The sequence below is a fragment of the Oricola thermophila genome (assembly GCF_013358405.1).
GTDB classification, from domain to species: domain Bacteria; phylum Pseudomonadota; class Alphaproteobacteria; order Rhizobiales; family Rhizobiaceae; genus Oricola; species Oricola thermophila.
Window position 1 is genome coordinate 1,810,050 of sequence record NZ_CP054836.1, and the last position, 454,680, is coordinate 2,264,729.

At 64.3% G+C, this 454,680-nt stretch carries 447 protein-coding genes, 5 tRNA genes and 4 pseudogenes (2 of these 456 running past the window's edge); 183 read left to right on the forward strand and 273 right to left on the reverse strand.

The features are described from left to right. From HTY61_RS08760 to HTY61_RS08785, 6 genes are all read right to left on the reverse strand, one after another. On the reverse strand, positions 1–937 hold the 5' portion of the coding sequence (locus HTY61_RS08760; protein WP_175276427.1) for a Gfo/Idh/MocA family protein. 89 nt of this gene lie to the left of the window's left edge; 937 of the gene's 1,026 nt are visible here — the first part of the coding sequence; the start codon lies at positions 935–937; its stop codon lies beyond the left edge, outside the window. A 7-nt stretch (positions 938–944) separates the two neighbouring features. Next, a complete protein-coding gene (locus tag HTY61_RS08765; RefSeq protein WP_175276428.1) occupies positions 945–2,012 on the reverse strand; it encodes an ABC transporter permease in 1,068 nt (355 codons plus the stop codon). Beyond that, complete coding sequence (locus HTY61_RS08770) at positions 2,009–3,559, reverse strand: sugar ABC transporter ATP-binding protein (protein WP_175276429.1); 1,551 nt, start codon at positions 3,557–3,559, stop codon at positions 2,009–2,011. The genes HTY61_RS08765 and HTY61_RS08770 overlap by 4 nt, the downstream gene beginning before the upstream one ends. Beyond that, complete coding sequence (locus HTY61_RS08775) at positions 3,556–4,221, reverse strand: DUF2291 family protein (RefSeq protein WP_175276430.1); 666 nt, start codon at positions 4,219–4,221, stop codon at positions 3,556–3,558. The genes HTY61_RS08770 and HTY61_RS08775 overlap by 4 nt, the downstream gene beginning before the upstream one ends. 121 nt (positions 4,222–4,342) lie before the next feature. After that, entirely contained in the window at positions 4,343–5,287 is a 945-nt protein-coding gene (locus HTY61_RS08780; protein ID WP_175276431.1) for a D-ribose ABC transporter substrate-binding protein, read from the reverse strand. Positions 5,288–5,358: 71 nt separating this feature from the next. Beyond that, complete coding sequence (locus HTY61_RS08785; protein WP_175276432.1) at positions 5,359–6,183, reverse strand: phosphogluconate dehydrogenase C-terminal domain-containing protein; 825 nt, start codon at positions 6,181–6,183, stop codon at positions 5,359–5,361. Between the two features lie 98 nt (positions 6,184–6,281). Between HTY61_RS08785 and HTY61_RS08790 the strand changes: the two genes are divergently transcribed. Both HTY61_RS08790 and HTY61_RS08795 read left to right on the forward strand, forming a co-directional pair. Beyond that, positions 6,282–7,544 carry a ribulose-bisphosphate carboxylase large subunit family protein gene (locus tag HTY61_RS08790; protein WP_175276433.1) on the forward strand — a complete coding sequence of 421 codons (1,263 nt, stop codon included), beginning with the start codon at positions 6,282–6,284 and terminating at the stop codon, positions 7,542–7,544. Continuing rightward, the gene (locus HTY61_RS08795) at positions 7,541–8,848 is read left to right on the forward strand and encodes a four-carbon acid sugar kinase family protein (protein ID WP_175276434.1); all 1,308 of its coding nucleotides are present in this window, start codon (positions 7,541–7,543) and stop codon (positions 8,846–8,848) included. Before HTY61_RS08790 ends, HTY61_RS08795 begins: the two co-directional genes overlap by 4 nt. Before the next feature lie 21 nt (positions 8,849–8,869). Here HTY61_RS08795 and HTY61_RS08800 read toward each other — a convergent pair whose 3' ends face one another. After that, positions 8,870–9,565 (reverse strand): GntR family transcriptional regulator, encoded by a 696-nt coding sequence (locus tag HTY61_RS08800; protein ID WP_175276435.1) that lies wholly within the window; start codon positions 9,563–9,565, stop codon positions 8,870–8,872. Between the two features lie 108 nt (positions 9,566–9,673). Between HTY61_RS08800 and uxaC the strand changes: the two genes are divergently transcribed. From uxaC to HTY61_RS08840, 8 genes and pseudogenes are all read left to right on the forward strand, one after another. Continuing rightward, positions 9,674–11,080 carry a glucuronate isomerase gene (uxaC, locus tag HTY61_RS08805; protein ID WP_175276436.1) on the forward strand — a complete coding sequence of 469 codons (1,407 nt, stop codon included), beginning with the start codon at positions 9,674–9,676 and terminating at the stop codon, positions 11,078–11,080. A 246-nt stretch (positions 11,081–11,326) separates the two neighbouring features. Then, positions 11,327–11,524: a TRAP transporter large permease subunit gene (locus HTY61_RS08810; protein ID WP_175276437.1), complete on the forward strand. Its 198-nt coding sequence runs from the start codon at positions 11,327–11,329 to the stop codon at positions 11,522–11,524. Positions 11,525–11,533: 9 nt separating this feature from the next. Continuing rightward, positions 11,534–11,848, forward strand: coding sequence for a cupin domain-containing protein (locus HTY61_RS08815; RefSeq protein ID WP_175276438.1), 315 nt, complete (start codon positions 11,534–11,536; stop codon positions 11,846–11,848). A gap of 26 nt (positions 11,849–11,874) precedes the next feature. After that, complete coding sequence (gene kduI / locus HTY61_RS08820; protein WP_175276439.1) at positions 11,875–12,699, forward strand: 5-dehydro-4-deoxy-D-glucuronate isomerase; 825 nt, start codon at positions 11,875–11,877, stop codon at positions 12,697–12,699. Further along, entirely contained in the window at positions 12,696–13,442 is a 747-nt protein-coding gene (gene kduD, locus HTY61_RS08825; RefSeq protein ID WP_175276440.1) for a 2-dehydro-3-deoxy-D-gluconate 5-dehydrogenase KduD, read from the forward strand. Before kduI ends, kduD begins: the two co-directional genes overlap by 4 nt. After that, entirely contained in the window at positions 13,414–14,868 is a 1,455-nt protein-coding gene (locus tag HTY61_RS08830) for a mannitol dehydrogenase family protein (protein ID WP_175276441.1), read from the forward strand. The genes kduD and HTY61_RS08830 overlap by 29 nt, the downstream gene beginning before the upstream one ends. Further along, positions 14,865–16,048, forward strand: a pseudogene (gene uxuA, locus HTY61_RS08835) (mannonate dehydratase). Before HTY61_RS08830 ends, uxuA begins: the two are co-directional and overlap by 4 nt. Beyond that, positions 16,045–17,565, forward strand: a complete 1,521-nt coding sequence (locus tag HTY61_RS08840) for a UxaA family hydrolase (protein WP_175276442.1) — start codon at positions 16,045–16,047, stop codon at positions 17,563–17,565. The pseudogene uxuA and the gene HTY61_RS08840 overlap by 4 nt, the downstream one beginning before the upstream one ends. A 325-nt stretch (positions 17,566–17,890) precedes the next feature. On the opposite strand, the gene HTY61_RS08845 is transcribed toward HTY61_RS08840, so the two are convergent. The 10 genes and pseudogenes from HTY61_RS08845 to rnk form a co-directional block, all read right to left on the reverse strand. Further along, positions 17,891–18,763 (reverse strand): isocitrate lyase/PEP mutase family protein, encoded by an 873-nt coding sequence (locus HTY61_RS08845; protein WP_175276443.1) that lies wholly within the window; start codon positions 18,761–18,763, stop codon positions 17,891–17,893. Positions 18,764–18,773: 10 nt separating this feature from the next. Then, positions 18,774–19,505, reverse strand: coding sequence for an enoyl-CoA hydratase/isomerase family protein (locus tag HTY61_RS08850; protein WP_175276444.1), 732 nt, complete (start codon positions 19,503–19,505; stop codon positions 18,774–18,776). Position 19,506: 1 nt separating this feature from the next. Beyond that, positions 19,507–20,766: a TRAP transporter large permease gene (locus HTY61_RS08855; RefSeq protein WP_175276445.1), complete on the reverse strand. Its 1,260-nt coding sequence runs from the start codon at positions 20,764–20,766 to the stop codon at positions 19,507–19,509. After that, positions 20,763–21,212: a TRAP transporter small permease gene (locus HTY61_RS08860; RefSeq protein WP_175276446.1), complete on the reverse strand. Its 450-nt coding sequence runs from the start codon at positions 21,210–21,212 to the stop codon at positions 20,763–20,765. Before HTY61_RS08860 ends, HTY61_RS08855 begins: the two co-directional genes overlap by 4 nt. 58 nt (positions 21,213–21,270) lie before the next feature. Then, the gene (locus HTY61_RS08865; protein ID WP_175276447.1) at positions 21,271–22,242 is read right to left on the reverse strand and encodes a TRAP transporter substrate-binding protein; all 972 of its coding nucleotides are present in this window, start codon (positions 22,240–22,242) and stop codon (positions 21,271–21,273) included. A 30-nt stretch (positions 22,243–22,272) separates the two neighbouring features. Next, complete coding sequence (locus HTY61_RS08870) at positions 22,273–22,911, reverse strand: IclR family transcriptional regulator (protein WP_246272977.1); 639 nt, start codon at positions 22,909–22,911, stop codon at positions 22,273–22,275. Between the two features lie 27 nt (positions 22,912–22,938). Then, positions 22,939–23,040: pseudogene (locus tag HTY61_RS19690) on the reverse strand (hypothetical protein); the annotation flags it as partial. 274 nt (positions 23,041–23,314) lie between these two features. Continuing rightward, a complete protein-coding gene (locus HTY61_RS08875) occupies positions 23,315–24,061 on the reverse strand; it encodes a sulfite exporter TauE/SafE family protein (RefSeq protein ID WP_175278489.1) in 747 nt (248 codons plus the stop codon). Positions 24,062–24,077: 16 nt separating this feature from the next. Further along, positions 24,078–24,626, reverse strand: coding sequence for a GreA/GreB family elongation factor (locus tag HTY61_RS08880; protein WP_175276449.1), 549 nt, complete (start codon positions 24,624–24,626; stop codon positions 24,078–24,080). A 140-nt stretch (positions 24,627–24,766) separates the two neighbouring features. Next, entirely contained in the window at positions 24,767–25,189 is a 423-nt protein-coding gene (gene rnk / locus HTY61_RS08885) for a nucleoside diphosphate kinase regulator (RefSeq protein ID WP_246272978.1), read from the reverse strand. 574 nt (positions 25,190–25,763) lie between these two features. On the opposite strand from rnk, the gene HTY61_RS08890 reads away from it, so the two are divergent. Further along, on the forward strand, positions 25,764–26,933 hold the full coding sequence (locus tag HTY61_RS08890; protein WP_175276450.1) for a cation:proton antiporter: 1,170 nt from the start codon (positions 25,764–25,766) through the stop codon (positions 26,931–26,933). Between the two features lie 18 nt (positions 26,934–26,951). Here HTY61_RS08890 and HTY61_RS08895 read toward each other — a convergent pair whose 3' ends face one another. The 8 genes from HTY61_RS08895 to HTY61_RS08930 form a co-directional block, all read right to left on the reverse strand. Then, positions 26,952–27,356, reverse strand: coding sequence for a CBS domain-containing protein (locus HTY61_RS08895; protein WP_175276451.1), 405 nt, complete (start codon positions 27,354–27,356; stop codon positions 26,952–26,954). A gap of 182 nt (positions 27,357–27,538) precedes the next feature. Further along, entirely contained in the window at positions 27,539–28,414 is an 876-nt protein-coding gene (locus HTY61_RS08900; RefSeq protein ID WP_246272979.1) for an FAD:protein FMN transferase, read from the reverse strand. A 117-nt stretch (positions 28,415–28,531) separates the two neighbouring features. Then, complete coding sequence (gene nqrF / locus HTY61_RS08905; RefSeq protein ID WP_175276453.1) at positions 28,532–29,752, reverse strand: NADH:ubiquinone reductase (Na(+)-transporting) subunit F; 1,221 nt, start codon at positions 29,750–29,752, stop codon at positions 28,532–28,534. Continuing rightward, positions 29,749–30,360, reverse strand: coding sequence for an NADH:ubiquinone reductase (Na(+)-transporting) subunit E (gene nqrE / locus HTY61_RS08910; protein WP_175276454.1), 612 nt, complete (start codon positions 30,358–30,360; stop codon positions 29,749–29,751). Before nqrE ends, nqrF begins: the two co-directional genes overlap by 4 nt. After that, positions 30,357–31,022, reverse strand: coding sequence for an NADH:ubiquinone reductase (Na(+)-transporting) subunit D (locus HTY61_RS08915; protein WP_175276455.1), 666 nt, complete (start codon positions 31,020–31,022; stop codon positions 30,357–30,359). Before HTY61_RS08915 ends, nqrE begins: the two co-directional genes overlap by 4 nt. Positions 31,023–31,025: 3 nt before the next feature. Beyond that, positions 31,026–31,826, reverse strand: a complete 801-nt coding sequence (gene nqrC, locus HTY61_RS08920; protein WP_175276456.1) for an NADH:ubiquinone reductase (Na(+)-transporting) subunit C — start codon at positions 31,824–31,826, stop codon at positions 31,026–31,028. Further along, positions 31,819–32,595 carry an RnfABCDGE type electron transport complex subunit D gene (locus HTY61_RS08925; protein ID WP_175276457.1) on the reverse strand — a complete coding sequence of 259 codons (777 nt, stop codon included), beginning with the start codon at positions 32,593–32,595 and terminating at the stop codon, positions 31,819–31,821. Before HTY61_RS08925 ends, nqrC begins: the two co-directional genes overlap by 8 nt. Continuing rightward, positions 32,592–33,710, reverse strand: a complete 1,119-nt coding sequence (locus HTY61_RS08930) for a Na(+)-translocating NADH-quinone reductase subunit A (RefSeq protein ID WP_197945383.1) — start codon at positions 33,708–33,710, stop codon at positions 32,592–32,594. The genes HTY61_RS08925 and HTY61_RS08930 overlap by 4 nt, the downstream gene beginning before the upstream one ends. A gap of 288 nt (positions 33,711–33,998) precedes the next feature. On the opposite strand from HTY61_RS08930, the gene HTY61_RS08935 reads away from it, so the two are divergent. Then, positions 33,999–35,168: a cytochrome c3 family protein gene (locus HTY61_RS08935; RefSeq protein WP_175276459.1), complete on the forward strand. Its 1,170-nt coding sequence runs from the start codon at positions 33,999–34,001 to the stop codon at positions 35,166–35,168. 45 nt (positions 35,169–35,213) lie between these two features. Here the strand turns inward: HTY61_RS08935 and HTY61_RS08940 are convergent, their stop codons facing one another. Next, entirely contained in the window at positions 35,214–35,579 is a 366-nt protein-coding gene (locus tag HTY61_RS08940) for a MerR family transcriptional regulator (protein ID WP_175276460.1), read from the reverse strand. A 75-nt stretch (positions 35,580–35,654) separates the two neighbouring features. Here HTY61_RS08940 and HTY61_RS08945 point away from each other — a divergent pair, with 75 nt between their 5' ends. Both HTY61_RS08945 and HTY61_RS08950 read left to right on the forward strand, forming a co-directional pair. Further along, a complete protein-coding gene (locus HTY61_RS08945) occupies positions 35,655–36,443 on the forward strand; it encodes an alpha/beta fold hydrolase (RefSeq protein WP_175276461.1) in 789 nt (262 codons plus the stop codon). A gap of 405 nt (positions 36,444–36,848) precedes the next feature. Next, positions 36,849–37,904, forward strand: coding sequence for a LacI family DNA-binding transcriptional regulator (locus HTY61_RS08950; protein WP_175276462.1), 1,056 nt, complete (start codon positions 36,849–36,851; stop codon positions 37,902–37,904). Positions 37,905–37,965: 61 nt separating this feature from the next. On the opposite strand, the pseudogene HTY61_RS19695 reads toward HTY61_RS08950, so the two are convergent. From HTY61_RS19695 to HTY61_RS08970, 5 genes and pseudogenes are all read right to left on the reverse strand, one after another. Beyond that, positions 37,966–38,064: pseudogene (locus HTY61_RS19695) on the reverse strand (hypothetical protein); the annotation flags it as partial. Between the two features lie 37 nt (positions 38,065–38,101). Beyond that, on the reverse strand, positions 38,102–39,379 hold the full coding sequence (locus HTY61_RS08955; protein WP_175276463.1) for a TRAP transporter large permease: 1,278 nt from the start codon (positions 39,377–39,379) through the stop codon (positions 38,102–38,104). Positions 39,380–39,383: 4 nt separating this feature from the next. Next, positions 39,384–39,866, reverse strand: coding sequence for a TRAP transporter small permease (locus HTY61_RS08960; RefSeq protein WP_175276464.1), 483 nt, complete (start codon positions 39,864–39,866; stop codon positions 39,384–39,386). Between the two features lie 5 nt (positions 39,867–39,871). Next, entirely contained in the window at positions 39,872–40,867 is a 996-nt protein-coding gene (locus HTY61_RS08965; RefSeq protein ID WP_175276465.1) for a TRAP transporter substrate-binding protein, read from the reverse strand. Positions 40,868–41,018: 151 nt separating this feature from the next. Beyond that, a complete protein-coding gene (locus HTY61_RS08970; RefSeq protein ID WP_175276466.1) occupies positions 41,019–42,401 on the reverse strand; it encodes an MmgE/PrpD family protein in 1,383 nt (460 codons plus the stop codon). Positions 42,402–43,784: 1,383 nt separating this feature from the next. Here HTY61_RS08970 and HTY61_RS08975 point away from each other — a divergent pair. After that, a pseudogene (locus HTY61_RS08975) lies at positions 43,785–44,202 on the forward strand (integrase core domain-containing protein); the annotation flags it as partial. 254 nt (positions 44,203–44,456) lie between these two features. On the opposite strand, the gene HTY61_RS08980 reads toward HTY61_RS08975, so the two are convergent. The 7 genes from HTY61_RS08980 to glpD form a co-directional block, all read right to left on the reverse strand. Then, positions 44,457–46,178, reverse strand: coding sequence for an ABC transporter substrate-binding protein (locus HTY61_RS08980; RefSeq protein ID WP_175276467.1), 1,722 nt, complete (start codon positions 46,176–46,178; stop codon positions 44,457–44,459). An 86-nt stretch (positions 46,179–46,264) separates the two neighbouring features. Continuing rightward, positions 46,265–46,537, reverse strand: a complete 273-nt coding sequence (locus HTY61_RS08985) for a DUF2160 domain-containing protein (protein WP_175276468.1) — start codon at positions 46,535–46,537, stop codon at positions 46,265–46,267. Positions 46,538–46,558: 21 nt separating this feature from the next. After that, positions 46,559–47,335 (reverse strand): carbohydrate ABC transporter permease, encoded by a 777-nt coding sequence (locus tag HTY61_RS08990; RefSeq protein ID WP_197945413.1) that lies wholly within the window; start codon positions 47,333–47,335, stop codon positions 46,559–46,561. 74 nt (positions 47,336–47,409) lie between these two features. Beyond that, positions 47,410–48,282 carry a carbohydrate ABC transporter permease gene (locus HTY61_RS08995; protein ID WP_175276470.1) on the reverse strand — a complete coding sequence of 291 codons (873 nt, stop codon included), beginning with the start codon at positions 48,280–48,282 and terminating at the stop codon, positions 47,410–47,412. Next, a complete protein-coding gene (locus HTY61_RS09000) occupies positions 48,282–49,358 on the reverse strand; it encodes an ABC transporter ATP-binding protein (RefSeq protein ID WP_175276471.1) in 1,077 nt (358 codons plus the stop codon). The genes HTY61_RS08995 and HTY61_RS09000 overlap by 1 nt, the downstream gene beginning before the upstream one ends. Positions 49,359–49,368: 10 nt before the next feature. Then, the gene (locus HTY61_RS09005) at positions 49,369–50,457 is read right to left on the reverse strand and encodes an ABC transporter ATP-binding protein (protein WP_175276472.1); all 1,089 of its coding nucleotides are present in this window, start codon (positions 50,455–50,457) and stop codon (positions 49,369–49,371) included. A 19-nt stretch (positions 50,458–50,476) separates the two neighbouring features. After that, a complete protein-coding gene (gene glpD / locus HTY61_RS09010) occupies positions 50,477–52,093 on the reverse strand; it encodes a glycerol-3-phosphate dehydrogenase (RefSeq protein WP_175278491.1) in 1,617 nt (538 codons plus the stop codon). 289 nt (positions 52,094–52,382) lie between these two features. On the opposite strand from glpD, the gene HTY61_RS09015 reads away from it, so the two are divergent. Further along, entirely contained in the window at positions 52,383–53,153 is a 771-nt protein-coding gene (locus HTY61_RS09015; RefSeq protein WP_175276473.1) for a DeoR/GlpR family DNA-binding transcription regulator, read from the forward strand. Here HTY61_RS09015 and HTY61_RS09020 read toward each other — a convergent pair. After that, entirely contained in the window at positions 53,096–54,058 is a 963-nt protein-coding gene (locus HTY61_RS09020; protein ID WP_175276474.1) for a DUF6538 domain-containing protein, read from the reverse strand. The genes HTY61_RS09015 and HTY61_RS09020 overlap by 58 nt on opposite strands. Positions 54,059–54,143: 85 nt before the next feature. Next, positions 54,144–54,233, reverse strand: a tRNA-Ser gene (locus HTY61_RS09025). 146 nt (positions 54,234–54,379) lie between these two features. Here HTY61_RS09025 and HTY61_RS09030 point away from each other — a divergent pair. Both HTY61_RS09030 and HTY61_RS09035 read left to right on the forward strand, forming a co-directional pair. After that, a complete protein-coding gene (locus HTY61_RS09030) occupies positions 54,380–55,480 on the forward strand; it encodes a pyridoxal phosphate-dependent aminotransferase (protein WP_175276475.1) in 1,101 nt (366 codons plus the stop codon). A 49-nt stretch (positions 55,481–55,529) separates the two neighbouring features. Continuing rightward, positions 55,530–56,195 (forward strand): YitT family protein, encoded by a 666-nt coding sequence (locus HTY61_RS09035; protein ID WP_175276476.1) that lies wholly within the window; start codon positions 55,530–55,532, stop codon positions 56,193–56,195. A 128-nt stretch (positions 56,196–56,323) separates the two neighbouring features. Here the strand turns inward: HTY61_RS09035 and HTY61_RS09040 are convergent, their stop codons facing one another. After that, on the reverse strand, positions 56,324–56,590 hold the full coding sequence (locus tag HTY61_RS09040; RefSeq protein ID WP_175276477.1) for a sel1 repeat family protein: 267 nt from the start codon (positions 56,588–56,590) through the stop codon (positions 56,324–56,326). Between the two features lie 403 nt (positions 56,591–56,993). Between HTY61_RS09040 and HTY61_RS09045 the strand changes: the two genes are divergently transcribed. Both HTY61_RS09045 and HTY61_RS09050 read left to right on the forward strand, forming a co-directional pair. Beyond that, on the forward strand, positions 56,994–57,335 hold the full coding sequence (locus HTY61_RS09045; RefSeq protein ID WP_175276478.1) for a DUF2147 domain-containing protein: 342 nt from the start codon (positions 56,994–56,996) through the stop codon (positions 57,333–57,335). A gap of 737 nt (positions 57,336–58,072) precedes the next feature. Beyond that, the gene (locus HTY61_RS09050) at positions 58,073–58,990 is read left to right on the forward strand and encodes a LysR family transcriptional regulator (protein ID WP_175276479.1); all 918 of its coding nucleotides are present in this window, start codon (positions 58,073–58,075) and stop codon (positions 58,988–58,990) included. Between the two features lie 9 nt (positions 58,991–58,999). On the opposite strand, the gene HTY61_RS09055 is transcribed toward HTY61_RS09050, so the two are convergent. The 3 genes from HTY61_RS09055 to HTY61_RS09065 all read right to left on the reverse strand — a co-directional run bounded on the left by HTY61_RS09055 (position 59,000) and on the right by HTY61_RS09065 (position 60,686). Beyond that, positions 59,000–59,629: a peroxiredoxin-like family protein gene (locus HTY61_RS09055; protein ID WP_175276480.1), complete on the reverse strand. Its 630-nt coding sequence runs from the start codon at positions 59,627–59,629 to the stop codon at positions 59,000–59,002. A gap of 216 nt (positions 59,630–59,845) precedes the next feature. Next, positions 59,846–60,181 (reverse strand): hypothetical protein, encoded by a 336-nt coding sequence (locus tag HTY61_RS09060; RefSeq protein WP_175276481.1) that lies wholly within the window; start codon positions 60,179–60,181, stop codon positions 59,846–59,848. A 169-nt stretch (positions 60,182–60,350) separates the two neighbouring features. Continuing rightward, entirely contained in the window at positions 60,351–60,686 is a 336-nt protein-coding gene (locus HTY61_RS09065; RefSeq protein ID WP_175276482.1) for a hypothetical protein, read from the reverse strand. A gap of 294 nt (positions 60,687–60,980) precedes the next feature. Here HTY61_RS09065 and HTY61_RS09070 point away from each other — a divergent pair, with 294 nt between their 5' ends. From HTY61_RS09070 to HTY61_RS09085, 4 genes are all read left to right on the forward strand, one after another. Beyond that, entirely contained in the window at positions 60,981–61,148 is a 168-nt protein-coding gene (locus HTY61_RS09070; protein ID WP_175276483.1) for a hypothetical protein, read from the forward strand. 98 nt (positions 61,149–61,246) lie between these two features. Then, on the forward strand, positions 61,247–61,420 hold the full coding sequence (locus HTY61_RS09075; RefSeq protein ID WP_175274853.1) for a hypothetical protein: 174 nt from the start codon (positions 61,247–61,249) through the stop codon (positions 61,418–61,420). A 71-nt stretch (positions 61,421–61,491) separates the two neighbouring features. Then, positions 61,492–62,124: a DUF805 domain-containing protein gene (locus HTY61_RS09080; RefSeq protein ID WP_175276484.1), complete on the forward strand. Its 633-nt coding sequence runs from the start codon at positions 61,492–61,494 to the stop codon at positions 62,122–62,124. A gap of 127 nt (positions 62,125–62,251) precedes the next feature. Beyond that, on the forward strand, positions 62,252–63,709 hold the full coding sequence (locus HTY61_RS09085) for an AMP nucleosidase (protein ID WP_175278492.1): 1,458 nt from the start codon (positions 62,252–62,254) through the stop codon (positions 63,707–63,709). A 204-nt stretch (positions 63,710–63,913) separates the two neighbouring features. Here HTY61_RS09085 and HTY61_RS09090 read toward each other — a convergent pair whose 3' ends face one another. Then, complete coding sequence (locus HTY61_RS09090; protein ID WP_175276485.1) at positions 63,914–65,668, reverse strand: flagellin N-terminal helical domain-containing protein; 1,755 nt, start codon at positions 65,666–65,668, stop codon at positions 63,914–63,916. Positions 65,669–66,061: 393 nt separating this feature from the next. Here HTY61_RS09090 and HTY61_RS09095 point away from each other — a divergent pair, with 393 nt between their 5' ends. From HTY61_RS09095 to HTY61_RS09115, 5 genes are all read left to right on the forward strand, one after another. Beyond that, positions 66,062–67,159 (forward strand): carboxynorspermidine decarboxylase, encoded by a 1,098-nt coding sequence (locus tag HTY61_RS09095; RefSeq protein WP_175278493.1) that lies wholly within the window; start codon positions 66,062–66,064, stop codon positions 67,157–67,159. Between the two features lie 62 nt (positions 67,160–67,221). After that, on the forward strand, positions 67,222–68,466 hold the full coding sequence (locus tag HTY61_RS09100; protein ID WP_175276486.1) for a saccharopine dehydrogenase family protein: 1,245 nt from the start codon (positions 67,222–67,224) through the stop codon (positions 68,464–68,466). A gap of 386 nt (positions 68,467–68,852) precedes the next feature. Then, a complete protein-coding gene (locus HTY61_RS09105; protein WP_175276487.1) occupies positions 68,853–69,836 on the forward strand; it encodes an efflux RND transporter periplasmic adaptor subunit in 984 nt (327 codons plus the stop codon). Continuing rightward, on the forward strand, positions 69,829–73,038 hold the full coding sequence (locus tag HTY61_RS09110; RefSeq protein WP_175276488.1) for an efflux RND transporter permease subunit: 3,210 nt from the start codon (positions 69,829–69,831) through the stop codon (positions 73,036–73,038). Before HTY61_RS09105 ends, HTY61_RS09110 begins: the two co-directional genes overlap by 8 nt. 331 nt (positions 73,039–73,369) lie before the next feature. After that, positions 73,370–75,310, forward strand: a complete 1,941-nt coding sequence (locus HTY61_RS09115) for a methyl-accepting chemotaxis protein (protein WP_175276489.1) — start codon at positions 73,370–73,372, stop codon at positions 75,308–75,310. A 61-nt stretch (positions 75,311–75,371) separates the two neighbouring features. Here the strand turns inward: HTY61_RS09115 and HTY61_RS09120 are convergent, their stop codons facing one another. Continuing rightward, positions 75,372–75,854, reverse strand: coding sequence for a CreA family protein (locus tag HTY61_RS09120; RefSeq protein ID WP_175276490.1), 483 nt, complete (start codon positions 75,852–75,854; stop codon positions 75,372–75,374). 142 nt (positions 75,855–75,996) lie between these two features. On the opposite strand from HTY61_RS09120, the gene HTY61_RS09125 reads away from it, so the two are divergent. From HTY61_RS09125 to HTY61_RS09135, 3 genes are all read left to right on the forward strand, one after another. Beyond that, positions 75,997–76,830 (forward strand): polyphosphate kinase 2 family protein, encoded by an 834-nt coding sequence (locus HTY61_RS09125; protein WP_175276491.1) that lies wholly within the window; start codon positions 75,997–75,999, stop codon positions 76,828–76,830. 91 nt (positions 76,831–76,921) lie between these two features. Next, positions 76,922–77,824, forward strand: coding sequence for an NAD-dependent epimerase/dehydratase family protein (locus HTY61_RS09130; protein ID WP_175276492.1), 903 nt, complete (start codon positions 76,922–76,924; stop codon positions 77,822–77,824). Positions 77,825–77,889: 65 nt separating this feature from the next. After that, positions 77,890–78,834: an endonuclease/exonuclease/phosphatase family protein gene (locus tag HTY61_RS09135; RefSeq protein WP_175276493.1), complete on the forward strand. Its 945-nt coding sequence runs from the start codon at positions 77,890–77,892 to the stop codon at positions 78,832–78,834. Positions 78,835–78,842: 8 nt separating this feature from the next. Here the strand turns inward: HTY61_RS09135 and HTY61_RS09140 are convergent, their stop codons facing one another. Continuing rightward, complete coding sequence (locus HTY61_RS09140; RefSeq protein WP_175278494.1) at positions 78,843–80,537, reverse strand: electron transfer flavoprotein-ubiquinone oxidoreductase; 1,695 nt, start codon at positions 80,535–80,537, stop codon at positions 78,843–78,845. Between the two features lie 609 nt (positions 80,538–81,146). Between HTY61_RS09140 and HTY61_RS09145 the strand changes: the two genes are divergently transcribed. Both HTY61_RS09145 and HTY61_RS09150 read left to right on the forward strand, forming a co-directional pair. Continuing rightward, positions 81,147–81,965, forward strand: coding sequence for a uracil-DNA glycosylase (locus HTY61_RS09145; RefSeq protein WP_246272980.1), 819 nt, complete (start codon positions 81,147–81,149; stop codon positions 81,963–81,965). A 90-nt stretch (positions 81,966–82,055) separates the two neighbouring features. Then, positions 82,056–83,303 carry an MFS transporter gene (locus tag HTY61_RS09150; RefSeq protein WP_175276494.1) on the forward strand — a complete coding sequence of 416 codons (1,248 nt, stop codon included), beginning with the start codon at positions 82,056–82,058 and terminating at the stop codon, positions 83,301–83,303. Between the two features lie 5 nt (positions 83,304–83,308). Here HTY61_RS09150 and HTY61_RS09155 read toward each other — a convergent pair whose 3' ends face one another. Beyond that, positions 83,309–84,250, reverse strand: coding sequence for a DMT family transporter (locus tag HTY61_RS09155; RefSeq protein ID WP_175278496.1), 942 nt, complete (start codon positions 84,248–84,250; stop codon positions 83,309–83,311). A 451-nt stretch (positions 84,251–84,701) separates the two neighbouring features. Between HTY61_RS09155 and HTY61_RS19600 the strand changes: the two genes are divergently transcribed. Both HTY61_RS19600 and HTY61_RS09165 read left to right on the forward strand, forming a co-directional pair. Further along, positions 84,702–86,381 (forward strand): methyl-accepting chemotaxis protein, encoded by a 1,680-nt coding sequence (locus HTY61_RS19600; protein ID WP_175276495.1) that lies wholly within the window; start codon positions 84,702–84,704, stop codon positions 86,379–86,381. A 418-nt stretch (positions 86,382–86,799) separates the two neighbouring features. Continuing rightward, positions 86,800–88,482 carry a globin-coupled sensor protein gene (locus tag HTY61_RS09165; protein WP_175276496.1) on the forward strand — a complete coding sequence of 561 codons (1,683 nt, stop codon included), beginning with the start codon at positions 86,800–86,802 and terminating at the stop codon, positions 88,480–88,482. A 160-nt stretch (positions 88,483–88,642) separates the two neighbouring features. Here the strand turns inward: HTY61_RS09165 and HTY61_RS09170 are convergent, their stop codons facing one another. The 3 genes from HTY61_RS09170 to HTY61_RS09180 form a co-directional block, all read right to left on the reverse strand. Then, the gene (locus HTY61_RS09170) at positions 88,643–89,443 is read right to left on the reverse strand and encodes a hypothetical protein (protein WP_175276497.1); all 801 of its coding nucleotides are present in this window, start codon (positions 89,441–89,443) and stop codon (positions 88,643–88,645) included. Between the two features lie 171 nt (positions 89,444–89,614). Further along, the gene (gene dtd, locus HTY61_RS09175; RefSeq protein WP_175276498.1) at positions 89,615–90,058 is read right to left on the reverse strand and encodes a D-aminoacyl-tRNA deacylase; all 444 of its coding nucleotides are present in this window, start codon (positions 90,056–90,058) and stop codon (positions 89,615–89,617) included. Between the two features lie 10 nt (positions 90,059–90,068). After that, positions 90,069–92,375 carry a xanthine dehydrogenase family protein molybdopterin-binding subunit gene (locus HTY61_RS09180; protein ID WP_175276499.1) on the reverse strand — a complete coding sequence of 769 codons (2,307 nt, stop codon included), beginning with the start codon at positions 92,373–92,375 and terminating at the stop codon, positions 90,069–90,071. A gap of 175 nt (positions 92,376–92,550) precedes the next feature. Here HTY61_RS09180 and pepN point away from each other — a divergent pair, with 175 nt between their 5' ends. Both pepN and HTY61_RS09190 read left to right on the forward strand, forming a co-directional pair. Continuing rightward, positions 92,551–95,196, forward strand: a complete 2,646-nt coding sequence (gene pepN / locus HTY61_RS09185) for an aminopeptidase N (protein ID WP_175276500.1) — start codon at positions 92,551–92,553, stop codon at positions 95,194–95,196. A gap of 242 nt (positions 95,197–95,438) precedes the next feature. Further along, the gene (locus HTY61_RS09190) at positions 95,439–97,781 is read left to right on the forward strand and encodes a PAS domain-containing sensor histidine kinase (protein WP_175276501.1); all 2,343 of its coding nucleotides are present in this window, start codon (positions 95,439–95,441) and stop codon (positions 97,779–97,781) included. Here HTY61_RS09190 and HTY61_RS09195 read toward each other — a convergent pair. The 20 genes from HTY61_RS09195 to HTY61_RS09290 form a co-directional block, all read right to left on the reverse strand. Next, positions 97,778–98,305 carry an EF-hand domain-containing protein gene (locus HTY61_RS09195; RefSeq protein WP_175276502.1) on the reverse strand — a complete coding sequence of 176 codons (528 nt, stop codon included), beginning with the start codon at positions 98,303–98,305 and terminating at the stop codon, positions 97,778–97,780. The genes HTY61_RS09190 and HTY61_RS09195 overlap by 4 nt on opposite strands. Before the next feature lie 67 nt (positions 98,306–98,372). After that, positions 98,373–101,330, reverse strand: a complete 2,958-nt coding sequence (locus HTY61_RS09200; protein ID WP_175276503.1) for a bifunctional [glutamine synthetase] adenylyltransferase/[glutamine synthetase]-adenylyl-L-tyrosine phosphorylase — start codon at positions 101,328–101,330, stop codon at positions 98,373–98,375. A gap of 80 nt (positions 101,331–101,410) precedes the next feature. After that, complete coding sequence (locus HTY61_RS09205; protein WP_175276504.1) at positions 101,411–102,820, reverse strand: HAMP domain-containing sensor histidine kinase; 1,410 nt, start codon at positions 102,818–102,820, stop codon at positions 101,411–101,413. Between the two features lie 9 nt (positions 102,821–102,829). Then, the gene (locus HTY61_RS09210; protein WP_175276505.1) at positions 102,830–103,501 is read right to left on the reverse strand and encodes a response regulator transcription factor; all 672 of its coding nucleotides are present in this window, start codon (positions 103,499–103,501) and stop codon (positions 102,830–102,832) included. Positions 103,502–103,647: 146 nt separating this feature from the next. Next, a complete protein-coding gene (locus HTY61_RS09215; RefSeq protein WP_175276506.1) occupies positions 103,648–105,180 on the reverse strand; it encodes a Do family serine endopeptidase in 1,533 nt (510 codons plus the stop codon). Positions 105,181–105,303: 123 nt separating this feature from the next. Next, a complete protein-coding gene (locus HTY61_RS09220) occupies positions 105,304–106,542 on the reverse strand; it encodes a bifunctional alpha/beta hydrolase/OsmC family protein (protein ID WP_175276507.1) in 1,239 nt (412 codons plus the stop codon). Positions 106,543–106,580: 38 nt separating this feature from the next. After that, the gene (locus HTY61_RS09225; protein WP_246273020.1) at positions 106,581–107,000 is read right to left on the reverse strand and encodes a cytochrome c-type biogenesis protein; all 420 of its coding nucleotides are present in this window, start codon (positions 106,998–107,000) and stop codon (positions 106,581–106,583) included. Between the two features lie 65 nt (positions 107,001–107,065). Next, positions 107,066–109,054: a heme lyase CcmF/NrfE family subunit gene (locus HTY61_RS09230; RefSeq protein ID WP_175276509.1), complete on the reverse strand. Its 1,989-nt coding sequence runs from the start codon at positions 109,052–109,054 to the stop codon at positions 107,066–107,068. Then, on the reverse strand, positions 109,051–109,506 hold the full coding sequence (ccmE, locus tag HTY61_RS09235; RefSeq protein ID WP_175276510.1) for a cytochrome c maturation protein CcmE: 456 nt from the start codon (positions 109,504–109,506) through the stop codon (positions 109,051–109,053). Before ccmE ends, HTY61_RS09230 begins: the two co-directional genes overlap by 4 nt. Further along, a complete protein-coding gene (gene ccmI, locus HTY61_RS09240) occupies positions 109,503–110,672 on the reverse strand; it encodes a c-type cytochrome biogenesis protein CcmI (RefSeq protein ID WP_175276511.1) in 1,170 nt (389 codons plus the stop codon). Before ccmI ends, ccmE begins: the two co-directional genes overlap by 4 nt. 92 nt (positions 110,673–110,764) lie before the next feature. Next, the gene (locus HTY61_RS09245) at positions 110,765–111,217 is read right to left on the reverse strand and encodes an RT0821/Lpp0805 family surface protein (protein ID WP_175278497.1); all 453 of its coding nucleotides are present in this window, start codon (positions 111,215–111,217) and stop codon (positions 110,765–110,767) included. 104 nt (positions 111,218–111,321) lie between these two features. Continuing rightward, the gene (locus tag HTY61_RS09250) at positions 111,322–112,698 is read right to left on the reverse strand and encodes an ATP-binding protein (RefSeq protein ID WP_175276512.1); all 1,377 of its coding nucleotides are present in this window, start codon (positions 112,696–112,698) and stop codon (positions 111,322–111,324) included. Between the two features lie 4 nt (positions 112,699–112,702). Further along, complete coding sequence (locus HTY61_RS09255; RefSeq protein ID WP_175276513.1) at positions 112,703–113,389, reverse strand: response regulator transcription factor; 687 nt, start codon at positions 113,387–113,389, stop codon at positions 112,703–112,705. 81 nt (positions 113,390–113,470) lie between these two features. After that, positions 113,471–113,698, reverse strand: coding sequence for a hypothetical protein (locus HTY61_RS09260; RefSeq protein WP_175276514.1), 228 nt, complete (start codon positions 113,696–113,698; stop codon positions 113,471–113,473). Positions 113,699–113,797: 99 nt separating this feature from the next. Beyond that, positions 113,798–114,004, reverse strand: coding sequence for a hypothetical protein (locus HTY61_RS09265; RefSeq protein ID WP_175276515.1), 207 nt, complete (start codon positions 114,002–114,004; stop codon positions 113,798–113,800). 17 nt (positions 114,005–114,021) lie between these two features. Next, a complete protein-coding gene (locus tag HTY61_RS09270; RefSeq protein WP_175276516.1) occupies positions 114,022–117,849 on the reverse strand; it encodes a baseplate multidomain protein megatron in 3,828 nt (1,275 codons plus the stop codon). 11 nt (positions 117,850–117,860) lie between these two features. Then, a complete protein-coding gene (locus HTY61_RS09275; RefSeq protein ID WP_175276517.1) occupies positions 117,861–118,310 on the reverse strand; it encodes an NlpC/P60 family protein in 450 nt (149 codons plus the stop codon). After that, positions 118,288–119,178, reverse strand: a complete 891-nt coding sequence (locus HTY61_RS09280; protein ID WP_175276518.1) for a DUF2163 domain-containing protein — start codon at positions 119,176–119,178, stop codon at positions 118,288–118,290. The genes HTY61_RS09275 and HTY61_RS09280 overlap by 23 nt, the downstream gene beginning before the upstream one ends. After that, positions 119,175–119,783 carry a DUF2460 domain-containing protein gene (locus tag HTY61_RS09285; protein WP_175276519.1) on the reverse strand — a complete coding sequence of 203 codons (609 nt, stop codon included), beginning with the start codon at positions 119,781–119,783 and terminating at the stop codon, positions 119,175–119,177. The genes HTY61_RS09280 and HTY61_RS09285 overlap by 4 nt, the downstream gene beginning before the upstream one ends. Before the next feature lie 12 nt (positions 119,784–119,795). Continuing rightward, positions 119,796–120,374 carry a phage tail tape measure protein gene (locus HTY61_RS09290; RefSeq protein WP_175276520.1) on the reverse strand — a complete coding sequence of 193 codons (579 nt, stop codon included), beginning with the start codon at positions 120,372–120,374 and terminating at the stop codon, positions 119,796–119,798. Positions 120,375–120,502: 128 nt separating this feature from the next. Here HTY61_RS09290 and HTY61_RS09295 point away from each other — a divergent pair, with 128 nt between their 5' ends. After that, a complete protein-coding gene (locus tag HTY61_RS09295) occupies positions 120,503–120,916 on the forward strand; it encodes a PACE efflux transporter (RefSeq protein WP_175276521.1) in 414 nt (137 codons plus the stop codon). Here HTY61_RS09295 and HTY61_RS09300 read toward each other — a convergent pair. The 13 genes from HTY61_RS09300 to HTY61_RS09355 form a co-directional block, all read right to left on the reverse strand. After that, on the reverse strand, positions 120,876–121,112 hold the full coding sequence (locus tag HTY61_RS09300; RefSeq protein WP_175276522.1) for a rcc01693 family protein: 237 nt from the start codon (positions 121,110–121,112) through the stop codon (positions 120,876–120,878). The two genes, HTY61_RS09295 and HTY61_RS09300, sit on opposite strands and share 41 nt — an antisense overlap. Beyond that, a complete protein-coding gene (locus HTY61_RS09305; protein ID WP_175276523.1) occupies positions 121,105–121,425 on the reverse strand; it encodes a gene transfer agent family protein in 321 nt (106 codons plus the stop codon). Before HTY61_RS09305 ends, HTY61_RS09300 begins: the two co-directional genes overlap by 8 nt. Further along, the gene (locus HTY61_RS09310; RefSeq protein ID WP_175276524.1) at positions 121,422–121,829 is read right to left on the reverse strand and encodes a phage major tail protein, TP901-1 family; all 408 of its coding nucleotides are present in this window, start codon (positions 121,827–121,829) and stop codon (positions 121,422–121,424) included. Before HTY61_RS09310 ends, HTY61_RS09305 begins: the two co-directional genes overlap by 4 nt. A 34-nt stretch (positions 121,830–121,863) precedes the next feature. Beyond that, positions 121,864–122,271, reverse strand: coding sequence for a DUF3168 domain-containing protein (locus HTY61_RS09315; protein ID WP_175276525.1), 408 nt, complete (start codon positions 122,269–122,271; stop codon positions 121,864–121,866). Beyond that, positions 122,255–122,389: a hypothetical protein gene (locus tag HTY61_RS19605; RefSeq protein ID WP_281367589.1), complete on the reverse strand. Its 135-nt coding sequence runs from the start codon at positions 122,387–122,389 to the stop codon at positions 122,255–122,257. Before HTY61_RS19605 ends, HTY61_RS09315 begins: the two co-directional genes overlap by 17 nt. Further along, positions 122,386–122,718, reverse strand: coding sequence for a phage head closure protein (locus HTY61_RS09320; protein ID WP_175276526.1), 333 nt, complete (start codon positions 122,716–122,718; stop codon positions 122,386–122,388). Before HTY61_RS09320 ends, HTY61_RS19605 begins: the two co-directional genes overlap by 4 nt. A gap of 2 nt (positions 122,719–122,720) precedes the next feature. After that, positions 122,721–123,290, reverse strand: coding sequence for a head-tail connector protein (locus HTY61_RS09325; RefSeq protein WP_175276527.1), 570 nt, complete (start codon positions 123,288–123,290; stop codon positions 122,721–122,723). Between the two features lie 74 nt (positions 123,291–123,364). Then, positions 123,365–124,609, reverse strand: a complete 1,245-nt coding sequence (locus HTY61_RS09330; protein ID WP_175276528.1) for a phage major capsid protein — start codon at positions 124,607–124,609, stop codon at positions 123,365–123,367. Positions 124,610–124,617: 8 nt separating this feature from the next. Beyond that, positions 124,618–125,277: an HK97 family phage prohead protease gene (locus HTY61_RS09335; protein WP_175276529.1), complete on the reverse strand. Its 660-nt coding sequence runs from the start codon at positions 125,275–125,277 to the stop codon at positions 124,618–124,620. Continuing rightward, complete coding sequence (locus HTY61_RS09340; RefSeq protein ID WP_246272981.1) at positions 125,267–125,605, reverse strand: DUF6107 family protein; 339 nt, start codon at positions 125,603–125,605, stop codon at positions 125,267–125,269. Before HTY61_RS09340 ends, HTY61_RS09335 begins: the two co-directional genes overlap by 11 nt. Positions 125,606–125,614: 9 nt before the next feature. After that, the gene (locus HTY61_RS09345) at positions 125,615–126,799 is read right to left on the reverse strand and encodes a phage portal protein (RefSeq protein ID WP_175276530.1); all 1,185 of its coding nucleotides are present in this window, start codon (positions 126,797–126,799) and stop codon (positions 125,615–125,617) included. 221 nt (positions 126,800–127,020) lie between these two features. Next, entirely contained in the window at positions 127,021–127,560 is a 540-nt protein-coding gene (locus tag HTY61_RS09350; protein ID WP_175276531.1) for a dihydrofolate reductase family protein, read from the reverse strand. 67 nt (positions 127,561–127,627) lie between these two features. Then, a complete protein-coding gene (locus HTY61_RS09355) occupies positions 127,628–128,065 on the reverse strand; it encodes a winged helix-turn-helix transcriptional regulator (protein ID WP_175276532.1) in 438 nt (145 codons plus the stop codon). A 97-nt stretch (positions 128,066–128,162) separates the two neighbouring features. Here HTY61_RS09355 and HTY61_RS09360 point away from each other — a divergent pair, with 97 nt between their 5' ends. Further along, positions 128,163–129,044, forward strand: coding sequence for an SDR family oxidoreductase (locus HTY61_RS09360; protein ID WP_175276533.1), 882 nt, complete (start codon positions 128,163–128,165; stop codon positions 129,042–129,044). Between the two features lie 22 nt (positions 129,045–129,066). Here HTY61_RS09360 and HTY61_RS09365 read toward each other — a convergent pair whose 3' ends face one another. The 6 genes from HTY61_RS09365 to HTY61_RS19480 all read right to left on the reverse strand — a co-directional run bounded on the left by HTY61_RS09365 (position 129,067) and on the right by HTY61_RS19480 (position 132,988). Next, positions 129,067–130,377: a DNA-packaging protein gene (locus tag HTY61_RS09365; protein ID WP_175278499.1), complete on the reverse strand. Its 1,311-nt coding sequence runs from the start codon at positions 130,375–130,377 to the stop codon at positions 129,067–129,069. Continuing rightward, positions 130,319–130,786: a hypothetical protein gene (locus HTY61_RS09370; RefSeq protein ID WP_175276534.1), complete on the reverse strand. Its 468-nt coding sequence runs from the start codon at positions 130,784–130,786 to the stop codon at positions 130,319–130,321. The genes HTY61_RS09365 and HTY61_RS09370 overlap by 59 nt, the downstream gene beginning before the upstream one ends. Before the next feature lie 206 nt (positions 130,787–130,992). Continuing rightward, positions 130,993–131,571: a Fic/DOC family protein gene (locus HTY61_RS09375; protein WP_175276535.1), complete on the reverse strand. Its 579-nt coding sequence runs from the start codon at positions 131,569–131,571 to the stop codon at positions 130,993–130,995. 3 nt (positions 131,572–131,574) lie between these two features. After that, positions 131,575–131,784, reverse strand: coding sequence for a hypothetical protein (locus HTY61_RS09380; RefSeq protein ID WP_175276536.1), 210 nt, complete (start codon positions 131,782–131,784; stop codon positions 131,575–131,577). A 98-nt stretch (positions 131,785–131,882) separates the two neighbouring features. Continuing rightward, positions 131,883–132,584 (reverse strand): RES family NAD+ phosphorylase, encoded by a 702-nt coding sequence (locus tag HTY61_RS09385; RefSeq protein WP_175276537.1) that lies wholly within the window; start codon positions 132,582–132,584, stop codon positions 131,883–131,885. Further along, positions 132,581–132,988, reverse strand: a complete 408-nt coding sequence (locus tag HTY61_RS19480) for an antitoxin Xre-like helix-turn-helix domain-containing protein (RefSeq protein ID WP_246272983.1) — start codon at positions 132,986–132,988, stop codon at positions 132,581–132,583. The genes HTY61_RS09385 and HTY61_RS19480 overlap by 4 nt, the downstream gene beginning before the upstream one ends. Before the next feature lie 140 nt (positions 132,989–133,128). Between HTY61_RS19480 and HTY61_RS09395 the strand changes: the two genes are divergently transcribed. Continuing rightward, complete coding sequence (locus HTY61_RS09395) at positions 133,129–133,338, forward strand: DUF1858 domain-containing protein (protein WP_175276538.1); 210 nt, start codon at positions 133,129–133,131, stop codon at positions 133,336–133,338. A 5-nt stretch (positions 133,339–133,343) separates the two neighbouring features. Here HTY61_RS09395 and HTY61_RS09400 read toward each other — a convergent pair whose 3' ends face one another. After that, on the reverse strand, positions 133,344–134,045 hold the full coding sequence (locus HTY61_RS09400; RefSeq protein WP_175276539.1) for a Crp/Fnr family transcriptional regulator: 702 nt from the start codon (positions 134,043–134,045) through the stop codon (positions 133,344–133,346). Positions 134,046–134,188: 143 nt separating this feature from the next. Here HTY61_RS09400 and HTY61_RS09405 point away from each other — a divergent pair, with 143 nt between their 5' ends. Further along, positions 134,189–134,632: a pseudoazurin gene (locus tag HTY61_RS09405; protein ID WP_175276540.1), complete on the forward strand. Its 444-nt coding sequence runs from the start codon at positions 134,189–134,191 to the stop codon at positions 134,630–134,632. Between the two features lie 72 nt (positions 134,633–134,704). Here the strand turns inward: HTY61_RS09405 and HTY61_RS09410 are convergent, their stop codons facing one another. From HTY61_RS09410 to nirK, 4 genes are all read right to left on the reverse strand, one after another. Further along, a complete protein-coding gene (locus tag HTY61_RS09410; RefSeq protein ID WP_197945385.1) occupies positions 134,705–135,925 on the reverse strand; it encodes an NnrS family protein in 1,221 nt (406 codons plus the stop codon). Next, positions 135,922–136,266: a hypothetical protein gene (locus HTY61_RS09415; RefSeq protein WP_175276541.1), complete on the reverse strand. Its 345-nt coding sequence runs from the start codon at positions 136,264–136,266 to the stop codon at positions 135,922–135,924. The genes HTY61_RS09410 and HTY61_RS09415 overlap by 4 nt, the downstream gene beginning before the upstream one ends. Positions 136,267–136,275: 9 nt before the next feature. Beyond that, the gene (locus HTY61_RS09420; protein WP_175276542.1) at positions 136,276–137,154 is read right to left on the reverse strand and encodes a formylglycine-generating enzyme family protein; all 879 of its coding nucleotides are present in this window, start codon (positions 137,152–137,154) and stop codon (positions 136,276–136,278) included. A 63-nt stretch (positions 137,155–137,217) separates the two neighbouring features. After that, complete coding sequence (gene nirK, locus HTY61_RS09425) at positions 137,218–138,333, reverse strand: copper-containing nitrite reductase (protein WP_175276543.1); 1,116 nt, start codon at positions 138,331–138,333, stop codon at positions 137,218–137,220. A 308-nt stretch (positions 138,334–138,641) separates the two neighbouring features. On the opposite strand from nirK, the gene HTY61_RS09430 reads away from it, so the two are divergent. Then, the gene (locus HTY61_RS09430) at positions 138,642–139,211 is read left to right on the forward strand and encodes a cell wall hydrolase (protein ID WP_246272984.1); all 570 of its coding nucleotides are present in this window, start codon (positions 138,642–138,644) and stop codon (positions 139,209–139,211) included. Here HTY61_RS09430 and HTY61_RS09435 read toward each other — a convergent pair. The 5 genes from HTY61_RS09435 to HTY61_RS09455 are packed head-to-tail and all read right to left on the reverse strand — an operon-like array spanning position 139,208 to position 143,371. Further along, positions 139,208–139,831 (reverse strand): hypothetical protein, encoded by a 624-nt coding sequence (locus HTY61_RS09435; RefSeq protein WP_175276545.1) that lies wholly within the window; start codon positions 139,829–139,831, stop codon positions 139,208–139,210. The genes HTY61_RS09430 and HTY61_RS09435 overlap by 4 nt on opposite strands. Beyond that, the gene (locus HTY61_RS09440) at positions 139,828–140,454 is read right to left on the reverse strand and encodes a hypothetical protein (protein WP_175276546.1); all 627 of its coding nucleotides are present in this window, start codon (positions 140,452–140,454) and stop codon (positions 139,828–139,830) included. The genes HTY61_RS09435 and HTY61_RS09440 overlap by 4 nt, the downstream gene beginning before the upstream one ends. Then, positions 140,451–141,215, reverse strand: a complete 765-nt coding sequence (locus HTY61_RS09445) for an ABC transporter ATP-binding protein (RefSeq protein ID WP_175276547.1) — start codon at positions 141,213–141,215, stop codon at positions 140,451–140,453. The genes HTY61_RS09440 and HTY61_RS09445 overlap by 4 nt, the downstream gene beginning before the upstream one ends. Then, positions 141,212–142,270 carry a FecCD family ABC transporter permease gene (locus HTY61_RS09450; RefSeq protein ID WP_175276548.1) on the reverse strand — a complete coding sequence of 353 codons (1,059 nt, stop codon included), beginning with the start codon at positions 142,268–142,270 and terminating at the stop codon, positions 141,212–141,214. Before HTY61_RS09450 ends, HTY61_RS09445 begins: the two co-directional genes overlap by 4 nt. A gap of 6 nt (positions 142,271–142,276) precedes the next feature. After that, positions 142,277–143,371 (reverse strand): ABC transporter substrate-binding protein, encoded by a 1,095-nt coding sequence (locus tag HTY61_RS09455; RefSeq protein WP_175276549.1) that lies wholly within the window; start codon positions 143,369–143,371, stop codon positions 142,277–142,279. 240 nt (positions 143,372–143,611) lie between these two features. Between HTY61_RS09455 and HTY61_RS09460 the strand changes: the two genes are divergently transcribed. Continuing rightward, complete coding sequence (locus HTY61_RS09460) at positions 143,612–144,574, forward strand: DMT family transporter (RefSeq protein ID WP_175276550.1); 963 nt, start codon at positions 143,612–143,614, stop codon at positions 144,572–144,574. A gap of 19 nt (positions 144,575–144,593) precedes the next feature. On the opposite strand, the gene HTY61_RS09465 is transcribed toward HTY61_RS09460, so the two are convergent. Beyond that, positions 144,594–144,881 (reverse strand): DUF2218 domain-containing protein, encoded by a 288-nt coding sequence (locus HTY61_RS09465; RefSeq protein ID WP_175276551.1) that lies wholly within the window; start codon positions 144,879–144,881, stop codon positions 144,594–144,596. Positions 144,882–145,026: 145 nt separating this feature from the next. Here HTY61_RS09465 and HTY61_RS09470 point away from each other — a divergent pair, with 145 nt between their 5' ends. From HTY61_RS09470 to HTY61_RS09490, 5 genes are all read left to right on the forward strand, one after another. Next, positions 145,027–145,407 carry a DUF983 domain-containing protein gene (locus tag HTY61_RS09470; protein WP_175276552.1) on the forward strand — a complete coding sequence of 127 codons (381 nt, stop codon included), beginning with the start codon at positions 145,027–145,029 and terminating at the stop codon, positions 145,405–145,407. A 128-nt stretch (positions 145,408–145,535) separates the two neighbouring features. Further along, positions 145,536–147,707: a transglycosylase domain-containing protein gene (locus HTY61_RS09475; protein WP_175276553.1), complete on the forward strand. Its 2,172-nt coding sequence runs from the start codon at positions 145,536–145,538 to the stop codon at positions 147,705–147,707. Positions 147,708–147,763: 56 nt separating this feature from the next. After that, positions 147,764–148,351 carry a DUF1214 domain-containing protein gene (locus HTY61_RS09480; RefSeq protein WP_175276554.1) on the forward strand — a complete coding sequence of 196 codons (588 nt, stop codon included), beginning with the start codon at positions 147,764–147,766 and terminating at the stop codon, positions 148,349–148,351. After that, complete coding sequence (locus tag HTY61_RS09485; protein WP_175276555.1) at positions 148,344–148,898, forward strand: DUF1254 domain-containing protein; 555 nt, start codon at positions 148,344–148,346, stop codon at positions 148,896–148,898. Before HTY61_RS09480 ends, HTY61_RS09485 begins: the two co-directional genes overlap by 8 nt. 314 nt (positions 148,899–149,212) lie before the next feature. Further along, positions 149,213–150,148 carry a DUF2336 domain-containing protein gene (locus HTY61_RS09490; protein WP_175276556.1) on the forward strand — a complete coding sequence of 312 codons (936 nt, stop codon included), beginning with the start codon at positions 149,213–149,215 and terminating at the stop codon, positions 150,146–150,148. Here the strand turns inward: HTY61_RS09490 and HTY61_RS09495 are convergent. Genes HTY61_RS09495 through HTY61_RS09505 form a run of 3 tightly spaced genes read right to left on the reverse strand, consistent with a single transcriptional unit; the run spans position 150,145 to position 153,079 of the window. Then, positions 150,145–150,513 (reverse strand): DUF1491 family protein, encoded by a 369-nt coding sequence (locus HTY61_RS09495; protein WP_175276557.1) that lies wholly within the window; start codon positions 150,511–150,513, stop codon positions 150,145–150,147. The two genes, HTY61_RS09490 and HTY61_RS09495, sit on opposite strands and share 4 nt — an antisense overlap. 30 nt (positions 150,514–150,543) lie before the next feature. Further along, positions 150,544–151,440 (reverse strand): peptidoglycan-binding domain-containing protein, encoded by an 897-nt coding sequence (locus HTY61_RS09500; RefSeq protein WP_175276558.1) that lies wholly within the window; start codon positions 151,438–151,440, stop codon positions 150,544–150,546. A gap of 4 nt (positions 151,441–151,444) precedes the next feature. Continuing rightward, entirely contained in the window at positions 151,445–153,079 is a 1,635-nt protein-coding gene (locus tag HTY61_RS09505; protein WP_175276559.1) for a sensor histidine kinase, read from the reverse strand. Between the two features lie 299 nt (positions 153,080–153,378). Between HTY61_RS09505 and HTY61_RS09510 the strand changes: the two genes are divergently transcribed. Then, positions 153,379–153,717, forward strand: a complete 339-nt coding sequence (locus tag HTY61_RS09510) for a DUF5330 domain-containing protein (protein WP_175276560.1) — start codon at positions 153,379–153,381, stop codon at positions 153,715–153,717. A gap of 75 nt (positions 153,718–153,792) precedes the next feature. Continuing rightward, positions 153,793–154,218, forward strand: coding sequence for a SufE family protein (locus tag HTY61_RS09515; protein ID WP_175276561.1), 426 nt, complete (start codon positions 153,793–153,795; stop codon positions 154,216–154,218). Here HTY61_RS09515 and HTY61_RS09520 read toward each other — a convergent pair. Continuing rightward, on the reverse strand, positions 154,215–154,964 hold the full coding sequence (locus HTY61_RS09520; protein ID WP_175276562.1) for a DUF6456 domain-containing protein: 750 nt from the start codon (positions 154,962–154,964) through the stop codon (positions 154,215–154,217). The genes HTY61_RS09515 and HTY61_RS09520 overlap by 4 nt on opposite strands. Positions 154,965–155,022: 58 nt before the next feature. Beyond that, complete coding sequence (locus HTY61_RS09525; protein ID WP_246272985.1) at positions 155,023–155,481, reverse strand: helix-turn-helix domain-containing protein; 459 nt, start codon at positions 155,479–155,481, stop codon at positions 155,023–155,025. Positions 155,482–155,678: 197 nt separating this feature from the next. On the opposite strand from HTY61_RS09525, the gene HTY61_RS09530 reads away from it, so the two are divergent. After that, the gene (locus HTY61_RS09530) at positions 155,679–156,023 is read left to right on the forward strand and encodes a hypothetical protein (RefSeq protein WP_175276563.1); all 345 of its coding nucleotides are present in this window, start codon (positions 155,679–155,681) and stop codon (positions 156,021–156,023) included. On the opposite strand, the gene HTY61_RS09535 is transcribed toward HTY61_RS09530, so the two are convergent. The 8 genes from HTY61_RS09535 to HTY61_RS09570 all read right to left on the reverse strand — a co-directional run bounded on the left by HTY61_RS09535 (position 156,020) and on the right by HTY61_RS09570 (position 162,671). Then, a complete protein-coding gene (locus HTY61_RS09535) occupies positions 156,020–156,439 on the reverse strand; it encodes a Ros/MucR family transcriptional regulator (RefSeq protein ID WP_175276564.1) in 420 nt (139 codons plus the stop codon). The genes HTY61_RS09530 and HTY61_RS09535 overlap by 4 nt on opposite strands. 203 nt (positions 156,440–156,642) lie before the next feature. After that, on the reverse strand, positions 156,643–156,984 hold the full coding sequence (mnhG, locus tag HTY61_RS09540; RefSeq protein ID WP_175276565.1) for a monovalent cation/H(+) antiporter subunit G: 342 nt from the start codon (positions 156,982–156,984) through the stop codon (positions 156,643–156,645). Between the two features lies 1 nt (position 156,985). Continuing rightward, the gene (locus HTY61_RS09545) at positions 156,986–157,411 is read right to left on the reverse strand and encodes a cation:proton antiporter (protein WP_175276566.1); all 426 of its coding nucleotides are present in this window, start codon (positions 157,409–157,411) and stop codon (positions 156,986–156,988) included. Continuing rightward, positions 157,411–157,884 carry a Na+/H+ antiporter subunit E gene (locus tag HTY61_RS09550; protein ID WP_175276567.1) on the reverse strand — a complete coding sequence of 158 codons (474 nt, stop codon included), beginning with the start codon at positions 157,882–157,884 and terminating at the stop codon, positions 157,411–157,413. The genes HTY61_RS09545 and HTY61_RS09550 overlap by 1 nt, the downstream gene beginning before the upstream one ends. Then, positions 157,881–159,464 carry a Na+/H+ antiporter subunit D gene (locus tag HTY61_RS09555; protein WP_175276568.1) on the reverse strand — a complete coding sequence of 528 codons (1,584 nt, stop codon included), beginning with the start codon at positions 159,462–159,464 and terminating at the stop codon, positions 157,881–157,883. Before HTY61_RS09555 ends, HTY61_RS09550 begins: the two co-directional genes overlap by 4 nt. A gap of 18 nt (positions 159,465–159,482) precedes the next feature. Next, positions 159,483–159,860: a Na+/H+ antiporter subunit C gene (locus tag HTY61_RS09560; protein ID WP_175276569.1), complete on the reverse strand. Its 378-nt coding sequence runs from the start codon at positions 159,858–159,860 to the stop codon at positions 159,483–159,485. Then, positions 159,860–160,279 carry a Na+/H+ antiporter subunit B gene (locus HTY61_RS09565; protein ID WP_175276570.1) on the reverse strand — a complete coding sequence of 140 codons (420 nt, stop codon included), beginning with the start codon at positions 160,277–160,279 and terminating at the stop codon, positions 159,860–159,862. The genes HTY61_RS09560 and HTY61_RS09565 overlap by 1 nt, the downstream gene beginning before the upstream one ends. Before the next feature lie 4 nt (positions 160,280–160,283). Continuing rightward, positions 160,284–162,671 carry a putative monovalent cation/H+ antiporter subunit A gene (locus HTY61_RS09570; RefSeq protein WP_175276571.1) on the reverse strand — a complete coding sequence of 796 codons (2,388 nt, stop codon included), beginning with the start codon at positions 162,669–162,671 and terminating at the stop codon, positions 160,284–160,286. A gap of 236 nt (positions 162,672–162,907) precedes the next feature. Between HTY61_RS09570 and msrB the strand changes: the two genes are divergently transcribed. Continuing rightward, complete coding sequence (gene msrB, locus HTY61_RS09575) at positions 162,908–163,321, forward strand: peptide-methionine (R)-S-oxide reductase MsrB (protein ID WP_175276572.1); 414 nt, start codon at positions 162,908–162,910, stop codon at positions 163,319–163,321. Between the two features lie 9 nt (positions 163,322–163,330). On the opposite strand, the gene HTY61_RS09580 is transcribed toward msrB, so the two are convergent. Beyond that, positions 163,331–163,966: a glutathione S-transferase family protein gene (locus HTY61_RS09580; RefSeq protein WP_175276573.1), complete on the reverse strand. Its 636-nt coding sequence runs from the start codon at positions 163,964–163,966 to the stop codon at positions 163,331–163,333. A gap of 230 nt (positions 163,967–164,196) precedes the next feature. Between HTY61_RS09580 and HTY61_RS09585 the strand changes: the two genes are divergently transcribed. Beyond that, entirely contained in the window at positions 164,197–166,302 is a 2,106-nt protein-coding gene (locus HTY61_RS09585; protein WP_175276574.1) for a S9 family peptidase, read from the forward strand. Here the strand turns inward: HTY61_RS09585 and HTY61_RS09590 are convergent. The 3 genes from HTY61_RS09590 to HTY61_RS09600 all read right to left on the reverse strand — a co-directional run bounded on the left by HTY61_RS09590 (position 166,266) and on the right by HTY61_RS09600 (position 168,277). Continuing rightward, complete coding sequence (locus HTY61_RS09590) at positions 166,266–166,766, reverse strand: hypothetical protein (protein ID WP_175276575.1); 501 nt, start codon at positions 166,764–166,766, stop codon at positions 166,266–166,268. The two genes, HTY61_RS09585 and HTY61_RS09590, sit on opposite strands and share 37 nt — an antisense overlap. A 231-nt stretch (positions 166,767–166,997) precedes the next feature. Continuing rightward, a complete protein-coding gene (locus tag HTY61_RS09595; RefSeq protein WP_175276576.1) occupies positions 166,998–167,774 on the reverse strand; it encodes a DUF3800 domain-containing protein in 777 nt (258 codons plus the stop codon). Between the two features lie 182 nt (positions 167,775–167,956). Beyond that, entirely contained in the window at positions 167,957–168,277 is a 321-nt protein-coding gene (locus HTY61_RS09600; protein WP_175276577.1) for a hypothetical protein, read from the reverse strand. Positions 168,278–168,766: 489 nt separating this feature from the next. Here HTY61_RS09600 and HTY61_RS09605 point away from each other — a divergent pair, with 489 nt between their 5' ends. After that, positions 168,767–169,036: a hypothetical protein gene (locus HTY61_RS09605; protein ID WP_175276578.1), complete on the forward strand. Its 270-nt coding sequence runs from the start codon at positions 168,767–168,769 to the stop codon at positions 169,034–169,036. After that, positions 169,029–169,592 (forward strand): hypothetical protein, encoded by a 564-nt coding sequence (locus HTY61_RS09610; RefSeq protein WP_175276579.1) that lies wholly within the window; start codon positions 169,029–169,031, stop codon positions 169,590–169,592. The genes HTY61_RS09605 and HTY61_RS09610 overlap by 8 nt, the downstream gene beginning before the upstream one ends. A 6-nt stretch (positions 169,593–169,598) precedes the next feature. Here the strand turns inward: HTY61_RS09610 and trxC are convergent, their stop codons facing one another. The 5 genes from trxC to HTY61_RS09635 form a co-directional block, all read right to left on the reverse strand. After that, entirely contained in the window at positions 169,599–170,036 is a 438-nt protein-coding gene (gene trxC, locus HTY61_RS09615; protein ID WP_175276580.1) for a thioredoxin TrxC, read from the reverse strand. A 93-nt stretch (positions 170,037–170,129) separates the two neighbouring features. Continuing rightward, positions 170,130–171,044: a cytochrome c gene (locus HTY61_RS09620; RefSeq protein ID WP_175276581.1), complete on the reverse strand. Its 915-nt coding sequence runs from the start codon at positions 171,042–171,044 to the stop codon at positions 170,130–170,132. An 8-nt stretch (positions 171,045–171,052) separates the two neighbouring features. Then, positions 171,053–171,499: a c-type cytochrome gene (locus HTY61_RS09625; protein WP_175276582.1), complete on the reverse strand. Its 447-nt coding sequence runs from the start codon at positions 171,497–171,499 to the stop codon at positions 171,053–171,055. Between the two features lie 184 nt (positions 171,500–171,683). Then, positions 171,684–172,286: a superoxide dismutase gene (locus HTY61_RS09630; RefSeq protein WP_175276583.1), complete on the reverse strand. Its 603-nt coding sequence runs from the start codon at positions 172,284–172,286 to the stop codon at positions 171,684–171,686. A gap of 125 nt (positions 172,287–172,411) precedes the next feature. Then, the gene (locus HTY61_RS09635; protein WP_175276584.1) at positions 172,412–173,278 is read right to left on the reverse strand and encodes a branched-chain amino acid aminotransferase; all 867 of its coding nucleotides are present in this window, start codon (positions 173,276–173,278) and stop codon (positions 172,412–172,414) included. A gap of 143 nt (positions 173,279–173,421) precedes the next feature. Here HTY61_RS09635 and HTY61_RS09640 point away from each other — a divergent pair, with 143 nt between their 5' ends. Together HTY61_RS09640 and HTY61_RS09645 are read left to right on the forward strand one after the other, a co-directional pair. Then, entirely contained in the window at positions 173,422–174,072 is a 651-nt protein-coding gene (locus tag HTY61_RS09640) for a haloacid dehalogenase type II (protein ID WP_175276585.1), read from the forward strand. Between the two features lie 178 nt (positions 174,073–174,250). Then, positions 174,251–174,949 carry a L,D-transpeptidase gene (locus HTY61_RS09645; protein WP_175278503.1) on the forward strand — a complete coding sequence of 233 codons (699 nt, stop codon included), beginning with the start codon at positions 174,251–174,253 and terminating at the stop codon, positions 174,947–174,949. Positions 174,950–174,976: 27 nt separating this feature from the next. Here the strand turns inward: HTY61_RS09645 and HTY61_RS09650 are convergent, their stop codons facing one another. Next, positions 174,977–176,548, reverse strand: a complete 1,572-nt coding sequence (locus tag HTY61_RS09650) for a helicase HerA-like C-terminal domain-containing protein (RefSeq protein ID WP_175276586.1) — start codon at positions 176,546–176,548, stop codon at positions 174,977–174,979. 158 nt (positions 176,549–176,706) lie between these two features. Between HTY61_RS09650 and HTY61_RS09655 the strand changes: the two genes are divergently transcribed. After that, entirely contained in the window at positions 176,707–177,066 is a 360-nt protein-coding gene (locus tag HTY61_RS09655) for a DUF2267 domain-containing protein (protein ID WP_175276587.1), read from the forward strand. A gap of 97 nt (positions 177,067–177,163) precedes the next feature. Continuing rightward, positions 177,164–178,525 carry a TIGR03808 family TAT-translocated repetitive protein gene (locus HTY61_RS09660; RefSeq protein WP_175276588.1) on the forward strand — a complete coding sequence of 454 codons (1,362 nt, stop codon included), beginning with the start codon at positions 177,164–177,166 and terminating at the stop codon, positions 178,523–178,525. Here the strand turns inward: HTY61_RS09660 and HTY61_RS09665 are convergent. Beyond that, positions 178,517–179,518: an asparaginase gene (locus tag HTY61_RS09665; RefSeq protein ID WP_175276589.1), complete on the reverse strand. Its 1,002-nt coding sequence runs from the start codon at positions 179,516–179,518 to the stop codon at positions 178,517–178,519. The two genes, HTY61_RS09660 and HTY61_RS09665, sit on opposite strands and share 9 nt — an antisense overlap. A gap of 124 nt (positions 179,519–179,642) precedes the next feature. Between HTY61_RS09665 and HTY61_RS09670 the strand changes: the two genes are divergently transcribed. After that, the gene (locus HTY61_RS09670) at positions 179,643–180,398 is read left to right on the forward strand and encodes a DUF3750 domain-containing protein (protein WP_175276590.1); all 756 of its coding nucleotides are present in this window, start codon (positions 179,643–179,645) and stop codon (positions 180,396–180,398) included. On the opposite strand, the gene HTY61_RS09675 is transcribed toward HTY61_RS09670, so the two are convergent. Then, positions 180,391–181,905: a phosphomannomutase/phosphoglucomutase gene (locus HTY61_RS09675; protein ID WP_175276591.1), complete on the reverse strand. Its 1,515-nt coding sequence runs from the start codon at positions 181,903–181,905 to the stop codon at positions 180,391–180,393. The two genes, HTY61_RS09670 and HTY61_RS09675, sit on opposite strands and share 8 nt — an antisense overlap. A 187-nt stretch (positions 181,906–182,092) precedes the next feature. On the opposite strand from HTY61_RS09675, the gene HTY61_RS09680 reads away from it, so the two are divergent. After that, positions 182,093–182,169, forward strand: a tRNA-Pro gene (locus HTY61_RS09680). 23 nt (positions 182,170–182,192) lie between these two features. Further along, positions 182,193–182,462, forward strand: coding sequence for a hypothetical protein (locus HTY61_RS09685; RefSeq protein ID WP_175276592.1), 270 nt, complete (start codon positions 182,193–182,195; stop codon positions 182,460–182,462). Here the strand turns inward: HTY61_RS09685 and HTY61_RS09690 are convergent. From HTY61_RS09690 to HTY61_RS09840, 31 genes are all read right to left on the reverse strand, one after another. After that, positions 182,437–183,036 carry a deoxynucleotide monophosphate kinase family protein gene (locus HTY61_RS09690; RefSeq protein WP_175276593.1) on the reverse strand — a complete coding sequence of 200 codons (600 nt, stop codon included), beginning with the start codon at positions 183,034–183,036 and terminating at the stop codon, positions 182,437–182,439. The two genes, HTY61_RS09685 and HTY61_RS09690, sit on opposite strands and share 26 nt — an antisense overlap. Continuing rightward, positions 183,015–184,385: a hypothetical protein gene (locus HTY61_RS09695; RefSeq protein WP_175276594.1), complete on the reverse strand. Its 1,371-nt coding sequence runs from the start codon at positions 184,383–184,385 to the stop codon at positions 183,015–183,017. Before HTY61_RS09695 ends, HTY61_RS09690 begins: the two co-directional genes overlap by 22 nt. Before the next feature lie 14 nt (positions 184,386–184,399). Continuing rightward, positions 184,400–184,870, reverse strand: a complete 471-nt coding sequence (locus tag HTY61_RS09700; RefSeq protein WP_175276595.1) for a hypothetical protein — start codon at positions 184,868–184,870, stop codon at positions 184,400–184,402. A gap of 97 nt (positions 184,871–184,967) precedes the next feature. Further along, a complete protein-coding gene (locus HTY61_RS09705) occupies positions 184,968–185,267 on the reverse strand; it encodes a hypothetical protein (protein WP_175276596.1) in 300 nt (99 codons plus the stop codon). Then, entirely contained in the window at positions 185,227–185,667 is a 441-nt protein-coding gene (locus HTY61_RS09710) for a hypothetical protein (protein ID WP_175276597.1), read from the reverse strand. Before HTY61_RS09710 ends, HTY61_RS09705 begins: the two co-directional genes overlap by 41 nt. Then, positions 185,664–186,179, reverse strand: a complete 516-nt coding sequence (locus HTY61_RS09715; protein ID WP_175276598.1) for a lysozyme — start codon at positions 186,177–186,179, stop codon at positions 185,664–185,666. The genes HTY61_RS09710 and HTY61_RS09715 overlap by 4 nt, the downstream gene beginning before the upstream one ends. A gap of 2 nt (positions 186,180–186,181) precedes the next feature. Then, positions 186,182–186,391 carry a DUF7940 domain-containing protein gene (locus tag HTY61_RS09720; RefSeq protein WP_175276599.1) on the reverse strand — a complete coding sequence of 70 codons (210 nt, stop codon included), beginning with the start codon at positions 186,389–186,391 and terminating at the stop codon, positions 186,182–186,184. 65 nt (positions 186,392–186,456) lie between these two features. Then, a complete protein-coding gene (locus HTY61_RS09725; RefSeq protein WP_175276600.1) occupies positions 186,457–186,978 on the reverse strand; it encodes a DUF4376 domain-containing protein in 522 nt (173 codons plus the stop codon). A 2-nt stretch (positions 186,979–186,980) separates the two neighbouring features. Next, positions 186,981–189,320 carry a hypothetical protein gene (locus HTY61_RS09730; protein ID WP_175276601.1) on the reverse strand — a complete coding sequence of 780 codons (2,340 nt, stop codon included), beginning with the start codon at positions 189,318–189,320 and terminating at the stop codon, positions 186,981–186,983. Between the two features lie 9 nt (positions 189,321–189,329). After that, a complete protein-coding gene (locus HTY61_RS09735; protein ID WP_175276602.1) occupies positions 189,330–190,895 on the reverse strand; it encodes a hypothetical protein in 1,566 nt (521 codons plus the stop codon). Beyond that, on the reverse strand, positions 190,895–193,423 hold the full coding sequence (locus HTY61_RS09740) for a phage tail protein (protein WP_175276603.1): 2,529 nt from the start codon (positions 193,421–193,423) through the stop codon (positions 190,895–190,897). Before HTY61_RS09740 ends, HTY61_RS09735 begins: the two co-directional genes overlap by 1 nt. After that, a complete protein-coding gene (locus HTY61_RS09745; protein WP_175276604.1) occupies positions 193,417–193,839 on the reverse strand; it encodes a DUF6950 family protein in 423 nt (140 codons plus the stop codon). The genes HTY61_RS09740 and HTY61_RS09745 overlap by 7 nt, the downstream gene beginning before the upstream one ends. Further along, positions 193,836–194,414 (reverse strand): DUF2163 domain-containing protein, encoded by a 579-nt coding sequence (locus tag HTY61_RS09750; RefSeq protein ID WP_175276605.1) that lies wholly within the window; start codon positions 194,412–194,414, stop codon positions 193,836–193,838. Before HTY61_RS09750 ends, HTY61_RS09745 begins: the two co-directional genes overlap by 4 nt. Further along, the gene (locus tag HTY61_RS09755) at positions 194,414–195,052 is read right to left on the reverse strand and encodes a hypothetical protein (RefSeq protein ID WP_175276606.1); all 639 of its coding nucleotides are present in this window, start codon (positions 195,050–195,052) and stop codon (positions 194,414–194,416) included. Before HTY61_RS09755 ends, HTY61_RS09750 begins: the two co-directional genes overlap by 1 nt. Positions 195,053–195,059: 7 nt before the next feature. After that, complete coding sequence (locus tag HTY61_RS09760) at positions 195,060–196,973, reverse strand: hypothetical protein (RefSeq protein ID WP_175276607.1); 1,914 nt, start codon at positions 196,971–196,973, stop codon at positions 195,060–195,062. Next, on the reverse strand, positions 196,970–197,149 hold the full coding sequence (locus HTY61_RS09765) for a phage tail assembly chaperone (RefSeq protein ID WP_210268604.1): 180 nt from the start codon (positions 197,147–197,149) through the stop codon (positions 196,970–196,972). Before HTY61_RS09765 ends, HTY61_RS09760 begins: the two co-directional genes overlap by 4 nt. Positions 197,150–197,166: 17 nt before the next feature. After that, positions 197,167–197,586: a hypothetical protein gene (locus HTY61_RS09770; RefSeq protein ID WP_175276609.1), complete on the reverse strand. Its 420-nt coding sequence runs from the start codon at positions 197,584–197,586 to the stop codon at positions 197,167–197,169. A gap of 2 nt (positions 197,587–197,588) precedes the next feature. Continuing rightward, positions 197,589–198,068 (reverse strand): phage tail protein, encoded by a 480-nt coding sequence (locus tag HTY61_RS09775; protein ID WP_175276610.1) that lies wholly within the window; start codon positions 198,066–198,068, stop codon positions 197,589–197,591. Between the two features lie 12 nt (positions 198,069–198,080). Beyond that, positions 198,081–198,503 carry a hypothetical protein gene (locus HTY61_RS09780; RefSeq protein WP_175276611.1) on the reverse strand — a complete coding sequence of 141 codons (423 nt, stop codon included), beginning with the start codon at positions 198,501–198,503 and terminating at the stop codon, positions 198,081–198,083. Then, positions 198,503–198,832 (reverse strand): head-tail joining protein, encoded by a 330-nt coding sequence (locus HTY61_RS09785; protein WP_175276612.1) that lies wholly within the window; start codon positions 198,830–198,832, stop codon positions 198,503–198,505. Before HTY61_RS09785 ends, HTY61_RS09780 begins: the two co-directional genes overlap by 1 nt. 9 nt (positions 198,833–198,841) lie before the next feature. Further along, a complete protein-coding gene (locus HTY61_RS09790) occupies positions 198,842–199,201 on the reverse strand; it encodes a kinetochore Spc7 family protein (RefSeq protein ID WP_175276613.1) in 360 nt (119 codons plus the stop codon). Between the two features lie 94 nt (positions 199,202–199,295). Continuing rightward, positions 199,296–200,324 carry a major capsid protein gene (locus HTY61_RS09795; protein WP_175276614.1) on the reverse strand — a complete coding sequence of 343 codons (1,029 nt, stop codon included), beginning with the start codon at positions 200,322–200,324 and terminating at the stop codon, positions 199,296–199,298. A gap of 10 nt (positions 200,325–200,334) precedes the next feature. Beyond that, positions 200,335–200,694 carry a head decoration protein gene (locus HTY61_RS09800; protein WP_175276615.1) on the reverse strand — a complete coding sequence of 120 codons (360 nt, stop codon included), beginning with the start codon at positions 200,692–200,694 and terminating at the stop codon, positions 200,335–200,337. An 18-nt stretch (positions 200,695–200,712) separates the two neighbouring features. Beyond that, on the reverse strand, positions 200,713–201,255 hold the full coding sequence (locus HTY61_RS09805; RefSeq protein WP_175276616.1) for a hypothetical protein: 543 nt from the start codon (positions 201,253–201,255) through the stop codon (positions 200,713–200,715). 19 nt (positions 201,256–201,274) lie between these two features. Beyond that, the gene (locus HTY61_RS09810; protein WP_175276617.1) at positions 201,275–202,159 is read right to left on the reverse strand and encodes a S49 family peptidase; all 885 of its coding nucleotides are present in this window, start codon (positions 202,157–202,159) and stop codon (positions 201,275–201,277) included. After that, positions 202,156–203,862 (reverse strand): phage portal protein, encoded by a 1,707-nt coding sequence (locus tag HTY61_RS09815; RefSeq protein ID WP_175276618.1) that lies wholly within the window; start codon positions 203,860–203,862, stop codon positions 202,156–202,158. Before HTY61_RS09815 ends, HTY61_RS09810 begins: the two co-directional genes overlap by 4 nt. Further along, positions 203,859–204,110 (reverse strand): gpW family head-tail joining protein, encoded by a 252-nt coding sequence (gpW, locus tag HTY61_RS09820; RefSeq protein ID WP_197945298.1) that lies wholly within the window; start codon positions 204,108–204,110, stop codon positions 203,859–203,861. The genes HTY61_RS09815 and gpW overlap by 4 nt, the downstream gene beginning before the upstream one ends. 3 nt (positions 204,111–204,113) lie before the next feature. Continuing rightward, entirely contained in the window at positions 204,114–206,138 is a 2,025-nt protein-coding gene (locus HTY61_RS09825; protein WP_175276619.1) for a phage terminase large subunit family protein, read from the reverse strand. Beyond that, positions 206,135–206,800 carry a hypothetical protein gene (locus HTY61_RS09830; protein WP_210268605.1) on the reverse strand — a complete coding sequence of 222 codons (666 nt, stop codon included), beginning with the start codon at positions 206,798–206,800 and terminating at the stop codon, positions 206,135–206,137. Before HTY61_RS09830 ends, HTY61_RS09825 begins: the two co-directional genes overlap by 4 nt. Before the next feature lie 259 nt (positions 206,801–207,059). After that, positions 207,060–207,815 carry a hypothetical protein gene (locus HTY61_RS09835; RefSeq protein ID WP_175276621.1) on the reverse strand — a complete coding sequence of 252 codons (756 nt, stop codon included), beginning with the start codon at positions 207,813–207,815 and terminating at the stop codon, positions 207,060–207,062. An 84-nt stretch (positions 207,816–207,899) separates the two neighbouring features. Beyond that, positions 207,900–208,655, reverse strand: coding sequence for a hypothetical protein (locus HTY61_RS09840; RefSeq protein WP_175276622.1), 756 nt, complete (start codon positions 208,653–208,655; stop codon positions 207,900–207,902). A 457-nt stretch (positions 208,656–209,112) separates the two neighbouring features. Between HTY61_RS09840 and HTY61_RS09845 the strand changes: the two genes are divergently transcribed. Next, the gene (locus HTY61_RS09845) at positions 209,113–209,610 is read left to right on the forward strand and encodes a hypothetical protein (protein ID WP_175276623.1); all 498 of its coding nucleotides are present in this window, start codon (positions 209,113–209,115) and stop codon (positions 209,608–209,610) included. Between the two features lie 5 nt (positions 209,611–209,615). On the opposite strand, the gene HTY61_RS09850 is transcribed toward HTY61_RS09845, so the two are convergent. From HTY61_RS09850 to HTY61_RS09915, 13 genes are all read right to left on the reverse strand, one after another. After that, positions 209,616–211,403 carry a DNA primase family protein gene (locus HTY61_RS09850; protein WP_175276624.1) on the reverse strand — a complete coding sequence of 596 codons (1,788 nt, stop codon included), beginning with the start codon at positions 211,401–211,403 and terminating at the stop codon, positions 209,616–209,618. Further along, positions 211,400–212,641, reverse strand: a complete 1,242-nt coding sequence (locus HTY61_RS09855; protein ID WP_246272772.1) for a DUF7146 domain-containing protein — start codon at positions 212,639–212,641, stop codon at positions 211,400–211,402. The genes HTY61_RS09850 and HTY61_RS09855 overlap by 4 nt, the downstream gene beginning before the upstream one ends. Beyond that, positions 212,638–213,000, reverse strand: a complete 363-nt coding sequence (locus tag HTY61_RS09860) for a hypothetical protein (protein WP_175276625.1) — start codon at positions 212,998–213,000, stop codon at positions 212,638–212,640. The genes HTY61_RS09855 and HTY61_RS09860 overlap by 4 nt, the downstream gene beginning before the upstream one ends. Next, positions 212,997–213,818, reverse strand: coding sequence for an HNH endonuclease signature motif containing protein (locus HTY61_RS09865; RefSeq protein ID WP_197945299.1), 822 nt, complete (start codon positions 213,816–213,818; stop codon positions 212,997–212,999). Before HTY61_RS09865 ends, HTY61_RS09860 begins: the two co-directional genes overlap by 4 nt. Continuing rightward, complete coding sequence (locus HTY61_RS09870; protein WP_175276626.1) at positions 213,815–214,054, reverse strand: hypothetical protein; 240 nt, start codon at positions 214,052–214,054, stop codon at positions 213,815–213,817. Before HTY61_RS09870 ends, HTY61_RS09865 begins: the two co-directional genes overlap by 4 nt. Then, on the reverse strand, positions 214,051–214,251 hold the full coding sequence (locus HTY61_RS09875) for a hypothetical protein (RefSeq protein WP_175276627.1): 201 nt from the start codon (positions 214,249–214,251) through the stop codon (positions 214,051–214,053). The genes HTY61_RS09870 and HTY61_RS09875 overlap by 4 nt, the downstream gene beginning before the upstream one ends. Next, a complete protein-coding gene (locus tag HTY61_RS09880; protein WP_175276628.1) occupies positions 214,229–214,567 on the reverse strand; it encodes a hypothetical protein in 339 nt (112 codons plus the stop codon). The genes HTY61_RS09875 and HTY61_RS09880 overlap by 23 nt, the downstream gene beginning before the upstream one ends. Further along, positions 214,564–215,388 (reverse strand): hypothetical protein, encoded by an 825-nt coding sequence (locus HTY61_RS09885; RefSeq protein WP_175276629.1) that lies wholly within the window; start codon positions 215,386–215,388, stop codon positions 214,564–214,566. The genes HTY61_RS09880 and HTY61_RS09885 overlap by 4 nt, the downstream gene beginning before the upstream one ends. Beyond that, entirely contained in the window at positions 215,385–215,786 is a 402-nt protein-coding gene (locus HTY61_RS09890; protein ID WP_175276630.1) for a hypothetical protein, read from the reverse strand. Before HTY61_RS09890 ends, HTY61_RS09885 begins: the two co-directional genes overlap by 4 nt. Beyond that, entirely contained in the window at positions 215,783–218,476 is a 2,694-nt protein-coding gene (locus HTY61_RS09895) for a DNA methyltransferase (RefSeq protein ID WP_175276631.1), read from the reverse strand. The genes HTY61_RS09890 and HTY61_RS09895 overlap by 4 nt, the downstream gene beginning before the upstream one ends. Continuing rightward, the gene (locus HTY61_RS09900; RefSeq protein ID WP_175276632.1) at positions 218,473–219,345 is read right to left on the reverse strand and encodes a ParB N-terminal domain-containing protein; all 873 of its coding nucleotides are present in this window, start codon (positions 219,343–219,345) and stop codon (positions 218,473–218,475) included. The genes HTY61_RS09895 and HTY61_RS09900 overlap by 4 nt, the downstream gene beginning before the upstream one ends. Then, on the reverse strand, positions 219,345–219,839 hold the full coding sequence (locus HTY61_RS09905; RefSeq protein WP_175276633.1) for a hypothetical protein: 495 nt from the start codon (positions 219,837–219,839) through the stop codon (positions 219,345–219,347). Before HTY61_RS09905 ends, HTY61_RS09900 begins: the two co-directional genes overlap by 1 nt. A 238-nt stretch (positions 219,840–220,077) precedes the next feature. After that, positions 220,078–220,389 carry a hypothetical protein gene (locus HTY61_RS09915; protein ID WP_175276635.1) on the reverse strand — a complete coding sequence of 104 codons (312 nt, stop codon included), beginning with the start codon at positions 220,387–220,389 and terminating at the stop codon, positions 220,078–220,080. Between the two features lie 94 nt (positions 220,390–220,483). On the opposite strand from HTY61_RS09915, the gene HTY61_RS09920 reads away from it, so the two are divergent. Further along, complete coding sequence (locus tag HTY61_RS09920) at positions 220,484–221,185, forward strand: XRE family transcriptional regulator (RefSeq protein ID WP_175276636.1); 702 nt, start codon at positions 220,484–220,486, stop codon at positions 221,183–221,185. 3 nt (positions 221,186–221,188) lie between these two features. Here HTY61_RS09920 and HTY61_RS09925 read toward each other — a convergent pair whose 3' ends face one another. Then, entirely contained in the window at positions 221,189–221,812 is a 624-nt protein-coding gene (locus tag HTY61_RS09925; protein ID WP_175276637.1) for a type VI secretion system-associated protein TagO, read from the reverse strand. 146 nt (positions 221,813–221,958) lie between these two features. Between HTY61_RS09925 and HTY61_RS09930 the strand changes: the two genes are divergently transcribed. The 13 genes from HTY61_RS09930 to HTY61_RS09990 all read left to right on the forward strand — a co-directional run bounded on the left by HTY61_RS09930 (position 221,959) and on the right by HTY61_RS09990 (position 228,574). Further along, a complete protein-coding gene (locus HTY61_RS09930; protein WP_175276638.1) occupies positions 221,959–222,264 on the forward strand; it encodes a hypothetical protein in 306 nt (101 codons plus the stop codon). Further along, entirely contained in the window at positions 222,261–222,464 is a 204-nt protein-coding gene (locus HTY61_RS09935; RefSeq protein WP_175276639.1) for a hypothetical protein, read from the forward strand. The genes HTY61_RS09930 and HTY61_RS09935 overlap by 4 nt, the downstream gene beginning before the upstream one ends. Before the next feature lie 2 nt (positions 222,465–222,466). Beyond that, entirely contained in the window at positions 222,467–223,114 is a 648-nt protein-coding gene (locus tag HTY61_RS09940; protein ID WP_175276640.1) for a hypothetical protein, read from the forward strand. After that, positions 223,111–223,428, forward strand: a complete 318-nt coding sequence (locus HTY61_RS09945) for a hypothetical protein (protein ID WP_175276641.1) — start codon at positions 223,111–223,113, stop codon at positions 223,426–223,428. The genes HTY61_RS09940 and HTY61_RS09945 overlap by 4 nt, the downstream gene beginning before the upstream one ends. Next, positions 223,428–223,937 (forward strand): single-stranded DNA-binding protein, encoded by a 510-nt coding sequence (ssb, locus tag HTY61_RS09950; protein ID WP_175276642.1) that lies wholly within the window; start codon positions 223,428–223,430, stop codon positions 223,935–223,937. Before HTY61_RS09945 ends, ssb begins: the two co-directional genes overlap by 1 nt. Positions 223,938–223,946: 9 nt before the next feature. Next, positions 223,947–224,195 (forward strand): hypothetical protein, encoded by a 249-nt coding sequence (locus HTY61_RS09955; protein WP_175276643.1) that lies wholly within the window; start codon positions 223,947–223,949, stop codon positions 224,193–224,195. Next, a complete protein-coding gene (locus tag HTY61_RS09960) occupies positions 224,192–224,614 on the forward strand; it encodes a hypothetical protein (protein WP_175276644.1) in 423 nt (140 codons plus the stop codon). The genes HTY61_RS09955 and HTY61_RS09960 overlap by 4 nt, the downstream gene beginning before the upstream one ends. Further along, positions 224,611–224,877: a DUF2312 domain-containing protein gene (locus HTY61_RS09965; RefSeq protein WP_175276645.1), complete on the forward strand. Its 267-nt coding sequence runs from the start codon at positions 224,611–224,613 to the stop codon at positions 224,875–224,877. Before HTY61_RS09960 ends, HTY61_RS09965 begins: the two co-directional genes overlap by 4 nt. Continuing rightward, positions 224,874–225,080: a hypothetical protein gene (locus tag HTY61_RS09970; RefSeq protein WP_175276646.1), complete on the forward strand. Its 207-nt coding sequence runs from the start codon at positions 224,874–224,876 to the stop codon at positions 225,078–225,080. Before HTY61_RS09965 ends, HTY61_RS09970 begins: the two co-directional genes overlap by 4 nt. Next, the gene (gene dnaN / locus HTY61_RS09975) at positions 225,073–226,221 is read left to right on the forward strand and encodes a DNA polymerase III subunit beta (RefSeq protein WP_175276647.1); all 1,149 of its coding nucleotides are present in this window, start codon (positions 225,073–225,075) and stop codon (positions 226,219–226,221) included. Before HTY61_RS09970 ends, dnaN begins: the two co-directional genes overlap by 8 nt. A 187-nt stretch (positions 226,222–226,408) precedes the next feature. Further along, positions 226,409–227,536 carry a tyrosine-type recombinase/integrase gene (locus HTY61_RS09980; RefSeq protein WP_175276648.1) on the forward strand — a complete coding sequence of 376 codons (1,128 nt, stop codon included), beginning with the start codon at positions 226,409–226,411 and terminating at the stop codon, positions 227,534–227,536. Positions 227,537–227,933: 397 nt separating this feature from the next. Next, the gene (locus HTY61_RS09985; protein WP_175276649.1) at positions 227,934–228,122 is read left to right on the forward strand and encodes a type II toxin-antitoxin system HicA family toxin; all 189 of its coding nucleotides are present in this window, start codon (positions 227,934–227,936) and stop codon (positions 228,120–228,122) included. Continuing rightward, a complete protein-coding gene (locus HTY61_RS09990) occupies positions 228,122–228,574 on the forward strand; it encodes a type II toxin-antitoxin system HicB family antitoxin (RefSeq protein ID WP_175276650.1) in 453 nt (150 codons plus the stop codon). Before HTY61_RS09985 ends, HTY61_RS09990 begins: the two co-directional genes overlap by 1 nt. A 52-nt stretch (positions 228,575–228,626) precedes the next feature. On the opposite strand, the gene HTY61_RS09995 is transcribed toward HTY61_RS09990, so the two are convergent. Next, entirely contained in the window at positions 228,627–228,866 is a 240-nt protein-coding gene (locus HTY61_RS09995; RefSeq protein ID WP_175276651.1) for a hypothetical protein, read from the reverse strand. A 269-nt stretch (positions 228,867–229,135) separates the two neighbouring features. Here HTY61_RS09995 and HTY61_RS10000 point away from each other — a divergent pair, with 269 nt between their 5' ends. From HTY61_RS10000 to HTY61_RS10010, 3 genes are all read left to right on the forward strand, one after another. Continuing rightward, a complete protein-coding gene (locus HTY61_RS10000; RefSeq protein ID WP_175276652.1) occupies positions 229,136–230,227 on the forward strand; it encodes a helix-turn-helix transcriptional regulator in 1,092 nt (363 codons plus the stop codon). Between the two features lie 326 nt (positions 230,228–230,553). Beyond that, on the forward strand, positions 230,554–232,407 hold the full coding sequence (locus HTY61_RS10005) for an autotransporter assembly complex protein TamA (RefSeq protein WP_246272773.1): 1,854 nt from the start codon (positions 230,554–230,556) through the stop codon (positions 232,405–232,407). Continuing rightward, positions 232,407–236,159 (forward strand): translocation/assembly module TamB domain-containing protein, encoded by a 3,753-nt coding sequence (locus tag HTY61_RS10010; protein WP_175276654.1) that lies wholly within the window; start codon positions 232,407–232,409, stop codon positions 236,157–236,159. Before HTY61_RS10005 ends, HTY61_RS10010 begins: the two co-directional genes overlap by 1 nt. 14 nt (positions 236,160–236,173) lie before the next feature. Here HTY61_RS10010 and dxs read toward each other — a convergent pair whose 3' ends face one another. The 3 genes from dxs to galU all read right to left on the reverse strand — a co-directional run bounded on the left by dxs (position 236,174) and on the right by galU (position 240,601). Further along, positions 236,174–238,099, reverse strand: coding sequence for a 1-deoxy-D-xylulose-5-phosphate synthase (gene dxs / locus HTY61_RS10015; RefSeq protein ID WP_246272774.1), 1,926 nt, complete (start codon positions 238,097–238,099; stop codon positions 236,174–236,176). Positions 238,100–238,218: 119 nt separating this feature from the next. Then, complete coding sequence (locus HTY61_RS10020; protein ID WP_175276655.1) at positions 238,219–239,541, reverse strand: NAD(P)H-dependent oxidoreductase; 1,323 nt, start codon at positions 239,539–239,541, stop codon at positions 238,219–238,221. A gap of 187 nt (positions 239,542–239,728) precedes the next feature. Beyond that, entirely contained in the window at positions 239,729–240,601 is an 873-nt protein-coding gene (gene galU, locus HTY61_RS10025) for a UTP--glucose-1-phosphate uridylyltransferase GalU (protein ID WP_175276656.1), read from the reverse strand. Positions 240,602–240,834: 233 nt separating this feature from the next. Between galU and cysQ the strand changes: the two genes are divergently transcribed. The 3 genes from cysQ to cysN are packed head-to-tail and all read left to right on the forward strand — an operon-like array spanning position 240,835 to position 244,492. Continuing rightward, the gene (cysQ, locus tag HTY61_RS10030; protein ID WP_175276657.1) at positions 240,835–241,626 is read left to right on the forward strand and encodes a 3'(2'),5'-bisphosphate nucleotidase CysQ; all 792 of its coding nucleotides are present in this window, start codon (positions 240,835–240,837) and stop codon (positions 241,624–241,626) included. A 53-nt stretch (positions 241,627–241,679) separates the two neighbouring features. After that, positions 241,680–242,582, forward strand: a complete 903-nt coding sequence (gene cysD, locus HTY61_RS10035; protein ID WP_175276658.1) for a sulfate adenylyltransferase subunit CysD — start codon at positions 241,680–241,682, stop codon at positions 242,580–242,582. Continuing rightward, positions 242,582–244,492: a sulfate adenylyltransferase subunit CysN gene (cysN, locus tag HTY61_RS10040; protein ID WP_175276659.1), complete on the forward strand. Its 1,911-nt coding sequence runs from the start codon at positions 242,582–242,584 to the stop codon at positions 244,490–244,492. The genes cysD and cysN overlap by 1 nt, the downstream gene beginning before the upstream one ends. A 31-nt stretch (positions 244,493–244,523) precedes the next feature. Here cysN and HTY61_RS10045 read toward each other — a convergent pair whose 3' ends face one another. The 5 genes from HTY61_RS10045 to HTY61_RS10065 all read right to left on the reverse strand — a co-directional run bounded on the left by HTY61_RS10045 (position 244,524) and on the right by HTY61_RS10065 (position 250,636). Next, a complete protein-coding gene (locus HTY61_RS10045) occupies positions 244,524–245,783 on the reverse strand; it encodes an O-antigen ligase family protein (RefSeq protein ID WP_175276660.1) in 1,260 nt (419 codons plus the stop codon). A 111-nt stretch (positions 245,784–245,894) separates the two neighbouring features. After that, entirely contained in the window at positions 245,895–247,853 is a 1,959-nt protein-coding gene (locus tag HTY61_RS10050; RefSeq protein WP_175276661.1) for a polysaccharide biosynthesis protein, read from the reverse strand. Between the two features lie 255 nt (positions 247,854–248,108). Then, positions 248,109–248,183, reverse strand: a tRNA-Gln gene (locus HTY61_RS10055). Positions 248,184–248,274: 91 nt separating this feature from the next. Further along, the gene (locus HTY61_RS10060) at positions 248,275–249,426 is read right to left on the reverse strand and encodes an NAD-dependent epimerase/dehydratase family protein (RefSeq protein WP_175276662.1); all 1,152 of its coding nucleotides are present in this window, start codon (positions 249,424–249,426) and stop codon (positions 248,275–248,277) included. 88 nt (positions 249,427–249,514) lie between these two features. Beyond that, the gene (locus HTY61_RS10065) at positions 249,515–250,636 is read right to left on the reverse strand and encodes a polysaccharide biosynthesis protein (protein WP_175276663.1); all 1,122 of its coding nucleotides are present in this window, start codon (positions 250,634–250,636) and stop codon (positions 249,515–249,517) included. Between the two features lie 439 nt (positions 250,637–251,075). On the opposite strand from HTY61_RS10065, the gene HTY61_RS10070 reads away from it, so the two are divergent. The 5 genes from HTY61_RS10070 (at position 251,076) to HTY61_RS10090 (ending at position 257,671) form a co-directional block, all read left to right on the forward strand. Further along, positions 251,076–252,821: an ABC transporter ATP-binding protein gene (locus tag HTY61_RS10070; protein WP_175276664.1), complete on the forward strand. Its 1,746-nt coding sequence runs from the start codon at positions 251,076–251,078 to the stop codon at positions 252,819–252,821. A gap of 209 nt (positions 252,822–253,030) precedes the next feature. Then, positions 253,031–254,161, forward strand: a complete 1,131-nt coding sequence (locus HTY61_RS10075) for a DegT/DnrJ/EryC1/StrS family aminotransferase (protein ID WP_175278507.1) — start codon at positions 253,031–253,033, stop codon at positions 254,159–254,161. Positions 254,162–254,226: 65 nt separating this feature from the next. Further along, a complete protein-coding gene (locus HTY61_RS10080; RefSeq protein ID WP_175276665.1) occupies positions 254,227–255,435 on the forward strand; it encodes a glycosyltransferase in 1,209 nt (402 codons plus the stop codon). 33 nt (positions 255,436–255,468) lie between these two features. Further along, positions 255,469–256,479, forward strand: a complete 1,011-nt coding sequence (locus HTY61_RS10085; RefSeq protein ID WP_175276666.1) for a Gfo/Idh/MocA family protein — start codon at positions 255,469–255,471, stop codon at positions 256,477–256,479. Between the two features lie 61 nt (positions 256,480–256,540). Further along, positions 256,541–257,671: a sulfotransferase family protein gene (locus tag HTY61_RS10090; protein WP_175276667.1), complete on the forward strand. Its 1,131-nt coding sequence runs from the start codon at positions 256,541–256,543 to the stop codon at positions 257,669–257,671. A gap of 12 nt (positions 257,672–257,683) precedes the next feature. On the opposite strand, the gene wecB is transcribed toward HTY61_RS10090, so the two are convergent. Further along, a complete protein-coding gene (gene wecB / locus HTY61_RS10095; RefSeq protein ID WP_175276668.1) occupies positions 257,684–258,829 on the reverse strand; it encodes a non-hydrolyzing UDP-N-acetylglucosamine 2-epimerase in 1,146 nt (381 codons plus the stop codon). A gap of 27 nt (positions 258,830–258,856) precedes the next feature. Then, positions 258,857–260,206, reverse strand: coding sequence for a glycosyltransferase (locus HTY61_RS10100; RefSeq protein ID WP_175276669.1), 1,350 nt, complete (start codon positions 260,204–260,206; stop codon positions 258,857–258,859). A 193-nt stretch (positions 260,207–260,399) separates the two neighbouring features. Between HTY61_RS10100 and HTY61_RS10105 the strand changes: the two genes are divergently transcribed. Continuing rightward, positions 260,400–261,761 (forward strand): glycosyltransferase family protein, encoded by a 1,362-nt coding sequence (locus HTY61_RS10105; RefSeq protein ID WP_175276670.1) that lies wholly within the window; start codon positions 260,400–260,402, stop codon positions 261,759–261,761. Here HTY61_RS10105 and HTY61_RS10110 read toward each other — a convergent pair. Continuing rightward, positions 261,748–263,019, reverse strand: coding sequence for a DUF2793 domain-containing protein (locus HTY61_RS10110; protein ID WP_175276671.1), 1,272 nt, complete (start codon positions 263,017–263,019; stop codon positions 261,748–261,750). The two genes, HTY61_RS10105 and HTY61_RS10110, sit on opposite strands and share 14 nt — an antisense overlap. Before the next feature lie 132 nt (positions 263,020–263,151). Between HTY61_RS10110 and HTY61_RS10115 the strand changes: the two genes are divergently transcribed. Together HTY61_RS10115 and HTY61_RS10120 are read left to right on the forward strand one after the other, a co-directional pair. After that, positions 263,152–263,787 (forward strand): acyltransferase, encoded by a 636-nt coding sequence (locus HTY61_RS10115; protein WP_197945300.1) that lies wholly within the window; start codon positions 263,152–263,154, stop codon positions 263,785–263,787. A gap of 49 nt (positions 263,788–263,836) precedes the next feature. Continuing rightward, positions 263,837–264,703: a glycosyltransferase family 2 protein gene (locus HTY61_RS10120; protein WP_175276672.1), complete on the forward strand. Its 867-nt coding sequence runs from the start codon at positions 263,837–263,839 to the stop codon at positions 264,701–264,703. A 12-nt stretch (positions 264,704–264,715) separates the two neighbouring features. Here HTY61_RS10120 and HTY61_RS10125 read toward each other — a convergent pair whose 3' ends face one another. From HTY61_RS10125 to HTY61_RS10175, 11 genes are all read right to left on the reverse strand, one after another. Next, a complete protein-coding gene (locus HTY61_RS10125) occupies positions 264,716–265,867 on the reverse strand; it encodes a glycosyltransferase (protein WP_175276673.1) in 1,152 nt (383 codons plus the stop codon). Next, positions 265,864–266,331 (reverse strand): NUDIX domain-containing protein, encoded by a 468-nt coding sequence (locus HTY61_RS10130; RefSeq protein ID WP_175276674.1) that lies wholly within the window; start codon positions 266,329–266,331, stop codon positions 265,864–265,866. Before HTY61_RS10130 ends, HTY61_RS10125 begins: the two co-directional genes overlap by 4 nt. Before the next feature lie 28 nt (positions 266,332–266,359). Then, positions 266,360–267,553: a hybrid nucleoside-diphosphate sugar epimerase/sugar transferase gene (locus tag HTY61_RS19640; protein ID WP_175276675.1), complete on the reverse strand. Its 1,194-nt coding sequence runs from the start codon at positions 267,551–267,553 to the stop codon at positions 266,360–266,362. Between the two features lie 193 nt (positions 267,554–267,746). Continuing rightward, positions 267,747–269,723, reverse strand: coding sequence for an acyltransferase family protein (locus HTY61_RS10140; RefSeq protein WP_175276676.1), 1,977 nt, complete (start codon positions 269,721–269,723; stop codon positions 267,747–267,749). 118 nt (positions 269,724–269,841) lie between these two features. Further along, positions 269,842–270,207, reverse strand: coding sequence for a hydroxyisourate hydrolase (uraH, locus tag HTY61_RS10145; protein ID WP_175276677.1), 366 nt, complete (start codon positions 270,205–270,207; stop codon positions 269,842–269,844). 2 nt (positions 270,208–270,209) lie between these two features. After that, the gene (uraD, locus tag HTY61_RS10150; RefSeq protein ID WP_175276678.1) at positions 270,210–270,722 is read right to left on the reverse strand and encodes a 2-oxo-4-hydroxy-4-carboxy-5-ureidoimidazoline decarboxylase; all 513 of its coding nucleotides are present in this window, start codon (positions 270,720–270,722) and stop codon (positions 270,210–270,212) included. Then, entirely contained in the window at positions 270,719–273,049 is a 2,331-nt protein-coding gene (gene xdhB, locus HTY61_RS10155; protein ID WP_175276679.1) for a xanthine dehydrogenase molybdopterin binding subunit, read from the reverse strand. Before xdhB ends, uraD begins: the two co-directional genes overlap by 4 nt. Beyond that, positions 273,046–274,458 carry a xanthine dehydrogenase small subunit gene (xdhA, locus tag HTY61_RS10160; protein ID WP_175276680.1) on the reverse strand — a complete coding sequence of 471 codons (1,413 nt, stop codon included), beginning with the start codon at positions 274,456–274,458 and terminating at the stop codon, positions 273,046–273,048. Before xdhA ends, xdhB begins: the two co-directional genes overlap by 4 nt. An 18-nt stretch (positions 274,459–274,476) precedes the next feature. Next, complete coding sequence (locus HTY61_RS10165) at positions 274,477–274,983, reverse strand: ureidoglycolate lyase (RefSeq protein ID WP_175276681.1); 507 nt, start codon at positions 274,981–274,983, stop codon at positions 274,477–274,479. Between the two features lie 3 nt (positions 274,984–274,986). Next, on the reverse strand, positions 274,987–275,910 hold the full coding sequence (gene puuE, locus HTY61_RS10170) for an allantoinase PuuE (protein ID WP_175276682.1): 924 nt from the start codon (positions 275,908–275,910) through the stop codon (positions 274,987–274,989). A gap of 91 nt (positions 275,911–276,001) precedes the next feature. Continuing rightward, positions 276,002–276,658 (reverse strand): biotin transporter BioY, encoded by a 657-nt coding sequence (locus tag HTY61_RS10175; protein ID WP_246272775.1) that lies wholly within the window; start codon positions 276,656–276,658, stop codon positions 276,002–276,004. 43 nt (positions 276,659–276,701) lie between these two features. Here HTY61_RS10175 and HTY61_RS10180 point away from each other — a divergent pair, with 43 nt between their 5' ends. Continuing rightward, positions 276,702–277,610 (forward strand): MBL fold metallo-hydrolase, encoded by a 909-nt coding sequence (locus tag HTY61_RS10180; protein WP_175276683.1) that lies wholly within the window; start codon positions 276,702–276,704, stop codon positions 277,608–277,610. A 3-nt stretch (positions 277,611–277,613) separates the two neighbouring features. Here the strand turns inward: HTY61_RS10180 and HTY61_RS10185 are convergent, their stop codons facing one another. After that, on the reverse strand, positions 277,614–278,417 hold the full coding sequence (locus HTY61_RS10185) for a DUF1499 domain-containing protein (RefSeq protein WP_175276684.1): 804 nt from the start codon (positions 278,415–278,417) through the stop codon (positions 277,614–277,616). 152 nt (positions 278,418–278,569) lie between these two features. Here HTY61_RS10185 and HTY61_RS10190 point away from each other — a divergent pair, with 152 nt between their 5' ends. Further along, the gene (locus HTY61_RS10190; RefSeq protein ID WP_175276685.1) at positions 278,570–278,974 is read left to right on the forward strand and encodes a hypothetical protein; all 405 of its coding nucleotides are present in this window, start codon (positions 278,570–278,572) and stop codon (positions 278,972–278,974) included. 6 nt (positions 278,975–278,980) lie between these two features. On the opposite strand, the gene ppdK is transcribed toward HTY61_RS10190, so the two are convergent. The 13 genes from ppdK to HTY61_RS10255 all read right to left on the reverse strand — a co-directional run bounded on the left by ppdK (position 278,981) and on the right by HTY61_RS10255 (position 295,453). Next, positions 278,981–281,644, reverse strand: a complete 2,664-nt coding sequence (gene ppdK / locus HTY61_RS10195) for a pyruvate, phosphate dikinase (RefSeq protein ID WP_175276686.1) — start codon at positions 281,642–281,644, stop codon at positions 278,981–278,983. A gap of 426 nt (positions 281,645–282,070) precedes the next feature. Beyond that, entirely contained in the window at positions 282,071–285,532 is a 3,462-nt protein-coding gene (gene smc, locus HTY61_RS10200; RefSeq protein WP_175276687.1) for a chromosome segregation protein SMC, read from the reverse strand. 56 nt (positions 285,533–285,588) lie between these two features. Further along, entirely contained in the window at positions 285,589–286,251 is a 663-nt protein-coding gene (locus tag HTY61_RS10205; protein ID WP_175276688.1) for a DsbA family protein, read from the reverse strand. A 127-nt stretch (positions 286,252–286,378) separates the two neighbouring features. Then, the gene (locus tag HTY61_RS10210; protein ID WP_175276689.1) at positions 286,379–286,801 is read right to left on the reverse strand and encodes a secondary thiamine-phosphate synthase enzyme YjbQ; all 423 of its coding nucleotides are present in this window, start codon (positions 286,799–286,801) and stop codon (positions 286,379–286,381) included. A gap of 369 nt (positions 286,802–287,170) precedes the next feature. Then, on the reverse strand, positions 287,171–288,175 hold the full coding sequence (locus HTY61_RS10215) for a hypothetical protein (protein ID WP_175276690.1): 1,005 nt from the start codon (positions 288,173–288,175) through the stop codon (positions 287,171–287,173). 161 nt (positions 288,176–288,336) lie between these two features. Continuing rightward, complete coding sequence (locus HTY61_RS10220) at positions 288,337–288,570, reverse strand: RND transporter (protein WP_175276691.1); 234 nt, start codon at positions 288,568–288,570, stop codon at positions 288,337–288,339. Positions 288,571–288,666: 96 nt separating this feature from the next. Next, a complete protein-coding gene (locus tag HTY61_RS10225) occupies positions 288,667–289,464 on the reverse strand; it encodes a DUF930 domain-containing protein (RefSeq protein ID WP_175276692.1) in 798 nt (265 codons plus the stop codon). Positions 289,465–289,568: 104 nt separating this feature from the next. After that, the gene (locus tag HTY61_RS10230; RefSeq protein ID WP_197945301.1) at positions 289,569–289,841 is read right to left on the reverse strand and encodes a DUF2442 domain-containing protein; all 273 of its coding nucleotides are present in this window, start codon (positions 289,839–289,841) and stop codon (positions 289,569–289,571) included. Beyond that, the gene (locus tag HTY61_RS10235; RefSeq protein ID WP_175276693.1) at positions 289,842–290,105 is read right to left on the reverse strand and encodes a DUF4160 domain-containing protein; all 264 of its coding nucleotides are present in this window, start codon (positions 290,103–290,105) and stop codon (positions 289,842–289,844) included. A 10-nt stretch (positions 290,106–290,115) separates the two neighbouring features. Further along, the gene (gene rpoD / locus HTY61_RS10240) at positions 290,116–292,149 is read right to left on the reverse strand and encodes an RNA polymerase sigma factor RpoD (protein WP_175276694.1); all 2,034 of its coding nucleotides are present in this window, start codon (positions 292,147–292,149) and stop codon (positions 290,116–290,118) included. A gap of 288 nt (positions 292,150–292,437) precedes the next feature. After that, positions 292,438–294,381: a DNA primase gene (gene dnaG, locus HTY61_RS10245; protein WP_175276695.1), complete on the reverse strand. Its 1,944-nt coding sequence runs from the start codon at positions 294,379–294,381 to the stop codon at positions 292,438–292,440. Positions 294,382–294,505: 124 nt separating this feature from the next. Further along, positions 294,506–294,835: a PilZ domain-containing protein gene (locus HTY61_RS10250; RefSeq protein WP_210268606.1), complete on the reverse strand. Its 330-nt coding sequence runs from the start codon at positions 294,833–294,835 to the stop codon at positions 294,506–294,508. A gap of 165 nt (positions 294,836–295,000) precedes the next feature. Beyond that, positions 295,001–295,453 (reverse strand): GatB/YqeY domain-containing protein, encoded by a 453-nt coding sequence (locus tag HTY61_RS10255; RefSeq protein ID WP_175276697.1) that lies wholly within the window; start codon positions 295,451–295,453, stop codon positions 295,001–295,003. Between the two features lie 280 nt (positions 295,454–295,733). On the opposite strand from HTY61_RS10255, the gene carA reads away from it, so the two are divergent. Both carA and HTY61_RS10265 read left to right on the forward strand, forming a co-directional pair. After that, the gene (gene carA, locus HTY61_RS10260; protein WP_175276698.1) at positions 295,734–296,966 is read left to right on the forward strand and encodes a glutamine-hydrolyzing carbamoyl-phosphate synthase small subunit; all 1,233 of its coding nucleotides are present in this window, start codon (positions 295,734–295,736) and stop codon (positions 296,964–296,966) included. 47 nt (positions 296,967–297,013) lie between these two features. Beyond that, positions 297,014–298,336, forward strand: coding sequence for a mechanosensitive ion channel family protein (locus HTY61_RS10265; protein ID WP_175276699.1), 1,323 nt, complete (start codon positions 297,014–297,016; stop codon positions 298,334–298,336). On the opposite strand, the gene HTY61_RS10270 is transcribed toward HTY61_RS10265, so the two are convergent. The 3 genes from HTY61_RS10270 to ypfJ all read right to left on the reverse strand — a co-directional run bounded on the left by HTY61_RS10270 (position 298,337) and on the right by ypfJ (position 300,650). After that, positions 298,337–298,963: a DUF2937 family protein gene (locus tag HTY61_RS10270; protein ID WP_175276700.1), complete on the reverse strand. Its 627-nt coding sequence runs from the start codon at positions 298,961–298,963 to the stop codon at positions 298,337–298,339. A gap of 82 nt (positions 298,964–299,045) precedes the next feature. Next, the gene (locus HTY61_RS10275; protein ID WP_175276701.1) at positions 299,046–299,708 is read right to left on the reverse strand and encodes a DUF2161 domain-containing phosphodiesterase; all 663 of its coding nucleotides are present in this window, start codon (positions 299,706–299,708) and stop codon (positions 299,046–299,048) included. Between the two features lie 12 nt (positions 299,709–299,720). Next, positions 299,721–300,650 carry a KPN_02809 family neutral zinc metallopeptidase gene (gene ypfJ, locus HTY61_RS10280; RefSeq protein WP_175276702.1) on the reverse strand — a complete coding sequence of 310 codons (930 nt, stop codon included), beginning with the start codon at positions 300,648–300,650 and terminating at the stop codon, positions 299,721–299,723. 258 nt (positions 300,651–300,908) lie between these two features. On the opposite strand from ypfJ, the gene carB reads away from it, so the two are divergent. The 12 genes from carB (at position 300,909) to fcl (ending at position 315,238) form a co-directional block, all read left to right on the forward strand. Then, positions 300,909–304,412: a carbamoyl-phosphate synthase large subunit gene (gene carB, locus HTY61_RS10285; protein ID WP_175276703.1), complete on the forward strand. Its 3,504-nt coding sequence runs from the start codon at positions 300,909–300,911 to the stop codon at positions 304,410–304,412. 96 nt (positions 304,413–304,508) lie between these two features. Beyond that, a complete protein-coding gene (locus HTY61_RS10290) occupies positions 304,509–305,720 on the forward strand; it encodes a T6SS phospholipase effector Tle1-like catalytic domain-containing protein (RefSeq protein WP_175276704.1) in 1,212 nt (403 codons plus the stop codon). Positions 305,721–305,908: 188 nt separating this feature from the next. Then, a complete protein-coding gene (gene greA / locus HTY61_RS10295; RefSeq protein ID WP_175276705.1) occupies positions 305,909–306,382 on the forward strand; it encodes a transcription elongation factor GreA in 474 nt (157 codons plus the stop codon). A gap of 25 nt (positions 306,383–306,407) precedes the next feature. Continuing rightward, positions 306,408–307,505 carry a glycosyltransferase family 4 protein gene (locus HTY61_RS10300; RefSeq protein ID WP_175276706.1) on the forward strand — a complete coding sequence of 366 codons (1,098 nt, stop codon included), beginning with the start codon at positions 306,408–306,410 and terminating at the stop codon, positions 307,503–307,505. Beyond that, complete coding sequence (locus HTY61_RS10305; protein WP_175276707.1) at positions 307,502–308,659, forward strand: capsular polysaccharide export protein, LipB/KpsS family; 1,158 nt, start codon at positions 307,502–307,504, stop codon at positions 308,657–308,659. Before HTY61_RS10300 ends, HTY61_RS10305 begins: the two co-directional genes overlap by 4 nt. After that, on the forward strand, positions 308,656–309,453 hold the full coding sequence (locus tag HTY61_RS10310; RefSeq protein ID WP_175276708.1) for a glycosyltransferase family 25 protein: 798 nt from the start codon (positions 308,656–308,658) through the stop codon (positions 309,451–309,453). The genes HTY61_RS10305 and HTY61_RS10310 overlap by 4 nt, the downstream gene beginning before the upstream one ends. A 106-nt stretch (positions 309,454–309,559) precedes the next feature. Next, positions 309,560–310,165, forward strand: coding sequence for a class I SAM-dependent methyltransferase (locus HTY61_RS10315; protein WP_175276709.1), 606 nt, complete (start codon positions 309,560–309,562; stop codon positions 310,163–310,165). A gap of 27 nt (positions 310,166–310,192) precedes the next feature. After that, entirely contained in the window at positions 310,193–311,008 is an 816-nt protein-coding gene (locus HTY61_RS10320; RefSeq protein ID WP_175276710.1) for a hypothetical protein, read from the forward strand. A 27-nt stretch (positions 311,009–311,035) separates the two neighbouring features. Continuing rightward, complete coding sequence (locus HTY61_RS10325) at positions 311,036–312,193, forward strand: glycosyltransferase family 10 fucosyltransferase (RefSeq protein WP_175276711.1); 1,158 nt, start codon at positions 311,036–311,038, stop codon at positions 312,191–312,193. Between the two features lie 197 nt (positions 312,194–312,390). Then, the gene (locus HTY61_RS10330) at positions 312,391–313,164 is read left to right on the forward strand and encodes a glycosyltransferase (protein ID WP_246273027.1); all 774 of its coding nucleotides are present in this window, start codon (positions 312,391–312,393) and stop codon (positions 313,162–313,164) included. A 78-nt stretch (positions 313,165–313,242) separates the two neighbouring features. Then, complete coding sequence (gene gmd, locus HTY61_RS10335; protein WP_175276712.1) at positions 313,243–314,295, forward strand: GDP-mannose 4,6-dehydratase; 1,053 nt, start codon at positions 313,243–313,245, stop codon at positions 314,293–314,295. Continuing rightward, positions 314,288–315,238, forward strand: a complete 951-nt coding sequence (gene fcl / locus HTY61_RS10340) for a GDP-L-fucose synthase (protein WP_175276713.1) — start codon at positions 314,288–314,290, stop codon at positions 315,236–315,238. The genes gmd and fcl overlap by 8 nt, the downstream gene beginning before the upstream one ends. A gap of 46 nt (positions 315,239–315,284) precedes the next feature. On the opposite strand, the gene HTY61_RS10345 is transcribed toward fcl, so the two are convergent. Both HTY61_RS10345 and HTY61_RS10350 read right to left on the reverse strand, forming a co-directional pair. Beyond that, positions 315,285–316,811 carry an ArnT family glycosyltransferase gene (locus HTY61_RS10345; RefSeq protein WP_210268607.1) on the reverse strand — a complete coding sequence of 509 codons (1,527 nt, stop codon included), beginning with the start codon at positions 316,809–316,811 and terminating at the stop codon, positions 315,285–315,287. A gap of 22 nt (positions 316,812–316,833) precedes the next feature. Next, complete coding sequence (locus HTY61_RS10350) at positions 316,834–317,304, reverse strand: Lrp/AsnC family transcriptional regulator (RefSeq protein WP_175276715.1); 471 nt, start codon at positions 317,302–317,304, stop codon at positions 316,834–316,836. Positions 317,305–317,485: 181 nt separating this feature from the next. Between HTY61_RS10350 and trxB the strand changes: the two genes are divergently transcribed. Both trxB and HTY61_RS10360 read left to right on the forward strand, forming a co-directional pair. Next, complete coding sequence (trxB, locus tag HTY61_RS10355) at positions 317,486–318,463, forward strand: thioredoxin-disulfide reductase (protein ID WP_175276716.1); 978 nt, start codon at positions 317,486–317,488, stop codon at positions 318,461–318,463. Between the two features lie 56 nt (positions 318,464–318,519). Continuing rightward, positions 318,520–319,416: a LysR family transcriptional regulator gene (locus HTY61_RS10360; RefSeq protein WP_175276717.1), complete on the forward strand. Its 897-nt coding sequence runs from the start codon at positions 318,520–318,522 to the stop codon at positions 319,414–319,416. Positions 319,417–320,387: 971 nt separating this feature from the next. On the opposite strand, the gene HTY61_RS10365 is transcribed toward HTY61_RS10360, so the two are convergent. Continuing rightward, the gene (locus tag HTY61_RS10365) at positions 320,388–322,055 is read right to left on the reverse strand and encodes a GMC family oxidoreductase (RefSeq protein WP_175276718.1); all 1,668 of its coding nucleotides are present in this window, start codon (positions 322,053–322,055) and stop codon (positions 320,388–320,390) included. A 141-nt stretch (positions 322,056–322,196) separates the two neighbouring features. Between HTY61_RS10365 and HTY61_RS19500 the strand changes: the two genes are divergently transcribed. Both HTY61_RS19500 and HTY61_RS19610 read left to right on the forward strand, forming a co-directional pair. After that, the gene (locus tag HTY61_RS19500; protein WP_246272776.1) at positions 322,197–322,400 is read left to right on the forward strand and encodes a hypothetical protein; all 204 of its coding nucleotides are present in this window, start codon (positions 322,197–322,199) and stop codon (positions 322,398–322,400) included. Positions 322,401–322,463: 63 nt separating this feature from the next. Then, complete coding sequence (locus HTY61_RS19610) at positions 322,464–322,598, forward strand: hypothetical protein (protein WP_281367531.1); 135 nt, start codon at positions 322,464–322,466, stop codon at positions 322,596–322,598. A 3-nt stretch (positions 322,599–322,601) separates the two neighbouring features. Here the strand turns inward: HTY61_RS19610 and ettA are convergent, their stop codons facing one another. Both ettA and HTY61_RS10380 read right to left on the reverse strand, forming a co-directional pair. Further along, positions 322,602–324,251: an energy-dependent translational throttle protein EttA gene (gene ettA / locus HTY61_RS10375; RefSeq protein WP_175276719.1), complete on the reverse strand. Its 1,650-nt coding sequence runs from the start codon at positions 324,249–324,251 to the stop codon at positions 322,602–322,604. A 96-nt stretch (positions 324,252–324,347) separates the two neighbouring features. Next, the gene (locus HTY61_RS10380; RefSeq protein ID WP_175276720.1) at positions 324,348–326,135 is read right to left on the reverse strand and encodes a hypothetical protein; all 1,788 of its coding nucleotides are present in this window, start codon (positions 326,133–326,135) and stop codon (positions 324,348–324,350) included. A gap of 128 nt (positions 326,136–326,263) precedes the next feature. Here HTY61_RS10380 and HTY61_RS10385 point away from each other — a divergent pair, with 128 nt between their 5' ends. Then, positions 326,264–327,208, forward strand: a complete 945-nt coding sequence (locus HTY61_RS10385) for an alpha/beta hydrolase (RefSeq protein WP_175276721.1) — start codon at positions 326,264–326,266, stop codon at positions 327,206–327,208. Here the strand turns inward: HTY61_RS10385 and HTY61_RS10390 are convergent. The 3 genes from HTY61_RS10390 to hemA all read right to left on the reverse strand — a co-directional run bounded on the left by HTY61_RS10390 (position 327,205) and on the right by hemA (position 330,038). Continuing rightward, on the reverse strand, positions 327,205–328,182 hold the full coding sequence (locus HTY61_RS10390) for a DUF808 domain-containing protein (RefSeq protein ID WP_175276722.1): 978 nt from the start codon (positions 328,180–328,182) through the stop codon (positions 327,205–327,207). The two genes, HTY61_RS10385 and HTY61_RS10390, sit on opposite strands and share 4 nt — an antisense overlap. Before the next feature lie 183 nt (positions 328,183–328,365). After that, complete coding sequence (locus HTY61_RS10395; protein ID WP_246272777.1) at positions 328,366–328,755, reverse strand: c-type cytochrome; 390 nt, start codon at positions 328,753–328,755, stop codon at positions 328,366–328,368. Positions 328,756–328,820: 65 nt separating this feature from the next. Next, entirely contained in the window at positions 328,821–330,038 is a 1,218-nt protein-coding gene (gene hemA, locus HTY61_RS10400) for a 5-aminolevulinate synthase (RefSeq protein ID WP_197945302.1), read from the reverse strand. 269 nt (positions 330,039–330,307) lie between these two features. Here hemA and cysG point away from each other — a divergent pair, with 269 nt between their 5' ends. Genes cysG through HTY61_RS10430 form a run of 6 tightly spaced genes read left to right on the forward strand, consistent with a single transcriptional unit; the run spans position 330,308 to position 335,765 of the window. Further along, positions 330,308–331,720, forward strand: coding sequence for a siroheme synthase CysG (gene cysG, locus HTY61_RS10405; protein ID WP_175276724.1), 1,413 nt, complete (start codon positions 330,308–330,310; stop codon positions 331,718–331,720). 1 nt (position 331,721) lies between these two features. After that, complete coding sequence (locus tag HTY61_RS10410) at positions 331,722–332,024, forward strand: DUF2849 domain-containing protein (protein ID WP_175276725.1); 303 nt, start codon at positions 331,722–331,724, stop codon at positions 332,022–332,024. Between the two features lie 18 nt (positions 332,025–332,042). Continuing rightward, positions 332,043–333,716, forward strand: coding sequence for a nitrite/sulfite reductase (locus tag HTY61_RS10415; RefSeq protein ID WP_175276726.1), 1,674 nt, complete (start codon positions 332,043–332,045; stop codon positions 333,714–333,716). Beyond that, the gene (locus tag HTY61_RS10420; protein WP_246272778.1) at positions 333,706–334,461 is read left to right on the forward strand and encodes a phosphoadenylyl-sulfate reductase; all 756 of its coding nucleotides are present in this window, start codon (positions 333,706–333,708) and stop codon (positions 334,459–334,461) included. The genes HTY61_RS10415 and HTY61_RS10420 overlap by 11 nt, the downstream gene beginning before the upstream one ends. Continuing rightward, entirely contained in the window at positions 334,458–334,910 is a 453-nt protein-coding gene (locus HTY61_RS10425; RefSeq protein ID WP_175276728.1) for a DUF934 domain-containing protein, read from the forward strand. The genes HTY61_RS10420 and HTY61_RS10425 overlap by 4 nt, the downstream gene beginning before the upstream one ends. Before the next feature lie 15 nt (positions 334,911–334,925). After that, positions 334,926–335,765, forward strand: coding sequence for a ferredoxin--NADP reductase (locus tag HTY61_RS10430; RefSeq protein WP_175276729.1), 840 nt, complete (start codon positions 334,926–334,928; stop codon positions 335,763–335,765). Positions 335,766–335,871: 106 nt separating this feature from the next. On the opposite strand, the gene HTY61_RS19700 is transcribed toward HTY61_RS10430, so the two are convergent. Continuing rightward, positions 335,872–336,135: a DUF1127 domain-containing protein gene (locus HTY61_RS19700; protein WP_428978260.1), complete on the reverse strand. Its 264-nt coding sequence runs from the start codon at positions 336,133–336,135 to the stop codon at positions 335,872–335,874. A gap of 380 nt (positions 336,136–336,515) precedes the next feature. Between HTY61_RS19700 and HTY61_RS10440 the strand changes: the two genes are divergently transcribed. Continuing rightward, entirely contained in the window at positions 336,516–338,198 is a 1,683-nt protein-coding gene (locus HTY61_RS10440; protein WP_175276731.1) for a winged helix-turn-helix domain-containing protein, read from the forward strand. Positions 338,199–338,304: 106 nt separating this feature from the next. Then, on the forward strand, positions 338,305–339,531 hold the full coding sequence (locus HTY61_RS10445; RefSeq protein ID WP_175276732.1) for an NAD(P)/FAD-dependent oxidoreductase: 1,227 nt from the start codon (positions 338,305–338,307) through the stop codon (positions 339,529–339,531). Here HTY61_RS10445 and HTY61_RS10450 read toward each other — a convergent pair whose 3' ends face one another. From HTY61_RS10450 to HTY61_RS10460, 3 genes are read right to left on the reverse strand one after another with little or no spacing between them, the layout of a single operon-like run. Then, positions 339,532–340,749, reverse strand: coding sequence for an efflux RND transporter periplasmic adaptor subunit (locus HTY61_RS10450; protein ID WP_175276733.1), 1,218 nt, complete (start codon positions 340,747–340,749; stop codon positions 339,532–339,534). A gap of 3 nt (positions 340,750–340,752) precedes the next feature. After that, entirely contained in the window at positions 340,753–343,095 is a 2,343-nt protein-coding gene (locus HTY61_RS10455; RefSeq protein WP_197945304.1) for an ABC transporter permease, read from the reverse strand. A gap of 25 nt (positions 343,096–343,120) precedes the next feature. Continuing rightward, positions 343,121–343,843, reverse strand: coding sequence for an ABC transporter ATP-binding protein (locus HTY61_RS10460; protein WP_175276735.1), 723 nt, complete (start codon positions 343,841–343,843; stop codon positions 343,121–343,123). Between the two features lie 506 nt (positions 343,844–344,349). On the opposite strand from HTY61_RS10460, the gene HTY61_RS10465 reads away from it, so the two are divergent. Both HTY61_RS10465 and HTY61_RS10470 read left to right on the forward strand, forming a co-directional pair. Continuing rightward, positions 344,350–344,592: a hypothetical protein gene (locus HTY61_RS10465; RefSeq protein WP_175276736.1), complete on the forward strand. Its 243-nt coding sequence runs from the start codon at positions 344,350–344,352 to the stop codon at positions 344,590–344,592. Further along, on the forward strand, positions 344,589–346,187 hold the full coding sequence (locus tag HTY61_RS10470) for a methyl-accepting chemotaxis protein (RefSeq protein WP_175276737.1): 1,599 nt from the start codon (positions 344,589–344,591) through the stop codon (positions 346,185–346,187). The genes HTY61_RS10465 and HTY61_RS10470 overlap by 4 nt, the downstream gene beginning before the upstream one ends. A gap of 130 nt (positions 346,188–346,317) precedes the next feature. Here HTY61_RS10470 and HTY61_RS10475 read toward each other — a convergent pair whose 3' ends face one another. The 6 genes from HTY61_RS10475 to HTY61_RS10500 all read right to left on the reverse strand — a co-directional run bounded on the left by HTY61_RS10475 (position 346,318) and on the right by HTY61_RS10500 (position 355,814). Then, positions 346,318–348,162: a putative bifunctional diguanylate cyclase/phosphodiesterase gene (locus tag HTY61_RS10475; protein ID WP_175276738.1), complete on the reverse strand. Its 1,845-nt coding sequence runs from the start codon at positions 348,160–348,162 to the stop codon at positions 346,318–346,320. Positions 348,163–348,327: 165 nt separating this feature from the next. After that, the gene (locus HTY61_RS10480) at positions 348,328–351,501 is read right to left on the reverse strand and encodes an efflux RND transporter permease subunit (protein ID WP_175276739.1); all 3,174 of its coding nucleotides are present in this window, start codon (positions 351,499–351,501) and stop codon (positions 348,328–348,330) included. Then, entirely contained in the window at positions 351,498–352,706 is a 1,209-nt protein-coding gene (locus tag HTY61_RS10485) for an efflux RND transporter periplasmic adaptor subunit (RefSeq protein WP_175276740.1), read from the reverse strand. Before HTY61_RS10485 ends, HTY61_RS10480 begins: the two co-directional genes overlap by 4 nt. A gap of 233 nt (positions 352,707–352,939) precedes the next feature. Further along, positions 352,940–354,202, reverse strand: a complete 1,263-nt coding sequence (locus tag HTY61_RS10490; RefSeq protein WP_246272779.1) for a TRAP transporter large permease — start codon at positions 354,200–354,202, stop codon at positions 352,940–352,942. A gap of 27 nt (positions 354,203–354,229) precedes the next feature. Next, positions 354,230–354,817, reverse strand: coding sequence for a TRAP transporter small permease (locus HTY61_RS10495; protein ID WP_175276742.1), 588 nt, complete (start codon positions 354,815–354,817; stop codon positions 354,230–354,232). Positions 354,818–354,842: 25 nt separating this feature from the next. Next, positions 354,843–355,814, reverse strand: a complete 972-nt coding sequence (locus tag HTY61_RS10500; protein WP_175276743.1) for a sialic acid TRAP transporter substrate-binding protein SiaP — start codon at positions 355,812–355,814, stop codon at positions 354,843–354,845. Between the two features lie 206 nt (positions 355,815–356,020). Here HTY61_RS10500 and HTY61_RS10505 point away from each other — a divergent pair, with 206 nt between their 5' ends. Then, positions 356,021–356,809, forward strand: a complete 789-nt coding sequence (locus tag HTY61_RS10505) for a GntR family transcriptional regulator (RefSeq protein WP_175276744.1) — start codon at positions 356,021–356,023, stop codon at positions 356,807–356,809. A 9-nt stretch (positions 356,810–356,818) separates the two neighbouring features. Here HTY61_RS10505 and HTY61_RS10510 read toward each other — a convergent pair whose 3' ends face one another. Then, positions 356,819–357,187, reverse strand: coding sequence for a DUF423 domain-containing protein (locus HTY61_RS10510; RefSeq protein ID WP_175276745.1), 369 nt, complete (start codon positions 357,185–357,187; stop codon positions 356,819–356,821). 169 nt (positions 357,188–357,356) lie between these two features. Between HTY61_RS10510 and HTY61_RS10515 the strand changes: the two genes are divergently transcribed. From HTY61_RS10515 to recQ, 3 genes are all read left to right on the forward strand, one after another. After that, positions 357,357–358,340: an ABC transporter substrate-binding protein gene (locus HTY61_RS10515; protein ID WP_197945305.1), complete on the forward strand. Its 984-nt coding sequence runs from the start codon at positions 357,357–357,359 to the stop codon at positions 358,338–358,340. Positions 358,341–358,425: 85 nt separating this feature from the next. Beyond that, positions 358,426–360,330 carry an ABC transporter permease gene (locus HTY61_RS10520; protein ID WP_175276747.1) on the forward strand — a complete coding sequence of 635 codons (1,905 nt, stop codon included), beginning with the start codon at positions 358,426–358,428 and terminating at the stop codon, positions 360,328–360,330. Next, positions 360,287–362,095 carry a DNA helicase RecQ gene (gene recQ / locus HTY61_RS10525; protein WP_175276748.1) on the forward strand — a complete coding sequence of 603 codons (1,809 nt, stop codon included), beginning with the start codon at positions 360,287–360,289 and terminating at the stop codon, positions 362,093–362,095. The genes HTY61_RS10520 and recQ overlap by 44 nt, the downstream gene beginning before the upstream one ends. 4 nt (positions 362,096–362,099) lie before the next feature. Here the strand turns inward: recQ and HTY61_RS10530 are convergent. Beyond that, positions 362,100–362,176 (reverse strand) — tRNA-Ile (locus HTY61_RS10530). Between the two features lie 132 nt (positions 362,177–362,308). On the opposite strand from HTY61_RS10530, the gene HTY61_RS10535 reads away from it, so the two are divergent. After that, positions 362,309–363,049 (forward strand): SIMPL domain-containing protein, encoded by a 741-nt coding sequence (locus HTY61_RS10535; protein WP_175276749.1) that lies wholly within the window; start codon positions 362,309–362,311, stop codon positions 363,047–363,049. Here the strand turns inward: HTY61_RS10535 and HTY61_RS10540 are convergent. The 5 genes from HTY61_RS10540 to HTY61_RS10560 all read right to left on the reverse strand — a co-directional run bounded on the left by HTY61_RS10540 (position 363,007) and on the right by HTY61_RS10560 (position 365,449). After that, the gene (locus tag HTY61_RS10540) at positions 363,007–363,210 is read right to left on the reverse strand and encodes a hypothetical protein (protein WP_175276750.1); all 204 of its coding nucleotides are present in this window, start codon (positions 363,208–363,210) and stop codon (positions 363,007–363,009) included. The two genes, HTY61_RS10535 and HTY61_RS10540, sit on opposite strands and share 43 nt — an antisense overlap. Before the next feature lie 144 nt (positions 363,211–363,354). Beyond that, positions 363,355–363,945, reverse strand: coding sequence for a GNAT family N-acetyltransferase (locus tag HTY61_RS10545; protein WP_175276751.1), 591 nt, complete (start codon positions 363,943–363,945; stop codon positions 363,355–363,357). Beyond that, the gene (locus HTY61_RS10550) at positions 363,945–364,361 is read right to left on the reverse strand and encodes a ketosteroid isomerase-related protein (protein WP_175276752.1); all 417 of its coding nucleotides are present in this window, start codon (positions 364,359–364,361) and stop codon (positions 363,945–363,947) included. The genes HTY61_RS10545 and HTY61_RS10550 overlap by 1 nt, the downstream gene beginning before the upstream one ends. Positions 364,362–364,420: 59 nt before the next feature. Continuing rightward, complete coding sequence (locus tag HTY61_RS10555; RefSeq protein ID WP_175278513.1) at positions 364,421–364,867, reverse strand: YcgN family cysteine cluster protein; 447 nt, start codon at positions 364,865–364,867, stop codon at positions 364,421–364,423. Positions 364,868–364,936: 69 nt separating this feature from the next. Further along, positions 364,937–365,449: a DUF721 domain-containing protein gene (locus HTY61_RS10560; protein WP_428978261.1), complete on the reverse strand. Its 513-nt coding sequence runs from the start codon at positions 365,447–365,449 to the stop codon at positions 364,937–364,939. Between the two features lie 101 nt (positions 365,450–365,550). On the opposite strand from HTY61_RS10560, the gene mutY reads away from it, so the two are divergent. Continuing rightward, positions 365,551–366,636, forward strand: coding sequence for an A/G-specific adenine glycosylase (mutY, locus tag HTY61_RS10565; RefSeq protein ID WP_175276753.1), 1,086 nt, complete (start codon positions 365,551–365,553; stop codon positions 366,634–366,636). A 4-nt stretch (positions 366,637–366,640) separates the two neighbouring features. Further along, on the forward strand, positions 366,641–367,252 hold the full coding sequence (locus HTY61_RS10570) for an HAD family hydrolase (protein WP_175276754.1): 612 nt from the start codon (positions 366,641–366,643) through the stop codon (positions 367,250–367,252). A 4-nt stretch (positions 367,253–367,256) separates the two neighbouring features. On the opposite strand, the gene HTY61_RS10575 is transcribed toward HTY61_RS10570, so the two are convergent. Then, positions 367,257–368,408, reverse strand: coding sequence for a site-specific DNA-methyltransferase (locus tag HTY61_RS10575; protein WP_175276755.1), 1,152 nt, complete (start codon positions 368,406–368,408; stop codon positions 367,257–367,259). Positions 368,409–368,498: 90 nt separating this feature from the next. Further along, the gene (locus HTY61_RS10580) at positions 368,499–369,152 is read right to left on the reverse strand and encodes a hypothetical protein (protein ID WP_175276756.1); all 654 of its coding nucleotides are present in this window, start codon (positions 369,150–369,152) and stop codon (positions 368,499–368,501) included. A 127-nt stretch (positions 369,153–369,279) separates the two neighbouring features. Here HTY61_RS10580 and thrC point away from each other — a divergent pair, with 127 nt between their 5' ends. Genes thrC through HTY61_RS10600 form a run of 4 tightly spaced genes read left to right on the forward strand, consistent with a single transcriptional unit; the run spans position 369,280 to position 375,641 of the window. Next, a complete protein-coding gene (gene thrC, locus HTY61_RS10585; protein ID WP_175276757.1) occupies positions 369,280–370,677 on the forward strand; it encodes a threonine synthase in 1,398 nt (465 codons plus the stop codon). A gap of 59 nt (positions 370,678–370,736) precedes the next feature. Next, positions 370,737–372,059 (forward strand): M16 family metallopeptidase, encoded by a 1,323-nt coding sequence (locus HTY61_RS10590; protein WP_175276758.1) that lies wholly within the window; start codon positions 370,737–370,739, stop codon positions 372,057–372,059. A 31-nt stretch (positions 372,060–372,090) separates the two neighbouring features. After that, a complete protein-coding gene (locus HTY61_RS10595; protein WP_175276759.1) occupies positions 372,091–372,705 on the forward strand; it encodes a GNAT family N-acetyltransferase in 615 nt (204 codons plus the stop codon). A gap of 44 nt (positions 372,706–372,749) precedes the next feature. Further along, positions 372,750–375,641 carry a putative bifunctional diguanylate cyclase/phosphodiesterase gene (locus HTY61_RS10600; RefSeq protein WP_175278515.1) on the forward strand — a complete coding sequence of 964 codons (2,892 nt, stop codon included), beginning with the start codon at positions 372,750–372,752 and terminating at the stop codon, positions 375,639–375,641. Between the two features lie 16 nt (positions 375,642–375,657). Here the strand turns inward: HTY61_RS10600 and HTY61_RS10605 are convergent, their stop codons facing one another. Then, entirely contained in the window at positions 375,658–376,254 is a 597-nt protein-coding gene (locus HTY61_RS10605; protein WP_175276760.1) for a YqgE/AlgH family protein, read from the reverse strand. Positions 376,255–376,415: 161 nt separating this feature from the next. Here HTY61_RS10605 and HTY61_RS10610 point away from each other — a divergent pair, with 161 nt between their 5' ends. Both HTY61_RS10610 and HTY61_RS10615 read left to right on the forward strand, forming a co-directional pair. Further along, positions 376,416–377,240, forward strand: a complete 825-nt coding sequence (locus tag HTY61_RS10610) for a protein-disulfide reductase DsbD domain-containing protein (RefSeq protein WP_175276761.1) — start codon at positions 376,416–376,418, stop codon at positions 377,238–377,240. A gap of 67 nt (positions 377,241–377,307) precedes the next feature. After that, positions 377,308–377,799, forward strand: coding sequence for a peroxiredoxin (locus tag HTY61_RS10615; RefSeq protein ID WP_175276762.1), 492 nt, complete (start codon positions 377,308–377,310; stop codon positions 377,797–377,799). A gap of 5 nt (positions 377,800–377,804) precedes the next feature. Here HTY61_RS10615 and rnhA read toward each other — a convergent pair whose 3' ends face one another. The 10 genes from rnhA to coxB form a co-directional block, all read right to left on the reverse strand. Beyond that, positions 377,805–378,254, reverse strand: coding sequence for a ribonuclease HI (gene rnhA / locus HTY61_RS10620; RefSeq protein WP_175276763.1), 450 nt, complete (start codon positions 378,252–378,254; stop codon positions 377,805–377,807). Continuing rightward, positions 378,251–379,216 carry a homoserine kinase gene (locus tag HTY61_RS10625; RefSeq protein ID WP_175276764.1) on the reverse strand — a complete coding sequence of 322 codons (966 nt, stop codon included), beginning with the start codon at positions 379,214–379,216 and terminating at the stop codon, positions 378,251–378,253. Before HTY61_RS10625 ends, rnhA begins: the two co-directional genes overlap by 4 nt. A gap of 3 nt (positions 379,217–379,219) precedes the next feature. Beyond that, positions 379,220–380,230, reverse strand: a complete 1,011-nt coding sequence (gene ispH / locus HTY61_RS10630; protein ID WP_197945306.1) for a 4-hydroxy-3-methylbut-2-enyl diphosphate reductase — start codon at positions 380,228–380,230, stop codon at positions 379,220–379,222. A gap of 73 nt (positions 380,231–380,303) precedes the next feature. Further along, complete coding sequence (locus tag HTY61_RS10635) at positions 380,304–381,050, reverse strand: SURF1 family protein (protein WP_175276766.1); 747 nt, start codon at positions 381,048–381,050, stop codon at positions 380,304–380,306. A 69-nt stretch (positions 381,051–381,119) separates the two neighbouring features. Then, the gene (locus tag HTY61_RS10640) at positions 381,120–381,995 is read right to left on the reverse strand and encodes a cytochrome c oxidase subunit 3 (RefSeq protein WP_175276767.1); all 876 of its coding nucleotides are present in this window, start codon (positions 381,993–381,995) and stop codon (positions 381,120–381,122) included. A 14-nt stretch (positions 381,996–382,009) separates the two neighbouring features. Further along, positions 382,010–382,618, reverse strand: a complete 609-nt coding sequence (locus HTY61_RS10645; protein WP_197945417.1) for a cytochrome c oxidase assembly protein — start codon at positions 382,616–382,618, stop codon at positions 382,010–382,012. 13 nt (positions 382,619–382,631) lie between these two features. Further along, positions 382,632–382,796 (reverse strand): hypothetical protein, encoded by a 165-nt coding sequence (locus HTY61_RS19400; protein ID WP_197945307.1) that lies wholly within the window; start codon positions 382,794–382,796, stop codon positions 382,632–382,634. Positions 382,797–382,801: 5 nt separating this feature from the next. After that, complete coding sequence (locus tag HTY61_RS10650) at positions 382,802–383,731, reverse strand: heme o synthase (protein WP_175276769.1); 930 nt, start codon at positions 383,729–383,731, stop codon at positions 382,802–382,804. A gap of 117 nt (positions 383,732–383,848) precedes the next feature. Beyond that, positions 383,849–385,504, reverse strand: a complete 1,656-nt coding sequence (ctaD, locus tag HTY61_RS10655; RefSeq protein WP_175276770.1) for a cytochrome c oxidase subunit I — start codon at positions 385,502–385,504, stop codon at positions 383,849–383,851. A gap of 38 nt (positions 385,505–385,542) precedes the next feature. Beyond that, entirely contained in the window at positions 385,543–386,427 is an 885-nt protein-coding gene (gene coxB, locus HTY61_RS10660; RefSeq protein ID WP_175276771.1) for a cytochrome c oxidase subunit II, read from the reverse strand. A gap of 321 nt (positions 386,428–386,748) precedes the next feature. Between coxB and HTY61_RS10665 the strand changes: the two genes are divergently transcribed. The 9 genes from HTY61_RS10665 to HTY61_RS10705 all read left to right on the forward strand — a co-directional run bounded on the left by HTY61_RS10665 (position 386,749) and on the right by HTY61_RS10705 (position 396,483). Further along, positions 386,749–387,270 (forward strand): invasion associated locus B family protein, encoded by a 522-nt coding sequence (locus HTY61_RS10665; RefSeq protein ID WP_175276772.1) that lies wholly within the window; start codon positions 386,749–386,751, stop codon positions 387,268–387,270. A gap of 67 nt (positions 387,271–387,337) precedes the next feature. Then, a complete protein-coding gene (locus HTY61_RS10670; RefSeq protein WP_175276773.1) occupies positions 387,338–388,360 on the forward strand; it encodes an endonuclease/exonuclease/phosphatase family protein in 1,023 nt (340 codons plus the stop codon). Between the two features lie 93 nt (positions 388,361–388,453). Continuing rightward, positions 388,454–389,881 (forward strand): metalloprotease TldD, encoded by a 1,428-nt coding sequence (tldD, locus tag HTY61_RS10675; RefSeq protein ID WP_175276774.1) that lies wholly within the window; start codon positions 388,454–388,456, stop codon positions 389,879–389,881. A gap of 115 nt (positions 389,882–389,996) precedes the next feature. Then, positions 389,997–390,386, forward strand: coding sequence for a DUF302 domain-containing protein (locus HTY61_RS10680; protein WP_175276775.1), 390 nt, complete (start codon positions 389,997–389,999; stop codon positions 390,384–390,386). A 68-nt stretch (positions 390,387–390,454) separates the two neighbouring features. Further along, a tRNA-Glu gene (locus HTY61_RS10685) sits at positions 390,455–390,530 on the forward strand. Positions 390,531–390,720: 190 nt separating this feature from the next. Continuing rightward, positions 390,721–391,137, forward strand: a complete 417-nt coding sequence (locus HTY61_RS10690) for a universal stress protein (RefSeq protein WP_175276776.1) — start codon at positions 390,721–390,723, stop codon at positions 391,135–391,137. A 150-nt stretch (positions 391,138–391,287) separates the two neighbouring features. Beyond that, complete coding sequence (locus tag HTY61_RS10695) at positions 391,288–392,916, forward strand: BCCT family transporter (RefSeq protein WP_175276777.1); 1,629 nt, start codon at positions 391,288–391,290, stop codon at positions 392,914–392,916. Positions 392,917–393,231: 315 nt separating this feature from the next. Beyond that, on the forward strand, positions 393,232–394,491 hold the full coding sequence (locus tag HTY61_RS10700; RefSeq protein ID WP_210268608.1) for an HlyD family secretion protein: 1,260 nt from the start codon (positions 393,232–393,234) through the stop codon (positions 394,489–394,491). 33 nt (positions 394,492–394,524) lie between these two features. Further along, a complete protein-coding gene (locus tag HTY61_RS10705) occupies positions 394,525–396,483 on the forward strand; it encodes a glycosyltransferase family 2 protein (protein ID WP_246272780.1) in 1,959 nt (652 codons plus the stop codon). A 15-nt stretch (positions 396,484–396,498) separates the two neighbouring features. Here HTY61_RS10705 and HTY61_RS10710 read toward each other — a convergent pair whose 3' ends face one another. The 3 genes from HTY61_RS10710 to HTY61_RS10720 form a co-directional block, all read right to left on the reverse strand. After that, entirely contained in the window at positions 396,499–396,717 is a 219-nt protein-coding gene (locus tag HTY61_RS10710) for a hypothetical protein (RefSeq protein WP_175276779.1), read from the reverse strand. A gap of 105 nt (positions 396,718–396,822) precedes the next feature. Continuing rightward, on the reverse strand, positions 396,823–398,067 hold the full coding sequence (locus tag HTY61_RS10715; protein WP_175276780.1) for a coiled-coil domain-containing protein: 1,245 nt from the start codon (positions 398,065–398,067) through the stop codon (positions 396,823–396,825). 173 nt (positions 398,068–398,240) lie between these two features. Next, on the reverse strand, positions 398,241–399,062 hold the full coding sequence (locus HTY61_RS10720) for an arylamine N-acetyltransferase family protein (RefSeq protein ID WP_175276781.1): 822 nt from the start codon (positions 399,060–399,062) through the stop codon (positions 398,241–398,243). 97 nt (positions 399,063–399,159) lie between these two features. Between HTY61_RS10720 and HTY61_RS10725 the strand changes: the two genes are divergently transcribed. After that, positions 399,160–399,867, forward strand: coding sequence for an NAD-dependent deacylase (locus HTY61_RS10725; protein WP_175276782.1), 708 nt, complete (start codon positions 399,160–399,162; stop codon positions 399,865–399,867). Here HTY61_RS10725 and pdxH read toward each other — a convergent pair. Beyond that, entirely contained in the window at positions 399,858–400,478 is a 621-nt protein-coding gene (pdxH, locus tag HTY61_RS10730; protein ID WP_175276783.1) for a pyridoxamine 5'-phosphate oxidase, read from the reverse strand. The two genes, HTY61_RS10725 and pdxH, sit on opposite strands and share 10 nt — an antisense overlap. A gap of 169 nt (positions 400,479–400,647) precedes the next feature. On the opposite strand from pdxH, the gene HTY61_RS10735 reads away from it, so the two are divergent. The 13 genes from HTY61_RS10735 to HTY61_RS10795 all read left to right on the forward strand — a co-directional run bounded on the left by HTY61_RS10735 (position 400,648) and on the right by HTY61_RS10795 (position 412,278). Then, the gene (locus HTY61_RS10735; RefSeq protein WP_175276784.1) at positions 400,648–401,049 is read left to right on the forward strand and encodes an RT0821/Lpp0805 family surface protein; all 402 of its coding nucleotides are present in this window, start codon (positions 400,648–400,650) and stop codon (positions 401,047–401,049) included. A gap of 88 nt (positions 401,050–401,137) precedes the next feature. Further along, positions 401,138–402,082 (forward strand): DnaJ C-terminal domain-containing protein, encoded by a 945-nt coding sequence (locus tag HTY61_RS10740; RefSeq protein ID WP_175278517.1) that lies wholly within the window; start codon positions 401,138–401,140, stop codon positions 402,080–402,082. A gap of 132 nt (positions 402,083–402,214) precedes the next feature. Continuing rightward, positions 402,215–403,027 carry an enoyl-ACP reductase FabI gene (fabI, locus tag HTY61_RS10745; RefSeq protein WP_175276785.1) on the forward strand — a complete coding sequence of 271 codons (813 nt, stop codon included), beginning with the start codon at positions 402,215–402,217 and terminating at the stop codon, positions 403,025–403,027. 36 nt (positions 403,028–403,063) lie between these two features. Beyond that, positions 403,064–403,672, forward strand: coding sequence for a histidine phosphatase family protein (locus HTY61_RS10750; RefSeq protein WP_175276786.1), 609 nt, complete (start codon positions 403,064–403,066; stop codon positions 403,670–403,672). A gap of 77 nt (positions 403,673–403,749) precedes the next feature. Continuing rightward, on the forward strand, positions 403,750–404,844 hold the full coding sequence (gene aroC, locus HTY61_RS10755) for a chorismate synthase (protein WP_175276787.1): 1,095 nt from the start codon (positions 403,750–403,752) through the stop codon (positions 404,842–404,844). An 8-nt stretch (positions 404,845–404,852) separates the two neighbouring features. Beyond that, a complete protein-coding gene (gene ribB / locus HTY61_RS10760; RefSeq protein WP_175276788.1) occupies positions 404,853–405,941 on the forward strand; it encodes a 3,4-dihydroxy-2-butanone-4-phosphate synthase in 1,089 nt (362 codons plus the stop codon). Beyond that, positions 405,889–406,908, forward strand: a complete 1,020-nt coding sequence (locus HTY61_RS10765; RefSeq protein ID WP_175276789.1) for a hypothetical protein — start codon at positions 405,889–405,891, stop codon at positions 406,906–406,908. Before ribB ends, HTY61_RS10765 begins: the two co-directional genes overlap by 53 nt. Before the next feature lie 80 nt (positions 406,909–406,988). Continuing rightward, positions 406,989–407,942 (forward strand): hypothetical protein, encoded by a 954-nt coding sequence (locus tag HTY61_RS10770; protein ID WP_175276790.1) that lies wholly within the window; start codon positions 406,989–406,991, stop codon positions 407,940–407,942. 53 nt (positions 407,943–407,995) lie between these two features. Next, positions 407,996–408,925, forward strand: a complete 930-nt coding sequence (locus tag HTY61_RS10775) for a histone deacetylase family protein (RefSeq protein WP_175276791.1) — start codon at positions 407,996–407,998, stop codon at positions 408,923–408,925. Positions 408,926–408,930: 5 nt separating this feature from the next. Next, complete coding sequence (locus HTY61_RS10780; RefSeq protein WP_175276792.1) at positions 408,931–409,182, forward strand: exodeoxyribonuclease VII small subunit; 252 nt, start codon at positions 408,931–408,933, stop codon at positions 409,180–409,182. A gap of 96 nt (positions 409,183–409,278) precedes the next feature. Beyond that, complete coding sequence (locus HTY61_RS10785) at positions 409,279–410,196, forward strand: pirin family protein (RefSeq protein WP_175276793.1); 918 nt, start codon at positions 409,279–409,281, stop codon at positions 410,194–410,196. Positions 410,197–410,251: 55 nt separating this feature from the next. Next, complete coding sequence (locus HTY61_RS10790; protein ID WP_175276794.1) at positions 410,252–411,007, forward strand: TlyA family RNA methyltransferase; 756 nt, start codon at positions 410,252–410,254, stop codon at positions 411,005–411,007. Continuing rightward, the gene (locus HTY61_RS10795) at positions 411,004–412,278 is read left to right on the forward strand and encodes a class I SAM-dependent RNA methyltransferase (protein WP_175276795.1); all 1,275 of its coding nucleotides are present in this window, start codon (positions 411,004–411,006) and stop codon (positions 412,276–412,278) included. The genes HTY61_RS10790 and HTY61_RS10795 overlap by 4 nt, the downstream gene beginning before the upstream one ends. Before the next feature lie 4 nt (positions 412,279–412,282). On the opposite strand, the gene HTY61_RS10800 is transcribed toward HTY61_RS10795, so the two are convergent. The 4 genes from HTY61_RS10800 to HTY61_RS10815 form a co-directional block, all read right to left on the reverse strand. Then, the gene (locus HTY61_RS10800) at positions 412,283–412,666 is read right to left on the reverse strand and encodes a helix-turn-helix transcriptional regulator (RefSeq protein WP_175276796.1); all 384 of its coding nucleotides are present in this window, start codon (positions 412,664–412,666) and stop codon (positions 412,283–412,285) included. Then, complete coding sequence (locus tag HTY61_RS10805; RefSeq protein WP_175276797.1) at positions 412,663–413,016, reverse strand: type II toxin-antitoxin system RelE/ParE family toxin; 354 nt, start codon at positions 413,014–413,016, stop codon at positions 412,663–412,665. Before HTY61_RS10805 ends, HTY61_RS10800 begins: the two co-directional genes overlap by 4 nt. 118 nt (positions 413,017–413,134) lie before the next feature. After that, on the reverse strand, positions 413,135–413,884 hold the full coding sequence (locus HTY61_RS10810) for a crotonase/enoyl-CoA hydratase family protein (RefSeq protein WP_175276798.1): 750 nt from the start codon (positions 413,882–413,884) through the stop codon (positions 413,135–413,137). Positions 413,885–413,894: 10 nt separating this feature from the next. Then, entirely contained in the window at positions 413,895–415,670 is a 1,776-nt protein-coding gene (locus HTY61_RS10815; RefSeq protein WP_175276799.1) for an acyl-CoA dehydrogenase family protein, read from the reverse strand. 175 nt (positions 415,671–415,845) lie between these two features. On the opposite strand from HTY61_RS10815, the gene HTY61_RS10820 reads away from it, so the two are divergent. The 5 genes from HTY61_RS10820 to HTY61_RS10840 all read left to right on the forward strand — a co-directional run bounded on the left by HTY61_RS10820 (position 415,846) and on the right by HTY61_RS10840 (position 420,339). Further along, a complete protein-coding gene (locus HTY61_RS10820) occupies positions 415,846–416,940 on the forward strand; it encodes a glycoside hydrolase family 25 protein (protein WP_210268609.1) in 1,095 nt (364 codons plus the stop codon). Positions 416,941–417,045: 105 nt separating this feature from the next. Beyond that, on the forward strand, positions 417,046–417,906 hold the full coding sequence (locus HTY61_RS10825; RefSeq protein ID WP_246272781.1) for a S49 family peptidase: 861 nt from the start codon (positions 417,046–417,048) through the stop codon (positions 417,904–417,906). 25 nt (positions 417,907–417,931) lie between these two features. Then, complete coding sequence (locus HTY61_RS10830; protein ID WP_175276801.1) at positions 417,932–418,123, forward strand: NfeD family protein; 192 nt, start codon at positions 417,932–417,934, stop codon at positions 418,121–418,123. A 73-nt stretch (positions 418,124–418,196) separates the two neighbouring features. Beyond that, positions 418,197–419,144: a glycine--tRNA ligase subunit alpha gene (locus HTY61_RS10835; protein WP_175276802.1), complete on the forward strand. Its 948-nt coding sequence runs from the start codon at positions 418,197–418,199 to the stop codon at positions 419,142–419,144. 379 nt (positions 419,145–419,523) lie between these two features. After that, positions 419,524–420,339 carry a hypothetical protein gene (locus tag HTY61_RS10840; RefSeq protein WP_175276803.1) on the forward strand — a complete coding sequence of 272 codons (816 nt, stop codon included), beginning with the start codon at positions 419,524–419,526 and terminating at the stop codon, positions 420,337–420,339. A 268-nt stretch (positions 420,340–420,607) separates the two neighbouring features. On the opposite strand, the gene HTY61_RS10845 is transcribed toward HTY61_RS10840, so the two are convergent. Beyond that, positions 420,608–421,318, reverse strand: coding sequence for a DUF1868 domain-containing protein (locus HTY61_RS10845; protein WP_175276804.1), 711 nt, complete (start codon positions 421,316–421,318; stop codon positions 420,608–420,610). 207 nt (positions 421,319–421,525) lie between these two features. Between HTY61_RS10845 and HTY61_RS10850 the strand changes: the two genes are divergently transcribed. The 4 genes from HTY61_RS10850 to glyS all read left to right on the forward strand — a co-directional run bounded on the left by HTY61_RS10850 (position 421,526) and on the right by glyS (position 426,831). Next, positions 421,526–422,014, forward strand: coding sequence for a fasciclin domain-containing protein (locus HTY61_RS10850; RefSeq protein ID WP_175276805.1), 489 nt, complete (start codon positions 421,526–421,528; stop codon positions 422,012–422,014). A 91-nt stretch (positions 422,015–422,105) separates the two neighbouring features. After that, positions 422,106–422,672, forward strand: a complete 567-nt coding sequence (locus tag HTY61_RS10855; protein ID WP_175276806.1) for a LemA family protein — start codon at positions 422,106–422,108, stop codon at positions 422,670–422,672. An 18-nt stretch (positions 422,673–422,690) separates the two neighbouring features. Continuing rightward, positions 422,691–424,616 carry a DUF2207 domain-containing protein gene (locus HTY61_RS10860; RefSeq protein WP_175276807.1) on the forward strand — a complete coding sequence of 642 codons (1,926 nt, stop codon included), beginning with the start codon at positions 422,691–422,693 and terminating at the stop codon, positions 424,614–424,616. 94 nt (positions 424,617–424,710) lie between these two features. Continuing rightward, complete coding sequence (glyS, locus tag HTY61_RS10865; RefSeq protein WP_175276808.1) at positions 424,711–426,831, forward strand: glycine--tRNA ligase subunit beta; 2,121 nt, start codon at positions 424,711–424,713, stop codon at positions 426,829–426,831. Positions 426,832–426,936: 105 nt separating this feature from the next. Here glyS and HTY61_RS10870 read toward each other — a convergent pair whose 3' ends face one another. Next, positions 426,937–427,344 carry a hypothetical protein gene (locus HTY61_RS10870; RefSeq protein WP_175276809.1) on the reverse strand — a complete coding sequence of 136 codons (408 nt, stop codon included), beginning with the start codon at positions 427,342–427,344 and terminating at the stop codon, positions 426,937–426,939. Positions 427,345–427,482: 138 nt separating this feature from the next. Between HTY61_RS10870 and HTY61_RS10875 the strand changes: the two genes are divergently transcribed. The 3 genes from HTY61_RS10875 (at position 427,483) to HTY61_RS10885 (ending at position 430,686) form a co-directional block, all read left to right on the forward strand. Then, positions 427,483–428,472, forward strand: a complete 990-nt coding sequence (locus tag HTY61_RS10875; protein WP_175276810.1) for an L-threonylcarbamoyladenylate synthase — start codon at positions 427,483–427,485, stop codon at positions 428,470–428,472. Beyond that, positions 428,472–429,881: an FAD-binding oxidoreductase gene (locus HTY61_RS10880; protein WP_343045191.1), complete on the forward strand. Its 1,410-nt coding sequence runs from the start codon at positions 428,472–428,474 to the stop codon at positions 429,879–429,881. Before HTY61_RS10875 ends, HTY61_RS10880 begins: the two co-directional genes overlap by 1 nt. Positions 429,882–430,122: 241 nt before the next feature. Beyond that, positions 430,123–430,686 carry a DUF6101 family protein gene (locus tag HTY61_RS10885; RefSeq protein WP_175276812.1) on the forward strand — a complete coding sequence of 188 codons (564 nt, stop codon included), beginning with the start codon at positions 430,123–430,125 and terminating at the stop codon, positions 430,684–430,686. Here HTY61_RS10885 and ubiA read toward each other — a convergent pair whose 3' ends face one another. Then, positions 430,687–431,655, reverse strand: coding sequence for a 4-hydroxybenzoate octaprenyltransferase (ubiA, locus tag HTY61_RS10890; protein ID WP_175276813.1), 969 nt, complete (start codon positions 431,653–431,655; stop codon positions 430,687–430,689). A gap of 106 nt (positions 431,656–431,761) precedes the next feature. Between ubiA and purD the strand changes: the two genes are divergently transcribed. The 4 genes from purD (at position 431,762) to HTY61_RS10910 (ending at position 436,587) form a co-directional block, all read left to right on the forward strand. After that, positions 431,762–433,036: a phosphoribosylamine--glycine ligase gene (gene purD / locus HTY61_RS10895; protein WP_175276814.1), complete on the forward strand. Its 1,275-nt coding sequence runs from the start codon at positions 431,762–431,764 to the stop codon at positions 433,034–433,036. Positions 433,037–433,147: 111 nt separating this feature from the next. Further along, on the forward strand, positions 433,148–433,399 hold the full coding sequence (locus tag HTY61_RS10900; RefSeq protein ID WP_175276815.1) for a DUF6455 family protein: 252 nt from the start codon (positions 433,148–433,150) through the stop codon (positions 433,397–433,399). A 274-nt stretch (positions 433,400–433,673) separates the two neighbouring features. Beyond that, a complete protein-coding gene (locus tag HTY61_RS10905) occupies positions 433,674–435,593 on the forward strand; it encodes a TRAP transporter permease (protein ID WP_175276816.1) in 1,920 nt (639 codons plus the stop codon). A gap of 22 nt (positions 435,594–435,615) precedes the next feature. After that, positions 435,616–436,587 carry a TAXI family TRAP transporter solute-binding subunit gene (locus HTY61_RS10910; RefSeq protein ID WP_175276817.1) on the forward strand — a complete coding sequence of 324 codons (972 nt, stop codon included), beginning with the start codon at positions 435,616–435,618 and terminating at the stop codon, positions 436,585–436,587. 33 nt (positions 436,588–436,620) lie between these two features. On the opposite strand, the gene HTY61_RS10915 is transcribed toward HTY61_RS10910, so the two are convergent. Both HTY61_RS10915 and HTY61_RS10920 read right to left on the reverse strand, forming a co-directional pair. Then, positions 436,621–437,409 (reverse strand): tRNA1(Val) (adenine(37)-N6)-methyltransferase, encoded by a 789-nt coding sequence (locus tag HTY61_RS10915; RefSeq protein WP_175276818.1) that lies wholly within the window; start codon positions 437,407–437,409, stop codon positions 436,621–436,623. A gap of 7 nt (positions 437,410–437,416) precedes the next feature. Next, entirely contained in the window at positions 437,417–437,638 is a 222-nt protein-coding gene (locus HTY61_RS10920; protein WP_175276819.1) for a putative signal transducing protein, read from the reverse strand. 150 nt (positions 437,639–437,788) lie between these two features. On the opposite strand from HTY61_RS10920, the gene HTY61_RS10925 reads away from it, so the two are divergent. The 4 genes from HTY61_RS10925 to moaB all read left to right on the forward strand — a co-directional run bounded on the left by HTY61_RS10925 (position 437,789) and on the right by moaB (position 442,259). Beyond that, the gene (locus HTY61_RS10925; protein ID WP_175276820.1) at positions 437,789–438,805 is read left to right on the forward strand and encodes a polyprenyl synthetase family protein; all 1,017 of its coding nucleotides are present in this window, start codon (positions 437,789–437,791) and stop codon (positions 438,803–438,805) included. A 114-nt stretch (positions 438,806–438,919) separates the two neighbouring features. Then, positions 438,920–440,707 (forward strand): tetratricopeptide repeat protein, encoded by a 1,788-nt coding sequence (locus HTY61_RS10930; protein ID WP_175276821.1) that lies wholly within the window; start codon positions 438,920–438,922, stop codon positions 440,705–440,707. A 30-nt stretch (positions 440,708–440,737) separates the two neighbouring features. Then, on the forward strand, positions 440,738–441,631 hold the full coding sequence (locus HTY61_RS10935; RefSeq protein ID WP_175276822.1) for a 4-(cytidine 5'-diphospho)-2-C-methyl-D-erythritol kinase: 894 nt from the start codon (positions 440,738–440,740) through the stop codon (positions 441,629–441,631). 70 nt (positions 441,632–441,701) lie between these two features. Continuing rightward, the gene (gene moaB / locus HTY61_RS10940) at positions 441,702–442,259 is read left to right on the forward strand and encodes a molybdenum cofactor biosynthesis protein B (RefSeq protein WP_175276823.1); all 558 of its coding nucleotides are present in this window, start codon (positions 441,702–441,704) and stop codon (positions 442,257–442,259) included. Here moaB and HTY61_RS10945 read toward each other — a convergent pair. Continuing rightward, positions 442,256–442,780: a glycosyltransferase family protein gene (locus HTY61_RS10945; RefSeq protein WP_175276824.1), complete on the reverse strand. Its 525-nt coding sequence runs from the start codon at positions 442,778–442,780 to the stop codon at positions 442,256–442,258. The two genes, moaB and HTY61_RS10945, sit on opposite strands and share 4 nt — an antisense overlap. Before the next feature lie 141 nt (positions 442,781–442,921). Between HTY61_RS10945 and HTY61_RS10950 the strand changes: the two genes are divergently transcribed. Together HTY61_RS10950 and rnhB are read left to right on the forward strand one after the other, a co-directional pair. After that, positions 442,922–444,085, forward strand: coding sequence for a PA0069 family radical SAM protein (locus tag HTY61_RS10950; protein ID WP_175276825.1), 1,164 nt, complete (start codon positions 442,922–442,924; stop codon positions 444,083–444,085). A gap of 174 nt (positions 444,086–444,259) precedes the next feature. Further along, complete coding sequence (gene rnhB, locus HTY61_RS10955; RefSeq protein ID WP_175276826.1) at positions 444,260–444,928, forward strand: ribonuclease HII; 669 nt, start codon at positions 444,260–444,262, stop codon at positions 444,926–444,928. Positions 444,929–444,996: 68 nt separating this feature from the next. Here rnhB and HTY61_RS10960 read toward each other — a convergent pair whose 3' ends face one another. From HTY61_RS10960 to HTY61_RS11000, 9 genes are all read right to left on the reverse strand, one after another. Continuing rightward, positions 444,997–445,479: a F0F1 ATP synthase subunit B gene (locus tag HTY61_RS10960; protein WP_175276827.1), complete on the reverse strand. Its 483-nt coding sequence runs from the start codon at positions 445,477–445,479 to the stop codon at positions 444,997–444,999. A 1-nt stretch (position 445,480) separates the two neighbouring features. Further along, complete coding sequence (locus HTY61_RS10965) at positions 445,481–446,065, reverse strand: F0F1 ATP synthase subunit B (RefSeq protein ID WP_175276828.1); 585 nt, start codon at positions 446,063–446,065, stop codon at positions 445,481–445,483. A 95-nt stretch (positions 446,066–446,160) separates the two neighbouring features. Further along, positions 446,161–446,388 (reverse strand): F0F1 ATP synthase subunit C, encoded by a 228-nt coding sequence (locus tag HTY61_RS10970; protein ID WP_133283461.1) that lies wholly within the window; start codon positions 446,386–446,388, stop codon positions 446,161–446,163. Between the two features lie 61 nt (positions 446,389–446,449). Continuing rightward, positions 446,450–447,202 (reverse strand): F0F1 ATP synthase subunit A, encoded by a 753-nt coding sequence (locus HTY61_RS10975; RefSeq protein WP_175276829.1) that lies wholly within the window; start codon positions 447,200–447,202, stop codon positions 446,450–446,452. A gap of 32 nt (positions 447,203–447,234) precedes the next feature. After that, positions 447,235–447,642, reverse strand: coding sequence for an AtpZ/AtpI family protein (locus HTY61_RS10980; protein WP_175276830.1), 408 nt, complete (start codon positions 447,640–447,642; stop codon positions 447,235–447,237). A gap of 207 nt (positions 447,643–447,849) precedes the next feature. After that, positions 447,850–449,025: a cell wall hydrolase gene (locus HTY61_RS10985; RefSeq protein ID WP_246272782.1), complete on the reverse strand. Its 1,176-nt coding sequence runs from the start codon at positions 449,023–449,025 to the stop codon at positions 447,850–447,852. 123 nt (positions 449,026–449,148) lie between these two features. Then, on the reverse strand, positions 449,149–450,582 hold the full coding sequence (gene der / locus HTY61_RS10990) for a ribosome biogenesis GTPase Der (protein WP_175276831.1): 1,434 nt from the start codon (positions 450,580–450,582) through the stop codon (positions 449,149–449,151). Next, positions 450,579–451,250: a tetratricopeptide repeat protein gene (locus tag HTY61_RS10995; protein ID WP_175276832.1), complete on the reverse strand. Its 672-nt coding sequence runs from the start codon at positions 451,248–451,250 to the stop codon at positions 450,579–450,581. Before HTY61_RS10995 ends, der begins: the two co-directional genes overlap by 4 nt. A gap of 83 nt (positions 451,251–451,333) precedes the next feature. Next, positions 451,334–451,900: an NnrU family protein gene (locus HTY61_RS11000; RefSeq protein ID WP_175276833.1), complete on the reverse strand. Its 567-nt coding sequence runs from the start codon at positions 451,898–451,900 to the stop codon at positions 451,334–451,336. A gap of 49 nt (positions 451,901–451,949) precedes the next feature. On the opposite strand from HTY61_RS11000, the gene HTY61_RS11005 reads away from it, so the two are divergent. Continuing rightward, positions 451,950–452,282: a TraR/DksA family transcriptional regulator gene (locus HTY61_RS11005; RefSeq protein ID WP_175276834.1), complete on the forward strand. Its 333-nt coding sequence runs from the start codon at positions 451,950–451,952 to the stop codon at positions 452,280–452,282. Between the two features lie 4 nt (positions 452,283–452,286). On the opposite strand, the gene sbmA is transcribed toward HTY61_RS11005, so the two are convergent. Continuing rightward, the gene (gene sbmA / locus HTY61_RS11010) at positions 452,287–453,582 is read right to left on the reverse strand and encodes a peptide antibiotic transporter SbmA (RefSeq protein WP_175276835.1); all 1,296 of its coding nucleotides are present in this window, start codon (positions 453,580–453,582) and stop codon (positions 452,287–452,289) included. Between the two features lie 310 nt (positions 453,583–453,892). Between sbmA and arsB the strand changes: the two genes are divergently transcribed. Beyond that, positions 453,893–454,680 carry the 5' portion of an ACR3 family arsenite efflux transporter gene (gene arsB / locus HTY61_RS11015; RefSeq protein ID WP_175276836.1) on the forward strand. It continues 298 nt past the right edge of the window, so 788 of the gene's 1,086 nt are visible here — the first part of the coding sequence; its start codon is at positions 453,893–453,895; the stop codon falls past the right edge of the window.

Sequence of the window (454,680 nt, forward strand, 5' to 3'; positions counted from 1 at the left end):
ACGTCTCCGGCTCGATATCCCGGGACAGGCAATCGGCAAAGTGGCGTTCTATGTTGAAGACACTTTCCTGGATGTTGTGCCAGGGCTTCTCGGCCCATGGCAGAAGCGGCGGCGAAACATCCGTCTCGCGCGTGCCGGATCCGTTGTGTACTTGGAGCCTGTAATCGGCGCCGAGCCGCACTGTTCCATGCGAACCGTCGACCTCGATCAGCGTTTCCGGGAAGTTCTCGCGCGGCAGTTTCGTCGCGTAGCTGCAATCCACGATGCTGGTGACGTTGCCCTCGTGGCCAAGCATTATGGTCGCGACATCCTCGCCCCGGATCCGCGGGTTTACTCGCGTCGTGCGCGCAGACAGCGTTTCCACCTCGCCGAACAGGAACCGGCTGATGTCGAGTATATGTATGCCGAGATCCTGGATGATGAACCGCTCGTCCGTGGCGAGATAGGGCTGGGCGGCATAGACATCATAGGCCGAGCGAAAACTGACCCGGCCCCAGAAGGGCGACCCAATCGCGCCCGAGTCGATCGCGGCCCTGACCGCGCGGATAGGCGATTGCCAGCGGAAATTCTCGTGAACCATCAACGTCACTTCGTGCGCGCGGGCTGCCGCAACCATGGCTTTGCCATCCTCCATGCTGTCGGCGAACGGTTTCTGGCAGATGATGGCAAGGCCGCGTGCCGCCGCCATTTCCACCAGTGACCTGTGCGTCGCTACGGTCGTCGCAATGTCGACGAAATCCAGTTTCTCGGCATCCATCATGGCTGCTGCATCTTCGTAGCACCGCTCGATCCCGAAGCTTTCAGATGTAGCCTTGAGTCTCGCCCTGTCGCGATCGCACAGGGCGACAATTTCCGCGCCCTCGACATCTCTCCACGCGTGAAGATGGTTCTGCGCGAAAAATCCGCACCCGATCAGGCCACCTTTCAACATATCCAACTGCTCCTCAGCGTCCCAATGCGGCCTGCTGCTGCAACGCGACACGCGCCTGCAGGCGTTGTTGCGCCTGGTCGACCACGACCGCGGCGATGATCACGATTCCCTTGATAACAGTCTGCCAGAAGGAACTGACCCCCATCATCACCAAACCGTCAGACAAAATTCCAATGACGAAGGCCCCCACGATCGTCCCCGCAATACGGCCGCGCCCGCCCGACATCGAAGTCCCGCCCAGAACCGCCGCAGCGATGGCGTTCAACTCGAAGGTCTCTCCCGTTGCCGGATGGGATGCTACGAGCTGCGAGGAAATTATCAGCCCGACGATGGCCGCGCAGAAGCCGGAGAACATGTAGACGAACATCTTTACCCGGTTAACGTTCACCCCCGACAGCGCGGCGGCCCGTTCATTGCCGCCGACGGCATAAATGTAGCGGCCGAGCGGTGTGCGCTGAGCGAGATAGGCTGCGCCGCCGCCCACGACAATCAGCAACCAGATCGTGAAGGGAATACCGAGGAATGAGCCCGAGCCCAACATATAAAAACCGGTAGAACCGTATTCGGCCTTGCCGACGAGGTTGGGAAAGGTCGCGCCATCCGAGGACAGCAGGGCGGCGCCGCGCGCGATGTAGAGCGTGCCCAGCGTCGCGATGAATGGCGCAACGTTTAGCCTGGTTATGAGAAAACCGTTGAGCGCACCGACCAGCACGCCGACCAGCAGCGTGACCAGCATGATCTCGAATATATTTAGATAGAGCGTGTAGCCGATACCAAGATCCACGCCGTTCAAGATCAGGAAGCCGGCAACCATCCCGCACAGGCCGACAATCGAACCGACCGACAGATCGATGCCGCCGGTTATGATCACGAAGGTCATGCCGATCGCCAGGAATGCATTCAGCGCAACGTGCTTGGACATGATCACGAAATTGGCGGCGCTCAGAAAGTTCGGCGCCGCGAACGCAAAGAACAGGAACACCGCAATCAGCGCGATGAATGTGCGCATCTTCAGGATCAGAAGCAGAAGCGACTGATTGTTGGTCTGCAAAGGTGCCGCTGCCGTGGCTCCGGTGGTCATGCTACATTCTCCTCAAGATGAACATCCGGCTCGTGGCCGACAGCCGAACACGCAACGATCGCCTCCTCACTCGCATCGGGACGATCGAATTCGCCAGTTATCCGCCCGTTGGACATGACGACAATACGATCAGAAAGCGCCATCACCTCTTCCAGATCCGACGTCACAAAAAGAATTCCGAGACCGTCGGCAGCCAGCTGCCGCATGGTCCGAAATATTTCGGCCTTCGCGCCGACATCGACGCCGCGGCTCGGTTCGTCCATCAGCAGAACTTTCGGCTCCGTCATCAGGGCCTTGCCGATGACAACCTTCTGCTGGTTGCCGCCCGAAAGCGAACTGACCGGATTTTCCGGACTCGCAATCTTGATGGTGAGCCGTCGCACGAAATCGAGTACCCTCCTGCTCTCCCCCTTCAGGTCGAGATCGAAGAGCCGCGTGAAGGCGTTCAGGCTCGAAAGCGACATGTTCTCCCGGATCGAGAGGATCTGGATCAGGCCCTCGGCCTTCCTGTCCTCGGGTATCAACGCGATGCCCCGCCGAATGCGGCCCGCCACGTCGCGGTCCGAAATGTCGGCCCCGTCAAGGTAGACCTTGCCGGTCGAGTGGGGATGGCGGCCGATAATGCATTCGAAAAGCTCGGAACGTCCCGCACCCATCAGGCCGTAGATGCCCACAATCTCTCCCGCACGCAGCGAAACGGAGACATTGTCAACGGCAAGCCCGCCCGACTTGCTCGGCAGGCTGACGGACTCGGTGCGCAGGATCTCGTCCCCGAAAGCATGCTCCTCGGCCTTGGCGAAGTCCTTCGAAGCCGATCCTATCATGTTGCGGACGATCCAGGCCACGTCGACGCCCTCCATCGGCCGCGTGCCGGTGATGCGGCCGTCGCGAAGCACGGTGATGTAATCGCCAATGCGGATCAGTTCTTCGAGACGGTGAGAGATGTAAACGATACCGACCCCCTGGCGCTTCAGGTCCGCAATTACCCGGAAAAGTATCTCGACCTCGGAGGCGCTGAGCGCCGAAGTCGGTTCGTCCATGATGAGTATCTCTGCGTCCTGCGAAAGCGCCTTGGCGATCTCCACGATCTGCTGCTGGCCGATCCTGAGGTCCCCGACCTGCGTGTCGGGATCAATGTCGTGCTCCAGCCGCTCCATCATGCGGCGAACCTCGGCGCGCTGCATATCGGAGACGATATCGACGCCAAAGCGGGTCTTCTCGCGCGTGATGAAGATATTTTCTGCGACGGTCATGTTCGGGAACAGGTTGAGCTCCTGGAACACGATGCCGATACCGTGACGCTCCGCATCGCGTGTCGTTGCGAAATCAACCGGCACGCCATTTCGGATAATTTGCCCCTGGGTGAGTTGTTCGACACCGGCGATGGTCTTCATCAGTGTCGACTTGCCCGCGCCGTTCTCGCCAACAAGGACATTGACGGCGCCCATCCGGACGTCGAAATCGACCTTGTCGAGAGCCAGCGTACCGGGATAAACCTTGGTCGCGCCTCGGACAGACAGTCCGATCGGATGATCGCTCCGCGTCATTGATTCCCGCCTTTCGAGACGACTACCGGAGTAATCAGCACATCTTCATCCGCGGCAGTGAGCGACATCGCGCCGGATACCGCGATGCGCTGACCGACAAGCCCTTCGCGATCAAGGTCCTTCAACGCAGTTTCGTAGGCGCGTCCGTTGAGCGAACGCGACAGCTGGGCAAAGGCGATCTGATCCCGGTAGTCGGAAAAGTCGATGAACGGCAACGTGTCGCGAACCGACGTCCCACGGATCACGGGACCGAGCTGAAGCGTGGCATCGGCGATATCATCGTCATCGATATCCACGCCTGCTGTCGCGGCACGGGTTTCGGTGTTCGCCGCGACGATCACGCCGGTCAGGCGGGTTGCAAAGTTCCAAGCCCCGAAACCGCCTTCCTGGCGATGGCCATATTCCTTACCCGCGGCATCGAGATCGGACCGGATCGCCGGCAGCAGCACCGCCAGGTCCGTGGCCTCGTCCCTGAAATGTGGCACCACCTTTTCGTCCCACATCTCCACCAGCCCGGATTCGGCATCCTGGCCTTGCAACGAGGCTGTACCGCTCGCCGATCCCGTACGAGCGGGATCATCAGAATACTTGACGAGCTTGCAGCCGCCAATCGCGAGCAGCAATACGAGTACGATAGCCGAAAATCCAAAACGGAATGTCAATTCTGTCACTCCCCATCGGCCACACAGGCCGGTGAACAGACACCCGACAGTCCGCATGGCGTCGCCATGCGAACTGTTCGCGGATATGCGAACCGCGAATACGTGGCCCGCAATACGAGGGTCAGTTGCTCAGGGCAAAAGTTTCCAGCTTGGCGGCATTCTCAGCCGTTATCAGGACGCAATCCATGAGCTGCTTCTCGTCAAGTCCCGTCGATCCCGTCTTCAGGTACTTGTCAGCCTGCTCAACGGCAACCTCGGCCTGGCGGTAGGCGGGCTGCAATACCGTCGCCTTGATACCGCCGGCAAGGATGGAATCGCGTACGTCGTTCGAGCCGTCGAAACCAACAACAATCACATCGGTGCGACCGGCAGCCTCAAGTGCGGCCCATGCGCCCATGGCCATGGTGTCATTGCCTGAGATGACGCCCTTGATGTCGGGATTGGCCTGAAGAATGGTCTCCATCTTCTCGTAGGCTTCCGTCTGGCTCCAGTTGGCCGACTGCTGCGCGACCATCTCCATGTCAGGATACTGGTCAATCACATCGTGGTAGCCGGCCGAGCGGATGCCGGCATTCGTGTCCGACTCCTTGCCGAGAAGCTCGGCATACTTGCCCGACTCGCCCATCAGCCTGACGAATTCCTCGGCACCCAGCTGCGCGCCCTGATAGTTATTGGAAACGATCTGAGAGACCGCGACGCCGGTTTCAGTGATTTCGCGGTCAATGAGGAAGGACGGGATGCCCGCCTCCTTGGCGCGACGCACGGGAGCAACCGAAGCATCGGCACCGGCATTGTCCAGGATGATGGCCTTCGCACCACGGGCGATCGCGGTATCGAAGAGTTCGCTCTGCTTGTTGGGGTCATCGTCATGCACGAGCACAAGCGTCTCGTATCCCAGTTCCTCGGCCCGCTTCTGGGCTCCCTCGGCCTCGGCCTTGAAGAACGGGTTGTCGTGCGACGGCGTGATGATGGCAATCAGGTCAGCAGCCGATGCGGCGCCAGGCGCCGCAAGGGCGACAGCTGCGGCAACCCCCGCTAGAAGCATTCTGCGCGTCAATGTAAACATATGGTCTCCTCCCAGTTGCGTTTAAGCACTTGCTTTCCTTCCGGCGCTTGAATGCGCCATTCCCCGGCCTTCTAGGTTATCCGGCGAATACTCTCCGCGATCTCTTCTGGTTCGAATACCCCGATCCAGTCATCTCGCATCAGTCGTTCCTTGCCGTTCTCGATGGCCTTGTTGCATGCGTCCGAAAACACGCCATCAACCTCCCCCATCGTCACGGCACCCAGAATGTTCATGTGCCCGAGGAGGAAGTCTCTGGCCGCCACCGGATCCACGCCGCGACGCACGACCTCATCCATGGCCTCCTTCATTATGACCAGAAGTGTAGCGCAAACCGTTTCGGAGAGCCCCGGCTCCAACAGCGCCATCTGCTCGACCGTGACGCGATGCGAGCGAAGAATCGGTGCAAAAATGGTCCTCGCGATGTCTTCGCCAATGGCATAGTGCTCTTCGGGCCCCTGCATCAGCGCGCTCACGATCGCCTGTTTCGCGGCGATACCGCCGAAATGATCGCGCCTGGCGTTCTCGTCGGTCTCTTCATTGAATATCGGCGGATGACACGGATGCGTGACGAAATAGGTCACGTCGTCCCGATCGGGCAGATGCCCGGCAAAGGGAGCCGCGGCATCAAGCGCCATGATGATCGTGCCAGGCTGCACCCTGTCGATGATCGATGACGATACGCCGCGGATGGCCGTGTCGGGTACGGCGAGGATGATCGCACCGGCACCTTCGAGCGCATCGTCCATTTCGACGCAATCGAGACCGGTCTCGCTCTTCAGCCGCTCCCGACCGACTTCGCTTTTCTCGACATGCGCGACTTCATAGCGCGAGCCTTTCAGGTTGCGCGACAAACGCACACCCATTTTTCCCCCAGCGCCGACCAGAGCGATTTTCATCCTCTTCCTCCAATTTTTTCGGAACCATACCGCAAGCCATCATGTTGTCAACTGGTATGATGAGATGATAGAGGGCAAATCGAGATTGGGAGATCACGATGAAGAATCGGTTGGTAGCACGCTATGATGTCGAGAGCCCGCTTCCGCTGGCGAAGGTCGCCGAGGTCATTGCTGGCGAACAGTCATCCGGTACCTTCATGCGGCTGCCCGGAGAAACAGACGCGCTGCGTGAACGTTCTGGCGCACGCGTTGAAGCATTGATCGAACGCTCAACTTCCGACAGCCCATCCCTGCCCTGCCGGATAGCGGGCAGCTGCTATACCCGCGGGGAAATCACCCTGTCGTGGCCGATAGAGAACATGGGTGCATCGCTGACCAATGCGTTGGCCACGGTCGCCGGGAACCTGTTTGAACTGGCGCAGGTCTCGGCGCTTCGGCTGCTCGACGTCACTTTTCCGCAGGATTTCGCGTCTGCCTGCCCGGGCCCGGCATTCGGTGTTGCTGGCACGCGCGAACTGTCCGGCGTGGAGGGACGACCAATGATCGGCACGATCATCAAACCCAGCGTCGGCTTGACCGCGGACGAGACGGCCACGCTTGCAGGTCGTCTTGCCGAAGGCGGAATCGACTTCATCAAGGATGACGAACTGCAGGCCAACGGCCCTCATAACCCGCTCGAGGAACGGGTGCAGAAGGTCATGAGGGTACTGAACGACCATGCGGATCGCACCGGCAGAAAGGTGATGTACGCCTTCAACATCACCGGCGAAGTCGACGAAATGAAACGCCACGCCGATTTGGTCGAGGCGGCTGGAGGCAGCTGTATCATGGTCAGCATCCATTCGGTCGGCCTTGCCGGTCTCGGCGCGATCCGGCGTCATGCCCGCCTCCCTCTCCACTGCCACCGAAACGGATGGGGGCTGTTTCAGCGCTCGCCCGATATCGGAATCAGCTATCGCGCCTGGCAGAAGTTTTGGCGCCTCGCGGGTGCGGATCATCTGCACGTGAACGGTATCGCGAACAAGTTTTCCGAAACCGACAATTCCGTGATCGACTCGGCACGTGCCGTTGGCGAGCCGTTGTTCGACGGCAACACGCCGACCATGGCGGCGATGCCGGTCTTTTCGTCGGGCCAGACCGCACTGCAAATGCCGGCCACTTTTGCTGCAATACGATCACCGGATTTCATCTTCTGTGCCGGCGGGGGTGTCATGGGGCACCCTCGGGGAATTGCCGGCGGCGTCGCGAGCCTTCGGGAAGCAGCGGAAGCCGCGAGCAAAGGCATCCCGCTGGAGGTTCATGCAGAGACGCATCCGGAGCTTGCAGCCGCCCTTGAAGCCTTCGCGAGCCGGATGTCATGAGCGAAAGAATGCTGATTTCCTACTACGGAGACGACTTCACCGGCTCCACGGATGTCATGGAGGCGCTGTCGGCGAATGGCGTGCCAACAGTGCTCTTCACGCGAATACCCGAATCGCAAGAGCGGTTGCGGTTCAGCGGGTACCGCGCGGTCGGCCTTGCCGGTCAGAGCAGGAGCCGTCCTCCCGATTGGATGGACAGAATGCTGCCGCAGGCATTCGACTGGCTGCGCTCGCTCGGGGCGGGATTTTGCCACTACAAGATTTGCTCGACCTTCGACAGCGCTCCGGGACGAGGATCGATCGGCCGGGCGATAGAAATCGGTCTGCGGACCTTCGGCCAGCACAGAACCGCCCTCATTGTCGGCGCGCCGCAACTGGGGCGATACACATTTGCCGGTCACCTGTTCGCAACCTACCGCGACAGCGTCTTCCGCATCGACCGCCATCCGGTCATGTCCCGCCATCCCGCAACTCCGATGAACGAATCCGACCTACTCGTTCACCTCGGCGCGCAAACAGACCTTCCATCAACATTGCTCGACCAGCTCGGACCGACAGGCCCAATCGCGGACGATAACCGTATCGTGCTCATCGATGTGCATGACAACGCGACACAGGCGCGGGCTGGTGCCCTGGTTGCCGATCCCGCCAATGCACTCGGTCCTTTCATTGTCGGCTCTTCCGGCGTGGAATATGCACTATTGAGTGCATGGCGGGATGCCGGCTTGATCGGGAAACCAGGCACCCACGAGCCAGCGACGCCGAAAGACCGGATCGCTGTCGTTTCCGGCAGTTGTTCCGAAACTACCGAGCGCCAGATCCGCGCGGCCGAACAGAACGGGTTTGCCGCGATATCCGTGGACTATGGGCGCATAGCCTCCGGCGAAGGCCTGGAACACGAACGCGCACGTGCGCTTGACGGCGCGGCGAAAGCCCTACGGTCCGGGCTCAGTCCGATAGTCCACACCGCACTCGGGCCGCAAAGCGTGGCCACATCTGACGGCACGGTCGGCGACGACACAAGCGAACGCGTCGGCCGGTTCCTCGGCGCCTTGCTGGACACATTGCGCCGGGAGTTCTCGCTGGACCGATTGGTCATCGCGGGCGGCGACACGTCGAGCACGGCGCTCGGAGAACTCGACGTTGTCGCATTGACGCTGCGCCATCCGATCGCCGCGTCGCCAGGTTCTCCACTTTGCAACGCATGGACAAGGTCCCCCGGAGACACGTTCGAGATCGCCCTCAAGGGAGGCCAGATCGGAAACGACGACTACTTCATGCGGCTACGCGACGGGATGGTATGAGACCGCACACAGCGGACCGCCTCAGTCATGCACCTCAAAGTAGTCGGGGTATTGAATACGTGCAGCCGCGAGGACTGTGCGAATATCGCCGATATGATCGCGCAATCGCCGCTCCGCCTCCGAAGGATCCCGCTGCTCGACAGCCGTTATAATGGCTTTGTGTTCCGCCAGAACACGGTGCCTGCGCCCCTCGGACAGGGTCATGAAACGCACTCGGTCCATGTGAGCCTTTTGCTCCAGTATCAGCGTCCAGGCATGGCGGTGCCCAGCAATGTCGCAAATGGTCTCGTGCAGCGCCTCATCCAATGCGTGGAACTCCGCCCGAAGACCACAGCGCAGCGCGTCCGCCTGCTCAGCAAGGTTGTCCCGCAACCGGGCCAAGCCGGTGTCGTCGAGCCGCTTGATGGCGAGCCGAAGGCACTCGACCTCAATCGCCGTCCGCGTGAACAATGCGTCCAGAACCGCCCTCTCCGAGATCGGCCTGATCAGCGTTGCGCGCTGGGGCCTGATCGACAGAAAGCCGAGCTTGGACAAACGAAAGAAAGCATCGCGCACAGGCTGACGTGAAACACCAAGCTGCCCCGCGACCTCGGTTTCCGAAACCTTCGTTCCCGGGGGAAGTCTTAGAGAAACAACGGCATCATAGAGCGACCGGAACACCTTTTCGGTCGCCGAAATCGCCGAAGTATCGATGGGGGTGAGTGCGAGTTCGTTCACTTTTTCTCCGGAGTTCGGTTGCCCAGACCATATAGAGCCGTTCAAGTTTTGACTCAACTGATCGCCTAGCATATTAGTTTGACGGAATAGTCCTCGGAGTGCCGGCGAATGCCCCTTACCGATCCGAACCGCCTGTTCCCGACCGAGCCGAAATTGCGGGATCTAGCCCGGGCGCTCCATGAGAGCATCCAGAATCTGCCCATCATTAGCCCACATGGCCACTGCGATCCCCGATGGTTCGCCGAGAACGAGCGCTTCCCGAACCCGGCGGAACTTTTCGTCATACCGGATCACTACGTATTCCGAATGCTTGTCAGCCAAGGCGTCGACATGACCGAGCTCGGCGTGCCGCGCATCGACGGCGGCGCGACCGAGACAGACCCCCGCAAGATCTGGCGGTTGTTCGCAGCGAATTACCACCTGTTCCGCGGCACGCCTTCGGCAATGTGGCTCGATCATTCCTTCGAACATGTATTCGGCCTCGAGGTACCGTTGTCCGCCGAAACGGCAGATCACTACCATGACAGAATCGAAGCTTGCCTAGCCCATGACGATTTCCGCCCCCGCGCGCTGTTCGACCGGTTCAACATCGAGGTTCTGGCCACGACCGAGAGTCCGCTGGACGATCTGAAATGGCATCGCCGCATTCACGAGAGCGGATGGAATGGCAGGGTCATCACGACCTATCGCCCCGATGATGTTGTCGACCCCGAGTTCGAGGGATTTGCCCGGAATGTTGCCCTGCTGGGGGAACTCACCGGCGAAGACACTAGCACCTGGAAGGGATACCTGAACGCGCACCGCGCACGGCGAGCCTATTTCCGTGAATTCGGCGCAACCGCTACCGACCACGGTCACGCAACGGCGCGCACCGAGAACCTTTCGGCAATTGATGCCGAAGCACTGTTCCAGAAGGCACTCGCAGGGCGATGCACCGCCGAAGAGGCCGATGCCTTCCGGGGACAAATGCTGACCGAAATGGCGCGCATGAGCATCGAGGACGGCATGACACTGCAGATCCATCCCGGAGCGCGTCGCAACCACAACCGCGAGGTCTTTCACCGGCACGGGCGCGACAAAGGCTTCGACATTCCGGGCCGCACGGACTTCGTTGGCGCACTCAAACCACTTCTGGACGCGGTGGGGCTGGAGCGCGGTCTCACCGTGATTCTGTTCACGTTGGACGAGACCACCTATGGCCGAGAACTCGCGCCTCTGGCCGGAGCCTACCCCTGTCTGAAGCTTGGCCCGCCATGGTGGTTCTTCGACAGCTATGAGGGCATCCGCCGATTTCGCGAGGCCACCACCGAAACCTGCGGCTTCTACAATACGGTCGGATTCAACGACGACACCCGGGCGTTTTGTTCGATCCCCGCGCGGCACGACGTCGCCCGTCGATCCGACTGTGCCTATCTGGCGACGCTCGTGGGTACGGGACGCATGCGGGAGAGCGAAGCATTCGAGGTCGCACGCGACCTCGCATACGGACTGGTCAAGGACGCCTATTGCCTTTGACGGGCGTCGCCAACGGGAGGGGAGCATGAGACATCGCTTGAGGAAGCCGGCAGCGCTCGCCGCAACAGCGGCAATGGGCACCTGGGCGCCGGCCCGCGAAAAAAAGTTGCGCTCTTCGGACGCCGGCCCTGACGGATACCCCTCGGCGGTGAATTACACGAGCGGGCTTCCCCAAGAAGACCCGGATGGCCGCGTCCGTCCAGCGATCGATCACTCTGCACAGGCTGGCGAATGGGTGGACACGACATGACCTCCAGTTCCGGCATCGGGCTTTGTACTCCGTCGGCAGGCGCTGTCCTGTTCGTCGGGCGTGCGGCCGGCCAGACCACGGCAACACGGACCATCCGCACGACATGGCCGTTCCATCCGGCAAGCGTCGGGACGCTGCTGCTTGTCACATTTGTGCCGGCGCTTTCGCTGTGGCTGCCATCGATCATGCGATAGGAGAGAACGATGCAAACAAGGACCTTTCCCCAGGTCGAAGCCGATACCGGCGTGACGCGCCAGGTGCTCGCCGACAGTCCCGAACTGATGGTCGTAGCCTTCACGTTCGAGAAAGGCGCTCGCGGCAGACGCCACAGCCATCCGCATGTCCAGTCGACTTACGTGGAACGTGGCCTGTTTCGCTTTTTCCTCGGTGAGGAAGCCTTCGACGTGGGACCGGGCGACAGCTTTGTCATCCCCTCCGGCGCGGAACACGGATGCGAATGCCTGCAAGCCGGTCGCCTGATTGACACCTTCACCCCGCGCCGCGACGACTTTCTCTGAAGCTGCGCGCCAACCGGAGAGACCCAATGCTCAAGACCGAGACCCGCTACGCCATTGATCCCGAATCCGCAAAGAACTTCGACACCACCCGGCTTCGCGACCATTTCCACGTCGGAGACCTTTTCCGCCCCGGCGAAATCCGGCTCGTCTATACCCACTACGACCGGCTGATCCTCGGCTCGGCAGTGCCGTCCGGCGGCCAACTGACACTCGAACAAATGCCGGAAACAGGCACACCCGGCTTTCTCGACCGGCGCGAGGCCGCTATCCTGAATATCGGCGAGCCGGGTACCGTGACGGTCGATGGCGAATCCCATACGATCGATACCGGCGAAGTGCTCTATATCGGCATGGGATCGGGACCGATCACGTTCGCCGGCGCGGGCCGCTACTACGTGCTCTCGGCGCCGGCACATCGCAAATGCCCAACCCGCCTCATCCGGAAGGAGGATGCGCGACGTGTCGAGATGGGTGCATCGGAAACCGTCAACGAAAGGGTCATCATCCAGTTTCTGCACCCGGAGGTCTGCGAAAGCTGTCAGTTGCTGATGGGCTACACGCAGTTCGCGCCCGGCTCCATCTGGAACACCATGCCGGCCCACCTTCATGACCGCCGCATGGAAGCCTATCTCTACTTCGATCTGCCGGAGGATGCGCGGGTGTTTCACTTCATGGGGCGCCCGGACGAGACCCGGCACATCGTGATGGCAAACGAGGAGGCGGTGATTTCGCCGCCATGGTCGATCCACTGCGGCGCCGGCACGGCTTCGTACACCTTCTGCTGGGCGATGGCCGGAGACAATATCGATTTCACCGACATGGACATGGTCGCAATGGAGGCGCTTCGATGAATTCCGCATTCCAGCTCAACGGCAAGCGCGCCCTGGTCTCGGGCGCCAATACCGGCATCGGGCAGGCCATCGCGATCGGCCTTGCGGAGGCCGGCGCACATGTAGTCGCCGCCGGTCGCTCGCCATGCGACGAAACGGTCGATCGTATCAGGGGCGCGGGCGGAAGCGCCGAGGCATTCATGCTCGACCTCTCCGATCCGGCTGGCGCAGCGTCACGGCTGACCGAGGCGGGGGAACTGGACCTGCTGGTGAACAATGCCGGCATCATCCGACGGGCGGAATCCGTGGACTACACGGAGGCGGACTGGGACGCAGTGATGGACGTGAACCTCAAGGCCGTGTTCATGCTCTCCCAAAGTTTCGCCCGGGAGGTCTTTGCACGCGGGTCCGAGGGGCGGATTGTCAACATCGCCTCGCTGCTCAGTTTCCAGGGAGGGATACGGGTTCCTGCCTACACCGCGTCCAAGCACGGGGTGGCGGGGCTGACCAGGATACTCGCCAATGAATGGACCGCACGCGGCATCAACGTCAACGCGGTGGCTCCGGGATACATCGCAACCAACAACACCGCGGCATTGCGCGCCGACGAGAAGCGAAACGCCGAAATCCTCTCGCGCATCCCGGCCGGGCGCTGGGGCGAGCCGTCGGACATAGCCGGCGCGGTCACGTTCCTTTGCGCGCCGGCGGCGAAATACGTCTCGGGTGCAGTGCTGAATGTCGACGGAGGCTGGCTTGCCCGATAAGCCAAGGCTGAAACGCTCGGGACGGGCTCCGCGTACGGGCATCCTCCACCTCGGTCCCGGCGCCTTCTTTCGCGCGTTCAACGCGGTCTACACCGACGAGGCAATGGCGACCGCGGGCGGCGATTGGGGAATTACCGCCGTTAGTCTCAGGAGCCCCACGGTGCGTGACCAGCTCGCGCCACAGGACTGCGTCTATACCTCCGTCGCACGTAGCCCCGACGGGGACCGACCGAAAATCGTTGGCGCGATCAACCGGGTTCTTGTCGCGCCGGAAGCCCAAGAGGCGGTAATAGCAGCGATGGCCGATCCCGCGGTGCGTATCGTCTCAATGACAATCACCGAGAAAGGCTATTGCCACGAACCGGCCACCGGACGGCTCAATGCGGATCATCCGGACATCACCCACGATCTCGCGCATCCCGCCACTCCGCGATCGGCTGCAGGCTTCATCGTCGCCGCCCTTAAACGCCGCAGAGCCAACGGATCACCCCCTTTCACCGTTCTGTCCTGCGACAACCTGCCCTCGAACGGACGGCTCGCGCAAAGCGTTGTGCTCGAATTCGCCGAAAGGGTCGATCCCAAGCTCGCCGATTGGATATCCGCACAGGTCCCCTTCCCCGCCACGATGGTGGACCGAATCACGCCTGCAACGACCGAGGGGGACATCACTCGCCTGGCCGAAGAAGCCGGTTACTGCGACCGGGCCTGCGTGGTGCACGAGCCTTTCCGCCAATGGGTCATAGAAGATCGCTTCGCGGCCGGACGCCCCGCTTGGGAAGAAGCAGGCGCGCAATTTGTCGACGATGTCGAAGCACATGAACTGATGAAGCTCAGATGCCTGAACGGCACTCATTCAGCTTTGGCATACCTGGGGTACCTAGCCGGGTTCGAAACCATTGCGGATACCGTGGCTGACGGCGATTTTTCCCGCTACTGCGAAAATCTCTGGACCGCGGAGATCGTGCCCACCATTCCGACTCCACAGGGCGAGAATCTCCATGTCTATTGCGCCACGCTGATGCAACGCTATCGCAATCCGGCCATCCAGCACAGGACCTGGCAAATTGCCATGGACGGCAGCCAGAAGCTGCCACAGCGCATCCTTGGCACGATCCGCGACAATCTTGAAGCCGACCGGGTCCCGACAGGCCTCTGCCTCGCAGTGGCGGGCTGGATGCGCTATGTCGGCGGCGTTGACGAGAACGGCAGCTCGATCGACGTGCAGGATCCGCTAGCGGATCGTTTGCGAGCCGCGTCTGACAGCGCGACAGACCCGGAAGGCAAGGTCGCGGCCCTCCTCGCCATCGAAGAAGTGTTCGATCCCGCCCTCGCCGCAGATCCCCATTTCCGCGAAGCGGTCGTACGCGCCTACTCCGCTTTGGCCGAACGCGGCAGCGCCGCGTCAGTAAGGGAAGCAGCGAAATGATCGAATGCTGGCGCTGGTTCGGGCCGCTCGATGATATTCGGCTAGAAGAAATCGCACAAACGGGCGCAGCAGGGATAGTCACAGCCCTGCACGAAATTCCCTACGGCGCAATATGGCCGCGCGAAGCCATAGCAAAGCGAAGCGCCGAGATTGCCACCGCCCCGGGCAATTTGCACTGGGCAGTGGTGGAAAGCTTGCCCGTCCACGAGGAAATCAAGCGAGGCGGACCGGATCGCGCACGGCTGTTCGCCAATTACCGCCAGTCGCTCGCAAATCTTGCTGCCGAAGGCGTAAAGGTGGTCTGCTACAACTTCATGCCGCTTCTGGACTGGACACGGACCCGGCTCGATGCGCAACTGCCTACCGGCGGCCGTGCGCTCCGCTTCTCGGCTGTCGAAATGGCTTTTTTCGATTTGCACGTGCTGGAACGCAAAGGCGCAGAGGGCGACTGGGCGCAAGACGTGTGCGAAGCCGCCAATGAGCTGGCCGCGACCGCCAGTAGCGGGGAGCGCGCACGATTGCTGAAAGTGATCATGTCCGGGCTTCCCGGTGCCTATGCGCGCTACGATATCGCCGGTCTTCGCGAAGCCTTGAAACCCTGGGAGGGATTTTCGGCCGACGACCTGCGCGCCAGCCTGGCGCGGTTCCTTCAGGAAGTCATTCCAGCAGCAGAGGAGCTTGGCATTCGCATGTGCATCCACCCGGATGACCCTCCGCGCCCGCTTCTTGGCCTGCCCCGGATTGTATCGACCGAGAATGACATTGCCTTGATCCTCGCGATGGCGGACAATACTGCAAACGGACTCACATTGTGCTCAGGTTCGCTTGGCGCACATCCGGACAACAACTTACCGGCCATCGCGCGCCGGTTTGGCGATCGCATCCACTTCGCACACTTGCGCAATGTCGCGAAAGAACCTGACGGCTCATTTCAGGAGACCGCACATCTGGAGGGCGATGTCGATATGGCCGATCTGGTGGCTATCCTGCTGAAGCAGGAAACGGCCCGCCGCGCAGCCGGGAACGACGATGCGCTCATTCCGTTCCGTCCAGACCACGGACACGCGCTTCTTGCCGACATTGGGCGCGAGACCCATCCGGGCTACCCCCTGATCGGGCGTCTCAGGGTCTCGCAGAATTGCGCGGCCTGATCGCCGGGCTGGAACGGAGGTCGGCATGAAAATCATTGTATTGGCTCCCGCAGACGACGTGGCGATCCTTACGGAAAGAGCCGCCGCCGGCGATCGTCCGCTGGGCTCGGGCCTACCGCTCAGCGCGGCCGTTCCCGCAGGGCACAAGATCGCCCGACATGCCATTGAGTGCGGATCCCCGGTCCACAAGTTCGGTCAGGTCATCGGATACGCGACCGAAGACATTCCCGTCGGCGCCCACGTACACAGCCACAACCTGGCCTTCGGAGCCCATGCAGGAGACGCAGAAGCCGGGGCTGATCTGGATCAGGCACGCAAGGCGGTTCCCGAACTGCAACCGCGCACGTTCGAGGGGTATCGCCGTGCAGACGGGCGGGTCGGCACTCGCAACATGATCGCCCTCCTGGCGACGGTGAACTGCTCGGCGACAGTAATTCGCCGCGCCGCCGACGAGATAGAACGACGAGGTCTGCTCGATGCCTATCCCAACGTGGATGGCATAGTCGCACTGACCCACGGCACGGGCTGCGGCATGGCCGCAGACGGGCCCGGATGGAGCAACCTGCAGCGGGTGCTCTGGGGACACGCGACCCACCCCAATGTGGGCGCAGCCATCTTTGTGGGGCTTGGCTGCGAAGTCATGCAGATCGCGCGCATGAAATCGATGTTCGGCGCCGCGGGCGAGGAGCGGTTCCACGGCCTGACCATTCAGGAAAGCGGCGGCACACGCGCCACGGTCGAGCGCATTGTCGCCCGCGTAACGGAAATGCTGCCCGAGATCGACACCGCAAGGCGTAGTCCGAGCCCTCTGTCCGATCTAGTCGTCGCACTGCAGTGCGGTGGCTCGGACGGCTATTCGGGAATTACGGCCAATCCGGCACTGGGCGTGGCCAGCGACTACCTCGTCGGCCACGGCGCCACCGTCATTTTGTCCGAAACGCCGGAAATCTATGGCGCGGAACAACTCCTGCTGCGACGCGCGGCGGATGCCAAGGTCGCAGCGGCACTGACCGAACGCATTCGCTGGTGGGAGGACTATACCAGTTCACATGGGGGGTCCATGGACAACAATCCCTCTCCCGGAAACAAGGCCGGAGGGCTGACCACGATCCTTGAGAAGTCGCTCGGAGCCGTGGCAAAGGGAGGAGCGACGCCGCTGAACGAGGTTGTCGGGTATGGCGAACGCCCCACTGCGCGCGGGCTCGTCTTCATGGACACACCAGGCTACGACCCCGTCTCGGTCACCGGCCAGGTGGCAGGCGGCGCCCAGATCGTCGTCTTCACCACGGGACGGGGATCGGCATTCGGTTCGAAACCGGCACCCACGTTGAAGCTGGCCACCAATGACCGTCTGTACAATACAATGATCGAGGACATGGACCTCAATTGCGGCGACGTTATCAGCGCCGGAGTATCGCTTGCCGACAAGGGCGCGGAGATTCTCGATCTGATCGTGGCAACGGCCTCGGGCAAGCACAGCAAGAGTGAACGTCTCGGCCTGGGCGATAACGAGTTTGTTCCCTGGCAGATAGGTGCGGTGATGTAGAAGACGACTGCGCCCGCCCCGCACGGATCGATTTCCACCGCCGTCACAAGTCGACCGGCCGATACCGGGATAGCGCCTGAACACTCGCCTGCAAAAGCGGTTCCGGCCGCGTGTCAGGTGTCGCTCTCTTCAGGCGATCGCCGGCGAATTATGGATGGCGGACATCGACGCCTTAGCGAATTGCGCCGCATCCGACGAAAGCAATCGCCGGCAAATCTCGGGGAAATACGCAACGGACGCAATCTCGCGGAACGCGGTTTCGTCTCCGAGATTTTTTCGGAATCTCCTGAACTGCTCATGGCCTCTTCTTCCGGCCGGTCGCCAGTCATGACGTCGGAAAGCGCTCGTCGAGCGCCTCCATTTTCGCGACGCCGAGAAGATCCTGCATATCGGCAAAGCTCGCCATTCTGTCGCGAATGCCTTCCAGGCTGCCCTCGACCTTCAAGGTGTCCATAACCAGCCGCGCACCGGCGAGAGCGGCAAGCATCGCCTCGATCGGATATAGGATGACGTTAAATCCGAGCGCCTCGATTTCCTTCACGGCAAGAGTTGGCGTCTTGCCCGTGCTCGCGGCATTGAAAACAAGTGGCACGCCAAGCGGACCAAGGTCACGACCGATCTGTTCGACATGCGCCATGGATTCCGGCGCGTCCAGAAACAGCGCGTCGGCGCCCGCTTCGGCATAGCGTGCCGCGCGCTCGATGGCAGCGTCGGTTCCATCGATGGCTATCGCATCGGTCCGCGCGATCAGGGCGAATTCCTCGCCTCCGGCTTCGCGCGCCGCGCGTATCTTGGAGATCATGTCCCGGACCGGAACCAACCGCTTGCCGCCCATGTGACCGCATTTCTTCGGCAGGACCTGGTCTTCCATGTGGACACCAGATGCGCCCGCAGCCAAGAATTCCGCAATCGTGCGCGCGGTGTTCAGTGCGCTGCCATGACCATTGTCGGCGTCAACGAGTATCGGCACGGTCGTCACGGCGCGCACCCTGCGGATGTGGTCCGCGACCTCGGTCGCGGTCATCATGCCAAGATCGGGCAAGCCGAGCATGGCGGCGGCCGCAGCATAGCCGCCGAGATAGACCAGGTCATATCCCGCCCGCTCCACCAGCCGCGCCGAGAGCGGATCGTAAGCCCCCATCGCTATGGTAGTGCGGCCGGAGCGAAACAAGGATTTCAGCTTTGCGTTATTGCTCATGGCTTTCCGATCATCCTTCCATTTCCCTCTCGCCCGCCGTAGCTCTCAAGAGCATGGGAAGAACGTGGCGGGCATGTTCGACCGCATCTGCTTCGGTCATTGCAGACATGGCATGATAAGCCTGCCGACCAATGCGGATCGCCGTCGGGCTGAGCGCAGAGAGTTCCCTGCCCATTTCCATCGCACGATCATGAACCCGATTCGCAGGCCGGATTTCGGTGACGAGGCCGTAATGCAGCGCCTCCTCTGCCGTCAGCGCGCGCCCGCGATAGACCAGGTCGAAAAACAACGGCCTTGGCAGGAGACGGCGAACCATCGCCATGGCGAGTATGGGGAACAGGCCGCTCAGGAGTTCCGGCAGCGCAAGTGTCGCATCCTCGGACATCACGACAAGGTCGCAGCAGGCAACGAGTCCCATGCCCCCGGCATGGGCGTCGCCGTTCACCGCTGCAATGACCGGAAGCCGCGCCGCGCGAACCGCCTGGCACATCGCGGCGAAATTCCGGCCGAACTGGAGATGCGCTTCCGCCCTGTTGCCTTCGGCCGCAAAGTCTCCCCCGAGACAGAAAGCACTGCCCGCGCCCTCGATCACAACGACACGAGACCGGATCGGAGATTCGTCGCGCAGCACGGCGGCGATCGCCGAGGCCATGGAAGCTGTGATCCGGTTTCCCCGCTGCGGCCGGTTCAAGGTCAGGTGCAGCGTCTGATCGTCAGGGGAGAAAAGTATCTCTTCGGTCATTTCAGTGTCCCAGATACGATGGCAGGGCCGTCGTCACGAATGGCAGGTAGGTGATACCAAGCAATACAAGCAGGTTGACCGCGAGGAACGGCAATGCCTCCCGCACCTGCTCCAGATAGGTCGTCCCGGCGATGCGTGCGGTGATAAAGAGCCCCAGCCCCACCGGCGGAGTGAGCAGGCCCAGATTTAGATTGAAGACAGTGATAAGCCCGAGTTGCAGCGACCCTATCCCCAATTCGTGCCCGATCGGCAGCAGGATGGGTGTTACCAGCACAAGCGCGGCAGCCGGGGCAAGAAACATGCCCAAGAACAAAAGCAGCAGGTTGACGAGGAGTAGGATCAGAACCGGGCTCGCAACTTCCTGTGTCACGTACGCAGCGAGTTCGGCAGGCACCTGGCTTCGGGTCAACGGCCAGGCAAGCGCAGCGGAGGCGGCAATCACGGCGGTGACGCTGGCCGTTTCCTTCGCTGTCTCGATCAGAATCGACCAAAGTCGGTGGGCGCCGATCCTGCGCGACACCAGCACAAGCACAACAGCATAGGCCACGGCCACGGCCGCGCTTTCGGTGATGGTGAAGATGCCGGCGATGATCCCGACAATGACGATCGCGGGCAGCATGAGGACGGGAAGCGCGCGGAACGTTGTCCGCAAGCCTTCGCGCATGGAAACGCCCCGATGCAGCGGGTAACCGCGGCGGTGCGCGATGTAGATCGCGAGGAAGATCATGCCCGCCGCCACGACAAGCCCGGGCAGGATACCGGCAACGAACAGCCCCTCGATCGACGTCCCTGTCTGCACGCCGTAAATCACCAGCAGTATCGAGGGCGGTATGATCGAGCCAAGCGTGCCCGCAGCGGCGACCAGCGCGCCCGAGTATCCGCCCGAATATCCTTCCTCCTTCATCGCCGGGACGAGGACGGAGGCCAGGGCCGAGGTGTCGGCCGCAGCCGAGCCCGATATGGAGGCGAAGAAAACCCCCGACCCGATGGCGCCAATCGAAAGGCCGCCGCGGAAACGGCCGACCAGCATGTTGGCAAAGGCGACCAGCGTCCGCGTGATGCCAGCGGCACCCATCAGGTTCCCCATCAGGAGGAACAGCGGCAAGGCGACCAGGGGAAAGGAATTCAGTGCAGAGACCATCTGGTCGATCAGCACAGTCAACGGGAAGCTGCCCATCGAGACCCAGGACGTCAGGCCGATGGCCACATAGATCGGGACGCCGACAAACAGCGTGACCAGAAATACGACCAGGCCGGTCATTTGCCGTCTCCGGCGCAGGGCGTCACCGCGCGGAGTGCAGTCTCCAGATGGAAGATCAACATGAAGATCGCCGCGACCGGGGCGCTGGCATAGAGCCATGCCGCAGAAAGATCGAGGCCGATAATCCGCGCCCTGCTGACAATCGCCATCTGGTCATATCCGGCAGAGATCAGCACCCAAGCGAACAGGCCTCCGCAGAACGCGATGAAGATTGTCACGGCGATCCGGGCGCATCCCCGCAGGCGGTCTGGCAGCAAGGTGACAGCCAGGTTTTCATCGCCCCGAACGGCCAGCGCCGCACCAAGAAAGGTGAGCCAGGTCAGGGTCAGGGCAGCAGTGACCTCCGACCACGGCGGCGTGTAGGCGAAGACATACCTTCCGATCACCTGGACGATGACCGACGCGAACAGGATAACCATGCCCACGCCAAGAGCGAGACGCAGCAATGCCGCGCCTCCTCCAGCGACCAGGGAAACTCCCCGGCTCAAGGGGTCCGGAGCCAACCTACTGGACGCCGCCGGCCGCACGCAGGCGGTCCACCCATTCCACGAGATCCGGAAACTGCTCTCTCAGCGCAGTTTCCGAAGCCTCCCGCATGGCGGCGCGATCCACCTCGACAAGGCGGGACCCGGCCTCCTCGAAGACAGTCAAGGAAGCCTGTTCGGCCTCCTCGATGCCGGAACCGAACCCGTCGGATGCCACCTGCGCAGCCTGTTCGATTACCGCGCGTTGATCGTCAGGAAGGGAATCGAGCCAGGCACCCCAGAAAATGAACGCATAGTTGGGCATCATGTGCCGGGTAAGAAGCACGGTCTCGGTTATGTCCGCCACGCCGAGAGACACGGCGGTCTGCGCCTCGATCTCGACGCCATCGACGACGCCCTGCTGCATCGCCGTGTAGAGTTCCGCCACGCTCATCGGGGTCGGGCTGCCGTTCCAGGCTTCAAAGCTCGCGAGCACGACCGGCAGACCGGGCGCCCGGATCCGCTGGCCTTCGAGGCTGTCGGCCTCCTTGTTCAGGTAGACATAGCGCGCGCCCTTGTAGACGGGCGCCAAGACCCTGTAGCCTGAATCAGCCTCGATCGCGTTGAAGAAAGCCTTGCCGTCCTCGCTGGCGTAAGCTGCGTCGAATTGCGACCGCTCATCAAAAAGGAAGGGCCAGGCATCCACTGTCGCCAGTTCCGAAAACCCGCCAAGTGCACTTGTCGAAATAAATGTCACATTGACCGCGCCGGACTGCTGCTGGTTGGCGATTTGCGCCCAGCCGCCAAGCTGGCTTGCGGGGAAGACGGAGACCTCCATTTCCCCGCCGCTGAGTTCGGCGACCTGTTCCGCAAAGGCCTCAGCGGTACGCTGTTCCTGACTGTTGGCCGGGAAGACGTGAGCCAGCACGATCTCGGTCTGGGCCGAAGCCGCGCCGACCAATCCGAGTAGCACCCCGCCGGCGAGCGCGATTTTTCCGTAGTAACAAGACATGACGTCCTCCCTTGCAAACATTTCGGCCGATCACGATCCCAATGTTCGCGATAACGGTCCGTCGGCACCCAGTGTGCGCCCGAGCCTGTCGGCGTGATGCCGCAAGCTCGTCTCGATGCGTTCCACGAGCGCATCATCATATCGCGAGGCCGGCGCCGAAACGCTGAGCGACCCGACGAGCCGCCCTTCCCGACCGATTACGGGCAGCGCCATTGCGACGATGCCCGGAATGAGTTCCTCGAACGTGTAGGCCATGCCGCCCCGGGCGACATCGGCGATCATTTCGAGTATGCGGCTTGCGTTCTCGGGTCCTTTTCCGCATTCGGCAAGCTGGCGCGTAACGATTTCGAAGCGCGCGCTTTCCGGCATGTAGGCAAGGAAGACACGACCGGCGGCAGAAAGCGTCATCGGGGCGCGCTCACCCACCTGCATCGTGCGGCGAATGGGGTGACTACCCATCGCCTTGGCGATGATCAGAATGTCCTCCCCCGCAGATATCACCATGGCCGTTGCCTCCCCGGTTTCCCGGGTTACCGCATCGACAGCCTCGCGCGAGATCGTGGCCAGATCCATTCCGGCCAAGTACTTTTGCGCGATCAACACCATTGCCGATCCGAGGCGGTAGGTGCGGCTGATCGGATCGAACGCGAGGAAGTTTCCTTCCGTCAATGTGTGTAGAAGACCGGTAAGGCTGCTCTTGGGGATGGCCAGGGCAGCGGCAAGCTGCGCGTGACTCCGAGGCTCATCGGCAATCAGCTCCACTATTTTTATGACGCGTTCCGCAGATTTTACGTTCATATATGTGAACTCTGTTCATAACTGTGATCTCATAGTGTTCGCTTGATTACGTGAAGTCAAGTGAACGCAGCGCGAAGGCACGGGCGGACGATCCGAACCGCCCTTTTGGAGATATCGTCACCCCGCCGTAAAACGCGCCCGCGCAAGGCATTGCCTTCGATGTCCACTGACCGGATGCCCTCGCCGACGGGAAGCCGACCGGGGCCCGCAGAAGGGAAAACGCGGTTGCGCAGCAGACAATCCGAATTGATGCCGAGGAACGGGTCCGCCGGCTTCAGGAAAGCGAAGCCCGGAAGAATACGACCGTCATGAACGCGCCAACCGCGATGACGATAGCCCGCACTGCGGCAGATGGCAGGGCACGCGCGATTGGCGCGCCGAGATACCCGCCGGTGACCGCAGCGGCTGCCATGATCGCCGCATGCCGCCAGGAGACGATCCCCGCAGTGGCGAAGATCGCCACCGAAATCGCGGCTAGCACGAAGGACACGGCGTTCTTCAAGCCGTTCATCAGATTGATGTCGCGCATCCCCTGCAGAGAGAACAACGCCAGCAAAATGATTCCGAGGCCGCCGTTGAAGTAGCCGCCATAGACGGACGCGGCAAAGGTCGCGAACACGCCGCGACGGCGCGCGCCCCCTCGCGATACCGCCCATGCACGCAACCTGTCGCCGAACGCGAACGTCAACGTACCGAGGGCCAGCAGGTATGGCACGACGAATGAGAACGCCTCGTTGGATGAAACCAGCAGCAGGAACGACCCAACGGAACCGCCCAGGACCGAAGCAACCAGTATCCAGGCCAACCGGGTGCGATCCAAGCTCCGGATCTCGCTTGCGAATCCGATGGCTCCCGCGAGATAGCCGGGAAAAACCGCCACTGCACTCGTCGCATTTGCTGCCACCGGCGGCACGCCGACAAAAATCAGCGCCGGCAGGGTCAGGAACGTCCCGCCTCCCGCAACAGTGTTGAGCGCACCGGCCACGAAGCCGGCAAGAACGAGAACCGCCAGGTCGAGCATCAATCAATCACACCGGTCATGCAGCCGAAGGCCCCGGATCGTCGGAACCGCCCGGGCAAAGGCGGTTTCCCGAGCGCGGCGACCTCTCGGGTGAAAGGCCTCCCGATATGACCTTGAACCCGGATCGGCGAGACTGGGGCGAAAGGCGCTCCACGGCCTCCAACTGCTCGCGGTGCGCAGCTTCCGGCTGGTAGAGAACCTTCTCGACAAAAATCCGCACCGGCCGGCCCTCGTCATCCTCGATGATCGTCACCTGATTCTCACGCGATCCCAACAGGGCAAGCCCCGTGGGACTCGTCAGCGGCAAAGACAGCCCCACCGGGAGGCTCGTGCAGCCGTGGGACAGAACCCGCACTTCCGGCCGCCCATCATCGACACGGAAACGGACACGACTGTTGAGCGTGACGACGTCCGGCGGCACGTCGTCACGAAAAACGATTTCGGCAGAATTCACCTTGCGGCGCAGCAGCGCCCGCCAGGAATCGGAAATGTGCGGACCACGGTCCAGCATGGATTCGAGCATTGCAAAATCCTTGGTCGTCAGAAGGCATTTATCGTGTCGCATCGTGAATCTCCACCGCGCCCGCTCGCAACGGGGTTGTGAGCTGCAATCGTGCATTGATCCCCTGGCCACCGGCCGGTGGCGCAGGGGTCACGATCCTGCGATGAGACACCCTCCAAAGAGTGCGAGGCGGGGCGGCGGCTTCATCGGACCTGACTGTCCACCCCGGAAAAATGAACGGATTTCACCGTCAGGCGATGGTTCCGGCCGTCTCTCGCCTGCCAGTCGATCGACTGCCCGCTGGAAAGACCAATCAGGGCCGCTCCGATAGGCGTCAGAATGGAAATCTTTCCCGCCGAGATATCCGCTTCGCCTGGATAGACGAGGACAACGTCCCGGACCGCGCCCGTTTCCGTGACATAACGCACCCCGGCTCCCATGCGTATGGTGTCATCTCCGAGCTGCGTGTCCGGCACGACCTCTGCTCGCTCCAATTCGGAAAGCAGGAAGTCGGACAGCTCTGGTTCCCTGTCGGATACTGCATTCGCGAGACCGACCAGCCGTTCATACTCCGACTGTGCAATCCTGATTTCCGGCTTGCTAATATTCGCGTCGACGGTGATCACTTCGGACCCCTTGCAACTAACAGTCACTTTCGATGTGCTGAGAAATTCTGTTTTGTTGGAAAGTCGTCGCTCGGCGAAATGCAGACTGTCATCGATGGTCCAGCCTTATCCGCATACCCTCGACCGGTACGCGACGCAGCCGGCCAAGGGTCAGATGCCCGCGATTGGGCACACCCTGTTCATGAACTCGGCAAGGCAATTCGAACGAAACATGGCGAAAGATTGGGAAATACCGGCAGCGATGTCAAGCAAGATGGAGGATCCCGGGACAGTTCAAGAAAAGAGACCGAACAGCGCCGCGGCCCAGCCGAACTGTCCGGCAACTTTCGTCGGCCGGCCCTGTCAGAAAGTTGTTTCAGCCGCCGGTTCGGGCCAATTCAAATCGACAATCCAGGCAACTCGGTTCACTTCACGAACCCGGTCGTCGGCGGCTCCCAAGTGGTACTTTTCAACCCGAACACATTTTGCAGCCGCGTTCGATGGTGTCCCATCGTATGATTGCTAAAGTGGAGATACAGATTCGGTGTCCACGGCCACGTGAAGGTCGGCGCTAGCAACCGGTTTTGGAGTGATCATGGAAAACTCGGAAAGCAGCCTGCTTGTCGCGCTCGCGATTCTGTTTCTCCTCGGTCTCGCCCTCGACAAGTTGGGCCGTATCGTCCACGTACCAAGGGTCACCCTGCTGATCTTGCTGGGCGCGGTTCTTGGACCGCCTGTCCTCGACATCCTGCCAGGCCCGCTGGCGAGCGCCGATCACGTATATGCAGATGCCGCTCTTACAATGGTGGCATTTCTTCTCGGCGGCACGCTGAACCGGAAGACGCTATCAGTATACGGCGCTGAAATACTCGTGATCTCGGTTACTCTTGCCGCAGTTTCAGTCGCGGTCGTATGGGGAGGCTTGGTCCTGCTGGGCGTTCCCATTGCCTTGGCCGCAGTACTCGGCGGCATTTCCGCGGCCACAGATCCGGCAGCGACACATGACGTGGTCCGAGCATCCGGGGCAAAAGGACGGTTTGTTTCCAACATTCTCGGCATTGTCGCGGTTGATGATGCGTGGGGCCTGATCGCGTTCAGCATCGTGATAACGATTGCAGGCACATTGACGGGCAACGGCGCCGTGGAAAGCCTAATGCACGGATTCTGGGAAGTCGGAGGCGCAATAATACTCGGTGCTGTAATCGGAGTACCATCAGCATATCTCACCGGTCGACTGAAACCGGGCGAGCCCACCCTTGTCGAGGCAGTCGGAATAGTTCTGCTGTGTGCGGGCACCGCACTTTATCTGGAAGTCTCGTTTCTCCTCACGGGCATGGTTTGCGGCGCGGCAATCGTCAATCTTGCCAGGCATCACGACCAGCCCTTCCATGAAATCGAGCGTATCGAATGGCCGTTCATCCTGGTGTTCTTCGTCATGGCGGGGGCTTCACTCGAGGTCGGGCTGCTCGATCAGATCGGATGGATCGGGCTGGCATATGTCGCAATGCGGATATTGGCCAGACTGGCCGGCGGCTCGATTGGCGGCAGACTCGCCGGTTTGCCGGCTCGCGAGAGCTTGCTCATGGGTACGGCACTAATGCCACAGGCGGGCGTCGCGATCGGCATGGCGCTCGTGGCCGAAGAACGGTTTCCCGAATTCGGCTCCACCATCCTGGCGATCGCAATTGCCAGCACCATCGTGTTCGAAGTGATCGGTCCGATCTGCACTCAAATCGCGATATCCATGACAAGGGACCGTCAATAGACGTTGCATGGCTCGGATCTATTGACGGTCGTTCGAAAGCTGCAGAAAAACAGCCAGCAGCTGAGTTCTCTCAAGCATGCCCACCAAACGGCCACCGCGAAGCACGGGAAACACCCGATACGGCTTTTCGAGGAATGCCTCGGCGGCCGAGACTATGTCGGTTTCTGCCTCAAGCGTCACAACATTCGAATTCATGTATTCGCCGGCAGTTCCCTGCCACTGCTGGTAGTAGCTGGCATGGACGGCCGGCCGGAAACAATCCTTCTGGGACAGGATGCCGATCAAGGCACCGGTGTCGTCGACAACCGGTGCGGCGTGGGCTTGTGCCTCCACCATCTTGGCGACCGCTTCCCGTATGGGCGTTTCCCGGCGAAGGCGGAGAAATTCCGTCTGCATTACTGCATCGATACGGCGATCAGCCATCCACCGCCTCCTTGTCGTCCTGCATTCGCTTTGGGCAACCGTCACAACGTGCGCCGGTTATGCAGGCAAGACCGCCGCAGGATGTATCCGGAGGCCTTCCCGTCAGCACAAGGCCAACGGCCAGGCCACCCGCAGCAAGCACGACAACAGCAATGGCGAACAGCGTCTCCACCAACCTCACCTCATACCAGGTAATCGCGGAAGGAGCCGGTCAGGATCCGGTCCAGCTCGTTTCCGTTGCGCGTGAGAAACAGCGCCGAAATGCCGTTTTCTCGAGCGACCGCCGGCCCCCGGCGCCCACCGGCCGCCATCAACGCGGTCGCCCATCCGTCGGCGGTCATTGCATCCTCGTCGATCACCGAGACGGATGCGAGGCCGCCTTCCACCGGTTCACGGGTATGCGGATCTATAATGTGACTGTAGCGCCTGCCCCCGAGGGCGTAGCCGTTTGCGCGACTGCCGGAAGTGGCGACCGCCCTGTCCGTCAGGTTGAGAACCGCATGGATGCCAGCCTGACCGGCCCGCGGATCCTCCACGCCGGCTCTCCACGGTCGACCGGAGGGATGCCTGCCCCTGGCGGCCAGTTCGCCGCCCAGATCTACCAGGAAATTCCTCTCTCCGGCATCAAGCAGCAATGAAACGATCCGGTCCAGCGCGTAGCCCTTGGCTATCCCGCAAAGATCGAGTGTCAGATCATCACGCTGCTTGGATATCGTGTCTCCCTGGACTGCAACGCCGCCCCATTCCGGCACCTCGTTGCCGCTGATCGGCCCGAAGCCCCACCGCGCAACGAGTGGCCCGACCGTCGGATCGAATGCGCCGCGGGTCGCGGCCGACAAGGCCACTGCCGCCGATGCAACGAAGGCCGTCTCGGCTGCCACCGGGTGCGGGCCGGATGCCGACCGGTTGAACCGCGATATTTCGCTTTCCTCCCGCCACGGAGACATCCGTCGATCGATCCGGTCGAGGAGGTTGCCAATCGGCTCGCGCAATCGCTCGAGGTCCGAGGAGCGCGGCAGCGTTATGCTCCACCTGGTACCAAACGCCCGTCCAGCCATCGCATGAACCGCCGGCGCCGCTCCGACAACTGCGGGCAGCATGCAGGTCGTGACGGTACCCGCGCCAAGGGCAAGGAAACCGCGTCGATTGATCCGAATTCCGGCTGCGCACATGGTTCAGGCTCCAAAATCGTCGTTGAATATAGAGTTCCGCTCTACGCCCAGCTTCTCCAGTGTCGCCAGTACCGCGGAAATCATGACCGGCGGACCGCAGAGATAGTATTCGCATTCCTCGGGGGCCGGATGGTTGCGCAATGCATCGCGGACCGTCTCATGGATGAAGCCGGTCGCCCCCGTCCAGCGGTCGCCCGGCGCTGGATCCGAGAGTGCCGGCGTCCAGGTGAAATTGTCATGCTCCCGAGCGATCGCATCGAACTCTTCCCTGTAAAACAGGTCAGCAGCCGACCTGGCCCCGTAGAAATACGACATTTTTCGTTTCGTGCCGGAGCCTATCTGTTCGTGCACCATGGCACGCAGGGGGGCCATTCCAACCCCCCCTCCGATAAAGATCATCTCACGATTGGTCGGCTGGACATGAAATTCCCCGAACGGACCAGAAACATCGATACTGTCGCCCTGTTTCAGCGAAAACAGGTAGGAAGATACGACGCCGGGTGGAATATCCGTCTCGCGACCCGCCGGCGGTGCCGCGAGACGAATATTGAATACCAGCCGCCCGGCATCCTCCGGACGGTTTGCGATCGAATAGGCTCGTGTAACCGACTTCAGCGATTTCGATCGGAGCATGTGCCAGCCGGCGATATTCCAAGCTTCCTCGAATTCCGCCGGAACCTCAATCTCGGAGAAATCGAGTTCATAAGGTGGAGCAGTGAGCTGCATGAAGCTTCCGGCCCGAAAGTCGATCATTCGACCCTCAGGTACTTCGAGCACCAATTCCCTGATCAGTGGCGCGAGCATGCGGTTCGAGAGCACAGTGCAGGCGAAGCTCTCCGCCGCAAGGATCTCTTCCGGAACATAAACAGAGACCGGCCCGCGTACACTTACCTGACAGGCCAGCCGGATATTGGACTTTCGTTCTGCCGCAGACAGTATGCCACGTTCGGTCGCCTGCGGCTCACCGGCTCCCTCGCCTGTGACAGTAACACGGCACAGGCCACATGTGCCATTTCCGCCGCACGCAGCCGGTATTCCGACACCTGCACCATGCAGAATGCCAAGAAGCCGGCTCCCGCGACTGGCCTCGATGGTCTTGCTGTCATTGACCTTAACAATAACAGCGCCCTGCGGTCCCAGCTTTCGGTGGGTGGTGAGGAGGCCGGCGGTCAGCACCACAACAAGCACAACAATGACAAGGCTGCCGAGAACGATCTCGATCATGAGGCCACCATCTGCGCGAATGCCGAAAATCCGAGCGACATCATCCCCGCCAGGACGAAGGTCATGCCGAGACCGCGCAGCCCGTCGGGCAGGTCGGCATAGGCCAGGCGCGCCCTGATCCCGCTCAGCATGATCACCGCCACCGCAAAGCCGGCGCCGCTGCCGAGACCGAAGGCAACGGACTCGGCGAGGCCGTAGTCCCGCTCGACCATGAACAGGCTGCCGCCGAGAATGGCGCACTGCACGGTCAGAAGCGGCAGGAACACCCCGAAGGCGGCGTAGATGGCGGGAAAGAAGCGGTCCAGCACCATCTCGGTAAGCTGCACCGTGGCCGCGATCACGCCGATGAAGGCGATCAGCGAAAGATAGGACAGGTCGAGATCCGGCATCCCGGCCCATGCCCAAGCGCCCGGCGCAAGGACCGCCACGTATATGATCCGGTTGAGCGGAACCGTGATGGCAAGCACCGCCGTGACGGCAATGCCGAGCCCGACAGCCGTGCCCGGCCGCCGCGACAGGGCAAGGAAGGTGCACAGGCCGAGGAACAGGGTCAGCGGCATGTTCTCGGCAAAGGCCGCCCGCAGGAACAGGGCGAACAGATCGTTCATGCCCGTTCCTCCGACACCGCAGGCGCCTCGAATTCCGGCGCCTCCACCTGTTCCGGCCGCAGCGAGCGGATGGCCCAGACCAAACCGCCGAGAAGGAAGAACGCGCTGGGCGCAAGCAGCATCAGGTTGAGCGGCGTGAACCACCCGCCCTGATCGACGGTCGGCAACACCGGATAGCCGAACAGGCTTCCCATGCCGAACAGTTCCCGCACCGCGCCGATCACGACCAGCACGAGCGAGTAACCGAGCCCGTTGCCCAACGCGTCGATCATCGAGGGCAAGGGCGGATTGGAACGGGCGAAGGACTCCGTCCGGCCGAGTACCAGGCAGTTCGTCGTAATCAGGCTGACGAAGACCGACAGGCGCTTGCTGATGTCGTAGAAATAGGCCTGCAGAAACTGGTCGATGACGATGACCAGCGACGCGACAATGATGATCTGCACGATCAGCCGAATCGTCGAGGGTATATGCCGCCGGATGACGCTGACCACGCCCGCCGACATGACCAACACGACAGTCAGCGACGCCGCCATTGTCAGGGCGGTGTCGAGCGAGGTCGTCACCGCCAGCGCGGAGCAGATGCCGAGAATCTGCAGCGTCACCGGATTCTGCCGCACCAGGGGCGACGAAAGCGTACTCCAGAATCCGCCCGGGATCGCCATCGGTCAGAACTCCCCTTTCCGGACAGCCTGGATGAAGGGACCGTAGCCGTCAGGTCCCAGCCAGAACCGCACGATCCCGGTCATGGCGTTGCTGGTGCGCGTCGCACCGGTAATGCCGTCGACCTCGTACTCGCTGCTTGCCGGCCCGCGCGCCACCGAGAAACGCACCGTGCCGCTATCGTCCATGACACGCTTGCCCGCGAAGCCGAGTTGCCATGCCGGCTCCTCGATCCGCGCGCCCAGACCGGGTGTCTCCGATTGCTCGATGACCGAAAGCCCGGCGATCGTGTTCATGTCGCCATGCAGCGCCAGCATCGCCCGGATCGTGCCGTTGTAGCCTGCGCCGGCGATCGGCAGGATGGCGAGCGACACCTCTTCGCCATCGCGCAATATGTAGACCTGCGCATAGTCGGGACGGGCTCCCAGTCCCGCGATATCCTGCGCGGGAGACAGCGTCGTCCAGTTCCCCGGATCCTGCAACGCCGCTTCCAGCGTTTCCGGTGTCACGTCCCTGGCAGCCTGCCCCGCGTCGAGATCGATCACCACGGTGGTCAAGGCATCGCCGCCGGCCTCGTCGATCAGTTCCCGCATGCCCGGGATCGCCGAAATCAGCGCTTCCAGACGCATCTGCTGCTCCGCGGCCCGGTTCTGCTGCTGTATCGGCCGAAGGATCACGGTCGCACCGTTGACCAGGACGGCGCAGACCACCGCGACGATGAATGCCATGCCGATCGTCTTGGTGCGGCTCTCGTTGGGCAGCGCCAGGAAACGTTTCCATGCCGAAATCGGATTCAGGTCAGCCAAAACGTCTTCTCCTTCGGGCAAGCCATACGGCAATCGCGATTTCATCCAGAAGCGGAGCCGCCAGCGATGCGAGAAGCGCGGCCGCGACGGACAGCTGGACCGCGGCAGCGCCCTCCCAGTACTGCGCGAACAACACGACGAGACCGCCATACAGGGCGCCGTAGAGCCAGCGCCCCGACCGGGTTGCAGCACTGGTCACGGGATCACAGACCAGCAGGACCAGGACGACCAGAAAGGCCGTCGCGACCTCCGTCAGATCGACGCCGGAGACATGCGCCACCCCGGCGACAGCAAGCGCACCGGCAAGAACCCGTCCGGAATAGACACCCGCCAGCCAGCCTATCGCGCCGGAAGCGACCGCCGCCCAGCCGATCTGCACCGCGAGATCCGGCCATGGCGCCGCCGGAAAGCCGAAGCCCAGAAAGGAAAGGGTCAATGTCGCCGCATTGAGGACATTTCGTCCCCAGCCGCCAAATACCAGCTCTGCCATAACGACACCGAAACTGATGCCGAGCAGCAACTGGCCGATGCCAAGTTCCGACGGCGCAAGCATGGCGACCGCAAGGGCGGTAAGGGCACCGGCGAAAGACGGGGGCTGCGCACGGGACAACATGAAGATCACGTGCCAAAACCCCGCGAAAACGAGGAAAAACAACAGCCACGCAACCGCAGGAAGACCGTCGGCCAAGAGCCACGTCACCGCCATCGGCAGCACCGCGGCCAGGATCATGAGCGCGACCGTCTCCCGGTCCCAAAGGCCACGAATCATGTCCCCTCCTCCGCTATCCTGTCGAGCATGCGCGCCAACAACTCCGAGAAGCGCGGTTCCGCACAGGTGACATAGTCCGCAAGGGCGAGATCCTCGCCCAGAAGGGACAACGCACCGAGCCGGATCGCGGTTTCGGTGTCGCCTACCGCGACGGCTTTCAGGAAGGCGACAGCGGGAATCTCGCCGCCCATGGCGTGATCGACTGCCGCCGTCGGAATGAGGGGCAGAGGCCGCGAAGCCCGACGGAGGGCCGACAGAAACCAGTGATGGTCCCGCGACGGCATCTCACCGCTGATCACGGTCGCCTGGCGATCACGCGCGCCAAGCCACCGGGCCTCCTGTCCGTCCAGCACGGAGCCGGCAAGTACCGAGTGCCGGCCCGGACGAACCTGCCGATAGCTCAGTGCGCGCAGATCGGCACCCGCCTGGCATCGCACCAGCCGAGGCTCTCTCAGCGCGGTCCCGGTAACGGAAACCAGGCGCGTTTCAGGCACGAGGCCGGTCAGCAGGAAGGCGCCGATGCCGGCCACGTCCTCCGCGTGGATATCCCAAACCGGCCGGCCCGCCTCCGCCGGGTGATGCCGGTGGACCTGGAAACCGGCCAGACCCCAGGGATGCTCGTCATGCGACTTCACTAGGCGTATCCGGCCGCCGACGCCGCGGTCGTAGAACAGTTCCGGCCCGTGATCCTGACACAGCAGAACGGGACCATCCGTGAGAAGCGTGAGGGCGCGCAGCCCGTGCTCGAATTCCGCCTGGCGGCCGGCAAGCGCAAGCCGGGGATCGGGCGCACCCGGCCGCGTGTCGAGCGCCATGACGACAATCGCCGACGGCGCTTCGCGGGGTGCCGGAACGCGCCCGAAGGGACGCGACCGGAAATCGCGCCAAAGCCCCGATCCGAGGAGCGCATCGCGCAGGGCTGCGCGATCCTCGAGCGACCGCGCGGAATCGACATCATGTTCGTGACGTCCCGCATCGGGTTCATGGAAGAACACGACCTCGGACAGACGATGGCCCGCCCCGAGACCAATTGTCGCGACCCTCGCCGGCATGGGCGCCACGACGACGATTTCCGGCTCACGACGAGACCTGAGGACCGGCTCGCCCTGAGCCACGCGATCCCCCTCCCGAACCAGGGGTTCGACGCGAAAATCATCCTTCCAGGCGGCGAAAATTCCCGCTTCTTCAGTGACTTGAATCGGAATCGCATCGGCCGGAACGGCAGCCTCCGCGACAGGGATCGTCAAACCGGTGGGTAACGGTCGCAGCACCCTAGGAACCTCCGTTGCGCACTTCGAACACTCGTCAACTCCCGGACGTAGCCTTGTGCATTGCGACCCTCTGCTATAGCTTCGACGCTAGCAATCTACAGGGTAATCATCAAGCTTGCGAGGAACGTGAGAATGCGGCCAATTCGCGCGCTACTCGGCATTGCGGCCTTGACCGCCATTGCCGCCGGATGGTCCCCTTCGGGAACGCTGGCCCAATCGGCCGAAGAACCTGCGCCCGTTGCCGAAACGCCGGCTTTCGTCTTTCCGGACACTGGTCCGTTCGCACCCGAACAGATCAAGATACCGAATGCGGAAATGATCGCGGAATGGTCACGGTCCGGCCACTCGGACGCGTCGGCAGAGGCATTCTCGCACTGGGACGGCGAAGGCGAAATTCCCGCGATCTGCGCGACCTGCCACTCCGGCGCCGGCTTCCGCAGCTTCCACGGACTCGACGGCAGCGAAAAGGGTATTGCGGATCACCCGTTCCCGACCGGCGGCGTTGTCGATTGCGACACGTGTCACAATCCCCGGCTCGGGGAAATCACCGAGATCGCCCTTCCCTCAGGCATTTCCCACCCGGTCAGCAGCAGCGAAGCGGCCTGCATGACCTGCCACCAGGGACGGGCCGCGGGCGCAACGGTCGAAAAGGCCGTCGCCGACATGGCCGAGGACAAGCCAAATCCCGAGCTGCAGTTCGTCAATCCGCACTACAAGATCGCCGCGGTTACGGCCCTCGGCGGCTATGGCGGCGTCGGCTATCACTATCCCGGAAAGACCTATTCGGGACGTTTCCTGCACGCCAAGCCGGTCGCGACCTGCGTTTCCTGCCACGACCCGCACAGCCTGGAAGTCGCGGAGGCCACATGCCTGACCTGCCACCAGTCCGGCGATCCGGAAGACATACGGATTGCACGCACAAGTTATGACGGCAGCGGCGACATCACGAAGGGCATCAAGGCGGATATCCAGGCCAATGCGGACCTCCTCGAGGCGGAACTCCTGCGCTATGCGGCCGAAGTCGCCGGCACGCCGATGATCCACGACGGAGCGCGCTACCCCTATTTCTTCGCCGACGCCAATGGCGACGGAGTCATCGACCAGAAGGACGGGCAGCCGGTCGCGTACAACAGCTGGACCCCGCGCCTGCTGAAGGCGGTCTACAACTGGAAGGTGGTGCAGTCCGACCCCGGCATCCACGTTCACAATCCGTACTACGCGCTGGAACTCACCTACGATTCCATTGAGGATCTCGCCAGCGCAACCGGCACGGACTTCGCGCAACTGGGACTTTCGAGGTAGGCCGGGCACGGAACCGCCGCGCCCGCTGCCGGTGCTGCCGAGGGCCTATCCGCCGTCGCCATTCACCGTCATGGACGCCAGATAGCCGTCGAGGACTCTCCGGCTTTCCCGGAGAGATTCAATGCGCTCGTCGAGGGCGTCGATCTCCCGCCGCATCGCGGCAAGAAGATCGCTGCACGGCTCGAATTCCGGCGCATCGCCACGGACGCAGGGCAGGAAGCGACGGATGAAATCCAGCTTCAACCCCGCCTCGCTCAGCAAGCGGATGCGTCGGACCACATCCTCGTCCTCCTTGTCGTAATCCCGATAGCCCGAGGGGCGCCTCCGCGGCGCAAGCAGCCCCTCCTGCTCGTAGTAGCGCAGCATGCGCACGCTGACGCCGGTGCGTTTCGACAAGGTTCCTATCTGCATGCCGCCTCCTTGACCCTAACAGCGCTGTCAAACTGTAACCTGCCGGGCATCCGAGGAAAAGACTGGAGATGCGACATGTATTTCACCGGATACCAGGACGCGCGGATCGCTTATCGAAAGGACGGAACAGGACCGGCGCTCGTGCTGGTGCACGGCACCGGCGGCGACGGCGAGGCAAACTGGGCGGCGCTGGCCGAGCTGCTGCGCACCGACTACACGATCATCCGGCCCGACTATTCGGGCTCGGGAAGCACCACGGATGAGGGAGGACCGCTGACGGCGGAATTTCTCGCCGGACAGGTTCTCGCGGCGGCCGATGCGGCGGGTGCCGAGCGGTTCCACCTGATGGGCTTCTCGCTGGGCGCCGCCGTCGCGGCCAGGATCGCAGCCGACCATGCCGACCGCGTCCGCTCCCTCATCCTGCTGGCCGGCTTCGCCGCGCCCGACGCCTATCTGAGGCTTGAATTCGAACTGTGGCGCGAGCTGATCGCCCGCGATCGCGAGGCCATGGCGCGGCTGGTGCTGCTGACCGGTTTCAGTCCCGACACTGTCGCGGCATGGGGAACCGAAGGCGTGGCACATGCCGTGCGGGAGACCCATGACAATGCGAAGTGGGACGGCATGGCGCGCCAGGTCGAACTGGACCTTACGGTCGACGTCAGCGACGCGCTGCCGCGCATTAGCGCGCGCAGCCTCGTGATCGGCTGCTTGCACGACCGAATGGTCCCGGTCTCCCACCCCAGGGCGATGGCCGCGAGGATCCCCGGCGCCGAATACCGGGAGCTTCCGACCGGGCATCTCGCGCCGATGGAACGGCCCGATCTCCTCGCCGGGCTGGTGCGGGACTTCCTCGCGGACAAGTGAGAGTGAACCCGGTGGATCGGCCGGGACATTCACCGCTACCGGTTGTCGCCGTACAATTCCGAATTGCACTTGCGCGTCCGGGGGATTTTCGTATTGCGAGAACAGAATGACTCAAACCGGGATTTCTTTGCCGTCAGGCGGAACGACCGCGACGACAATGTTCAGATGTGGAACCGTTAAATCGCCGTTCTGTTGTTCGGCGCGGCGGTAAGTCGCCTATACTGCCGTGCTTGAACGAAGTTAAATCTCGCCAGTTCGCAGGGGCCAGCACCAAGCAGATGCTCTACCGGGAACTGCAACCTGCAGCGCCGGGCAGGCGAGACAGAGTCCGCCCGACAAAACCGCGGGCAGACGGGAATACCGGACGTTGAAGCAAACGTCATGATGGTGCGAGGAGAGGAGTGCATGCCGAAGAAGTACAAGTTGCCTGCAGGAACCATCCGGACGACGTCCCTCGACGTGGCAGCGCTTGCCGGGGTATCGCAGTCGGCCGTTTCGCGTGCGTTCACGCCCGGCGCCAGCATCTCGCCGACTACACGCGACAAGGTTCTGGATGCCGCCCGCAAGCTGAACTACGTCCCCAACTCCATCGCCAGCAGCCTGATCACGCACAGGTCGAACATCGTGGCACTGATCCTGGGCGACCTGCACAATCCGTTCTACACCCACGTGCTCGAGGCCTTCGGCCGTGAGGTCCAGGCACGCGATCGTCAGCTCCTCGTCTTCACCCTGAACGACGAACAGGAGACGGACGACGCCATCATGCGGCTGCTGCGCTACCAGGTCGACGGCGTCATCCTGACCTCGGCCCAGATGTCTACGCAGATGGTCGGCATGTGCCAGAACCGGGGGATCCCGCTGGTGCTGTTCAACCGCTACATCCCCCAGTCGGGCACATTCGGCGTGCGCTGCGACAACGCCTGGGGCGGTCGCCAGATCGCCGAGGCGTTTCTCCGGGCCGGAGCGAAGAGCTTCGCCATGATCACAGGCGACCCGAAGGGGACCACCAGCAAGGATCGGGTCGCGGGCTTCGTCGAACGTCTGATCGAAAGCGGGGTGTCCCGCGCATCGATCCGGAGCTACGAGGGCGACTCCACCTACGAGGGCGCATCCGATGCGGTTCAACGGATGATGGCGGATCCGGAAGGCTTGCCGGACGCACTGTTCGGCATCAACGACACGATGGCCATGGGGGCCATGGACACGCTGAGGCACCAGTTCGGCCTGAGCATCCCCGAGGACATCATGGTCGCCGGCTTCGACGACATCCCCGAGGGGGCCCGCCTGCCCTACCAGCTGACCACGGTGCGACAGCCGATAAACCGGATGGTCCGCGCAACGATCGACCACCTGAGCCTCGACGGCCCCGCCCAGTCGACGGACCTGCCGCACGACCTGCCAATCCGCGGGCGCGTCGTCTGGCGCAGCACCGTTCCCGGAGATCCGCCGGCCGAGGTCTGAAACACCTCGCCCGCCTGCTCCCGCCGCAGGCGAAGAGGTTGGGCAGCGGCCGGCCGGAGTCGCGCAGGACGCGCGCGTCGCCGTCGACCCTCAGGCCACCCTGCGTAATGATCGGGAATTCGGCTTCAAACTCAAGGGAATTGCGGTCGATAGCGGTCATGGGACGCCTCGTTTCATGACGGACTTGATCGGCTGCGTCAGTTCGCGAACTGCGGCAGCCAGAGGAAGACTTGCGGGAAGAAGATAACGAGGATCGCCACTGTCAGCTGGATCAACGTAAAGGGCATGACCTCGCCGACTATGTCGCCGACACGCAGACCCGATATTCCGCAGGCGACAAAGAGAAGCGTTCCAACCGGCGGTGTCAGCATTCCGACGATCAACGTCAGGATGAAAACCAGCGCAAAGTGCAACTGGTCGACGCCGTATACGGCGGCGATCGGCGCGAAGATCGGCACCAGCATGACGTAGGCGGCCGTCGACTCCATGAACATGCCGACGACAACGAGCATGCCGAAGACCAGAAGAAGGAATGTCTGCGGGTCTTCGGTCAGCGACTGGATCAGCTCGCTCAGCTTGTTGGGCATCTGATCGATGGAGAAAATGAAGGTTACCGTAGATGCCGCTGCGATGATGATCGTCACCACCCCCGTCGTCATGCCTGCATTCAGCATAGCCGAGGGAAAGTCCGAGATTTTCAGTTCGCGCGTATAGAAGAGCCCGATGGCCGCGGCCATGACGACCGCAATGGCACCACCCTCGGTTGCCGTGAAGACTCCGCCGATGATGCCTCCGATCACCACGATCGGAACCAGCAGAACCGGCAGCGCCCGGGTGCATTCGCGCCGGATCGCCGACCAGCGGACAGGATCTCCGGAAAGCGGATAGCCGCGACGCCAGGATGTCAGCGCCACGTACAGCGCCATGGACAGGGCGATGATGACGGCAGGCAGGACACCTCCGAGAAAAAGCTCGGGGATCGAGATGCCGGGACCGGCGATGGATGCATAGACAATCATTGCCGTGCTCGGCGGCAGGATAGGTCCGAGATTCCCGCATGCCGCAATCAGCGCCGCGCCGAATGGCCGGCTGTAGGTCTGCGACAAGGGCTTCATGAGCGCGGACCCCAGAGCGGCCGCATCCGCAACCGCTGTGCCGGAAACGGAGGCAAGGCCCAGTCCCGAGGCGATGGTGACATGCCCCACGCCGCCGTGAACCCGTCCGACCAGCGTGTTCGCGGCACGGATGGCCAGGTTGACGACTCCGCCCTTCACCATCAACTCGCCGGCCAGCATAAAAAAGGGAATGGCGAGGAGCGGGAAGGAATTGATGGCGAACATCATTTTCGAGGCCAGCACCTCTATCGGGAGCTGCGCCAGGTAGAAGCCCGTCAGGCCTGCGGTCCCGAAGGCGAAGGCCAGCGGGATCCCCAGGATGCATGCAAGGAAGAAGATGACGGCGACGATGAGACTCATTTGATCACTCGAATTCGACGGTGCGTTCCTTACGCTCGCCATGGATGAAACCCACCACGAGATGCAGCAGGGAATGAGCGGCGCCCATGGCCACCGGCACGAAAAACCACGAGACCGCCAAGGGAAGGCTCAGCATCGACTCGTTCGCGCGCTCCCGGATGCAGATCACGGCACTGACCAAAAGCGTGCCCATGAGGACGCCGACCACGATCAGGCCGCCGCGATAGACCATGCGCCTGGCCGTGGGGCCGAGCTTTGCCTCGAGGCTCGTGATCGCGACATGCATTCCACGGCCGATGGCAAGGGACATGACGAGGAAGGTGACCCAGACAAAGCCCAAGCGGCTGAGTTCATTCACGAACATCAGGGAGTGCCGCAGCCCGTACCGGGCTACGACATCCGCGGTGACTGACACCACGATCAGGCAGACGCAGATCGTAATGAGGGCCTGAAATACCCTGTCGATGAATGCCAGCGTCGCGACCATGCCGGCTACTTCACCGCCTGCACGGCCTCGACGAAGGCGCTGACCGTGTCATGGCCAAGCGTTTCGCCGATCTGCTCATAGACGGGCTGCGTCGCGACGCGGAACGCTTCGCGCTGTTCGTCCGTCAGTTCGGTCACTTCCATGCCGCTGGCCTTGAGGGCATCAAGGTTCTTCTGGTCCTCTTCGGCCGCCAGCTTGCGTTGTTCCAGCGTCGCAAGGCGCCCGGCTTCCCGGATCGCCTGCTGATCGTCGGGCGAAAATCCGTCCATCATCTTTTTCGACACGGCGAAGACAAGGATGTCGTAGAAATGCCCGCTGTCGGTCAGGTACTTCTGGTTCGCCTCGTAGAGCTGGAAAGTATTGATGACCGAATAGGGGTTCTCCTGGCCGTCCATGACGCCCTGACGCAAGGCGGCGAATGTCTCGCTCCAATCGATGTTGACGGTGCTGGCGCCGAGCTGCTCGAAGGTCGCCACGTGCACGGGGTTTTTCTGCAGACGGATTTTCAGCCCGGCAAGATCCTCGGGCTTCTTGATGGGCCGGACCGAATTGGTCAGGTTGCGGAACCCAAGTTCCATGAAGCCGAGCACCTCGAGCCCATTCTCTTCGAACTCGGCTTTGAGCCCGTCGCCGAAGGGGCCGTCGAGAACCGCGAAGGCCTGATCCCTGCTGTTAAACACGAAGGGCAGGTTGGTGACGCCCAGTTCCGGCACCTGGGCATTGAAATAGGCGGACGACACGAAGACACCGAAGTTGATCCCGCTCTGCGCCTGGTTGATCATCTCGGTCGCCTGCCCGAGTTCGCTGTTGGGAAATACGCTGACTGAGTGGTCGGTATGGGATTCGACATAGTCGGCAAAGACTGAACTGAGGGCGCGCGAACTGGAATGCGGGTCGCCAAAGCCCGAGGCAAGCCTGAGGTCGGCGGCCTGAACGGCGCTGCCGGTCGAGGCCGACAGGACGGCCGCCAGCGCGATTGCGGAAAATTTCAGCTTGGTCATGATCTTGATCTCCTGTTTGGGTACGAATTGATCGGGGTCGGCGCTTGGTGCCTTTGAAAGCCGGAGTCGTCGGAGGTTGACGGCACCAACGGGGTTATCCGTCTGCTCGGCAAGCCGGTTGCGCTTGCCAGAATTGTCAGGGTCGTTTCGTTCAACCGCCCGCCCCCCCGCGTGAAGCGACGAGCAGGGGAACGAGCGCCGCAATGTCGTCGAGGGTCTCGATCCGGTCGACGGCAGCGATGACGGATTCACCGACCTCCGCGGAGAGACCGGCCGCCCTGCCCCAGCACCGGCGGAACTTGTCGAGGTTCTCCTCGCGGGTCAGCGGATTGTTGTAGTGGCCGTAGACGGAGTCTACCGTGACCGCATGTTCCGCACCGGATTTCAGACGCACCCGTATCGTCTGCGGCGCCATTGCGCTGTTGCTGGGGTTGCCGTCCTGCCGCAAGGTAATACGGGCCGCCAGCGCGTGTGTCCGCGGATCGGTCAGCCGGTCGCCCAGGAACTCTTCGACATCTACCTTGCCGTGGACGAGATAGGTTGCCGCCACGAAGGGCAGGCACAGCTTGGCATAATTCGGCGTCGGCTCCGGGACGTCAGGCCGCCCGACCAGACGGTTGACCAAGCCGGGAGCGTCGCAGGTGACATCCTCGACGTCATCGGCCGAGAAACCGGCCTCCCGCTGCAGCCGCATGAGACCGTCGATAACGCCATGGGTCAGTCGGCCCGAGGGGAACGGCTTGTGCGACATGCGTTCGATCTGGAACGCCTCTTCGAGTTCACGAAGGCCATGAGCGATATCGACCCCCACGCCTTCGTAAAGCTTGAAGAAACCGTAGCGACCGGTCAGCACGTCGGCAGGGCCGAGGATTCCCTCCGCCGCGAAATCACATGACGCGATCGCAGCGCGGGCATTGAAGCCAACCTGCATGCCCAGCAGCGGCGATCCCTCGACATGGGGCTGCAGCGTTCCCGAACTCTGCCCGTACTGGTTGCCCAGCGTCCGGATCGCTGTATCGGAGTCGAAACCCGCGATCCTCGCAAGGGCTGCCGCCGCGCCCATCCCGCCCGCCGTCGCCGGACGGAAGAACTGCGTCGGCCCCGTCGCCGACTTGCCCAGGAACACGGAGACGTCGATGCCCATTATGAGCGCGGCCAGGAAATCCCTGCCGTGGACCGGAGCGCCCCGCCTAGCGCTGCGCTCGCAATAGGCCATGAGCGAGGAAAGTATGGTGGCGAAAGGATGAAGAACGGCCTCTTCGCTCAAGCAGTCGAATTCCAGGCTGTGGATCTGGTAGGCATTCACGAAGGCCGCGGCGGTTGCCGGCAACCGTTCACCGCTGACCCAGACCGTGGCATCGTCACCGCTGCCCCAGCTCGAAGCCACCTTTATGATCCGCTCGATTCGGTATCCGTTGCAGCCGGCAACGCCGACGCCGAGCGTATCGAGAAGGAAGGTCTTGCCCTTTTCTATCGTCCGTTCCGAGAAATCGTCGAACCGGGTTGAGAGCACCCGGTCAACGAGCCATGGCAATGGGTTTTCCTGGGTGCTCAACTGGCGTCCATCCTATTCCAAAGGGCACGCCCGAACAGGCCGGCGCCCAAGGTGGTCCGACCGAAACTCGCTGGCGGAACGACCGCCGGAAGCTCGGGTACGATTTATTGTTTGCATTCGTATGCAAGCCGTATATGCCCGACATGTCAATGAATATTTCGCAACAAAATTTCCAATCTTTCCGGAAGAAGCGGCTCTCGTGGAAATTTGTCCGCCGCCATGGCATCGGAACAACAGCGCGTCGATTGCCATGGAAGGCGCGGCCCATCAGGGTTCCCGGGTCAGCAGGCGGCTCCGCACTTATGCGGGAGAATCCGCCTTGCCATCGTTCATGCGGCCCGTCCCCTTGCCGGCAAGATCTACCGGTCGCGGCCGACGCAAATGCCGACCGCCATGCCGTCTCCGGAGGCCATAGCGCGGCCGGTCCGGGCTGCCGTCGCCGGCGCTGGCACCTTGCCCGCATGGACGCAGGCAACCGAAGCGACGCATACGGTTGCAACGAGGCAAGAGCGCTTCCGCGAGGTGGTATCCAATGCGTCGCCGCCGCAGGCGGGCCCGATTTCGCGGACGCTCGTGCGACGCGATTCGCCTGTCGGCCCCGCTGTCCGCGTTCGCGGTGTGCAGGTCTTCCGAGAAGTGGTTTCGAATGCGCCCGAACCGCAAACCACATCTCGCAATCCAATCGAGGAGGGCAGCCAAGGCACGGCGCTTGGAGGTATGATCAGGGCGGTCAGTTCTCGAGCCAATCCGGCGGTTCCCCGCGCTCAGACATTCGTCGCTGCCGCTTTGCGAGCGTCGGCGGCAGCTGACCGAGAGTTCGCGCTTTCGGGCGAAGCGGCCGCGATGCTGCTCGCGGATGCAGATCCTGATACCGGGCGACAGGTTGCGGCGCTGCAAAGCTGTGCGATGTAGGGTAGGTGATACGAGCCACCCGCAACGCGGTTCAGTCGTATGGGCAAACGATTACCCAAACGAAGGTCGTTTGCTGGCCCTAACGGCATTTTCCGGAACGTGGACGGTGTGCTCAATGTCCGACCTTGGAACGCGGCGAAAACTTTTCGCGCTGCCTTCAACTGTACTTTCCCAAGCAATTTCAGATAGATCCTCGAGATCCGTGTATCGGTTGGTGTACACGACCGTGTATTGTTCATCCGGCGGTGTCGGCCCAGTTATCGCCGGGAATGCGGGAATTGGCCAGGTATGGGGGAGAGTCCCTTGCTGTCCGCCATTTGCTTTTGCACTCTCCGTCATCACGGAGTCCCGCGTTTCTGTCTCATATTTGATCCCTACAAAGGGGCTGCAATGAGACGAAATTAATCCGCCGTCTGTCCGGCCGGACTTGCCTTTGGACCGGAGGCGGTACGCCGCGGAAAGCCCGGCATGATTGTCAGCGACAACGGCACGGAACTGACCTCCAACGCCATCCTGCGATAGTCATCCGAGCATAAGGTCGGATGGCATCAGATCGCGCCAGGCAAGCTCATGCAGAACGGCTTCGTCGAGAGTTTCAACGGCCTGATGCGCGACGAGCTGCTCAATGAGACCATGTTTCGCAATCTGGCTCACGCGCGCGTCATGATCACGGCTTGGGCTGCCGCCTACAACACCGAACGCCCGCATTCGGCTTTGGACTTTCAGACGCCGGTCGACTACGCGCGCACCCTGACACCGCAATCGCCCGCCCCGCTGCGCATGATGCGAGAGCTTCGCGCGTCGGGCGATTGCTCAACTTGCGCCGATCGGCGTAAACATCAACCAGACTCAAATCGCGGCTGGATGAAGTTTCACTGCAGGTCAATGGTCGCACGATGATCGGCGAGACTATGCTCGCCCCTACCTGAATATCAACGACAATGAGGAATTCCTCCTGCCGCCGGCGACAGGCTTCAAGCTTGCGTCGAAAAGAGTGGGGCAGACGAACGCGGTTCCGGGATTGATGGTCTGCACGTAATTCATTGCCGGAGGCACCCGGAAAACCGGGATGCTCCAAAAGGCCGTCCGGAGCGCAAACGGCCCCGGGCGGCAAATTTGATACTACTGCCAGGACTTGATCAGCTCATCATAGGAGACGGTCTGGCCCTGCGGCTTTTCGTTGTCGAGCTTCGCCTTGGGAGCTCCCGGAGCGGCAAGCCACTCGGCGGGATCCTTCGGCTCGTTGAGCTTGGGACCGAGATCGCCCTGCACACCGGCGCGCTCGAGCCTTTCGAGCACCTTTTCCTGCGCCTCGCAAAGCGCGTCGAGGGCTTCCTGCGGTGTCTTGGCACCCGACATGGCGTCGCCGATGTTCTGCCACCAGAGCTGCGCCAACTTCGGATAGTCCGGCACGTTGGTGCCCGTCGGCGACCACTGGACGCGGGCCGGTGAACGGTAGAACTCGACCAGACCGCCGAGCTTGGGGGCCCGCTCGGTGAAGCTCTTGTCCTGGATGGTGGATTCGCGGATGAAGGTCAGGCCGACATGGCTCTTCTTCACATCCACGGTCTTTGAGGTGACGAACTGGGCATAGAGCCAGGCCGCCTTGGCGCGATCGACAGGGGTCGATTTCATCAACGTCCAGGAACCGGCATCCTGATATCCGATCTTGGTGCCCTCGGACCAGTATGCGCCATGCGGCGACGGCGCCATGCGCCATTTCGGCGTGCCGTCGTCATTCATCACAGGCAGGCCTTCCTTTACCATGTCGGCAGTGAAGGCCGTGTACCAGAACATTTGCTGGGCGATCTCGCCCTGCGCCGGGACGGGGCCCGCCTCGGAGAAGGTCATGCCGGCTGCTGCCGGCGGCGAGTATTTCTGCAGCCATTCGATCGCCTTGGTCACCGCATAGACGGCGGCCGGCGAGTTGGTGGCGCCACCGCGGGCGACGCAGGAGCCGACCGGTTGCGACTTCTCGTTGACGCGAATGCCCCACTCGTCGACCGGCAGGCCGTTCGGCTCGCCCTTGTCGCCCATTCCGGCCATCGACATCCATGCGTCGGTGTAGCGCCAGCCGAGCGAGGGGTCCTTCTTACCGTAGTCCATGTTGCCATAAACCTTGGTCGGACCGCCGATATAGGACATGTCACGCCCGGTGAAGAACTCGGCAATGTCCTCATAGGCAGACCAGTTGACCGGCACGCCAAGCTCGTAGCCGTATTTCTCCTTGAAGTCGGCCTTTGTCTTCTCATCGTTGAACCAGTCGTATCGGAACCAGTAGAGGTTCGCGAACTGCTGGTCGGGCAGCTGGTAGATCTTTCCGTCGGGTCCGGTAGTGAACTTGATGCCGATGAAATCATCGATATCCAGGCCCGGGTTGGTGACGTCCTTGCCCTCGCCTTCCATCCAGTCGGTCAGGTTGCGGGCCTGCTGGTACCGCCAGTGGGTGCCGATCAAGTCAGAGTCGTTGATATAGGCGTCATAGATGTTCTCGCCCGACTGCATCTGCGTCTGCAGCTTTTCCACCACGTCGCCTTCGCCGATCAGGTCATGCGTGACCTTGATGCCGGTGATGGCGCTAAATGCCGGGGCCAGCACCTTGGATTCGTACTCATGGGTTGTGATGGTTTCAGACACCACCTTGATTTCCATGCCCTGGAACGGCTTGGCGGCATCAATGAACCACTGCATTTCCGCTTCCTGGTCCGCCCGCGACAGCGTGGACAGTTCGCCGATTTCGCTGTCGAGAAATGCCCTGGCTTCATCCATGCCGGCCCAAGCGGGACCGGCCATCACGCCTGCCATCAGCGCAAGCGCGGTTGTCGTTTTCAAGTAGAGCTTCATATGGTCCTCCCAATATTAGAAGCGGTTTCGAAATTCGCGACCCGGCGCACGATCGAGGTGCGTCGGGCAGCAAGCTTCACATCTGCTCATACCCAGCGGAAAACCGCGGCGGCATAAAGCAGGCAGACGATCAACGCTCCCCACTGGGGAAGGCTGACCAGGGCAAGCCAGGCAAGGTTTATGAAGGCCGAGCCCAGCAATGTGATGAAAAGGCGGTCGCCGCGCGTCGTCTCGATGCGCAGGATCCCGACGCGCGGCGATTCCGGATAACGGATCGCCAGTATCGAAAAGACCGCCAGCAGTGACGCGATCACGGCGAAGAAGATCGCAGTCGGTACGGTCCAGGCCATCCAGTCCATGATGTTACTCCCTGTTTCCGCTCATACCCGCCCGAGCGCGAAGCCCTTGGCGATGTAGTTGCGGACGAAATAGATCACGAGCGCGCCGGGAACGATGGTCAGTACGCCAGCGGCGGCGAGCACGCCCCAGTCGAGCCCCGACGCGGAAACGGTGCGTGTCATCGTGGCCGCGATCGGCTTGGCGTTGACGCTGGTCAGCGTGCGACTGAGTAGCAGTTCCACCCATGAGAACATGAAGCAGAAGAAGGCGGTGACGCCGATTCCCGAGGCGATCAGCGGCATGAAGATCCGGGTGAAGAAGCGGCCGAAGGAATAGCCGTCGATATAGGCTGTTTCGTCGATTTCCTTGGGCACGCCGCGCATGAAGCCTTCGAGGATCCAGACGGCCAGCGGTACGTTGAACAGGCAATGGGCAAGCGCCACGGCGATATGCGTGTCGAACAGGCCGACCGACGAATAGAGCTGGAAAAATGGCAGGGCGAAGACCGCCGGCGGCGCCATCCGGTTGGTCAGCAGCCAGAAGAACAGGTGCTTGTCGCCCATGAAGGAATAGCGCGAGAAGGCATAGGCGGCGGGCAGGGCCACGGTTATCGAGATCAGCGTGTTGATCACGACATAGATCAGCGAATTCACGTAGCCCATGTACCAGGACGAATCCGTCAGGATCGTTAGGTAATTGGCGAAGGTCAGGTCGCGCGGCCACAGCGAGAAGGTCGACAGGATTTCCTGGTTGTCCTTCAGGCTCATGTTGAGCAGCCAGTAGATCGGCAGCAGCAGGAACACGAGATAGACTGTCATCACGACAGCGGCCCTGTTGATCCGTGGAAGAGTCCGGGCCCGGGCGGGTCTCTTGGTCAACACGGCATCGGTCATCACACGCCATCCCTTTTTTCGAGGTTGGTCATCACTGTGTAGAACACCCAGCAGATCAGCAGGATCACCAGGAAGTACATGATCGAGAAGGCCGCGGCGGGGCCCAGGTCGAACTGGCCGAGCGCCATCTTGACGAGGTCGATCGACAGGAATGTCGTCGAGTTGCCGGGCCCGCCGCCGGTGACGACGAAGGGCTCGGTATAGATCATGAAACTGTCCATGAAGCGCAGCAGGATCGCGATCATCAGCACGCCCTGCATCTTCGGCAGTTCGATATAGCGGAACACCGCCCAGCGGCTGGCCTGGTCGATCTTGGCGGCCTGGTAGTAGGCGCCGGGGATCGATTGCAGCCCGGCATAGGCGAGCAGCGCGACCAGCGAGGTCCAGTGCCAGACATCCATGACGATCACGGTGGCCCAGGCGGCAAGCACGTTCTGGGTGTAGTTGTAGGAAATCCCCAGCCGGTCCAACGTGTAGCCCAGCAGGCCGATGTCGACGCGGCCGAAAATCTGCCAGATCGTACCCACCACGTTCCACGGGATCAGCAGCGGCAGCGCCATCAGCACCAGGCAGACCGAGGCCCAGAAGCCGCGCTTGGGCATGCTCAGCGCGACCAGGATGCCTAGCGGCACCTCGATGGCCAGGATGACGGCGGAGAAGAACAGCTGGCGCCCCAGCGCATTCCACATGCGCTCGGAATGCAGCATCTCGTCGAACCACTCGAGGCCGGCCCAGAAGAACTGGTTGTTGCCGAACGTGTCCTGCACCGAGTAGTTCACCACGGTCATCAGCGGAATGACGGCGGAGAAGGCGACCAGCACCAGCACCGGCAGGACGAGGAACCAGGCTTTCTGGTTGACGGTCTTTTCCATCAGGCAGCCTCCCCCGTCACGCGCCAGTCATTGGCGTAGACATTGACCCGCGCCGGATCGAAGACGACGCGCGTCATGTCCGCGTCGATCGCTTCGCCTTCCTTCGCAATGATGTTGATGTCCCTTCCGAAGAATTCAGCCCGCACGATCTTGTGCCGGCCAACATCCTCGACCCGGCGGATGCGCACGGGCAGACCGACCTTGCTGGACAGTTTTGCGTATTCCGGCCGGACGCCGATAACGACGTCGCCGTCGATCTTACCGTAAGTCTGGGCAAGCTCGATCAGCGATCCCTCGACGTGTGCCTTGTTGCCTTCTATGCGGGCCGGAATGATGTTCATGCCCGGCGAACCGATGAAATAGCCGACGAATGTGTGTTCGGGCCGCTCGAACAGCTCCTCCGGCGTGCCGATCTGCACGACGCGGCCGTCATACATCACCACCACCTTGTCGGCGAAGGTCAGCGCCTCGGTCTGGTCGTGCGTGACATAGATCATGGTGTGGCCGAACTCGCGATGCAGCGACTTGAGCTGCGTGCGCAGCTCCCACTTCATGTGCGGATCGATCACGGTCAGCGGCTCGTCGAACAGGAGCGCGTTGACGTCCTCGCGCACCATGCCACGCCCGAGCGAAATCTTCTGCTTGGCATCGGCGGTCAGCCCGCGCGCCTTGTGGTCGAGCTCAGCTTCCATGCCGATCATGTGGGCGATCTTGCCGACGCGCTCGGCAATATAGGCGGCGTCCGCTTTTCGGTTCTTGAGCGGAAAGGCCAAGTTCTGCCAAACGGTCATGGTGTCGTAGACTACCGGGAACTGGAACACCTGGGCGATGTTGCGTTCGGCCGTGGGCGAGTTCGTGACGTCGCGGTCGTTGAACAGGACGCGGCCCTGACTGGGTCTCAGCAGGCCGGAAATGATGTTGAGCAGCGTTGTCTTGCCGCAGCCCGACGAGCCGAGCAGCGCATACGCCTCGCCGTCATTCCACTCGTGGTTCAGTTCCTTGAGCGCGAAATCCTCCTCGCCTTTCGGGTTCGGAAGGTAAGAATGCGCAAGGTTGTCCAGCGTTATCTTTGCCATGGTTCCTCCCTCAGGCCGCAATCGCGTAGGCGGCGGGCACGACCAGCCGGCCATCTTCGGCGAAAATGTAGACGTGGGACGGATCGAGATAGACCTCAATCTGCTGGCCGAGTGGCAGGTCGTGGACACCGTGGATCAACCCGACCCATTTCTCGCCATGGTGGGACAGGTGAATGAAGGTTTCCGAACCGGTAATCTCCGTGACGTTGAGCAGCGCCGTGAACTTCATCGCATCGGCGGTGTGTTGGACGATCTCCACATGGTTCGGGCGGAAGCCCGCCACGTAGCGGCCGTCGGCCAGTTCCTGCAATTTTCCGGCAGCGACCACCGACTGTCCGTCACCGAACAACAGCTTGTTACCGGTCTTGGAGATGCTCAGGAAATTCATTGGCGGGTCGGAAAAGACCCGTGCCGTCGTTGCATCTACCGGTTTGCGATAGACGTCCGGCGTCGGTCCGAATTGCGTGATGCGGCCTTGCCAAAGCGCCGCCGTGTTGCCGCCGAGCAGCAGGGCCTCTTCGGGCTCGGTGGTGGCGTAGACGAAGATTGCGCCGGACTCCTCGAAGATCTTCGGGATCTCGACACGCAGTTCCTCGCGCAGCTTGTAGTCGAGGTTGGCGAGCGGTTCGTCCAGCAGGACCAGCCCGGCATTCTTCACCAGCGCCCGCGCGAGCGCACAGCGCTGCTGTTGGCCGCCTGACAGTTCCAGCGGTTTGCGCGAAAGCATCGGAGTGAGTTTCATCATGTCCGCGGTCGCCTTGACAGCGGCGTCGATCTCCGATGCACTCTTGCCCATGAGCCTCAGCGGGCTGGCAATGTTGTCGTAGACCGTCATGGACGGGTAGTTGATGAACTGCTGGTAGACCATGGCGACATTGCGGTCCTGTACGCGCATGCCGGTCACATCCTCGCCATGCCACAGGACGCGGCCGGTCGACGGCTTGTCGAGGCCGGCCATCAGGCGCATGAGCGAGGTCTTGCCCGCCAATGTCGGTCCCAGCAGCACATTCATGGTGCCATTCCGCAGTTCCAGGCTCGTGGGATGGATATGCGTTTGCGCGCCGACCACTTTCGAAACACCATCCAGGACCAGTGTCATTCTTCCTCTCCTCCCCAACCTATTCGGCCGCCGCCGGCTTGCCGCTTGTCAGGCGATGGCGCATCCAATTGTCGAGGTTGTCGATTTCGCCGGCGCTCATGCGCAGGCCAAGCTTGCTGCGGCGCCACACGATGTCTTCGGCGGTTCGGGCGTATTCCCGATCCATCAGCCATTCGACCTCGCGTTCAGTCAGCGTGGCGCCGAAAGACTGCCCCAGATCTTCAATGCCCTTGGCATCGCCCAGGACCGTGAAGGCTTCCGTACCATAGGCCCGCACCAGCCTTCCCGAATGGTACTCGCCAAGGAAGGGATATGAGGCAGTCAGTCTTTTCTTCAAGGCATCGACACCCTCGACCGGGAAATCGCCGCCCGGAAGGGGTACGCGCGCCGTCCATGCGGATGAAAGGCCCGGAAACCATGGCGCAATCTTCTCCATGGCGCTTTCGGCAAGCCGCCGATAGGTCGTGATCTTGCCGCCAAAGACATTGAGAACGGGTGCGCCGCCATCGTCATTTACTGTCAGCGTGTAGTCGCGTGTCGCCGCCGTGGCCGAACTTGCGCCGTCATCATAGAGCGGCCGGACGCCGGAATAGGTCCACACGATGTCGTCCCGGGTAACCGGGCGCTTGAAATAGCGTGAGGCGAAAGCGCACAGATAGTCCTGCTCCTCCGGCGTACATTCCGGTTTCACAGAAGGATCCGGATGGTCCTGGTCGGTGGTGCCAATCAGGGTGAAATCGGTTTCATAGGGGATCGTGAAAATGATCCGGCCGTCCTCGCCCTGGAGGAAGTAGCACTTGTCGTGGTTGTACAGCCTGCGCGTGACGATATGGCTGCCGCGAACCAGGCGGATCCCCTCGTTCGAATCGAGATGCGCCTTGGTGCGGATGATGTCACCGACCCATGGGCCGCCCGCATTGACGAGGACGCGCGCCCTAATTTCCCTTTGTACCCCGGTTGCTTCGTCTTCGACCGTCACCGTCCAGTGGTCTTGCGTCCGCTCCGCTGAAACGACCTTCGTTCGCACCAGAATTCGGGCGCCGCGGGCTTGTGCGTCGCGAGCGTTAAGGACGACGAGGCGCGAATCTTCCACCCAGCAGTCAGAATATTCATATGCCTTACGGAACTCGCATTTCAGCGGCTTTCCTTCCGGCGCGGTCGACAGGTCCAGGGTCGACGTACCGGGCAGGATTTGGCGTCCGCCGAGATTGTCATAGAGGAACAGGCCGAGCCGGATCATCCACGCCGGACGCCGCCCTTTCATCCATGGCATGATCGCGTTGAGCACCTTCGACGCAGGTGTTTCCGTGTCGAAGCGCATGGCGTCGTTATAGGGCAGGATGAAGCGCATCGGCCAGCTAATATGGGGCATCGCGCGCAGCAGGATCTCGCGCTCGACGAGCGCCTCGCGCACCAGCCGCACCTCGAAATATTCGAGATAACGCAGACCGCCATGAAACAGTTTGGTCGAGGCTGAGGAGGTCGCCGATGCAAGATCGTTCATTTCAGCCAAGACAACGGACAGTCCGCGACCGGCGGCATCGCGCGCGATGCCGCACCCATTGATGCCGCCACCGATCACCATGAGATCGTAGAGGGTGCTGGTTTCCTGCGATCGCGGCACACGGGCCTCCATGAACGCAAAATACGCCTGCGCGAAAACAAGACTAGGTGAAACGCTCAGAAATGAAAAGAAATGATTTTCGTTATTGTTCGAAGATGGATAGGCTATTGATGTTATTTGATTTTCAGATTTCTTCTTGTGGAAATCTAAGAATCGAATGCGACATGACACCGGATCCAAACGTTTCAATCCGGTGACATGTTTGAAATCGAACATAGATTGACATCGTTCGTACATAAACGGAAATTGCGTTCCGGTCGGTGCCGGGTTATGGCCGGCCGCGAGGGAAAGACGCGCCCGCATGTCCCAGAGTTTTCGCCAGAACGAAATTCTCGAAATCGCCAGGCGCGACGGCCGGGTGACTGTCGACGGACTGGCGGAACATTTCGCTGTCACGCAGCAGACGATCAGGCGCGATCTGAGCGAGCTTTCCGATGCGGGCCGGCTTGAACGGGTTCATGGCGGTGCCATGTTGCCCTCGGGCACAATCAATATCGGCTACGAACACCGGCGCGGCCTGTACGAGGCGGAGAAGTCGCGCATCGCCGAAGCGTGTGCCGCACGCATACCCGAGGATGTGTCAATCTTTCTAAATATCGGAACCAGTACCGAGGCGGTGGCGCGGCAGCTGGTGCATCACCGCAATCTGCTGGTGGTGACCAACAACATCAACGTGGCCAATATCCTGGCGGTCAACCGAGACTGCCAAGTCATCGTGACCGGCGGAACTCTAAGGCGTTCCGATGGGGGCCTAATCGGCAACCTGGCAACGCAGACGATCGTGCAGTTCAAGTTCGACCTCGCTGTGGTCGGCTGCTCGGCGATCGACCAAGACGGCGATTTGCTGGATTTCGACATTCAAGAAGTCAATGTCAGCAAATCAATTCTCAAGCAGGCGCGACGGACCCTATTGGTGGCCGACCATTCCAAGTTTCAGAGGACCGCGCCTGGCCGTATCGCGTCGCTTGCGGAGATTGACGCATTTTTCACCGACAGGCCGATCACGGAAACGCTTCACGACAAATGCGACGAATGGGGAACCGAGGTCATTGTCGCTCCTGAAAGCACCTGAGCGATCTGGTGGGAAAAGATATGTCCAACCGATTGCTTGCTATAATCTAGGGCAGAATGCAGGCTCGGCACGAAACGGCGGTCTTCGTCGAGCGGGTCCGTTTCCGACTTCGCGGGCGCATTGTCAGTGGCTGGCACAACCGTCGAGGCGTGATCGGAAACACTCGTGGTTTCCATGTCACCACCGCCCAGCGAGTACAGCTTTCCGGCATCCGGAACCGATGGCGCACTGACGGGCTCCGGCTGCCGTTCAAACTGCCTCGGAAAACTTTTCCGCGGCCCGGCGGCATCGGTTTCCTGTTTCCGTGACACTGTCGTCATCAGCCTGTCGACACGGCGTTGCGCGATCAGGTCGGCATTCTCCCTGACGATCGGGTTGCCGTCCCCGCCTCTGGCGATCTCGCGCCCGAGCTCCACCAGGCCTTTCCAAGCCTTTGAGCGAACCTCTTCCTCCGGCGTCATCGGGGCAACGGGCTGCGAGACAACCGCACGCGCCATTTCGAACGCGCCCTTCATCTCGATGGCCGCGTCCCGGCCCTCCGGCGTGAGATAAAAAGGCAGTTCCGATCCGCCTTCGTCAGCCTTGTCCTTATCGATATCCCTTTCGTCCATCCGTCTTGCCCGCAAACGTTCGAAGCACGCCCGGGCTTCGGCCGCCAGCAGGTCGGCCATGTAGCGCACTCGGCGTGCCGGGCAGGCGCCGAGGCTTATTCTCAGTGACGGCGTGCCGCGCCCGCCTCCGAGATCCTTCGGTATCCTGATCTGGAAAATGTAAACGGAACCTGAGCGCACGAGGTAAGGACCAGGGGCCTTCCTGCCCGCACGGCGGCGCGATTTCCCGCCATCGGCCTCCTTGCGCGATACACGGGACGATACACCGCGCGATACACCGACATCTCCTGCCATGGCAAAATGCTCCCGAAACGAGCGGCAGGGCCTGAAATCGACCGAAAATGCGGGATTCCGTGATGACGGAGAGTGCAAAAACAGATGGCGGAGAGGAAGGGATTCGAACCCTCGAGACGGGTTACCGCCTACTCCCTTAGCAGGGGAGCGCCTTCGACCACTCGGCCACCTCTCCGCGGACTTCGCCCGTAACATGATTCAGAGGCCTGTCCAAGAGTTTTTGAGGCTCGTGCGCGAGCCGGCACAGGATCTGCGGTGCAGGCGATCTTGACAGCGGCGCGCGCAAGCGCTTGCTGGCAATGCGAAAATCCGGAGACGCCCATGCCGAAAGCCAATCCCCTAGTCGCCTCCCTGCCTGCCACCACTCCCTTTGTCGGTCCGGAACGGCTCGAACGCGAGAACGGTCGCCCGTTCCGTGCGCGTCTCGGCGCCAACGAGTGCAATTTCGGCTGCTCGCCCGGGGCAATCGCCGCCATGGACAAGGCGGCTCGCGACGAGGTGTGGAAATATTGCGACCCCGAGATCCACGAGCTGCGCGCCGCGCTGGCACGCCATCTCGGGGTGTCGGCGGACGAGATCGTGGTCGGCGCGGGCATCGACAACCTGCTCGGCCTCACCGTGCGCATCTTTTCCGATTCCGGCGGCGCGATCGTCACCTCGGCGGGCGCCTATCCGACGTTCAACTACCACGTCGCGGGTTACGGACGCCGTCTCGTGACCGTGCCCTACTGCGACGACAAGGAGGACCTCGACGCGCTCGCTAGCGCCGCGAACCGCGAGAACGCGAAGATCGTCTATCTCTCCAATCCGGACAATCCGATGGGGACGTGGTGGAGCGGGGCGGCAATCGAGGCCTTTATGGACGCATTACCGGCAGAAACGCTGCTGATCCTCGACGAGGCCTATGGCGAACTGGCGCCGGAAAGCGCCCTGCCCGCCATCGACACGGGCCGGGGCAACGTCCTGCGCATGCGCACATTCTCCAAGGCCTACGGGCTCGCGGGCCTGCGCGTCGGATACCTGTTCGGGCCGGCGGAGCTGTGCGCCGAGTACCACAAGGTGCGCGACCATTTCGGCGTCAACACGATGGCCCAGCATGCCGCGATCGCCGCGCTCGCCGACCGCCAATGGCTGGCCCAGGTGACGATGCAGGTCGAGGCGGCGCGCAAGCACATCGCGGCCATCGGCACCGCGAACGGCCTGCATCCCCTGCCCTCGGCCACCAATTTCGTGACGCTCGACTGCGGCCGCGACGGCGAGCATGCGACCCGCATCCTGAACGAGCTGAACGCCCGCGGCGTCTTCATCCGAAAGCCGGGCGGGCCGGGCATAGACCGTTGCATACGCGTCAGCTGCGGCCTGCCGCACGAGCTCGATCATTTCGAGGCAATGCTGCCGGAGGCACTGAAGGCCGCCGGATAATTGCCGCGACGCATTGCGCAACCGGTCGGAAAGGGCCTATTTTGCTGCAATGCAAAAAGAACCCGAAGCGACACCGGAACCAACCGCGGAGCGCGATCTCAAGGGCATCGACCCGACGCGATCGCGCCACAGCCTGGCCGAGGACATTTTCGCGCTTGTCGTCGGCACCTCCCTGGTCGCCTTCGGCGTGTTCCTCTACCAGCAGGCATCGCTGGTGCTCGGCGGACTGGCAGGCGTCGCGCTGATCCTCGACTACCTGACGCCGTTCGATTTCGGCGCCATCTTCTTCGCCATCAACCTGCCGTTCTACCTGTTCGGCATCGGCTCTCTCGGCTGGCGCTACATCCTGCGCACATTCGCCGCCGTCACGCTCATGTCCGCAATGATCCGGCTCCTGCCGTCGGGCATCTCGATCGTCGAGATACATCCGCTGGTCGCATCGATCGCGGGCGGCGCCATGATCGGCCTCGGCCTGCTCGCCCTGTTCCGCCACGGCGCCGGGCTGGGCGGCGTCAACATTCTTGTCGCCTTCCTGCAGGAACGCCTCGGCCTGCGAGCAGGCTACGTGCAGCTGGGCATCGACCTGATGATCCTGGCGGCGGGCGCACTGGTCGTATCGCCGACGGAACTGGCCTGGTCGGTCGCCGGCGCGGTCGTCTTCAACATGATCCTCGGGGTCAACCACAAGCCGGGCCGATACATGGCTTTCAGCTGAGGCCCGCCTTGCACGGGACGTGACGCCCCAAACGGCGGAATCCGGGACGGAACCGGCCGCCACCCATCCCCAATGGGCAACCTGTCCCGTCCCGGGGCCCCTTCCCCCGAATCAACCTGCCACGGGTTCTAGTGGCAGGTCATCCATTCGCGCGCCTCGCGCAGTGCGCGGGCGAGATCCGCCTTGGTCATGGCCTCGGCGATCTCCGAGCGCAGCATGGCAGCGCGCGCGCAACCCTTTATGGCCGCGATGTTGAACCACTTGTGCGCGGCGACCATGTCGACCTCGCATTCACGGCCCGTCGCGTACATCATGCCCATCTCGAACAGGATATCCGCATTGTTCGCCGCACCGAGCGCGGCCATTTCGGCATTCTCTATCTCGATCCGTGCCATTGTCTCTTCCGTTCGTCCCTGTTTGTCTCCCGAGGCCGCTTCCGCTTGACCGGGCGGTCCCGTTCCGATGGTTCGAAGAGTGCCGCATGTATTTGAATCGCTTGCTAAAAAGCGTGCTTAATTTCAGGCAAACAAAGTTCAAATTCTTCGTAAACTTGACGCTCCCTTAACCTTGGGAATCCCGGATTCCCGGGCATCCCCGGGAATTGCCGCAAGGGGACAAGGCCAGGCGCCGAAACCCTTTGTTCACCGTGACCGGCAATTCGGAGCGCTTGCGACAGAGAAAATTGCCGTGGAACCCGACGGCAACCGGCCTTTCCGGCAGCTTGACTTGCTGTTACCTTTACGTATTGGTCAAAATATCGGCGTGGCATCGAGCCATGCCGGCATTCGGGAGGAATACATGATCCGCAGAATCGTACTTGCCGGCATCTGCGCCGGCGCGCTCACCGTTCCGGCATTCGCCGACCCGATCGAGGGCAACTGGCGCACCCAGAGCGGCGAAACGGCCGCGATCGCGAAATGCGGCGGGGCATATTGCATCACACTGAAAACCGGCGCCCATGCCGGCAAGCAGATCGGCCGGATGAACGCCAGCGGAAGCAACAAGTATACCGGCTCGATCACCGATCCCGCCGACGACAAGACCTATTCCGGCTCGGCAACGCTCAACGGCTCGTCGATGAAGATGAAGGGTTGCGCGCTCAAGATCTTCTGCAAGTCGCAAACCTGGAAGAAGATGTAGTCCGACGCAGTCCATGCCGGACGGAAGGCGGCGTTCGCGTCGCACGCCGCCTTTGCCGCCTCAGGAGGTCGGATCGGTCGCCCTCGAAAGGGTCTGGCATTCCGGGTGCCGATCGCCGAAACGTGCGATGACGGATCGAGAGTTTCGGGGGCGAAATCCGCCATCGCGCCGCTTCGGCAAGCCGAAAAATATTGAATTTTGTCCGCCGGATAATACCGGTGCCGGTCATAACTATTATTCCTCGGCGGAATGCCCGCCGCACCGCTGCGGGTGGCCCCGCATGAATCGCGCAAGGCCAACGGTTCGTCGACCGCGCCCTGCCTCGCTGGCAACGCGCAAGGGGCGATGCGATCATGCCGATTTTCGCACCTTACGAAAAATTCATCTTGCGGAAAGTGGCATGTAAGCTTCGCGCACATATATCCCGTCCGGACGGTCAATCCGCCCGGCCGACGGAACATCCACGCGAGGATACCACACAGTGACGACGTTCCCCGAACTTTCCGCCACTCCCCCGCTTCGCCAGCACGCCACCCCCGACCGCTGGCGCAGAAAAACCGTACCGCCCAGTTGAACCGACCGGCAGCGCGACGGGCCGCCCTCCACATCCGCCGGCGCAGCGCCGTTCAACGCCTCCCCGCACAGACGGCCTGCAGGTCGGCCGGTAGCTGCCCGGAATGCCAGACGAGACAAGTTCCGCCTTGGCGCCCCCGAATTATTCCCCTATGGAATGAATCATGGATCTCATTGCCGCATTCAAGACGTTTGTGAGGGTAGCCGAAACCGAGAGCTTCTCGGCCGCCGCGCGGGAGTTCAATATCGGCCAGCCGGCCGTTTCCAAGCAGATCGCGGCGCTCGAGGACCATCTCGGCACACGGCTTCTGCAGCGCTCCACCCGGAAACTGACACTGACCGACGAGGGCATGGAGTTTCTTGCGCATGCGCGCGACGCGATCGCCGCCACCGATGAAGCGATCGAGCAGGCGCGCGGCCGCAGGGGGCGCGTCGCCGGCGTGCTGCGCATGACGGCGAGCGCAAGCTTCGGCCGCATGCATATCGTTCCCCGACTGCATCTGCTTGGCGCGCGCTTTCCGGAACTGCGCGTGGACCTCGTCCTGCAGGACAGGCTCGTGGACATGGTCAGCCAGGGCATCGACCTCGCGATACGCTTCGGCGAGCCACGCGAGCCCAACCTAATCGCGAAACGGCTGGGCACCATGCGGATGATCGTCGTTGCCTCGAAATCCTATCTCGACCGCCGCGGGCGCCCGGAACATCCCGAGGATCTCAAGAACCACGACTGCCTTGTCTTCGGCGGGATGCAGGACACCGACCAGTGGTCGTTCACGAAGAACGGCAAGATCATCCAGGTCGGCGTGAACTGGCGGGTGCGAGCGGACAATTCCGATGCATTGCGCCAGGCCGTGCTGGATGGCCTCGGGATCGGCATGATGCCAAGCTGGTTGTTTCCCGACCTTTGGGAGAACGACGAGCTCGAAACGATGCTGGACGATTACGAGAAAGCGACCATGCCGATGTATGCGGTCTACCCGTCACGGCGCTACACGCCGGCGAAAGTGCGCGCCATGATCGACTTCCTGGAGCACGAGATCAGCCTCGACCCGACAATGACGGGCGGCATCGGGCTGGTGTGACGCCGCATGTCAGGCGTCGTGGCATTGCCCCAGCATCTCCAGCATTCTTTCGCGGACCTCCGCCGGCTCCATGCGGCGGCTGGGATGCGGGAACGCATTCGCGCAGCAAATCCTGCCGTCAGGCCCGACGAGGAACGTTGCCTCCAGCGGCAGCGACCACTCCCCGGACTCGTTCAGCTCGGCAAGGTCGATACCCTGCTTTTCGTAAAGGTGAACCATCTCGTCGATGACACGGACGCGCACACCCATTGCCTCGGTCAGCTCGAGTTCGGGATCGGTCAGCAGGGGATAGCCCAGCAGGTTCCGCTCCACGGCCCCCGCAAGCGCCGAATGGTGGCGCGGGGTGATGCCGATCATGGCAATGCCCTGGCTGGCCAGATCGGCGCGGATATCTTCCAGTGCCCGCATCGAGGTCGTGCTGAATGGACACCAGTCACCGCGGAAGAACAGAAGCACCGCCGGCCTGCCAGCGATCAGCTCGCGCAAGCCACGCCTGCTGCCGTCGGCCGCGACAAGCGTGACGTCCGGAACCGTCTCAGGATGGTGGAGAACGGTGCCTTCGCTGGTGGCCAGCCGCTCCTGGTTCTGCTCTGCCTGCGCGCAGGTGGCCGCGATTTCCGGCCCCGCATTGCGGGCCATCGATTCACGGAGAAATTCCAAGCGTTTGTTCAGTGACATCGATACAACCGGTCATATACCGTCCTCAGAATAGCAACTTCCGCACGTGATTGTCATCCCTTGTCGCGCGCCGCAATGCGGGGCGCGGAAAGCAAGCGGGACGGCGAGCCCGACAGGCCACCGTCCCGCCCCAGCATACCGAAGCCGGGAGAACAGCTTCAGCCAACGATCCGCCACCTAGCGCAGGTAGAAGATCACCTTGCCGTTGGCCGTTTCATCGGCTTCGACGATGTTGTCGACCTGCACGTTCTGGCCGGCCAGGCCGTTTACCAGCGTCGGGTTGGCACGCACCGCCTGCTGCACGGCATCGGCATTGGCGGCGGCGCTGCGCCTGATGGCGTCGGCCTTGTACTCGTCGACGGCCTCGACCGTGTCGATGCGGCGGACGACATAGTCGCCTTCACCGACGGACTGGATCGCGGAGGCGGCGGAGAATGCGCCCGCCTCGGCTGCGCCGGAGAGAGCGAGGACAGCAACGGCACCGGCCGCGAAGGAGGAGATAAGAGCGTTCATTGTAATGTCTTTCCTGTTCAATTCCACTTGGTCGGGGGACACGAGCGGGACAGCGACCACCCCCAGGCGGGAGGATGAGGTCGGGGGAGTGTCTTGGGGCAGTTCCGATCGGCCGCCGCCCCGCTCGCACATGCCGGAGCCGGGGGAGGCTCCGGAACGCGTTCAGCCATTAGCGCAGGTAGAAGATCACCTTGCCGTTGGCCGTTTCATCGGCGTCGACGATGTTGTCGACCTGCACGTTCTGGCCGGCCAGGCCGTTTACCAGCGTCGGGTTGGCGCGGACCGCCTGCTGCACGGCACCGGCATTGGCGGCGGCGCTGCGCCGGATGGCGTCGGCCTTGTCCTTATCAACGGCCTCGACCGTGTCGATGCGGCGGACGACATAGTCGCCATCACCGATGGACTGGATCGCGGAGCCGGCCGAGAATGCGCCGGCCTGGGCAGCACCCGAGATCGCGAGAACGGTTACGGCAGCAGCCGCGGCGGAGGAGATGAGCTTTTTCATTTTCGTACCTTTCCTGGTCAATCGTGTTCGTTCATTCGGCCCTTGGGCCATTGGGGGTCTCGAGCGACGCGGGCAGCCGACCATTTCGAGGGAGGAGGTCGGTGGGAGCGGCCGGCTGCCGCGTCGTTTCGATGAGTGGGATATGATTGATGCCAGCCAAAACCAGAAGTGCGTGCGACTTCATATGTTTCATTCCTCTTGGGAATTAATCACCCTGAATGCCGGGTGAACGGCCAAGTCAGCGGCGGTTCAGGCGCGTGGCGTGAAGATCGGCCGAAAACCCGGAGCCCGCCCATGCCGATCCGCCGCTTCCTCGTCTTCTGCCTCGCCGTCGCGCTTTCCGGCGGAGGTTTCGTCGCACTCCTGCAGACCTCGGGCCGAACGCATCATTCCTGGCAGGCACAGACAGCACCCGCGTGCCCGCTCGGCGTCACGCGCGATTGTCTGCGCCTGGTCCGATGAGCGTTCCCGCAAGATGAACGCCGGCTGAACGCCGGTCTCAGCATCGGTTCAGCGCGATTGCGGCAATGTCGGTGTCAACAAGGGAAAGGGACATCGCCATGACCGCCATCCGCAAGCACCGTCAATCGCTCCGCACCGCATTGCGCGCCGCCATACTCGCCATTTTCATGCTCGGCCCGCTTGCCGGCTTCGCCGCCGCCCAGGACGACAATGCGCGCAAGCTTTCCGGCGCCGGCTTCGTCATCTACATGTCGCTGCTGCGCGGCGCCTGACAGACGCACGGCTTTACCGCGGTCGCTTGTCAGCCTAGTTTCCGGAATCCATCAGGTCACGGACAAGGGTCATGGACGACAAGATCTGGTTCTGGGCACGCGACAACGAGCAGAACGGCCCGGTCGACATAGCGGAAATCGACACGCTGATCTCAGCAAGGAAGATCGGCCCCGACACGCTGGTCTGGCGCGAGGGCATGAGCGACTGGCAGCCTGCCGCGACCGCCCTGCCCGGATCTTCCATACCAAGCTCCTGGCCGAGCCCGTCGGCAAAGCGCCCGCACAATGCCACCCAGCCCCCCGACCGGGGCTCATCCGGCACCGATGCCAAGGCGACGCACCATCCGTCCGGTTTCAGAGAATGCGTGATGCACTGCTTCAGCAACTACGCGAGGTTCCGTGGCCGCGCGCGGCGTCCCGAGTTCTGGTATTTCGCGATCTTCAATTATGCGGTCCTGGCGGGCTTGATCGCGATCGCCCCCTACCTGTCGAACCTGCCGCGCAAACACGAACTTCTCGGTGTCGCCTATCTGCTGGCCGTGTTCGTGCCTTCGCTCGCCGTCGGCGTCCGCCGCCTGCATGATACCGGCCGGTCCGGCTGGTGGCTCCTGATCTGGCTCGTGCCGGTCATCGGGCCCATCGCGCTCGTCATCCTGTTCGCGAGCCGCGGCGAGGATGTCGAGAACCGGTTCGGACCCGCCTGAAGCACAGAGCCGGGGACACGCGAACAGTTGCCATTTTCCTGTTGCCTTTTCACGCCTATATTGCGCCATGACCATACAGACGCTTGAAACACTCCCGAACAATCCCGTCTCCAGCGCAGGCTGCGACATGCCGCCGGCCTACGAGACGCGCACCTTCACCGATGCCCAGGCCGCCGTCGAGGCACTCAGGTCGCTCTACGAGCGCAATACCGCCTTCCTGCGCGAGCGGTTCGAGGCCGTCAATCGCGGCGAGGAGCAGACAAACCGCGTGCGCGCCTTCTACCCCCAGGTCGAGTTCGAAACCGACAGCTACAGCCACGTCGATTCCCGCCTCGCCTACGGCCACTTCGTCGCGCCGGGGCGCTACATCGCCACGATCACGCGGCCGGATCTCTTCGGCACCTACCTGGAGACGCAGATCGCGCTCATCATGCGCAACCACGACGTGCCGGTGAAGGTGGGCGAATCCGACACGCCGATCCCGCTGCATTTCGCCTTCCGGGAAGGAACCTATGTCGAGCAGGGCGCCACCGCCGTGGCCCGGCCGCTGCGCGACACCTTCGACGTGCCCGACCTGACGACGACGAATGACGACATCGTCAACGGCGACTACGAACCGGTGCCAGGCCAGCCGCTGCCGCTGGCCCCCTTCACCGCGCAGCGCATAGACTACTCGCTGCACCGGCTCGCCCACTACACGGCGACCAGCCCGGGCCATTTCCAGAACTTCGTCCTGTTCACCAACTACCAGTTCTACATGGACGAGTTCTGCCAGTACGCGCGCGACGTCGTGGCCAAGGGCGAAGGCGGCTATTCCGGCTTCATCGAGCCGGGCAACCTGTTCACGCCGGCGGGAAGCAAGGAACCGGTCTCCGGCGTTCAGCCGGCGCGGCTGCCGCAGATGCCCGCCTATCACCTGATGCGGGAAGACCGGACCGGCATCACCATGGTCAATATCGGGGTCGGCCCCTCCAACGCGAAGACGATCACGGATCACATCGCCGTGCTGCGCCCGCATGCCTGGCTGATGCTCGGCCACTGCGCGGGCCTGCGCAACTCCCAGGCGCTGGGGGACTACGTCCTCGCCCATGCCTATGTGCGCGAGGACAACGTGCTCAACGACGACCTTCCCCTTTCCGTGCCCGTGCCGCCGCTCGCGGAAGTGCAGGTGGCGCTGGAGCAGGCGGTCGCCGAAGTCACCGGTTTCACCGGCTACGAGCTGAAGAAGATCATGCGCACGGGCACCGTCGCCACGATCGACAACCGCAACTGGGAACTGCGCGACCAGCGCGGCCCGGTGCGGCGGCTGTCGCAGTCGCGCGCCATCGCGCTCGACATGGAATCGGCAACCATAGCCGCCAACGGCTTCCGCTTCCGCGTGCCCTACGGCACGCTGCTGTGCGTCTCCGACAAGCCGCTGCACGGCGAGCTTAAGCTGCCGGGCATGGCAACCGACTTCTACAAGCGGCAGGTCGCGCAGCACCTCATCATCGGCATCAAGGCGATGGAGAAGCTGGCGCAGATGCCGCCGGAACGGCTGCATTCGCGCAAGCTCAGAAGCTTCAACGAGACGGCGTTCCAGTAGGCGGCGGGCCGGTCTCCCGGTCCCTGTCCGTCACTCCCGGATCGACCCGATTTAGTAGACCTGTTCGAGCACGCGCGCCCGGACGGCGGTCTCGCCGCCACGGGGGCCATAGATCTCGCCCACGCCCTCCTCGTAGCGCCATGCCCCAGACCGGCATGTCGCGCTCTCCGTGGCCGCCGATCAGCGAACCGCGCAGTACCGCGCCTATCCCGGCATTTCAAATAGGCTGAGCAACACCCTCGCACGGCCATTCGCAACGGACAGGGCCTGCAAAGCGAGTTGCTTTTGCGCCTCGACAGCGCGAAGTCTCGCAGCCGTCTTCTCCATGTCCGCATCAACGAGCTTCGAGACGCCTCGCTCCATTGAATCCTCAAGCCTGGACAGAAAGTTATTTTGCAAGGAAATGCGCTTTCTCATCGCTCCTACTACGGAAGCGGCGTCGGCGACACGGTCTATCATGTAGGTAACCGACTCCACATATTCCTCCGCGCGATCCGGCATGGCAGCGACATCCATATCAGCCAGTGCGAGATCATCCAGCGGCTCGACGTTGACAGAAGCATGGGTGATGCGAATGTGGCTATTGGCGCCCGCTGTTCGGTCCACTGTACCGGGCAATTCCATGCGGATCGTGGCATCTTCCACGGACATTTGGAAACCCGGGATGTCGGTAACTAGTGACTGTAGCAGGGCAAGCATCTCGTCTGCCGTTTCAATCCGTCCGTCGTCGCGTCCGGTGACGGCGTCCACGACGGCGCGATCGATCATGTAGGGGCCACCGGTCAGGTCATTGACGGAAATGCCGAAGGATATCTCAACGCCCTGATAGACCTTGAACGGCTCGAAATGGAGACTGAGATCGGCCGCGCGACCGCGGTAATCGACAAAGGAATCAAGACCGCCAAAACCTCCGACATTGCCCGAAAGTGACGAGAGCGACATCGACGATCCGGGCAGAGCCGAAATGCCAGAATTGACGAGGGCAAATGCGTTTTCGACGATTTCCCATTTGTGGGTAGTCGCGTTGAATGTCGTTACGTAACGTGCGGACACCGGGATGCCGGACAGCGCTCGGGACAGCACTGTGATCATGTCCTTGTAGTCCGCTATTTCGCCATCGGAATCGGGTAGCGCCGCCAGTACCATTGCCCGGTTGATCATCACCGCAAAGGTCTGCCCCGAATCATAGGGTCCGGGAAGTCCGGGGTCAGAGGGATCCTCAGCATCGACCGTCAGGACGAAGCTGATCTGGTCCGATGGATCATCGAAGTGCAGCGGCCCGGAGAAATCGAAATATTCGACTGATTGGCTACCATAATGCCTTGGCGTGGCATAACCGCCGTCGATCCTGTAACGCAATCCACCGATAGTACCGGGGCTGCGGATATCGCCCTGCAAAATGCCACCGCCGGTGGAATTGATCAGTGAAGTCTGCAAAAGGTCGAGGGTATCGATACCGATACTTGGCTTGCCTTGACCATCGCGGATATATCCCGATGGAAAGCTGACGATACGCTTGTCATCGTTCGAATCAAAGAAGTCGGGAATGTCTGTCGCCAGCCAGTTCTGGCCTGAAAAGCTGGCGTTCCGCGCTATCGAGAAGACGTGCTCGACCAGCTGATCCACTTCGGCCTGTAGCTTTGCTTTGTCCACCCCATCCTCTGCGGCCGCCACGAAACGTGACCTGATCTCGGCGAGAGTACTTCCCACGGTTTCCAAGGCCGTATAGGTGACGTCGGCGATGCCCGCTGTAACTGCCATCGCATCCACTACGCTTGAGATCGCGTGACAGTCGGAGCGCATCGTCGTCGCAATGGACCAATAAGCTGCTCCCTGTGAAGCCTCTGCAACCCGCAAACCGGTCGAGGCCTGCTGCCTGATTTCCTCCGACCGTGCTGAAATGGCGCGCAGTGACTGCAGCGCTGTCTGCGCCGAAATATTGGTAAGAATACTCAGCATGCGTTCCCCATGCTCAGATACTTAGTCTTCAAATATGCGTTCAACCAGCTGTGCGGCGACGTGCAAGCAGGCTCCGGAATTGCACCCGCAGGTTGAATAGATGGTTAATGAATCGCCTACCGATCTCGTAAGAAGCGAGAAATTTCCCAAGCGGTGATAGTCCGGATCGGATCTGCCTTGAACGTGGACAGGATCGCTGGACTGCCCCCGTCTACGCAGAATGGAATTGAGTCATACAGAACAAGGGCAGCACCCGCGACGGCACGTGCGACGTTAGCTCGCCCTTCCCGGTTGACGCAGCGGGCCATGCCTGACATCAGGAGCCGCGAACAGGCGGCGGCGAAACCGGCCGCCATGACGACACTTCCGGACACAGAAACGGAAAAGGCGGCGATGCTGCGGACCCCCTACTATCTCATCGACAAGGCGCGGCTGCGCGCGAACATGGAGAAGATCGCATGGCTGCGGGAGCGGTCCGGCGCGAAGTCCCTGCTCGCGCTGAAATGCTTCGCCACCTGGTCGGTATTCGACCTCATGTCGCAGTACATGGACGGCACGACATCCTCCTCTCTGTTCGAGGTCAAGCTCGGACACGACAAGTTCGGCGGCGAGACACATGCCTATTCGGTCGCCTATGCCGATCACGAGATCGGCGAAGTCCTGCAGAACTGCGACAAGATCATTTTCAACACGATCGGCCAGCTGGAACGCTTCGCGGAGGCCAGCAGCGGCAAGCCCCGCGGACTGCGTGTCAATCCGGGCGTGTCGACCTCGGAATTCGACCTAGCCGACCCGGCGCGTCCCTTCTCCCGGCTCGGCGAGCACGACCCGGCAGACATCGAGAAGGTGGCCGACATGATTTCCGGTTTCATGTTCCACTGCAATTGCGAGAACGACGATTTCGACCGGTTCGACGCCATGCTCGGTGAAATCGAGCAGCGCTTCGGCCATCTGATCGGGCGCATGGACTGGATCAGCCTCGGCGGCGGAATCCACTTCACCGGCGAGGGCTACCCGCTGGAGCGCTTCGCCGAACGGCTGAAGCGGTTCTCCGGCGACCACGACGTGCAGGTCTACCTGGAACCCGGCGAAGCGGCCATCACCGATACCGCGACGCTGGAGGTGACCGTGCTCGACACCATGTTCAACGGCAAGAACCTTGCCATCGTCGATTCCTCCATAGAGGCCCACATGCTCGACCTGCTGGTCTATCGCGAACCGGCGAAGATCGCGCCGAACGAAGGACCGCACGAATGGATGGTCTGCGGCAAGTCGTGCCTGGCCGGCGACATCTTCGGCGAATTCCGCTTTCCCGAGCCGCTGAAGCCCGGCGACCGGTTGAGCATCCGGGACGCGGCGGGCTACACCATGGTCAAGAAAAACTGGTTCAACGGCGTCAAGATGCCGGCCATTGCCGTGAGGGAACCGGACGGTTCCGTGCGGCTCGTGCGCGACTTCGGCTACGAGGATTTCGTCGCCGCGCTGTCGTGAAACCGAAACGCAAACAAACCACAAAGCGCAATGCGGAGTTAAAAGGGAGACCTGAAAGGCTCATGAAACGCAACGTACTCATCATCGGCGCCGGGGGCGTCGCGCAGGTCGTGGCGCACAAGTGCGCACAGAACAACGATGTTCTCGGCGACATACATATCGCCAGCCGGACACTGGAAAAATGCGACGCGATCATCCAGAGCATCCGCGAAAAGGGATCGATGAAGACGGAAGGCGTGCTTGAATCGCACCAGGTCAATGCCCGGGACAGCGCCGCCGTAGCAGAACTGATACGCAACACCGGATCGCAGATCGTCATCAATGTCGGTTCGCCCTTCGTCAACATGAGCGTGCTGGAAGCCTGCATCGAGACGGGTGCGGCCTACATGGATACGGCGATCCACGAGGAAGAGGACAAGATCTGCGAGACGCCGCCGTGGTACTCCAACTACGAGTGGAAGCGCCGCGACCGCTGCGCCGAAAAGGGTGTTACCGCGATCCTCGGCATCGGCTTCGATCCGGGTGTCGTCAACGCCTATGCCCGGCTTGCCATCGACAACTGGATGGACCAGGTCAAGTCCATCGACATCGTCGACATCAATGCCGGCAGCCACGGCCACTACTTCGCGACCAATTTCGATCCGGAGATCAATTTCCGCGAGTTCACCGGCCGGGTCTATTCCTGGCAAAACGGCCAGTGGCAGGAAAACAAGATGTTCGAGATCGGCAAGGAGTGGGACCTGCCGGTGGTCGGCAAGCAGAAGGCCTACATGACCGGCCATGACGAGGTGCACTCGCTGGCGGTGAACTATCCGACGGCGGACGTGCGCTTCTGGATGGGCTTCGGCGACCACTACATCAATGTCTTTACCGTGCTGAAGAATCTCGGCCTGCTGTCCGAGCAGCCGGTGAAAACCGCCGAGGGTCTGGAAGTCGTGCCACTGAAGGTGGTCAAGGCAGTGCTGCCCGATCCGGCATCGCTCGCACCCAGATATACCGGCAAGACCTGTATCGGCGACCTGGTCAAGGGCGAGAAGGACGGCAAGGAAGTCGAGGTCTTCATCTACAATGTCGCCGATCACAAGGAAGCCTACGAGGAAGTGGGCAGCCAGGGAATTTCCTACACCGCCGGCGTGCCGCCGGTCGCCGCGGCGATGCTGATCGCCAACGGCACCTGGGACACCGGCCGCATGGCAAACGTCGAGGAACTCGACCCGAAACCGTTCCTGGACCTCCTGGACCGCATCGGCCTTCCGACCCGCGTCCGCGACGAAAAGGGCGACCGCCCCTGGAACGAGGCGGTCTAGCTCCGCCCCGCATCAATCGGACGGGCGCGGACAGCACCCTCGCCCGTCCGGACTTTCTCACCGCCACGCGCGGGCTTCCGGAACTCCGTTCCCGGCGCATCCTTCGGGACGACATGTCCCCTCCCCCTTTCCAACGGAAAACTTGTCCACCCCGCGCCAGGGCGCGCTACAATCGCGATCGGTCCGGAGGCTCGCCCCGGCACGCCGTCGATAACCGGCACGTCCGTCATTTGACCGATGTCATGGACCGGGTGGCGATCTTTCGGTTTCCTTTTCTCTTGAAATCGCAGGCGCCCATGTATATTGAAGATCGCAAATATACCAATTCGTGAATGTCTCTGCCGGCAGTCGGCCCAGGGGGAGACCGGAACCACAGGAAGACAACAATGCGCACAACACTCGCCGCTTTAACAACAGCCCTGGGGCTGGCCGCGTTACTGCCACCGGCCGTCCAGGCCGAATCCTTCACACTCGAACCGTCCGCGGTGACCGACTGGAAAGCGGTCTACGCCCGCATCGAGGCGCGCGACCGCATTCCCGCCCGAGCCCGCCTCGGGGGCACGCTGGTCGAACTGAACGTTACCGAGGGCGATCTCGTCGAGGCCGGCCAGCCGCTGGCACGTATCGTCGACGAGAAGCTCGAATTTCAGATGAACGCGCTCGATGCCCAGTTGCAGGCTTTGGAATCGCAGCTTGCAAACGCCAAGTCGGAACTATCGCGCGGCGAGGAATTGCTGGAACGCGGCGTCACCACGGCGCAGCGCCTCGACGGCCTGCGCACGCAGGTCGAGGTCTTCACCAACCAGATTGAGGCCACCAAGGCCGAGCGCCGCGTCATAGAGCAACAGGTTGCCGAGGGCACCGTGCTGGCTCCGCTGAGCGGTCGCGCGCTCGACGTGCCTGTTGCCGCCGGCTCGGTTGTCGCCCCGGGCGAAGCCATCGCCGTCATTGGCGGAGGCGGCTTCTTCCTCCGACTTGCTGTTCCGGAACGGCATGCCGGCACCTTCCAGGAAGGCGACACGATCCAGATCGAGACAAGCGGGTCCGCCGAAGGTCGGCTGGCGCGTGTCTATCCGCAGATCGAGAATGGCCGGGTGATCGCCGACGTCGAGGTCGAGGGCCTCGACGATGCATTCGTCGATGCGCGCGTGCTGGTGCGACTGCCGATCGGGGAGCGCAGCGCCCTGCTCGTTCCTCACGAAGCCGTCGAGACCGTCTCCGGCATCGATTTCGTCACGGTTGAGCATGGCGGTGAACCCGTCAGGCGGGCCGTCGTGCTCGGCGGGCATCACGTGATCGACGGCGAGGACATGGTCGAGGTCGTCACCGGCCTCGAGGCTGGCGAAAAAGTGGTGACCGACCATGAGTGAGGGACAATTCGACGGCCGGCTCGGAATCGCCGGGAACCTGACGCGGGCATTTATCGTCTCGCCGCTGACGCCGCTTATCATCGTGGCCGCCCTGGCAGTCGGGCTGGTATCCCTGATCTCGCTCCCGCGAGAGGAGGAGCCGCAAATATCCGTCCCGATGGTGGACATCCACATTCAGGCTCCCGGCCTGAAAGCCGAGGACGCGGTCAAGCTCGTAACCGAGCCGATGGAAACCATCGTCAAGGGCATCAACGGCGTGGAGCACGTCTACAGCCAGACCAGCGATGATTACTCGATGGTCACGGCCCGGTTCCTGGTCGGCACCTCCGCCGACGCGGCGATCCTGCGCGTGCACGAGAAGCTGCAGGCCAACATGGACCGCATCCCGGTCGGCATCGATCAGCCGCTGGTCGTCGGCCGCGGGATCGACGACGTGGCCATCGTCTCGCTGACCCTCGCGCCCGAACCTGGCACGAACTTCACCGCCAACGACCTGACAAGGGTGGCACGCGAACTGCGCACGGAAGTCGCCAAGATCGAGGACGTCGGCCTCACCTATATCGTCGGCGAGGTTCCCGAAACGATCCGCATAGCGCCGGATCCGGAGCGACTGGCCCTCTATGGCGTCACGCTGCAGCAGCTCGCGGGCAAGGTGCAGTCCGCCAACCGGACCTTCTCGACCGGCTATCTGCGCGACGGCGGCGAACAGATCAGCCTCGTCGCCGGCGAGACGCTCACCGCACCGGCCGAGATCGCCAACCTGCTTCTCACGACGCGCGACGGCCGACCGGTCTATGTTCGCGACGTCGCGGACGTGGAGTATGCGTTCGATGCGGCAGACCTCCTGGTTGCCAATGTCACGCGCGACGAAAACGGAGAGATCGAGCGTACGCCGGCCGTCACCCTCGCGGTGGCAAAGCGTTCGGGCGCCAATGCCGTGATCGTGGCAGAAGAGATCCTGCATCGCGTCGAGGAACTGGAAGGCCACCTGATACCGGAAGGTATCGAAGTGCAGGTCACGCGCGACTATGGCGAGACCGCCAATGAAAAGGCCAATGAACTGCTATTCCACCTTGGCCTCGCCACCGTCTCGATCATTGCCCTGGTGCTGTTCGCCATCGGATGGCGCGAAAGCATCGTCGTGGCGATCGTCATCCCGGTGACGATCCTTCTGACGCTGTTTTCCGCCTGGATCATGGGCTACACGCTCAACCGGGTCTCGCTCTTCGCTCTCATATTCTCCATCGGCATTCTCGTCGACGACGCCATCGTCGTGATCGAGAACATCGCCCGTCACTGGGGCATGAGCGGCGGCAAGCATCGGGTCGCGCGCGCCATCGAGGCTGTGGCCGAGGTCGGCAACCCGACCATCGTCGCGACCCTCACGGTCGTGGCCGCCCTGCTCCCGATGCTCTTCGTGTCCGGCATGATGGGCCCTTACATGAGCCCGATCCCGGCCAACGCGTCCGCCGCGATGATCTTCTCCTTCTTCGTCGCGGTGATCGTCACTCCCTGGCTCATGGCCAAGATCGCCGGCGGCGCGCCGGTGCATGACCACGATAGCGGCGAACACGCCCACGGCGGCAGGCTGGGAGCGCTCTATCTCCGTTTCGCCCGGCCGATTCTCGCCAGCAAGGGCCGCAGCCTCGCCTTCCTCCTGATTACAGCCGCACTGTCTTTCGGTTCGCTGGGACTTCTCTACACCCGGGACGTGACGGTGAAGCTGCTGCCCTTCGACAACAAGTCGGAACTGGCAGTCGTCATCGACATGCCGGAAGGTTCGTCTGTGGAGGCGACCGACGCGGTGGCCCAGGCCGTGGCGCGAACAGTGCTGGAAATGCCCGAGGTCGTTTCGGTGCAGACACATGCGGGCACGGCCGCGCCGTTCAACTTCAACGGTCTCGTGCGCCACTACTACCTGCGCGCGCAGCCCAATCTCGGCGATGTCCAGGTCAACCTGACGCCGAAAACCGAGCGCGACCGGGAAAGCCACGAAATCGCCCTGGAGATACGCGAGCGCATCATGCAACTCGACGTGCCCGAGGGCACCAACCTCAAGACGGTCGAGCCGCCACCCGGCCCGCCGGTGATTGCCACGCTGCTGGCCGAGGTCTACGGCCCCGATGCAGAGACGCGCCGGATTGCCGCCTCGAAGATTCGCGAAGCCTTCGAGCAGGTGCCCTTCGTGGTCGATGTCGACGACAGTTTCGGCGTCCAGCCCCGCCGCCTTCGTGCGACCATCAACACGGATGACCTCGAGTTCTTCCAGGTCACCGAGAGTGACGTGTTCGACACGCTGGCAATCCTGAACGGCGGCTCCACGGTTGGCTACTCCCATCGCGGCGATGGCCGCCATCCGATACCGATCCGCGTCGAACGCGCCAAGGGCGACCGGGTGCTCGACGAGCGGTTCCTGTCGACCCCGATACCGGCAAACGTCCTGCCGGGCGCGCGCGGGGTGGTCGAACTCGGCGATGTCATCGAGGTCGAGGAGGAACGCGCCTCCTATCCGATCTTTCGTCACAACGGACGCTTCGCCGAGATGGTCACGGCGGAACTTGCCGGGGACTACGAGGCGCCGCTCTACGGCATGATCGCGGTTGCCGACCAGCTGGAGCAGATGGATTGGCCGGAAGGTACAAAACCGTCGATAAAACTGCATGGCCAGCCGGAGGACGAGAGCGTCGTGACGCTTCTCTGGGACGGCGAATGGGAAGTGACCTGGGTCACCTTCCGCGACATGGGCGCCGCGTTCATGGTGGCCCTGCTCGGCATCTACATCCTGGTCGTCGCGCAGTTCGGCTCGTTCAAGCTGCCGCTGGTCATCCTGACGCCGATACCGCTGACTTTCCTCGGTATCATGGGCGGCCACTGGCTGTGGGGAGCTCCCTTCTCGGCTCCGTCGATGATCGGCTTCATCGCACTCGCCGGCATCATCGTCCGCAACTCGATCCTGCTGGTCGACTTCATCCGCAATGCGGACACGGAGGGCAAGACCAAGGTGGACATCCTGCTGGAAGCCGGCGCCATCCGCTTCAAGCCGATCCTTCTGACGGCCGTGGCGGCCATGATCGGCGCGGCCGTGATCCTGGCCGATCCGATCTTCCAGGGCCTGGCGCTCTCTCTGCTGTTTGGCCTGCTGACATCGACCTTGCTGACGGTACTGGTGATCCCGGCGATCTACCGGGTGCTCAGAACCTGACCGGCCTTAACGATCAGCAACCGCCCGGCACTGTCCGGGCGGCCTTTGTACAATCCAGAATTGAGGTACCCAAACCCCGTAATCGCGAGGGCTGCAAAGACCTAACGTAGCTCCGTCATTTATCCCTTTGAGATCAATGATTTGAGATTTTTGAATTGAGCGAAAGTCTTTTCGTACTCTTTGCCGCGAACCACATCATGATTAACGAAATAGAATTTGCACGCAGCTACATTTTGTCCGCATTTCGTTTCCGTTGAAACGATGTCCCCCTCCCCCCGGCGGGCAAATGCCGGATGTCCCATTTCCATAACAAGACAACAAGGTTCTCTCCATGCGCACCGAAGCTTTTCGCCTCGGCAGGCTCGTACCGGCCGCCATCATTGCGGTAACCTTCACAAGCATCGCCACCCTCGTGGTTTCTGACATACTGGCAGAACGCGCCCTAAGTGAATCGTTCACGATTTCACATGAAAGCCGCAGCAGGACTGCCCTCGCCCACGATCTGGCCATCCTGCAGAAGGACATCGAGCTCGATATCGTCAGTACCCAGGAATCGCTCACCGACATTTCCGCTACGCGCGGTCTCGACGGACTGGACGACGGCTTTGCACTTGCAGAAGAATCGGCAATCTCGCTGCGGGGGAAGGTCGAAGAGGCACGAAAACTCGCAATGGAGCTGGAAGCCGCCGAGGTGGCAAACCAGCTGGACAAACTCCGCGAACAATACGAGGCATTCTACGCGGCCGGCGTGAACATGGCGGAAACCTATGTTGCCTCGGGGCCTGAGGGCGGCAACAAGCTGATGGAGCCCTTCGACGCCGTCGCCGACAAGATGCAGGAGGAAATCGAAGCCGCGGGGCTGCTCGTTTCCGATGTCAGCGCCCGAATTGAAGACGCAAGCGAACAACGCATCGCCGATCTCGAGGCTCGCGCCCATTTCGAGGCCACGGTCAAGATCACGCTCGGAATCCTGACCTTGCTGACAAGCATCGCACTGGTCGTTTTCATCCAGAAGCGACTGATGAGGCCGCTAGTCGATGTAACGAAGGCCATGAACGCGCTTGCCAAGGGCGACATGGAAGCCTCGGTTTCAGGTATGCAGCGCGGCGACGAGATGGGCGATCTCGCACGGGCGTTCACCGACTTCCGGAACAGCATCCTCCAGAAGGACGAACTGGCCCGTCAAAATGACGAAAACCGTGACCGCACCGAGCGGGAACGGGCCGAGCGTGCGGCTGCCCGTGAAGCCGAGAGCGCAAAGGTCAAGGCCGCCGTCGACCAGCTCGCCGTGGCCCTAAATCGCCTCGCCGAAGGTGACCTGACCACGCGCCTTGAAACGCCCTTTACCGAGGAACTCGAAGCGGTACGAATCGACTTCAACAAATCGATCGAGAAGCTCGGAGAGACCCTTAGCGAGGTCAAGGACAGCATTTCGGCAATCAACGACAACGCCAACGAGATGCGCTCGAGCGCCGAGAACCTATCGCGCAGAACGGAACAGCAGGCGGCATCGCTTGAAGAAACCTCGGCAGCCCTCGAGCAAATTGCCGCCACAGTGAGCAACGCTACCGAACGCAGCACCGAGGCGACCCGCATGGCCGGATCCGCCCAGGAAGCGACAGAGAAGTCCAGCAAGGTCGTCGCCGAGGCCATCGAGGCCATGGGGCGGATCGAAGCCGCTTCCAACGAGATCACGAGCATCATCAACGTGATCGACGAGATCGCCTTCCAGACCAACCTGCTCGCGCTGAACGCGGGCGTGGAGGCCGCGCGGGCGGGTGAAGCGGGCCAGGGCTTCGCTGTCGTCGCCCAGGAAGTCCGCGAGCTCGCCCAGCGTTCGGCAGCCGCCGCGCAGGAGATCAAGGCACTTATCCAGAACTCCGGCAACGAGGTTGCCAACGGCGTTTCGCTGGTGCGGGCAACCGGAGAAGCGCTCACCGAGATCACCGAGAAGGTCACCGCGATCAACGAGAACATCAGCGCGATCGCGACCGGCGCGATGGAGCAGTCGACAGGTCTGCAGGAGATCAATGTCGCCGTCAGCCAGATGGACCGGATGACCCAGCAGAACGCCGCGATGGTCGAGGAAACAACCGCGGTAACGCATCGCCTTTCCGGCGAGGCGAACTCGCTGTCCGTCGTGATCAGCCAATTCCGGACGGGCCAGGCGACCTCAGAACCGGCGATCACCGAGGTTACCGAGGATACCGCTCCAGCGGCATCCCCGGCACGAAACATGGTCGGGAAAGTGGTTCAGGCATTCGGTGGTTAGCTGCCCTCACGCGACACGAGCGAAGGCCGGGCATTGAGCGTTCGGCCTTTCCATTTGCCGATCATTGCGCCGGCGGCTCGGCCTGCCCGTAAAGCGGAACGGTCGAGATCGCCATCTTGGCGGAGCCGTCCTGCACCTGGCGTGAATGCGAGAGATAGATGAGCGTGTTGTTCTCGCGGTCGTAGATGCGCTTGACGACGAGCTTCTTCCAGATCAGCGAGCGGGAGCTCTTGAATATCTCCTCCCCGTCCTCGTCGAGATCGATGTCGCCGATGACGATCGGTCCGGTCTGACGGCAGGCAATGGAAGAGTTGGACGGGTCCTCGAACCAGTCGCCCTTCTGCAACCGGTCTATCAGGCCGCGTTCGAAATAGGCCACGTGGCACGTCACGCCCTCGACTTCGGGGTCGGCGATGGCCTCGATGATGATGTCGTTGCCGAGCCAGTCGACGCCGATCTGCCCGACCTCCTTGGCGGACGCGGCGGTCGGTACCGCAATCGAAGCAAGAAGAAGGGCCAGCGCTGGACGGAAATGTTTCGGCATTGTCGCTCTCCGGATCGTTTCGTTCCCACCAATGTCTGTACGGGGAACCCACGCCGCAAGTGCGGCAGTCGACGGACCGCCGGCTTGCCGCGCGTCCTGCCATCGACTTTACTCTACGGAATGCCCAGTGTCGGAGAGCAAGATGAGCAAGAACCGGGGCTCGACGCCCAGACTGGACGATGCGGACCTGTCCCTCGCACTCGACCGCTCGACATACCAGCGCCAGCTGGAAGCACAGCAGCGCCTCCTCACCCGGATCCAGCAGGCCTACCTCTTCTCGGGGCGCTCGGCGGTAATCGTTCTCGAGGGATGGGATGCCGCCGGCAAGGGCGGCACGGTCCGCCGCATTTCCGCAGCGCTGGACCCGCGCAGCTTCAAGGTCTGGCCGATCGGCGCGCCGCGGCGATATTACCTCGAACGGCATTTCCTGCTTCGCTTCATGGAACGCCTGCCCCCGACCGGCGCCATCACTGCCTTCGACCGCTCGTGGTATGGACGCGTCCTCGTGGAACGGGTCGAGAAGCTGACCCCGCAAGAGCGGTGGAAGAGCGCCTACCGGGAGATCAACGATTTCGAACGCATGGTCACCGACGACGGCACGCGCCTGGTCAAGCTGTTCTTCCACATCTCGCCGGAGGAGCAGCTGGCGCGCTTCGAGGAGAGGCTGCGCAACCCCCTGAAGCGGTGGAAGCTCTCATACGAGGATTTCCGCAACCGCAGCCGCTGGGACGACTACGCGGTGGCCATCGACGAGATGTTCGAGCGCACCTCTACCGACTACGCGCCGTGGCACCTGATCCCGGCCAACGACAAGAAACATGCGCGGATAGCGGCTATGAAGACCATTACCGACTGTCTCGGCAAGGGCGTCGACCTTTCCCCGCCCGTCCTCGACGAGACGGTCCTCGAGGCGGCAAGGGAGCATATCGGCCTGTCTCCCTCCCTGATCGAGAGCCTGGCGGGACGGACCGAATAAGACCGGCTTGCGCATCACATATGAGCATTGCCCTTGTGGAAATCGGCGGGTACGCGCGTCCTGGAAGGTATGCTGACTGGAGGACCGAAAGATGAACTCGAAAAAACGCATCCTGTTCACAGGCGGTTCCGGCAAGGCCGGACGACATGTCGTGCCCTACCTGCTGGACAAGGGCCACCGGGTGGTCAATATCGACCTGAAGCCGCTCGACCATCCGGGCGTCGACAACCTGATCGCCGACGTCACCGACTCCGGCCAGATGTTCAACGTGATGAGTTCCTACGCCAATTTCGACGAGCTGGAGCCAGGCACCGGGGTTCCCTCCTTCGATGCAGTCGTTCATTTTGCGGCAGTTCCCCGCATCCTGATTCACCCGGACAACGAGACCTTCCGCGTCAACACGATGGGCACCTACAATGTCATCGAGGCGGCGGTGAAGCTCGGCATCCGCAAGATCGTCATCGCCTCGTCGGAAACGACTTACGGCATCTGCTTTGCGGACGGCCGCGCCGATCCTCACTCTCTGCCTCTGGAAGAGGACTACGACGTCGACCCGATGGATTCCTACGGCTTGTCCAAGGTGGTCAACGAGAAGACCGCTCGCGCCTTCGCCCGCCGCTCGGGCTTCGACATCTATGCGCTGCGCATAGGCAATGTCGTCGAACCGCACGAATATGCAGAGTTGTTCCCGACCTATTTCGCCAATCCCGAGATGCGGAGACGCAACGCCTTTTGCTACATAGACGCCCGCGACCTCGGCCAAATCGTCGATCTGTGCCTGCAGAAGGACGGGCTCGGCTTCCAGGTGTTCAATGCCGGAAACGACACCAACGGCATCAACATCCCGACCGCCGAGCTGATCGAACGATTCTATTCGGGCGTCCCCGTCACCCGCCAGCTGGGCGAGAACGAGGCACTGTTTTCCAACCGCAAGATCCGCGAGGTCCTCGGCTTCCGCGAAGAGCACGACTGGCGGAAATACGTGAAGGGCTGAGAGCCGCCGTACTTCCGCCCGGGTTCAAGGTTCTACAACTCGCGGTTCGCTGGAGAAATTACGCCGTGCTCCAAAATCTCTACCGCGGTATCGTTGCCGCCACGACACTGTTCGTCACGGTTCTTCTGGCCGCCAGCCTGCTCAACCGCGCCCATCCGGCGTTCGATTCCCTGTCGCATTTCCGGATGCACCTCCTGGCCGCTACGACCGTCGCGCTCGCAATTGCTGCGCTGTCGAGTCTTAAGAGAATTACGTTCGTTGCGACCGCCGGAGTCGTCGCCGCGCTTGCCGCGAGCTGGCCCTATCTGCCGGGCCTCGGGCCGCCGGGAAACCAGCCGGCCTCGTCCATCGGACATACGCTGAGAATCGTCGATTTCAACACTCGCTTCGACAATCGGAAGACGGGCCTCGCGCGCGATGTCATTCTCGCCGCCGATCCGGACGTGATCATTCTGCAGGAGGTGACGGACACCCCGGCGGCGCTGATGAATTTGCTGCGCGACGGCTATCCTTTCCAGATACGCTGCGAGGGATCGGCCATTGGCGGCGCGGCGGTGATCTCGCGGCTGCCGCTTGCCGGTGACGACGCCATCCGGTGCTTCGACACACCATTCCTCTCGGCGATCAGTATCGATGTCGCAGGCAACCCCCTGACCGTCGCGAGCTATCACGCGCACTGGCCGTGGCCGCACAGCCAGCACCGGTGGATAGATGAACTGTCGGGCATTTTTTCCGTACTTCCGCATCCGCTGATTATCGGCGGCGATTTCAACGCCACACCGTGGAGCGAAGGGGTGCAACGCATCGCGCGGCTGAGCGACACGCTGCCGGTTACAGGTCTGCGGCCGAGCTGGCTTACGCCGGCACTGCCCGGCTCGCTGCGCGCCAGCATCGGCCTGCCGATAGACCACCTGCTCGTCTCGAAGGAGATCGTGACGCTCGAAGCCCGTACCCTGCCGTTTGCAGGCAGCGATCACCTGCCGGTCTTCTACCGGGTGCTGCTGCGCTGAAAGGCAGGCTACATGTTCGGATAGACCGGTCCCTCTCCGCCCTGCGGGACCGTCCAGTTTATGTTCTGGTTCGGGTCCTTGATGTCGCAGGTCTTGCAGTGGACACAGTTCTGCGCATTGATCTGGAAGCGTACGCTGTCACCCGGCTTGCGCTCGGCATCGGCAGGTACGGTATTACCGTCAGCATCGATCCACTCGTAAACTCCCGCCGGGCAATAGCGGGACGACAAGCCTGCATATTCAACGTATTCCGACGATTTCTGAAGGTCCATGTCCCTGACCTTGAGGTGAACCGGCTGGTCTTCCTCGTGGTTGGTATTGGACAGGAACACCGACGAAAGCCGGTCGAAAGTCAGCACGCCATCCGGCTTCGGATAGGCTATCGGCTTGAAATTCGAGGCCTTCCTCGTCGCCGCATGATCCGGCTTGCCGTGTTTCAGCGTTCCGAGCGGCGACCAACCGCCAGTCAGCTGGTTGATCCACATGTCGATGCCGCCAATGGCAACGCCGAGCGCCGTACCGAAGCGCGACCACAACGGCTTGACGTTGCGCACCCGCTTCAGGTCCCTGCCTATCTCGCTGCCGCGCCATTCCTGCTCGTAGGCATCGAGCGAGTCGTCGTTCGCCCTGCCCGCCGCGATCGCCTCCGCGACCTTGTCGGCGGCGAGAATGCCGGACAGAACCGCGTTGTGTGATCCCTTGATGCGAGGCACGTTGACGAATCCGGCAGAACAACCGATCAGCGCGCCGCCCGGGAAGGAAACCTTCGGCACAGACTGCCAGCCGCCCTCGGTGATTGCACGCGCGCCATATGCGATGCGCTTGCCGCCCTCGAAGGTATCGCGGATCGCCGGGTGGGTCTTGAAGCGCTGGAACTCCTCGAAGGGATACAGATAGGGGTTTTCGTAGTTCAGGTGGACCACGAAGCCCACCGCGACGAGGTTGTCCTCGAGATGATAGAGGAACGATCCGCCGCCCGTCTTCATGTCAAGCGGCCAGCCGAAGGTGTGCTGCACCAGTCCCTGGCGGTGGTTTTCCGGCCGGACCTCCCACAGCTCCTTGATGCCGATGCCGAATTTCGGATAGTCGCTCTCGGCGTCGAGCTTGAAGTGGGCGATAAGTTCCTTGGCGAGCGATCCGCGCACGCCCTCGCCGATCAGCGTGTACTTGCCGTGCAGTTCCATGCCGCGGGCGAACATCGGGCCCGGCGTGCCGTCCTTCTGAATGCCCATGTCGCCGGTGGCCACGCCCTTGACCGAACCATCCTCGTTGTAGAGCACTTCCGCCGCCGCAAAGCCGGGATATATCTCGACGCCCAATGCCTCCGCCCTCGCCGCAAGCCAGCGACACACATTGCCCAACGAGACAATGTAGTTGCCGTGGTTGTTCATCAGCGGCGGCATCAGGAAATTCGGCAGGCGGATCGCCCCGGCCGGCCCCAGAAACAGGAACCGGTCTTCCTTCACCTCTGTCTTGAACGGATGATCGGGATCGTCGCGCCAGTCGGGAATAAGCCTGTCGATGCCAACCGGATCGACCACAGCTCCGGAGAGAATATGCGCGCCGACCTCGGCCCCCTTCTCGAGAACCACAACGGACAGATCCGCATTCAACTGCTTCAGACGGATCGCTGCGGCGAGACCGGCCGGCCCCGCGCCGACGATCACCACATCAAATTCCATGCTTTCGCGGGGTTCATTCATCGGATTTCCGGCTCCGTTGTCGTCGCTCATACTGTTTCTCCGTCTCGGCACAGTCGAAAGGTCGCTATCCTGCCCGGCACAAAACTGCAATCGGCGCCGACTGTATCCTGCAAAATCCCGTTCGCAAGCATGCAAAGCGCCGCTCCAAAGGACACTTTATTGACTTGGACGTAAACGTAAATCAATCGCGCAGCATCTACACCGGCGAAATAGCGGCATGCGTCACCGGGCTTGGGGGATTGTCGGTTCCGCGACCATCATTTCCTTTCACCCAACGTCCTGTCACGGTCCGGAATCGATCAGAGGCAAGCCCTCCAGCCCTGACGCAGTGCCCGGTCCGGTCCCTTGGGAACTCGGGAGTTCCAAGACTGCACAGCTGTTCCGGCGATCGAGGCAACATGGCGGAACAGCGGTGACTGCCGCAATGTTCGCCGTAACCGGGTTCGAACCTGCCCGGTGATGAGCGTCACGTCATGAACCCGCATCCGAGCGAATTCCGGGGCGTGATCACCGGTCCGATGCGGCAGGGGTCTTTTTCGTCCCGCCGATCCGCACTTTGCAGCTTTATGAATGCTTGAAGCCTGTCGGCGCGTCTGCGAAAGGTGGAGAATGGCAATTGCAACCGAGATGTCACGGGGCGAACTGGAAAGCCTGCTGCGCTTCTACGCGGAGAGCGGGCTGGACTTCCCGTTGGAAGACGAAGCGCCAAACCGATTTGCGGCAGAAACCGCCACCGCTCCCACGAATTCGCAGGAGTCCCCTGCCCGACCTCCCGCCGCCAAGCCGGAGCGGCTGCCTGCAATGCCGGACGCAGAAGCCGTGGCGCTCGCAAAACAGTTGGCCCGGGCAGCCGAAAGCCTGGACGACCTGCGCAAGGCAGTGGAATCCTTCGATGGCTGCAACCTCAAGCTGACGGCTCGGTCAACCATATTCGAGGGCGGTCGGCGCGGCGCACCCATGATGATTATCCAGGACGCGCCGGGCCGCGACGACGATGCCTCGGGAGAAGCCCTCACCGGTCCGGAAGGACAACTGTTCGACCGCATGCTGGCAGCCATTGGCCGCTCCCGGGACGACTGCTACATGGGGTTCGTCGTTCCGTGGCGCGTCCCCGGCAACGCCGTGCCGTCACCGCTGCAGGCCTCCATCTGCCGCCCGTTCATCGAGCGCCAGATCGAGCTGGCTCGCCCGGACTTTGCTGTCCTGCTGGGCAATGGTGCCACCAAGATACTGCTGGACACGCGGGAGAACATCCTCCAACTTCGCGGGCGTTGGCAGGAACTCCGCACCGAAAGCGGCCATGCATTGCCGGTCATTGCCACGCTGCAACCGCGCTTCCTGCTCGATCAGCCAGCACAAAAGCGCTACGCTTGGACCGACTTGCTGCAAATCCGCGACCGTCTCGGCACGACAAAAAAAGACGCCTGACGGCGTTTTCAAGTCAGCTTTCGTCGCCAATATTTCATGCGCTTGCCATCCATTCGCGCTAGGCGGAGCCTGCCCGAACGGAACCCTGCCATGATTCATCTATTGCTGCCCATTTCGGGACTGCTCGCCTCGACTTTCCTGCTGCTTGCAGGCAACGGTCTAGCAGGCGTCCTGCTGCCGGTTCGCGCCGCGCTGGAGGGCTGGAGCCCGATCGTCATCGGCTGGATCGGTTTCGGTTACGCCCTCTCCTTCACGGTGGGCTGCATCGTCGTGCCGCGCATGGTGCTGCGCGTCGGTCATGTCCGTGTCTACGCGGTGCTCGCCGCAATCCTCGCCATATCGGCACTTCTGCACGCACTGGCCGTTCATCCCGTTGCCTGGGTCATCTCGCGCGGCATCGGCGGCTTCGCCCTGTCCGGCACATACATGATCGTCGAAAGCTGGCTCAACGAAAGGACCAGCAACGAAGACCGGGGCACGGTCTTTTCCGTCTACATGATGATCACGATGGTGGGCTTCATGTCCGGGCAGTTCCTGCTCATAGCGGCCGATCCGTCATCGACGACACTCTTCATGGTATCGGCACTGCTGTTCGCGGCCGCGGTCATTCCGACGGGACTCTCCAACGCCTCCTCGCCGCAGCCGCTGAACCAGGTTTCGCTCGACCTGCGCAAGCTGTTCGCGAACTCGCCGCTCGCCTTCGTCGGTGTCGCCATTGCCGGCCTCACCTTCGGCGCCTACAACTTCCAGGCTCCGGTCTATCTGCAACTGTCCGGAATGAGTGAAGCTCAGATCGCGTCGACGATGGCTCTGGTCATGATCGGCGGAATGGTGTTCCAGTTCCCGCTTGGCCGGGTTTCCGACCGCACGGACCGCCGCATAGTGATCGCTGCAGCCTCGTTTGCCGGCGTGGTGCTCTCCGCCATTCTCGCGGCCATCGGCGACAATTCCTTCGCAATCCTGTTAGCGATGATGTTCCTGTTCGGGGGCATATTGATGCCACTGTATTCGCTGGTCGCGGCCCACGCCAACGACCACGCGGCCCCGGACGAGTTCGTCGAGATATCGTCGGGCCTGCTCGTGGTCTATGGCGTCGGATCGATGGCCGGACCGGTAATCGGCGGCGCGTTCATGAACATCCTCGGGCCGGACGGCTTCTTCGTGATGACGGGTGTCTGTTATCTCTTGTTCGGCATCTACGCCGCCTGGCGCATCACGCGGCGGGATGCGGTTCCGCAGGAAGAGATGACCGACTTCTCCTACGCCCCGCCGGTTTCGCCAACCCAGACGCCCGAAGTCCTGCAACTCGATCCGCGTTCCGACGAGCAGTCCGGCTGAGCCGCTCAACCCTGCGGCGTGACGCTTCGTCTTGCCACGCCGCGCCGTTCGAGACCGAGACGGTGCTCGCGATAGATGATGAAGATGCCGGACGCGGTGACAATTGCCGAGCCGATTATCGTCGCCCAGCCGGGAACCTCGGCAAAGACATAGTAACCGATCCCGATACCCAGCAGCACGGAAGTGTATTCGAACGGTGCGATCGTCGACACATCGGCATGGCGGTAGCTCTGAGTGAGCAGTATTTGCCCGAGACCACCGCAGAACCCGGACAGGATCAGCGATACGGTCTGCTCCAGATCGAGCGACTGCCAGCCGAACGGTATGGTCGCAATCGCAAAGACCGATGCCGTCACGGAAAAGTACAGCACGATCGTCGCGGTCTTTTCCGTCACCAGAAGGCGGCGCACAAGGACCATTGCAAGGCCCGCTATGCAAGCGGAGATGAAGGTGGCCGCGACCCCCAATGCCTCGGCGCTGCCAAAAGCGCCCTCGCCGCGAAACAGCTGCAGCTTCGGCCAGGAAATGACCAGAACGCCGAGAAGGCCGACGATGACAGCACCCCAGCGATAGCGGCGTACGACCTCACCAAGGAGAACCGCCCCGAAGATTACGGTTACGAGCGGGCGGGCGTAACCTATGGCAATGGCATCCGGCAACGGAAGCCGGGTCAGACCATAGAAGCCGAGCGCCATCGACGAAACACCGACTAGACCGCGCGCAACATGGCCAAGCGGGCGCTCCGTGCGCCAGGCACCTGAAAGCTCGCCGACCACGAACAAATAGGCGCAGATCGGCAATATGGCGAAGAAGGACCGGAAGAACACGATCTGGCCGGCCGGCACCTGGCCGGCATACTTGATCGCGGTCGCCATGCCCATGAAGGCAACGACCGATCCGACCTTCAGGCCGATGCCCAGCAGGGGACGCGATTCGGTTTCGGTCAGGGTTTCGGAAGACATGATGCCCGTGCCTAGCGCCAAATCGCCTCGGATGGAAGAAGCAAGCCTGCCCCCGCGCAGCGGCGCGACCTCCATTGGCGCGCCGCGCACCGCGATTGCAAAATCGAAAGCCACGACCACGTCGCTAGCCGGAGGATGTTGCTCAGGAAGGACCCGGCATCGCGAAACACGTGAAAAAGGCGCCATTCCGGGACATTTTTAAACTTGGATTAAGATTGACGGCATTATTCCTCAATTGTTGCGTAACGCACGGTTCCCAGACCTCTTTACGGGCGATCTTGGGAGGGGTGCCCAGCCCCATGACAGGTGTCACCGCCCGCCCATCCCGCGGGGGCGTCACCGGGCGCGAGATGTGCTCGCGCTCTACCGGGAATGTCCATAGTCTCGAATCCCGCGAAGGCGGGATCGAAAATTGCGCATCGGTACGGAGCAAACGATGACCAACGCAAACAGGGAGGCCTGCTCGGAGCAGGACGTGGACGGGCGCCTCGAATTCCTCGGCATTGACGAAACGAGCCGCGAATACATCCGCAAGGCAAAACCCATCGTCGAACGGGAACTGCCGATAGCCCTCGACCGTTTCTACAACAAGGTGCGCAACACGCCGGAAGTCCGGAAGTTCTTCTCCTCGGACGATCACATGAACGGCGCCAAGAACGCGCAGGTCGGACACTGGAGCGCGATCACCACCGGCCGGTTCGACCAGGAATACACCCGCCGCGTCCGCACCATCGGCGACACGCATGCGCGGATCGGCCTCGAACCGCGGTGGTACATCGGCGGATACAGCCTGATCCTGGAACAGCTCGTCGATGCCGTTCTCAAGGAGTTCTGGCCGGAAGGCCGACTGTTTTCCGGCAGGAAATCCGGTCAGGAGGAAGCGGCGCGTGTCATTTCCGCCCTCATCAAGGCGGTCATGCTGGACATGGATTTCTCGATCTCGGTCTACATGGACCGCGGCAGGGAAATGCAGCAGAAGATCAGGGAGGAAGCCGTCCGGACGATGGAAACGACGGTCTCCACCCTCACCAAGGCGGTGGAACGGCTGGCTGAAAAGGATCTCTCCTACCGTATCGAAGAGGACCTTCCGGAGGGATATGCGGGGCTCAAGGACGATTTCAATCGCGCCCTCGATTCCCTGTCCGAAACGATCGGCAACATCCTGAGATCCGCCGAAACGATCCAGCTTGGCTCCGACGAGATCAGGTCGGCGGCCGACGACCTGTCGCGGCGCGCCGAGCAGCAGGCGGCGGCAGTCGAGGAAACCGCGGCGGCAGTCGAGGAAATCACCGCCACCGTCAAGTCCTCCACCGAACGCGCCGAAACAGCGGGCCAGCTGGTTTCGCGCACCCGCAGGAACGCCGAACAGTCCGGCGACGTGGTGCGCAAGGCCGTCGAGGCAATGGACCGCATCTCCAAGTCCTCGGAGGACATCTCGCGCATCATCGGCGTGATCGACGAGATCGCCTTCCAGACCAACCTGCTGGCACTCAATGCCGGCGTGGAAGCAGCGCGCGCCGGCGATGCCGGCAAGGGCTTTGCCGTCGTCGCCCAGGAAGTCCGCGAGCTGGCCCAGCGCTCCGCCGCCGCGGCCAAGGAGATCAAGCAGCTGATCACCACCTCCGGCGAGGAGGTCAAGAACGGCGTGTCGCTGGTCGACGAGACCGGAAGGGCGCTGGAGACCATCGTCACGGAAGTCCAAGAGATCGCCTCCAATGTCGAGGCAATCATCGACTCGGCGCGCGAGCAGACGAGCGGCCTGCAGGAGATCAATACCTCGGTGTATTCCGTCGACTCCAGCACGCAGCAGAACGCGGCGATGTCCGAGGAGATGACGGCAAGCAGCCACTCGCTGGGACAGGAGGTGGCCGCGATCAACTCCATGCTGCGCGAATTCCGCATCGGCATGTCGCAGACACTCAACGCCCCGGCAGCAAGGGAACCGAAGGCGCCGGCGGCGCCGAAGCCCCAGGCGCCCCGCGCCGCCGCACCGAAACCGGTCACGGAAGACACGCCCGCCCGGCCGCGGCCCTCGCCCGCCCGCGCACTCGGCGGCCAGGTCGCCAAGGCCTTCGGCGCAAGCACGAACGCCGCCGAGGACTGGGAAGAGTTCTAGACACCGAAACGCCGCGGCGCATGGTTCACGCCTGCGCCGCGGCAAATGCCCGACCGGCGCAAGGCAAACAACGACAGCCCGCGCGCGGCATCGACCGCCCCCGCGTCCCTCACCGAAGCGGTCCGTTTTCCCCTCACGATCCACCTGCGGCAAATCCGGCGTAGGTAAGTTGCATCTTACATAATTCGTTAACGAAGCACACATACCATTCCGGGTGTGCGATGAACGACGCATGCCCTCGGCTCCATGGGGCGCTCGGGAGGAGCATCAGGCTCCGACAACCAAAAAGACGACCGGCGATGCACATGCATCGCCGCATACCGGCGGCCGCCACGCCTGCCGGAACGGGAGCGCGTGCCAAGACGGTTCGCGATGAATGGACATCGCGACGGTGCGAGTACAGAAAGGGCTTTTCACGATGACAGCACCCGCTGCAAGGGACGCCATTGCCGATCAGGATATCCCGGTCCGTCTTTCGTTCCTGGGCATCACCGATACCGACCGCGAAAACCTCCGAAAGACAAGATCCATAGTCGAACGGGAACTGCCGATTGCACTCGATCGTTTCTACGAAGTAGTCAGGAACACTCCCGAAACGGCCCGGTTCTTCCGATCCGACGACCACATGAACGGCGCGAAGCAAGCGCAGATCGGGCATTGGGGCGCGATCTCGACGGGCAGTTTCGACGAGGACTACGTCCAGCGCGTCCGCAGGATCGGCGCCGTCCATGCCCGGATCGGCCTCGAACCGCGCTGGTACATCGGCGGCTACGGGCGGATCGTCGAGCAACTGGTTCGCGGCGTGCTGAAGGATCACTGGCCGGCGGGCGGCGGCATGTTCGGCAGGAATAGCGGCCGGAGTTCGGCCGATGAAACCGCGGATGTGCTCGTCAGCCTTCTCAAGGCGGTGTTGCTGGACATGGATCTGTCGATCTCCGTCTATCTCGACCACGCGGAGGAAGCCAAGAAGCAGGCGCAGGAAGCAGCCATCGACTCCGAACGCAAGCGTGTCGTGGACACCTTCGGCGAGGCGATGGAGCACATCGCGGCAAAGGATCTCACCCACCGGATCACGGAAAACCTTCCCGACGCCTACACGGCACTCAAGGAAGACTTCAATTCCGCTCTTTCGCAGTTCGGCGAAACGATCGGGAGCATACTGGAATCGGCGGAGACGATCCGGTCGGGATCGAACGAGATCAAGGCGGCAGCCGACGACCTGTCGCGACGCGCCGAACAGCAGGCGGCGGCAGTCGAGGAAACCGCGGCGGCAGTCGAGGAGATCACCGCCACCGTCAAGTCCTCCACCGACCGCGCCGAAATCGTCGGCCAACTGGTCTCGCGCACCCGCAAGAACGCAGAACAGTCCGGCAACGTGGTGCGCAAGGCCGTCGAGGCAATGGACCGCATCTCCAAGTCCTCTGAGGACATCTCCCGCATCATCGGCGTGATCGACGAGATCGCCTTCCAGACCAACCTGCTGGCGCTCAATGCCGGCGTGGAAGCGGCGCGCGCCGGCGATGCCGGCAAGGGCTTTGCCGTCGTCGCCCAGGAGGTCCGCGAGCTGGCCCAGCGCTCCGCCGCCGCGGCAAAGGAGATCAAGCAGCTGATCACCACCTCCGGCGAGGAGGTCAGGAACGGCGTATCGCTGGTCGACGAGACCGGAAAGGCGCTGGACGGCATCGTCTCGGAAGTCAAGGAGATCGCCGACAACGTGGATGCGATCACCGCGTCCGCCCGCGAACAATCCACCGGTCTCCAGGAGATCAACACGGCGGTCACCTCGGTCGATGCGAGCACGCAGCAGAACGCGGCGATGTCCGAGGAACTGACGGCGAGCAGCCACTCGCTCGAACACGAAGTGGCCGCCATCAATTCCATGCTGCGCGAGTTCCGAACCGGAGCAGCCAGAATAGCGGACGTTCCGGCAGCGACGGAGCGGGAAATGCGGGAAACACCCGAGGCACGGAACGCGCCGCAGCCGGTCACGGAAGACACGTCCGCCCGGCCGACGCCCTCGCCCGCCCGTGCACTCGGCGGCAAGATTGCCGAGGCATTCGGCGTCGGAACGAATGCCGCCGAGGGCTGGGAGGAATTCTGAGCCGCAGGAAGAACGACAGCCGAAGAGAGGAAGCGCCCCCGCCAGAGCGGGGGCTTTCCCTTTTCGGGTGCCGACCTTGCAGCCCGCCTGCCGCGCGCGGGATCGCCACCGCGTCTCATGGAAACGCGGGCGCTCGAGCACAGACATGCGCCGGACACCCTCACGACGTGTTCCAGGCGTCGAGTGCCAGTGCGTGGCATTCCTTGAGCACCTCCCCGATTTCGGTCCTTGGTCGCCTTCGCCAGCCCGGAGGCAGACCGGGGCGGAAGGGGCGGAAGCGCCACGGCGTCGGTCTCCGCACGGTATCCGGCGTCACGCCGTCGATTTTGCCCGCGTCCGCCGCCTGGATGCACCCGATGGCCCGCTCGAAACGGGCCTTCCAGCGAGCGAGGCGGGCGGCCTGTCCGTCGAGATCGTCCAGCGCAAGGGCCAGTGCCCGGATGCGGCGCGACAGTCCGCGAGCATCCACCAGCTCGTCGGGATCGCGGTCCGGGCCGGGCCAGTCGCCGCCGTCCTCGTCGTATTCCACGAATACGTGGCCAAACGGGCCTTCCAGCCCGGTCACGTCGAACAGGAAGGGCGTGTAGCGCTTCCACGGGTCGAAGAGTTGGAAGCACGGGCGGTCGCGGTAGAGGTCGAGCAATTCCGCGTCGGACGGTGCTGCGTCCGGCTCCCTGTCCGGAGCGGTGCCCGTACGCCCCCCATCGCTGCCGTTCGGCAGCCCGCGGCGTTCCGGGCCGAGCGTCACGTCCCGTTCCAGCTTGCAGGCGGCCATGACGATCAGTCGCCGGGCGGCGAACTCGGCGGGGCGCAGGACCGACAGGATGCAGGCGCGAAGCCCGCGCGGCAGGAAGACGAGCGAGCGTCCGGTCCTGATCCCCGCCAAGAGGAACAGCCGCGCGACGATCCGCAAGAGATCGTCCAGGTTGCGCTCCACCGCCCGTTTCCAGTCGAAATCCATGACCCTCTCCGTCGTCACGGAAAGAAGGGTACGGGAGGGCCGGATGCGGTGGACAAGTTTTCGCGGAAATGCCGGAATTCCGGGCAAGAGGGGCGCGATTCATCCAACGGGGGCAAGACAGGCCGCAGGTATCGCGCGGGCGTCACCGAAGCGGGCGCACGGCCCCGGCGATCAGCGCGCCTCGCTGTCGAGCCAGATCGTCACCGGCCCGTCATTGACCAGCTCGACCTTCATGTCCGCGCCGAAGATGCCGTTGGCAACGGCGACGCCATGTGCCCTCACCTGCTCCGAGAAATGCTCGTAGAGCCGCTTTCCCTCTTCCGGTGCGGCGGCGGTCGAGAAGCCGGGTCGGTTGCCCTTCGTCTCGGCGGCCAGCGTGAACTGGCTGACGACCAGCGCCGCGCCGCCCGTATCGAGAAGCGACCGGTTCATGCGGCCCTCCGTGTCGGGGAAGATGCGCAGATTGACGACCTTGCGCGCCAGCCATTCCGACTGGGCCTCTGCATCGCCCCGCATGGCGCAGACGAGGACCAGCAGGCCCTCGCCGATCTCCCCGGCCACCTCGCCATCGACCGTGACGCTGGCCCGCGAAACGCGTTGAACGAGCGCGCGCATGAACTTTCCCCTAGCCGTTCAGCGCTTCCCAGACCTTCTGCGGCGTCGCCGGCATGTCGATGTGGCCGACGCCCCTTGCGCGCCACAGCGCGTCGGTGACGGCATTCATGACCGCCGGCGTCGCGCCGATGGTTGCCGCCTCGCCGGCGCCCTTTATGCCCAGCGCGTTGGTTGTCGAGGGCACGTTCCGCGTCTCGAACTCGAAGAACGGGAAATAATCGGCGCGCGGCATGTTGTAGTCCATGAAGGTGGCGGTGAGAAGCTGGCCGGACTCGTCATAGACGGCGTTCTCGTAGAGCGCCTGGCCGATACCCTGCACCACGCCGCCATGCACCTGGCCGCCCAGCAGCAGCGGATTCACCGTCATGCCGTAGTCGTCCACGATGGAATAGCGCACCACCTCGGTGACGCCGGTCAGGGGATCGATCTCGACCTCGCAGATATGGCAGCCATTGGGATAGGTCGCCTCGTTCTGGGTGAACTCGCCCATCGCCTTCAGCTCGGCCGCGTCGGGCGCGTTCCTGGCAATGTCGGCAAAGGAGATCTTGCGGTCCGTTCCGGCGACCACCGCCTCGCCGTCGACAAGCTCGATGTCGTCGGCGGAAGCCTCCAGCTCGTCGGCGGCCAGTTTCCTGATCTTCTTCGCCAGTTCCTCGCCGGCATAGAAGGCCGAGACGCCGCCCAGCGGGATGGAGCGCGAACCGCCGGTGCCGCCGCCCGTCGGAATGCGGTCGGAATCGCCCTGGATGACGGTGACCTTGTCGATGTCGAGACCGAGCGTCTCGGCCACGAACTGGGCATAGGCCGTGGCATGGCCCTGCCCGTTGGACTGGGTGCCGATATCCATGGTGACGGTGCCGTCTTCGAGAAGCTGCACGTAAGCCGGCTCGGAACCGGCAAAGGCGCAGGCCTCGATATAGTAGGACATGCCGATGCCGCGGATCTTTCCCCTTGCCTTCGATTCCTCGAGCCGCTTCTCGAAACCGGCCCAGTCGGCCTTCTCCATGGCGCGCTCCATGCAGGCCTCGAACTCGCCGACATCGTAGGTGCGGCCGCCCTGGGTGGTGTAGGGCATCTGCTCCGGGCGGATGAAGTTGCGGCGGCGTATCTCCTCGCGCGGAAGGCCGAGATCGCGCGCGCAGGCATCCACCAGCTTCTCGATCAGGAAAGCCGCCTCGGGCCGGCCCGCGCCGCGATAGGCATCGACCGGCGCCGTGTTGGTAAAGACGCCGGTGAGATGGAAGTCGAGCACCGGAATGTCGTAGACGCCCGTCGCCATGGCCGCGCCGAACCACGGAATGGCGACGCCGAACTGGTGGGTATAGGCGCCCATGTCGGCAACCAGCCGGATGCGCAGGGCGAGGAACCGCCCCTCCCCGTCCATCGCCATCTCGGCATGAACGGTGTTGTCGCGTCCATGGGCATCGACAAGGAAGTGCTCGGTGCGGTCGCCGACCCAGCGAACCGGGCGGCCGAGGCGCTTCGCCGCCTCGAGCACGAGCGGATATTCGCGATAGACGAAGCTCTTCGGCCCGAAGCCGCCGCCGACATCCGGCGTGATGACATGCAGGTCGATCCCGCCGCCGAAGACGCCGTCGCGGATGATGTCGCGCTGGCCGTGCACGCCCTGCGAGCCGCAGGTGAGCGTGAAGCGGTTGGCCTCGGCATCATATTCGCCGATTGCCGCACGCGTCTCCATGTAGTTGGCGACGAGCCGGTTCTGGATGAAGTCGATCTTCGTCACGTGGGCCGCCGAGGCGAAAACCTCCTCCGCCTTTTCGGCGTCGCCGTGGGTGTTGACGAAGGCGACGTTGGAGCCGGCCTCGGGCCAGACCAGCGGCGCGCCCTCTTCAAGCGCGGCGGTCATGGAGGTGACGGCATCCTCGGAATCGTAGTCGATCCCGATCAGCTCGGCCGCGTCACGCGCCTGGTCCAGCGTCTCGGCCACCACGAACGCGACGGCATCGCCGACATGGCGCACACGGTCCTTCGCCAGGACGGGAATCGGCCGGTAGGGTGCCTTCTTCCCGTCGGGGCCCGGCCGCATGCCCATGGCGGTCAGGGTTCCGAGATGGGAAATGTCCTCGGCCGTCAGGACCAGATGGACGCCGGGGGCGGCCCTCGCCTCGTCGAGCGAGCCGATCCGGAACGTTCCGTTGGCCACGGGCGAGCGGACGACAAAGCCTTCCAGCATGCCCGGCTTGCGGATGTCGGAGGTGTAGCAGCCCTTGCCGCGCAGGAAGGCATCATCCTCCTTGCGGCGGAGCGAGGCCCCGACAAGCGACTTTGCACCGAATTTGGGGGGAGCGACATTCATCTTGATTTCAATCCCTTGATCCGCCATGTCGGTTGTTGTGCGGTTGCGAAACCGGTCGGCTTCGTCTCCGCGAACATATTGCATGCGGCCCCAATGTCGAGCGTCAAGGTCGCCATGCGTGCAATTTACGTCCCCCGGCGCCCGGGGATGCCCAGCCGAAAAGCAGGAAAGAGCCATGCGTACCGAAACCGGAACCGTCATTCGCCTCGAAGACTACCGGCCGAGCGATTACCTGATCGACACGACCGATCTCGCCTTCACGCTCGAGCCCGAAGCGACGACGGTACGCGCGAAGCTCTCGGTGCGCCGCCGCGCGGGCGTCGCCCCGGACACGCCGCTGGTGCTCGACGGCGACGAGCTGACGCTTGCCGGCCTCAAGGTAAACGGTGAAACGCCGGCGGAGAACGGCTACACCGCCTCTCCCGACCGGCTCGTCATCGGCGACGTGCCGGCCGACGAGACCTTCACCGTGGAGATCGAGACGCGGCTGAACCCGTCCGCCAACAAGCAGTTGATGGGGCTCTACCGCTCGAACGGCACCTATTGCACCCAGTGCGAGGCGGAAGGGTTCCGCCGCATCACCTACTTCCTCGACCGTCCGGACGTGCTGTCGGTCTACACGGTGCGCATCGAGGCACGCACCGAGGACGCGCCGCTGCTGCTCTCCAACGGCAACCGGACCGAATCCGGCAGGCTGGAAAACGGCTGGCACTATGCCGTGTGGCACGACCCCTTCCCCAAGCCGTCCTACCTGTTCGCGCTGGTTGCCGGCAATCTCGGCGTGGTGCGCGACACGTTCACCACGATGAGCGGCCGCGAGGTGGCGCTGGAGATCTATGTCGAGCACGGCAAGGAGCCGCGCGCGGCCTACGCGATGGACGCGCTGAAGCGCTCGATGAAATGGGACGAGGAGACGTTCGGCCGCGAATACGACCTCGACATCTTCATGATCGTCGCCGTGTCGGACTTCAACATGGGGGCCATGGAGAACAAGGGCCTCAACATCTTCAACGACAAGTACGTGCTGGCCGACGAGCGGACAGCGACCGATGCCGACTACGCCAATATCGAGGCGATCATCGCGCACGAGTATTTCCACAACTGGACAGGCAACAGAATCACTTGCCGCGACTGGTTCCAGCTGTGCCTGAAGGAAGGGCTGACGGTTTTCCGCGACCACGAGTTCTCCGCCGACATGCGTTCGCGCACCGTCAAGCGCATCGCCGAGGTGAAGCTGCTGAAGGCCCACCAGTTCCCCGAGGACGCAGGACCGCTGGCCCACCCGGTGCGGCCGCGGCGCTATTCCGAGATCAACAACTTCTACACAGCCACCGTCTACGAAAAGGGATCGGAGGTCGTGCGCATGATCCGCACGATCCTCGGCGAGGACGGGTTCCGCAAGGGCCTCGATCTCTATTTCGAGCGGCACGACGGCGAGGCCGCGACGATCGAGCAGTTCATCAAGGCCTTCGAGGACGCGACCGGCGCGGATCTCGCGCAATTCGCGCTGTGGTACGACCAGCCCGGCACGCCGAACCTGACCGTCTCCTCGCACCACGACGCCGGCCCGAAGCGCTTCACGATGACCATCGAGCAGCGGCTGACGCCGCCGATCGAGGGCGCGCCGCACGCGCCGATGCACATCCCCGTGAAATTCGGACTGGTCTCGGCCGGTTCCGGCGACATGGAATGGACGGCGGTCTCCGGCGCCGAGGTGACGGGCGACGTCATCCACCTGCGCGAGCCGAAGCACACCGTCGTCTTCGAGGGGATCAACGAACGCCCCGTCGCCTCGCTGCTGCGCGGCTTCTCCGCGCCGGTGACGCTGTTCCCCGAGGCGGAGGACGCCGACCTTGCCTTCCTCGCCCGCAACGATCCGGACGAATACGGCCGCTGGCAGGCCCTGTCGACGCTGGTGACGCGGCAGATGAAGCAGGCCGCCGCCCGGTCCGCGGACGAGCGCGGCGAGGTCTTCGACGAGGAAACCTGCGCGATCTTCATGGACATCGCCGCCGACGATTCCTACGAGCACGCATACCGGGCACTGTGCCTGACGATGCCGGGTGAGAACGACATCGCGCGCGAGATCGGCAACGATATCGACCCCGACACCATCCACGCGGTACACCGCGCCGCCTCGCGACAGCTCGGACGGTTCGGCGAGCGCATCTTCGCACGGCTGTTCCACGGGCTGGAGCCCGCCGGTTCCTACTCGCCCGACGCGGCAAGCGCCGGCCGCCGCGCCCTTCGCAACATCGCTCTGTCCTATCTCTGCCACGGCAGCCAGGACACCGCCCTCGCCGCGAAGGCCTTCGCGCAGGCCGACAACATGACCGACCGGGCGCACGCGCTCACCCTGCTGGTCCATCTCTCGCCGCGCACCGACGAGACAATCGACGCGCTGAAGGCGTTCCAGGACGAGTTCCGCAACGAGCCGATCGTCATGGACAAGTGGTTCACGATCCAGGCGACCGCGCCGGGCGCCGAAACCCTCGAGACCGTCAAGGCGCTGACCGGCCAGACCGGGTTCTCCTGGGACAACCCGAACCGGGTGCGGGCGCTGATCGGCGCCTTCTCGGCCGGCAACCCGACCGGCTTCAACCGGCCGGACGGCGAAGGCTACCAGTTCCTGTGCCAGGCGATCGGGCGGCTGGACGGCGCCAACCCGCAGGTGGCCGCGCGACTGATGACGGCGATGCGGTCGTGGAAGAATCTGGAACCGGGCCGCCGCGAAATGGCGCGCAAGGCGATGGAAGGGCTTTCCGCGCGGCCGCGGCTCTCGCGCGACGTGCGCGACATCCTCGACCGGACGCTGGCATGACCCCTCCCCGGCCCGCAAAACCGGGCCGTGGATGCCGTAATGGAAAATTTACCGGCGCGCGGGGTGGACAGCCCGAATCAGTTTTGATTCATTATGGGTGATTCGGGAGTGCGGTAGCCGGATCATGTTTCTTAATATTCGGTTTCAAGAAGGCCCTTCCAGGAGGGCCGGAGCGGACGCCGCGTGCGCCGGGGGAATGGATTTTGTCTGTTGCGGGGTTGGATAACGCCACATCTGTTGCCATGACGGGCCACGCCCGTTTCCTGGCCAGCCCCGCCTATTCCCGCCTCACCGCCATCGAGCCGTTCCTGAAGCGGTCCATCCCGGTCCTGATCACCGTGTTTCTCGCCGTGGTGTTCACGGCGCGCGCCATGGCGCTGATGACCGACCGGGTCGAGATCGAGCACAACGGCCGGCTGTTCCTCTCCCTGATCTCGGAAACCGCGAAGACCGCACTGGAGACGTCGCGGCGAACGGGCCTGGAACCGAAGAGCGGCGCGCAGTTCGAGCAGCTCCTGTTCCGCGCCCTGCCCGAGGAAGCCACCTATGGCGGGCGGTTCCTCGTCGTCACCGACGACAGCGGGCGGGTCATCGGACAGCGCGGCGCCCGGGGCGAACTGGTCGGCTCCAACCTCCAGGCGAAGCTGACGGGCGCGCAGGCGCTGTTCCTGTTCGGCTCCGGCGCGGGCGTGCAGCAGGTGACGCTGGACGGCGAACCGCACATGGCCGCCGCGGTGAAGACCGGCGACGGCAACGCCGTGATCGCGGTGCTGCAATCGCAGAGCGACATGTTCGCGCCCTGGCGCAAGCGGCTCTCGCTCAACGTGACCCTGTTCGTCGCCTCCTCCTCGCTGCTCATCATCCTGCTCTACGCCTATTTCGGCCAGGCGGCACGGGCGCAGGAAGCCGACGAGACCTATTGCGAGACGCAGAAGCGCGTCGATCTCGCCTTGACCCGCGGCCATTGCGGCCTGTGGGACTGGGACCTCGCCCGCGGACGCATCTACTGGTCGTGCTCGATGTTCGAGATGCTCGGCTACCAGGCCAGCGACGACATCCTTTCCTTCGGCGAGGTGCGCCAGCTCATCCATCCGGACGACATCGACCTCTTCGACCTCGCCAAGCGCGCCGCCGCACAGGAAATCCGCCGCGTCGACCAGCTGTTCCGCATGCGTCACGCCGACGGTCACTACCGCTGGATGCGCATCCGTACCGAGCTGGTGGAAAAGGGCGGCACCGGCGTGCACCTGATCGGCATCGCCGTCGACGTGACCGACCACGCACGGCTGGCCGAGGAAAACGCGCTGGCAAACGAGAACCTGCGCGCGGCCATCGAGAGCACGTCGGAATCCTTCGCCCTGTGGGACGCCGACGACCGGCTGGTGATGTGCAACACCAAGTTCCAGGAATACAACGGCCTGCCGCCGGAAGCGGTCAAGCCGGGCACCCCGCGCGAGACCATCAACGCGATGATGCGCGCACCGATCAGCGAGAAACGCATCCCGAGCCCGAAGAACCATGACGGCGCACAGACCTTCGAGCGCCAGATCGCGGACGGGCGCTGGCTCCAGGTCAACGAACGCCGCACGTCTAGCGGCGGCATGATCTCCGTCGGCTCCGACATCACGCAGCTGAAGCTGCACCAGGAGCGGCTGATGGAAAGCGAGCGCCGGCTCATGGCGACGATCCACGACCTGTCGCTGGCGCGCAAGGCATCGCTGCAGAAGGCCGGCGAGCTGGAAGAGCTGAATGCGAAATATCTCGAGGCGCGCGACAAGGCAGAGGCCGCAAACCGGGCGAAATCGGGCTTCCTCGCCAACATGTCGCATGAGTTGCGTACCCCGCTCAACGCCATCATCGGCTTCTCGGAAATCCTGCAATCCGGCATGTTCGGCCCGCTCGGCTCGGACCGCTACAAGGAGTATGTCAGCGACATTCACGCCTCCGGCACGTTCCTGCTCGGTGTCATCAACGACATTCTCGACATGTCCAAGATCGAGGCCGGCCGGGTGGAACTGGAGCGCGAGGAACTCGACCTGGCGCCGCTGATCGACGAGACACTGCAGATGGTGTCGATCCAGGCGGAGGAGAAGAACGTCGCCATCGAACAGTCGATCGACGACACAATACGCATCTTCGCCGACCGGCGGGCAATGAAGCAGGTAACGCTCAACCTGCTGTCGAACGCGGTGAAGTTCACCGGCGAAGGCGGCCGTATCCGCATACGCGCCAAGACCGTGCGCGGCGCGGTCCAGGTCTCCATCGAGGATACGGGTTGCGGCATACCGCCATCGGCGCTGAAGCGGCTCGGACGGCCATTCGAGCAGGTGCAGAACCAGCTGACGCGCAGCCATTCCGGCTCCGGCCTCGGACTCGCCATCGCCAGGTCGCTGACCGAACTCCACGGCGGGACGCTCAAGATCCGCTCCAAGCCGAATGTCGGCACGATCGTCGCGATCCGCATTCCCTGCAACGGCGGTCCCGCCGACGGGGACTGCCAGGAGACGGCAGGCGCGAAAAGAAAAGACGGGCCGGAAGAACCGGCCCGCCAGGAAGAGAAACTCCAGATAGGCGACGCGGCCTAGTTCCGTCCGGAGCGGTGGTGACGGAAGTCCCGGTCGCCGCCGCGGCGCGGACCGTCCCCGCGCAGAGAACGCATCTCGTCTTCCTCGATCTCGCCGGACTCATCGACATCGAGCCGCGCGAACATCTCGTTGCGATGGTTTTCAATCTCGGCGACGGAAACCTTGCCGTCATTGTCGGTGTCGAAACGCTCGATCATGCGCTCGGCGCGACGGCGCAGCATCTCGCGCTCCATCCGGGCCGCCAGCTCCTCGGCATCGATGTTGCCGTCGCCATCCGCATCGGCGTCGGCGAAGGGAAGCGGCGAAACGGCGGCGAATTCCTCGAGCGTCACGGTTCCGGAATTGTCCTTGTCCGCGCGCTGAAACATCAGCCCGGGGCCATCGCCGCGCATGTTCTGCCCGTAATGCTGGCGCTCGCCGCGCATCTTGCCGCGCGGGCCGCCATCGGCATAGGCGCTAGCCACCGCCGTGGCCGAAACTGCAATACCGGTAATGATAATCGCGATCTTCGAAGTCGTTTTCATGTCTGTCGTCCTTTGCATCGTTCGTCACCCCGATGCGGAGGCATTCCAAACCGCGCTTCCCTCACGGTCAGGAACGGGGATCCCCAAGAACGGCGCGGAATATCTCCGACACCCTCTCCTCGGTCTCCACAATATGTGCCTGCATGGTTTCCAGATCCGGAAACCCGCCGGCGGCACAAAGGCGATCGACAAGTCCTTTCGGCGCGGTCTTCGGATCGAAATCCCTTTCCGTGCACAGGCGGACCATCTGCATGATCGCCGAGTAGTCCGCGAATGCCCCGGCGAGTATCTCTCTCTCGTTCTCGCCAATCGGAGCGTCGTTGGACAGCCTCAAGATATGCGCGGCGTCGCGCCCATTCAAATTACCATTTGGTAAGCCGGACAGAACGAGAAATTGCGCAATGAAATCAACGTCCATGAGCCCGCCGGAGACCAGCTTGACATCCCAGGGACCGCGGGCCGGCTTTTCCTTCAGCAGGCGCCTGCGCATGGAAACGATGTCCTCCTTCAGCTTCGCGGGATCGCGCGGCAGCGCCAGAACCGCGCGCAGCTCCGCCTCGGTCCGCTCGCGCAGTTCCGGATCCCCGGCGACGGTTCGGGCGCGGCAGAGCGCCTGGTGTTCCCAGGTCCACGCGTCATTGCGCTGATACCTGGAAAAGCCGCGGAAGGTGGTGGCGAGCGGCCCCTTGTTGCCTGAGGGCCGCAGACGGAAATCGACCTCGTAGAGCACGCCCTCGGCGGTCGGCGCCGTCAGCGCGGAGATCAGGCGCTGGGTCAGGCGCATGAAATAGGTCGGCGCAGGCAGGGGCTTGGGGCCGTCGCTCTCGTCCGTCTCCTCGGCCACGTCGTAGAGAAGGATCAGGTCGAGATCGCTGCCGGCGGTCATCTCGCGCGATCCGAGACGGCCCAGCCCGATCACGCAGACCTGCGCACCCTCTATCGTGCCGTGCTTCTCTGCCAGTTCCGCGCGAGCCGCGTCGAGCGCGTATTCGACGATCAGCTCGGCAAGGTCGGCGAAGGCGCGGCCGGCCTCCATGGCCTCGATGTTGCCGGTGAGCAGGCGCACGCCGATGAGAAAGCGCTGCTCCGCCGCAAAGATGCGAAGGCGGTCGAGAACTTCCTCGTAAGCCCTTGCCTCGCCGATGAAATCGTCGAGCCGCGTCCTCTGCTCGTCCTTGCCCGGCGCGCCGGAGAAGAAGGCAGGATCGAGAATGCCGTCGAATACGAGGGGCTTGGCCGTGATGATGCCGCCGAGACGCGGCGCAGCCGACAGGATCAGCGCCATCAGGTTGATGAGGCGCGGGTTGGACTGGAGCATGGAAAAGAGCTGGATGCCGGCAGGAAGGCCAGAAAGGAAGCGGTCGAAGCCCATGACGGCCTCGTCGGCCTGGCCGCTCTCGGCGAATAAACGCAGCAGAAGCGGCGTGATCTCCGTCAGGCGCGCGCGGGCGCGCTCCGACTGCAGGGCGCGATAGCGGCCCATGTGCCACTGGCTGACCACGCGCCAGATGTCGTTCGGCCGCTTGTAGCCCATGCGCGACAGGGTCTCGACCGTGCCGGGATCGGGATCGTCGCCGGTGAAGGCCAGGTTGCCCTCGACGCCGAGATCCGGCTCGTGCTCGAACAGGTCGGCATAGTGGGTCTCGACCTCGCGAAGCGTATCGAGGAACTCCGCGCGAAACGCGTCGCCATCGGCGAAACCGAGCAGGCGCCCGACGCGCTCGATGCCCTCGGCATCCGCCGGCAGCTTGTGGGTCTGCTCGTCGCCGATCATCTGGATGGCGTGCTCGACGCGGCGCAGGAAGCGATAGCAGCGCGATAGCGTCCCGGCGGCCTCCTGCTCGATCGAGCCGTGATCGGCGAGCGCATGGAGCATGGCGACGGTGCCGCGGCCCCGCAATTCCGGCACCCTGCCCCCGAAAATGAGCTGCTGGGTCTGCACGAAGAACTCGATCTCGCGGATGCCGCCGCGCCCGAGCTTCACGTTGTGGCCCTCGATGGCAATGGCCCCGTGGCCCTTGTGAGCATGGATCTGGCGCTTGATGGAGTGGATGTCGGCGATGGAGGCGTAGTCGAGATGCTTGCGCCAGATGAAGGGCCGCAACTCGTACAGGAAGCGCTCGCCGGCCCCGATGTCGCCGGCCGCGGCCCTGGCCTTGATCATGGCGGCGCGCTCCCAGTTCTGGCCGCGCGCCTCGTAATAGAGAAGCGCCGCCTCGACGGGAATGGCGAGCGGCGTGGAACCGGGGTCCGGGCGCAGGCGCAGGTCGGTGCGGAAGACGTAACCGTCGCCCGTACGCTCCTGCATGATGCGGACGAGACGGCGCGTCATGCGTATCACGGTCTCGCCGATCGCGTCGCGATCCGGCCAGCGCAGCCCGGCGGGCTCCGGGTCGAACAGCGCGATCAGGTCTATGTCGGAGGAATAGTTGAGCTCGCGGGCGCCAAGCTTGCCCATGGCAAGGAAAAACCAGCCGCAGCCCCTCTCCGGCTCGGCCGGATCGGACAGTTCCAGCTTTCCGGCATTGTGGGCGTCGCGCAGGATCCATGCCGCGGCGGCGCCCAGCGAGGTCTCGGCAAAACGCGACAGCCAGCCGGTCGTTTCCTCGACGTCGATGGCACCCGCGAGATCGGCAAGCGCGATCAGCAGGTGCAGCGCCGCCTTCTCGCGGCGCAGCGCGGTCATCAGCTCGGCCTCGGAGCCGGCGAAGCCCTCGCCGTGGCGCATGGCCTCGGTGCGCGAAAGGATCGCGTCCAGCTTCGCCGAAACAGGTTCGTCGAACAGGCCTTCCAGAAGACCCGCCTGGCGCTCGATCTGGTGGGAAAGGAAATGAGAATGCGCCATGACGGCGACGAGAAAGCCGGCAAGCGGGCCGCCTTCCCCGACCAGCCGCGCCAACCGCGCGGCGCCGGCGTTCTCGGCAGCGGCAAGAAGCGTGGTGCGTGCCTTTTCGGCGGCCCCGGCATCGCCCGCGTGAAGCGTCCGTGCCGGCCTGCCGAACCAGAGCGTTCCGTCTTCAGCCATGTCCCCTCCGCGAAACTGCGAGTCCGATCAGCGGGTTGGACGGAACAGCCGCCAAACCGATTCAACCTGCCAACTACGGTCTAAGGCTTCGCGGCGGGGAATGACAAGACGACTTTCAGGCCGGGATGCGCGTCCTCCAGCGACAACTCGCCGCCATGCAGGCCCATGATCGCGGCGACGAGGCTCAGTCCGAGACCGGATCCGGGCTTGCTGCGGCTCTCGTCGAGGCGCACGAAACGGCCCTTGACGCGCTCCCTGTCGCCCTCGGGAATGCCCGGCCCCTGGTCCGCGACCGAAAGCCGGATCTTGCCCGCCGCCTCGTCGCGGGATGCGGACAGGACGATGCGCCCGTCGGGCACGGAACCGTACTTGATGGCATTGTCGATCAGGTTGGTGACGGCCTGGCCGATCAGTTCGCGCTTACCGGCGATCGGCAGCGGCCCCTCGACCTCGTTGACCAGCGTCATGCCCGCATCCTCGACCAGCGGCTCGTAGAGCTCGGCCACCTCGGCGGCGATGGCCGCAAGGTCGATATCGTCAAGCTTCTGCTTCGAGAAACCGGCCTCGACCCGGCTGATCAGCAACAGGGCGTTGAACACCTTGATGAGCTGGTCGGCCTCGACGATCATGTCCTCCAGCACGGCGCGGTAGTCGGTGTCGTCCGGATTGCCGGCGAGCGCGGCCTCGGCGCGGTTGCGCAGCCGCGTGAGCGGCGTCTTCAGGTCGTGGGCGATCGAATCCGACACGTCGCGAAGCCCGTCATTCAGCTTCGATATCTTCTCGATCATCGAGTTGAGGCTCTCGGACAGGCGGTCGAACTCGTCATTGGCGCCCGATACGGGAAGCCGGCCGGAAAGATCGCCGGCAACGATGCGCGCGCTCGCCGCCGACACCCTGTCGATGCGATGAAGCGCCCGGCGGCCGACGAAGAACCAGATCAGGAAACCGCCGGCGGCCATGAAGGCCAGCGCGGTGATCAGCGCTCGGCGGACAAGCTCGCGGAAACGCTGCGGCTCGCCGAGATCGCGGCCGACGAGAATGCGCATGCCGGAATCGACAACGATGACGCGGGCAAGCGCGCGGGGCGCATTCTCCGGGTCCTCGATGACGCCGACATCGTCGCCGAAACGGGCATAGGCGAAGGGACGCTCAGTCCATCCCTCGGTGTCGATCACGCCCGGTTCCAGCGCGATGACGTTTCCGGTGAGAATGCGGCCGGTGTTGTCCGCGATCATGTAGAGATTGGCGCCCGGGCGGCGCGAGCGCCGGTCGATGGCGAGGACCAGCGCGCGCAGGCCGTTGCGCTGGTAGATGCCGTCGAGATCGCGCAGCTCGGCGCTGACGGATTTCTGCGTCTCGGCCATCATCAGGCGGGCCGCCGACCCGGTCATGTAGAAAACGAGAAAGACGGCGCAGGCGGTGAACAGCACCAGGTAGAGCGCCGACAGCCGCGCCGCCGTGGTGTTGAATGCGGAAAGGAGCTTCTTCATGATGCGCCGTCAGTCACGCATCATGTAGCCGGCACCGCGGACCGTGTGCAGAAGCGGCTTGTCGAAGCCCTTCTCGATCTTGGACCGCAGGCGCGAGATGTGCACGTCGATGACATTGGTCTGCGGGTCGAAGTGGTAGTCCCACACGTTCTCCAGCAGCATGGTGCGGGTGACGACCTGGCCGGCATGGCGCATCAGGTATTCGAGCAGGCGGTACTCGCGCGGCTGAAGCGGGATCACCTGGCCGGCGCGCTTGACCTCGTGGGACAGGCGGTTGAGCACGAGGTCGCCGACCTGGTAGCGGGTCTCCTGCTCGGCGCCGCTCTGGCGCCGCAGCAGCACCTCCAGGCGGGCCAGCAGCTCGGAAAAGGCATAGGGCTTGGTCAGGTAGTCGTCGCCGCCGGCGCGAAGCCCGGTCACGCGGTCGTCCACCTCGCCCAGCGCCGACAGCACCAGGGCCGGTGTCATGTCGCCCGCGGCACGCAGCGCCGAGATCACGGACAGGCCGTCACGCTTGGGCAACATGCGATCGACGACGAGCGCATCGTAGGTGCCGGACTCGGCCATGCTGTAGCCGTCGTCGCCGTTGTGGGCGACGTCCGCGCTATGGCCGGCCTCCTCCATCGCCTTCTTCAGGTAGGCGGCGGCCTCCATATCGTCTTCAATGACAAGGACTTTCATGGCTTCGCTTATCGCGCGGCACGCCCGGAATTAAAAGACGTCCGCCAAGGGAAATATGGCGGCGACAGGTTGAGGGGGAAGACCTGTCGCCGCCTTCTTTGTCCGCCCGGGGGGTGACATGGTTATCCGGGCAGGCAAACTCGGGATCAGCCCTGGTCTATCGGCAGTGCGACGAACCGGCTGGCATCACCGCGCTCGACCAGTATCAGGGCGGCCTTGCGACCGGCCTCTGCCACGTCGTCGAGCGCCTTCTCGATATCCTCGGCCGAGGCAACTGCCTCGTTGTTGACCTCGATCACCTTGTCGCCGACGCGGATGCCGGCGTCGGCGGCGGCACTGTCCGGGTCCACGCCCGTGACCACAACACCGTCGCCATCATCGGCGGGCATGACGTTCAGGCCGAAATCCGCCAGCGCCGTTTCCGCGGTGCGGCCGGGCGCCGAGCGCGCCGATGCGACCTGGTCGTTGCCCGGTAATTCGCCGAGTTCCACGGTCACCGAGCGTTCGCGCCCGCGGCGCAGGTAGGTGATCTCGACCTTGGAGCCGGGATCGTAGCTGGCGATGACCCGGGCCAGCTCGCGCGCGTCGCTCACTTCCCTGCCATCGACGGCCGTTATTATGTCGCCGGCGCGGATCCCGGCCTTGTCGGCCGGCGCACCCTCCGCGGGGTCGGCGACCAGCGCGCCGCGCGCCTCGTCGAGGCCGAGGGACTCGGCAATCTCGGCCGTTACCGGCTGGATCGACACGCCGAGCCAGCCGCGCTCGACAGTGCCGTCCTCCATCAGTTCGGCGACGACATCCTTGGCAACGGATGCGGGAACCGCGAAGGCGATGCCAACATTGCCGCCCGAGGGCGTGAAGATCGCGGTGTTCACGCCGACGACCTCTCCGTTGAGGTTGAAGGTCGGACCGCCGGAATTGCCGCGGTTCACTGCGGCATCGATCTGGATGAAGTCGTCATAGGGACCGGCGCCAATGTCGCGACCGCGGGCCGAGACGATGCCGGCGGTGACGGTGCCGCCGAGCCCGAAGGGATTGCCGACGGCAACCACCCAGTCGCCGACCCGCACCCTGGAGTCGTCGGCGAAGGCGACATAGGTGAACTTGCGATCGTCATCGACCTTGAGGACGGCCAGGTCGGTACGCGGATCGGTGCCGACCAGTTCCGCCTCGAGCTCGGTACCGTCATCCGTAACGATGGTGAATTCGGTGCCGCCCTCCACCACGTGATTGTTCGTCACGAGGTAGCCATCCTCCGAGATGAAGAAGCCGGAACCCTGCGCGACAGGGCGTGCCCGGTTGCGGCGCTGCGAACGCCGATTGTTGAAACCGTCGGGATTGCGGAACTGCGGGCCGAACTCCTCGAAGAACCGGCGCAAGGGATGATTGCGCGGCAGGTCCTCGAAACCGCGGCCATCAAAGGGGCCGAGATCGGAAACGGCGGGCTGGATGTCGGATTTCACGCGAACCGAAACGACGGCCGGCGACACCTTTTCGATAATGTCCGCGAAACCGGGAGCGTTGGCCTGCGTCTCGACGCGAACGGCTTCGGCATTGGCGGGCGCCGTGACGGCGCCGGAGAACCCGGCAATGCCCACGCCGAGCACGGTCGACGCGACAAGCGCGGCGGCCAGCTTCCTGGCGACAGAGCTACGGAAAGTGGGCTTGGAAGTGGTCATGAGTCCATGTCCTCGATTATCAAGCTGCTGGCCGGTCGTCGCCGGCCTCGGACACAGATATAGGCAACCGAAACTTACGTGCCGCTTTCCGCTACATGAAATTTTCGTAAGGTTCGGAACGCGCTACGCCTGCCCGCCCGCGGCCTCGACGACCGTCACGACCTTCGAATTGCCCTCGAGCGTACGGTGCACCGGGCACTTGCCGGCGATCTCCGCCAGCTTGTCGGCCAGTTCGGGCGCGACCTCCCCATCCACGGAGATCCGGCGTTCGAAACGGTCGATCTTGCCGCCATTCGTGCGCTCCTCCTCGCTGCACTCCGCGCAATCGGAGGCATGCACCTTGGCATGGCTGACCTCCACGGTGACGGCACCCAGCGAAACCTTTTTGAAGTCGGCATACATGCGCAGCGTCATCGAGGTGCAGGCACCCAGTGCGGCGGACAGCAAATCGTAGGGAGACGGGCCGGAATCCGTGCCGCCGACGGAAGCCGGCTCGTCCGCGAAGAACCTGTGAACGCCGGCCTGCACGGTGTTCTGGAACTTCGACTGGCGAGTCTCGGAAACGCGGACATTCTCGACCTTCTTCTCGCCCTGCGGCTGGTCCTTCGGCAGAAAGCGGGTTGCCCAGCCCGCGATCACGGACGCGGCGAAATCGGCATCCTCCGGTCGGGTCAGAAGGTGGTCGGCCTGATCGAGGGAAATGTAGCTCTTGGGATGGCGCGCCGCCGTGAAGATGCGTTCGGCATTGTCGATGCCGACAACCGCGTCGAGCGGCGAATGCATGATGAGGAGCGAGGCCCTGAGCTTCGGCAGGCGATCGAGAAGGTTGACGGAGCGCGCAGCCTCGACGAATTCCTTTCCGATCCGGAACTTGCGTCCGGAGAGCGTGACCTCGGCCTCGCCATCGCGCTCGATGGTCTCGATATCCGCGTGAAAACTGCGCAGGACGTGCTCGGCGTCCGCGGGGGCGCCGATGGTGACGACGCCCTTGACCTCGGGGATTTCATGCGCGGCGACAAGCACGGCGGCACCGCCGAGCGAATGACCTACCAGCAGAGACGGTGCTTCCAGGCGTTCCCGCATGTAATTGGCGGCGGCGACAAGATCCGCGACATTGGACCGGAAGGAGGTGTTGGCAAACTCGCCCTCGGAGGAACCGAGTCCGGTGAAGTCGAACCGCAGGACCGCGATGCCGAGACGCGCCAGGTTGCCCGCGATCCGGCGGGCCGCAAGGATGTCCTTGGTGCAGGTGAAGCAATGGGCAAACAGCGCACAGCCGCGCAGCACGCCATCCGGCAGGTCCAGCCTGGCCGCAAGCATCTCACCCGTCGCAGAGGGAAATTCCAGTCTCTCGGTCGCCATCGCAGCCTCTCCGCACAAAACAAAAATCGTGCTGCAGGCTAACCGGCGGCATCGTCACCGTCAGCCAACAATTTGTTGATCCGTTCCTGTTCCTCAGGCGTCAGGTGCGCGACCGGCGCGGCGCGGCTGCGACCGCGATAGAGAAAGGCGACAGCCGCCCCGCCAAGCAGAAGACCGAGCAATGGCGTCCCCCAGAGCAGCAAGTTGCGCGCCGACATGCGCGGCCGAAGCAGCACGAACTCGCCGTAACGCGCGACGACAAAATCCATCACTTCCTCGTCGGTGTCGCCCTCCACCAGCCGCTCGCGCACGATAACGCGCAGGTCGCGCGCCAGCTCGGCGTCGGAATCATCGATGGACTGGTTCTGGCAGACGAGGCAGCGCAGCTTGGCAGAGATGTCGCGGGCACGCTGTTCGAGAACGGGATCGTCCAGCATCTCGTCGGGATTGACCGCCATGGCGCCCGTCGCGGTCAGCAGGACCAGCACGCAGGCTGCGAAAAAGCGTTTCACGGACACCTCCCCTACTCGGCGGCGGCAAGCGCCGCACGGCGCCTGGCGGAGGGCTTCGGTACGCCGACACGCAGGCGGCGATCGGACAGCGAGAAAAGCCCGCCGATCATCATCAGGACCGGACCGAGCCAGATCAGCGTAACCTGCGGCTTCCACCACAGCCGGACGACGATCTGGTTCGCGCCTTCCACCGGATCGCCGAGGGCGACATAGAGCTGGCTGAAGCCCGTCGTGTAGATGCCCGCCTCCGTCGTCGGCATGCCGCGCGCCGTGTAGAGACGCTTGGCCGGCTCGATCGTCGTGACGCGGGCGCCGGCGCGGCTCACGGTGAAGCTGGCGACATCCTCCGTGTAGTTCGGGCCCCTGCGGGCAGTGGCGCCGTCGAAGGTGATCGTGTAGCCGGCGAGCTCGGTCGTGTCGCCGGGCGCCATTCGCAGAACCTGTTCCTGCTGGAAGGCCGATACCGTCACGATGCCCAGCACGGCGACGCCGAGACCGGCATGGGCGAACGCAGTGCCCCAGACCGAACGCGGAAGGCCGCGCAGGCGCGCGAACGCCTTGGCCAGACCAGCCCTGGGCAGGCCGGACTTCTGCCACAGATCGGCAAAGGAACCGAAGACAAGCCAGAAGCCGATGGCGACTCCGAAGGCGGCGAGCAGCGGCAGGCCGTCCGCGAACCACAGCGTCGCGAGACCGGCGACGAGCGCGACCGCGGCGAACAGGTAGAGCCGCTGCATCGCGGCGAAGATGTCGCCGCGCTTCCAGGCGAGCAGCGGCCCGAAGGGCACCGCGATCAGCAGGGGCACCATCAGCGGCACGAAAGTCGCATCGAAATAGGGCGCGCCGACGGAGATCTTCTCTCCGGTCAGCGCCTCGACCGCCAGCGGATAGAGCGTGCCGACGAAGACCGTGGCCGTCGCCGTGGTCAGGATCAGGTTGTTGAGCACCAGCCCGCCCTCGCGCGAGATCGGGTGGAACATGCCGCCGTTGGACAGGGCGGAGGAGCGCAGCGCGAACAGGAACAGCGCGCCACCGATGAAGAAGACCAAAATGGCGAGAATGACGATGCCGCGGGTCGGATCGGTGGCGAAGGCATGCACGGAGGTCAGCACGCCGGAACGCACAAGGAAGGTGCCGAGCAGGGACAACGAGAAGGCGAGGATCGCCAGAAGGATGGTCCAGACCTTCAGCGCCTCGCGCCTTTCCATCACCAGCGCGGAATGAAGCAGCGCCGTGCCGGCCAGCCAGGGCATGAAGGAGGCGTTCTCCACCGGATCCCAGAACCACCAGCCGCCCCAGCCGAGCTCGTAATAGGCCCAGTAGGACCCCATGGCGATGCCGGCGGTCAGGAAGACCCATGCCGTCAGCGTCCACGGCCTCACCCAGCGCGCCCAGGCAGCGTCGATGCGTCCCTCGATCAGCGCGGCGATGGCGAAGGAGAAGGAAATCGAGAAGCCGACATAACCGAGATAGAGAAGCGGCGGATGGATCGCGAGGCCCACATCCTGCAGGATCGGGTTCAGGTCGTTGCCCTCCAGCGGGGCCGGAGACAGGCGCAGGAACGGGTTCGAGGTGAACAGGATGAAGCCGGTGAACGCCACCGTGATCAGGCCCTGCACCGAAATCACCATGGCGCGCAGGCTGGGCGGCAGGTTGTCGCCGAACAGCGCCACCAGCGCGCCGAACAGCGCGAGGATGAGAACCCAAAGCAGCATGGAGCCCTCGTGGTTGCCCCACACACCGGAGATCTTGAAGATCAGCGGCTTCTGCGAATGCGAGTTCTCGACGACGTTGACCACCGAGAAATCCGAGGTCACGTAGGCCCAGGTGAGCACGGCAAATGCGACCGCGATGGCGACGAATACGGCATAGGCAAGGTTCGGCGCCATGGCCATCTGCCTTGCGTCACCCGTCCTGGCACCGACGAAGGGCACGACGGTCTGCACGACCGCCAGCGCAAGCGCCAGCACGAGGGCGTAATGTCCGAGTTCGATGATCATTGCGCCGCCGCGGCTCCCTCCTCGCCCTGCCAGTAGCCCTGCTCCTTCAGGCGGTCGGCGACCTCCTTGGGCATGTAGTTCTCGTCATGCTTGGCGAGCACCGTGTCGGCCAGGAAGGTTCCGTCCGGCTGGAGCTGTCCCTCGGCCACCACGCCCTGCCCTTCCCTGAACAGGTCCGGCAGAATGCCCGCGTAGCGGACCACGATGATGTCGTTCGCATCCTCGATGGCAAACTCGACGCCGGCATCCTCGGCATTCTTCACCGACCCCATCGCGACCAGGCCGCCAAGGCGGACGCGGCCGGAATTCTCGGCCGGCGCGGCCAGCAGCTCGGATGGCGTGCGGAAGAACGTCACCTGCTCCGACAGCGCTGTCAGGACCAGCGCGACGGAGACGCCGAGCATCGCGAGCGCGCCGAAAATCACCGTGAAGCGTTTCTGCTTGCGTGTCATTGGGCTGCCTCCCCCGATGAAAGGCCGAGCGCATCGGCGAATGCCGCGATCTCGGCATGCTTGTCGGCATCCTCCGCGAATGCGTCCAGTGCGCGGCCAAGCGCATCCGTCGCCTCGTCGGCACGGCCGAGCACCGCGTAGGAGCGGATCAGGCGCTGCCAGCCGGCAACGTCGTCGGGATTGTCGCGCAGGCGCTCGTCAAGCCGGGCTATCATGCCGAGTATCATCTCCTCGCGATCCCCGGCGCTCATCTGCTCGGCATCGCGCATGGTCTCCTCGTCCAGCCGGGGCGCCGATGCCTCCGCCGCGGCGGCGGCGAAGCGGCGCAAGCCTTCGGCCGCGGCGGCCTTCCACTCGGGCGCGGCGCCGGGATCGTCCACGATTGCCTGCCAAGCCGCGACCGCGCCGCCCTCATCGCCGGCCTGGGCGGCCGAAAGCGCCAGGAAGAAGCGCGAGCGGCTGTCGCCGCCGTCCAGTTCGAGCGCGCGCTCGAACTCGGCGCGGGCATTTGCGTCCACGAGTCCCTGGGCCAGCATGTAGTAGGCCTGCCCGAGGCCGGAACGGCGCTGCGCCGACTCGCCCTGAAGCGCGATCGCACGCTCGAAGGCGTTGCGCGCATCGGCCGCACGGCCAAGGCGCAGATACATGGGTGCCAGCACATCCCAGCCGCGCCCGTCCTCCGGATTGGCATTGAGATGCGCCTCGGCGCGGGCGACGAGCTCGTTGATGTCCATGCCCTGAATCGTCTGCGATGACGCCATGGGCTGGCGTTCCTCGAGCCTCGCGGCAAGCGGCTGCGCTTCCATGCCTGGCGAGCCCGTGAGTGAATAGACGATGACTGCGGCAAAGGGGACGAACACGGCCGCGGCAACCAGCATCGCGATACCGGAGCGCCGGCGCTTTACCGCGGCGCGGCTTTCCGCCTCCGCGGCCTCGCCGGCGGTGATCAGCCGGCGACCGATCTCGGCGCGGGCATAGTCGGCCTCGGCGGGGTCGATGGCGCCGCGGGCGATGTCGGCCTCCAGCTCGCGCAACTGATCCTTGTAGATGGCGACATCGAAATCGTGCCCGTCAGCGGCGGCGGTTTCCGGCGCGCGCGCGACCGGCCAGAACACGAGGGCCAGCAGCAGAAGGGTCAGCAATGCGGCGAAAAGAGTAAACAGCATGCCGTTCAAATAGATGTGCAGGCCGGGATTGCCAATCGAATTCCCGTGGACGCGACATTTTCACGCTCGCCGCGCACCGGCATTGACTTGTGTCAGGTCAACGGCGTCCAGCTGCCGTCAGGGTTGCGGCACGCCGTGCCGCGGTTCGTCACCGGCGTCCCGCCCGCCACAACGGTATGGCTGTACTGGCGGCAGTCCTGCGACCCGACGCGGTAGGGCTGCGATGCGACCACCTGGCCGGAGAACCGGCCACCGGGGTTCCCCCAGGCCACGGCCTCACCGGCCGGGGTGTATTCGAGCGCCTGGTATTCCGCCTGCAGGGCCTTGTTGCGGGTTGCGGGGTCCATCCGGTCATGGATGCCGCGGTCGATGATGCCACCGTTGAGCGCGCTGACCAGCGTCGTACTTTCCAGCTTCTCCGAGGACTCGCCGATACGCGGAAAGGCGCTGAATGCAAGATCGGGCACATTCGTTCCGGCGCCGGTGCTGCACCCCGCGACCGCGAAGGCGAGAATGGCTGCCAAGGCAAGTTTTCCGGTGCGCATGATCTTCAAGTCCGTTTCCGATTCGACAGAAGCCCGGCGGCCAAACATGACCATAACTGTGTCGGGATTTTGTTGTGCAAGTGTTATACTTACTTCGGGGAAATTCAATGCCCCGCCGCGGGCAGCACGATATCGACCCGCAGCCCGCCCGCCTCGCTTTCGCCGAGTTCGACCGAGCCGCCATAGGCGCCCGCGGTCTCGGCAACGATCGAAAGGCCGAGACCCGTGCCGGGCACGGATTCGTCGATCCGCTTGCCGCGTTTCAGGGCCGTTTCGCGCTTGTCGGCATCTATACCGGGACCGTCGTCCTCCACCACAAGGCTCAGCCAGCGGCGCCCGTCCCGCGTTCCCGCGTCGCCGACGGCGAGCGTGATGCGCTCGCGCGCCCATTTGCCGGCATTCTCCAGCAGGTTGCCGAGGATCTCCTCAAGATCTTCCTTTTCCCCCATGAAGACAGGCGCCCGCGCCTGCATCTGCAAGTCTATTCTCTTGTCCGGATTGAGCTTTCGCATGACGGATACCAGCTTCTCCGCGACCGGCCCGACCTCGGTACGGAAGACGATGCTCTCGCGCTGCGCGGCAATGCGGGCGCGTTTCAGGTAGTGCTGGATCTGGTAGTCCATCGCCCTCGCCTGCTCTGCGACGACGGCTGCCGAGGGACCGGCCTTGGCGGCGGCCTCGTTCGTCAGCACGGAAAGCGGGGTTTTCAGGGAATGGGCGAGATTGCCGACCTGGGTGCGCGAGCGCTCGACGATGCGCCGGTTGTTGTCGATCAGCGCGTTCATCTCCTCGACCAGCGGCTCGATCTCGCTGGGAAACCGCCCTTCCAGGCTGGTCGCGGCGCCGTTGCGGATCGCGGCCAGCGCCCGTCGCACGTGATCGAGCGGACGCAGGCCGTACAGCAGGATCGCGGCGTTGATGACCACGACACCGAGGCCGAAGAGCGCGAGCATCAGCCCGACGCGGCGGGCGAAATCGCCCACCGTGTACTCGAACTCGGTCTGGTTCCCGGCTACCTGGAAGCGGGCAATACGACCTTCCCCGAGATCGATCTCCGATTCCAGAACCCGGATCGTCTCGCCGTCCGGCCCCTCGGACAGGAACCGGCGCCGGAACTGGTTGTCGAACGGCACGCGCGCGAGGGGCGGCGCGGCGAAGTCCCCGCCCGCCAGCGAAGGCGAGACGAGCGGCCGACCTTCCACGTTCTCGACCGGAACGACGCGCCAGTACCAGCCGGAACCCGGCTGGAGAAACTGCGCGTTGCCGAGGTTGGGCGTGCCGGCAAGCGTGCCGTCGCCGGCCACCGAGACCGCGCCGACGAGATTGAACAGCTGCGCTTCCTGCAACTGGTCGAAGCCGCGCTCGGAATCGGCGCGGTAGAGCCCGATCAGCAGCCAGCCGAGCAAGGCAATGGCGGCAGCCGCCCAAAGGCTGGAAAACAGGATGACACGGAAGCCGAGGGAATCGAGACGAAGCTTCAATGCCCTATCCGGCCTTCTTGTCCTGCTCGTCCGGCGCGGTCATGCGATAGCCGAGGCCGCGCACGGTCTCGATCAGGTCATGGCCGGCGAGCTTCTTGCGAAGCCGCCCGACGAATACCTCGATGGTGTTCGAGTCGCGGTCGAAATCCTGGTCGTAGAGATGCTCGACCAGCTCTGTCCGCGAAACCACCTCGCCGACATGGTGAGCGAGATAGGACAGCAGCCGGAACTCGTGGGATGTGAGCTTCAGCGTCACGCCGTCCACGATCGCCTTGGAGGCCCTGGTGTCCACGACCAGCGGGCCGCAGCGGATTTCGGAGGAGGCATGGCCCGCGGCGCGACGGATCAGGGCGCGCACCCGTGCAAGCACCTCCTCGACATGGAACGGCTTGGTCACGTAATCGTCGGCGCCGGCGTCGATGCCGGACACCTTGTCGCTCCAGCGGTCGCGCGCGGTCAGGATCAGCACGGGCATGGTGCGCCCGTCCTCGCGCCAACGCTGCAGCACCGAGATCCCGTCCATAACCGGCAGGCCGATATCGAGCACCACGCAGTCATAGGGCTCGGTGTCGCCCAGGAAATGGCCTTCCTCGCCGTCCGCCGCCGTGTCGACGACATAACCGGCATCCTCCAGCGCGGATTTCAGCTGTGCATTGAGCGATGCGTCATCTTCGACGACGAGAATTCGCATGGATTCGTCCCTCTTGCGGAAACGGCAGGACGCTAACGCAACGGCAGCAAAAGGCCAACCGCGCGGTGCGCCCGGCGTCGGCTAGCCATTGACTATGATTTCCTCGCGGCGCGGCCGCTGGCCGTTGGACCCGGGAATCAGCAGCACCACCTTGCACTTGCCCCCGGCCACGGCTTCCGCGCTCGCCAGTTGCGCGCCACGCTGCGCAGCCAGTTGCTGGCCGACGGCATAGCAATTGTCGGCGGCAAGCGACGGCGCGGCCCCGAGAACGGGCAGTGCAACCAGCGCGGCCATGATGATGCGAAACATGATTCTGTTCTCCAACTTGGCCGCCAACCTACTGGAGCGGGCCTGAACGGAACATGAATGACAATTGTAGCCATTCATGCCCCGAAAAGGCCGCGGATTTCAACCGATCCGGCTCGTCGCACCGACGCGCCCCAGGATGGCGACGATGCCCGCGACGGCGGAGACCGCCTGCAGGATCGCCTCGGTGAGCGCGGCCTGGCTGCCGGCGTCGACCGGTACGCCGAACATGGCGCCGCACGTCGCGCCGACGCTGACCAGCGCGCTCCATATCGTTTTCGACAGGTACCAGGGCTTCACCTCGTCCATTTTTCCTTCCTTTCGTTTCAGGGGAGAGAAAGCGTGCGACGGGCGGGAATCCCCTCGCCGACCGCGAAACCGATCTGCGCGACCTCCAGCCCGATCTGCGCGCCGGGTTGATCGAGACCCAGCGCGGCGGCCGTCGCGGCGTCGAGCAGGAGCGACGGCTCCGCGGTTTCCGCCGCATGAACCACCGTTTCGCCGTCCAGCAGGCGCACGGCATAGCGCTCCTCTTCCTCGCCCAGCGGCACGTCCGGGCCGAGCCATGAATCGCCGTTCACGCGGGTTCGCCTGGTCCACGAGAAGGACACGCCGCCGCCCGCCGTCCGCGCGGCCTTGAGATGCACCGGCGAGAGCGGCGCCAGGGCGCGCAATCCGCCGGTCGCCTCCACGGTCTCGAAATAGCGGTCGGTGAAGGGCCTTCCGGCGACGCCGATGCGCAACTGCACCGGCTGGCCGATCTCGCCGGCCCGCAGCCCGGCCGGCACCACGGCTTCGTTCAGCAGCACCGCCCGCGCGCCGGCGGACGCACCGGCCAGCATCGCGTCCTCGGTGCCGCCCTGCCCGCGCAGCAGGCCCGTCAGCCGCCAGATACCCGGCGAGACCTCCTCGGCATCCATGAATTGCAGCACTTCCCAGGCCCCGTTCGCCGCCTGCACGGCCAGCAGGTTGCGGCCCGCCAGCAACGCGGTTTCGGAAACGCTCTCGAAAGCGCCCGACGGAACGGCAAGTTCCACGGCTGCGGCGCGGTCGAGCCGCCCCGAGAAGCGCCCCGTCAGTGGCGCGGTCAGCGTGCCGATCACGCCGTTCGAGAGCGCCTGCGTGCGGAACTCGAAACCCGAGGCTTCCGGCGAGACGTAAACCGCCTGTGGGCGTGGCGGTGCCGACCAGCATGCAAGCATGAAGCGATCCTGCGGATCGGCGCCGGCGGAAAGCGGCAGGTCGAGCAGAAGGAAATCCGGCACGCCCGCCGTGTCTCCCGTCGCCTGCGAGCGCTGCAACGGCAGGCGCGGCCGCCGCGAATTGGGCGGCCTGCGCATGACCGGCACCGCCTCGACGCGAAGCGCCCCGGCAAGATCCGTGCGTGTCACAAGCCAGCGCTCCGCCGGTTCCGAGGCAAAGGCGAAGACATCGCCCGGCGCAAGGCCGGCATGGCGCCACGGCAGGGAAAAGCGCAGGATCCGGCCATGCGCGCGGACGCGAGCCAGCATGCGGTCGGCGATCCCGTCGATCACGCTGGCGTCTGAAACCACCGGCAGGTCGGTCGTCTCCTGCCGGCGCGTACCGGTTTCCAGCCGCCGCGAATGGCTCGTTGCGACGCGGTAGCCGGCCAGCCCGTCACGCCACGTGGCGACGATTTCCGACGGCAGTTCGCTTTCCTGGGCGTCGGTCAGGTCGCGCAGGGCCTCGCCCTCGAGATCGGCGACCTCCCCGTCGTCGATGATCCGCGTCGCCGCCACGCCCTCTGGCCGAAGCAGAAAGCCGCCGTCGGCGGCCATGCCCGAAGCCGCCCACCCGAAGGCGGCGGCCAGCGGTTCCACCACCTCGCGCGGCGAGGCCGGGCCGGAAACGATCACGCCCTGAACCGTGTCGGCGACCGTTATCGCCACGTCCGTGCCCAGCACCTCGCCCGCCGTCTCGGCCAGCGGCGCTGCGCCCAGCCTTCCGTTCAGCCAATGGCCGGAAAGCCAGTTCGCACCGTCGCCCCAGACATCCGTCGCCACGGGAAAGGCCGGGAAAGGCCGCGCGTCCCACGCCCACAGGAAGATGCGCGCGACATCGACCATCGGCTCGCCGGTGACGGGCGAGAGCGGATTGGCGCCCGGCCCGCTCGACCAGTGCTCGAGATGCGCCTGCAGGAAGGCGCGCTGCTCGCCATCGTCGCGCCCGCCGTTGGAAAACCACGGCACGGCGCTTTCCGACGATTTCGGGTCGGGAAAGACATTGGGCTGCGTCGCCCCCTTGTCGACGGCCGGGCAGCCGAGTTCGAGGAACCAGATCGGCTTCGATCCCGGCACCCATGCAGTCGGCTGTGCCGCCTCCGCCCCGCCCACGCGCTCGAAATGCGGGTTCGACCACCAGGAAACGAGATCCTTGTAGCGGAACACCCATGGCTTGCCGGCAACGCCGTCGGTGATCGGCGTCCGGATGCGGTTCCGCCGGTCATCCTCCGAGGCATAATACCAGTCGAAGCCCTCGCCGCCGGCGATCGCACGCCGGAAGGCGGCGCGGTCGGCGGCCTGCAACTGGCCGTCGGGATTGCCGTCCGGATTTGCCTCGTCCGCGTCGCGCCAGTCCGACAGCGGCATGTAGTTGTCGATGCCGACAGCGTCGATATCGGCGTCCGCCCAGAGCGGATCGAGATTGAAGAACACGTCGCCCGAACCGTCTTGCGGGTGGTAGCCGAAATATTCCGACCAGTCGGCAGCATAGGTGATGGCGCAACCCGGGCCGACAACCGTGCGCACCTCGGCCGCCAGCGCCCTCAGCGCCGCGACGAAGGGAAACGCGCCGTCCCCGTCGCGCACCCGCGTCAGGCCGCGCATCTCCGTGCCGATGACAATGGCATCGACCCCGCCCGCCGCGACGGCGAGGTTCGCATGGTGATTCACGAAGCGGCGATAACCCTCTGGATTATCGACAAAATCCGAGACCTGAACGGAGGCCTGCGCGCCCCGGTCCGGCGTACCCGGCCGGCCGATTGCCGGATGGCAGGTGATGCGCCCACGCCAGGGATAGGCGGGCTGCGCACCGTCCGACCACGGGTCCGGCAGCGCGTTGCCCTCCGGTACGTCCATCAGGATGAAGGGGCACAGCGTCACCTTGAGCCCGCGCGATTTCAGGTCGCGGATCGCCGCGATCACGCTGGCATCCGACGGCGTGCCGCCATAGGCAGGCCTGCCGTCGGCGCGCGAGACGACATGCACCCCGGCATCGCCGCGCCCCATCCCGGCAACGCTCCATGCCTCGCTCTCGCCGCCGCCTTCGGTCTCGACCACGCCCGGGCGAATCCTGCATTCGGCCGCGCGCAGATCCGTGCCGAACCAGGCGACCACAAGCGAAACATGCTCGAGGTTCGGGCAGACCGCCTGCAACTCGTCGATGGAAGCTTCCCAGTCGGATCCCGCGTAAAGGACGTGGCGGTTGATGTCCCGCGTCTCGCCCTTGCGGGGGCTGGCGGTAACGATATGCGGCGCATAGCCGTGCTCGGTCGATCCGGGGATGACGCAGACGGCACGCATCTGCCGCTCCAGCTCGCCCACCGGGCGGATCACCTCGACCTGGAACTGCGGGATGCGGTTGCCGAAGCGCTCCAGGGGCAGCCGTTCGAAGACGACATAGGCCGTGCCGCGATAGGCCGGCGCGAGGCCTGCGCCCTGCTTCGCCTCGATCAGCGGATCGGGCATCTGGATCTCGTCGCCGGGATAGAACCGCATCTCGATGCCCGCGAGATCCAGCTCCTTGCCGTCTGCCCAGACGCGCTTGATCGCTGCCACCGGCCCCTCGCACAGGCCGATGGCGACATTGGCGAAGTAGGAATAGGTCGTGACCTTCGGCCCGCCCTTGCCGCCCTGGCGCTCCGTGCGGGCGGTCTCCTCGAAGCGGGTTGCCCAGATCACGGCGCCGGACACGCGCGCATGGCCGAAGACGCGCGCCATGGGCGTGCCCTCCTCCGCCGTCAGCGGCCGGGCGCCGGACAGGCGCGCGCCCTCGATGTGCCGGGTCGAGTTGATCAGCGCGGTGTCGATCGCGTAGCCGGCGGCGGCGCCGGCCGCCGTGCCGATGGCGGCACCGACCGGACCGAACAGGCCGCCGATCGCGCCGCCGACGGCCTGCAGCAACAGGGTCGACATGAAAAGCTCCGTCAGTTTTCCGGAAAGGCGAAAACGCCCGCCACGCGCCGTCGCCAGGACGGCACGAAGGCCGAGGCCGTCACGGAATGGCCCTCGTAGGCATGGATGATGCGGTTTGCCGGTGCCAGCAGCGCCAGGTGCTTGGCTGCCGCGCCCGCCTGCCAGCGGAAGGCGAGAATGTCGCCGGGCCGCATCCGCGCCGACTCCACCCGGTCGCAATGCGCCCCGAGCGCATCCAGCAGCGGCTCGCCGCGCGCGGTTTCCGCCCAATCGGGCGAATAGGCGAGCCGCACCGGAACGTCCTCGTTGTAAAGCTCGCGCCAGATGCCGAGCATCAGGCCGAGACAGTCGCACCCGACGCCCCTGCGGCTCTGCTGGTGGCGGTAGGGCGTACCGATCCAGGTCTCCGCGATCTCTATCGCCCTCTTCCGCCGGGCGTCACGGGACCAGCGGACCGCCATTGAAATCGCCCTCGCCATCGGCATAGGTCAGCGCCGCGTCGTTGCCCGGAATGTGCGGGAAGCCGCGGAAATTCAGACCGTTGGAAAATTTCTCCCGGCAGGTCGCGAAACGCTTGTCGCAACCGGCATGGACCGTAAACGTGTCGCCGGACGCGATGCCCGCCAGGTCGTGGCCGAACAGCGATACCGCGCTCTCGCCGCCGGGACGGTCCCTGACCGCGGCCACGGTGGCGAATGTCCCGGACCGCGCACCGGAAGTCCATGCCAGCCGACCGTGGACGAACCAGCCCTCCCCGAACCCGGCAAGCCCCGTCGCCCTCACCTGCCCGTCCTCAACGGCGACGACGACACCGGCCGCCGAAAATCCCGGCGCGGACGTGTCGAACCCGCAGCGGGCATCGCCCAGGTCGGCGTCGCAGCGGCGCAGGAAGTGGCGTCCCCGGCGCTCGTCGAACGCCGCCGACAGGCTGCGAAGTTCCACCCGGAAAGCGCCGTCGAGGCGGCGGATCTCGCCGATGACGTGCCGCTTGAGCATGCCCGCCTGGCCGGGTTCCGCCCAGTTGACCAGCCATTGCTCGACCGTGGCGCCGTCATATTTCCCGGCCTCGATGTCGGCCTCGGAGATCGCCTCGGAGGACAGCGCGCCGGCCACCTCCGCCGTGTCGACGGCAAGGCCCAACCCGCTCTCCACCGCGCCGGCGGCAAAGCCGGTCGCCGGCTCGCAGGCGACGCCCGCCGCCACCAGGGGCCGGTCGTGGTCGGTGAAGCCCAGCACGGCGCCGTCCCTGCGGCGGACGATCCAGCAGAAGCAGACACTCGTCACCGCGCCGGCGAGATGATCGCGCAGCGCCTGTGGCAGTTCGCTCATTCGAACACCTCCACGAGATGGATGTCCGGGATCTCGCCGGCATCGAAGGCCGTCTGCGTCACGGCGAGCTGCGTGTTGTCGAAACGCACGGGCACGTGGAACCCGAACCCCGCCGTCACGGACGCGCCCTCGCCCGGCGCTTCCGCCAGCGTGACGATGCCGGTCAGATGATCGACGGAGAAATCCGGCGCGGACAGCTCGATGCCGTCGACAGCTACGCGCACCGTGCCGGGAACCGGCTTCGTCACCGGCCGGTTTTCGCCCAGCGCCAGCCGGAACTGCACCGTTGTCCCGTCGCCGGTCCCGATCTCGCGGTCGAGCGGCGTCACCGCCTGGCCCGGCGGCGCGGTAGCGTGATCGACGGGATCAAAAAAGCGGAAGGCGTGCAGCGGCCCGCCGCGATCCTCGAAGAATTGCAGGAGGTTGCGCAGATCGGCGAAGGATTTGATTCCGGTCGAGATGGTGTAGCGGCGCCGCGCCCGCGACCAGCGCGCATTGCGCTGTTCGAGGCCGTTGGCCAGCCGCACGATCTCGACATGCCGCTCCGGCCCGCCGCTCGCGCCGAAGGCGAGGCGCGACGGGAAGACCACGTCGTGAAAGCTCATCGGAAACCCCGTTCAGTTGCCCCTGCGCCCGCGCGCCACGGCACGGGCCAGCGCCGCCGTCACCTGTGCTTCCGACCTGCGGAAGGAATGCACGTCCGGCGTGCTGATCGTCACGTTGACCGTCACCGGCCCGCCGCCGCCCTGTGCCGCGACGCCGAGGCGCCCGTCCGGGCCGCGCTCCAGCGGCAGGATCGCCTCGGGCCCGGCCTCGCCGGCCAGCCCCGTGCGCCCGCCCGCAAGCGGGAAATAGGCCGGCGCGGCCAGCACCCCGCCACCGGCGAACATCGCGTCGGCGCCGGCGATCCCGCCCTGCGCGAAGGGCAGCGCGTTGGAAAAGCCGGAAAAGGCACGCGCGGCAAAGCCGTTCAGCAGGTTCCGCAGCGGCGACAACCCGGCATCGAGCGCGTCGAGGGCAAGACCGCGCCCGATGGCGCGCAGCGTATCCTCCAGCGAGCGGCCCGACACCACCGCGCCCCTGAGCGCGCCGGTCAGCGTCGTGCCGAAGGACTGCGCCTGCCTCTCCAGGCTTTTCAGCGCCGTCTCGAAGCCGGTCGTGTCGGCATTGATCGCAATTGTGAGTTCCTCGTCCATGCCCCTGCCCCCTCCTTCGTGGGAAAACGCCTTGAAATGCCACCGGGCGTGACTATCTTGGCCGCCGGGGACGACCCCACGCATGATGCGCACCAATTCCGGACGGCCGGCCACGATCGAGGTATTCGATGCGAACCGCGTCCGACAGAATTCGTCACACCGTCCTTTTCGAGATCATCGCCCTTCTCCTGGTCATCCCGCTGGGGACAGTCCTGTTCGGCCTGTCAGCCGCCGATGTCGGCGCCGTGGGCGCCGGCAGCGCCGTGATCGCGATGGTCTGGAACTATCTCTACAATCTGGGGTTCGACCATGCCTTGCGCCGCCTGACGGGAAGCACGGACAAGAGCTGGCCCGTGAGGGTGCTGCACGCGGTTCTCTTCGAGGGCGGCCTGCTCATCATCCTCGTCCCGCCGATCGCCTGGTATCTCGGCATCGGCCTGCTGGAAGCGCTCAAGCTCGATCTCGCGCTGGCGTTTTTCTACGTGGTCTACGCCTTCCTGTTCAATCTCGCCTATGACCTGGTGTTTCCCGCGCCGGCATAGTTCGGGGCGGATCGGGAAACGCCCGCATCAGCGCCTCCATCTCCGCCCTGCCCGGCGGCGCATGGAGGCCGTGGCCGCAGGCGCGCATGGCGGAGGCCAGTTCGCGCGGCGTCATCGCCCAGAATTCCCGCGGGGCCAGCCGCAGCACGCCCAGCCCGAACGCCATCGCCGCCTCCCAGGGGAACCGCTCAGCCATCGCCGCCGAAGGTCGCCTGCAGCAGTTCCGAGACGATGCGTGCATAACCCGCCGCCCCGCCTTCTGCCTGCATCTCGGCCACCTCCTCGCGCGTGAAGGTATGGCCGGCGCCCTTCAGGCCGGCATGGATGATGGTCAGCAGGTCGTCTGCCGACAGTTTCCCGGACGCAAAGCGCTGCGTCAGCGCCGTCAGGTCCTCCGCGCCGAAATGGGCCTCCAGCTCGGCCAGCGCGCCCAGCGTAAGACAGAGCGCGCGTTCCTTGCCGCCCAGCTCGGCGGCGATCTCTCCGCGTTTCCTGTTGACCAGCATCACAGCGCCCCGAAAGTCAGCTCCGAACCGGATTCCAGCGCGATGTCGAAGGTCACCTCGCCGTCATGGTTGCCGGCATAGTCGAGCGACGTGACCTGGAAGCCGCCCTCGATGGTGCCGAAATCCGGGATGACGAGCTGCATCTGCGTCACCGCCCCGGCGAAGAAGGCCGCGCGCACCAGCTCGTCCGACGCCGCGTCCCTGAAGATGCCCGAGGCCGAGACCGAGGCGCGCCGCACGCCCGCGCCGTCCAGCAGTTCGCGCCAGCGTCCGGCCGACTGCGAGTCCGTGATGTCCACGGTCTGCGCGTTGAGGGAAATGCGCTTGGTCCTCAGCCCGGCGACGGTGACGAAGCCGGTGCCGTCCCAGAATTTCAGCAATATGTCCTTGCCGCGTTGCGATGCCATCGCCACGGTCTCCCCAGTTCGTTGTCGATTGAGATCAGGCCGGCTCGGTGAGCGCCCGGAACCGCAGCACCGCGCGCCAGGCGCGGTCGGCAGCTTCAAAGCCGTGCTCGGCGGAAACGGGCAGCAACGAGACGATCCGCGTGCCGCCATGGATGCCGGAAAGCCCGGAAAGCGCCGCCGTCACGCGCTCCGCCACCGCCAGCAGTTCGGCCCGGCCCGTCGCCCGCGACCAGCAGCGCAGCGTGACGAGATGCTCCTCGCCGGCGGAATCGTCGGTGCTCCAGTCGGAAACCGCGGTCCGCCCGATGGCGACGAAGGGGAAGGCCCTGTCCGGCGGCACGCGGTCGGTGATGCGCCCGGCATCGCCGAGCAGCGCGACCAGTTCCGCGTCTCCCCTGAGCGCCGCGACGATGGCCGCCTGCAAATCATGCGCCGCGCCCATCGCCGTACTCCCTTCGCCGGTCCCGCGCCGCCTCGGCCTTGTCGTCGGCCAGCGTCGCGGCCCGCGTCCGCAACGCCCTGATCAGCCCGTCCAGGGTCAGTCGCATGGTCAGCTTCATGGCGTTTCCTCCCTCGTCAGGCAGAGGAGATAGCGGCCGGTCTCGTCGAGATCGCGCACGGCGCGGATGGCGAGAATCCTGCCGTCCTCCACCAGCCGCATGCCCCGCTTCACGCGGGCATCGGCGCGCAGCACGACGCGGTGGGTGATCTCGGCCTCCTCGCCATCGGCGCGGCTGACGACGCCCGCCGCCGGTTCCAGCCGCGCCCACAGCGTCGCGACGGTTTCCCACGTCTCCGCGTGGCCGCCGAGCGCGTCCGGCACGCGTGTCGCCCGCTGCAACCGCATCTCGTGGCGCAGCCTGCCGGGGTCGAAATGCTTCCCGCGCATGGCTACACCGAAAGGAAGCGGAAATGCCGCGTCAGCCGCCCGTAGAGCGCCGGCACCGAGACCGGCTGGTCGGCCGCGTCGTAGACGCCGCGAAACTCGTACCAGTGGGCGACCAGCACCAGCACCGCGCGCTTCAGCATGTCCGGCACGTCGACGCCCGTCGCACCGTAGCCGGCCTCGAAGTCCACCTCGATGCCGTTGGCGCGCATGGAAGCGGTGATGCCGTCCGCCAGCCGCAGGCGGGCGGGCCGCGTCACCAGGTTGACGAAATAGTCCGAGCCGTCGAGCACGGCCGGGTTGCCGGCGCCATCATAGACAGTGACGGCAACGATGCGGCGCACCGGCGCGCGCAGCAGTTGAAGCACGCAATCGTCCGGCGGACAGTCGAAATATGCCCGCCAGGTCTGGTCGATCAGCGCCTGTCCGGTATCGCGCTCGAGATATTGCGTGGCGGCGATCACGAGCGCGGAGATCGCGTCGTCCTCCGTGTCCGAGGTGACGCGCAGATGCGCCTTCGCTTGCGCCAGCGTCACCGGCATCGCCGCCGGCGGGGCAATGAGGGCATAGGTCATGGAAATCTCGCAGCCTTCAGGAAAATGGAAGGCCCCGGCGGGAGGAGAATTCCGGGGCCGCCGTTCGGGGTTTCTCAGGAAACCCCGAACTTCAGCAGCTTTATCGCGTCGAAGTCCTGCACCCCGCCGCCGACGCGCTTGGTGGTGTAGAACAGCACGTAGGGCTTGGCGGAATAGGGATCGCGCAGCACCGAGACGCCGGCGCGGTCGACGACGAGATAGCCGCGGCGGAAGTCGCCTAAGGCGATCGCCGGCGCGTCAGGGCCGATATCCGGCATGTCCTCGGCCTCGACCAGCGGGAAGCCCATCAGCATGGCGCGCTGGCCGGCGGCGGCCGGCGGCTGCCAGATGTAGTTGCCGTCGGCATCCTTTATCTTGCGGATCGCGGCCTGCGTCTTGCGGTTCATCACCCAGGTGGCGTTCTGGCGATAGCCGGCCTTGAGCGCATAGACCGTGTCGATCAGCACGTCGGACGGGTCCTCGGCCGGCAGCGCGCCGTCGGCGCCGGTCGCGACATAGCCGAGACTGCCCCAGCTCCAGCCGGATTCCGCGACAGCCGGGAAGTCAAGGAAGCCCCTGGGCTTGTTGTTGCCGTCGCCGGCGACGAAGGCCGCGCCCTCCTGCTCGGCGAAGGCCGCCTCCACTTCCGTGGCGATCCACTGGTCGATATCGACGATCGAGTCCTCCAGCAGCTGCGCCGTCGCCGCCGGCATGGCGTATAGCTCCATGGTCGGGAACTGCAGCTCGTCCAGGCTCGGCGAGGCGGTTTGCGGCCGCGCATCGGTCTCGCCGACCCAGCCGACCGCCGGACCGCCCACGGCGAAGGGCTTCTTCAGCACCGAGCCGGAGACCTGCCGCACGTCGGCGATGGCGCGGATCGGCGAGATGTCGCGCAGCCGCGCGCCGATGGCCGCCTCCGTCTCCGGCGGCACGAGATAGCCGCCGTCCGGGCCGGAGCCGATGCTCATGGCCTTGGCGTCGAGGGCCTGCAGCCGGCGCTCGTCGCCGCGCCGCACGTAGCTCTCGAAGGCGGCCTTGTGCTCGCTCGGCATCGCCGGCTCGCCGCCCAGCGGCGGGCGGGCCTGCTTGCGGGCGAGCGCGTCGAGCAGGCGCTTCTGGTCGTCCAGCGCACGGGAGATACGCTCCACCTTGTCGGCGGTCACGGCATCCTCGCCGAAGCGGCTTTCGATCTGCGCCAGCCGCTCGTCATTGGCCTGCTTGAACTCGTCGAAGGCGTGCATGAAGTCATCGAAGGCCTCGGCGACATCGCCCTCGCCCGCCGACTTTACCTCGGGAGCCGTTCTCGTCATCTGTTTCATTCTCGTCCTCACGTCTGTTGGAGTGTGTGGGCCGCGGCGCGGATCGTCTCCGCGAGGCCCCGTTCGGCGGACGCGCCGTCCCGGCGGCGCCTCAGCTCCGCGAAGCCCTTGGCGATCACCGCCCTGGCCTCGCTCCTCGTCAGCCCGGCATCCCGCACGAGCCGGCGTTCGAATTCGCGCTCGGTCGGCAGGCGGCCGCCCTTGACGGCGGTGACGCGCGCCTCCGGGTGCATCGGGAAGGTGACGACCGAGATCTCCCAGAGATCGGCCTCGATGATGCGGCGCACGCCCGTGCGCGTGTCCTTGCGCGCCCTCACCGTCCTGAACCCGATGGACAGCCCGTCGAGGCCGCCGCTCCTCAGCAGCGCCAGCACCTCCCGGCCCTTCGCCACCTCGGTGGAGATCCGCCCCTCGACATGGAGGCCGCGCGCGTCCTCGCGGATCGCGGTCCAGCGGCCGATGGGCTGGGCCGGGTCGTGCTGGAACAGCATGCGGATGCCGCCCGGCCCGCGCCTTTCGAGCGATTTCGCGAAGGCCCCGCGCTCGACCAGGTCACGGCCGAGATCGACCGTGCCGAAGACGCTCGCATAGCCCGCGATCCGCCCGTCGCGCGCCTCCAGCGCCACGCGATTGAACTTGCGCTCCAGCCGTCCCGCGTCAGCCTTCATCGCGCCCTCCCCGCGTGCCGGACAGTTTCTCGCCGAAGCGCACCGCAAAGCCGATCGCCCACCAGATCGACAGGCTGGCGAGCGAGGCGCCCATCAGCACGGTCTCCTGCGGCGAGAGAAGGTACGCGATGCCGAGCCGCGCCGCCACGGCCAGCCCGGCGGTGGAGCCGAAGACCAGCCCCGCCGTCACGGAGGCGAGGAAGCGCAACGCCGCCTCGCGCGGGCCCCTGGGCAGGAGCCAGGCGAATGAAATCGCCGCGCCGGCAAGCGCGCCGGCAAGTTTCGCCAGCCACACGGATGCGGCCGGCGACAGGTCGGTCATGGTCATGGATGTCTCCTAGGTTCTGGGCCCGTATCCCACCGCCTCGCGCTTCTCGTCCTCGGTGAGGAAGGAGGCGCGCTCCAGCCGCGCCCAGAGCGCGTCGCGCTCGGCGGAAAGGCCGGCGATGGCGTCGGCGTCGGGCGAAAGCCGAAGAGCGCCGCCGCCCAGCCAGCGGGCGAAGGCGTCCGCCGTGCGCGCCACCAGCGGCAGCACGGTCAGGCGGTAGAAGGCGCGGTTGGCCTCGGCATAGTTGGCATAGGTGTTGTCGCCGGGAATGCCGAGCAGCATGGGCGGCACGCCGAAGGCCAGCGCGATGTCGCGGCTGGCGGCGTTCTTCGCCTCGATGAAGTCCATGTCCTTCGGCGAAAGCCCCATGGCCTTCCAGTCCAGCCCGCCTTCCAGCAGCAGCGGGCGGCCGGCATTGGCCGCGCCGGCATATTCCTCGCGCAATTGCCGCCGCAGCTGCTCGAACTGTTCCGGCGCCATGCCGCCGCCCTCGGCCGGCTCGTAGACCAGCGCGCCGGAGGGCCGCGCGGCGTTGTCGAGCAGCGCCTTGTTCCAGGCGCCGGCGGAATTGTGGATGTCGAGCGCCATCAGCGCCGCCTCCAGCGGCGCGAAGCCGCGCAAATCGTCGAGCGGGTGGAACAGCGCCAGGTGCAGCAGCCGCGGCTCGCCGTCATCGCCCTCGAAGGGAATGCGCCGCCGCGCGGCCCCGGCGCGGTAGTCCACCGCCACCGGCCAGCCGTCGGGGCCTGCGACCACCGACACGCGGTCGGGGCGCAGAGGATAGAGCGCCTGCGCGTCGCCCTCGCCCGCCCGCTCCACGAAGGCGTCGCCGGCCAGCAGAAGGTGGCCGTAGAGCGTCTCGAGGAAGACGGCGCGGCTGTCGCGCGCGTTCGGCCGGTCGAGCAGCGCCAGCACCGGGTGGTCCGGCACCTCGCGCCCGTCCTCGTGGGCCAGCCAGGGCACCGCGGCGGCGGCCTCGGCGACCATGCGCACGCAGCGGTGCACCACCGGATTGCGCATGAAGCCCTCGCGCGAAAGCGCGCCGTAGGAGGCCGATGTCCAGGCCGCCGCGGCCGCCCCGTGCATGGCGATGAAGGCCGGGGGCGCGGCCTTGCTCTCCGCCGGCCTCGCGGCGGCGCGTGTCGTCCGGCCGCGCGCGAAGGCCCGCGCCAGCCAGTTGGCAGACTGATTCATGGAATTTTCCCAGGTTCCTGTTTCGCAACGAAAAAGGGGCCGCGAGGCCCCTTGCGCATGTCGTGTTCACGTCCGGCGTCGCCCGCCGGAAGTGGCCATTGAAGGCGGCCGCGCAAGACATGAAAAAGGCCGGCGTGGCACCCCACCCGGCCTCGAAACCCATTTCCGCGATTGTGCCGATACCCTACCGGACCGGCGTGACGCTGTCAAGGATTATTTTCCTATCCTTTCCGCACCACGTATCTCGACTGCACCAGGCCGGAGGGAAACGACCGCGTCTCCACGTGGTCGAGCGAAATGTCGCGTTCCAGCGGGCCGAACAGCGGCCGTCCCTCGCCGATCAGCACCGGGACCTGCGTGATGACCATGTCCTCAATCAGCCCCTCGCGCAGGAAGGACTGGACGAGACGTCCGCCATCGACATAGGCGCGCTTCCAGCCGCGCCGGGCGGCGGCGTCCATCAGTTCGCGCGGCGTTCCGCCGACGATCTCGACCTTGCCGGCCAGTTCGCCGGGAAGGTCCGATGCCGACAACGACCGGCTCGCCACGATGACCGGCCGCGTGTAGGGCCAATCATCGTAGGCAAGCATCTTCTCGTAGGAGTTGCGGCCCATGATGATGCCATCGATATCGGCAATGAAATCGTCATAGCCGTGATCCTCGTCCTCCCTGTCGCGCTCCAGCAGCCAGCCGATATCCCCGTCGGGACGGGCGATATGGCCGTCCAGGCTGGTAGCGATGAAGACATGTCCCGTGGTCATTGCGTTTTCTCCCGGAAAGGCGCGCGACAGCGCGATTGCCGCCGCGCCCGCGTTGCATGAAAGCTTCTCAGGCCGCGACATCCTCGCCGCCGTCGAAGGCGGCGCGGGCGGCACGTATGTCGTCATGGCGCGCCTCGGCCCAGGCGATCAGCGCCGACAGCGGCTCCAGCACCGAATGGCCGAGAGCTGTCAGCCGGTAGTCGACCGTCGGCGGCGTCGTCGGATAGACCGTGCGCTCCACCAGCCCGTCGCGCTGCAGCGTGCGCAGCGTCTGGGTCAGCATGCGCTTGGAAATGTCTCCGACCTCGCGGTTGAGCGCGCTGAAGCGCGTCGGCCCGGCAGCCAGCGCGGTGAGAATCAGCACCGACCACTTGTCCCCGACCCGGTCGAGAACGTCGCGCACCGGGCAGTTGGCCGGGTCAAGGCCCTCTTCCTGCCATGCATCGAAGCGCTCGCCGACCTGCCTCGTCGCATCGGGGCGGTTACCGCCGTGTTCCCTGGGCATGAAAAACTGCCTCCTTCCAAGGCCTTTCCGATAGTGGTACCGAAAAGAGACCATACCTCTTTTCGAGACCATGTTCAAACCGTGAAAGGACAATATCATGGCAAACCAGACCGCGAAATATCTCGTCACCGGCGCTTCCGGGCAACTCGGCGCGCTCGCCGTCGAGGCGCTTCTCGCAAGAGTGCCGGCAGGAAACGTCGTCGCCCTCGTGCGCCGGCCGGAGGCCGCCGCGCCGCTGGAGGCGAAGGGCATCGAGGTGCGCATCGGCGACTACACCGACCGTGCGGCGCTCGAAAGGGCGTTCAACGGCATCGACCGGCTGCTGCTGATCTCTTCGTCGGAGATCGGCCAGCGCGCGCCGCAGCACATCAACGCGATCGAGGCGGCGAAGGCGGCCGGCGTCGGCTTCATCGCCTATACCTCGATCCTGCACGCCGATACCTCGCCGCTGATGCTCGCCGAGGAACACCGGGTCACCGAGGACGCCATCAGGGCTTCCGGCATCCCCTATGCCTTGCTGCGCAACGGCTGGTACACCGAGAACAAGACCGGCTCCGTCGCCGCGGCCATCGAGCACGGCGCCTATATCGGCGCGGCCGGCGAAGGGCGCATTTCCAGCGCCACGCGGCGCGACTACGCGGAAGCCGCCGTCGCGGTGCTGACCGCCGATGAAACAGCCGGGAACGCCGTCCACGAACTGGCGGGCGACGAGAGCTACTCGATGGCCGAGTTCGCCGCCGAAATCGCGCGCGCGGCGGGCAAGCCGGTCGCCTACAGGGACATGAGCCAGGCCGAGCATGCCGCGGCCCTCGAAGCCGCCGGCCTGCCCGGCCCGTTCGCCGCCATTCTCGCCGACAGCGACGCCGGCACCGCGAAGGGCGCGCTGGAAGACGACAGCCGCACCCTGTCGGCGCTGATCGGCCGGCCGACCACCCCCTGGCGGGAGACCGTCGCCGAGGCCGTCAGGGCCGCGGTCTGACGCCCGCCGCACCGAGGGGGCCTCACAGCCCCCTCACCCGCGGAATCCGCTGCGGCGCCAGCAGCAATTCGCCGAGCGCCCAGACCAGCGCGTCGAGCCGGTCGGGCGAGCGGCCGGAGTCCAGCCCCTTCGGCGTGAAGGTGCACATCTCGTCCTCCAGCGCCGACAGGCCCGGCGCATGCGTCACGCGGCCCTGCTCGTAGAGCGCGGAGACCGGCTCGGCGCGCAGCCACTTGCCGCGCGTTGCGTGCACCTTCTTCAGCGCCACCGTCGGGTCCACCTGGCGGATCACCGCCTCCACCATGTCGCCGCCCTGGTTGACCTCGGCCAGCATCAGGTCGGCGCCGAGCGCGTGGTAGAGCGCCACCGCGCGCTCGGCCCAGCGCACCGGGCTTGCCGCGCGCATCGTCGCGTCGGCGATCACATGCGCATTGCCGTCGGCGCGGAGCCCGGCGGCGACGATACCGCAGGCATCCGAGCCGGACCGCGAGCCGGCCGGCGGATCGACCGCGACGACGATGCGCCGCAGTTCCGGCGGCGTACGCAGCCGCAGCCGGTCCAGCGTCGCGCGCTTCCACATCGCGTCCTCCGCCTCGTCGAGGATCTCGGCCAGCAGCTCCTGCCGGCCGAGGCCCGACCCCTCGTAGCGGGCGCGCACCGCGGCAAGGAAGCCGGGCGCCAGGTTGGCGGCGTTGTCGTAGGTGGTGCCGCGCGTCACGGCGGTCGCCCCGTCCTCCACCAGTTCCCTCAGCAGCGCCACCGGCTTGGGCGTGGTGGTGATGCAGGTGCGCGGGTCGTCGCCCAGCCTGAGGCCGAACATCGCCATGTCCCAGGTCTCGCGCAGATAGCGCCAGGCAGCCAGCTCGTCGGCCCAGATGCGCTCGTGCTGCGGGCCGCGCAGGCTTTCCGGGTCCTCTGCGGAGAAGAACATCGCCTCGGCCCCGTTGGCCCAGACGACGCGGCGGTTGGAAACCTCCAGCACCGGGCGGCCGAGGCGGGTGCCGTCCCGGGTCACGTCGCCCTCCCAGCACACCGAGAGCAGCCCGCTCTCGCCGCGCACCATGATGTCGCGTGCATCGGCCAGGGTCGGCGCGATCAGCGCGATGCGGCCGGCGCCGCGCCTGACCTGCTCGCGCACCCATTCGGCGCCGGCGCGCGTCTTGCCGAAGCCGCGCCCGGCGAGGATCAACCAGTTGCGCCAGTCGCCCGGCGGCGGGAGCTGCTCCGGCCGGGCGAATAGCGGCCAGTGGTAAAGAAGCTCGACGACTTCGAGGTCATCGGCCGCCTTCAGCGCCGCCAGTTGCGGCCTCGTCAGCTCCGCCAGCCTCGGCATCACGCTTTGCCGCAATGTATTTGTCGATGATGTTTTCAAAACGCCTCCGTGCGTCGGCCATGAAGGCCGGCGTCAACACGATTGCCTGGTCGTCGAGGCCCACCCTGCTGCCGCAGGTCGGGCAGGTCTGGCCGGGTTTCGGCCGTTCCGGCCCCGGCAGGTCGCGGCGCGCCGCCGGTCCCGCCAGCAGCAGGCGGCGGCGCTCGGCCCTGCCCCGGTCACGCGCCCGGCGCGCCTTCGGCTCGCGCAGCATGAACCGCTTGAGCGTGTCGGGATGGACGTCGAGGCGGCGCGCAGCCTCGGCGCCGCTGTAGCCGTTCAGGGCGAATTCGTAGATCAGCTTCAGGATCGGCGGGTCCGGCTTGAGAATGGGTTTCCTGCCCGTCCTGTTCGCAGGCCGGTCGGTCATGGCGATGCCTCCTTTGCGCAACGAAAAAGGGCCGCGGCGCAAGCGCCCGGCCCTTCGGTCTCTTTCGACCAAATTTCCCGATTGTGCCCGAAGGCTACACGATCACCGTGACGGCGTCAAGGAATTTTTTCCTAGACGGTTTGCCCCACGCATTACACGGCACAGGACCGGAAACACGGGCCAAAGCTTCGGTTTCGTTGCAGTCTTCAGAGCATCACTTCGATCTGGTCCGCCAGAGGCGCAAGATCGCCATTGAAGCTCCGCACCATCGCCGCGAGAAACGGCTCCGGTTGCAGCTTTCTGTCATCCACGCTGAAGCCGGCATTACGCGCGAGCATGGTCAGGAAAACCAGTTGAACGCGCCCGTTTCCCTCCCGAAAAGGATGAATCGCGTTGATCTCCGACAGGAACCATGCCGCTTCCAACGCGAACTCGCTCTTGTCGGTGCAGCTTCGCAAGTGATCCTTTTCCGCGAGTTGCTCAAAAAGCCGGTTTGCCTGTGCCTCGATATGTTCCGGATAGCAGAACCAGTTCGATCCTTTTCCGGTTCTGATCGTCCGGACCTCGCCCGCCCAGTCGTAGACGTCCTGGAAGAAGTGACGGTGGATCGCCCGGTAGTGCGCGAAATCGAATGCGCCTGCCGGAAGATCTTCTTCCGCGCGGGAGTTGAACATAAGCTGTTCGAACTGATCGAGATCGTCCTGGTTTCGGATGTTCGCCTTGTTCCTGAGCACCTGCGTGCCCGGATAGAACAACGGATCCTCGATCGTGCGATACCGATCCACCCGTCAGCTTTTCTTGAATGCCTTTACGATTTCGGCCCGGTAGGCATCGCCCCGCAATCCGCGGGACTTGGTATTCTGCGCAATCTCACGTGACGCCGCGCTGAGCTCAAGCCCCTCGACGGACGCGAATTTTGTCGCCTTTCGCGGGCCGATAGCCCGTGTCACGAACCTGCCGCTGATCGTCGAGCGGCCAATCTTGACTGTCTTTGCCATGGCAACAACCTAGCATTTTCCGAAGCCGTCTGCATATCTTTTCGGGTATATTCGCCTTGGATCAGGCTTTGCCGGCGTTTCCGGCCAATCGTACCACTTCAACGCCCGGTCTGTGCGTGTTTCCGCACCTCCGGCCCCTTCCCGCCCTTCCATTCCAGAAGATAGGCGTCGCCGCGGGTGATCTTGCGGAACGCGGTGGTGGCGAAGACGGCGACGCAGTTGCCGCCTTCCCGGCGCACGGAGGGATAGAGGATGCCGTGGCCGCCCCTGGCGCGTACTGCACGCGCCAGCTTCTGGCCCTCCGGGTAGCCGATGGCCGGGTCGGGATCGAGCGCGGCATGGCCGGGATGCGGATGCAGGTCGGCCATCCAGCCCTCGACATGGGCGACGAGCTCGACATAGGCCGACAGGTTGTCCGCGCCGCCGGCATTGCGGATCTCGCGGTCGAGATGGAAGGCGATCTCGGCAAGGCTCGTCTCGATCTCCATGGCCGCGTACCATGCGCCGCGCCCCTCGCCGTTGAAGCGGTTTCCGCCCGCGCGGGTATAGACCAGCGCGGCATTGACGAAGGAATGGCCGTAGCCGAAATCCGGTGTCAACAGTTCGGCCGGCGAGACGTGCTCGAGCTGGCCGCGCCCGGCCATCAGGCGGCCGCTGGTCATGCCCTCCAGCCGCGTCAGCACCGCCAGTTCCGCTTCGGTGTCGCAGAGCGGCGCAACCGCCGGCTCACGCGCATGGGCCTGCGCGATCAGGCGGTGCGTGCTTCTCTCCTCGAATCCCCTGAATGCCGGCTCGCTCACGCGCCGCCCCTGAGCGCGTCGATGTGGTTGCGCATCCGCACCATGGCGGGAATGCCGCCCTCGATCATCACCTGCACCGGCGTGCGGCCGCCGAAACCGGCATTGGCGGCCTTCGGCCAGCCATGGGTGAGCGGGCCGTTGAAGAGCAGGCCCAGCCCCTTGAACAGGCCGACCAGCAGGCTCGCCCGCATCATCTGGTCCTGGTTGAGCGTGCCGCGGAAACTGCCGTCCTTCATGCGCGACCATGTGCGCACGTTGACGCCGGCCAGCGCGGCGGCCTCCTCGTTGGTCAGATTCCAGTATCCGGCAATGCGCACGAGCGCCTTGGCGATCGCCGCGCGCTCGTCGGCACCCGGCGGTGCAATCGCCGGAGCATCGTCCCGGGCAAGGGCTGCATCGGCCATGGCGGCCTCCTTTCGTCAAGTGTCAATATAATTCTTGCCATATGGCAAATCAAGGACGCGCCTTCCGCCTCCTCTTTGTTCCCGCGCAAAGTCGGCGCCGCGCGGATGCGGCAGGTTTGTCCGATGGAGGAACGCGAAGCATGAAGGGCAGACCGTTGATCGATCCCGACACGAGCATGGACGACATCATGCGCCAGTGGCCGCAGACCATCGCGGTGCTGATCCGGCACGGGATGCTTTGCATCGGCTGCCCGATCGCCACCTTCCACACCGTCGCTGAAGCCTGCGACGAGCATGGCGTCGACGAGGAAACATTCGTGCGTGAACTGGCCGCGGCAATCGGCGCCTGAGGCGCCTACTTGCGGTGGCGGTTTTCCGCGATCAGCATCAACCGGTGCGGATCGCGCACCGTCACCTTCTGGCGGCCGCCTCGCACGACGCCGTCATCCTCCCATGCGCTGAGCAGGCGGCTGACCGTGTGCAGCGTCGTCCCCGTCATCTCGGCAATCTCCTGGCGGGTGATCGGGAAGTCGATCTCGATCCCGTCCTCGGTCTTGCGTCCGGCCTGCTTGACCAGCCGGAGAAGCGCGCTGGCGATGCGCTGCTCCACCTGTGCCGTCGACATCTCCATGACCGTGGCCTGGGTCTCCTCCAGGCGGTTGCCGATGGTCCCGTAGGTGGCCGCGCCGAAGGACGGGAAACGGGATTGGAATTCCGGCCACTCGCCGTTCGGCCAGGCGAGGATCACGCAATCCACCGCGGCGACGGCACTGGCGGGAAAGGTGGTCCGCCCCATCGCGACCGCGATGCCGAACAGCTCGCCCTCGTTGATATAGCGCGCGACGACCTGGTGGCCGTCGGGCGAGGTGCGCACCACCCTGATGTGGCCGGACAGCAGCAGGTAGAACGATTCCGCCTTCTCCTCCTGCTCGAAGACCGCCGAGTTCTTGGGTACGTGCCGGGAACGCGCCCTTTCGAGGATGAAGTCTATGTCCTCCGCCGCCAGGCCGCGAAACGGCGGCAGTCCGGCAACCAGTGACCTGTCTAGCGTCGGCATGGATCTGTCGTTCCCCTCGCGTGACCACCGGGTCCGCGTTTCCCGTTTCCTGTTTGCGCCAGCACAAAAAGCGCCGACGCCTTCCGGAGTATCCCCATCTCAACGGCAAGAGCCGTGACCTACATAACCGAAAGGATGAAAGCATGAAACGGGTGATCGCAATGCTGACGCTGGGCGCCGCTGTGATCCTGGCCGGAAACGCCAACGCGGCGGAACACGAAATCAGGATGCTGAACAAGGGCGAAAAGGGCGTGATGGTGTTCGAGCCGGACTTCGTCCGGGCCGAGATCGGAGACACCGTCCGCTTCGTTCCGACCGACAAGGGCCACAATGCCGAAAGCATCAAGGGCATGCTTCCCGACGGCGCAACGCCCTTCAAGGGCAAGTTCAACGAGGAAGTCGTCATCACGATCGAGAAGCCCGGCGTCTATGGCGTCAAGTGCACGCCGCACTACGCGATGGGCATGGTTGCCCTGATCGCGGCCGGCGAAGCACCCAATGCCGAGGCGGCCGCCGCGGTGAAGCATCCCGGCAAGGCAAGGAAGGTGTTCGCCGGGCTGTTCGAGCAGGCTGCCACCGCGAACTAGGCACAGCGCGAAGAAGCGAAAAAGGCCGGGAGCCCAATGGCCCCGGCCCTTTTTGCTGCCGGCGGTCGCCCGTCACGCCGTCTTGCGGCGGGTCAGCAGGATCGGGCCGTAGCGGCCGGCAAAGACCAGGAATGCACCACCCCACAGCGCGCCGCCGGTCATCAGCAGCGCCATGTATTGCGCCGCGAGTACCGGCGCCAGGACGCGGAACAGCGTGCCGAGCGTCACGAGGCCGTAGATCGCCACGGTCCAGCCGTCCGCCTCGATCGCCCGTCCGGTATGGCCGAGGCTCGCCCGCGTCATCACCGCCAGCGTCATCGTGCCGATGGCACCCGCCGTCAGCGCATGGATCGCGGCGCTCTCGGGAACGGCGCCCGGCGCGAGATACGCCGCGCCCAGCAGCGCCAGCGACAGGGCGAGCCAGAAATAGCCGGCATGAAGCACGACGACTATGGGCTCGCCGAAGGTCCGGTGGCCCTGCCACCGCGCGAGGCGAAGGGCGAGCAGCAACCCGGCGACGGCAAGCAGCACCCCGGTGACGAAACGCTCGGGCAAGGCGACCCAGCACAGCAGCGCTGCCCCGGTCGTCGCGAGCGCGGCCTTGTCCAGGCGGCCGAAGCTCGCCGGAAGGGCCGTCCCGCCCCGTTTCACCAACCAGTTGCGGGTGAAGCTCGGCACGATGCGCCCGCCGATCAGCGCGATGAGCATCGCGACCGTGGCAAGGCCGAGCCGCGTGCCCGCCCCGCCGAGGTCGAACCGGACACTCTCCAGCAGATGCAAGGCGTCCGCGAGCGCGAATAGCGTCAGCATGGCGGCGACGGGCGCGTTGCGCCAGTTCCGCCCCGCCACCACCTCGCGCCACACCGATCCGGCGAGAACGACGGGAAAGGCAAGCTCTATGACCATCACCGTCCACGACGGTCCGGCAGTGTCATAGGCGATGCGCCCGGCCAGCCACAGGCCGACAAGGCCGGCCAGTGGCCAGCCGCTGAGCGGCAACCGGCCGGTCCAGTTCGGCACCGCCGTCAGGACGAAGCCGGCAATGACGGCGCCGAGATAGCCGAAGATCATCTCGTGGGAATGCCACGCGATGGGGACCGCGTGGAACAGCGCCAGCCATGCGGGGATCACAAGACCCGCCTGCAACGCCGCGAGCAGGAAGAACGGGCGGAAGCCGTATTGCAGGATCGCCGGGCCGCCCCGCACGCGCCCCCGCCCGTCGCGGTCGCGATTTCCCGCGGCCCGCTGGCGCCTGAGCGCGGACCGGTCGCCTGTCCGTGTCATGCCGCTCATTGCGCCCTCCCCGTCCCGTCCGCCGCGCCGGGTTCGGCCAGCATCCGGGCGAAGCCGGCCCCGCGCGCAGCGAATTCCGCAACATCTCCGAACAGGCCGGCAATCTCGGCAAACGCCGAGAGATCGGGCTCCCCCGTCTCGATGTCGTCGATTTCCTTCAGAAGAACCATCACCATCGCGATGGCGTTGCGCATCCGGCGCGCCTCGGCCAGTGCGTTGGCGCGGCGGATTTGCTCGAGTTCCGAGGCATCCCGGCCGGCGGCAAGTGCCACGCCGTGGGAGAAGCCCGGTCCTGCATCGTGTCCGGCATGCATGTCTGCATCTCGCATCTGGTTGAACATGGTGGTCCCTCAGCGGTCGAAGGCGGCCGCGATCCGGCTTCGGAGGGCGGCGAGGAACGGAAAGGCGTCGTCCTCCCGGACCAGGCGGAAACCGAGATGGTCCGGCGGGGTGCCGACGGCGCAGCCGCCGCTCCTGCCGTCGCGAATGAAGGCCGTCATGTAGGCCCGGTGCGCGCCCTCCGCGACGCGGATGCCGCAATTCTCGTAGCGGCTCGCGCCGCCGGCGCTGTCGTCCGCCGTCCGGGTATAGCAGGCCGAGGTCCACTCCCAGACATTGCCGCCGATATCGTGGACGCCGTTGGAATTCGGCCCGAAATGACCACGCGGATGCACGATCGGGTCCGCCTCGCGGTCGAACAGTACCTGCTCCTCGTAGCGGCGCAGCCAAGCGACCGCCGGGTTGTCCGGGTCGTCGCCGCGGCTGAACACCTCGCCGGCGAAACGCTCGGCGGCGACATGGGCCCATTCCTCTGCCGTCGGCAGCCGCCAGGTCTCGCCGCGGCGTTCCGACAGCCAGTCCGCATAGGCTCCGGCGTCGAGGAAGCTGACGCCGGTCACCGGCGCATCGGGATCCTGCGTTCGCGCCTCCGGCGGCTCGCAGCGGCCATCATCGACACAGGCGCGGTACTCGCCGAGGCCGACCTGGTGCTTCATGATCTCGACCGGCCGGCGCAGCGTGACACGGCGCTCGCCCGGGTCGTACCCGGCACCGCCACGGACGAACTCGCCGGTCGGCTCGAACCCGAACGTGCCGGCAGCCACGACCACCGTCTCCGGCGCCGGCGGCAAGGGCGCCGCGCGGTCGAACCAGGCGGCACCCGTCGCACCCAGGGACGCCGCCACGGCGACGGCGGCCGTTCCCTCGATCCATGCATGGCAGAATGACATCTCGGCTTCCTCGCGGGGGCGCGGCCCGGCGCGATGCCGGGCCGCGACAGGTGGACGGGAGGATCAGAGCGCGGGGATCGGACCGGGCGCCTTGACCTGCTTCATCAGGTCGTCGTCCCAGTCGCCCTCGACCAGGAAATGCGCGGTCGCACCAAGCTCGACGGCCTCGATCAGGTTATGGTTCACATAGGCGTAGATGCCCGGCTGCAGGAAGGTGTAGATCGCCGCCCCGGCCGAGCCGCCGCGGATGAACCAGGTCTCGAGATCCCTGGCGGGCGGGTTGGCGAACTTGCCCTCCTCCCACACATAGTCCCCGTGACCGCCGATCAGGTGCGGGCGCGTGTCGCGGTTGGCCTGCGAATGGACGATCAGCACCGTCTCGCCCACCTTCGCCTTCATGGCGTTGTCGCCGGTCAGCGCGCCCCTGGCACCGTTGAACACGACGTGGGTCGGCACGAGACCGCGCATCACCTCCACCGTGTCGGCATAGGATTCGCCGGGCGAGTCGTAGCTGATGAAATTCCCGTCCGCGTCGCGCGGGATGTAGAAGTCGTTCTCGCCGATGTAGAAGATCCGGTCATAGCGCAGCGGCTCGCCCTTCTCGTTCCTCAGGCCGTCGCGCGGCAGCACCATGATCGCGCCGCTCATGCCCGAGACGACGTGCCAGGGGATCATCGCGCCTTCCGGTGCGCAGTGATAGACGAAGGTGCCGCTCCGCGTCGCCCTGAAGCGCAGCGTGGTCTGTTCGCCGGGGTTGATGAGCGTCAGCGCTCCGCCGCCCAGCGCGCCGGTCGCGGCGTGGAAGTCGATGTTGTGCGGCATCGAGTTGGTTTCCGGGTTGACCAGCGTCAGCTCGACATAGTCTCCCTCGTGGACGACCATCAGCGGGCCGGGAACGGAACCGTTGAAGGTCATGGCCTGAAGCGTGGTTCCCTCGTCGTCGATGACGAGCGGCTTTTCCTCGATCGTCATGGTGAATTCCATGACCTTCGGACCACCCTTCGCGACCTGGTCATGCGCATGCACGTAGGGCGGCGCGACCAGCGTCACCTTCTGGCGCGGAAGGGAATCGATGTCCGTCCCGACGGCGGCGGCCCGGGCGGCGTCCGCCGCGACGGGCATTGCGGCGACGACCGCGGCTGCACCGGCTGTCATCATGGCTTGTCTTCTCGTGAACATCTTCGTTCTCCTTGTCACCCTCGTTGGGGATGACGTCATTCTGGAAGAACGCCGGCGAGCCTTCTTTGTGCTTGCGCAAACAGGAGACAGGTCCGGAAAACGCAGGATGGATGCCCCCTCCGCAGGTAACGCGCCGTGACCCGCGGTTTCCAATCGTGACCGCGAAAGGCGGAACCGGCAGCCGGATCGGGCCGAAATCACGATTTCGCCGCCAAACGGCCATGCTGCGGCCAAGTCGAACGGTTCTTCCGCGCGTTCGGTTCCGCCCCTCCGGCGGCAGCCCCCGGAAACGACAACAGGAATATCGAATGCACCGCTTCGCCACGGCCATCCGCGCCCTCGCGCGCCCCGCCCTGCCTGCCCTTTCCGCCTTCGCCGTCGCCACCTCGGCCGTCGCCGCACCCCATGACGGCCTGCAGGTCCGCTTCACGCTGCATGACGAGGTCTATCTCGCGGCGGCGCCGGACGCTCTCGCCGCCGAGGTGCCGAAGGCCGAGATCGAATGCCTGGCCACGGCCATCTATTTCGAGGCGCGCAGCGAGCCGGTCCCGGGACAGGAAGCCGTCGCCCAGGTGATCCTCAACCGCAAGGCCAGCGACACCTGGCCGGACACGATCTGCGGCGTGGTCTTCCAGAACGCGCACCGCCGCAACGCCTGCCAGTTCTCGTTTGCCTGCGACGGGCAGCCCGACGTGCCGCGCGAGAGGAAGGCGTGGCAGCGGGCGAAGGAGATCGCCGGGAAGATCCTGTTCGATCGCGACGTGCCCGCCCCGGTGCTGACCGCGACGCACTACCATGCCGACTACGTGCGGCCCTACTGGGCGAGCAGCATGAAGCGGCTCTCCAAGATCGGCCGCCACATCTTCTACCGCGGCTAGGCGGCGCGCGCGGGTCCGCGCGCCAGGTCCTCGACCAGCCAGGGCAGGAAGCCGTCGAGGAAGCGCGTCGTCGCCGGCATGAAATGGTGGCCGTGGTGGAAGAACGGGTCGAGGCTGGTCACCACCATGCGCCCGCCCGTCGTCACCTCGTCGACATAGAGGATGGCGCGTCCCTCCCGGTTGGTGGCGAGAACCTCCGCCCCTTCGGGCGCCTCGAACGATCCGTGCAGGTGCCAGCGGATGTCGTTCTCGCCGATGCGGGAAAACAGCGGGTGCTCCGGCTTCGCAACCCTGGTGCCGAGATCGCCACCGGGCTTCAGCCACCACCAGAAATTCGTCTCGCACGGCTCGAAGGAAATGCCCGGCAGCCAGCGCTCGCTGTGGCACTCGCCCATGGCGACAACCGTGCCGCCGCCGTCGAGGTAGTCCCGCAGGCGCGCGGCATGCGGCTCCATCCGCCAGGCCGGCGTGCGGCAGAGCACGATGACCGTGTCGAATGCCTCCAGCCTGACCGACGGGATTTCCTCGGGGCGGATCGCCGCGTCGAAGAAATGCCGGTAGCGTCCTTCCACCGCCTGTATCTGGTAGGCGGCCCCGCCATTGATCGCCAGCATGCTCATGCTTCCACCTCCGCGCGCGTTTCCGCCAGGCACCAGTCGACAAGCCTCTCCGCGATCCTGCGCTTGATCGCCGGATCGTCGCCGACGCCCCAAAGATCGTTGCCCGAATGGACGAAGAGCGCACCACCGGCCGGACGCCGCCACGTCCAGTCGACCGGCAGCCGGTCGGGGCCGATGCCGGTGAGCGCGACGGCGCCCTCGGGCGGCGGATTGTGGCCGCGGCCGTAGAACCCGGCAACGCCGCGATTGGTCTCCAGCGCCCGCGCCGGAATTCCCTCGAACACGGGATGGTCGGCGAGGCGCGTCAGCGCGAAATCCGGCCGGTGCGGAGCCTCCAGCGGCACGAAGGGCCGAAGGTCGCGCACATAGGGACGCAGCACGTGCCCGTTGATGACCATCCGCCCGCCCCGGTCGAGAAAGCCCTCGATGGCATCGCCCTTTCGCAGCAGGTCGATCTGGTCGACGCTGGTGGTGACGATCAGCCCCGATGCCGCCAGGATCACGTCCGGCGCAAGCCGGTCCTGGCGTATCGGCCGGACACGTCCCGCGCCTTCCGCTCCGTCAAACACCGCCGGCATGGGCGCATCCGTGGACAGGACGAAAACGACATGGGCTTGGTTCATGGCTGGCTCCCGGCTTGTCCGAACAGGGGAATGACGCCGCGCGCCGGCCGCATTGCGCCGGGCAGGTCGCAATCGACGATGCGGACCGGAATGCCGTATAGCCGCGCGATGGCGTCCTCGGTGACGGTTTCCTCCACCGGGCCCAGCATCCGGTCGTCGGGCCCGAACATAAGCAGCGCGTCGTCGGCCGCCATGGCGGCATGCTGCGGCAGGTGGGTGGTGAACAGGATCGCGTGCTCGCCGTCCGCGCGCAGCGACTCGATCACGGAAAGGAAGCGGTCCTGGTTGCGCAGGTCGAGCGCCGAGGCCGGCTCGTCGAGCACCAGGGTCGATGCGCCGGTCGCGATCGCGCGGGCAAGCAGCACGAGCTGCCTTTCGCCGCCCGACAGCCGGTCGAAGCGGTTGTCGCCGAAACCCCGCATGCCCACGCGGTCCAGCGCCTCGTCGGCGGCCTCCATGTCGCGGGCGGTCGGCTGGGCGAACAGCCCGCGCCGTGCCACGCGCCCGGTCGCCACCACCTGGCGGACGCTGTAGCCCACCTCGTGACCGGCATATTGCGGCACGTAGCCGATCACGGCCGGGGCTTCCCGGCGCCCTTCGGTCAATTGCTGGAAGCCGAGCAGCGAGCGCAGCAACGTCGTCTTGCCCCGCCCGTTCGGACCGAGGATCGCGAGGCTGCGGCCGACCGGTACAGAGAGATCGAGATTGCGGAATATCCAGCGGGCGCCGAAACGCACGCCCGCGTCCCTGAGGCTGGTCATGCACCGCGCTCCCTTTTCCATGACCGGCGCAGCAGGACGGCAAATACCGGTGCACCGACGATCGCCGTCAGCACGCTGAGCGGGATTTCCGCCGCCGTGGCAGTGCGCGCGATTGTGTCTATGACGACAAGGTATGCGCCGCCCAGCAGCGCAGAGGCCGGGACGAGAACGCGATTGTCCTCGCCGACGAGCAGCCGCGCCGCGTGGGGAACGACAAGACCGACCCAGCCGATCACGCCGGCAACCGAGACGGTCGCGCCGGTGGCCAGAGCGGCGAGCGCAAAGAATATCCAGCGGTCCCGTTCCACCGAAACGCCGAAGGACCGGGCCTCGTCGTCGCCGAGCGACAGGATGTTGACCCGGAATCGCAGCAGGTAAAAGCCGACGATGCCGATCAGGATCGGCGGCGCGGCAAGCGCCAGCCGGCCCCAGGTCGCCGAGGCAAATGACCCCATAAGCCAGCCGACAATGGCCGGCAGCGAGGAATCGGGATCGGCGACGAATTGCAGCAGCGACACGAGGGCCGAGAACAGCGCGCCGACGATGATGCCCGCCAGCACGATTGTCGCGGTCTCGGTGCGCCCGTCGATCCGGGCGATCAGCCCGACGACGACGAGCGCGGCGATGCCGAAGACGAAGGCCGAGCCGATCAGGACGGCACCCGTGAATCCGAGCAGGATGGCCAGCGCGCCGCCGAAGGCAGCGCCGGAGGAGATGCCGAGGATTTGCGGCGAGACCAGCGGATTGCGGAAAATCCCCTGCAGCGCCGCGCCGCACATGGCAAGGCCGGCGCCCGACAGCGCGGCGATCAGCACGCGCGGCGCACGCACCAGCAGCACGACCCGCTCCTCGAGCACCGACCACGTCTCCGGCACCGGCAGGACCGTATGGCCGAGAATGCCGGCGACCACGGGCAGCGGGATCGACAGGCGCCCGAGGCCCAGACTCGCCAGCATCGCGGTGACGAGGAGAATGGAGAAGGCGGCGAGCCACAAGCCGCCCCTGCCCTGTGCGAGCGCCCCCTGCGCGCCCATTGCCACGGCCGTGTCGCTCATGTCGCGTCAGTCCGCGATGAAGCGGTCGTAATTGGCGCCGCCGCCATTCATCGACACGCGCAGGATCGCGTCGGTCTGCTCGGCGGTCGGCGTCCGCCCGTAGAGCCGGTCGTACCACGTCGCGATCTCGCCCCGAATGTCGAAATCGAAGCGGTCGGGATGCAGCAACGTCGCCAGCCATTGCCATGTCAGCGGCGATTCCTGGCTCGGCGGATCCCAGCGGTAGCCGCCGATCGGCATCTTGTAGACGCGCTTGTTGATCGCGGCATTCGTGGCGCCGAGCACCGGATCGTCATAGATGCGCGACACGTCGAGCTCGGACTCGAAGCCGTTGAGCAGGATCACGTCCGGATTCCACGCGGCGATCTGCTCCGCGTTGACCGGCTTGAGACCGTCGATCTCCGCGGCGGCGTTCCGCCCGCCGGCGAGATTGATGTAGTAGTCGTTGTAGCTGCCGGTTCCCGATACGCGCAGTTCCGATTGCGCGCGCAGCAGGTAGAGAACGCTCGGCCTGTCCTCGTCGGCCAGACCTTCCAGCCCTGCCTCGATCCTCGCCGCCGTTCCGTCGCGCCAGGCGATGATCTCGTCCACCTTGTCCGGCTTGCCGATCAGCGTGCCGAGAAGCCGGATGATGTCCCGCGCCTTCTCCTCGGTGCCGTACTGTATCAGCGCCGTGTTCAGGCCGGCATTGGTCAGCGGGGCGACAATGTCCTCGCCCTGGTGCCCCCACTGGACCACGAGGTCCGGATCGAGGGCGGCGATCGCCTCCACGTTCGGCGCGAAACCGGAACTGCCGCCGGAAGCGAGAATGTCGGAGGAAATGTCCTTCGCCGCCGGGAAGAATTCGCCGAGGATGGCTTCCTCGATCGCCGACTTGGCCAGCGGATGCATGCCGACGAGCCGGTCGGTGCCGCCGTCCAGCGCGATCACCGTCGAGGACGAGGGGATCGGGATCATCACGATGCGTTCGGCGGGCTTGTCCAGCGAGACGGCACGCCCGTTCAGGTCGGTTGCCGTCACCGGCTCGGCGCCGGAGGGAATGCCAGAGACAAGGAAGATGCCGGCGGCGCAAAGGGCCGCACGTACCGGAAATTGGACCATCGGTCGGTCTCCTGCTGTTTCGATGGCCGCAAGAAAATTTAATATGACAACAATTGTCAAGTTCAAACATGACATTATTTGTCCTATTAATTTTCGGCGCGATTTCAATCGGTTGAAAGACTCTCCTCACCCACGCGGCGCCCCGTGCCGGAATCGCGCTTGCGTGATGACCGGCGGCGCGCTTTCGCCTATAGGTGGAACGGAAAACGGCAGGATTCGCGTTCGACAGGGAGCAGTTTCATGCAGTCCGGCAGCAATTCGCCCCTGAGCGGCCTCGGTTTCGCGTTCATCGCCTTCGGCCTGTTCGCCACCCATGACGCCATCATCAAGGCGCTGGGCCAGACCTATTCCGTCTTCCAGATCATCTTTTTCGCGATGCTGTTCGCCTTCATCCCGATGGCGGTGATGATGCTGACCGACCAGACACCGGCCAATTTCCGGCCGCGCCACCCGTGGCTGGTCCTGGCCCGCGCGCTGCTGTCGATCACGGCGATGAGCGCGGCCTTCTACGCCTTCGTGCAACTGCCATTGGCAGAGGTCTACGCGCTGCTGTTCGCCACCCCGCTGCTGATCACCGCGCTGTCCGTGCCGCTGCTCGGAGAGACTGTCCGCGCGCGGCGCTGGGCCGCCGTGGTGGTTGGCCTCGTTGGCGTGATAATCGTGCTGCGGCCGGGAATCACGGTCTTCTCGCCCGGGCACCTCGCGGCGCTGGTCTCGGCGATGGCCTCGTCGCTCGCCACCATCATCGTGCGCAAGATCGGCAAGGAGGAGCGCTCGGCCGTCCTCATCGTCTACCCGATGCTGTTCTCGATCATCCTGATGAGCGGGACCCTGCCCTTCGTCTACAAGCCGGTGGAGCTGCCCGCGCTCGGCCTGATGGCCACGGTTGGCCTGCTGTCCGTCATCGCGCAACTCTGCAACATCACGGCCTACCGCTTCGCGCCGGCCGCTGTTGTGGCACCGACCCAGTACAGCCAGATCCTCTGGGCGACGGTCTACGGCGCGATCTTCTTCGCCGAACGGCCCGACACAATGGTCGCCATCGGCGCCGCGATCATCATCGGCTCGGGCATCTTCATCGTCTGGCGCGAGAGCCGGCCGGACGTGTCGGAGCAAAGCCCTGTGCTGAAGTCCTCCAACCCGCGCTTCGATGCCGGCCCCTCGCCTCGGCCACGGGGCTGGTGGCGGCGCGGCAGGGCGTGACCCGCCGCGCCCGGACCGGTCAGGCCGCGGTCCAGTCGAGCTTCTCGAGTTTCTCGCGGAAGGCGAAGCGGGCGAGATGGCTGGTGATGACGTCCTTGACCTTGTCGAGCCTCTCCTCGTCCTCGGCGCTCACGACGAAGGTGATGCCCTCGTCGTCGGCGAACATCTCCGCCGGTCCGGGCGGCAGCTCGCACCGCCCCTTCTCCTCGGTGTAGTCCACCTCGATCTTGTGCGCGAAGTGCTTGCACAGCTGGACAAGATACTTGCGGCCGTTCTCGGTCCGGTAGCGGGCGGTGGCTTTCGGCATTGGTCATCCTTTCTTGAGTGAATTTGTCCAATTTAATCGCGGGCGCGGGCATTTCAATCCTTCGGCAGTGCGCGGGCGCGACTTTCCGCCCCTCGCCTCGCGGGTGCGTTTGCGCTAAAGGACGCGCGAGACACCGGAGACCCGCATGAAAGACGACCAGTATCCTCCCCTTCCGCCGATGACTGTCGGCCCCGCCGGCAAGTGCCCGCGTTGCGGCCAGGGATCGATCTTCAAGAGCTTCCTCAAGCTGAAGGATCGGTGCGACGTCTGCGGCCTCGACCTGACATTCGCCGACGCCGCCGACGGCCCCGCATTCTTCGTCATGCTGGCCGCCTCGGTTCCCGTGCTCGGAATCGTGCTGTGGCTGGTGCTCGGCGTCGGGCTTTCCTACTGGCTGACCGCGCTGATCGCGGTGCCGCTCGTCATCGTCTTCGCCATCCTGCCGTTGCGCCCGGTCAAGGGCTGGCTGGTGGCCAGCCAGTACTTCCACAAGGCCCAAGAGGGCAAGCTCGATAACCAGGAATAGGTTCCGCGCTTGAGAAAGCGCCCCTTTTGCTGCAAGAGTCTCGGCAGGGGCGTTGAACAGAGTGCGAATCCGGTCCGGCATGTCCGGGCCGTCGGACTCGGATTCTGGCAGGACATTCGACGGCCATCATGGAAGACCCGTTCAAGATCGACGAGGACGACGGCGGCAAGCCGCGCATGAAGAAGTCGTCCTTCCTGCTCGAGATCGACGCGTGGATCGACTCCTATCTCTACGAGTCGCGCTACGCGGCCGGCGAGATGTGGGAGGAGATCGTCATCTTCTTCCGGCGGTTCCGCGTGCGCGGGCTGAAACGGCTGTTCTTCGAGGCGGCCGGCGAAGGCATGACGCTCGGCGCGGCCGGCATGGTTCTCATGCTCGCCCTGGCGCTGCCGGCGTCCGAGGAAATCGCCGGCAACTGGCGCGAGCAGGACGAGTTCGCCGTCACCTTCCTCGACCGCTACGGCAACGAGATCGGCAAGCGCGGCATCCTGCACACCGACGCCGTGCCGGTCGAGGAACTGCCCGACCACCTGGTCAAGGCCGTGCTGGCGACCGAGGACCGCCGCTTCTTCGAGCATTACGGCCTCGATTTCGTGGGCCTCGCCCGCGCAATGACCGAGAATGCGCGCGCTGGCTCAGTCGTACAGGGCGGATCCACGATTACGCAGCAATTGGCGAAAAACCTGTTCCTCTCAAACGAACGAACCCTGGACCGGAAAATCAAGGAAGCCTTCCTGTCGCTTTGGCTGGAGGCCAATCTGACGAAGGAGGAGATCCTCAAGCTCTATCTCGACCGCGCGTACATGGGCGGCGGGACGTTCGGCGTGGCGGCCGCGGCCGAATTCTATTTCGACAAGGACGTGCGCAACGTCACCTTGGCGGAAAGCGCGATGCTGGCCGGCCTTTTCAAGGCACCGGCGAAATATGCCCCGCATATCAACCTGCCCGCCGCGCGCGCCCGCGCGAACGAGGTCCTGACCAACATGGTCCAGGGCAATTTCATGACCGAGGGACAGGTCACCGGAGCACGCCGCAATCCGGCCGATGTCGTACTACGCGACTACGCCGACAGCCCGGACTATTTTCTCGACTGGGCCTTCGAGGAAGTAAAGAAGTTCGTGCTCGAACATCGGCTACCCAATCGCTCGCTGACCGTACGCACGACAATCGATCTCGACCTGCAGCGCGCAGCGGAGGAAGCGGTGCTGTTCTTCCTTCGCCAGTATGGCGAACAGTACAACGTCACCGAATCCGCGGTGGTGCTGATCGAGAACAATGGCGCCGTGCGCGCGATGGTCGGTGGGCGCGACTATGGCGAGAGCCAGTTCAACCGCGCCACCGTGGCGGAGCGCCAAGCCGGTTCCTCGTTCAAGCCCTATGTCTATGCGGCAGCCCTCGAGCAGACGGATCTCACTCCCGAGTCCGTCGTGCGCGATGGTCCTATAACCTGGCGAGGCTGGTCGCCGAAAAACTATTCGCGCGGCTATTCCGGCTCGGTGACGCTGGCCACGGCACTCGCGAAGTCCATCAATACCGTTCCGGTCCTTCTTGCCCGCGACTACCTCAAGGGGACCGAGCCCATCGTCGAACTGACGAAACGGATGGGCATCACATCGCCCATCATCAAGCACCACACCATGGTACTCGGGACATCCGGCATCACCGTTCTCGACCAGGCGACCGGTTACCTCACCTTCGCGAGCGGCGGCTATGCGCAGCGCCGCCACGCGTTCACGCAGATAATCGGTGCGGGTGGAGAGATCCTGTTCTCCCGCGGCGATTCGGAATACGAGGGTGAGCGCGTCCTCTCGGAAGAAACCGCAATCGAGATGAACCGGATGCTCGCCAACGTCCCCAAATGGGGAACAGGCCGGCGCGCCGACCTGACCATGACGACGGCAGCAGGCAAGACCGGCACGACGCAATCCTACCGCGATGCCTGGTTTGTGGGGTATACCGGCAATTTCACCGCCGCGGTCTGGTACGGGAACGACAACTACGAGCCCACGAACCGGCTGACCGGGGGCAACCTGCCCGCGATGACGTGGCAACGCATCATGACCTACGCCCACAACGGAATCGAACTCCGGCCGATACCCGGCGTTCCGCAACCGGAAATCACGCCGGAAGACGGGGCGGGGGGCGACGCAGTTGCCGAAGGCGGCGACGATCGACAGGAGCGCCCGCGCGTCCTGTCCCGTGCGACCGCGCAGTTCCTGCGTGAACTCGGCGAAATGCTGGAAAGCGCCAAGCCGCTGAATGTCGACAGGCTTACGGTTGCCGGAACCGGCAGCCGATGACCACCGTTGCGGCAGCGGCCTGTTGATTTCCTGGCGACATCCTGCACAACAGTCCAATGATTCGTGACCTGTTCGTGCTGCTCTACGCATCCGCGCTGGCCCTCGGCCTCGGCGTCGCATCCGCCGTGTGGGCAACCAACCAGCTTCCCGCGCTGAGCACGCTGGAGATCGACGGCTGGATTGCCAATCCTGCTGTCGGCCGCTCCGATCCGGACCCCTACTCGCAGGCATATTTCTCGCGCACCGGCGGCCTTCCGCTGGCCGCGGCGGAAGGACTTTCCTTCATTCGCAATGCCGACGACGACGGCAATCGCCTCGACGCGACATGCATCTACGCGGTGGCGGGCGAGACACCGGCCGCGAAGCGCTGGACGTTGCATGTCATGCAGGACGGCTTGCCCCTTGTGCCAGACGCTGCGGGCATCCCGACCGGCACCCATTCCGGCGGCATCGTCCGCGGCAGGGACGGCACGTTCCTGATCCGCATCGCCCGCCTTCCGCAACCCGAAAACTGGATATTCCCCGGCTCCTCCGGGCCGTTCGCGTTGCGCCTGACGCTTTATGACACCGCGGTGGCAAGCGATACCGGCCTGAGCAAACCGCACATGCCTGCCGTTCGCAAGGTGGAGTGCGCCCGTGGCTAGAATGCTGTACGCAACGCTGATCGCCCTGGTCGGTGCCGCACTCGTTCACCTGGCAATCGTGCTGATGCTCCCGCACTTCTCGACGAATGATGCATGGCGCCAGCTGGAAAACGGAGTGGAACCCTATGTCCCGGTGCGCCTTGACCGAGCCGCCAACGGCAGCAAACTGGCCGCCGCACAGTCGCTGGATCCGATGTTTGTCGTCGTCGCTTGCCGCTACGATCTCGATGACGGCGTTTTTGTCGTCAACGCTCCGAACATTGGAGATTTCTGGTCGGTGGCCGTGTTCGACGATTTCGGTCGCGTCATCTTTTCGGCCAACAACCGCATCGTGGTATCAGACACGCTCCAACTCGCGGTTGCCCTGCCCTTGCAGCTGCGGGCGCTCCAGCAAACACCTCGAGAGGCGTATGCGGATGCCGTATTCGCGCAAACAAGGAGCAGCCGCGGTTTCGTTGTCTTGAGGATGTTCCGTCCCGACAGCAGCTGGGAGCCGGTGGCACGCGAATTCGCGGACAACATAGAATGCAGCGCCAATCCGTTGTGACGCTCGCTACGACTTCGGTTTCACGGCTTTCTTCTTCGTTTTGTCGCGCAATTCGCGCGTCTCCGCGCGCTCATGCCACACGCCGGCAAAAACGATCACCTTTCCGAAACCGCCATCTCCATCTGCCCGGCAAACATTCTTGCTGCGCCGGGAAGTACGCGAAGCGAATGTCGGGAACGCAACAACCTGCGCCATGTCCTTTACCTCGCTCGCAAAACGCGACACGAAAGACCTGACACTTCATGGTTAACAACTTGTAAACGGTTGGCCGCTAGCGTCCGTCCCTACAGGGAAATCCTATCGTGGGGGTGGTCATGTCTGCAGCGATCGAGACTGCGAATTCCATTGACGGGGACGAGATCGCGGTGGCGGCGGTCCGGGATTTCTGTCGGCGCCAGAGGCCGATGCGGGAAGACATGGTGCGTTTGGTCGATCTCGTGCTCCCGCTCTTGAACCAGATTCGCGATGAAAGCCGGCGCCGGATCGCGGCGTCCCTGGCGACTTGCGACCACGCACCGAAGGCGCTGCTGCTTGCACTGTGCGATTTTCCGGCGACCGTCTGTTCCCCGATCCTTACACGCAGCCGGCACCTCACTGACGCGGAAATGCTCGCCATTCTTTCCCAGCACGGCGAGGGACATGCCCGCGCGATAGCGCGGCGCCCGAAACTGGCCGATCCGGTCCTGAATGCCCTCCGTTCTTTTGAAAGCGAGGCAGTCGATCGGGCACTCAAGCTGCGTCGGCGCCTTGACGAGGCGCTTCCGCCCGAGCGGCAACACTCCTTCGACATGTTCGCAGCCACCTTGCACGGGGATCTCGTCGACCACGCGAATCCGGTCGTCGCCGTCGACATCGACAAGCTGGTATCGCTGGCACAAGATCCCAATCCCGTCCTGTTTCGCACAGCGATTGCAGATGCACTCGGCGTCACCCTGACTAGCGCAACGGAACTGTGCGCCAACCCGACATCGCGCAACATCATCTACATGCTGCGCTTCCTGAAAGTTCCGCTCGAGAAGGCTTTCGCCATTTTCAGTGCGCTGGCCCCGGAACTGTCAGGAGATCCCGATGTGGCCACGCGCTTCGGGGAAGCATTCCGCGAAACGACCGTCGAGACGGCGGTGCGAAAGGTCTGGTCCTGGCGCAGCGACGACCTCCTGGCGCTTGCCCGCGAAGCGTTCGCCGCGAATGAGAGCGATGCCGTGACCAGGGCCGAGAAAGTGGACGACAGCTTCCTGAAGGTCGCCTAGTACGGTTTTGCGACATCGACGATTTCGTCGAGCTCAAGGCCGGACATTTCCAGCTCAACCGCCCAGAAGTCCGGGTCCAGACGCGCCTCCTTGTCCAGCCGCGCTTCAAGATCCTGCTGAGACAGGTCTTTTCCGAGGACCTCGAACAATCGCCCTCCGGCATAGGACCTGTCATCATCGGCCAGCAGGCTTTGCGGTGCCTGGCCATAAAGCGTCACATTGCCGGTAACCGGTTCGCGTACGCATAGAAATATCGCGCCAGCCTCGTCCGAGCCTCGGCGCAAGACCGCCGCGAAACCGCCAGCACCATTGATGCGGCGAATAATCGAGGAAATGAAGAATGCCGATGTGAGCCTGGCGGCCAAGACGATCTCTCTGACGGTGCGTGAGGGCTGCTACTGAATAAGCCCGACCGCACGCATCTTGTCGAGCAGAACCCCGTCGATCCTGCCTGTCACCGGCAACCGGAAAAGCGACTGGAATTCGCGAATTGCGGCCTCGGTCTGCTCGCCCGCAACGCCGTCGACCACGATGTCGGTATTCCCGAAGGCGCGCAGGCCCGCCTGCACCTTGACCACTTCCTCGGACGGAATCTGCCGCTCGGGCGGCAACTCGGTCGCCGCTCCCTCGAGCGCGGATTCCGACTCTCCACCACCATTCCGGATCTGCACTGGGGCCACCGGCTTCGGCCGCGGCGCCGGAATGGCCGCCGTCACGTCCAGGTTGTTGCGGATAGAGGTCATCAGTTCGGCATCGGTCAGCTCAATTCCCCGCAAGCCGACATTGTTCTTGTAGGCCTCAATGGCGGCATTCGTTTTGGGACCGCGCAAGCCGTCCACATCGCCTTCATAGTAGCCGAGCTTCGTGAGCAGCTCCTGGATGCCGGCCAGCGTGGCATCGCCTTCGGGCGAGAGATCGACGGGCTTTGCCGCGTCCTCGACCAAGACGACTGCAGGACGTCTGGCCGGAAGCGGCGCGGCAAGAGGTATTTCCGGACGCCGCGCGGTTCCTGCATCGGGTTCGCGGAGGAGAAATCTCGTAACGTTCACTTCGTTCCGCTCCGCCGCGGAAACCGGCGCTACCGGTTCTGTCTTCCGTATGGAGCCGACATGCTCGGGACGCGTCGCGAAAAACGCGGAGGGATGCCGCCCGTCCTGGAAGTAAACAGCGTTGGCCGAGAAGAATGCCATGGCGACGGCGAATGCCGTCACCGCACCCGCCGAACCCGGGTTCTCGGCGATTCTTTCGCCGATCCACGAAACGCCACCGCGCAAAACCGAATACACTGTCACTTCATCATCCAGCGAGTCGTACCGCATTTACCTGCACCTCGGAATTGTCGCTCTCGCGCCCGACGCCGGATCGCGCCTTTGCTATCTCCTCCAACTTCAAAGCCATGTCGTTCCTGTCCGAGTGCCCTGCTCCCGTTTCCGGGATGAACACCGTCACACGGGTTCCGGTGCCCGGAGCGCTTTCCACGTCAAGCGTGCCGTCATGCAACTGGACCAGCCCTTTGACAACCGCAAGGCCGAGCCCGGTACCCTCGCATTTGCGGGTGTAGCTATTGTCGGCCTGCATGAAGGGGGTGCCGATCTGCTCCAATTCGTCACAGGTCATCCCGATCCCGGTGTCGGATACGCGGATCGCAAAGCCGTTCTCGCGACGTTCCGTTGCCAGCCGGACTTCGCCGCCCTGCTCCGTGAATTTCACCGCATTGGACAGCAGGTTTATGACCACCTGTTTGAGCGCGCGGCAATCGCCTTCGGCAAACTCGATTCCGGGGCCCGTCTCGACAACAAGCGATAGTCCCTTCGCATCCGCCTGGGGGCGAAGCATCGAAACGCACTCCTCCACCATGCTGTTCAGATCGAACCGTTCGCGATGTATGGCATAGGTGCCGGCCTCGATCTTGGAAACGTCAAGGATCGTGTTGACCACAGAGAGGAGATGTTTTCCGGAACTGTGGATGAGATCGACATATTCACGCTGCCGTTCATTGGCAAGTGCCCCGAATATGTCCCGTTTCAGGATGTCGGAGAAACCGATGATAGAATTGAGAGGGGTGCGCAATTCATGGCTGACCGTTGCCAAGAAACGCTTCTGGGCCGCAGTTTCCGGCGACGCATCCGGCGCATCAGCCTCCACGACGGTCTCGCGCGCGGTCACGGCCACACCGCCACCCGAGCGCGTGATGGTAATGTGCGCCGGAGCGAAGGACTGCGTCTGGCCGTGGGCCGCCACGTTGAGCCGGACATTCACTTCGGCAGTTTCGCTGCGCAGCTTCGCGACGTCGGCAAAGGCACCAAGAAACGCGACACGATCGGCAAGATGCACATGATCTATGAACAGGCGATGAGGGCGAAACACCGCTTCCCGGAAACCGTCGGCGCGAATGATCGTGCCGTTGGCAGAAAGTTCGAACGTGCTGACCTCGCCGTGAGCACCTTCATGTCCGACGCCGTCCTCCGCGCCCTTGCCGGCAGCCGAAACCAGTTCCCGGATCTTGTTCGCTGCGCCGGCATCGCTCGCCACCTTCAGAAGAACGAGGCCGCTGGCCAGCGCCACGAGCGGTGAACCCGACGCAAGCGTCCCGGCAAGAACGCTCCAGAACGAGATCGCGACCATCGCAACCATCCAGGGTGCACTCGAGACCGAAAGCCAGCCCAGCGCGAGGATGGGGATTGCCACGAAGGCGAAAGCGATTGCGGCCGCCGCGCCATAGGCGCCGGGTGCGCCGGTTCCGCCAAGGGCTATACTGGACGGCGCAACAAGAAACACGGCACCTGCGCCAAGCGATATCAACCGCTCCGCCAGAATCGGCTTCAGTCGGTCCAATTCAGATGCATTCTTCTGGCCTTGCGCCATCGTGCGGCGCGCCATTTCGCAAAGCACCTTCTCGTAGTAACCGGATATGGAACGCAGATACGCCAAGGATCGCAACTCACAACACATGCATGATGGCCAGATTCGCCGTGTCTCAGAATTGCAGTTCACCTTTTAATGAATGGATAAATGCGACGACACGAAGGACCCGATATGGCCATCTTTTGCGCCTGCAGGCGATCATTTATCGCCATGGTTAATGCATGGTTCACAAGTCAACCGATTGAAACGGCATATTTTTTTCAGCGTATGTAAACTTTTAGAACATTTGGCTGAAAATACCGAACTTCGGCTCCCGGTGCGCCCGGGCCGGATTGTCGATGTACATGCGAATTCGACGGGCAGTCATGCGTCTTGTTTTCAAACTGATGGTACTTGGTTGCGTCGCGCTCATGGTTCTGCCGAGCCTTGTGCCCGGGCAATACCGGGATTCCGACGCGGATCATCAGTCGGATTCCGGACTGCCGCGGATATCGGAAATCGCGACCGCAGCCGGACAGACCCTGTCGGACATCCGCGAGATTTGCATACGTCGACCCGACATATGCGAAACCGGTTCGACGCTTTTCTCACTCGCCGGCGCCAGGATGCGCGAGGGACTTGTCACCGCATATGCCCTGTTCCGGCACGGCCATCCCTCCATGAAGGACGAGCCGGAGGGCGAGCGCGAGACCGCATCCGAATAATCCGGCCACAACCGGCTTGCCCGACCAGGCGGCTATGTCTAAGTACCGATCGGAACAGGATGCCGGGCCAGCGAAATGACAGCGCCAATCGAGACAATCATCGACGACTTCGCCTTCCTTGACGACTGGGAGGACAAGTACCGCTATGTCATCGAGCTCGGCCGCGACCTGCCTCCGCTCCCCGACAGCGAGAAAACAACCGCGAACAAGGTCAATGGGTGCGTCAGCCAGGTCTGGCTGGTGACCGAGGCCAGCGACGACGCGGATCCCGTCGTCACCTTCAGGGGCGATTCGGACGCCCATATCGTGCGCGGCCTCGTGGCCATCATGATCGCCGCCCTGTCGGGCCGCAGGGCATCCGAAATCGAGACATTCGACGCCGAAGAACTGTTGAAGTCGCTGGGGCTCGAGGAGAACCTGACCCCGCAGCGGTCGAACGGGCTGCGCGCCATGATCGCGCGGATGAAAACCGACGCGCGCGCGGCGGCAGAAGCCGCCTAGCTGGCACGCAGTGGGGGCCGATACCCCTCCGCCCCCCAATGACGGATACCCGCTGAACGCCGCACCGGCGCCGGATGGTAGTGGCGGTCGAGCAACGCCAGCGCGGTCCTGAGCATCAGCTTGGCAGACCGGCGCGGCCAACCCCGTTCGCGCTCCACCTGCTCAAGGCCCTTCAGGAAGCAGCAGACGTCGAGCAGGACACCGGCCAGTTCCGGCCCCACCGCATCGATGGCCGCATTGACCCGCCTGCGCGCGGCAAGCGCCGTGTCCGGCAGAGGCTGCCGGTCGTGGCCCGCGCCCTTCCGGGCGGACGCGACGTGCGACGGATCCCATGCGGCGGTGACACGGGGTTGCAGCATGGCCCGCTCGAAATCCGTCCGCAGCCGTTCGCCGGCCGAGATTTCCGCGCGCCCGAGCCATGGGGACCCGTCCGGCCGCCGCAGCCGCGCAAGGCTCGCCAGCGGAGATTCCGCATCGTTGACAGTGACGGCTCCGCTCTCGCCGCCGGGTTCCGGCTTCACCTGCCTAAGCAGACGGTGCTGACCGGCCATGTCCCCACCGGAATCGCGTTGCAGTACGGCGCGGCCCTCCGCACTCAGGGCGATCGTCAGGACGCCGTCGCGTTCGCGGATCGCGACAAGGCCGTCAGCGCGCATCTGCTCGAGGTCACCGCGCGCAAGGCGCAGCCTCCGCCCGTCCGGAAACTCCGTCAGCAGCGTCCCGGGGTCCCGTGTCTCATGCAGCATCGCGGCACCGCGCGACAACCGGCGCAGGCAGCGCAGCGCACGCGGCCTGCAACCCGCCCTATTCATCCCGCCGCCCTGGCGCGACGTCCAGCGAGAAGGCGACGGCGACCAGCCGCTCGACATGCGCCACGACCATGTCGAACTCCTCGTCTTCCCGCAGGTCCTCTATCGTGTGGCATGCATGCACAACCGTGCTCTTGTCGCGGCCGAACCCCTCGCCGACCTCCGACATCTTGATGCCCAGCGTGACATGGGCGATGTACATGCCCAGCTGGCGGACCCGCGCGACCGGAAGCTGCGTGCGGCTGGGGGAACGCAGTTCGCGTCCGCTGACATTGAAGAATGCGGCCAGGAAGTCGATGATTCCGTCGCAGGCCGCCATCGCGGCTTCGCCCTCGTAGCGGCCACGGGCAAGCGGCGGCGGATGGCCCGCCGGATCATTGCCGCGCACCGGGGCCGGGTAAGGCAGTCCGGGCGCGAATTCGAAACAGGTTTCGGCAGAGCTGTCTTGTTGCATCGGGCGCTGTCTCCAATCTAGGATATTATTCCTACATCAGACGAAGCGCCGGTTGAATAAGTTTTCGGGAGTCGGTCGCCCGAAACGCCGGGATTGCGCAGAATTCCGGACCTGTGCGCCGATCGCGGCCGCAAGTTTATCCAACGCGGAATCCCCGCGCCTACCGTTGAAGCCGCGATTCAACGGGAGCCTTCGACATGGACACCAGGAATGCCAACGATATCCGGCGCCTGAAACGCATCCACGAAATGGCGCGCCGGCCGCTGTCTCTCCTCGCCCTGGCACATTCCGGCAGGGAACGCCTGAAAGCCCAGCCACTGGACGCGCTACTGGTCGCGCGCGACGCCGCCACCCTGGCCATCAGGCGCGAACGCGCCAGGGGCGGGTCGGAGCACTGGTCCGCGGATTTCAACCGCCTGCTCGCTTTGAAATTCGCTCGGGATCGCATCCGCGCCGAAATCGCCAGACGCGGCCGCTTGCAGCGCAGAAAAAAGCCGCGGACGATGCCGCGGCTTCAATGTGGAAACTCCACGCGGGCCTAGCGCTTGGAACCGCGCTTCCTGCCGAGGCCCATCTCGCGCGCCAGCTTCGAACGCTGAGCGGCATAGGAAGGGGCAACCATCGGGTAATCGGCCGGCAGGCCCCACTTCTCGCGGTACTGCTCGGGCGTCATGTTGTAGTGGCTCATCAGATGGCGTTTGAGCGACTTGAACTTCTGGCCATCTTCAAGACAGATAATATAGTCATCGGTGACCGAACGCTTCGGATTGACCGCCGGACGCGGCTTTTCCTGCACTTCTTCCACGACTGCGCCAAGCGTTTTCCCAAGCGCCGTATGCACTTCGGAAATCAAGCCCGGAAGATCTCCGGCAGGGACGGGGTTGTTGCTGACATAGGCGGATACAACATCAGCCGTCAGCTCTGCCAGTAGATCGTTTTGCCCCACATTCTCTGTCATGTTTTATTGATCCTTGTTTCTTCTTGCGCAAGCGGCGGGGTATCCGCCGAACCACCATCCGGATGCTTGTTCCAGAGCGAACGTGACATGTACCACAACAAGTTGGAATGCAATAGTTATAATTCGCGTCTATTCATCAACCGACGGTTGCGATTCCTAGCTTCCGAAACGTCAACAAACGTATAGGATGCACGATATCAAGCTCAGACCTTATTTTTTGATTCGTCCATCTCGTCGAGTACAGAAGATTCTACAAGCCCGTATCCAACAACGTATGCAGCTCTAGCAAGCAAATGCGCCGATATGGGGGCGGTCAGAAGAAAAAACACAATACCGGCAAGCGCTCTTGTGACCGTTGCCGTGTCGCCCGCATGCACGGCGAGTGCAAGCAAAACCAGCCCGGAACCAAGTGTTCCCGCCTTCGATGCAGCATGCATTCGAGAGTATATGTCGGGAAAACGCCATAAACCTACTGCCGCAACGAAAGCGAAAAACGCGCCGGCAAGTATTAGTAATCCTGCAAAGATATCGATAACAGTATCCATATCATTTTACCTTTTTCGGCGCTTTTTCGGAGGTGGTGGCTCCGCCACGTCCTTCCGCCTCGCCGGCGGCCTGCTTGCCGCGGGCCGAGGCGCGGCTGCGGTTGCCGTCGCCGGTCACCAGCCGCGGCTTGTCAGAATCCGATTCCTCGATCCGGCCCCGCGTCAGGATGAAGCGCGCAAACGCCACCGTCGCGAGGAAACCGACAAGACCGAGGGCGATGGCGATATCGAGGTAGAGCGTGTATCCCGTCTTTATGCCGATGACCGCGATGAACCCGATCGCCACGGCCACGAGCATGTCGAGCGCGAGTATGCGATCCGGCAAGGTCGGCCCCCGGATCACCTTGAACACAGTGAGCAGGAAGGTGACCGACAGGACGGCCAGCGCGACGTGAACGGAGAAATCGAGGAACTGTGTCGTGGACATCACCGGAAGGCCTCCAGGATCTTGCGTTCGAAGCCGTCCGCGATGTCCTGCCGCGTCTGGTCCGGATCGGAGCAGTCGAGTGCATGTACATAAAGCGTACGCCGATCTTCCGACACGTCGACCGACAGGGTACCCGGCGTCAGCGTGATCAGGTTCGCAAGCAGCGTTATCTCGAAATCGCGATCGACCTTGAGCGGGTAGGCAAGGATACCCGGCTTCAGCTCCATCCTGGGGTTGAGAACCATGACCGCAACGCGCACCGACGACAGGACAAGCTCGTAGACGAACAGCGCCATCAGCGAAATCATCCGGCGGGCCTTGGAGAAATACCCCATCGATCCGACCTGCTCGCGTATCAGCGAAAGCGCCACGGTGCCGAGCGCGAAACCGAAAACGAGGTTGATCAGGCTGAACGAGCCGGTCACCGCAGCCCAGGCGAGGGCCATCAGGATATTGGCAAGGTAGAGGCTCATTGTTCAATCTCCCGTACCGGCTGGTCGGAGGGGAAGACGGAGTCGACATAGCCGTTCGGTGTCAGCAGTTCGCCCGCGATGCGGTCGCTGACGCTGATCACCGGCGCCGGATAAAGCCCGGCGGCGACCGTCAGGAACGTCAGGGCCACGAGCGCGCCGGCCGTGATGCCACGCCCCTTTGCGGGGACGGCTTCCCCGTCTTCACGCGGCGCAACCTCGCGCCAGAAGGAAAAGGCGAACATGCGCCCCACCGCAATGGTCGTCAGCAGACCGGTGAGCAATATGGCGAATGCCAGCCACCAGGCGCCGACATCGAGCGAAGCCTTGACGAGATAGACCTTCGGCCACAGGCCGGAAAACGGCGGCAGGCCGGATACGGAAAGAAGCAGCACGAGCGCCACGGCGGCCATCCACGGGGCCTGGCTATACAGCCCCCCTGCCCTGTCCAGCGCAAATCCGCCCATGTGCCGCCCCATCAGGCCGGCAAGGAAATAGAGCGCCGTCATCACGACCATGGAATGAAGGGCGTAGAACACGCCGCCGGACAACCCCGTCGCGCTGCCCAGGCCGAGACCGGCAAGCATCATGCCGATCCCGGAAATGACCAGGTAGCCGAGCATCCGGCGAATGTCGTTCTGGGCAAGTGCCCCCATCGCGCCGAGCACCATGGTCAGCGCGGCGATAACGACGACCGCGCCGGCAAGCAGGTCGCGCTCCACGTCGAATAGCGTCAGGAATATGCGCAGCAGGGCATATATGCCGACCTTGGTCAGCAGACCGGCGAACAGGCCGGAAACGACGATGCGCGGCGTGTGATAGGATGCCGGCAGCCAGAAATTGACTGGAAAGGCAGCCGCCTTCATCGCGAAGGCGAACAGGAACATCGCCGCGATCGTGACGAGCGGTCCGGTCTCGCGCATGGCCGCGGCCTTGCGCGAGATGTCGGCCATGTTCAGCGTCCCGAAAGTGCCGTAGAGATAGGCCACCGCCAGCAGGAACAGCGTTGTCGCGATCAGGTTGAGGAACGCATACTTGGTCGCTCCGTCGAGCTGTTCGCGCTCCGATCCGAGGATCAGCAGACCGAAGGATCCGATCAACAGCACCTCGAACCACACATAGAGATTGAATATGTCGCCGGTCAGGAAGGCCGCCGTCACGCCGGCCATCATCAGCAGCAGGAAGGGATAGAAACCGTAGCGCCGACCGGTGCTGCCGACATCCTGCAGGGCATAGAGCCCGCCAGCCATGCCGATAATCCCGGCAGTCAGGGCGAAGGTCGCGCCCAGCATATCGGCGGCGAAGGTAATGCCGAAAGGCGGCAGCCAGCGCCCCATCGTCATGACGACGGTCCCGTTCTGCCAGACATGCCAGAACAGGCCGATATCGGCGGCAAGCATCAATGCGAGGCCGGACAGCGCCAGGAACGGCTGCCGGTCCGTATTCTTGCGCGTCATCAGGCACAGCGCGCCGAAGAGGAAGCCGACGACGAGCGGGGCGACGACGAGATAGTCGGCGGCCTGGGGCGGGGCGAGAACCATCGCCCGGGCAAGATCGACTGTTGTTTCTGTTTTACCGGCCATCGTGTTTCCGTCGTTACCTCAATAGCCTAGCGGCGGTACGGCTTCGTCGCGCGGTTCGGCTTCGCGCATCTCGTCGGTGTCGTCGGTTCCGATCTCCTGATAGCTGCGGAATACAAGCACCAGAAGGAATGCAAAAAACGAAAACGAGATGACGATGGCGGTCAGCACCAGCGCCTGCGGCAGCGGATTGGCGATCGCCTCCTGCGGAACGAGCGCACCTTCGGGAATGATCGGCGGAACCTCGCGGGTGATGCGGCCGGTGGTGAATATCGTCAGGTTGACCGCATTGCCGAGAATGGCGACGCCGAGCAGGATGCGGATGATGTGTCGCGACAGCATCAGGTATATCGCCGTCACGAAGAACAGGCCGGTCAGTATCGTGATCGCCGTTTCCATCAGTCGCGCTCCCGTTCCTCGAGCGCCAGCGCGACGGAGGTGATTGCGCCCAGCACCACGAAATAGACCCCGATATCGAACAGCATCGGCGTCGACAGCGCCAATTCCACGCCGAAGATGGAGGGGTAGACCCACAGACCCGTCAGGTACGGCACGCCCGAAAGGATCGACAATATGCCCGCGATCGCGGCCAGCAGAAGGCCAAACCCGGAAATGGCCATCGGGTGGAATCTGATCGCCCTGCGCACCGGCGAAACGCCGAAGGCAATGCCGTAGATCGCCAGCGCCGATGCGGCGATCAGCCCGCCGATGAACCCACCGCCCGGCTCGTTGTGCCCGCGCAGCAGGACAAAGATCGAGAACAGCATCATCAGGCTGGTCAGATAGGGTGCGACTGTGCGGAAGATGAGCGTGCGCATGGTCCTAGTTCGCCTCCCTCACGCCGGCATGGATGGCCTCGGCCGTTCTGGCGGCTTCAGGCGGTGGCGCCGGCGGTTCAGTCAGCGCCGATCGCGCGCGTTTCGGCAACACGCGGATCAGCGCGAGAATGGCAAGGCCGGATGTCATCACCACGGCTATCTCGCCGAAGGTGTCGATGCCGCGGAAGTCGACCAGGATCACGTTGACGATGTTGCGCCCGTGGGCGATCTGCAACGAGTACTCGTTGAAGAAATTCGTCAGCGCCATGTCGAAATCGACCTCGAGAACGCGCAGGAGGACAAGCGTCAAGGCGCCGCCCGTGGCGATCGCAACACCGCCGTCAATCACAACCTGTCCGGCAGAGCGATGGTCCTGCGGTGAAAGCCGCAGGCGCGTCATGGCCAAAGCCAGGATGACGACCGAGAGCGTCTCCACCATGAACTGCGTGAAGGAAAGGTCGGGCGCGCCCATCAGCATGAACAGGACCGCGACGGCGAAGCCCTGTATGCCCAGCGAGACGATTGCCGTCAGGCGGTTGTTGGCGGCCACGACCGCCACAAGTCCGATGGCCGCAATGGTGATGATCGACCACTCGTAGAAGAACAGCCGTGGGAACTCCGGCAATTCCGGCCACTCCCCGGAAAGGCCCATCGGCACCAGGATCGCCGCGGCCAGGACGATGAAGGTCACGGTCATGTAGGTTTCCATGCGCCCGTTCTGGAGTGTCCGCGTCACCGCGACCGAGATACGCACGATCCCCCTGATCACCTGGTCGAAGCCGCGATCCGGCCCCCAGCCGATGGCACCCAGGATGCCGGTCATGGCGGCGCGCGCATGTGCCATCGCAAGATAGGCCACGATCCCGAACGCAACGGTCGCCAGCGACAGGTAGAACGGCAGACCGAGATGCGGCACGACGGAGATCGTCACCTCCTCCGCATGGCCGACTACGGCGCTCGCCATCGGCGTGGAAAACCGCTCGTGGAAGGCCGGGGAGAACAGCGCTGACAGGAGGCCGCAGGCAGCAAGAACCGCCGGTCCGGCCCACAGCAGGACCGGCCCCTCGTGGGCATGTTTCGGGGTCTCGACCTTCGGACCGAGGAACGGCTTCAGCGCCACCGCGAAGCCGATGGCGAACATCAGCCCGTTGCCGACGATCGCGACGATGGTGAAGAGGATCGACCAGCCATCGCCATGGGCCAGACCGTGGTAGATCTCCTCCTTGGCGAGGAAGCCGAAGAATGGCGGCAATCCACCCATCGACAACGCGGCGAGCAGTGCTGCACCGAAGGTGATCGGCATGGCCTTCGCCAGTCCGCCAAGCTTCGTGATGTCGCGGGTGCCCGCCTCGTGATCGACATTGCCGGCGACCATGAACAGCCCGCCCTTGAACATGGAATGGGCGATCAGGTAGAGGACCGCGCCTGCGGCGGCTTCCTCGGTGCCAAACCCGGTCAGCATAACCAGCAGCCCCAGCGAAGCCATCGTCGTATAGGCGAGAAGCAGCTTCAGATCGGTCTGCCGCAATGCCAGCAGGGTCCCGAAGATCAGCGTCGTGCCGCCGAAGACCGGCAGCACCGTTTCCCACGCGACGGTGTCGCCCATCACCGGGTTGAGCCGCATCAGCAGATAGACGCCCGCCTTCACCATGGTGGCCGAATGCAGATAGGCGGAAACCGGCGTCGGTGCCTCCATCGCGTTCGGCAACCAGAAATGGAACGGGAACTGCGCCGACTTGGTGAAGGCGCCGCCGAGAACCAGAATGAAGGCGGCAAGGAAGCACGGGCTTTCGCGCAGCAGGTCGCCGGTCGAAAGCAGCAGCGACATCTCGCTGACGCCGGCAATGTTCCAGATCAGCAGCAGGCCGGCCAGCAGCGACAGGCCGCCCAGTCCCGTGACCACCAGGGCCTGGATCGCCGAGCGGCGCGAGCGCTCCTCGGCGTGGTTGAAACCGATCAGCAGGAAGGAGGTGATCGAAGTCAGCTCCCAGAACACGAACAGCATCAGGAAGGAGTCCGACAGGACCAGCCCCTGCATCGCGCCCATGAACATCAGGATGAAGGAGAAGAACCGGCCCTGGTGGCGGTGCCCCTTCAGGTAGCCACCGGAATAGAGCACGATCAGCGTGCCGATACCCGTTATCAGCAGTGCGAATGTCAGCGACAGCCCGTCGACCAGCCAGGAGAAGTTCACGTTGAAGGACGGGATCCACTGGTATCCGCCGGTGAATCTCTCGCCCCGCGAGACCCCGTCCACGAAAGTCAGGTAATGGGCAAACAGCACGGCCGGAACGAGTGCGAGCACCCAGGCAGCATTGTGCCGCAGGATCTTGGTGAGCGCCGGCGCGAACAGCGCGGCGAGAAAGGGAAGGAACAGCGCGTAGAACGTCATGTATGGCTATGCCCCCAGGAGGCGAAACGCCGGCGGCGCAATGTCTGGATCGACGCGGATTTCATGGTGTCCCGAACTAGGTCGGTTGCACCCAAAGCACAAGAGGCCGCCGGAGAATCCCCCTGTTTTCAAGGCAAAATTTGCGCCGCCCACGCATTCGTGACGACTATCGGACAGACCGACGGCGCTTGCCGCATCGCTCCGGGCCGCCTATCTGTGCCGAAACGAGGTGAAAGATGTCCGATACGCACAGGCTGAAAGTCGAAAAGAGCGAGGAAGAGTGGCGCGCGCAACTGACGCCCGAGCAGTTCCGCGTGACCCGCAAGCACGGCACGGAGCGCGCCTTTACGGGTCCCAACTGGGACAACAAGGCCGCCGGCCTCTACAGCTGCGTGTGTTGCGGGCGGCCGCTGTTCCGTTCCGAGACGAAATTCGATTCCGGCACCGGCTGGCCGAGCTTCTATGCACCGATCGAGCCCGATGCCGTCACCGAGCACAGGGACCGGTCCTTCTTCATGGTGCGCACGGAGATCCGCTGCGCGGACTGCGACGCGCATCTCGGCCACGTCTTCGAGGACGGGCCGCCGCCGACCGGCCTGCGCTACTGCATGAACGGGGTCGCCATGGACTTCACCCCCGACGAGGCGTGACGGCGCGGCCTAGCCGTCCTTCCGCATCGCCTCGATATGGGCGGCATCGATCGCCTTCGCCGCCCTGTAGGCGTCGCGCGCCCTGAGCCGGCCGGCATAGGCCACGAATTCGTCCAGCACGGGCAGCGTCTTGAACGCCAGCCCCCAGTCGACCTGCGCGCCGACATATATGTCCGCCGCGGTGAAGCGGTCGCCGCAGACATAGTCGCGCTCGCGCAGCAGGCCGGCAAGGACCTCGACGACACGATCGTAGCTGCCGAAGCCGACCCTGCCCTGCTCCCGCGGGCCGAGCCCCTCGTCCCACTTGAAGGAACGGGCGATGATGGCCTGTTCCACCGGCCCCGCAGCGAACAACGTCCAGCGCAGGTAATCCGCCTTCTCCGACAGCCCCTCCGGCAGCAGGCCGGCCTCCGGAAAGGCCTCGGCGAGATAGAGACAGATCGCCGCCGCCTCGGTGACGACATTGCCGTCATGGACGATCGCGGGCACCTTCCCCATCGGGTTGATCGAGCGGTACTCCCCCTTCATCTCCGGCCCGTAGTCCAGGAGATGCTCGTCATATTCGGCGCCCGCCTCGTGCAGCGCCCAGCGCGCAATCTGGCCGCGGCTCATCGGGTTCGTGTAGAATTGGATCCTTTCGGACATCTCGCTCCTCCGCCATCGCGATACCGTCATTTAGACAGAGCGGGAAACCGGCCGCAATACTACGGTCGCGCCGCGTGCGGCGCTCCTGACAGGACGGTGTCGGGATGTCATCCGCCCGCCCGGGCTTGAACATGGCCACGCGATCGATACATCTGGGTTGAATTTCCCCGCCGGACCGGTTCAGGTCCGGTCCCCGCACATCCGCGAGACCACGCATCCCTGGAGGCCCGATGTCCCTGCCCTTTGGAAACCTTCCTGCCGCTCCCGTTGCGGAGAAACGCCCCGTGACCGACACCCGCCACGGCATCACGCGGACCGACGATTACGCCTGGCTGCGCGCCGACAACTGGCAGGAGGTGTTCAGGGACACGTCGGTCCTCGATCCGGCCATCCGCGCCCACCTGGAGGCCGAGAACGCCTACCAGGAAGCGGCGATGGCCGACACGAAGGATCTGCAGAAGACCCTGTTCGAGGAGATGAAGGGCCGCATCAAGGAGGACGATTCCTCCGTCCCCTCCCCGGACGGCCCCTGGGCATACGGTACGTCCTACAGGAAGGGCGGCCAGCAGCCGCGCTTCGAGCGGATGCCGCGCGGCAGGACGGCGCCGGAGGACCGGACGATCATTCTCGACGGCGACAAGGAGGCCGAGGGCAAGGCCTATTTCCGCATCTCGTCCGCCGACCACTCGCACGATCACGCGAAGCTTCTGTGGGGCTACGACGACAAGGGATCGGAATTCTTCCGGCTGCGCGTGCGCGACCTGGACACCCTGGCCGACATGGATGACGACATCGCCGACACCAATGGCGGCGGCGTTTGGGACGCGGCCTGCGAGGGCTTCTTCTATGCCCGGCTGGACGCCAATCACCGGCCGTCGAAGATCCTCTACCACCGGCTCGGCACGCCGCAGGAGGAGGACAGGCTGGTCTACGAGGAGAAGGACGCCGGCTTCTTCATGGGCGCGGGCGGCAGCCGGCTGAACGATTTCGTGTTCATCGACATCCACGACCACGAGACCAGCGAGTACCGGCTGCTGCGCGCCGACGACCCGTCCGGCGAACCGGTGGTGGTCGCGCCGCGCGAAAAGGGCGTCGAATACGAGATGGAGTCCGGCGGGGACGTTTTCTTCATCCTCACCAACGCCGACAATGCCAAGGATTTCAAGATCATGACGGCGCCGGTTGACGCGCCGCAGAAGGAAAACTGGAGCGAGTTCGTCGCCCACAAGCCGGGCCGGCTGATCCTCTCGGTCCAGGCCTACAGGGATTTTGTCGTCTGGATCGAGCGCGAGAACGGCCTGCCGCGCATCGTCGTGAAGGACCGCAGGAGCGGCGAGGAACACGCCATCGCCTTCGAGGAGGAGGCCTTCTCGCTCGGCCTGATGGGGTCGCTGGAATACGACACGGATGTCATCCGCTTCACCTATTCCTCGATGACGACGCCGACCCAGGTCTACGACTACGACATGCGCACCCGCGAGCGCACCCTGCTCAAGACCCAGGAGGTGCCGTCCGGCCACGATCCGGAGGACTACGTCACGCGGCGCATCCACGTGCCGTCACATGACGGGGCGGAGGTGCCGGTCACCCTGCTCTACCGCAAGGACACAAGGCTCGACGGCTCCGCCCCCTGCCTGCTCTACGGCTACGGCTCCTACGGCATCGCGATTCCCGCTTCCTTCAACACCAACTGCCTGTCGCTGGCGGATCGCGGCTTCGTCTATGCCATCGCCCATATCCGCGGCGGCAAGGACAAGGGCTTCGCCTGGTACGAGGACGGCAAGCGGGCCGCCAAGCAGAACACCTTCAAGGATTTCGTCGCCGTGGCGCGCCACCTGGCGGCGGAGAAATACACCTCCGCCGACCGCATCGTGGCGCAGGGCGGCTCGGCCGGCGGCATGCTGATGGGCGCCGTCGCCAACATGGCGCCCGACGCCTTCGGCGGCATCATCGCCGAGGTCGCCTTCGTCGACGTGCTCAACACCATGCTCGACGACACGCTGCCGCTCACCCCGCCGGAATGGCCGGAATGGGGCAACCCGATCGCCTCGAAGGAGGACTACGAGATGATCGCCGCCTACTCGCCCTACGATAATGTGGGCAGGAAGCCCTATCCGCCGATCCTCGCGGTCGCCGGGCTGACCGATCCGCGCGTCACCTACTGGGAACCGGCGAAGTGGATCGCCAAGCTGCGCGCGCTCAACCCGGATGCCGGCCCCTTCCTGCTGAAGACCAACATGGATTCGGGCCATGGCGGCGCCTCGGGCCGCTTCTCGCGGCTGGAGGAGATCGCCTTCTCCTACGCCTTCGCGTTGAAGGTGACGGGCAAGGCCTGACCGGGGTCGGAGGGCGGGCCGTCCTCCTCCCGCTCGCCGCTCTTCACGGCAATGTACCGGTCTATGATGGCCTCGAACCGCTTTCGCGCATCGGCCAGTTCGGACGCCCTCAATACGATTGTATCCTCGCCGTCGACCATCCGGCCGCAGGCCGGGCACGGCTCGCCGGGCCTGGGCCTGGGCAGCTTGCGCCCGCCGCGCCAGGCCTGCTCGGCCTCCCAGGCGCTGCCGCCGGGCCGGCGGCTGCGCTCGACCGCCTCCGCCCTGCCCCGCTCCAGCGCGGCCTTCGATCTCGGCGCGCGGCGCAGGAAGGTGCCAACCGTGTTGACGTGGCAGCCGAGCCTGAGCGCGATCACCCAGTTGGGAATGCCCTCCAGCCCGAACGCGTAGAATTTCTGCGCCATCTCCTCGGTGTCCTGCAGCCTGGCGCGGGAGAAAGGCTTCGATCCCGTCTCCTTCGTCATCGTCCTCGACCTCCTTTTGCGAAAGAATTCCGGCAACGAAAAAGGGCCGCGGTGCAGAAGCACCCGGCCCTTGCGACACGTCTCGCGATTGTGCCCGAAGGATAGCGGAGGAGCGTCACGCAGTCAAGGAATTTATTCCTAGCTATATACTTAACTTACCAGAACTTCTTCCTAATATGATTCGCACGACAGGCCGATGCGGATTGACGGGCGGGGACGGCGGCTTAGGCCTTAGAAAGAGTGCGAATTTAGGCCTCTGTCGCCCGCCCGCGCGAACATCCAAGTGAGGCGATCGCTGTAGTGCGTCACAGGCACGCCCGGCCAAATCTTTACGGCGTGCTGAAATGTTAGGCGGTCGTGGTGGAACATGGGGGAAAGATCGAGGACATAGCGGTCTTCAAACAGGCCAAACTCGGATGGCTCCAAAGCCTTCCCAATGGAGCTGACAACGCAATCGGCCACTTGCAGCCCGCGATATTCGCGGTTCGGCGCCAGAAAGATCGATTCATTGCGAAGGAATCTCCAAACCATCCTGTCATTCGAGACGTATGGGCTTGAGATAACGCGAGACAAGTAATCGTTCAGGTTTTCCAGCTTCAACCCCTTCCGGGTTGAAAGATAGACATGAAGCTCATCACTCGTGCCGTGGTCCCGGCACCAGTTCGTCGCCTTTTCGAGCAGGAAGCGCAGGGCGTAGAAATAAAGGAAATATTTGCGCTTAAAATTTTCTGGGCGGCGAATGGATGGCTTGTAAATTGCGACAGCGACAGCGCGTAGTCCAGTTTCGCGCATTGCATGGATGAACCCAAGCCGCGCGTCATGTGACGCTTTAGCGAAGTGAAAATACCAGTTCGGCTGCATGTGTTCTGACTTGAAGTCGTCATAAGCCCGGATCATGTTTTGGAGTATGGTTCGTGACGGTTGAAGCGCGCCGCCGACGATCAGCCATTGCGAGCTTGTGTCGCTGAAGCCTTCCTCACCACATTCGTCAATGTAAAGAACTGCCACGTCAGACACCGACAAGAATCAGGACCAGGAAAAGGGCGACGAGGTACTGCGCCGCCTGCTTAAGCCCCCTCCCGATCCGAAGACCGGGAAGGGCGGCGATAAGAACGACACCCGCGATGAACAAACTACGGCTTGAAGCTGTTGTTCGCCTTCGCTCGGCTAATGCTCGTGCCGGTTGACATTCATGGCAGCTTCTTTGCTGTTTTAAAGAATGAAGCCAAAACATCAGGGTGATCAATAGCGCCAAAGTAAGCCAGCGACATATCGCTTGGATCGAATGCCGCGAGCATATCGTGCTTGGCGCTCAATCCTGCGGACGCGGTTTTTCCAAATGTCGTGGTATCGAGATTGGATTCGGCAAGGAAGAACGACGTTGTCTCCTCCCAGTATCCAAGATCCTCTTTGCGCACCGCGTCAATGATCGATTGCCTGCGCTCGTTGTACGTTTTGCCGTTAACGGTTTGGTCCGCCACTCGAAAGGTGACACAGTATGTAGATGCCATGGTTGGCTCCTGTGTTTTGAACCACAGGTTGGTTGACCGTATCGATGGCTTTAGTAGAGTTGGTTTCCATATTTGATACCGACCTCCGTGGTTCGGTTGCGTTGACGGCGAGCGGTGAAACTTGGAAGGGGACACCGCCGCCGTTTTCTATTCTGAGTGATTCGACGGGGTGAGGCCAAGAAAACGATAGGACGCACAATCGACTTCCTCGTAATTCACAGACCCTTTTTCTTGCGCTTCCAAAGAAGATGCCGCGCGTTCTGCATCCGATACCTCTAGGGCAGCGCGGCGGCTACACCTGAAATCTAATTCGGCAAGGTAGCGATGCAGGTGCGCTCCGCCGCAACGCCGGCACACACCGCCCTCCCCGCGGTTGAAGATCGAAAGAACATCCCCCAGCATGTCAGCGCGTCCGCCATAGCCGGATCGGCGGCCATTGGCGATTTATTAAGTTGTCAATTGACAACATAGGAGGCAGTACATAGATTCATGCCGCGGAGCAGGCATCCGAAGAAGGAGGTCGAGGCAGTCCTGCGGGAACTGGAGGCGCTCGGCTGGACGGTCGTCAGGCGGCACGGCAAGGGCCACGCTTGGGGGCTGCTGCGATGCCCGAAACCGACGGAGGAATGCCGCTGCGGGCAATATTGCCAGATGACGGTCTTTTCGACACCGCAGAACGCGGCGAACCACGCCGCGAAACTCCGCAGCAAGGCAATGGCCTGCATCAACCCGTTGCGAGAGGACGAGGACAATGGCTGAACGGTTCGACTTCGAGCTTGTTTTCGGTTTGCCGGAGGGCGAACACGACCCCTTCGCGCTGTCCGACGCCGTCTTCGAGGCCGGCTACGAGGATGCCCTCGTCGGAACCGGCAATCCGCGCCTTCTCGCCGTCGAGATCGGGACCGAGGGCGAGGACGCCGAGGCCGCGATGATCGCGGCCGCCAGGGCGATCATCAAAAAGCTTCCCGAAGGCTCGGAACTCCGCGAGGCGCGGCCCGACCTGGTGAGCCAGGCGGACGTCGCCGAGAAACTGGGCGTTTCCCGGCAGTCGCTGCAAAAGCGCAAAATGCCCCTGCCCGTCGCGGGCGGGCTTTACCGCATCGACGAGGTCGAGGCGTGCCTCCTCGAAGCGGAGAGATCGGCGCAGCGGAAACCGCGTTTCGATCTCGGGAATGCAAGGGACTGGTTCCGGGCCGGACACGCGGCACGCCGCCTCAACGCGCGTATCGCCATGGGGATGCTCGACGCCCGCACGCTCGAGCCGGTCGATCCGTCGACGGAAGGCACGGCCTCCCCTGTCGCGGCCGGCGGCTGACCGCCCCTACCCCAGGTGCTGCCGGATCCACGCCGTGATCTGCGGCGCCATCATCGCGCCGGACTGGCGGGCGATCTCGCGACCGCCGGAATAGAGGATCATCGTCGGGATGCCGCGAATGCCGAGCCTTGCCGCCGCCTGCTGCTCCTCGTCGGAATTGAGCTTCAGGAACCGCACCTGCGGCTCCAGCTCCTTTGCCGCCTGCTCGAAGGCCGGCGCCATCATGCGGCACGGGCCGCACCAGGGCGCCCAGACATCGACCACCACCGGCACCGAGGAACGCGCCACCTGCTTGTCCAGCATCGCGCCGCTCGCATCCGCCGGATGACCGGCAAAGAGCGGTGCCTTGCAGGAGCCGCAGCGCGCCTTCTCCGCAGGGCGTTCGGCGGGCAGACGGTTCACCGCCGCGCAGGAGGGACAGACGATCTGGATCGTGTCGGACATGGGATCGCTCCGGAACCGTTTCCTTCGTTCCGGAAAATCTAGCGCAACCGCCCGCGCCGCCGATTGATCGGGGTCAAGCGGCGGCGACCGGGATCATTGCGAGGACGGAACCGCCGGAATCGCCTTCAGGTAGGCGGCGATAGCCTCGCGGTCGGAGGCCGGCAGCGCCGCCATGTTCTCCTGCACCTCCACCATGGAGCCGCCGACGGAATCGAATTCCGGCGTGAAGCCGCTTTCCAGGTAATAGGCGATGTCGGCCTCGGACCAGTCGGCAATGGTGCCGCCCGGCGTGATGTTGGGAACGCGCCCCGGCCCGTCCGGGTTGGACGCGCCGGCAAGCCAGAGATCCTTCTTCAGCCCGCCGGTGAAATCGCGCGGCGTGTGGCACTCGCCGCAATGGCCCGGCCCCTCGACGAGATACTGGCCGCGCAGCACCTTCGGGTCGTCGGTGTCGAGCGCCACCACCGGCTCGCTGCCGGCGTGGAGCAGCTTCCACATGCCGACACCGCGGCGGATGTTGAACGGGAAACCCAGCCGGTGCGGGCCGGGATCGTTCTCGACCGCCGGCAGGGTCCGCATGAAGGCCCACAGGTCGGCGATGTCGGCCATCTCCATGCGGGCATAGGATGTCCAGGGGAAGGACGGGTAGTAGTGCCGCCCCTCCGGCGAGACGCCGCGCGCCAGAGCGTTGGCGAAGTCCTCCGCCGTCCAGGCGCCGATGCCGTGTTCCTCGTGCATCGAGATGTTGGGAGCGACGAAATCGCCGAAGTCGCTGGCCAGCACGAGGCCGCCGCCGAGCTTCAGCCTGTCGTCGCCCTCGGCCTTCTCCGCCGCGTGGCAGGAGGCGCAGCCGCCGGCCCAAAAGACCAGCTCGCCGCGCGCGGCATCGCCCTCGGGCATGGCGGCGAGCACGTCGCGCGGCAAGGCCTGCGGAACGGTGAGAAGGTAGAATGCAAGCCCGCCGGCGATTGCCGCGAGCGCTGCAACCAGGGCGAGCCTGCGCACCATCGGATCTGCTACTTGATCTGGAATGATTCGTGGCAGCTCTTGCAGGTGCCGAGCACGGGGCCGACAGCCGCCTTGAAGGCGTCGAGATCGGCCGGGCCAGCCCTGCCCGACGCCTGCACGGCGGCGGCCGTGGCGGACTGGAATTTCGCGAGTTCGGCCTCGAAGGCGGCGGGGTCCTCCCAGATCTTCGGCGAGGCCTTGGTGTCCGCGCCCATGTCGCTGCCCTCGGGGAAGAAATCGCCGAAGGTCATGGCCGTGGCGTGGAGCGCGGTGATGGCCGCCTTGCCTGCGGCCGGGCTGTAGTCGATCTCGCCCTTCATCATGCCGGCGGAAAGACCCGCGGCGCCGCCATTGGCCTGCATCAGCGCCTTGCGCTGGGCGATCGGATCGTCGGCGGAAAGGGCGGCCGTCGCGGAAGCGGCGATGACTGCGATGGCAAGAAAAGTCTTTTTCACGGAAAACCTCCTGAAAATGGTTTGCGCGTCTGTTGGACACCGACAATGCGACATTTAACCCGGCCGCGGCGATCACGCTTGCGTGAAATGTCGCATGGCGGATGCGACACAGTGTCTCCGAAACGGAAACGCGGCTCCGCGGAAGGACCGCGAAGCCGCGCGCAATCGCGTCGGGCGCGCCGGATCAGGCCGTCGCGGCCTCGTACATCTCCAGCACGTAGTCCCAGTTGACCAGGCTGTCGACGAAGGCCTCGAGATATTTCGGGCGCGCGTTGCGGTAGTCGATGTAGTAGGAGTGCTCCCAGACATCGACGCCCAGGATCGGCTGCGCGCCGTGGACCAGCGGGTTCTCGCCGTTCGGCGTCTTCATGATCTCCAGCTTGCCGTCCTTGACCGCCAGCCAGGCCCAGCCGGAGCCGAACTGGGTGGCGCCGGCATTGATGAAGTCGGCGCGGAACTGGTCGTAGCCGCCGAGGTCGGAGTCGATCGCCGCCTGCAGCTTGCCCGGCAGCGAGCGGCCGCCGCCGCCCTTCTTCATCCACTTCCAGAAATGGATGTGGTTGTAGTGCTGGCCGGCATTGTTGAACAGGCCGGGATTCTTGCCGTGCGACTGCCTGACGATCTCCTCCAGCGACAGCCCGTCCATGCCGGCCTCGGCGGCAAGCTTGTTGCCGTTGTCGACATAGGCCTTGTGGTGCTTGTCGTGGTGATACTCCAACGTCTCCCTCGACATGTAGGGCTGGAGTGCCTCGTATTCATAGGGCAATTCGGGAAGCGTAAAGGCCATCGGGGTCTCCTTTTCAGATGATGTCTCATCGAAGTCAGTTCTGCGGGCAAACCGACCGCGGCGTCCCGCACACACATAGAATTCCATCGGCACCGCGGCAACAATGGAAGCTAATTTTCTGCACCTTACGCGTGCGCCCATTCCCAGTAGAGCTCACGTGCCTTGGTCGCTATCGGGCCGGGCTGAAGCTTGCGGTCCTCAATCTGTATAATGGGCACGACCTTCGAATGGTTCCCGGTCGTGAATATCTCATCCGCCTCCATAAAGTCTTTAACGGTCAGCGCCTTCTCAATGGTCTTGAAACCGTAGTCAGCCAAGAGGGAGATGGTTCGCGCACGCGTGATGCCGGAAAGGAATGTGCCGTTCGCTGCGGGCGTATAGACCTGATTGTCCTTGACCATAAACACGTTTGAAGACCCTGTTTCAGCAACATTGCCAAGCATGTCGCGTACCAAGCAATTGTCGAATCCCCGGCTCTTCGCCTCAAGGATGGCGCGACCATTGTTTGGATAGAGGCAGCCGGCCTTCGCATTCGTCGGCATGGTCTCGACGGTCGGGCGACGGAAAGGTGAAACGGTGACCGAAAATCCCTGCGGGGGCAACATCGGCGCCTCATGCAGACACAGACAAAAGCGCGTCGATTCCGGATCGGCCGGCACCGACATGAAGCCGCCATGTTCGGCCCAATACATCGGCCGGATATACACAGCGGTATTGCCATCGAACTTTTTCAGCCCGTCCCAAGTCAAGCCGACAATCTCTTCGACGTTCATTGTCGGCTTGAGGCCAAGCGCAACCGCCGATTTATTGATCCGAGCCGCGTGCAGTTCGAGGTCGGGCGCGACGCCTTCAAACCACCGAGCCCCGTCGAAAACCGAGGAGCCAAGCCACATTGCATGAGTGCGTGGCCCGACAATGGGAACATTGCCCTCATACCAATCGCCATCGACATAAGTCCAGGTGAGTGTTTGCGCCGTTGTATCGACTGCCATGATCGTCTCCTCGAATGCTTGTTCCAGACGCAAACCGGATTTGGCGCGAAACGTCAATCGTCACGAACACAGCTGCTACGAAATCCTGACCTATTGACCGTCTCGCGCGCATTGCCCAAAGTCTGCGCAACCGGACCAAGAGAATGTCTTTCAAAGCATACGTCTTCGACGCCTACGGCACCCTATTCGATGTTCATGCAGCAGTTCGCAAACATGCCGACATGCTCGGTGAACGCGGACAGCTTCTATCCGACCTGTGGCGCACCAAACAACTTGAATATTCCTGGGTACGCTCGCTGATGGGCTCCTACACGGACTTCTGGCGCTTGACCGAGGAAGCCCTGGACTTCGCGCTCGCTGTTGTGCCGGGCATAGACAAGAACCTGCGCGACCAATTGCTCGAAGCATACTGGACGCTGGATAGCTATCCGGAAGTGCGGGGGGTATTGACGCGCCTGCGCCAAGATGGCGCTGCGACCGCCATTCTGTCGAATGGATCGCCCGACATGCTCACTGCCGCTGTGGAAAGCGCCGATCTGACCGATCTTCTCGATGCCGTAATATCCGTGGATGCGGTCAAGACATTCAAGACATCGCCGCAGATATACCAGATGGTTGTCGATACATTCGATTCCCGCCCCTCCGAAATCTCATTCCAGTCATCCAATCGCTGGGACATCGCGGGAGCACACAAATTCGGCTTCCATACCGTATGGATCAACCGAAGCGGCCTACCCAACGAATATCACAACTATGGCCCATCGCGGGAAATTGCGGACCTGTCGGCATTGTAGGAAGAGGGGAAGCAGTGTTGCGTCATTGCAACGTTCGTTCGCGTTTTACACATCTGAGCTCAAATTGCTCGGCTGGCGTCAGATTCCGCTCAGACCTTTAGGAGTTTCGGATTAAACGCGGAATCAGAAATACCAATGGACGGTTGGGCCACCGTTTCCAAAATGAAATGGATCGATGATGAAGACGCTTTCGCGCCGCAAGTTCCTGACCACATCCGCAACTTTTTCAGCCGGCCTAGCGCTCAGTGCCTGCAATACCGTGAACACGCCGGCAAGAATTCCGTTACGTTCGCTTCCGGAATTTCCTCCATACGCCACCATGTATGGCCCGGTAAGCGATGGCGGCTTCAACATACCGGGAGTGCCCTATACCAAGATTCCCGAACGGTTTCTGCGCCAGGTTGTCAAGGACCCGACAGGTGAAAAAAAGGGCACGATCGTCGTCGATACCCGTGGACACTTCCTCTTCCTCGTTCTCGGCAACGGCTATGCGATCCGCTACGGAGTTGGTCTGGGCCGCGCCGGTTTCGAGTGGTCGGGGCGCGCCGAAATCGGCGCCAAGCGCGAATGGCCCAAGTGGTTTCCGCCCGACGAGATGATCGACCGGGATCCGAAACTGGAAAAGTATCGTGTTTCGTACGACGCGAAGAACGACGTGTACAACGGCGGCATGGAGCCCGGGATCTACAATCCGCTGGGAGCGCGCGCCCTCTATCTTTATGAAGGCAAAAAAGACACGCTCTATCGCCTGCACGGCTCCCCGGAGTGGAATTCGATTGGCAAGTCCGTATCGTCGGGATGCGTCAGGTTGTTGAACCAAGACATACTGGATCTTTACGACCGTGTTCCGATCGGTACGCCGGTCCTTGTGCGATGATTCAGAGCCGCCAGGGCTTTCGGCTTTCTAGTCCAGCGCCTTCTTGAGACCGCCGAGTATTCCGCGAGCGAGGGCGCGCCCAAGTTGACTGGACAGCGAGCGTGCCAGCGATTTCATTGCCGCCTCACCGACACTTTGACGGCTTGACGAACGGCGCTTGGTGGATGTCTTTCGTTTGGACGACGATTTCCTGCGAGTTTCATCGTCACCGAACTCCGGCAAGGTCCAACGCGACCCGCCCTTGTCGTCACGTTCTCCCTCATCTGTGTTCCGGCCATCGTCGACAGCGGCCTTTTCGGCGCGTGCCAGGAGCATCTCGTAGGCAGATTCCCGATCAATCGCTTCATCGTACTGACCGGCTACGGGACTCAGTCCAATGGCTTCGGCGCGCTCGTCCTCCGCAAGAGGCCCCAGCCGCGATGATGGCGGGCGGATCAGTGTCCGCTGGACTATACCGGGCACCCCTTTCGCTTCCAGAGTGGAGACCAATGCTTCGCCGACACCGAGCTTGGTAATTGCCTCGAACGTATCGATATCCGGATTGGGACGAAAGGTTCCGGCTGCCACCTTAACCGCCTTCTGTTCGCGCGGCGTGTAGGCGCGCAGCGCATGCTGAATTCGGTTTCCTAGCTGGGAGAGCACCGTGTCCGGCACGTCGAGCGGGTTCTGTGTGACGAAAAATACACCCACCCCCTTGGAACGTATAAGGCGGACGACCTGCTCTACCCGGTCTATCAGAATATCGGGAGCTTCGTCGAACAGCAGGTGCGCCTCATCGAAAAAGAAAACCAACCTGGGCTTTTCCGGATCGCCGATTTCGGGGAGTTCCTCGAACAACTCCGACAACAACCACAACAAGAAGGTCCCGTAGAGACGGGGCTTCAGCATCAGCTTGTCCGCGGCGAGCACGTTGATGGCGCCGCGCCCGTCGGGCGTCGTGCGCATGATGTCGGATATCCGAAGCGCAGGTTCCCCGAAGAAGAAATCCGCCCCCTCGCGCTCCAGCACGAGCAGCGAACGCTGGATCGCGCCCAGCGACGACGAATGCACGTTGCCATAGCGCTTGCCGATCTCCTTCGCGTTCTCCCCCAGGTGATTGAGAAGCGCACGCAGGTCCTTCAGGTCGAGCAGCAGGAGTCCCTCGTCGTCCGCGATCTCGAATGCGATGTTGAGCACGCCCTCCTGCGCATCCGTAAGGTTCATCAGTCGGGAAAGCAGGAGCGGCCCCATCTCGGAGATGGTGGTCCGGATCGGATGCCCCTTCTCGCCGAAAAGGTCCCAGAAGATCACCGGGAATTCCTGGAACTCGTACGGTTCGAGTCCGACCGTCTCCGCACGCTTGAGGAGAAAATCCTTCGGTTCTCCCTTTGCGGCGATGCCGGAAAGATCCCCCTTCACATCAGCGCAAAAGACCGGGACCCCGGCATTGGAAAAGCTCTCGGCAAGGATCTGCAGCGAAACCGTCTTTCCGGTGCCGGTAGCGCCGGTTATCAGGCCATGCCGATTGGCGTAGCGCAGGGACATGAACTCCTGTTGCTGGATGCTGTCGTCCGGCCTGCGGCTGGCGCCCAGGAATATGCGATCGGTCACGTCCCACATGGTTCTCTCTTCATCCTGCAAAGGTTACGTTACGGCTATAGTCGCCGCCGACGTCCGCGGCAATGGCACGGAAATTTTCAACCGCGCCGGGAAAACGGGTTTACGGGCAGGATCGAAGTGCATATTACGTAAACGTAAAAGCATTATTGGAGAGCGAAATGGACGAACTCATCTCCCGCATCACCGATGCCGTGGGAATCGACGCGGACACAGCGAAGAAGGCAGTCGGCATGATCCTCGGCTTCCTGCAGAAGGAAGGCCCGGCCGACAAGATCGAGGAAATGCTCGGCGCGATGCCTGGCGTGCAGGAGTTGATCGACGGCGCCCCGGAATCCGGCGGCGGCATGTTCGGCGGCGGCGTAATGGGCCTCGGTTCCGCGCTCATGGGCATCGGTCTCGGCATGGGCGAGATCGGCGGCGTCGCAAAGCAGACGGTGGCATTCGCCAAGGAGAAGGCCGGCGACGGACCGGTCGACGAAGTCATCGCGGCCATTCCCGGACTCAGCCAGTTCGTCTGATACAATCATCCCCGACATTGGGAGCGCGGCTGCCACGGCCGCGCTTCGTTCCTCTTCGGCACGCCACTTGCTCCAGTTCACCCCAAGGAGCGAAATGATGGACCGACGCCGATTCCTGTGTCAGTTCGGCACAGCCGCCTTGATTGCCGCCACCCCCTTGCGCGCCGCAGCACAGATTGCACCTCGCGGCAGGGGCACAATCAACCCTGCCGACCACGGCGTCATACCGGATTCCCCCGCCGACCAGACCGCAGCATTCCAGACCATGGTGGATGTCGCCTCATCCTCGGGGATGGCACTGTTCCTTCCCGGCGGTCGATATGTTCTCTCCGGTATTCGCCTCCCCTCCGGCAGCGTGATCGAAGGCATCCCGGGGCAAACGAGGATTGTCAGCAATGGCGGCGGCCCGGCATTGGCGGCCCGCAATGCCCGCCGGATCACGCTTCGCGGCATTGCCACAGAGCATGTACCCGGCACCGAAGCCGGATCGGCCGTTGACCTTGTCGAGTTCCTCAACGTCGAGGATTTCGTCATCGAGGAATGCGACCTGCTGGCGGCAAGCGGAAACGCCCTGCGCTTGCACGGATGTTCGGGCCAAGTAAGAGGGAACACGATCGCCCGCGCCGGGCAATCCGCCGTATACGCAACAGACAGTACCGGGCTGACGATTACCGACAACACCATCGACCAATGCCGGAATGGCGGCATCATCGTTCACCGATACGAGCCCGGCCATGACGGAACGATCGTGACCGGCAATCGCATCCGCAACACGGGCGCAACGAACGGCGGCACCGGTCAGTGGGGCAACGCAATCAATTTCTTTCGCGCGGACAACGTGATCGCCGCGAACAACATGATCTCCAACAGCGCCTTTACGGCGATTCGCGGCAACGCCGTGCGGAACATGCAAGTTACCGGGAACACCTGCCTGGAGAGCGGAGAAACGGCGATATTCGCCGAGTTCGAATTCCGGGATGCGATCATCTCGGAAAACATCATCGACGGAGCAGCAAACGGCATATCCGCGACCAACCTGGATCATGGAGGCAGCGGTGCAACAATCACCGGAAACATCGTCCGCAACCTGAGGACCGCCGGCCCCTACGAGGAGCCCTTCCCCGGTTTCGGAACGGGTATCATCGCAGAGGCCGATGCCGCCATAGCCGGAAACCTGGTCCAGGCGGCTGCACTCTACGGCATCAATGCAGGATGGGGGCCCTTTCTTCGCGATGTCCTGGTGTCGGGCAATACCATCAGGGATTCCCGTTTCGGCATTGGCGTGTCTGCGGTGGAGGGCGCCGGACGCGCCCTGATCAGCGGCAACATCATCGACGCGCGCGAAACCGGCATCCAGGCGCATGAATGGGGCAGACCGATCGCGCCGGACCTGCTTGTCGCACCGGGCGAAACACCGGCCAACATAATCCTGGCCGGGAATGTCGCGGTGTCAGGCTGATACGGGGCGCATCTCCGCAACCTCGATGCCCTTCCAGTTCCTGATCGTCCGGCTCGCAAGCGGTTCCAGCCGCACGCGCAAGTCATCGTCCTGCCCGAGCAGACGAAGAAGAACCGATGCCAGCATGATCTCGGCAGCCTGCCCCGAACCGTCATCGCATTTGAGCGCAATCCCGAGACCGGCACCGGGCAACGCAGCGACATAGGCGCCATCCGCGCCGGTCTTTGCAAATATCCTGCCCTCCCCGGCTTCCATGATACGCGTGCAGAACCTCTCCGTCCCGGCAGTGAACCAGGGATTGGCCATGCATGCATCCATCAGCCGTTTCGCCGCCTTCGCGCGCTCCACGCCCAGCCGGTTTCCCGTCGCCGCACGGGCGAAGCCGTAAGCGAGCGAACGCAGCGGGAAAGCATAGGCAGGAATTGAACAGCCATCGATGCCACCCATCTCGTCGCCAAGCGGGAAGCCGGTCATGTCCTCCTGTGCCGCACGTGCCTGCCGCTGGATCTCGTGCGCGGCATTCACGTAGCCGACGGGTTCCAATCCCTGATGACAGGCCGCACAGAGAAAGCCTGCATGCTTTCCGGAACAGTTGTTGTGCAGATTGTTCGGCGTTTTGCCGGATCGAGCGAAATCGATCAGGGCTTGCTGGCTGAACAGCGGCCAATGCGCACCGCACTCGAGATCGGCCTCGCCAAGACCGGCGGCCTTCAGCATCGCTTCCGCGGTGGAGACATGGCCTTCCTCCGCAGAGTGAGAGGAACAGGCAAACGCGAGCTGCTTGTCGTTCAAGCCGTAGCGGTCGGCCGCACCGCTTTCAACCAGCGGCAGGGCCTGAAACAGCTTTATCGCCGAACGCGGATATACCGGGCGCTCGACATCGCCCGTCGACCACACCAGCCTTCCATCCGCATCAGAAACGGCCACTGCGCCACGATGCCGCAAATCGACAATGCCGCCGCGAACGGTTTCCACCAGTACCGGATTGATCAATCTCTTGCTCCCTGCTGCTAGGCATGCGCCGCGCGGCCCGGTCGAACCGTCCCGGCTTGCGCCGACGCTCCGTCGCCCTATTTCCCTTTCCCGGCACCGCTACACCAGCCTTGCGGCAAATACGATGCGAATTTTCAAACCGATCGTCACATTCATCCTGATTGCATATCTCGCGCCCATGGCGATGGCGTGCGCATGGTGGATGTCGGTTGATCGGCCGACATCGTGGCGGGCCGCCGACTGGTCGGCAACCGGCCTCCTGCCCGCCCCCACCGCGAGCCCGGAAGCCACCGTCCATGTCCTTGCCGCGCGAATCGGCGGCTTCAAGGGCGCCTTTGCGGTCCATAGCTGGATCGTGGTCAAGGAATTTGGCGCAAGTTCCTATACACGCTACGAAAAGGTTGGCTGGGGCAACCCGATACGCATCAACCGGTACCCCGCGGATGCGACCTGGTATTCCAACCGGCCCTGGATCGTGACCAGCATTAGCGGACAAGACGCCGAGGCCGCCATTCCCAAGATTGTCGAGGCAATCGCTTCCTACCCCCATTCCGGCCGCGGCGACTACCGGATCTGGCCGGGGCCGAACTCCAACAGCTTTGTCGCGCATATCCTTCGCGAAGTGCCGGAACTGGACGCAGTACTTCCGCCAAACGCCGTCGGTCGGGACTACCTGCCGAACGGCAGATGGATCGCCATGGACCGCGACGGTTCCGACCTGCATGTCACACTGGCCGGACTGATCGGCATTTCGGCAGGGCTGCGGAGTGGATTGGAGATACACTTCCTCGGCCAAACAGCCGGCCTCGATATCCGACGACCCGCAGTCAAAATCCCCGCCATCGGACGGATCGGGCTCCCCGGCAACCTGCCTAAATAGACTGGTTGTACTCGCCGACCTCTCCGTTCTCGCGCAGGATGGCATCAACCGCGCGGAACATCTCGATCTTCCGGTCCTCGGAGACAGGGCTTTCCACCACGACCACGAGCTCCGGCTTGTTGGAGGAGGCGCGCACCAGCCCCCAGGTGCCATCATCGGCCACCACGCGCACGCCGTTCACCGTCACCAGATCGGCGATGGCATGGCCGGCGATCTTCTCACCCGCATCACGCATCGCGGCAAAGCGCGCCACGACACGGTCAACGACCTCGTATTTCACCTCGTCCGGACAATGCGGTGACATGGTCGGAGAACCGAAGGTCAACGGCAAATCACGGTAAAGATCGGCCATCGACTTGCCGGGATTGCGGTCGAGCATCCGACATACCGCGATTGCGGTTACCAGGCCATCATCGTAGCCGCGCCCGATCGGCGGATTGAAAAAGAAGTGGCCTGATTTCTCGAAACCGGCGATGGCGCCGAGCTCCGCAACGCGCCGCTTGATGTAGGAATGCCCCGTCTTCCAGTAGTCGGTCGTCGCGCCGTTGGCGACAAGCACCGGATCGGTCATGAACAGCCCGGTCGACTTCACGTCGACCACGAATTTCGCATCCCGATGCCTGTCGGAGATATCGCGCGCCAGCATGACCCCGACCTTGTCGGAGAAAATCTCCCTGCCCTCGTTGTCGACAACGCCGCAACGGTCTCCGTCCCCGTCGAAACCGAGTCCGACATCCGCGCCGGTTTCCAGCACCTTGTCCCGGATGGCATGGAGCATTTCCATGTCCTCCGGATTGGGATTGTAACGCGGGAAAGTGAAATCGAGCTCGGTGTCGAGCGGAATCACCTCGCACCCGATACGTTCCAGAACCTGCGGCGCAAATGCTCCGGCCGTACCGTTGCCGCAAGCCGCGACAACCCGGAGCTTCCGGTTCAGGGAAACGCCATCGACAAGATCATCGATATAGCGCTCCCGAAACCCTTCGATCGTTTCGTAGCTCCCGCCGCCGACGAGGTCGAAATCGCCGGAAAGCACGATATCGCGCAATTGCCCCATCTCGTCCGGTCCGAATGTCAGCGGACGTTCGCACCCCATCTTCACGCCGGTCCAGCCGTTCTCGTTGTGGGATGCCGTAACCATCGCAACGGACGGGGCGTCGAGCGCGAACTGCGCGAAATAGGCCATCGGCGAAAGCGCAAGACCAATGTCCTTCACCTCGGCGCCGGCAGCCATCAGGCCCTGGGCGAGAGCCAGCTTGATCGAAAGCGAGTAGCTGCGGAAATCATGGCCGACGACGATCCGCGGGCCGGCACCCAGCCGGCGGATCAGCGTTCCAAGCCCCATGCCGAGGGCCTGAACGCCCAGCAGGTTCAACTCCGGCGGCGTGTCCGATGCCGGGTGCCCGAACCACCATCGCGCATCGTACTCGCGAAATCCGGTTGGCTTGACCAGCGGTTCGGTCTCGAAGGCAAAGCTGTTCGGCTGCAAATCCGCTCGTGGTTTCATGAGTGTCTTCCCGGTTCTCGAAGCTGATACGGAGCCCCCCGTCCGGAGCCGCGTCATGATGGCGTTACGTGCCATTTAGCACGCCTTCGGGCAAGCGTCCGGCTGCCGGTCAAAAAACTGACAAAGAATGGGCAAGCGCACTTGCGGGAACGCGGAACCGGCGCTATAGACCGCTTCCGTTTGGTATCGGAGTGTAGCGCAGCCTGGTAGCGCACCTCGTTCGGGACGAGGGGGTCGCAGGTTCAAATCCTGCCACTCCGACCAACCAAAACAATCGGTTAGCGAGAATGCGAAACCGCTTCCCCACAGAAACCCCCACAGAAAAGCTCCCGGAAACGGATGACGGGAATACGATCAGGGAGCTGATCGCGATGCGCCATACCGTCACTGCGGTTTGCGCGCCCTGCAACCATCACGAGATCCTCGACCTCGACGGACTGATGGAGCGGTACGGACACGACATGCCCCTCAGGAGAATCGCCCTGCGGCTACGCTGCACGAAATGCGGAGCAAGGGACTGCGGCGTCATTGTCACGCCGCAGACCCGGCCGTTCTGAAACCCGAGACCTCTTCAGCCAGCACTTCGTCCAGCCGCCTGAACATGGTTTCGGGATTGCCCGGTTTGTCGTTCGCGATCGTCACGTCAACCTCGACCCCGTCCTCGCTGGCATGTCCGTCGGCCGGGCGCGGCCGCCACGGGCATTCGATGCCGATGACGATCCCTCCCAGCTCACGAACCGCCGCCGCCTCGTTTGCGAATCGGCAATCCTCGGCAACGACAAGCCCCGCACGACGCGCCGCGCCCGACCAGGCATGAACCCACAGCTCCGGCGCAATGAGGTTGCGCCCCCATTCCGTCCCTAGCGTTTGCATGGCACGGCGGGGCGTGCGCCCGAGAAGAACCGGATCGGGAGCCTCCTTCAGCCCGCCCTCGATGCGCGCCTCGATTTCCACCGGATCGAGCCCCGCCGATGCATAGAACGCCCGCATCATGGATTTCAGGGGCGCGGCGAAGCGGATCCTCTCGTATCCGTGCCGATCCGCCAGGTATTGCGCCGCCGTGGACTTGCCGGCGCCGATCGGCCCGGCCAGCGCGATCACCCTTTTCGTCATGCCGCCACGCTCACCCATTCGGTCACCTCTCCCTGCTGCACGTCCTCGAGCGTGATTTCCCACCGCGACGTGATGCCGCGCCGCGGATGAACGAAGAACAGCGGCTGCGACGGCGTCGAGGGGACGGCGCGCAGCGCCTTGCCGGCATACTCATCAAACCCCTTCAGCGCGTTCGCCACTATCACGCGCGGCCCCCAGAACATCTGGTGCCAGTGTCCGATAAGCAGGTAGTCGTAAGATCGGCCGAGACTTTGCGACTGGCCCCGCATCTTGATCTCGCCGCGCGTGATCGGTCCGAGCGCGCCGATTATGCCGTCGCCGCCGCGCACACCGAGCATGTCGCCATGGGTCGCCAGAAACCGGGTCGAGAATACGCGGAACAAAGCGTCGCCGGACATCGGGATCAGGAACTTCACGCGATCGTCGCCGCGCGCATCGAACCACCTGGCAACGAGCTGGTAGATCAGCCAGTCGAAATTTGTGTGGACATAACCCTTGTATTCCGGCCGCATGGTGTTGCGTCCGTGGTTGCCGGGCACGGCCGGGCAGAACACGCGCCCGAACTCGTCCGCCATGCGCGTCAGTGCGCCGCACAGAATGTCGATCACGGACAGCGCCGACGGGATCCTGCCCTCCTCGTCAGTGCGCAGGAGTTCCGGATGCAGCCCGCCGGAGATGAAATCCCCCATCAGGGGGATCACGATACCGGGATAGTTTCCCGGCCCGTGGTTGTGGCAGATGTCACACGTCGAGGCCAGCAGCCGATCGATGCGGCGGCGAGCGATATCCGTGTCATAGGCATTCGCGCCGTTCACGTCGTCAGGACACACCTTTTCGCCGAAATGCCAATCCGACCACATGACCACCGGAACCTCCGGCGTTACCGGGCCTTGGCGGCCGCTGGTCCGTGACTCGGTCAGCCACGCCGGCGGAACCGGATCGTGCTTTGCCATCCGGCCCACCAGGGCGAGAATGGCGTCCTGCTCGTTGCCCTCGCGGAGCGCGGCCGTAAGATCCGCCTTCAGCCGTGCCACCTCGTCGCGCAGCGCCTGTTCGCGCTGGGCCTGCGTCACCCGGCCGGCCGGATTGTCCGGCGCCCCATCCGACACCTGCGCCCGACGCTCGCTCGCGGCCTCCCGAACCGGGCCGTCCAGCCCGAGCTCGACCGCCCGGCGATACCGGTGGCGCATCGTGTTTACGGCCACACCGGCCGAGGCGGCCGCCCGGCGGATCGCCCCGACCGCATCGTTCCGCACCCGCACGCCCGGCGGCGGGTGGCCCTCGCGAACCGCGGCGGCGACGGCTTCGGCCGCCGCGACGAAAAGGGCGCGGTCGGCTTCGCTGGCAACGAATTTTCCCTTCTTCATGGTATCTCCGACAATCATTCCGGTTTGTTGTCGCGGCGGGCTCGGCGGCTCGGCGCCGCCGCCAGATCGCGCAAATAGCTGTCCAGCTTCTCCAGCCTGTCGTCGAGTTTCTCGAGCGCGGCGGCGATCCGTTCCTCGACATTGGCAACCGACTGCACGGTCGCGTAGTTGCGCGCGACCTCGAGCTTGAACTCGGACAACTCGTGCGCGGACTTCGCGCGCACCTGCTCGATGCGCTTGCCCAGCGCCTCGACTTTTTCGGCGTGGACAGCCAGGGTCTCCGAATGCGTCCGCACCCGGTTGCGGACCGTCACCCAGGCAGCGATGCCTCCGGCCGCCATGACCGCGATGGTGATGATGGCCGTCAGGTTTACGGTCAGGTCGAAGCGGACACCGCCGGACGGCGCATCGGCGGCGATGGCCAGGGGGGCATGGAGAAAAACGGCGGCAGCGGCCAGTGTCAGGAAGAGACGGACTATCCTCATCGCGCATCCCCTTCGCTGCCGGATAGCGCGGACGCGACCCATCGGACCGACAACCTCGCCACCGCCGCCATCGCCAGGATGAAAACGATCTTGGCCGTCACGACGATTCCCCATTGCTTCGCGCGGCCCGCAGCGCGTCGTACCAGGCCGCGCAGCGTATCACCCGGTCGTTCGCACGGCCGAGAGCGCCGTCGCTCTTCAGCGCGGCCGCATCGAGGCGATCGCCGACCACGACGCCCGACCGCTCGCGCCGGCGGCAATCGGCCGGCAGCGGCGGCAGGTCGTCTGCGTCCCCCGCCGCGGACACCGCGACGGATGCATCCGCCTGCGAGGCGGCGGCGGCGAGGTAGCGCGCGCTATCGGTTGCGCAGGCGGCCGGCAAGAACATTGTCGACAACGCAAGCGCCATTGACAGGCGCCGCCAGAAGCTCGGCGATCTGGTCATTCAAATTTTCCCTTTCGGTCTCGGAAGCCGCCAGGGCGGCGGAGAAACGCTCATTGGCGGCAGCGAGGGCGCGGGCCTTGTCCCGTTCGAGTTCGCGCAGCCGACGTTCGATCCGAGCCATGGCTTGCGCCGCGGCGAATTCGGCCTCGGCGACGAGCCCGGCTTTCGCCCGCCGCGCCGCGCGGTCAACGCGACCGTCCAGCAGGGCGGCGGCCACCGTGCCGAAGACCGGAATGTCGCGGGCAGGACCAAGCGGAACCCCCTCGTAGAAAAGAACCGTCGCTGCCAGAACGAAAATGCCGCCAGCGGCGGCATCGAGCATTCGGCGGATGGCGGCGACGCCAAGGATCATCTCGACAGCCCCTCGACACAAAGCTCGTACTCCCCGATGCGTTCGGCGTCGCCGGTCGTGCGTCGCAGGACGAGGCCGCGAATTCGCTTGCCGCCGGCCCGGTTGTACCAGGTCATCGCCTCGCAGCTTCCGAGCCAGTCGCTCGACCGCGCCCGACGGGCGGCCGTCGATCGGCAGAACGCGCCGGTGCCGATGTTCCAGGACAGCGAAATCGCGGAGGCCTGCCAACTGACCGGCGCGGCATCGAACGTCGCGACGCACTTCCGCAACGCCGGCACGAATTCGCGCGTGATCCGGCGATGCGTCCGCTCGTCGCACCCCGTGTCTGTCTCCACCATGCCGGGCCGGACGTTCTGCGTGTCGCCATCGCAGATGGTCAGGACGCCAACAATGTCGCGATAGGCGACATATTCGCGCCCCTCCCAGGGCTGGATCAGCGCGGTCGTCGCAACAGCGATCGCGCCGGCAAGGCCTGCTGCGCCCGCCAGCGCCTTCCTTGCACGCTTGCTCATGGTCAATCCTCCTTTTGTGCGAGAAGCCGCGCGACGAAAGCCGCGGCGGTGACGATGCCGGATGCGGCGGCGAATACACCCGGCGGAATGGCGACCGCCTTGCCGACCAGCGGCAAGGCGACCTCGGCGCCGGACAAGACTCCGGCAATGACGATCAGACGGATCGACCAGGCGCGCCGCAGGACGCGGCGCCAGTCGTTCAAAAGACGCATGAAAGCTCCCTTCCCGCCGGTCGCCCGGCGCGGTTGCTTGTGTCAGGTGATGTTGAGAGGTTGCCTTACGGCCAGTACTGATCGTCTGCGTAGTCTGCCGGAATGCCGGCCTCGAACGGCGCAGTCGCGTCTTTCATCGCCCAGGAGACGCGCATCGTGGCTTCGATCCATGCCATGCCGGCATCGACCAGTTCGACCATCTGCGCCGGCGTCAGGTTGTGCGTCACGTTGTCCCTGTCGCGGAGAAGCATGACGGGTTCTGTCACACCGTCATCGGCCAGCTTTACCGCCCTGGATCTCAATGCTTCGAGGGCGATCTGATCTCGCAGCGTCCCGGTGATCGGGATGCTACCGTATCCTGCAACCGTCAGCGTCGTTCCCGCCGCAATGCGCCGGTCGCGCTCGGAATTCACGTCTGCGGCGGTAGGCGCGGGCGGCTGGTATGGCTCGATGACGCCTCCGCCCGCCTCCCATTCCGAGATCATGCGGCGGTGGCGGTTGGCAGGGTCATCCGGGACAGATACCTGCTTGCCGTCAATGACGGCGATGATCGTGCCGGACTCGGTGTATGTCGCGCTGTCGATCATGGTCACAACTCCGCATCAGCCGTGAACGTGATTGTTCCAACGAAAACATTGCCGGATGCGCCGCCGGATATCGAGAAGATCGGTGCAAATCCGTCTGCATCTTCATTGGGGTTAAACAGCGAGTCGATCGTGCCGGAACCGCCGCCAACTCGCGTCCCGGAAACCGTCATTGTTGGCGAGACGCGCTTTGTGGCCTTGAACCCAACGCGGTTGAACCGACAATACGAAGCATTGTACTGGACATAGATGCCGTTCAGGTTGGTGCCTTCCTCGTAATACCGCTGGCACAGGAGCAATTCCTGCGCCGGATGGCGCGCATCGAAATCGGTTGGCGTATCGCCCGGCTCCAGAAGCGGCTTCGCGAACGTTCCTCCGCTAAACCGAACCGTCACATCACTGCCGCCGGTCAGCGTAACCTTGCCCCCATTGGTCACGGCATTGCCATTGACGGTTGCCGTTGCCGTGCCCTCCCACGACAGCACGTAATCGCCGGACAGGATTGCCCCGCCATCGATGACCTGTTCGACCCCGCCCGCCGGCGCGACAATTGTCGCGTAGCCGTTGTTGACGGTGAACGCCATCGACTGGCCGGACACGACGACACGCCAGCGGTCAATTGCGTATTCGTTCGCGCCGGAAGTCGCCGCTCCGCTCGCATAGCCACGCTGGTTGATCGTGCCCAGCGGATTGATCAGCAGGTTCCGGCCACCGCCACCGCCACCGCTCGCAAGGGCGGCTATTGCCTGCGCCACGTTTGCCGGCGACATGGAGCGCGGTGCCGTTTCGGTACCGGCCTCCATCTCGGTTTGCGTGGCCTGCGGGAGATTGCCGCTCGTCAGGACACGCGACCACGGTCCCCAGGTGGTATTGCCGCGGTACCGCGCCCAAACGGACACGTGCTGTTCGGTGGCGTCAGGGTCACTATTGGAGTATTTGACGGCACGCATGACAGTCCGTATCAGCGGATCGGTGCTGTGCTGGTTCTCGACGGAAATCGACCAAAATGATGCGGTCTCCGGCGGGAAGGTGCCAGAGTTACCAGCCCCATCGGGATCCACCAACCCTTTGAACCCGGCACCCGCCTGGTCGATGTCGATGCTGTTATTCACCCCGTCATACAGCAGGCCCGTATACGACAGAGCCGCCGCAAGCGCGTTGGTGAGATTCGCTTCCGGCACTTCTCCAAGCGCAGTCCACGCATCGGACTGAGTGTCAGCCTCGAAAACACCCTCTCCGACAGTACCAGCGCCTAGATCACCCGGAACAAGCGTGACGGCGCCGCTCTTGCCGTTGACGCTCGACACAGCGCCCGTCCCCGCATCGCCTGTGCGCGAGAACATGAGACCGATCGGTGTTTCGTCGGGATACGCGGTCGCGCCGCCATGATTGGAGACGGTCACCTTGACATAACCCGTCGCATCGGTGACGCCGGTCACATCAAACGTGGTCTGCGCCTCGCTGTCGGGGTCCGTGATAGTCAGGGTGCCCTTGACCGCGGACGTGCTGTCATCGAGCGCCAGGAGCCATGCCGAGACGTCGCTCCCGCCACGGTTCGTTTTCGACACGTAGAGTTCGGTCGCGGCGGAGAGGTCGCTATCGTCGGCCCGGAAGTTGCCGGCGCCCGGATCGGCGTCAGCCGTGGCCGTGTCGAAGGTCATGAATATGCCGGGATCGGCGCCGTCCACGCCCTGCGGCCCGCGGATCGACCCGGACGGGCTGCCCCACGTGCCGCCGGCCTTGACGTATGTATCGCCCGTATCGGTGTCGAGATAGGTGTCGCCGTCATTGCCGATGCTGTCGGAAGGCGTGCCCTGCCCGGTATAGTCGAAGCCGTCGCCACGCGGCCCCTGCGGCCCCTGTTGACCGGCCGGGCCGCGCCAGGCGAACGGGCCGGCCCAATCGCCATTGGTCGCTGACGCCTTGACGTAGACGACCAGATCACCGCTCGCGTCATCAGTTACCGCGAATATGAAGCCCTGCGGCTCGTCGTCGTAATCGTCGCGCTGGGCCAGCGTTCCGATCGCACCGATATCATCCAGCGCGATGCCTGCGTTGATCCGCGCCACGATATCGGCCATCTGCCGGTTGGCGATGATGGTGCGCGCAGCCTCCGCGCTGTCGAGCACTATGTCATAGGATGCGTTCGTCGCCGGATCGCCGGTCCACGGGCGGGTGAGCGTCAGCTCGGTGTCGCTCACCACCTCCTCGATGACGGCTGCATCGGTGCCGACAAACAGGATGCCGCCCGCGACAAGAGCGACCTCCCACGCCGTGCCGGAGCCGGTTACAGTCGTGCTGCCGTTCGAGACCGTGACGGTCCCGTCCGAATATCTCTGCGTCATGATTTCCCTCTAGGTGACTGGAAGGGCCAAGATGTAATAGCGGATGCCGACGACCCTCTCTTCGTACTGGACGACGAGGCCGTCACTGCTGGTCCACGTCAGGCGGCTCGGATTTCCGGGCTCCGTGATGAACGTGACCTTGGTGTCTTCGATTTTTGCGATGCAACTGTCGGATGACATTTGACCGTGATACTGGTGGCCCTGCGACATGTTCAGCGCGATCATCTTGCGAGCCATCGGGCCGATGTTGTAATATTCGTTGCTGACGCTTCGATAAACCCGCGCCATCCAGATCGGGTACGGATAGAACTTCCCGCCGGGGTTCGAGAAGTTGATGACCCTCGTCTTGTTACTCGCGTTGACCGTGACGTAGCCTTCCGCAATCACGGGGCAGTACGGGAACCGGCTATCGACCAGAACGTCCGCGAGGTTCGGCGTTGCCGCCGATCCGGGCTTCTTGATCTGGATGTATTCCTCACCGTCCGCGACGCCCTTGAACAACACCTTCGACCCGCCGCTGGTCTGCGGCCTGTCGTCGTATCCGAATGCGATGTATCGGCATATGAGGTTGTATTGCGTCGGGTTCCGAAGAAGCAGATTCCCGTTGTTGACCTTCGACTGAACACCGAGCGCCCAATTCGAATCCGATCCGCCGCCCTCGTACAGAGGCGGGTGATATGCCGGCGTCCCTGATCGCCAGACGATGTAATCCACGAACAGGTTCGAGCCGTAGTTTATGCCGCCCGGAAGCGGAATCGTCTCTGTCGAGTTTGCAGAAATCGTCACCTGCCCCGACTTGACGACCTTGAGTGGCGTCTTTGTCGAGTCGATCAGCAGTTGGTTCGCGTTTGCCGTGTCCACATCGTAGCCGGGGCGCGCGACCTTTGCTTGCGTCGGCGTGATACTGACGATTTTCTGGCCCGGCGATGGCGTACCGCTGACCGGGTTCCACGCCCGGTTATCGGCTGGTAGCGGGAGGTGGCAGTAAAGGATCGGATATTGATCGTTGTCCTCCCCATAAGAAGGGGAACCAGGGTCGGCAAAGTTAAGCGCCGTCGTCATAATCACCCCGGAATACCCAATTATAAAATTTGAAACGGTACTAAACTTTGATAAAGACCCGTATGTTGTATAGTGCCCGGTGAAGATGACGGCCCCGCCCGTGCCCGAAGCCTGTCTCACATAACGGTAGCCAATATTGCCATTCAGCCAACCGCCAGAAGTGAATTTCTTCGAGATGCAGACATTCGGATAATTATAGCCGAGCGTGTTGTTTATAAGCTCATATGCGTCGTACTGATATGACGGAAAATAACTGACTATATACTGAGCCGTGTTCTTGTTCGTGCCGGGTGGCCAGAAGCGGTAACTACCATCTCCAATCGACCCAAAATCCCGCGCTTCCTTGGTAAAGATGCTGATCGGCTCGAACTGGTTCGGGTTCAGGCTGTCGAAGTGCATCGACCCCCAATCCGAGACGGACAGTTCGTGCGGTTCTGCCGATATGCCGTCACGCAGGATACGCAGCGCGCTCTGGTTGGCGTTGCTGTCGTGATAGAGCCACATCTTCGGCATCAGGTCGTGATCTCCACACCTTCAACGCCCGGCGCCAGAATCCCGAACCGGGCCTTTCCGGATGGCGTCTCGAAGCCCTCGGCAACGGCCTCCTGGAACCTCGCAAAACGGCCGATCAGCTCCCCCGTGCCCGGATCGAACGCGAACGGGCTTGCCGTAGCCCCATCCTTGGTGATGACGGTCTGGTCAGCGTTCAGCAGCAGCTTGCTGCCATTTTCATCCACGTAGATCGAAAGCCCTGCCTGCTGGAACGAATCCGACGTCTGGACGCGCCCAAGCAGATCAATCGTCACGCTCGATTCGCTGCCATCCACAGTCGCGTTGATGCCGAAAAGCCCCTGCGCGGTGATATCACCGACATTGGCGTTGATCTGCGTAATGGCCTCTGCATTGGCGGCGGTCTGCGTCGCAGTCGCTTCCAGGGTCTGGATCGCGGCTGCGAGGCTCCTGTCCGTCCGCTTGACCACAGCCGTCTGCTCGACAAGCCGGCCGGCACCGATGGCCGTGTCAGCGGCAAGCAGTTCGACGTCACGGCGCAGTTGCTCGAAAAGAAGCGAATGGCGCTCGAGAATGCCGCGCAGATCGCCCTGCACCTGCTCCAGCCCCACGCTCACCGGATAGACGGCCGAGACCGTCGTGACCGGCTTCCATTCGGTCGGCAGCGTCGGGCGGTCCGGATCCGCGGTCAGATCGGCACGCACCTCGTAATCCGTGTCGCCGATCACGCCCTCGAACAGCAGCACAACCGATGCCGTCGCCGGCACGCTTCGTGTCATGGTGATTGCGGTGTCGCCCGCCACCCTGTACTCAATGTCCACAGTCTGCACCGTAACGTCGTCGATCGGCGTCCAGGATGCACGGATGGCCGGCACGATCACGCCGTCCGGCCCCGTGGCCTGCACGGCAACCACGTTGAAATTCGGCACGGCCGAGACATATTCGGGCGTCGGGATCGGCACCGGCAGAACGACGGGAGCGTTCGGGTCAAGCGGCTGGAACATTTCCTCGCCACGTTCCCGCAGGGTGATGGTGACCGCTCCGGGCAGGCCGGACTCCAGGTCCTGCGTTTCCACCTGCACCGCCATCATGACATGCTCGGTGCCGTCATTGCGCGTATAGGTCCCCCAGTCGCCTGGGAGGATGGTCTGGAACGCAGGCGGAAGCGTGATCGTTACCAAGGCCTCGAACTCCTGCTCGCGTAGATAGATATCCGCCAACCGGTCGACCTGCCCGGCCCAGGGCACCATCATGAAGTCGAGCGACGCGTGCTTGCGAACGCCGTGATTTGCGCGCGCGACGGCCGATTGCCGCAGGCCGTAGGCTCGCGGAGACCAGATCGCGTCCCGGTCCGGGTAGTTGCCGGACACCTCGTTCACGGCTGCCCTCAGCGGGCCGAGCCGGCGATAGATCTGCGTCGTCCCCGCCACCGCGTCCGACTGGCGGATGGTGAAGGTAAGCGGCTCGACGACGGCCATGAGCGGATATTCCCGTACCCCGTCGGATCCCATGGTGGCAGCGCACGATTGCAGTATCGCCTCGAGGTTGGCGCTGTGAGGAGTGTCGGGTCCGGCGCTCAGGATAAGGCCGCAGCGGTAGCGCGGCTGCCCGTCCACGATCTCGTCGCAGACGTTCATGCCCGCCACCCATTCGGCGAAAGGCAGTTCGTCATCCGTCATGCCCTTGCCGCAGAACATGTCGCCATTGACCGAAAAGCCCCGCTCGTAGTTCTCGGCCATCACGATCGGGTTCTCCGAATATTCGTGCGTCGTGATGTCATCCGCGCGCTGCGGTCCGGATCCTCCGGCAGTCGAATCCTTCCGGCGATCATAGAGCGGCGCGCCCTTGAACTCGAAGAACAGGCTCGGAAACTGCGCAAGCTTCTCGCGGTCGTAGCGGATGGTGACGACCACGTAAGCGCATCCCTCCCCGATATGGTCGTTCGTCCAGCGGTCGAGAGCGCTTCCCGTCGAGACGAGGCCGGCATCCGCCGTCTGCCCCGGCATGCCATCATGGAACTTCACCCAGGCATCGCCCTCGATGCCCTGGATCTTGCGCCCCTTCACGGGATCGTTCGCGCCGAGCGATTTCCACTCACCGTTCCAGGCAATCCGCTCCAGCGACGTGCACGGGTAGTCGGACAGCAGGTAGACCTTTTGGATATGGCTGTTTCCGGAGCCGTAGGTATGGGTGTAGCAGTCGTCGCCGGCAACACCACAAAGCCCGAGAGCGATCTGGCGGTCTACGAACTCGCCATACTGGACATCCAGCCTGACGCCGGCAGCAGGCTGCTGCTTCCCCTTCCCCGCCAGCGCGCGCGTGACCACGCTGCCGAGCAGGTTGAGGCCGATCTGCACCGCGATCTTGCCGACCGCGCCGAGTCCCGCAAAAAACGACCCGACCCCGCCGATGAACGAGGAGACGGCTGAGACCGCCGCCGAAATCGGATCGGCATGTGCCGGCTCCGCAGCAAGGAAGAGAATCGCAAACAGGGCAAGAAACCGCGCGGCACGCATCATGCGGTTCACCATCCGACACTCCATGCGATCGATGCGTCAGTCAAAGGCACGAATGCAGGCAGGCTCTCCGTCGGCACGAACACGTGACGGCCCGTCACGCAGCCGCATGTGACCGCATCTCCGCGAACGATAGCCGCGACATCGCCGCGCCGCGCCATGGCAACCGGGGTACGCGGCAGGCGGTCGTCGACGGCGTCGGCCGGCGTATCGTAGCCGAGCCGGCGCAAGGCCACCGCGGCGCCGCGCGCAGTGCTGTAGCGCAGCCCGGACGGGAACAGGTCGACACCGGTCACCGCCAGGACGCCGCGCGCGGCGAGCGTCAGGCAATCGCTTTTCCGCCATGTCATGGGCTCCGTTCGCGCCTCGGTGATGTGGCGTGCAAACCGGGTTTCCCAGTCGGCGAGCCGCGTCAAACGGGCAGCTGTCATGGTCGCGTTCTCCCCCACCAGATTTCCTCTCGCCCGGCATTGACGCGATGCTCGAAGAAACGGTCGCTGGCTTTGCGAAGCCTCTGGTCGGCATCGGTTCGTCGCCGGCCGTTGACCTCGGAATTGTCGAGCGTCTTCGGCTGGCACGTGGCCTTCAGCACGTAGCCGCGCTTGTCCTCGACATGATCGATCGTGCCGATCTTGTAGATGCCGCGATGGCGCACATGCAGCTCGCCGCCCGTGTCCGGGTCCAGCCACACATCCATGAAGTGCACCGGTCGGCCGCGATACTCCTCGTTCTCGATCGTCTGGAGCACCTCGGGCGTCAGCCCGTTGGCGGGAGATTCCGCCAGTTCCAGGGTGACCGGCGACGATCCGAAGCCGCGCTGCTGGCGGATGGCCGAAACCGAGATCACGGCACCGGGCATGTAGGTGAGACCTCCGTGTTCGTAGGGCACCTTGTCCCGCACGAAGCCGTAGACCCCTGAACCGAGTTCGAAGCGGATCAGGCCCCGGACATCCATCCGGCCCTCGGCGAGGAGTTCGGAAACGCGAGCTGGAAATGCAACGGGCATCAGATCGCGACCTCCACCAGATCGAGGCTCGCCGACCCGAAATAGCCGGTCGCTGGCGAATAGGATGCCGCGGCGATCCTCATCTTCAACTTCGGATCGACGAAGCGGACAGTCGCCCCGGCCGCGAATGCGGGGCCGCGCGGCGCCGGTCGGAGCGTCAGCGTACGGCTCGATGACCCGGGCGGCGACGCTTCCTGAAGGATGCCGAGCCCGCGCGCGCCGTCCTTCTCGAAACCGACGAGATCGGCTTCGGCGAGCGAGAGGTTCGGGTCCACGTCCACTATGTCCACGGTCAGGCCCTCGGTCGAGGCGACAAGACCGGTCGTATCGGCTGCGGAGGCGTTCGGCATGCCGGATGAATGGTTCCTCGGTCGGCAGAACACGCCGTATTGGCCAACGATCACGGAGCCGAGCGCGTCGCGCACGGACTGGATAAAGCGGTCGAAATCCTCCTCGGCCTGCACGGTCTCGAAATCGACGCCGAGAGACAGCGTCCAGACGGGCGTGGCGACGCGAGCGTGGCTGGTCACTCCAGAATTCGTCAACAGCATGGAGACCGTGTCGGAAAGACGGAACCGCGCCGGCCGCATGACGGCGCCGGCAATGTCCGGGAAGGCAACCGGGTAAGTCGTCGGCATCGTGTCCTCAGATCAGGCTACGCACCTGAGCCTCTACGAGGTTCTCCGCGGTCCGCTCGACCGCCCCCTCGTCGTATCGCTCGATGCGGACATCCGCGACCGCACCCGCCCGCTCTTCGATGCGGGCGTCGAGATCGTCGGACAGTTTCAGGATGACGGAGACCTGCCCGCCCCCGGTCAGCCGGCCGAACATGGAGCCGTCGCCGGGATCGATCACCTCTCCGCGCTTCAGGATGGCCGGCACCTCACCGGGTGCAAGTCCTGCAATGCCGCCCGTGTGATAGCGCGGCGCGCTTGCGAAGATCGCGGGACTCACGGACCGTCCGGCGCCGCCGGAGCCGGCAATGCCCCCGGTATGGTACTGGTAGCCGAGCATGGCGGAGATACCGCCGTCGACGAAGCCGTCTCCGCCGCCGCCGAAGGAGAAGGCGCCATTGAACAGGCCGGCGAGCGGCCCGGTTCCCAGCAACGCGCCCTGAGCGGCGGTAACAGCCAGCTGCACCGCCAGCTTGCGCAGCGCGTCCTCGGCGTTCTGCGACTTGTCGAACACGGCATCCAGCCCGTCTGCAAGCAGGCCGAAACCGTATTCGGCCGCCTCGATGCGATCCTTCTCGGCCTGCTTTGCGGCCTCGATGGCGGCGCGCTCTTCCTCCAGGGCGCGCACGCGCATGGCGATCGCCTGTCCGGCCTCGCTGTCGATATCGACGCCGACCGACTTCAGGCGATTGTAGACCTCCTGCTCGGCCGCCGTGCGCCCAAGCTGCTCGCGCTCGAAATCGAGCTCGGCAATCAGGTCTGCAATGGCCTTGCGCTGTCGCTCCGCCGCCTTCTCCGCGTCGGTTTCCTTTCCCGGCGGAGGCGGAGGGTCGCTCGGCGTGAAGGTGACCGGCGGCGTCCTGTCGATCTCGCGGCGGCGCTGCTGCTCGGCCATGATCTGCTGTTCGATGGCGCCCAGCCTGTCGAACTCGGCCTGAAGGGAATTGATCTTTCCCTGCAACATCTTGCGCTCCGCCCCCGCAAGAACGCCCGTGACATTGCGCTGCTCGTCCTTCAGCGCGAGGATCTTGTTTTCGATCTCCAGCCGCTGGCGGGCCACCTCGGTTGCCCTGGTTTCAAGCGACGATGACGAAATGTTCTCGATCTCGCGGAACCGGTCCAGCAGGCCGATCACGTCATTCGTCAGGTCGATGACGGCGCGGCGCACGAAGTTGCCGACGACGGAGGACATCGTGTTCCACTGCCGGTTGATGTCTTCGACGGTCTGCAGGTAGTCTTCGTCGAGCACGATACCAAGCTCGCGCGCGTCCTGCCGCAACCGGGAGATCGATCCCGACGCCTCGTCCATCAGCCGCTGGAACTGCTCGGCAGCCGTGCCGCCGAATATCTCGTCAAGGACGCGGATCTGCGCTGCCTTGTCGAGCGTGCGCACCCGTTCGATGATCGTCTCGAACAGATGTTCCGGACGCCGCAGCTCCTCTTCCAGTTCCTCTATCGAGAAACCGATCCTGGAGAAAGCCTCCGCGGCTGGGCCGGCCGTTGTCTTGATGAACTCGTCTGCCCGAAGCTGCATTTCCTTCAGGCCGTCCGTCAGGGCGTCGACGCCGATCAGGTTCTGCTCGGCGACATACTTCAGCTCCTGGAACCCCTCGAAGGAAACGCCGGCCGTCTCGGCCTGCCGCTGGAGTTCCGCCACGCTGTCGGCAACCTTGCGGACCAGCGAAGCCATCCCCGTGGCCGCTGCGCCGAAGGACAGCGGGAGAGCGACGCCGAGCGTGCGGGCAAATCCGATCATGGAATTGCCCGCAGCCGAGAAGTCGGCGCGCAGGTCGCCGCGCAGCTGGCGAGAACGCCTGGAAATCTGGTCCGCGCCGCGCTTGAACGCGCTGCCGTCCAGCCCGACGCTGTAGTCCAGATCGCTCATTCGTCATTCCTGCAATATTGGGACATGTAGCTGCGCAGCCTGCGCAGCCTCGTGGAACGGGCCTCACGCTGCGCCTGCGTCTCGATCCTGACGCCCCGGGACATCAGCCAGCCCTCCATCGCGAGGCGGAACTCGCGCGGCGTGGACGACCAGAACCGGTCGGGCGGCCAGCGCATCGCGCCGGCAACCCGCATCATCCATTCGAACGGGTCGGCGTTTCCCTGATCTCCCTCAGGATTTCCGCCATCGCCGACCGCACCGCGAGGACCGCCCGCGTTTCCTCGAGTGCGGCCAACCGCTCCTTTTCGGCCTGCTGCTCCTCCGGCGTCTGCCCCTTGATCATGCCGATCAGGTTGTCGGCTATGGCATCGAGGCCGGCTGCGCCGCGCGCGCCGGAAACGACTGCGGCCGGATCGCCGGACACCGTCTCGCACGCGCCGACCGCCTTGCGGATCGCGCGCACGTCGAGCGTGGCGATTGCCATGATCAGCTCGTTTGCGGACCGCACCTTCAGTGCATCCATCATCGCCGCGATACCGTCATGCGTAATGGCGATGACAGCCTCGCCGCCATCGCTCTCGATGCGGCGTTCGCCGCGCCAGACATTGACCATGGTCAGGCCGCCGGGATTGCAGTGAAGGTATAGTCCCCGTCGACCGAGATGTTCGCCGAGAACGTCATGTTGCCCTCCAGGTCTTGCCCGGTGAACTGGAAGTTGGTGACGATGAAATGGCCGGTGATGTGACAGAAGCCGGGAACCGTCACCCGAAGATAGATCCTCGATGTGTTCGCAGGATTGGCACACTGCTCGGCCAGCCAGCGTCCATCCTCCGCGCTGTTGAAGGTGCCAGAGATATCGCCGGTCAGGTCAACACCGGTCGACTTGCGCTCCGTCACCACCTTGCTGGTCCGGTCCTGGCAATCGGCAAGCCTCTTCAGTTCGCGGATGGCGTGCTGGAAATTGAAGTTCGAACTCTCCGCCCCGCAAAGGAACTGCCAGTCATCGGCGGCCGTCACGGCCGGGAACTCCGGCGGGCCGGAATAATCAGGATGCACGCGGCTGAGCGCCAGCTCCTTCGAATTCTGTGTTGACATCGGTGTCTCCTTCTAGCTAGCGGCCGGGCCGCTCTGGATGAATGCGGAAATGGTCAGAGTGACGACAGCGCCGGGCACCTCCCCGTCATCCAGGGATACCTCCGTGGATGACAGATGCGATGTCCGGCAGGTGCCACCGAAGCTCTCGTCGTTTCGCTGGACCGCCTCGACAATCTCGGCGAGGTCGTCGGCCGCGTCCTGCGGATCGGACGCGCGCACATGCCCAACGACGACAGCCTGGACCTCGCGGCTCAGCGGATTGCCGCGTCCGTCCCGTCGCGAATTTTCGGATGGCGTGTAGACGGAGATGGCCCTGTCGGCCGCCCGGTCGACGGACGCGAGCCGCGCCTCCGCGACATCGTACCCGGCGAGGTCGGGCCACCCCTTCAGGGCAGCGACAACCGCCTTGCGAAAAGCCTTTCTCGGATGTGCCATCAGGGATCCTTCCTTCGCAGCGTTGCACGCGTCATGCCGCGCCCGTCATCGGAAAGATCGTGCATGGTGTAGACCGCGCCGTCAGCGCTATCCTCGATCGTCCATCCATCGGCAGCATCCGGCGCGGCCGATGTCGCGAAAGCTGCCGTCCCGCGCCGGGACATCGCGGATGCGCCGTCGCCTGCGAAAAGATTCTCATCGTCGCGCAATCGCAGGATCGCCTCGACAGAAACCGGGTTGCCGCCTTCCGTGTTCCGAATGATCGCAGTGCGCCCAAGGGCGGAGACAAATGCCTCCGCCGCTGGCGCGAAGATTTCGGGCGCTTTCATTGCGCCACGTCAGGAATTCGGGTTCTGGCCTTGATTGGCCGGGTCGGTCAGCTGGTTGACCTCTGCCTCGAGCTCGGCAATGCGCTTGTCGCGCGCGGCGATCGCCCCGTTCGCGGCCTTCAGCTTTTCCTCCAGACCGGCAATCTCGTTACGGGCTTCGGCCAGTTCTCGCTCGCGCGCAGCCACGGCCTCCTCGCGCAGCGCACGGGCGCCGGCCGGGCTCTTGTCCCACTTGCCGTGCACGGCTTCGATCGCCTCGACCTGGTCCTCCGGCAGGCCGTTCTTTCCACCGATCGGCACCTCGGAACCGGGCGCGTACCGCTTGCCGCCCACATTCAGGGTGACGGCGAACCTGTGCGTCTTTGCCATGATGTTTCCTTTCGCAATGGTTGGCGTGAAATCGGCGCACCGCGCCGGGGGAAACCCGGCGCGGTCAACCGACGCCACGGTGAGGGGACGGGCGTCAGCGCACGGTCGCGAAGAACGAACCGGAGACTTCGGAGGGAACCGGAAGCGGCGCGGACTGCGTGATGATGCTGCGACGCGACGGGTTCTTTTCCTCGACATAGTCGGGATAGCGCGCCATCGGCACGAGAGCGTCCATGTCGAGAATGGCGCCGTAGGCCATGTTCCCGGCGAAGGATGCCGGCGCGATCAGGCCAACGCCGTATTCGGGCCACACTTCAACCTCGTTGCCGGCATCGTCCTCGAACCACTGCGAGTAGGTCCAGAAGTCGAACTGGCCGATGGAGCCGAGATAGGCCATCGGCTGCCCTTCCGCGCCGACCGCGACGGGGCCGAGCTGCATGGACCCGCCGGACTGGCGGCGATTGTCGAGCACCTCGCGGACGTCGGCATCCTCCTGGAAGATCTCCGCTGCGCCGGCGCCCATGACGACCTGCGACACGGCTCCTCCGGACGCCTTCTGCGTCAGCGTCGCCCAGGAACGGATGGTGCGCAGCGGTTTGACTCCTTCCTCGCCCCAGCGGTCCGTTCCGGCCAGCGCGACAGTCTGACCGGCGGGACGCTGGAAGTCGACGATCTGCGTCTCGTAGTCCTCGCCCTCCACGGTGACGGACCCGGTACGCAGGATCTGCGCGCACATCCACTCCTCGCGTCGGGTGATTTCGTCCTCGTGGTCGAGCAGGATCTGGTTGACGATGTCGGCCTCGCGGCTGGCCGGCGTGACACCGCCACCGAAACGCTCGCCATGCGCACGCTTTACCAGGTCGTTCGGGCGGATAGTCGACATCGGCTTCACGTATGCCGGCTTGAAAGTTTCGACCTTGCGGCCCCTGATCGCACGCTCCTTCGCCGGAACGTCGGGCGAGACGAATGGCGCCATCTTCTTGCGCTTCAGCAGCTTGTCGATGGCGATCTCCTCGTCGGGGCTTTCGACGACGTTCGGGAAGAACGTGTCGCGCAGGAACGCCGTCGGGCGATCCATGGCTGCGAGGGCGGCCAGGAGGCCGGTTGTGGTGTAAAGGCTCATTCGAGGCCTCCTATTTCACGGACTTGATGAAGATCGGCGCGTCGGCGTCCTCGAAGGCAGCCTTCACACCGTCGAGGGTGATGCCGGCACCGAGGATCAGCTTGTCCTCATTGAAGGTACCGGCGCGGTAGGCAACCGCGGCGACGTCGGACGCGGTTGCGTCGACATCGACCGCAAGTATCGCCTTCGGCGTTTCGGAGCCGTCGTTCGATGCGCCGAGCGACTGGTTGTATTTGCGCGACGCGGCGATCATGCCGATCACCGTTCCGCGCTTGAGTTCGCCCGCACCGCTGACGATGGTGATGGGCATGGTCTCGACCGGGAAATCGCTGATGATCAGGTCGCCCGGCAGAATGGTCTCGGATGCCATTTCGTTTCTCCTTGTGGCTTACTGCGTGTCGACCGCGCGGCGCCGCGCAAAACGCGACTGGGCGGATGCGAGAAGCGCGCCGTCACCGCCATCGGTCTTCGCGCGCGCCTTGCCCTCGGGACGGACGCCGCCGCGATGGGCGGCCATGCGCGACGCAAGGGAGCCTTCGTTCGCTGCGGCGGACGGCGCGTCTGCCGCAGCAGCAGCCATGGTGGCAACGGCATCCTCGGCACTCATCGCCGTCTCGAATGCCAGCCGGGCGGCGAGCGTCGGAACCCGCGACGCATGCTCGGAGCCGAGGATTGTCGCGGCGCGCATGTTTGCCGCCTCGAAACCTCGCTGATAGTCCGCGCTCGTCTCGTCGCCGTCGCTTTCATCTCCGGCGGCGGGGCCGTCCTCTTCCTCGACCGGCGGCTCGCCCTCGGCGGCCGTGTCCCCGGCTTCGGTTTCCGCGCCCGTTTCCTCTTCCTCGCCCTCGATGGGCTCGTCATCGGGATTTTCGGCGCGCGCCTTCATGCGACCGGCGACAAGGCCGATCGCCCCCGTCAGGGTCTTGCTCATGTGGTTCTCCTTTCGGCCTCTAGCCGTACTGCTCAACAAAGGCCCTGAAGGCCTTCTTCGGGTCGGCGACCGCATCGGCCAGGCCCGCGTCGACCGCGTCCTGCCCTTCATAGACACCCGCCTCGGTCGCCAGGGCGGATTCCTTGGAAATCGATCCGGCGCGATAGCGCGCGACCGTCTCCGCGAACGCGTCGCGCATGCGATCCAGACGGTCCTGCATCTCCTCGCTCCAGCCATCCCTCGGCTCTACCAGCGGATGACCGTCTGCCTTCTTCAGGCCGGAGCGAAACACGGTCACGTCGAAGCCCTGGTCCTCCGCAGCGCGGCGCGCATCGACATGCATGGTGATGACCCCGATCGAACCGACGACACCGAAACGCGGAACGACGATGGACCCGCATGCCGAGGCCAGCAGGTAGGCAGCGGACGCTGCGCATGAGGTCAGGATGGCGATGGTCGGCTTGACCTTGGATAGCTCGAAAATCTCATCGGCAAGCTCGAAACACCCGTCGACCATGCCGCCCGGAGAATCGAACTCGAAGACAACGGCCTTGATGCTGTCGTCATGCGCATCGGCCACCTGGACGGAAAGCCCTTCGTAGCTGGTCTCGCCACTGGAAGCGCCAAGGAACGCCCCCTTGTCGACAAGCGTCCCCTCCACCTCGATCACCGCTACCCCGCCGTCAGTCCTGTGCAGTGTCTCGTGGCGATCATAGTGGTCACGCAGGCGCTCGCGCAGAATACCCGCCTCGACAACAGGCTGCTCCATATCGCCAAGCACATTGACTGCGCCACCGAGCACCCGCGGCGCGAAGGCGTTGGCGATCGTTACCGCCTTGGATGGCTCGATCATCAGCGGAGTGTCGATCCATTTCGAGGCCAGGCGTGCGAAGGGATAGGTCATCCAGGTCTCCTTGCGATCAGCGGAACGCCCGAGCGGGACCGTGCCCTCCGGCGTTTCTGTTCGGCCGCCGACGGCTCCTCTTCGTCAGGTTCCTGCGGCTGGATGCGGGCTTCCGGGCGTCCGGCATCGGGATCCATGCCGAGCGAACGCAGGAACTCGCGCTCGCGCGCCCGCTGCTCGGCTACCGCCTTCCAGTCGAGCCCCTGCTCGGCCGCTTCGCGCTCCAGTGTGGAAACACCGAGAGATATCCGCATCGCGGCAGCCTCGGCTTCCTTCTGTGGATCGATGTAGCCGCGGCCGGTCCCGATCCAGTCGGCCTGCGCCCACGCCTCGGGCGCATCTCGAAACGGCGGGGCGCCGGCAGGAACCTCGACAAGCCCCTTGTCGAAAACCTCTTCCAGCCACGCCCTGTACCAAGGCTGCATGAACTGCGAGGCGACAACAGCCTTCATCGTGTGGAAGCCCTTCCAGACCTCCTGCAGCGCAGCGCGCGCGGAGGAATAATTGACCTCCGACCAGTCCTGCGTCAGCTGCTCGGCCGTGATCCCTGCGACTGCCGCGAGATTGCGAAGACCGAACTTGACGAAGGCTTCGAAACCAGAATTCGGGTGCTGCGGGCGCGTGAGAATTACATCCTCGCCCGGATTGAGAAAGTTGAGTTGCGCGCCGTCGAGGCGGATCGGGTCCTGCGAGTAGACGCTGGCCTGCGCGTCCGCCATGGCCTGCATGGTGTCCGACAACTTCTGTGCCGGGTCCGTGGCGTCCATGGCATCGGCAAGCAGCTCTGCGTCGAATGGCGTCTTGATGAACGCCGCCAGCAGGGCATTCATGCCGGCCGCCCGCAGCTCGAAGTCGTCGTACTGGTGGATCTGCCGCTGCTTGCGCAGGTTCGCCACGAAATCCGACACCGCGCGCGTCATGCCAGCCTCGCCGCGCGTGTAGCAATGGACCACGCGCGGCCTGCCCCACTCCGTCTCCCGCGGGAAATACTCCCACGTCATCGGATTGCGGCCGGCCAGAAACCGGTCGCCGGGATGGGCCTGGCGGAACCAGTATCCGCACGCCGCGCCCAGCGCGTCCAGCGCGACACCGTCGCGCAAGTCCTCCCGGTCCGGCACCATGTTTGGGTTGGAACAACGCTGCGGATGCACGACCTGCATCGCCGTCTGAAACCCGGTCGGAGATTCATCGCGCCAGACGAGAACACCGAAAGATTCCCCGTCGATAATGTAGTGACGCGCCGCGAGGCCGAGCACGGAAGACACGTTACCGGCACGTTCGGCGTCCGCCCAGAACCCCGTCTCGGTCGCGTAATCGAGCCAGAGCGCCTCGATCCGGTCCGACACGGCCTCCGCCTCATCGCGGGAGATACCCAGAACGCGCCAGTTGGGCAGCGCGTTCAGCCGCCAGCCGGAACCGACAATGTTGTTGAGCTTCTTCGTGACAGCCGACGATGTCCAGCCGTCATTGCGCACCAGGTCGTGCACGCGCGCCGCGAGGATCTCCCTCTCGCCGGCGAGAGCCCCCTGCCCGGAGACATAAGGCGCGCTCCAGTCGCGGAGGCTCGGATGATCGATGCCTGCGCCCTGATAGGCCGGATTGAACCGGCCAAGCGCATTGATCCGCGCGCGCGTCCGCGCCATCCGGCGCAGGTCCTGCGGTAGCGGATCGCCGTTGGCGCCATAGATCACGGGTTCTGTCATCGGAAGGACACCCTCCTCGAGCGCGGTCGGGAGATCGACTGCAAGCCAAGCGCGACGCGCAGCTCGCCGATCCAGTTGCGCAGCTTTCCCAAGGATGTCGGCGTGAAGGTCACGCTTTCGCCATCATAGGACAGGCTCTGGACCGCCGCCCCGGTGTTGAGCTTGTGCAGCGCGGTTTCGGCCTCGGCCAGCCGCTGCATCCACATGTCGCGGTTTTCGGTTGTCACCGTGATCGCGGGTAGCGCCATGGATCATCTGCCCCTGCGGTTGCGGCGCGCCCTCGCGATGCGTTCGGCGCGATCCTGTTCAGGCTCTCCGCGCGAGACATCGGCCGGAGCCTGCGGTTTCATGATCAGATCCTCTAGGTCCGGTTCGGACGGCGCGATCCGCGCCAGCGCGTCGCGGCGCGCATCCCATTCATCGTCTCCCCAAAGCGGTATTCCGAGACGATAGGCAGCGGCGCGCGCCTGGTTGGCGTTGTCGAGAACCTCGTTGCGCTTGCCGTGCGGTAGCACCCACCGCCATGTCAGCCGCCCGCGCGACTGAACCGGCTCGCGAACCTCGGACACGAGCTGCTGAAAGAACTCGTCGCCGAGGCCGGCCGGGAGATCGACGTAGCCGGGCTGATCCGGGTCTTCCTTCGCAAGATGCCGATAGAGCCGCATCTTGAACTCGGATGCATTGAAGTTGAAGAAGCGGGACGTGTAGGCTTTCCGCTTCTGGCGGCCCTTGGCGTTCGTTTCCGTCGACACCTGTTTGATGGCCGGCGCGAAAGGGTCGGAGCCGCCGCGCACCATGATCACCCGCGATCGCGGATGCTCGCGCGCCCATTGCCAGACATCGTCGGTCGAATAGTTACCGTCGATGGCGGCCAGGTCGATTTCGCGCCACACGCCGTTCTCGTCACGCCACTTCCGACGCAGCAGCGCCGATAGCGCTGCCCGGACTTCCGGTTCTGAAATGTGGCCCGAGTGCTCCCGCGACGAAAGTCCCTCGCGGCCCGCGCGGTCGTCTATCCGGCCGTGGTCGATGGGTGCGGAATAGGCAAACGGCCCCCAGCCCCACAGCGTCCATTCGACCCATGTCTCCTGCACGTCGATGCCGAGCGTCAGAGCCAGCGCGCGGGCCGGGACGACGCCGCGCTGGCGCGTGTTCTCCTCGGCGCGATCGCGCAGCAGCTCCCAGTCGACCGCGGCCTGGTCCAGAACCAACGGCAAGCCGAGAGAATCGTTGTAGAACGTTTGCTCGATCGAGCGCCTGTCCGCCGCGCTCGCATCCTCGGCTGCGCCGCGCTGCACCTTCGCCCACTCGCGGGCGATCGTCTCCCACCGTTCCAGCGGAGAATAGGCCATCCAGATATGGAACGACCGGTGATATCCCTTTCGTTCCGGATGCTTCGCGAACCAATGCGCACCATTGGCCGGATCGACCATCCACGCCCGGTGGCGTTCCTCGATCTTCTCGCCGCAATGCACGCAGCGGAAATGCGCCCGCTCGGGATGGTCGAGATCGATATGATCCCGCATGTTTTCCCAATCCAGCGCCTGGAAGCCGCCGCAATGAGGACACGGGACGCGGTAGGTTTCCTGACTTCCCGCATCGTAAGCGCGGGAGATCCTGCAACCGGGCGAGATCAGCGGCGTCGATATCTTGAATATCTTCGCGTTCCGATAGGTCTTCGCTCGGCTCTCTGCCTGGCTTTCCGGATCGCCGCCGGCATTGTCCTCCCATTTCGCGACGTCGTCATGCACCTGGCACTTGCAGGACATCTGAGACAAGTTTGCCGCGGAGTTCGCGCCGGCCACCTGTATCGCGCCACGGCCATCCTTCCGTTCCTTGTAGCGAACCGAGTTCGCGGCATCGCGCGACTTGTCCGGGAACAGCGAGCGCAGATGCTCAGATTCCCTGATCATCGGCGTCAGTTTCTGCTTCGACCAACGGTCGCCCATCTCGTCCGTCGGATGGACGTAGAGAAACAGGCAGGGGTCCAGATCGATCGTTCCCAATGCAAAGATGTTCGCCAGCACCGTGCCGCCGACCTGCGCCGACTTCGCGAGCGTCACGAATCGGCACGGGTCCTCCGGCGACAGCGCATGAAGGATCTCGGTGAAGAACGGGAACAGCTTCTCGTTATACTTGCCCGGGAAGTCGGACGTACCCGGGGAGAACTCGATATGTTCCTTGGCCCATGCCAGGTAGTCGACGGGAGGTGGCGGCGTCGTCACCTCGCAAAGACACTCGGCCAGCATGCGGTCGGCGTTGTAGAGCAAGGTCATTGCGATGCCTCGCCGTCGTCGACTTCCTCGCCATCCTCAACGTGTTCGGGCAAGGCTTCCGCCTGCGCCTTGAAGTCGGCTGCGGCGCGCTCGCGCACGGCCCGGAAGCTCTTGACCAGGGCGTGGGATACCTCGGCCTCGGACAGTTCGAACTGCGCCGCCAGGTCTGCAGCCATGTTGCGAATGCCGGCTTCCATCACCCTGAAGGCGGCGGAGGTCGCGCGTGCGATCTGCGCGCGAGCATCGGCCGCCAGGATGTAGCGGCCGGTCTCGAGCGCTTCCTGCCTCCGCATCTTCGCGGTCAGCAGCTTCGCCTGCTCCGCCTTCTCCTGCGCGGCCACCCGAAGCGCTGCCTCGGTCTCTGTCTCGGCCACCCCCGCCGGCCGGCGCTGGAGGTCGCCATCGCAGCCGGCGGGGGGATGTGGCGCAGGGCGGTCCGGCTGCGGCGTTTCATTCACCGCGCGGGACATCGCTCCGTTCGCGCCGAGCGCCTGGGAGGCATCGAGACGTTGGGCGAGGTGCCGATCAGCGATCTCGACAATGATACGCGCCGAGCGCCCTTCGCCCTTCAACGCGCTCGGGCCGATCTTGCCGTCCGCAATGTATTGCGAGATTCGTGCCGGCGTGACGCCGCGGCGCGCGGCGTATTCGCCCTTCGTCATGGTCGTTTCGGTCATTGCGCTCCGTCACGCCGCGACACATCGACCTTGCGGCATCTCCTTTCGAGCCGTCAGGCTGGCCACGCCGCGCGCTCCAAGCAGCGACCGGATTGCCGGTCTGCGAGCCTTGGACGCGCGCCGAATTTAGTCCGGCGGCTGCTTTTAAGGCTTCGATTTTAGGCTTCGGTTTTCCGCATCGACTGGAAACAAACCGGGGCCCGAATTACCCGCTGGTGCCGGCGGGCATGGAAGGACCCGCGCCTCAGCGGTTCGGCTTGCTCAGGATCATCCGTGCCGAGCGCCGCAACTGGTGGGGCAAATGGTTTGCCACCGTCTTGCGCGCGTAGACCTTCCACGGGAAGCGGACCTCGTATGCCGGCCAGTTCTCGGTGAAGATGAACAGCGGCTCGATCGTCCCATCCTTCCTGCGATGCCAGATACCCCGATGCAGGCTGTTTGCAGCAGTTCCCTTGGCAAGCTGCGGTATGAAGATGCGACCGACCCCGCGCGCCTTTCGCCGCCTCATCGTCGTCTCGCTGGCGTTGCCGATACCGTTGATGCCGAGCCGCAGCTGCGCAATGATTTCCGGATAGATGCGGGACGGCACATTGCCGTGCCGGTCCAGCCTGATCCCGCTCGCCGGCATGGCGTACTCGTTGCGGTGCATCACCCCGCGCGCAATCAGGAACTTCTCCCATCGCGTGTGCGGCCTGCGCGTGCCCTTGATGTTCGGCAACAGGTATCGGCCGGCATTCGTTCCCTTGCCGCCGGCCTTGTGCTCGTCCTTGAAGTAGACGCGGCCATACCCCTTGCGCTTGGTCGCCGGTTCGACACGCATCGAGTTGAGCGTCCAGCGTACCGGGTTGTCGAAGTCGCGACGCATCCAGTTCGGACTGTTCTTCTGAACGTCCTTCAGCGTCCAGGTGATCGCCCGCGCCACGGCAAACGGCAGATCCCTTCCGAGATCGCGCGCCAGCTGCGCGTCGAATGCCTGGTGATTGTCGCGGACGGTCAGCATGGCATGAAAAAACCCGCCGCCTCCGCGCCGGGTCCGTATCGCCTTTCTTATTGAGGTCGAGACTATGTCAAGTTTCCCCCGCAATCAAAAACTTTCCGGAGGTGAACCCGAAAGCTTCAGACGCCACGGCTCGGCCGGAGGCAAGTCGCCGGAGAGACGATGCGCCGTCAGCCGCCCGTCCAAAGCCCGGGCCAGATGCTCCAGAGCGCATCGCCAGACGTGATAATCCGCCCGGTCGAGGATGGCGCCGCGCGGATCGGGATTGAGCGCATACTTGCGATAGGCGCCCTTGACCGGCCTGCCCGTGCGCCGGTTCATCCCGTCCACCTCGACGGCGATTTCCTCGCCCGTCAGCCGGTCCCGGCGATACTCCCTGACGAACCAGGCCGGCCTGCCGTTGCGCATCACGGGCGACGCCTTCGGTTCGTCGCACGACCACGACGGCTCCCGGCGAAGCACCGCGGCGCCGATCACGATCGGCGCGGCCTCGCGCGGGCCGCCCTGCTCGCGCCGCCACGCCTCCACGGCATCGCGCGCCAGGGGATGCAACGCGCCTCGCCATTCCGGGAAGGGAAACCACCCCTCCGGCACGTCAAAAGCCGGCAGGCCGCGCACCGCCCCCGCAACCGCCACCGCGTCGGGATGCGGGTCGCCCTCGGCCGAGAAATCCGGCACCACCCCGAACGCGTTGACGGACACGTCCACCAGCGTCCCGAGCTCCGCGAAACGCGACCAGAAGTCCGAAACGGCGCCGGTCGTTCCACCGCCCTCGCGCTGCGCCTTCGGCAGCTCGTCGTTGAAAGCCCATTCCAGCAGCTTCCGCACAGATATCGTCTTCATCCTGCCATCAACCTCCGGGTTTTCAGAAATATTCTTTAAAATCAATGACTTGCGATAGTTTCGAAGGTATGAGAGGGTTTTTGCGAGGGTTTTTTATTAATGATTTCAACAAGTTAAGTGGGTTGAGAGGGTTTTGCCGTTCCATAGGTACATGAGAAGCTTTTTCCCCTCCCCCCTTTTCGCGTGCATATGGGGCCGAAAAACCCTCGAAACCCTCGCAAGTCATTGTTTCCGCTGAATAAAAACCCTCGCAGAAACCCTCGCAGAGCCTCGAAACCCTCGAAATTTCCGGCGTTTCGAGACGGTTTCGAGCCGCCTTCGGGCCGGAAGGGGTGCGGGGCATCCACTCCACACCGGCTGAAGATTTGGGTCCAGCAAAACCGACATCGGCCATGCGTCGCCTTGACAGCACTCGCGCGGCACGGGGATCATTGCGACAAATGGGGGGATTCGCTGCATGGGGACGTTTCTTGCGGCCGTCATCGCCATAGGCCTTGTGTTGTCCGTAGTTGGGGGATCGGGAAAGGGTCGCCGCCGCAAATCGGGCAAAAAACGCAGCGCAACGCCGCGCGAGCCATATGCCGAATTGTACCGCGACGGCAACTGGACCGAGCTCACCGCCGCCGACGTCACGGCCATGCTCAAGCCATGGCGCGAAAGGAAGAACGAGATGGCGCGCATGGCCAGGCGCGCCGCGTCGATCGAGGACGATCTTCGGGATGGCAAGATCGGCAGGCAGGCCGCCTTGGTCGCCCTCGCCCCCATGGTGAAGGCAGCCGAGGATCTCTCCGATGATGCGATGGCGCTCCAGGACGAGCTTCATTTCAACACCGACGCCGGATACGACAAGCTGCAGAGCCTCATCGACGACATCGAGGATGCGTGCATGGATGTGGAAAGCGCGTTCGACGCCGTGGAAAGCGCCACCCCCGAAGACGATGACATCCTCCCCTGAGCCGGTCATCCGGCATAGCCCTCCGGATAGCTCGCCTGCCGGTCCGCAGGGTCGCCCGACGGGCGGTACTTGATGCGGCAGCCGACATATCGCCGCGTCCGGCCGCTGTCGTCGCGCGGGAAATAGTTCGGCATCTTGCGGCCGAAGGCGGTTTCGGAGATCGGCTTGACGCCGTTTTCAGACGCCCATAGCACGTAGGTCGAGTACATGTCGCGCGCCTGGATGCTCTCGTTCTCGTCGGCGGCGATGCAGGCGGAGACGAAACCGGCCAGCGGATCCATTTCCGCCCTGTAACGCGCCGTCTCGGCAAGGCTCTCCTGCGCGATCACAAGCCCCTCGGTCAGGAATATCTTCGCCCCCTCGATCAGCCAGTTGAGAATGCCGGGATATTCCGGCTCGAACTCCGCCAGCACTTCCTCGAAGTCGCGCTGCTGGTCCGTCGGAATCGTCTTCGGCCACTTGACGACAACGAGACGCCGCCACGTGCCGTTGTCCGTCTCGTCGGTGCGCGGATAGCCGTTGCCCGACATGTGCGCCACGAAGATCGGCGTGAAGTCGAAGTATCCCTTGAACAGGTCGCGCACCGGGAAGCGTTCGCCGCCGGTCAACTTCTTGATCAGTTCTATGCGCAGCGGCTCGCCCTGCGGCAGCTCGGCCACGCGCAGCAGCCGCCGGCCGTAAAGACGGGCGAGGTCCGGCGACGGTCCGGAACCCGAGTTCTGCCGTCCGGTGATCGATTCCGCCGGCAGCGTTATCGAGAGGTCGCCGAGCACGCGGCCGATCGTCTCCATGAACACGCTCTTGCCGTTCGCGCCCTTGCCGTAGTGGAAGAACAGCCGCTGCACGGCGAGGCCGAGAAGGCCGAGGCCGCTGGAGACCTGCAGCATGCGCCGCACCTCGGGGTTCGGGGAAAACTCCTCCAGCCATGCCATGAATTTCGGGCATTTCGCCTGCGGGTCGTATTTCACCGGCACCACGGCCGTGATCCTGTCCCCGCGGTCGTGCCCGCGTTTCGCGATCACCCGCACCGTCTTGCCGTCGATCTCGAGCGGTGCGGTCGGGTCCTCCCCGCTGTCCGGGTTCGGCACCTTGCCTTCCCTCACATCGAAGCGGATCGTGTGCGTCAGGCAGGCGAAGCGCAGCGGATCGGCGTTGAAGGAATCTGCGTCCGCCAGGATGTGCGGCGCCAGGCATGTCAGCGCCGCGTTCATCCGGCCGATATTCTTCGAGGTGACGGCGTGGGCGTGGCGGCGCTGGACGCGCTTGGCGAAATTGGCCTGCGCCTTGTGCGCCCGGGAGGCCGTTTGCTTGCAGCTCGTCGGCAGGTCAGAGATGTCGCAATCGACGGGAACGCCGCGCTCCTTCGCCATCGCTTCCCATGCCCCTATCGCCGCGGCCTCGGCCTCGGTCGGCTCCATATACGCCGTCTCGAGCGCGATCGCGCCGCCTAGCTTCTGTGCAATCGCCAGCGCGCGCTGCGGGCCGGAGGGAAAATCCCAGTGCGTTCCCGTCCATGCCGCGTAGGGCGGCTTTTCCGACCCCTCCTGCGCCATCACGATCAGGTCGCGGCCGAAATGCAGTTGCAGGCGCCGCGCATTGTCCGTGTCGGAATGGTCAAGCGTGGCGCAATGCGCGACCACCTCCGGGTCCAGCCCGTCGGCAACGCCGGCAACCGGCTCGCCATCCTCGCCGTCGAGGAAGTGTCCGGCAGCCAGGGCGGCGGCCTGCCGCTCGGCATCGGCGATTATGGAAGCGACCGCCTTCGGAACCGAATTGCCCTTTCCTTTCGTCATGCCGTCTCCAGCCCTTCCCTCATCCCGTCCGACACCCATTCGGAGAAGTCGCCATGGCCCGGCGCTGGCCAGGCGACCGCGACCGTGCGGCCGGGCGCCCCGTGGCGTTTTCGCGCCCGCGCCATGGCCGATGCCGTGAATACCGGCTCGGAATCGGCATCGGCCAGCAGCACAAGCGCTTCCACGTGATCGAGGACCGGCATCGCCTCGGCGCTCCAGTCTGGTTCCGGCCCCGGCACGAAAACGGGCCGCGACCGGCCGAGCGCGTCGGTGCGCCTTTCGGTCGGGTGGCGGAACCGGGATGCCGGGTCCGCCTTTCCGGCGAGATTGCCCAGGTCGCCGGCGGCGGCATAGAAGGTATCCCCGCGAAAGCCCTCGCACAGCGCCACGGCCAGAGTATTCTCAACCCCCTCGCCGACCACCCAGCGCCGCGCGCGTCCGCCATGCCCGGCAAGCGGCAGGATGCCGCCCTTCTTGCGGCCGCGCATCTTCTTGGACGGACGGGGGCAGCCGGCCTCGTCCACGCCAAAGTCCCTGCGGAATTTCGGCGGATTGGAAAGGTCGATCCATGTGCAGTGGCAGCCGATCAACGCCCCGTCGGCCGCCATGAAAGGGATCACCATGGCCGGGAACGCGCCGATGCAGGTTTCCCTGTCGGCCCAGTACGGAAGATCGGCATGGAACTTGATGCGCGTCGGCACGCCCTGCCACAGATCCGCGCCGCGCGCCCTGAGATAGGCTTTCACGGGGTCACCTTCACGTAACGCGGACGCCGCGAACACGATGCGTTGCGCGCGTGCGATCTCGCGCTCGCGGAACGCGTTCTGCTCGCGCTCGCGCGCCGCCGCAGCCCTTTCGGCCTTCTCCCTCGCTTCGGCGACCGCCCGCTCGCGCGCGGCCCGCGCCTCCGGGGTTTCGGGGCTTCCGTCCGGGGGATCGCGCATCAGCACGGCTGCGCAGGCCGACAGGAAACCGTCCCGCGTCCTCACGTCATGACCGAGCATGTGCGCGACAAGCCCGATCCCGTCCTTTCCGCCAACGCCGCATTTGCGACAGTTCCAGGCGTTCTTGCCCGGATGGATGGCGAAGCCGTCGCGCCCGCCGGCCACCGGACACGGTCCGATCCACTCGGCGCCCGCCCTGCGCAGCCCGCCGCGCTGACCGCCCGCGCGATCGAACGCCTCCAGCACCCCGACGGCTCGCGCCTCCTCGATGAATGCATCCGTTGCCGCGCTCATTCGGCGGCCTCCGCCGCATCGCCGTGCGCCACTTGGTACTCGTCAGGATCGAATGTACTCCAAAATTCGATACCCGAGAGTATCTCGCTAGGAAGCTCGCAGTCGCCCTCACCAGTCAGGGGGGCATAGGACCAATACAGTTTTGTTCCGGGAAGCGGTGTGCAGTAGTATTTCAGACGAGGATGGCTGCTATCCTCATGAATGAGGCCCGGCGGCGCATAGACAGTTTCGTCGCCATCTGCCGGAACGAATTCATCGGCGCGAAAACCGTGCTCTGCGACAAGCACCTTGGCAGCCCGCTCGCACATCAATCGCAAATCAAACAGCGTATATTTCTCCAGCCTGTCGGCCTTACTCATTCCGCAGCCTCCGCCCGTCTGTTCCTCGCTGCGTGCTCCAGCTTTGCGACAGCCATGATCGCCGGCTTGAGCTCGTCTGGCGCATTGTCGTAGTCGCGCCCGCACTTGCCGTTCAGCCGCGGCAGAAGCCCTGTCGGCACGCATTCCCAGTTCGACGGATCGGTGTTGGATTTGTCCCCGTCCAGGCACTTGAGAACATGCCCTTCCGGCACGGGGCCGTTCTCGCGTTCCCACAGCCACTTGTGCTTCTGGACCCGGCGCGTCGGTGCGCCGGTGTAGGGGTTCGTCTCGTCGACGATCATCCACACATAGCCGTGCTCGTCGATCGATTCGTGACCCGCACCCCTGTAGTTGTGAGGACGGTGCCCCTTGCGGAACCTGGTGCGCGCAGAGTTTTCGTTCCACGGCATCTTCCGGCCCTTGTTGGCGGGGACATGCCCTTTTCCGAACCGCCCGGTCCGGCCGGTTTTCCAACCCTTGCGCTTGCGCAGGGCATGCAGGGCCTGCCGTGTAATGTCGGTTCGCCCGAAACGCTCTACGAAAGCACGGTGATAATCGCCGATCGGCATCGTCCGGTTCTCGGAGAGCCATGCAAGCTCGACCTCGGAGAACTTCCGCGACCGTCCCGCAAGCCGGCCGGGTGCGCGCCCGACTTTCCACCCCATTCGCTTGCGCAGCCCGTGAAGATTGTCGGCTGTCACGTCCCGCCGCCCGAAACGCTCCACGAAGGCACGGTGATAGTCGGAGATCACCATCATCCGGTTATCTTCCAGCCAGCGCATCTCCTCGCTGCTGTACTCGATGCGCCGCCGTCTCATTGCCGCTTTCCCTCGATCTGCGGGAGATACGGCGTCGGATCCGATCCGTATTCGGAGGCCAGCCTGGCGGCATCGATCTGCAACCGCGCGTTGCGGATGATCTGGTCCGCGACAGCCACGATCGCCTCGCCCCTTCGAGCCTCCCGATCGATGTCCTCGGCCTTCAAGTCCTCGTCGGAAAGCCTTTCGATCTGCGCGAAAAGGTGATTGTTGAGGTCGGATAGCTTGTTCTTCATCTCGGTTCTCCCCTCCCCGCCTCGACCATGCTGCGCACCACCTGCGGCGGCACGGACAGGGCGGCAGCTATGTCGGTTTCGGAAAAGCGACCAGTCTCGGTCAGCGCGAGCGCGGCGATCATCTTTATCGCCGGCCAGTCGGCCTCGTCGCGCCGCAGCGCGATCACCTTGCCGTCAGGCGCGGAGCGGATATCCATGGGCGATCTCCCTTGCCTTGCATTCCTCGATGTCCTCCGGTCCGGCGAAGAACAGCCGCCCGCTGGCGAGCCGGGCGCGCACGATCGCCAGGAGGTCGGCAGACGACCCGGGCATAAAGCCGCGCGCCGTCCACCACTCGTCGGGCGCGATCACGCAGGGGCACCGCCCCCAGCCGCGCAGGTCGCTCGCCTTCGTGATCGCGCGCCAGCCACCCGCGCGCCTGTCCACCCCGTGCATCTCGATCAGTCTGTCGGCCGACACGATGTCCGGCGCGATGAACAGGACGACGGGATCCGGCCTGCCGAAGGATCTCATTGCGCCGCGCTCCGTGCGGCGGCGCGTCCGCCCGCCAGGGCTTCGCCGAGCGCGGACAGCGAAATCCCCGAATATCCGGAATGGCCTTCCGACCCGCGCTTCGGTCGGGCGCCGGATGCAACCAGGGCGTGGCGGAAAATGGCCGCGGGCGGTTGCGGCCAGCGCTTCATTGCGCACCACCCGGCAAGCGCGTCCTGCAGCGCGGCGTAGGAAACCCACCCCTCGCCGGGCGCCAGGCACTCGCGGGCGAATACACGCACCGCCTCGTCGTCCTCGGGTACGATGGCGACGTCGCTCTTGTAGAAGGCGGCAACCTCGGACAGGACCAGGCCACGATAGCCATTCATGTGGCCGCGCCGCTCGCGCGCGACCCGATCGCCGATCATCATGCCGAGAATGCGGCTTTCGGCCGGTTCGTGGCCGTTCGCACGGCACCATGCGCAGTGAAGCGCATGGATGTCGGCACAGGATATCCAGCCCGTGGACTCTGCCGGACGGAAACGCAGGCAGTCGGCGATGAAGGCGCGCAGCAGGCCCGCGCCAGCGCTTTCTCCATTGTCTGCGCGGCGACGATTGTCGGCCGCCCCGGCCGGTCGCCACGGCAGCACCGCCGTCCGCGCGGGCAGGCTGCCCTTCGGCGCGTCGAGCCCGGCCTCTGCAGCCAGCAGCGCAGCCTCCCTGCGCATCGCCCGCGGCATGGCTGCAAGGGTTTCGGGATCCGGGAAGGATCGCCCGTAGGCCTCCACCGCGTCCGGCCCGACCTGCTCCGGCAGGACGCGACCGGCCGGCATGGAGTTGATGCTGTAGAGATCGATCGTCATCGGGATACCTCGCTGGGTTGGGCTTGCGCGGACGCGGAAACGGCCTTCGCCCCGGAAGGCAGGCGGTCCGCGCCGAAAGCGGAGATGTCGGCAACGGCCGGATGTGGCGGCAGTCCGCGCTCCGCTCGCCAGCGCGCGAAACCGGAGAGCCGCTCGGGAGACAGGCCGAATCTCGGATGATGGCGGGTCCAGAAGTCGCGCCAGGCTACCGCCACGGCGCACTCCCGCCCGCGCGGCGCGTGAAAGATGCCGAACGCCTCGTCGCGCGGGCCTATGCTGTCGAAATCCGTCGCGCTCGACACGATGCGCGCAAAGGCGGGAACCGTTCCGCCGAAGACCTCGCGGCGGACGCGCTCGGCGTCGTCCGTCACGATCACGATCCGCGAGCGCGCCGTCATTCGGCAGCCTCCGGCATGCGCTCTTCGACGCCATCGCCATCCGCCGCGTCGAGATAGTCGAACAGCGACGGAACGGACATCTTCTCCTCCATCGCCCGGCAATAGGCCGCACCGTCGAGGAAGTATCCGGGGTTGAGCTCGACGCCGAGCCCCCTCCGCCCCAGCCTTATGGCGCAATAGGGCACCGTCATCAGGCCCCCGAACGGGTCGAACACCGTGTCTCCGGGGTTGGACAGCTGGGTTATGGCGCGCTCGACGATGTCGAACTGCAGGGGACAGAGATGCATCTCCCTGCCCTTCGCGTTCTGCTCGCCGTTGAGGGTGCGCATCCGCGCCACATCGCTCCAGACATCGTCATGCCAGGAATGCGGCGGCAGCAGCATGAAGGTCGGCGGAAGCGCACCGCGCATCTCGAGCGCCTCGCCGATGGCGACGTGGTGCTCGAAATCGTAGATCGCGGACAGGTTGAATTCCTTCCAGATCTTGTAGACCTGGTCAGCCGGCAGCCCGGCGATCTCCTCGGCCTTGAGGTGCCGGTCGCCGGAAGACCGCGCATAGGCGTGGGCATCGATCTGCCAGCGCGCGCGGCTGTATCCGCCCGGGTTTTTCCAGGCTCCTGCCTCGCGGTCCCACTCCTTCTTCGCCTTGACGACGGGAACGTCCGCATAGGACTTGGACCTGTCGGTCTGCGGCTTGCGGAACAGGAGCAGATATTCGGGGACGCCGCACCCCATCTTGGTTGCGTCCTTGCATTGCTCCGTCCATCCGAGGCGGTAGGTCTGGTTGTTTTCCCGCACGACATCCGTCGTGATCGTCTTCATGCCCATGAAGGCGAAGCCGTGCCTGCGGAAGTGATGGATGCAATCGGCATGGAAGGTCGAGAGCGTCTGGAAGCCGAGGCCGTTGATGCCGCCGGGCACGATCCTGTCCTTGACATGGACGCAGGCCCACCGGCCGGGCTGCAGCACGCGCAGGAGCTGCGGCGTCAGGAAGTCCATCTGCCGCCAGAAGTGATCGTCGTCGTCGGTATGACCGAAGTCGTTGTAGGATGGCGTGTATTCGTATTGCGTCGAGAAGGGGATCGAGGTCACGATCAGCCCCACCGAGTTCTCCGCCATGCGGCTCGTCTCGATGACGGTATCGTTATTCACGATCCGGTATTTCTCCCCCTTCACCTCGATCCGTTCCACGCCGATCGACCGCTCAAGGGCCTCGGCCATGGCCTGCTCGTTGAGGCGGTACTTGCGGATGATCTCGCCCATCTTTTCCCTCAGGCGCTTGTCCTGCTCCCACTTGGCGAGGAGATTGCGCAGCACCTCGCGCTCGTTTTCCGAATGGATGATGTCGATCACGACCTCGCGCGGCTGCAGGAACCGCTGGATCCGGTGGATCGCCTGGATGAAGTCGTTGAACTTGAAGCCGATGCCGGTGAACACGGCGCGATGGCAGTGTCGCTGGAAATTGCAGCCGGAACCGAGCATGGAGGGCTTGCCGCCGAGATCGCTGATCCGTCCGTCGGAGAAGCCGGCGATCACGCGCTCGCGCTCTTCCAGGTCCTGCGAGCCGTAGACGGTCGCGATGCCGGGAATGGCCCTTTCGAGCGCAACCCTCTCGGCCTCGAGGTCGTGCCAGAAGATAAAGTGGTCGTCCGGGCTGGCGGCCTTGATCTCGGCTGCCTTGGCTATCCGGGCCGGCAGGCTTGCCCGCTTCTCGCGCGCCGCGTCGACCACACCGACGGCCGCATCCGCGATAAGCTGCATCTGCCCGCTGCGCGTTTCGCGTCCGGAGAGGAGATCGGACCTGACCTCGTGATAGCGTACCGTCAGCGGCGGCAACTCGTAGCCCTCGTCGGAAAATCCGAGGTCGGAGGGCTTCTGGAGGAACACGGCCCAGGATGATACCCAAAGCCAGAACTCCTCCTCCTTGTGCGGGTGCAGCGTCAGCTGGTCCGCCTTCTCGGAGTTGCGGCGGAAGAATCTCGTCTTCGCCTCCCCGACATCCATGATGCCGAGATAGGCCGCATAGGCCAGCAGCTCGATATAGTCGTTCGGGCTTGGCGTCGCGGTCGCCACGAAACGGTATTTCACGCCATCGTTCTTCGTTCCGGCGTGCCTGTCGTCGCCGGCGAACAGCTTCATGAACTCCCGGAAGGTCTTCGTGCCGCCGAACCCCCGCAGGCAGGATGCCTCGTCCAGGGACGTGATGTCGAACAGCCTCGGGTCGAGCTTGCCGTCGCGGACCGTCTCGTAATTCGTGATGTAGAGCCCGGTCTCGTCGGCTTCCTCGATCCTGCGGATGAAGCGGAGGGACGGAACCCGCTCAGGCCGACCGTCCTGCCACGCATGCAATTGCGCGCGCTGCGCGTCCGTGATGTCGGGATGCTCGCCTGTCGCCAGGGTGAGAACGTCGCGCATGAACTCCTGGCGGACGCCGAGCGGCGCAACGATCAGGCCCCGGCCGCCATGCAGGCGGCGCAGGCACTCGACGGCCTCGATCTGCATGAAGGTCTTGCCGAGACCGAACGCCGCGAAGATGGCCCGGCGGCCTCCGCGCACCGCCCATTCGACGATGGCGCGCTGGTGATCCTTGAGCAGCGGGTTGATGTCCGCCGCCGTCACGGCCTCGCCGGCCGGGCGCGCCGAAGCCGCCTTGGCGCGCAGGAATGCATCATATGCGGCAAGGTCCGTCATGCAGTACCCCGCCCCGACGCGCCGCCGCAAAGGGCGTCGACAAGCACCTCGCGCAACTCGTCGGCGGTCGAGCAGGTTGGTTGCCCCGCCCTCCGCCTCGCGGCTACAGCCCGCCTCGCGCACTCATATAGTTCTCCCATGTCTATGGTGTTCAGGACTGCACGAAGACGATCCTCGTCCTCGATGTCGCTCACATAGACAGCGCCGACCCACGCCGAGAGAGGGGTATTCGTCCAGTTTGCGGCGGCGTTGCCAGACGAAGAACTCAGGAGCGAAGACAGGGCAGCAACGAAAGCCCGCCGACGAGCCTCCCCAGCTGTCGCCCACTCCCTCACGAAGTTGACCGCGTATACCTCGCCCGGCTTCTTCTGGTGGCTCGGCTTGTTGTATTCCATCAATCGGCACCCGGCCGAGGCGACCAGGTCACGAGACGCAATCGCCCACTGTTCGCCCGCGACCAGCGCCGCCTTGTAGATCTGCCAGACCGTGACGTTCATCACGTCGCCATTGATCGCCGCGAAGGCCCGCGCCTGAACGACGCGGTCGGCAATAATGACGCGGCAAGGCACCTTCTCGATGCCGCACAATGCGGCCGCATGGGTGCGATGCTGTCCGTCAATGATCGCGTATTTCCCGTCTCCTGCCGGCGCAATGTCGACGGCCGTAAAGAGCGACCAGTGAAACTTCTCCGCGATCGACCTGATCTTGCGCCACGACTTGTCGGTCAGGCTGCGCTGGTAGGAGTCATCGACCACAAGATCCTCGATCCTAACCCACCCGAGCCGCGGCATTTCCCCGCGATCCCGGGAGACGTCCACGGCGTCAGTATCAATGTCCCGCACGACAATGGGCCGAAGCTGCTGCACCATCACGCGGCCTCCCCCTTGCTGCGCGCGACGCCGAGAACGGTGAGCAGGCGGGAAAGCTGGCTTTGCAGCTCGTATGCCTCGGCCTCGATCGCCCGGATCTCCGTCTCGGTCAGAATGCCGTCGGAAGCGGCGGCGACGAGCGCGGCGATCAGCCCGGCATGGTCCTTCGTCAATCCGGCCAGCGCGCCGAGCGGCGAGAACTCGCCATCGCCGTCGCCTTCGGCCGCGACCGGCTCCACCCGCCGCAGGTCGTAGCCCTGTTCGCGCGCCAGGGCGGAGAGGATCACCGGCTCCCCGGCGTCGAGGTCCAGGTCCAGCGCCACGTCGACGGGAACGTGGTTGTCCGGCCAGTCGCCGGAGCCGTATTTCGAGAGCGCGGCCGCGTTGACGCGCGTCGCATCCTGCGCGGTCGCACCACCACCACAACGTCGGATCGCGTGGCGGACCGCAGCCTTCAGCGCGGCGCGCTGATGCTCGTTCGTTGCCCTCACCATGTGCCCCTCCCCGCGGAAAATCCCGCCGGCGCAATTTCCGTGACGGCGGCCGCCGGTTCGGCTTCCATGACATCATCGAAACGGAGGGTCCGACATGGCGAGCAACCGGAAGCCGAACGGAACGATGCCTCGATCTCGGCAAGAGACCGCCGCAGCGAGGCCCGGGCGGCGGCGACAACGTCACCGGCCGGGACGCCGAGGTGCATGCCCGATGCGCAGACGACATGGGGGAAAGGCGTCATGGGGTGATCTCCTCGTGTACGGGAAGGGACGCGCCGCGCTCGCGGAGCCGCGCAAGCAACGCCGCATCGGGCAGGCTTCGCGGTGCGGTATCGGCAATGTGGTCCATGCGCGCGCGGTGAAAGTCGGCGGCCGCAACCGCTCCGCCGGTCAACGCCTCGACCCGGGCGATCAACCCGGCATCGGCGCCATGACGACCGAGCGCGATGCGGCGAAGCGTCGACCCCGCATGCGCGCCGTCCAGCTCGAGAAGTTCGGCGAGGCGCGCCCAGGTCAGACGGCGGCTTGTTTTCCAATCGGCAAGCTTCATATTCCCAAAATAGGCAGATATTGCCATTTTGGTCAAGTGGCGAAAAGGCGAAAAACACCCTTCCATCGCTCTCCAATGTGGAGATGATCATGCCATGGCAAGGAACTTCATCCAGAAACTGAGAAAAGGGCTGGGGATGACCCAGGCCGAGCTGGCCGAGCGCATCAATGCGGACCCGGAGTCCGACATCACGAACGCCGACGCCTCCCTGATCAGCAAGATCGAGCTCGGCAAGGTTCGCCTGTCCGACAAGTATATCGGGCCAATCGCAAGAGCGCTCGACGCCAGTTTCGCGGAGCTTCTCGGCGAAGATCCAAGCGCAAAAGCCGTCCCGAACCGTCCGGTTGTCAGGTCATCGGTTCGCCCCGTGCCCGAGAAGCCATCAACATCGCCCGCCCCGGTGCCCGTCTACGGCACAGCAGCCGGGTCGGCCGCGGGCACGCTGACCCTGACCACGGAAGTCATCGAATGGGCCAAGCGGCCCGAGGCGCTGGCAGGCAAGAAGGATATCTACGCGCTATATGTCGTCGGAACCTCAATGGAGCCGCGCTACTATGCCGGCGACATCGTGTTCGTCGACCCGCACCGTCCGCCGCGCGCCGGCGACGACGTGATTGTACAGACGCGAGACAACGGAACGGACGGCACCCAGGCCGCACTGAAGCGCTATGAGCGCAGCACCGCGACGACCGTCGTCACGACACAGTTCAACCCGCCGGACACGATCGAGTTCCCGCTCGAAAACGTGAAGGCCGTTCACCGGGTTCTCACCCGCAACGAGATCGCGGGCGTCTGATCGCTACCAGCCGCAGGCCTCGCGCAGCGGAGCGATCTGCTCCTCGAGGCCGGAGATATCGAATGTCGCCATGAACGGAGATTCCCCGTAGGGCGTCATGCGGACGACAAGTTCCGATTTCCCGAACATACCCTTGATGAACGGTATGGACCTCGCTCCGCTCCACAGCCCGAGCGACGAGCTGTCCGTCGATTCAGCGGCAGAGACGACTCCCGCAGGATCCCTGTCCAACCGGTACTCGATGTCGCCGTAGTCGTTGTATCGGCTCGAAGTCATGTGGCAATGCGTCGCAAAGAAGAGAGCCGTCGTGTTTTCCATACACCGTATGTGCAGCTGTATTGGTTCACGGGTGAACCGTCCGCAATCGACCGCCTCGCGCGAAAACGTCGTCAGAAACACATTGCGGTCATCCGTCAGCTTCGAGATCCTCTCTTCCACCTGCCAGTTTCCCCGCCGCGAGACGCTCGTCTTCGGCGTCCTCCCGGAAAGCCGGTCATAGCAGGCCAACCGGTCGAGATCGCTATTCTCCCCCGCACAGGCCTCGAGCTGCGCACGAAGCGGCTCCGCCGCCGTCGCCGGCGAGCCCGCAGCAAGCAGAAGCGCGGCAATCGTTACTGATACCCTCATCGCCATACCTCTCCGTTCACATCACAAAATAACCGGATTCTCCGCGGGGGACGCAAGGCCAAAGGCGACCATTCACAACCGGGTTGACATAATTGGCGATTTCTGCCTTTCCTAGAAAAAGGCGATATTTGCCAATGGAGGTCAACATGCATTCCGGCACCCCCCGAACACCCGCCCCGGGAACACCCCGCCGGGTAACCCCGCAGGCCCGCGCGGCCTTCTCCGCGCTTCATGCCCGCGCCGCGCTGCACCCCGCCGAGGAGAGGATCGTCCGCACGGACATGGCGGAGCTGATCCGCGAATGCCGACGCGAGACGGGCATTGCCGACATCGCCGCGCTGACGCAGGCCGGATACGGCGACGGGATCGCCATCGACATCGGCTGCGACATCGCGGTCGCCGCCGGGCGCCGCGACGCGTCGGCCATCCGCGCGGAAAGGAGGGCGGCATGACCTACCCCCGCACGGAAAAGGAAATCCTGTCCGACATGCGCGAACTGGCGCGCATCAGCCTGCGGCCGCAGCCTCTCGGGCGCACCGAACGCGCACTTCTGGCCGGGGCGGCTGCCGTCTGGTTCGCCGCATGCGCGGCCGTCGCGCTGCCCCGGCTGTTCGAGATCGAGGCCGCGCTGAAGGCGGCGGCGGGGGTATGACCATGAATACCGCTACGGAAAGACGCGCAGCCATGGCCGCCCCTTCGTGGACGCGCAACGGCGGCCTTGTCGATCTCGCCAATCCGAGACCCGAGGATGTCGATTTCGCCGCGATCGCAGGATCGCTTTCGAAGCTGGCTCGCTGGGCAGGTCGCCACGACGGCCCTGCCTTCTCCGTCGCGCAGCACTGCGTTATGGGCGCCGATGCCATTGCGGCCGAGACGGGCGATCGCTTCGCCGCGGGGGCCTTCCTGCTGCACGATGCCCACGAGGGCAACGGTATCGGAGACATCGTCACGCCTGCTGTCAGGGCGCTGGAGGCGACTGCTGCGGAGCTTCTCGGCCCGGAACAGGGCCACAGCGCAGTCATCGGCACGGCAATCAGTCTTCTCAAGGCGCGCCACGACATTGCCATCTGGCGCGCCGCCGGGATCGACTGGCGAGCCATGCCGCGTGATACGGCGGCAGCCGTCAAGGCGATGGACAAGCGCATGGGCGAGGCCGAGGCGCATTTCCTCTTCGGTCCGGCCGCATGCCCGCGGCCGGACCCCTACCCCAAATTCACCGGTTCGCTGAAGCCGTGGGGCCCCGCCAGGGCGGAGGAGGCATGGCTTCAGCGGCTGGACCTGTACCTGGGAGTGAGACCGTGAGCGACCTGGAAAAACTGACCGACGCCCAGCTGACTGATCGTCGCAATGGATGGGAGAGGATTCTCGAAAGAGTGTCCGCCGGCGAACGTATCGCGATCTCGATCGGCAAGGGGGCGAGCCGCGCGGAAATCGAGCTCGCCCGCGACGAGGAAATCAGTCAGCGGGCGCGCCTGGCCTCCGCCCTCGAATTCGAGATCGGATGCATCGACGCCGAACTGGCCGCACGGCGTGCGGCCGAGACGGCGCAGGTCTCCGCTCGCGCGCCCATCACCACAGAGGCCGCGGCGGCGGCCGAACAGAAGGAGCACGTCTGATGGCCGGATCCGTGAACAAGGTCATCCTCGTCGGCAATCTCGGCGCGGACCCCGATGTCCGCCGCCTGAATTCCGGCGAGCCCGTCGTCAACATATCCGTCGCGACCTCGGAGAGCTGGCGCGACAAGCAGACAGGCGAGCGCCGCGAGCGCACCGAGTGGCATCGCGTCGTCATCTTCAACGAGCATCTCGCCAAGGTCGCCGAGGAATATCTGCGCAAGGGATCGCGGGTCTACATCGAGGGGCAGTTGCAATCCCGCAAGTGGCAGGACCAGTCCGGGCAGGACCGGTACACGACCGAGGTCGTGCTGCAGCGCTTCCGCGGCGAACTGCAACTGCTCGATTCCTCCGGCGGCGCGCAGAGCCGTGCCGAGAGCCAGGCGTCGGCCTATGGCCGCGGCGGCGCGTCCGGGGAGGACGAGTTGCGTCGCCAGGCGGAGGAGAGAACCCGGCAGGCGCAACAGGGCCGCGGCCTTGCCGACGAAATGGATGACGAGATCCCGTTCTAGGAGGCCGACATGACCATCATCACATGCCCCGATTGCGACGAGGCGTTCAGCATGGACGAGCTGGTCACATATCCGGACACGGCGGACCTTGTCCGGCTGCACGAGGCCATCGTGGCCGGCGACCGTCGAGAGGCATCGGACACGCTCCGGCGGATGTTTCCCGGGGAACTGATGGATTTCGAGGCGACGGAACGCCTGCTCGCGGCAAGGAAGGCTGAGGCGAAGCCAGACACATCAACGGAAAGGACGGCGCCATGAGAATTACCATTCCCGACAGATACATGCGCCGCCGTATCATCCGCGCATGGCGCGTCGCCAGAGCGATCCTTTTCGGGCAGTACCATGCAAACGTGTGGGACGGCGAGGCCGACTGCATCGAGTATCTCTACCAAGGCAAGGTGTGGCGCGTTCCCGACACATTCAGCGGAATGGGCAGATGCCCCGGTAGCGTGCGCGGGTCGGCGGAGCGTCTGCGGCTCCAGACGACACAAGCCACGGATGCGGCATTCGTATCGATACAAAGACCCCTTGTCGAAAGGGTTCGAGACATCAAGGCCGACATCGCGGAATTCGATGGCGATCGGCGCGGGATGTACGCCGCGCTCGAGGATGCGGAGCGCGAACTGATCAGCGCGGCCCTCAACAGCATCGAGCAGGACGAAAGGAGGCGACAATGACAGCACAGGACACCGTCGCGCGCGACCGGTTGCGCGCCTTTATCGAGCGGATCGAGCGTCTCGAGGAGGAGAAGGCGTCGATCGCCGACGACATCAAGGAGGTCTACGGGGAGGCGCGCGCCAACGGCTTCGACGTCAAGGCCATGCGCAAGATCGTCGCCCTTCGCAAGGTCGATCCCGTCGAGCGCATGGAGATGGAGGCCGTTCTCGACCTCTACATGAACGAGCTCGGCATGAAACCCGGCAGCGAGGAACGCCAGTGACGACGGCCGGGGAATGGGAGCGCGTCTGCCGGGCGGAACATGCCCGCTGGAGGCGCCAGCGCGCGGCGCGCGCCGTTCTCGCGGCGCTTGCCTGGACGATCGCATCGATCGGCATCGCCATGCTGGCGGCCGCTGCGACAGGCGAACGCGCCGCCGCGCCCGTCCAATGGATCGCCGAAACACCGGGGAACACCAATGACTGAATTCACCATCCACCGATCGCAATTTCTCCCGGCCATCGCCGCCGTCCGCGCCGCGATCGAGAGGCGCAATACCATACCCATACTTTCGAACGCGCTGATTGCGCAGGCCGATGACGGCCGGATTGCCGTGACGGCAACCGATCTCGACATCCGCGTGACCGCGACGGCCGAGACCGTTTCGGGAGAAGCTTCCCGGGAGGGCATAACCCTGCCGCTTGCGCGCCTCTACGACATCGTCAACCGCTTGCCCGAGGCCGCCGAGATCGCCGTCAGGGCGCAGGATGCCGATGCGACGATCACCGCAGGGCGCTCGCGCTTCAGGCTGCACAGCCTGCCCGCTTCGGATTTCCCGGAAACCTCGCCGCCGCAATACGACATCGAGTGGAAAATGCCGGGCCGCCTGCTCGCCCGCGCGGTGGACGCCTGCCTGTTCTCCATCGGGGATGAGGAAACGCGATACTACCTCAACGGCATCCATTTCCACCACGGCGGCGAGGACAGCGAGCCATCGCTGGTCGCGGTCGCAACCAACGGCAAGACGCTCGCACGCATCGTCATCCCTGCGGAAAGCTTCGAGGACTACGGCCCCTTCCCCGCCGCCATCGTTCCGTCCAAGGCATGCCGCCTGCTGCGCCAGCTTGCCGACAAGGCCGGCGACGACCCCGTGTCCGTCGCCGCCAGCGCGGACGGCTGGCGGCTTTCGGCCGATGGCACCGTCATCGAAACGAAACTGATCGCGGCCCAGTATCCGGACTATCGCCGCGTGATCCCGACCGGGAACGACAAGCGTCTCGGCGTCGACAGCCGCCAGCTCGTCGAGGCATGCAAGCGGATATCCGCCGTCTCCGACAAGCGGGAGAAGGCGATCAGGATCGATATCGCCGACGGCGCCATGACGCTCAACCTGCGCGACATGGACAATGGCGAGGCGGCGGAGGACGTCCAGGCCGACCTCGACGGCGAACCGATCTCGCTCGGTGTCAATGTCGACTACCTGGCCGGCACGGTGGACGCGCTGGATTGCGACAAGACGTCGATATCGCTGCGGGATGCATTGTCGCCGGTCCTGTTCGAGCCGGAACGCCAGCCGGACGGCTTCAGCCTTCTCTCCGTCGTCATGCCGATGAGGATCCCGTCATGATCCTCCCGCCCGGTATCGACATGGATACGCCGCTACGGCTGAAGCGCGCGGCCGAGATCGCCTTCCCGGACGGCGGGATGACGGTCTCCGGCCTGCGCCGGGAGCGCGACGCCGGGCGGCTCGAGACGGCATTGATTGCCGGCAAGGAATATTGCACCTTGCGCGCGATCCAGGAGATGCTCGCAAGATGCCAAGGCCTCAGAAAGGCGCCCGCCTGTACTTCCGGCCCGAAAGCCGCAAGGCCGACGGAACGCTCAGGTCCGCGGCCGGATGGTTCGTCCGCGACGGCAACCGCCTCCTGTCGACTGGATGCGGCCCTGATGACCGCGCGGGCGCTGAAAGATGGCTTGCCGATTACCTGACGCGCAAGCACGACCCGCTGGCGGACGCGGGGCCGAAGGAAGAGATACTCGTCGCCGACATCATCAACGCATGGCTGCGCGCCACGGCGGCCGGCCAGTCCCGGCCGAGGGAAACGGCGGCCAGGGCGATTCGGCTGCTCACGCATTTCGGACAGATGAAACCGGGAGAGATCGCCGGGAAGGCTTGCCGGGACTACGCCGCATCCCGGCCCGCGGTCGCCGGACGCCGGGAGCTTGAGGATCTGCGCGCGGCCATGAACTGGGGCAGGCGCGAGGGGATGGTCGATGCCGTCCCGGCGATACAGCTGCCGCAGAAGCCGCCGCGACGCGAGCGATGGCTGACGCGCGCCGAGGCCGCGGCGCTGTTGCGCGCCGCCTGGAACAGCCGGCAGAAATGGATGGGAGAGGAAACGCGGCGCCGAGACGGAAAGCATTTGGCGCGCTTCATCCTGGTCGCACTCTATACCGGTTCGCGCGCCGGCAATGTCTGCTCCGCGGCATGGGAGCGCCGCGACGACGCCGGATGGATCGATCTCGAGGCCGGCCTGTATTACCGCAAGCCGCCGGCGAAGCGCGAAACCCGCAAGCGCGCGCCACCCGTCCCCCTGCCCGCCCGGTTGCTGGCCCACATGCGGCGCTGGCGCAGGATCGATCCGGAGGCGACATGGGTCGTCGAATGGCGCGGACGGCCGGTCTGCCGCGTGTCGAAGTCCTTTCGCTCGGCACGCGCCGAGGCAGGCCTCGGGCCGGACGTGACACCGCACGTCCTGCGGCACACGGCGGCGACATGGCTGATGCAGGCCGGCGTCGACATGTGGGAGGCCGCCGGCTATCTTGGCATGACCGTCGAGACGCTGGAGCGCAACTACGGCCATCACCACCCCGACTATCTCCGCCGCGCAGCGGACGCGATCGGCCGCAATCCGGCCAATCGGACAGAAGGCGCGGCATAGCCCGTGTTCCGGCGCATCCACATGCGAAGCTAGTCCCGACCTTGCCGTCCAGGCGCGGTGAGAAATTTTATGTTTCGCGGGGGCTGGCGAAAGCCGGCGACTCATAATAGATGCGCCGCCGTTGGCATCCCCCTACGCCAACGCGTGGCGGCCGGCATTCGGACCAGATGCGGGCCGTCACGCTCGGGGATCGCGACGAAAGCCTCAACCAGTGCAAAGACTGCCAGATTCAAACCGGCCAGCCACGCTCGATCGCCCCCCCGAGAAGCTTGCGCGCGCGAACTTGGAGACATACCTTCGAACACGCAGGAACACGGAATGATCCCGTTTTCTTGACGTTAAGGATTTTGATGTTACACATCTGTTGACTTCCACACCTCTGTAACAGGCGCTATCTATGAATTCAGCCGAACTCAAGCGGCTTTTGAAAAAGCATGGATGCAAGTTCGAAAACCATCGCGGAGGCAGCGGACATCAGACTGTCAGGCGCGGCAAAAGAAAAACAATTATGCCGAACCATGGCAGCAACAAAGAGCTTCCGAAGGGGCTCGTAGCAAAAATCCTGAAAGATCTGGAGATCAAGTGATGGCCTACTGGTATGAAGTAACCCTCTCAATGGATGAGTTGGAGGACGGCACTTGTACCTGGCTTGTCACCGCCCCGGATTTCCCGGAAGTGACGACTTACGGCGACACCCAAGAAGAGGCATGCCGAAACGGCCTGAAGGCGATCGAAGAGGCTATTGCCGCCCGCATGGCGGACGGAGAAGACGTTCCGCCACCGCTCACGGAAACAAACGGAAAAGGCCGTTACGTCGGGCTGTCGGCACTGATCTTTCTCAAGGCATGCCTCTACATGCTTTGCCGCGAACAGGGCATAACACGCGCGGAATTGGCCCGACGGCTGGGGCGGCATCGCAACTCTGTCGACCGGCTGTTCATTTTGGACCACAAGTCTCAACTGGATCAGCTGGAAGAGGCGTTTGCAGCTATCGGGCATCCACTATCCTTCGATATAGGCTACCCCGCAGCGGCGTAGGACAGGCATCAGGGGGCCATTTTCCCGACGTCAGGATTATGGTCCTCAGCGTTCAAACCGCATTTCCATCCTCGACGACTTCGCCATCGATCGTTGCCGGCGGGGGTTCGACGGCCGCTTTCAGCATGGCATGCGCCATCTCGAGAATCCGGATGGGATCCGGAAGGGAAGGTCTGCCTCCCTTCGGGCCCGCGATCTCCCGGCTGAATTCGATTGCAAGCCTCTCCATCTCCGGATAACGGGTGCAATCGAATTCATATGCGTCACGCGGGATAGTTATCGTTTCGACCATGACCTCCCCACAGATACCCCACAGTAAGAGCTCGGCTTTCCGTGAACAGATACGGAACAAACCAGCAGAATACGGCAAATCGCGCCCGCATTCCCGGCAGCGTCGGTTGTTCGGGACGAGGGGGTCGCAGGTTCAAATCCTGCCACTCCGACCAATTTCCCGCGAATGCATGAAGACGTCGAAAGCCGACGGCGGATATCCGCCGCCCGCAGGTTGTTCACAGCTTAAGTCCGAACCACGGTTTCGCATTCGCAGCAGCATCACCCGCAATGTGCAACGACACTCCGGCTGCGGAAGTCGTGCTGTATTCATGCCGTAATAAACCGACGCTCACCTTTTCCGAAAATCAAACACCAATGCGCGCGGGCAAATACGTCGCGGAATGCATTCCGGAGCGAATGCTAGCCTTGAATTTGACACATTATACTCTTAGCCGCCCCATTAGCCGTTATGCTGTATTTCCTACAACTTCGCGTTTCATTTCCGCGCGTGAGCGTACCGTTACCGGCAAGGCCGGTGTGCAGTTACGCCCAAAGCGCGGGGCAACCTTTTGCAATTCAACTCAGCACGGTTTCGTAATCAAATTGCCACAGCGCGAAACAAAGTCGGAAAATCAACCTATGGCGCAAAATGCAGCCCCCGCCCGCGAGCTTCCCCTATCGAATTTCGCGGATCGCATCTCCGAGTGCAAAACCAACTACGACATACTTCGTCTGGTGCGGGAGTTGGTCCAAGCCCATCGTTTCGGGCACTTCCTGATCGCACGCCTTCCGGAACCGGGTGAAAGCAAGATCACCGCGATCTCCATCGTGAGCAACTGGCCGTCCGAGATGGTAGCGGCCTTTGACGAAAACGGACTTCTTGCGAAATGCCCGGTGATCCACGCGTCGCGGAAGAGCACCCGGCCGTACATATGGAGAGCAGGCGAAAGCGACCCGCAATCGCCAGTTCTTTCCGACAACGACTACGTGGATCTGTTCGGTCGCTTCGGGATCAAAATGAGCGTCACGATCCCGGTCCAGCAGGCATCGGGCCAGCGCGGTATCGTGAGCCTGTCCGGCAATCGCGAAACGCCGTCGGAAGCCGAACTGATGGAGATCAGCTACTATGCCAACCTGGTGTACGCGCAGATCGCCGAAATCGGGGACACGGGATCGGGGCTGGAAAACCTGTTGAGCGCGCGCGAACGCGAATGCCTGCAATGGACATCCAGCGGCAAGACCAGCCAGGAAATCGCCGCGATCCTCAAGCTCTCCGAACACACGGTCAATCACTACCTGAGCGCCGCGTGCCACAAGCTCGGCGCGACGAACCGCGCCCATGCGGTTGCCAAGGCGATCCGGGCGGGTCTGCTGGACTGAACCGCGCCCCGCCGATCCCCGCAACGGCGGCCCGAACCACGCCGTTGTGGTAAACGAATCGAATCTCGTGTTAACCGTTTTGCGCCAGACTTCCGCCCGCAGGGATGGTCCGGGCCACCGAAATCGCCGAAAGCGGCCGTGCGCGCCAGCTTCTTGACGAATTTCGCCGGGAAGAATGTTTTGTTCGGGTACAGCGGGTAGCAGGCAGCGTTTTGGCGGTTTCGAGAGTTTTGAACTATTTGATGGGAGCCTGCTCCCGGTTGCGCAGCGCAATCCCGCGCGCGCGCCTCGCGGCTGCCATTGCCGCCGGATGCGCCCTCGCTCCGATGCCATCCGCCGCGTTCGAACTCCTGGGCATATGCCTCTTCGGCACATGCCGGCAAGACGACGACCAGGGCCTGATCGCCCCGAAACCCTACACTGCCACGCTGGAAGTGCTGACGGACGGCAGTCCCGACCCCGAACTGGAAAAGGCCGTGCGCAACGCCTCCCTCGTCTGGCAGGAACGCGACAAGCCGGCCGCTGGATCGGCCGGGCTGCTGACACGCGCCAAGGCCGATTACCGGCGCATCCTGGCCGCCCTCTACATCGAGGCGCGCTACGACGCCGAGATCTCGATCTCGTGGAACGGCCGCGAGATCGCCGACCTTCCCGCCGGAACCGAATTGCCGGATTCCGCGCAGCTGACGATCACGGTACGGGCCGGCCCGCCCTTCCGCTTCGGGCGTACCGAGATCGTCAACCGCGCACCCGTGGCGACGACACGCCGCGACCGCGTCGCCGACCCTGCCGGGGAAGGCTTTCTCACCGGCGCGCCAGCCCGTGCGACGGCGGTGAACAAGGCCGGGCGGCTCGCCACCGACGCATGGCGCCAGCAGGGCTATGCGAAAGCTCGCGTCGCGAGCCGGAAGGTTACCGCCGACCACAATGCCGGCGAACTCAACGTGACGCTCGAAATCGAACCCGGCGAGCGCGCCAGCTACGGCCCGGTCACGGTCAAAGGCACGGAGCGCATGCGTCCGAGCTTCGTCGCGCGCCAGACCGGACTCGCCGCGGGAGCGGAATACGATCCGGACGATCTGAAGCGGGCCGAACAGCGGCTGCAGCGCCTCGGCGTGTTCAGCTCGGTTTCCCTGAAGGAGGCCGACAGGATCGGCCCGGACGGCGCGCTGCCCTTCACGCTCACGGTGCGGGAGTCCAAGCTGCGCCGCATCGGCATGGGCGCGACCGTGTCCACCGTCGACGGTGCCGGGCTGGAAGGGTTCTGGCTGCACCGCAACCTGTTCGGGCGCGCCGAGCGGCTGCGTTTCGACGGCCGGATATCGGGCATCGGATCGACGGCGAGCTTTGACGAGTTCGACTATTTTCTCGGCAGCGAGCTCACCCTTCCCGGCCGCTTCACGCCCGATACCGACATTGTCATCGGCGGTTTCTTCGAACGCGAGGTGCTCGACCTCTACAGCAAGAACCGCGGTTCGACTTCCGTCTACGCCAACCATTTCTTCTCCGACGAACTGACCGGACGGATCGGCACCTTCGTCACCTATGGCGAGTATGACGACGTGTTCGGTGTGCGCCGCTTCGGTGTCGCCGGTCTCGAGGCAGGCATCGAATACGACACACGCGACAGCAAGCTCGACCCGACCAGCGGGTTCCATGCGCGCTTCACAGGAAAGCCGTTCTACGAATGGGAATTCGGCAACGCGGTCGGCAAGCTGGAAGCCGAACTGCGAGCCTACCACGCACTCGGCGCGGAAGAGCGGACCGTGCTCGCGGCACGGCTCAAGGCCGGGACCATATTCGGGGCCTCCCTTTCCCAGATACCGCAGGACGAACTGTTCCTGGCCGGTGGCGGCACTTCGGTGCGCGGCTATGCCTATCGCGGCATCGGGGTCGATGTATCCGGCGGCACCTCCGGCGGACGATCGCTGCTCGAAGCCTCGGCGGAGATCCGCCAGGACATAACCGACACGATCGGCATCGTCGGCTTCGCCGATATCGGCCATGTCAACAACGGCTCGATTCCCGACTTCTCCGGTGACATACGCATCGGCGCGGGAATCGGATTGCGATACAATACCGGCCTCGGACCGTTGCGACTGGACGCGGCCGTACCGCTCAACCGACAGAGCGGAGATCCGGCTTTCGGCATCTATGCGGGGATCGGACAGGCCTTCTGATGACCATCGCGCGCAGACTCCTCCTCATCTTACTGCCGCTGGCACTGCTAGCCTGGGCAGCGGCGCCCGCACGCCCGCAAGATTCCGACGAGGCGGAGAAATCCCGGCTCATCCTCTACGTGGAAGAGCAACTGTCCGCCCCGAACCGGCAGATCCGGCTGAACGGGATACGGGGGACGCTCTCTTCGGATGTCCGCTTCGAAAGCATCACGATTGCAGACGAAGACGGGGTCTGGCTGACCATCGTCAATCCGCGCCTGCAGTGGACGCGCAGCGCCCTGCTCCGGGGACGACTGAACATCGAGAGCCTGACCGCGGAACGCATTGACTGGCCGCGCATGCCGCGGCCGGACGATAGCGCGCCCGCACCGGAATCGGCCGGCCTCCAGTTCCCGGAACTTCCCGTTTCCGTGACGATCGGGGAACTGACGGTGCCGGAAGCGCGCTTCGGCGAACCGGTTTTCGGCCTTGCCTCCGTCCTGTCGCTGGCCGGGCGTTTGTCGCTGGAAGGCGGATCGCTCGACACGATTCTGGATATCGAGCGTCTCGACGGCCCCGGCGGACGGCTGTCACTGGAGGCCGCGTACGAGGCGGGTTCGACGCAACTCGACATCGCGCTTTCGCTGGAAGAACCGGCGGATGGCGTCGTCGCCAACCTTCTCAACATCCCGGATCGCCCGGACGTGGCGCTGACCGTCGAAGGCTCGGGAGAACTGGAGCGTTTCAATGCCGCGCTGACATTCGACGTGGGCGGAGAACGGACCGCCGACGGCGAACTGGTCGTGACCGGCGCCAACGGCTCTTCGGAGCGGCTCTTGAGGTTCGACCTCTCGGGACCGATTTCGCGCATTCTTCCGGAAGAACACCGGGCCTTCTTCGGCCCCGAAACCGCGCTGACCGCCGATGTGGTGATGCACGCGGAGAACGGCTTCGAGATCCGACGGCTCGCACTCGACAGCGGTGCGCTGGACATCAATGCTTCAGGCTCCATTCTCGCCGGCGGCTTTCCCCGCGAACTGTCCGCCGACATCACGCTTCGCAGCGCGGACGCCGCGCCGGTCAGGCTACCGCTGTCCGGCGATCCGGTCACCGTAGGGAACGGTGCGATCACGCTGCGCTACGGGACGGACAGCCCCAACAGCTGGAAACTCGACGGCGCTGTGAGCGACATCGCATTCCCCGGAGGGACCATCGAAGAGGTCCTCATCGCGGGTGACGGGGACATTGCCGGACTGGACGCGCCAGCCGACAGGGCGCTCACTTTCGGGATTGACGCCGAAGCACGCGGCTTCCGCGCGGACGATCCGGCGGTCGCGGGCGCCGTCGGCAATCAGCTCGACGTTTCCGCCGAAGGAAACTGGTCGACCGACAATCCCCTGCGCATCGAGAATGCTGCCATCACCGGCGACACAATGCGGTTGACAGCGCGCGGACTGATCGAGAACCTCGTCTTCAAGGGCACGTCACAGGTCGAGGCACAGGACCTGAACGCCTTCTCGCTGATTGCCGGGCGCACGCTTGCGGGCCAAGCTGCCCTCGCCGCAAATGGCAGTATCGCAATTGCCGGCGGCGCGTTCGACCTGACCTTCGACGGCACGCTGAGCGGCGCCCGCATCGGCCAGGATTCGGCTGACCGCCTGCTTGCCGGAGACACGAAACTTACCGGCGGCGCCTCCCGCTCCGCCGACGGGTTGCGCTTCAGCGACCTGAACCTTGCAAACGACCAGATGAACCTGCGCGTAGACGGAACCTACGCGACCCGGAGCGCCGCCTTGCGCGTGTACGGGGAAATTCCCGAACTCGCGGCCGTGATCGACGATGCCGCCGGCCGACTGACATTCGACGCCTCGCTCGACAAGCCGGACGGTTCCCGGCGTGCGACGCCATATGACCTGGTCTCGCAACTGACGCTCACGGACGCGCGACTTTCCGGCCGCGCCGTGCCGAGCGCGGAACTCTCCTTCGATGGCCAGATCGAGGAGGAAACGCTTGCCGGAACCCTTGCCGGCGATGGGCTGGTCGGCGGCGATGCCATAGACATTTCGGCGATTCTCGCACGTAGCACGGACACCCTGTCCCTGAAGGACCTTTCCGCCCGGGTCGGATCGGCGACTCTCACGGGCGAACTCTCGATCGCGGAGGGAAAGACGAACGGCCAATTCAGCATTGCCGCTCCGGACATCTCGACGGTGGCCGCGCTGGCACTTTCCGACGCATCGGGAGCGCTCAACGGCACCGCCACGATCACGGGACCGTCGGACAGTCCCAATGTTTCATTCGATGTTCGGGGATCGGAGCTGACGGCCGCCGCGCTGCGCGCCAATGCGATCGCTCCCGTCTCTGTCTCGGCAACCGGGAGCTACCAGGGCAATACCGTTCGCCTGTCGCAGTTCTCCGCACGGAACGCGCAGAACCTCGACTTCAGCGGTTCCGGGACCATTCCGCTCTCCGGTCCCGGACTGTCGCTTCGCATTGCCGGCAGCGCACCGCTCGGCCTCGCCGAACGGTTCCTCGCCGAACGCGGCACCCAACTCACCGGCACCATTCGCGCCGATGCCACCCTCGGCGGATCACTTGCCTCGCCAAGCGCAGACGGCCTGTTTTCGCTCTCGGGCGCAAGCGCAACCGATCCGCAGGCAAACCTCAAGATTACGGACATCACCGGACTGGCGGGACTGCGCGGCAATACAATCTCCATCACCCGCCTGACGGGCCGGGTCGGCGGCGGGAGCCTATCGGTCAGCGGGACGATCGGTCTTGCCGGTACGCTGCCCGCCGATCTCGATATTGCACTTTCGAACGCCACCTATTCGGACGGTGAGACCATCCGCACGACGCTGTCCGGGAAGCTGGCGCTTTCCGGACCGCTGACGGCAGGACCACTTCTCTCCGGCCAGATCGATCTTCTCGGTACGGAAATCACCGTACCCGAAACGATCGGCAGCGAGGTCGACCTTCTTCCCGTTCGTCATGTCGCGCCGGATTCCGGCACCCTGCGGACCCTCGACCGCATCGCCGCCGTGCTGCCGAAGACCGGCGACACCACCGTCCAGGCACCGGTACGCCTGAACATCGTCGTGAACTCGCCCAACCGGATATTCGTTCGCGGGCGCGGAATCGATGCCGAGCTTGGAGGGCGCGTGCGCGTGTCCGGACCACTCGACAATCCACAGCCGGTCGGCGCCTTCAACCTCATCCGCGGGCGTCTTTCGATATTGAGCAAGAGACTTCAGCTCACCGAGGGCAGCATAACCCTGACCGGCTCGCTCGACCCCATGCTCAACCTGGAAGCGCAGACGAGCGGCGATGGTATCCTGGCCTATGTCGGCCTGTCCGGAAGGGCATCGGACCTGTCGCTGGACCTCTCCTCGTCCCCCGAACTGCCGGAAGACGAGATTCTCGCCCGTGTCCTGTTCGGAAAGAGCATTTCCAGCCTGTCGCCCCTGCAGATCGCCAACCTCGCCACCGCGGCCGCGTCTCTTGCCAGCGGCGGAAGCGGCGCCGGACTGTCCGAGAGGATCCGGCAGGGTATCGGAGTCGACGATCTCGACATCACCCAGGACAAGGATGGCAATATCGGGGTACGCGCCGGCAAGTATGTCCAGGACAATGTCTATCTCGATGTCGAGGCGGGCCAAAGCGGCGGCGAGGCGTCGATCAATCTCGACATCACGGACAGCCTGACGGCAAGGGGTACCGTCGACACGGAGGGCGACTCCAAGCTCGGCATATTCTTCGAGAAGGACTACTAGCCCGGCGGAACCGGTCAGGCGCGCAGATCGACCGGCTTTGCCGCGTCCAGGCCAAGCGCCAACAAGGCCGCTCGCACGATGCCCGCCCTGTCGAGACCGGCGAGCTCGTACATGCGTTCCGGCTTCGCCTGATCCACGAAGGCATCGGGCATGACCAGCGGGCGAACCTTCAGGCCGCCGTCGAGCAAGCCGTTCTCCGCAAGGTACTGCAGGACATGACTGCCGAAACCGCCGACGGACCCCTCCTCGACAGTAATCAGCACCTCGTGCTCACGGGCCAGGCGCGAGACCAGTTCCCGGTCGAGCGGCTTGGCGAAACGCGCATCGGCCACGGTCGCGGGCAGGCCATAGCTTTCCAGCTCCTCCGCCGCCAGCAGGGCTTCCTTCAGCCGCGTGCCCAGCGAAAGGATCGCGATCTTGCTTCCCTCCCGCAATACGCGTCCCTTGCCGATTTCAAGCACCTCTCCCCGCTCCGGCAGTTCCACGCCGACACCCTCGCCGCGAGGATAGCGAAACGCTATCGGGCCCTCGTCGTAAGCCGCCGAGGTCCGCACCATGTGTTTCAGTTCCGCCTCGTCGGCCGCCGCCATGACGACAAAGCCGGGAAGACAGGCGAGAAACGCAACATCGAACGAACCCGCATGGGTCGCGCCGTCCGCTCCCACGAAACCGGCACGGTCGATCGGAAAGCGCACGGGCAGCTTCTGGATCGCCACGTCGTGGACCACCTGGTCGTAGGCGCGCTGCAGGAAGGTCGAATAGATCGCCGCATACGGCTTCATGCCGTCCGCCGCCATCCCGGCGGCAAACGTCACGGCATGCTGCTCGGCTATGCCGACGTCATAGGTGCGGTCGGGGAACTCCTTCTCGAAGATGTCGACGCCGGTACCCGACGGCATGGCCGCCGTGATCGCGACGATCCGATCGTCCTCGCGGCCTTCCTGCACGAGCGACTCTCCGAACACCTTGGTGTAGCTCGGAGCGTTGGGCTTCGGCTTTGCCTGGGCGCCGGTGATGACATCGAAGCGGCTGACGCCGTGGTACTTGTCCGCGGCCTGCTCGGCCGGCGCATAGCCCTTGCCCTTCTGCGTGACACAGTGGATCAGCACCGGACCGGACATGTTGTCGCGCACGTTGCGCAGGACCGCCAGCAATGTCGGCAGGTCATGGCCGTCGATCGGGCCGATATGGTAGAAACCGAGTTCCTCGAACAAGGTGCCGCCGGTGACATAGCCGCGGGCGTGCTCGACTGCACGGGTGATCGCGCGGTCCATGCGGCGCCCGAGATAGGCGGTCAGCCGCTTTCCAAGATCGCGGATTCCCATATAGGTGGAGCCCGAAGCGAGCCGCGCCAGATAGGCGCTCATTGCGCCGGTGGGCGGCGCGATGGACATGTCGTTGTCGTTCAGGATGACGATCTGGCGCGCATTCAGCGAGCCGGCATTGTTCATGGCCTCGTAGGCCATGCCCGCCGACATGGCGCCGTCCCCGATGACGGAAATCACGTGGCGCGGAATGTCCTGCAGGCGCGCGGCCTCGACCATTCCGAGACCGGCGGAAATGGATGTCGACGAATGGGCCGCGCCGAAGGGATCGAACTCGCTTTCCGTGCGCTTGGTGAACCCCGAAAGCCCCCCTTCCTGGCGCAAGGTGCGAATACGGTCGCGGCGCCCGGTCAGTATCTTGTGGGGATAGCACTGGTGGCCAACATCCCAGATCAGGCGATCATGCGGCGTCTGGAACACGTAATGGATCGCGATGGTCAGCTCGACGACGCCGAGGCCGGCACCGAGATGGCCGCCCGTGCGCGACACGGCATCGATCATCTCCGAACGCACCTCTTGCGCAAGGTCCGGCAGCAGCCTCTCTTCGAGATCGCGCAGGCGCGCGACATCGGTGATGCCGTCGAGAATGGGCGTATGCAGCGGAGAAGTACTCAATTCATCAGTCCGTGTTGACGCTCAGCCTTAGCCGATATGGTGCCCCGACGACAAGCGAGCCAGGCAACTTGCAGTGAAACTTGGCGGCAGAAAGGCCCATTTCAACTCGTGATTGCCCATCAGGCGAACAAGGCATCCTGGCGCGCGCGCAATTCGGCAATCAGGGATCCCTCTTTCGGCTTCGCATTTTCCCAGGTGAGCAATTCGCCCTTGGCTATCGGTTTCAGCGCGGTGCCGTTCTCTAGAAGCCCGCAGGGAATGGCACCGCTGCGCTTCGCATCCTCTGCGGTGAGCGTCCAGGAGCGATAGCAGTACTGACCGACCGCGTCGAGCGTCTCGCCCGCGGCAATATCGCGCTTGGCGACCGCGCAAACCTCGGCCACGCGGCGCGGCAGGGGCACCATGTCTCGCCTGCCGTGCAGGACGACCCGCGCCGCCGTCAGCGGCACTTCGAGCGAGGTCAGGTGGTAGGGACGGTGAAAGGTGAAGTAGGGTCCCTCGCCCATCTTGAGATCGGCCATGCGTTCGTGGATCCGCGGATGCTCCGCCTTCACGATGACGAACACGCCGGGAGAGACGCCCTTGCCGATGGAGTAGTCCACGCAGCCGGGCTTCGAAAGAACGCCGCCATCCTCCCGCGGAATCAGTACCGAGGAAAGCTGGTCAACGGTCGCGCGCGGTCCGTGCATGCCCGGCACGTCCGGAACCAGCCCCGTGGCGTTTGCGATCGCCGCCATCTCGACCATCGTCTTGGAACCGTCGACGAACTCGACCAGCATCCGGACATTCATGTTCCGCCGGTCGGCTTCCTCCTGATAGTCGTCGGGGACCGCGTCGAAGTTCAGGGGGTTGTTCTTACCCTTGCCGGCACAGACCACCGAATGGCCCATGGCGGTGACGAACTCGATAAGTTCCATGCATGACGACGGCTCGTCCCCGGCGCCGAGCGTGTAGATCACGCCGGCCTTGTCGGCCTCGTGCTTCAAGTACGGGCCGATGCAGACATCGCATTCGACATTCATCATGATGAGATGCTTGCCGTGGCGGATCGTCCGCATGCCGATATCCGCCCCCGCCTCGGGCACGCCCGTGGCGTCGATGACAACGTCAATCATGCCGTGCGAGAGCGCGAGATCCATGTCCTGCGTAACGGCGATCTTGCCGGCTTCCATCGCGGCGGACATCTGGTCGTGGGTGGATACTTCGCAGGTATGGCCCTTTTCGCCATAGGCCAGTTCCGCGCCCAGAGCCGCCCTGCCGGGCGTGCGTTCCACAACGGCGCCAACGCAGATGCCCTTCATCTGCGCCACCTGCGTGAAGATGTCGGTGCCCATCTCGCCCGTGCCGACAAGTCCGATACGGATCGGCTTGTCCGACAAGGCGCGCTCTTGCAGTTCCGCGGCAAGGCCGGTCAGGGCAACATTGGGGGGCGGTATCGGCATCGAATTCCAGAGTTCAGGCGCGGGACAATTCCGCCCGCGATTCCGCCCCCTTCTTCACCAAAGACGCCGGGAAAGCAACCGCGGATGCATGCGAGGCGCATCCGCGTCGCCCTTCCCGGCAATGCCTGTGGTCTTCCACATCAATGCGTCAGGCACATGATCCTGAGGCGGCGATTCTAGCGCATCCTCACAGATCGAGCGACTTGATCAGATCCGCGAGCTCGTCGCGCACATCCTCGTGTTTCAGAGCCAACATGATGTTGGCCTCCAGGAATCCGAACTTGGAACCGCAGTCATAGGTGCGTCCGTCGAACGCAATTCCGTAGAAGGGCTCCGACTTCATCATGGCCAGCATCGCATCGGTCAACTGGATCTCGCCGCCGGCGCCGGTAGCCTGGTTGGCCAGACGGTCCATGATGCCCGGCTGCAGGATGTAGCGACCGTTGATGTAGAGGTTGGACGGTGCCGTGCCGGGGGCCGGCTTCTCCACCATGTCGGTGATCTCGAAGGCCCTTCCCTTCTCCGGGCCGGTAGCAACGATGCCGTATTTGTGCGCAAGCTCCGGCGTCGTCTCCTGGACCGAGATGATGTTGCCGCCGACCTCGTCATAGGCGTCCATCATCTGCTTCAGGCAGCCCGGCTTGCCGTCCATCACCATATCCGGGAGCAGGACCGCGAACGGCTCGTCGCCGACAATGTCGCGAGCGCACCAGACAGCGTGACCGAGGCCAAGCGGTTTCTGTTGCCTGGTGAAGCTGACCTGCCCGGCGCCGGGCGTTTCCCTGTCAAGCCGCTCTGCTGCAGCGTCCTTGCCTCTTTGCCGCAGGGTTGCGTCCAGTTCGTACTGATAGTCGAAATGGTCCTCGATCAGGACCTTCCCCCGCCCCGTCACGAAGATGACATGCTCGATACCGGCCTCGAATGCTTCGTCGACACAATATTGCACAACGGGCCGGTCCACGACGGGCAGCATCTCCTTGGGAAGCGCCTTCGTTGCCGGTAGGAACCGTGTTCCCAGTCCAGCGACGGGTATTACGGCTTTGCGAACGGGTTTGGCCATGTCGGTCGGATGCCTCCTGTGGTTGTGAGCGGGATTACCTTACGGCATGGAGTTTTCGCGCCGCAACATACAAACAAATGACGAAAGACGTAAGCTCCACGGAAAAGCCCGCCCGGGCCGGTCCCTTTTACTGGTGGACACGTTACGAAACAGGCAACCATCGGGTTGTTCGCGTGGCGCCGATGCCTAAATAGTCGCCGGCATCCATCATTCTCCCTTCCGCGGGTGCCCCAATGACCGATTTCCCCATCCAGGATCTCATGCAGATAACGCGCCAGGCCGGCGACACGGCCATGGCGATCTATTCGCGCAAACATGACGTCGCGATCAAGGAAGACAACAGCCCGGTGACGGAAGCGGACCTCGCGGTGGACAACCTGCTCTTTCCCGCCCTGACCGAACGATATCCGGAAATACCCGTCGTCACCGAAGAACGCGCGGCTACCCAGAGCATCGAACCGGGCCGCGGACGCTTCTTCCTCGTGGATCCGATCGACGGCACGAAGGAATTCATCAACAAGACCGGCGAATTCACGATCAACATTGCGCTGATCGAGGACGGCCATCCCGTCGCCGGCATCGTTCATGCCCCGGCAGCGGGCAGGATGTTCGTCGGCACGTCGAGCGGCGGCGCCTACGAGATCGACGAGGATGGCACATCACGCGAGATCCGGGTCCGCGCTTGCGAGGCGAATCTGACTGCGGTCGCGAGCCGTTCGCACATGACGGAAGACACGGAACTGTTCATTTCGGAAAATAAAATCGGCAATTGCGTCAATGCGGGATCGTCACTGAAATTTTGTCTTGTAGCCGCCGGAGAAGCGGACATTTATCCCCGTTTCGGACCGACGATGGAATGGGATACTGCCGCCGGACACGCCGTTCTGTCAGCTGCCGGCGGCCGGGTTTTGACATGCGACGGCTCGCCGCTTAGCTACGGCAAACCGAAGTTCAGAAACCCCTATTTCATAGCCGCATCGCCCACAGCACGATACACCATCCCGGTCACCATAAAGAGCATCTGAGTGTGTCCCGCCGCAGATGCGGTGCGGTATCGATCTCACGGAGCAACTCCCGCATGACAACCCTCACCCATCTTCAAAGGCTGGAAGCGGAGAGCATCCACATCATGCGCGAGGTTGTCGCCGAGGCCGACAATCCCGTGATGCTCTACTCCATCGGCAAGGATTCGGCCGTCATGCTGCACCTGGCGCTGAAGGCCTTCTATCCGTCAAAACCACCATTCCCGCTGATGCATGTCGACACGACCTGGAAGTTCCGTGACATGATCGCGTTCAGGGACCGGATCGCGGCGAAGCACGGCCTCGAACTGATCGTGCATGTCAACGAGGACGGCGTACGGCAGGGTATCGGTCCGTTCACTCACGGTTCTGCCGTGCATACCGACGTCATGAAGACGCAGGCGCTCAAGCAGGCGCTCGACAAGCACAAGTTCGACGTCGCGTTCGGGGGAGCCCGGCGAGACGAGGAAAAGTCGCGCGCCAAGGAGCGCATATTCTCCTTCCGCACCGCGGAGCACAGGTGGGACCCGAAGAACCAGCGCCCGGAGCTGTGGCGTCTCTTCAACGCGCGGAAGAACAAGGGCGAATCGATCCGGGTGTTCCCGCTGTCGAACTGGACCGAACTCGACATCTGGCAGTACATCCACCTGGAAGGGATCGACATCGTGCCGCTCTATTTCGCCGCCAAGAGGCCGGTCGTCGAGCGAGACGGCGTGCTCATCATGGTTGACGACGATCGCATGGAGCTGCTGCCCGGCGAAACCGTGCAGGAAAAGATGGTCCGGTTCCGCACGCTCGGCTGCTACCCGCTGACCGGCGGCATCGAGAGCGATGCCTCGACACTACCCGAAATCATACAGGAGATGCTCCTGACCACGACCTCGGAACGGCAGGGACGCGTCATAGACCACGACCAGGCCGCCTCGATGGAGAAGAAGAAGCAGGAAGGCTATTTCTGATGGCGCACAAATCCGACCTCATCGCCTCAGACATCGAAGCATACCTGAAGTCACAGGAAGAAAAGTCCCTGCTGCGCTTCATCACCTGCGGCAGCGTCGACGACGGCAAGTCGACGTTGATCGGCCGCCTGCTCTATGAATCGAAGCTGATCTTCGAGGACCAGTTGTCCGCGCTCGAAGCCGACTCGAAGAAGATGGGCACACAGGGCGACCGTATCGATTTCGCCCTCCTCGTGGACGGCCTCGCATCGGAGCGCGAACAGGGCATCACGATCGACGTCGCCTACCGCTTCTTCTCGACGGAGAAACGCAAGTTCATCGTGGCGGACACGCCCGGACACGAGCAGTACACGCGCAACATGGCAACCGGCGCGTCGACCGCCGACCTGGCCATCATCCTGATCGATGCGCGAAAGGGCATCCTCACGCAAACGAGGCGTCACTCGTTCATCGTGTCACGGCTCGGCATCGAGAATGTCGTGCTCGCGGTCAACAAGATGGATCTCGTCGGCTACTCGCAGCAGGTCTTTTCCGACATCGAGATCGCTTATCGCGCATTCGCGCGCGAGCTCGGCGGGATAGAGCACATCACCGCGATACCCATTTCCGCGCTCGAAGGCGACAATGTCGTCGAGCACGGCGAGGCCATGGGCTGGTACACGGGACCAACCCTGCTCGAGCACCTTGAAACCGTCGGCGTGCGCGACGCCGCGCAAAGCAAGCCGTTCCGCATGCCCGTGCAGTGGGTCAACCGGCCCAATCTCGATTTCCGCGGATTCTCCGGCTTCGTCACGTCCGGCGTCATCCGCCCGGGCGACCGCATCAAGGTGCTGCCCTCCGCGAAGGAAAGCACGATCAAGCGCATCGTCACCATGGACGGGGATCTCGACGAGGCCGTCGCAGGCCAGTCCGTGACATTGACGCTGGAAGACGAGATCGACATCTCGCGCGGAGACATGATCTGCGCGGCCGGCGACCCGACCGAGGTCGCGACCCAGTTCGAGACGACCATTCTGTGGATGGCCGACGAGCCGATGTTCCCGGGCCGCCCCTATATCCTGAAGATCGGCACGACCACGGTGAACGCCACGATCACCAGGCCCAAGTACCGGATCGACGTCAACACGCTGGCCCATGAAGCCGCGCACGAGCTCGATCTGAACGAGGTCGGCGTCTGCAACATTTCGGTGGACCGCGCGATTCCGTTCGATGCCTACAACGACAACCGGGATACCGGCGGGTTCATTCTCATCGACAAGATCACGAACTCCACCGTCGGCATGGGAATGATCCATTTCGCACTGCGCCGATCGTCCAACGTGCACTGGCAGGCGCTTGACGTGGACCGGACCACCCGGGCCGCAATAAAGGGACAGAAGCCGATCGTGCTCTGGTTCACCGGCCTGTCCGGCTCCGGCAAGTCGACGATCGCCAACATCGTCGACCGCAAGCTGATCGCGCGCGGCGCGCACACGACGATCCTGGACGGTGACAACGTGCGCCACGGGCTGAACAAGGATCTCGGCTTCACCGACGCGGACCGGGTGGAAAACATCCGCAGGGTGGCGGAAGTCGCGAAGCTGATGACCGACGCCGGCCTCATCACCCTCGTGTCCTTCATCTCGCCGTTCCGGGCGGAGCGCCGTATGGCGCGCGAACTGATGGGCGAGAACGAGTTCAAGGTGGTCCATGTCGACACGCCGCTGGAAGTGGCGGAACAGAGAGACGTCAAGGGTCTCTACAAGAAGGCGCGCGACGGGAAGATCAAGAACTTCACCGGAATCGATTCGCCTTACGAGCGGCCCGAGAATGCGGCCATCACGATCGACACGACAAAGACCTCTCCCGAGGAGGCGGCAGACGTGATCATCAGTCACCTGGAGGATTGGGGCGTCATCGCCCGGGAATAGCCGACAGGCGCCGGACGCGAGGCCGCCCCTGTCAGGCCAGCTTCCCGGGGGTGGCCGAGGACGCTATCACGACCAGAAGCGTCACGAACGCAGCATCCATGAGGTCATGTTCGAACATGATCCCGGCCGTTCCGCTCACGGCATAGCAGATCGTGACGATCATCCCCGCGGCAAGGCGCGGCGACCAAGAAGCGTCGCGGGGCGCCATGAGGGATAGCCATACGGGTGCGGTCAGCATGACGAGCAGGACGACAAGGCCCGCGACACCCGCGTCCACGACAGCGGCGAGATACGCATTGTGGGGATGGGTAAAGCGGACGAGATGGCGGTACTGCTCGGGGACGTGAGCGCGCACGGCTTCCATGCGGTCCGCGACGCCATAGCCGGCGAGCGGCGCGTGCCGTATCGCCTCCCACGCACCGCGATACAACAGAATGCGCAGGCCCAGGGATGAATCGTAGTTCCGGGCCTCCTCCATCTGCGCAATGTCTTCGCCAACCGCGCGCACGCGGTCCAGCACCATGTCGGCCCCCGCAAAGAGGCCGATCGACATGACCACCATCGCGGCCGCAGCCCCGGACAGGACGACGCGGCGGGGCAATGCGTGGGCCGCCGCCCACATGACGACCATCGAGAGAAACGGCAAGGCCAGCCACATGGTGCGCCGGCCGGAGACAACGACGCAGAATACCATCGCGAAAAATGCGAGCACGCCCAGCCAACGTCGCCGTTTCGAGGATGCCATCACGTTCAGGGTTCCGATGGAACCGAACAGCGCCGCCATGGCGGCAAAGACGTTCGCATTGCCGCAGAACAATTCCGGACGGCCATTGACGAGCAGCATCTCGACGGCCGAGGCCGGCGCCGCGACGACGACGGAAAATCCGGCCCCGAGAACGAACATGTCGAAAAGCGCCCGGCCGTCGGAAATCCGCGCTCGCAAGAGGTAGAAGACGGGGGCAAAGAAGATCAGCAGTCCCGGCCAGTGGCGCGCGCCTTCCAGCCCCGAATGGTAGACGGTGAAGCCGAGCTTCACGCCGCCATAGGCCGCACTCGCCGCCACGCAGCCAATGGCGACGCGGCCCAGCCGGAACGGGTATCTTCCGGCGGCCGTCGAGATGACGTTCCAGACGAAGGCGGCCCAGAGCAGGACAGAGAGTGCGCTGCCGAAGATCGGCGCGACGAACCCGGCAAGAACCCCCCAGATCCGGTCATTGCGCTTGATGCCGTTCATTCCGCGCAGCGATCCGAAGATCCTGCGCGGATCAAATTCCAGCGGCGCGCTCAACATCGGCGCATTTCCGGAGGCGAGTTTCTCTCGAGTGTCATTGCGTAGTTTGCCCCACCAACAGTCTTCCGGCGCCCCAGGCCGACCGGATTGCGCCAATGGCCGACGCCCCTTCTAGCGACCGGACAATTTCGCCGCCGACGCGAGCGGTATGACCCGCGAGTCCCGCCCGTCGAGATGCGCTCGGTTCAACCGCGCCGTTTCCTCGAGCAGGAAGCTCCGCAATTCGGTCTCATCCTTCTCCTCCAGCCCCTTGCGGAGACCGGAGAGGATGTCGTCTATCCCGAGATGGGCGTTCGTCAGCCGCTTGGCCATCATGATCTTCGGATGGCGCGTCGGGATCGTCGAGCCGGTATCGTACCATAGCTCCTCATGCAGCTTCTCGCCCGGACGGAGCCCGATGATCTCGATCTCTATGTCGCCGTCCGGATTGGCCTCATCCCTGACCCGCCGTCCGGACAGCGCGATCATGTCGCGCGCCAGCTCGTAGATCGAGATCGGCTCGCCCATGTCGAGAAGGAAGGTCTCGCCTCCCCTGGACAGCGCCGCCGACTGGACGATCAGTTCGACCGCCTCCGAAATCGCCATGAAATACCGCGTCACGTGGCGATCGGTAACCGTGACCGGTCCGCCCGCCTCGATCTGCCGGGTAAAGAGAGGGATCACCGAGCCGCTGGAACCGATGACGTTGCCGAAGCGAACGGCGAGAAAATCCTGGCCGGTTCCCTTTTCCTCGGCCTCGTCGGCATAGCGGCGGACGATCAGCTCGCCCATGCGCTTGGTCGCGCCCATGACGCTGGTCGGGTTCACGGCCTTGTCGGTCGAGATGAAAACGAACTTGTCGACACCGCTTTCGAACGCGACCCTGGCCACGACCTCGGTTCCGAAAATGTTGTTGCGAATGCCTTCGCGAACATTCTGCTCGACCAAGTGAACATGCTTGTACGCGGCCGCATGAAAGACAACGTCTATCCTGTTCTGCTCCATCAGACGACGGACGAAGCGCTCGTTGACGACGGATCCCAACTGCCGATGCACGGGATAGCACTGACCGGCATTGGTCAGGGTCCGCGACACCTCGAACAGGGCATACTCGCTGCTGTCCACAAGGATGACCTCGCGCGGGCCGTTCGCATCCACCAGACGGGCGAGCTGCGAACCGATCGAGCCGCCCGCGCCCGTTATCAGGATACGCCGGCCACGGATGACGCTCTCGATCAGTGACTGGTCCGGCGGTATCATCGAGCGGCCGATGAGTTCGCTGATATCGAGCTTTTCCAGCGACGAGGCATCAAACCGTCCGGTATTCGTGCCGGACGACCTGTAGGGAAGCGCGCGAACCGTTACCGGCAACCGCGAAAGCTGGGCGGCGATCTTGAGTTTCGTCGAACTCGATGCGGCCGGGATGCTCAGGATGATTTCCTCGATCCCGAGATTGGTGACAACGCCTTCAAGCTGTTTCGGCGAGTAGACACGAATGCCACCGATGTCGCGTCCGTGCATCTCGCGATCGTCGTCGACAAAACCCAGCACGTTGGCTTCCTCGGCGTCCGCGAGCGCGCGGGCTAGCTGCGTTCCGGTCTTTCCGGCACCATAGATCAAGGTGCGCCGCAGATTTCTTTTTGCAGGCGCGTGCAGCAAGAGCCACTTCGCCGTGAAACGGCTGAGCGAAACGGTCACGAATGCCAGCATGCCGTAAAGGAACGGAATCGTGCGCGGCACACCGTCACCGCCATAGCTGCCGGTAAAGAACGCGACCGCGGTCCAGACCAGCGTCGCCAGCACGACGGCCCGAAAAATGGTCAGCAGAGCCCTTTCGGGGAGATAACGCAGCACCGCCCGATACAGGCCCAGGCGGACAAATACCGGTATGGCAATGACCGGCGCAACGACGATCATCGTGATCTGGTTCAGGTTGAACTGGTGACCGAATCCGAGCCGAAGAAGATACGCACAGGCGGCAGCTCCCATCAGTATCACCACGTCGAGAAGCACCTGGAGGAGCTGCTTCTCGCGGCGGGACATGCGGTTGGCCGTCCGTTCCAGCCTTTTCAGGAAGTCAATGCTCGTCATCCTCGCAACACACTTTCCGGAACAATGCCACAGATCCGCGATGCCCAGGACTCGCGCGGACACCACACAGTATTCATTATCAACCCGGAGCGCGCATCACATATTTTCTGTCAGTCGGTATCCGAGTTTGCACAGCATTCAAGCATCCAGACAGCTACATGACGCCACGGAATGCAGCAATGCCAAGAAATGCCGAAGCGCCTGCTCCGCACGGCGCAGCAATCAGCCTGCAAATCCTTGCATGGAAATGTGAAGTGGCTGGGGCGGCTGGATTCGAACCAGCGAATGGCGGTACCAAAAACCGCTGCCTTACCGCTTGGCTACGCCCCAACGAGATGTCCCCGGCCATCTAGCAAAGCAGTCGGCAGGGGGCAACGGCAAATTTGCCGCGGGAAGCGACGGACGCCGATCCGTCCACACGCTACTTCTTCCAGGCGACCCGGGGGAAAATCCGTTTCTCGTCGATGTTGTTCTTGTACTTGAGAACGAGTTCGATCATCCCGGCGATCACATCGTCGGTCAAATAGTGGGGCTTCAGGCCCAGATCGAGCAGACCGGTGTGGGCCGGATTGTAGTAGTGCTCTTCCATCTCCTTGCGCGGATTGTCGATCGACTTGACCGCGACGGAGAGGCCCATGCCGTCACCAACAGCCTTGATCCGCTCGGCAAGCTGATTGACCGAAAAGGTCTCGACGAACTGGTTGAAGATGTTGAGCTTGCCCGGCTCCGGCGGATTGGCCGCCGCCAACTGGATGCATTGCAGCGTATCGCGGATATCCAGGTACCCGCGAACCTGTCCGCCTTTCCCGTAAACGGTCAGCGGCACGCCCGCCACCGCCTGGACCATGAACCGGTTCACGACCGTGCCGAAGATGTCGTCATAATTGAAGAACGAATAGAGCTGGTGGTTGCCCGACGTTTCGCTGGTCTCCAATCCGTAGACGGGTCCCTGCATCAGGTCGGTGGCGCGCAACCCGAAGGTGCGGACGTAGAACCAGATCAGGTCGGTGTCGAGCACCTTTGTCGTGTGGTAGAGGCTACCCGCCTGACGGGGAAACAGGAACCGATCCTTCCGCCCCTTGTGTTCGATGTCGATCCAGCCCTCCTCGATATCGATGTTCGGCGTACCGTATTCGCCCATCGTACCGAGCTTGATGATGTGGCAATCCGGCTTGTGCTTCAGCACGGCCTGGATCAGGTTGAAGGTGACGTTCAGATTGTTGTTCAGCGTCAGGCGCGCCTCGTCGAAGCCACGCATGGAATAGGGTGCCGAAGGCTGTTCGGCGTAATGGACAACCGCATCAGGAAGAAACTCTTCGAAGAGCGCGGAGAACGCTTCGAAATCGTTGAGATCGACTTCGCGCGCGTCAATGTCGTATCCGGTCTCCGCCTTGAACAGCTTCGCCCGCTCAAGAAGATCGGGCACTTCGAACAAGGGCAGCGAATCCGTCTCGCGCGAGCATTCCCGCCTCAGATAGTTGTCCACCGCCAGGACCTCGTGGCCTTCCGCGGCGAACCGCATAGACGTAGGCCAGCCGAGATAGCCGTCACCGCCCATAATCAAAATGCGCATGGGAAAATTCCAATATCTGTCTGGGTTGAACTATCCGCCAGGAAACGCGCCCGGCCGACGGATGTCGGCCGCGCGGCGCCATTGCGTCCTAGCCGGCAACCGCACGCGTCGCCGGGTATTCCAGGATTGCCGCCTCGTCGGATGCGGTGGCGGAAGCCTTCAATCGGCGGGCCTCATCCAGAACGCCCAAGTCATGCAGGAAAGCGCGCAATTCATCCTTGGTCAGGCACGGCTCCTTGTGGGAATTGTAGACCTTGGTCATGCGGCGCCCCTCGGACTCATAGGAACTGTAGTCGATGTAACCGTAGATGTTCCGGAAGGCCGGAAGAACAACGATCATGTCGTTCCAAAGCCAGGAACGGGCGATTTCCTCTTCGTTGGTCAACTCCTCGTAGAGCTTTTCTCCCGGCCTGGCGCCGATGATCTTGACCGCGTCCCCTGGAGCCTTCTCGCCCAGTGGCGAGAGCTCCTCGACCAGTACCTCTGCAAGGTCACCGATCCGCACCGACGGCATCAGGGTTACGAAAACCTCGCCGCCGCGCATGTGAAGCATCGATTCGATGACCAGTTTCACCGACTCCTCGATCGACATCATGAAACGCGTCATGTCCGGGTCGGTCACGGTGAGCGGCCGGTTGTTCGCGATCTGGTCGAGGAAGCGAGGAATGACGGAACCGTTCGACATCGCGACGTTGCCGAACCGGGTCGAAGCGAAACGCGTGGACTGCGTCTGCGACACCATGTTGTTGGCTGCGGTAATCATCCGCTCGCCGACGAATTTCGTCGCCCCCATGAGGTTCGTCGAATTGACCGCCTTGTCGGAACTCGTGAACAGCACGCGCTCGACATTGCAGCGCAACGCGGCATTGATGACCGCTTCCACTCCGCGAACATTGGTCTCTATCGCGGCGCTCGGATGACGCTCGCAAAACGGCACGTGCTTGAGCGCCGCGGCATGGAAAACATAATCGACGTCCTGGAAGTGCCGGATCAAATGATCCTCGTTGCACACATCGACCAGATAGAAACCGACCTGCGGCGTCTCGATCTCGTTTTCAAGCTGCCAGAGGGCCGATTCCGAATTGTCCAGCGCCCTGACCTCGCGAACTCCCAGCGCAAGCAATTGCCGCGTGATCTCGGATCCGACCGTACCGCCGGCCCCGGTAACCACGCAGCATTTGCCTGCGAAAAAATCTGACTTGGAATTCATGTTCGTTCCCTGCCCTCCGGATTGCTACGGAATGGCATCCAATTTGAGCCGTACTATAGTCCATATCCGCGATACGATTCCCGGATCACGGCCGTTGCCTGATGTCGTATCGCGTTTCAAAGTACAAGTCAGGCCCTAAAATGCTGGACTTGAAGTCACACCTTTTTGCACGCAGACACATATTTTCTGCCATTTTCGAAGCGAATCAAACGCCTTTGCGTTATTGCGTCACCGAAACCGGAAGCATTCTGCGCGCGAGATGTCGGACCGGATCCCGAATTCCGGACCCGGTTCACAGTCATGGCGCCAATATCCTCCATTCACGATTCACCGGATGGACAAGCCGGGAAGGAACGACGGGCCGGGACGAGACCAGCCCACACTCCATGCGGGGGAAAATTCGCTTGACTTCATCGGAAGCCGCGCAGAGGAGTCTGCCGTGATCAAAGACATCCAATTTCTTGTTGCCCTTTTCGCGGACGCGCGAAGACAAGCTCCGCGACTGGTGCTGCGGACCCAGTTCTTTCAATTGGCCAGCGCGTTCTGGACCTCCGTCATCAGCATCATCGCGTTCACCACATTCTACGTGCTCGAGAAGGGAACCCTCTCCGTCCTCGGCCACACCTACGAGATCGAGGCCACCAACTTCGTGCTCGTCACAATGTTCATCGCACTCGGCATATGCCTGTGCGCACAATCGGTATTTTTCTATCTGGAAAATTCGTCGTTGAACCGGCTTTGCCGCGTCTACGAGGAAAAGAACGTCGCGAGGGCAATAAGGCGGATCCGATCGATCGGCGTCAGCGACCTGGCCGAAATGCCGGGCCGGCTCGATCGCCCCTCGGCGTTGCGCGCCATGCAGACAGACGCCCGCTTCGCGGCGAACACGCAACGTGTCCTCCAACGGGCGCCAGTGCCGATAGTAATGATGCTGTTCGGCGTCGCGGTTCTCGCCCGCATCAACCCGACCGCCCTGATCGCGGTGCTCCTGTTTACGCTCGCAGCCGCTGTTCCGTTTGTCATACTCAGCAGAAGGGCTTCCGTAATATCGCACAATTTCGAGCGATCGGCCGCCCGCCTGACGCAAACGAAACGCTCGTGGCTCGACAAAATCATACTCGAGAGCGGGCATTCCGCCGACCAAGAGGATGAAGACGACGACGCACATTTCCGCGAACTCGCCTCGCACACCTCGATGCGCGAATTCATGTCGCTGTTCGAGGAACGCGTGAACATCCTGAGCCAGTCCACCGCGATCGGCGGCCTCATATCGAGCGTTGCGGTCGCCATCGTGACAGGTATCTTCGCCTGGGAGGCGCTAAACGGGATGATGCCGTGGAGCTTCGTCATCCTGCATTTCGCGTCGCTCCAGTTCATTTTCCGGGCCGTGAGCCGAACGACCGGTCTTGCCGTTTCGGCCAACAGGTTCCGTACCCAGATCCAGCGCTATTTCGACTTCACGCTGGGCGGGATGCCTCCCATGTTCGGAAAACCCGCCCCGAAAACAGCATCCAAGCCGAGTGTCCCGGCGAAGCTGCCCGTCAAAATCCACCTGCCGGATGCCAAGAGCAAGAGGAAAACGTTCACGATAGCCCCCGGTCGGCGAAGCTTTGTCATCGCCAACTCATTGATGGACCGCTTCGAAGTCTACCGGTTCGTTCTTTCGTTGGGCTACAACGACAATCCGACGCTTCACTTTCTCAATCGCCCTCATTTCGTGACGATCGAACATATCGACGATGCGGTTCCGTCTGAGGACGACCTATCCGAACCGGACCGATCGACCGCGGATCCCGACATCAAGGAGATAATCGGGGAAGATGGCCAGCCGGACAGCAGGACGGCACGCTTCATCCACCTGGTACTGACCGAGGCGGCAGCCAGTACCGGGGTGATCTTCATCGACCAGAGGGCCATGGTGCTGCTGGATGCGGCACAGGTCGATCGGCTTCTCAAACGCCTCGAGAAGCTTCACGTTTTCTTCTATGCGACAAGAACCGTCCAGCGGACCAAGTCTTGGGGCGTGCAGGAAGCCCTGCTTTTCGACGGCACCAGCATCAGGGCACTCGGTTCGGTATCCTACATCCTCAAGAACAGAATCGAGTTCCTGAAATCGGAGGAAACGGAGACGGACCCGAAAGCGGCAGCGATGGGAACCGGCGACGATGACCTGGTCGACTTGTAGGACACCCGCCAGGGAATCCGCCCTCACGCAAAGCCAGCATCACCGAAAAGGCGCGACGGCCTACCGGACATGCCGGAAACGCAGAAACATGCCGATTGTCGCACGAACAACTTGAAAACGACACGAATCGCTGGCACAGGGCGTTAGCGCTTCCGGGCTCCGCACCCCCCTCCTCGCCAACGGCATTCCGCAAACAAAGAAGAGCCATGATTCCCTTTATCGATCTCGCAAGCCAATACCAGCGCATCAAGGAAACCTGCAACGCGAACATCCAGGCAGTGCTCGACGGCGGCCAGTACATTCTCGGTCCGAGCGTCGAGAAGCTGGAGCGAGAGCTTGCCGATTATTGCGGGGCGAAACACGTCATATCCGTGTCAAGCGGAACCGACGCCATCTTCATGCCGCTCCTGGCGATGGATCTGGGGCCCGAAGACGCGGTCTTCCTTCCGAGCTTCACCTACACGTCCACGGCGGAAGCCGTGCTGCTGGCACGCGCGACGCCGGTCTTCGTGGACGTGGACCCGGCGACGTTCAACATCGATTGCGACCACCTGCGCCAGACGATCGCAGACGTGCGGCGCGAGGGACGGCTGAAGCCACGTGCCATCATCACGGTCGATCTCTTTGGCCAGCCCGCCGACTACGAGACCATCAACACGATTGCCGAGGAAGAAAACCTGTTCGTCATCGCCGACGCAGCGCAGGCATTCGGCGGCGCCAGCGGAGACCGCAAAATCGGTTCCCTGACCCATTGCACCGCCACGAGTTTCTATCCATCCAAACCCCTCGGGTGCTATGGCGACGGCGGCGCGATATTTACCGATGACGACGGGCTTAACGACATCCTGCGTTCCGTGCGCAGCCACGGCAAGGGCACCCACAAATACGACGTCGTACGCGTTGGCGTAAACGGGCGGCTGGATGCCATACAAGCGGCCGTTCTGTCGGCAAAGCTGGAAGTATTCGACGACGAGCTCGATGCCCGCGAGCGCGTTGCGCGTATCTATGACGACCGGCTCAAGGATGTCGTGGCGGTTCCGGCGCGGGTGCCGAATTCGAGGTCGGCATGGGCGCAATACACGATAAAGACAGATGACCGCGACAACCTCCAGGCAAGCGCCAAGGCAGCCGGCGTCCCGACGATGATCTTCTATCCGCGACCGATGCACCTGCAGCCGGCCTACGAGAAGTACGGCAACGGCGAGGGTTCGCTGCCGGTCAGCGAGATGCTCGGCGGACAGGTTCTCAGCCTGCCGATGAACCCCTACCTGTCCGACGAGACGGTGCACGCGATCTGCGACGCGATCTGCGGCCACTTCTCCGGCGGGCGGGCGGCCTAGCCCCCGCAAGACAGGGAAGAACGCGAAGAAGGGCGGCATCGGCGCCGCGCAGCAAGCGGAACGTGATGAAGCGCAAGTCGGCACTGATCGTGACCCTCAGCCATGTTCCCGCGGACGGCAGGGCCCTGCGCTTCGCGGAAACCTTCGGCGCGGCGGGCTACGACGTTCACACCGCCGGTCTCGCCAGCTACGCCATCGCGCCGCCAAGCAACGACCGCATCGCCGCGACCATGGTGGAGGTGCCCTCGATGCAGAAGCCGCGCCAGCTGCGCCGCCTGTGGCTCGCCGGCGCGCTGGCCACCTCCCGCCTCGTCCCGCCGCTGCGCCGCGCCGCCTACTGGGCGATGCCGGAAAGGGCCATCCTGCTCGGCAGGATCCGCGCGCACGCGCAGCGCAGGGGCCTGCGCTTCGACGTGGTCGTGGCAAAGCACTGGAGCGCGGGGCCCATCGCCATGGCGATGGCGCGCGAGCATGGCGCGAAACTCATCTACGATGCGAACGAGCTCGGTTTCGCGGAACACGAGGACAACAAGCACTGGCAGCTGCTGGCGGCGAAACATGTGCGCGCCGTCGAGGAGACGGTCGTGCGGCGGGCCGACGCCATGACGACGATCGGCCAGATGATCGCGGAGGAATATGCGCGCGAATACGGGCTGGAGCGCGTTCCGGTCGTGGTGCGCAACATCATCGACACGCCGCCGCAGCCCTACCGGGCGCCGGGCACCCCCCTCGCCTTCGTCTATGTCGGACTCGCCGTGCCGCAGCGCAACCTGGAAGCCGTCATCGACAGCACCGCCGACTGGGAACCCGGCCGCAAGCTGTTCCTGCACCTCACCGGCGAGCCGGGCTACATCGCCACGCTGCGCGCCCGCGCCGCGCGGCCGGAAACGGCCGGCAGGGTCGAGTTCCGCGACCCTGTGCCGGCCGTCGAGCTGCCGGAAACGCTGGCGCAATACGATGTCGGGCTGATACCCTTCACCGCCACGTCGCGCCAGAAGCGCTTCGCCGAGCCGAACAAGCTCTACCAGTACGTGTCGGCGGGCCTCGCGGTCGCCTCGACGCCGCTCGAGCAGATCGCCCGGCACATCGACGAGCACGGCTTCGGCGCCTGCGCCCCGGGGGAAGAGCCGGCCGAGATCGCGGCGCTCGTCAACGGCCTGTCGGCAGACGCCATAGCGACCATGAAGCGCAACAGCGCGGAAGCGGCAAAGACATTCACCTGGAAGCGGGAATCGGACAAGTTGCGGTCCGTGATCGCGGAACTCGAACACTGAATGCAGGGGGCCCGGATCTCCGGGCGCAGGAACTTGGCAGAGCACGGAAAGATCGCCGTCATCGGCTGCGGCAAGCAGGCGCCGAAACACATCAGCGGGCTGACCGCCGCCGGGGTGCGGGAAATCGTCGTGGCGGACGTGGACCCGGCCCGGGCCACCGCGCTGGCCGCGAACCACCCGGACGGCACGGTCGTCGCCGCGCAGGGCGTCGACGCCGTGTTCGACGACCCGGACGTGGCCGCGGTGTCGATCTGCACGCCCACGCCCAGCCACGCGCCGCTGATCCGCAAGGCCGTGGCGGCGGGCAAGCATTACCTGTGCGAGAAGCCGCTCTGCGAGACCGCGGCCGAGGCCGAGGAACTGGCCGCGCTGACGAAAAGGGCCGGTCTCGTCGGCATGGTGGGATACATCTACCGCTACGCGCCCGCCTTCGAGGCGGCCAAGGCGATACTCGGCGACGCGGACGAGACCGGCGTCAGCCCGGTCCTCGGGCGCATCACCAATGCGTGGTTCCGCATCGGCGGGCGCGGATCGCACATGGCATGGAAGCATCGCAAGGAAACCGGCGGCGGCGCGATCAACGAGATGCTGGTGCACATGATCGACCTGGCGGGCTGGTTCTTCGGACCGGCCGACGCGTTCCGGCTGGACGCGGTGCGCCACTACCTCAAGACCCGCGAGATCGCCGGCGAGACCGTCGAAACCGACGCGGAGGACTGGGTGCTCGCCTCGATGCGCTCGCGCGCCGGCGTCGACATCCTGCTGCAGGCCGACTTCATCACCCCCGCCTTCACCCAGTACGTGGAAATCCAGGGCGAGAACGGCTCCTTCATGGGGTCGATCCAGAGCGACTTTCCCTGCTTCGTGTTCTGCGTGAAGGAGGCCGGCGGCTACAAGGCCGGCAAGACCGCGCTGGACATCAAGCCCACCAACATGTTCGAGGCCCAGATGGGCGAATTCGTGAAGGCCGTCGCCGGCAAGGCCGAGAGCCGCAGCCCGGTGGAAAACTCGGGACAGATCCTGCGGTTGCTGAATAGCAACTGACTAACAAGTTATCCGCGTTTGCTCATTGAGTTTTGTCCTGCTTCCAGCATTTTGGAGCGAGATGCATTTCCTGACAGCAAGCAGGACCGTTTCGGCCGGTTCCGCTCATGGGCAAGACATGACTGATAATAGTGAGTATATCTTTATCGGCGGCGCAGCGCGCACGGGCACCACGTTGCTGCAAAGCCTCATATGCGCGTTGCCGGATACAGGGGCGTTTCTTCCCGAGAGCGTGCCGGTGAAATTGCTCATCGACAGCTTCGACAAAATTGCCGCGCATGACGAACGCTTCAACAAAGTGTTCTTTGGAGAGGCCGGGGCAGAAGCCGCGCTAAAACATGCGCTGGATGGCCTTCTCTCGAACATACAAGCTGAAGGATCCACTCGCTACAAGGTTCTGAAGCACCCCGCCGCAACGCCGCTCTTTTCGGATATTGGAAACTTGCTTGGAACTCGCGCACATTTCATTTGCACCCTGCGCGATCCGCGCGACGCGATAGCATCCATGGTCGAGTGGGGACGCCGTGCCAGCGAGCAAGGCCGTTTCCATTGGTTTGCCCGCCGCGATACTGAAAAATTGTGTCGCTATTTCCTTAGCTTCTACGGCCCTGTCTTCGCCCAGAAGAACAGCGCGCCCATTACAACGGTGAAGTACGAAGACCTTGTCGCGGCCCCCGAGGCCACCTTATCCGGGTTTGTCTCCAAGCTTGGATACGAACCAGACGTACTATCACGGGAAAACAGAACCGAGTGGGGCACCGTTGACTTGAGCGCCACGGGACCTGTCGGCGACGCCACCTCCCCGCTTTATGGCAAAGATGTATCAGCTTCGCGTGTTGGCGCTCATGCCGACATACTGACTGAAACAGAAATCGCGGAAATCGAAGCCTGCTGCGAAGAATTCATGGAGCGGTTTGGATACGAACGGAGCGCGACTCTGAAAACAAGCAAAGGAAACCTGCCCCTTGACCGATTTATTGGGTTGCGAGGGCCTCTCACACAGACAGTACGCACCGAAGAACAGAAAAGTCTGGACCGGGCATCACAAGAAATATCACTACTGACAGAGCAAATCGCACAGAAAGAAGACGAAAACGCGAAGCTGAGAATGGCAATCAAGAGCAGCAAGAGCCCTCTTGCCCTCGCAATATTCATCTACACCTTCATTAGACGCAAACTTCAAAAACGCTGAAGTTTCCGTGCATCAACGATCGACAAACTCTTTCGCGATCATCGCAATTTTTTTCGCCGCCTGACCGTCGCCGAAAATGTCCGGCCAGCTCGCAATATCCGCACCCAGGGCGGCCAATGCCGCTTCGCGAATTTCCTGCGCGCTTTCCGGGTTTGCCAACCGGTTCGCACCGGTCTCGAGAGTTTCCGTCCATTCCGTGTTTTTTCTCATCGTGACCGTGGGCCGGCGATGAATATAGGCTTCCTGCTGGACCCCGCCCGAATCCGTCATCACGATACGGGCGGATTTCAGCAGCTTGATGAAGTCCAGATACCGGATAGCTTCACGCATCACGATTCCGCTGTCAGGGCCGACAAGATCGGCAAGGCCGAATTGCTCGATGCGCTTGACGGTCCGCGGATGCGCCAGGAACAACGCCTTCAAGTCGGCCGAACGGGCAGCTTCGCCGATACCGCGAAGGATCGCCTCCAGGTTGCCGGGCACGTCGACATTTTCCTCGCGATGCGACGTCGCGAGGATGTAGCTGCCCGGCTCCAGCCCAATCCGGTTCAATGCATCGGAATGCCGATCGGCCAGATTCGCGTGGTTGAGCGACGCATCGACAATCGTGTTTCCGGTCACATGAATCTCTCCGGGAACCGACTCCTTGCGAAGTTGTGCCGCCGCCTTCTCCCCACTGGCGAACAGCAACTCGGAAATATGATCCATGATCCGGCGGTTGTGCTCCTCCGGCATACGCCAATCGAAACTGCGTTCGCCCGCCTCGATATGCCCGACGCCGACATGCAGCTTTCGCGCAGCGAGCGCGCCGGCGAGATTGGTATTCGCGTCCCCGTTGACCAGAACGAGCCTCGGACGCCTCTCCATCAATGCCGCTTCGCAGCCTTCCAGCATGACAGCGGTCTGCCCCGCGTGCGTCTTTTTTCCGGCAACGTCTTCGATATGGAACGCGGGCTTCGGCAAACGAAGGTCCTCGAAAAGCTCCGAGTCCATCGCGGGAGAATAGTGCTGACCGGTATGGATAACGAAATTCGGCACGCCGAGTTCAGTCAGTGCGTGGATCACGGGCGCCATCATGATGATGCCGGGACGCGTGCCAACGACGACGGCGACCTCTTTCGCCATGTCGGAACGATCGATGAATTTGATATCGGACATCAATGATATTCAGCTTTCCCAAAATTTTCAGCCTGTCCGGCGCATCTCGGCATCGAAACTGGTGTACACGTTTGCTGTGACGCCCATTTTCCGCAGCGATGCGGCCATACGCATCGTGCGATTGTTCTTGTTGAGATCCGTGTATCCGACAAACGTGACTGACTTCGGCCTACCGAGAGCCTCGAACAATTGGTCTTCCAGGCTCTCCCAAACATATTTCCTCGATGCGGCAAGGGCGTTGCGCTTCATTTCCGCGGAATATTCAAGCGCCTGCAATATGCCCTTCCGCCAGCCACCGGCCCCGATTCCTTCGATGACCACGCCGGCATTCTCCTCCCGCACAATGCGGGCGATATCCGGTATATCCGGCGTGACAATCGGAAGCGCGGAAAACAGGTAGTCGAAAATACGGTTCGGCAGGGAGACAAAATTATTCGGAATCACGGGATCGCGAACGATCAAGCCGACATCCGCTGCGGATGCCGTCGATGTCAATTCGTCATACGGCACCGGATCGAAGAAATGGACACGCCCCTCCAGACCCAGTTCCTGCACAAGCATCTCGCATTTCTCGCGATATGCCGCTGGCTTCAAGTGCCCCATCACGGCGAGATGCACTGGCTGGGAAATCCCGGATATCCCCTCAAGCACGGCCTCCAAGCCGCTTGTTATGTTGCTGATCGCCAGGACCAGCGGCGTATCCGGACCTATGCCGCATTTCTCCCGCAACCTGTTCGAGGGCTGAAGCTCCTCGGCATATCTGTAGTTCGGAATGACATGAACAGGCCGACCATAGGTTTCCAGTTCCTTACCCAGCTCCCAGCCGACAGTGATCAAGCTGTCGCAATGGCGGAGATACCCTTCAACTGTTCGGTCGATGAAACGAGTATTGATCCGGCTCCAATTTGATGGGAGCACCCGCTGCGCGAAAGACGGTATCTCAATACAATCGCAGATAACCCTGCCACCACAGGCGATTGCCATTGCGTCGGCAGCGGGTATGGCTTGCACTCCGTGGGCAACATAAACATCAGCCGCGAAGTCCTGCGCATCCAGTTCAGCATTCTGGGCAAATGGAATATAGAGATGAAACGGAGCCAAGTTCGGCTTGGGCCGACTTTTCTGCACTGCAGGCTTTCGAGCCGGCTGCACGACAGGCTTTCGAGCCGGCTGCACGACAGGCTTTCGAGCCCGAATCGGGGCAGCTTGGACCTGATCGACCCTAACAAATTTGCTGCTCGCCGCCCGTGCCAGATCCAACCATCCCTTGGGACCTTGCACAATTTTCCGAATTAACCTGGCCAAAAGAGAATCGGCATCTCTCATCGTCAACGTGCCAGAAGAGGTGTCCGAAGTGGTGCTGTTGTTATTTTTCATCTACACAAGTTCAACATTCGACGCTCTCGACATGCCCGACTGGCAAACCTGCCGCATTTGAACGTGGCCAAACCTGACGATATCAACTCCGGCATTTTTGCCGTAAGATACCCCTAACCGCCTGTAATCGAACCGATAAAAAAAATAAACAGCACCTACCGAAAAATTCGTGCATTCACATCGCAGGATTCCCATGCGCCGAAAACCGAAGATCGTGCTTGCCCCGATGAACTTCGCCAACATGCCGATTCAGATCGTGCGCGAACTCAAACGCCGCGGCTTCGAAGCCGAACATCTTCAATACACGGCGGGCGAGGGCCACAAGTTCGGATATGAACTGGACAGGGAAATAAACATAAGGGAACTCGACGGCAGGATAAATTCCAACATATCCGCCCTGACGGAGTACATAGAAAGAGACTTCGATATCTTTCACTTCTGGAACAAGTCTTTCTTCTTCGAAACATACTATCAGGAATACACCGGCTTCGACATCCCCCTGATCAAGGCCAGGAACAAACGCATTGCCTACAGGTTCACGGGCTTCGATGCCCGCCTCCCCTCCCGCGACCTCGACGTCAATCCCTACAGCCCGTTCCGTTACGGATACGAACACCCCTATGACGAGGACCTTCAGAAGCGCTATCTCGCGTTCCTGGAGGAATATGTCGACCAGTTCCTCGTACAGGACCCGGAAATGGCGCAGTTCAGCCCCGGCAATCCGAAGATCATTCCCCGTGCGCTTAACCTTTCCGAATGGCCCTTCGTCGGCATCGGGAAGACCGACCGGCCGCTTGTCGTGCACGCGCCATCCAACGGCCCCGTCAAGGGCACCAAGTTCGTCCAGGCAGCCGTCGACACGCTGCAATCGGAGGGCCTGGCCTTCGACTACAAGTCCATAGAGGGCATGGCGCACAAGGACGCCATCGAATGGTACAAGCGTGCCGACATCATCGTCGACCAGTTGCTGATCGGCGCCACCGGGGTGCTTACCCTCGAGGCCTGGGCGCTCGGCAAGCCGTGCGTGGTCCATTTGCGCGAGGACCTTTTCAAGCCGTTCTACAAGACCGGCGAACTCCCGGTCGCCAATGCCAATCCGGACACGATCACCAATGTCCTGCGGGACCTCATCAAGGACCACGACTGGCGCGCGCATCTTTCGCGCGAGGGACGCAAGACCGTCGAAGAATTCCACGACATCGCCAAGGTGATCGACGACTACATCGAAACCTATGACGCCATGATCTCCGCGGAGCCGGTCCGGCCCACGGGAACCGGCGATATCGAGTATCTGCGATGCCAGGCGGAGCTTGCCCGCGATCTCATTATCTTCAACGCCGATGATTCGATACAACATTCCGGCAACCCGTTGCGGCGCCTGGACGGCGACGAAAAACTCGCGGTCTTGCAGAAGGTTCTTCCCGCATTCCTGGTATGGCCGATCCGCAAGCTGGTGAACCTGCGCCGCGCCTGTTTCCGCATCCGCGACAGGACCAGGCGGCGGGTACAGGGTTTTCTCGCCCGACGCGGCGCGCACGGCCCTAGAACGCCGTGACATTGCTCGGATAACGCCAGTCATCGTTCGGGTTGGCGCCGGCGGGCACGCCATTGGCGACATGGCCCGCGGCGGACGGGCCGATCACCAGGTTGGTGTGCTGGCTCGGCACGAAGGACGCGCCGTTCGCGAACAGGCAGCAGGCGCCCGTTCCGGTGCGCGTCAACGTCATGGTGTGCGTGCGCAAATAGCCGATCGAACTGTAGAAATCGAACAGGGCGTACGGCCTGCCCGTCGCCAGTTCCACGTTCACGCGGTAGGTATAGACCGAGGCAAAGGCCTGGAACATGAAGCCGCCCGGGTGATTGGCGTTATTGGCCGCATCCACCACCGTGATCTTGCGGCTCTGCCAGTCCGAATCATCGGCTGTCCGCCCGAAGATGCTCAACGCCGGCACGACATAGCCGATGACCAGCAGATGATCGAAGACGAAGTCGCTCAGCAGGCGAAGCTCCAGCCTGCGCCCGACCACGAAACGCGCGGCCAGGCCGGCAGCCGTTTTCAGCGCGGTGGCCGGGGTCAGCCCGTCATTGGCATCGTCGCCATTGACCGCGTCGAGAAAGATGCGGTCGAAGCCCGCGGGATCGTCCGGCACGCCGTGAAGCTGCGGATTGGCGACGCCCGAGGGAAAGCGCACCGCGCCGGTCTCGCGATCGATGCGCATGGCCTCGCGCCAGTTCTCGGCGGAATCGGCAACCTTGACGGCGAGATCGTCGCTGCCCGCAAGGCCGATTTCCGCCCGGCCTTCAAATCCCGCCTGGAAGAGGATGCTTGCCGTATCGCCCGCCGCCGCCTTGTTGACGATCATGCGGTGGTCCGATCCCTCGTGGCTGAACAGGGAGGCCGGAGAGGCGAGCGCCAGCCGGTTGGTCTCGTCCGGCGTGGCGTTGATGCCGAGTTGCGCGACCGCACCCGGCGCGGAGGCCGCCGCCGGCCGCCAGCCGGTGCCGTCGAAGACCAGGAGCTCGCCATTCTCCGCGACCCAGGCAAGCCAGCCCGCCCGCGGCGCGTGGAAGGCCCAGGCGCCGTCCTGCCATGCCGCCACCTGCCCCTCCCTGCCCTGCCAGGCGCCGGATGCCCCCTCGCCGACGATATGGCGCTCGCCGTCAAGGGGCGATGCGGGCGGCGCGGAGGCAACCGAAACGACACCCAGCTGGACGATCGCGTCGAGCGCGCGCAGCGCCTCGTTGTGGGTGACATGCTTCTGTGCCTGCGAGGGCATGATGTAGGGCATTTTCAGGTTCGGGGTGGTGTCCATCTTGGTTTCTCCCTTCCAGTGCTCCGGAAATTCTAACGCGGCCCTCGCAGCGTTGGACAAATCAGGCCGGGGCGGATAAACGACGCCAACGGGCCAGCCACCAGCGCATCACTCCACGCGACGGAGAATGGAATGGAAAAACATATGGATACCGCCATCCTGGGCGAGAATGTCCGGATCGAGGACGGCGCGGTGGTCGGCCATGCCTACCGCAAGGACCATCGACCGGCCGAGATCGGCGCCGACAGCGTCGTCAGGCGCGGGACCATCATCTATACCGACGTGACCACGGGCGTGAATTTCCAGACCGGGCACAACGTGCTGGTGCGCGGCAACACGCGGATCGGCGATCACGTGGTCATCGGCACCAATGCCGTCATCGACGGCCAGGTGACGATCGGCTCCTTCGTCAAGATCGAGACCAACAGCTACGTGCCAACCCACGTGACCATCGGCTCGCGCGTCTTCATCGGCCCCGGCGTGACGATCACCAACGACCGCTACCCGCTGAAGATGCGCGACCAGTATGTCGCCGACGGACCGGCCGGGCCGACGATCGAGGATTTCGTCACCATCGGCGGCGGCGTGACGATCTGCCCCGGCGTCACCATCGGCCGCGGCAGCTTCGTGGCCGCCGGCGCCGTCGTCACCAGGGACGTGCCGGAATACAGCCTCGTCAAGGGCGTGCCCGGCCGCATCTCGCCCCTGCCGGAGGAGTTGCGCGAGCCGAACGTGGCGCTCTCGTGGCGCGGCCTGGTGGACCAGTGAGACGGGCCGGGGGCCCTGCCCGGCACGCGAATTCCGGGCGACAGGTGCCATGCTGCTGACGATCGTCATTCCCACCCACAACCGGCCGGAGAGGACCGCGGCCGCCATCGCGAGCGTCGTCTCGCAGGCGGTGTCGCAGCCCTGCGAGATCGTCGTGGTCGACGATGCCTCGGACGAGCCATTCGCCTGGCAGGGCAGGAATGACGGCGGCTTCGAGGTCTCGGTGCTGCGCCACGACCGGAACGGCGGCCCGGCCGTCGCCCGCAATACCGGCGTGCAGGCCGCGCGGGGCAGGCTTGTCGGCTTTCTCGATTCCGACGACTGCCTGCTGCCGGACACGCTGCAGGCGCGCATCGACCGCGCGCTGGCGCTGGACATGGACAGGCCGGAGGGCGAACACCGCATCCTCGCCTGCGGATGGGAGGAACAGCCCGTTTCCGGCCCGACGCGCAGGCGCGTACCCCGGCCCGGAACGCCGGACGACTTCCTGCGCGGCTGCTGGTTCTCGCCCGGCAGCTGCATCCTGGCCAATGCCGGGTTCCTGCGGCGGATCGACGGGCCGTTCGACACGCGGATGCGGCGGCTGGAGGACTACGACCTGTTCGCCCGGCTCGGCCTGCTGGGGGCGGAACTCGTCGTCGAGCCGGTGATCGGCGCGCGCATCCACACCGGCACGGTACGCTCCTCCTCGGCGATCACCGAGGCGGCGCGGATGATCCGCGAGCGGTTCGAGGCCATGCTCAGGGAGGGCCGTATCGACTGGAAGCAAATGCGCGCGGTCGACGCCTATCTCGCCTACGAGGCCGCGCATATGAGGATCCATGGCGGGCGGCCGGTCTCCGGCGCGTTCGCGCTGGCCGCGTCGTTCTTCCATGCGCCGCGGCTGAAGCTCTATCCCGGCCCGGGATGGGACTGACGCGGCGGCGCGTCACACCCTGCCGAGGGCGAGATCGTAGGCATCGCGAAAGGCCGCGCTCACGTCGTCCTCGCTGACCGGAAGCTCCCGCATCAGCTCCGCTCCCCTAACCCCCTTGCGACGCGTCCCGGCGATATCGGCCAGCGCCTCGCCCAGCGCGGTTGTCAGGGCCGACTGGTTCCCGGTCTCGAACAGCCGCCCCGTCTCGCCGTCGCGGACCACCTGGCGCACGGAAACCTGGTTCGAGGCAACGACGAAACAGCCGCAGGCCGCCGCCTCGATGATCGATCGCGGAAGCCCCTCCCGAAGCATCGACGCCATGCAGAACACATCCGCGGAGCGCAACAGGCCGGGCATGTCCGCGAGGCCGACATTGCCGACATACTCGATCGCGCCACGCGCCACGGCGGCGTCGATCTCCTCGCGCGGTATCCGGTCCGGATTGTCCTCGTCCAGCGGGCCGGCGACGACGAACCGCGCCTCGGGGAAACGGGATCCCAGTTCCTCGGCCGCGCGGATGAACAGCCGGACCCCCTTCCCCGCGATCAGGCGCGCGGCGAACAGGACGACAGGCGCGCCGTCACGGCCGGCCGGGGTGAACGCCCCGGTGTCGATGCCGGCACCCATCACGACCACCGCCCGCTCGCCGCGCGCAATGCCGTGCGTGGCCAGGAACCGCGCGTCGAAAGGATTCTCGGTCGTGACAACCGGATCGTTGAAGCGGCGTGCCAGCCGGTAAACCGCCGTGACAACGCTGCGGCGAAGGCGGTGCGCGATCCCGTCGCCCGGCTCGTATATCTTGCCCAGCCCGGGAAAGGTCATGACGAGCGCGGGAACAGGTCTTCCCGCCAGCCTCGCAAACACCAGCGCCAGCGAACCGAACAGGTTCGGCTTGGCCGTGAAGGTGTGAACCATGTCCGGCCTCTCCCGGCGGATCAGCCCGAACAGCTGCCGAACAAGCGCGGCATCCCCGCCGGGCCGGAACCGGTGCATGTCCAGACCGAGCGGCAGAATGCGCAAGCCGGGTTCACGCCCGGAATTGTGCTCGGTGACTCCGCCGGCGGCGACCAGCACCTCGTCGCCCCGCGCAAGAAGGTCCCGCGCCAGCGCGACGCGATGCGCCAGAAAATAGTCCAGGTCGTTGCAGACGAAGAGAACCTTCACGGCTTGCCCGCATCGTCCAGCGTCCGCATCCCGCGCCGCAGTTCCTCGCAAATCAGCGAGATCACGTAGACGGTGGTCGGAACCATGTCGGCGAAATGGCGCCCGACTTCCGCGACCGGAACGACAAAGAGGCTGCCCTCGGTGACGACGAAACCCGACGGATCAATGTTGCGCGCAAGATAGAACGTTCCCTCGCGACAAATCCCGTTGCCGTATTCGACGCGCGTGCTCACGACGAGATCGAGAAGGTCCGGCGACAGCATCAGCCCGGTTTCCTCCGCGACCTCGCGAAGGGCGCATTCCACGTCGGTCTCGTTTCCCTCCTTGTGCCCGCCGAACATGCCGATCATTCCCGGATTGGAAATGTCGGGCCTCTCGTCCCGCTTCTGCAGCAGGAAATTGTTGTGCCGGTCCACCATCACGATGCCGGCAACGGCGGTATTCGGGGGCTTGGAGAAATCCATGATCCTTCTTCTTTCTGCGCCGTGCTCACTACATTGGGGGCCGATTGCCGGTCAACGTGCGAAGAACCAGACGAAGATCGAGCAGGATCGTCCGCGTGGCGCAGTAGCGCGCATCGAGGCGCGCAAGCCGTTCTGGCTCCCTCATGTCCACGCCGTCGACCTGCGCAAGCCCGGTAATGCCCGGAAGGCAACGTAACACGCCAAGCCGGCGACGCCATTCGACGAGCTCTTCCTGGTTCGGCAGGCAGGGGCGCGGGCCGACAAGGCTCATCTCGCCGCGCAGGAGATTCACGATCTGCGGCAATTCGTCGATTTTCGTCCCGCGCAGGAAACGTCCGACCGGCGTGATGTGCTCCGCGGGTACCTCGTGCGTTCCCGCCTGCGGCGCACCGACCGCCATGGTCCGGAACTTGTAGCAGGTGAATATGCGCCCGTTTCGGCCGATCCTCGGTTGCGCGAAGAGCGCCGGCCCGCGGGAGGTGAACCGCACGGCAAGCCAGACGGCGGCAAGGAGCCACCACAGGAACACGATCACGGTCGCGGCGAACGCCAGGTCGAGGATGCGCTTGGCGACGCGGTAGACCGGGTTGTCATCCTGATCGTCGGCAACGATGATCTCGCCGTCGCCGGGATTTTCCAGCACCTGCAGCACGGCATCGGCGACCCGGCCGGCGCTTGCGACCGGGCGCAGGGCGGCTGCCGTCTTCAGCGCCGGAGACCTCAGAAAGCCGGGCACGGCATTCAGCACGGAAAGCCGACCGGCGAAGCGCTCGCCATGGACGGCCGCCAGGCGCAGGTTCACGACTGCCAGGCCGTCGATGGCGGCCAACACCGCCTCCCCTTCCCGTTTCGTCACCGAATAGGGATCGCGCGCATTCGGGTCGAGTGCATGGATCGTGGTGGCGTTGATGAAAAGCTTGACGCCCGCATCCCGCGCGGCCTCGGCTACCCGGCGCAGGAACTTCACGTTGACTGCGCGAAACTCCTCCAGCGGTGCCGCACGATCATTGTTGGCAACGGCAAGATGGAGCACGGCGTCACAGCCTCGCAGACGCGAAGCCAGATCATCACAGGAAACGGCCTCGAAGCGCGGGAAAAGCTTGCGCAGGCCAAGCGGATCGCGGCCGACAAGAATCAAATCGACGCCCGCCTCCGCGAGGCGCGGGACAATCATCCGGCCTACGAAACCCGAAGCGCCGGTAATCGCGAGCACGGTTCCCATCCAGCAGCAAACTCCCCAGGCCAGGCAAGAGCCTTGTTGTCCCTACCGTCCCACAGCCCGAAATACATACACATGGCCGGCGGTATCGAATACGAGAATCACGAACCCGGAACCTAGAGTTGCCCGCGCGAAGCTCCAAGGCGATATCGCCACGCGCGCGCCCGATCCTCAACTTTCGCCACACCGCGAACCGCTATTCCCCAGAGCGTCCGAACCAACCGTCCGCGATCAGGTCGACCACGCGCCGCGACCCCTCGGCGTTCAAATGGTTGCTGTCCCGGTAGAGATAGACATCGCCGAGCGTGACCCGGCAATCATCCGCTCCGCACAGCATGGCGTGCGGAAGGACAAGCCGGGCTCCGGTCTCATCCACAACACGTTGCAGCATGGCATGGGCAGGCTCCAGCCGATCCCGGACGGCCTCGTTGGACGGACCGCAGGCTGCGGGATCCCCACCCTTTTCAAAAGCCTGCCTCGCACAATCGACCTGGCTCAGCCCGTATTCCGGAACCTGACCCAGCAACACGACGCGGTGTCCCGCCGCCTGCAAGCGCCCGATCGTTCCAACCAGTGCCGTCTCGATTGCCGCACGGCTCGTCGCGATATCGAGAGCTTCATCGGGCGAATGCCTTGCAAACCATCGCTTTGCCTGCGGACGCAGGAACTGCCGGGTATCATAGTAGACCGACCAGCGGGCGGCGAGTACGACCAACGCCGGTCGGGACCCGAACATGTCCGGCAACGCCCGGCGCCATGTTTCGGCAACCGGATACGGCTTGCCATCAAACACCTGCTCGAGACCGACCATCGGCAGGGTGGAGTTGGCCGAGTACAGAACGCCGGACATGCCGGCACGCGCCGCAAACGCCGCGAAACCGGGCTCCCAGTGATCGGCGTGACTGTCCCCCAGCAACCAAACATCCGGCGGGCCGGGCTTTTTCGCGCCAAACCCGCATGCATCGAAGCCCGGATAGGAATCCCTGGCCGTCGCCATGCAACCAGGCGGCAGAGTGCTGCGCTTGCCGACAAATGCGAGGGCCCGTTCCGCCTGCGCGGCATCTTGCGCCAGCATTCCCGTAGCCGCGAAGACACCGATGAACATCGTGATGCCCCAGCAAGCGATTGCCAGCCCGACCAGGCGAGCCGGTCTCCAGTCACGCCTGCGAACAGGCTCCTCAACGTAACGCCAGTTAGCCCAGGCAAGCCCCGCGGCCAGCGACAGAAACAGCGGGAGTTCCATGCCTGCGACCTGCCGGCCCTGCCACAGATTCCACATGACAAGCAGTGGCCAGTGCACGAGGTAGAGGGAAAAGGAGATCGCGCCCAGCCACTGGAGCGGCGGCAGGGCGAGCAGCCTTGCAACCGGGCCATTCCCCTTCCCGCCGGCCGCCAACAGGACGGATGCGCCCAGCACCACGGGAAGAAGCCACAGGGGACCGGTCGCGCGCCGGCCAAATGCCTCGGCAAGGAGGAAAGCGACTATCGCCGCGCCACCGGCAATCGCCAGGCCGGAACGGCGAGACCTGCTCGCAGCCGCCAGCCGCCGGGCAGCGAGAAACGCAAGTGCGCCCGAACCAAGCTCCCAGGCCCGCCCGGGCAAAAGGTAGAAACCACGTGTCGGATCGACGTGCCAGAACCACACACCGGCCAGGAATGCCAAAGCGACCGCTACCGAGAGGAGCAGGGCAACCCGGTGCGGAAACCGCACGGCAGCCGATGACAGCAGCAATGGCCACAGGAAATAGAACTGCTCCTCGACTGCTAGCGACCAGTAATGCAGGAACACGAACTCCTCGGCCCGCGGCGCAAAGTAATCGGATTGCGCCGCGTAAAGGAAATTCGCCAGCCCCGGCGCCGACCAGAGGATTTCGCGTCCCACCTGCTCGCTCCTGCCGGGAAACAGGCCGACCGCGACCGCGCCGAACAGGGCGAGGCAGACCAGCGCGGCGGGCAGAATGCGTCGGACCCGCCGCAGATAGAAATCCGCCAGCGAAAACCGGCCGGCCTCGACCGACTGCAGAATCATTCCCGAAATCAGAAAGCCGGAAATGACAAAGAAGATGTCCACCCCGACATAGCCGCCGGCAAAGCCCGGCGAGCCGCAATGAAACAGAACGACGAGAAGTACGGAGATGCCGCGCATCCCCTGTATGTCGGCCCGGAAATTCACGCCGGCGGGATCCGGGACGAGAAACTGGCTGCGGTCACGAGAAGGTTGCCCAGCGGTTTGCGGTTTGTTCGAAAGGTCAGCAGCTATTCACGCCGTCCGGATGCGGAACCGGCGATACTCAACTGCCGCGATAGGTGGAGTAGCTCCAGGGCGTGACCAGGAGAGGCACGTGGTAGCCCGCCTGCGGATCGGCGATCGTGAACCGGATCGGGACGACATCCAGGAAGGGCGGCGCATCTTTCGGCGCCATGCCGTTTTCCGCGAAATAGGCGGCGACCTCGAAATGCAGTTCGTAGGTGCCCTCGGCCATCTCGTCGGCGCCGAGAAGCAATTCGTCGGTCCGGCCGTCGGCATTGGTGATCGCCTGCCTGACGAGTTCCAGCTGGCCGCCGCCGGGGGCGGCACGATAGAGCGTCAGCCGCATGCCCCGGGCGGGCCTGCCACTGGCGGTATCCAGCACGTGGGTCGAAAGCTTGCCTGCCATGGTCACTCCCCTACGAGGTCGTTGAGCCGGAATTCGCCGATGCGGGCGATCTGCGCAAGGGCTTCCGCCCTCTCTTCCTCCGGCGAGTGTTTCAGGCGGCGTTCGAACGCGCCCAGGATCGAATGCTTGTCGTGGCCTCTCACGGCAAGAATGAACGGGAAACCGAAACGTTCCTTGTAGCGGTCGTTGAGAGCATGGAATCGCTCGTATTCCCCGGGCGTGAGCCTGTCCAGCCCCGCCCCCTTCTGCTCCGCCGACGACTCGGCGGTCAGCTCGCCGGCCAGCGCCGCCTTGCCCGCGAGATCCGGATGGGCGCGGATCAGCTTCAGCTGCGCCTCCGTCCCGGCCGCCTCGATTGCGGCGACCATGGCGGCGTGCAACGCTGCGACCGAGGCGAAGGGGCGTTTGCCGACCACGGCCTCGGCCACCCACGGGGAATGCTCGAAGATGCCTCCGAGCGCGGAAACGAATTCCGAGTCGGAACAGGCATTCAGCCTTTCAAGCGAAACCGTCACGTCAAACTCCCGCTTCTTGCGCGAATGTCCTCTATCGCCTCGAGAACGTGTTCCGGCGTGGCCGGTGCCTTCAATTGCGGCGACAGGCCCGGCGCGCCGCAGGATGCGACGGCGTCGCGGATCGCCAGCCAGACCGACACGGCCAGCATCAGGGGCGGCTCGCCGACCGCCTTGGAGCGGTAGACCGTCTCCTCGGTATTGGGCGCGTTCTCCAGCAGCGACACGTTGAACTCGCGCGGCACGTCGCGCGAGCCGGGGATCTTGTAGGTGGACGGGCCGACGGTGCGCAGCCGCCCCCTGTCATCCCACCAGAGTTCCTCGCAGGTCAGCCATCCCATGCCCTGGACGAAGGCGCCCTCGATCTGGCCAAGGTCGATCGCCGGGTTGAGGGAAGCGCCGCAATCCTGCAGCAGGTCGGCGCGCAGGCAGCGGCTCTCGCCGGTCAGCGTGTCGACGGCGACCTCGGCCACCGCGGCGCCATAGGTGAAGTAGAAGAACGGCCTGCCCTTCAGCGTCTTCCCGTCCCAGTGGATCTTCGGCGTGGCGTAGTAGCCGGCCTCGGAAAGCTGGACCCGCGCGGCCCATGTCATCTTCGCCAGCTCGCCGAAGGAAACGGAACGGTTTCCGGCATGGACGCGCCCCTCGCGGAAGACGATCTCCTCCACCGGAACCTCGAAATGCTCCGCCGCGACCTTCGCCATGCGGCCCCTGATCGCGGTTGCCGCGTTGTAGGCTGCCATCCCGTTCAGGTCCGACCCGGTGGAGGCCGCCGTGGCGGAGGTGTTCGGCACCTTGCCCGTCGCCGTGGCCGTGATCTTTATCCGGTCGATGTCGACCTGGAACACCTCGGCAACGACCTGGGCGACCTTCATGAAAAGGCCCTGCCCCATCTCGGTACCGCCGTGGTTCAGGTGAACCGATCCGTCCTGGTAGACGTGGACCAGCGCACCGGCCTGGTTGAGCGATGTCAGGTTGAAGGAAATGCCGAACTTGACGGGCATCATCGCGAGACCGCGCCGCAGGACGGGATTCTTCGCATTGTGCTCGTCGATCTCGGCGCGCCTGCGCGCCCACTCGGCGGAGGCGAGCACGGCCTCGGTTACCTCGACCAGCCGGTTCTGCCCGACCGCCTGTCCGTAGGGCGTGACCTCGCCTGTCTCCGGCCCGTAATAGTTCAGGGCGCGAACGACATTCGGGTCGAGACGCAGTTCGCGGGCGACCTGGTCGATGATCGCCTCGATGGTGATGATGCCCTGCGGACCGCCGAACCCGCGGAAGGCGGTGTTGGAAACGGTGTTGGTCTTGCAGGCATGGCCGGCAAAGCGAACCGCCGGGATGAAATAGGAATTGTCGGAATGGGTGAGCGTGCGAGTGATCACCGGGCCGGTCAGGTCCGGCGTGTTGCCGGCACGAGCGAGATACTCGATGTCGAGACCGCGGATGCGGCCATTGCCGTCGACTCCGACCTTCCATTTCGCCACCATGTCGTGGCGCTTGCCGGTCGCGGTCATGTCGACGGAGCGCTTCAGGCGCAGCTTGACCGGGCGGCCGGTCCTGCGGGCCAGCAGCGCGGCAGCCGCGGCAATGATCGTCGCCTGGCTTTCCTTGCCGCCGAAGCCGCCGCCCATGCGGCGGGTGAACACGTCGACCGCGTTGGCGAGACCGCCCAGCACGTGGGCAACGTGGTGCTGAACCTCCGTCGGATGCTGCGTCGAGGAATGGATGGTCAGGTCGCCGTCCTCGCCGGGGATCGCGTAGGCGATGTGGGTCTCCAGGTAGAAATGGTCCTGTCCGCCGATCTCCAGCCGTCCCTCCAGGACACGCTCCGCCCCGGCCAGGGCGGCGTCCACGTCTCCCTCCACCAGGATCTGCGGATCGATCACGTGCGAACCGGCAGCGTGTGCCGCCTCGATGTCGAGCACGGGCTCCAGTTCCTCGATGTCGAGCGCGACGGCGCGCGACGCCCTCAGCGCCTGCTCGTAGGTCTCGGCCGCGATCGCGCCGACAGGCATGCCGGCATATTCGACGACCTCCTCCGCGAAGAGCGGCTCGCCGGACATGATCGGGCCGATGTCGTTCGCGCCGGGAATGTCGCCGGCGGCGACGAAAGCCGCGACGCCGGGCATGGCGAGCGCCTTCGAGGCGTCGATGCCCTTCAGGCGCCCGTGCGCGACCGGGGAGACGACCAGCGCCGCGTGGAGCGTGCCGGGCAGTTCGGCCATGTCGTCGATGTAGCTCGCCTCGCCCGAAACGTGCTTTGCCGCGCTGTCATGGGCGAGGCCGCGGCCGACGACCGACCGCTGGACGGATCTTATATCGACGTTCACAGCGCCATCACCTCCACGGTTTCGCCGGCCAGATCGTGCGACAGGCGCCGCAGCAGCGCGCCGGCGGTCTTCATCCGGTAGTCCGCGCTGCCGCGCCAATCGGAAAGCGGCGTGAAATCATCGGCCAGGCGTGCGATCGCCTCCTCCACGGAATCCGATTCAAGCGGACGGCCCAAGATGCTGTTTTCAGAGGCTTTCGCACGTTTCGGGATCGCCGCCATGCCGCCATAGGCGAACCTGCAGGCGGCAACCTTTCCGTCCTCCATCGCGAGCCAGAACGCGCCGCAGACGGTGGAGATGTCCTGGTCGTAGCGCTTGGACAGCTTGTAGACGCGGAATTCCTCGCCGGGCTTCGGACGCGGCACCGTGACCGAGGCGATGACCTCGTCGGAACGCAGCTCGGTCTTCCGGTAGTCGAGGAAGAAATCCTCCAGCTTGATGGTCCGCGAGCCCGCCGCCGAGGCGAGCGTGATATCGGCTCCCAGCGCGATCAGCGCCGGCGGGCCGTCACCGATGGGACTCGCCGTGCCGATATTGCCGCCCACCGTGCCCATGGCCCGGATCTGGGTTGAGCCGAAACGCCGGATGAGCGTGGCGAGGCTGGGCCAGTCGTCGCGCACCGCCTGCAGGACCTCCTCCCAGGTGACCGCGGCGCCGAAGGTCCAGCCGTCGTCCGTCTCCGTGACGGCGCGCAGCTCGGCAACCTGCGCGGTGGAGATGATGCGGTGCCAGTCGGAATGATAGTCCGCGCGGGCGACGCCGAGATCGGTGCCGCCGGCAAGGATGACGGCATCGGGATAGCGCGCGCGAAGCGCGGCAAGATCGGCAAGCGTGCGCGGCTGGTGAAGCACCGAGCCGCCTATCGCGACCTCCTCCTGCCTCGGGGGCAACGAAGCAGCGGACGGCGCGGGCAGACCGGCCTTCGCCGCGGATTTCGCCGCCTCCACGATCGGCCGGTAGCCGGTGCAGCGGCACAGGTTGCCAGCAAGCGCATCGTGGATCGCCTCCTCCGCCGGGTCGGGATCGTTCTCGACCAGGCCGGTCAGCGCCATCACGATGCCCGGCGTGCAGAAACCGCACTGCGACGAGCCGTTGGAGGCCATCGCCTCCTGCAGCGGCGTCAAAGCGCCGTCATGCTTCAGGCCCTCGACGGTCGTCAGTTCCGTGCCGTCGAGCTGGGCCGCAGTCATGATGCATGCATTGGCGGCCCGGCGCGGGCCGTCGCCGCGGCGCAAGAGCACCGTGCAGGCGCCGCAGTCGCCTTCCGCGCAGCCTTCCTTGGTGCCCTTCAGCCCGGCATGGTTGCGGATCAGGTCGAGAGCGGTCGTGTCCGGACGAACCGCGAATTCCACGGGTTCGCCGTTGAGGACGAAGCGAATGCAGCCTTCGGTTCGGGTTGTCGGGGTCATTGTCACTGATCCTGCCTGTCAGGGAGCCACGGCGTCAATGCGATAACGGACATCCGGGTATTCCCGCTCCTCCAGATTGTTTCCCGGTCCCTCGCGGTCGATCACCAGGAAATCGCTCACCGCCTCCAGCGATAGAAGCGGATGATGCCACGTATTGCGAGCGTAGTTCACCCCGGTGCCCGGTGGACAAAGAAATGCGAGCGGCTCGCCGGGCCGGCCCGCCTCGTCCGGCGCGACCACGACCAGGAACGGCCTGCCGGAGAGCGGGTAGAAAAGCTGGCTGCCGAGCGGATGCCGCTCCATCATCGCGACCACGACGGGCGGGGCGAATGGCTGGCCGCGAAACAGGCTGACGATGGCCCGTCCGCCGCCCTCGCTCACGTCGATCCCGGCGAGATCGTGGAAACGCTCCGTCGAGCCATTGTTGATGAGCCGCCGCTCCGCGCCCTCGACGGAGACGACGTCGCCGAAGGGCGCGAAGGCCTGCTCGGTCAGCGGCCGGACCGTGATCGGGATCGTCCGCATCGCTCACATGTCCTTCGGCGGGTGGGTGTCCCACCAGTGGCGGGCGATGTCGATGCGGCGCGTCACCCAGACATCGTCGTGGGACTTCACGTAATCGAGGAACCGGGCAAGCGCGGCGGCGCGCCCCGGCCTTCCGACGAGCCGGCAGTGGAGACCCACGGAAAGCATCTTCGGAGCGCCCGCCCTGCCCTCGGCGAGCAGCATGTCGAAGCTGTCCTTCAGATAGGCGAAGAACTGGTCGCCCGAATTGAAGCCCTGCGGCGTGGCGAAGCGCATGTCGTTGACGTCCAGCGTGTAGGGCACGACCAGGTGCGGCCCCTTCGGGCCCCGGACATAGAAGGGCAGCTCGTCGGCATAGGAATCGGCCGAGTAGACGAAACCGCCCTCCTCCATGACGATCCTCAGCGTGTTGACCGACGGCTTGCCCTGGTAGATGCCGAGCGGACGCTCGCCGGTTACCTCGGTGTGCAGGCGAACGGCCTCGAGGATGTGGGCGCGCTCGGTCTCCTCGTCGAAATCCTTGTATTCCAGCCAGCGCAGGCCGTGGCTGGCAATTTCCCAGCCGGCCTCCTTCATGGCGGCGACGGCCTCGGGGTTGCGCGCCAGAGCGACGGTCACGCCGTAGACGGTGACCGGCAGCTCACGCTCGGTGAACAGGCGCCAGAGCCGCCAGAAGCCGACGCGGGAGCCGTATTCGTAGAGCGATTCCATGTTGAGGTTGCGCTGCCCGGGCCACGCATCCGCGCCGACGATCTCCGACAGCAGCTTCTCGGAAGCCGGATCGCCGTCGAGGATGCAGCTCTCGCCGCCCTCCTCGTAGTTGACGACGAACTGGACGGCGAGCCTCGCGCCGCCCGGCCATTCGGGGTCGGGCGGCGTGCGTCCGTATCCGACCAGATCGCGGGGGTAGTCATTTTTTGAATACATGGTCCAAATTCAACCTGCTTTGACGCAGTTCGCAAGCCCAAAAAAAAGCCGCGGACAATGCCGCGGCCTTTTTCGTTCGATTGGCGAACCGTCACTTGCGGCCGAACAGGCTCCACAGTGCCGGCACCAGCGCCGCGGCAAGCGCGGCCTTGATGATGTCGGTGACGATGAACGGGCCGATGCCCCAGGCAATCGCCTTGTCGGTGCCGAACATGACGGCGATCCAGGCCGCGCCGAGCGCGAGGGTCGCCAGCGTGCCGGCGAGGTTCGCAGCGAAAAGCTTGAGCGGCTTGTTGGTCAGGCCGTTGTCGGCCGCCCAGCCGGTGATGCCGGCGGCAACCACGAAGCCGGCAAGGTAGCCCGTCGTCGGGCCGGCGAAATAGGCAAGGCCGCCGCCATTGGTGAAGACCGGGAGACCGGCCGCGCCCTCGGCGAGATAGGCCAGCAGCGTCGCGACGGCGAGCTTGCGGCCGAAGGCGGCGGCGATGGTGAAAATGGCGAGGGTCTGCAAGGTGGTCGGCACCGGCCACATCGGCACTTTCACCTGGCCGGCGATCGCGATCAGTACCGAACCGAGGCCGACGAGAAAGGCATACATCGCATAGCGCGTCGCGGTTTCGCGCGGCAATACACGATGGATGAGCGTTTGCGGGGCATTGGTAAGTGCCATGTCGATATTCCTGTTTTCCAGTATCAGCGGGAAATCCCGACCATCCTTGCCTATATCGGCGTAGCTGCTAATCAGCAAGTCGCCCTTCGGAGGGGATTGAAAAAAGGACCGGAAAACGCCCATGGCCGATCTTGAATTCGACCGCCATTTCGAGCCGGCACATGGCGAGCCGGTTGCCGTCGCCGAGAAGGTGACGCGCGTCACGGTGAACAATCCGGGGCCGTTCACCTTTCACGGCACCAACAGCTACATCGTCGGAGAGGAAACGCTGGCGGTCATCGATCCCGGCCCCGAGGACGACGCGCACCTGCGGGCTCTTCTGGCGGCCATAGCAGGGCGTCCCGTCAGCCACATCTTCGTCAGCCACACCCATGCCGACCATTCGCCGCTGGCCGCGCGGCTGAAGGAGGCCACCGGCGCAACCGTGGTTGCCGAAGGGCCGCACCGCGCGGCGCGGCCGCTGCATATCGGCGAGACCAACCCGCTCGACGCATCCTCTGACACGGATTTCGCACCCGACCGCAGGCTTGCTGACGGCGAGGTGATCGATACGGGCGAATGGGCGATCGAGGCGATCGCGACGCCGGGCCACACCGCCAACCACATGGCCTTCGCGCTCAAGGGCACGGGCATCCTGTTCTCGGCCGACCACGTGATGGCCTGGGCAACGTCCATCGTCGCGCCGCCCGACGGGGCGATGGCCGACTACCTGAGTTCGCTAGACCGCCTCGCCGAACGCGACGAGCGGCTCTACCTGCCGGGACACGGCGGCCCGGTCAGGAACCCGAACCGTTTCGTGCGCGCCCTGCGGACCCACCGCAAGATGCGCGAGGCGGCCGTCCTCGACCGCATCCGCAAGGGAGACCGGACGATCCCGGAAATGGTGCGGGAAATCTACCGCGACACCGATCCGCGGCTGCACGGCGCGGCCGGGCTGTCGGTCCTCGCCCACCTGGAAGACCTCGTCGCGCGCGGCCTCGTCGAAACGGACGGCCCTCCGGCGATCAACGGAATTTACGCGCCGGCCTGACGATCAGGCCTCGACGATGCCGACCAGCTCGAAGTCGAGCGCCGTCAGATAGGACGCGATCAGCCGCGCGTTCCAGCCGAGATCGTGCGGCACGTGGCCGGTGCGCGCCCGCATGTCCACGAAGGAGGTGTCCCCCTCGTCGGCAAGGCGTATGACGATCACGCCGGGAATGGCGAGCACCGGGACACGGTAGGAAAACTCGAAGAACAGCTCGTCATCGGCGCTGATGCGCCCGCGCCGCGAGACCAGTTGCCAGCCGCGCGCCTCCGCGACGGCGAGGATCGTCTGCTCGATGGCTTCCGGCGGCGCCTTGTAGCGACGGCCGCTGAGCTCCGGGTAGCCATCGCGCAGATCGGCGGCAACGACCGCGAGCGGATTGACCGCCGTCAGGCGCGCCTCGCTTTCCATGAGCGGCGGATCGACCAAGTCGGTGGAGACGTCGTTCTGGCGCGGATTGGCGAAGAAGGCGGCGGTGCCGATGGCATAGGGCGTCAGGGTGACGATGCTGAAGAACAGCGCGGCGATGACGCTGCGGCCGCCCTTGGTGCCCTTCATCCACAGGCTCCGCAGCGCCGCGGCGATCACGACGAGGCCGACCAGGGCGATGATCGCCACGCAGGCGCCGAGCACCAGGAAGGCCGGCGTATCGACCATGCCGATATTGTGGGCGAGCAGGGAGACACCGGCCAGAACGGGCGCGAACCCCGCCACGCGCAGCGACCAGACGGCCGAGCGCGATCTCTTCCGCTCCGGCAGCGGGCGAAGGACCAACCGCTCGCGATGATGCCTGGTTGCAAGGAACGCCATGGCGCCGGCGTTACCGCGAATTCGCACGAATTGCAAAGGCGACAGGGAGAAAACCGGGGCCCAGCCGGCGGCGTGCCCTAATGCTGCCAAACTAGAGGTACTGACTCGGAACTGCTGCAGGGGCTGGAACAAACCGCAAGGGAGACGCGCAGATGCCGTCCGCACACACCCATGACGCCGCCGTTCTGCAACCCGCGGCCAAACCTGCCACTCCGGACAGCAAGGACCGGTCCGACCTGGAAACCGTCGAGCTTGAACTGGCCATCGACCGGCAGACCTTGCAGGAATTCGGTTTCGAGCATTGCCTGCAACAGGCATGCGAGGCCAGCGGATTCGGCTTCCTTTTCCAGTTGCCGATTTTCGACCAGATCCCCGGCCAGCGGATCGCCGTCCTGACGACCCGGGACGGAAGCAAGCTGCTGTTCGCGGTCCTGAACGATGCCGGCGACGACATCGCCATCGTTTCCGAGGAAGAGATGCGGCCGGAAATCCGAAGCTTTTCCACGGCCTTCATGGAAGTCTTCATGCACCTCGGCAACAGCCCGGCACGGGACTGACCGACGCTACGGCGCGCGCATGGCGAGCGTCGCCTGCGCCGCGGCCAGCCGGGCAATCGGCACGCGATAGGGCGAGCATGACACGTAGTGCAGGCCGATGGTCTCGCAGAACGCGATCGAGGCCGGATCGCCGCCGTGCTCGCCGCAAATGCCCAGCGTGATGTCCGGCCGGGTGCTCTGACCGCGTTCGGCCGCCATCTGCATGAATTCGCCCACGCCCTCCACGTCTATGGTTATGAAGGGGTCGCGGTCGATCACGCCCTTGCGCAGATACTCGTTGAGATAGAGGCCCGCGTCGTCGCGCGATATGCCGAAGGTCGACTGCGTCAGGTCGTTGGTGCCGAAGGAGAAGAACTCGGAGCTCTCGGCGATCCTGTCCGCGCGGATCGCGGCGCGCGGCAGCTCGATCATGGTGCCGACGAGATACTCGATCTTCGCGTCCCATTCCTCCATCACCGCCGCCGCCACGACGTCGATGCGATCCTTGACGAACTTGAACTCCCGCTCATAGGCAACGAGCGGAACCATGATCTCGGGAACGACCTTCTCGCCGGTCTTCTCGCCGGCCTCAAGAACGGCCTGAAAGATCGCGCGAGCCTGCATGTCGACGAATTCCGGATAGCACACCGCCAGCCGCACGCCGCGATTGCCGAGCATGGGATTGATCTCGTGCAGGTCCTCGGCCTTCTGGCGGATTCGCTCGGGATCCATTCCCACCGCCTCCGCGAACTGTTCGGTCTCGCGACCGGGGCGCGGCAGGAACTCGTGCAGCGGCGGATCGAACATGCGGATCGTCACCGGCAGACCGCGCATGATCTCGAACAGCTCCAGGAAATCCGCCTTCTGCATGACCTGCATGGATTCCAGAATCCGGTCGCGCTCCTCGACGCTGTCGGCCAGGATGAACAGGCGCAACGCACGAATGCGTTCCTCGTCATTGAACATGCGCTCGGTGCGACACAGGCCGATGCCCTCGGCGCCGAAGCCGCGGGCCGTGATCGCATCCTCCGGTGTCTCGGCATTGGCGCGCACCTTCATGCGGCGGATCTCGTCGGCCCATTCCATGAGGGTCGCGAAATCGCCCGAAAGCTCCGGCTGCACCGTCGGCAATGCACCGAGCAGGACCTCGCCGCTGGTGCCGTCGACGGTGATGACGTCGCCAGACTTCAACGTGCGCCCGCCGGTCACCAGCACGCCCTTCTCGGCATTGATGCGCATGCTCCCGGCGCCGGAAATGCACGGCTTTCCCATGCCGCGCGCGACCACGGCGGCATGGCTGGTGGTGCCGCCATGGGTGGTCAGGATGCCCTCGGCGGCGTGCATGCCATGGATGTCCTCGGGGCTGGTCTCGGGCCGCACCAAAATGGACTTGCGACCGCTCGCCCGCAGCTGCTCGGCCTCCTCCGAGGTAAACACGATCTCGCCGGTCGCCGCGCCCGGCGATGCCGGCAATCCGCGTCCTATGACGACGCGCTCCACATCCGGGCTGATGGCCGGGTGCAGGAGCTGTTCGAGGGATGCGGGGTCGATGCGCCGCAGGGCCTCGGTCTTGGCGATCAGGCCCTTTTCCGCCATCGCCACGGCGATCCGGATCGCCGCGCGGGCCGAGCGCTTGCCATCGCGGGTCTGAAGCAGCCAGAGCTTGCCGGCCTCCACCGTGAACTCGATGTCCTGCATCTCGCGGAAATGGTTTTCCAGCCGCTTCGCGTATTCGCGCAGTTCCTGGAACGTCACGGGCATGGAATCTTCCATCGGAACAAGGCCGGACCCGTTCACTTGCGTCCTTGTCAGCGGGTGGGGCGTACGCATACCTGAAACGACGTCCTCGCCCTGCGCATTGGGCAGGTACTCGCCGTAGAGACCGTCGTCCCCGGTGGCCGGATCGCGGGTAAAGGCAACCCCCGTCGCCGACCCTTCGCCCATGTTGCCGAATACCATGGACTGGACCGTCACCGCGGTTCCCCAGCTTTCGGGAATGTTGTGCAACGCGCGAAAGGTGACCGCCCGCGGATTCATCCAGCTTCCCAGGACGGCGCGGATCGCGCCCCAAAGCTGCTCCTCCGGGTCCTGGGGGAATTCCTCGCCATATTCGTCGGCGATGGCGGTCTTGTATTCCGCGATCACCGCACCCCAGTGTTCGGCGGTCAGGTCACCGTCGCGCGCGGCGCCGCAGCGCTTCTTCACGCGGACTATGATATCCTCGAAAAGCGAAGGATCGAGCCCCATGACGACGCTCGCGTACATCTGGATGAAGCGGCGATAGCTGTCATAGGCGAAAGCGGGATTTCCGCTCGACTGCGCAAGGGCTTCCACCGACCTGTCGTTCAGACCGAGATTGAGAACCGTGTCGAGCATGCCGGGCATCGACTCCCGCGAGCCGGAACGGACGGACACGAGAAGCGGCTCGGTTTCGCCGCCGAAGGTCTTTCCGGTCAGCCGCTCCAGCGCATCAAGGGCGCCCTCGACCTCGCGTTCAAGCGTATCGGGCAACAGCCGGCCATTGGCGTAGTAGTGACGGCAGACATCGCTGGCGATGGTGAACCCCGGCGGCACCGGCAACCCGAGCCGCGCCATTTCCGCGAGGTTCGCACCCTTGCCGCCAAGCCGGTCCCTGTCGCGGGCCGTTCCCTCCGCTTTCCCTCCCCCGAATATGTAAACCCAATCCGTCATGTGAACCTGGCCGGTCCTCTCCCGTTCGCTTCCGTCAATGCCCTCCCCGCCGCATCAACCGAGGGTCCATGCATAGCGCATTGCCCCCGAAACATGCGAGCGCTTTTTTGCAGCGCAACAAGCCCGTTGACAACGGATCCGTTCCGGATGCCGTCGCCACTGCCGGCCGGCATTGCCGGGAAACGGGAAATCGTTTCGGCGAGTTCCGCTCCGTTCTTCCCGAGTGCGCCCGCGGGTTTCCGAACCGCTGCCTTCCCCTTGCCGCCCACGCCCGGCCGTATCGATACCGGCATTTCCGTCACTCCCCGTTGCACGCATCGTCCAACCGGCATGATACAGGGCTTCCCGGCGGGGTGGATCAATTCGCCGCGCACATGCCGGCAGCCTGGATCAGCCATTTCCGCGCGCCGAGACCGGCGGAACCGCTCAGCTCGCCTCGCGCAGCTCCTCGGCCTGCTGGAGATCGACCGACACCAGCTGCGAGACGCCCTGCTCGGCCATGGTGACGCCGAACAGGCGGTCCATGCGCGCCATGGTGATCGGGTTGTGGGTGATGATGACGAAGCGGGTGTCCGTGTCCTTGGCCATCTGGTCCATAAGGTTGCAGAAACGCTCGACATTGTGATCGTCGAGCGGCGCGTCGACCTCGTCGAGCACGCAGATCGGCGCCGGATTGGTCAGGAACACGGCGAAGATGAGGGCCATGGCCGTCAGCGCCTGCTCGCCGCCGGACAGCAGGGTCATCGTCTGCGGCTTCTTGCCGGGCGGGCGGGCAACGATCTCGAGACCGGCCTCGAGCGGATCGTCGCTCTCGACCAGCTGCAAGTCCGCCGTGCCGCCGCCGAACAGATGCGCGAAGAGCCGCTTGAAGTGGGCATTGACCGCCTCGAAGGCTTCCAGCAGGCGCTCGCGGCCCTCCTTGTTGAGGCTGGCGATGGCGGAGCGCAACTCGCGGATCGCATCCACCACGTCATCGCGCTCGCGCACGATGGATTCCAGCCGCTCGGCCAGCTCCGCCTGTTCCTCCTCGGCGCGCAGATTGACCGCGCCGAGACGCTCGCGCTCGATCTTCAGGCGTTCGAGCCGGCGCTCGACGGCATCGGCATCGGGGAGCGCCGCATCGGAATCGAGGCCGGTCAGCTTCAATGCCTCGTGCGGCGCGCAGTTCAGGGTCTCGCGGATGCGCGCCTCGACCTCCTTGCGCCGCTCAGAGGCCGCGGTGAGCCGCTCCTCGGCGCGAGCCCGCTCCTCGCGGGCGCCCGAGAGGGCCGTGATCGCGTCGGTCGCCGCCTTGTCGGCCTCGCGGCCCGCGGTCTCGGCCAGCGCCAGCCTGTCGGCCGCCTCCTTGCGCGCCTGCTCGGCGGTTTCGATCTCGCGGACAAGGCCGCGGCGACGCTGGGGCATCTCGTCCGGCACGTCCTCGAGGGCGGCCAGTTCCTTCGCGGTCTCGTCGCGGCGGGCGGTCAGCACCTCGATCTGCCGGTCGGCATTGGCGCCGCGGGAACGCCAGTTCTCGCGCTCGGAGCGCAGCGCGACGAGACGGCGCTGGCGCGCCTCGCGCTCCCGGGCGAGCGACTGGTGGTTGGCGCGGGCCTCGGTCAGCGCGGCGCGCTCGGTGGTCACGACCGCAGACTGCTTCTCCACCGCCGCGTCCAGATCGGACAGATCCGGCTCGCCGGCCAGAGCGGTCTCGGCCTCGGCCAGCACGCCGGCGGCCTCCTCGATGTCGGCCCTGGCGCGGGAGACGCTTTCCTCGAGCACGGCCTTGCGCTTCGACAGCTCGCCGGTCGCCCGCTCGGCGGCGGCCAGCGCGTCGCGGGCCTCGCGGGCCGCGGCCTGGGCGGCGCGCAGCGCGTCGCGGGACCGGCGCTCCGCCTCGATCGCGGCCTTCGTGGCTTCCTTGCGCCCGGCGACATCGGCCTCGCAGGCACGGAGCACCTTCGTCGCCTCGACGATCTCGGCGTCCAGTTCCGCAAGCCGGTTCTTCTGCGCCAGCCGCTGCGCGGCGGGCGTCGGCGCATCGGCGCGGGCGGTGTAGCCGTCCCAGCGCCATAGCGCGCCGTCCCGCGTCACCAGCCGCTGGCCGGTCCGGAGCTCCGCCTGCAGCGCCTGGCCCTGCTCCACGCTCTCCACCACGCCGATCTGCCGCAAAGCGCGATGCAGCGCGTCCGGCGCCTTGACGTAATCGGCGAGCGGCACGACGCCCGCAGGCAAGGCGGGATCGTCGGCAAGCGGCGCAACGGCGGCCCAGTAGGCCGGCGCCGTCGAATCCAGCGGCAGGTCGAGATCGTCACCCAGCGCCGCGCCGAGCGCGGCCTCAAAGCCCTTCTCGACCCTCATCTTCTCGACCACGGCGGGGAACAGGTCGCTGCCGCCGGCATTGAGCATCTTCGAAAGGGTCTGGGCCTCGGTCTCCAGCCGGTTCAACTGCGCCCTCGCCTCCTGCAGGGCGGGCTGGCGCGCGTTCTCGGCCTCGCGGGCGGCAGACACGTTCTGCTCGGCCTCGGCGGCGGCGCGCTCGGCCTCCAGGACCGCGTTCTCGGCGGCCTCGAGCTGCGCGCGCTTCTCGGCCGGATCGGCAAGCGACTTGATGCGGTTCTCGATCTCGGCCAACTCGGCCACAAGGCGGTCCTGCTGGGCGGCCAGCCGGTCGGAACGCTCCCGCGTCTCGCGGATGCGGCGTTCGAGTTGCGTGCGCAGGGCCCCGGCCTCCGCACGCTCTCCGGTCAGGCGGGACAGCTCGGCCTCCGAGCGCGCCAACGCCTCCTCGGCCTGCTCGAACAAGCGCTTCAGCTCGGCCTCGCGGTCGCCCGTCGAGGCCTCTTCGGCAACGATCTGCGCCTCCTCCTCGTCGAGGCGGGCGATCGCGGCCGCGTTCTCCGCCTTCATCTGCTCCTCGCGGGCGATGTCGGCGGCAAGCTGTTCGGCACGGTTCTGCAGCTCGTTGCGGCGCGCCTCCTGGCGGCGGGCATCCTCGTCGAGCTGGTTGAGGGCGATGGTGAGCCGCTGCAACGCGGCGGCGGCGGCGGCCTCGGCCTCGCGCAGCTCGGGCAGCTTGCGCTGGGCTATGGCCTGGGTCTTGGCCGCCTCCATCTGCAGCTGGGCGCGCTCGCCGACAAGGGAGGTGGCCCGCGAAAGCGCCGACTGCGCCTCGGCCTCCTGCTCCCTGGCGTGGGTCCAGCGCAGGTGCAGCAGGGTCGCCTCCGCCTCGCGGATGTCGCGCGACAGCGCCTTGAACCGCTTGGCCTGCCGGGCCTGGCGCTTCAGGCTCTCGATCTGGCTCTCCAGCTCGCCGATCACGTCCTCGAGACGCTCGAGGTTAGTTTCCGCGCCGCGCAGGCGAAGCTCGGCATCGTGGCGGCGCGAATGCAGGCCGGAAATGCCGGCGGCCTCCTCCAGCAGCGCGCGGCGGGCCTGCGGCTTGGCCTGGATCAGCTCGCCGATGCGGCCCTGCCCGACCATGGAGGGAGAGCGGGCGCCCGTCGACTGGTCGGCGAAGAGAAGCTGGACATCCTTCGCGCGGGCGTCCTTGCCGTTGATCTTGTAGGCGGAACCCGCCTCGCGCTCGATGCGGCGCGTCACCTGAAGGGTGTCGTCGTCGTTGAAGGCCGGCGGCGCGGTCCGGTCGGAATTGTCGAGGAAGAGGGAGACCTCGGCGGTGTTGCGCGAGGGGCGCGTCGCGGAGCCGGAGAAGATCACGTCATCCATGCCGGACGCGCGCATGTTCTTGTAGGAGGACTCGCCCATCACCCAGCGCAGCGCCTCGACAAGGTTCGACTTGCCGCAGCCGTTCGGCCCGACAACGCCGGTCAGGCCGCCCTCGATGATGAATTCGGTCGGCTCGACGAATGACTTGAAGCCGAGCAGGCGGAGCTTCTCAAAGCGCATATGCGCCTCCGCCGGTCATGCCGGCCGGACGCGCCGACCGGCACAAGGCAGCGCCGTCAGAGCATTCCGTCCAGAACTGCCGACATCTCTTCAACTGATAGGGCTCCGGAATATTTCTTTCCGTTGATGAAAAAGGTCGGGGTCGCATCGACGCCGAATTCCGATGCCCCGCGCTCCCTTACCGAATTGATGTCATCCAGAAGCTTCTGGTTGGTCAAGCAGGCCTCGAAGCTCTCCTGTGTAAAACCGGCCAGCTTCGCGATGTTTTCCAGCGGCTCGCGCGCATTCTTGACGAAAGCCCACTGTTCCTGCTGCCTGAACAGGACATCGACCATGGCGAAATACTTTCCCTCCGGCGCGCAGCGGGCCAGCATGAAGGCGGCCGCGGCGCGGGGATCGAAGGGAAACTCGCGCATGATGAAACGGACCTTGCCGGTGTCGATGTAGTTTTCCTTGATGGCCGGGAAGGTATTCTTGTGGAAGTTGGCACAGTGGCCGCAGGTCATCGAGGCATATTCGACGACGGTGACCGGCGCGTCCTCGGAACCCTCGACCTGCTCTTCCAGCGGACCGGGCTGCAGCAGCTTTTCCATGTCGACCGTGCCTGTCGGCTTCGGCGCGGACTGCGCGAAGGCAAGGCGCGGCGCGGCGGCGAGGGAAACGCCTGCAACCGCGGTGGCCAGCAGGGCGGAACGGCGGGTCATGAAGATTTCGGCCATCGGGGACTGTCTCCGGTTCGTTGATCTGGCGCCGATATATGGCATCGAAGATGGCGTGACCATGGCCTTTTCCGGCTGAACGGGGGCTGAACGCGGTTTTCCGATAAACTCTGCGTCAAGATGCGGTTTACGACGACAGGTGGAGAACCACCTCGCGGCGGTGCGGGCGGTCGCGGTGCTCGAACAGGTAAAGGCCCTGCCAGGTGCCGAGCGCAAGGCGCCCGCCGGCGACCGGGATGCCGACGGAGACCTGCGTCAGCGCCGCCTTGATGTGGGCCGGCATGTCGTCCGGCCCCTCGGTCGTGTGCACGATCCAGCGCATCGAGGGATCGTCGGAGCGCGGCACCAGGCGGCGGAAGAATTCGTCGAGATCGCGCCGCACGTCGGGATCGGCATTCTCCTGGATCAGCAGCGAGCAGGAGGTGTGGCGCACGAAGACCGTCAGAAGCCCCTCGCCCGCCCCCGCATCGCGGACAAAGGCTTCCGCACGGCCGGTGAACTCGTAGAGGCCGGGACCATCGGTGGCTATCGAGATCGCAGTCTGCCTCATCGGTCGGGACTCCTCCGGAAACGGGCCATAGCGGCCCCGCGCCGAAACCGTAGCCGGGAAGGCGGAGGTGTCAACGCCGCAGAGACCAGCCGTCGGGGATCCCGGTCTTCGACCGGCCGATTGACGGGCGTCAATGCGCCGGCGGCCGGCGCGCCGGATGGTTTCCACGAAGGTCTCCTCGGCATTCGCGGCCGAGGGGTCCCAATCGGCCCGTGCGACTGCCACCATGCCCCGGGAGCCGTTGCACCCGCCGAGGGAGAGCCCGGTCGATGGCCGGGTTTTCCTTTGGCGGAACCAGGGCACGCGTCATCGCCCGCGCTTCCGGCCGGAAGCGCGGGTTCCCGGAAGGGCGATGACCTTCCGCCCCCGTCACGGCGGCCCTTCCCTTTCCGCCCAGACCGCGACGCGGTGGCATTCCCCCAGAACCTCGTCGATGGCGTGGCGGCCTCGCTTCCGGTGCCCCGGCGGCGGGCCGGGGCGCAGCGCGGTGTAGATCACCCGGCGGCTGTCCGGCGGGCGGTGGCGAACCCGCGCCTCGTGGCGGGCAAGGCGCCGGGCCTCGCGGTCGATGTTGTCCAGCGCCATGCGCGCCGAAACCAGGCGACGCAGCAGGGTCGCCGCCGGGATGTCATCGCCCGGCAGGCGTAGGTCGGGTTCCGGCTCCGGCGGGCGGCGCATGTAGACCGGGAACGGGTTGTCGCCCAGCAGGCGGATGCGCGGACGGCTGCGGGCATGGCGCCTGCGGGGACGGGCGAAATCGAAACGCTTGCGCGGATCGACCAGCGGGAAGGCCGGGATGGGGCCGAGCGGGACCGGGCCGTCGGGTTCTTTCTCCGGTTCCGGTTCGGGATCAGGGATGATGCGGATGTTGGCCAGCCCCAGGTTGACCGGCACGCGGACGAGCTGCGGGGCGCCGGGAAGCGGTTTTTCCGGCGGAGCGGGCGGCTCGGGGCGGATGGTGACGGTGACGGGGGTGGAAGCACCCGTCCGTTCGGAGCCTGCCGACGCTTCGCCGGATCGTCGGCTCGCCGCTGGCGTGGCGACCGGCTCGTCACCGCCCTTCCGCTTCAAGGCAGGCGCATGGCGGACCTGCACCTCGATGTCGCGCGCGGCAATGACGATCAGACGTCGCACGGCGGCCTCGGCGGAGCGCAGGATGCGGCGGACGTGGAGAACGGCGTAGCGCGGCAGGGTGGCCGGGAGGACTGGGGGAAGGGTGAACGAAGCGGCGTCGGCCTCGGGGGCTGCAAGGGGACCGGACGCGGGTTCGGCAGCCGTCTCGAAATCCAGCCCGGCGAGCGCGAACAACTCCCGCAATATGCGCAGCAGGTCCCTGCGGTTCCTCTCTATCGCCAGTGCCCAGTCGAACTGCATCGCTCCCTCCACGCCGCACCATGCGGCAGCGGGACAAGGATAAGGGAGGCGGGAGCGAGGTGGACAAGTTTCGCGCCGCAATGGCGGCAATGCCGGACAGCGGACCGGAAAGGCAAGCCATTCCCGCAGGTTGTCAGAAACGGTGCAGAAAGCGATTCAGCCTATTTCGCCGCGAGGATCGGCACCGCCAGCTTGAGGGCGGCGAGGACGAAGGGCGCGGCATGCATCAGAAAATCGAAGATGTCGATCGGCTTCACCAGCGTGCCGGACGCCAGCATCTTCAGCTTCTCCCAGATGTGCGGCTCCGGCACGAAGGGGGCGAGGCCGAGCGTCAGGCAGGCGATGATGACGATGTTCCAGGGCAACTGGTCGAGAAGGCTGGCGAGCGATTGCATGGGAGCGGCAGGTCTCCGAAACGGGGATTGTCGGATTCTGCCTATGGCAAGCCGGTCGCCACGTCAAACATTCCCACATCGGAATATTTCAGGGACTCAGAAACCGGGAAAGCCCCTCGCCTCCCATTCGCTGCGTGGAATCGCCGCGCCGACGGAAAAGGCAAAGGCGACGACCTGCGTGGCATCCGCGTCGACCTCGCAGCGGAAGCTCAGGCCGTACCATTGACCGGACGCGCGGAAGGCGCCGTCGCGGACCTCGATCGCCGTGCCCTCGCCCAGCCGGTAAGCCGGAAGGAGTTCGGGCCACACGGGCGGCTCGGCATGGCGGAGCTGCTCGCGCAGCTCGGTGGTGCAAAGCTCGGCGCCGCGCTCGCCGCGTGTCAGCGTGCCCATGGCATCCATGGCCGCGAGATCACGGCTTACGGCCCGCGAGAAGAGCGTCCGGGCCTGCGCGAGTTCGAGCGGCGGCTTTTCGGCGGGAACGGCGATGCCGGGCACGGCGTCTTCCGGTGCCGGCTCTTCGGCGGCCTCCTCGGGGGCGGGCTCCTCCGGCGCGTTGCCGTCCTCTGCGATTTCCGGACCGGCATTCCGCTCGCCGAAGCGGAAAACGGGACGCAGGACCTGGATCGGCTGGGCATTGATCCGCGCAACGGCGTCCGCCTCCGCAGGCGGCGGTTCTTCGGCCGGTTCATCCTCCGCTGGCGGCTCGTCCGGTGCGGGCTCCTCCTCCGGCGGCGGCACGAGTTCGACCGCGACCGCCTCCGGCGGATCGGGCGGCACAAAGCCCGCGGGCAGGCCGAAGACCAGCAGCGCCGCCAGAACGGCATGCGCGGCCAGCGAGGCGACGAGGCCCCGGAGATTTCCCGCTGCCGGTTCGGATTGCGTGTTGTGCATGGGAAGGCCTTAGCCGCCGATCATGGCAGGAGCAAAATCAAATTGCCGGGAGAAAACGGGAAAAGGACGGAAGGGAAACGGTCCGGCCACGACACGCGGCGCGGTCAGGCGGCCGGCGCCCGCAAGCGCCCCTGCTCCGCCATCTCGCGATGCAGTGCGATGGAATCGACATCGAAGCCGTTGGGCCAGGTCAAAACGCCGTTCGAGAGAAACACGCGGGCGAACCAGGCCTCGTCCGCAAAGGGCTCGACCATCGGACCAACGGCGTCCCGGAGCCAGGAGAAATCCGCCTCGCCCCCGTCTCCGTTGGAAAAGCGCACATCCGCCTTGTAGCCGGGCTTCGGCTTCACCTCGACGACCTTGACCACTTCAATCATTCAACATCTGCTCCCGGCACCTGGTTGAAGGGCAGATGAAGACTGCCACGCTCCCAGTTTTCCAGCAAAGGCAGGCCGACGCTGCGCGATCCATTCGGAAACGATGCGTTCGGCCCGGTCGGGCAGGCTACCGCCGATGACCTCGCCTGTCTGAATGTCGAACAACGCCTCCCGGCCCTGATACAGCGCATGGAGATGCGGCGGATTGTGGTCGCGCCAGTACATCTGGATCACGATGCCGAAGAATATCGAGATCGTCGGCATCGTGGGTGTTCTAGCTGTCCAGGAAGCTCCTGAGCTTGCGCGAACGGCTCGGGTGCTTGAGCTTGCGCAGGGCCTTGGCCTCGATCTGACGGATGCGCTCGCGCGTCACCGAGAACTGCTGGCCGACTTCCTCCAGCGTGTGGTCGGTGTTCATGCCGATGCCGAAGCGCATGCGCAGCACGCGCTCCTCGCGCGGGGTCAGCGAGGCGAGCACGCGGGTCGTCGTCTCGCGCAGGTTCGCCTGGATGGCCGCGTCGATGGGCAGGACCGCGTTCTTGTCCTCGATGAAATCGCCGAGATGCGAATCCTCCTCGTCGCCGACCGGGGTCTCCAGCGAGATCGGCTCCTTGGCGATCTTGAGCACCTTGCGGACCTTCTCCAGCGGCATGGCCAGCTTCTCGGACAGTTCCTCCGGCGTCGGCTCGCGGCCGATCTCGTGCAGCATCTGGCGCGAGGTGCGGACGATCTTGTTGATCGTCTCGATCATGTGCACCGGGATGCGGATGGTGCGGGCCTGGTCGGCGATCGAGCGGGTGATCGCCTGCCGGATCCACCATGTCGCGTAGGTGGAGAACTTGTAGCCGCGACGATACTCGAACTTGTCGACCGCCTTCATCAGGCCGATGTTGCCTTCCTGAATCAAATCAAGGAATTGCAGGCCGCGGTTGGTGTATTTCTTGGCGATCGAAATCACCAGCCGCAGGTTGGCCTCGACCATCTCCTTCTTGGCGATGCGCGCCTCGCGCTCGCCCTTCTGGACCTGGTTGACGATCTTGCGGAACTCGGCGATCGAGATGCCGGTTTCGGTGGCCAGCTCCTGGATCTCGGAACGCAGTTCCTCGATGGTGGCGACCTCCTTGGCGAATTCGCGCCAGCCGCGGCCCGGCAGGCCGGCAACGCGGTCCACCCAGTTCGGATCGAGCTCCGAGCCCTGGTACTGCTTGAGGAACTCCTCGCGCGAGACGCCGTAGCTCTCGGCGAGGCGCAGCAGCTTGCCCTCGTTCTGCACGAGGCGCTTGTTGATCGAGTAGAGCTGCTCGACCAGCGCCTCGATGCGCTGGTTGTTGAGGGACAGCGACTTCACATAGGTGATCAGCTCGTCCTTGAGCTGCTTCAGCCGCTTCTGCTGGCTCGGCGACAGGGCATCGGTGTCCGAGAGCGAGCTCTCGACATGCTGGTCCTGCAGCTTGCGCAGCTTGGCATAGGTCGAGGCGATGGCGTCGAGCGTTTCCATGACGGACGGACGCAGCTCGGCCTCCATCGCGGCGAGCGACAGGTTCACCTCGTCCTCGTCGTCGTCCTCCTCTTCCTGGCGGCCCTCGCCACCGACATCGGTGACGTCATCGCTCTGGCGACGCGGACGGCGAAGGGCGCGCTCCTTCTCCTCGCGTTCCTTCTTGGCCTGCTCGATCTCCTCGGGCGTCGGCACCTTGGGCGCCTGCTTGGCCTCGGGACCGGCATAGGTCGCCTCAAGGTCGATGATGTCGCGCAGGAGGATGTTCCCCTCGTTGAGCTCCTCGCGCCAGATGATGATGGCCTGGAAGGTCAGCGGCGACTCGCACAGGCCGGCGATCATGGTCTCGCGGCCGGCCTCGATGCGCTTGGCGATGGCGATCTCGCCCTCGCGGGACAGAAGCTCCACCGTGCCCATCTCGCGCAGATACATGCGCACGGGGTCATCGGTGCGGTCGGTCGGCTCCTTCTTCTTCGCCGTCGTCGCCACGGCGGTCGCGCCGGTCGTCGCAAGCTCGGTGGAGCCGCTCTCCTCGTCGGACGCGTTGTCGTTGTCGCTGTCGACCTCGTCGTCCTCGACCACGTTGATGCCCATGTCGGAGAGCATCGCCATGGTGTCCTCGATCTGCTCCGAGGTCACCTCCTCGGACGGCAGCACCGCGTTCAGCTCGTCCATCGTGACATAGCCGCGCTTCTTGGCGACGCGCAGCAATTTCTTGACGCTGTCCGCGCTCAGGTCGAGCAACGGGCCGTCCGGCGCCTGCTCGGGCGCGTTTTCAGCTTCGGTCTTTTCTTTGGTCTTGGTTGCCATAAAATCCCAGTCTCCGGCGACGATGTACTAGCCGCGGCCTCGCCGGCGCCCTACCCCCGCGGTATGCGCCACTTGCCCGATTCGTCATCAACGCGAACCAGCCTTAGGCGAAGCGTGTTAATTGCCGATTACCCCTATTTAGGTGCGCTTCGCGCCAATCCAACACGAAGCCACATAAAAACGGTTGCCTGACTGACACAATTCGGGCGCGCGCCCGAAATTCCTTGATTCCCGCGATTCGTCGCAACGTCAAGCCTGACGCCGAGATTCGGCGAAAAAACCGGCGAATCAGAAGGAGCGGGTCGGCCGGCCCGACGACACGCCGAATCCCTCCACCAGCGCCTCCAGCGAATCCGTGCGGTCGATCTCGTTGCGGATGTCGGCAACGCGGCGGAAATTCAACTCGCTCGATTCGCGCCCCAGCGCCGCCTCGGCCGCGCGCAACTCGCGGCGCAGCACGCGCGACCGGCGATGCAGGTGCAGCGCCTGGCGGAACCCCTCCTGCGCATCCTCGAAGGCCGCCTTCTCCGTCGCCGTCCACAGCCGGGTACGGATGACCCGCTCATCCAGCCGGGCCACGGTCTCGGCATGGGCAGCAAGCGCGGGATGCTCGACAAGCTCGGCCCGGCTGCGCGGGCGCCCCGTGGCGCAGGCCTCGAGAATGGCACTGCGCAGGCGCTCGAGACCCGAATGGTCAAGTTCCAGCGCGGTGAAATCGTCGAAATGATCGGCGAGCAGATCCGGATGGCACAGCACCGCGGAAACGAGCGCGGCCTCGCGCAGCGGCATCTCGTCGACCGACGCCGACAACAGGCGCGAGCGGGTCAGGCTCTCGGAGATGGCCAGGCGGCCGCCCGCCATGGCGCCGCGGCGGCGCCCGCCGCCCCCGCCGTAGCCGCCGCGATCATAGCCGCCGCGACCACGACCGCCGCCCCTGCCCTGCTGCGGCGAGCCGAAATGGGCGTTGATGCGCTCGCGCATGGCCTGGTTGTAGTGGCGGCGAACGCTCTCGTCCTGGATCAGGTTCGTCGCCTCGCGCAGGAGCTTCTCCAGCTCGGCGCGGCGCTCCGGCGTGTCGAACACCCGGCCCGTCGTCTCGCGCGACCAGAGCATGTCGGCCAGCGGCTTGGCCGCAGCGAGAACCGACTCGAAGGCCTCCGCGCCGCCACTTCTGACCAGATCGTCCGGATCCTTGCCCTCGGGCAGAAGGGCATAGCGGACCGAACGGCCGGGCTTCAGTCCGGGCAGAGCGAGTTCGAGCGAGCGGAAGGCGGCGCGAACGCCCGCCTTGTCGCCGTCGAAGCACAGCACCGGCTCGGGCGTGACGCGCCACAGGAGGGCGAGCTGATCCTCCGTCAGCGCGGTGCCGAGCGGCGCAACGGCATTGTCGATGCCCGCCTGGTCGAGCGCGATGACATCCATGTAGCCCTCGACGGCGACGATGGTTCCGGCCTTGCGGGCATTCTCGCGGGCACGGCGGAAATTGTAGAGAATCCGCCCCTTGTGGAAGAGCTCGGTCTCGGGCGAGTTGAGATACTTCGCCGGAACGTCGGGCGAGAGCGCCCGCCCGCCGAAGGCGATCACCCGGCCCCGCGCATCCTCGATCGGGAACATGATGCGGTCGCGGAAACGGTCGTAGGAAACGGCGATATCATCGCCGAAGACGACGAGGCCGCAGGCCTCGATCTGGTCCTTGGTCGCGCTCCTGGCCGCCAGATGCTCCTTCAGCGCGTTGCGGCTGTCTGGCGCATAGCCCAGGCGGAACTTCTTCTGCGTCACGCCGGACAGGCCGCGATCGCGCAGATAGGCGCGCGCCTTCGCACCCGCCGACTCCTGCAACTGCGCCTCGAAGAAGGAAACGGCCATCTCCATGACATCGTAGAGGGTGGCACGGACCTTCTCGCGCCGCTCGGCATCGGGATCGCGCTCGGGCATCGGAACGCCCGCCATCTCGGCAACCTGCTGCACGGCCTCCGGAAAGGACACGCCGTCGAGCTCGGTCAGGAAACGGAAATGGTCGCCCGAAACGCCGCAGCCGAAGCAATGGTAGCGGCCCTTCTTGTCCTCGCAGTGGAAGCTCGGCGTCTTCTCGCCGTGAAACGGGCAGCAGGCCCAGTAATCGCCGCGCGACGTGTTGGTCTTGCGCTTGTCCCACGTCACCCGCCTGCCGATCAGGTCGGAAATGGGGACACGGTCGCGTATCTCGTCGAGAAAGGATTGCGGAAAGCGCATGGACGGCCTTTGCGGGAATCGTACCCCTCCATAGAAGCACAATCGGGCAAGGCCAAGATGCGCCCGCAAATGCGGGACACGCGTCCCCGCTAATCACAGGCCGGCGCCTGCGACGGGCGCGCGCCTAGCGGTGGTAATACTTGAAAAAGCCCGCGATCTTGGCGGCGTTGTTGGAATTCATGTCGAAAAGAATTCCAAGGCGGTTTCCGCGCACCCAACGGATCTGCCCGTTGAGAAATCCGAGCTTCTCGGAATGGACCTCGACGCGGTCCCCGATCCGCATGTTCCGGGTGTCATGCATCTCCACGCCCATCCCGGTCCTGGAAATGTCGACCACCATCGCACCCTGGTCATAGGTGCCGTTGCGGATCTTGATGAACATGCGCGCGTCGTGACGCGTCGCGGAACGCTGGTCCATGTAACGGTTCTGGTAATTCGGCAGAGGCACGGCCATCCCCTTCGCACTTGTCCAAGTCGAGGGAATCATACGCAAATTTGCAAACAAAGCGTTTAACTACAAGCTCGGGATCAACCGATTCCGCCACATCATATACACGCAACCGGCCAGCCGGGACTCCGGCCGCCGGACCGAATGCTTCGCGAAGGCGCCGGGCGGGCGCTATTGCTGGAGAATCGACTTGACGACGCCGCTGGCCTTGGAGAAGTCCATCTGGCCGGCAAAACGCTTCTTGAGCGTCGACATGCACTTGCCGACGTCGCGCAGCCCCTCGGCCCCGGTCTCCTTGATGACGGTCTGGCAGGCCTTCTCGACCTCCTCCTCGCACATCTGCTTCGGCAGAAGCTCGAGAATGACCGCGGACTCCCGCCGTTCCTGCTCGGCCAGGTCGAGGCGACCGGCCTGCTCGTAGGCGGCGGCGGACTCGCGGCGCTGCTTCATCATCTTGGTCAGGATCTCGCTGATCTCCTCGTCGGAAACCGGATCCTTTCCCGCGCTGCGGTTTGCAATATCGCGATCCTTCACCGCCGCGCAAATGAGGCGCAGTGTGGATATTCGCGTCTTGTCCTGAGTTTTTTGAGCTTCCTTCAGCGCTGCCTGAATCGCATCGCGCATCGTCTCAACTCCTTGATGGTCGCGGGAACATAGCGCCGAACACGATACGACGCAAGACTGTCATTAACTTGTAAGTTGTTGATTTTCAACGCATTTTAGAAACATAGTCAGAGCGCAACCGGCCTCTCGTCCCGAAAAGGCCACATTCGGCGGCACAGTTTCCCGCGTGCTTCATCCCCGGCACCCGGCCGGCAGACGCGGTGTTTTCAGGCGGCCAATATGGTGTTACAGGCCGGCCTCGGCAAGAGCCCGAACAATCACAGCTTCGAGACCGAAATCCATGACCGACACGATTCCGACGCATACTCCCGCCACCGGCGACGCCTGGACGGTGGACAAGCCCACGGCCGTTCTCGTTCTCGCCGACGGAACCGTGCTGGAAGGAAAGGGCTTCGGCGCGACGGGCGCTGTCGAGGCGGAAGTGTGCTTCAACACGGCGATCACCGGCTACGAGGAAATCCTCACCGATCCCTCCTATGCCGGCCAGATCGTGACCTTCACCTTTCCGCATATCGGCAATGTCGGCACCAATGACGAGGACATCGAGGATCTCAACCCGGCGCAGAGGGCCGGCGCGGTCGGCGCGGTGTTCAAGGCCGACATAACCGATCCGTCCAACTACCGCGCCGCGGGCCATCTCGACGCGTGGCTGAAGGCGCGCGGCGTGATCGCGCTCTCGGGCATCGACACGCGGGCGCTTACGGCCCATATCCGCGAGCACGGCGTGGCGAACGCCGTCATCGCCCACGACCCGGCGGGCAATTTCGACGTCGAGGCCCTGAAGGCACGGGCAAGGGAATGGGGCGGACTCGTGGGCCTCGACCTGGCCAGGGAAGTGACCTCCGGCCAGTCCTCGACATGGAACCAGACGCCCTGGGAATGGAACAAGGGCTTCGGCGAACACGAGGCGTCGGACAGCGACATCCATGTCGTCGCGCTCGATTTCGGCGTGAAGCGGAACATCCTGCGGCTGCTCGCCGGCCTCGGCGCGAAGGTGACGGTGCTGCCGGCCAGCGCGACGGCCGAAGACGTGCTGGCGCACAAGCCCGACGGCATATTCCTGTCGAACGGCCCCGGCGACCCGGAGGCGACCGGCGAATATGCCGTGCCGACGATCCGGAAATTGCTGGAGACGGACATCCCGATCTTCGGCATCTGCCTCGGCCACCAGATGCTGGCGCTGGCGCTCGGCGCGAAGACGGTGAAGATGCACCAGGGCCATCACGGCGCGAACCACCCGGTCAAGGACCACACGACCGGCAAGGTGGAGATCGTGTCGATGAACCACGGCTTCGCGGTGGACTCCAATTCGCTGCCCGAGGGCGTAACGGAAACACACGTGTCGCTGTTCGACGGCTCGAATTGCGGCCTCGCGGTGGACGGCAAGCCGGTCTTCTCGGTTCAGCACCACCCGGAGGCCTCCCCCGGCCCGCAGGACAGCCACTACCTGTTCCGCCGCTTCATCAACCTGATCCGCGAAAGGCGCGGCGAGCCGGCACTGGCGGAGCGCTGAGCCTCCCAATATTCGTCATATCCGGCGAGATAGTTTAATCTCGCCGGATGGGATCATTCGAAGCGAGTGACTGGCTCGACCTGTTTCCAGCCTTCGCGGACCGTGTCCAAGGCTACCTGGCCCAGCCGTGGACCTTCTACCAGTTTGCCATAATCGCAGCCTGTTTCGGGCTTGCCTACGCGCTCTCGCTCAGGATCGAGCCGGCGCTGGAAACCCGCGCGCGACGCATCAAGGGCAATCCCGGCCTGCTGCGCGTCATCGTCGCCTTCATGCGGCGCACCGAATGGGTGATGTTCCTGCTCTTCGTCGCCCTGGCGCGCGCGATCGTGCTTGCCAGCACATGGCCGAGCCGCAGCTACATGCTGTCACTGGCCCTCGTGCTCGGCTTCACGTGGCTCGCCGCCTCCGTCCTGACACGGATCATCCGCAGCCGGACGATCGCCCGCTTCGTGGCGCTGTGCGTCTTCGTCTACGTGGCAACGGGGGTGCTCGACGTGCGGGAGCCGGTGGAGGGCGCGCTCGACGCGCTGGCGGTCAATCTCGGCGAGTTCCGCCTGTCGGCGCTGTTCGTGGTCAAGGCCGCGGCGATCATGGTGTTCCTGCTGTGGGCGGCGCACCTGGCCGCCAGCTTCATCGACAACCGGATCTCCGCGTCCAGCGAGCTGTCGCCATCGTTCAAGGTGCTGGCCGGCAAGGTGACGCGGATCGCCCTGACCGTTCTGGCGGGCGTGATCGCGCTGAACGCGATCGGCGTCGACCTGACCGCGCTGACGATCTTCTCGGGCGCGGTCGGCGTCGGGCTGGGCTTCGGACTGCAGAAAGTGGTCTCGAACTTCGTCTCCGGCGTCATCATCCTGTCCGACAAGTCGATCAAGCCGGGCGACACGATCGAGCTGGGCGACACGTTCGGCTGGATCCGCGAATTGCGCTCCCGCTTCGTCTCGGTGATCACCCGCGACGGGCGCGAATACCTGATCCCGAACGAGGATTTCATCACGCACCAGGTCGTCAACTGGTCGTTCTCCGACAACTTCATCCGTCTCGACGTGGATTTCGGCGTCTCCTACGACAGCGATCCGCACGAGGTGGCGCGGATCGCCATCGAGGCGGCGCAGGGAGTGGACCGCGTGGTGGAGCTCAGGAAACCGGTCTGCTGGATGACCGCGTTCGGCGCGTCCTCGCTCGACTTCAGGCTGCGGTTCTGGATCGCCGATCCGCAGAACGGGCTGACCAACATTCGCGGCCAGGTGCTGCTGGCATTGTGGGACGCCTTCAAGGCGGCCGGCATCGCCATCCCCTTCCCTCACCGGGAGATCATCATGCGCTCGCCGGTTGAGGTGGTGCAGAAGAAGGACGGGCCGACGGACTGATCAGTGCCTGACGTGGCGGCCATCGTCGACCACCGGGCCGTCGGGATCGGGCACGACCTCGGGCGCGCTTCCCGACGCGACGGCAGCATGGGCGGCAATGCCCTGGCGGGTGGCCGGGACGCCGCGACGGCGGGCCGGACCGGCAATGCCCCTGCCCGCCGCGCCCGCGCCGCGGGCAAGCAGCAGGCCGAGCAGGAACCCGACCGCCGCCCAGATCGCGCCGGACACTGTCACGGGAACGCCGGGGCGGAAATCGCGCCACGTGCCGCGGACAAGATCGGCATCGACCTCCCCGGCCAGGATCGCCGGACGAAGCGCCTCGGGCCAGGTCTCGAAACGCGCCGCCTGGAGCCGCAGGCTGTCATAGCGGGCGATCGTCCGGGCGATGGAAACGCCGCGATCGCGCAGGAAATCGTCGGCAGAGGCGCGATAGGCTGCCAGCGCCTCGGCCCGCCCCAGGCCGCTGCGCGACGCATCGGCGTCGAACGCCTCGACGACCACGCGCAGTTCCTGCAGGGCGCCGCCCAGGCGCTGCCGGTATTGCTGGGCGAATTCCGGCGCCTGCGACGTCACAACGCCGCCGGCAATGCCGGTCGCCAGTACGAGCGTGCGCGCGATCCAGGCCAATTGCACCTCCCCTTGCCAATCCGATCCTATCATAACACCGCAGGGGCGATGCGCGGAACGGTTGCATGTGGACGCCGCGACACTAGAGCGGCGGGAGTTCCGCCGCCTGCCGGCCCTTCGGGCTGAGCCGGTAGATGCCGCGCTCGACACGCTCGAACCAGCCATAGTGATCGTCGGCCATGATGGCGCGGGCGCGCTCCACGCCGGTCGCCTTCGCCACCTCGGCGGCCTTTGCGGGGCCGTTCTGCGCAAGCCACGAAGCGACGCGCATGGCATCCTGCCGGTAGGCCGTGACTATGGTGGTGCGGTTGGTTCCGCCCTGGTTGGGATCGCCGACGCGACGGGCGAACTCGCGCAGCAAACGCGTTGTTTTCACCTTGCTTTTTCGCGGCGAGAAGGGGCCGGGATCGAGGTGGACCTCGCAGAAGCCATCATCCATCCGGACGGTGATCAGGCCGAGGCCGAGACGGCGGCAGAGCTTCATGTTGGCGCGCAGCGACGACAGGAACGCCCTGCCCCTGCCGCGCGGCACGGCGACATAGACGGAGTCGGTGATCGCGAGCCGGTCGACGGCCTGGTGGAACAGCGACAGGGTGAAGCCGGTCTTCAGCTCGACGATGACGGGCGGCTCGTCGCCGCGCACGGCAAAGACATCGGCCGGGCCGACCTCGGACTTCACCTCGTAGCCCTGGCCCTCGAGCAGCTTCTTGACCGGGGGATAGAGGTCGGTTTCCTTCGGCTTCATCGCGCTCCGGCGTCAAACCGGGTTGTTGAAGGTGTCGCAATCATCCAGCCTGCCGGACTCGAAGCCGCGGGAGAACCATTCGCGGCGCTGGGCGGAGGTGCCGTGGTTGAAGGAGTCGGGCACGACATAGCCCTGTGTCCGCTTCTGGATCGCGTCGTCGCCGATCTGCGTCGCCGCGTTGAGCGCCTCCTCGAGGTCGCCGGCCTCCAGCAGCCCCCTCTGCGCCGTGTAGTGGCCCCATATGCCGGCGAAACAGTCGGCCTGAAGCTCCACGCGCACGGACAGTGCATTGGCTTCCGCCTGGCTCATGCCACGGCGCATGCGGTTGAACTGCGGCAAGACACCGACGACGTTCTGGACGTGGTGGCCGACCTCGTGGGCGAGCACATAGGCCTGGGCGAAATCGCCGGACGCGCCGAAACGGCGGGCCAGCTCGTCGTAGAAGGACAGGTCGATATAGACCTTCGAATCGCCGGGGCAGTAGAACGGGCCGGATGCCGCGCTGGCGAAACCGCAGGCGGAGGATACCTGGCCCTCGAACAGCACCAGGGTCGGCTCGGGATAATCGCGGCCATTGGCCTCGAATATGCCGCCCCAGACATCCTCGGTCTCGGCGAGAATGGTGGTGACGAAGCGGGTGGTCTCGTCGTCGCGCACCGGGCCGGAGGGGGCGCGGGTTGTCTGCGTCTGCGGGATGGATGGGCCGAGAGAACCGCCGCTGCCGGCAAGGATCGCCAGCGGGTCGATGCCGCAGGAGCGCAGCACGAAAAACAGGATCACCAGCATGACGATGCCGCCGATACCGCCTCCCCCGGTGCGCACGGTGCGCCCGGAGGACGGAATGCGCACGCGCGTCCGGGGCCGGTAGCCCGCGGTTCTCCCTGTGCGCTGGCCGCGCCGGTCCTCGACATTCGAACTCTGGCGGCGGCCTTCCCAGCGCATGACGATTCTCCTCGTGTTGCATGGCAATCAATGCAGCATGGCACCGGAAGCCGCAAGGCGCGATGCGCTTCGCGCTCCCGGCACCACGCGGCGGCGACGCGGGGAAACGCGAGAATTTTCACCGAAATCCGCCCGCGGGGGGTTACATGGCGAGCCGCGATACCCTATAGGCCCCGTCTAGCCTGAAACATGAGACTTCCTCCACCGGATGAGCGGCACGACGCGCATCCGGTCGCTTTGCACAGCCGGAAACAATCCATGCCGAAACGTACCGATATCGACACCGTTCTCATCATCGGCGCGGGGCCGATCGTCATCGGCCAGGCCTGCGAGTTCGACTATTCCGGCACCCAGGCCTGCAAGGCGCTGAAGGAGGAAGGATACCGCATCGTCCTGGTCAACTCGAACCCGGCGACGATCATGACCGATCCCGACCTCGCCGACGCGACATATGTCGAGCCGATCACGCCGGAAGTGGTGGCCAGGATCATCGCCAAGGAACGCACCGAACGCCCGGACGAGAAGATGGTCCTGCTGCCCACCATGGGCGGCCAGACCGCGCTCAACACCGCGCTGTCGCTGCAGCAGATGGGCGTGCTCGACAAGTACGACGTCGAGATGATCGGCGCGAAGCCGGAAGCCATCGACAAGGCCGAGGACCGCAAGCTGTTCCGCGAGGCCATGGAACGGATCGGGCTCGAGAGCCCGCGCTCGATGCTGGTCAACGCCACGGAGATAAAGGACGCGGACCGCAAGGCGCACGAGGCGAAACGCGCCGAGCTGAAGGCGACGCTCGCCGGCGCCGAGCTGGACGCGGCGCTCGACAAGCTCGAACAGGAGTGGCGCGACGGAACGTCGGACCGCAAGCAGCGCTACATGAACCACGCCATGGGCCTCGCCGCCCAGGCGCTGGAGGAAGTCGGCCTGCCGGCGATCATCCGCCCCTCCTTCACGCTCGGCGGCACCGGCGGCGGCATCGCCTACAACCGCGCCGAGTTCTTCGAGATCGTCGAGCGCGGCCTCGACGCCTCACCGACGACGGAAGTGCTGATCGACGAGAGCGTGCTCGGCTGGAAGGAATACGAGATGGAGGTCGTCCGCGATCACGCGGACAACTGCATCATCATCTGCTCCATCGAGAACATCGATCCCATGGGCGTGCACACGGGCGACTCCATCACCATCGCCCCCGCCCTGACGCTGACCGACAAGGAATACCAGATGATGCGCAACGCCTCGATCGCGGTGCTGCGCGAGATCGGGGTGGAAACCGGCGGCTCGAACGTCCAGTTCGCCGTCAACCCGGAAACCGGCCGGCTGGTCGTGATCGAGATGAACCCGCGCGTGTCGCGGTCCTCGGCGCTGGCGTCGAAGGCCACCGGCTTCCCGATCGCCAAGGTGGCGGCGAAACTGGCCGTCGGCTACACGCTGGACGAACTCGACAACGACATCACCGGCGGCGCGACGCCGGCCTCCTTCGAGCCCTCCATCGACTACATCGTCACCAAGATCCCGCGTTTCGCGTTCGAGAAGTTCCCCGGAGCGGAACCCATCCTGACCACGGCGATGAAATCGGTCGGCGAGGTCATGGCCATCGGCCGCTCGTTCCCGGAATCGCTGCAGAAGGCGCTGCGCGGACTCGAGACCGGGCTTACCGGCCTCGACGAGATCGAGATCCCCGGCCTCGGCGAAGGCGACGACAAGAACGCCATCCGCGCCGCCATCGGGACGCCGACGCCGGACCGGCTGCGCATGGTGGCGCAGGCCTTCCGCCTCGGCTTCACCGTGGACGAGGTGCATGCCGGCTGCCGGATCGACCCGTGGTTCCTGGAACAGATCAAGGCGATCATCGACATGGAGGCGCGCATCCGCGCCCACGGCCTGCCGAAGGACGCGACCAACCTGCGCATGCTCAAGGCGATGGGCTTCTCCGACCAGCGGCTGGCGACGCTCGCCGGCGTGCCGGAAACGGAAGTCGCCCAGCTTCGCCACGCGCTGGAAGTGCGCCCCGTCTTCAAGCGCATCGACACCTGCGCCGCCGAATTCGCCTCGCCGACGGCCTACATGTACTCGACCTACGAGACGCCGTTCGCCGGAATGCCGGCCAACGAGGCGGGAATCTCCGACCGCAAGAAGGTCGTCATCCTCGGCGGAGGCCCGAACCGGATCGGCCAGGGCATCGAGTTCGACTATTGCTGCTGCCACGCCGCGTTCTCGCTCCGCGACGCCGGCTACGAGGCGATCATGATCAACTGCAACCCGGAGACGGTGTCGACCGACTACGACACCTCCGACCGGCTCTATTTCGAGCCGCTGACGGCCGAGGACGTGCTAGAGATCCTGAAGCTGGAACAGGAAAAGGGCGAGTTGCTGGGCGTGATCGTGCAGTTCGGCGGCCAGACGCCGCTGAAGCTGGCCAACGCGCTGGAAAAGGCCGGCATCCCGATCCTCGGCACCTCGCCGGACATGATCGACCTGGCGGAAGACCGGGACCGGTTCCAGAAGCTGCTGATCAAGCTCGACCTGACCCAGCCCAAGAACGGCATCGCCTACTCGGTGGAACAGGCCCGCCTGGTCGCCGCCTCGCTCGGCTACCCGCTGGTGGTGCGCCCCTCCTACGTGCTGGGCGGCCGCGCCATGCAGATCATCCGCGACGATTCCGGCCTCGATTCCTACCTGCTGGGCACCGTGCCGGAACTGATCCCGGAGGACATCAAGGCACGCTACCCGAACGACAAGACCGGCCAGATCAACACGCTGCTCGGCTCCAACCCGCTGCTGTTCGACACCTATCTCACCGACGCCATCGAGGTGGACGTCGACTGCCTGTGCGACGGCGAGGATGTCTATGTCTCCGGCATCATGGAGCATATCGAGGAGGCCGGAATCCATTCCGGCGACTCCGCCTGCTCGCTGCCGGTCCACACGCTGGGCGCGGACATGGTGGACGAGCTGGAACGCCAGACCATCGCGCTGGCCAGGGCGCTCAATGTCGGCGGCCTGATGAACGTGCAGTACGCCATCAAGGACGGCCAGGTCTACGTGCTGGAAGTCAATCCGCGCGCCTCGCGCACCGTGCCCTTCGTGGCCAAGACGATCGGCCTGCCGATCGCCAAGATCGCGGCGCGGATCATGGCGGGCGAGAAGCTGGACCCGGCCATCGGCAATTACGGCAAGCGGCGCGACATCAAGACGCTCAGGCACATAGCGGTGAAGGAAGCCGTCTTCCCCTTCTCCAAGTTCCCGGGCGTCGACACCCTGCTCGGACCCGAGATGCGGTCCACCGGCGAAGTCATGGGCCTCGACCACGACTACGCGGTGGCCTTCGCCAAGGCGCAGCTGGGCGCCGGCGCGGAACTGCCGAAATCCGGCACGGTGTTCATCTCGGTCAAGGACAGCGACAAGGAGCGCGTCCTGCCAACGGCCAAGCTGTTCACGGAACTGGGCTTCAATATCCTCGCCACCGGCGGCACGCAGCGCTATCTCGCGGAAAACGGCGTGCCGGCAACCAAGATCAACAAGGTCCTGGAAGGCCGTCCGCATGTCGAGGACGCCATCCGCAACCGCCAGGTGCAACTCGTCATCAACACGACGGAAGGCAAGAAGGCGTTCGCCGACTCCAAGCCGCTGCGTCGCGCCGCGCTGGTCAACAAGGTGCCCTACTTCACGACGATGGCCGGATCCATCGCCGCCGGCGAGGCCATCCAGGCGCTCAACAAGGGCGAATTGCAGGTGCGGCCGCTGCAGAGCTACTTCGCCTGACCAGTGCCCGTTGGCGCCGGTCAAAACGGCGCGACACTGTTTCCCTTGCGGCAGCAGTCCTCTATTCTCTCCTCCGGGGACGAGAGGAGGCCGGCCATGCCGAAGAACATCGTCATCCTGTGCGACGGCACGTCGAACCAGATCGAGGAGCAGCGTACCAACATCCTGCGCCTCTATGGCTGCCTGAGAAAGAACGACGGGCAGATCGTCTTCTACGATCCGGGCGTCGGGACTTTCGGCGGCGAGAACGACTGGTGGCGCTATTCCCGCAAGGCCAAGGAAATCTGGGGGCTGGCGACCGGCTGGGGCCTCGACCAGAACGTCAAGCAGGCCTACCGCTTCCTGGTTGAGCATTTCGACCCCGGCCAGAAGAAGACGACGAAGCGACCGGAGATCCCGCAGGACGACATCTACATCCTCGGCTTCTCGCGCGGCGCCTATACCGCGCGCGTGCTGGCGGGCTTCATCCACGCCTTCGGGATCATGGACAGGACGCAGCTCAACCTGCTCGACTATGCCTACCGAACCTACAAGGGAATCAGCGATTTCGACGGACCCGACGGCGGCGATCCGAACGCCGCCTTCCGGGCATTGCGCCTGTATGAGAGGGCGCTGACGCCACACCGGCCGGACATCAAGGCGCTCGGCCTTTTCGACACGGTCGGTTCCGTCATCGAACAGGGCAAGGTGTTTCCGCAACTGCGGACCCATCCCTTCACCAGGTCGAATCCGAGCGTCGCCCATGTGCGCCACGCCGTCGCCATCGACGAGCGGCGCACCATGTTCAACCCGATCCTCTGGCCGGCCGGCGGCAATTTCACCGGACCGCCCTTCAAGAGGCGCGACCCCGTTCCGCAGGACGTCAAGGAGGTCTGGTTTTCCGGCGTGCATGGCGATGTCGGCGGCGGCTACGGAGAGGCGGAGAGCGCGCAGGCCAAGATCCCCCTCGCCTGGATGATCCGCGAGATGGAGGAAATCGGCCTGAAGTTCTTCCAGCCGACGGTCAGGAAGATCGTGCTGGGCGAGGACCCGGACCATCCGCAATACGTGAAGCCGGGCGTCGGGCAGGAACTCCATGATTCGATGACCGCGGCCTGGTCGGCAGTGGAATTCCTGCCGCGCCGCATCCCCCCGACCTCGTTTCGCGAAAGGGGCCGCAAGGGCTGCTACTTCCCGCTCTTCGACCGCCGGCTGATCCCGCCGGGCGCGACAATCCACGAGTCGGTGCGCGAGCGCATGGAAAGGGACAGCAACTACAGGCCGGAAAACCTGCCGGTCGGAACTGCAGGAAAAACTTCCGCAAGCTGAGGCTTTTCAAGGCACGCACGCCGCGAAAAGCAACCTATTCTCACCCCATTGCAATAGAATTGAATCGCACTATAGTCATTGCCGAACTCATTCGGCGGTTCCTGAGCGTGCGCTCCGGGAGCCGTTTTCTTTTATGCCGCTCAACACCGGCAAACGGAAATCGGGTAACGGAAAAGGGGATAGGCCAAATGGAAAAAGTGCCTATGACTGCAACAGGCTTCGCGCAGCTGAAGGAAGAACTGCGCTGGCGCCAGCAGGAAGAACGCCCGCGCATCATCGAGGCGATTTCCGAGGCACGCGCCCATGGCGACCTTTCAGAAAACGCGGAATACCACGCCGCCAAGGAAGCGCAGTCGCACAATGAAGGCCGTATCGGCGAGCTGGAAGACCTGATCAGCCGTGCCGAGGTCATCGACATTTCCAAGCTTTCCGGCAGCACCGTGAAATTCGGTGCGACCGTGACGCTGGCGGACGAGGACACCGACGAGGAGAAGGTCTACCAGATCGTCGGCGACCAGGAAGCCGACGTGAAGGCCGGCAAGATCTCGATCTCCTCCCCGATCGCGCGCGCGCTGATCGGCAAGGAGGAAGGCGATTCCATCGAGGTGCAGGCACCGGGCGGATCGCACGGCTACGAGATCGTCAGCGTCAAGTATATCTGACGCCCATCGGAGGGGCGCCCCGACCATGGCGCAAGGCGCAAGTGGACAAACGGCCCCCTCCGGCATCCCCGACATCATCGCTCCGAATTTCAAGCGGCGGCTTTCCGGCGTCACCTCGACCATCGTGCAGCTTATCCCGGCGCAACGCGCGGCGGGGCTGGATATCGCCGCCCTCGGACCGGGGCTGCCGGACGGCGTTGCGAAAATGCCCTGTGCCGGGCTGGCCGGACTGTGGACACGTCCCGCCGGAAGGACGGCTCGTGTCTGGCACGCGCGGCGCAATACCGAGATGGTTGCCGGGCTGATCCTGCGCGACATGCTGCGCATGCCGGTGAAGCTCGTGTTCACCTCCGCCTCGCAACGCCACCACAAGCCGTTCACGAAATGGCTGATCGGACGCATGGATGCCGTCATCTCCACCTCGCAAAAGACGGCGGGCTACCTGGAACGGCCGTCGACGGTGATCCTGCACGGGATCGACCTTGAAAGGTTCCACCCGGCCGGGGACCGCGCCGGGGCCAAGCGCGCCGTCGGCCTGCCCGCCGACCGGAAGATCGTCGGCTGCTTCGGCCGCATCCGCCGCCAGAAGGGAACGGACCTGTTCGCGGAGGCGCTGTTCGCTCCGCTGAAGGCAATGCCCGAATGGATCGCGATCATCGCCGGGCGGACAACGGCCGAGCACAAGGGCTTCGAGGCGGAACTGCGGGCGCGGATCGCTTCGGAGGGCCTGGAAGACCGCATCCTGTTCGTCGGCGAGCATACCGACATCGAGCGCTGGTACCAGGCGCTCGACCTGTTCATCGCGCCGCAGCGCTGGGAAGGGTTCGGACTGACCCCGCTGGAGGCCATGGCATGCGCCGTGCCGGTGATCGCGACCGATGTGGGCGCATTTTCGGAATTGATCGTCGAGGGCGAGACGGGCCATATACTGCCCGACCTCAAGGCAGAGACCATGCAGATTGCCGCCGAAAGACTGATGGCCGACGACGCCTTGCGCGAGACGATGGGACGGAAGGCGCGCCGCCATGTCGAGGCGCATTTCTCGCTGGAACGGGAAGTCCGGCAACTGGCCCGGGTCTATGACAGCGTCGCCCCCAGAACCGGCACGGCCGCCCCGCGATGACCATGCGTTTCGCCGCAATCCCCACCGGCAACACGCGCCCGCTCATCGACGCGCTCGGCCCGGCCTGCGACGCCGTGGAGGCGGCTTCCGGCAGCATGTCCGGCGACATTGCGCCGGACCTTGCCGCCCGACTGGATGCCATTGCCGAACGCAACGTGACGAGGCGGCGCATCCGCTTTCCGCGGCTGTTCGCCAACCCGCTGGTCGCAGGCGCCTACCGCGCCATCTATCGCAGGCGCGCGCGGCGCATCTACGGCGCGTTCCACCGGGCGCTGGCCGCCGACACGTCGCGCACCGTGCTCGTGTTCAACGGATATCTCGCGCCGAACGCGCTCCTGGCGCTGGCCGCCGAGCAACTCTCGATGAAACGGCTGTTCCTCGAGAACGGATTCTATCCCGGGACGATGCAGGCCGACCCGGAGGGCATCAATGCCCTGTCCACCCTGCCCCGCGCAGCAGCCTTCTATGACGGGCTTCCCGAAGACGTGCCCGGCGACGGGTGGCCGGAGGATTTCGAGGTCCGCAAGTCGAAGCTGAAGGACGGCACCGCGGCGGCGGACGAACTGCCGAACAACTATGTCTTCGTGCCCTTCCAGGTGCCGAGCGACATGCAGATCCTGGCCCTGTCGCCCTGGATCGACTCCATGGTGAAACTGCACGGGGAAATCGCGGCGCTGGCCGACGCCTTTCCCGAACGCAGGTTCGTCATCAAGGAACATCCGAGCTTTCCTCTTAGCATTCAACAGGTTGTGCCGCGACATTCACGCATCATGTTCGCCAATGGCGGCAATACCCGCAGGCTGATCGAAGGGGCGGAGGCGGTCATCACCGTGAACTCCACCGTCGGGCTGGAAGCGCTGACGCTGGGCCGGAAGGTGATCACGCTCGGCGAGGCGCACTACAATATCGACGGTCTCGTGCTGCATGCGGGCAGCCGCGCGGAGCTGCACGAGGCCTTCGCGCGGCTCGACGCATGGCAGCCGGACGAGGATCGGCGCCGACGCTTCATCCGTTTCGTCTTCAACCGGTTCCTGCTGCCCTTCGGACGAACCGCGCCCGGAGACAAGGCGCTCGCGATCCTGACCGAGCGAGCGACCGGCCGCGATGCCTATTCGCGGGCGCTGGCCGAATTCACCGGCACGGCGGACGCATGAAGGCCTATTTCATCAACCTGGACCGGTCGCCGGAACGACTGGCATACATGTCCCGGACGCTGAACGCGCTCGGCATCGACCACGAGCGGGTCGCGGCAGTCGACGGGAACACCCTGTCGGACGAAGAGATCGGACGAAACTACACCCACCGCGCGGGAACGCAGCTTCTGGACGCAGGCTCCATCGCCTGCTTCATGAGTCACAGGAGGGCCTGGCAGCGGATCGCGGAAGGCGAGGACGACCATGCGCTGGTGCTCGAGGACGACATCGTGTTCGGCCGCGATGCGGGGGCGCTGCTGCGCGACATGTCATGGATACCCGATGGCGCACCGCTGGTGCGGCTGGAGACCTTCCGGCGGCACACGGTCTGGGATGCGGAGCCCCTCGCCCGCGCCGGGGACCGCGAGATCGTTCGCCTGCGCCATGTCCAGCTCGGCGCCGGCGCATACGTGATCTCGCGACGCGCGGCCGGCCTGCTGACGGAACGCACCCCGCCCTTTCGCCATGCCGTCGACTTCGTGCTGTTCGATCCGCGTTGCCCCGACTTCTGCGGTTTCGAGATCATGCAGATGATCCCGGCGCCGTGCATCCAGAGCGACCGTGCGCCCGCCGACACGCGGCCTGTCGACCTGCCTTCGATACTCCAGCAGACGCGAAGAAAAGTGCTGGCGCGCGGCTTCCGCCGGCTTTTGGCAAAGACGGAACGCGAACTGTCCAAACAGCGGCTGAAATGGAGCGGTCTCATATTCGACAGATTCCGCGGCACAAAAACAGGCAGGATACCGTTTCGCTAGGAGTGGTCGCGCGTTGCCGATTCCGCGGCTATGGACTAGAGCTTCAAATGCACCCGCCCGACGGACGGCGGGAAGATTGGCCGCGCTGCGAAAGGGAATTGCCATCATGGGTCTGATCCGAACGATCAAGCGCGTGTTCCTCGGCTTCGACGACGGCGTACGCAAGCGTGTCATCGACGAGCGCAACGACCTAGACGCCGACTACTACCAGGGCCTGCACGAGAAGAACGCCGCCTACCAGACCAACAACTGGCTGGTAGACCAGGAGCGGCTGGCGACACTGATCGCCGGAAAGACCGTGATGGAGCTGGGATGCGGCAACGGACGCTTCACGGCCAAGGCGGCAAAGACAGCAGCGCATGTGCATGGCGTCGACTGGGCGAGAAGCCCGCAATTCGACGACAGCCCGGACAATGTCACATTCGTGCAGGCCGACGCGCTGAAGGCCGAGTTGCCGAAAGCGGACGTGGCGTGCTCCGGGGACGTGCTGGAACATTTCCGCCCCGAGGACATTCCGGCCCTGGTCAGGAAGCTGCACGCCAGCGCACCGGTGAACTATCACGTCATCGCCTGCTACGACGACAAGCACAGTCACCTGACCGTAAAGCCGAAGGAATGGTGGCTCGAACAGTTCGCGGTTCACGACCCGAACTACCGACTACTCAATGACGGAACGGAAAAGAGAGAGGTCGCGATCGTCTCCAACGCCTGAAATCGCGACGCACCCGCTACGACGTCCATGTTCATTCGAACCAAGAAGAAGAAGGCCTGTTTCCTGCCGAAGATTTTCGAGCCGCGCGGCGTAAACGACCTCATTCGCCTGGGCAGCGACCATGACGGCGGATACGTGGTCTCGGCGGATGCGGTGGCATCCACGCGTCACATGCTGTCGCTCGGGCTCGGCTACAATTGCGACTTCCCCTACGATCTTGCAGCCATGGGCCGGCTGGACAGCCTGACCTGCTACGACGCGTCGATCGACCCGGATGCGTTGCGCAGGCGCTTCCTAAAGGCGCGGCTTCTATCCGTGGTACAGCCGGACAGGCACAGGCGGTTTCTCGAATACTACAAGCAGTACAAGTCCCTGTTCGACTCGGGACGACCGGGCTTCGCACATCTGCGCGAGGATGCCGGCATGGCCGAGGGAATGGTATCACCCGCGGAAACCATCGGGCGCATAGATCCCGGCACGGGCCGGCTTTTCCTGAAGGTCGATGTCGGAGGCCGGGAATACGACTTCCTCGACCAGATCATAGAGGCCAACGAAACCCTGTCCGGCCTCGTCATCGTCTTCCATTCCGCGGTAGAACACATGCGCGAGATCGAGGTTTTCGTGAGCGCCATGCGCGAATTCATGACCATCGACAACACGGCGGCCGACAACACGGCCGGCCTGACAGGTATCGGCTCTCCGAACCGGATAGAGATGAGCTTCTCGGCAAAATTCGCAAGCGAGCCGCACATCCCGATCGCGGGAGCATCGACCCGCTACAAGGTGCTGACAGCGCCCAACGACCCCAACCTGACAGAGTACGAGATATTCTATGTGGAATGATTGCGGCGACGCGTGCCCGAGGCCGGCATGACGCAAAGCACCGACACGCGGCCGATCCGCGCCCATGTCTTCACCGACGCCGATCCGCGCATGTTCCTGAAACAGGCGCCAGGCATGTCCGACACGGTCGATGGCGTGACCTTCAGTTTCGGCATCGACGTGGCAGAGGATGCCGACGTGCTGATCCTCCACACGCGCGCATCCTTTTCGGTGCCGACGCGCCTGCCGCGCGAACGCACCGCCTTCATCGCCGGCGAGCCCGACCACATCCACCGCTACAATCCGGCCTATCTCAACCAGTTCGGACTCGTGCTGACGACAAGCAGCGAACCGATCGATACCGAGGTCCTGCGGGAAAACTTCTGCCTGAAGTGGTACGCGGGCATCAACTACGACGAGGAGCCGGAGTTTCCCGGCCTCCTCGGACACGACTACTTCTCGTCGCTCCGGCCGCCGGCAAAGACCGGAGAGCGGATATCCATCGTCACGAGCAGGAAGGCGCATACGCCTTTTCACAAGAAGCGGCTGCAATTCATCGAGTTCCTGAAGGAACGCATCCCCGACCGCATCGATCTGTTCGGCGAGGGACACCGCTATGTCGGCGACAAGCGCGAGGCGCTGGAGCCGTACAAGTATCACCTGGCGCTCGAGAACTCCGATGACGACTTCGGATGGACCGAGAAGCTGTCCGACCCGCTCCTGTGCTGGGCGTTCCCCTTCTACTCGGGATGCGGCAACGTGGCCGCGGAGTTGCCCGCCGGTTGCCATATGCCGCTCGACCTTGACGATTTCGACGCCGCGCTGGCGCGCATGGTCTACGCGATGGAAAGCGATCACTACGCGAGAGCGCAGGAGGACATCGCCGAGGCAAGACGGCGCATTCTCGGCCACTACAACGCAATGAGCATGCTGGCGCGGGTGTCACGACGCGCCTACGAGGCGGCGCCCGACGCACGACCGGCCTCGCGCGAGCGGCTGATCTACGCCGAACGCGCCTTTCCCCCGGGTGACGGCCACCGGGGCAGCCGCGGTCAGGCGATGGCAAGACGGGCGATCCTAGCGGTCTATCCCCGCTTCGACCTGCTGCTCGCCCGCCAGAAGAAGGCGCGCGACGTCAGGCATCAGCGCAGGAACCGGCTCCGGCACGCGAAAACAGCCGGCAAACCCGCGCCGAAGCAGGCATAGGCCGACTGCCCCCTGCTTCGCCGCCCCTTTTGCCGGTGCGACACGAACTGAGGCTTTGACGCCACCATTCATGCTGATCTATTCCGGTCACATTCACCGAGCCCCGGACAAGAGAGGATCTGGCCCTGTCTTCACGCACCGTCTTCATCGGCCTGACCCGCGATTGCGCCCATTCCCTGCCGCGCATCCTGCAATCGATCAGCGAATTCGGGCGCAGCCTCGACGACTGGGGCTACGTGTTCCTCGAAAACGGCTCGGAAGACGAAACGGTGGCGATCCTGGACGAGTTCCACCGCCTCCACGACAAGGGAATTGTCGAAACGCTTCCGGATCTCGACAGCCGGATTCCCGTACGCACGGAACGGCTTGCCCACCTGCGCAACCGCGCGCTCGAACATGTCCGGGCCGACGAGCGACTGGCGGACTTCGACTACGCGATCATCATGGACATGGACGGCGTCAATTCCCTGTTCCCGGCCGATCGACTGCGCGCCCACATGTCCGACTGGCCGGAGGATCGGGCGGCGGTCTTCGCCAACCAAACCGAGAGCTACTACGATGTCTGGGCATACCGGCACCCGACGCATTCGCCCGACGACTGCTGGGAACGGGTGGAGAAACGCCCGGCCGGCATGTCCAAGGCCCAAGCCTACGAGACATTCGTCGCGGCTCGCAAGAAACCCTGGCCGCGCGATGCCGGCATGGTCGAGGTCGAGAGCGCCTTCGGCGGGCTGGCGCTCTACCGCCTGCCGGCGCTCCGCGACTGCAGCTATCTCGGCCTCGACGAAGACGGCAACCCCCGCTGCGAGCACGTGGAGTTCCACCGCCAGATACGCAGCAAGGGCTACCGGCTGTTCATCGATCCGGCAATGATCAACGGAACGGGCGCAGAGGAACACAAGGCGCCGAAGGGAATTCGTTACCTCAGGCGCCTGCTTCATCGCGTCGGGCGCCTCGCCGGCCGCCGGTAAGCGGAAACGCGGCGTTGCCTTGCCCCCGTGCATGGACTAAGGCGCACAAGCAAAGCGAACCAGAGACCGGAGAGGAACTTGGCTTCCACGGCAAAGAAGGCGCTGATCACGGGCGTCACCGGACAGGACGGGGCGTACCTGTCGGAGTTCCTGCTCGCAAAGGGTTACGAGGTGCACGGCATCAAGCGTCGCACGTCGCTGTTCAACACCGCGCGCATCGACCACCTGATGGAAGGCGAACCGGGCCGTTCCGGCCAATATGTCCTGCATCACGGCGACATGACGGATTCATCCAGCCTGCTGCGCATCCTGCAGGACGTGCAACCTGACGAGATCTACAATCTCGCCGCGCAAAGCCACGTGGCGGTTTCCTTCGAGGAACCTGAATACACGGCGAACTCGGACGCGCTCGGAGCGCTGCGGCTGCTGGAAGCGATCCGTATCCTGGGCCTGAAGGACAAGACGCGCTTCTACCAGGCCTCCACATCCGAACTCTACGGCCTGGTTCAGGAAACGCCGCAGACCGAGACGACGCCCTTCCACCCGCGCAGCCCCTATGGCGTCGCCAAGCTCTATGCCTACTGGATCACGGTGAACTACCGCGAGGCCTACGGGTTCCATGCCTGCAACGGCATCCTGTTCAACCACGAATCTCCGCTGCGCGGAGAAACCTTCGTCACCCGCAAGATCACGCGCGGGCTGGCGCGCATCAAGGCGGGGCTGGAGGACTGCCTCCATCTCGGGAACCTGGACGCGCTGCGCGACTGGGGCCATGCGCGCGACTATGTCGAGATGATGTGGCTGATGCTGCAGCAGGACGAGCCGGAGGATTTCGTCATCGCCACCGGGCAGCAACATTCCGTGCGCGATTTCGTCAACGCCGCGGCGCGCGAGCTTGGCATGACGCTGACCTGGCAGGGCGAAGGCGTGGCGGAAAAGGCGGTCGACGAGAACGGCCGCACGGTGGTCGCTGTCAGCGAGCGCTATTTCCGACCGGCGGAAGTCGAAACACTGTTGGGCGATGCGACAAAGGCGCGGGAAAAGCTGGGCTGGAAGCCGCGCGTCTCCTTCGAGGAACTGGTGCGCGAAATGGTCCAGGCGGACCTCGATGAGGCCATGCGCCATGGTTGATCCCGTCTACCCGCTTTCCGGCAAGCGCATTTTCGTCGCCGGCCATCGCGGCATGGTCGGTTCGGCGATCATGCGCCGACTGGAAGGCGAGAGGTGCACCCTGCTCACGGCAAAACGGCAAGATCTCGACCTGACATCCCAGGCGGCGGTGGCCGACTGGTTCGCGCGCGAGAAGCCCGACGCCGTGTTCCTGGCGGCAGCCAAGGTCGGCGGCATCCTCGCCAACCGCGACTACCCTGCGGACTTTCTCTACGAAAACCTGATGATCGAGGCGAATGTCATCCACGCGGCGCACGAGGCCGGCGTGGAAAAGCTGCTGTTTCTCGGCTCGTCCTGCATCTATCCGAAACTCGCCGAACAGCCGATCACCGAAGACGCCCTGCTCACCGGGCCGCTGGAACCGACCAACGAATGGTACGCGGTGGCCAAGATCGCCGGCATCAAGCTGTGCCAGGCGTACCGCAAGCAGCATGGCGACGATTTCATCTCGGCGATGCCGACCAATCTCTTCGGCCCCGGCGACAATTACGACCTGAAGACCAGCCACGTGCTGCCGGCACTGATCCGAAAGGCACACGAGGCAAAAATGACGGGAGCCCCGTTCATCGAGCTGTGGGGCACCGGCACGCCGTTGCGCGAATTCATGCACGTGGACGATTGCGCCGATGCGCTCGTCTTCCTGATGCAGAACTACAGCGGCGAGCAACACGTCAATGTGGGAACCGGCAGCGATCTCTCCATACTCGATCTAGCGAGGCTGGTCTGCGCGGTGATCGGCTACGAGGGCGACATCCGGCTCGACCCGTCGAAGCCGGACGGCACGCCGCGCAAGCTCATGTCGAGCAAAAGGCTGCAAGATCTTGGATGGAAACCGAAAATCGGCCTGAAGGAAGGTATCGAACGAGTGTACCGGGATTTCCTCTCCGAGCACGCGGGCAAGTAGCCGGCGCGGTCCCGACCTGGCAGGACGCGACGCAGCGAATGGCGCCTCACCGCCCGTCGAGCTGGTAGAAATCGATGCGCTCGACCGGCCTGCCGCCAGGGCCCGAACGAACCAGGCCCGACAGGTACCGCGCTGACCGTCCGAACAACTCGCGCGACGAAGGCGGCTCCGCATCGAGAGACGCCCTGACCGCCAGGAGCACCGGTCCCTCGATGCTGTCCGGATCCGGCAGGTCCATGAATGTGAAGCGAAACAGCCCCGCCACCGGCAGGACCGCCAGATCGTGGCCCCCGAACCGGGCATAGGCCTGCAACTGGCCGATAAGATCATAGCCGTCGGCGAATACCGTGGCGGTTCCGGCTTCCTCGGCGAGGGTTTCCATCCCGTCGGCAATCTCCTCCCACCCGGCCATGTCGTCGGTCGACAGCCCGGCCGGCACCGGGATCGGAGCCAGTGAAACCTGGATGAAGAGAACGCCGATCAGCAACAGTGACAGCGGCGCCTGCCAGCGGCGCAGCCACAACCAGAACGCCCGCATGCGGGCACCGGCCGGAAACCAGGTTACGGCAACCCAGGCGCCGATGAGCGAAAGCTGGCCATAGAGTGGAAGCGGCCAGTTGCCCTCCACGCGCTTGTTGAGCGCATGCCAGAAGAAGTAGAGCAATGCCGGCGCTGCGGTCAGTACCAGCAGGCCGAGGGCCGGGTTCGCCCGGTACTCCCGGCGACGCAGGAAAAGAACGATTCCGGCTACCACGAACACGAACAGGCCCGGCCACAAGAGTCCGGCCTGCGAAGCGAGAAACTCGGGGAAATGCCGCATCGCCCGCGCGAAACTCATCGCCGCGTCCGGCGAGCGGCCGAACTGGAACCCCAGCGAGGCAAAATCGTGCTCGATATTCCACCCCATGACCGGCCAGAAAACGGCCAGCGCGAGGACGCCCCCCGCATAGAGCTGCCACGCGCGAAACCAGCGCCTCGCCTGCGGATAGACGAGCAGCCAGGCGACAATGCCCGCGCCGAGAAAGAAGACCGTGTATTTCGACTGGAGCCCGAGCCCGGCGAAAAGACCGAATGCGAGCCACCACCATGCGTTGCGGCTCGCGTGCAGCTCCGCCGCGGCCCAGATGGCGAGCGTCCAGAACATGAGGGACGGCGCGTCGGGCGTGATGATCAGCAGCCCGACCGCAACACCGAGCGAAAAGGAAAACCAGAGCGTGCCCAGGGCCGCGATCGTCCGGTCGGCGAAAAGCACCCAAGCCGTGCGCCAGACCGCGAGCGCGCAGATCACCGTGGCGAGAATCGCCGCAAGCCGCGACGCAAGAGGCGTCTCGCCCAGCAAAGCCTGCCCGGCACGGATGAACCAGACAACGCCCGGCGGATGATCGAAATAGCCGGCCTGGAGGGGATAGAGCGACCAAAGCGTGTAATAGGCCTCGTCGCCGACAAGGCCGGTCGCCAAGGCGACCAGGAGCTTGGCCGCCAGCAATACGGCGATGACCAGCACCACGGCCCGGGACGACGCCCACGGGATATTCCGGCGGCGCACGCCGTCAATGTCCGCCTTGTCCATCATCGCTTTCCCTGCCCGCCCGCGCCTAGAGCGCGACCAGTCCTTCGTCCTTCACCTTGCGGATGGTCAGCGCCGAGCGGACCGTGTCGACATTTTCCGTCGAGGTCAGCTCGTCAAGGACGAATGACTGGAATGTCCTGAAGTCGGGCGCAATGCAATGCAGGAGGAAATCGCTTTCACCCGAGACCATCCAGGCCTCGCGCACAAGTGGCCAGTCGGCCGTCAGCGTGGCGAATGCCTTCAGCTCGGCGTCGGACTGGTGATGCAGGCCGACGAGACAAAAGGCGACGATTTCCTGGCCGAGCTTGCCGGCATCGAGTATCGCGCGGTAACCGGCGATGACCCCAGCCTCTTCTAGCCGGCGCACCCGGCGCAGGCAAGGCGGAGCGGAGATGCCGACGCGGCTGGCCAGTTCCACATTGGTCATGCGCCCGTCTTCCTGCAATTCGCGCAGGATGGCGAGATCAATGGAATCAAGATCAAATGCATCTGCCATGACGAAGGCTTATTGCCTGTCTCCGGCATCCGCAACAAAAATGGCGCATCGTGCCGCGTTTGCCCCCATCCCCGGTGGGCATTGCCGGCGAGCCCTTGCACCAACGGTACCGCGCACCTTAGATAAGCCCCGAAAAATCCGGGCATGCAGCGCATCCCGAAGTTCCCCAGAGAGGTCCGAAATGAGCGAGACGAAACACAGCCCGGTCCTGATCATCGGATCCGGTCCGGCCGGGTATACCGCGGCCATCTACACGGCGCGCGCCATGCTGAAGCCGGTGCTCGTCGCCGGGATGGAACAGGGCGGCCAGCTGATGATCACGACCGAGGTCGAGAACTATCCCGGCTATGCCGAGCCCGTGCAGGGGCCGTGGATGATGGAGCAGATGCTGGAACAGGCGAAGAATGTCGGCGCCGAAATCGTCAACGACATCATCACGGAAGTCGACATGGACACGCGCCCGTTCAGGGCGGTCGGCGACAGCGGCACGGTCTACACCGCCGACGCGCTGATCATCGCCACGGGCGCCAAGGCCAAGTGGCTCGGCATCGAGAGCGAGCAGAAGTACATGGGCTACGGCGTCTCCGCCTGCGCCACCTGCGACGGCTTCTTCTACCGCGACAAGGACGTGATCGTGGTCGGCGGCGGCAACTCGGCAGTCGAGGAGGCGCTGTATCTCTCGAACATCGCCAAGACCGTCACGCTGGTACACAGGCGCGACGAACTTCGCTCCGAAAAGATCCTGCAGCAGAGGCTGTTCGCGCGTGACAACGTGAAGTTCATGTGGGACACGGTGATCGACGAGATCATCGGCGCCAAGAACAATCCGGCCCTGCCCGCCTCGGTGACCGCCGTCAGGTTGAAGAACGTCAAGACCGGCGAGACCACCGAAATGCCGATCGACGGCGTCTTCGTCGCCATCGGCCACGCTCCGGCGGTGTCGCTTTTCGAGGGCAAGCTGAAGCAGAAGCCGAACGGTTATCTGTGGACCGCGCCCGATTCGACGGCAACCGACGTGCCGGGCGTGTTCGCGGCCGGTGACGTGACCGACGACACCTACCGCCAGGCCGTTACCGCGGCCGGCATGGGCTGCATGGCCGCGCTGGAAGCCGAGAAGTACATCGCCGCGCAGCAGGCGGAACTGCAGGCCGCCGAATAGGCGGCCAGACAAAGGGGTCAGGGGCCGCCGGAAGGCGGCCAAAGGAGGGGAAGGCAATGCCGCTCGACTGGGACAAATTGCGCGTATTCCACGCAGCGGCAGAAGCCGGCTCGTTCACCCACGCCGGCGAGACGCTGCACATGTCGCAATCGGCGGTCAGCCGACAGGTATCTGCGCTCGAGCACGAGGTCGGCGTTCCGCTGTTCAACCGGCACGCGCGCGGCCTGGTGCTGACCGAACAGGGCGAGTTGCTCTTCCGCACCGCCAACGAGGTGCTCGTGAAACTGGAGACGGTGCGCGCGCAGCTGTCCGAAACGACAGATAGGCCGTCCGGGCAACTGCGCGTGACCACCACGGTCGGTCTCGGCTCCGGCTGGCTGACCTACCGCGTGCAGGACTTCCTCGATCTCTATCCCGACGTGCGGCTGCACCTGATGCTGTCGAACGAGGAACTCGACCTCAACATGCGCCAGGCGGATTGCGCCATCCGGCTGCGTGCGCCGCAACAGCCCGACCTGATCCAGCGCAAGCTGTTCACGGTGCATTTCCACGTCTATGCCTCGCCAGCCTACCTGAACAAGCACGGCCGACCGGAAACTGTGGAAGAACTCGACAACCATCGGATCATCGGCTTCGGCGAACCGGCCCCCGCCTACCTGATGGAAATGCGCTCCTTCCTCACGCTCGGAAGGCCGGACGGCACGCCGCGCGATCCCGTGCTGGAGATCAATTCCATCATGTCGATCAAGCGCGCGGCACAGCGCGGAATCGGCATCGCCATGCTGCCGGACTACGCCGTGGAGCCGGATTCCGGGCTGGTGCAGCTGTTCGGCGACATCGACCTGCCCACCTTCGACACCTATTTCGTCTATCCCGAGGCCATGCGCACCAGCGCGAAACTGCAGGCTTTCCGGGACTTCCTGATCTCCAAGTCCAGGAACTGGGCGTACTGATCCCGACCCGGCACGACATTGTGCAGGCGAGCCATGCGCCGCCTGCATATGTGCATTGCACAATGGTCAATTGAATTTTTACCAGCGAGTCAGCATATTCGGGTGGTCAAGAACGAGCCGTATTCTCCTCCCACGGCAGTTCGAGATTTCGAATGTGAAGGCTATCCTCCTCCCAGCCTTCCCATGACAGAGACCGGGTCGCTATCCTCCTCCCAGCGCCCCGGTCTTTTTTTGTGCGGATTCCTGGCCACTTCGATTCTTGCCCGGCGCAACAACATGCACACCGGCCATGCACTTTCTGCATATGTGCATTGCACAATAGCCAATTGAACTTTTACCAGCGAGTCAGCATATTCGAGTGGTCAAGAACGAGCCGTATCCTCCTCCCACGGCAGTTCGAGATTTCGAATGTGAAGGCTATCCTCCTCCCAGCCTTCCCATGACAGAGACCGGGTCGCTATCCTCCTCCCAGCGCCCCGGTCTTTTTTTGTGCGGATTCCTGGCCACCTCGATTCTTGCCCGGCGCGACAACACGCACACCGGCCATGCACTTTCTGCATATGTGCATTGCACAATGGCCAATTGAACTTTTGCCAGCGAGTCACCATATTCGGGTGGTCAAGAACGAGCCGTATCCTCCTCCCACGGCAGTTCGAGATTTCGAATGCGAAGGCTATCCTCCTCCCAGCCTTCCCATGACAGAGACCGGGCCGCTATCCTCCTCCCAGCGCGCCCGGTCTTTTTTGTGCGAATTCCTTACGCGCGCCAGTTTCTCATTTCCTGCGACAATTTGCACGGGAGCTATGCGTTTTTTGCATATGTGCATTGCACAATGGTCAATTGAATTCCTGCCGACCAATCAGCATATTCGGGTGGTCAAGAACGAGCCGTATCCTCCTCCCACGGCAGTTCGAGATTTCGAATGCGAAGGCTATCCTCCTCCCAGCCTTCCCATGACAGAGACCGGGTCGCTATCCTCCTCCCAGCGCCCCGGTCTTTTTTTGTGCGGATTCCCGGCTCTGCGACTCTTCCCGAATCATGGCCGACGCCCTCTCGGCGATCATCACGGTCGGCGCGTTGGTATTGCCGCCGATCAGAGTCGGCATGATCGAAGCATCGACGACGCGCAGTCCCTCGACTCCGCGCACGCGCAATCGGGGATCGACGACCGCTCCGTCATCCGTTCCCATCCTGCATGTCCCGACGGGGTGGTAGATCGTGTCCGCGCGGTTGCGAATGTGCTCCATCAGCTCCACGTCATCGGCAACCCCCTCCAGATAGACCTCGCGCCTCCTGTACGAATCGAGCGCCGGGGCCTGCATGATGCGCCGGGCGAGCTTTGCACCCCCGAGCAACGCCTCGGCATCCCGATCGTCCGACAGGTAGCGCGGATCGATCAGCGGCGCGGCCAACGGGTCGGGGCCGGCAAGGCGCACCGTGCCGCGCGAATGCGGCCTGAGCGCGCAGACATGGCAGGAATAGCCGTATCCCCAGTGCAGCTTGCGAGCGTGATCGTCGACCAGGGCGGGAACGAAATGCAGTTGCAGGTCCGGCCGCTCCAACGAGGGATCCGACCTGACAAAGGCGCCCCCTTCCGCACCGGGCGTGGCCACAAGGCCGGTCCCGTTGCGCCACCAACGCAACATCTCGCGCAGCAGCTTAACGGCGCCGACCGGGCCAAGGCCCAGACCGTCGGTGTCGCCGGTCTTCCATGACAGGATGAAATCGAGGTGATCCTGAAGGTTGCCGCCGACACCCGGCAGATCGTGCAGGACCTCGACGCCCGCGCGCTTCAGTTCCTCCGCCGGGCCGATGCCGGAGAGTTGCAAGAGCTGGGGCGAACCGAAGGCGCCACCGCTGACGATCACCTCGCGGCGGGCCCGGACCGTGCGCCCGGTGCCGCCTTGCCTGTATTCAAGCCCCACGGCGCGCCGCCCCTCGAACAGTATGCGCGTGGCGAGCGCCCTCGTGACCACCTTCAGGTTTGGCCGCCCCATGACCGGGTGCAGATAGGCGGCCGCCACGGAACAGCGTTCGCCCGCGCGCGCACCATCACGGAACTGGGTGACCTGGTAGAGCCCGGCACCTTCCTGTTGAGGGCCGTTGAAATCGCCATTGACCGGGATCTGCGTCTGCGCGCAGGCCTCCACGAAGGCATGTGTGATCGGGCGCGGCGTGCGCTGTTCGGAGACTTGGAGCGGGCCGGCATCACCGTGCAGCGCGTCGGCACCGCGCTCGTTGTTCTCCGATCGGATGAACCAGGGCAGCACGTCGTCCCAGCCCCAGCCGGGGCAGCCCGCGGCCGCCCAGTCGTCATAATCGCGCGGGTGGCCGCGCACATAGAGCATGGCATTGATGGCGCTGGAACCGCCGAGCGCGCGGCCGCGCGGCTGGTATCCGCGCCTGCCATTGAGGCCCGGCTGAGGCACGGTCTCGAAAGCCCAGTTGTTGATGCGGCCAAGGCCCGGCAGCATGGCGATAATGCCCATCGGCGCACGGACCAATATGCCCCTGCCCTCCCCGCCGGCCTCGAGAAGGCAGACCGTGACCTTCGGATCCTCCGACAGCCGCGCGGCCAGCACGCATCCCGCGGAGCCTCCGCCGGCGATCACGTAATCGAACTCCTCCACTTCCGCCATCGCGTCCCTCCCCCACGTTTCGACGGGAAAGAGTAGCCGAGTTTACCATGCCGGCAAGCGGCAGGATCGCGGAATTCCGGGACAAGCCCCCATCGTGCTAGGCTTGAGACCGGCCGGGGGGCCGACCGAGGAGTCATACCGATGCGCGCGCCATCTCCCGTCCTGGCCATTTCCATCCTTTTCGCTTGCCCCGCCGTCGCCGCCGACCTCTCCTGCAACGGCCTGCTACAGCCCGGCCAGAAGATGGTCTGTTCCGGCTTCGAACCCAACTGGGCGGTGGAGCTCTCCTGCAACGGGTCGATGACGTCGGCTTTCATCGACGCCTTTTCCGGCGCCGGCATCTAGACGACGCCGGGCAGCGTGACTTTCACTTCGGAAAATCCGTGACAGTTCACGACCAGCCACCCGGTGACCGGAACGATCGCCTACACGCCCGGCGCCTGCCAGGACGAGAGCGACAGATTTTTCGATTTCACCTTCACGCCGACGGGCGCGCCGGGACTCGGCGCGCCGTTCTTCCCGTTCTGCTGCCGGGTGGAGTGAACGTTACCGCGTCAGCCGCTTGTAGGTCACCCGCTTCGGATTGACGCTGTCGGGGCCGAGGCGGCGGATCTTGTCCTGCTCGTATTCCTCGAAGTTGCCCTCGAACCACTCGACATGGCTGTCGCCCTCGAATGCGAGAATGTGGGTGGCGAGGCGGTCGAGGAACATGCGGTCGTGGCTGATGACCACGGCGCAGCCGGCGAAGTTCTCCAGCGCCTCCTCCAGCGCGCCCAGCGTCTCGGTATCCAGGTCGTTGGTCGGCTCGTCGAGCAGCAGCACGTTGCCGCCCTCCTTGAGCAGCTTCGCCAGATGGACGCGATTGCGCTGGCCGCCGGACAGCGTGCCGACCTTCTGCTGCTGGTCGCCGCCCTTGAAGTTGAAGGCGCCGCAATAGGCGCGCGAATTCATCTCGTGCGGCCCGAGCTTGATGACATCCACGCCGCCGGAAATCTCCTCCCAGACCGTCTTCTCGGGGTCGAGGGAATCGCGGCTCTGGTCGACATAGGAGAGATTGACGGTCTCGCCGATGGTGATTGAACCGGAATCCGGCTTTTCCTGGCCGGTGATCATGCGGAACAGGGTCGTCTTGCCGGCGCCGTTGGGGCCGATCACACCGACAATGCCGCCGGGCGGCAGCTTGAAGGAAAGATCGTCGATCAGCAGCCGGTCGCCATAGGCCTTGGATATGTTCTCGGCGACGATGACCTCGTTGCCGAGCCGCTCACCGGCCGGAATGATGATCTGGGCATCGCCTGGACGGCGGTCGTTGGCGCTCCTGACCAGTTCGTCATAGGCCTTGATGCGCGCCTTGGACTTGGCCTGGCGGGCCTTCGGAGAGGATGCGATCCACTCCTTCTCGCGGGCGAGCGCCTTGCGGCGGGCAGCCTCCTCGCGCCCCTCCTGCTCCATGCGCTTGGCCTTGGCCTCGAGATAGGCGGTGTAGTTGCCCTCGTAGGGAATGCCGCGCCCGCGGTCGAGCTCGAGGATCCAGCCCGTGACGTTGTCGAGGAAGTAGCGGTCGTGCGTGACCATCAGCACGGCGCCCGGATACTCGCGCAGATGCTTTTCCAGCCATGCAATGGTCTCTGCATCCAGGTGGTTGGTCGGCTCGTCGAGCAGCAGCAGGTCCGGCTGGCGCAGCAGGAGCTGGCAGAGCGCGACCCGGCGCTTCTCGCCGCCGGAGAGATTCTCGATGGCGGCGTCACCCGGAGGGCAGCGCAGCGCCTCCATGGCCATCTCGACCTGTGAATCGAGATCCCAGAGGTTCTGCGAATCGATGATGTCCTGGAGCTTCGCTCCCTCCTCCGCCGTCTCGTCGGAATAGTTCATCATCAGCTCGTTGTAGCGGTCGAGGATCGCCTTCTTGTCGGCAACGCCTTCCATGACATTGCCGAGCACGTTCAGGCTCTCGTCGAGCTGCGGCTCCTGCGGCAGGTACCCGCAGGTCGCGCCCTCGGCCAGCCAGGCCTCGCCGGTGTACTCGGTATCGAGGCCGGCCATGATGCGCAGCACGGTCGACTTGCCGGCGCCGTTCGGCCCGAGAATGCCGATCTTCGCGTCCGGATAGAAGGACAGGTGGATGTTCTCGAGGACCTTCTTGGAGCCGTAGGCCTTGTTGAGGCCGGACATGTGGTAGATGAACTGGCGTGCCATTTCGTGTTCCGGATCGGATTGTTGGGATGTCCGCGCGTGTGTAGGCCAAACGGCGCGCAGGAGCAATCCACCCGGCGGCCCTGCCTCGCGAAATGGCTAGCGAACGGCGTCCCCGGGAAGGGCGAATGCGCCGGGAACCGAGGCATCCAGCCGGTACAGCCGGAAACGCGACGAATTGCCGGGATCAATTTCGATGATACCGGCAACGCGCCGGCCTTGCCGCAAAGCCTCGAAGAGTGGCGCGCCGGAAAGCTCCCCAGACGTTTCGCGCCGGCAAACGGCCACATAGGCAAAGGCTTCGAGCGCCTCGCGCCGCTCATCGAGACGGGCGGCGGTGAAGGCGACGAAGGAGCGGCGGATACCGGGGGCCGCCCGGTGGAAAGGCACGGCCGCGACCGTGTGGTCGCCACGCTCATTCGCGATCGGGATACCCAGCGCCAGAGGATTGAGGACACGGCCCGGCGCGACACGCCCCAGCACGGAGAAATCCTCACCGGCGCATTCGTCGCCGATCATCAGGTCGACCGCGTCGACGCGGCCCGATGCCGGAAACAGCGGCGCGGCGAGAGCGGCAAGCAGGAGCGGGGAAAGCATGGCGGGCAACAGGCGCCGCCTGACCGTGGCGGCGGACGCATCGCGCAGGACCATCGGCAGCAACACAGAGACGAAAGCCGAAGGAAACGGAATGGCGCGAAGCATCAGGAATGCCTGCACGAGGGACACTGCGGCGACCGACCAGACCAGCATGGCGGCGGGCGCGCCGGTGCGGAACCGGCGCAACGCCGGCGGCAAGGCGAAACCGAGCACGACAAGAAAGACGAGCAGCATGCCCAGAATGCCGATCGCACCGTTCTCAAACAGGACGGCGGCACCCGATTCCTGGTCGAGGCGATCAAGCCACAGGCTGCGCGACACCGCATCGACCATGGCGTATGGCCCGTCAAGGCAGGCCGGGAAGGCGCATACAAGGACACCGGCGGCGAGCGCGCCGGCGATGGCGAGAGAGGCAAGGCGAGCGGCAGAGGAGGCAAGGACCGGCAAGCGCCACGACACCGGAACAATGGCGGCCACCGCGCCGCCAAGCAGGATCGCGGCCACCCAGAAACCCGACATGGCGTCGCAGGCAGCGGCCAACACGGCGGCCGGACCGGAGAAGGCAAGCGCAACCGGAACCGCCGACAGGGCAAAGGCGAGCCCGCAAGCGCGCAGCCGGAATACGGCCTCATTTCCGCGCATCGCGGCCAGAAGCGCCAGCGAGCCGAAGCCAACGGCGATATATGGCAGACATTCCAGACCGACCTCGATCGACAGCGTTGCGGCGATCCCCGCCACCGTGCCGCCGCGCCCAGGACGGAAATCGACAAGCCCGGCAAGCATAGCGAGCATCAAGACGAGCTGAACATTGTGATGGTCGATGCGACCGGGCACGAAGTCCCACAACGCGAAAACCATCGGCAGCACGGCAATTGCCGCATGAAGCGCGCGCGGAGCGCCGCCCACGATCGATCGCATCACCCGGACCGCCAGCACGGCAAACAGGATGAAAAGCAGAAGCGGCCAGATACCGACCGCCAGCGCCATAGCGGCATCGATGCCGCCAATCGGTGAAAGCGCGCGGACGGCCAAGACGTAGGGAAGATCGACCAGCCGCGACCAAGGCGAGACATATGCCTCGGGCATGTCGATGAAGGGCAGCGTGCGGTCGAACCAGTCACCATCGGCAAGCAGGTCGTGGATCTGCAGCGCGCGCATGCGATCGTCGACATCGACCATGAATCGGCTGCCGTCGACGAGATCGAACCCGATGACCGCCAGTCCCGCCGCCAGGAATGCCAGGAGCGGGCCGTGCCGGGTCCACGCCAGTGATCTCAACCCCATATCCATGCCATCTTCAGGCTTGCCGATTTGCAGGGACTTGGCTGGCGAAGCATTGCAAAACCGTTAAGCGGCCATGCATCAGCTTGACAGGTTCCGGGGCATGCCAGCAATTCTGAGACAGGAAGGATCAAGGAATGGAATTTTCGCAACGCCAGCTTCACGTTTCGGCGACGGGCGCCGAGCTTTGCCTGCGCCACGAACCGGCCGTCGGCGAAGCACGCGGCGCGGTCCACATCCTGCACGGACTTGCCGAACACGGTGAACGCTACGCCTCCTTCGCGCGGACGCTCTCCGAGGCCGGCTTCCATGTCTATGCACACGATCACCGCGGCCACGGCTACACCGTGGCGCCCGGGGCGCCGGCGGGCGTGTTCGATACCGGAGGCCACGGCGTGGAAGTGGTGCTGAACGACGTCGCCTCGGTACAGGACAAGATCGCGGCGGAACACCCCGATCTGCCCCTTGTCCTGTTCGGCCATTCGATGGGCGGGATCATCGCCATGACCTATTGCCTGCGTTTTCCGGACAGGCTTTCGGCGGCAGCCATATGGAACGCGAACCTGACGACCGAACCGCTGTTCCACGCCGGCAAGCTCGTGATCGCATGGGAACGCTTCCGGCTCGGTTCCGACGTTCCGTCGGTGCTGATGCCGAAACTGACCTTCGGCGCCTGGGCGAAGGCGGTGAAGAACCGGCGCACCGAATTCGACTGGCTTTCCCGCGATCCGGCAATCGTCGATGCCTATATCGCCGATCCCCTGTGCGGCTGGCCGGCGAGCGTCGGCATGTGGGCCGACCTGTTCAGGCTCGTCTCGGCGGGAACCGATGTCGCCTCTGCGTCCGACGCGGCAAGGAGGCTGCCCTACAATCTCGTCGGTGGCGGCGCCGATCCCTCTACGGCATTCGGCAAGAATGTGAAGGCACAGGCGGAACGCATGCGCAAGGCGGGGTTCTCCGATGTCACGCTGGAAATCCATCCGGACTTCCGGCACGAGACGCTGAACGAGATGGGCCGGGAGGTGGCGGTGGAAGCCCTGCTCGGCTGGTTGCGTGCGAAACTGCCGGCAAGGGCCGCCTAGTGCCCCCCGGACGACCGACCGCCCGTAACGGCTGCCCATATCGGCGCGAACACCGTACCGGCGACGGGAATCAGCAGCAAACCGAGCGCCAGCCCGAGCACGCCGTCCATCGTCGCCTTGGCCGCCCACTCCACCGCGCCCTCCACGGCGGGAACCGCATGCCCCGCCGCAGCGGCGAGGTCGTGAATCCAGTGAGCCAGCCATGCAAAGCCGAGCGATTCCAGGCCGTGCACGACGATTGACCCGCCGACCCAAAGCATCGCGGCGGTGCCGATGGTCGTCAGCGCCTTAAGAAAGCCCGGCATGCCGCGGACGATCGCACGACCGACTGCGCGGGTGATGCCGAAACGGCCATTCTGAGCCATGTGAAGGCCGACATCGTCGGCTTTCACGATCAGTGCCACGCCGCCATAGACAATGACGGTGATACCCACGCCGGCAGCGGCAAGCGTAGACGCCTCCAGCCAGAAGTTGCTCTCCGGTATGGCGGCAAGGATGATGGTCATGATCTCTGCCGACAGGATGAAATCCGTCTTGATGGCGCCGGCCACCTTCTCTTTTTCGAGATGCAGGGGATCGTCGGAAACAGCCGTACCGGAACCTGTTTCCGGCCCGTGACCGGGATGGAGGACGTGAACGATCTTCTCGGCTCCCTCGAAACAGAGATAGGCTCCGCCGAGCATCAAAAGCGGCATTATCGCCCAGGGCGCGAAGGCGGAAAGGAGAAGCGCGACCGGCAACAGCACGAGGAGCTTGTTTCGCAGCGACCCCTTCGTGATCTGCCAGACGATCGGCAATTCGCGCGCCGGCTCGAAGCCGTGGATGAACTTCGGCGTCACCGCGGCATCGTCGATGACCGCCCCGGATGCCTTGGCTCCAGCCTTGACTGCCTGCCCCATCACGTCATCGATCGAGGACGCAGCTACCTTGGCAATCGTGGCGACATCGTCGAGGAGCGCCAGAAGACCACTCATTATCCTACCTCACAGCTCATGTGCCCGGAACGAGCCAGCAGATTACCGGTCGGGGCGGCGCAAAAAAGGCGAAGAAAACCGCCATTGCGCAAAGAGATACATTGCCTTGCCGAAGGCGCAAAGAAAAACCCCGCCGAACGGGCGGGGTTCCCCTGAATATCATCAGACCAAGCGGGATGCGGACTATTCCACACCACTGATCTGCGCCAGGTAGGCGATGACGTTCTCTATGTCCTTTTCCTTGGTCAGCTTGAAGGTCATCTTCGATTTCTCGACCATGTCCTTGGGCGACGGCAGGTATTGGGCGAGCGTCTCGGCATTCCAGACGAGCCCTTCCTCCTTGAACTTCTTCAGCCCGACCGAGTACTTGTATTTGTCCACGGAACCGGCAACACGGCCATAGACGCCGTCGAGATGCGGACCGACCTTGTTCTTGCCGTCGATTGCGTGGCAGGCCCTGCATTTCTTGAAGACCTTCTCCCCGGCGGCGGGGTCACCAGTGATTTCCTGGGCGTATGCGCCCGAAGCGGCCAGCATGGCGACGCCGGCTATCAATGCGGTTGCGAATTTCACGATCATCCTCCAATCCCATGTCAATTGGTTGCGAAACGCCCCTTCCCTCCAGGACGTCATGTAGTTCAGGCCACGGCCCTTGCCAGCGCGCATTGCGACCACAGGTCGCTGAGTGCGGAGGCAAGATGGTCGATGTCCGCCTCGGTGTGCAGCGGCGTCGGCGTGATGCGCAGCCGTTCCGTCTTTACCGGAACCGTCGGATAGTTGATCGGCTGCACGTAGATCCCGTACTGGTCCAGCAGGATGTCGGAGAGCCACTTGCACTTCTTCGCATCCCCCACCATCACCGGAACGATGTGGCTCGGGTTCGGCATGTGCGGGATGCCCTGCCGGTCCAGCGCCGCGCGCACCCGCGCCACATTGGCCTGGTGCGCAGCCCGTTCCGCCGCGCTCTGCTTGAGATGCCGGATCGACGCCGTCGCGCCCGCAGCCAATGCCGGCGGCAGCGCCGTGGTGAAGATGAAGCCCGATGCGAAGGACCGCACGAAGTCGATCAGGTTGCGCGAGCCGGTGATGTAGCCACCCATCACCCCGAAGGCCTTGCCCAGCGTCCCCTCGATCACCGTGAGCCGGTCCATCAGGCCCTCGCGCTCCGCGACACCGCCGCCGCGCGGCCCGTACATGCCCACCGCGTGAACCTCGTCGAGATAGGTCATCGCGTTGTACTTGTCGGCGACGTCGCAGATCTCGGCGATCGGCGCGATGTCGCCATCCATCGAGTAGACGCTCTCGAAGGCCACCAGCTTCGGCGCCGCCGGGTCGTCGGCCGCCATCAGGCGGTCGAGATCGCGCCAGTCATTGTGCCTGAAGATCCGCTTCTCGCAGCGCGCATGGCGGATGCCCTCGATCATCGAGGCATGGTTGAGCGCGTCCGAATAGACGATCATGCCCGGAACCTTCGAGGCCAGCGTGCCCAGCGCCGCCCAGTTGGAGACATAGCCCGACGTGAAGATCAGCGCCGCCTCCTTGCCGTGCAGGTCGGCAAGCTCGCGCTCCAGCTTCACGTGGTAGTGGTTGGTGCCGGAGATGTTGCGGGTGCCGCCCGCCCCCGTGCCGCACTTGTCGATCGCCTCGTGCATGGCCGCAACGACCTTGTCGTTCTGGCCCATGCCCAGATAGTCGTTCGAGCACCAAACCGTCACGTCCTGGGTCGACCCGTCCTCGCGGTAGCGCGTCGCCTTCGGAAATTCCCCCGCATGGCGTTCAAGATCCGCAAAAACGCGGTAGTTGCCGTCCTCGCGCAAGCTGGAAAGACGGTCGGCGAAAAACTGTTCGTAATCCAAGCCCCGGGCCTCCGTTGGACGGTGCAAGAAACCGCCACCCATGATTTTCGCGTTCATATAGCGGGCGCTCTCGCAATTTGGAATGCGTCAAAAGTGCGCTACTTCTCTACGTTCCCGAAGCGCGCTCACGCATTGATTCCGATCAAGTATCGTCAACTGCATGCGCCAATGAAACAGATTTCCCCTGATCGGGCCACATTTGGAATCGGCGCCCTCGTTGCATGACGGCATGCCGCATAACTTCCGGGCGAAGAAGAACGAGGCTCGAAATGCGTCATTTTCCGATCTTTCTCGATCTATCCGGGCGGCATGTCATCGTCTCCGGAGCGGGAGATTGCGCCGTTTCGAAACTGCGTCTCCTGCTCAAGACCGAGGCGTCGATCACCGTTTTCGACTCCTCGCCGTCGCCGCAAGTCGAGAAGTGGGCTGCCGAAGGCCGCGTCACCCTTTCCAGGCATCCCATCCGGCACGGCGATGCCAACGGCGCGGCGCTGCTCTATGCTGCAAATGACGATGCGGACGAGGATGCCCGCGCCGCCGAGATCGGCAGGCAGGCCGGAGTGCCGGTCAACATCGTCGACAATCTCGAGGATTCCGAATTCATCACGCCGGCGATCGTCGATCGCGATCCGGTCACGATTGCCATAGGTACGGAAGGTTCGGCGCCTGTGCTGGCGCGCAGGATCAAGGCCGAACTGGAAGAACGCCTGCCCGCCTCGCTGGGGATCCTCGCCAGGATCGGCAGGAGCTTCCGCGGCCGTGCCGAGCTTGTCCCGTCGGGCCGCAGGCGGCGCGACTTCTGGGCCCGCTACTATTCCGGCGAGGGCGATGCCGCCCTCAAGTCCGGCGGCGAAGCCGGCGCGCGGGCAAAGCTGGAAGAGTTCCTGACCGATGCCATCGAGTCCCGGCCGAGGCAGGGCAACGTCGCGCTGATCGGGGCCGGCCCCGGCGATCCCGACCTGCTGACCATGAAGGCACGGCGCCTGATCGACCAGGCCGACGTGGTGCTGCATGACCGCCTGGTGCCGCAGCCCATCCTGGAACTGGCGCGGCGGGAAGCCATCATCGTCGAAACGGGAAAGACCGGTTACGGCGCCTCCTGGCGGCAGGAGGACATCAACGCGCTGATGATCGAGCACGCGCGGCGCGGTGCTCAGGTGGTCCGGCTGAAATCCGGCGATCCCGGCATATACGGGCGCCTCGACGAGGAAATCGACGCGCTTGATGCTGCGGGTATCACTTTCGAGGTCGTACCCGGCATCACCGCGGCTGCGGCGGCCGCCGCCGTATCCGGAATTTCGATGACGCGGCGCGGACGCAATTCGTCGGTTCGTTTCCTGACCGGACGCGACATGGAGGGCTTTGCCGAACATGACTGGCGCGAGCTGGCGAAACCGGGCGCGACGGCCGCGATCTACATGGGGGTGCGGGCCGCGGGCTTCCTTCGCGGCCGGCTGATGATGCATGGCGCGAAGGCGGATACGCCGGTCACGGTGGTCGAGAACGTTTCCCGTCCGGACCAGAAAACCGTCGTCACCACAATCCTGACCCTGCCGGAAGCGCTGGAGACCGCACGGATATCGGGACCTGCCGTCCTGCTCTACGGCTTGGCACCCCGCCGGACCGCGAATCCGATTCAGGTCGCTGAAGTTCCGATTCACGAAAAGACCGGAGTCCTTTGAAATGGCTCGCGAATACAAGCCGCGTATCGTCACCGCAAACGACCTGATCGAGGGCGATGTCGTCTATTTCACGGCCTCGCACAACTGGTCACGCGATATCGGCGAAGCGGTGGTCGCCTGGTCGCGGGAGGCTGCCGAACAGCTGCTGGCCGCCGCGCAGGCGCAGGAGAACCGCGTGGTCGGACCATATCTCGCGGAAACGGACATCGGCGAGGACAACCGCCCGCAACCGGTCCATTTCCGCGAGGTGTTCCGCACGCGCGGACCATCAAACTACTTTCACGGCAAGCAGGCAGAAACCTGATAACGGGATACGGGCTACATGTACCGCTACAACGATTTCGATGAAGCCTTCGTGCGCAACCGGGTCGCGGAATTCCGCGAGCAGGTCCGGCGCCGCATCGACGGATCGCTCACGGAAGACGAATTCAAGCCGTTGCGGCTGAAGAACGGACTCTACCTGCAACTGCATGCCTACATGCTTCGGGTTGCAATCCCCTATGGCACGCTCAATTCCCGGCAGATGCGTCAGCTGGCGCTGATCGCCGAGCGTTTCGACAAGGGCTACGGCCATTTCACCACGCGCCAGAACATCCAGTTCAACTGGCCGCGCCTGAAGGATGTGCCTGATATCCTCGAATTGCTGGCCGACGTGGAAATGCACTCGATCCAGACCTCCGGCAACTGCATCCGAAACGTGACCGCGGACCATTTCGCCGGAGCCGCCGCCGACGAGATCGAGGATCCGCGACCGACGGCGGAACTGGTGCGCCAATGGTCGACCGACCACCCGGAATTCCAGTACCTGCCGCGCAAGTTCAAGATCGCCGTGTCGGGATCGCCCAACGACCGAGCGGTGACGAAGGCGAACGACATCGGCCTGCGCATGGTGCGCAACGAAGCCGGCGAACCCGGCTACGAGGTAATCGTGGGCGGCGGGCTTGGCCGGACTCCGATGATCGGCAAGACGGTGCGAGAATTCCTGCCAAAGGACGACCTGCTGCCCTACCTCGAGGCGATCCTGCAGGTCTACAACCTGTCGGGACGACGCGACAACAAGTACAAGGCACGCATCAAGATACTGGTACACGAGACAGGCCTCGATGAGCTCAAGGCCCGGATCGAAGACGCCTTCGAACGCCAGAAACGGGCATTCCCGGGGGTTCCGGCGGACCTGATACGGCAGATCGAGGAAGCCTTTGCACCGCCGGAGTTCGAAAACACGCAGTCGCTCGCATATGAGCAGGCACAGGCAGATAATCCGGCCTTCCGCTCCTTTGTCGAGACCAACGTCGCGGAACACAGGAACCCCGCCTACGGCATCGTGACCGTGTCCCTGAAGCCCATCGGCGGCACGCCGGGCGACGCCACGGCGGAACAAATGCGCGTGCTCGCCGATCTTGCCGAGCGCTATGGCCATGACGAGTTGCGCGTCTCCCACGAGCAGAACATCATCCTGCCGCACGTGCGCAAGGCGGACGTTCCGACCGTCTACGCGGCGCTGGGCGAAGCCGGCCTGGCGACCGCAAATATCGGCCTCCTCTCCGACATCATCGCCTGCCCCGGCATGGACTACTGCTCGCTGGCGACTGCGCGCTCGATCCCGGTTGCCCAGGCAATTTCCAAGCGGTTCGACGAACTGAATCTGGAGCGCGAAATCGGCCCGCTCAAGATCAAGATCTCGGGCTGCATCAATGCTTGCGGCCACCACCATGTGGGGCACATAGGCATTCTCGGGCTGGACAAGGCTGGGCGCGAGAACTACCAGATCACCCTGGGTGGCGACGGCACGGAATCAGCGACAATAGGCGAACGGACAGGGCCGGGATTCGACGCTGAAGACATTGTGCCGGCGATCGAGGCGATCATCGAGGCCTACCTGGCGCTACGCGAGGATGCGTCGGAAACCTTCCTTGAAGCCTACCGGCGCCTCGGCGCGGAGCCGTTCAAGCAGGCGATCTATGGCGAAAACGGAGACAAGGCCCGTGCCGCATGACAGTATCAAGCTGAAGAATGCCGAGGCAACGCCAGCAAGCGGCCAGTCGTCCTTGGCGCATACACGCGCAGTGCTGCGTGAGGTGCTGGTGGACAAGAAGCACGGCGAGATCGCGGTCGTTTCCTCGTTCGGCGCGGAGTCCGCGGTGCTGCTGCATCTCATCGCCGAGGCCAATCCCGCGGCCCCGGTGATCTTCATCAACACGCGGATGCTGTTTGCCGAAACACTCGCATACAAGGACGAGCTTGTGAGCCGCCTCGGCCTGACCGACGTACGCACCGTCGCACCGGACAGCAGAACCGTCCGCGAGATCGACCCCAATGGCCGCCTGCATCGAACCGATCCCGACGCCTGCTGCGACTTTCGCAAGACGCAGGTGCTGAGCAACGCACTCGAAGGCTTCGACGGCTGGATAACCGGGCGCAAGCGTTTCCAGGCGGTGACGCGCGAAAGCGTCGACATCTTCGAACGTTCGCGGGACGGCAAGCTGAAGGTGAACCCCCTCGCCTACTGGTCGAAGGAAGACGTCAAAGCACATTTCGCGGCATTTGATCTGCCTCAACACCCGCTCGTCAGCCATGGTTATCTTTCGATCGGCTGTGCGGTCTGCACCAGTCCCGTCAAGAACGGCGAGGATGAGCGGGCCGGACGCTGGCGTGGCCTGGACAAGACCGAGTGCGGCATACATTTCGAAAACGGAAAGCTGGTTCGCTCAGGCGACGCCGGCGCATGGAAACAATCATGAGCATCATCGTCACCGACAACGGTTTTGCGGAAGACGAAGTCGCCAGCGGTGCATTCACCGTGATGTCTCTCGAACAGCTTCGCACGGCTGACATATCGGGACTGCCGGGTGCCATCGCACTCTGCGTCGACAACGACACCGATCCGGACAGTATTCTTCCGTTGCCGGAGCAGGTGGCGCTTGTCTCCATTGCCTTCCCGTCCTTCGCCGACGGGCGCGGCTTCTCACTGGCCAGACGGCTGCGGCAAGCGGGCTACACCGGCCGGCTGCGGGCGGAGGGTCATCTCATCGCCGACCAATATGGCCAAGCGCGCCGTGTCGGGTTCGACGAGGTGGCCATCTCCGACGAAATTGCAGCACGCCAGCCGGAGGAACAATGGCTCGCGCGAGCAGAATGGCAAAACCATTTCTACCAGATGCGATTGCAGACGAGCGCCCGAACGTTCTAATAGGAAAATCCGCATATGAACGACCTGACCTCAATCAAAGAAACCGGGGCGCCCGTGAACGTCGCCACTCCGCTACCCGACGGCCAGACCGTGACCGAGGTCACGCACTGGACCGACAAGCTGTTTTCATTCCGGCTAACCAGGCCTCAAAGCCTGCGGTTCCGTTCGGGCGAGTTCGTCATGATCGGCCTGCCGGGAGACAACGGGCGGCCGATCCTGCGTGCCTATTCCATCGCCTCTCCCTCATGGGACGAAGAGCTCGAATTCTATTCCATCGCCGTCCCTGACGGGCCGCTGACCTCCAAGCTCGTGCATATCAAGCCGGGCGACCAGGTTATCCTGAAAACGAAGCCGACCGGCACGCTGGTCGTCGACGCGCTGCTTCCTGGCAAACGTCTCTACATGATCGCCACAGGAACCGGCATCGCGCCTTTCGCCTCGCTGATCCGCGATCCCGAAGTCTACGAAAAGTTCGAGCAGGTCATCCTCACACATACCTGTCGCGAGGTTGCCGAACTGGAGTATGGCCGCAAGCTGATCGAAAGCCTCATCGACGACCCACTGATCGGCGAGATGGTGGATGGCAAGCTCGTCTACTACCCGACGACGACGCGCGAGGATTCGCCGAAGATGGGGCGCATCACCGACAAGATCCGCTCCGGCGAACTCTTTGCCGATATCGGTGCGCCGGCATGGACCCGGGATGACGACCGGGTGATGATCTGCGGCTCGATGGGCCTCAACCTGGAAATCAAGGAGCTGTGCGAGGCCGCCGGGATGGAGGAAGGCGCCAATTCCAAGCCAGGCCATTTCGTGCTGGAAAAGAGCTTCGTCGGCGAGAGCACAATTCTCTGACCCCTGTTCCGGTCTCCCGGGAATCGAAAGCGCCCGCGTTTCCGACGGGCGCTTTCTCGGGAATCGGCGTCGGTGCGATCAACGCGCCTTGTGGAGAGAGGCAGGCCTAGCGCAACCCCTCCAGATTGGGATCGGGCTCAACTGCCGCCCTGCGACGACGTCCCGCTTCCGAGGGGCAAACGCCGATATCCCGCAACTGCCTGTCGGTGAGCGCGGCAAGTTTCCGCCTGCGCATGATCATCCGCGGGAATTGAATGAACGCGCATGACATCCTGTCCAACCAGACTATAACCCTGACAGCTGGTTTCGATTTTTCGGCAGCATTCGTCCGGCTTGTCGCCGGTCCCTGGAATTCCGAATAGGTGCTCATCTCGGTGACACTCCCCCGATCCGGGAATTGCGCGATGCCAGCCCGTCGCCTGCGCTGCGGAAAACGCGCAGGAGTCGGTCAACAACGCCCACCCGGACCACGTTCCAGAGCCATCGGTTCCGCGCCCTGCGCATGACCGAAACCCGGTCGATTGCTTCCAGACCGGCAAAGATTCCATTCCTCATGGTGAACCCGCCAATTTAGAGTAACAAAGGATTGAACAGACTACCTCTAGATTGTTGTAGAAATATTTGCATTTCCACACACCTAGAGTATCTGAAAACATTTTTCGTCTTCACTGGATTTTTCTGCGTATAATTTGCTTGCGATCCACTCTCTAATCTGGCGCCAATGGTCAAAATATGCCTATTGCAACAAACATGAGGGGCACCATCGTATACGTCGACAAGGAGTTCGACCCGAACTTCCTTTATTGCATGGACAAGGAAGGCAATTCTGTCCGTTTCAGCCGGGCGGAACGGATATTGTTGAAGACGTTTTCGAAACATCCCGGCATCGTTCTGTCGCGCGATACCTTGCTTGATGCCCTTGCCGGTCCCGGATCCGATGCCTCAGACCGCAATGTCGATTTCCTGATCAACAGACTGCGCCGGAAACTCGGAGATTCCGCTCGCAACGCCAGGTTCATCGCGACCCAGTACGGAGAGGGCTACGTGTGGATAGCCGAGCGCGCCGCGCCTTCGCTAATGGCACAGCACGCGTTTCTCGTGGTCGGTCCGCTGCGGGGATTGCGCTTCATTGGGCCACATGCGGGACTGGCACGCACTTTCGCCCGAATACTGGCCACGCAGATCGGCGCCAAGCTGGCAAAGGAGCACGAGATAGTCGTAGACGAGAATTGCCCGGGCCCCGACCGGTTCCCCTCGGATCCGCCTCAGTTCGCGGTGGACCTGAACTTCCTGCTCGTTGGCGACAGGCTCGACTGTGCATTGGTACTGAAGCGCTTCGCTACCGGCCAGATCATCCGGGCATCAAGGCACACGCTTGCCGAAGCACTTTCGGCACAGGGCGAGAACCTTCCCGAAACCGTCGAGGCCATCGCGACCGACATCTGGTCCGCAGTCTGGAAGGCCCTGGCGCAGGAGGAGGCGCTGGCGCAGCCACCGCCCGACAAGCCGCTCGCCGTGCGCATGCACGACGCTGCCGCGATGCTGACGCAGAATCCGAGCTGGATGGAAGCCGAGGCCCGCCTTCGTTCCACGCTGGAAAGCAATCCGTCCAGCCATGACGCGGCCGTGATGCTCGCCACTTGCCTGCATTCGAAATACATCATGACCGGAACCGTGAAACCGCGAGGCACGGACCGGCGGCGGGAAGACGAGGACGAGATGGAACGGCTGCTTCTGACCAGCCTTCCTCACCTCAATGACAATCCCGTCCTGATGATGGCCGCGGGCAAGCTGCTCTATTTCCTCGACAGAGGACACCGTTCCCTGGGAGCGGAAATCATAGAAAACGCCTTTCACTCCAGTACGGCGTTTGCCACTGCCTTCACCACATATGGCCAACTTCAGATGCTGCTGGGTGATATCGACGAGGCTCTGGCACTGTACGAGCGGGGTTTCGAAATCTGCGAGCCGGGGTCGGACTTCTATTTCTACCTGTTTGTCCTGAAGTGCCAGGCTCTGATAGCAAAGGATGACCGCGAGCAGGTCGATATTCTCCTTAACGATCTCTTTGACAGGTTTCCGGCGGCCAGGGCCGGACTGTCCGTCATGTTCGCACCCGACACGAGCGTGGACCTTCATCCGGAAACACGAGCCCTTTTCGAGGCCATGAGCCTCGAGCGCGCACGGGACCTGCTGATTTGGATGAACTACGTATCCGCCCGACTATTCCGCTTCCAAGAACACGGTGCCAATATCCTCAAAGGCCCCACCTCGCATCTGTTGCTGCGGTTCGGGCGGGACGTCCTCGCCGATGAGATAGCACACTACTTCCCGGAAACCGGTGCGACGGTCCGGGCGAGCAGGACCGCCAGCCGGAGGCGGGCCCATACCAGCAGACAGAAAACAAGAGACAGACGGAGTTCCGCCTCGTAGTCCCAGCCGAGCATTCTGACAAATTGCGATCGCAAACTGGCTCCGGTATTTGCTAATGAACGGAAGGCGAAACCGCTCCGCCACTTTCATTCATCCGGGGACTTGCATGCCACACACGGTAATTATCGGGGGAAGCCACGCGGGCGTGGCCGCGGCAGCGGCGCTGCGCCAGCACAACGCGGAGATGGACATCACAATTGTCTGCGCGGAGAACGAACTGCCCTATCAGCGGCCACCGCTCTCGAAGGCCTACATGTCTGGCGAAATGAGCCTGGACAGGCTCCGGTTGCGTCCCGCCGAGTGGTACGACGAAAATCGGATCGCGCTCAGGCTTGGCGATTCAGCGACTTCCATCGACCGGGGAACTCAGCACGTCCACCTGGCCTCGGGTGAAAGGCTGAACTATGACGCGCTCGTACTCGCGACTGGGGGGGACGCGCGGCGACTCGCGACCGAAATGGGCGGAAATCTGGCAAATATTCGCGTCATGCGCACGCTTGCCGATGCCGACGGCCTCATGGAACTCATGAAGCCGGGCCGAAAGCTGGTCGTGATCGGCGGCGGATATATCGGGCTCGAAGCGGCCGCTGAAGCGGCGAAAAAGGGACTCGACGTCACCGTCATCGAAGCCGCCGAGCGCATCCTCAACCGGGTCGCCTGCAAGGAAACGGCGGATGCCTTCCGCGCCCTCCACGCCGCACACGGCGTGACCATCCTCGAGAACACCCGAATAGAGCGGCTGATCGGATCCGGCGGCAATGCCACCGCCATCAGGCTGGCCGATGGCCAGGTACTGCCGCTCGATCTCGCAATCGTGGGAATCGGGATCACGCCGAATGTGGAGCTTGCCGAGGCGGCAGGGCTGGAAGTGGCCGCCGGCGTCGTGGTCGACGATCACGGGCGAACCTCCGATCCATCCATCTACGCGGCCGGCGACTGCACCGTCCTGCCGTTCGACAACATGCCGACCAGGCTGGAATCCGTGCAGAATGCGCATGACCAGGCTGCCGTCGTGGCGGCGAATATCTGCGGCATGGACAAGACCTATCGCCCCAATCCGTGGTTCTGGTCGGACCAGTACGACATGAAACTGCAGATCGCGGGACTGAACCGCGGCTACGATTCCGTCGTCGTCCGGCCGGGGAAGCGGGACGGCTCGGTTTCGCATTTCTATTTCCGGCAGGGACGGTTCATCGCCGTCGACTGCCTGAACGACGCGGCGACCTACGCAATGTGCCGAAAGTTTCTCGATGCCGGCGCAGAGATCACGCCCTATCAAATCGCCGACCCGGAATTCGACCTCCGCGCCGCGATGAAGGCACTCCAGGGCTGACTAGAGCGTCGACCGGTCAACGACATCAACGCCATCGGCCACCCGGTCGCTCGGATGGGTGATTACCATTGTGCCCTCCTCGACGCCGGACACGATTTCCGCCATCAGCCCGCTGCGGCGTCCGATCTCGACGGGGACCTGGCGGGCGACACCCTCGTCGTAGATGAAAAGTGCCCATTCCCCGTCCGCGCGGAACAGGGCCGAAACGGGCACCTGCAGGACATCGCTGCCTTCCCAGACGATTATGCGCACGAAGACCGCATAGCCATTGCCGAGGCCCTTTCCCGCGATTTCCCCGTTCTCGAAATCGAGCGTCACATCAACCCGCTGTTCCTCGATGCCGAGGGCCGAGACCTTGGTGCGGGCCGCCGGCTCGATTTCGCGGACCCTGGCATGCAGCGTCTCCTCGCCGCCCCATCGCTCGACAAGTGCCGGTGCCCCCTCCTCTATGCGCACGGCTTCCGACGAAAGAATGTCGGCAACGATTTCCAGGTTGTCGGGCTGGCCGATGGAGAGCAGTGGCGTACCGGCCTGAACGGGCCGTTCGCTGACATTGACGATATCGAGCACGACGCCGTCAGCCGGGGCCAGGATCGGCACGCAGCAATTCTCGTCGACCTCGCCATCCTGCATCAGCCCCGGCTCTATCAGCGCCGCCCTGGCGCGTTCGAGCGCGCTCTCGGACGCCGCGCGATTGGCCCTGGCCGCATCGAGCGCCGCCTCACGCAGCGCCTTGATCTGGGCCGCATCCTCAAGCTGGGTCAGGGAAGCGACACCGCGGTCCACCAGCGTCTGGATGCGGGAATATTGCGTGATGGCGTAATTCAGCTCTTCCTCGGCCTGGCGCACGGACGTATCCGCAGCCTGAAGGGCGGCTTCCGCCTCCCGGACCGCCGCCTCGGCCTGGACGCGGGTGCGCGCATCGAGAAAACCTATTTCCGCCGGCCGAACCACGGCAACAACCGTTTCGCCACCTACCACCCTTTCGCCAACCGCCACAGGCGAGCGCTGCGCGGTGCCCGCGATCGGGGCCGAAACCTCGTAAATATCCTTTATCCGGGTCTTGCCGTCGGCATCGACCGTCACGCGCATGACGTCTCGCTTCGCAGAGACAATATCCACGGGAACGGGATCATCCCGGAACGTCACGTAGAGCAGACCGGTCAGAGCCGCGAGGCCCGCCAGAATTCCCACATTCGTGCGAAGATTGAACGGCATTGACTACTCCCGCGTTTTCATGACCGAGACAAGGTCGAGCGTATCAAGGCGACGACGCACCACCAGGACCGAACCGACAGCGGCGGCGATCGCGACGAAACTGGCAAACCCGTAGGTGTGGCTCTTGAGCACAACCGGGATGGTGTAGAGATCACTTGCAAAGGCGAAACTCATGCCCCAGGCGATCGTCGCACCCAGAACCCAGCCTATCGGCTGGGCGACGACGGCGAGAATCAGCGTCTCGCCCATCAGGATGTACGACACTTCGGCATTGGTGAAACCGAGGATGCGGAGGCTCGCCAGTTCGCGCGCGCGCTCCGAGAGCTGTATGCGCGCGCTGTTGTAGGTGACGCCGATGGTTATCATGGCAGCGATGGTGATATAGATCATCGACTGGATCACCATGTTCTCCTTGATCGTGCTGCGGAATTTCTCGCGCGTATCGGTGAGCAAGATCAGGCCAGCGAGTTTCGGGATGTTCTTCAACTCGCGGTGCAGGTCGTCGATCCTGGCCTCGTCGATCAGGACATTCGCATGGGTAATGCGGGGCGACTGGCGGAACAGCCGCGCCAGATGCTCCGCGTTCATGTAGGCTCCGATTCCGAAATACTGCGTGACAACGCCGCTTACCGTCAGTCTGTGGCTCTCGCGACGCCCGCTCAGAAATTCGACATCGACCGGATCGCCCGGTGCGACCCCGAGCTGGCCGGCAAGCCGCCTGGTGAGCAGAATTCCCTCCTGCGGCGCCGTGATGACCTTGCCGTCCGGGTCGATGACACGGCTCAGGTCGGCTTGCGGCCAGCTGCCCTCGACGGTCACACGCTTCTCGAGATGGCCATTGGTCAGCCTGACCGGCAGGTTGAGCTGTCCCTCCGCCCGAAGGATGCCGGGCAGTCTCTCGACCTCGGAAAGTATCGAAACGGGCTGCTCGGAGGTAAACAACAGCACGCCGTCCTGCAGGTTCGACTGGAAGAAGGCGACGTCGATGATCTCCTCCATGGAATCCTCGAAAAAGCTGGAGGCAATAAGAACGGCAACGCCGAACGCCATGCCCAGCGAAGTCAAGGACGCGCGCAGGGGCCAACGCGTGATGCCACGCAGGATCATCATGGTCGGCTGCTTCAGCCGCATCGCGGCCAGCAGCCTGTCGAACAGTCCCCGGCGGAAATTGGGCGGCGCGGGCGGCTGCATCGCAATGGCGGGATCCAGCCGCGCAGCCTTCAGCGCGTTGAACACCGCACCGAGCGCAGCGGCGAGGATGCCGAGCGCACCCGAAAGAACGTAGGTGAATTTCGACACGCTGAAGAGCAGGTAAGGAAAGGTGAAGAACTCGGCATAGATGAGAGCCATGCCGCGGGCGGCCCATGTGCCGAGCGCCCAGCCGATCAGCACGCCGAACACGGCGATCAACACCGCGAGCGCGATGTAGTGCATCGCCACCGCGAAATTGGTGTAGCCCAGCGCCTTCATCAGGCCGATCTGGCTGCGCTCCAGCGCAACGATGCGGCCGATCACCATGTTGACCAGGAACGCGGCGATTCCGAAGAACACCGGCGGCAGGATGCGCGCCGTGGTCTCGAGCCCGAGCAACTCGGAGTCGATGAAGGCATCGGACATCTGCTGGTCGCGTCCGTAGGCTCCGGTCCCGCCATAGGGTTCGAGGATATCGTCCAGCCGATCGATCACCTCCTCCGGATCGGCATCGAGCGTCAGTTTCAAGCTGACGTCGTTGAACGCGCCGGACATGTCGAAGGCAGCCGATGCCGCATTTTCCGACATCCACAATATTCCGAAATTCTCGTTGTCGGGCATCAGAGCGCCGGGACCGATCGTGTAGACATATTCCGGAGAAAGGGCGGTACCGACGATGGTGAGCGGTCGCTTGCGTCCGTTGAGGTTGGCGTGAATCACGTCTCCAAGCCGGTAGCCGTTCGCCTGGGCGAAAGGCTCGTTGACCATGATTTCGTCGGAAGCCTCGGGATCCGGAAGCCGCCCCGACCTGACGAGCGGCACGTTCAGCACGGCACCGTTGTCGGACGGCAGAGAGATAATTCTCCCGGTCGCGGTCTTCACGCGATCAGGCAGATCGAGCACCGCATCCTTGACGGTACGAAGTTCCACCGCCCAGACACCCTCGATACCGGAAATCTCGCTCTCAAGGCTGCGCGGAGCGCGGGTGGCCGAGGCGAATATGTCCGCGAAACGGTTGCGCTCGTAGTAGGCCGCCCGGGTATTCTGCAACGCACCGTACATGCCGTATGAAATCAGCAACACGGCCACACCGCAGGCAAGAAGGAGCGCAATCGACAGGCCCTGCGCCCACAGGCGGCGTAAATCACGGAGCAATTTCTTGTCGAGCGCCCTCACCGCATCACCACTGGATCTCGTGCGGCATGATGCGCGACTCGTTGACTTCCACTTCCTTGATCTTCCCGTCAAGGAACCGGACGACCCGATGCGCCATCTTGCGGATCGCCGCATTGTGGGTGATCACAGCGGTCGTCGTGCCGAACTGCTCGTTGATCCGGTTCAACGCCTCCAGAACGGTTACCCCGGTCCTGATGTCGAGCGCCCCGGTCGGCTCGTCGCAAAGCAGGATTTCCGGCCGCTTGGCTATCGCGCGGGCGATTGCCACCCGCTGCTGTTCGCCCCCCGACATCTCCGCCGGGAAATGATCCATGCGATGCCCGAGACCGACCAGATCAAGCGCCTCCTCCGCCGGCATCGGATCGCGTGCAATGTCGGTGACAAGCGCCACATTCTCCCGGGCCGAAAGGCTGGGGACCAGATTGTAGAACTGGAACACGAAACCGACATGATCGCGCCGGAACCGCGTGAGTTCGCGGTCGTTCATCCCGGTCAGGCGACTTTCGCGAAACCAGACGTCACCGGTCGTAGGCCGGTCCAGGCCGCCGAGGATATTGAGCAGAGTTGACTTTCCGCTTCCGGAAGGACCAAGCAACACCGCCAACTCGCCGCTGTAGAGTTGAAGATCGACCCCGGCGAGCGCATAGACCTTCACCTCGCCCGTATCATAAACCTTGGTGATGTCTTCGGTGCGAAAAACAATCTCGTTTTCCGGACGTGCCTCCATATTGCCCCCTCTGGCACAAATTCCGTCCGCTTTGGGCACCAATCGTGCCACCCCAAAAAAACGGGTGCGTTGATCCTTCTCAAGCGTCGTTCGGGAAATTCACGCCTGCCACACGCTTTCCGATACACGAGCCACTCGCTCGCCTGAATGTACTCAACGGCCGCCGACAGTTTTCCTCCCGACAGATGCCCGCAAACGCGGCAGATTCCCAATCTACAACACCGGAAAACGAGAAAATCCCACCGCAGAAACTTTTCCATCCGACAAAGCAGAGGAATTTCTGCTTCATCATTTAACCCCCCGTTAAACCGGAATTAGTAGTCGTTACTAAGGCAATGAAGCCAATTACAATCCGACATGAAGTCTGACACGACGTCAACGGTGCGGTGCCGCGCCGGACGTTTCCAACGAGTCAGGACATGCCATCCAGCCCAAAATGCCAAATCCGGAAGCAACGCCTTATCCTGGCGGGAAATTTTCTCGCCGCTTTCGCGGTCATTGCGGCGATGGCCGCGGTACCGACCGGTAACCGGGTCGTGGTTGTCGCGCCGCCGTGGAGTTCGCCCGATCGCGTCATCGCGATCATCGCTGATGCCGGAGGCACGCTGGTGGACGGGGGACGCGGCGACTGGCTCGCCGTTGCCGAAGGATCATCGCCGGACTTTGTCAATCGCCTGTTTGCTGCCGGCGCGTTGTTAACGCTTGATGGCCGGCTCGCCGCGACGTGTTTCAGAGGAGCCTCGACATGAACGGACTATCGACCTTGCGCCAGAGGGCGTCCATTCTCGTCATATCAATGCTGTGGTTCAACGTTCTGTTGGTTGCGACGCGCGCCGTCTGGGGAACGGATGCAAACTGGTCCGTGATGGTCGGTGGTGCCGTACTTCTCGCAGCAGCGGCAACAGTTTCCTGGATGGCCGACCGGACCGGGCCGGCAACGAGAACGGCCACGGGAGCAGCGCAGGCAGGCCTGGTCGCCTTGCTGGTTTACGGCTTCATCGATTCACCGCTGCAGATCGACATGCACATGTATTTCTTCGCAGCGCTGGCAATTACCGCAGCCTGGATCGACTGGCGACCGATCGCTGCCTTCACGGCCGTGACCGCACTGCACCACCTGGCGCTCTATGTCGTCCTTCCGGCCGCCGTCTTTCCGGGAGAAGCAACTCTCGCCCGCGTGGCATTGCACGCGATAATCCTGCTTGTCGAAGCCGGAATCCTGTTCAAGATGACACAGAGCATGGCAAACGCCTTCGCTGACGCGGAGCGGGCGCTCGCGGATTCGCAGGAATCGCGGGAGGCCGCGGACCGCAGCAGCCGCGAGGCCGAAGCGGCCCGGATATCGGCCGAAGAAGAGCGCCTGGCGCGGGAGCGAGCCAAGGCGGAGGAAGCCCAGACCGTACGCACCGTTGTCGACACGCTCGCAGACCATTTGAAGACGATGGCCGAGGGAGACCTTACCGCACAAATCACTACGCCGTTCCCCGGCGAACTCGACCGGTTGCGCGTCGATTTCAACAAGTCGGTCGAAATACTGTCGGCCGCGCTTCACGAGGTGAACGGCAACGTGCGCACGATCCGTGCGTATGCCGGAGAAATCGACACCTCGGCCAACGATCTCTCGCGGCGCACCGAACAGCAGGCAGCGGCAGTGGAGGAAACATCCGCTTCTCTCGAACAGATGGCTTCGACCGTCTCGGAAACCTCCAAGAAGGCAAGCAGCGTGGCAGCCAAGGCCAACGAGGCACGCGAGACGACCGAAACCTCCGGTGTCGTTGTCCGCGACGCCGTCAACGCGATGGGCCGGATCGAAGCCGTCTCGCACGAGATCGCCCAGATCATTTCCGTGATCGACGAGATCGCCTTCCAGACCAACCTGCTGGCACTCAATGCCGGCGTCGAGGCCGCGCGGGCCGGCGAAGCCGGTGCGGGGTTTGCCGTCGTCGCCCAGGAGGTGCGCGAACTGGCCCAGCGTTCCGCCGACGCGGCCAAGCAGATAACCGACCTTATCAACAAGTCCACCGGGGAGATCTCGACGGGAGTCGATCTCGTGAAGGCAGCCGGCGAGGCGCTGGATTCGATTTCGGGATATGTCGGCGAGATCAACACCGCGATCCAGGGTATCGCCACCGCATCGCAGCAGGAGGCGGCCGGCCTGCACCAGATCAGCAAGGCCGTGGCGCAAATGGACGAGGTCACGCAATACAATGCAACGATGGCGGAAGAGACCAGCGCCGTCGTGCACAAACTGACCACGCAGGCCGGTGACCTGGCCGATCTCGTCGGCCGGTTCCGCCTATCAGGCGAGGCAGCCGAAACCGAACGGGCCACTGCGGCGGCATAGACGGGTCCACCCCGCCCTACAGGAAAACAAGGGCCCTTCCGCGCAACATCGCGGAAGGGCCCTTCTGTTTCTACATGTACCCTGATCCGGCGGCGGCGCTCGTCGCGCCGGCATCGCCGGCAGTCTCCTCCTAGCCGTACATCGGGAAACGGCGCTTGACGATTTCCTCGAGCGCGGAAATCCGCACCGGCTTGATCTCGCGCGGCTCTCCGGACGGCTTGTCGCTTCCGCCGTTCTGCAACATCGCGACGAACTCGTCAGCGGGAACCGGCTTGCCCCAGTAGTATCCCTGACCGGTGTCGAAGCCGAAATGCTGGATCATCATCGCGTCTTCGGCGGTTTCGACTCCCTCGGCAACAGTGGTCATGCCCAGATCGCGGGCAAGTTTCGGCATCATGCGCAAGATCGGCCAGTTCCCCTTCCCGCTGCCGACGTCACGCACGAAGGAGCGGTCGATCTTGATCGTGTCGATCGGGAAGCGCGTGAGGCTGTTCAGGGACGCGAAACCGGTACCGAAATCGTCGAGGGCGACACCGACGCCCTGCTCACGCACCTGAGTCAGGATCTTGATGAAATCCTCGGAGGAGTCGATGATCGTATTTTCCGTCAGCTCCAGCTCGAGCAGGTGCGCACCGAGCCCGGCATTCGCCACTGCCTCACGGACGTCATCGAAGAACCGGCGCGTCCTGACCTGCCAGGGAAAGAGGTTCACCGCAACGCGAACCGGACGATCAGCCTTGACTTGCCACGATGCGGCCTGCTGGCAGGCCTCGAACAGGGTCCAGCGGCCCACGTCGATGGACACCTCGTTGTTGGTCAAGACCTCGATGAACTGGCCGGGTTGCAACAGGCCCCGCACGGGATGCCTCCAGCGCAACAGGGCCTCCGCGCCGGCAATCGCCCCGGAACCGATATCGACCTGGGGTTGGTAGTGCAGCTCGAACTGGCCCTCCTCGACGGCCGCGCGCAATTGCGACACGAGGGAAAAGCGGTCCTCGACCGCAGCGCGCAGATGCGGAGTGAACACGGAAGACGTGCCGCGGATGGACTTGGCCTCGTAGAGGGCGAGGTCGGCGTTGGAGACCAGATCCTGAGCCGTCTTGCCGTCGGTCGGCGCATGGACGATACCCGCGCTGCAGCCGATACCGATCCGATGCCCCTCGATCATGAAGGGCCGGCGAATGAACCGGATGGCCGTGTTGACGAATTCCTGCGCCGTCACGTGATCGGGGCAATCGGGAAGAATCAGGGCGAATTCGTCTCCGCCTATGCGGTAAAGACGCATGTCCGGTCGCAGGATTTCGCCCAGCCGTTCACAGAATTCCATAAGCAGCCGATCGCCGCTGTGGTGGCCCAGCGAATCGTTGATATCCTTGAAATGATCGATATCGAAAATGGCGACCCCGGTGCCATTCGATTCCGGCGCCATGGTCTTGAGGATACGATCAAGGTCCTCGTTGAAGGCGCGACGGTTCCGAGTACCCGTCACCACGTCCAGATAGGATGCCTTACGGATTTCGTCGGACAGGCGGACATGATCGGAAATGTCGCGCACGAAACAGACCATCGTTCCATCGGCGCCCATTGGCCTGAGCCACATGTCTACGGGGATCTCGTGCCCTTCCTTGTGGCGACCGAATATCTCCTGGACGCGCCCCATCGGCTTTTCATGGGGCCGGACCTGAAACCGCCGGCGAATCTTCTTGTGATTTCCGAACCGCTCCGGAACAAGCAGTTCGACGGCCTCGCCGATCAATTCGTCGTCCCGGTAGCCAAACAGGTTCCCGATGACCGAGTTGACCGCAACAATCCGGCCCTCCGCGTCCACGACAAGAACCCCGTCCGGGATTTCGTCGATCCCGATCGTGCGCATCGTCCCGTCAATCAGGGCAAGCGGCAGGTCTTCGCGGGCACGGATGGCCGCGTCGTGCACTGCCTGCGATTGGCGTTCCTGCTTGACCTGAGGTCTCGACATACGAAACTCGATCCACAAAACCCGGTGATAGCTTGCAGACAGGTATTGATGGTGCGTTAACTGCCCCTGACCGCGCCGGCCGGGTACGGAGTATTGCAAACTTATCGTAAGCAAATACTTTCCGAGATGACCGCAGATTTTAACAGGCTGCGTCGCGTTGTCGGTTCAGCCTTCGCCGCCACCATGCGCCCGACGGGGATGAAGCATTTCCTGAAGCTCGCGCAGGAGCCGCGCCTCGCCCTCGGCGCTGGGTTTCGAAAGGCGGGCGAGAAGCAGATAGGCAACCGGCGTCAGGAAGAGGGTCGCTAGCGTCGCAAGTCCCAGACCGCCGACGATCACCCAGCCCAATGCGGCGCGGGCCTCCGCGCCAGCGCCGAACGAGAAGATCAGCGGCACCGCTCCGAGAACCGTCGAGATCATGGTCATCATGACCGGCCGCAGCCGGATATTGGCCGCCTGCTCGATCGCCTCGCGGACTGTCCGGCCACGATTGCGCAGCTGATTGGCGAATTCAACGATCAGGATGCCGTTCTTGGCCATCACCCCCACAAGCAGCACAAGTCCGATCTGGCTGTAGACATTGAGGCTGGTTCCGGTCATCGCCATCGCCAGGATGGCGCAGGCGAGGCCGAGCGGGACGGTGGCCATGATGATCAGCGCGGAGACGAAGCTCTCGAATTGCGCCGCAAGCACCAGCAGCACCACGACGACGGCGATGCCGAAGGTGAACTGCATGTCGCGCGAAGACTGGTCCAGCGTGGCCGCCTCGGCAAGCGGGATCACCCGCGCACCCGGCGGCAGCAACGGCTCCGCCAGCCGCCGGACCTCCTGGTATGCCTCGCCAAGCGCAAATCCCTCCGCGAGATTCGTGCGCAGGGAAACGGAGCGCAATTGCTGCTCGCGACGCAGGCTCGGCGCGACAGCCTTTTCTTCCAGGTCCGCGATCACCGACATGGGCACAATGCGACCATCGCCGGTCTTCAGATAGATCGCCTCGAGGTCGGTCGGGTCGTTGATCGGGGTGGTCGTCGATATCAGCTTGACCGGGTAGGACCGGTCGTGAATGAAGACCTGCGCCACCTCGCGGCCATCGAGCAATGCCTGCATGGCATCGGCAAGGCCATCAATATCGATGCCGAGATCCGAGGCCCGCTCGCGATTGATGCGTACCGACAGTTGCGGCTGCGTGGTCTCGTAGGAAAGCCTCACCTGCTCGAAACGCGGATCGTTCTCGAGCAATTCCAGCATCTCTTGCGCCGCAGCGCCAAGTTCCTCGTAGGAATTGCCGACGAAGGCGAATTGCAGCCCGTTACCGGCCCCGCGTATGCCCAGGCTGTTGGGCTGGATCGCAAAGGCGCGGACGCCCGGAACCCCGGAAACGAGGCTGTTGATCTCGGCAACGATCTCGGACTGGCTGCGGCTTCGTTCCTCCCACGGCGCGAGCGACAGGACCATGAAGCCGGAATTTGTCGATGACCCCTGACCAGCAATGGCGAAGATCTCCCGGACTTCGCCGCTTTCGCGCATCGGCAGAACGAGACGCTCGATCTCGCGCATCTTCGATTGCGTATAGTCGAGGCTCACGCCCTGCGGCGCGGAAACGCGCATCAGGGCCACGGCGCGATCCTCCGGAGGGGTCAGTTCCTGCGGAAGCGTCCCGGCCATGAGAAAGGCGCTTCCCGACACCATCGCGGCGATGACGATCACGACCAGCGGCGCGTCAAGCGCCCTGTGAAGTATTGCCCGGTAGGCATTCGTCATCAGTCCGCCGAAGCGCCGCATGGCATCACCAGCCGGATTTCCGTGCCCATTCCTTGCACTGATCACGCGCGAGGCAAGCATCGGACTGAGCGTCAGCGCAACGACGCTGGACAGCATCACGGCAAAGGCCAGCACGAAGCCGAACTCGCGGAACAGGCCGCCGGCCTGGCCCGGCAGGAAGGAGATCGGAATGAACACGGCGGCCAGTGTCGCCGTGGTGGTGATGACCGCGAAGAAGACCTCGCGCGTGCCAACCACGGCGGCGGCTCGCGGACCGAGGCCCTCATTGCGCTTGCGCACTATGTTCTCAAGCACCACGATCGCGTCGTCAACGACCATGCCGGTGGCCAGAACGAGGGCGAGCAGCGTCAGGATGTTGACGGAAAAGCCGGCAAGCCAGATGGCGGCGAAGGTGCCGACAAGCGCGATCGGCAGGGTCACCGTGGGAATCAGCGTGGCACGCCAGTCGAGCAGGAAGAGGAAAATGATGGCCACGACAATGCCGACGGCAAGGATCAGCGTGCGGCGCACCTCGCTGATCGCCCCGCTGATAAAGGTCGCGTCATCCGAAGTAACGCGGATATCGACGCCCTCCGGCAGAATTTCGCGGATTTCCTCCACGGCAGCATGAATGCCCTTGGAGATTTCCAGCGTGTTGGACTTTGCCTGACGCACGATGCCCAAGCCGATGCCGGTGGCGCCATTGGCGCGCAACGCGGACTCGCCCGGGTCGGCGCCAAGCGTCACCGTGGCCACATCCTTGAACTGGACGCGATCGTTTATGTAGAGATTCTCGAAGTCCTCGACAGTCTGCACGTCAGCGGTCGCGCGCACCACGATATCCTGGGTGTTCGCGGTGATCGAGCCCGCCGGCACGTCGTAGGCGACGCTGGCAAGCGCATTGCGCAGATTGGCGACCGTCAGGCCGAGCGCGGCCAGACGCGACTGGTCGACATCGATCCGGAAAACCTTGTCGCGGTCGCCATAGACGGAGACATCGGCCACGCCCGGCACGGCCGAAAGCCGGTCCACCACCTCGTCTTCCACGAGCACGGTCATGTCCTGCACGCTCAGCGTGGACGAGGTGACGGCGAGGCGCATGACTGCCTCGGCATCCGCATCGGCCTTGACGATACGCGGCTCATCCGCGCTGTCCGGCAACGAATTGGTGATGCGCCCCAGCGAATCGCGGATGTCCGCAGCGGCGGTCGAAAGATCGGTATCCTCCGAGAATTCGACGGTCACGCGACTGCGACCAAAGGACGACGAGGACGATATCTCGGATACGCCGGATACTCGGGCAACGGCACCCTCGACGAGGGCCGTCAGCTCGCGGTCGACGGTCTCCGGCGAGGCACCTGAAAAATTCGTGGTGATGGTGACGACGGGCCGGTCGACATTGGGCAGTTCGCGGACCTCCGCGCCGTAGATGCCCGCAAGACCGGCAACGATGATGAGCAGGTTTATGACCAGTGCCAGGACCGGACGGCGTACGAAAATCGCGGTGCCGCCAGCCGCCAGCACGTCGGGCGACGGCTCCTCGCTGTTGACGGCAGAGCCAAGGCGTTCGTCGGTCATGAGCCGGCTCCTCGCTGTGGCGCTCCTGCGGGACGCTTCTCGTCACCGCCCTCCCCGGGAGCGGAACCGACAATGCGCACCGTGCCGCCGGGCCGAACGCTCTGAACGCCTTCGGTCACGATGACATCGCCCTCCGCGAGGTCGGCCTTGACGAGAACGCGATCCGCATTGCGCTGGATGATGGCGACATCGACCCGCTCGGCCTTGCCGCCCTGCCCGACGCGCCAGACATAGGACCCGGAGGAATCCCACTGGATCGCCAGCGGGTCGACCGAGGGAAAGGTCTCGCCCTCGAAGCGCAACGTCACCTCGAAGGACATGCCGGCGCGCAGCAGGTCGTTCTCGTTGGGGATGCGCGCCTGCACCCGCAGGGTACGGCTCGCCTCGTCAACGCGATTGTCGACCGCGATCACCTCGCCTTCGAAGCGGTCGCCCGGCCGCGCAATCGCCGTGGCCACGACCTCCTTGCCGACCTGCATGCGGGCTGCAAATCTTTCCGGCACGTAGAAATCTACCAGTATCTGCGAGCGGTCATCGATGGTGGCGACATCCGTCTGGGTGGTGACATAGTCGCCCACATTCACAGCCAGTATGCCGAGCGACCCGCCAATCGGCGCAGTGACAGTGCGACGTTCCAGCGCCAGTTCGGCGGAGCGCAACGCGACACGGGCCTCGCTCAACTCGCTGCGCGCCGTGTCGAGATCGACCGAACTGACGGCACGTTGGGCGAACAGACTTTCGAGCCGCGCGACCTTGCGCTCGGCATCGTCGAGCGTCAGCCGCGCACGTTCGACATCGAGTTCCTGTTCCTTCGAGTCGAGGCGGAGGATGACGTCGCCCGCCTCCACATGGGCGCCGGATGCAACGGGTATGTCGACGATCTGCCCGGCAACCAGCGGACGAATGGAGACTGTACGCACCGGCTGGCCGGTGCCGATGGCCGTCAGACGGTCGTTGACAACGCCGATTTCGGCCTTCTCCGTGACAACCAGCGCTCCCCCGAAGGAGCCGCGACGACCGGGCGCGCCGCCGGGGCGCTGTCCGGGCACGCCGGATTGCGATGCCGCATCAGTGGAAGCGGTGGAAAACCAGTCAATGCCGTGACGTGCCAGGACCGCATCGGCGCCCGGATAGAATTTCGCCCATCCGACGAATGCAACGGCGACCAATCCGGCCGACACGAGCAACTGTTTCCATGCCTTCATTTCGCGCTTCCCCCGGCACGCACTCTCATTCCCGGCACGAATGCATATCCCGAACCGGGCAGTCCGCGAAGGAATATAGCGGCACACCGCGAACTGGCACACGAAAAAGCGCAGGATTACAAAATTGTAATTTTGGACGGTGCATCGTGCCCGGTGCAGCCACCCGGACGGGACGAGCAGCGGCCCACCCCGCTCACGGGCAACCCGTTCCCCAATGCCCGAACAGTGCCCGACTAGCGGTAGAGATAGACCGGCAGCCACATAGAGAGCGACGGCAGGAAGCTCAGCAGAAGCAGCACGGCAACGAGCGGCACGAGGAAGGGTGCCGTCGCCACCACGCACCGCTCGAATGGCACGACCGCCACCTTCGAGAGAACATAGAGCACCATCCCGACCGGCGGCGTCAGCAGGCCGATCATCAGGTTGAGGATCAGTATGATCCCGAAATGCACGGGATCGATGCCGATCGATACCGCCACCGGCAACAGCACCGGCGTCAATATCGTGATGGCGGCTATCGTCTCCATGAAACAGCCGACGACGAGCACGATCAGCATGATGATGAGCAGAATCGCGGTCGGATTTTCCGTGATGCCGAGCAGTTCACGAGCGAAAAGCTGTGCAACCTGGTTGGCCGTCAGTATCCAGGCGAAGATCGCAGACGCGGCAACGATAAGCATGATCGAGGCAGTGGTCTCGATCGTTTCCATCGAGACGCGAAGGATGCGGCGCATATCGAGCGTGCGGTAGACGAACATGCCCAGGAACAGGGAATAGACCACCGCCGCGATGGCGGCCTCGGTCGGGGTAAAGATGCCGGTCAGGATGCCGCCGACGATGATCACCGGCGTAAACAGCGGCAGCAACGCGTCGGCGAAGGTCAACAGGAAAACGCGGAAGCTGAAGCGGTCGTCGCGCGGATAGTCGCGGAGGCGCGCATAGAAGGCGACCATGCCCATCAGGGCCAGCGCCATGATCACGCCGGGAATCAGCCCGGCCGCGAAGAGCTGGCCGATCGAGGTGTCAGCGATGACGCCGTACACCACCAGCGGCAGCGAGGGCGGAATGATCGGCCCGATGGTCGAGGACGCGGCGGTTATGCCGACCGAGAAATCGGTGTCATAGCCCGCCTCGCGCATCGCCTTGATCTCTATGTTGCCGAGTCCGCCGGCATCGGCGACCGCGGCGCCGGACATGCCGGCGAAGATGACGCTGGCGCCCACGTTCACGTGGCCGAGACCGCCATGCATCCAGCCCACGGTCGCGCGGGCGAAGGTGAATATCTTCGTCGTGATGCCGGCCGTGTTCATCAGGTGACCGGCCATGATGAAGAACGGCACCGCGATCAGCGGAAAGGAATTGATGCCGTTGACCATGTTGTGGAGGACAACGAGGCTGGGCATTCCGGAAGTCGAGATGAAGAAGAGCGAGGACACGCCCAGCGCCACGGCGACCGGCGCGCCGGCGATCAGAAGCGCGAAGAGAATGACGAACATCAGGAACAGTTCCACGGCCGGGCACCCCTAGTCGGAAATATCTGACAAAGCGTGCTCCTCGATGTCGTGGAGCACGGCCTGCGGGCTCTGGCGGATCTTCCGGACCAGCCAGAGAAACGAATAGACCGTCACGGCCGCAAGGCCTGCCGCGACGCCCCAGTAGAGAAGGCTTTTCGGAATCTCCGCCGAGGCCATCTTGGTCTTCGTTTGCAGCGCAAGAAGCACGGCGATCCAGGCCATGTAGCCAAAGAACAGGCAGGAAACGAGTTCCATCGCCACGGCAATCCACTTGCCAGCCAGCGGCGGCACATAGCGGTAGAAGAATTCGAGAAAGATATGCGCCCCCTTGCGGGTGACCGTCACGGCGCCGAGAAACGCGACAAGGACCAGCACGTAGCGCGCAATCTCCTCGGTCCATGCAAGACTGTCATTCAGTACATAGCGCGTGAAAAACTGCAGGAACACGATCACCGCCAGCGCCCAAAGCGCGACGAGACCCGGAATGTCGACCAGTTTCAGATCGACGGGACCGTGGTCCTCCATGGCAGCGAAATCGGAGCGCGCCGCGTCGGCGGCGCGCTCCTTGTCCTTCGTGTCGTCAGGCAAATTGCTCATGTGTGTTCGCCTGCTGTCCGGTATGTCAAAGTGCCTGGAGGCGGTCGAAATGCTCCTTGCTGTAGGGCACGTTATCCCAGTCGGTCAGCTTCGGCAGGACCGCGTCCTGGAACGGCTTGCGATCCACCTCGTTGACCTGGACACCCTGCTCCCGGAACCACGAAATCAGGTCCGTCTCGGCCTGGAAAATGCTGTCGGACGCCTTTGCAGCGGCCTCCTGGAGCACCTCCCTGACCGTGCCGGCGTCATCGCCCATCTTCGACATCGCGGTGTTCGACGAGATGATGAGCAGCGAGTTGAGCAGGTGTCCGGTCAGGTTGATGTTCGACTGAACCTCGTAGAACTTCTTGAACTTGATGGTCGGCAGCGGATTCTCCTGCGCATCGACCACGCCCTGCTGCAAAGCCAGGTAGACCTCCGAAAAGGCCATGGGCGTCGGGTTCGCACCGACCGCGTTCGGGAACATCAGCATGACCGGCGAGTTCGGCACGCGGATCTTCAGGTCCTTCATGTCGTCGGGCTTGAGGATCGGGAAGTTGGACGTGACGTGGCGCTGGCCGTAATAGACCAGGCCCATGACGGTGTGACCCGTGGCATCCTTGTAGCCGGCGGAAAGATCCTTGAAGAGATCGCTGTCACGATAGGTCTTCCAATGGTCGAATCCGCGCATGATGAACGGATAGTCCGAGATCGCGATCGGGCCGTAGTAGCGCTCGACGAAACTCGGGCCGGTATAGATGATGTCGACGGAGCCGATACCGAGCCCCTCGTTGATCTCGACCTCCTTGCCGAGTGAAGATGCAGGGAAAACCTTGATCTCTACGCGGCCGTCGGTGCGCTTGGCCACTTCCTCGGCCGCCCATTCGGCGACCTGGTGATAGTCCGAGCCGATCTCGTAGACATGGGCCCACTTCAGTTCGACCGCGGCCGCACCGGTGGCCATTGCCATCGCAACCGCCGCAGCGGCGCCCGCAAGCTTCATCAATCTGCCAATCATTGCTTCCTCCCATGGTGACGGCGGGTTCCTCCTCCCGCCGCTGATCGCGCAATTGCGAATTTTCTGATATACAAGATATATCTAATATACTACGTTGAGTCATGCTGCAAGTGGCATCGCCGCGGCCGATTGCATTTGCGGGTCCAAACAGGCAAGGAGCAGCAGGAGCGGCGGGCCGGGCGCCCGCCAGATGCGAACAGGACAGAATGAACGACAGCAATCACACCGGATTCGGCGGGGCCACCGCCCGTTCCCGCAAGCCGCGCGCCCCGAACGCGCCGCCCGCGAGCCACACGACAATTGCCGGCACCAAGAATTCGGACATCGTCTACCGGGACCTGCGCAGCGCCATCATCGCCATGGAGCTGACGCCGGGAACCGTCATCAACGAGAAGGAACTGACCCAGCGCTACGGCATAAGCCGGACACCGGTGCGCGAGGCATTGCTGCGGCTATCGGAGGACAGGCTGCTCGACGTGGTGCCCAAGTCCGGCACCTTCGTCGCGCGCATCCCCCTCTCGGCGGTGCGGGAGGCGCTGGTGGCACGCCGGGCGCTGGAGGCCGTCACCGTGCGCGAGGCCACGGCCAGGGCCAGCGAAAGCCAGTTCATTGAAATGCGCGCGATCATCCAGCGCCAGCGCGAAACCGCTGCGGCGGGCGACGAGGCCGCGTTCCACAACGCGGACGACGACTTTCACGCCGCGATCGCCGCGGCCGCGCGCCTGCCCGGAATATGGGACATGATCCAGCAGATCCGGGTACAGATCGAGCGCTATCGCCGCCTTACGCTGCCGCAACCCGGACGCATGGCAATGGTGGTCGGGGAACACGAGGCGGTTCTCGAGGCGATGACGCGGAACGACGCGGACACGGCCGTCGAGCGCATGGCCCACCATCTCAACAAGCTTCAGCTCGACATCGCCGTGTTCCGCGACATGTGGCCGGACTATTTCGTCTTCGACCCGGCGGTCGACAGCGAACTGCTCGAGGAGTAGCGCCCCTATTCAGCGCCGCAGGCGGAATGCCGCGCCTGCCACCGCAAGCCAGCCGGCCATCATGGCGATGCCGCCGGTCGGCGCGGCCATCGCGAACAGCCGCCCCTGGCCGAATTCGCGCAGCGCCATGTCGGAGGCAAACAACGCCGCACCGACGAAAAGCAGGACGGCCGCCAATCGCAGCAGGACCGCGCCGCGACCGAGGAGGCCGATCGCCAGCAGTGCCGGGGCATGGGTGAGACAGACCAGCGCGGCGGCACTCATAAGCCGCGGATCGCTGCCCGCATGGGCACTCGCCGCCGCCGCGGCAACACCTGCGAAGCCGAGAACTCCCGCGCCGGCCAGCACCGCCGCGCCATTTCCGTCCTGCCTGTCCATTGGCGTTCTCCGTCTCCGGAAACCGCACTAGCGCATCCCGCAGGCGTCGAAAACCGTGTTGTCCGCGACGAATTGCCCGTTCCCGGGCCACCGGGCGGCCGACTGTCATAGAGGGGTAACACTGCGTTCATAGGCATCCTGCGTCCAACACAAACGCACGGAGCCGATGATGCACATTCTCAGGACCCTCCTGGCAGGCGCTGCCCTCGTCGCGGCCGCCTCGACCGCCATGGCCGCCGAAGGCACGCTCACCCTCTATACCAGCCAGCCGAACAACGACGCCCAGCAGACCGTCGATGCCTTCATGGCAAAACATCCCGACATCAAGGTGACATTCGTCCGCGACGGCACGACCAAGATCATGGCCCGGCTGCGCGCCGAGCTGGAAGCCGGCTCGACGCCCGCCGACGTGCTGCTGATCGCAGACAACGTGACCATGGAAGGCATGAGCCGCGACGGATACCTGATGGCATATCCGGAAGCCGACGTGTCGGCCTATGACGAAGGCATCCAGGATCCGGAACGGATGTGGTTCCCGACCAAGCTGATCACCACCGGCATCGTCTACAACACCGCCGCGCCAATGAAGCCCGCCTCCTGGAAGGACTTGCTGACCGACGAGACGAAAGGCCAGATCGCCATGCCTTCGCCGCTCACCTCGGGCGCGGCGTTGATCCACACCAAGACCATGGTCTCCAACATGGAAGAAGGCTGGGGCTACTACGAGACACTGGCCGCCAACGGCGCGCAGGCGTCCGGCGGCAATGGCGGCGTGTTGAAGGCCGTGGCCGGCGGCGAGAAACTCTACGGCATGGTCGTCGAGTTCCTGCCGATCCGGGAAAAGGCCAAGGGCGCGCCGGTCGACTTCGTCTTCCCCGAGGAAGGCGTCTCGGCGATATCGGAACCGGTCGCCATTCTTTCGAACACGAAAAATCCTGATGCTGCAAAGGCTTTCGTCGATTTCCTGATCTCGCGTGAAGGCCAGGAACTGGCCGCCTCGCAGGGCTACATGCCGGCACATCCGGAAGTATCCCCGCCGGAAGGGTTCCCCCCTCTTTCGGACATAAGGGTGATGGCTTTCGATCCGGCCGCCGCGCTCGAATCCGCCGAGGCCGACAAGGACAGGTTCGCGACAATCTTCGGCCAGAACTGATCCGGGAAGATTCGTTGGCATCGTCATCGTGAAGATTCTTCCACGCAAACGCGCCTCCCGCCTTCGCAGGCGGGGGGCGGACACGTTGTTCGAACGGGAAGGCGGCGGAATCGCACTGATCGCGATCTCCGCTGTCTGCCTGTTCTGTCTCGCGCCGATGCTCCAGCTGGCGTTCGCCGCCGCGCGCGTGCTGCAATCCGGTGCCGCCGACGCGTTCGCCCTGCTGACCGGCCCGACCATCATGCGCGCAATATTCAACACGCTCGCCATAGCAACGGGATCGACCGTACTGGCCGTCATTCTCGGCGGCACCGTCGCCGTCGCGCTCGCCACCATGACGATGCAGACGAGACGCGCGCTCGCCTTCCTGTTCGTGCTTTCGCTGATGGTGGCGCCACAGGTCTCGGCGCTCGCATTCAAAACACTGGCCGGCCCTTCATCGCCGATCCTCAACACGCTCGGCATCGCGCCCCCGCCCGGCACGCCGAATCCGATGCTCGGCTACGGCGGCATCATTCTCGTGATGGGGCTGCATCACGCTCCGCTCGTGGCCATAACCGTCGCGACGGGCCTGGTACGTATTCCGAGGTCGCTCGTGGAAGCGGCCAGGATCGACGGCGCCCGACACTTCGCCATCGTAACCGGAATCATCATGCCGGTCATCCGGCTCAACATCCTCTCGGCCATCCTGCTCGCATTCGTTGCCGGGGTCGGCAATTTCGGCATTCCCGCACTGCTTGGCCTGCCGGTCGGCATCATCACCCTGCCGACCATGGTCTATCGCCAGCTAGCGAGCTTCGGGCGCGGCGCCATCGACGACGCAGCGCTCGTCTCGCTGCTGATTGCGGCCATGGCGGGGATCGCGGTGATCGCCTCGTCATGGCTGATGGCCCGGCGCGACGTGCGTACGGAGACCGAACACGGGCTCGAGCCTTTCATTCACCGCCCTGCATTCGCGCGCAGCGTCGAAATCCTTCTCTGGGCATTTTTCGCGGCGACGATCCTGTTGCCGCTCGCCTCGCTTGTCGCAACATCGCTGGTACCGGCCTACGGCGTCACGCTCAGCCTCGAAAGCATCACCTTCGCGCAATATACCGGGACCATGTGGCAGCAGGCACTGATCCGCCGCGCCTTTGCCAACTCGCTGACCTTCGCCGGCGGAGCAGCCGCTGTCCTCGCAGTGCTCTCGCTGCTGATCGCCTACGCGCTGGACCGGCGCCTGTCGCGGGCGCGCATGGTGATCCTTCCCGTGATCGAAATGCCCTACGCCCTGCCCGGCGTCGTCGTCGCCATTGCCTGCATCCTCCTGTTCGTGAAGCCGCTGCCCTTCGCGGGTGTGACGATCTACGGCACGGCGTGGATCATCGTCTTCGCCTATATGGCGTCGTTCCTCGCCGTCGCCGCCAAGCCCGTTGTCGCGGCCGTTGCATCGCTTGAGCGCGACGTCGAGGAAGCGGCGTTGCTGGACGGCGCGCGCGTGACTGCGCGGCTGACGCAGATCATCCTGCCATTGGTGTTGCCGGCGATTGCCGCCGGAGGGGTGATGGCCTTCCTGCTGGCCTTCAACGAGCTTACCATATCGGCTCTCCTCTGGTCCGCCGGAACGGAAACGCTGGGCGTCGCCCTGCTCAACCTGGAAGACGCGGGCCTCGCCACGGAAGCAGCGGCTCTCGCCGTGGTTGCCACCGGGGTTGTCGCCACGCTGATGGCACTGCTGGAAGCGGCGAGCCGTCACCTGCCGGAAAACGCTCTGCCATGGCGACAACTATGTCCCGGCACCGGCGCAGGCACGAGGCAGGCCGCGCCGGTTTTGCCCGGTCGCCGCACCGCTATCCCCGTCCGATCGCCTGGCGGCGATTGCGCCGCGGGACGTGCCTGCCTATTGCTGGAGGCATCCGCCCGCGATTCCCTTCGCCACCGCGACCAAGCAAGGCAGCCGAACCGTCATGTCCAGCAAGCACGCCGTCCTCAGGGAGGTCTTCGGCTTTGACGATTTCCGGCCGGGACAGGAAGCCATCGTCGACCACCTTCTGGCAGGGCGCAACGTGCTGGCCGTCATGCCGACGGGCGCGGGCAAGTCGCTCACATACCAGGTGCCGGCACTGGTCAAGGGCGGGCTGACCATCGTCGTCTCGCCGCTGGTCGCGCTGATGCAGGACCAGGTGGCGGCACTGAAGCTTGCCGGCGTCGCGGCGGAAACGATCAACTCCACGGCCAGCCGCGAGGAAAATGTCGCGATCTGGCGGCGCGTCGCGGCGGGCGAGGTGCGCATCCTCTATCTCGCGCCCGAGCGGCTGATGACGGACCGCATGATCGCCGCCCTGCAGAGGATCGGCGTCAGCCTGATCGCCGTCGACGAGGCCCACTGCATCTCGCAATGGGGGGCGTCCTTCCGCCCGGAATACGACGCCCTGCAGGAATTGCGGACGGCCTTTCCCGGCGTGCCGATCGGTGCGGTGACTGCGACCGCAGACGAGGCAACGCGGCGCGACATCGTCGAGAAACTGTTCGGCGGCGAGGCGGAACTCTATGTCGCCGGTTTCGACCGGCCCAATATCCGCCTGACGGTCGAACCCAAGTCGAACACGAAAAGACAGTTGCTCGCATTCCTGGAGGGCCGGCCTTCCGAGAGCGGCATCGTCTATGCCCTGTCGCGCAAGAGCAGCGAGGAACTGGCCGCGTTCCTGTCGGACAACGGCTATCGCGCCGTGCCCTACCATGCCGGCCTGTCGCCCGAGAAAAGGGCGGAAGCCCAGGAACTCTTCATGGCCGAGACGGGCGTCATCGTCTGCGCGACCATCGCCTTCGGCATGGGCATCGACAAGCCGGACGTGCGCTTCGTGTTCCACGCCGACCTGCCCGGCTCGCTCGACGCCTACTACCAGGAGATCGGGCGCGCGGGGCGCGACGGCAAGCCCGCCGAGGCGCACATGGTGTTCGGCCTGCAGGATATCTCCATGCGGCGCCGGTTCATCGACCAGGAACACGAGGAAGGCGAGCGGCGGCGACGCGAGCACAAGCGCCTCGACGCGCTGGTCGCCTATTGCGAGGCGCCGGAATGCCGGCGCCAGAGCCTGCTGTCCTATTTCGGCGAGGCGGCAGCCCCCTGCGGCAATTGCGATGTATGCATCAACCCGGTGGCAACCGTCGACGGCGGGGATGATGCGCGCAAGATCCTGCTGACGGCGCAGATGACGGGCGAGCGCTTCGGCGCGACGCACCTGGTCGACCTGCTCATCGGCAAGGCCAATCCCCGGGCGCAGGCGCTCGGCCACGACCAGCTCCCGGTCTTCGCCGCCGGACGCAACCAAGGCCGCAATGTCTGGCAGTCGCTGATCCGCCAGCTTGTCGGCGGCGGCTATCTGACCATCGACGTCGCCGGCCATGGCGGCATTTCGATCGCTCCGAAAGGTCACGACCTTCTCGAAGGCAGGATCGAGTTCCGCTACCGGCCGGACATGATTCGTCCGGCAGGCGGAAAGTCGGGAACGCGCGCACCGGCCGAAGCGGACCCGGATGTCCCGCGCGCCCTGCTCGACCGCCTCAAGGCGCGGCGCACCGAGCTGGCGCGCGAACAGTCCGTACCGACCTATGTCATCTTCCCCGACCGGACGCTGATCGACATGGCCAGGAAACTGCCCAGAACAAGGCGGGATTTCGAAAACCTGCACGGCGTCGGCGCCGCCAAGCTGGAACGCTTCGCGGACACGTTCCTGGAGGTGATCAGGCTATACAGCGACGAGGTCGAGGCATGAGAGATGGTGGGCCCGGAGGGACTCGAACCCCCAACCAAGCGGTTATGAGCCGCCGGCTCTAACCAATTGAGCTACAGGCCCCACGCCGCGACTGCCTAGCCGAAACGAACGCGCTTCACAAGTCACTGTTTTCAATCGCCCACCGGTGCCATATTGGCGGCGCAATGACATGGCACCGCCCTTCCTGAAGGGACTCAAAACGGGAAAGCCCACATGACATTCACCCGCAATGCAATTTTTTCCATGCTCGTTCTCGCCGGCATCGCCGCCGCGCCGCAGGCGGTGCTCGCGCAGCAGAACGAGCCGACGCCGCGAATCGTCGTCTCCGGCGAGGGCAGAGCCGAGATCGCGCCCGACATGGCTGTCCTGACGCTATCCGTGGTCCGCGAGGCGGAGACCGCGCGCCAGGCGCTGGACGCCAACACGGCGGCGATGGCCGACGTGCTGGCCGCCCTGCAGGCCGAAGGGATCGAGGAGCGCGACCTGCAAACCTCGAATTTCTCGATCGATCCGAAGATCGTTTATCCAAAGAAGAATGCGGACGGGACCCGCGGCGCACCGCAGATCGTCGGATATACCGTGCGCAACAGCCTTACAGTGCGCATCCGCGACCTGGGCAAGCTCGGCGCGATCCTCGACAAGTCGGTGACGCTCGGCGTCAACCAGGGCGGCGGCATAGCCTTCACGAATGACGACCCGTCGGAAGCGATCGAGGAAGCGCGGGTGAAGGCCATGCAGGAAGCCATCGCCAAGGCGAAGACGCTGACCGGCACGGCGGGCATAGGTCTCGGCAAGGTGCTCGAGATCTCGGAAAGTTCTTACCGGCCTCAACCGGTACCGATGGCGCGCGCGGAGATGCTGATGGACGCCGCCAAGTCCGCGCCGGTGCCCGTCGCTGCAGGCGAGAACACCTACTCCGTGACGGTCAACGTCACCTTCGCGCTGGAACAGTAGGCCGCATCGCGCAAAGCGGCGCCCTCCGAAAGAGTCAGCCAGCGGGGTACCGGGGCGCACATGCGGATTTCTCGTGCGTCCCGGGCAAACCGGCCGGTTGCGACAAGCGTCATGCCCGCCAGCATGGCGCGCGAAGATGCGCTTGGTTCAATGATGTGCATGAATCTCCCTCCCGCGGCTGAGGTAACGCGTGAGGTGCGCGGCCGCAAGGGAAATTGTTTCAGAATGAAACACTTTGACACAGCCGAAATTGCCATGACCAGAATACCGGGAGACTCCCGGCGGGTCGAACCGAAAGGCCCGGCTCAATCCAGTTCGCGCATCCAGTATTCCATCGGCTTTTCCGTCTCGTCCCGGTCGCCCACATCCTTCCAGGAATAGGCCGTTTGCAGGCCTTCGATGCGTTCATATCCGCGTTTGCGCCAGAAATCGTCCAGCGGCTCGTAGCCGGACGGCCGCATCGGATGATCCGCGGGCCGGACGACCGCGGAGAAAATGCATTTCGCGAACCCCTGTCGGCGGGCTTCCGCCTCGCGCTCCGCAAAGAAGCGGACGCCGACCCCCTGCCCGCGATATTCCGGCAGCAGGACGGACTCGCCGAAGTAAAAGAAATCGTCCAGGTCCAACCCGCGCCGGGCGAAGGGTTCGGCAAACTCATCCTTGTGCTGGGCAAGCGGCGAAGCCGTGGCGGCACCGACGAGAAGGTTGCCGTCGAACGCGCCGCAGACGAAGGCACCGGGCGCCGCGACATAGGTCTCGAGATAGCGGCGCTCGTACTCCATGTCGCCATCGTAGAGATAGGGGAAGGCCCGGAAAACGGTGATGCGGAGCCGCGCGAGATCGTCGAACCGTGCCTCGACCTCCCCGCGCTCCAGGGGCCTCACGATGACGCGCATCAGCCGGCCTTCTTCACCTGCGCGATCCAGTCCTGGAGATTGTAGTAGGTCGTCACCCGGCTGATAAGCCCGTCATCGACCTCGAAGAAGATGCCGGCCGGCAGCGAATAGGACTGGCCGTTGGCCGTCGGCAGGCCTTCCGCGGTAGCCTTGTAGGTTCCGTGCACGGTGAACTCGGCCGCAGCGCGCACGCCGCCCGGCGCGACCATGACGACGATATCGGTCAGCCGCTCGTCATAGTGGCGCGACATCTCGGCGTTGAACCAGCGGAACTTCTCCTTGCCGATCTCGCGTCCGCCCTGGTTGATGTCATGGGCGACATCCTCGTGCAGGCATTCCAGCATCGCCTCGGAATCGCCCGCATTGAAGGCGGCAAGATAGCGCTCGACCAGCGCCCGGGTTTCGTTTTCGGCCATTGTCGGTTCCTCGCAGCTTGCGTCTCTTTGCCCTGCACCCCGCCCGCAGACGGTTCGCGTCACATGCCCTCCTCGACCATATGGTCGAGAAACTCGCCCTCATGCGCCAGGTCCTGCTCGAAGGCGGTGACGCGCCCGCGCATCGACATCGACGCATCGTGCACGGAATCCGGCTCCCCGGAAATGAGGGGATGCCAGTCATACAGCCCGCGGCCCTCCGCAACCAGCTGGTAGGCGCAGGTTCGCGGCAGCCAGGGTATGGTGCGCACATTCTCAGGCGTCAGTTGCACACAATCCGGTACATGACTGAAACGATTGGCATAATCGGAACAGCGACACGTGCCCGCATCAAACAGGCGGCAGGCGACGGACGTGTAGTAGATCTCGTCGGTGTCCTCGTCGATCAGCTTCGACATGCAGCACTTGCCGCAGCCGTCGCAAAGCGCCTCCCACTCGGCCGGGTTCATTTCCTCCAGCGGAACGGTTTCCCAGAAGCGGTCGCGCATCCCGTCGATTTTCGCTTTTGCGGTCATGGGCGCGACCAATCACATCGCGGCGGCGCTGGCAATGGAGAACTAGTGCCCTTCCTGCTTGATGCTCCTGCCCAGCCGGGCAAGCGCCTCGCGCAGCCCCTCGTCCTCGATCGTCCCGGTCAGCGCCTCGATACGCCTTTCATCCGCCGGGTTCACCGGCGGCTTGCGGCGTTTCGGCTTGCGCACCGGCGCAACCGTCTTCTGCACGATCTGGAGACGCTCGACCGCCTGGAAGCCGAAGAAGGCGTTTACCCGCTGGATGATCTCGCCGGACTGGTGCTGGAGATGCAGCGCCGCCATGCCCTCGGCGGCGACGACCAGCGTCGCCGGCTTGAAGGGATCGTCCTCGTGCGCGCGGCGCGGCCAGTTGATCTTCTGAGGCCGCGTCGTCTCGACGAGCATTTCGGGCACGATCTGCGGCCAGGCGGCGAGCAGCGCCGAGGTCATGCCGGCACGACGCGCCAGAACGGGATCGAGCACGCCGGACACCAGCCCGCCGAGCTGTTCCGGCGCCTTCGCCTTCCATGGACCTTTGCCCGGCCTTCCGTTGCTCACGCCGCCTCACTTCGGGTTTAGAACACGCCGGCCATGATAATCGTGCGGACGGACAAAAGCGATGCTTGATCTCGCATGGTGCAATAACACATGAACGGACCATGATCCCGGCCCCCGAATCCGTCTCCGCGAGACTGCTTGCCTGGTACGACCGGCACGCGCGCGAACTGCTATGGCGGACGGGCCCGGCGGAGCGGGCACGCGGCATCCGGCCCGACCCCTACCGGGTATGGCTCTCGGAGGTCATGCTGCAGCAAACCACGGTCGCGGCGGTGAAAGACTATTTCGCGAAATTCACCGCGAAATGGCCGGACGTGGCGGCGCTCGCTGCCGCGTCCGAGGAGGACATACTGAAGGCCTGGGCCGGACTCGGCTACTATTCGCGTGCGCGCAACCTGAAGAAATGCGCGGATGCCGTGGTGGCGGAGCACGGCGGGAATTTCCCCGGCACCGCCAATGCGCTGCGCGCGCTGCCCGGCATCGGCGACTACACCGCAGCGGCCATCGCGGCGATCGCCTTCGACGAGCCGGCGGCAGTGGTCGACGGCAATGTCGAGCGCGTGGTGGCGCGGCTGTTCGCGATCGACACGCCGCTTCCGGCCGCCAAGAAGCCGATCCGCGAGCGCACAGGGACGCTCACGCCGCAGGACCGGCCCGGAGATTTCGCCCAGGCCATGATGGATCTCGGCGCCACCGTCTGCACGCCGAAACGGCCGGCATGCATCACCTGCCCCTTGCGAGACGGCTGCCTCGCGCTGAAAGCAGGCGATCCGGAGCGATTTCCGGTCAGAGCGCCGAAGAGGGCCCGCCCGGTTCGGCGCGGCGCGGCCTATGTGCTGACCAATGACGACGGGGCGGTTCTGCTCGAAAGACGCGGACCGGACGGCCTGCTCGCGGGCATGACGCAGGTGCCGACAACGGGATGGAACGCGCGGGCCGACGGCGCCACCGACACGTCGGAAGCGCCCCTGCCCCAAGCGCACTGGACCGATTGCGGGGCGATCAGCCACGTCTTCACTCATTTCGAACTGCGTCTTTCGGTCTTCCGTGCCGAAGGCGAACTGGAACCGGATGCGCACCAATGGTGGAGCGAGCCGGACGCGATCGCGGGCGAAGCCCTACCCACCGTCATGAAAAAGGTGTTGGTAAGAGCCCTGCAACACGAATCGGGAAACGAGCGGGGCTGAACAAATGAGCGATATCCGCCATATCGTCTTCGACATCGGCAAGGTGCTGGTGCACTACGATCCGGAACTGCCGTTCCGGCGGATCATCCCCGACGACCGCCGTCGGGCCTGGTTCCTGCGCGAAGTCTGCTCGAACGAGTGGAACCTGGAACAGGACCGTGGCCGGAGCTGGACCGTGGCCGAGGAGGAACTGATCGCCCGCTTTCCCGACGAGGCGGAGAATATCCGCGCCTTCCGCCGGCACTGGGCGGAGATGGTGCCCCATGCCTACGAGGACAGCGTCGCTATCCTGCGCGAACTGATAGATGCAGGTCGCGACGTGACCATGCTGACCAATTTCGCCTCCGACACCTTCCGCGAGGCGCAGGAAATGTACCCGTTCCTGAAATGGAGTCGCGGCGTGACGGTTTCGGGCGACATCCGCATCATCAAGCCCGACCCGGCGATCTATGAACACCACACGAGGACATTCGGCCTCGATCCGGCGGCCACCCTGTTCATCGACGATTCCGAGAAGAACGTTCTCGGTGCCCGCGCGTTCGGCTGGCAGGCGATCCGGTTCGACGATGCCGAACAGCTGCGGGAAGACCTCGCCGGCTACGAACTGGTCGCCTGAGGGTTCACGCCCCCGCAGCCGCCATCTGCTTGCGCACCTCGGCCCGCAGCGTGTCGATGGGCTTCAGTTCGCCATCTTCCTCGTAGTGCCAGAACGTCCAGCCGTTGCAGGCATCGAGCCCCTGCACCCTCGCCCCCATGCGGTGGATGGAGGCCTGCTCGCCGCCGACGGCGAGCGAACCGTCGGCCTGAACCGTGGCCGTCCAGCGGCGCTTCGCGTCCGTCAGAAGGGTGCCGGGCTTGAGAAGCCCCGTCTCGAGAAGCACCGCGAAGGCAACACGCGGCTCGGCGCGCTTGCCGGCGACGATTTTCAGCGTCTTCGCGTCCGCCGGCTCGACGGCCTCGATGCGCGCCATGGCGGCATCGATATAGGCCTGCTCGCGCTCGATGCCGATGAAGTGGCGACCGAGCCGCTTGGCGACTGCGCCGGTGGTGCCTGAGCCGAAGAAGGGATCGAGCACGACATCGCCAGGCTTCGTCGAGGCCATGAGCACGCGCGCGAGCAGCGCTTCCGGCTTTTGCGTCGGATGAACCTTGTCGCCATTCTCGTCCTTCAGGCGCTCCGATCCGGTGCAGATCGGGAACAGCCAGTCGGATCGCATCTGGAGATCCTCGTTTGCCGCCTTCAGCGCCTCGTAGTTGAAGGTATAACCCTTGGCGTTCTGGTCGCGCGAGGCCCAGATCATCGTCTCGTGCGCGTTCTGGAAGCGCCGTCCGCGGAAGTTCGGCATCGGATTCGTCTTGCGCCAGATCACGTCATTGAGAATCCAGAAGCCGAGATCCTGCAGGCTCGTGCCGACGCGAAAGATGTTGTGATAGGAGCCGATGACCCAGATCGTACCGTTCGGTTTCAGCACGCGGCGCGCGGCGAGCAGCCAGGCGCGGGTGAACGCATCATAGGCGGCAAAGGAATCGAACTGGTCCCAGTGGTCGTCCACCGCGTCGACCTTCGAATGGTCGGGCCGGTGCAGGTCGCCGTCGAGCTGCAGGTTGTAGGGCGGATCGGCGAATATGACGTCGACCGACTTCTCCGGCAGACGCTCGAGCGCGGCGACACAGTCACCCTTGATGATGGTGTCGAGACAGGCGTCGATGGAGGACGATTGAACGGACTTCGCGGCGGCGCGAGCCGTGGAGGCGAGACGAACGACAGACATGATACACCCGAATTACGCGGTACTCTTCGGGGGTCATGGTTACCCAACACGGTTAATGCCGGGTTAGCGGAAAGGGAAGTTTCCGATCATTCAGGGCGTGTCGTAGGGGCCTTCGTCGAAACCGGCTATGACCTGGAGATTCGGCGAGGTCGGCGCGGGCACCACAACCTGGTCGTCCTTGTAGATGAACTGGACCGCATCCCCGGTCGGCGGCACGCTGACCGTGATCTTGCCGAGACGCGAATAGGGAAGGTTCTCGCCCTGCTTGACCGCAACGCGGACCGGGAGTTCGAGGCTGCCGCTTCCTCCGGCGCCCTTGGGGCCCCACACGACGCGTCCGGCGGCGGCCACCTGCATGTAGAGATTGCCGCCCTCGTACTTGCAGGACCGGGTCACGTCCGTGATCGTCGCCTGGTAAATGATATGGTCCGGATCGTCCTTGTGCCCCTTCGCATAGGTCTTGAGGATGGCGGTGCCTTCAAGCAGCGTCACGCGCGGGCAATAGGCGCGCAGGTCCGCGGCGCTCAATTCCTCGTCTCCGGCCTTGGAAGTCGAGAGCGTATCGCCGACCTTCATGGACTGACACGAAGCCAGTGCGACAAAACCGAGAAGGGCACCGAAACGCGCCGCGCGAACTGTCATAGCGAAACTCATGGCCAACCCGTGATCGATAAACCCGTTGCCTGCCGGCACATCCTCGAAAACGAGATTGGCGACAATGCGCCGGCGGGCCGCACCATCCATAGCTTTGCACGGTTCGTCAATGGCCGGAGGTCCCCTTCCCCGCATCGGGGTTTGAGAGTGCGCGGTTTTCGGGTAAGCACCGCGCGACAATTGCGCTTGAAGCGCCGACCAGAACGAGAGCATTGACGTGAAATATATCTCGACCCGCGGCCAGGCACCCGTCCTCGGCTTCTGTGACACGATGCTTGCAGGGCTTGCAAGCGACGGCGGCCTCTATGTCCCCGAAACATGGCCGCAGTTCTCCGCCAGTGAAATCCACGCCCTGCGCGGCAGGTCCTACGCGGAAATCGCCGTGACCGTGATGTGGCCCTTCGTGGAGGGCGAGATAGACCGCGCCACCTTCGAAGGGATCGTCGCCGAGGCCTACGGCACGTTCCGCCACGAGGCCGTGTGTCCCCTCGTGCAAACCGGCGCCAACGAGTTCGTGCTGGAGCTGTTCCACGGCCCGACACTCGCCTTCAAGGACGTGGCCATGCAGCTTATCGGGCGGCTGATGGACCATGTCCTTGCCGGGCGCGACGAGCGCGCGACCATCGTCGGCGCGACATCGGGCGACACCGGAGGCGCAGCCATCGAGGCATTCGCCGGACGCGAGCGGACGGACATCTTCATACTGTTCCCCAAGGGCCGCGTCTCGCCGGTGCAGCAGCGGCAGATGACCAGCAGCACGGAAGCGAATGTCCACGCGCTCGCCATCGAAGGCAATTTCGACGATTGCCAGGGGCTCCTGAAGGACATGTTCAACCATCCGGCATTCCGGCAATCGGTGAAATTGTCCGGCGTCAACTCGATCAACTGGGCGCGCATAATGGCGCAGGTGGTCTACTACTTCACCTCGGCGCTTTCCCTCGGTGCACCGGACAGGCCGGTATCCTTCACCGTGCCCACGGGCAATTTCGGCGACATTTTCGCCGGCCATGTCGCCAGACAGATGGGCCTGCCGATCGAATGCCTGGTGATCGCGACCAACGACAACGACATTCTCGCGCGCACGCTCGAGACGGGCACATACGAGATGCGCGGCGTGGTCAAGACGACCTCGCCATCCATGGACATTCAGGTTTCCTCGAATTTCGAGCGCCTGCTGTTCGACGCCAGCGGCCGCAAGGCGGAGGAAGTTCGCTCGGCGATGGCAAGCCTCAAGCAGTCAAGCCGCTTCGACCTTGCCGGGCAGACACTGTCGACTATCAGGGCCGGTTTCGATGCGGGCACGGCGCATCTCGCCGAGAGCGCAGCGACGATCCGGGAAATCCGCGAGAAATCGGGCTACCTGCTCGATCCGCACACTGCGGTCGGCGTGCATGTGGCGCGGCAAAAGGTCCGGGGTGCCGCGCCGATGGTGGTGCTGGGGACGGCACATCCGGCCAAGTTCCCGGAAGCCGTAAGGGAAGCTTGCGGCATCGAGCCGGAGCTGCCTGCCTGGCTCGGAGACCTGATGGAGCGTCACGAAAATTTCACGGAGCTTCCATCCGACCTAAAAATAGTGGAAGATCACATTTCGCGGCACGCGCGCGCTACCCGGTGAACGCGCGGCCATCGGAGGAAGCGTAAAGCCGGCGCGGCGCCGGCCCAGGGAGTTTGTGTATGACAGTAGAGACGACGCGTCTCTCGAACGGCATTACGGTTGCCACACAACGGTTCGGGCATGTGGAAAGCGTATCGCTCGGCGTGTGGATCAAGGCCGGATCGCGCAACGAGCTGGAAAACGAGCATGGTATCGCGCACATGCTCGAGCACATGGCATTCAAGGGCACAGTGCGGCGCGACGCGCGCACGATCGCCGAGGAAATCGAGAATGTCGGCGGCGAGATCAACGCCGCGACAAGCGTCGAGACAACCTCCTACTTCGTCCGCGTCCTGAAGGACGACGTCCCCCTCGCCCTCGATCTCCTCTCCGACATTCTCCAGAATTCCAAATTCGACACCGATGAGCTGGAGCGCGAGAAACACGTCGTGCTGCAGGAACTGGGTGCTGCCGACGACACGCCGGACGATGCGGTGTTCGACCGCTTCACCGAAGCGGCCTTCCGTCACCAGCCCATAGGGCGCGCCATTCTCGGAACGCGCGAGACGATTTCCTCTTTCACGCCCGAACAGATCCGTACATATATCGACCGCGAATATTGCGGCGAGCGCATGGTCATAGCAGCGACCGGTGCGATCGATCATGACGCCTTCGTCCAGCTCGCCGAGCGCTATTTCGGCTCCATACAGACAAAGCCGAAGGGCAAGGCCGTGTCGCTTGCGCACTACGTCGGCGGCGACTATCGCGAGCACCGGCAGTTGCAGGACACCCAGTTCCTGCTCGGCTTCGAGGGCCGCGCCTACCACGTGCGCGATTTCTACGCCTCGCAGGTGCTCGCCATGCTTCTCGGCGGCGGCATGTCTTCACGCCTTTTCCAGGAAGTGCGCGAGAAACGCGGCATCTGCTACTCGATCTACGCTTTCCACTGGGGCTTCTCGGATACCGGCATCTTCGGCATCCACGCGGCGACCGAGCCGGGAGACCTGGATGAGCTGGTTCATCTCGTGCTGAAGGAGCTGTGTCGCGCATCGGAGGACATCGAACTTTCCGAGCTGGAACGGGCGCGGGCGCAATTCAGGGCCGCGCTGCTGATGTCGGGCGAAAGCGCCCCGGCGCGCGCAGGCCAGATCGCCCGCCAGATCCTGCTGTACGGCCGGCCCATTCCGAACGAGGAACTGCTTGACCGGCTCGACAAGCTGACGGTGGCGCGCCTGCGCGATCTCGCCGGGCGACTGTTCACCGCGTCGGCTCCGACCGTCTCGGCCATCGGCCCTGTCGACCGCCTCATGGACATCGAATCCATTCGATCGGAACTCATGGCTGGCGCAGGGTCCGACGGCTATGTTGGTCGGCGTGTCGACGCGCGTCTCGCGGTCGGCTAACCCGTCGTCAACGACCGAACCGGTGCCGGAAATGATTGCTTTCCCATTTCGCGGAACGCGCCAACAGGTCATAGCCGGCACGCGAATCCACCTGCGCCACCCCGACATCACCGATCATGGCGAGTGGGTGGCGCTGCGGGCCGAGAGCGCGGAATTCCTGAAACGCTGGGAACCGGTCTGGCCTGCCAACGATTTCGACAAGGTCGCGTTTCGCGGGCGTATCCGCCGCTACAACAGGGAAATCGCGGCGGGCACAGGCTATCCCTATTTCATCTGCGACAAGCAGGACGGCCGCATCCTCGGCGGCATCACCCTCGGCAATGTGCGACGCGGCGTCGCACAGAGCGGCCAGATCGGCTACTGGATCGGGGTTCGCTACCAGGGCCACGGATACATGAGCGAGGCGCTCGGGCTGTTGTGCGAACAGGCGTTCACGACTTTCGGGCTCCACCGCCTTGAAGCTGCCTGCATTCCCGACAATACACGCTCGATCCGTGTGCTTGAACGGACCGGGTTCGAACGCGAGGGCTATTTGCATTCCTATTTGAAGATCAATGGCATTTGGCGCGACCATGTGCTTTACGCTCGCATCAATCCGCACCACGAGCGTGGTGGCGCGACGGTGAAACTGGGTGAAAAGGCTTGAAGGCGACGGACCAGATAAATCGGCACCGCGAAGGTTTCGGCCTCCTGCGCTTCTGCGCGGCCTTGGTTGTCGCCGTTGCCGCATTCCTGACCGTTTTTTCCGTTCCGGCAACCGCGCTGGAAGCGATATCGATCGGTCGCAACGAGGAAGCCCTCGACCTGTCGCGCGCCGTGACCATCTACCGAAATCGCGGCGAGACCTTCCGCATATCCACCGCGCCGGGCATCGACGGCATCGTGCGGACGATCGAGGTCCAGGCCACGCAGCAGGACACGGACGGCCACTGGGCCGTCTTCGCGCTGGCAAACACGACCGAAACCCAGATCGACCGGCTGATCGTCGCGCCGCATTTCCGGCTCGTCGGCTCGGGCTTCTTCTGGCCCGATCTCGGCTCGAAACGCATCGTGGCGATAACCCCGAGCGAGGGCTTCGCGCTCGACCGGGTCGACAGCCCAGATGCCGACATCTTCTCGATCACGCTCAATCCGGGTGCGGTCGTCACCTTCGTCGCCGAACTCGCCTCGCCCGATCTCCCGCAGGTCTATCTGTGGGAAGCCGACCAGTACAAGGACATCGTCAACTCCTACACGCTCTATCGCGGAATCGTGCTGGGAATTGCCGGGCTGCTCGCCCTGTTCCTCACCATCATCTTCGTGGTGCGCGGAACCTCGATGTTCCCGGCCGCGGCGGCACTGGCCTGGGCCGTGCTCGCCTATATCTGCGTGGATTTCGGCTTCATCGACCGCTTTTTCGACGTCCAGCCCTCGGAAATCCCGCGGTGGCGGGCGCTCAGCGAGGTTTCGCTCGCGGCGGCACTGGCCCTCTTCCTGTTCACCTATCTCAACCTGAACCGCTGGCACGAACATCTGAGCTACGGCGCCATCGCCTGGCTTCTGGCCATCACCGCGCTCGGTGCGCTGGTGTTCTACGATCCCGCGCTTGCTGCCGGCATTGCCCGGCTGACATTGGCGGCCAATGCCGTGTTCGGAATTGCGCTGATCGCGGCATTTGCCTGGCGCGGCTTCGATCGCGCCATCATGCTGGTTCCTGCGTGGGCGCTGCTGATCGCCTGGATCGTCGCCGGCTACATGACCGTCTCCGGCCGGGTGGACAACGACATCATCCAGCCGGCGCTGGCCGGCGGACTTGTGCTGATCGTGCTGCTGATCGGCTTCACCATCATGCAGAACGCGTTTTCCGGCGGCGCATTCCAGCAGAACCTGCTGTCGAACGTCGAGCGCCAGGCCCTCGCAGTCAAGGGATCCGGCGGCATAGTCTGGGACTGGGATGTCAGCCGCGACCGGCTGTCCACGACGCCGGACCTCGCCTCCGTGATCGGGTTCGCGCCGGGCACATTGCAGGGGCCACCGAAAAGCTGGCTGCCGTTTATCCATTCGGACGACCGCGACCGGTTCCGCGTGACATTGGACGCGGTGATCGAGAAGCGCCGCGGCAAGATCGACATCGCGATACGCCTGCGCGGCCCCGACAATCACTACAGCTGGTACGCCGTGCGTGCTCGCCCGGTCGTGGGCGCCGACGGCCAGGTGATCCGCTGCATCGGCACCATCATCGACGTTTCGGACCAGAAACGCGCCGAAGAAAGGCTGCTGCGCGACGCGGTGCACGACAACCTGACAGGGTTGCCGAACCGCGAACTGTTCATGGACCGGATTCGCAACGCGATCGCACTCGCCCATGTCGACGATTCGATGCGCCCGACGGTGCTGATCATCGACATCGACCGTTTCCGGCAGATCAACGAGTCGATCGGCATGGCTGCGGGCGACACCCTGCTGATCACGGTCGCCAGGCGGCTGCGCCGCCTGCTCAGACCGCACGACACGTTGGCCCGCATTTCCGGAAACCAGTTCGGTATCATCCTGCTGTCCGAGACCGAGCCCGGAAGGATCGCCAGCTTCGCCGATGCAGTGAAGAACACGATCAAGGCGCCGATTTCCTTCGCTGAGCGCCAGATCATCCTGACGACCTCCATCGGCCTGGCAACGTGGACCCAGGCGCGTGCGCAGGACGAGGACCTGTACGGCGACGCGGAACTGGCGCTGTTCCAGGCGAAGCGCTATGGCGGCGACCGGGTCGAACCGTTCAGACCGGCCTTCCGCACCTCGGGCTCCGACAAGCTGCAACTGGAGTCAGACCTCAGGCGCGCCATCGAGCGCGGCGAGATCACCCTCCTCTACCAGCCGATCGTGGACGCCCGGACGATGAATGTCGCCGGTTTCGAGGCGCTGATGCGCTGGAACCATCCGCGGCGCGGCGAAATCCAGCCGTCGGAATTCATCGCCATCGCCGAACGATCCGACCTGATCGTCGAACTTGGCGATCATGCGATCGAACTGGCCATGCGCAAGCTGATGGACTGGGACCTCGCCCTGCCGGACGCCGACCTTTTCATTTCCATCGACGTATCAAGCCAGCAGGTGATGACGCGCGATTTCGCCGACACCATTTCCGGCATGAAGGCGCGCTTCAACTCGCGCCGACATACGCTGCGACTCGAGATTACCGAAACAGTGCTCATGCAAAATCCGGAGCACAACGCACGTGTTCTGGGGCGTGTGAAGGATCTCGGGATCGGACTTGCAATGGACGATTTCGGTACCGGCTATTCATCGTTCGCCTATCTGTCCCATTTCCCCTTCGACACGATCAAGATCGACCAGTCGCTGATTCGAAACGACTGGTCGCAGCGCGATGTGCTGCTGGAGTCTGTCATCCTGATGGCAAACAATCTGGGCCTGTCGACCGTCGCCGAAGGCGTGGAGGCCAAAGAGGACGTCGAGCGCCTGCGAGGGATGGGGTGCCGCTACATTCAGGGCTTCGCCGCCGGCGTGCCGCTGACAGCGGAGGCGGCGACCGAGCTCGTTATGGAACAAAGCCCCGTCATCACCAACGACGATGCCGCCGCCGAATAGGCGGCGCCGGCAACCGTCAGGCGTGGCCGCACTCCGTAACGAAATGCGCCGGCTGGATTCCGGACGAGCGAAGCAGCCGCTCGTACTTGGTCTCGTGATCCATGTCGAACACCAAGGCGGAATCGGCTTCAAGCGTCAGCCACGAATTGTCGAGTATCTCGCTTTCAAGCTGTCCCGGTCCCCAGCCCGAATAGCCGAGCGCGACCGCGGACTGCCGCGGGCCGTGCCCGTTGGCGATCATGCGCAGTATCTGCGTGGTCGAGGTCAGAAAGACCGAATCGGAAATCGGAATGGTGGATTCGCCGCAATAGTCGTTCGAATGCAGCACGAAGCCGCGATGCTCGTCCACGGGACCGCCCATGCCGATCGGCGCGTGCGCGACATTCGACGGGATCGAGGGAACGCCGCTTTCCTCGAACACGTCAGTCTGCTCGACCAGATCCCAGAACGTCATGTCGCGGGGCTTGTTGATGACGAATCCCATCGCGCCCTCGTCGTTGTGGGCGCAGATATAGATGATCGTCTGAGCGAAAAACGACGCGGAAAGCCCGGGCATGGCAACGAGGAACTTGCCCTCGAATTGCCCCGAATCCGCCTGATATTTCCGCCTCATCAGAATTTCCATGGGCGAGAGGGTACCATCGCTTTCGAAATTGGTCAGCATTTTTGTTACCAGCTCCGCATCAGTGGTTTGCTGCCCGGTGGCAAAGAACGTAGGGATGGCGTTCCGGAAAACCGCCCGTGCCGCAAACCGCTTATGACCAGGAAACGAACATGACAATCCCGGCGAACACAAAGTCGACATGCATTGTTGCCGTATTGCTCGCGGTCTGGACACAGGCCGCGGAGGCGGGCGCGTCGGCCTGGCAGGACACTGAAGGTGCGCGTCTGCGCATCATTACCGAGGCATGGGAACCGGGCACGGAGAGCCTGCGCGGCGCGTTGCAGATCGAGCTCGAACCCGGATGGAAAACCTATTGGCGCGAACCGGGATCTGCCGGCATACCACCGAGCATAAATGCGAGCGCAGGCGCGGAACGGGTCACGCTTCATTTTCCCGCACCCGTCTGGGTGGACGACGCCTATGGCTCATGGGCCGGGTACAGGCAACCGGTCTCGCTTCCCCTGACGCTGGAACTCGAGAAGGGAGCCAGCGATGTCGTCCTGGACGTATTCCTCGGCATTTGCCGCGATATCTGCGTGCCTGTCAGCGCCAGTTTCGCGGTACCACTCGAAAGCCCTTCGGGTGCCACCCTGCAGACCATCCAGGTCGACACCGCCTTTGCAGGGCTACCGGACGGCAACACGGAAAGGCTGTCGATCGGCGAACCGTCATGGACAGCCGACGGGTTACTCGAGATCCCGGTCAACCACGCGCCGAAGGATGCCGACGGCGACACGCAATTGTTTCTCGCCGCCGGTACCAATCGCGGCTTCAGGAAGCCCGTCCCCGTTTCCGCAAGCGCCTCCCGGACCGTATTCCGCGCCGAACCTCTTTTCGATCCTGCCCAGGTCGGCACGCTGGAACTTGTCGTAACGACACGGCGCGGACCGGATTCGGCGGAAACAGTCATCGCGGTCGCGGCGCCGAACGGCTAGTATCCGGTTCACCCCTTCCCCGCCCCGTGCATGTCTCACGGGGCGGAACACACCCACGGAGGTAACAATGCCCATCAAGATCGGCGACAGCATCCCGTCCCTGACACTGCAGAAGATAACGGACGACGCACCTGCCAGCATCACGACCGAAAGCCTGTTTGGCGGCCGCAAGGTGGTCGTTTTCGGCGTGCCCGGCGCCTTCACGCCGACCTGCACGCGCAACCACCTGCCGGGATTTGTCGAGAACCGCGAAACAATCAGGGCAAGCGGGATTGACGAGATCGTGTGCGTGTCCGTCAACGATCACCACGTCATGAAGGCGTGGGCGAAAGACCGCGATGCGCTGGGCAAGATCACCTTCATCGCGGATTGGGATTGCGCCTTCACCAAGGCGCTCGGCCTGGATGCCGATCTGAGCGCCGGCGGCCTCGGCGTGCGCTCGCTCAGATACTCGATGATTGTCGACGACGGCGCCGTCACCGCGTTGAACCTGGAGGACAATCCGGGCCAGGCGACCGTCTCGGGCGCAGCAGCGCTTCTGGAAATGCTTGGCGATTAGCGCGTTCAGCGCTTGAAGGGCTTCATGCCCTCGCGCGCCAGCTCGTCGGCGCGTTCGTTTTCGGGGTGTCCGGCATGGCCCTTGATCCAGTGCCAGTGGATTTCGTGGCGGCGTGACAGTTCGTCGAGCTCCTGCCAGAGCTCGGCGTTCTTGACCGGCTTCTTCGCCGCCGTCTTCCAGCCATTGCGTTTCCAGCCATGAATCCAGCCGGAGATGCCGTCCTTCACGTAGGAGGAGTCGGTATAGAGCTCTATGCGATGCGGTCCACCCTTCAGCGCCTCCAGGGCGCGGATCGCCGCCAGAAGTTCCATCCGGTTGTTGGTGGTCAGCGCCTCGCCGCCATTCAGCTCCTTCTCGACGCCATTGTAGCGCAGGATGGCGCCCCATCCGCCGGGCCCGGGATTTCCGGAACAGGCACCGTCGGTGAATATCTCGATCTTCTTCGTTTCGCTCATCGGTCGAGCCCGTATTCGGTGACCGAGCGGATCGCTTTGTGAAACCGCATTCTGGCCAGATATTCCAACGGGTCTTTCTTGACGACAAGCGATCCTTCCGGCGTCATCACCCAGTCATACAGGCGCGTCAGCATGAAGCGTAGCGCCGCGCCCATGGACAGGATCGGCAGCGCCGCGATCTCCGCGTCGGAAAGCGGCCGCGTGGCATTGTAGGCGGCGAGAAGCGCCCTGCCCTTCGTCAGGTTGAAGGCATGGTCACGCTCGAAACACCAGGCGTTCAGGCATACCGCGAGATCATAGACAAGCGCGTCGTTGCAGGCGAAATAGAAGTCGATGAAGCCGGACAGGCTGTCGCCCAGGAAGAAGACATTGTCCGGAAACAGGTCGGCATGGATCACGCCCTCCGGAAGGTCCCGCGGCCATTCCGCCTCGAGCCGCTCCAGCGACGCCTCCGTCTCAGGTCGAAGGGCCGGATCCAGCGCGTCCGCATGATCCTTCGACTTCTCCCAGAGCGGGCGCCAATCCTCCAGGGTCAGGCTGTTGCGGCGCGTCAGTCCGAAGCCCTCGCCGGCAAGATGCATCTCCGCCAGTCCCCTGCCGACCTCGGCGCAATGAACCGGCATTGGCCGGCGCAGCCATATGCCTTCGAGAAAGGTCACCATCGCGGCCGGGCGACCGGCAAGCTCGCCGAGTGTCCCGCCGTCGCGGCGATGCACCGGCAACGGGCAGGACACGCCGCGCTCCGCCAGGTACTGCATCAATCCGAGGAAGAACGGCAGGTCGTCCCGGTTCACGCGTTTCTCGTAGAGCGTCAGGATGAACTGCCCGGTCGTGGTATGGACGAGGAAGTTCGAGTTCTCGACGCCTTCGGCGATGCCGCGATAGGATTGCAGTTCGCCAACGTCGTAGTCCGAGAGAAAGGCGCGGAGCTCTGCCTCGGTGATGTCGGTGTAGACCGCCATGGATCAGTTCTCCGCCCCGTTGAGGAAGGCCATGTCGGCCGGCTCCAGCGCGGTGTCGCGCAAATCGCGCATGACCGGGAAGTTCTCGGTCTCCTCGACCGTCAGCGCGATGTCGACGGTGACGTCGAAACGATCGCGAAACGCATCGATGATCTCCTGGACGACGATTTCCGGCGCCGAGGCGCCGGCGGAAATACCGATGGTGGACACCCCCTGCATGCGCGTCCAGTCGATTTCGCTCGCGCGCTGAACCAGAACGGCATCGGCGGCGCCGTGGCGGCGCGCCACCTCGACGAGGCGGCGCGAATTCGACGAGTTCGGCGCGCCCACGATCAGGAACATGCCGGTGCCCGGAGCCGCCTTCTTGACTGCTTCCTGGCGATTGGTCGTCGCATAACAGATCGATTCCGACGACGGCGCGGTGAGATTCGGGAACCGTCGCTCAAGTGCCGCAACGATGTCGGCCGTATCGTCGACCGACAGCGTCGTCTGCGTGACATAGCCGAGGTTCTCCTCGTCCGGCACGTCCAGTCCGGACACCTGCTCCACCGTCTCGACCAACGTAACGGCACCTTCGGGCAATTGTCCCATCGTACCGACGACCTCCGGATGGCCTGCATGGCCGATCAGCAGGACATGACGGCCAAGGCGCTGGTGGCGCATCGCCTGCTTGTGGACCTTGGAAACGAGCGGACAGGTGGCATCAAGATAGAACATGTGCCGGCTCTCGGCATCCGCCGGCACCGATTTCGGCACGCCATGGGCCGAAAAAACGACCGGCCTCTCGCGATGGTCGCCAGGAATGTCCGAGAGTTCCTTGACGAAGATTGCGCCACGTTCGCGCAACCCGTCGACAACGAACCGGTTGTGCACGATCTCGTGGCGGACATAGACCGGCGCGCCGAATTTCTTCAGTGCCAGCACGACGATCTGGATTGCGCGGTCGACGCCGGCACAGAAACCGCGCGGTTCGCACAGGCGGATCGTCAACGGAGGCTTGTTTGGTGCGTTCATTCGGGAATTCCGGTTCGGTGCCGATTTGGAAGCCGGGCGCTGCATTGTCAAGCGCCCGCGGCCGCGCCGCGGCTCAACCGCGATAGCGCCGCCACAGGAATACGCCGACAACCCCGGCGAGGGCCAGTGCCAGCCCGTACCAGGTCGCCGCATATTGCAGGTGATTGTTGGGCAGGTCGATGTTGGTGACGCCGCCTATCGGCAGGTGCGCCGGGTCGTCGTACGGTCCCGCGTCCACGAACAACGGCACCACGGTCTCGGCCGCGAGCCCCGCCGCTGCGGTCATCGCGACAATATCCTTCCAGTGATACTGGTTCTTCGCGATATCGTTTTCCGGCACCAGGAATGACGGCTTCTCGTCGAGCGGCAGGCGGGCGAGCCCTGTCAGTTCCTGCTCGCCGGCCGCCAGGCTTTCCGGACGCGTCTCCGGCTCCTTGCGGTCATAGGGCACGAAACCGCGGTTGACGAAGAGAATGGCGCCGCCTTCCAGCCTTAGCGGCTGGTAGATGTTCCAGCCGGAAACGCCTTTCCAGGTCGACAATACGTGCTGCTCGCCATTGGGCAGGAAGGTGCCTCGCACGGAAACCGGCAGGTATTCGATATCCTCGCCCGCGCGCATCCTTTCCAGCGCCTCGGCAAGCGGCACCGGGTCCGCGTGGATACGCGCATCTATCGTCGCTAGCAGGTCCTGCTTCCAGGCGAGCCGGCGCACCTGCCAGTTGCCCAGCGAGACCAGTATGGCGAGCGCGACCAGCGACAGCAGGATCAGCAGCCAGGGGATACCGGTCCGTTCCCTGTGTGTCGCGGTTCGCTCGTTCAAGACCGTCTCCCGAAAAGAGAAGGGGCGATCATGACGACCGCCCCTTCGTTCAATCTTCCTGCCCTGTCATTAGTGGGCAATCGGGGCGCCCCAGGAGCCCCAGACATAGATGACGAAAAACAGGAAAAGCCAGACAACGTCGACGAAGTGCCAGTACCAGGCAGCAGCCTCGAAACCGAAATGCTGCTTCGGCGTGAAGTCGCCGGCCATCGCACGGATCAGGCAGACGATCAGGAAGATCGTGCCGACGATGACGTGGAAGCCGTGGAACCCGGTCGCCATGAAGAAGGTCGCGCCATAGAGCGAGCCGGAGAAGGAATACGGCGCATGGGCATATTCGTAGGCCTGAACGCCGGTGAAGATGAGGCCGAGCGCTATGGTGATCGCGAGACCCCATTTCAGGCCCGAACGGTCGTCGTTCAGCAGCGCGTGGTGGGCCCACGTAACCGTGGTGCCGGAAAGGAGCAGGATCACCGTGTTGTAAAGCGGCAGATGCAGCGGATCGAGCACCTCGAGGCCGGCCGGCGGCCAGGTGCCGCCCGTATACTCGAGGCGGGCGAACTGTTGCGCCTCGTCATAGAAGAGGCTGGCGTCGAACACGGCCCAGAACCATGCCGCGAAGAACATCACCTCCGAGGCGATGAACATGATCATGCCGTAGCGCAGGTGCAGAGAAACCACCTTGGTGTGATGCCCCTGGTGAGCTTCCTTGATGGTATCGCCCCACCAGCCGAACATCGTGTAGAGCACGATCAGCAGACCGATGAAGAAGGTCCAGGGATTGGACAGCGGAATGCCGAGCAGGCCGAATTCGTTGCCCTGCACCGCCTGCATCCAGCCGATGCCGCCAATGGCCATCACTAGCGCGCCGATGGATCCGAGAAGCGGCCACGGGCTCGGATCGATGATATGATAATCATGATGTTTGGTGTGTGCGTCGGCCATAAGGCTATCCCCGGTTATTGTATGGTTTGCGTGACGTCCGCATCCGTGACTGTTTGCGCAACGGGTTTCGGCTCGTCAACAGGAAAGAAGGTGTAGGACAGGGTGATCGCGGAGATCCCCTCGAGTTCCTCGGAATCTACGATGTCCGGATCGACGAAGAATACGACCGGCATCTCCATCTCCTCGCCCGGCGCGAGCGTCTGCTCGGTGAAGCAGAAGCACTCCATCTTGTTGAAATAGGCGCCCGCGGCCTGTGGCGTAACATTGAAGGTCGCCGTACCGGTGACCGTCTGCGAGGTCATGTTCCTGGCCATGTAGGCGATCTGCGTCGTCTCGCCGATCGGAATCGTCACCGAGCGCTGCAGCGGCCGGAATTCCCAGCCAATGCCGCTGGTATTGGCATCGAAGCGCACGGTGATGTCCCGGTCCAGAACGACGCCGGTCGGTGCATCGGCGACCTGCGTCGTGCCGCCATAGCCCGTGACCTGGCAGAACAGGCGGTAGAGGGGGACCGACGCGTAGGCCATGCCGACCATGCCGGCAAAGAAGCCGACGCAGGCAACGGCAATGACGACGTTCGAGCGCCGGTTGGCTGAAGTGTTGTCCTGCATTGCGTTCGTCATGTTCACGCGATCCTCAAAACGGCCGGTCGAGAATGGCGACGCCCATCTTGGCCCACGAGCCGACGTATACGATGATGGCGAATGCCGCCAGCACCACGCCGATGGCGATGGAGCGCCGGCGCTGGGCCTTCTTCTGGGCATCAGTCAACTGGACCAATTCGGGCTTGTTCTCGTTCATTGCCCTCACCAGCCCATGACGCGGGAGACCAGCGCCTCGCCAAGCAGCACCGAGAACAGCGCGGCCAGATAGACCAGCGAGAAGCCGAACAGCTTCTTGGCCGGCACCATGGTCGCGTCGCCGTCCTCCATGCGCCAGACCGCCCATGCATGGCGCAGGAAGTTCGCGCCGAGCAGGATCGCGATCGCGCCGTAGACGGGGCTCGCGAATCCGAGCGGCCAAGGCAGAACGGCCACGCTGGCCAGCACCACGGAATAGATCAGGATCTGGAGCTTCGTATGGCGCTCGCCGGCGACATTCGGCAGCATCGGCACATTGGCCATGTCGTAGTCGCGCAGCTTGAACAGCGCCAGCGCCCAGAAGTGCGGCGGCGTCCACAGGAATATGATCAGGAAAAGGATCACGCTCTCGAGCGAGACCGAGCCGGTCACCGCCGCCCATCCGATCATGGGCGGGAACGCGCCAGCGGCACCGCCGATCACGATGTTCTGCGGCGTGGAGCGCTTCAGCCACATCGTGTAGATCACGGCATAGAAGAAGATGGTGAAGGCCAGCAGGCCGCCCGCGGCCCAGTTGGTCAGGATGCCGAGCGTCATCACCGCGAATGCGGAAAGGGTCAGACCGAAGGCGAGCGCCTCGCCGCGGGTGATCCGGCCGGCCGGAATCGGACGCTTGCTTGTGCGGGACATCACCGCATCGATATCCGCGTCGTACCACATGTTGAGCGCGCCGGACGCGCCGCCGCCCACCGCGATGGAGAGGATCGCGATCGCCGCCGTCAACGGGTGGATCTCGCCGGGCGCGATCATCATGCCGACGAAAGCGGTAAAGACGACAAGCGACATCACCCGCGGCTTGAGAAGCGCGAAGTAATCGCCGGGCAGCGCCTCGGAAACGCGGACCTCGTTGCTCTCGATGTTGTCGACCAACGCCATGGGTGACTTGCCGATCTCTGCCTTGTCGTAACCTGTTCCGGCCCGCCTGCGGGCCGTGTTGCGCGGCTGCCCGGAGCGATGCGCCGGGCAGCCGTATCCCTGTCTCGCTTGCGCCGTCTACTTGATGCGCGGCAGCTGCTCCCACTGGTGGTACGGGGGCGGCGAGGACAGCTGCCATTCCAGCGTCGTCGCGCCCTCGCCCCACGGATTTGCGCCGGCCTCGCGCTTGCGGGCGAATGCCTCGAACACGCCGAAGAGGAAGATCAGCACGCCGATGGCCGAGATGTACGAACCGTAGGAGGAAACCAGGTTCCAGCCGGCGAACGCATCCGGGTAGTCGATGTAGCGGCGCGGCATGCCCGACAGCCCCAGGAAGTGCTGCGGGAAGAACACAAGGTTCACGCCGACGAAGGTCACCCAGAAGTGGGTGCGCGCGATCAGCGGCGAATACATGTAGCCGGTCATCTTCGGGAACCAGTAGTACCAGGCGGCGAAGATCGCGAACACGGCACCCAGCGACAGCACGTAGTGGAAGTGCGCCACGACATAGTAGGTGTCGTGCAGGGCGCGGTCGAGACCGGCATTGGCGAGCTGGACGCCCGTCACGCCGCCGACGGTGAACAGGAAGATGAAGCCGATCGCCCACAGCATCGGCGTCCGGATCTCCAGCGAACCACCCCACATGGTGGCGATCCAGGAGAAGATCTTGATGCCCGTCGGCACGGCGATCACCATCGTCGCGAAGACGAAGTAGCGCTGCGTGTCGAGCGACAGGCCGACCGTGTACATGTGGTGCGCCCACACGATGAAGCCGACCACGCCGATGGCGACCATGGCATAGGCCATGCCGAGATAGCCGAAGACCGGCTTGCGCGAGAAGGTCGACACGATGTGGCTGATGATGCCGAATGCCGGCAGGATCAGGATGTAGACTTCCGGGTGGCCGAAGAACCAGAACAGGTGCTGGAACAGGATCGGGTCACCGCCGCCTTCGGGCGCGAAGAAGGCCGTGCCGAAGTTGCGGTCGGTCAGCAGCATGGTGATGCCGCCGGCGAGAACCGGAAGCGAAAGCAGCAGCAGGAACGCCGTCACCAGAACCGACCAGGCGAACAGCGGCATCTTGTGCAGCGTCATGCCCGGAGCGCGCATGTTGAAGATCGTGGTGATGAAGTTGATCGAGCCGAGGATCGACGATGCGCCCGCGATGTGGAGCGATAGGATCGCGAAATCCATGGCCGGCCCGGGCTGGCCCGAGGTGGACAGCGGCGGATAGATCGTCCAGCCGCCACCCACGCCATGCGCGCCAGGAGCGGACGGCATGAACATGGAGATGAGCAGCAGGATGAATGCCGGCGGCAGGAGCCAGAAGGAGATGTTGTTCATGCGCGGAAACGCCATGTCCGGCGCGCCGATCATGATCGGCACCATCCAGTTGGCGAAGCCGCCGATCAGCGCCGGCATGACCATGAAGAAGATCATGATCAGGCCGTGACCGGTCGTGAACACGTTGAACATGTGCTTGCCGGCGTCGATCGCCGAGTCGCCCTCGACACCGTAGACCATCTCGGCGAGGCCGTGGAAGATCTGGATGCCCGGCTCGGCGAGCTCCCAGCGCATCATCACCGACAGGAAGCCGCCGAGAACGCCCGCGCAGATCGCGAAGATCAGGTAAAGCGTTCCGATGTCCTTGTGGTTGGTCGAAAACAGCCAGCGCCGCACGAAGCCTTGCGGCTTGTGATCGGCGTGACCGTCATGGGCTATGGATCCAGCCATGTTTCAAATGCTCCTCGAATAATTCCTGCGGACCGCCGTCACTCGGCGGAGGCCAGCTTCCGCTGCGAATCGATCGCAGCCATCAACATGCGGTTGGCTTCCTCGACATCGTCGCGGGCGGCAGCCAGCCAGCTGTCATACTGTTCGCGCGAGACGGCGCGCACGGCGATCGGCATGAAGGCATGATCCTTGCCGCACAGTTCCGAGCACTGCCCGTAATAGATGCCCTCCTGCTCGACATTGAACCACGTCTCGTTCAGGCGGCCGGGCACGGCGTCCATCTTGACGCCGAATGCGGGCATCGCCCAGGAGTGAAGCACATCGCCGGCGGTGACCAGCAGGCGCACGGTCGTGTTGACGGGAACGACGATCTCGTTGTCGACGGCGAGCAGGCGCGGATAGACGGCCTTGTCCTCCTTGCCGTATTCGGCACGGTCCTCGTCGGTGAGCAGGAGCGCGTCGAAGGAGACGTCCTCGCCCTCCTCGCCCTGATACTCGTAACCCCAGTACCACTGGTAGCCGGTCGCCTTGATGGTGATCTCCGGCTCGGTCGGCGGCGTGTACTGCGCCGTGAGAAGCTGGAAGGACGGAACCGCGAACATCAGCAGGATCAGCACCGGCCCGACGGTCCAGATGACCTCGATCATCGTGTTGTGGCTGGTCCGCGACGGATTCGGATTGGCGCGCTTGTTGAAGCGCACGATCACGAACAGCAGCAGACCGAGGACCAGAAGCACGATCGGAACGAGGAACCAGAGCGTGTAGGTCTCGAACCAGCGGATCTCGTGCATGATGCCGGTTGCGGCTGGCTGCAGAGTGACCTGCCAAGGCTGCGGCTGGGCCGCCATGGCAGCGCCGGCCGAAGCTGCTGATACGATGGAAAGAATGCCTGCCAACCAGGCCGATTTTTTCAGCACGTTCATACTCCCAATTCTCAGGCAGCCGAGTACGCGACTGCTCCGGGCAGCCGCCCGTCTTTGACCTGTATCAATCACAACCCGCATTTGCGCGCAACTGGGACCCTGGTCGAAGCCGCGCGCCAGTTTTGCATGCATGGCAGTTTTCCGGGCTAATTGACCGATTCTGCGGATTTGCCAAGCCGGACCGCGACAAAAAATCGCAATCGCCCCGTTTTTGCCCGGAAAGGATGTGTGTAGCCTGCCCCGCCATGCATATCTTTTTGCCGCAACCCTGCGTAATAGTTGTGCACCCCTGATTCGAACATCAGAACCGGTATCCGTCCCATGAGCCTCAAAGCCTGCCTCGCCATCGGTGCAGCCACAGCCATCACCCTCCTGACCGCCATGCTGGCCGCCCCCCTGCCCGCCCAGGCACAGCAGGGTGCCGTCCGCGCCACGCACGGCGCCTGGTCGATCGTCTGCGACGTCCCGCCGGGCGCATCGGCCGAGCAATGCGTGCTCATGCAGAACGTCGTCGCGGCCGACCGCGAGGAATTCGGCCTTTCCGTCGTGGTCCTGAAGACGGCGGACAAGAAGGCGCAGATCCTGCGCGTGCTCGCGCCGCTGGGCGTGCTGCTTCCGAACGGCCTCGGTCTCAACATCGACGGCAACGATATCGGCCGGGCCTATTTCGTGCGCTGCTTCACCGACGGCTGCTATGCCGAGGTGATCCTCGAGGAAACGCTGATCAAGAGCCTGTCCGAAGGCAAGAACGCCACCTTCTACGTGTTCCAGACGCCGGAGGAAGGCATAGGCATCTCCGTCGACCTCGACGGCTTCGCGGACGGCTACAAGGCGCTGCCCTGACAAGGGGCCGCACGAGGATCGCCCGATGTGTTAGGATTGCGGCACTTCCCGGCGGGAGGAGCTGCAAATGGCATTCTACCACGACCTCAAGAGATATCGCGCGGAAGATGCCGACTGGATCGCGCGGCATCTGCTCGACCTGCGCAGGGATCTCGACGCCGCCATCGTCAGCAGGCGACACCCCAATTCGCTGATCGTCGGATCGTGGAACATCCGCGCCTTCGACGGCGGCAGGCCCAGGCGCGACGAGAGCTATCACTACATCGCGGAGATCATCGACAAGTTCGACATCTGCGCAATCCAGGAAATCAAGCCCGACCTCGAACCGCTGCGCAGGCTGGTTCGCCTTCTCGGTCCGAGCTGGGACTATTTCGTGACCGACGTGACCTCGGGCGGACCGGGCAACAGCGAACGGATGGCCTTTCTCTACAACACAAACCGCGTGATCTTCAGGAACCTGATCGGAGAACTGGTCGTCGCGCGCGACCAGCTGATAGAGGGCGAGCAGATTTCGCGGACGCCCTTCTTCGCCTCGTTCCAGGCAAGCTGGTTCCGCTTCACGCTGTGCAGTGCGCACATCGCCTTCAAGGGGCGCGACGGGCTGTCCAGCGACGAGCTGCGCACCCGCGAGATCTCGCTGATCGCCAACGCGCTGCGGCAGCGCGCCAGGCAGGAGGACGAGGTCTACATCTTCCTTGGCGACATGAATATCGACAGCCCCGACGACCCGACCATGCGGGCACTGGCGGATGCCGGTTTCACTACGCCGCTGTTCGGTCCGACCAATCTTGCCGGCAACAGGCATTTCGACCAGATCGCCTATTCCGGCGAGGGCCGGCGCACGACCATCCTGTCCTCCGGCAAGTTCGACTGGCGGAGCGCCGTCTACAGGCCGGACGAGGCCGCGCACTACCGGCCGATCGCGGAGAAAATGCGCGGCGAGCCATACGCGAACTGGGACCGCTCCTACCGGGACTGGACGACACACGAGATGTCTGACCACCTGCCCATCTGGATCGAGCTCATGGTCGACTATTCCGACGACTACCTGAAACGCTTCGTCGCCGGGGCGGAGCCGGAAATCGGCTAGGCCCCGCCGGCATTCGGTGCGCGGCTGACGCGCGGGCGGTTGTCGCGCCGCTTTCCGCCGCCTAAATGAGACGGCGACACGAAAGGACTTGCAATGCCCGCCGATAACGTTCCCGACCTCATCAATTCCTTCGATGTGCCGAAGGAGACACTGCAAGGCATCGTCGGCGAGACGCTGGCCAAGGCCGACGACGGGGAGCTGTTCGTCGAGCACCGGGAGAGCGAGAACCTCCTGTTCGACAACGGCCGCCTCAAGACCGGCTCCTTCAACACCGGCCGCGGCTTCGGCCTGCGCGCGGTCGCCGGCGAGGCCGTCGGCTATGCCGAATCCGGCGAACTCTCGCTCGGCGCACTGAAGCGGGCCGCCGATGCCGTCGGCGCCGTCACCAGGGGTTATTCCGGCAAATACGATGCCGCGCCGCAGGGCACCAATCGCAGGCTCTACGGCGACGCCAACCCGATCGGCGAGCCGTCCTTCGAGGAGAAGGTGAAGCTGCTGACCGAAATCGATGCCTACCTGCGCGGCAAGGACCCGCGCGTGCGCCAGGTCACCGCCTCGCTGGCCGCATCGTGGCAGGTGGTGGAGATCCTGCGCGCCGACGGCCATTTCGCCAAGGACATCCGGCCGCTGACCCGCATCAACATCTCCGTCGTGGTCGGGGACGGCGACCGCCAGGAAACCGGCTCGCACGGCATGGGCGGCAGGCAGGCATTCGGGGATTTCATCGCCGCGGACGCGTGGCGGGCCGGTGCCGACGAGGCGCTGCGGCAGGCTCTCGTCAATCTCGACGCGAAGCCGGCTCCGGCCGGCACCTTGGACATCGTGCTCGGGGCCGGCTGGCCGGGCGTCATGCTGCACGAGGCCGTGGGGCACGGGCTGGAAGGCGACTTCAACCGCAAGGGAACCTCCGCCTTCGCCGGGCTGATGGGCCAGCAGGTGGCAGCGAAGGGCGTCACGGTAGTCGACGACGGCACCATCGAGAACCGGCGCGGCTCGCTCTCCATCGACGACGAGGGCACGCCGTCGGGCTACAATGTGCTGATCGAGGACGGCAAGCTCGTCGGCTACATGCAGGACCGGCAGAACGCGCGGCTGATGGGCGTGAAGCCGACCGGCAACGGACGCCGCGAATCCTATGCGCACGTGCCGATGCCGCGCATGACCAATACATACATGCTGGGCGGCGACCACACGCCGGACGAGATCATCGCCTCGGTGAAGAAGGGCATCTACGCCGTCTCCTTCGGCGGCGGCCAGGTCGACATCACCTCCGGCAAGTTCGTGTTCGGCTGCACCGAGGCCTACATGATCGAGAACGGCAAGGTCACCCACCCGGTCAAGGGCGCCATGCTGATCGGCAACGGGCCGGAGGCCATGCACCGTGTCTCGATGATCGGCAACGACATGAAGCTCGACACGGGAATCGGCATGTGCGGCAAGGCCGGCCAGGGCGTGCCCGTCGGCGTCGGCCAGCCGCATCTGCGCATGGACGCCATGACGGTGGGCGGAACGGAGCGATAGGCCCGCGGCCTGCAGACAGTTTTCCGGATTGTGTCCGCAACACCGTTTCCGCCTTGCAGTCGCCCCTCCCCGACATCATATTCCGGAACAGGAATATGAAACCAGGAGACGCGCCATGAGCTACACGATCGACCGTACCATCACCGGCGAGGACTTCGAAACGGTCGTCGGGCGCGTCCGCGCCGCGCTCGCGGACAAGGGCTTCGGCGTGCTCACCGAGATCGACGTCAAGGCGACCATGAAAAAGAAGATCGACGTCGACATGGACGACTACCTGATTCTCGGCGCCTGCAATCCGAAGATGGCCAACGAGGCCATCAAGCTGGAACCGCGCGTCGGCGCGATGCTTCCCTGCAACGTTATCGTGCGAAAGACCGGCGAAAGGGAGGTCGCGGTCTCTGCCGTCGATCCGGTCGCCTCGATGCAGGCGATCCCGAACGATACGCTGAAAGACGTCGCGGCGCAGGTGAAGGAAATGCTCGCCGGCGCGGTGGACGCGATATGACGGCCGATGTGCCGCAATACCCGTTGACCTCCGCACGCGGGCGGCTTATATGCCCGTTCTCCGCGTACGCTCCCATCGTCTAGCGGTCCAGGACGCCGCCCTCTCACGGCGGAAACACGGGTTCGAGTCCCGTTGGGAGTGCCAACCGCCCTTTTCCCCAAATCATCCGGTACCAGGGTTTGCCGCGCCGGGTGCGAGGCGTTACGCTCGCGTCGTAATCTGAACGCCTTCCACCGCATCGAGAACAGCACGGGCCTACCGTGATCGGCAGCCTGTTGGCGGAGGAGGAATACCGGTCGCAAGCGGCGTGGCCGGTAAACGACGGGGAGATCCAATGTACAACAAGATCATGGTTCCCGTGGACCTGGCGCATGCCGACAAGCTTGCGCTTGCGCTCGACACCGCGGCAAATCTCGCAAAGCTCTACAATATCCCGGTAGTCTATGTCGGCGTCACGGCGCCCACGCCCGGCCCGCTCGGCCACAACCCGGAAGAATACGCCCGGTCGCTGAAGGAATTCGCGGACGACCAGGGCGTCCGGCACGGCATCGCGACCGACAGCCGTCCCGTGGTCAGCCACGACCCGGCTGTCGATCTCGACGACGCCCTCATCAAGGCAGTACACGAAACCGGCAGCAACCTCGTCGTAATGGCAACGCACATTCCGAATGTCGCCGATCATTTCTGGCCCTCGAACGGCGGCCGGCTGGCGACGCACACCGACGCATCGGTCTTCCTCGTGCGGGGCTGACCCGCGGACACGCAACAGGCCATCGCCGATAGTGGTCGTTACCGCTCCCGTACGGCACTCGACATTCGGACACGCAACACCCCGGCACCGCAGCAACGCGGTGCCGCCGGGCTTCGACATCAGATCAATTCCAACAAGTGGGAGGAACCCATGAGCGATCCCAATGAATCCGACCAGGGCATCCCGGCGCCGGAGGGCCCGACGGACATCATCGAGACCGAATACGAGATCGGCCAGGACAACATAACCCGGCAGATCGGCCCGTTCGGTCTCGACATCCACAATCCCGTCTTCGCGATCTCCGGCCTGATGGTCGTCGCCTTCGTGTTGATCACGCTGGCCTTCCAGGAGGCCGCCGGCGGCGTCTTCAACGACCTGCGCGTCTGGCTCACCTCCAGCTTCGACTGGTTCTTCCTCGCGGCCGGCAACATCTTCGTCCTGCTCTGCGTGTTCCTGATCGTCTCACCGCTCGGCAAGGTGCGCATCGGCGGCAAGGACGCCTCGCCCGACTACAGCTATTCCGGCTGGTTCGCGATGCTGTTCGCCGCCGGCATGGGCATCGGCCTGATGTTCTACGGCGTGTCCGAGCCGATCTCCCACTACTCTTCGTCCTTTGCCGACAATGCCGGCACGCCCGAGAGCTGGGCGCCGCTCGCCGGCGCACCCGGCGACGAGACGGAAGCACGCCATCTGGGCATGGCGGCAACGATCTTCCACTGGGGCCTGCATCCCTGGGCGATCTACGCCGTCGTGGCGCTGGCGCTGGCCCTGTTCGCCTACAACAAGGGCCTGCCCCTGACGATGCGCTCCATCTTCTACCCGATCTTCGGCGAGCGCGTCTGGGGCTGGACGGGTCACATCATCGACATCCTTGCCGTGTTTGCGACGCTGTTCGGCCTCGCAACCTCGCTCGGCCTCGGCGCCGAACAGGCCAATGCCGGCCTCAACCACGTCTTCGGACTGCCGGTCAACGACTTCTCCAAGGTTCTCCTGATCGTCGCGATCACCGGCGTGGCGCTGGTGTCGGTCGTTGCCGGTCTCGACGCCGGCGTGAAGCGCCTGTCCGAGATCAACATGGTCCTGGCGGCGCTCCTGCTGCTCTTCGTGATCGTCGTCGGACCGACGCTCGCCATTATCTCGGGCTTCTTCACCAACCTCTGGGAATACGCAAAGTACCTGCCGGAACTCTCCAATCCGTTCGGGCGAACGGACGACAATTTCCGCCAGGGCTGGACGTCCTTCTACTGGGCCTGGTGGATCTCGTGGTCGCCTTTCGTCGGCATGTTCATCGCCCGTATCTCGCGCGGCCGCACCGTGCGTGAATTCATCACCGCGGTGCTGATCGTGCCGTCGATCGTATCCGTGCTGTGGATGACCACCTTCGGCGGCACCGCGATCAGCCAGATCGTCAACGACGGCTACCAGGTCGTGGCCGACGCGCCGCTGGAACTCAAGCTGTTCGCCATGCTGGAGGCGATGCCGCTTCAGGCGATCTCGTCCTTCATCGCCATCGTGCTGGTGATCGTGTTCTTCGTCACCTCCTCGGACTCCGGCTCCCTGGTGATCGACACGATCACCGCCGGCGGCAAGGTGGACGCCCCGGTTCCGCAGCGCGTGTTCTGGGCATGTTTCGAGGGACTGGTCGCCATCGCCCTGCTCCTCGGCGGCGGACTGGGCGCATTGCAGGCGGCATCGGTATCGACGGGCTTCCCCTTCACGATCGTGCTGCTGCTGGCCTGCTTCGCGATCATCAAGGGACTTCGCAGCGAACCTCGCTAGCCCTTTAGAAAAACAATGAAAATAGCCGCGGCCCCGCCGCGGCTATTCTTTTGGATAACGCAACGTTAAGCATCTCTTATCCATGTCCGGACGAATTCCGGGAAGTTTATTATTTCATTCCCCAAATATCTGACAGTGAACCGCAACCGGACTGGTTCAAAAGCAAACGGCCGGCTCCATTCCAAGATTCAACAGGGAACCGCCAGCCGGTTTGTCAGAACAATGATTTCTCATACAGCACCCGCGGTCGGAAACACCGCTGCATCCAGCGACCCGGCCGGCGAGTTTCGCTCCGAAGAGACGGACCGGGCCAACGTGGCCAAGCTTGAATCCCTGCTGCGCGAACATGTCGATACGGAAAAGGAACGCAAAACGAAGGATCCGGCAGCCCCCGGCGCGCCCCCGCCGTCGCGCCTGCGGTCGCGGCTGATCAAGACCGGCATCGGGGTCGTGCTCATAGCCGTCGCAGGCTGGATGCCGGCGCAACGCCTTTTCCAGGTCCAGAGCGTCGAGGCCGTCATTAACGCGCCTCTCGTAACGATTCGCGCGCCGATCAGTGGCGTCGTGAGCGGCGAAATCGCCGTTGGCGATGCGATCGAACCCGGAGCCAGTCTGGTACGAGTCAGCAACCCGCGCATGGACGATTTCCGCCTGGCCGATGCACTCAAGGAACTCGACGAGGCACGCGAGGAACGCGACGCGCTCGCGGCCCGGCTGGTCAGCCTTGGTTCGCTGCGCGCCGACCTGTCGGTAAAGCTCGACGCCTTCCGCGTGAACCGCCTGCGCCAGATCGAGGCGCAGATCGCCGAGGCCGACGCCCGCATCGCTGCGGCCGATGCCGTCGTGGCGAATGCAGGCAGCGTGCAGGAGCGCAGCGCGATGCTGCAGGAGAAGGGCATCGTGGCGCAGAATTCGCTCGGCGAGGCCGATCGCGATGCGGCCGTCGCCAAGGCAACGGCCGCCGAAGCCCGCGCCGCTCGCACCGCCCTGCTGGTGGAACGCGACGCGCTGGCCGCCGGCATCTATGTCGGCGACAGCTACAACGATCAACCGCGCACGGCTCAGCGGATCGACGAGATCGACGAGCAGATCGCCAATTCCGAGGCCGGGGTGAAGCGCCAGGAATCGCGCATCGCCCGCGCCGAGGCCGCCGTGGCACGCGAGAGGGAAGCCTTCGAACTTGTCAGCGCGGCCGAACTTGCCTCCCCGGTCGCCGGCCGCGTCTGGGAAGTGCTGACCGCGCCCGGCGAACAGGTCGCTGCCGGACAGGACCTGTTCCGTCTGCTGAACTGCTCGCAGGCCATCGTGACGGCGGTTGTGACAGAAGCGGTCTACAACAGTCTATCCACCGGAATGCCCGCGCGCTTCATCTACCGCGAGGGTGGCGACGCCGTTGCAGGCAAGGTCGTCCAGCTCAGCGGCGTGGCCACGGCATCGTCCAACTTCGCCATACTCCCTTCCGCGCTGCAGAAAGAATCCTATCGCGTGACGGTTGCGCTGGACACGGCCGGATCGGCGAACGATTGCGCTGTCGGCCGCACGGGCCGCGTCGTTTTCGGAGGCACCGGGGCCTAGCGGCGCCGGCAGGAAACGACAGGTAGCAACATCATGAATCCCATGACATCCACGCTGCTGGAGGGCGCTGCTCCAGGTCTCATCCTGGCCGCCCTGCTGCTGATGATACTGCCCTGGATCGACCGCAACAGCCATTGGCGCATCCTGCCGATCGCCATCGCCCAGATCTTCACGATCCGCTACGTCTACTGGCGCGCGACGGAAACGATCCCGTCGATGGACAACCTGACCGACTTCGCGGCAGGCTGGCTGTTCTTCGCCATCGAGCTGAGCGCGCTGGGCGCGTCGTTCCTCTCCTACATCACGCTGACACGCACGCGGAACCGGTCGCCGGAAGTGGATGCAAACCTGCCCTGGCTGCAGGCGAAGGAACACATGCCGCTGGTGGATGTCTTCATCTGTACCTACAACGAGGGCCGCGAGATCCTCGAGCGCACGATGATCGGCGCCAAGGCCATGGAGTATCCGAACTACCGTGTCTGGGTACTCGACGACGGCCGCCGGGACTGGCTGCGCGAGCTGGCAGCCGATTACGACTGCAACTACCTGGCCCGCGCCGACAATGCGCATGCCAAGGCAGGCAACATCAACAACGCGCTCACTCATGTGCGCGGCCTCGACGAGCCGCCGGACTTCATCTCGATCCTCGACGCGGACTTCGTCACGACGCCGGTCTTCCTGACGCGGGCTCTCACGCTGTTCCACGAGGACGATGTCGGCATCGTGCAGACGCCGCAGCATTTCATGAACCCGGACCCGATCCAGGCCAATCTGCGCACCTCGGACGCATGGCCGGACGAACAGCGCTACTTCTTCGACGTGCTGATGCCGGCGAAGGACGCCTGGGGCACGGCATTCTGCTGCGGCACCTCGTCCGTCATTCGCATGGACGCGCTCGACACGATCGGTTTCTTTCCCACCGATTCCGTGACCGAGGATTACCTGCTGACGCTGCGCATGCAGCGCAACGGCTATCGCACGGTCTTTCTCAACGAGCCCCTGTCCTTCGGCCTGGCTCCGGAAGGCCTGCAGGAATACATTACCCAGCGCAGCCGCTGGTGCCTCGGCTTTTTCCAGATCGTGCGCGGGGTCGACGGCCCGTTCCGTTTCGGCAACGGGCTGAGACGGATCGACAGGGTCGCATTGATCGAGACGATGCTGTTCTGGTTCGGCGCCAACCTGTTCCGTGTTGCCGGGCTGGTCGTACCGATACTCTATCTTCTCCTGGGCATCCAGGCAGTCGCCATCGACACCACGGAAGGCATCGCCAACTTCCTGCCGTTCTACTTCGCCCACATGGCCGTGATGGGATGGCTCTCCAACCGGCGCGTCCTGCCCATCATGACGGACCTCTCGCAATTGCTGGCCGTGCGGGAGATCCTGACCGCGGCCTTCGTCGGCATCCTTTGGCCGAAGGGTCGCAAGTTCAAGGTGACGGCAAAGGGCGGCGACCGCTCGAAAACGGTTGTCCAGTGGCGGATGCTGACCATGTTCTCCACCCTTCTGGTACTGACGGTGCTGGGGATCGCAGTAACCTTCGGCGGCAACAAGGCAGTTCCCGACTCGAGCGCCGTAGCTCTCTACTGGAGCTGGTACAACATACTCATCCTGATCGCGGCTATCGCGGTATGCATCGAAAAGCCGCGCCAGCGTCGCGACGACCGGATGCTCGGCGGTGAACCGGTGACGGTCGCCAGCGGCTCGCATGTGGCGACGTTCCGTACCGCCGACATTTCCACCGGCGGCATGCGCCTGCTGGGCACCATCCAGGCGTCAGTGGGCGATCCGGTCTCGATCCGGATCCGCTCCGATATACTGCGTGGGCGGATCGTGCGCCGTTCGCAGGAGGAATTCGCGATCCAGCTTGATGAAACCCTGCGCGCGCGTGCCACGATGATCCGCCTCGTCTACTCGGGCGGCTTCTCGGCACATATCGGGGAAATCAGGATCCTGACGGTCGCAAGGCGGCTGTTGCAAAGGCTGTCGGCCTAGCGCAGCGCCGGGCGGCTATTGCCGCGCTGCACCGGGGCTGATGCCGCGCTTCTCGAACTCGGCGTTGAGGCGTGCCTCGAAGTCCAGCAAGTCCTGCGGCAGCGGCTGGCCGGTCGCCTTCAGCCGGCTGAGCTCCATGTGGATCTGCTCGAGCAGCTCATGGGCGTCCTCCGGCTGGTTCTCCATCTCGTTGAACATCATGTTCAGCCGCGTGATCAGTCCCTCGAATGCCATCGTCTACCGTCCTGGATCGTTGTCCGTGACGAATGGGATAGCACCCGTCGGCGCGCATGGGAACCGATCAGGAGACGCGACCGAAACATGATGCCGCGACAGGCGTCAGCCGGCCTTGACCGGCTGCTTGCCCGTCGATCTGGATTGCGAGCGGGTCCCCTGGCGGGACGCGGACTTCGGCGCCGACTTGGCGCCGGTCTTCGAAGCCGGCTTCGTCGCCGGTTTCGCGCGCGGCTTCGCCGGCGACGGCGCAAGCGCGCTGTCGTCATCGTCGCCCAGCGCGATCGAGGGCGTCATCGCCTCGTCGAACTCCTGGCGCGCAGCGCCGAGTTCGCGGTTGCGCGCCTCGAGTTCGAGAATGCGCTGCTGCTTGAGACGGATGACTTCCTCCATCTCCTTGCGGCTGGATTTCAGCTCGAAAGTCAATTCCTCGATGCGCGAGCGCTGCTCGACGATCGTGGTCTCGACCGTCGCGTTGCGCGATTTCAGTTCCTCGATCTCGATCTCGAACTGGGTCTTGCGGTCCCTCAGCTCCTCGATCTCGGCATTCCTGCGCGACAGGTCATCCTCGAGCTTGCGCATCTCGATCGCCATGACCTTCTCGCGATCCTTCGCCATGGTAAGGTTGGTTTTCAGCTCGCGCACCTCCTCCTCGCTGCGCTCGCTGCGCTCGGTGGCGGCACGCTTGTCGTTCTCCAGCCGCGCGATCTCGGACTTCGCGGCGTCAAGGTCGACGCCCATGATCCGCTTTTCCTCGGCGAGACGGGCCAGGTTGGTGCGGGCGGCCTCGTTTGCGTCACGCAGGGACGCGACCTTCGACTCGAGAAGTGCAACCTTCTTGCGCTGTTCCTCGATCGTCGCCTTCATCTCGTGATTGTTGCGGATCAGGCCCTCGCTGGCGATGCGAAGCTTGGTCGAGCTCGCCTCGATGCGCTCGAGACGCTTCATTTCCGCTTCCATCTTCTCCAGATAATCCGAAAGCGTGGCCGCCTGCTTGGCCAGGCCGCCGAAAATGCGCGCCCCGTCGTGGATCTGCTCCTCCATCGCGGAGGCCATCTCGCGCTTGCGGCGCATTTCCAGCTGGCGGCTGGATGTATCGAAATCGGACATCGCTGCGTTAACTGCCGCTTCAGGGGTGGCTTCCGCCGGTGCGGATTTCGGCAGCGCGGATTCGGCCTTCGCGGCATCGTCCTTGCCGCCGAACTCCTTCTCGAGCTGCATGACGATCTCGTTCTCGAGCTCATCCAGCCCTTCGGACGCGGCAATATCGTTGCCATCCACTTCCAGATCAGAAGCCGCCGGCATCGGCGTATCAATCGTGCCGTTCTTCAATCGTTCAACCCTACTCATTACGCACCTACCCACCCTTCATGATGAATAAAGTGTTAATATTGCTTTCACTACCTTTAGGTCAACGCGATTGCACGTTAATCATTAAGCGAGCAATTTTAATCATATTTTCTTCAATTTTATTCTTCGTCACAGCAGGCGCACCATACATATACATTGACGCCAAAAGCAATTCATCGCGGACGGATCGCTGCATGCCCCAACTCCGCGAGACGGCGCCAGATCGACGGCGCAAGGTCCGCGGCGCCCGGCAGGGAGAAGAGGTCGAGAAGGACCGCGCGCAACTCCGCCTCGGAAGCTATGGTGCGCTTCTCCACCTCGCCGCGGCTTTCCACCCGCAGGGCGGTGTTGAGAAGGCTGACGCGGCCGCGCTCGTGATGGCGGCTCAGCATGAGGTTGGAGGGGAACGGCGCCCTCTCCCACCGCGCGCAAAGAAAATTCGCGGCCTCGACATCGACATCGGAGACCGGAACGCGGTCGAAACCGAACAGGGCGTACCAGCCTTCCGGCGTCTCGCGCTCCAGCACCAGTTCGCCGGCCCCGTCGTCCTCCACGAAACGGTAGCGCCCGGTCGGCGCCTCCTGCACCGCGCGGGCGGCGACGCGCAGCGGCACCGATGCCCCCGCGCCGCCGAAACCGGTGTCGGCGAGCCATTCCTCGCCGCCGACCGTCACGATCCATGCCAGGTGACTGCGCTGCCCGCCGCGGGGCGCGCCGTTGCGGACGCGCGCAAGCACGCGATCCGCCCGGAAACCGCAGGCCTGCAGCGCGGCGCCGAACAGGGTGTTCAGCTCGAAACAGTAGCCGCCGCGCCCACCGGCAACCAGCTTGTCGCGGATGCCGGCAAGCGACACGTCCGGCACCCGGCCGAGCAGCGGGTCGATGTTCTCGAAGGCGATGGCGCGCATCTGCGCCGACTGCAGTTCCTCGAGCCCCCGCAGGGTCGCCGCGCATCCGTCCAGCCCTATGCGTTCGAAGTAACCGTCCATGTCCATCGCGCCGCTCCTCCCCTCACCGGTCGCCATCGCCGGTTGACCGTGCACTTACTATCGGGGCAACCTGCGGGCAACCGATCGGGAGACTGAAACCACCATGAACATCGTCGTCCTCACCGGTGCCGGCATTTCGGCGGAAAGCGGCCTGTCCACGTTCCGCGACCCGGACGGCGTCTGGGCGAGATACGATCCCATGCAGCTGGCAACGCCGGAGGCCTTCGCGGCCGATCCCGAGCTGGTCCACGCATTCTACAACGACAGGCGCTCGGAATTGCGCGCCGTGCGCCCGAATGCGGCCCACGAGGCGCTTGTCCGCCTCGAAGACGCGCTTGGCGACGATTTCCTGCTGGTCACGCAGAACATCGACGACCTGCACGAGCGCGCCGGTTCGAGAAAGCTGATCCACATGCACGGCGAATTGCGGCGCGCATGGTGCCGCGCCTGCGAGAACCGGTTCGACTGGGAAGGCGACATGACGACCGCGTCGGCCTGCCCGGCATGCGGAACCGTCGGATATGTGCGGCCGGACATCGTCTGGTTCGGCGAAATGCCCTATCGCATGGAGGAGATATTCCGCAGGCTCGACGCCTGCGACCTCTTCGTTGCCATCGGCACCAGCGGCGCGGTCTACCCCGCGGCGGAATTCGTCGAGATCGCGTCGCGCACCGGAGCCGAAACCGTCGAGCTGAACCTGCAGCGATCGGACGGCACGCACCTGTTCGACAGCCACCGGCACGGACCGGCGACGCGCATCGTGCCCGCCTTCATCGACGAGTTGCTCGCCAGGCTGAAGGCTCAGGGATAGAGGCGCGTGCGGGTCCAGCCTTCCGCCTCGTCCCCGCGCCTGAACACCACGCGGTCGTGCAGCCGGAAGGCGCCATCCTTCCAGAACTCGATGTAGAGGGGCGAGATCCGGAACCCGGACCAGTATGGCGGGCGCGGAATGTCGCCCACCGGGTACCGGGCGGCGACCTTCGCCACCGCCTTTTCGAGCGCGAACCGGCTTTCCAGCGGCCGGGACTGCTTCGAGGCCCATGCGCCGATCCGGCTGCCGCGAGCCCGCGAGGCGAAATAGGCATCGGCCTCCTCGTCCGAAACAACCGACACCGGACCGCGCACGCGCACCTGTCGGCGCAGCGACTTCCAGTGGAAGCACATCGCCGCCTTGCGCGCGGAAAGCACCTCCTGCCCCTTCTGGCTCTCGAAGTTGGTGTAGAAGACGAAACCGCGCTCGTCGAACTCCTTCAGGAGCACCATGCGCACATTCGGCAGCCCGTCCTCGTCAACGGTGGCGAGCGCCGTGGCATTCGGATCGTTGATCTCGGATTTCTCGGCTTCCGAAAGCCACTCCCCGAACAATGCGAACGGATCTTCGCGGGTGGTGAAGTCAGTGTTTGTTAACTGTGAGGACGTCATAGTCTTTCCGGGACTGCGGCGGCATCTGCCGCTGATGGCGATGGCGTAACCAATGGGGTTTTTCGTGCGCACAATCGGAAGAATTTCGCATCCCCGCAAGGGGGTGCCTGCATTCGTGTGCAGATTCGCCGCATGCGCCACGTTCGCATTCACCCTCCAGGCCTGCAGCATGACCGGCAGGGATCTCGACGAGGCGGCCGTCGGCTCCATTGCCATCGTCGACTCCACGACGGCCGTGGCACCGGATCCCTTCCGCCAGGCCGACGGCGCCGAGGGAGCGGAACGCGACCGGCTTCTCGACGAGGACACGATCCGCAACGCCGTAACCTCGGCCGACCTGAACAGCCTCGAGGACGGCCCGCTCAACTGGGCCAACCAGTCGACCGGCTCCTCCGGCGTCATCACGGAAATCGCGCAGCGCAAGGTAGCCGGGCAGACCTGCCGCAGCTTTACCGCGACCCGGAACGCCTATGACGGCGTCACCGTGTACCAGGGGGAACTCTGCCTGGACCGCCGCACAGGCTGGTGGACACGCCTCCTCGAGCCGCTCGGCTTCGGCAATGACGCCTGATCGGGCGCATCCGGACGCCACGTCTGGAATCCGCGACGCATCGTCGCCATATTACGGGTGAAATCAGGTGAACCAGCACAATACAGCCATGAGAGACCCGTATACGGTGCTTGGCGTCGCCAAGACGGCAAGCACATCAGAAATCAAGTCCGCCTTCCGGAAACTGGCGAAGAAATACCATCCGGACGCGAACAAGGACGACCCGAAGGCGCAGGAGCGCTTTTCGGAGATCTCGCGCGCCTATGAGATCATCGGCGACGAAACCAAGCGCAAGCAGTACGACCGCGGGGAAATCGACGCCGACGGCCGCGAAACCTTCCACGGAGCCGGCGGCAGCGGCTTCGCCTATGACGGCTTCGATGCGCGCGGGGGAACCGGCGGATTCGAGTTCCACGGCGGCGCGGGCGCGGCCGAGGATATCCTGTCGGAACTCTTCGGCTCCGCTTTCGGCGGCGGCCGGAGCGGCGGCGGACCGTTCTCCGGCTTTTCCGACATGGGCGGCGCCGGCGGCAAGCGCAGGACGGCACAGCCCCAGCGCGGCAAGGATATCGAGGCCGAGCTGCCGGTCGGCGTCTCCGACATCTTCGGCGAGGGCAAGGCGAAGCTCCGGCTGCCCGACGGACGCACCATCGCGGTGAAGATACCGAAGGGCGCGGTCGACGGACAGGTCATCCGCCTCAAGGGCCAGGGCCAGGCGAGCGCCACCGGACATCGCGGTGACATTTTGGCCACTATCCGCATCAAACCCGGCGAAGGCATGCGCATCGACGGCGCCAACATATATCAGGATGTGGACGTCCCGCTGGAAACGGCGGTGTTCGGCGGCAAGGTGCCGCTGGCCACTCCGGACGGAAAGAAGGTCGCCCTCTCCGTCCCTGCATGGACCTCCTCCGGCCAGACCATGCGCCTGAAAGGCAAGGGGCTTCCGGCTCCGAAGGGCGGTCACGGAGATCTGCTCGCGGTGCTGCATATCCGGCTTCCCGACGAAAAGCGCGAGGCGCTGGAAGCGCTGTTCCGGAAGACGACTGCCTGACTTTCCGACGCGGGACGGCCCCGCCGGGGCGAGCCGCCCGGTCCACCCGGACACGGAAACGCGCTTGAAGGCTGCATTTTGCTGTGCGATATGCTCGCCCACCTTATTGAAAGTCGAGTCGGGAAACACACCATGACCACCGGGACGGGCCTCATGAAAGGCAAGCGTGGCCTCATCATCGGCCTCGCGAACAACAAGTCCATTGCATGGGGCATCGCGAAATCCTGTGCCGACCAGGGCGCGGAGCTTGCATTCACCTATCAGGGCGACGCGCTGAAGAAGCGTGTCGAGCCGCTCGCGGCGGAACTGAACGCCATCGTCTGCGGCCATTGCGACGTCACCGAGCCGGAGACGATCGAGGAAGTGTTCCGACATTTGGAAAAGACATGGGGACGGCTCGACTTCGTCGTCCACGCGGTCGCCTTCTCCGACAAAGACGAGCTGACCGGTCGCTACATCGACACGACGCGCGACAATTTCGGCCGGACGATGGATATCTCCGTCTATTCGCTGACGTCGATCGCCAAGCGCGCCGAGCCGCTGATGTCGAGCGGCGGCTCGATCCTGACACTGACCTATTACGGCGCCGAGAAGGTCATGCCGCACTACAACGTCATGGGCGTGGCCAAGGCGGCGCTGGAAGCCTCGGTGCGATATCTCGCCGCCGATCTCGGGCCGAACCGGATCCGCGTCAACGCGCTGTCCGCCGGGCCGATCAAGACGCTCGCCGCCTCCGGTATCGGCGATTTCCGCTACATCCTGCGCTGGAACGAGTACAACTCGCCGATGCGCAAGACGGTGACGATCGAGGAGGTCGGCGACGCAGCGCTGTATCTGCTCAGCGACCTGTCCCGCTCCGTGACCGGCGAGGTGCACCATGTCGACGCCGGCTACCATGTCGTCGGCATGAAGGCGGTCGACGCGCCGGACATGACGAAAGACTGACACCCTCCCCAGCCCGGAAAGGCGACGGACCTCGCGATGACCACCAAGGCAAGGCCGCCGTTCTTCATGATCCGCCACGGCGAGACCGACTGGAACCGCGAAAGGCGCTACCAGGGCCAGGTGGACATTCCACTGAATGCGCTCGGCCGCGCGCAGGCCGCCGGCAACGGCCGCCTTCTCGCCTCGCTCGGCCTCGACTGGTCCGGCTGGCGCTTCTTTTCCAGCCCGCTCGGCCGCGCGCGGGAGACCATGGAAATCATGCGCGGCGAGATGGGCCTCGATCCGGGCGGCTACATGACCGACGACCGGCTCGTCGAGATCACCTTCGGCGCCTGGGAGCGCAAGCGGATCGAGGAACTGGAAGCCGAGGAGCCCGAGGAGATGGCGCGCCGCAATGCCGACAAGTGGACGCACACCCCCCCGGGCGGCGAGAGCTATGCCGAGGCCGTGAAGCGGGTCTCCGCCTTTCTCGACGAGCTGACCGGCCCGTCCGTCGTCGTCTGCCACGGCGGCATCCTGAGGGCGACGCGCTTCATCATCGAGGATGTCGACGGCACGGAGATCGCCGACTGGCCCGTGCCGCAGGACAAGGTTTATCGGTTCGACGGCGCGGACACCCACTGGCTCGGCGGCGGCGACGCGTGATCCACCGCTTTGCGGCGAGAGTGTTTCCTTTTCCACCGCCTCTGTTCTAATAACAGGCTCAGAATCGGGCTATCTTCATGTCGCACAACACTTACGGCCATCTTTTCCGCGTCACCACCTGGGGCGAAAGCCACGGAATCGCCCTTGGCTGCGTGATCGACGGCTGTCCGCCCGGCATCGAATTTACCGAGGCCGAGGTGCAGGCCTACCTGGACAAGCGCAAGCCCGGCCAGTCGAAATTCACCACCCAGCGCCGCGAACCCGACCAGGTGCGCGTGCTTTCGGGTGTCATGCCGCAGGATGACGGCGAGACGCTGGTGACCACCGGCACGCCGGTCTGCATGATGATCCAGAACACCGACCAGCGATCGAAGGACTATTCAGACATCGCGAAGCGCTACCGGCCCGGCCACGCCGACTTCACCTATGACGTCAAGTACGGCATCCGCGACCATCGCGGCGGCGGCCGCTCCTCGGCGCGCGAGACGGCAGCGCGGGTGGCGGCCGGCGCGCTGGCCCGCAAGGTCGTGCCCGGCCTCGTCGTGCGCGGCGCCCTGGTCTCGATGGGAACGAAGGAAATCGACCGCGACCGGTGGGATTGGGAGGAAGTGAACCGCAATCCCTTCTTCACGCCGGACCCGCAGGCGGCCGAGGAGTTCGCCGACTATCTCGACGCCATCCGAAAGGCCGGCTCGTCGGTCGGCGCGGTGATCGAGGTCGTCGCGGAGGGCGTGCCCGCCGGTCTCGGCGCGCCGGTCTATGCCAAGCTCGACCAGGACATTGCCTCCGGGCTCATGTCGATAAACGCGGTCAAGGGCGTGGAGATCGGCAACGGCTTCGAGGCCGCGCGCATCCGCGGCGAGGAGAACGCCGACGAGATCCGGCTCGACGAATACGGCAACCCGTCCTTCCTTTCCAACAATGCCGGCGGCATCCTCGGCGGCATTTCAACCGGGCAGCCGGTCGTGGCGCGTTTCGCCGTCAAACCGACCTCCTCCATCCTTACCCCCACGCGGTCGATCACCGCCGACGGCGAGGAGACGGAGGTCGTCACCAAGGGCCGGCACGATCCCTGCGTGGGCATTCGGGCGGTTCCCATCGGCGAAGCCATGGTTGCCTGCGCGATCGCCGACCATTATTTGCGACACCGCGGGCAGACAGGGCGGATTTAGGAATTTCCATGGCATACGACCAGGCAAAGGTGATTGAGGCGCTGCGCGCCTTCGAACGCGGCGAAATCGTCGTGGTGATGGACGACGACGGGCGCGAGAACGAGGGCGACCTGATCGTCGCCGCCGTGCACACGACCCCGGAAAAGATGGCCTTCATCGTGCGGCACACCTCCGGCATCGTCTGCGCGCCGATGACGCGCGACGAGGCAAAGCGGCTCAATCTCGCGCCGATGGTCGCCGAGAACGACGCGCCGCACGCCACGGCCTTCACGGTGACCGTCGACTACAAGCACGGCACCACCACGGGCATCTCGGCTGACGACCGCACGACGACGGTGCGCAATCTCGCCAACCCGAATGCCGGCGCGGCCGATTTCGTCCGCCCCGGCCACATATTCCCGCTGGTCGCCCGCGAGGGCGGTGTCCTGATGCGCTCGGGCCACACCGAGGCCGCCGTGGACCTCTGCAAGCTCGCCGGCCTGCCTCCGATCGGTGTCATCTCCGAACTCGTCAACGACGACGGCACGGTCATGCGCGGCCCCGAGGTCACCGCCTTCGCTGAAAAGCACGGGCTGAAACAGGTCTCCGTGGCCGACCTGATCCACTACCGGCAGCGCAAGGAAACGCTGATCGAGATGGTCGAGACCTTCGACGTGGACACGGAAGCCGGTCCCGCGAAGGCCTACGCCTACACGCTGCCCTGGGACCCGATGCACCATCTCGCCGTCGTTTTCGGCGACATCCGCGACGGCGTGGACGTACCGGTGCGGCTGCATATGGAATCCGTGGTCGACGATGTGTTCGGCAGGGAAAAGACGATGACATCGATCCTGCGACGCATGAAGGAGGAAGGCCGCGGCGTGGTCGTCTATCTGCGCGAGGGCTCGGTCGGCGTCGGACGCGCCTCCGGGCGGCGCCTGCCGGAAGAGCACGCGGAGGCGCAGGACCGCGAAAACGAATGGCGCGAAATCGGGCTGGGGGCACAGATCCTGAAAGATCTCGGGATCGGCTCGATCAAGCTGTTTGCATCGAGGGAGAGACATTATGTGGGGCTCGAAGGTTTCGGCATCCGGATCACGTCGACGGAGATCCTCTAGCCTCGCGCTCGTCGCGTTCGCCGCGGCCGCGCTGCTTTCCGGTGGGACGGGCACCCGCGCCGCGGAACTGTTCGAGATCGGGCTTCCGCAGCCGCTGCGCGCCCTCTACCAGGACGCCATGGGCAGCTTCGCGACCGTCGGCGAGGAAACCTTCCAGCTCGTGCCCTGCGACGCGGATGCCGGCATCTGCCTGCAGACGCTGTCGAACGGCACCATCAGCCAGCGCGTTCCCTCCAACGTCCTGCCCGACGGCTACATCGCCATCGCCGAGGAAGGCGATATCCGCAATGCGTGGTACGGCCAGCCGACGGAGCGCTACGCCCACGGCGTGCTCGGGGACGCGACAGAGGGCGGCTCTCTGGTCGTCGTGACGGACGAGCGCGAGAAACTGGAATTCGTCCTCCCCGAGACGCAGGTCTTCGAGGACATCACGCCGCGCATCCGGGACCTCGACGGCGACGGCCGCAACGAGGTGATCGCCATCCGCTCGTCGCAGACCGGCGGCGCGGCGGTCGCGCTCTACGGCATCCGCGAAGGCGAACTGGTCGAGCTCGGCGCGGGCAGCGAGAACGGCAGTCCGAACCGCTGGACCAACATCGCCGGCATCATCGGCAATGACGACGGCACGGCCACAGTCTACGCCGTGCGCACGCCGCATATCGGCGGACGGCTGTTCTCGCTGACCTTTGCCGACGGCAATGTCAGCGAAAGCGACACGCTCGCCACCGACGTCTCCAACCACGTCATCGGTTCCCGCGAGCTCGGCCTGTCGGCCGTCGGAGACGTGAACGGCGACGGCAGGGACGACCTGGTGCTCCTGTCACAGGACCGCACGCGGCTGCGCTTCCCGCTCTCCGACCTGCCGGACATCGCCATTCCGGCAACCATCGACAAGGCGGTGATCGTGATCGACGGACGCGTGGTGACCGGCACCACCGAGGGCCGGCTGCTCGTCATCATGCCTTGACGGCGGTGTGACATTCGCCACACCGGGCAAGCGGCGCGCGGCTAAGGTCCGACCGGAGTTCAAACCGAGGGGGTACTGCCATGTGGGACTTTTCCGTAGCAAAGACACTTTCCATTGTCGGCCGAACCATGCCGTTCGTCATCCTGCGCATGGCGGTCTATTTCGGCATAACCTTCGCCTATGTGTTCGCCGTCGGCGCCGGTGCCGGCATCGGCTACGGCGTCGGACAGATCGGTGACGATCCGTCCTCCTTCGCGGTGTGGGGCGGGATCGCCGGCTTCGGCCTGGTCTCGGCCATCGTCTACTGGATCCGCGAATACATCCTCTACATGGTCAAGGCCGGCCACATCGCCGTGATGGTCGAGCTGATCGACGGCCGGACGCTGCCGCAGGGCCAGATCGGCCACGCGCAGGAGACGGTGCGCGGCCGCTTCGGCGAGGCCAACGTGCTGTTTGCACTCGACCAGCTCATCAAGGGCGTCATCCGGGCGATCACCGGCCTGATCGGCGGCGTCGCCGCCTTCCTGCCGATCCCCGGCCTCAACGCCATTGCCGGCTTCGTCAACGGCATCATCCGCATGTCGCTGACCTATGTCGACGAGATCATCCTCGGCTACAACATCCGCGTCGCCAGCGAAAATCCGTGGGAGACCTCGCGCCACGCGCTCGTGCTCTACGCGCAGAACGGCGGCCACATGGTCAAGAACGCGGTGTGGCTGTCGATCGTCATGTGGGCGCTCTCGCTGATCGTGTTCCTGATCGCGCTCGGCCCGGCCGCCCTGTTCGTCTACATGGTGCCGGGATCGACCAGCGGCTACAGCTTCGTGTTCGCCTTTATGCTGGCCTGGTCGTTCAAGGCCGCCGTCATGGAGCCCTTCGCCATCGCGGCGCTGATGCAGGTCTTCTTCGCCCGCATCGAGGGCCAGCAGCCGGACCCGGAATGGGACGCCAAGCTCGCCGGCGCGTCCGACAAGTTCCGCGAGCTGACCCAGAAGGCGAAGCAGTCCTTCGGCGGACGGCCCGTCACACAGTAAAACATCCACAGGAGGCGGATGGCATGGCGCGGCTTTGATGCTACATAGACGCGATGACCACCCGCCTCTACACGCATGAGATCTTTCTCGAACACGAGGTGCCGCCGGGCCATCCCGAACGGCCCGACCGGCTGCGCGCAATCGCCGCCGCGCTGGACAACGAGGTCTTCGCGGGCCTCGACCGGGTCGAGGCGCCCGAGGGCGACCCCGCGACCATCCGCTACGCCCATCCCGACGAATATGTCGAGCGCGTCATGGCGCAGATCCCGGAGACGGGAATCGCCCGCATCGACGAGGACACCTGCGCCAGCCCGAAGAGCTACGAGGCGGCGCTGCATGCCATCGGTGCGGCCAATGCCGCCGTTGATGACGTTTTCACCGGCGCTGCGGCGAATGTCTTCGTCGCGGCAAGGCCGCCCGGCCACCACGCCGAGAAGGCGACCGCGATGGGCTTCTGCCTGTTCAACAACGCGGCGATCGCCGCCCGGCACGCGCAGAGGAAGCACGGTGCCGAACGCATCGCCATCGTCGACTGGGACGTGCATCACGGCAACGGCATCCAGGACATCTTCTGGGACGACGCCTCCGTGCTCTACTGCTCCACGCACCAGATGCCGCTCTATCCCGGCACCGGCGCCAAGGACGAGACCGGCGCGCACGGCACCATCTGCAACGCGCCGCTCAGCCCGCACGATTCGGGCGACCGGTTCCGCGAGGCTTTCCGTGACCGCATCCTGAAAGCGGTCGACGCGTTCCGTCCCGATCTGGTAATCGTGTCCGCCGGATTCGACGCCCACCACCGCGACCCGCTGGCCGAGCTCAATTTCGTCGAGGACGATTTCGACTGGGCGACCGGCAAGCTGATGGACCTGGCGGGCCAGCACTGCGACAACCGGCTCGTCAGCCTGCTGGAAGGCGGCTACGATCTGAAGGGACTGGCGGCCTCGACGGCCGCCCATGTTTTGCGACTGATGCGAGGATGAACCACATGGCCGACGCTCCGACCCACGCCGACGTGAAGGAGATGAACTTCGAGACGGCGCTGAAACAGCTGGAAGAGATCGTGGACAAGCTGGAACGCGGAGACGTGCCGCTGGACGAATCCATCGCCATCTACGAACGCGGCGAAGCGCTTCGCAACCGTTGCGACGCGCTGCTGAAGGCGGCCGAGGCCAAGATCGAGAAGATCAAGCTCAACCGCGAGGGCAAGCCGGCCGGTACGGAACCGCTGGACGGGTAGTCCCCGTCTCTCTCCGGCGAACGCTCCGTCGCCCCGGATTGAATTGCGCTCCCCGCCTCCCATTTGCCGTAGTGAACAGACAGGCGGAGGCAGGCCATGAGCTTCTTTCCCGGAAACGACCCGGAACCGGGCGACTCGTTCGCCTGCGACGCGATCGAGACGCTGGTCGTCCCGAAGGTCAGCGACATCGGCGGCTTCGAGGTGCGCCGCGCCCTGCCCTCGCTCAAGCGCAAGCTGGTCGGCCCCTTCATCTTCTTCGACCGCATGGGGCCGGCGACCTTCCGGCCTGGCGAGGCGATCGACGTGCGGCCCCATCCGCATATCGGGCTGTCCACGGTGACCTATCTCTATGACGGAACGATCCGCCACCGCGACTCGCTCGGCACCGAAATGGTCATCGCGCCGGGCGACATAAACCTGATGACGGCGGGACGCGGCATCGTCCATTCGGAACGCTCGCCGGAGGAAACGCGGCAGACCGCGCGGCGCATTTCCGGATTGCAGACCTGGCTGGCCCTGCCCGACGACAAGGAGGAAATCGCGCCGTCCTTCGAGAACACCGATGCGGCGTCGATGGGCGTCCTCGACGGCGGCAAGGCGCAAGCCCGGGTGCTGATCGGCTCGTTCCACGGCGTTTCCTCGCCGGTGACGCAGTTTTCCGAGACCCTCTATGTCGACGTGACGCTCGCCCCCGGCGGCGAGATCGAGATCCCGGCCGACGCCGAGGAACGCGCCGTCTATGTCGTGGAAGGAGAGATCGACATCGCGGGCGACATCTTCGCCCCGGACCGGCTGCTGGTCTTCCGCCCCGGTGACCGCATCGTCGTGCGCTCGGAGCGCGGTGCGTCCTTCATGCTGTTCGGCGGCGCCTCGCTCGGCTCGCGGCGCTACATCTGGTGGAACTTCGTCTCCTCCTCGCGCGAGCGCATCGAGCAGGCGAAGGAGGAATGGAAAAGCCGCTGCTTCGACATCGTGCCGGGCGACGAGGAGGAATTCATCCCGCTGCCGGAATGAGCCGATATCGATTCAGCCATTGCCAAGGGGCGCGTCACCCGGCAATGAACGGTTCATGAGCACCGTCACGTCCACAGACCGCGTCCGGCTCGACCAGCTGCTGGTCGAGACCGGCGCCTTCGCATCCCGCTCGCGGGCGCGCGACGCGATCCTGCGCGGCACGGTGCGCGTCGGCGGGGCGCGGGCGGAAAAGCCCGGCCAGATGGTCCCGCGCGATGCCGAGATCGACCTCGACGATCCCGCGCGGGCCTACGTCTCGCGCGCGGCGCTAAAGCTGAAGGCGGCGCTCGGACATTTCGATCTGTCGCCGGAGGGCCGTATCGCGCTCGATGTCGGCGCGTCCACCGGCGGCTTCACCCAGGTCCTGCTGGAACAAGGCGCCGCGCATGTGTTCGCCGTGGATGTCGGTCACGGCCAGATGGCTGAACGGCTCGCGGCCGACCGGCGCGTGACGAATATCGAGGGGCTGAACGCGCGCGATCTCGCCCCCGCCCTTCTCGGGGATGCCCGCCCCCGGTTCGTCGTCTCCGACGTCAGCTTCATCTCGCTCAAGCTGGCCCTGCCGCCCGCGCTCGCGCTGGCCGCGCCGGGCGCGGAGGCGGTACTGCTGGTCAAGCCGCAATTCGAGGTCGGGCGCGAGAGGATCGGCAAGGGCGGGCTGGTCGCACAGGCCGACGCGGAGAGATGCGCTGGCGACCTGGCGGACTGGTTCGCCGGACAGCCGGGCTGGTCCGTGCTGGGACTCTGCCCATCCCCCATAGCGGGTGGCGACGGCAACACCGAATATCTCCTGGCGGGGCGCAAGGCATGAGCAGGACGGAAACGCTGACCATCGACGAACTCGGCGCGCGCGGCGACGGCGTGGCGAAGAGCGGGGACGGACAGGTCTTCGTGCCCTACACGCTGGCGGGCGAGACAGTGACGGTGATCGCCGACGGAAGGCGCGCGGCGCTGCTCTCGGTCCGCACCCCCTCCCCCGACCGCGTCGAGCCGGTCTGTCGCCATTTCGAGACCTGCGGCGGCTGCGCCCTGCAGCACATGGGCCCGGACGCCTACCGGACGTGGAAGGCCGGCCTGCTGGATAGGGCGCTCGGCGCCCGCGGCCTCGACACCTCCGTCATCAGGCAGGCCCATTTCTGCGAACCGCGCACGCGCCGCCGCGCCGTCTTCTCCGCAATCCTGACCGAGAAGGGCGTGCTGCTCGGCTTCCAGCAGGCGGCCAGCAACACGGTCGTCGACATCGAGGAATGCCACGTCATCGCGCCGGAGATCGACGCCGCGCGGCCGGCGCTGAAGGCGGTGCTGGAACCCCTCCTGCCCGCCGGCAGGACGGTGCACGCGACCGTCAACCTGACGCTGTCCGGCCTCGACGTCGCCGTGGAAGGAAAGATCGCGCCCGACGACAGGCAGAAGCGCGCCGCGGCGGATATCGTGCGCGCGGAGGGCCTTGCCCGGCTCACCGTCAACGGCGAGATCGTCCTGGCGCCGAAACGGCCGCTGGTGGCCTTCGACGACGTGATGGTGTCGCCGCCTCCGGGCGCCTTCCTCCAGGCGGTGCCGGAGATGGAAACCGTCATGGCGGATCTCGTCACCGGCCACATGGCGAAATCGAAGCGCGTCGCCGACCTCTATGCCGGTTGCGGAACCTTCGCGCTGCGGCTGGCGAAATCCTCGACCGTGCACGCGGTGGAGGGCGACGGGCCGGCGCTTGCCGCGCTCGACCGCGGCTTCCGCGACAATTCGGACAGGAAGCTGAAGCCGGTCACCGTGGAGCGGCGCGACCTCGCGCGTCGGCCGATGACCGCGCATGAGCTGCGCGTCTTCGACGGCGTGGTGTTCGACCCGCCGCGCGCCGGGGCGGAGGCGCAGGCGCGCGAGATCGCCGCCTCCACCGTGCGCCGCGTCGCCGCAATATCGTGCAATCCCGAGACCTTGGCGCGCGATCTTGCGATACTGATTCAGGCGGGTTTCACGCTGAAATCGGTGACGCCGGTCGACCAGTTCATCTGGACGCCGCACCTGGAGGCCGTGGCGCTGCTGGAGCGCAGGACCGGCAGGAAGCGGCACTGGTCGGACATGTGAGCGGTCAGTTCCGCGCGCCGTTGTCTGGGCCGCCCCCGGCCGCCCGGCGCCGGCGTACCGGGTCCTCGGTATCACCGAGCCCCTCCAGCGTCACCGGTTCCCGGCCGGGAAACTCGACAGTCAGCTTCAGGGTTCCGCCCATTGCGCCGACATAGCTGCGCAGGGTGGAAAGCAGAAGATCGCCCTGGCGTTCGTATTTCGCCACCGTCGCCTGCTGGACCCCGAGCATCTCGGCCAGCTGCACCTGGGTCAGTTCCTTCGCCTTCCGTAACTCCCGAAGAGTCAGCAACTCGCCGTGCAGGCGATCGGCCTCGGCCTCGATGTGCGCCCGGCGCTCGGGATCGAGGGCGGAGAGCTTGTCCTGCAGGCTGCGTGCCATGGTCGTCATCCTTTCCGTCTCTCCAGATGGCGGTCGAACCGTTCATCGGCCCGGCTGATCAGTTGCCGGTAGAAGCGCTTCTCGCTTACGCCCGACTTGTCGCCGCCGACGAGCAGGACCGCCTGCCGGTCGGGATCGAATGCAAAGGCGATGCGCCAGACACCGCCGGCGGCGTTGCAGCGCAACTCCTTCATGTTCGCATGCCTCGATCCCGCCAGCGTATCGACATGAGGCCGCCCGAGCGACGGGCCTTCGCGCTCAAGCAACAGCGCACGCGCGAAAATTGCGTCCTGCACCTCCTCGGGGAAGGCGTCGAACTCCGGCTCGAATTCCTCCACGAACGCGACGGTCCAAGCCATGCGGCCCTCTTGTCCGGACAGAAATATAGCCTTGAAGCACTATTTTTGCAATATCGACCATTGCCCACCGCGACACCGGGCGGTCAGGACGCAGCACTGGTCGGACATGTGAGGGGGCCTACTTCTTCCTCGCCATGAAGGCCATGAAGGCCTCGCGCGCCTCGTCGGACTTCAGGCGCTGCATGAAGAGTTCGCCCTCCTCGCGGATGCGCTCGATCACCGGCTCGGTCGGGCTCTTGATCAGCTTCTTGGCCAGTTGCAGCGCCTCGGGCGGCTTGGCGGCGAGCGCCTCGGCCGCTTCCCTCACCGCGCCTTCCAGCGCCTCCGGCTCCACGATCCCGCGGATCAGCCCGGCCTCGAGCGCCTGCTTCGCCGAGAAGCCCTCGCCCGCCGCCAGCAGGGCGAAGGCGCGCTGGTGGCCCATGATGCGCGGCGCGATCAGGCTTGAGGCCGCCTCCGGCACGAGGCCGAGATCGGTAAAGGGCGTGCGGAACAGCGAGTCCGGCGTGGCGAAGGTCATGTCGCAATGAAGATGGATGGTCGTGCCGATGCCGATGGCCAGCCCGTCGACGCCGGAGACCACAGGCTTTTTCGCCGTGGCCAGCGCGACGAGGAAGTCGAACACGTCGCCATCCGGCTCCGTGCCCGTGGCGACGGCGAGGAAATCCTGCAGGTCGTTGCCGGAGGAAAAGGCTCCCGGCGCCCCGAGGAAGACATGGACGCGCACGCCATCGTCGGCGTCACCGTCGCGCAAAGCCGCGGCCATGCGCTCGTACATGGCCCGCGTGATCGCGTTCTTCTTCTCGGGCCGGTTCAACCGGATCGTCTGCACCGCGCCGGAGCGCTCGACGAGAATGTGATCGGTCATGGTGTCTCCCTCAGGCAACCAGGAATTCGCCGGCGGCGGCGAGGCTCTCCGCGCCCGCCTCCACGGTGCGGCGCAGGGCGGCCGTCTCGCCGGCCAGGTTCTCGGCAAAGAAGCGGCACAGCGACGCCCGCTCGCCATTGCCGGCATCGGCCAGCGCCGCCCGGGCGAGATAGACGCCGCCCGCGGCGAGGCCGAACAGGCGAAGATAGGGCGTCGCGCCGGAAAGCGCCCTGGCCATGTCGCCTGCCTTCATCATCGCGCCGAGCGCGTCCGTCGCCGCGCGCAGGTCGGCCACCGCCTCCTTCAGCCGCCCGGCGGACTGGCCGAAGGCCGGCTCGTTGGAGGCCGACAGCGCGCCGATCACGCCGTCCAGCTCATCGAAATAGGCCGAGACGCAGGCGCCGTCCGACTGCGGCAGCTTGCGCGTCACCAGGTCGATGGCCTGGATGCCGTTGGTGCCCTCGTAGATCTGGGCGATGCGGGCGTCGCGCATGTAGAGCGCCGCGCCGGTCTCCTCGATGAAGCCCATGCCGCCATGGACCTGCACGCCGATGGAGGCGACCTGGCTGCCGATGTCGGTGGAAAACGCCTTGGCGACAGGCGTCAGCAGGCTGGCGCGCTCGTGCCAGAACCGCGCCTCGTCGCCCTGCGTCGCGCGCGACATGTCGATGGCGTGCGCGCAGGCAAGGCAGATGGCGCGGGCCGCGCGCGTCAGCGAGGTCATGGTCAGCAGGTCGCGGCGCACGTCCGGGTGCAGCACGATCGGGCTCATGCCCTCGCCGGTCCAGCCGGGCGCCCTGCCCTGCCGGCGCTCGTTGGCATAGGCGAGCGCCTTCTGGCTCGCCGCCTCGGCCACGGCGACACCCTCGATGCCGACGGCGAGGCGCGCGTTGTTCATCATGGTGAACATGCAGGCAAGGCCGCGGTTCTCCTCGCCCACCAGCCAGCCGACGGCGCCCGGCTCGTCGCCGAACTTGCCGTCGCCGTAGATCATGGTGCAGGTCGGCGAGGCGTGGATGCCGAGCTTGTGCTCGATGGAATGGCAATGGACGTCGTTGCGCGGCCCGAGCGAGCCGTCGTCATTGACCAGGAACTTGGGCACCAGGAAGAGCGAGATGCCCTTGGTGCCCGCCGGGGCGCCCGGCAGGCGCGCAAGCACGAGGTGGACGATGTTGTCCGTCATGTCGTGCTCGCCATAGGTGATGAATATCTTCTGGCCGAAGATGCGGTAGGTGCCGTCGCCCGCGGGTTCCGCGCGCGCCTTCAGCGCGCCGACGTCGGAGCCGGCCTGCGGCTCGGTCAGGTTCATGGTGCCGGTCCACTCGCCCGACACCATCTTCGGCAGGTACTTCGCCTTCATCTCGTCGGAGGCATGGGCCTCGAGCGCCTCGACCGCGCCGGCGGTCAGCGTTGCGACGAGGCCGAAGCCCATCGAGCCCGAGTTCCACATCTCGGCCACGGCCATGGCCAGCGAGATCGGCAGTCCCTGCCCGCCGAATTCCGGATCGGCGGCCAGCCCGTTCCAGCCGCCGGCGGCCCAGTCGCGATAGAGGTCCGCGTAGCCGTCCGGCATGGTCACCGCGCCGTCGGCATGGCGTGCGCCCTGGCGGTCGCCGGGCACGTGCAGCGGCGCGATCCGGTCTGTGGCGAACCTGCCCGCCTCTTCCAGGATCGCGTCGACGAGATCCTCCGAAAGATCGCCGAACAGGCCCTTGTCGAGCCCTTCCTTCAGTCCCGCGACCGACTTCAGCGCATGCGCGATTTCAGAAACTGGCGCCCTGTACATCAAAACCTCCCGGATGTTTCCCGCCGGCCTGCCCGACGGAGGGAACAGCGTCAAGGCCAGCGCTAAATGCTTTTTACGTAAACGTCAATTGCACCGGCAATCCGCGCAACGAATGATAGAGCAATTCTTAACCGAGTCAGGTAAGGCTTGTGCTTTGGTACGGCTAAGGAACGCCATGATGGGCATTCGGACATGGCTTGCCGCCACGGCGGTAATGGCAGCGCAGGCGATCCTCCCGACCGGCGCGGGCGCGACGGAGTTCTTCCGCCCCTGGGCCGATCCGAAGCGCGCCATCGTCCTGGACGGCTACGAGCACAACATCATCGACCTGCACAGGATCGCCACCGACAAGCGCGTCACCGCCTTCATCCACAAGGCGTCCGACGGCATGCCGCCGCCCTATCGCTGCGAGGGCGACGAGACGGAGCGCAAGGCCTGCCGCGTGGCGTGGCAGCGCTACGCCATCTCGCGCGAGCTCTACCGGACGCGCCGGGCGCTGGCGAAGCAGCTCGGCCTCGAATGGGGTGCCTATCACCTGGCGCGCGCCGGCGATCCGCTGGAACAGGCGCGCCACTTCCTCGATTTCGCCGACCCGCAGCCCGACGAGCTGATCGCGCTCGACCTCGAGGGGCTGGACGAGGAGAAATGGATGTCGCTGGCCGACGCCGAGCGCTTCGCCATCTTCATCCACAACGAGACCGGCCGCTATCCCGTGCTCTACGCCAACGAGATCGTCTCCCGGCGCATCGCGGAGATGCGCGGCGAATACCGGGTGCTGTCGCGCCTGCCGCTCTGGTACGCCCGCTACAAGCCCGCCATCCGCGGCGCCTTTCCCAAGGGCAACTGGGACAGCTACCACATCTGGCAGTTCGCCTATCACGGCAACTGCCCCGGCAAGCGCTGCCCCTACCGGGTAGAGGGAACGGAACCGGACATCGACGTCAACATCGTCGACATGACGCCGGAGCAGCTCCGCGCGGCATGGCCGTTCGGCGAGCTGGTCGAGGACAAGGCGCCGATGGTGATCCCGATCCCCGTCGCCCGGCCGGACATTCCGGAAATCGAACGCGCCCCCGATCCGCTTTACCCGGGCCGGCTCGTCGCGGGCCTGGCGAAAACGGTGTCCGACTGGTGGGGCACGGCGGCGGAAAGCTACCGCAGGCACGCCGCCCCGGACAGGCATTTCCCCGGTCCCGACGGCATCGACCTGGTGACGACGGCCGCCTTCGGCGGCGGCAAGCCGCCGGACCCGCAGATCGGCCTGCGCTGAACCGGGCCGCCGGCCGGCGCGCCGGGAAAGGCCGAAACGCCCTGTTGCGCGGCGGAATTGCGCACCTACATTGAAGCGGACGATTCAACAACGGAACGAACGCCCGTGAACTTCAAGACATTCATCCCCAAACGCTTCCGCGGCGGCGGCCCCGTCATTCCCGTGGTCCGCCTCCAGGGCACCATCGCCACCGGCAACTCGCCGATGTCGCAGACGCTTTCGCTGGCGACAACCGCGCCGATGATCGAGCGCGCATTCGCCGACAAGCGCGCGCCGGCCGTGGCCTTCGCCGTCAACTCGCCCGGCGGCTCGCCCGTGCAGGCGCGCCTCATCTACAAGCGGATCCGCGATCTCGCCGGGGAGAAGAACAGGAAGGTCTTCATGTTCACCGAGGACGTCGCGGCGTCCGGCGGCTACATGATCGCGCTGGCCGGAGACGAGATCGTCTCCGATCCGTCCTCGATCGTCGGCTCCATCGGCGTGATCTCCGCCGGCTTCGGATATGTCGAGGCGATCGGCAAGATCGGCGTGGAGCGCCGCGTCTACACGGCGGGCGAGAACAAGGCCGTGCTCGACCCGTTCCAGCCGGAGAAGAAGGAGGACGTCGAGCGGTTGCAGTCGATCCAGCGCGACGTCCACAAGGTGTTCATCGACATGGTGAAGGAGCGGCGCGGCGACAAGCTGGCCGACGATCCGGACCTGTTCACCGGCGCGTTCTGGGGCGGCCTGCAGGCAAAGGAGCTCGGCCTCGTCGACCATGTCGGCGACATGCGCTCCTTCCTGAAGGAGCGCTACGGCGACAAGACCGAGCTGCGCCTGATCCAGCCGCAGCGCAACATATTCGGGCGCCGCACCGCCGCCGGCGTGATCGGCGGCACGAATGCCGAGGCGCTTGCAGCGGCCGCCGCCTCCGGCCTGCTGGGCGCCGCGGAGGAACGCGGCCTGTGGGCGCGCTACGGCCTCTAGGAACCCCGGCGAAGGGAGGGAACCGATGCCGCAACTGCTGTTCTTCGCCGCCGTCGCCGCAGTGGGCGTCCTCGGCTACCGCGCCTTCGTGAAGGAGGCGAAGCGCGTCTCCGAGCGGGTGCGCCGGGCCGAGAAGGAACAGGAAACCGGCGCCATGGGCACGCTCGTCAAGGACGAGAAAACCGGCGAATACCGGGTGATGCGCCCCGACGAATAGAAACGGCGGGGGCGCGCCCTTGACCGGCGCGCGGACCCGTGTCACGGAAGCGCCGTTTCAAAGGCAGATCCCGATGACCGCGCACACCACGATCGACAAGCTGCACCCGACCCGTTCCTTCCAGGGCCTGATCCTGACGCTCCAGAACTACTGGGCCGCCCATGGCTGCGTCGTCCTTCAGCCCTATGACATGGAGGTCGGCGCCGGCACGTTCCATCCCGCCACCACGCTGCGCTCGCTCGGGCCGAAACCGTGGAAGGCGGCCTACGTCCAGCCGTCGCGGCGGCCGACCGACGGGCGCTACGGCGAGAACCCGAACCGGCTGCAGCACTACTACCAGTTCCAGGTGATCCTGAAGCCCTCGCCGCCCGACCTGCAGGAGCTCTATCTCGGCTCGCTCAAGGCCATCGGGCTGGACCCTCTGCTGCACGACATCCGCTTCGTCGAGGACGACTGGGAAAGCCCGACGCTGGGCGCGTGGGGCCTCGGCTGGGAATGCTGGTGCGACGGCATGGAGGTCTCGCAGTTCACCTATTTCCAGCAGGTCTGCGGCATCGAGTGCGCGCCGGTTTCCGGCGAGCTGACCTACGGGCTGGAGCGGCTCGCCATGTACGTCCAGGGCGTGGACAATGTCTACGACCTCAACTTCAATGGCGAGGACGGCGAGGACCGGATCACCTATGGCGACGTGTTCCTTCAGGCCGAGCAGGAATATTCCCGGCACAATTTCGAATATGCCGACACGGCGATGCTGCTGAAGCATTTCGAGGACGCCGAGAAGGAATGCGAGGCGCTCCTGAAGGCCGGCGCGCCGACGGATGGCGAGCGGCTGCACAAATGCGTGCTGCCGGCCTACGACCAGTGCATCAAGGCGAGCCACGTCTTCAACCTGCTGGACGCCCGCGGCGTGATCTCCGTGACCGAGCGGCAGAGCTACATCCTGCGCGTGCGCAACCTGTCGCGCCAGTGCGGCGAGGCCTTCCTGCTGACGGAAGCCGGCGGCGCGAACTACCAGGGCTGATCCGCGGGGCGTGGGGCGCGAGGCTCCCCTATCTCTCCCCTCGCGGGAGAGAAAGCAAAAGCTTGGGCTTGGCACAGCCAAGTCCTTAGCTTTTGCAAGTGAGGGGTAAAGGCACCCAGGGTGAAGAACGATGCAGCCATGTCCGCCATCGCGGGCCCCTCTCTTGCCTTTTCCAGGCACTTACTCGGGCTTCGCCCCTCCTAAGCGCCGGAAAAGGCTTTCTCCCCCGCAAGGGGGGAGATAGTCCCCGTTGGACAACCTCCGCCCAAACGCCCGCGTTCCTGCCATTCCCGCCATTCCCGCCGAAACTTATCCAACGCCCCCAAACCTCCCCTATCCTGTTCCCCGCCTGCGAAACGCGGCAGAGACGGAGAAAGGCATGGAGTTCGACTGGAAACGGGCGGTGGAGCGGAACCTGGACGATCTTTTGCGGATCGTCGCGCACCTGTTCTTCATGGCCGGGATCAGGACGGGCCGCTCGCTGGTCTTCCTTCCGCGCGGGCTGCGCACGCGCATCCTGTCGGTCCTGCGTCCCGCCGAATTCGCCGCCCGGCGACTGATCGTCATGGCCGCCTGCAAGCTGGACCTTGATGTGAAAATTCCCCCGGAACGCGGCGAGCGACCGGACGGCAATGGAGGGGATCATCCGGCCACCGCGCCCGGGGACGGGACGGACAGGGAGCCGGGCGCAGAACCGTCCGACGCAGAACTGCTCGACCTCTACCGCGACCGCCCTTCCTTCCAACTCTTCGACCCGTGGAAGCGCCATGCGCCCTTCCTGTTCGATGTCACCGGGCTGGACGGGCCTTTCGGCCATGTCTTACTGGAATACGACGAGGAGGACGGCGGTGACTGGCCAGGTCCGGACCGCGATCCCGACGAGCTGGTGGATGCCCGCGCCCTGTCGCGGCGCATCCGTGCCTTGGCACTGGCGCTGGACGATCTCGACGGCCAGGCCGCCCGCCTCGCCCGCTGGAAGGCCCGTTTCGACCGCGCCATCGAGCGCATGCAACTGGCGGATGCGGGCAGGATCGACGGCGTGACACCGGATGCAGTGCGCAAGCCCGCGCCGTGGCGCTTCCGCCCATTGCGGCCCGGCCTGCCGCCGGGCTGGCGAAGGCGGCCGCGAAACGAGGTCGAGGAGGTGCTGAAGGAGTGCCACCTGCTGGCGCTGGACGCCTGGAACACGTCATGAGCGGCGGAAGACAATTCGCGTCCGGGAAACCGGCCTCGCAAGCGGGGCGCGGCGCCGATGCCGCACACCCCTTCCTCGCCCCCACGAAGGTGGGGGGTGAGGCGCGGTCCGCGCAGCGGACGAAACGATCCGGCGGATCGTTTCGAGCGCCGAACGGGCGGGAGCTGCCGGAGGCAGCGGGCCCCGCCCCGACAAGTACCTTGGAAGAGGCAAGCCGACGATCCGGTGAATCGTCGGCAGGCTCCGAACGGGCGCGATGGCGCCCCCGTCAGGCGCCCGACAGGGTGAGCACCGGCGGAAAGCCGTTCATGTCCGCGAAGGTGCAGAAGGCCGGCGGCCCCAGCTCGACGACCGGGATGCGCGCCCGGAACTCCTCCGTCAGCTCGGCCAGCGCGCGGCGGTAGAGGGGCACCAGCTCGTCCGGCAGCCAGTCGATGATGTAGGCGAGCGTGACGTGGAACGAATAGGCATCGTGGTTCGGCGAGCGATAGCCGAAGGGGCCGGCAAGGGCGTCCCGCCAGGCGCGCGCCGTCGCCTCGTCGGCATCCGTCGCGCCCGTCAGCGCCAGGCCGAAGGGCGTGACCTCGGCGATGGTCATGTCGAACCGTCCCGGCCCCGCGAAATCCTCCAGCCGCGCGGCGAGATGGTCCGTCACCGCGTCCATGGGCGCGTCGAGCGGCAGCGTCCCCGGCCAGTAGCCCGGCAGGCGGCGCGTCTCGATCGCGCCCTCGAAGACCGTCATGTGAAGGCTTTCCGGCGCGGTGAAGGCGAAGCGGTGGCCCCAGGGCAGGCCGCGCAGCCTCTCGCGCAGATCGGCAAGCGCCGCCTGCGTGGCCGATCCCGGCACGACGTGGCGGACGACCGTGTTGCCCGCCTCCGGGAGGAACGTCCCGCCTTCGTCGAAACGGGTGCCGAGAAAGCGGTTCGGGCGGGGATTGGCGGAGGCGGCGAGGATTTCCGGATCGAAGGGTTCGGGCATGGCGACGGTTTCATCGAAGGGGTCGGTTGGCAATCCATAGGCGAAACCAAAGGTCGCCGGTGTGAAATTTCCGTGACGCCGCGCCGCGCGGGATCAACCGGGCCTCACCGTAACGTGATCACCAGGCGTGATCCCCTCGCCGCCGGCGCCCGTATGCCCTGCAGACAATCCGGACTGTCGCAAACCGAAACCCATGAGGAGACCACCATGCGCAAGACAGCTTTTGGCGCAGCCATTTCATTCGCCCTGATTTCCGCGGTACCCGCCACGGCCGACAACATCGTCGAGGTCGCCAAGGGGGCCGGATCGTTCAACACGCTGCTCGCGGCGGCCGAAGCGGCCGGCCTGGCCGGCGCCCTTGCCGACGGCTCGAACCTGACCGTGTTCGCGCCGACCGACGAGGCCTTCGCGGCGCTTCCGGACGGCACGGTGGAGAACCTGCTGAAGCCCGAGAACAAGGACCAGCTTGCGGCGATCCTGTCCTATCACGTCCTGCCGCGCGAGCTTGCCTCCAACATGCTTCCCGGCGGCACGATCCACGTGAAGACGATCAAGCAGGGCGGCGATACCACGCTCTCCGTCACCAAGGCCGCAGGCGCCGTCACCGTCGACGAGGCGACCGTCGTCTCCGCCGACATCCGCGCGGACAACGGCATCATCCATGTCATCGACAAGGTGATGCTGCCTTCGAGCTGACACCGCCGCGACGACCGATCGCCGTTTGGCATGGCAATTCCGCGCGCAGCCGTTATGCTGCGCGCGATTTCGGTTTGTTCGGGGGACGAATATGTTTGACAGCAGCCTCATCATACTGGCGATCGTCGTGGTCGCCGGGCTCTATGTCATGGTCACCTACAACGCGCTGGTGCGCGTCCGCCAGATGGTCCAGGAGGCATGGAGCGGCATCGACGTGCAGCTGAAGCGGCGTGCCGACCTGATCCCCAACCTCGTGGAGACGGTGAAGGGCTATGCCGGGCACGAGAAGGAAACGCTGCAACAGGTCACGGAGATGCGCACCCGCGCGCAGAACGTTCCGGCGGGCGACATCGCGGGCCGCGGCGCGGCAGAGGGCCTGCTCGGCCAGGCGCTCGGACGGCTGATGGCGGTGGCGGAGGCCTATCCCGACCTCAAGGCCAACGAGAACTTCCTCGACCTGCAACGGCAGCTCTCTGCGCTTGAGGGCGAGATCCAGATGGCGCGGCGCTACTACAACGGTTCGGCGCGCGAACTGAACGTGAAGGTCGAAAGCTTTCCCTCCAATGTGATCGCCAACACATTCGGATTCGCCAAGGCGGAGTATTTCGAGCTGGAGAACCCGGCCGACCGGGAGCGGCCGGACGTGAAGTTTTCCTGATCGAAGGGAGCCGGATCCATGCTGCGCGGCCTCGTTGCGCTTCTCCTTCTCCTCGCCACCGCCACGCTGGCAAGCGCGGCCGAGGAAATCCTGCTTTTCCGCAGCGACGTGACGGTCGAACCGAACGGCGATTTCGTCGTCACCGAGACCATCCGGGTCAATGCCGAGGGCAAGGAGATCAAGCGTGGCATCTACCGCGACTTTCCGGTCCAGTTCGTAAAGGCGGACGGCAGCATCGGACAAAACGCCTTCGAGCTTGTCTCCGCGACGCGCGACGGCCTGGCCGAGACCACCCGCACCGAGCGACGCAGCAATTTCATACGGGTCTATCTCGGCCAGGAGGACGTGTTCCTGCAGCCGGGCGTCTACACCTACGAGCTGAAGTTCCGCACCGACCGGCAGGTCCGCTTCTTCGACGACCATGACGAGGTCTACTGGAATGCCACCGGCACCGAATGGATTTTTCCGATCCGCAAGGCCGTCGCGACAGTCGACCTGCCGGACGGCGCGACGGCGCAGGACACGGTGGCCTATACCGGGGCCTACGGCTCTACCGCGCAAAACGCCCGCGCGACGGTCTCGCAGGGCGGCAACGTCGTCACCTTCGAGACGACGCAGCCCCTGGGTCCCCGCGAGGGACTGACCGTGGCGGTGGCCTTCCAGAAGGGCATCATCGCGCCGCCCCCCAGGGAGCGCGAAATCCTGTGGTTCCTGCGCGACAACAGCGCTTCGCTGATCGCCGTCGCGGGGCTGCTCGTCGTCACGGCATACTACCTCTGGGCCTGGGTGCGCGTCGGGCGCGATCCGCCGCGCGGCGTCGTCGTGCCCCGCTGGGACCTGCCGGAAGACATGTCCCCCGCGCTGGTGCACTATATCTGGAACAAGGGACTTGCCCGCATGGGCTTCCCGGCCCTCTCCGCAGCCGCGGTCAACCTTGCCGTCAAGGGCTATCTCGAACTCGACGAGATCGGCAAGACGATCACGCTGCGCCGGACCGGCAAGCCGAAAGACGGCGCCGCCTTTCCGGTCGGAGAGAAGGCGCTCCTCGACAAGCTGGATGCACTGGGCGGAACGCTGGAGATTTCGAAAGCCAACGGCAAGACCGTGCAGGCGCTCGGCAGGCGATTCACTTCCGCTATCGAAAGCGAGCACAAGTCCGTGTTCTACCGGCACAATGTCGGCTGGATCGTTCCGGGAGTCATTCTCTCGGTAGGTACACTCGTCCTGACCCTCGCTTTCGGGCGGCTCAGCGAGAACACGATCGGTTTCGTGATCATGTCGCTCTTCGTCTCGATCTTCGTCACCGCGTTCCTGCTCGCTATCGCCAAGGCCGCCGCGAGAGGCCTGGCAGGCAAGATCCGGCTCGCCGTGCTTCTCGTCATGGCGGTGGTGATCCTTCTGAACTCCGGTCTTCTGGCCGCTACCGGCTGGTACAAGTTCATCGAGCAGCCGCTGGTCATCGGCGCCCTGGCGGCTATCGCGATGGTCAATGCACTGCTGTTCTTCCTGATGGGTGCGCCGACGCGGCTCGGGCAGCAGCGAACTGTCGAAATCGAGGGGCTGAGGCGCTACCTGACCGTTGCGGAGAAGGACCGCATGAACATGGCGGGTGCACCCGAGATGTCGCCGCAGCACTTCGAGAGGCTGCTGCCCTATGCGATGGCGCTGGGCGTGGAAAAGCCGTGGTCCGACGCATTCCAGAAGTGGCTGAGAGCTGCCGCGGCAGCGGGCGTGGCCGCCGCGGCGGCCTATCACGGACCGTCCTGGTATCGCGGCAGGTCCGGCTTCGACAGCAACCGCATCGGCAGGACGATGGGCGGACTGTCGAACTCGATGGCGAAGAGTTTCACCTCGTCGCTGCCCGCGACAAAGTCCTCCTCCTCCGGATTCTCCGGCGGCTCCTCCGGCGGTGGCGGTGGAGGTGGCGGCGGCGGTGGCTGGTAGGCGGCTTTTGTCCGTCACGGGATGACATCGCCGCGCGGGCTTGCTATTCGGCGCGCGACAAGTCCTTTTCCTCGGCTTCCCATCGGATCCTTCCATGCCAGACCTTCTGCTCGAACTCTTCTGCGAAGAAATCCCCGCCCGCATGCAGCGCAAGGCCGCCGGCGACCTGAAGAAGGCCGTCACCGGCGCGCTGGTCGATGCAGGCCTGACCTACGAGGGAGCGCGCGAATACTGGACGCCGCGACGCCTGACGCTGGACATTCGCGGCGTCACGGCCCGTTCCGCCGACATTACCGAGGAACGCAAGGGCCCGCGCACCGATGCGCCGGAAAAGGCGATACAGGGCTTCCTGCGCGCTGCGGGCCTTTCCTCCGTCGACGAGGCCGAGGTGCGCAGCGACCCGAAGAAGGGCGACTTCTACGTCGCCGTGATCCGGAAGGAAGGCCGCGACGCCGAGGAGATCATCGCCGAGGCGATGCCCGGCATCATACGCAATTTCCCGTGGCCGAAATCGATGCGCTGGGGCAAGTCCTCGCGCGAACCCGGCTCGCTCAAATGGGTCCGCCCGCTGCAGTCGATCCTCTGCACCTTCGGCCCGGAAACCGAGGAGACCAGGGTCATCGGTTTCGAGGTCGACGGCATCCGCGCCGGCAACGTCACTTACGGCCACCGCTTTCACGCGCCGGAGCCGATCACCGTTCGCCGCTTCGACGACTATGCGGCGAGCCTCGAGAAGGCCCATGTCGTGCTCGACGCGGAGCGGCGCAAGGACATCATTGCGACGGACGCGAGGAACCTCGCCTTCGCCCACGGCATCGAACTGGTCGAGGACGAGGGCCTGCTGGAAGAGGTCGCCGGCCTCGTCGAGTGGCCGGTCGTGCTGATGGGCGAGTTCGAGAAGGCATTCCTCGAAATCCCCGACGAGGTGGTACGGCTGACCATCAAGACCAACCAGAAATGCTTCGTGACCCGCGACCCGGAAACGCAGCAACTCACCAACCGCTTCATCCTTGTCGCCAATATCGCCGCCAGCGACGGCGGCGAGGCGATCGTTGCCGGCAACGGCAAGGTGGTGCGGGCGCGGCTCTCCGACGCGCTGCATTTCTGGAAGACCGACCAGGCCGACCTGCCGGACCTCGACGGGCTGAAGGCGTCAGCCGAGAAGTTCGGCCTCGACCTGAAGAAGCCGCTGGACCAGCGGATGGCCAAGCTCGACCGGCTGAACGTCACCTTCCACGCCAAGCTCGGGACGCAGGGCGAACGCGTCGCCCGCATCGCTAGGCTGGCCGAGGCGCTGGCGCCGAAGGTCGGTGCCGAGCCGGCCAAGGCGCGCCGCGCCGCGGTGCTGGCGAAGGCGGACCTGACGACAGAGGTGGTCGGCGAGTTTCCCGAGGTGCAGGGCGCGATGGGCCGCATCTATGCAGAGCTGCAGGGCGAGGACCCGGACGTGGCGCAGGCGGTCGAGGACCATTACAAGCCGCTCGGCCCGACCGACGACGTGCCGACCGACCCGGTGGCGATCGCCGTGGCGCTGGCCGACAAGCTGGACACGCTGACCGGCTTCTGGGCGATCGACGAGAAGCCGACCGGCTCCAAGGACCCCTATGCGCTCAGAAGGGCGGCGCTGGGCGTGATCCGGATATTGCTGGAGAACGGGCTTCGGCTTCAACTGGCAAGTGAAGGCGTTTCGGAGGACCTCCTCTCCTTCTTCCATGACCGGCTCAAGGTCTATCTTCGCGACTCCGGCGCACGGCACGATCTGATCGACGCGATCCTGTCGCCCGAGGACGACGACCTGCTGATCGTCGTGCGCAAGGTCGAGGCTCTGGGGGCGATGCTGGATACGGATGCGGGGGCGAACTTGTTCGCGGGCACCAAGCGGGCGTTGAACATCCTCGCGGCGGAAGAGAAGAAGGACGGCGAAGGCGCGTTCGAGGGCGAGGCCGACAAGGCGCTGATGAGCGAGCCGGCCGAGCGCGAGCTGGCCAACGTGCTGGAATCCGTCTCCGGCCATGTCGACGATCACATCGCCAAAGAAGACTATGCCGGGGCCTTCGCGGCGCTCGCCGAGTTGCGGCCGGCGGTGGACGCCTTCTTCGAGGCGGTGATGGTCAATGCCGACGACCCGGCGGTGCGCACCAACCGGCTCAGGCTGCTGTCGTCGCTGCGGGCGACGACGCGCAAGCTGGCGGATTTCTCGAAGATCGCGGGATAAGGCCGACTGCAGGGCCTCCTGCCCCACCACGGCGGTGCCTCCATGCCCCGCAAAAGAAAGCCCGCGCAAGGCGCGGGCTTGTCGTCTCTGCCATGACTGGCCGGTCTACCGGACCATCTGTTCCAGAACGCGGTCCTCGATCTCGCGCTGGATGACGATATCCTCGACATCCTGCGGAGTCAGGCTCTCGATGCGCGAGGCGGCCCGTTCCTCCGCCGGCAGGCTGGAGGTACTGTCGGCCGAGCTGCTCGTGCTCCCGCTCGATCCGGAAGCGGAACTGCCACCGACCGGAGAGGTCAACGAGCCGTCGACCGCGCCGCCGCGAATGATCGGCAGGCCGGATCCCGTATCGGGCGCGATCTGGATTTCCGGCAGCGTGGACGGGTCGTATTCGATGAAGACCACCGACGGAAACGCCGGGTCCTCTTCAATGGAATAGACAACCTCGGCCGTGGCGGTGCCGGGCATGGCGACAACCAGCGCGGCGGATGCGATTTTTGCGAGTCTGTTCATGGGCTTGTTCCCCGTGGCTTCAACACCGTACCAAGACGATAGCAAAGGCGTATTGCAGCCACGTTTTGTATTTCGTTCAAATTTTACCGTTTTCGCGATTCCGTTGCGCAGGCGTTTTTCCAAGTGTAGCAGTCAGCCATGAACGCCAATCCGACACATGAACGAACCCGTGTCCTGCCGGCAGGCAGCAAGGCCGTGGCCGCGGCGAAGACCGTGCTGCTTGACGGCCGGACGGTCGCGATCCCGACGGAAACCGTCTACGGGCTGGCGGCAGACGCGACCAACGGCGAGGCCGTAGCCCGGATTTTCGAGTCGAAACAACGGCCTTCCTTCAATCCGCTCATATGTCACGTAAGCGACATCGCGATGGCCGAAACTTTCGCAGTCTTCGATCCGCTGTCACGGAAATTGGCGGAACATTTCTGGCCGGGCGCGCTGACACTGGTGCTGCCGCTGAAAGAAGGCCACGCAATCCATCCTCTCGTCACCGCCGGTCTCGACACGGTCGCCGTGCGTGCACCCCGAGGGTTCGGGGCGGAACTGATCGAGGCGATGGGCAAGCCGCTCGCCGCACCGTCGGCGAACCGTTCCGGAAGGATCAGCCCCACCAGCGCGCAGGCGGTAAGGGAAAGCCTCGGAAATTCGGTTCCCCTAGTGATTGACGGCGGACTGACACAGGTCGGCGTGGAATCGACGATCGTCAAGGTCGAGGATGGCGCGATCCGCCTGCTCAGGCCCGGCGGCATCGCCGCAGAGGAGATCGAGACCGTCACCGGACAGAACCTGGATAGAGCCGGCTCCACTGCCGCTATCCAGGCACCCGGCATGCTCTCCTCCCACTATGCGCCGAATGCCGCAATGCGGCTCAACGCGACCGAGGTCATGCCCGGCGAGGCGCTTCTCGGTTTCGGACGTGAACGCATCCCGGGCGCGAACCGGGCCCGCGCCGTGCTGGTGCTTTCGGAAACCGGTAACACGGTCGAGGCAGCGGCCAGGCTTTTCGACTACATGAGCCGGCTCGACGCATCCGGCGCTACATGCATCGCGGTGGAGCCAATTCCGATGGAAGGTCTCGGCGAGGCAATCAACGACCGGCTGGCGCGCGCGGCGGCCCCGAGGGAAGGATGATGGAAAAGACAGAACTCGTCACCCGGCTGAAGGAGATCGCCGGCGAAGGCAATGTTTTCACCGGCACGGAAACGGAACCCTTTCTGAGCGAACCGCGCGGGCGCTGGACGGGCAAGGCGGCAGCCGTGGTGCGCCCCGGCACGACCGAAGAGGTGGCGGCAATCCTGAAGATCGCCTCGGAAACGGGCACGCCGGTGGTGCCGCAGGGTGGCAATACCGGCCTTGTCGGCGGGCAGATCCCGGACATGAGCGGCACTGCGGTCATCCTTTCCACCGCGCGGCTGAACCGGATTCGCGACATAGACCCGGATGGCAACACGATTACCGTGGAGGCCGGCGTCGTGCTGCAGGCGGTGCAGGAGGCAGCGGATGCGCATGACCGCCTGTTCCCGTTATCGCTCGGCTCGCAGGGCTCCTGCCAGATAGGCGGCAACCTCTCCACCAATGCAGGCGGAACCGGAGCGCTGGCACACGGCGTGGCCCGCGACCTGTGCCTCGGGCTGGAAGTCGTGCTGCCGACCGGCGAAATCCTGGACGATCTCAACAAGCTCAAGAAAGACAATACCGGATACAACCTTCGCAACCTGTTCATCGGCGCGGAAGGCACGCTCGGCGTGATTACCGCCGCCGTGCTGAAGCTGTTCCCGAAACCGGCGGGCCGTGCCACGGCCTTCGTTGCGCTCCCCTCGCCCGCCGAGGCGCTGGCGCTGTTCGCGCGGGCGCGCGGCGAAGCCGGCAACGGACTGACCGCATTCGAGCTGATGGCACGCATCGGGGTGGAATTCTCGGTCCGTCATATCGAGGGGGTGCGCGATCCGCTCGGGGAACACCACCCGTGGTACGTGCTCATGGAGATTTCCTCCGGCCAGTCCGAGGAGGATGCGCGCGGCAAGCTCGAAGCTGTACTTGAATACGGCCTGGAAGACGGCCTCGTGCTCGATGCGGCAATCGCGGAAAGCTACGCCCAGCACGCCGATTTCTGGCGGCTGCGCGAAGGCATGTCGGAAAGCCAGAAGCCCGAGGGCGGTTCGATCAAGCATGACATATCGGTGCCGGTCGACAGCGTTCCCGACTTCCTCGCCGAAGCCGACAAGGCCGTGCTGGCCATCGAACCGGGATCGCGCATCTGCGCCTTCGGCCATCTCGGTGACGGCAACATCCACTACAACATCTCCCAGCCGGTCGGCGCGGACCGCAAGGTGTTCCTGCAGCTTGCCGAGGTGATCACCCCGGCAGTGCACGGGATCGTGCGGGCCCATGGAGGCTCGATCTCCGCCGAGCACGGCATTGGCCAGATGAAGCGCGCCGAGCTGGCGGAAACCAAGCAGCCGGTTGCGCTTGACCTGATGCGCCGGATCAAGAAGGCGTTCGACCCTGCCGGCATCATGAACCCCGGCAAGGTACTCTAGAGGCCCGGAACCTGCCCCGTTCCGGGACTCGCGAAAAATTGGAGGCTACTTGATTCCAATTCGCTAACCATCTCAAAGATCATGCTTTTTTAACGCTGTTTCTTAGGCTGAAGTCAGTGCACACCGCCTAGTGTGACATCCAGGCCGGCGCCAGAACAAAAAACCTGCCGGCCGAACAGGGACGGGAGCAAAGAGGCGAAAAGCCCGGAGCTCTCAGGGATGAACAGACGAGGCGTCAAACATGGCATCTGGTGCACAACCGGTCTGGGCAGGGCATGAATTCAGGCTCGACCCCAACCGGCTTCCGCAAAAGCTGGTCTACGCAACACGTACGGAGACCGGCGACGTACACATCACCGTCGATCAGAACGGCTGCGTGCTGAAGCGGAAACTGGAGGTCTCCGGCCTGCCGCTCAACATCGCGCTGCCGGTCAACGTGTTCGACGGCGTGGCGGCACGGGCCATCTATACCGGTCCCGAAAGCGTCATGGTCACGCTGGAACTGATGCATCATGATCCCGAGCTATGCGTGCCGCTTTTCGTCGGCCACGATCTCGAGGGCATTGCCCGCGACTGGCAGCAATGGTCCGAGCTGCTCGGTCTGCCGATGCTGATGGTCGACGAGGACGGCGTTGTGCGCACCCTCGACGAGAGCGCGCAGCGCGTCATCCGGGACAAGAGCCATCCGCGCCGGCATCATGCCATGTTCGCCGAACGGCGCCCGCGCTTCCTTGCACGCCGCCGCATGGGCACGCTCGGCGTTCGCATGGTTCTGGACGGCGTCGAGATCATCGCGCGGGACTGATCAGACGGTCAGCCCCGCCGCCAGCAATCCGCCGAATACCATCCAGCCGACCACCGTGTTCGCCTTGAACAGTTTCAGGCACTGGTCCGCGTCATCTATGTCGAGGACGCGGATCTGCCACAGCATGTGTCCGGCTGCGGCAACCAGCCCCGCATAGACCAGCGGCGGCAGTCCGGCCGAACTGAACGCAGCGGCAAACAGGGCCAGCGTGCCGGAGTAGAGCGCCACCAGCGCCGGCTTGGTCTGCTCACCGAACAGGCGCGCGGTGGACCGGACGCCGACCAGCGCGTCGTCCTCCTTGTCCTGGTGGGCATAGATCGTGTCGTAACCGATCGTCCATAGGATCGATCCGGCATAGAGCAGCGCGGGCGCCACGGCCAGCTTGCCGTAGAGCGCCGCCCACCCCATCCATGCGCCCCAGGAAAATGCCAGCCCAAGAAACAGTTGCGGCCAGTTCGTGAAACGCTTCATGAAAGGATAGATGGCAACAACCGCGAGCGACAAAACGCCGACGAGCACGGCGAACAGGTTGAACTGGATCAGTACCAGGAAGCCGACCAGCAGTTGAAGCGCAAGGAACGACTTCGCCTGGCGGCGCGTCACCTGGCCGGAAGGCAGCGGGCGCGAGCGCGTGCGCGCGACCTGCTCGTCGATGTCCTGATCGACGAGATCGTTCCATGTGCAGCCCGCTCCGCGCATGGCCACCGCGCCGACTAGGAACAGCGCGAGATGCCATGGGTGCGGAAACGGTGCGAAGGCCAGGTGCGGGTTGCCCGCACCGGCGAGACCGGCCATTGCGGCGGACCACCAGCAGGGCCACAACAACAACCACCACCCGATCGGCCGGTCCCAGCGGGCAAGCTGGGCGTGGGGCCACAGGCGGCGCGGCAGGAGGCGATAGACCCAGTGACCCGACGGCGCGTCGGCGACCCGGCCCTGTCGTTCGCGCGATTGAATGGTGTCCGACATGTACGTGTCGTGACAAGGCGGGGCACAAAGGTCAAGGGGGCGCGGCGAGGCCTTGACCCGCGAAAGCCGAGGCCGTACCGCGATGCCAGCAAAGAGGAAGCAGGCCATGAACGTATTGCTGATCGGATCGGGCGGGCGCGAACATGCCCTGGCGGCCAAGCTGGCCGAGTCCCCGCTCCTCGGAACGCTGTTCTGCTCGCCGGGCAATCCGGGCATCGCCGAGGTGGCCGAATGCGTGGTCCTTGACGTCACCGACCATGCCAGGGTCATCGACTTCTGCCGGGTGAACGGCGTGACGCTGGTCGTCGTCGGGCCGGAAGCGCCGCTGGTCGCCGGCATCGCCGACGCGCTGAAGGAGGCCGGCATCGCCGTGTTCGGGCCGAGCGCGGCGGCGGCGCAGCTGGAAGGCTCGAAGGGCTTCACCAAGGCGCTGTGCGACCGGATGAACATTCCGACAGCGGCCTGGGAGAAATTCAACAACGCGCCGAAGGCAAAGAACCACGTGCGCCGGAAGGGCGCGCCGATCGTCATCAAGGCCGACGGGCTGGCCGCCGGCAAGGGCGTGACCGTCGCGATGACGGTGGAAGATGCCTGCGCGGCCATCGACGACTGTTTCGAGGGCGCATTCGGCGAAGCCGGCGCCGAAGTTGTGGTCGAGGAATTCCTGACGGGCGAGGAAGCATCCTTCTTCTGCATCTGCGACGGGACGACCGCCCTGCCCCTGGCCACCGCGCAGGACCACAAGCGCGTCGGCGAAGGGGACACCGGACCGAACACGGGCGGCATGGGCGCCTATTCCCCGGCCTCGATCATGACGGACGACCTCGTCGCCGAAACGATGGAGAAGATTATCAAGCCGACGATGGCCGGCATGGCGGAACAGGGCATGGCATTCACCGGCATCCTCTATGCCGGCCTGATGCTGACCGACAACGGACCGAAGCTGATCGAGTACAATGTTCGCTTCGGCGACCCGGAGTGCCAGGTGATCATGCCGCGGCTGAAGGACGACCTGCTGACGCTGATGAAGGCGGCGGCGGACGGGCTCCTCTCGGAGATGAGCGTGCGCTGGCGCGACGAGGCCGCGGCGACGGTGGTGATGTGCGCGCCAGGCTACCCGGCCTCGGCGAGGAAGGGGTCCGTCATCAAGCTTCCGAAGGCGCTACCCGACGTGGTGACGATCTACCATGCCGGCACCGCGAAACGGGGAGAGGACCTCGTCGCCAATGGCGGGCGCGTGCTCAACGTCACCGCGACGGGCAAGACCGTGACGCAGGCGCTGAAGACCGCCTACGAGGCCGTCGACGCCATCGAGTGGCCGGAAGGTTTCTGCCGCCGCGACATCGGCTGGCGGGAAATCGAGCGGGAAAAGGCGCAGTAGCAGTGCGGCAGCCGATCGCTTCGCCCCTCTTGCCGTCCACTTGATCCAGCGCAAAGAGGCGGGCGCATTCTTCTGCGATCCTTTCCGCAGATGAATCCGGGAGAAAAGGTCATGGGTATCCTTGCGCGTATTGCCGACAGAATGGACCGCCAATCGCACCTGATGGATGCGATGATGGATCGCCTCGAGGTCGACCGCGAGGCGCTGGCGATGGATACTTGCGGCGCCCGGCTCGAAGCGGCAGCGCGCTCATGCCTCATGTGCCGGGACAGCGAGGAATGCGGCCGGTGGCTTGACGGCAAGGACGATACCGCGCCGACCTTCTGCCCGAACATCCAGGTCTTCGAATTGCACCGGAAGTAGCAAGCCGGAGCCGCGCGAAAAACGGGCGCGGCATATCCTGCCGACCGGCGAAATCCCGCCGGCGGTCGGCGCTTGAGGCGCACGCCTGCGCGTCCCCTCGACGATCGCCTTGCGTGGCAATAACAAGAAATTGCAATTCGCGTATCGCCAAAACGGATGCGAGATGGCATCTTTCGCTGCTTCGCGGCGGCGACTTTGCAGCCACCGCCGCCTGGGGAGGGGAAGCTGCAAGGTCGCGTTTCTTGCGGAATTCCCGACAAAACGGAGTTAGGGAATGACGGAACGCGCCCGGGGCGAACGAACGGTCAATGCCGTGATCGCCGTGCTGGCGACACTCATGTGCATCGCCTGCATCCTGTGGAACATCGAAACCCCGACACGGCTCGGCTTCGCCGTTCTGACAGAACAGTATCTGGCCTTCCAGCTCGGCATGGCCCTGACGATCGTCTTCCTGCGCTTCGGCTGGCGCGGAAAGGAAACGAGCCGGCCCGATATCCCGAACACAGTACTGGCACTCGCTTGCTTCGGCGTGCTGATGTACGCAGCCTGGGACTTTTCCTGGCTCTTGAAGGAACAGTTCTACAGGCCTTGGCAAATCACCATGATCGGAACCGTGGTGACGATTGCCGTGATGGAAGGCATACGCCGCCGAGCCGGCCTCACGCTTTTCATCATCGTCGCGGTCTTCCTGGTATACTCGCTATTCGCCGACCGGGTTCCGGGCGAACTGGTCGGCAAGGCGCTCAGTCCCGTCCGGCTCGTCCAGTATGTCGGGTTCGACCCGTCTGCCGTATTCTCGACTCCACTCAGGGTCGGCACAGTCATCGTGCTGCTCTTCGTCTTCTTCGGACAGCTCCTGTTCTCTGCCGGCGGCGGGACGTTCTTCACCGATCTCGCCATGGCAGCGACCGGCCGCACGCGCGGCGGCAGCGCCAAGATATCCGTCGTCGGTTCGGCCCTGTTCGGCTCGATATCCGGCTCCGCCGTCTCCAATGTCGTGACCACAGGCGTGGTGACGATCCCGCTGATGCAGCGCGGCGGCTATTCGAAACGGGACGCCGGTGCGATCGAGGCGGTTGCCTCGACCGGCGGACAGCTCATGCCGCCGATCATGGGCGCGGCCGCGTTCCTGATGGCGGAATTTCTAGACATTTCCTACACGACTGTCGCCGCGGCAGCGCTCGTGCCGGCCGTTCTCTACTACATCTCCGTATTCGTCCAGGTGGACCTGATCGCCGGACGGGACGGCATAGCCCAGTCAGCCGATGACGCAACCGGCTTCGGCGACGTGATGGCTGCCGGCTGGCATTTCCTCATTCCCTTCGCGGTGCTGCTCGCCGGCCTGTTCTGGTGGCGCCTCGATCCGGAGGACTCCGCCCTCCTCGCTTCGGTGGCCATCGTGGCGGTGGGGCTTCTGCGCGGATACCGTGGCGAGCGGCTGACCCTGCGCAAGCTGGCGCGCGTGTTCGTGGACACGGGCACCTCGATGGTCGACCTGATCCTGATCGTCGCCGCGGCCGGTTTCGTTATCGGCATTCTGAACATCACCGGCCTCGGCTTCGCGCTGACCCTCATGCTCGTGAATTCCGTCGGATCCAGCCTGTTCCTGCTGCTGCTAATCTCGGCTGCAATATGCATCATCCTCGGCATGGGCATGCCGACGTCGGGCGTCTACGTCTTGCTGGCGGCGCTGGTCGCACCATCGCTGGTGCAGGCCGGCATCACCCCGATCGCCGCGCACCTGTTCATCCTCTATTTCGGGATGATGTCCATGATCACGCCGCCGGTCGCCCTGGCGGCCTTTGCCGCGGCGACGATCACGAAAACAGACCCGCTTCATACGGGATTCGCGGCAATGCGGATCGGCTGGGCAGCCTATATCATCCCCTTCGTGTTCGTCGGCGCGCCCGCCCTTCTCCTGGAAGGCAGCACTTTCGAGATTGTCGTCACCGCCGTCATGTCCGCCGTCGGCATCGCCGCGATCGGCGCGGCGATCGTCGGCTTCCTGCATGACCGGCTCGGCAGCGGCATGCGTGTCGCCCTTGCGCTGCTCGGCTTCGGCGCGCTGCCCATCGGCTACCTGCCGGCCGCGGTGCAGCCGGTCCACCTTGCCTGCACCGCCGCCGTAATCCTGCTGACTGCCGGGCTGTTCCTGCTCAAGCGCGGGGGCGCGGAAGACAACCAGATCGAATGAGACAACACAGGGAGAAGAAGCAATGAACAGATTAGCCAGATTGATGATCGGCGCGCTGGCCGCCGGTCTGCTGTCGGCGGGGACGGCCGCTGCGCAGGTCGTCACCGTGGCCACCGGCGCACAGGGCTCACTGGCCTACAGCTCGGGACAGGCCATCGCGAAGGTGGCCAATGACAACGGCATCACGGCGCGCACGCAGCCGCTTGTCGGTTATCTCCCGCTCATCAACAACGGCGAGGTAGATTTCGGCTTCTCCAACGGTGTGGAAGCGGAATACGCGTTCTCGGGCACCGGCAACTACGACCGCGCGCATCCCAATATCCGGCTTGTCGGAGTGATGTTCCCGCTGACAACCGGGATCATGGTTCGCGCCGATTCCGGCATTCACACCATCGCCGACCTCAAGGCCAGGGCGGGGGAACTGAAGATCGCCTCCGAGTACACCTCCTCGACGATCATTCCGTTCTACATTGCCGGCGGGCTCGCCAATGGCGGGATGACCTATGAAGACTTCCAGCAGGTTCCGGTGTCGAGCTTCGTCGCGGGTATCAACGCGCTCGGCGACGGTCTCGTCGACATCGCGCTCGTCAGCCTCAACAACGGCGCCGGCAAGCAGGTGGAAGCCAAGCTCGCCGGCCAGGGCGGGCTCGAATATGTTTCGCTCGACAATTCCGAGGAAGGCGTCAAGGCATTCAAGGAATACCTGCCGGCCGGCAATATCGTGACGTTCAAGGCGAACGAGAACATTCCCGGCATGAAGAGCGACAAGAACCTGATGCAGATCCCGTGGGTCATGCTGACCAACGCCGACACGCCCGAGGACCTGGTCTACAGGATGACCAAGATCATCGCCGAGAACAACGCTGCGCTGAAGGAAAGCTTCGGCGCCTTCGGGAACGCGAAGCTGGAGAAGATGGCACCCGCCAATGCCACGCCCTATCATCCGGGCGCGCTGAAATATTACGAGGAAGCGGGAATCACCGTCGGCCAGTAATGCCGTCTCGGTCGCCCGGCATCGCCGGGCGGCCTATATCCCCAGAACCGCACGCCCGTTGGTGATCGCGTCGGCGCGGGCGCTGTAGCGGTTGCCGCCGTCCTCGTCATGCAGGAACAGGGGCGATGCGATCTCCATCTGCCTGCGCGACCCCTTGATGCCGGTAACGACAATGCGGATCGCCGGCCTCGACAGGCGCGGGTGGACCGGCAGAACGGTGACCGCGCCGTAACGCCCCTTCATCGACTGAAGGATTTCGACAAGCGATTGGGGCCGCGCGATCAGCGTCAGGCCGGCACCGGGGCGCGCGATGGCGCAGGCCGTCTTGATCCAGCGGGCCAACAGGTCCGGCTCCATCACATGGGCGCCGGCCTTCTCGGCCTTGGGCGTGGTGCGGTCGCGCGGATCGTTGAACGGCGGATTGGCAATCACCCAGTCATAGCGATCGCGCGGAAATCCCGCCGCCTCCCGCGCCTTGCCATCGAGAGCGACATCGGCCTCGATCACCTCGGCGCGTGCGCGCAGATGCGCGTTCCCTTCAAGCACAAGGCCGGCGCGGGCACAGGCAGCCATCAGCGGAGAAATCTCGTAGAGAACGGCACTGGCCCCGGGACAGCGATCGAGCACGGAAAAGGCCGCGGCGCCGGCCCCGGCGCCGAGATCGGCAAGCGTGCCACAAAAGCCGTCAGGCACGCCGGCGGCGAGGATTGTGGCATCGACACCGGAGCGATGCGCACCGCCGGCCGGCTGGACGAGATGGAAGGACCCGCGATGGAAGGCATCGACTGTCGTCTCGACGCCGGAAACGGTCGGCCCGCGCATCGCAGCCTCAGTCTTTCAGCTCTTTTTCCAGCCCGGCATCGCGAACGATCCGCCGCGCCTCGTCGATCCGGCCGGCCTCGACGAGGATGCGGCGCGGAAGGACTCCGATCGAGCCATCCATCACGGACATGTTCTGGTCCGCGACGAGCACGGCAATGCCCGCCTCGCGCATCAGCGTCTCGACGAATGAGACCGTGACGGGATCGTTTGTTCGCAGAAGCTCTTCCATCCCTCCCTGATAGGCCGGCGCGCAGGCGGCGACAAGCCCGCACCGCGTGCAAGACGGCGCGCCAACTGCGCACAAACGCGCCAATTCGCCGCTTGCCGCACCGTGGCGGAGTTTCTAATGTGGCGCCGGTACAAACCGGGAGAATTCGCATTGGGCGTCGTCATACCGCTTGGTGAGAGCAAGAAGGAACCAGCCGGCATCGAGAAGCTGATCGGCCTCGTCGCTGGCGGCATGGAGCGGGTCAACGAGCTGATCCTGGCCAAGGCCGGATCCGACGTGGAAATGATCCCGGAAGTCGCCAATCACCTGATCTCCTCGGGCGGGAAGAGGCTTCGGCCGATGATCACGCTCGCAGCCGCAGAGATGTTCGACTATCACGGCGAGGGCCACGTCAAGTTGGCCACAAGCGTGGAGTTCATGCATACGGCCACCCTGCTGCACGACGACGTGGTGGACGAGAGCGACATGCGCCGTTCCAAGCCGACGGCACGAATGATCTGGGGCAACCAGGCCAGCGTGCTGGTCGGCGATTTCCTGCTCGGCCAGGCATTCAGGATGATGGTTGAGGTGGGCTCTCTCGATGCGCTGGAAGTGCTGTCCGCCGCCGCCTCGGTGATCGCCGAGGGCGAGGTGATGCAGCTGGCCGCTGCAAAGAACCTGGAGACCACGGAAGACGAGTATCTTGCCGTCATCAAGGCCAAGACCGCGGCGCTGTTCTCGGCGGCAGCCGAGGTCGGCCCGATCATCGCCGGCGCGGCGAAGTCCGACCGCGCGGCACTGCGCTCCTACGGCCTCAATCTCGGCCTCGCCTTCCAGCTGGTCGACGATGCGTTGGACTATGGTGGCAATGCCAAGGATCTCGGCAAGAACACCGGCGACGATTTCCGGGAGGGCAAGATCACCCTGCCCGTCGTGCTGGCATACAGACGCGGAACCGACGCGGAACGCGCATTCTGGAAGAGCAGCCTCGAGAACGGCGAGAACGACGACACCGCGCTCGAAAACGCCCGGGGCCTGATGCTGAAATACGGCGCCCTGCCCGACACGATCCAGCGGGCGCGGCATTTCGGCGAGATCGCCCGCGACGCGCTGGCACCGCTGAAGCCGTCGCCGCAAAAGGATGCCCTGCTGGACGTCGTGGAGTTCTGCATCTCGCGAATAAACTGACCTCCCTGCCCGTCCGGCGACGGCGTTGCGCGGCAACCATAAAAAGGCCATGCTACCGCGGTGATTTGCCAGGCGAAGAAACGCCGTGAACACGATTCCTGAAGTGGTAGCCCGATGAACCGGATTTTTGTCTTTTCTGCTCTAGTCGCCGCCGGGCTGGCCGCCCTGCCCGCCGCGGCGGAACGCGCGCCGGAAGAAGCGCTCGTGTCCGCACATTCGCTGGCCGGCGCGTTCCTGGCCGCCGAGACCGCCCGGGCGGAAAACGACTTCGACGCCGCGGTGCGCTACTACACCGACGCGCTCAGCTTCGATCCGGACAATGCCGCCATCCAGCAGGAACTGCTGATCGCACTGGTCACGAACGGCCAGTTCGACGAGGCCCTGCCGCTCGCCGAGAAACTCAAGAAGGATCCGCAGATCGAACGCGTCTCGCGGCTGGTGCTCGGCATCGACGCAATCCGCGCGCGGCGCTACATGCAGGCCGACAGCGCACTGATACTCGCGATAGAGACCGACCTGGAGCGCCTGCTGACGGGGGTCATGCGCGCATGGGCGCAGTTCGGCGCCGGCGAAACCGACAATGCGCTCGCCCTGCTCGACGGGCTGGACGGCCCGGACTGGTACGGCCTTTTCGTCAGCTATCATGGCGCGTTGATCGCGGATGCCGCCGGACGCAAGGCGGAAGCCGCCGAACGCTACGACAACGCCGTCAACGACACGACCGGCGCCAGCGCATCGCCGCAGACCTATCTGCGGCTTGCCGAATCCTATGCGGGCTTCCTGGCTCGCAACGGCGATACGGATGCCGCCAGGGAGATCATAGCGCGGGCGCTGGCGATCGCGCCGGCCAATCCGCCGCTGCTGGCTCTCGCCGATGCGGGCGACAAGCTTGCGGCCAAGGCGCTCAAGATCGCGGATCCCGCGGCAGGCGCGTCGGAAATCCTGCTCAACATCGGCTCCGCCATCAACCGCGACGGGGCGGAGGGGTTCGCGGCACTCTACCTGGAAATGGCGCGGGTGCTGGCGCCCGGAAACGCGCAGATCCAGTTCGAGCTGGGCGGCATCGCGGAACGGCTCGGTGATCCGCAGCGCGCCATCGACTTCTACGACCGCATTCCCGACACCTCCCCGCTCGGCCGGCTCGCCCACCTGCAGAAGGGCCTCAACCTGGCCGACATGGATCGCAACGAGGAAGCCAAGGAAATCCTCGCCGCTGCAATCGAGGAAGATCCCGGCGAGTACCGCGGCTATCTCGCCCTCGGCGGCGTCCATGCCTCGCTGAAGGAGTACGAGGAAGCCGCAGCATTGTATGAGCGGGCCATCGCCAACATCGACACGAACGAACCGATGTACTGGCCGCTCTACTACCGCATGGGCATCGCCTACGAGCGCACCAAGCAATGGGACAAGGCGGAAGCGGCGTTCAAGCGGGCGCTGGAACTTTCGCCCGACCAGCCGGACGTTCTCAACTATCTCGGCTATTCCTGGATCGACATGAACATCAATCTCGAGGAAGGCCTCGACATGATCCGCAAGGCGGTCGAGATGCGCCCGCGTGACGGGTATATCGTCGATTCCCTGGGTTGGGCCTACTATCGTCTGGGCCGGTTCGAGGACGCCGTCGCGGAGCTGGAGAAGGCGACCGACCTTAGGCCGACCGACGCGATCATCATCGACCACCTCGGCGACGCCTACTGGCGCGTCGGCCGCAGGCTGGAGGCGACCTACCAATGGGCGCAGGCGCTCGACATGGAAATCGAGCCGGAGGAAGCCGCCCGGATCAAGGCCAAGCTTGCCGCATCGAACACGCCGGGCATGGAGCCGGAAATCGCGGTCAGTCAGGTAGATGACGGTGCCGACTCAAAGACGGCCGCATCACCGGACGACGCGGATGGCGGCTGAACGCAGGTAACCCGGGCCGCATAGAACGTCATGTCCGCTGCACAATGGTTCGCTGCGCCGGCCAAGATCAACCTGGCACTGCATGTGACCGGACGGCGCCGCGACGGCTACCATCGTATCGAAACCATCGCCGTCTTCGCCGATATCGGAGACCGGATCGGCATTTCCGCGGCCGGGGTCGACAGTTTCCATATCGAGGGTCCCGAAGCCTCAGCCCTGGCGGGCGAGGCCCCCACGCAGAACCTCGTCGTCCGCGCGCGCGACCTGATGCGCGACGTGCTGAACGAACACGATATACCTGCCCCTCCCGCGGCCATCGTCCTCGACAAGCAGCTGCCCGCCGGATCCGGCATCGGCGGAGGTTCGGCCGACGCGGCGGCGACACTGGCCGGCCTGATGCTGCACTGGCAGGCTGATGCGGCGGCGCAGGCAATCCGCGAGCGGGCCGTGTCGCTCGGTGCCGACGTGCCCATGTGCCTCGCCTCCCGGCCGCTCGTAGCGTCCGGTGCCGGCGAGGAAATCCGCCCGCTTTCCGGCATGCCGTCGCTTGCGCTGGTACTCGCCAATCCCCGCCGGCACGTTTCAACGCCGGCCGTATTCGCCGCACTTGAGAAAAGGGACAATCCGCCCCTGCCGGCCGACGGAATGACCGGTTTGCGTTCCGCCGGCGATTGGGCCGCATGGCTCTCGAGGAACACGCGCAACGACCTGCAGGCATCATCCGCGCGCCTGACGCCGGAGATCGAGGACTGCCTCGCCGCGCTTGAAACAACGGCTCCCTTGCTGGCGCGCATGTCCGGCTCCGGCGCGACCTGCTTCGGCATCTACGACGACATGAACGCGGCCAGGGCCGCGGCAAAGGACCTCTTGCACCGGAGGCCCGATTGGTGGATCACGGCCACGGAGACGGGAGCGACGCCATAGCTGCTGCCGCCATGCAATCCTGTAGCGGAGCGCCGACCGGCGCGCCGGGAAACCGACCGGGAGTGACACGATGAACCGTATCGACGAAAGCCGCCCGTTCATTCCGGTCCGCATTGCCGTGCTGACCGTTTCCGACACGCGCTCGGAAGCCGACGACCGGTCCGGCGCGACCCTGGCCGCGCGCATCGAGGAGGCCGGCCACGTTCTCGTCGAGCGCGCCATCGTTACCGATGACAGGGACGCCATCGTCAACCGGGTTTCGGACTGGGCCTATCGCGCGGATGTGGAAGTCATCATTACAACGGGCGGCACCGGCTTCACCGGTCGTGACGTGACGCCGGAAGCGCTCGAACCGCTGTTCGAGAAGCGCATGGACGGCTTCTCCGCCCTGTTCCACCGCGTTTCCTACGACAAGATCGGCACGTCCACCATCCAGTCCCGCGCCACCGCGGGGCTGATGCACCAAACCTTCGTCTTCGTGCTTCCGGGCTCGCCCGGGGCCTGCAAGGACGCCTGGGACGGCATCCTGAAGCCGCAGCTCGACTACCGGCACATGCCATGCAATTTCGTCGAGATCATGCCCCGGCTCGACGAGCATCTCAGACGCGGCGGCGGAAAGTCCGCCTAGTCTTTCGGCGCCGGTTCGATTTCGGCATCCAGGACCTTCAGGGCCAGGCCGCGAATCAAGTCCTCGCCGGACCGCGCATTAGCGGAAAGATTGGCAAGCGCCTGTGCCCTCGCGATGACCAGTCCCCGCGCCAGCGGGCCTCGCCGCGCCGCCACCGAACGGAAGATGCGCGCGAACCATCCGCCCTTCCTCGCCGGCCTGAAACATGCGGCCGCACTTTCCGGCCGCATGACGTGGTCCATCACCGCATTGTGCCACCCTTCCGCCAGACGCGCGCCCGGTTCCAGAACGACGATCCAGTCCGCTCGGGCACCTGCCACCACGTCACGCAGCGAGGTTTCCGGCAGTTGCACCATACGGCAGCCCGCCGCATCCGCGAGATCGGCCGTCGAGTCGGTCGAACCACTATCGGCCACCACAACCTCCGAAACATGGCCCTCGACCGCATCGTGCACGAGCGGAACCAGAGAGTGCGCCAGTGCCGCGGAGTCATTTCTCGTGAAAAACAGGAAGGTTACCATCTCGCTACCTTTGGCGGACTGGGTAGCAGAGGCATCCTCGAAATCAAAGCCCCACGGATTTTGTTCTTGTATTGTTCCACCTTTCGCGCTAGGAATATAGTCATCGAACCGACAAATCCAGATTCCTGCGGGAGAAGCGAAATGGACGTGATCGACGCGGCGGACAAGGCAGCCTTCGGAAGCCCGGCGGACAGCGGCGCCGAACATGCCAATGTCCTGATCGGCCGGTCCGGCCTGCGCGAGCACGAGCATCGCACCCGGGGGCGCGCCAGCGCGATTAATCCGAGCGGACGGTTCGAGACGCTGTCGCGCAGCGTGTTCGACGACGGCTGGAATTCGTTCGAGGAACTGCCTCCCTTCAAGACCGAGGTACAAGTCGAACATGCGCGAACGATCATCACCAGGAACACGTCGCCGGACATATCGTTCGACCGGTCGATCAATCCCTACCGGGGCTGCGAACACGGCTGCGTCTACTGCTTCGCGCGGCCGACCCATGCCTATATGGGCCTGTCGGCGGGCATCGACTTCGAGGCGAAGCTGTTCGCCAAGCCTGATGCGGCGAAATTGCTGGAAAAGGAGATCACGAGGCCTGGCTACCAGGTGCGATCCATCGCGATCGGCACCAATACCGACCCGTACCAGCCGATCGAACGGGAATGGAGGATCATGCGATCGATCCTGGAGGTGCTGGAACGGCACAACCACCCTGTGGGAATCGTCACAAAGTCGCATCTCGTGACGCGCGATGCCGACATCCTGGCCCGAATGGCCGAGAAGGGCCTGGTCAAGGTGGCGCTGTCGGTAACGACCATGGACAGGAAGCTGGCGCGCACCATGGAACCACGCGCCTCCACCCCGTCGCGAAGGCTGGAGGCCATCCGCATCCTTTCGGACGCGGGCATACCGACCTCCGGCATGATCGCGCCGGTCATTCCCGGTCTCAACGACCACGAGATCGAGAAACTGCTTGATGCGGTGGCGGGGATGGGTGCGCGCGAGGCTGGCTACGTGCTGCTGCGGCTTCCGCTGGAGGTGGCGCCGGTGTTCAAGGAATGGCTGCTGCGCCACTATCCGGAACGCTACCGGCATGTGGTGTCGCTGATCCGCTCCATGCGCGGCGGCAAGGACTACGACGCCGAATGGGGCAAGAGAATGCGTGGCACCGGACCCTATGCCTGGCAGATCGCCCGTCGCTTCGAACTGACGGCGAAGAGGCTCGGCCTCAACACCAGGCGGCTTAAGCTGCGCACCGACCTGTTCGAGGCGCCGAAACCGGAGAGCGAGCAACTCAGTCTCCTGTAGACCCCGCCGGACGGACCGCACGTCCCCTCCATCCCCAGCGGTTCCGTCCGGCGGCAAGGCCCTGCCCCGCCGGCCAAGCCGAGGCGTCCCCGTCCGAAAGCTTGCGCATAACAGGGCCTTCGAGAAGAGAATCGGGCGGACGCGCCGCTATTTCGTGGTATGTCTCGCCGCACAATGACCGCCACGAATGCGTCCCCCGATTCTCTTCTCCCCCTCGACGGGATCGACGAACCCGGTTTTCCGGATTTCCGTTTCGAGGAGCATTACTGGAAGCAGGGCCTGCGCCATGTGGCAGGCGTCGACGAAGCCGGACGCGGACCGCTCGCCGGCCCGGTCGTCGCGGCCGCGGTGATTCTTTCTCCCGACCGGGTGCCATCCGGACTCAACGATTCCAAGAAACTTACCGCGCGCAAGCGGGAAAGACTCCATGGAGAAATCATGGATGCAGCGCTGGCTGTTTCCGTAGCGAGCCTGTCGGCAGAGTCGATCGATGCCGGGAACATCCTTCGAGCCAGCCTGGAAGCCATGCGCCGCGCGATCGCCGCGCTGGCCATACGCGCGGAGTGTGCCCTTGTCGACGGCCGGGACGTGCCGCCAGGCCTGACCCTGGCAGCCCCGCCACGCGCGATCATACGCGGCGACGGCCGATCGCTTTCCATCGCCGCGGCATCGGTCGTCGCCAAGGTCACACGCGACAGGATGATGGCCGGACTCGGACCGCATCACCCCCAGTACGGTCTTGAAAGGCACATGGGTTACGGCTCGAAGGCGCACCGAGAGGCAATCGGTATCCACGGAGGTATCAGGCGGGTCCACCGTTTCACCTTCGCGCCGCTGAAATAACGGAGACATGAGAAAAGGGCCGGTCGCCCTGCGGCGACCGGCCCTGGATCCGTTCCGTCCGGGAGGCGTCAGTTCATCCGCGCCTTGACCTCGTCCAGCGACTTCTTGAACAGGTCCGTCGCGGTCTTGCCCGAAACCTTCTTTCCAATGATCGTCGTCGCCGCGGCCACGGCCATGTCGACGGCCGAATTGCGCACCTGCTCCATCGCATCGGCCTCGGCCTGGGCTATCTTCTGCTCCGCCATCGCGGTGCGACGAACGACATATTCGTCGGTCTTCTGCTTTGCCTCGGCAGTGATCGCTTCGGCCTCGCGCTTGGCCGACTCGACGATATCGGCGGCTTCCTTCTCGGCTTCCTTGCGCTTCTTCTGGTACTCGGCCAGCAGTGCCTGCGCTTCCTCGCGCAGCTTGCGTGCCTCTTCCAGCTCGTTGCGGATCCGGTCGGCACGCTCATCAAGCGCCTTGGCGATCATGCCCGGCACCTTCAGGTAAACAACGATGCCGAGGAAGATGACGAGGGCTACGAATGCCCAGAACGTTGCGTCACCCATGCTACTCTCCCTGGCCCTTGGCCGCTTCCAGTGCCTTGGCGATGTCGCCCTTGGCAACCGTGCCGCCAATCAGTTGCTTGACGATGGCCTCGGTCGTCTCGCCGGCAATGGTGCCGACATCGGACATGGCCTTGTCGCGAACCGCCGTGATACGGGCCTCGGCTTCCTCGAGCTTCTTGGCAAGCTTCTTCTCGACCTTCTGGCGCTCGGCCTCGGCGGCTGCCTTGGCGGCGTCACGCGCCTTGGTGCCGATCTCGTTGGCGGATGCCTTTGCCTCGGCAAGTTCCTGCTCGTAGGCAGCGATCGCGGCATCGGCCTCGGCCTTCAGCTCATGCGCCTTGTCGAGATCCTGGGCGATCCGGTCCTGACGGGTTTCGAGGATCGAACCGATGCGCGGCACGATAACCCGGGACATGAACCAGTAGAGGAACCCGAACGACAGCACGAGCCAGAACAGCTGCGAAGCGAATGTCGATGAATCGAACGGCGGAAACGCTCCGCCGCCATGGGCGGCGTCGGCCGCGCCGTGGGCCGCGTCCGCCGCTGCGTGGGCGGCTTCTTCGGCAATTGCTTGGGTTACGAACATGGGCGTCCCTTAACGGAGAATCACGCGGCGGAGCCGCGCCTGATTCCAATAGAGAACCGGCCGGTCAAGCCGGCCGGCACCGATCCCGTTTGCGATCAGACTGCGAAGAGCAGCAGGAGCGCGACGAGCAGGGAGAAGATGCCCAAGGCTTCCGTCACGGCGAAGCCGAAGATCAGGCGGCCGAACTGGCCGTCGGCAGCCGACGGGTTGCGCAGGGCGCCCGACAGGTAGTTGCCGAAGATCGTGCCGAGGCCGATGCCCGCGCCACCCATGCCAAGGCACGCGATACCTGCACCGATGAACTTTGCTGCTTCCGCTTCCATGTTGAACTCCTTTGGATGAGAATTGGCGGATAATCTTGGCGGCTGGCCGCCGGTTAACGGATCAGTGGCTCGGATGCAATGCGTCGTTGAGATACATGCAGGTGAGCACCGCGAAAACGTAGGCTTGCAGGAAGGCCACGAGGAACTCCAGACCGGTCAGAGCAACGGTCATGGCCAGCGGCAAAATCGCGCCGCCGATACCCAGCGCCCCCATCGCCGTCAGCGAAGTGACGAAGCCGGCAAAGACCTTCAACGTGATGTGCCCGGCCAGCATGTTGGCGAAAAGACGAACCGAAAGACTGATCGGACGCGACAGGAACGAGATCACCTCGATGGCCACGACCAGCGGAACGAGGATTCCGGGCACGCCCTCGGGCACGAACAGGCCGAGGAACTTCAGGCCGTGCTTCATGAAGCCGTAGATAACAACCGTGCCGATCACCAGCATCGCCAGCGCGAAGGTGACGATGATGGAGGATGTCACGGTGAAGAAATAGGGGAACATGCCGAACAGGTTGGCGATCAGCACGAACATGAACAGCGAGAAGACCAACGGGAAGAAGCGCAAGCCCTGCGTTCCCGCCGCGTCGCGCAACATCGAGGCGACGAACTCGTAGGCCATCTCGGATATCGACTGCAACCGCCCCGGAACGAGACCGCGATTGGCCGTCGTCAGGTACAGGAAGCCGGAGGTCGCGGCCACCGTCAGGACCATGAACAGCGACGCGTTGGTGAAGGAGAGATCGAGACCGCCGACATTTTCAATCGGAATGATCTTGGAGATCTGAAACTGGTGGATCGGATCGTTTGCCACCGTATACCCCTCGGTTGTCGCGCGCCGCGCGGCTAGTCCTCGTTTTCATCCGGCGACGTGCCGGACCGTGTTCTCGTCTCGGGCGCCGCCACGAGACCGGCGGAGCGCAGGACATTCAGTACGCCGGCGACGAACCCGAGGAGCAGAAACACGATCATGCCCCAAGGCGACGTTCCGGCCAGGCGATCGAACAGATACCCGATTCCCGCCCCCACGAGCACGCCGGCGACAAATTCGCTCGACAGCCGCAGGGCATTGGCGAAACCGGCGCCGCCGCCCGTCTTGCGATCCCGCGTCCCCGCGCCCGTTTCCGCCGCCCTGGCGGACAGCGCCGCATCGAGCGCCTTGCGCCGATCCTCGAGATCGCCGACCCCGCCCGATCCGCCATTTTCCGCGTTGCCAGTCCCGTGCGGCGTTTCAGGCGCCTTATCGCGTGCCATAGGCCTGATCGGGTTTGAACATCGGAAAATCGGCGACCCCGGTGAAGTCGCGCGCAACATAGTTTCGCCACCCTAGCTAGTCAAGGCAGCTTTGCAGATGCGAACAGTCTATATTTCCAGCGAAGAATCAATAACTTGCACCGAATGTAGCCAATGGTCGCAGACTTGGACCCCATGCCGGGCGGACAATATAGGCGACTCCGGGCGTCAGCTCCAGCTGCCGCCATAGGTGCGATAGAAGACATGCAGGCCGATACGGGCCCGACGCTCCATCGCCCGTGCCCAGCGCGGACGGACATAAACGGCATGATAGTGGGTCGCCGACCCGACGGAATCGAGCCAGATCTTGCCCGCCGTGACCGCCAGCGCGATATCCTGCGCTGTCTTCCAGTGACTCGGCGAACGCACGCGATCGACCTTGCCGTCACAAGCGAAGGAGAACTGGCAACGGTTGCGCCAATGATCGTTCTGGTAGACGACACCGCAGATCGTGTTCGGGAAGGCGGGGTTGCGCACCCGGTTGAGAATGACCTGTGCGACGGCGGCCTGCCCCTTGAGGCTTTCGCCACGCGCCTCGAAATAGATGCCCTCGGCAAGGCACTTCTGTTCGCGCTCGCTGAAGGCCGATGCCGGTAACGGCGTCGCCAGCCAGGCATGATCGCCCTTGCCCAACGGCGGAATGAACCGTCCCTCCGCCGCATCCGGCTCCTTCAGCAAACTGCTGAAGGGCGACTGCGTGGCGAAGTCGGGTTCCGACGGCGCATAGGCGGTGGCGAGCACGTCCGCCTTCTCGTTGGTGACAAGTTCTGCAAGCATGGTCGGAACGGAATCGTCACGACGCGCCGGCGCACGCTTGTGAAATGCGGTGGCGATCTGGATCTCCTTGCCGCCGATCTTCGGCCTGACGAAGGCCATGAGCGTTTCCTCGTCGGTTGCCGGACGCAGGATCGAACTGTGGCGGTCCAGCACGGAACCGGCGGAAAAGCCCTTGGGCGGCGCTACCGGAGCGACGGAAACGATGCGCCCCGTCTTCTCGGAGCGATTGATGCGATCCTCGTCGGGCGTGTCGGCGATCTCGGGCTTGAGCGGCGTGATGACGACGCGCCCCACCCGGGGCGCATCGATGCCGGCCGAGGCGATCGAACCAGTCACCGTGGGATCGACATCGAAAGGCATCTCGGCCTGCTGGATCGAGCCGGGCGCGGCAGCGACTAGAAATGTCTGCCAGCGGCTTTGCTGATCGTCAGCACCGGTCAGCAGGCCGGAAATGTCCTGCATGGCCACGGAAGTCGGATTTGACAGGAATATCGCCGCAGCCAGAAACGCCGGACCGGAAAATCCGACCGCACGCCGGCGGACGGCCAGAGACTTCAGTATACGCACTCGAACACTCCGCAACGGACGCTGCTCTACTCGACAGTGCGTTACACAATGATCGATTAACCTTGATAGGCGGTTAATGGCACCGCGCCGGCGTGCGGTTCCGGCACGGGCGGCGACAGCGGGTCAGCGTCGCTTCCTGGCCCTGCCGGCGAAGGGGTTCTCGCCCGCGCGTGCCAGCATGCGTATAGGCACGCCGGGGAGATCGAAGTCCTGCCGCAGCGTGTTCGTGAGATAGCGCAGATAGGATGCGGGCAGTGCCTCGGGCCGCGAACACGACAGCACGAAGGCCGGCGGGCGCATCTTGATCTGGGTAATGTATTTCAACTTGAGACGGCGCCCCGCAACGGCAGGCGGCGGATGGTGCTGAACCACCGCGGAAAGCCAGCGGTTGAGCCGGCCGGTGGAAATGCGCCGGTTCCAGATTTCATGCGTCTTCACGATCTCCTGCATCAGCCTGTCGAGGCCGAAGCCGGTCTGGCCCGAAACGGGTACCGCCCGGATGCCGCGCACCTGGGGCAGCAGACGCTCGGTCTTCTCTCTCAGATCGGCCAGCGCCTGCTGGCGATCCTCGATCATGTCCCACTTGTTGAAGGCGATGACCGGCGCCCTGCCCTCGCGGATGATGAGATCGGCGATCTGCAGATCCTGCTTCTCGAAAGGGATCTGCGCATCTAGCATGATGACGACCACCTCGGCGAAGCGAATCGCACGCAGCGCGTCACCGACGGAAAGCTTCTCAAGCTTCTCCTGCACCCGCGCCTTGCGGCGCAGGCCGGCGGTATCGAAGAGCTTTATGTTTCGGCCCTTCCACTCCCAGTCGACAGAAATGGAATCGCGGGTGATCCCGGCCTCCGGCCCGGTCAGCAGCCTGTCCTGCCCGATCAGCCGGTTGATCATGGTGGACTTGCCCGCATTCGGGCGACCAACTATGGCGATGCGCAGCGGCTTCGTCGCATCGTATGGCGGAATCTCCTCGTCGGTGTCGTCGGAAACATCGTCGCCGACCAGACTTCCGTCGCCGGCCAATTCCGGTTCTTCCTCATCCGGCGCCAGCGCACGTTCCTCGCCGACAGCCTCGAGCAACGCGTCGCGCAGGTCAGCCAGACCCAGGCCGTGCTCGGCGGAAATGCCGACCGGCTCGCCGAGACCGAGTTCGTATGCATCGTAAATGCCGGCCTCGGCATCCCGCGCCTCCGCCTTGTTGGCGACAAGGACGACCGGCTTGCCGGATTTTCGAAGAATGTCCGCGAATGTCCGGTCATCCGGCATCAGGCCGGTCTTGGCATCGACGATGAACAGCGCAACGTCGGCCTCGTCGATCGCGCGCAAGGTCTGCGCGCGCATCCGGCCAGGCAGCGTGTCGGCATCGCCGACCTCGAGACCGGCGGTATCGACGACATCGAAAGCAAGGTCGTAGAGTTTCGCCGGATGCAGGCGACGATCGCGAGTCACGCCCGGCGTGTCGTCAACAAGGGCAAGCTTTCGCCCGGCAAGCCTGTTGAACAGCGTCGACTTGCCGACATTCGGACGTCCGACAATGGCGACGGTGAAGCTCACCCTTCCTCGACCTCGCCGGATGCGGTGATGAGATCAAGCATGATCATCGCCCGCTGCTGGGCATTGCGCGGGGCAGCCGGATCATCGACGATCTGGTTGAACAGTGCCCGGGCATCACCGAGCCGGCCCTCCTTCCAAGCAGCCAGTCCGAGCGCCTCGCGCGCCGCGTGGCGTAGCGGATGGTCGTCGGAGGACAGCGGTTCGGCCCGTTCGGCGACATCGGCGGCGCTGCCAGTGTCAACCAGGATATAGGCGGCACGTATCCGCGCCATTTCGCGAATGGCTTCCGGTGCGGAGGTATCGGCGGCGACGGCATCGAAAGCCGCGACCGCCCCCTCGACATCACCCTTTTCCTGCAGCGCCGTGGCCGCACGCATGCGAGCCAGCACCGGATAGGCCCCATAACCCTCGGCCTCAAGCGCCCGCAATTCAGCCAGCGCCTCGTCTGCCTTGCCCTCATTCGCCAGGTTGAGCGCCTCAAGGAACCGGTCACCCGACGCATTCGCCCGGCTCTCGGTATAGTATTCGTAGCCACGCCATGCCGCCGTCGCGACCACGACAAGGATCGCTGCGGCAATGATAACGGGGCCGAAGCGGTCCCAGATGTTCTTGAGGCGATCGGAGCGAAGCTCTTCCTCGACCTCACGGATGAAACTGTCGTCAGACATGGATGCTGCCGTTTTCGTCTTTCATGTGCTGGCCGCTTCTACAGGGTTTGGCGGCAAAAGAAAGGGGATACGCCGACGCGCCTTCAGATCGGCGAAACGCCGAACAGGAATGCGTGAAGCTGCAGGACGAACCATATGGTGATTGCGCTGCCGACGACAACCGCGATGACGTCATTGCGAGCGGACATGTTCCCGAAAGCAGGATCGCCACGCCGCTTGACCGATATGCGGTCCGCCACGGCCCAGGCGAGAAATGCTCCCGCAAGGAGCAACGTGGCAAGATCGCCATTGGCGAGGATATGGGCAAAGGCCCAAATCTTCACCGCAGCCAGCATCGGATGCTTGACCCGCGCCTTGATAAATCCCGCCGGCACATAGGCCGCGAGGAGGAGAATCATGGATACCAGCATCAGGAGAATCACGATGTGGCGCGTCCAGACAGGCGGCTCGTAGAAGACGGGCGCGTCCGGACGAGCGAGTGCATAGCCCCAGATGACCAGGCCAAAGCCGACGAGCGCAACAAGGGAGTAAATGCCCTTCCAGCCGTTCTCCCCCATCCGTTCCACCAAATTTTCGCGCAGTGCGGGAACGACAAAGCGGACGGAATGGATGCCGAGGAACAGGGCCAGCCCGACAATCAGGACAATCATGTATCGTATCTCCCTTGTCTGCTATTTTTTCGATTAGTAACCTGTCTTTATGACAATCGATCTCGAAAAGGCAAAGCATAGACTGGCGAAGCGGCGCGAGGAGATAGAAGCGCACTCGCGCATGAGCGCCGAAGTGCGCGCGCCCGTGGAACTGGACCAGGTGGCTGTCGGGCGGCTTTCGCGGATGGACGCAATGCAGCAGCAGGCGATGGCGGAAGCCGCCGAGCGCGCCCGCAAGCGCGACTTGGTGCGCATCGAGATGGCCGAACGCCGCATCGCGTCGGGAGACTACGGCTACTGCGAGGAATGCGGGGAAGAAATTCCCGACGGCAGGCTCGCCATCGACCCGATGGCGAGCCACTGCGTCGGATGCGCGAAGTAGGAACTCAGACGCCCGGCCCGACAGGCTCCACGCCATCGCCATCCGGAGCGCCGTGAATCTCCAGCCACTCCTTGTCGATATCCGGCAACTCCTCTCCCGCTATCGCGGATTCGAAGGCCTTCAGGCGCTTGTAGATCGACAGAAGTTCAACGATCGTCGTCCATGAATTGACGAGATACTGGAACGAGTTCGACACTTGCCCGAATGCGGTGAGCACCTGCTGCATGATGCCGTAGGTGAAGCCGACAGCTCCGGCGGCAACGATGGTCGGGATCAGCAGGACATAGACGAAGATGTTGTCGGCCTGCAGGTAGAGCGAGCGGAACACGTTGAAATACATGTAGTGGAAATACAGCCGGAAATAGTTCCGGCGCACGTGACCGAACAGCTCCTTCACCGTCATGGGTTGAGCGCGCTCGAAATCGTCCTCGCCGTAAACGAGTTCCTTCCGGTACGCCGCCTCCACGCGCTGATTGCGAAATTCGAGACCCGGCAACTTGATGCCGACGACGGCAAGAAGGGCCGTGCCGAAGAGCGACCAGAGAATCGCAGCTGTAAAGAGGGGCGCAGGAATGGCGCCGACGATCGGCAATTCCGTGACATAGCCCGAAAGCGACCACAACAGCGGCAGGAAGGCGATCAGCGTCATGACCGAATCGATCATGGATACGCCCAGCCCCTCCATGATGCCGGCGAAACGCATCGTGTCCTCCTGCACACGCTGCGAGGCGCCTTCGATATGACGCAACTGCTTCCATCGCGCCATGTAGTAGTCGTTCATCGCCGTGCGCCAGCGGAAGATCCAGTGGCTGATAAGGAATCGCGTCGCCACGAAAACGAATATCGCCATGAAGGCAATGGAGGCGAATACCCAGATCAGATTGTAGAAATCGGCGGCGCTCGTCGTCGCATCCTCGGTGAATGCGGCCTGAACCAGGTCAAAGAAAGGGCGGCGCCAGTTATTGAGCGCGACGGATATCTGCACACCAAAATAGGTGGCAAAAAGAATTACTGACGAGCCAACGATTGACCACATCTGCCAGGGGTGGGGCGACCATTTGAACCAGAAGGCGGCGAAGATTGCCACGGCAATGGCATAGTAGACATAGAGCCAAAGGAAGGTCGGCGACCAGAAGTAGTGGATGCCGACGATCTGGTTGTCCTCCGGCGTCGCCACGCCAAGACCGAGATACCGGCCCCAGTCATGGGCGCCAAAATACCACAGCGTCATGATGACCGCGGTCCACAGCACCACCGAGACGAAAAACAGTTTCGGCTTGGGAAAGAATGATTGAAACACGGCGCTAAATCCTCAGACGGCCAGAATTCTTTTCGCGGAACCTAAAGCAATCTTCGCGAATTGCCATGCGGCAATGATCACTGACGTTCACGGATTCGTAATTCGGTCGGCAAACGGCAAGGCCGACGCGACCGACTACGGTGACCGCGTTCTTGAATAGCCTGTCGCGACGGATTGACAATTGCACATATATCAATAATGCATGAAATATGGATACGAGCGGTGCCATCGAGACATTCGGGCCACACTCCCGGAAAACCGGGTTTCGGCTGAGCAGAGGTCCAAAGCCGGGATTTCACGAGACAACAGAATGAACACGACACACATCGATATCGATACCGCGAAGCCTGCAGGAAGCATCGGCTTCTTCGAGAAATGGCTTTCGCTTTGGGTGGCGCTCTGCATTGCGGCGGGAATCGTTCTGGGCAATCTCCTGCCCGGCCTTTTCGGCTTTCTTTCCGAACTCGAATACGCATCGGTGAACATTCCGGTGGCGATACTGATCTGGGCGATGGTCTACCCGATGATGGTCGCGGTCGACTTCTCCAGCCTGCGCCACATCGGCGACCGGCCGAAGGGGCTAATCCTGACACTGGCGGTGAACTGGCTGATCAAGCCGTTCACCATGGCCGCCCTGGCGGTGATATTCTTCGAATACGTGTTCGCCGATTTCATCGCGCCGGCGGACGCGCAGGAATATATCGCCGGGCTGATCCTGCTTGGCGCGGCGCCCTGCACGGCCATGGTGTTCGTCTGGTCGCAACTGACGCGCGGCGACGCGACCTACACGCTTGTCCAGGTGTCGGTGAACGACATCGTGATGATATTCGCCTTCGCGCCGATCGTCGCCTTCCTGCTGGGCGTCACGGAGATCGAGGTGCCCTGGGAGACGCTGCTGCTTTCCGTCGTCCTCTATGTCGTCATTCCCCTGGCGGCGGGCGCCGCGACCCGGCGCTGGCTCACCACTCATGCCGCGCAGGGCGAGAGCGCCGACACCGCCGTCGAACGCTTTACCGGCGCGGTGAAACCGTTCTCGGTGCTCGGGCTGCTCGCGACCGTCGTGCTGCTGTTCGGGTTCCAGGGTGGCGTCATTGTCGA

Bases quoted from the DNA above. Each gene is read 5' to 3' on its own strand.
- HTY61_RS08765 (WP_175276428.1), bottom strand. From the start codon at position 2,012: ATGACCACCGGAGCCACGGCAGCGGCACCTTTGCAGACCAACAATCAG.
- HTY61_RS08770 (WP_175276429.1), bottom strand. From the start codon at position 3,559: ATGACGCGGAGCGATCATCCGATCGGACTGTCTGTCCGAGGCGCGACC.
- HTY61_RS08780 (WP_175276431.1), bottom strand. From the start codon at position 5,287: ATGTTTACATTGACGCGCAGAATGCTTCTAGCGGGGGTTGCCGCAGCT.
- HTY61_RS08785 (WP_175276432.1), bottom strand. From the start codon at position 6,183: ATGAAAATCGCTCTGGTCGGCGCTGGGGGAAAAATGGGTGTGCGTTTG.
- HTY61_RS08790 (WP_175276433.1), top strand. From the start codon at position 6,282: ATGAAGAATCGGTTGGTAGCACGCTATGATGTCGAGAGCCCGCTTCCG.
- HTY61_RS08795 (WP_175276434.1), top strand. From the start codon at position 7,541: ATGAGCGAAAGAATGCTGATTTCCTACTACGGAGACGACTTCACCGGC.
- uxaC (WP_175276436.1), top strand. From the start codon at position 9,674: ATGCCCCTTACCGATCCGAACCGCCTGTTCCCGACCGAGCCGAAATTG.
- HTY61_RS08810 (WP_175276437.1), top strand. From the start codon at position 11,327: ATGACCTCCAGTTCCGGCATCGGGCTTTGTACTCCGTCGGCAGGCGCT.
- HTY61_RS08815 (WP_175276438.1), top strand. From the start codon at position 11,534: ATGCAAACAAGGACCTTTCCCCAGGTCGAAGCCGATACCGGCGTGACG.
- kduI (WP_175276439.1), top strand. From the start codon at position 11,875: ATGCTCAAGACCGAGACCCGCTACGCCATTGATCCCGAATCCGCAAAG.
- kduD (WP_175276440.1), top strand. From the start codon at position 12,696: ATGAATTCCGCATTCCAGCTCAACGGCAAGCGCGCCCTGGTCTCGGGC.
- HTY61_RS08830 (WP_175276441.1), top strand. From the start codon at position 13,414: ATGTCGACGGAGGCTGGCTTGCCCGATAAGCCAAGGCTGAAACGCTCG.
- HTY61_RS08840 (WP_175276442.1), top strand. From the start codon at position 16,045: ATGAAAATCATTGTATTGGCTCCCGCAGACGACGTGGCGATCCTTACG.
- HTY61_RS08845 (WP_175276443.1), bottom strand. From the start codon at position 18,763: ATGAGCAATAACGCAAAGCTGAAATCCTTGTTTCGCTCCGGCCGCACT.
- HTY61_RS08850 (WP_175276444.1), bottom strand. From the start codon at position 19,505: ATGACCGAAGAGATACTTTTCTCCCCTGACGATCAGACGCTGCACCTG.
- HTY61_RS08855 (WP_175276445.1), bottom strand. From the start codon at position 20,766: ATGACCGGCCTGGTCGTATTTCTGGTCACGCTGTTTGTCGGCGTCCCG.
- HTY61_RS08865 (WP_175276447.1), bottom strand. From the start codon at position 22,242: ATGTCTTGTTACTACGGAAAAATCGCGCTCGCCGGCGGGGTGCTACTC.
- HTY61_RS08875 (WP_175278489.1), bottom strand. From the start codon at position 24,061: ATGCTCGACCTGGCGGTTCTCGTTCTTGCCGGCTTCGTGGCCGGTGCG.
- HTY61_RS08880 (WP_175276449.1), bottom strand. From the start codon at position 24,626: ATGCGACACGATAAATGCCTTCTGACGACCAAGGATTTTGCAATGCTC.
- HTY61_RS08890 (WP_175276450.1), top strand. From the start codon at position 25,764: ATGGAAAACTCGGAAAGCAGCCTGCTTGTCGCGCTCGCGATTCTGTTT.
- HTY61_RS08895 (WP_175276451.1), bottom strand. From the start codon at position 27,356: ATGGCTGATCGCCGTATCGATGCAGTAATGCAGACGGAATTTCTCCGC.
- HTY61_RS08900 (WP_246272979.1), bottom strand. From the start codon at position 28,414: ATGGCTGGACGGGCGTTTGGTACCAGGTGGAGCATAACGCTGCCGCGC.
- nqrF (WP_175276453.1), bottom strand. From the start codon at position 29,752: ATGATCGAGATCGTTCTCGGCAGCCTTGTCATTGTTGTGCTTGTTGTG.
- nqrE (WP_175276454.1), bottom strand. From the start codon at position 30,360: ATGAACGATCTGTTCGCCCTGTTCCTGCGGGCGGCCTTTGCCGAGAAC.
- HTY61_RS08915 (WP_175276455.1), bottom strand. From the start codon at position 31,022: ATGGCGATCCCGGGCGGATTCTGGAGTACGCTTTCGTCGCCCCTGGTG.
- HTY61_RS08925 (WP_175276457.1), bottom strand. From the start codon at position 32,595: ATGATTCGTGGCCTTTGGGACCGGGAGACGGTCGCGCTCATGATCCTG.
- HTY61_RS08935 (WP_175276459.1), top strand. From the start codon at position 33,999: ATGCGGCCAATTCGCGCGCTACTCGGCATTGCGGCCTTGACCGCCATT.
- HTY61_RS08940 (WP_175276460.1), bottom strand. From the start codon at position 35,579: ATGCAGATAGGAACCTTGTCGAAACGCACCGGCGTCAGCGTGCGCATG.
- HTY61_RS08945 (WP_175276461.1), top strand. From the start codon at position 35,655: ATGTATTTCACCGGATACCAGGACGCGCGGATCGCTTATCGAAAGGAC.
- HTY61_RS08950 (WP_175276462.1), top strand. From the start codon at position 36,849: ATGCCGAAGAAGTACAAGTTGCCTGCAGGAACCATCCGGACGACGTCC.
- HTY61_RS08955 (WP_175276463.1), bottom strand. From the start codon at position 39,379: ATGAGTCTCATCGTCGCCGTCATCTTCTTCCTTGCATGCATCCTGGGG.
- HTY61_RS08960 (WP_175276464.1), bottom strand. From the start codon at position 39,866: ATGGTCGCGACGCTGGCATTCATCGACAGGGTATTTCAGGCCCTCATT.
- HTY61_RS08965 (WP_175276465.1), bottom strand. From the start codon at position 40,867: ATGACCAAGCTGAAATTTTCCGCAATCGCGCTGGCGGCCGTCCTGTCG.
- HTY61_RS08980 (WP_175276467.1), bottom strand. From the start codon at position 46,178: ATGAAGCTCTACTTGAAAACGACAACCGCGCTTGCGCTGATGGCAGGC.
- HTY61_RS08985 (WP_175276468.1), bottom strand. From the start codon at position 46,537: ATGGACTGGATGGCCTGGACCGTACCGACTGCGATCTTCTTCGCCGTG.
- HTY61_RS08990 (WP_197945413.1), bottom strand. From the start codon at position 47,335: ATGACAGTCTATCTCGTGTTCCTGCTGCTGCCGATCTACTGGCTGCTC.
- HTY61_RS08995 (WP_175276470.1), bottom strand. From the start codon at position 48,282: ATGGAAAAGACCGTCAACCAGAAAGCCTGGTTCCTCGTCCTGCCGGTG.
- HTY61_RS09000 (WP_175276471.1), bottom strand. From the start codon at position 49,358: ATGGCAAAGATAACGCTGGACAACCTTGCGCATTCTTACCTTCCGAAC.
- HTY61_RS09005 (WP_175276472.1), bottom strand. From the start codon at position 50,457: ATGACACTGGTCCTGGATGGTGTTTCGAAAGTGGTCGGCGCGCAAACG.
- glpD (WP_175278491.1), bottom strand. From the start codon at position 52,093: ATGGAGGCCCGTGTGCCGCGATCGCAGGAAACCAGCACCCTCTACGAT.
- HTY61_RS09015 (WP_175276473.1), top strand. From the start codon at position 52,383: ATGTCCCAGAGTTTTCGCCAGAACGAAATTCTCGAAATCGCCAGGCGC.
- HTY61_RS09020 (WP_175276474.1), bottom strand. From the start codon at position 54,058: ATGGCAGGAGATGTCGGTGTATCGCGCGGTGTATCGTCCCGTGTATCG.
- HTY61_RS09030 (WP_175276475.1), top strand. From the start codon at position 54,380: ATGCCGAAAGCCAATCCCCTAGTCGCCTCCCTGCCTGCCACCACTCCC.
- HTY61_RS09035 (WP_175276476.1), top strand. From the start codon at position 55,530: ATGCAAAAAGAACCCGAAGCGACACCGGAACCAACCGCGGAGCGCGAT.
- HTY61_RS09040 (WP_175276477.1), bottom strand. From the start codon at position 56,590: ATGGCACGGATCGAGATAGAGAATGCCGAAATGGCCGCGCTCGGTGCG.
- HTY61_RS09045 (WP_175276478.1), top strand. From the start codon at position 56,994: ATGATCCGCAGAATCGTACTTGCCGGCATCTGCGCCGGCGCGCTCACC.
- HTY61_RS09050 (WP_175276479.1), top strand. From the start codon at position 58,073: ATGGATCTCATTGCCGCATTCAAGACGTTTGTGAGGGTAGCCGAAACC.
- HTY61_RS09055 (WP_175276480.1), bottom strand. From the start codon at position 59,629: ATGGCCCGCAATGCGGGGCCGGAAATCGCGGCCACCTGCGCGCAGGCA.
- HTY61_RS09060 (WP_175276481.1), bottom strand. From the start codon at position 60,181: ATGAACGCTCTTATCTCCTCCTTCGCGGCCGGTGCCGTTGCTGTCCTC.
- HTY61_RS09065 (WP_175276482.1), bottom strand. From the start codon at position 60,686: ATGAAAAAGCTCATCTCCTCCGCCGCGGCTGCTGCCGTAACCGTTCTC.
- HTY61_RS09070 (WP_175276483.1), top strand. From the start codon at position 60,981: ATGCCGATCCGCCGCTTCCTCGTCTTCTGCCTCGCCGTCGCGCTTTCC.
- HTY61_RS09075 (WP_175274853.1), top strand. From the start codon at position 61,247: ATGACCGCCATCCGCAAGCACCGTCAATCGCTCCGCACCGCATTGCGC.
- HTY61_RS09080 (WP_175276484.1), top strand. From the start codon at position 61,492: ATGGACGACAAGATCTGGTTCTGGGCACGCGACAACGAGCAGAACGGC.
- HTY61_RS09085 (WP_175278492.1), top strand. From the start codon at position 62,252: ATGCCGCCGGCCTACGAGACGCGCACCTTCACCGATGCCCAGGCCGCC.
- HTY61_RS09090 (WP_175276485.1), bottom strand. From the start codon at position 65,668: ATGCTGAGTATTCTTACCAATATTTCGGCGCAGACAGCGCTGCAGTCA.
- HTY61_RS09095 (WP_175278493.1), top strand. From the start codon at position 66,062: ATGCTGCGGACCCCCTACTATCTCATCGACAAGGCGCGGCTGCGCGCG.
- HTY61_RS09100 (WP_175276486.1), top strand. From the start codon at position 67,222: ATGAAACGCAACGTACTCATCATCGGCGCCGGGGGCGTCGCGCAGGTC.
- HTY61_RS09105 (WP_175276487.1), top strand. From the start codon at position 68,853: ATGCGCACAACACTCGCCGCTTTAACAACAGCCCTGGGGCTGGCCGCG.
- HTY61_RS09110 (WP_175276488.1), top strand. From the start codon at position 69,829: ATGAGTGAGGGACAATTCGACGGCCGGCTCGGAATCGCCGGGAACCTG.
- HTY61_RS09115 (WP_175276489.1), top strand. From the start codon at position 73,370: ATGCGCACCGAAGCTTTTCGCCTCGGCAGGCTCGTACCGGCCGCCATC.
- HTY61_RS09120 (WP_175276490.1), bottom strand. From the start codon at position 75,854: ATGCCGAAACATTTCCGTCCAGCGCTGGCCCTTCTTCTTGCTTCGATT.
- HTY61_RS09125 (WP_175276491.1), top strand. From the start codon at position 75,997: ATGAGCAAGAACCGGGGCTCGACGCCCAGACTGGACGATGCGGACCTG.
- HTY61_RS09130 (WP_175276492.1), top strand. From the start codon at position 76,922: ATGAACTCGAAAAAACGCATCCTGTTCACAGGCGGTTCCGGCAAGGCC.
- HTY61_RS09140 (WP_175278494.1), bottom strand. From the start codon at position 80,537: ATGAATGAACCCCGCGAAAGCATGGAATTTGATGTGGTGATCGTCGGC.
- HTY61_RS09145 (WP_246272980.1), top strand. From the start codon at position 81,147: ATGGCAATTGCAACCGAGATGTCACGGGGCGAACTGGAAAGCCTGCTG.
- HTY61_RS09150 (WP_175276494.1), top strand. From the start codon at position 82,056: ATGATTCATCTATTGCTGCCCATTTCGGGACTGCTCGCCTCGACTTTC.
- HTY61_RS19600 (WP_175276495.1), top strand. From the start codon at position 84,702: ATGACCAACGCAAACAGGGAGGCCTGCTCGGAGCAGGACGTGGACGGG.
- HTY61_RS09165 (WP_175276496.1), top strand. From the start codon at position 86,800: ATGACAGCACCCGCTGCAAGGGACGCCATTGCCGATCAGGATATCCCG.
- HTY61_RS09170 (WP_175276497.1), bottom strand. From the start codon at position 89,443: ATGGATTTCGACTGGAAACGGGCGGTGGAGCGCAACCTGGACGATCTC.
- dtd (WP_175276498.1), bottom strand. From the start codon at position 90,058: ATGCGCGCGCTCGTTCAACGCGTTTCGCGGGCCAGCGTCACGGTCGAT.
- HTY61_RS09180 (WP_175276499.1), bottom strand. From the start codon at position 92,375: ATGAATGTCGCTCCCCCCAAATTCGGTGCAAAGTCGCTTGTCGGGGCC.
- pepN (WP_175276500.1), top strand. From the start codon at position 92,551: ATGCGTACCGAAACCGGAACCGTCATTCGCCTCGAAGACTACCGGCCG.
- HTY61_RS09190 (WP_175276501.1), top strand. From the start codon at position 95,439: ATGACGGGCCACGCCCGTTTCCTGGCCAGCCCCGCCTATTCCCGCCTC.
- HTY61_RS09195 (WP_175276502.1), bottom strand. From the start codon at position 98,305: ATGAAAACGACTTCGAAGATCGCGATTATCATTACCGGTATTGCAGTT.
- HTY61_RS09200 (WP_175276503.1), bottom strand. From the start codon at position 101,330: ATGGCTGAAGACGGAACGCTCTGGTTCGGCAGGCCGGCACGGACGCTT.
- HTY61_RS09205 (WP_175276504.1), bottom strand. From the start codon at position 102,820: ATGAAGAAGCTCCTTTCCGCATTCAACACCACGGCGGCGCGGCTGTCG.
- HTY61_RS09210 (WP_175276505.1), bottom strand. From the start codon at position 103,501: ATGAAAGTCCTTGTCATTGAAGACGATATGGAGGCCGCCGCCTACCTG.
- HTY61_RS09215 (WP_175276506.1), bottom strand. From the start codon at position 105,180: ATGACCACTTCCAAGCCCACTTTCCGTAGCTCTGTCGCCAGGAAGCTG.
- HTY61_RS09220 (WP_175276507.1), bottom strand. From the start codon at position 106,542: ATGGCGACCGAGAGACTGGAATTTCCCTCTGCGACGGGTGAGATGCTT.
- HTY61_RS09225 (WP_246273020.1), bottom strand. From the start codon at position 107,000: ATGGCGGTCAATCCCGACGAGATGCTGGACGATCCCGTTCTCGAACAG.
- HTY61_RS09230 (WP_175276509.1), bottom strand. From the start codon at position 109,054: ATGATCATCGAACTCGGACATTACGCCCTCGTGCTGGCGCTTGCGCTG.
- ccmE (WP_175276510.1), bottom strand. From the start codon at position 109,506: ATGACACGCAAGCAGAAACGCTTCACGGTGATTTTCGGCGCGCTCGCG.
- ccmI (WP_175276511.1), bottom strand. From the start codon at position 110,672: ATGCTGTTTACTCTTTTCGCCGCATTGCTGACCCTTCTGCTGCTGGCC.
- HTY61_RS09245 (WP_175278497.1), bottom strand. From the start codon at position 111,217: ATGCGCACCGGAAAACTTGCCTTGGCAGCCATTCTCGCCTTCGCGGTC.
- HTY61_RS09255 (WP_175276513.1), bottom strand. From the start codon at position 113,389: ATGCGAATTCTCGTCGTCGAAGATGACGCATCGCTCAATGCACAGCTG.
- HTY61_RS09260 (WP_175276514.1), bottom strand. From the start codon at position 113,698: ATGTTTCGCATCATCATGGCCGCGCTGGTTGCACTGCCCGTTCTCGGG.
- HTY61_RS09265 (WP_175276515.1), bottom strand. From the start codon at position 114,004: ATGGACGAGGTGAAGCCCTGGTACCTGTCGAAAACGATATGGAGCGCG.
- HTY61_RS09270 (WP_175276516.1), bottom strand. From the start codon at position 117,849: ATGTCGACCCTGTTGCTGCAGGCCGTCGGCGGCGCGATCGGCGGCCTG.
- HTY61_RS09275 (WP_175276517.1), bottom strand. From the start codon at position 118,310: ATGGCGGTCCGCTGGTCCCGTGACGCCCGGCGGAAGAGGGCGATAGAG.
- HTY61_RS09280 (WP_175276518.1), bottom strand. From the start codon at position 119,178: ATGAGCGAACTGCCACAGGCGCTGCGCGATCATCTCGCCGGCGCGGTG.
- HTY61_RS09285 (WP_175276519.1), bottom strand. From the start codon at position 119,783: ATGAGCTTTCACGACGTGGTCTTCCCGTCGCGCCTCGCCTTCGGCGCG.
- HTY61_RS09290 (WP_175276520.1), bottom strand. From the start codon at position 120,374: ATGGACGAGGAACTCACAATTGCGATCAATGCCGACACGACCGGCTTC.
- HTY61_RS09295 (WP_175276521.1), top strand. From the start codon at position 120,503: ATGCGAACCGCGTCCGACAGAATTCGTCACACCGTCCTTTTCGAGATC.
- HTY61_RS09300 (WP_175276522.1), bottom strand. From the start codon at position 121,112: ATGGCTGAGCGGTTCCCCTGGGAGGCGGCGATGGCGTTCGGGCTGGGC.
- HTY61_RS09310 (WP_175276524.1), bottom strand. From the start codon at position 121,829: ATGGCATCGCAACGCGGCAAGGACATATTGCTGAAATTCTGGGACGGC.
- HTY61_RS09315 (WP_175276525.1), bottom strand. From the start codon at position 122,271: ATGGGCGCGGCGCATGATTTGCAGGCGGCCATCGTCGCGGCGCTCAGG.
- HTY61_RS19605 (WP_281367589.1), bottom strand. From the start codon at position 122,389: ATGAAGCTGACCATGCGACTGACCCTGGACGGGCTGATCAGGGCGTTG.
- HTY61_RS09320 (WP_175276526.1), bottom strand. From the start codon at position 122,718: ATGCGCGGGAAGCATTTCGACCCCGGCAGGCTGCGCCACGAGATGCGG.
- HTY61_RS09325 (WP_175276527.1), bottom strand. From the start codon at position 123,290: ATGACCTATGCCCTCATTGCCCCGCCGGCGGCGATGCCGGTGACGCTG.
- HTY61_RS09330 (WP_175276528.1), bottom strand. From the start codon at position 124,609: ATGAAACAGATGACGAGAACGGCTCCCGAGGTAAAGTCGGCGGGCGAG.
- HTY61_RS09335 (WP_175276529.1), bottom strand. From the start codon at position 125,277: ATGAAGGCTGACGCGGGACGGCTGGAGCGCAAGTTCAATCGCGTGGCG.
- HTY61_RS09340 (WP_246272981.1), bottom strand. From the start codon at position 125,605: ATGACCATGACCGACCTGTCGCCGGCCGCATCCGTGTGGCTGGCGAAA.
- HTY61_RS09345 (WP_175276530.1), bottom strand. From the start codon at position 126,799: ATGAATCAGTCTGCCAACTGGCTGGCGCGGGCCTTCGCGCGCGGCCGG.
- HTY61_RS09350 (WP_175276531.1), bottom strand. From the start codon at position 127,560: ATGACCACGGGACATGTCTTCATCGCTACCAGCCTGGACGGCCATATC.
- HTY61_RS09355 (WP_175276532.1), bottom strand. From the start codon at position 128,065: ATGCCCAGGGAACACGGCGGTAACCGCCCCGATGCGACGAGGCAGGTC.
- HTY61_RS09360 (WP_175276533.1), top strand. From the start codon at position 128,163: ATGGCAAACCAGACCGCGAAATATCTCGTCACCGGCGCTTCCGGGCAA.
- HTY61_RS09365 (WP_175278499.1), bottom strand. From the start codon at position 130,377: ATGCCGAGGCTGGCGGAGCTGACGAGGCCGCAACTGGCGGCGCTGAAG.
- HTY61_RS09370 (WP_175276534.1), bottom strand. From the start codon at position 130,786: ATGACCGACCGGCCTGCGAACAGGACGGGCAGGAAACCCATTCTCAAG.
- HTY61_RS09380 (WP_175276536.1), bottom strand. From the start codon at position 131,784: ATGGCAAAGACAGTCAAGATTGGCCGCTCGACGATCAGCGGCAGGTTC.
- HTY61_RS19480 (WP_246272983.1), bottom strand. From the start codon at position 132,988: ATGGCCGATGCAGCCCTTGCCCGGGACGATGCTCCGGCGATTGCACCG.
- HTY61_RS09395 (WP_175276538.1), top strand. From the start codon at position 133,129: ATGAAGGGCAGACCGTTGATCGATCCCGACACGAGCATGGACGACATC.
- HTY61_RS09400 (WP_175276539.1), bottom strand. From the start codon at position 134,045: ATGCCGACGCTAGACAGGTCACTGGTTGCCGGACTGCCGCCGTTTCGC.
- HTY61_RS09405 (WP_175276540.1), top strand. From the start codon at position 134,189: ATGAAACGGGTGATCGCAATGCTGACGCTGGGCGCCGCTGTGATCCTG.
- HTY61_RS09410 (WP_197945385.1), bottom strand. From the start codon at position 135,925: ATGAGCGGCATGACACGGACAGGCGACCGGTCCGCGCTCAGGCGCCAG.
- HTY61_RS09415 (WP_175276541.1), bottom strand. From the start codon at position 136,266: ATGTTCAACCAGATGCGAGATGCAGACATGCATGCCGGACACGATGCA.
- HTY61_RS09420 (WP_175276542.1), bottom strand. From the start codon at position 137,154: ATGTCATTCTGCCATGCATGGATCGAGGGAACGGCCGCCGTCGCCGTG.
- nirK (WP_175276543.1), bottom strand. From the start codon at position 138,333: ATGTTCACGAGAAGACAAGCCATGATGACAGCCGGTGCAGCCGCGGTC.
- HTY61_RS09430 (WP_246272984.1), top strand. From the start codon at position 138,642: ATGCACCGCTTCGCCACGGCCATCCGCGCCCTCGCGCGCCCCGCCCTG.
- HTY61_RS09435 (WP_175276545.1), bottom strand. From the start codon at position 139,831: ATGAGCATGCTGGCGATCAATGGCGGGGCCGCCTACCAGATACAGGCG.
- HTY61_RS09440 (WP_175276546.1), bottom strand. From the start codon at position 140,454: ATGAACCAAGCCCATGTCGTTTTCGTCCTGTCCACGGATGCGCCCATG.
- HTY61_RS09445 (WP_175276547.1), bottom strand. From the start codon at position 141,215: ATGACCAGCCTCAGGGACGCGGGCGTGCGTTTCGGCGCCCGCTGGATA.
- HTY61_RS09450 (WP_175276548.1), bottom strand. From the start codon at position 142,270: ATGAGCGACACGGCCGTGGCAATGGGCGCGCAGGGGGCGCTCGCACAG.
- HTY61_RS09455 (WP_175276549.1), bottom strand. From the start codon at position 143,371: ATGGTCCAATTTCCGGTACGTGCGGCCCTTTGCGCCGCCGGCATCTTC.
- HTY61_RS09460 (WP_175276550.1), top strand. From the start codon at position 143,612: ATGCAGTCCGGCAGCAATTCGCCCCTGAGCGGCCTCGGTTTCGCGTTC.
- HTY61_RS09465 (WP_175276551.1), bottom strand. From the start codon at position 144,881: ATGCCGAAAGCCACCGCCCGCTACCGGACCGAGAACGGCCGCAAGTAT.
- HTY61_RS09470 (WP_175276552.1), top strand. From the start codon at position 145,027: ATGAAAGACGACCAGTATCCTCCCCTTCCGCCGATGACTGTCGGCCCC.
- HTY61_RS09475 (WP_175276553.1), top strand. From the start codon at position 145,536: ATGGAAGACCCGTTCAAGATCGACGAGGACGACGGCGGCAAGCCGCGC.
- HTY61_RS09480 (WP_175276554.1), top strand. From the start codon at position 147,764: ATGATTCGTGACCTGTTCGTGCTGCTCTACGCATCCGCGCTGGCCCTC.
- HTY61_RS09490 (WP_175276556.1), top strand. From the start codon at position 149,213: ATGTCTGCAGCGATCGAGACTGCGAATTCCATTGACGGGGACGAGATC.
- HTY61_RS09510 (WP_175276560.1), top strand. From the start codon at position 153,379: ATGCGTCTTGTTTTCAAACTGATGGTACTTGGTTGCGTCGCGCTCATG.
- HTY61_RS09515 (WP_175276561.1), top strand. From the start codon at position 153,793: ATGACAGCGCCAATCGAGACAATCATCGACGACTTCGCCTTCCTTGAC.
- HTY61_RS09520 (WP_175276562.1), bottom strand. From the start codon at position 154,964: ATGCTGCATGAGACACGGGACCCCGGGACGCTGCTGACGGAGTTTCCG.
- HTY61_RS09525 (WP_246272985.1), bottom strand. From the start codon at position 155,481: ATGCAACAAGACAGCTCTGCCGAAACCTGTTTCGAATTCGCGCCCGGA.
- HTY61_RS09530 (WP_175276563.1), top strand. From the start codon at position 155,679: ATGGACACCAGGAATGCCAACGATATCCGGCGCCTGAAACGCATCCAC.
- HTY61_RS09535 (WP_175276564.1), bottom strand. From the start codon at position 156,439: ATGACAGAGAATGTGGGGCAAAACGATCTACTGGCAGAGCTGACGGCT.
- mnhG (WP_175276565.1), bottom strand. From the start codon at position 156,984: ATGGATACTGTTATCGATATCTTTGCAGGATTACTAATACTTGCCGGC.
- HTY61_RS09545 (WP_175276566.1), bottom strand. From the start codon at position 157,411: ATGTCCACGACACAGTTCCTCGATTTCTCCGTTCACGTCGCGCTGGCC.
- HTY61_RS09550 (WP_175276567.1), bottom strand. From the start codon at position 157,884: ATGAGCCTCTACCTTGCCAATATCCTGATGGCCCTCGCCTGGGCTGCG.
- HTY61_RS09555 (WP_175276568.1), bottom strand. From the start codon at position 159,464: ATGGCCGGTAAAACAGAAACAACAGTCGATCTTGCCCGGGCGATGGTT.
- HTY61_RS09560 (WP_175276569.1), bottom strand. From the start codon at position 159,860: ATGGAAACGGCGATCACGATACTGACCGGCCTGTTCTTCGTGACGGCG.
- HTY61_RS09565 (WP_175276570.1), bottom strand. From the start codon at position 160,279: ATGCGCACGCTCATCTTCCGCACAGTCGCACCCTATCTGACCAGCCTG.
- HTY61_RS09570 (WP_175276571.1), bottom strand. From the start codon at position 162,671: ATGACGTTCTACGCGCTGTTCCTTCCCTTTCTCGCCGCGCTGTTCGCG.
- msrB (WP_175276572.1), top strand. From the start codon at position 162,908: ATGTCCGATACGCACAGGCTGAAAGTCGAAAAGAGCGAGGAAGAGTGG.
- HTY61_RS09580 (WP_175276573.1), bottom strand. From the start codon at position 163,966: ATGTCCGAAAGGATCCAATTCTACACGAACCCGATGAGCCGCGGCCAG.
- HTY61_RS09585 (WP_175276574.1), top strand. From the start codon at position 164,197: ATGTCCCTGCCCTTTGGAAACCTTCCTGCCGCTCCCGTTGCGGAGAAA.
- HTY61_RS09590 (WP_175276575.1), bottom strand. From the start codon at position 166,766: ATGACGAAGGAGACGGGATCGAAGCCTTTCTCCCGCGCCAGGCTGCAG.
- HTY61_RS09600 (WP_175276577.1), bottom strand. From the start codon at position 168,277: ATGGCATCTACATACTGTGTCACCTTTCGAGTGGCGGACCAAACCGTT.
- HTY61_RS09605 (WP_175276578.1), top strand. From the start codon at position 168,767: ATGCCGCGGAGCAGGCATCCGAAGAAGGAGGTCGAGGCAGTCCTGCGG.
- HTY61_RS09610 (WP_175276579.1), top strand. From the start codon at position 169,029: ATGGCTGAACGGTTCGACTTCGAGCTTGTTTTCGGTTTGCCGGAGGGC.
- trxC (WP_175276580.1), bottom strand. From the start codon at position 170,036: ATGTCCGACACGATCCAGATCGTCTGTCCCTCCTGCGCGGCGGTGAAC.
- HTY61_RS09620 (WP_175276581.1), bottom strand. From the start codon at position 171,044: ATGGTGCGCAGGCTCGCCCTGGTTGCAGCGCTCGCGGCAATCGCCGGC.
- HTY61_RS09630 (WP_175276583.1), bottom strand. From the start codon at position 172,286: ATGGCCTTTACGCTTCCCGAATTGCCCTATGAATACGAGGCACTCCAG.
- HTY61_RS09635 (WP_175276584.1), bottom strand. From the start codon at position 173,278: ATGGCAGTCGATACAACGGCGCAAACACTCACCTGGACTTATGTCGAT.
- HTY61_RS09640 (WP_175276585.1), top strand. From the start codon at position 173,422: ATGTCTTTCAAAGCATACGTCTTCGACGCCTACGGCACCCTATTCGAT.
- HTY61_RS09645 (WP_175278503.1), top strand. From the start codon at position 174,251: ATGAAGACGCTTTCGCGCCGCAAGTTCCTGACCACATCCGCAACTTTT.
- HTY61_RS09650 (WP_175276586.1), bottom strand. From the start codon at position 176,548: ATGTGGGACGTGACCGATCGCATATTCCTGGGCGCCAGCCGCAGGCCG.
- HTY61_RS09655 (WP_175276587.1), top strand. From the start codon at position 176,707: ATGGACGAACTCATCTCCCGCATCACCGATGCCGTGGGAATCGACGCG.
- HTY61_RS09660 (WP_175276588.1), top strand. From the start codon at position 177,164: ATGGACCGACGCCGATTCCTGTGTCAGTTCGGCACAGCCGCCTTGATT.
- HTY61_RS09670 (WP_175276590.1), top strand. From the start codon at position 179,643: ATGCGAATTTTCAAACCGATCGTCACATTCATCCTGATTGCATATCTC.
- HTY61_RS09675 (WP_175276591.1), bottom strand. From the start codon at position 181,905: ATGAAACCACGAGCGGATTTGCAGCCGAACAGCTTTGCCTTCGAGACC.
- HTY61_RS09685 (WP_175276592.1), top strand. From the start codon at position 182,193: ATGCGAAACCGCTTCCCCACAGAAACCCCCACAGAAAAGCTCCCGGAA.
- HTY61_RS09690 (WP_175276593.1), bottom strand. From the start codon at position 183,036: ATGGGTGAGCGTGGCGGCATGACGAAAAGGGTGATCGCGCTGGCCGGG.
- HTY61_RS09695 (WP_175276594.1), bottom strand. From the start codon at position 184,385: ATGAAGAAGGGAAAATTCGTTGCCAGCGAAGCCGACCGCGCCCTTTTC.
- HTY61_RS09700 (WP_175276595.1), bottom strand. From the start codon at position 184,870: ATGAGGATAGTCCGTCTCTTCCTGACACTGGCCGCTGCCGCCGTTTTT.
- HTY61_RS09710 (WP_175276597.1), bottom strand. From the start codon at position 185,667: ATGATCCTTGGCGTCGCCGCCATCCGCCGAATGCTCGATGCCGCCGCT.
- HTY61_RS09715 (WP_175276598.1), bottom strand. From the start codon at position 186,179: ATGAGCAAGCGTGCAAGGAAGGCGCTGGCGGGCGCAGCAGGCCTTGCC.
- HTY61_RS09720 (WP_175276599.1), bottom strand. From the start codon at position 186,391: ATGCGTCTTTTGAACGACTGGCGCCGCGTCCTGCGGCGCGCCTGGTCG.
- HTY61_RS09725 (WP_175276600.1), bottom strand. From the start codon at position 186,978: ATGATCGACAGCGCGACATACACCGAGTCCGGCACGATCATCGCCGTC.
- HTY61_RS09730 (WP_175276601.1), bottom strand. From the start codon at position 189,320: ATGACGCAGAGATATTCGGACGGGACCGTCACGGTCTCGAACGGCAGC.
- HTY61_RS09735 (WP_175276602.1), bottom strand. From the start codon at position 190,895: ATGCCGAAGATGTGGCTCTATCACGACAGCAACGCCAACCAGAGCGCG.
- HTY61_RS09740 (WP_175276603.1), bottom strand. From the start codon at position 193,423: ATGGTGAACCGCATGATGCGTGCCGCGCGGTTTCTTGCCCTGTTTGCG.
- HTY61_RS09745 (WP_175276604.1), bottom strand. From the start codon at position 193,839: ATGACAGCTGCCCGTTTGACGCGGCTCGCCGACTGGGAAACCCGGTTT.
- HTY61_RS09750 (WP_175276605.1), bottom strand. From the start codon at position 194,414: ATGCCCGTTGCATTTCCAGCTCGCGTTTCCGAACTCCTCGCCGAGGGC.
- HTY61_RS09755 (WP_175276606.1), bottom strand. From the start codon at position 195,052: ATGCCGACGACTTACCCGGTTGCCTTCCCGGACATTGCCGGCGCCGTC.
- HTY61_RS09760 (WP_175276607.1), bottom strand. From the start codon at position 196,973: ATGAGCGATCTGGACTACAGCGTCGGGCTGGACGGCAGCGCGTTCAAG.
- HTY61_RS09765 (WP_210268604.1), bottom strand. From the start codon at position 197,149: ATGCGCTGGCCGCCCGACCGGTTCTGGTCGTCCACGCCGCGCGAGTTC.
- HTY61_RS09770 (WP_175276609.1), bottom strand. From the start codon at position 197,586: ATGGTCAATGTCTGGCGCGGCGAACGCCGCATCGAGAGCGATGGCGGC.
- HTY61_RS09775 (WP_175276610.1), bottom strand. From the start codon at position 198,068: ATGTCAACACAGAATTCGAAGGAGCTGGCGCTCAGCCGCGTGCATCCT.
- HTY61_RS09780 (WP_175276611.1), bottom strand. From the start codon at position 198,503: ATGGCACATCCGAGAAAGGCTTTTCGCAAGGCGGTTGTCGCTGCCCTG.
- HTY61_RS09785 (WP_175276612.1), bottom strand. From the start codon at position 198,832: ATGAAAGCGCCCGAAATCTTCGCGCCAGCGGCGGAGGCATTTGTCTCC.
- HTY61_RS09790 (WP_175276613.1), bottom strand. From the start codon at position 199,201: ATGGCAAAGACGCACAGGTTCGCCGTCACCCTGAATGTGGGCGGCAAG.
- HTY61_RS09795 (WP_175276614.1), bottom strand. From the start codon at position 200,324: ATGAGCCTTTACACCACAACCGGCCTCCTGGCCGCCCTCGCAGCCATG.
- HTY61_RS09800 (WP_175276615.1), bottom strand. From the start codon at position 200,694: ATGGCATCCGAGACCATTCTGCCGGGCGACCTGATCATCAGCGATTTC.
- HTY61_RS09805 (WP_175276616.1), bottom strand. From the start codon at position 201,255: ATGAGCAAGACCCTGACGGGGGCGATCGGCCTTGTCGCCGGTCGCATG.
- HTY61_RS09810 (WP_175276617.1), bottom strand. From the start codon at position 202,159: ATGACCTATCCCTTCGCACGCCTGGCCTCGAAATGGATCGACACTCCG.
- HTY61_RS09815 (WP_175276618.1), bottom strand. From the start codon at position 203,862: ATGACAGAACCCGTGATCTATGGCGCCAACGGCGATCCGCTACCGCAG.
- gpW (WP_197945298.1), bottom strand. From the start codon at position 204,110: ATGGCGCTACCCGCGATCACGGTGACAACCGAAAACCGCGACATGTGG.
- HTY61_RS09825 (WP_175276619.1), bottom strand. From the start codon at position 206,138: ATGACCTTGCTCTACAACGCCGACCGCATGCTGGCCGAGTGTCTTTGC.
- HTY61_RS09830 (WP_210268605.1), bottom strand. From the start codon at position 206,800: ATGACGAAGGGCGAATACGCCGCGCGCCGCGGCGTCACGCCGGCACGA.
- HTY61_RS09835 (WP_175276621.1), bottom strand. From the start codon at position 207,815: ATGCTGACCGTCCGCGACAATCACCAGGCATTCGACGCGCAGCTGGCG.
- HTY61_RS09840 (WP_175276622.1), bottom strand. From the start codon at position 208,655: ATGAAGACGATATCTGTGCGGAAGCTGCTGGAATGGGCTTTCAACGAC.
- HTY61_RS09845 (WP_175276623.1), top strand. From the start codon at position 209,113: ATGGGGACGTTTCTTGCGGCCGTCATCGCCATAGGCCTTGTGTTGTCC.
- HTY61_RS09850 (WP_175276624.1), bottom strand. From the start codon at position 211,403: ATGACGAAAGGAAAGGGCAATTCGGTTCCGAAGGCGGTCGCTTCCATA.
- HTY61_RS09855 (WP_246272772.1), bottom strand. From the start codon at position 212,641: ATGAGCGCGGCAACGGATGCATTCATCGAGGAGGCGCGAGCCGTCGGG.
- HTY61_RS09860 (WP_175276625.1), bottom strand. From the start codon at position 213,000: ATGAGTAAGGCCGACAGGCTGGAGAAATATACGCTGTTTGATTTGCGA.
- HTY61_RS09865 (WP_197945299.1), bottom strand. From the start codon at position 213,818: ATGAGACGGCGGCGCATCGAGTACAGCAGCGAGGAGATGCGCTGGCTG.
- HTY61_RS09870 (WP_175276626.1), bottom strand. From the start codon at position 214,054: ATGAAGAACAAGCTATCCGACCTCAACAATCACCTTTTCGCGCAGATC.
- HTY61_RS09875 (WP_175276627.1), bottom strand. From the start codon at position 214,251: ATGGATATCCGCTCCGCGCCTGACGGCAAGGTGATCGCGCTGCGGCGC.
- HTY61_RS09880 (WP_175276628.1), bottom strand. From the start codon at position 214,567: ATGAGATCCTTCGGCAGGCCGGATCCCGTCGTCCTGTTCATCGCGCCG.
- HTY61_RS09885 (WP_175276629.1), bottom strand. From the start codon at position 215,388: ATGACGATCGATCTCTACAGCATCAACTCCATGCCGGCCGGTCGCGTC.
- HTY61_RS09890 (WP_175276630.1), bottom strand. From the start codon at position 215,786: ATGACGGCGCGCTCGCGGATCGTGATCGTGACGGACGACGCCGAGCGC.
- HTY61_RS09895 (WP_175276631.1), bottom strand. From the start codon at position 218,476: ATGACGGACCTTGCCGCATATGATGCATTCCTGCGCGCCAAGGCGGCT.
- HTY61_RS09900 (WP_175276632.1), bottom strand. From the start codon at position 219,345: ATGGTGCAGCAGCTTCGGCCCATTGTCGTGCGGGACATTGATACTGAC.
- HTY61_RS09905 (WP_175276633.1), bottom strand. From the start codon at position 219,839: ATGGTGAGGGCAACGAACGAGCATCAGCGCGCCGCGCTGAAGGCTGCG.
- HTY61_RS09915 (WP_175276635.1), bottom strand. From the start codon at position 220,389: ATGAAGCTTGCCGATTGGAAAACAAGCCGCCGTCTGACCTGGGCGCGC.
- HTY61_RS09920 (WP_175276636.1), top strand. From the start codon at position 220,484: ATGGCAAGGAACTTCATCCAGAAACTGAGAAAAGGGCTGGGGATGACC.
- HTY61_RS09925 (WP_175276637.1), bottom strand. From the start codon at position 221,812: ATGAGGGTATCAGTAACGATTGCCGCGCTTCTGCTTGCTGCGGGCTCG.
- HTY61_RS09930 (WP_175276638.1), top strand. From the start codon at position 221,959: ATGCATTCCGGCACCCCCCGAACACCCGCCCCGGGAACACCCCGCCGG.
- HTY61_RS09935 (WP_175276639.1), top strand. From the start codon at position 222,261: ATGACCTACCCCCGCACGGAAAAGGAAATCCTGTCCGACATGCGCGAA.
- HTY61_RS09940 (WP_175276640.1), top strand. From the start codon at position 222,467: ATGAATACCGCTACGGAAAGACGCGCAGCCATGGCCGCCCCTTCGTGG.
- ssb (WP_175276642.1), top strand. From the start codon at position 223,428: ATGGCCGGATCCGTGAACAAGGTCATCCTCGTCGGCAATCTCGGCGCG.
- HTY61_RS09955 (WP_175276643.1), top strand. From the start codon at position 223,947: ATGACCATCATCACATGCCCCGATTGCGACGAGGCGTTCAGCATGGAC.
- HTY61_RS09960 (WP_175276644.1), top strand. From the start codon at position 224,192: ATGAGAATTACCATTCCCGACAGATACATGCGCCGCCGTATCATCCGC.
- HTY61_RS09965 (WP_175276645.1), top strand. From the start codon at position 224,611: ATGACAGCACAGGACACCGTCGCGCGCGACCGGTTGCGCGCCTTTATC.
- dnaN (WP_175276647.1), top strand. From the start codon at position 225,073: ATGACTGAATTCACCATCCACCGATCGCAATTTCTCCCGGCCATCGCC.
- HTY61_RS09980 (WP_175276648.1), top strand. From the start codon at position 226,409: ATGCCAAGGCCTCAGAAAGGCGCCCGCCTGTACTTCCGGCCCGAAAGC.
- HTY61_RS09985 (WP_175276649.1), top strand. From the start codon at position 227,934: ATGAATTCAGCCGAACTCAAGCGGCTTTTGAAAAAGCATGGATGCAAG.
- HTY61_RS09990 (WP_175276650.1), top strand. From the start codon at position 228,122: ATGGCCTACTGGTATGAAGTAACCCTCTCAATGGATGAGTTGGAGGAC.
- HTY61_RS09995 (WP_175276651.1), bottom strand. From the start codon at position 228,866: ATGGTCGAAACGATAACTATCCCGCGTGACGCATATGAATTCGATTGC.
- HTY61_RS10000 (WP_175276652.1), top strand. From the start codon at position 229,136: ATGTGCAACGACACTCCGGCTGCGGAAGTCGTGCTGTATTCATGCCGT.
- HTY61_RS10005 (WP_246272773.1), top strand. From the start codon at position 230,554: ATGCCATCCGCCGCGTTCGAACTCCTGGGCATATGCCTCTTCGGCACA.
- HTY61_RS10010 (WP_175276654.1), top strand. From the start codon at position 232,407: ATGACCATCGCGCGCAGACTCCTCCTCATCTTACTGCCGCTGGCACTG.
- HTY61_RS10020 (WP_175276655.1), bottom strand. From the start codon at position 239,541: ATGCCGATACCGCCCCCCAATGTTGCCCTGACCGGCCTTGCCGCGGAA.
- galU (WP_175276656.1), bottom strand. From the start codon at position 240,601: ATGGCCAAACCCGTTCGCAAAGCCGTAATACCCGTCGCTGGACTGGGA.
- cysQ (WP_175276657.1), top strand. From the start codon at position 240,835: ATGACCGATTTCCCCATCCAGGATCTCATGCAGATAACGCGCCAGGCC.
- cysD (WP_175276658.1), top strand. From the start codon at position 241,680: ATGACAACCCTCACCCATCTTCAAAGGCTGGAAGCGGAGAGCATCCAC.
- cysN (WP_175276659.1), top strand. From the start codon at position 242,582: ATGGCGCACAAATCCGACCTCATCGCCTCAGACATCGAAGCATACCTG.
- HTY61_RS10045 (WP_175276660.1), bottom strand. From the start codon at position 245,783: ATGTTGAGCGCGCCGCTGGAATTTGATCCGCGCAGGATCTTCGGATCG.
- HTY61_RS10050 (WP_175276661.1), bottom strand. From the start codon at position 247,853: ATGACGAGCATTGACTTCCTGAAAAGGCTGGAACGGACGGCCAACCGC.
- HTY61_RS10060 (WP_175276662.1), bottom strand. From the start codon at position 249,426: ATGCGCATTTTGATTATGGGCGGTGACGGCTATCTCGGCTGGCCTACG.
- HTY61_RS10065 (WP_175276663.1), bottom strand. From the start codon at position 250,636: ATGAATTCCAAGTCAGATTTTTTCGCAGGCAAATGCTGCGTGGTTACC.
- HTY61_RS10080 (WP_175276665.1), top strand. From the start codon at position 254,227: ATGAAGCGCAAGTCGGCACTGATCGTGACCCTCAGCCATGTTCCCGCG.
- HTY61_RS10090 (WP_175276667.1), top strand. From the start codon at position 256,541: ATGCATTTCCTGACAGCAAGCAGGACCGTTTCGGCCGGTTCCGCTCAT.
- wecB (WP_175276668.1), bottom strand. From the start codon at position 258,829: ATGTCCGATATCAAATTCATCGATCGTTCCGACATGGCGAAAGAGGTC.
- HTY61_RS10100 (WP_175276669.1), bottom strand. From the start codon at position 260,206: ATGAAAAATAACAACAGCACCACTTCGGACACCTCTTCTGGCACGTTG.
- HTY61_RS10105 (WP_175276670.1), top strand. From the start codon at position 260,400: ATGCGCCGAAAACCGAAGATCGTGCTTGCCCCGATGAACTTCGCCAAC.
- HTY61_RS10110 (WP_175276671.1), bottom strand. From the start codon at position 263,019: ATGGACACCACCCCGAACCTGAAAATGCCCTACATCATGCCCTCGCAG.
- HTY61_RS10115 (WP_197945300.1), top strand. From the start codon at position 263,152: ATGGAAAAACATATGGATACCGCCATCCTGGGCGAGAATGTCCGGATC.
- HTY61_RS10120 (WP_175276672.1), top strand. From the start codon at position 263,837: ATGCTGCTGACGATCGTCATTCCCACCCACAACCGGCCGGAGAGGACC.
- HTY61_RS10130 (WP_175276674.1), bottom strand. From the start codon at position 266,331: ATGGATTTCTCCAAGCCCCCGAATACCGCCGTTGCCGGCATCGTGATG.
- HTY61_RS19640 (WP_175276675.1), bottom strand. From the start codon at position 267,553: ATGGGAACCGTGCTCGCGATTACCGGCGCTTCGGGTTTCGTAGGCCGG.
- uraH (WP_175276677.1), bottom strand. From the start codon at position 270,207: ATGGCAGGCAAGCTTTCGACCCACGTGCTGGATACCGCCAGTGGCAGG.
- xdhA (WP_175276680.1), bottom strand. From the start codon at position 274,458: ATGACCCCGACAACCCGAACCGAAGGCTGCATTCGCTTCGTCCTCAAC.
- HTY61_RS10165 (WP_175276681.1), bottom strand. From the start codon at position 274,983: ATGCGGACGATCCCGATCACGGTCCGGCCGCTGACCGAGCAGGCCTTC.
- puuE (WP_175276682.1), bottom strand. From the start codon at position 275,910: ATGTATTCAAAAAATGACTACCCCCGCGATCTGGTCGGATACGGACGC.
- HTY61_RS10180 (WP_175276683.1), top strand. From the start codon at position 276,702: ATGGCCGATCTTGAATTCGACCGCCATTTCGAGCCGGCACATGGCGAG.
- HTY61_RS10185 (WP_175276684.1), bottom strand. From the start codon at position 278,417: ATGGCGTTCCTTGCAACCAGGCATCATCGCGAGCGGTTGGTCCTTCGC.
- HTY61_RS10190 (WP_175276685.1), top strand. From the start codon at position 278,570: ATGCCGTCCGCACACACCCATGACGCCGCCGTTCTGCAACCCGCGGCC.
- ppdK (WP_175276686.1), bottom strand. From the start codon at position 281,644: ATGACGGATTGGGTTTACATATTCGGGGGAGGGAAAGCGGAGGGAACG.
- smc (WP_175276687.1), bottom strand. From the start codon at position 285,532: ATGCGCTTTGAGAAGCTCCGCCTGCTCGGCTTCAAGTCATTCGTCGAG.
- HTY61_RS10205 (WP_175276688.1), bottom strand. From the start codon at position 286,251: ATGGCCGAAATCTTCATGACCCGCCGTTCCGCCCTGCTGGCCACCGCG.
- HTY61_RS10210 (WP_175276689.1), bottom strand. From the start codon at position 286,801: ATGAGGCAGACTGCGATCTCGATAGCCACCGATGGTCCCGGCCTCTAC.
- HTY61_RS10215 (WP_175276690.1), bottom strand. From the start codon at position 288,175: ATGCAGTTCGACTGGGCACTGGCGATAGAGAGGAACCGCAGGGACCTG.
- HTY61_RS10220 (WP_175276691.1), bottom strand. From the start codon at position 288,570: ATGCAATCGCTCGCCAGCCTTCTCGACCAGTTGCCCTGGAACATCGTC.
- HTY61_RS10225 (WP_175276692.1), bottom strand. From the start codon at position 289,464: ATGCACAACACGCAATCCGAACCGGCAGCGGGAAATCTCCGGGGCCTC.
- HTY61_RS10230 (WP_197945301.1), bottom strand. From the start codon at position 289,841: ATGATTGAAGTGGTCAAGGTCGTCGAGGTGAAGCCGAAGCCCGGCTAC.
- HTY61_RS10235 (WP_175276693.1), bottom strand. From the start codon at position 290,105: ATGCCGACGATCTCGATATTCTTCGGCATCGTGATCCAGATGTACTGG.
- rpoD (WP_175276694.1), bottom strand. From the start codon at position 292,149: ATGGCAACCAAGACCAAAGAAAAGACCGAAGCTGAAAACGCGCCCGAG.
- dnaG (WP_175276695.1), bottom strand. From the start codon at position 294,381: ATGCGCTTTCCGCAATCCTTTCTCGACGAGATACGCGACCGTGTCCCC.
- HTY61_RS10250 (WP_210268606.1), bottom strand. From the start codon at position 294,835: ATGGCCGTGCCTCTGCCGAATTACCAGAACCGTTACATGGACCAGCGT.
- HTY61_RS10255 (WP_175276697.1), bottom strand. From the start codon at position 295,453: ATGCGCGATGCGATTCAGGCAGCGCTGAAGGAAGCTCAAAAAACTCAG.
- carA (WP_175276698.1), top strand. From the start codon at position 295,734: ATGACCGACACGATTCCGACGCATACTCCCGCCACCGGCGACGCCTGG.
- HTY61_RS10265 (WP_175276699.1), top strand. From the start codon at position 297,014: ATGGGATCATTCGAAGCGAGTGACTGGCTCGACCTGTTTCCAGCCTTC.
- HTY61_RS10275 (WP_175276701.1), bottom strand. From the start codon at position 299,708: ATGAAGCCGAAGGAAACCGACCTCTATCCCCCGGTCAAGAAGCTGCTC.
- ypfJ (WP_175276702.1), bottom strand. From the start codon at position 300,650: ATGCGCTGGGAAGGCCGCCGCCAGAGTTCGAATGTCGAGGACCGGCGC.
- carB (WP_175276703.1), top strand. From the start codon at position 300,909: ATGCCGAAACGTACCGATATCGACACCGTTCTCATCATCGGCGCGGGG.
- HTY61_RS10290 (WP_175276704.1), top strand. From the start codon at position 304,509: ATGCCGAAGAACATCGTCATCCTGTGCGACGGCACGTCGAACCAGATC.
- greA (WP_175276705.1), top strand. From the start codon at position 305,909: ATGGAAAAAGTGCCTATGACTGCAACAGGCTTCGCGCAGCTGAAGGAA.
- HTY61_RS10300 (WP_175276706.1), top strand. From the start codon at position 306,408: ATGGCGCAAGGCGCAAGTGGACAAACGGCCCCCTCCGGCATCCCCGAC.
- HTY61_RS10305 (WP_175276707.1), top strand. From the start codon at position 307,502: ATGACCATGCGTTTCGCCGCAATCCCCACCGGCAACACGCGCCCGCTC.
- HTY61_RS10310 (WP_175276708.1), top strand. From the start codon at position 308,656: ATGAAGGCCTATTTCATCAACCTGGACCGGTCGCCGGAACGACTGGCA.
- HTY61_RS10315 (WP_175276709.1), top strand. From the start codon at position 309,560: ATGGGTCTGATCCGAACGATCAAGCGCGTGTTCCTCGGCTTCGACGAC.
- HTY61_RS10320 (WP_175276710.1), top strand. From the start codon at position 310,193: ATGTTCATTCGAACCAAGAAGAAGAAGGCCTGTTTCCTGCCGAAGATT.
- HTY61_RS10325 (WP_175276711.1), top strand. From the start codon at position 311,036: ATGACGCAAAGCACCGACACGCGGCCGATCCGCGCCCATGTCTTCACC.
- fcl (WP_175276713.1), top strand. From the start codon at position 314,288: ATGGTTGATCCCGTCTACCCGCTTTCCGGCAAGCGCATTTTCGTCGCC.
- HTY61_RS10345 (WP_210268607.1), bottom strand. From the start codon at position 316,811: ATGATGGACAAGGCGGACATTGACGGCGTGCGCCGCCGGAATATCCCG.
- HTY61_RS10350 (WP_175276715.1), bottom strand. From the start codon at position 317,304: ATGGCAGATGCATTTGATCTTGATTCCATTGATCTCGCCATCCTGCGC.
- trxB (WP_175276716.1), top strand. From the start codon at position 317,486: ATGAGCGAGACGAAACACAGCCCGGTCCTGATCATCGGATCCGGTCCG.
- HTY61_RS10360 (WP_175276717.1), top strand. From the start codon at position 318,520: ATGCCGCTCGACTGGGACAAATTGCGCGTATTCCACGCAGCGGCAGAA.
- HTY61_RS10365 (WP_175276718.1), bottom strand. From the start codon at position 322,055: ATGGCGGAAGTGGAGGAGTTCGATTACGTGATCGCCGGCGGAGGCTCC.
- HTY61_RS19500 (WP_246272776.1), top strand. From the start codon at position 322,197: ATGCGCGCGCCATCTCCCGTCCTGGCCATTTCCATCCTTTTCGCTTGC.
- ettA (WP_175276719.1), bottom strand. From the start codon at position 324,251: ATGGCACGCCAGTTCATCTACCACATGTCCGGCCTCAACAAGGCCTAC.
- HTY61_RS10380 (WP_175276720.1), bottom strand. From the start codon at position 326,135: ATGGATATGGGGTTGAGATCACTGGCGTGGACCCGGCACGGCCCGCTC.
- HTY61_RS10385 (WP_175276721.1), top strand. From the start codon at position 326,264: ATGGAATTTTCGCAACGCCAGCTTCACGTTTCGGCGACGGGCGCCGAG.
- HTY61_RS10390 (WP_175276722.1), bottom strand. From the start codon at position 328,182: ATGAGTGGTCTTCTGGCGCTCCTCGACGATGTCGCCACGATTGCCAAG.
- cysG (WP_175276724.1), top strand. From the start codon at position 330,308: ATGCGTCATTTTCCGATCTTTCTCGATCTATCCGGGCGGCATGTCATC.
- HTY61_RS10410 (WP_175276725.1), top strand. From the start codon at position 331,722: ATGGCTCGCGAATACAAGCCGCGTATCGTCACCGCAAACGACCTGATC.
- HTY61_RS10415 (WP_175276726.1), top strand. From the start codon at position 332,043: ATGTACCGCTACAACGATTTCGATGAAGCCTTCGTGCGCAACCGGGTC.
- HTY61_RS10425 (WP_175276728.1), top strand. From the start codon at position 334,458: ATGAGCATCATCGTCACCGACAACGGTTTTGCGGAAGACGAAGTCGCC.
- HTY61_RS10430 (WP_175276729.1), top strand. From the start codon at position 334,926: ATGAACGACCTGACCTCAATCAAAGAAACCGGGGCGCCCGTGAACGTC.
- HTY61_RS19700 (WP_428978260.1), bottom strand. From the start codon at position 336,135: ATGAGCACCTATTCGGAATTCCAGGGACCGGCGACAAGCCGGACGAAT.
- HTY61_RS10440 (WP_175276731.1), top strand. From the start codon at position 336,516: ATGAGGGGCACCATCGTATACGTCGACAAGGAGTTCGACCCGAACTTC.
- HTY61_RS10445 (WP_175276732.1), top strand. From the start codon at position 338,305: ATGCCACACACGGTAATTATCGGGGGAAGCCACGCGGGCGTGGCCGCG.
- HTY61_RS10450 (WP_175276733.1), bottom strand. From the start codon at position 340,749: ATGCCGTTCAATCTTCGCACGAATGTGGGAATTCTGGCGGGCCTCGCG.
- HTY61_RS10460 (WP_175276735.1), bottom strand. From the start codon at position 343,843: ATGGAGGCACGTCCGGAAAACGAGATTGTTTTTCGCACCGAAGACATC.
- HTY61_RS10465 (WP_175276736.1), top strand. From the start codon at position 344,350: ATGGCCGCGGTACCGACCGGTAACCGGGTCGTGGTTGTCGCGCCGCCG.
- HTY61_RS10470 (WP_175276737.1), top strand. From the start codon at position 344,589: ATGAACGGACTATCGACCTTGCGCCAGAGGGCGTCCATTCTCGTCATA.
- HTY61_RS10475 (WP_175276738.1), bottom strand. From the start codon at position 348,162: ATGTCGAGACCTCAGGTCAAGCAGGAACGCCAATCGCAGGCAGTGCAC.
- HTY61_RS10480 (WP_175276739.1), bottom strand. From the start codon at position 351,501: ATGACCGACGAACGCCTTGGCTCTGCCGTCAACAGCGAGGAGCCGTCG.
- HTY61_RS10485 (WP_175276740.1), bottom strand. From the start codon at position 352,706: ATGAAGGCATGGAAACAGTTGCTCGTGTCGGCCGGATTGGTCGCCGTT.
- HTY61_RS10490 (WP_246272779.1), bottom strand. From the start codon at position 354,202: ATGTTCGTCATTCTCTTCGCGCTTCTGATCGCCGGCGCGCCGGTCGCC.
- HTY61_RS10495 (WP_175276742.1), bottom strand. From the start codon at position 354,817: ATGAGCAATTTGCCTGACGACACGAAGGACAAGGAGCGCGCCGCCGAC.
- HTY61_RS10500 (WP_175276743.1), bottom strand. From the start codon at position 355,814: ATGATTGGCAGATTGATGAAGCTTGCGGGCGCCGCTGCGGCGGTTGCG.
- HTY61_RS10505 (WP_175276744.1), top strand. From the start codon at position 356,021: ATGAACGACAGCAATCACACCGGATTCGGCGGGGCCACCGCCCGTTCC.
- HTY61_RS10510 (WP_175276745.1), bottom strand. From the start codon at position 357,187: ATGGACAGGCAGGACGGAAATGGCGCGGCGGTGCTGGCCGGCGCGGGA.
- HTY61_RS10515 (WP_197945305.1), top strand. From the start codon at position 357,357: ATGCACATTCTCAGGACCCTCCTGGCAGGCGCTGCCCTCGTCGCGGCC.
- recQ (WP_175276748.1), top strand. From the start codon at position 360,287: ATGTCCAGCAAGCACGCCGTCCTCAGGGAGGTCTTCGGCTTTGACGAT.
- HTY61_RS10535 (WP_175276749.1), top strand. From the start codon at position 362,309: ATGACATTCACCCGCAATGCAATTTTTTCCATGCTCGTTCTCGCCGGC.
- HTY61_RS10540 (WP_175276750.1), bottom strand. From the start codon at position 363,210: ATGCACATCATTGAACCAAGCGCATCTTCGCGCGCCATGCTGGCGGGC.
- HTY61_RS10545 (WP_175276751.1), bottom strand. From the start codon at position 363,945: ATGCGCGTCATCGTGAGGCCCCTGGAGCGCGGGGAGGTCGAGGCACGG.
- HTY61_RS10550 (WP_175276752.1), bottom strand. From the start codon at position 364,361: ATGGCCGAAAACGAAACCCGGGCGCTGGTCGAGCGCTATCTTGCCGCC.
- HTY61_RS10555 (WP_175278513.1), bottom strand. From the start codon at position 364,867: ATGCGCGACCGCTTCTGGGAAACCGTTCCGCTGGAGGAAATGAACCCG.
- mutY (WP_175276753.1), top strand. From the start codon at position 365,551: ATGATCCCGGCCCCCGAATCCGTCTCCGCGAGACTGCTTGCCTGGTAC.
- HTY61_RS10570 (WP_175276754.1), top strand. From the start codon at position 366,641: ATGAGCGATATCCGCCATATCGTCTTCGACATCGGCAAGGTGCTGGTG.
- HTY61_RS10575 (WP_175276755.1), bottom strand. From the start codon at position 368,408: ATGTCTGTCGTTCGTCTCGCCTCCACGGCTCGCGCCGCCGCGAAGTCC.
- HTY61_RS10580 (WP_175276756.1), bottom strand. From the start codon at position 369,152: ATGGATGGTGCGGCCCGCCGGCGCATTGTCGCCAATCTCGTTTTCGAG.
- HTY61_RS10590 (WP_175276758.1), top strand. From the start codon at position 370,737: ATGACAGTAGAGACGACGCGTCTCTCGAACGGCATTACGGTTGCCACA.
- HTY61_RS10595 (WP_175276759.1), top strand. From the start codon at position 372,091: ATGATTGCTTTCCCATTTCGCGGAACGCGCCAACAGGTCATAGCCGGC.
- HTY61_RS10605 (WP_175276760.1), bottom strand. From the start codon at position 376,254: ATGAGGCGGAAATATCAGGCGGATTCGGGGCAATTCGAGGGCAAGTTC.
- HTY61_RS10610 (WP_175276761.1), top strand. From the start codon at position 376,416: ATGACAATCCCGGCGAACACAAAGTCGACATGCATTGTTGCCGTATTG.
- HTY61_RS10615 (WP_175276762.1), top strand. From the start codon at position 377,308: ATGCCCATCAAGATCGGCGACAGCATCCCGTCCCTGACACTGCAGAAG.
- rnhA (WP_175276763.1), bottom strand. From the start codon at position 378,254: ATGAGCGAAACGAAGAAGATCGAGATATTCACCGACGGTGCCTGTTCC.
- HTY61_RS10625 (WP_175276764.1), bottom strand. From the start codon at position 379,216: ATGGCGGTCTACACCGACATCACCGAGGCAGAGCTCCGCGCCTTTCTC.
- ispH (WP_197945306.1), bottom strand. From the start codon at position 380,230: ATGAACGCACCAAACAAGCCTCCGTTGACGATCCGCCTGTGCGAACCG.
- HTY61_RS10640 (WP_175276767.1), bottom strand. From the start codon at position 381,995: ATGGCCGACGCACACACCAAACATCATGATTATCATATCATCGATCCG.
- HTY61_RS10645 (WP_197945417.1), bottom strand. From the start codon at position 382,618: ATGACGAACGCAATGCAGGACAACACTTCAGCCAACCGGCGCTCGAAC.
- HTY61_RS19400 (WP_197945307.1), bottom strand. From the start codon at position 382,796: ATGAACGAGAACAAGCCCGAATTGGTCCAGTTGACTGATGCCCAGAAG.
- HTY61_RS10650 (WP_175276769.1), bottom strand. From the start codon at position 383,731: ATGGCGTTGGTCGACAACATCGAGAGCAACGAGGTCCGCGTTTCCGAG.
- ctaD (WP_175276770.1), bottom strand. From the start codon at position 385,504: ATGGCTGGATCCATAGCCCATGACGGTCACGCCGATCACAAGCCGCAA.
- coxB (WP_175276771.1), bottom strand. From the start codon at position 386,427: ATGAACGTGCTGAAAAAATCGGCCTGGTTGGCAGGCATTCTTTCCATC.
- HTY61_RS10665 (WP_175276772.1), top strand. From the start codon at position 386,749: ATGAGCCTCAAAGCCTGCCTCGCCATCGGTGCAGCCACAGCCATCACC.
- HTY61_RS10670 (WP_175276773.1), top strand. From the start codon at position 387,338: ATGGCATTCTACCACGACCTCAAGAGATATCGCGCGGAAGATGCCGAC.
- tldD (WP_175276774.1), top strand. From the start codon at position 388,454: ATGCCCGCCGATAACGTTCCCGACCTCATCAATTCCTTCGATGTGCCG.
- HTY61_RS10680 (WP_175276775.1), top strand. From the start codon at position 389,997: ATGAGCTACACGATCGACCGTACCATCACCGGCGAGGACTTCGAAACG.
- HTY61_RS10690 (WP_175276776.1), top strand. From the start codon at position 390,721: ATGTACAACAAGATCATGGTTCCCGTGGACCTGGCGCATGCCGACAAG.
- HTY61_RS10695 (WP_175276777.1), top strand. From the start codon at position 391,288: ATGAGCGATCCCAATGAATCCGACCAGGGCATCCCGGCGCCGGAGGGC.
- HTY61_RS10705 (WP_246272780.1), top strand. From the start codon at position 394,525: ATGAATCCCATGACATCCACGCTGCTGGAGGGCGCTGCTCCAGGTCTC.
- HTY61_RS10710 (WP_175276779.1), bottom strand. From the start codon at position 396,717: ATGGCATTCGAGGGACTGATCACGCGGCTGAACATGATGTTCAACGAG.
- HTY61_RS10715 (WP_175276780.1), bottom strand. From the start codon at position 398,067: ATGAGTAGGGTTGAACGATTGAAGAACGGCACGATTGATACGCCGATG.
- HTY61_RS10720 (WP_175276781.1), bottom strand. From the start codon at position 399,062: ATGGACATGGACGGTTACTTCGAACGCATAGGGCTGGACGGATGCGCG.
- HTY61_RS10725 (WP_175276782.1), top strand. From the start codon at position 399,160: ATGAACATCGTCGTCCTCACCGGTGCCGGCATTTCGGCGGAAAGCGGC.
- pdxH (WP_175276783.1), bottom strand. From the start codon at position 400,478: ATGACGTCCTCACAGTTAACAAACACTGACTTCACCACCCGCGAAGAT.
- HTY61_RS10735 (WP_175276784.1), top strand. From the start codon at position 400,648: ATGACCGGCAGGGATCTCGACGAGGCGGCCGTCGGCTCCATTGCCATC.
- HTY61_RS10740 (WP_175278517.1), top strand. From the start codon at position 401,138: ATGAGAGACCCGTATACGGTGCTTGGCGTCGCCAAGACGGCAAGCACA.
- fabI (WP_175276785.1), top strand. From the start codon at position 402,215: ATGACCACCGGGACGGGCCTCATGAAAGGCAAGCGTGGCCTCATCATC.
- HTY61_RS10750 (WP_175276786.1), top strand. From the start codon at position 403,064: ATGACCACCAAGGCAAGGCCGCCGTTCTTCATGATCCGCCACGGCGAG.
- aroC (WP_175276787.1), top strand. From the start codon at position 403,750: ATGTCGCACAACACTTACGGCCATCTTTTCCGCGTCACCACCTGGGGC.
- ribB (WP_175276788.1), top strand. From the start codon at position 404,853: ATGGCATACGACCAGGCAAAGGTGATTGAGGCGCTGCGCGCCTTCGAA.
- HTY61_RS10765 (WP_175276789.1), top strand. From the start codon at position 405,889: ATGTGGGGCTCGAAGGTTTCGGCATCCGGATCACGTCGACGGAGATCC.
- HTY61_RS10770 (WP_175276790.1), top strand. From the start codon at position 406,989: ATGTGGGACTTTTCCGTAGCAAAGACACTTTCCATTGTCGGCCGAACC.
- HTY61_RS10775 (WP_175276791.1), top strand. From the start codon at position 407,996: ATGACCACCCGCCTCTACACGCATGAGATCTTTCTCGAACACGAGGTG.
- HTY61_RS10780 (WP_175276792.1), top strand. From the start codon at position 408,931: ATGGCCGACGCTCCGACCCACGCCGACGTGAAGGAGATGAACTTCGAG.
- HTY61_RS10785 (WP_175276793.1), top strand. From the start codon at position 409,279: ATGAGCTTCTTTCCCGGAAACGACCCGGAACCGGGCGACTCGTTCGCC.
- HTY61_RS10790 (WP_175276794.1), top strand. From the start codon at position 410,252: ATGAGCACCGTCACGTCCACAGACCGCGTCCGGCTCGACCAGCTGCTG.
- HTY61_RS10795 (WP_175276795.1), top strand. From the start codon at position 411,004: ATGAGCAGGACGGAAACGCTGACCATCGACGAACTCGGCGCGCGCGGC.
- HTY61_RS10800 (WP_175276796.1), bottom strand. From the start codon at position 412,666: ATGACGACCATGGCACGCAGCCTGCAGGACAAGCTCTCCGCCCTCGAT.
- HTY61_RS10805 (WP_175276797.1), bottom strand. From the start codon at position 413,016: ATGGCTTGGACCGTCGCGTTCGTGGAGGAATTCGAGCCGGAGTTCGAC.
- HTY61_RS10810 (WP_175276798.1), bottom strand. From the start codon at position 413,884: ATGACCGATCACATTCTCGTCGAGCGCTCCGGCGCGGTGCAGACGATC.
- HTY61_RS10815 (WP_175276799.1), bottom strand. From the start codon at position 415,670: ATGTACAGGGCGCCAGTTTCTGAAATCGCGCATGCGCTGAAGTCGGTC.
- HTY61_RS10820 (WP_210268609.1), top strand. From the start codon at position 415,846: ATGATGGGCATTCGGACATGGCTTGCCGCCACGGCGGTAATGGCAGCG.
- HTY61_RS10830 (WP_175276801.1), top strand. From the start codon at position 417,932: ATGCCGCAACTGCTGTTCTTCGCCGCCGTCGCCGCAGTGGGCGTCCTC.
- HTY61_RS10835 (WP_175276802.1), top strand. From the start codon at position 418,197: ATGACCGCGCACACCACGATCGACAAGCTGCACCCGACCCGTTCCTTC.
- HTY61_RS10840 (WP_175276803.1), top strand. From the start codon at position 419,524: ATGGAGTTCGACTGGAAACGGGCGGTGGAGCGGAACCTGGACGATCTT.
- HTY61_RS10845 (WP_175276804.1), bottom strand. From the start codon at position 421,318: ATGCCCGAACCCTTCGATCCGGAAATCCTCGCCGCCTCCGCCAATCCC.
- HTY61_RS10850 (WP_175276805.1), top strand. From the start codon at position 421,526: ATGCGCAAGACAGCTTTTGGCGCAGCCATTTCATTCGCCCTGATTTCC.
- HTY61_RS10855 (WP_175276806.1), top strand. From the start codon at position 422,106: ATGTTTGACAGCAGCCTCATCATACTGGCGATCGTCGTGGTCGCCGGG.
- HTY61_RS10860 (WP_175276807.1), top strand. From the start codon at position 422,691: ATGCTGCGCGGCCTCGTTGCGCTTCTCCTTCTCCTCGCCACCGCCACG.
- glyS (WP_175276808.1), top strand. From the start codon at position 424,711: ATGCCAGACCTTCTGCTCGAACTCTTCTGCGAAGAAATCCCCGCCCGC.
- HTY61_RS10870 (WP_175276809.1), bottom strand. From the start codon at position 427,344: ATGAACAGACTCGCAAAAATCGCATCCGCCGCGCTGGTTGTCGCCATG.
- HTY61_RS10875 (WP_175276810.1), top strand. From the start codon at position 427,483: ATGAACGCCAATCCGACACATGAACGAACCCGTGTCCTGCCGGCAGGC.
- HTY61_RS10880 (WP_343045191.1), top strand. From the start codon at position 428,472: ATGGAAAAGACAGAACTCGTCACCCGGCTGAAGGAGATCGCCGGCGAA.
- HTY61_RS10885 (WP_175276812.1), top strand. From the start codon at position 430,123: ATGGCATCTGGTGCACAACCGGTCTGGGCAGGGCATGAATTCAGGCTC.
- ubiA (WP_175276813.1), bottom strand. From the start codon at position 431,655: ATGTCGGACACCATTCAATCGCGCGAACGACAGGGCCGGGTCGCCGAC.
- purD (WP_175276814.1), top strand. From the start codon at position 431,762: ATGAACGTATTGCTGATCGGATCGGGCGGGCGCGAACATGCCCTGGCG.
- HTY61_RS10900 (WP_175276815.1), top strand. From the start codon at position 433,148: ATGGGTATCCTTGCGCGTATTGCCGACAGAATGGACCGCCAATCGCAC.
- HTY61_RS10905 (WP_175276816.1), top strand. From the start codon at position 433,674: ATGACGGAACGCGCCCGGGGCGAACGAACGGTCAATGCCGTGATCGCC.
- HTY61_RS10910 (WP_175276817.1), top strand. From the start codon at position 435,616: ATGAACAGATTAGCCAGATTGATGATCGGCGCGCTGGCCGCCGGTCTG.
- HTY61_RS10915 (WP_175276818.1), bottom strand. From the start codon at position 437,409: ATGCGCGGGCCGACCGTTTCCGGCGTCGAGACGACAGTCGATGCCTTC.
- HTY61_RS10920 (WP_175276819.1), bottom strand. From the start codon at position 437,638: ATGGAAGAGCTTCTGCGAACAAACGATCCCGTCACGGTCTCATTCGTC.
- HTY61_RS10930 (WP_175276821.1), top strand. From the start codon at position 438,920: ATGAACCGGATTTTTGTCTTTTCTGCTCTAGTCGCCGCCGGGCTGGCC.
- HTY61_RS10935 (WP_175276822.1), top strand. From the start codon at position 440,738: ATGTCCGCTGCACAATGGTTCGCTGCGCCGGCCAAGATCAACCTGGCA.
- moaB (WP_175276823.1), top strand. From the start codon at position 441,702: ATGAACCGTATCGACGAAAGCCGCCCGTTCATTCCGGTCCGCATTGCC.
- HTY61_RS10945 (WP_175276824.1), bottom strand. From the start codon at position 442,780: ATGGTAACCTTCCTGTTTTTCACGAGAAATGACTCCGCGGCACTGGCG.
- HTY61_RS10950 (WP_175276825.1), top strand. From the start codon at position 442,922: ATGGACGTGATCGACGCGGCGGACAAGGCAGCCTTCGGAAGCCCGGCG.
- rnhB (WP_175276826.1), top strand. From the start codon at position 444,260: ATGACCGCCACGAATGCGTCCCCCGATTCTCTTCTCCCCCTCGACGGG.
- HTY61_RS10960 (WP_175276827.1), bottom strand. From the start codon at position 445,479: ATGGGTGACGCAACGTTCTGGGCATTCGTAGCCCTCGTCATCTTCCTC.
- HTY61_RS10965 (WP_175276828.1), bottom strand. From the start codon at position 446,065: ATGTTCGTAACCCAAGCAATTGCCGAAGAAGCCGCCCACGCAGCGGCG.
- HTY61_RS10970 (WP_133283461.1), bottom strand. From the start codon at position 446,388: ATGGAAGCGGAAGCAGCAAAGTTCATCGGTGCAGGTATCGCGTGCCTT.
- HTY61_RS10980 (WP_175276830.1), bottom strand. From the start codon at position 447,642: ATGGCACGCGATAAGGCGCCTGAAACGCCGCACGGGACTGGCAACGCG.
- HTY61_RS10995 (WP_175276832.1), bottom strand. From the start codon at position 451,250: ATGTCTGACGACAGTTTCATCCGTGAGGTCGAGGAAGAGCTTCGCTCC.
- HTY61_RS11000 (WP_175276833.1), bottom strand. From the start codon at position 451,900: ATGATTGTCCTGATTGTCGGGCTGGCCCTGTTCCTCGGCATCCATTCC.
- HTY61_RS11005 (WP_175276834.1), top strand. From the start codon at position 451,950: ATGACAATCGATCTCGAAAAGGCAAAGCATAGACTGGCGAAGCGGCGC.